This is a genomic window from Bacillus sp. FSL K6-6540, assembly GCF_038007545.1.
In genome coordinates, this window is sequence record NZ_JBBOXH010000001.1 from 4,996,345 (window position 1) to 5,457,717 (window position 461,373).

The following is a 461,373-nucleotide window of genomic DNA, read 5'->3' on the forward strand; positions in this document are numbered from 1 at the left end:
CTCCTTCTCGTTCATGATTCTATTCGTGTAATCGGCAGGCCCATGAAATCACTGTAATGTTTAGCCGCCTCCCGAAACGCCTCTTCTCGATCGCCCAACGCCGAGAACGGGCTTAACGTGATTTCGATGCCGCTGCGCTTGATCTCCCGCTTCCAGATACCGACCACTTCTCCTCCTGCGACCATGATGGGTTGGAAAACCCCGTTGCGAAAGGGAGCGATTTTGGCATCATGCTCTGACTCAATAATTGCGCTGCGATCCTTGTACCCCAAGTAATATTCATCAAAACCCGGAAGCAGAACCGCCGAATCCGTATCAGCGGACGCGGATGGCCCAGTAACAGAGCTCCAGTATTCCGTGCCGTTGACAAAATCTAAACGAAGATTGGAATGGACAGCCTCAAAGCCTCGTTTAGCTTCTGTCAGCGTTAATCCGACCCACCATGCAAAATCTTGGACCGTTGCAGGCCCGTGACCTGTAAAATAGCGGAGCGCAAGCTCCGCCAGCGATTCTTCGAGCGATAGCTCCCTTGAATTCGGGACCCACTCGTCGAGCAGTACGAAGCTTTGCTGTTTGCCTTCATGCGGGCCGAAACAGATCATGCCGGTCCGCCCCAAATATCCGAGAATGTAATAGCCGCGGCCATTCTTGGTGCTGATCCCCGCTTCCTCCAGCTGCTCCATCAGTCTAGGGCGGGATACGGGTAAACAGCCTCTCAGCGCGTTGCCAATGATCGTACCGCATTGATGGAGCGTACCTTCGTCAAGCTCAAGCTCGGCCTGCTTCTTCTTATCATGCGTCTGAAACCGCGATGCCGTCAGCCTCAGCATCCACTTGGCATCCTCCGCAGGCACGAAGAAAATCGTTCCACGCATCGGCCAAGTCAGCACGATTTTGCGATCGACCACGGCCTGCTCCACATCGGATATCTTGGCAGACTGCGTACGGAGACCGATTCCCCATACCGCTTGGTGGTAATCCTGTGCCTGAACAGCGCCTAATTCTCTTACTGCTTCTACCGGGCTCACATGCTTCATCCCTGTTATGCGCTGATTGTAGAGCCGTTGATTCGCTATGGTGTGACTTAGCACATCTATCCACTCTCCCAGGCCATGAATATTGTCGGACGCAAAGCTTCTATTTCAAGTCCGGAATGGACATCCAGGCCCGATCATTCTGCCAGCTCACCTCGACCGGCGTCTCAAAGAACGAGGTCAAATTGTCGCTGGTCAGCATGTCCCGGGAACGTCCCTTCCCGAAGACGGTCCCCCGGCGGATGAGCAAGGAGTGCGAGAAAATCGGCAGAATTTCTTCGATATGATGCGTAACGAACAGCAGGGTCGGCGCATCGGGCTTTGAAGCCAGAGCCGTTATGCTGGACAGCAGCGCTTCCCTCGACAGAAAATCCAGTCCGTTGCAGGCCTCGTCCAGTATCAACAGCCTTGGCGAAGCCATGAGGGCCCGGGCGATCAGCAGTTTCTGCTTCTCCCCTTGCGAACAAGTTTCATATGTACGCCCCAGCAGATGAATACAATTAAAATCCTTCATCAACTGCTCGGCCCGTTCCCGGTCTGCTTCATCCACCTTCTGATACAGTCCGATCGAGGCGTGTTTGCCGCTAATTACGACATCCAGCGTGGATTCGCTCGGGCGGATTCTTTCCTGCAGCGAGGAGCTGACCCAGCCTATCGATTTACGCAGTTCTCTTAAATCCACCCTGCCAAAACGATGCCCGAGCACCGAAACCGTGCCGCTGGTCGGCCAGATGTAACCGTTAATCATATTCAAAATGGTTGTCTTCCCGGAGCCGTTCAGTCCGAGCACCGCCCAATGCTCCCCTTGCTGCACGGTCCAATCCACGCCTGTAAGAACGGTCTTTTGCTCCCGTCTCCAGGTTACGTCATCCAGTTCAATCATCGTGTTCATTGCCGTTCCCTCTCCTTCTTCAATCTGCTGCGCCATTTCGTTTCTCTTTTCAAGGATTATACCAGCAATTACATATTCCTCAATAGGAGATGAAACCCCGCCTTGTGATCAGCCTACGACTTGGAATCATGCGAAGTATGCCGGGCAGGACATTTCATGCCTAAACGAGGATTCTAGTTCATAAATTAAATATTGACAAATAATTATTTTTATGTTATAATAAAATATTTTTCTGTTTACAAAGGTTCGTTGATTTGATAATCTACTTCTGCTCGTTCTTCTCTGGAGATTGAATTTGGGAGAAGACATTCCAATATAGTGGAGGTATGTAAACATGCTACTAATCGATCAAGGCATTGCCATGCTGGAAATTTCCGCAGCCATGATGGGACGTACCGAAACGATCCACCCGACATTCCTCTGGGATCATCAGAATCGGGTGCTTATCGATACTGGCTATCCCGGTCAGTTCCCGCTGATTCAGGAGCAGATATCGGACTGCGGCTTTTCCGTTCAGGATGTAAGCAAAATTATTATAACACACCAGGATTTGGATCATATCGGCAGTTTGCCAGCTATAATCCAGCACTGCAAGCAAGCCCCGGAAGTGTTCGCCAGCGAAATCGAAAAGCCTTATATCGAAGGAGATACAAGGCTTGTCAAATTATCGCCCGAGGCGATCGCGCAAGCGCTGGCTTCGTTGCCGGATCACGTGCCGCCGGAGTGGAGGAACGCGTTTAAACACACGCTGGAGAACCCGCCCTCAGCACCCGTGAACCGCATGTTGCGCGACGGCGAGATGCTGCCGTTTGGCGGCGGTATCATCGCGATCCATACGCCGGGCCATACCCCGGGCCACACCAGCTTATATCATATACCGAGCAAAACCCTGATTGCAGCAGATGCGCTGAACGTCAGAGCGGGGCAACTGATCGGGCCGGATCCGGCAACCACTTTTGATTTGGCGTTAGCCCAGCTCTCCTTGCAGAAGCTCACTCACTATGATATCCGTAACGTGATCTGTTACCACGGCGGATTATTTACGGATAATCCCAACCAGCGCATTCGTGAATTGGCTTGATGCTTAAACGGTTGCCGGTCCACTGTCGATCAAGAAGACTTCACTTCGATCTTCTGCCGTTAATCCAGCTAATCTCAAGGTACCACGTATACGTGCCGCCAGCCGGCACTTCGGCCGCTGCCTGTCGATGCATGGCATACGAGAGATCATCGAGCAGCCCCGTCGCAGGCTCAAGCGCAAGATGATACTGTCCCTGATAGCCGCCATAGTTCGCCCATATCGCTAGATAAGGCACCTGCTCTTTAGGAAACATCATGCGTAGTCCTTCACCTGCAACCGGATCGTAAATGGAGGCTGTCCCCTCCGGCAGCTCACCAGCAAAATAAAACTTCTCCGCCGATGCTTCAAGCCTGCTGCCGGTTCGATTCAAGCGGATTTGGGGATTTTCCTCCCATGGCTGCGGCCATTTCCGAATATCGCCGAAATCGCCCAACCGACCGTTCGCAGAGTATGATACGATGATCTCCCTCAGCTCATGTGGAACGATAATCTCTGCGCCTTCATCGATTTGAAACAACGGATGCGCAGCCCACAGGAAAGAGAACGGGAACGGACTCGAATTATGAACGGCATAATCGATCCGTAAGGTATCTTCACGGGGGAAGGAGTAGGTTTTGCGCAGCCGATAAGGAATCCGGATTCCCTGCACGCTGCAGTGAAGCTGTTCTTCCTCGCTGTGAGCCTTCCATGGAATGGACCATACCTCGCCATGATCCGGAAGCTCCGTTCCTTCCCATGGATACGCGGGATATCGGCAGACATTGATCGTTGGAAACATTTCGTCCCAGCCGCTGCCGTCCCGCTTACCGAAGGAGCTTGCATACCCGTTCGTTTCCAGAACTCCAACAGGCTGCACCAGCCATTCCCGGCCTGTCATTCGATTGCGAAGGGAGATGACCCTGCTTCCGAGTTTAGGCACCACGACCATCTCCATCACCTCCGTGCGCCCTGTCCAAATCTCATATCCATCCAGCATCCCTTTGCTCCAGATCATTCATCGTCATCCTCCTCCGTTATAGTCAACTCATCACCCGGAATGCACAAATGCTCAAGGACCGTTCGTAACGGCCCTTGAGAATGAAGTGTCAATCTTTTATATCAACGTCTTGCAAAGCGCCAAATGCAGCGCAGCTCCTTGATGGTGAGACTCCAGCTGCAGCACCTCGCGGAACAGGGTTTCCGCGGACTGCCGGTCACCAAGTCCAAGATGCCCAAGCCCCATCATGTAGCGGCAATGAATTTCGTTCCTTCGGTCCAGATCTTCATCAAACACCAGGAAGTCCGGCAGCGATACGGCAAAGTAATCAATGCTCTGAGGCTCGAATATATGCTTCTCCCCGTAATCGATCAGCTTGTTAAACCGGCTGCGGGCTTCATTCTCCCGGCCAAGCCTCCGCAGCGCGGCTCCTTGATAAAAAATCATGTGCGGCGGCTGATCGTTGTAATACATCGCGCTGGTCGGCTGATCCAGCCCCTCCGAAGCTTTCAGGAAGCACGCCTCCGCCTCTTCCGACAAGCTCAGCCCCTCGTATGCGCAGCCCAAGTAATAATCGATGTTATTCTCCTGCGCTCCCGTCAGCTTCCCTTCATTGATGTTGAGCGGATATTGCTTGGCAGCAAGCAGCTGCTCTATAGCATCCTCGTAGCGACGATCCTGAAGCAGCTGCTTCGCCAGCTCCACGCGGGCCAATACGTACTGGGCCGGCACCTTGCCCTCGCCGCCTTCCCAAGGGTGAAAGTTGCGTTTCAGAATCAATGCCAACGCCTCCTCATAACGATTCAGCGTATTGTGCAGCGTCAAATATTCCAGATATACATCGTCGCGCTGCTCGACCAGTTCCAAGTGCTCCTCCATCGCTTTCAAGCGATCAGCCGGAGCATGACCGAGCTTTTTATACAATTGGTCCAGTTCGTAGAAGATCCTCGCGTCCGCCGGATTCAGCGAGAAGGCGGTTTGCAGGGATGCCAATGCTTTATCGTGGTCCTGCCTCTTGTTATAGTAAGCGAGCGCCAGATTCCGATGCGGCGTAGCGAAGCTGCCATCCAAAGCAACCGAAGCTTCCCAACTGCTTATGGCCTCCTCGTAGCACTTCTTGTCGTACAGCAGATTCCCTAAGTAGTACAACGCCTTCGCATCCTGTGGCTGTACGCTGAGCGCCTGCTTTAACGTCACATAGTCATGCAGGGAATTCGGGAAGCAGTACGAGGGATCGGCCTCCGAAGCCAATCGGTAGCAAGCGGATGCCTCTTCCGCCCGGTTCATCTTCATGAGTGCACTGCCTTGGTAGTAATAAACCATCGGATAGACGGCAGATGCCGTAAGGCGTTCGATGCGCTGCAGCACATCCAAAGCGTCATCATATTGGCCTGCATCCGCATAGTCCTGAGCTATGGCAATATAATGGTGCGGATTATCGCGCAGGCGCTGGACAAGTGATTCGTAAACATGCCGGCTCTTGTCCTCTTGCTTCAGTTCTTGATATACGGCTGCCAGCTCGTTCATCGCGCCCGCATCCATGGGATCCAGCTTGAGCGTTTCCTCAAGCCATGATGCCGCATCCGCCAAACGTCCCAGCTTTCTTAAGACGAAACTCTTGAGATGCCGCGCCTTATAATTACGGTACTGGGCAGCCAGGGATCGTTCGATCAGCTCGAACGCTTCCTCATATTCCTGCTTCTCGCAGGCAATCTGGGCCAAAGCCAGATACCCTGCACCTTGCCAAGCCCCCGACCAGACCGATTTGTAAAGATAAGCGCACGCTTCATCCAAACGTCCCTGCCACTTCAAGGCTTTGCCCAAATGGTAGAACGGTTCGCTGTCATAAGGCCGGGCGTTATGGCGGGTCAAGGTTTCGATCGCTTTTTTAAAATAAACCTCACTCTGCGTAAAGCACCCTCTGCGCAGCAGGAGCAAACCATAGGCATTGTTCAGCCTTGCGTCTCCCGCATCGCGCCGAAGCCCTTCTACATAATAGGCTTCCGGTTCATAGGTCGCGTGCCGGTACTGCTCCAGATGCTGCCCAGCCAAGAACAGCGCTTCGGTATTCTTCAGGTCCTCCGGCTTGCCAATCGTCGTGGCCGGGTCCGGCGTTCGCTCCAAGGTACGCGGCTTGGGCTGGTAAGCGACCAGCTCTCTGCCGTCCGCAGCGAGTACCGCGACCCGTACATCTTCCTCCCTCATACCTGAGGCGAGTTCGATCTCGGCCTGGAAGGTGTCGGCCGGCGACAGCTTGACCTTTCGATCCAAGCAGATGCTTCCCGCTCCGGTCACCAGAATGCGAGCCTCTTCGATAACCGAGGTTGCATAAGCATGTACGACGGCCTTGCGGCCGTGGACTTCGAGATTCACGGCGGCGTCAATGGACGCATTCTTCACGAGGCCAATGTCTTTATAGGGCATGAAGTACTGCTTGAAGCTTTTCTCCTCATACGGCGCCAGCCAGGTGAAATCGGGCTGGTTATCGGTATACACGCCGGTCATGAGCTCGATGTACGGGCCGTCTTCGTCGGTCAGGTTGCGATCCCAGGCCTGACCGAATTCGCCGTGCCCCCACGTCCACTGCTTTTTGCCGGGAGATATATGTTTATTGGCGACATGCAGAATTCCCGCTTTCAAGCCATGGTCATATCCGCCGACGAAATCGTAATCCGAATGATAAGCCATATAAGATGTCGGAACGGGAATGTTGCGGTACATGGAAATATCGACGCCCGCCGAATAGTCCTGTTTATAATACGTGCCGGTTGCGATCGGGAATTTGGACACGTCCCGCTTCCCATGATCGAACACTGCATGAACGTCCGGCGGAAATACGGATTGGGTATGATCGTTGACCGCTACGGCCGGATTCGCCCACCACAGAAAGGTCTGCGGCTCCGAAGTCCGATTGTACATTTGCGCGTGAATTTCAAGATACGCCTTGCCCGGGTACAGCGTGAAGCCGGTAGACACCTTCGTGCCGTACATCCGGTCGATCTCGCCGACCCATACCGTCTTGCTGCCATCCGGGTGATCCGTTAGACTCCACTCCACCTCGCCATAGGTGTTCGGACGGTGATGCTGCGGCCAGTTGAACTCGATTCCCCCGGATATCCATGGACCCGCAAGGCCAACCAAAGCCGGCTTGATCACTTGATTGTGGTATACAAAATCATAGTTGTTGGTTTTATCGATGGCCCGGTAGATCCGGCCGCCAATCTGCGGCATGATCTGAATCTGCACGTACTCATTTTCAAGGAAAATGATCCGGTAGGGCTTTAATACTTTCTCATCGTAAATTTTATCGATGACCGGCAGCGGATAGACGCGCCCCGAGCTCCCCTGATACACCCGTTTCTCCAAAAACATCGGGTTCAGGTCCGGCTTCCCCACTTCATACGTGGGAATCTCCACGGTCTCTTCCCGTACGCTCACTTGCCGTTGTTTTGTCATGAGTCGTCATCCCTCCATTAGCATCCGCGTTGGCTGCGTTATGTCTCTATCTTATAAGCCAGCCTGCCGAAGAGCCATTGACGATATCATGTTGATGATGGATTATATTCTGATTATCAGGTGCTCCATCCGGTTGACAACAATTCCGTTCAGATTCATAGTAAAGCTATGGATACCATACGAAAACCAGACGGATTCGAGTCCCAGAAAATCATTGTCCTCCCGGATCATATTATGAAAGAGGCTGCCCGTCATTCGCTTGTGGAACCGCTGCACGTAACCGACGTCGGGTACTTTCCGCGTGCGCTTCATCACTACCGGGAACGCCCGGAGGGCAGCGGCGCGTACATCTTAATCTACTGCGCGGAGGGGGAAGGCTGGTACCGGTTGAACGGCGGCAAAACCTATTCTCTGCTCAAGGGGCAGGCGGTTGTCATCCCGCCGGATACGCCGCATGAATATGCTTCATCGGAGTTTCATCCCTGGAGCATTTACTGGTGGCATATGAAGGGGACGCATGCAGGTTTATTGTTCGAGGGATTTACCGGCGCAGCCGAACCCGCCATCGTTCCGGTCGACCAGTCAAGGAGCATCGTAGAGCTGTTTCAGGAGAGTTACGAGCTGCTGCAAAAAGGGTATACGCTGAACCATATCATCCATGTCTCGCAGCTCGCCGGCCACTTGGCGGCCATCATCCGCCTCGCCCGGCTCCAACCGCAGCGGGGGCAACACCAGCACAACAAGCATGACATGGAACAGACGCTTCGGTTCATGACCGAGCATCTGGAGGGCCATGTGAGCCTGAAGGAGCTGGCGGCCTACGCCAATCTGTCCATACCGCACTTCACCTTCCGGTTCAAGGAAGCGACGGGCTACTCCCCCATCGATTACTATCTGCGGCTCAAAATCCAGCGGGCCTGCCAGCATCTGGATCTGACCGGCGAGAGCGTCAAGGAGATCAGCCACCGTCTCGGCTTCCAGGATCCCTACTACTTCTCGCGGCTGTTCAAAAAAATCATGGGAAAATCCCCTTCCGAATACCGAGATACCCGGAAGGGGTAGAATTTCCTGGTTATTTCCTTATACTGAACCCAAGCTTCGTTCGATTGACCACACTATTTTTCGATTGGGAGGAAATCATGATTAACAAATTCATACCCTGTCTAATCATGTTTGCCATTATTATTTGTGGATGCAGCAATAACAGCAAAGAAAAAGACGAGCCTGTGAATAAATACGTAGGGTACGTCGTTCAAAAAGAAGATGGTAGGATTTTGGTAACCCGTTATGATGAAAAATCAGATTTGAACGACGCAATATGGATCAGAACCAAAAGAAAAATAGAGTTAGGACAACAAGTTTCGATCGAAATTGACGGAGGTATTGAAACCTCCTATCCAGCTCAAGCTTCAGCTAAAGACATAGATATCCTGACAATCGAACGTCCTATATCATCCAAATTCGGTCAACAAGAAGTAATCGTTATGACATTGGAGCATTTTGATCAAATTGAAGTACCTTTCATTAAGTCTATACACTACTCCGATGTAAACAACGTTTGGACTGTCGTCATTCTTGACGGCATATCGGATTCCAAAAAGGAAATGGAATTTACGATAGAGGGCTAGCATGACAACAAATAGAATATGGACCCATTTCCTAAAATAGAGAATCCAATATGGGTAATAGTTATACATTGTATAGTTCAACCGCAAAAAGCGTCGTATCGCGAAAGGCAATACGACGCTTTTCTATTTCATCTCATCCCTGTCTCTGAATCCGATACGCCAAGCTGTCAAAATCCCCGCGCAGCGGCAGCTCGATCCCGATGTTCATGAGCGCCCTGCCGCTCCATGTACCGGCCAACCCCTCAATGGCATACGACTGATCGGCTTGCAGCCAGGTCAGCCGCAGTCTCGGCAGCGGCTCGCCCAGCTTCTGGCTGTGCAGGAACGCAAACAGCACGTTGTCGCTGCCGTCTTCGCTGCCGTACTGCACGGCCGTTACGCCTTTATGCCGAAGCGAGTCCAGGCGATACTGGCTGCCGAACTGAACCAGATGACGAATGGCTTTATACTGCGCCACATATTCAGCCGATTCCGCAATCAGCTCATCGCTCCACTCATTTAGGTTGGAGCCGATGCCGAGCGTTCCCATCATGGCGCTGTGGAAGCGGTATTTCAGGGATACCTGCCTGCGGTTCATCCCTGTCGGCGACTCCGTCACCCAGCAGGTCATCATCCGCGGAGCATACGTATACGAGAAGCCCTCCTGAATGCTGAGGCGGTCAAAGGCATCGGTGTTATCGCTCGGCCAGGATTGGTCGGCGTATCGGAAGATACCAAGATCGATGCGCGCTCCGCCGCCGGCGCAGGTTTCAAACGCCACATGCGGGAACTTGCGCCGCAGCTCCGCCCAAATCTCGTACAGGCTCTGAACGTGGCGAATCCAGATTTCTTTCTGGCGGTGAAGCGGATGACCCTTCATGCCGGGTTCGGCTACGGTCCGGTTCATGTCCCATTTAATGAACTTGATGTCATGCTTCTCCAGCAGGTCCGTCATAAACTGCACAATGTAAGCCTTAACCTCCGGCTTCGAAATGTTCAGCAGCAGCTGATTGCGAAGCTCCGAGCGTTCCCGCGTCTCGAAATGGTACACCCAATCCGGGTGCTCCCGGTACAGGTCGCTGTCCGGATTGACGGCCTCCGGCTCCACCCAGATCCCGAAATCCATGCCGAGCTCATGCACCTTGTCAATCAGCTCGCCTAGACCGTTCGGGAACTTCTCCCGGTTCACGAACCAATCGCCAAGACCGGCGCGATCATGATTGCGACCGCCGAACCACCCGTCGTCCACAACGAACAATTCCACGCCCAAACGCGCGGCTCTTTCGGCCAAAGCCATTTGATCCTTGGCATTGACATCGAAGTACGTCGCCTCCCAGGAGTTATACAGGACCGGTCTCGTTTCGCGGCCCGGCAGGACATCCGAATACTGATAGCGATGCAGCCGCCGGCTCATCCCGCCAAAGCCGCCGCTGCTGTATCCCCCGACAAAGCTTGGCGTATCGAAGGCTTCTCCCGCTTCCAGCACCCACTCGCTGTCGAAATCATTGATGCCCCCGTTCACCCGTACATGATCGAACACCGTTCGCTCGGCCGTGATCTTCCAGTTCCCGCTCCAGGCCAGCGCTCCGAACCAGACCTGCCCCGCCGATTCCGTGGCATGTCCGTCATCCATCGCAAACCACGGGTTGGCATGGCTGTCCGTAAAGCCCCTGCGGGATTCCAGCACCTTCTTTCCTTCGGTGAGAAGGGTGCAGCGCAGCTGAAATTCGCCGGACCATTTCCCTGTTACGTGCGTGAGGCGGTAATCCGCCAGATAGGGGATGACCCAAGCCGCGGATTGCGCGTTCTCCAGCACGATATCCGCCTCGCCGCGATTTACGATCCGGGCCGAACGTTCAATTAAGTCGCACTCGGGAATCGCCCGGTAGGACAGCTCCACTTCGAGCGGGTACACTTCGTCCTTCATGACGATGACCAGCGTCTCCCTGCCTTCCGTCTGCAGCGTGCGGTGCCCGGCATAACGAACCGCCAAGTCGCGCACGCCATCCGGCATGCGTACCTTCAGGCTGGGCTCGCTGTATTTGACTCCGCCCCAGAAGCTGTATTCCTCCACCTCCGAATGGACTTCCGCATCAAACGAGCTGTGCGATCTCGGCCGCAGCAGCGGTGCCGCGTCTTCGATCGCGATGGACTCTCCCCAGTATAGATGCTGCAGGTTGCCGCTGTCGTTGATGCCTAACAGATAGGAGCTGTTATCGGTTTGTATCGCAAACACGCGAAACTGTTCTTGGTATTGAATGGTCACAGAATATCATCCTTCCGATTCGTGTTGATATGGTTTTTGCCTGTTCAAGAAAAAAAGGGGAGCCAAAAGACGAAGCATCTTTTAACTCCCTTTAGCCAGATTATTTGCCCCACAGCTCTTGACGTTTGTTGAAGTTGTCCGTATAAATCTTTTCCAGCTTGGCCAGGCCAGCCGCCTCGATCTCGGCCATCATCTGGTTATAGGATTCCACCACTTGGTCCTCGGACGGCGACAGGGCCATCTTCAGGAAATATTTATTGATGGTGTCGTTCACCTTCGTTTCCATAATGGCTTCCGGCGTTCCGCCAGCCGGACCCAGGTTATCGTACGGCGCCGTATCAAACGACGTATCGGCCAGGTTCTTGATCGCCAGATCCGTGACCGGATCGGTCTGGTAACGGCCCATCAGGTCATACGGGGTTCCGTCCTCGCCGGGACCGTTCTTGATCATCCAGGTCCACTTGCGGATGCCCGTCGTACGGGAAGCTTCATCCCAATTCTTCTTGAAGGCGTCCAGCACTTCTTGTCTTGGCACATGCTTGCCGTCCTTCATGTCCCAATGCTCGCCCTCTACTCCCCACATCAGCAGATACTGGCCTTCCTCGCTGGCCAGGAAATCCAGCAGCTTCATCGTCCGGACCGGATCCTTGTTGGAGCGGCTGATGGCGACGCCGTCCCAGCCCAGGGAGCTCTTCGGTCCGTAAGTGGCCTCTTCCGGTTTCACGCCCGGGGCCAGCACTTTATATTGGTAGAACTGACGCTCTTCCTCGGTGGCCTTATCGGCTGCTTCGGTTTTGAGCAGCGCATTCGCATTGCCTACATTCCAGAGCGCTTCCGCCGTGGCAAATACGTTGCCGTTTCCGAGCTTCTGTTCGAACTGCTTGGTCTTCATCGTTGCCCATTCTTTATCGAGCAGGCCTTTGCGGTACAGAGAGTTCAGGAATTTAACCATTTCGAGATAGCGCGGATCGCGGACGTCCTTCTTCAGCTCCCCGTTCGTTTCGTAATACGGCATCATGCCGTACATGCCTTTGAAGCTGCCGGTCACGGCTCCAACGTTCTCGCCGTTGAGCGTCATCGGAATGCTTTCTTTGCCGTCAATCGTTGGATATTTCTCCTTGAACTTGACGAGCAGCTGCTCGAATTCCTCCGCGGTAAACGGTTCGCCGTTGTTGACCTTATCGCCGACGCCCAGCTCCTTCATGATGTCCATGCGCATCATAAATCCGAACACCGGGTACTGCTCCAAGCCGTACCAGTTGGAGAAATAATAATTGTTGCCGTCCTCGCTTCGGGTTTTGGCAAGCGTGTCGCCGTACATTTTTTGGATATTCGGTCCGTGCTCTTCGATCAGATCATTCAGCGGGACAACCGCGCCAGAGGTAATATACTTGTTCATGATATCGCTTCCACGACTCATCAAAATAACGTCGGGAAGATCGCCGCTGGCCAGCATCAGATTCAGCTTCTCGACCGGATTGCCCGTAGGCTGCTGGATCTCGACGGTGACGCCCGTTTTCTCCGTTATCACTTTAGCGACCGGATTCGTAAAGGCATCCCCCGTGTTTTGGTCAAACCAGGTTAACGTGATCGGCGCATTGCTGTCCGTCTCCGTGCCGCTGTCTCCGCCCGATGCCGCCTTCTGGTTGCCGCCGCAAGCCGAAAGCGTTGTCATAACGAGCGCTGCTGCCAGAATCAATTTTAGTTTCTTCATTCCCTGAACCCCTTTCTAAGGTCGTCATATTCATATGCTCGAATATATCTATCATTGTAAAAATCGGGAGTTCATTGATCTATAACGCAATCTTACAATCCATGATGCAAAATGTCTTTCATTCAGGGTAACGCCTGCTGCGGGTCCCGTTCGTTTGCAGGATGTCTATCGGAGATTACAGGTATCCGAATGGTCACCGCCGTTCCGATGCCGAGCCGGCTGAAGATGCTGACGCCATATTCCTCCCCGTAGGTGAGTTTGATCCGGTCATCCACATTTTTCACGCCGTAGCCCGACAGATTATCCGATTTGTTCAGCGCATGATCGAGCTGTTCGGGCGTCATCCCGATGCCGTCGTCGATGACCTGGAGCAAGATGTCGTCCCCCTCCTGCCTCAGCTTCACGTTAATGTTGATTCCCGATTCGTCCCCAATGGCATGATTGATGCAGTTCTCGATGAACGGCTGCAGAATCAGCTTGATCGTTGTGTTCCCGAACAGCTGCTCATCCAGGTCGTAATGCATATGAAGCTTGTCCCGGAACCGGATCTTCTGGATCGCGACATAATTCTTCACCAGATTGATTTCCTGCTCCAGCAGAATGATGCGCTTTCCTTTATTCAGCGACACCCTGTAATACTTGGCCAAGTAATTGACCATCTGGTACACCTGCATGGCCCCTTCCTTAATCGCCAGGGAAGAGATGGAGGACAAGGTATTGTACAGAAAATGGGGGTTGATCTGGGCTTGGAGCGTATTCAGCTCCGACTCCTTCCTTGCGATCTCCTTGACGTACACGTCATGGATCAGGGATTGTATGGTCGAGGCCATCTTATTGAACGCGAAGGACACCTGGCCGATCTCGTCATGGCCCATCGGCTTAATCGACAGCCGGAAATCCCCGCGCTCCACCTTCCGGATCTGCTGAAGCAGCACCTCGATGCGCTTGGTCATGACCTTGGTCGTAAAATAGAGCAGCAGGATGGCCATGCCAATCGCCAGTACGGAGAACCAGATAACGTTCTTGGTCGCCTGATTCGCATTGGCCAGCAGCTCGTCGTAGGGCACGGTGATGACCGTGGACCAGCCGTTGCTCAGCTTTTTATACGTGAAAAAACGCTCCTGGCCGTTTATCTTCATATCGAATGAACCCGCATCCTGGGTCATCCGTTCCTGAATCGGAAACACGTCGAACAGCTGGTTCGATTGGAGGTTCTGATCCCCCGTGCTGATCACGCCGCCAAACTCGTCGATAATATAGACGCTTTTGTTGTCGTTCTCCATTTTGATCAGGGAGTAGAATTCGTTTGCGTTAATGTCCATGGTCAAAATCCCGTACGGATGCTGCAGGCTGAAATAACTTAACGAACGGGCAATGCTGATATGTGCATCATTGGCCCTGAAATCCTTTGAATGAAAGTACACCGTACTGCCGGCTGCATCCAGCACCTGCTCCTCCATCGCCGCTGGCAGCTCTTCCGTATATTTGACGTATTGGCCGTCGGAATAGAGCGTGTGGTTCCCCGTATAAATCGTGATGCCCAGAATGTTGGCGTTCAGGGTCATCAGGGACGGCAGCGTCCGGTTGATATATTGGAAGGCATCCAGATAATAGTACGCCTGCTCATAATCGGTAGACAGATAATTGCGGAGCTGCGCATCCATGTAGAGGATGTTCGACAGCTGATTGTAATACTCCAGCCGTTTCTCCACGTTGGTGTTAATCTGTGCCAGCGATCCGCCCAAGGCCGTATAGGTATGCTCCGTAATCGTGCTGCGCGTCGAAGAATACGAATAATAGATCAGCAGCGAGAACGGTAGGATGATGACAATCAGAAAGATGAAAAAGAACTTGTGCCGGAGCCGCCAATTGGTATATGCGCGTAAGTGCGCGAATGGGAAAGCCCCTGCCAGACGGCTCCACGGGCCGGACGGGCTAGATGTTTTTGCGGTATTCATTCGGCGTAACTCCTTGGCTTTTTAAGAATAAGGAAATGAAGTAGGATGTGCTCTCATAACCGACCCTTTGGGCGATGTCCTGCACTTTGAGCGAATCGTCGGCCAGCAGCTCCTTGGCTTTGTTCAGCCGAATTCTCGTTAGATAATCATGGATCGTCATGCCGGTTTTCTCCTTAAAGATGGAACGCAGGTAGTTGGGAGACAGATATACCTGATCGGACAAGCTGTTGATTGTAATGGCCTGGTGATAGGTCTGGTCGATCGTCGTGCGCACCTGGTGCACCAGCCTTGCATTTTTGTCCATGAACCGGTGTTCCAGCGTCCGAATTGCATGCCCGGCGTAATCCATGATGATCGCTTCGATTTCAATCATGGTTCGGCACTGATAGACGGATTGGTAAAGCTCCGCCCGCTTGTGGCTCTCCGTGATCGGTTCGTGGATCCCCTCCAGCAGACGCTCCACCAGTCCGATGGCAAAATCGCACACTTCGGTTTTTCGGATCCGCAGCATGACCAGCCGTTTGAAATAATCCCGCAGCTTCTGCGCGGCCTGCTCGGACGCCAGCTGATGAATGTTCTCGAAATAGGCCGTCTCTTGGAAAGGAGGAATTTGCCGGCTCTCCAGCTGCCGCAACACGTCCTTGGCATAGATGACTCTCCCGTTCCCGACATAAAACATCTCCTCCAGCATCAGCCGCGTCTCCCGGTATACATCCTGGATGCGGGACAGCTCTTCCGGCTCTTCGTTCACGGCCGCTGTCATCGTAAAGCCCAGCGCATCCTGCATCTGCTTCAGCAAATCCTCCCACGTAAAACGGCTCAGATGGCTGGCGGCATCCATGAAGATGCCCAGCTCGCCTTCCCGGCAGATGACCAGATCCGCCTCCAGCTTCTTGTCCGCAAGCCACTCCTCCATATGTGTCTGCAGACGCGCCATGCCATCCTCGAGGGACAGCCCCGGCTGTGCAGCGTGCGGAGCATCGAGGCCGAGCAGCGTAAGGGTATACGTTCTCGGCTCCGTATGGCGGGACAGCTTATGGTAGCTGGCAGCGAGGTTTCGGAATCGCTCCTCGTTCTGCTCGAATATCATCTCTCGTACGATATTGGATTTGGTCACGCGAATGGAGCGGTTCTTCATCCGCACTTCCTCGCAGCGCCGCTTGACTTTATCGATAACGCTTACAATTTCGCTCAGATCCAGCGGCTTCAATAAATAGCCGACGGCTCCTACGTTTAAGGCTGATTTCACATAATTGAATTCATCGTGTCCGGTCAGGAAGACGAATTGAATCCAGTCGAATAACTCACTCACCCGTTTTGCCATATCGAGCCCGTTCATAACGGGCATCTGGACATCCGTCAATATGATATCGGGCTGAATCACCTCGATCTTCTCCAGGGCATCCCTGCCGTTCAGGGCTGTTCCGGCCACATATATCCCCATCTCTTCCCAACGAATATAATCTCGGATCATCTCTAGCTCCAGCTCTTCGTCATCTACGAGAAAAATGCTATACATGCTCATACCCCCTGTGTCGGCTTTATCCCTTCATATTATAGCGATTTCGTTATTTTAACTATGGGAACAAGCAATGTAAGTTATTTTCAAGCATCTTTCGTTACATTGTCATATCGACACTCGTTTTTTCCGAGTCTTATAATTTGAGTTAACTTGAGATGCGAGGTGCCCCATATGAAACCTGCTACAACCTTACAGACGCAGAGTGACTTGAACTTAAGTCCTCATCGAAAAAGCCGCTGGGCCATGCTGAAGCAGCAAAAGTATTTATTCCTGATGATGCTGCCCGGACTGATCTGGGCCATTGTGTTTGCGTATACGCCCATGGTTGGTCTATACATGTCCTTCGTCAATTACCAGCCGACGCTCGGCGGCTTCTGGTCAACCCTGTTCACGAGCGAGTTCGTCGGCCTGGAGTGGTTCCGTTACTTCTTCAATAACGGCGACTTCTGGATCGTCATGCGAAATACGCTGGCCTCCACGCTGATCACGCTTCTCTTCTCCTTCCCGATGCCGATCCTGATCGCCATCGCGATTAATGAGATCAAGAACGTTAAATTCAAAAAGACGGTGCAAACCGCCTCCTATCTTCCCTATTTCATATCCTGGGTTATCGCGGCCAACATCATCGTGACCCTGCTCTCCTCGGACGGCGCGATTAACGGCATATTGAAATTCCTACACATTACCGATGAAAGCGTTTTATTCCTGCAGAACGGCAAGTATTTCTGGTGGATCGTCGCGCTTGGCAATACGTGGAAGGATATGGGCTACAGCTCTATCATGTATTTGGCGGCCATCTCGTCGATTAACCAGGAGCTCTATGAAGCGGCCAAGGTCGACGGCGCCAACCGCTTTAAGCAGATCCGGTACATCACCCTGCCCCATCTGAAGCCAACGATTGTCATTTTGCTGATTCTGGCGCTTGGCGGCATCCTGAACGCGGGCTTCGACCAGCACTTCCTGCTCGGCAATGACCTGACGCGGGATTACTCCGACGTCCTGTCCACCTATTCGTTCCGCTATGGTATTCAGAACGGCATGTTCTCCTATGCAGCAGCCGTCGGCATGTTCAGCTCCGTGGTGGCGTTCATCATCGTGGTCATCGTCAACTATACGGCGAAGAAGCTGAACGGGCAGTCCCTATTCTAATCCATAAGGAGGTACATCCATGTTAAGCAAAAAAACCGTGCCCGAGCGTATCTTCGATGCCTCTTTATACCTGTTCCTGACCGGCATCTTTCTCGTGACCTTCTATCCGTTCTGGAACATTCTGGTCATCTCCTTGAACGATGCAACCGATACGATGCGGGGCAACCTGTACTTCTGGCCGCGCGTGCCAACCATCGAGAGTTACCTGACCATCTTCCGGAATCCGGAAATCTGGAGCGCCATCAAGATCACCGTGCTGCGGACCGTCGTCGGGACGGCGGCATCCATCTTTTTCATCACGCTGCTCGCTTATCCGCTCAGCAAGCGCAATCTGCTCGGATGGAAATACTTCTCCTTCTTCTTTGTGTTCACGATGTATTTCGGTGGCGGGCTGATTCCAACGTATATGATCATCAAATCCCTGGGGCTGATCGACTCCTTCTGGGTCTACATCTTCCCTGGCTTAATCGGCGTGTTCCTGATGATTCTGGTACGTACCTTCATGGAGCAGATCCCCGGCGAGATCGAGGAATCCTCCAAAATCGACGGCGCGAACGACCTGCAGACGTTCTTCCGCATCATCATGCCGCTGTGCGTGCCGGTGCTCGCCACGATCGGCCTGTTCTTGGCCATCGGCCACTGGAACTCCTGGTATGACTCCTATGTGTATACCTACAAGCCGGAGCTGAAGACCCTGCAGGCCGTCCTGGTCAAAATCCTCAACCAGTTCCAGACCGCCGGCATGATGTCCGATGCGCAGCAGCTGGCGCAGGGCTCCAAGCGGATCCCGGTTTCCAGCGAAAGCATCCGGATGGCGGTGACCATGGTCGCCACGCTGCCGATCATTATGGTGTATCCTTTTGTGCAAAGGTATTTTGTAAAGGGGATTATGATGGGGGCTATAAAGAGTTAGATATAATTTTTCTCTGTCAGAATAAGCGGTGAAAAAGATTGGGGCGTCCAAGCGATTGGATGATTCATAGACTTAAAAATTACGAGGAATTGTCATCTCCACATCCATGGGTAGATGAAGTTACTCCTAGTTGCTCCATCAAAGAACAACAAAGAAATCGACTTTGGAAATGGCTGCTCGACACATCCATTTTTACCAAGGTCGATTTCTTCATGTTTCATTAGAAGGAGAGTAAACGCACAATACTCACCCTGTCCTGATTACCCTTGTTCTTGAGATCATATCATACAGGGATTTTTTCTCTTTTGTCAAAATAGTAGTCGCAATATATGCCAAAATCAATAAATAAATTAGGCCGCCTATAAAGTAATAATGAAGCGGCACTGCTTCATCTCCTATATGAACTAAACGGTAAACAAGGAAGTGTGACAACTCCCAAGGCAGGAATTTTAATGCCGTTCGATAAACCATCTTTATAACCGAAACGGACCCATGTTTACTATTCACTACTCGGATACCCATCTTCCTTTTTCCAAATGACTGTCCGCCAATCACCGAATCGCTAAGGATAAAATAAAGGGATACTGGTAATGTCACCATTAGAAAACCTCTAAATTGTGCGACTACAAGAGAGCCCGTAAAAAACTGTTGCAAAGATGGGAACAAGACTGCATTAAATAGAAATAAAACTACTAAATATATTAAGATAAATAGATAATCGATCATAAACGCTTTAAAACGAAGTACAAAGCCTGCATTCATTTACATCCCCCTTTTTATAATTGCTACTGCTGCCTGATGCTTACTTTTATTAGGTTCAACTTCCCCCTTCTAAATCGATATCTCTTATTTTATTTATACATATCATTTTGGAAAAGATGTCCATAACACGTACTTTTACTACCTTCTGATCGATCAACAAGCAAAACAAAACGGCCAGTAGACCCATGGATTTCAGGACAAAGACCGTTTAACGATTTAAACTTATTTTAGTTTACTGTCTTGATTGCTTTTTCAGCATGGATCCAGACGCCGTATCAAATAAGATAGTATTACGTAAAGTCCTTGAGTATCACAAATACCGGAAACATGCTTACAATTACAACTCCACCTTCAATTCCTGCACCTTCCCCTTCTCAAACTCTACCCCCATCTCCCTCCCACCATAAAACACCCGCACACTCCCACTCTCATTTCCCTTCACCCTCGCCTCAACCAACTTCCCATCTGCCCAGCTCATATCCACCTCAATATTCCCTTTCGCCTTCAGCCCTGTCACGCTGCCTGTCGGCCACATGGCCGGCAGTGCAGGCAGGAGATGAATTTCGCCTTCATGGCTCTGCAGCAGCATTTCCGCAATGGCGGCGGTGCCGCCGAAGTTGCCGTCGATGACAAAGATGTTGGCCTCGGCTCCAGCTACGCCGGGTTTGGAGTAGGTGAGCATGTTGTCGAAGCACAGTTCCCCGATCAGGTGGGCGATATGCTTCACGGCTTGATCTCCGTCATGCAATCGGGCGTAGAAGAGTCCGAACAGCGCCGCGGTAAATTCGATGTCCTCCAGGTCGGCCCGGCTGTTCCGGTTCTCCAGAGTCACCCGGGCTGCCGCAGCTAGTTCCGGCGTACGATGCGGCGTGATTTGGCTGCCGGGATACAGAGCATATAGATGCGACAGATGGCGGTGCTCCGGCTGCGCCTCCTCGTAGTCCTCCAGCCATTCCTGCAGCTGCCCCTTCTTGCCGATCATCAGCGGAGGCAATCGATCCAGTGCCGTCTGCCACTTCTGCTGAAGCACCTCATCCACGCCCAGCGTCTGTGCCGCCTTCACGCAGAATGCCAGCAGATCCCGAACCAGGACCTGATCCATGGCCGGGCCCATGGACAGCTGCTGATGCCCATCCTCCGGATGGCCGGTATAAAAGCTGTTCTCCGGCGAATTCGACGGACCTGTCACCAGCCAGCCATATTTCGGATGCACGGTCATGTAATCCATGAAAAAGGCTGCGGCCTCCTTCAGGACAGGATAAGCCAACTCCTCCAGAAAAGCCTGATCGCGGTTGTACGCGTAGTGCTCCATCATATGCGTCGCGATCCATAGTCCGCCCGTCACGTTGAGCCCCCAGGAAGTCCCCCACCCCGGTGACGCAAATCCCCAGGCATTGGAAAATACATGGGCCACCCAGCCTTTGGCATCATAATAATGGCGCGCAGCCGAGCGACCGGCCACCGATAGCTGATGGATATACCGCATGAGCGGCTCATGGCTCTCGCTCAGGTTTGCGGCCTCCGTCGGAAAATAATTCATCTGGGTGTTCACATCCAGGTGATAATCGCAGCTCCAGGCCATTTTGTTGGCTTCGCCGTCATTCCAAATGCCTTGCAAATGCATGGGCAGAACGGAGTCTTGCCGCGACCCGCTAATGGTCAAGTACCGGCCGTATTGATAAAACAACGAAAACAATGCCGGATCGTCCCAGTTGCCCTGCTTAAACCTGCCGATCCGCTCGTCCGTAGGCAGACCAGCATACTCGGAGCTTCCTAGGTCCAATCGTACGCGGGCATACAGCGGCTGATAATCCGCCAGATGCTTGGCTCTCAGCGCGTCATATCCCAGCAGCAGAGCCTGCTCCAGCTGCAACGCGCTTTTCTCTCGCCAGCCCTCACCTTCTTGACGGTAATCCGTATTCACCGCAAAATAAATCGCCGCCTCATCCGCCCCGGATACGTTTATGGTGTCAGCCGTGCAACTTACCTGCCCGCCTTCCGCAGCGACCCGAAGCTGGCCTTGGCAGGACACCCCGCACTCCCCATTGCTATGTACGTCTTCCAGCGCCTGTCCCCGGAATTCGATCGTATCCTTTTCGGTTACGACAGCTAGAAAAGGACCATTCTCCCCTCGAATCGAAATGCAGAATGACACGCCTAATGAGCCATGGCTGCAGCGAATCCACGAAACGATGACCTGATCGGCATGGGAAGCAAAGACCTCTCGCGTCATCTCCGCTCCATCGATCTCGTAAAAAGAACGTGCCACCGCCTCCTCCAGATCCAGTTCCCGATGGAACAGCGGCTCAGCTGCTGCATCTTGTCTCCCGCCTTCGGTTGGCTTCACGTTATGGTCAAACTCCAGAACGACTTGGCATAGTCCCAGATTGGTACCAAAATTCAATTTTTCCGGCTCCAGGTGCTTCTTAGCCAGTCGATCGCCTTCGCGATAATCGCCCTGGAAGAAGTGTTTCCGCATCTGCTCCAAATCCGCTTTGCTGTTGCTACGCCCTTGAGCCGGCTCCGGCTGGCCGGACCAATAGGTGGTTTCGGTGATATTCCATATTTCTCTGTCAGGAGTGGATACCACCACATTCCCCATTCGGCCATTGCCGATCGGCAGCCCTTGCGACCAGCCCAGAGCCGGTTTCGTATACCAAAGCTTCATATCTGTCATGTTGCATTCTCCTCTTTATTTGATTTTCCAATATCGAGACAAGCACTACCCTTACAGCAAAAGCAAGAAATCGCGATCCTCGGATGGAACCGAGAACCGCGATGAACTTGCAGATGAACATGATGAATCGATGATTACTTGTTATGGATTAGGGACGATTTTATAAAGCTTGGATTCAGCCGCTTTAAGCGTCACATCCAGCGAAGAGCCAGACGCCGTCTGAGATTGGCCGCTCCATACATCCGTCACCGTATAGGACGCCGTCCCTTCCGAAGCGATACCGGACCGAACGAGATCCACGGTGTGCTGTGCCGCATTTTGCGTATAGTTAAACACGGCTACATAGTGGGTTCCCTGATTGTCCAGCACGAATACGTTCGCTGCCTGCGTGCCCGTGTTGCCTTCTACCGGCCGGAACGCCTTGCCCTTCATCGCCAGCCCGTTCACTTCCGGGTTGGTCAGCAACGTTTCCATGTACTGCCGTGCCGTCGCATCCGTTACGTCATCCGAATTCAGGAAGACCGTGCCAGAGATCGCGGCCGCATTGACGCGAGACTGCGCGCCTTCGATCGATCCGCCTTTGGTCAAGTGCATATAGTCCGGATCGGTATAATGGTAGATCGTTCCGTTCTGCCACCATCCGTACGTCAGATTGTTCAGCTGGTATTCCGTGCTGCCGATGCTGCCGTCGATATCGCAGGAGATGCGGCGGCTGTGCGCATATTGGCTGGGGAACAACGGCGCGATGGAAGCGCTGATGAACATGGAGCCGTCCAGCACTTCATTCACGTAAGCCATCCCTTGGTTATAGGCCTGGATGCCGGTTTGAACGCTAGGGTCATCATGCTTGCCTTCCATTGCCCCATGGCTCAAAAAATCGATTTTGATATATTCAAAGCCCTTGCTCTTGAACTTATTCATGTAATAATCGATCCGCTGCTTCACGCCCGGATGCGTCGGATCCACGGCATAAGCGCCGTCCAGCGTCGGCAGCACGTTGCCGTCCATATCGCGCAGCACGATATCGCCGTATTTATATTTGCCGTTCGTCCCTTCGACTTCCTGCTCCATATTGTTGCCCCAGTACACAAACGGCGAGTAATAGATGCCGGCCTTCTGTCCATTGCTATGAATGAGCTGAACCAGATCCGTCAGCTGCTGATCCGTCATGTTATCCCAATAGGAATCGAGATTGATGTAGATATCGCCTTCATTGTTGAAGGAATGGTTCTGAATATGATCTTTAACATAATTCGAGACCGAGACTGCCTTGTCAAAGCCTAAATCGCTGGCATAAGCTCCCCAGCTGTTCCAGCCGACCGGAACGCCTTCAGGAATGTCTTCGCCAAAGGCTAACGGAGGCTGGATCGCTGCATTCACCTGGCCAAACTCCTCCAGCCCGGTCCGATAATCCTCGAAAAAGCCGACCATGATTTTCGGCGAAGCAATCTGCTTGCCCGTTACTTTTCCATGCGAGATCGTGTCCCACGTGGAGGTGGATGACGTAAATCCGCCATATACGCGCAGTTTGTTCAATTTGTCATTCGAGCCGCTCCAATAGATGCCGGTTTTCCACGTGTCATGCGTCACCGATCCGATAACGAGGCCGTTCCGGCTCGTATTGTCATAGATGGCCGTAAGCTCCGAGCTGATATACAGACCATTGTTGAGGCCGGTATTCATCGACTTCGCTTGGTATCTGGACCAAGCATCATTGTCGAAAGGAACGACGAGGACACGGTTATCGTCATAGCTGCCGATGTCGATGCCGCCTCTCGCTTCCATCGCGATGGGCGCTATGTTTCCCGAAGATATGGCGGAATTGTGGGTAGCGACTGTTTCCGTAAGCAAATATGGCCCGTCTTCGTAGACATAATAAATTTGGCTGAGCGATGGCATTCCCCCATCCTCATTCACGACCGTCACCTTGATGCCCTTGCCGGTGGCATCCTGGAATGGGACCACCTGATTTTTATAAAATTTATGATGTTTATAGTCCTTGCTTGCAACCATCCGGTCGAGCTGGATCTCGCTGTATAACCCCTTGGCAACCGGTTTGCCGTTCCAATTGTATTGCGACAAACCGGTCGAGGTGTTGTACAGCAGCTCATACGTCGGATTGGATACCTTGAAGCCGTTGGCATACTCGGTCAAGGTGATGGAGCCATAGCTCGTGGCTTTCTTTTGCTTGCCTAAATCGCCAATGCTTCCATCTGGGTCTGATCCGTCATCGCCGGCTGAATCAAAGGTCAGCTCAATTTTGTCAAAATCGGGCGAGTAGCCGCCTGCATCATCGAACAGAATCGTGTTGCTGCCCTGCTTCAAGTAAATTTGAATCTGATAGGTGCCGATCGTGTTCCAATCCGCTGTTTTCGGAAAACTGAAGTTCTCCTTCTCCGCTCCGTTTACGGAGATCGAAGCCGCGCGGGAATCCCCGGAGATGTAGAACATGTTCATATTGTAGATACCGGCCTTATCGGCCTGAATCCCGTTGAACGTCAGCGTGGAGCCGCCGTACAGATTGCCGGCTTTTTGCCCGCCCGAACAGAAGCCGCAATCGACCGCTCCTGCATTGCCGGTAAACGTGTTCTGAGATGCCTCGGCCTCGTAGGAAAGGATGCCTCCGGCCGTTTGACTCGGCGGCTGCGGTTCTGCCGAAGCAAAGGAGCTGCCTAGCATAGCCCCCGCTAACAGCATCGATAAGAATAGCATGAATGGCTTTTGGAAGAATTTGAACGGATGGATATTCACTGAACCTCTCCTCCTCTTATTCATTGATTTCGGCTAACTTTAGAATTTTCGATTCGGCTGGCGCCAGCTCGACCGTAAGTGTGCCGTTCGCTTGACCTGTCAAGCCTTCCCACACATCCAGGACCGAGTAGGAAGCGTGCGCCTCGAGTCCGCACCGTTCCAAGGAAATCGTCTTCTGCACGGACTCGGCCCCGTCAAAGTTAAATACGGCAATATACGTGGTTCCCGCTTCGCTCGGATGGGTCAGTACAAACGTATCCGCAGCCTGTTTCCCCAGATTCCCCTCTACGGGCACAAAGGTTCTGCCCAGTCTCGCAATCTCTGTGATCGCCTCATTTCCCAGCCAGTTCTTGGCGCGCCATGCCGCTTCCTCATGCCGGAAGTCATCGCCCAGCAGCAGCACCGTTCCCGAGATCACGGACGCGGTCAGACGGCTTCGCCCTTCATGGCGGGTCGTCGAATCCTGATTGAAGCTTTTATAGATCACGGCATGGTCCGGATCGTTAAAACGGTACAGCGTATCGTTCATCCACCACCCGTGCGTCAGCGAGTTCAGCAAATATTCCGTATCCTGGATCGTTCCGAACACATCGCAGGAAATTCTGCGGCTGTGCGCATAGGAATAAGGGAACAGCGGGGCAATCGACAGGTTGATGAAGAACGGTCTGCCGATCCGCTCCGGGGAGAGTTTATCCGTCAGATACGATAAGCCGTAATTGTAAGCAGCGATCCCCGTCGTAATATTCGGGTCGTAATGCTTGCCTTCCAGAGCCGCATGAGCCATGAAGTCCAGCTTGATATACTCAAATCCCTCGGAGACGAATTTATCCATGAACCAATCGATTCGCGCCAGGTTCCCGGGATGCGTAGGATCAATCGCAAGTCCGCCGTCAACATCCGGCAAAATCTCGCCATCCTGGTCGCGAAGCAGGATATCGCCATAAGTATACTTCCCATCGGTGCCCTCCACGGGGCTGCCGAACCCGGCCGGACTTCCCCAGAAAGCAAACGGCGTCCAGTATGTACCGGGTTTGTGCCCGTTCTCGCGGACCCTTTTCAAGGCATCCTCCATCTCGACAGGCGTCAGGCGATCCCAGAACGCATCGAAATTCATGTACAGGGTATCCTCGTTATGAAAGCCCTGCGGCTGAACCTCCCGCTTCAGAAAATCGCTCGTCGCCACATAGAGGTCGTAATCCAGCGTGCTCATGGCGGCCGACCAGCTGTTCCAACCGATCGGGACACCGCCGTCCCAACTCAGTGCAGGCGCTACCTTCGCATTCGCTTCCCCATACGCTTCGAGTCCTGTCCGGTAATCGTCGTAATCCCCTACCATAACCAGCGGAGATGCGACGCGGGTTCCTCTTACGTAGCCATGCGGCTGGGAATCTCGGGTCATGGCGTCGGCAGCGCCAGCGTACAGTTCCAGTTCATCCAGCTTGCCTGCGGTTTCCCCTTTGACGCGAATGCCGGTTTTCCATACGTCATGACTGATCGATCCCAGAATCAATCCATAACGGCTGTCCGGCTGGAACAAGGCCGTCACTTCGTAGCTTTCCGTCTCCAGCGGGGCCGTCTCCGTCAGATAGCGCACCCATTTGTCATTATCATAAGGCACGCGCAGCACATGCAGCGCTTCTCCCGGAACCGTCTCGCTCCCGCTGGATATGCTATCGGTTTTCACCACCGCGATGCGGTTTACCTTTAATTCCTCTTGACCGACTATGACGACTCTTGTGATGAAAGATGAAGCTCCCTCATAGACATAAAAATGCTGTTCCAGGCCTGGGAGCAGATCGGATTCATGCTTAATCACGGCATGGATTCCGGTTCCGAACGAATCTTGGATCTTCTCCGGCTGCCCCATCATATAGTGGCGGTCGTAATGTCCCGTATGGTATTCCCGGCCCTGCCATCGAAATCCGCTTCGTACTTCTTGCAGAACGAATCCCTTGCTGCCTGCGTAGGCGTAACCGCCTTTTTCCAAATCCACCTCAATGGCTACCAGGCCATTCGCCAAGCGAATGTGAGTTTCGGCATTCACCCCCACGTTCACCGCCGTATCGCTGCTTCCTAACATCTGTGGATTGCCTCCTTCTGCGTGCATCTGTGCTGCATTCAGGCCGTTTTATAGCATCAAGCGCCTTTTACAGCTTGCTACCATTATAGAAGGGCGGTTAAAGCGCTTACTATACAACGATCTTCCGATCCATATCGGGATATAACGCATCTGGAGCGACTCATTTGTTAAAATGCAATATGGCCTCTTTTGGCTGATCGCACCGATCGCTTGCGAAGGATATGCTCATAAGAAACAGGCTATCTCAGAGCGCCTAAGCTCTCCGGATAGCCTGTTTTACATATGGATGATGAAGTACCACTGTTCTCACGCTAAATCTTATCATTAGACGGTTGGTATGGTGCCGCCGTCGATCACATATTCGCTTCCCGTTATGGATGACGCCCGGTCCGATACAAGAAATGCCACCAGCTCGGCTACCTCTTCCGGAAGCCCGGGACGTCCAAGAGGAATCCCCCCGAGCGAATCCATCAATTCCTGAAGCGCGCTTTCTCGGCTTCCTGATACCGACGCAATCCGGTCGATCATGGCATCTGCAGCCTCTGTCTGAATGAATCCGGGCGATACGGCGTTAATTCGAATGCCCCGCGGAGAAAACTCGTTGGATAACCCTTTGCTGTAATTGGCAAGGGCAGCCTTCGCCGCGGCATAAGCCAGCGTGGTTTCATAGAGCGGCAGGCGTCTCTGTATCGAAGTGATATGAATGATGGCACCCGATCCCTGCTCTACCATATACGGCAGCAGCCCCCTGTCCAAACGAACCGCCGCGAGAAGATTCCAATTCAAGGCTTGAACCCAATCCTCGTCAGTCAAGGCAAGCGCTCCTCCAGGGGGTGTGGTCGAACCGCCTACGCAGTGCACCACAATGTCAATTCCATGCAGGTGCTCCTGTACACCTTGAATCACCTTATCGACGCCTGTAGACGTCGCAATATCGGCTTGAACGAACAAGCCTGAGCCGACCCGAACGCTAGGTTCGGAACGGGCGGTAGTCAGTACAGCCGCCCCTCCGTCTGAAAGCCGCTTTACGATGGCCTGACCCATTCCTCTGGTTCCTCCAGTAACCAGCACTCTTTTGCCTTCAAACTCATTCCATGGTCCTTCATGTCTATGTTTCATAATGGCCCTCCAGTATTCGAACGCTCAAATTTTGATTATGGTATTTTTTCCTTACTTTGATTCAGTAATCTGTAATTTTGAAATCTGACCGCTTTGCACCGTGAAACAAAAATCAAAATAGTAAGGGCCTGCCGGATAATCACCATTTACTTCGGTTGAAACGATGTACTGGTCTAGGCGTTGATGAATGTTTGTCGCCCGGACATTTACCCGTGCGCCGATGAATTCGTCGTCGCTCCATTTCTGTATGGCTGCCTTGCCCCTAAACTCCCTGCTGTCATCGACGACTATAGCATCCTTGCCGATGCACGAAAGCATCCGGTTTGTATCATGATCATTGCTTGCGGATATAAATGTGCGAATTATACTCGGCAGCTGCTTCTCGCTTATCTCGATCATAAACGCTTCACTCCTTATGATATGAAATTCCTCAGGCTTGACGCCGCTTATCCTCCCCCGCTCCGGTTGAAGACAAGGATATCTTACCTTGACGCTTTTATTACGTCCAATTTATAATAATCATAAAATCTATAAATAAAATTCATATAAAGTAGGTGCTTAGCGATTGGAGCTTACACAGCTGGAGTATTTTTTGACGGTTTCCCGTCTTCAACATATGACGAAGGCATCGAAAGCGCTCAGCATCACGCAGCCGGCTTTAAGCCACGCCATCTCCAAGTTGGAGAGTGAGCTGGGCGTCCCGCTATTTGAACGAAATGGCCGTAATGTGAAGCTTAACCGCTATGGCAGCATGTTTGCCAGATGGGTGGAGCAGGCCCTCCAGGACATTCAGAACGGGATGCAGGAAATCGAAGAATCGTCCAATCCGGACACGGGGATCATTTCGGTTTCTTACCTGAATATTTTAGGGGTCGATCTCGTCCCTGCCCTTGTCAGGGCCTATCAGCTGGCTCATCCCAAGGTTCGTTTTGAATTGCATCAGGGAAACCTCGGCGATATTGACGAACATTTGGAAAAAGGACATTCGGACCTCATGATTACATCGAGAGAATCAACTATAGATCAACATAACTGGCTGGTCATGAGAACCATGCCTTTATATATCGTGGTTTCAAGTCACCACCGCTTGGCGAATCGCCCCTCGCTAAGTCCGATGGATTTGTCCGGAGAGCCGTTCGTCGGCTTGAAGCATAATTGCGGCCTTCGAGCCACGATTCAATCGCGATTTCAGCATACCGGCTTTATTCTGTCTTCGACGTACGATGCAGAAGATTTGGCCACCGTTGCGGGTTTTATTAAAGAGGGACTTGGCGTCTCCGTTCTGCCGAAAACGGCCGGCCTCATGCTGGAAGGCCTCTCGTGGATTCCCATTACCGATGAAGGCTGGTTCTGGGAGATTGGCTTGAAGTGGAGGGAAGACCGCTACCTTTCGCCTGCGGCCAGACGATTCATTGAATATGTGGAGCATCATTATCAAGTCAGCGGGAAGTAACCGGTTGGCGCACAATAAAAAGGCTATCCAGGTCAAAACGACGCTTGGATAGCCTTTGCTAACTCATCGAAAGATCACGTCAATCACCTTCGCCACGACCACGCACTCTATGACGAAGATCAGTAAACAACAAAAATAGAAAACGGACAGCTTCAGTTCCCCGAACTGATCCTTCCAATAACGTCTGCGGAACAAAGAGATAATATCCGGCGTAAACGAATACTTCACCGACTGCTTCAGATCATCCACGTCATCGAAAATTCGTCTAAAGATCCACTTATAGATCGGAATATTCAGGATGAACAACACGACATAGATTAGAAGTTCCACAAGGCCGTGTCACCTCCTAGTTAAACATGCTTCCACCAGACCCCCGCGCACTCCGGCACCGTTGACCATTGGTTCGCTATGATCTTACCCGTTAACTCTTCACCGAAAAAGAAGCCTGTGTGTAGCAATGCCTCCTCTACCGTATCAAAAACATAATCGGTCCGAATCCACTGATGGCTAAATCCGTATTGCTGCTCCAATTGAGCGTAATAACCGGTTAGGAAATCGGGAGGATTCGGCGTCTCCGTTCCGGTTCCCATCGTTTCCAGTATCAAGATCGTCCCCCCGGGTCTCAAAACTCGATGCAGCTCCGACATCACAAGTTCAAGATTCTCACGCCATTCCTCATGGCTGGAATCGGCCAGATAACTAATGCTCCAGCCCGATACAATCAGATCTACACTCGATGAAGCAACCGGGAGATTGCGATGATCAGCAACCATTGTGGTCCAATTGCGAGAATCTAAAGCTTCAGAGCATTTATCGTCCAAAATATCAAGCATGGGTTGCGATATGTCGGTACAGATCAATGATCTAGCGTCGGCGGCAAGCAGCATCGATAATCGGCCTGATCCTGCCCCCAAATCAAGAACATCCAGTCCTTCGTGCGGTCTGACCCTATGGATAAGTTCAGATAAATCAGGCTGTCTGCTAACCATGGCCTCATAGGCTTGAGCCTGCTTGTCGTAAATTTTATCAATAGACACAATTTGTCCCCCTATCCAGCCCGCTTACGAAATTAATTCTCCGCGGATGTTCCTTGTCTTCTGTTCATGATGTCCTGTATCAGTTTGTACATGAAGCACAGCAGCAGCGAGAAGGCAATCATCATGAAATACGTGTTCCAATTGAAAAATTGATTGTTCATATGTATCGAAAGGAGACCGCCGGACGTTATCGATACGATGTGATCCCAGTCCGTTTGGCCCCACCTCAATTGGAAAGCCTCGGCTAGGATTTCTCTATAGATTTCGAGTCGATGAAGCTGATAAGCATACCCCGCTATGATATAGCCGATCAGCACTAAGATCAACAAACTCAATCTGCTGAGTGACAACTTCACATCTTTAAATAAACGAATCCATTGATAGACCAACATAAGAAAAAGAATGCTTAAAGGGATCAGCAGCAGGATGGCAGGATTGCCGTTTCCGGAGCTGCTGCCGGGCCGAGGCGTCATCATATTGCCGAATAGAACCACGCCTAGCGCGGCAAGCGCAATGATGATTAAAGCGGCAAAACGTCTCATTTTCATATCGGCACACCTCGTTCAAGCTTCCTTGCAAAAGCCTATAATCTCTTCATGAACGAGCTCCGGCATCTCATGGTTAATGGCGTGACCCGCCCCGTTAACGATGCGGTAGCGCATCCCGTTCGTCTCCAATCTGGCAACCGCCTTCGGATAATGACTAAGCAAATCCCGCTCGCCAATGACGAACAAGGTCTTGCTGCGAATAGCCTGAACGTCCGCTGGCGAATGGATCGTAATCGCATGCTTCATCATGGAGCGATTGTTGAAGTACTTCAGCAAGTAGAACCAGTGCTGCATCAGCTCCGGATTGTTCTCGAATGCATCTGCATGGGTACCGCACAGCTTACGAAGCAATGAACGCACATTTCGTTCCGAAGGGAATAAGGCTTCCGGCAGAAAAGCCCTCATCATTTTGCTCATCACTTCAAACTGGCTTCCGGCAATGCTCCCGGCCAAACAAACAATCCTGTTCACCCGATCCGGTCTGACGATGGCGTAATGATAGGCCAGATAAGCTCCATAGGATACGCCTGCGATATAGACAGCGTCCACATTCATCGCCTCAAGGACCTCGTCCAGCCATGTTGCCTGATTGAATTCGCGTGCATACTTGTCGTTCGGCTCGCTCTTCCCGGACCCTCCGATATTATCCACCGCGATGATATGAAAGTTACGGGATAGCTGCTCCACGTTATATATCCACATCATGGCGACGTTATCGCCCGTTCCATGCAGTAACAGCAGCGGAGGAAGATCCGAAGAACCTGCCGTTACGACGTGCGTGATACCGTAGGAAGTAGAAATAGTATGCTGCTCATACGGCACCGTCCACGCTGACAGCAGGCGGTCGTAGGATGCATAGACGAGCTTTTGTCCATGATTGCTTTTGAATCGCTTCAATACGTGCACCTCCAATGACATAAACTTTTATCTTATGCTCTTGCCTTCATGGTGTTTGGCATATATTGGAATCAATTGTTCTAGCTTATGTATGGTCCTGTATGGCTTCACGTCCATAGAGGCGTCCCATCCCCCGTCTCTCGTATACCAGATGGCTTTGATACCGCATTGTGCTGCCCCGATTACATCGTTATGTGGATGGTCTCCGACGTACCATGTCTCTGATGGCATTACGTGAAGTCGGCTCAGAGCTCTAGTAAAGATTGCCGGATCCGGCTTTTTGACGCCAGCCTCTTCGGAGATCACGATAGAATCGAAGTATTCGCGAATTCCCAGCTGATGGATCTTGCCCTCTTGGACTTGAACGGTTCCATTGGTGATGATGCCAAGCTTAAGTCCCCAAGTCTTCAACTCGCGCAGGACGGGAACCAGCTGATCCATCGGCTGGATACAACTGGCGATTTCCCCTCTGAAAAATGACAAGTATTCATCCGCCTCCGGGGGATTCACCCACGGAAGCTGCTCAACCAGCATCTCATATACTTCGCGCTTATCCCGATAGCCGTTATGATCCGCTTCCTTGAATCGCTTGGCTATCATCATTTGAGCAGCTTCATCGGAATCGGGGAAGTACCTGGCAATCAATCGCTTGATGAACGTGTTAATTGCTGCCCTTCTGTCCGTTAATGTCTCATCCAGATCGAAGATGATCGCTTTTACTGTCATAGGCGCCTGCTTTCTATTAAAAATGGGCCCGCTCTCCATTTCCCTTGATGAAGATAGGCTCCGGATATTTCAAAGCCGTCGGCGGCCGCTGATCCTCCGGATAGAACGCCAGCTCCGCAAACTCGTCATTCTCCGGGTCCAGCTCACCGCTCACAACGCTGCACTCGAACACAATGGTGAGGTACTCCACTTGGTGTCCATTGCTGTATGTATATCGGCGTTCTTTTCCGCCATACACCCCAATGATTCGCTCAGGATTGATATCAAGCCCCGTCTCTTCCTTCGCCTCGCGAATCATCGCCTCCGCCGGCGACTCACCCAGCTCGATGGCACCTGCTACAAGGCCCCATAATTCTTCCTGATGCTTTCTTCCGAACAAAATATCATCCTGATCATTTCGGATAATGCCTGCAACGGACGGCATGAATATCAGCTGATCTCCGATCTTCTCTCTCAAATCTTTATAGTAATCCGACATTCCCATGGCTTTACGCTCCTTTGGTTTGGTTCTTCATGCTGACATGGAAGGCTTGGAATCTATCTTCTTCTGTCCTGGATCTCCAGCTCATATGGGCTCACTCCTTATGTAACTTCACAGCTTCGCGGTTCGCTATGGATCTAATCTGTGCGATATGATGCTGGTTGTGCCATACGAATCGCTGCAAGGCGATGTCCAGGGTAATGCTGCCGAGCACTTGGGTTCTCATGGTTCTTTTGAAATCCTCGGGATGTAGATCCTTAAGCAGGATAAGAAAACGAAAATGAAGTGTTTCCAGAAGCGAAAGCGAGTTCTCCACGGGAACTTCCGTGTAATCGCTCAGCTCAGCCCATAAATCCTCCCTGTACGAGCTAGCCAGCGGCTCATCCTCAGTCAATGCCCGTTTAAATCGCAAGTAAGCGTTCATGTCGTTATCGGCGAGGTGGTGCACGATTTGCTGAATGCTCCAGCCACCTTCACGGTATGGCATGTGCAGCTGGGAAAGAGGACACTTCATGATGATTTGCCGAAGCGTCGGTACGATTGAAGGAATCTGCTGCATAAACTTCTGTCTGTCCTCCAAAGTTGGCTCCACCAATGGCTCAAAGGAGCCCAGGGGATAACGGATGCTGACCACCACTTCCTTACCTCCTCCATACATCATCGTACCCTTCATATGTTTCTAGTCGCAGATAGATCGAATAAACAATACACCGGATAATACGGAAAGCAGCATGTGTATTTCCGGTTTCCCAAACATCTCTATAACGAACAGCCTTCCAAGTCCAAACCACTCAATCCAATAAATGCCAGGAATGAAGATGATGACTGTAAGTAAAGCAGCGGGCAATAACAGCCAGCTTAATCGAACTTGCCCCTTAATTAAACTACCCCATGCTCTCCACTCTATTAAAACTCCGAACAGGAATCCGTATAAACTCATCTTTAATAACGAGAATTGCTGGGGAGATAAATCTGTATAGGCCCTTTGAATTTCATTATGAGTTTCACTCATCAGGTACAGTAATATGAACATACCGATGACAACGAATCCGCCAAAAGCGATTTTTTTAGGTTGGATCATCCCTCTTTCGCTCCTTTATTCGAAAAAATAATACGAAATATCCGCTAAGAATTATGATTATGCGATGCCCCCGAAGTTAGAAGCAAAGATGGATGAAACAGCGCAAGCGGGTACTGCACGCCTTTTTCGAGGCTCTCCACAATCCGCCCCATGACTTCGGCATCCCGGAATATCATGCTGTCATCCGCTAAGAGATCAGGTAGCGTGACCCAGCGGCAATCCTTGATCTCGTCAGCACCCAACTCAAGCGAGCCCCCCATCACGATTCCGGTAAAATGAAACATGACGACATGGTGATTCAAACTGCTGATGAACTGATAAACCCCTGTTGTGCCCGTCAGTTGTACTTCATACCCTGTTTCTTCCTTCACTTCTCTAATAGCCGCCTCAAACATCGTTTCTCCAGGCTCGATGCGCCCTCCCGGAAAGTTCCAGGTACCCCGAACCGAAGGTTTATTTTCTTGGATAATAAACACTTGATCTCCCTGTACGAGGGTAACGCTGACCACAAGCACGATCCCATTTTCCGTCATATCCACAATCCTTTGCACATGATCTACATAAACAGAACCCGCCTTTGGCGTTAACCGCGAGGAGGGTTCTTGGATGAAATATCTGGTAACTCCCCTTATTCTACCGTTATCGCACATAACACGCAATCGCACGACGTTAATGAAACTTCAACTCGGAATGACTCCCCTTCTCACGCATATCTCCATCGAATAAATACTCCAGTACGAGACTGCCCCAACTGCTAGGAATAGTTTTTTATGTAGATAGAGTCACGCGTCGGGTCAAGCCGATAAGGCAGAGAATATATTATTGAAGACTGAATACTCCAGAACATCGCCCCATGATCATGATGTCAAATTCTCCGGTCACCCTTCTGAATGCCAGCATTGCAACAAGCAAGCACGTTCTACTGAACATTTCCATCGGAGATTGTTGAAGCCTTTTAATTTTCTTCGAAATAAGGGAACTACGATATATTGGAGGTTGAGCGATGTCCGGGTATGTAAATGTTGATGTCCCGATCGAACTGCTGTTCACGGATCTGATTACGGAGGAAAGAAAAAAGGATATTCCCAACTACACCGATTCCTGGTACGTACATCATAAACTTTCGGCTGATATGCCTATCATGCGTTTTGATTCGCACAAGAGCCTGTACCGATATTTCATGAACGAACAAGCCAGCCCGTCCGCGTACCTGGATTGGTATAAGAAGATCTTTCTCACCAGGGGAATCGACCCGCCTTTACAGGATGAAGAGGTCCTCGCCTTTAGGAAAAATCAGTATCACATGATGAAGGTGGATCTGTCGTCCAACAGCGCTTTTTTTCATCAAGACCCGCCTTTGGTGAAATTTAATCGCGCAGGAGGTTATTTTAACCTGAAGGACGGACATCACAGGTCGACTTTTTTGTATTGCCAAGGCAAGAGGAGCATGAAAGTCAAAATGTCCAGCGAAGATTATATGGACTGGATGAATATCGAAGGGCTGTCAGAGGTTGCCGATTCTTTTCAGAGATATCAACGGAGCCTTATTTATACCCCCATACTGCACCCTTCCTACCTTCATTTGAAGAGCGAGCGCGATCAAACCTATCCGACCAGACTTGATGTCATTATGGATTTCTTGGGTACACGTTCTCTTCTCGGCACGAAAGTGATCGATATCGGCTGCAATATTGGATATTACGCACGGCATTTCGCCCGCCAAGGTGCGCACGTAACCGGATTGGAGCCGCTGGCTGAGCATTATGATCTGGCTTTGCGGCTGAATCGGCTGGAAAGGGTGAACTTTGACCTGCTTCCGGACCGTTTCGAATCTTCATCAAGACTTCAGCGGTATGAGATCGGCCTCCTGTTAACCGTGTTTTATCATCATATGGGAGACCAAGATATCCGTAACGCTTTTTTGCGGAAAATCAATCAATGCATTACCGATATGCTCTTCTGGGAATCAGGCGGCGAACCGGAAACGGAAAAAGCGCTGCTGCTGCAAAATACACATTTCACCCGATATGTAAAGCTGGCGGCCACATCGGGCACAGGGAAAGTAAGGGAGCTTGGCGTATTCTTAAAAACCTGAAGCTGGTAGTTACAGGTGAACTAAAACTCGGGAGCCTGTGCTTCTTGAGGCGTTATTTACGTTCATGACGGTATTGAGGTCAAAGGGGCCTGCAGCTACAATGGTCTTCTTGGCCTCTTTCTTGTGCCGTACCACCGCGGAGCCGGAAACAACCGGAGAGGCGGAGCTAGGTTTACATATTACGAGCAGCCTAATGGACTTCATACCGCCATCATCTCTCCATATTAATATTCTCTTCTTTCCCGAGTGGCCTCTTCCAGCCATTTCCTCCACGAATAACCATAACAACAGCAAAAACCTAAAAAAATGTAAATACGCAGCCCGCTAAAAATACGATATGATATGGGCAAATCAGGAAGGGAGGACAAGTGACCTGCTTAGCATCCATTAGGAACATATTCTTGCACATGACAAAGGAGGAATTTTAATGAGAATCCCCAAAATCACCAGCCTGTTCATGATGCTTACATTTCTGACGACGGCATCGCTATCCGCTTCCGGCGAAATGGGAAGCACCGCGGAAGCCTCGTCGGGTCCTTTAAAGGTTATGAGCTTCAACCTGCGGTATGCCGCCAATGACAGTCAGCCCTGGGAGAACCGCCGCCCAGTCACCAGGAACCTCATCCTGGAGCATCAGCCGGACGTTATTGGAACGCAGGAAGGACTCCACCGGCAAATCGTGGATCTGGAGAATGATCTGCCGGGTTATGATCGGATCGGAGTCGGACGTGAAGGCGGGAGCTTAGGGGAATATATGGCGATTTTTTATAATACGGACCGGCTGACGCCACTGGAGCAGTCTCATTTTTGGCTGTCCGATACGCCCCAAACGATCAGCTCGGCCAGCTGGGGCAACCAAATTCCGCGGATGGCAACCTGGGTTCGCTTTCAGGATCTTCGAAACGGCAAAACCTTTTATATGGTCAACACGCATCTGGATCATCAATCCGAGGTTTCCCGGCAGAAGAGCGCCGCACTTATCGTTGATAAGATGAAGGCATTTGACCCGGATATCCCCGTTGTAATCACCGGCGATTTCAACACGCTTCCGGGGAGCGATACGTATTCGATTTTTACTAGCAACGGGTTGTCGGATGCGCATGTCACGGCCAAGAAGCGAACCAACGATGATCTGGGAACCTTCCATAACTACAAGGACCCTACGGGCGGCGGCAGCGGAAACCGAATCGACTGGATTCTGCACGGCCAAGGTTGGAATATCCTGCACAGCGAGATTATCAACTACAAGGAAGACGGCCAATACCCTAGCGATCATTATCCCGTCATGATGGAGGGCACCCTACAACAATCCAACAAAACCACCGGAGAAACGGTGCCCAAGCTGCCCTTGACCACGGCTCTGCATATCTCCGAAGTGGTCGCTAACTCGAACGAGCAAGGGAATTACAATTATGTGGAGATCTATAACCCCACGAACCGGGAAATCGACCTGGAAGGGTATCAAATCTACTATTATTACGATCCTGCCCTTCCGTTCGACAAATCCAAGTCCAACCGCTGGACCATTACGAAGGATCGCTACAGCACCAACACCCTTATCGGCCCGAATGAAACCAAGGTGGTCTGGATCAAGAAGCAGCCTTGCTGTTATGACCTGGAATTGGAGCAGTTCCTTGCCAACTATCATGCCGATGGGGATGAGCTCTTACCGTCTCAGGTGCTTGCCGTCTTCACGCCGGGCAACAATCAGGGCCTGAACGGAACCTCCACCAGCGGACGTTCCTTGGGTATTTCATCGCCATCCGGCACGCATCTCGTAGGGGTCCAGTTTAATAACGGACAGCTGGATGCCGGTGTGAACGAATCGATCACCTATCAGGAGCCTGCGCCGCTGATGAGCATTATGCAGAAAAAAGACACATTTCAGCGCCCTTCCCCTGGTCAGCCGTAAGCTTCATACTCCAAAAAAACAGATAAACCTTCCACATGCCATGACTCAGGCTCATGGTGCGTGGAAGGTTTCTTAGGTATTCACCCTCAGAAATCTAGTTCTATGTAATTAATTTCATCTGTTTCATGTAATATAACATAACATAGATATTGTTAAACTTATCCTTCTCCATGTATAATGCTGCTAGATTGATAATATGCACAGGATAAAGGGGAGATAATATGTCATCAAGGAAAAGAAATACTCGCTTTCATTCCATCACCGCAGCTTTATGTACGATTTCCTTGTTCACCGCTGTACCAGCGCAAGCCGCTGCCCTCGATTCGTTTCCCATCCTGCAATCCACCAGCAATGAGCAACTCAGAGCCGATTATTATGTCCCCAGCACCGTAGAGAATATCAGTTGGGGGCATCTACCGAATCGGGACAGCAAATCCATCATGACCGTCACCTCCGGCAGCACCGTCACGTTTGATACGATATCCCATGAAGGCATCCTTGAAGACCAGGGAAGGGATCCGGAGAAGTATTTTGCTTCCTTCGGCATCCGGCCAGATCAAGTGCTAGATGACGCTAAAGCTGTTGCTGCCTCTGAGCTGCAGCATGATTTTGACAACGATGGACCGCATGTCGTAACCGGACCGATCGAAATCCAGGGAGCAGAACCTGAAGATGTGTTGAAGGTCGAGGTTCTTTCTCTCACCCCCCGGGTTCCCTACGGCGTCATATCCAACCGGCATTATAAGGGGGCCCTTCCCGGCGAATATCCCGAGAATGACGGGCGTAAAGAAGGAGCAAGCGCAGCAAATCCCGAGCTATACCAAAATATTTCCAAATTCACGCCGGTAGAAGAAATCAACGGTAAACTCTATGGCGTGCTTCCCGTTGAACAGGGCGGGCATGTCCGCTTCCCGCTCAAGCCTTTTATGGGACTTATGGGCGTCGCACCGGATACCAGTGAAAAAGTTAGCAGCGTCCCGCCGATCGAAACCGGAGGCAATATCGATATCAACGAGCTTGGCGTCGGATCTACGCTGTATCTTCCGGTTCAGGTAAAAGGCGGGCTCTTCTATACCGGCGATCCTCATTTTGCACAGGGAGACGGCGAGGTTGCCTTGACTGCAATGGAGGCCTCCCTTCGCGGCACCTTCCGGTTGACGGTGCTGAAAGCTGGCGATCCATCCTTGCCGCGTGCAGAGCTCAAGCAGCCTTTTGCCGAAACGGAGGATTACTGGATTCCCGTCGGTCTCGACCCCGATCTGGATGAGGCCATGAAGGAAGCGGTACGCGAAGCCCTTGGTTTCCTGAATGAGAAGCTGGGCATGGATCGCGCAACGGCTTACGCTTACATGAGTGCGGCTACGGACTACGAGGTTTCCCAGGTGGTGGACAAAACCAAAGGAATTCATGCGCTGATTCATAAGCGGCATTTTATTAACAATCTCAAGCTGTCGATCGCCATCAACGGTTCCGCCCTGGGCTCCTCCATCATCGGGGATGAATTCTATGTTCCCCTCCGTCCGCTCGCTGAAGGTTTGGGCTATGAAGTGGAATGGGATCCTAAGCGGCATGCGGCCTTAGCAACCGCCCCGGGTAAAAGCATAACCGTCCCGATCGGACAGGCGATCTATGAAATGGATGGCAAGGCGGTGTACAACAGCGAAGCGGCCATCATGAAGAATGACATAACCATGATTCCCATCAAGACAATCCCTGCTCTGTTCGGGGCCCATGTGAACTGGACCACCAGCGGGAATGTGCTGAAAGCCAGCGTAACGCCTTCCCTGGATTGATCTTGTACACAGTCGCTATATGATTCTACCGAAACAAAGTCCCCCTTAGCTGGAAACGCCATCTAAGGGGGACTCGTTTATTAGATCGATGTGGTTTTATATTGAACCGTCAAACACTGCTTGGCGATATAAAAAATTTGACCCATATGCTCCGAATAATGCGTGGCGCACTGATGCAGGATGTCGAGATTGCTCCGTTCTTTTCCCCGGACCGGTTGAACCTGTTCAAAGTCCTGACTCGACATGGATTTCACCGTATCGATCAGGAACTGAAACCGATTCTTCACAATCTGGATCAGATCATCCCGGCTGACAAATACCTGGGTCAACTCCTGCTCCCGATTTCGCGGGGCAACGTCTTGTTGCAATATTCCTTTCATGACCCGTTCTTGAATGTTGCCTTCGATGTGCCTGATCAACGTAGATATGCTTAGACTGGAATGATTGGGCCGCCAATTCACTTGCTCATCGTTTAACTGCACCAACGCTTTCAAGATACGGCTGCGGATGTTTTCAAATTTGTCCTCCAGCCACTTCCGGTTGAACTCATGATCCATATCGCACACTCCTTATTCGGTATGATAAAAGATCCTTGATTCACGCCTTCATCGCTTTCCAGATATATTTGTGCTCGCGGACTCCAAGCTGGCCGTCGATCTGGTTCTCCCGTATCCTGTTCTCGAGCTCACCCTTCATTTCCGGTAAAGTATAATCGGGATTGCCTGGCGTATCCGACAGGTTTAATGCAAATTCGTGGGCATTCGGGAAGTAAATAATCGCTTCATTATACTCCTCAATCTCGACATTCATGTAGCCATTCTCCGACAATCGCCTTCGAACGTGAGTCACATCGGTATGTATCCCGAAGATGGTGCCGCCTGAAGCTAATATCCTCGGGTGTTCCAGGATTGAGGTAGGTCCTCTGCGGTCATAGATAAGGTCGAATTGCCCGTCTTGAAAAGGCATCTGTGTCTTCGTCGTGGCAAACACGAATTCCACATTCCGGGTTCCGCTGCTTTCAAGCAAGGATCGGGAGATTCGAATCATCTCCGCGGAATTGTCAAAGCCAATGATTTTCTCAGCATGTCTGGACATCCGAAGCGTGAACTCGCCATGCCCGCAGCCTGCGTCCAGCACGGAATGATACTGCGGCAGCATCTCCACCAGCCGCTCCTCAAACACTTCTTCCGCCGACCTTCCGACTACGGTACACACCGCTCTTCCTCTATAGCCGCCATTCCTGCGCGCGATCATGTCATACCAGTCGATTCCCATGCGTTCCCCCCTTTCGTGATAGGCTGTACTGCATTCACAATCCAAGATGGCACAACCCTGTCGTTACATGATCTTGAGCATGCCAACAGGTACCGAATCAACGAATCAACCGCTATTGCTAATGTCTTAAAATATTACCATTTTGTTCCGCAATGTCAACGGTTACATTTAAATTTCCCGTCGAAAATCATCCACTTTCATTCGATTTCCCCGGCATTCGTCTTCGCTTCCATTACGCTTCGGACCAAGAACAATGCAAACCGACTCTTTTTCAATAGGTAAGGAGGACTAAAAAAACATTGCTCTTGTCATAATTTGTCGTCTACAATGGAGGAATATTAATCCAATCTATCGATACATACAGGAGGATTTCATGTTTTTAAAAAGGTGGCGTCAATTATTATCTTTAACCCTTATTTTATCGTTTTGCATGACATCCGTGGCAAGTGCGGCGGAATCTGGTCAAGCCAAGTATGCATGGGCCAATGAGTCCATTGACTTTCTTCGATCCCATGGGGTTTTTGAGAACATGGAGTATCGAACAAAAACGCTAGGCAGGATGGTGACCAAAGCCGATCTTACCCTTATGGTTCACCGGCTGTTTACCGATTTCCGGGTCGAAGCTGATAAGAAGTTCAACATTCCCGGCGTCCCTAACGGGCACCCATCCTACCAGATTTTTAAGGATGTTTACGGCAGCATACCTTCGGCGCCGAACGGATTAATCGGAGCCGCAGACAGAATCAATTATGGCGATGAAACCTTCAAGTATATACCGGAGAAAGTGTTGACACGCTGGGACTTGTTGATTACGCTGAATACGCTGTTCGATGATATTGGTTATTCCTTGGAATTACCGGACGGTGAGGATATCGCGAGATTGCGGGCGATAAAAGACCTGCCCAAAAGATATTTCAATTCCTACAAGCAATATGATAAGTGGAAGTATGCCTATCAGCCATTGGCACCCGAAATCGGATTGATGCAAGACAAAAAATACGGGCCTTCCTTAGCCTCCGATCTGGATTACGTCAAAGCCTATGCCCTGCTCGGCTTTGCCGAGGCCGGCATCATGAAACCCGACGCAAGAGGGTATTTTCGCCCGAATCAAAAGGTAACGTTAGCCGAAACGGCGGTCGTCCTGCATCGAATTTACGACTATTTTGATGGCGGCAGCTATGTCCGGGAACCATCGCCGGATGATCTCATTCCGAATGGCACAAGAAACTTTATCTATGCGGGTTCCCCATCAGGACACGGACAAAGTCCGGTTTATGACTTTGCTTTGGTGAATCTCGATGCCCTGCCGGAATTCTATCTGGCCTTGAAGGCTACCGAGAAAATCGACTTGCAGATCAACGTGAACGGGGAGCCATCCTATTATACTTACGAGCAGTTGAGCAACCCCAAGCAGCCTGTTCGAATCCCCTTGAACGGCGCATACTATGCGGAATTCATCCCCATTATCCGAAGCAAAGGTCAAAAAGCAACCGGCGAAAATAACAATATTGAAGTTATGTATTATTACGCTGATACATTCCAGGACTTTACCCAAGCCATATGGTATGAACCCAATCTCCAATTAAAATGACACAAGGGAGTGCATAACTGTTGCATACAGTATGCTCTCCCTTTTTTGTCATACAATGCTTGTCGTCCCGTTACGCCTTTTTCGAACACCACTAAGTTGATGTCTTATAGCTCCAGCTTCGCTACGGATTCTCCCCCCGACCAGGGCATAACGCCGATTTCCTCAAAACCCGCTTTGATGTACAGTTGTCTGGCCCGTTCGTTCTTCGGATCAAAACTTAGCATAAGGACATCTGTCCGGCCATGTTTGTTTCGGATTTCTTCAACGATGTATCGCAAAGCCTCTTTCCCGTAGCCCTTTCCTTGGAAATTCCCGTCGATCATGAAACGGTAAATCCAATAGTTGCCGTCATCGGCGTCCAAGCCATATAACGCGAACCCGACCATCGTCTGATCATCATAAATGGCCATCGCTTCAAAATGTTCAAGAAATTGATACTGGGCAATCGAATACAGATTGGAGGCAATGAAACCTTCTTGCTCCGGTTTCGCTTTCAGTTTAATGCATTCGGTCCAATTATCCTTATTTACGGGCTGCAGTCTAATCATGTCAAGCTCCTTCAAATCATTGTTGATGTTCACACGGGTTTACGCCAAATATTTAACAAAATAATAGTGCTGATGTCCCCTTGGGGCATCGTCAATGCGAGTTATCTCTTGAAATCCATGTTTACGGTAGAATGCCGGTGCTTGAAAGCTGAAGGTATTGAGCTTGATGAAGGTGCATTGCTTTTCTTTTGCGATCGTCTCAATCTCTTGTAGTAATCTTGAGCCATATCCCCGCCCTCGAAATCGATCATCGATCCACAGAATATCGACCTCAATCCAATTCCAGCAAAATACACTGTTGATGCCGCCTGCGATCTCTCCAAACTCATCTTTTATATGTAAGTTGATCTCCTCGTAATTCTGCTGCAAATCTTCTGCGATAAACCGTGCATTAAATTGAATCAGGTTCGTCCGTACCGCAAGCGCTTCTTCCGGGCTGCTTCGATTGATGTTGATTTGCGACAATGGGTCACCCCCTTCTCTTAACCTCCGGTTAACCGGCTTCAATTCCATGTCCATTTCATGGCCCCCCAAGCGAGCATACATTAACCCAAATAATACCACATAAAGAACCCCTACTTCCGGGATTAAACAACTTTAGATAAACTATTCCAAAATACGTCTAGCCCTATCAACTATAATCTTCTATCACGGCGATCCTATCGTTTTTAAACGCAAATACGGACTTTCCCTTCATATGAATCTTCTCCCCGGCCTTCATACCGTTAGGTAGATCCTTAGCGAGGATACCCTCGTAGTCAATCTCAATCTGAAGCTTGTCATCATCAAACGAATAACCAACGATAGTCTGACAACGGTGGGAGAATAACGCCTTGGACTGTTCGGCTATTTCCCGAAATTACTCAATGCCTTTTGTCTCCACGTCCACCGATCCGCTAGAACTATTTCTGAATTCGATCTCCTCATGCAGAAGAGCTATCATCGGCGTCAACCCTGTTTTTGAAAAACTCCGCCTTTTGCTTTGCACAATTCTCATCAACTTGTCATTTAATATACGGACTCTACTAAAGTATAAGAGGTGATTTGAATGGGTCGTGTCACTGCTGTTCCTCAGCCGGATTTAGTATTGATCAGTTGGTCAAGAAATCCTCTGGTTGCGGGTTCTCCGCGTAGAATCGTGGCCGCACGCGTTATTGGCAATGCTTCACCTTGCCGGGCTGATTTGACGCCGAATGCCTTGCTTAGAACCGCCTTGGCCTGCTTGCAGGATCATGATGTAGGTTTCAAAATCGTATTCCGTCAAAGAACATCCAATATTAGCGGTTACCTGTTATTGCAGCGCAACTAATGAAACGATGGGAGGAGCAGCGTCTTGCTGCTTCTTTTTTATCTACGAGTTTCTAATATGAAAAAGCTCGCAGGCTATTCCGTTCACCCTGCAAGCTTCCTCGTAAGAACCTCTATTTCCTTTTTCATATCTGAAATATATCTCTATCACCTTAGAATTATCTCTATATTTATTTCAATCGGGCAACGCTTACTGCAACCTTCTCCAGCTGCGCTTTGCTTAAGGAATGATCCGGGGAGCTGATCGTCACGAAGCGGTCATTGATCTGAAATCCCAGCATATCCGTGTCATCCGGTGTATACCATTTCGCTTTAACCCCATTGGACAATGTAACCGGTTTGCTGTCATATCCATGAGAGTAGTCTCTTGGAGAGATGTACACCGTCATATGTTTGAAGACCATGTTCACGCCATCTGCCGATGCGCCCGTCTTTTGATACACATCGCCTTTTACCATCTGACTTGGAGCGTACGGTGTTTGGAAACCATCAAATTTGGCGAATGCGCTTTTGATCTCTTTTAGTTGGGCATCGCTGTAATTCACGTTGGTCAGCTCGATCGTCTGACCGTTTCCAGGATTACTTCCGATTAACACCTGGTTATTCTTCGCATCGTATCGCACAGGAACTTCCAGCACATCGGCAATCGCGCGTACCGGCAAGTACGTTGTATTCTGATACGTGATCGGAGTCAATTTCTTGCCCGTGTTATAGACGGTACCGTCCACTTGGATGCCGATGCTGTGATTCAGGTAAGCCGAGATTTTCTCCAGGTTGGCTCCCGCATAGACACCTGCCGCTCCCGTTAAGGTCATTCCCAACACGGCAACCGCCGCGATTGATTTTTTCAACTGTTTCATTTCATTCATCCCTCTCGTTTGTCTCACCAACCTTCCAAGTCGATGAGTCATAGTATGAAGCGCAATAACTTTTATTGAAAATCAATGACATGCGTCGCAATTAAAGCTTCTTTATCGTCAATCGTAATTCCCAGTCTTTTTCCAGATGGGCTCCAAGTCAGCGGGTAGACCGGATGGGCCGCAGGATGCACCGCTGAATAATAGGGCGCCATCCAGCTTACTTTCCCGGAAGCCGTATCAAACACATACACGCCGTTCATTCCGCTTTCATTCTCCGAGTACACATCAAAGGCTAATCTGGCAGAATCCGGCGACCAGGACGGGTAAGAAATCAGATTGCCTTTTCCGATAAGCGATCCTTGCAAGCTGCCGGCTGCGTCATAGATCAGTAAATTGCTGCCTGAGTTCCCTTCCGTGTTGGTTGCTGTGGAGACGGCAATGTACTCTCCATCCGGCGAGATGGTGAAACTCCATACATTTTCGATGAGATGTACCGGCTTCGACTGCCCCGGTTCAACCACCTTAAGCACCTGATTCGCATCGGTATAATAGATCCGGCCTTTACTCGCTCCGAATTGGTTGTAAACTTCAACGTCCTCATCCTCAATGGCGGTGGTGGTGTAAGTACCGTCCGTGGAAATGAGACGAATCTCTCCCTTGCCGCTCATGGAGCCTGCCGCAAGAACATAGGTATCCGCATCGAGCCAACCGCCAATCTCCATGTAGTTGTCCCCTTTTACCGGAATGCTCTTGCCGGTATTAAGATCCTTCATGAAATTGTCTGCCGTGTACTTATCCCTCCATTTCTGTACAAAGCTATATTTACCGTCCGGCGAGACCTCTTCCTTGACCAGATGTTGGCCTGGATGCGACGCTTCATGATTCGTGAGCTCACGCCGCTCGCCCGTGCTTACGTTCACCTCTTCGGTGGCGTACGCATATTTCGGTTCTTCCGTTGCGGTTGCTTCCTTGACCATTTTGGTGGTAGTGACCCTGACCATATCCTCCGATATCCACGTCTCGATGTTGGACGAGGCAATCCGGTGCGTCTGATTCACGACCACTTCCCGACCTGCCTGCCCGCTCGCCCCGTCAACGACCGTGAGCTTGCGCTCTCCCGGTGTCTTACCTCTTCCGGCATTCGATACAGGCGGCTGGCTGGTTTGACTGCCCGGTTCCACGATCGTCAGCCGATCCTGGGACTGGCAGGCCGCAAGGGCTGCAGCCACAGCAACGATAGACAGCAACTTGATCCCATGCTTCCCAAATCTATGTTTCATAACAGGTTTCCTCCTATGTTTCTCCCCCAAGGAGCTTCGGCAGCTGCAACTCATGTGACTTGTCTTGCCGCCTCTTTCCCTGTTGAACTCAGTATAGAATGCGAATATCTCGATACGATATCGAGCTTGTAACGAACTTGTAAACAAAGATGTACATTTTAAAAAGAGCCCAGACCTATTCCAAGTCTGAGCTTTCTTCCACCGAATGAACCTCCTGGGATTGCGGCCGTTCCATCGGCAAGGTGACCACAAACGTAGAACCGTTTGGGCTGGATTCCGCAACCTCCACATAACCGCGCTGCTTCTCCGCCAAATTGCGAACCAGGGATAACCCTAAGCCGGTACCGCCATGTACCCGGGAGCGGTCGCTGCTCACCGTATAAAACGGATCAAAGATCCGTTCCCGGGCTTCGTCCGGAATTCCGATTCCGGTATCGCTTACCTTAATGACCATACGATCATGGCCTTGTGGATCCCGGTCCACTTCATTCGATAGCGTAACGGTCCCACCGGGCCTGTTATATTTAATGGCGTTATCCAGCAGATTCAAAATCATATGCATCAGATTCTCCGGATCGGCCCATACCTTGCCTTCGGATAATGAGGATCGCAGCGTTATGCCCGATTGCTCTGCTTTGGCCTCCAGCCGGGCTGCCGCCTCTTGCAGAATCGGCATGAGGTTTACGTGTTCCGCGTGGGTTTCGAATTCATATATATCCATGGACGATAACTGAAGCGCCTTTTCTACCAGGCGATATAGTCGCTGTGCTTCCTGGCTGATCTGTCCTCGGGCTTCCTCGAGCAGCGCGGGATCGTCGCGATACATCTCAAGCAGGTCCGCGTAGGCCAGTATGGAGGTCAGCGGCGTTTTCAACTCATGGCTGATATTTCCGATAAACTGCTTCTGCTGCTGTTCCAGCTCCCGCAGCCGATCAATGGCATCCAGCAGCTTCTGTTTCTCTTCCGTGAGCTGGTTCACCGACAAGGAAATTCGCCCGCTCATATCATATATCCCTTGCGCCAGCTCGCCGAGCTCATCGTTTCGCTTCACCGTCGGCTCTTGAAGATAGACGCCTTCGCCGATCCTCTGCGCAGCCTGGTTCAATCTGCTGATGACATGCACCTGCCGCCACACGTACAGAAAACCGATCAGGAAGCCGGCGGCCAGCACCGCAAGACCCGTCACGATAAACAGCGTTTGGATCCGGTCATAGAACGCATGCTGCTCGGCCAGGGAGGCGTGGAATTGAATCGTTCCGATCGGCTGCTCCATATTCCGAAGCGGGGCAAGATATAACAGCTGGTCGCCCTCGGTAATATAGGCGGAACGCCCTTGCGCCGTGTGAGCAAGCGCGTCCTGTACATCCATTTTCGGCTGGAACGGAAGGGAAGTCCCCGTGAATGTACCATCTATCTTATACAGGGTCACCGGCATGCCGCTCTGGGTTCCAAGATCGACGGCCAGCCGTTGGCCGACATTTTCCATAAAATCATCCGGCTGCGTTTGAGGATTCGTCAGTAATTCCTGATGAATCCTGAGATTGGCTGCTTCTGCTTCCTGGGCGAAGGTTTGCTCCAGGCGCACCCGCTGGTCCTCCCGTATCCCGGCAAGAACCAACGTGCTTAGAACAACCACAACGGCGATCAGCAGCAGAGCGAGAAGCAGTGCGACTTTCCACTTCAAGCCGAAACGCACTTTTCCTTTGTTCATGATGGAATCTCCGTGCTTTTATATCCGATGCCATACACGGTCTGGATCACTTCATGCTGGTTTCCCAGCTTTTTGCGCAATCGCTGGACGTGAATATCTACCGTACGCGTGCCGCCGGCAAAATCCATGTCCCATACCTGTTCAAGCAAGGCCTCTCGCGAATATACCCGCTCCGGATTCCGGGCCAGGAGAGCCATGAGGTCAAACTCTTTCGGCGTCAGTTCAAGAGGCTTGCCATCGGCATGAATGGTTCGATTTAACAGGTTAATGGTAAGTCCGGCTATCCGGATCACATGCGTTTCGGGGGCTTGCTTCCCGGCTGCCTCAGGAGTACGGCTTCTTCGGGACAATGCCTTTACCCTGGCGATGATCTCCCGCATGTCAAAGGGCTTTGTCATATAATCATCGGCACCAAGCTCCAGCCCGAGCACCTTATCCACAATATCGTCCTTCACCGTCAACAGCAGAATGGCAGGACGCTGCCGATCCCCGAGCCTGCGACAAACATCGTACCCGCTAAGCTTCGGCATCATGACATCGAGCACCATCACGTCAGGATCAAACGATTCCACGCGCTCCAGCGCTTCCTGCCCGTCCCCTGCGGTCTCTACCGTATATCCTTCCCTTCGCAGCGCATAAGCAACTGCGCTTGAGATACTGATCTCATCATCTACAACAAGTACCTTCGTCATCGCAGATACGACTCCTTTACTGGCCGATTACACATTTGCTAATTCCATGATGGTAACGTATCCGGCATCATATTTCAACAGCGCTCCCCTGCCGATTTCATTACAATTGTAACTATGAACGCTTTCGTCCGGTGGCCATAATAAAGCTAAGCATTCAAGCAAAGGAGGATTCGGATGACAATCGCTACCATGAACCATATCATTAAGCGCTATGGGCATCAGCTTGTCCTGGACCATGTCCATCTAGAAATCAGGCAGGGAGAAATACTCGGCCTTCTTGGGCCGAATGGTGCAGGTAAAACCACATTGATCCATGCGTTATCCGGCTTAATTGGCATCGATTCCGGAAGCATCGAGCTGTTTGGGGAACGGCCAAGCGGCCCTATGTTGGAGGTTAAACGAAAGATCGGACTGGTTACGCAGGATATCACCGTCTTTGAGGATTTAACCGCTCACGAGAATCTCGCCTTTTTTGGCGGAATCTATGGGTTAAGGGGCACGGAATTGAGAAGACAAATCACGGAAACGCTCCAGTTCGTCGGACTAACGGATCAAGCCCATAAACGTCCTTCCAAATTTTCCGGAGGAATGAAGCGGAGACTGAATATCGCCTGCTCTATTATTCACAGACCCAGGCTCCTGATCATGGACGAACCTACGGTTGGAATCGACCCCCAATCCAGAAATCACATCCTGGAATCGGTCCGCGAGCTGCAAAAAAGGGGGACGACCATTCTCTATACTACCCATTACATGGAAGAAGTGCAGTCCCTCGCATCCCGTGTCGTGATTATGGATCAAGGCCACGTCATCGCGCAGGGGACGATCGATGAGTTGGTAAAGAACATCCACCATGAAGAGAAGATCAAACTGGAAGTCGTGGAGCTGACGAAGGATCTGATCGATAACATCAAACAACTGGATGGAGTCAAGCACGTGGTTTTGAATGGAACGCAACTTCAGATCATATCTCGGGCAGGCGCAGGAAATCTGGATCGCATCCTGTCGTTGGCCAAAAGCGCGGGCGGCGTCCTATCCATCCATGCGGAGAAACCTACGCTTGAAGACGTATTCCTTACGCTTACCGGCAAGCAACTACGTGACGCGGAGGGAACTTAACATGCTTGTGTTCAGAATGACGTACTTCTCCTTGCTGCGCCTGATACGCGAACCCATCGGGCAGCTGCTTCTGGTGGGCCTGCCACTGGTCGTCATTACCGTGCTGGGTGTCGTTATTGGACCCTATGAAGGCATGAACGGCGTTCCTCCGCTGGACTTGATGGCCGTTACGACCATTATGGGCGTTCAGTTTTTTGGCGGCACGTATTTGATAAGTTATTTGGATATCGATTTACTTAAAACCCGGAAATGGAGAATCTATTCGCTCCCTATTAACGTAGCGGTTTATTCAAGCTCTCTTATTCTTGCCTGCACGCTCTTCAGCACTTTGCAAGGATTGGTCTTGGTGTTATTCACAACCTGGGTGTTCGGGATCGCGTGGGGATCGCTCGGCTGGGTCTTGCTGGTATTTATTATTTATTCCTTCTTTGCGCAGTCGGTACATCTGCTGCTGACATTAACCATCCATAGCATAAAATTGGCGGAAAGGGTATCTGAAGTCCTCGGAATCGGCTTCATCATCTTAACCGGATTCATGTTTCCTCTCCCGGATCATCGTTTCTTTGAGTTCATGTCGTCCTATGGGAATCCGGTATCCCTTGGAAAGATGGCCGTCCTGGAGATGCTTGTCGATGGCGGGCAAGGTAAAGCGTACCTAAGCATACTATTGCTGTTAGCCTTAACCGTGATATGCATGATGATCAGCGCATGGCTTGGGAGGAGGAAGCTCGCTTGACGATATTTAACTTCGCGCTCATCCGGAGCGTCCGCAGCTTGCCCAATCTTATCTTGCTGTTAGGCCTTCCGGCAGCCGTCGTTGTCCTCCCGGTGGGCGGTTGGCATGGCTTACCGCTGGGGTATCACTTCTACGGGATCCTGCTGTTATTCTCAGCCTCCAAACTCGTTCATATGATCATGGAGGATCGGAAGAATAAAATTATGACCCGAATCGGCGTTGCACCAGTGACCCACTTCAAGTATTTATCGCAGAATCTGCTTGCTTTCGCTCTGCTGCTCGTAGGACAAAGCGCCGTTGTCACATGCAGCGCCTGGTTGCTGCATACCGATGTTTTTGGCAGTCTGATTCAACTCTTCAGCATGTTCAGCGTGTTCTCGGTCACCGCGATTAGCTTCTCTCTCGCGTGGTGCTCCATGTTCCGCCAGCCTGAATCTTCTACAGCCGTTATGCTGGGAATCATCTTGATCATGGCGGTGCTCGGAGGAACCTTATTTCCCATTCAGGCTATGCCTGCATCCCTGCAGAAAATCGCCATGTTATCCCCTACCTATTGGTTCCATGAGGGAATCATGCTTGCTAAGAACGGAGGCTTGTTCGCGGAGCAACTCACTCCGCTCGGGATCCTGCTGTTGTTTACGATCGCTTTTATGCTGATTGGCAGCCGAAGGAAACTCGCTTGAAAAATATGTTACGATATGGGGAAAAGAGAACGTATGCCATGGGAGGTTTTCATGAGAAGCTATACCGATTCGTGGTCCCCAAGCATAGCGGTCGTGATTTGGAGAATGTTTGCCCTGCTGCTTCTGGCCGCTCTGTGGTTTATGGGAGATGCCGGGACCGAAGGGTTCGTCCTAATCTTCGCCTTAGCGATCCTGGAAATAGCCCGATGGCGGTTTTCCCTTCCTTCATGGACAACACTGGTCGACCAGATTCTATGCTTGTCCATCATTCCATTCTGGCCGGAGGCCGGCTTCGGACTGGCTCTGCCGTTATTTGAAACCATGCTTGCCGGTAAACCGCTGTTTTCCCTGCCCATCCTGGCAGCGCTTGTCATCGGCTATGTCGATCCGGACCTCCCGCTTCTTCTCATGCTCGTTCAAGCTTCATTTGCGGGGTGGATCGTTTTTTGTTGGTCCAAGCAAATCCATCAGTATCGATTGGAGGCAGATCAGGAGCGTCGCGATCGCTACGAATTGGAAATATTGAAAGGTGAGCTGCTCATGGCCAATGTCCAAACGGCTCAGCTTGCAGAGCTGAGAGAGCGGCATCGAATCTCCCAGAAGCTGCACGATGAGGTCGGCCATGAATTAACAGCCGCGTTGTTAGCCTTTCAAGCTTTTGAAACATTATGGAGGGAGAATGACCCGCAAGCGGAAGACATGTTTGCTCAAGCCCAGATGCGTTTGTCGAGCAGTGCCCTGGAGCTGCGGGAAACGGTCCATAATATGCAGCCTGTCCAAGCGATCGGCATTCGGAGCCTGGAGGAGATCTGCCGCAATTTCAAAGCGATGCCTGTGCAGCTGCAAATTTATGGAGATACATCCCGTATAGCTGCCCATCTGTGGATCATCCTGAATGCTTGTCTCAAGGAAGCCTTGACCAATGCGGTGCGTCATTCCAAAGCCAAACACGTTGAAGTATTGTTGGACGTCAATGAACATATCGTGCGGTTAAGCGTCCAAAATGACGGCGTTTTGGATTCCTCCTCGCTGCCTGGAACCGGACTCCGCAACCTAAGGCAAAGAGCCCAGGCGGCAGGCGGGAGCATCTCCACCAATACATCCAGCGGCTTTCAATTGGTCTGCGTATTACCTATGGAAAAGGAGGGCATTCGATGAACATTCTCATTGTGGATGATGATCCATTGGTATGTCAGAGTCTCCGGCTGCTTCTATCCAGAGAAGCGGATATGGAAGTGACGGCGACTGCGAAAGACGGCGCAGCAGCCATTCAATGCTGTGAAGAGGTCCTGCCGGACATCGTCCTCATGGATATTCGGATGCCTGGTATGGACGGAATCCAAGCGGCAAGGCAAATCAAGCAAAAATGGCCCCAAGTCCAGATCATGATGCTGACCACGTTTCAAGATGAGCATAGTATCCGCCTGGCGCTGCTAGCCGGAGCCGAAGGGTATATGCTGAAGTCGACGCAGGTCTCCAGTATGGCACAACAGCTTCGTGCCTTGGCCTCCGGCAGTTCCGTTGTGGATGCCAATGTGCTGAAGACCTTGATGCTGCCCGAAAAAGAGAATCGTTCCGACCTTACCCCGCGGGAAAACGATATTCTCGAGCTGGTTGCCTTAGGCTGCTCGAATCGGGAAATTGCCGAGCAATTGTTTATCAGCGAAGGAACCGTGCGCAATACCCTCTCGATCATTCTGGATAAGCTGGAGCTCCGGGACAGAACCCAATTGGCGATCTATTATTGGAGGCAGTCGTTGTGATGCCTTACCCATCCAATTTTCATAGGGCTCCTTACGTACTTTTATTCTCGGCTAACCATGCCAAAAGAAATCTTCATATTCGGCGCGTAAGTCAACCATGAATCGTTATCAAACTTCTGGAACAGCTTGAGTTCAGCAGCATATTGGGCTTGTGCTTCCTCCGCTGTTAAACCTCTCTGTACCAGCTGCTCCATTGTCATTGAAGGTTCATCGGGCTCTTGCCCAATCCCCTCTTCTCTTAGAGATTGATACAGCCGTTCTTTGCTATCATCGTCCATATGCCGATCCAAAAAATTCACTTTATCGCTTACTCGACATTCAACATTCCGTAACCCCAGCTGACTTAGAAGAATAGGGAGCTTCATGCCGATGTTCCCGTCTTTGCCGCTGCGGCTGGTGTCCACCTCATACAGCTTCTGTAATACGCCTAGACGGACCACTTCGGAATGCAACAATCCATCATCGAAGCCAAAATTCGCCGCATTGGCGATCCAATGGGGCTCAAAACAAATGACCCGGCCGCCGTTCCGCACACTGTCGATCATTTTTTGAAGGATATCTCGGGGATTCTTCATATGTAATAGAAACGCGTGACAGAGCGCAATGTCGTACTGCCGATGCACCTGGATTTCTTCGATATCCCCTTGAATCAATTCAACGGAATATGGCAGCTTGTCAAAGATTCCCCTTGCTTCCTTGATCAAATCTTCACCTTTGTCTATACCTGTGTAGGTTGACCCATCGGGTAACATCGGGAGAAGCTTTAATGCTAGATACCCATAACCACAACCGTAATCCACCATGTTAATGGGCGTATTCATTTTCCAGACGATCTTAACCAAAAACTCCAGGTAGTCGTCATTGTAATATAACCATCTGGTATTCCTCAGGTATTCGATTTTGGAATCCCAGTAATATTCGGACATCCTCTTTACGTCCTCTCTGCATCAGGATTCTAACTCTGTTCCAGCCTTGCCTTACGGATCACTTCACGAATGAAATCAGCCTTGCCGTTCGTATAGGCTACGCGGTCGTGTTTATATTGATTTTCGAGTGCTTTTTTCAAAGCATAATATCGATCCTTTATTTCCGGATGTTTCTTTAAATACTCCCTAAATAAAATCTGGTCAATCCACTGTTGGCCCTGATACTTGTAAATATGCAGATGATGCGTTCCTGCCCGCCATTGCCCTCTTCGAAAGAACAGCCGCTCCGGAAACTCCGGTTTAACAACATATTCGTAGCCGATCCCAGCCAGATTCTCAATGTAATACTCATCGACTTCCTCTAGGCTAAGTACGCCAGCCATCATATCGATGGTCGGTTTGGAGCCTAAACCCGAAACGGACGTGCTCCCGATATGTTCCATGTGAACGTCGAGGCCTTTCAGTGCCGACTCAATTTTCGCTTTTTCCCGGTTGTACTCATCTTTCCAGTCGGGGTTGTATGGTGTGACAATCACTTCTTCCATGGGTCGTTTCCTTTCGATAGCAGATAGTAAACCTGCCTATTTTAATACAGCCCATTCCTCTGTTCTGGCATTCCTATCCAAATCATGGAAGAATTCGCCGATGAAGCTTGAATTCGTTCTTTTAGAGGCATCAGAAAAGAGGCGGCCTCCCGTATATGGATTGAGCTCTACTCCCAATGGCCCAGCTCGAATGCCTATATATTCCGTCTCAGCTTAATTTCAAACTCCGGTTTCGTGATATATTCCATATAGACGAGGGCTCGGTTAAAATCCAAATAAGCCTGGAAACGCGTACGAATGGCCGGGGCCGTAATGTATTGAAGCACTTCATCCTTATGGATCCAACGACAGTCCGTCGTTTCTTCCGAAGTCCTCAGCTCGCCGCCTGTAGGCTTACACACAAAATCCATCATCACTTTCGTTGGAACCACAGCAACTCCGCTGTGTCCCGGATAGGTTGATGTATTGGAATAGACACCGATCAGATGAGATATAATGGTCTCGATCCCGCTCTCTTCTTTGATCTCCCTAATCAGCGCATCCATGAGATTCTCTCCGGCCTCCACCTGTCCTCCCGGAAACACCCATCCGTTACGATCCTTCACCAATAGAATTTCTCCATGTTCATTCTCAACCACGCCGCCTACGGCAACAATATGCGTTGGCATCATCATGACAACAGCCTCCGATAGATAAGATATACCACAAACTATGACAAGTCCCGTTAGAATTCGTTAGCGTATCCTAGAAAGATCGCTTCATAAATATATTCTTCTACTTCTTCACCACAGGCATGAGATTCACCTTTATCTTCCTCCAAATGGAAAAGGCCTATTTTCCCCTGAACGCGAATCGGCCCTTTGTTATCCGAAATTCATGATCGGCAGGAATAGATCGCAATCGGTAAGAAATCATGATCGGAGTGATTTGATACAATGACATTACATTCTAGTAACTGTGATGAAGGAGTTGGGATGATGAAGAATAGAGTCCAGAAGATATCCCCTAACTTGTGGTTTGATCACCAAGCCGAGGAGGCAGCGCAGCATTACGTTTCGATTTTCAAAAACTCGGGGATCGAACGATTTACGCGATACGGCGCAGAACGCAACGATCACTCGCCATTCGCCGAAGGAGCTATAATGACGGTGGAATTTCAATTAGAGGGACAACATTTTGTTGCGCTCAACGGCGGTCCGCATTTCAAATTCAACGAAGCTATTTCGTTTATTGTGCATTGCGATTCGCAAGAAGAAATTGACTACTATTGGGAGAAGCTGGCCGAAGGCGGTGACGATAAAGCGCAAGTATGCGGTTGGCTGAAGGACAAGTTCGGCGTATCGTGGCAGATCGTTCCGGCTAACTTAAACGAAATGATAACCGATCCCGATCCGGCTAAATCGGAACGCGTGATGAAGGCCTTACTCCAGACGAAATCAAAAATCGATATGCAAACGCTACAGCAAGCCTATAAAGGATAGGGAAGGCTGCCTTCATGGCAGCCTTTTTTATGCTTGAATGTTCTATCCATTTGAGACGGGGCAACCATGATTACATCATAGCACAAGTTCATGCGTGACCAATCCACCGTCGGCAATTTCCCGAAAACCTAGTCGACACTCTACTAGTCATCAACTCGTCACTTCAATCCATCTAGCAATAACGGCTTTTAACTGTTCCTTCTTTTGCTCCAAATCGTCTGTATCAACGATTTTCACGATAGCCCGATCCTGCGACGCCCATTCCAATAACCCCGCTGTATCCTCTGTCAGAGTTCCCCTTATATCATGATCCTTTACCTTGGCTCCACAATGAAAAATCAACCGAATGAAACCCTTCCCCTGCAAATTCAAAGTGATCCGGTCTTCACCCTGAACGCAAAAGCTGGGAGCATTCCATTTGATATGCTCCGTGATTCGATCATCAACACTGAGGATGAAGCTTCGGACCTCCTCGATTACTTTTTTCAAGGGATGCTCAAGTTGATGAAGATACTCCTCGACTTGTTCTTGACCCCGTAATTGTGCCATCCATAACCCCTCCTTTTTTATACTGGTAAACTCATCCTATCTTACTGGTCTATGCTTCTGGCTTCCTTGCTGTAACGATCGGCTGATAAAAGCCCGAATCTGAAGGCATGTGCCACTGGATATCGATGAGTCCCGCTTCCGCCAGCAAACTGCTTAATTCTGATCGCATTAATGCTCTATAGGATGTGCTGTTGACTTGGGTATGCCATGCCCCATCGATTTCTTGCATAATAAATTGGTTCGTCACATAGTGATATCCACCTTCCGCCCAGTCCCAAACTTGAAAAACCATACGTTTTCCTTCATCCAAGATTCGTGGAACCGTTGCACGCTGGCGGTTCTGAATAATAGCGTCGTAGTCCCGAATGGACACGACAAGCAGACCCTCGTTACGAAGTTTGGCATACAGGTTGCGGCATGCCTGTCTAAGCTCACCATCTGACAATAAATGGGAGATCGCATTGTCGGCAGACAATACGACATCGAACTGCCCAGCGATATCTTGCTCCAGAGACCGAAAATCGGCAATCCCAAAATCAATGGGAATCCCCAGCTTCTCGGCTTCCTTTTTGGCCCGCTCCACCGACTTGGGACTCAAATCCGTAGCCGTTACGACAAAATCATGCCTTGCCAATCCCAAAGTCTGCGTCCCTATTCCGCATGATGCGTCCAGGAGATGGAACCGAGCCTCAGGGTTCTCGTCATGTAACGAACGAATAAACCGATTGAAGAATTCACCCTGCCATCTTACCGCTTCATGCCAATCCTCAAAAATCAAATGATATGTATCCGCAAGATCTTCGTAAAAATCAAAGCTGGAATCCTTCAACCGTTATCCCTCCGATGACCTGTTTTTAGTTCACTACTTCCATATGCTCCTCGTACAATTGGATAGCTTCCACATCTGGAAACCTCTCCTGCAGCTTCTGGGCGAGCGATCGTACGCCGAAAATTTCGGTAAACGTATGACTGCCCACGATGAGATTCAATCCGACGAACCTGGCATATTGAACCGTATAGAGCGTTTTTTCCCCGGTAATGTAAACATCGCAGCCATGGTCCAAGGCCTCTTTCAACTGATTCGTGCCGTTACCTGCTCCGGTTATCATGCCGATCCTTTGAACGGGTTTATTGCTATTCTGCTGATAAAACACGTGTTCGCCCAAAGCGGAGGACATGGTTTCTACAAGCTCTTCCATCGAGACCGGAGACTCCAGTTCACCGATACCTATCGAGCTATTCCCATCCATATGCCGGGATGATTGGACAATATGTTCCGCCCCCAATTCACGCAGCAACGAATTGCAGGTTCCGAACTCGGCATAATCCAAGGGAAGATGGATATAGAAATGAGCGATGTCATGCTCCTGCAGCAACTCTAAACACCGCTCCTTCATCCCGTACACGAAGCCCCATGCATCATGATGCGTGATAATCAGATCGACCTTTTCGACTGCCGCTTGTTGGACAACCTCCGGTGTCAGATTAGTGGCGTAGCCTATCCGTAGATAGTGGTTCGATGAAAAAAGATGGTAGCCATACTCGTCGTCTTCCTCAAATTCATTCAATAACGTGCCGAAAAGCTCATGGATATAGGATTTGAATTGTATCGTATCCATCTTTACTCCTCCCTCGGTAAGCTGGATCCACCTGGTAAACCTCAATCTAATGTAATCCCCTTTAGGAAGTCAGCCATCAAAGTATTGGATACACGCAGCCCCTCCTCTCTGCTGCTAGCCGGTCCGGCAATCATCATCCCACGTGTGGCCTCCCACGACTTTGTATTTGTTTCTCCATTCTCGGTTACATGTTTGGCTATAGCTACGCTGCTAAAATCCTTATCGATAAAAATCAATCCATATGAATTCAGTTTAGGAACTCCATTGGCTGTTTCATCATAGACCAGGACTCCTCCCCCACTTAGATTAAATACGATTTGGGTATAACTTTTCTCGTCTGCAAGTCGTTTGTCATCGCTAAATAATTGGATTGAGCCGTCAAAATGCTTCGCTCCAGTGATGGACCGTGTCAGATAACCATCGATTTCGATACGAACCGGCATGATCGCCTGGTCCGCGTTCTTTCCTAAATGAAACTCTACTGCTTCTATGTTCTGAACAATTTGTCTGGGATGTGTATACCACTTATAAGACAAAATCAAAAAAATCGAGAAAACCATGATGGTTGGAACGATCACTTTTTTCAAACCATTCAGCACCTTCAAAATTTTTTCATTCTTCGAGTGTATGTACATTGATGCTCTCGTTAGCCTGCGTACGGCCGTCCATGCCTAAAGCTTGAACAGCGATATGATCGTGGAATTTCCGATTGCCAAACTCCCAGGACAACGACCACCCATCCGATCCGTCAATGTCATAACCGATAAGCTCCCTTTCCTTCCAAGTTTCTGTCCCCGTAGGCGCTACCCAGAACAGAACAGACTCTATATTTTCTGCCTCAACATGGATGGTCATCGTACGGGTATCCCTAGATACAACCCACCAATTCGAATCATATGGCAAATCTGTTGATACATTTAATATCTTAGCCTGAAGGTCTACAGCGTCCGCTTGTTCGTTTGTGGGTGTTGAAGCTTTAGCCGATACGGATTCTTCGACCGGAGAGCATGCAACCAGAAGCAGTAAAACGAGTAAAAGCATATTTTTAATTCGCATAATTCCTCCCGCATATAACAACAAAACCCGCCTAAGATCATTCCAATCCGAGTCGGGTCATGTGGTGTGATAGATTTTATGCCAGGTTAATACCTAACCTGTTCTTCTAGATATTTCTTAAATAATTCGGCTCTTATCTCCTCGTTCGTTTCAACCAGAGAACTTATCTCAACCGATGTGTGCTGCAGTAGTTTACCATCCTTATACGTACAATGATGTTCGTAACAATTCGGATCATTCAATATCAGCTCGAGCGACTTAGGGATATTGGCTGCGATTCCGGCATTTCCTGCAGTCAGAATCCATTGCGTGGATTTCCAATCCAAAATGCCCTCGTCCGTCTTTTTTGGGGTCTCATTAATGTAGTCCTCAGGTACTTCGGCAAGATAAAGGTACATTCCTCCCAGATTCCTGCCTTCCGATGTCCAAGTGACAAGGCCTTTGAAGGTTAATCGGCAATCCTTATCCCGAATATTCGTCTCCTCATACAGCTCACGTATCATGGAGTCTCTGGGCGTCTCGTTGCTTTCAAGCTTGCCCCCCACTCCATTCCAACATCCCATCCATGGTGCTCTATCACGGTTTAATAATAAAATCTCATCACCGCGCCGAACGAAACAAATATTGTATTTCAGCATCGATTGTTTTCTCCCATTCTGGTTACACCGCAATCCATCTTATCATCGTAAATTTCTGATTCTCTCTTCGATCGGCTTCTGTCCATCTTCATCCCAGATAATGGAGATTTCAAAAGTCCCCTCTTCAAAGTAAAGGGGAAACCTTCGTTTGAACCAGGGCTGCATAGGTAAATCCATCGCCTCTTGAATCGGTACCCAAACGAGCTCGCCTTCTGGCGGATTCGCTAAGAGTTCACCTTCGTAAGAATCTGTCAAATAGTTAAATACCATGTAACGATAATTCGTCTGGGGAACCACATACTCATCTATGCCTTTATACTCCAGGTTTTTGACAATCAGCCCGGTTTCTTCATAAACCTCACGAATTGCACCTTCCGATAGGCTCTCCGGGAATTCCACTTTTCCTCCAGGCCCAAGGTAACCGGGAAAACCGAGCTGGTCCGGACGATTAATAAGCAAAACCTTGTCGTCATTCCGAATCATACACATTGTATACATGCCATAGGTTATTTGCGGCTTTGTCATTTTATTTCTCCTTGAGCGGAACAGCAGTCCCTCACATGTAAATTGGATACAAGAACGTCAGGTGATGGATCTCGATTACTCCCTAGAATACAAAAGCGCACCGCCAGACCCCAAAATAACGAAGTGTTTGCCCGACGGTGAAAAACCACATTTTATTTTTCCGTCCAGCCGGTTCAAATCAATCATCGTGGCTTGCTTCAGATACTCATAATTAGGGACGAACACCTGGTCCAATATAACGGAAGCCCTTGGCCACCAAGGATGAATGACTTCCAGCATCCAGCCATCGTTTGTTACGTGAATCCCATCCCCCGACTCAAATCCAAAAATCGAAATGTCCTGTCCGCTGAGCGGAATACGAAAACTTAAGTGGTCTCCGCTCATATGGTCTTCCGTTAGGTCAGAGTCCCGGTCTCTGTGAATGACGGTTCCGGTTATGGCCTGCGTCAAACTGTAACCGGAGCTGCTGATCAGAACCAGATTCTCATCGGCATCCCAACCGCAAGCAATGCATCCGGAAGCCGGAATGATGACCTCAGACGTCCAGGGGTGAGGCGGTTTTGTAGGTTCTTTCGCTTGGGCAAAGTGCAGCAAGTCGATCTCAAACGTTGTTCTGATTTCTTTTTTTGATTGATTAAAAGAGTTCATATCATACACCTGCCGTTTGATAGGTTATCGCTTGGATTCATCATTCTTCATTTCATGTATTCTCATATTAAGCTCATCCAGAGAACGCTGCATGCGCTCCATTCTTCTCAGGGCAGCATATTGATTGCTGATAATCCCGGCCAAGCCGACAATCAAGATAATCACAATGAAACCGATCATGGATAGCGTCCATCCTTTCTTATTTTATGATTGAACTTATAATCCCTGTTATCGGGTAACATCGATGTATTCACCCAGTCTTCGAAGCTGCTGAACAACAAAGTCTTCGGCCAATCAGCTGACTCTTCATGCTTCCTGGTTAAATTCACCTCCGTTGGTGCTCTTTTATTATAATCAACGGTCGGCCGACCCGATTAAGGCAGAATGTTGCTTCCTAGATCCTTGCGATGAAGCATGGGATTCATCTCACTTTGATCAATTGTAAATGTACCGTCCTTTTGTTCGAGTTCATCATTGAATACCAGATACCCACCTATGATTTCATGATCTGACTCCAGTATATATCCTACAATCTGATTATACGTCGTTGTTTTCTCTTGCAAAATATAGCCCGTCTCTATAACCTCTCTATCCAGAAATGACGCTAAGTCCACATGTCCCAAATCTTTCAAGTCCTTCACATGCTTTTGATAGGATGGTAATGTCGAAGGAGCATACTTTGTTTCGGATGCGAATCTGTCAATGCTCCATCCGTAATCCTCGAGGAATTTAACATGTTGTTCTTTAGGCGTTTCCGTGATAATCTCATCGTCTTGTCGATTACAACCAACCAGAATCACTAACACACAGATGATTAGTAACTTTAATTTCAATTTTCCGGTCCTTTCCCGTGTTTTTATCCAAACTTAACCGTTGTAGGATGAAATGCGGATCGTTACTCCTCGACGATTTTTATTTTCTGAGCACTGGCCTGAGAAGGATAGGAATCGTTTATCCCGGGCTTGAGCCAATATTGTATTTTCTGTCCTTGTTCATACTTCGAAGCAGTTTTGGTCGTTATCCAGATCGCCGGTCCCTCGTATTCGAGGAAAATATCATCCCAGGTTTCACCTTCAAATTTTCGATCCAGCACTAGGAGCTGATGATCATTTTTTTCTAAGATGTAACCTTCACCCCGAACCAAATCTGACGAGGAATTGCCACAAGCGGTACTTACAACGGAAAGAAAAATAATGATCAAAATGGAAAGATAGCGATTCATGATCCCATCCTCCTTTGTCGATGCTCCAGTTTTCCTATCCCTCAATCTCCCTGTATATGCTGAGCGCTTTCTCCATCTTCTGAGTATACTCCGCGGATTGGCTTGAATTTAGCAGCTTAACATCCTGACTCCCGCTGGAGCTGAGCAGATCCTGGTCGCTCAATACTTGGATGAGTCTGTTCACGGTACCTTCGCTGCCATCGATAATTCGGATATGATCCGGCAGCAGATCCGACAAAATCCTTTTGTAAAAAGGATAGTGCGTACAGCCCAAAACGATCGTTCCATACTCATTCAGATCAAAAGCTTCAAACTTCTTCGTGAAGTATGCGTTCATGATCTCGGGGGCGAAATTCAAAGCCTCACAGTGCTCGACCAGCTCCGGTAAAGGCTGGGAATCCACGATATGCATGCTATCGACTCGCCGGACCAGGTCCTTATACTTCGACTCCTTTAGGGTCAGCGGCGTGGCAAGCACCAGGATTCGCTTCCCGCTGGCGCGGTTAATTTCAACAGCCGGTTTTACGGCAGGCTCCATCCCGATAACCGGGATCGGATAAGCCTTCCTTAAATCGGAGATTGCCATGCTTGTAGCCGTGTTGCACGCAACGACAATGGCTTTGACCTCTTCCTGCATGATGGTTTCCATCGCTTGATGTATGTAAGCTTTCACGTCTTCCTTAGCTTTGGTGCCATATGGCACATGGAGCGTATCCGCCAAAAATAAAAAGTCTTCATGGGGCAGCTTTTTCATAGCCGCCGTTAACACGGTTAAACCGCCTAAACCTGAATCAAAAAAAGCTATTCTCATTGTTTTTCACCTGTCGTTATATGTTGGTCTGTCCGTATCATTGCAATCGATGTCCTTATACATTATACTCCACTTCCCGGAAACGCGCAGAGCCATCTGAGCATTAAGCGTTTCAAAATAAACAGACCCGGCCAAGTAAGAATCTCGGGAGGCCGGGTCTGATGTGTTGTTCTTTTGCATAGGGAAGAATGATTAACTTCCTTCATGATCATGAAAAAAACGCAATCCATTTACTCAAAGCATTTCAGCAAAGCCAAAGCCTCTTCATGATCGGGCTCCAGAACGAGCGCCTCGCGCGTATATTCCAGAGCCTCCTCGTCCAGGCCAAGCTCGTAACAACAGATCGCCAAACAGTATAATACCGTTGGCACCGGCTCGTCTTCATCCGTGTCCACGGATTCCTTCAGGAAGAACTTGGCCTCCTCGTACATATCCATCTCAAACAGCACCAGTCCCGCGTCCAGAGCCAGATCATAACGCTGTTCCATCACATAATACGATGACCACATCTTGAAGATGCCTGCACGGATATCCAGCATTTCTTCGTCATTGGCCTCCGGCAGCAGATTCGAGATGCGCTTCGCGCTCTGAATGAAGAACTCGGCGTCATACCCGCCCAATCGCCAGAAGGACAAAATTTGCTGCAAGCCCATGCTTTCAATATTCCGGTCGACCCATTCTTTCATACTGAAGAATTCATCCGGTCCGAAGCGTTCGATGAATTGACGGTAAGCGAGCCGGGTATTGGCATAACTTGCCGGTGCTTCCAGCATGAGAATGCAGCCGACGTTAATATTCTTATAATGCTGCGTAGGGAACATGGCCAGTGCGCCTCGCTGTTCGAACACATGCTGCAGCGCGTGATAATTAGCCGTTAGCGAAAAGCTGCCATGGTAAATTAATTGCGGCGGTTCGGCGAATTTCCAATTATCGATGCGATGATCTCCTTTATCCGCCGTGAGGAGCATGAAACCTGACGTGGATAACCGATTCAGACGTTCCAAGCAGGTTAAGCCCACCTCCGGAAACAGGATATGCGAATCCTCCAGCTCTTGCTGGTAATGAGCAATCACATCGCGATAAGGGTAAGTATCTTCTTCGTATCTTGGTGCCCGGCGGTGCTCGTAGGCCAGCTTCATTCGTTCCAGCGCCTCAGCGGGCTTGAGCTTATGGTGCTGCTCCGGAAATTCGATGACCACATCGCTCTCATAAATCTGGCCTTCCCCGACGTAGATCAATTCTTGCGGAATGCCGTCAAAAAAATAATTGGCGACGATCAGCAGCGGCTGCTTTAAGTCTCCGGGACGAATCGTGGTCTTCGATACGACCAAGTTCAATTCCGTATCATGCACGGCATCGAACCTTCCGAAATCCAGCAGTCCCTGCTCAATATACGATTGCATGGCAGGATGCTGCTGCCATGCCGTCACATTTTTCATCGGCAAATCCGTCATGACATAGCGGAAAGGAGGCAGCGCTATCCCCGAATCATCTCTCAGCTCGCACAGCTTGTGCAGCACATGGTAACCGAGGCGTCCGGCTCCGGCGCCCAATTCCAGAATCGTCACGGGTTCGATGATATCGCCCCGACCCGCGCGATCTCGAAGAAAACCGAATACCATTTCGGCGTAAGCCGTAGCAATCATGGGGTTGCTCGTAATATACTGCGGGACCTGATCATTATTCCACGCCTTCATCCCCAGTTCTTCATAATATGTCCGCTGTAGTTCCCAGATGGGTGCTTCACTGAAACGGAAGCGTTGTTGATTATTATCCGTCATTTCTATTTAACCCTGCTCTCTATGTATCGTATAAGTACAATCTGAAACCTCGAATGCCTTTACACGGTTAGACCAAAGACCAATCCATGTCTATAGAATGGTACCATATTACTTGGTTCTTCCCAAACCCTCAAAGTCAGGAAATCCCGCGGACTCCCTTCGGTTGATAACCGTTTGACAAACCAACGGGCAATAGGCACCTTTCCTTCCTCTCCCTAATATAGTGTAGGAGAACAGAAGGGCGGGATGTACATGGGTGCGAGCACGGAGCAAGAACAATGGGCCATTTTCCTGGCGGCGATCTGCGGACAAACCTATACACAATTCACCAACACGGACGGCTCATTTGTCCTTCCGCTAAACTTCTCGCTGTTCGACACCATTGAAGCGAATTCCTTAATCCGCGTGTCGGAACGCTTCGGGTTTATCCTTGAATCGCCGGAGGAGATTATCATCGCCTTTCGGGGTACCATGTCCTCCACGGATTGGATCACGGATGCCATAGCCTCCCAAAAGAACTTCAAATACATCAAAGATCCCGCGCTCACGCACCGCGGCTTCACCAGCATCTACGCTTCCGCCCGCGGGCAGATCATGTCGGCGCTTGCAAGATTGCCTGTCGATAAGACCTTGTTCATTACAGGCCACAGTCTCGGAGGGGCACTTGCCACCTTGTGCGCCGTGGATGTTGCCGCGAACACGGATCACCAATCCCCCCATGTATTCACTTACGGATCACCGCGCGTAGGCGATCCCGATTTTGCGAAGGCCTTTGCCAAATATGTTCGAAGCAGCTTTCGTATAGCCAACCTGTTCGATGTCGTCACTCATGCACCGCCTAGTATCTACAAACTGCCGAAACGGGAAAAGAAATACTATTACAGTCACGTCCATACTCACTGGCCATTGACCTTCCAGAATGGGTCGGTTAGCGGCAATCATGTAATCAGCAGTTATTATGCGGAGCTTGCCAAGCTCCAGCCGCCATTTGCCGAGCTTTTAAATTCGGCGAATCCCGGGTTCTGTCCCGTCACAGAATTACCAATAGAGAAGGTGTAAGCTTATCTGGAGGGTCATATAAAGAAAGCGGATTTCCCGGAAGAGGAAATCCGCTCTTTTATGGCTTAACCGAGAATCGATTACACGCGAGTACCCGTTAGCATCGGGAACAATACCTTCATTTCAGCGTCATTCGGTCTTCGGCCATAATCCGCAATTTCGAAAGGCTCGGCATATTGTACGCCGGCTGCATACTCTTGACCATACAGCTTGGTCAGCGTAGGCAGCATTTCGTCCGACACGCGCAGAAACCGATTCCAAAACTTCAGAATAAAATCCCGCTTCTCTTCCCACGTATCCGGTACGGCATGCAAGAAACCGCCCTGCCAAGGGGCAAACTCGTAAAACTGGGAAGCATGGGCATCGCAGGCCAGCAATTTCTTCTCAATGACGCCTCCGGCATCGATGACCATATCCGGTTGATATGACGCCCGTGCCGCATAATCCGGCATCAGCAGATAGATCGGGGATTTTTTTAATGACGGTACTTCGGGCACGGCATTAGGTACATTCGCCACAAAATCTGCGGCATCCCGCACGACCTTCCCGGCATTTCGGTTATCCACATGGCCGGACCGTCCGGATGGAACGTGATAACGATATCTGCCTCCCAGCCGCGGATTTGACGGATCACTTCCTTGCGTACGTCCGGTGTCGGCATTAATTCGCCATCCGGTATGGGCAGAACGACATATTCCAGAACCCCAAGATGCCGGGCAGCCTCATGGGCTTCCCGTATACGACGGTCGATCAGGTCCTGCCCGCTCATTTCATGATTGCCGCAGCATCCATCGGTTAACGTAACGAACTTCACCCGATGGCCCATCTCTGCGTAGGCTGCGGAGATCGCTCCTGCATAGATTTCAGGTTCATCGGGATGCGCTGCAATGACAATCACATTGAGAATAGTGGACATCTAATGCTTCCTCCTTATCGTTTCTTCAATAAACGATCGATGTACCGATTATTTCAAACGTTTCATCAATGGATGATCTTCTTTCAGCTCCAGCAAATCCCACAGGTTCCCGTACAAATCCTTGAATACCGCTACCATGCCGTAATCCTGCTCTTTCGGCTCTCTTACAAACTCGATTCCCCGCGACACCATTTCGCGATAATCTCTCCAGAAGTCATCGGTATTCAGGAACAGAAACACTCGGCCGCCCGACTGGTTGCCTATAAACGGCTCTTGTTCCGGCTTGGATGCCTTGGCAAGCAATATCGTCGTGCCAACCGACCCGGGAGGAGCAACAACCACCCAGCGTTTGTCTTGTTCGGGCTGATATGTATCTTCGATCAAAGTAAAATTCAGCTTCTCGGTATAAAATGCAATAGCCTCATCATAGTCCTTCACGACTAACGCGATATGAACAATGGATTGTATCATGTCCTTCCATCTCCTTAAGGTTGAGTATCCAGCTAGTCTTCAATCTTTGTTTCTACTTATCCTCTTGATAACGGCATCCTTATACATTAACAACGGTTCCGCTAAAAAAGTATGATAAGATTTAATTGGGATATGAGATGAGAGAACTTTCCCGTGACGCATACATCTCATTATCTACGTTTCATCAGATTTTTCTAGAGCTTTGATACATAATTTATTTTATGGTATTATAAATGTAATTAAGACCAAGTGCAGCAACACTTGGTCAGTACAATTGGCTTGGATGGTCTATTCCCTTCTAAGTCATTAGGAATGAAAAACCCACCTTCGGCGCGTAACCTTTGGGTGGGTTTTTATTTTTTTCTTGTTGTTATTGTTAATGTATGTTAAAAGAGCAAGAATGAACGATCCAAATAGAAACATAATCGTTAATGCATCCTTTACCTCCACGGCTTCACCTCCTTTCGAAGGGAAACCATGCCCACCCAAGATTCAATTGTAGTTATATTTTACCTCTTATCACATCTACGTACAAGTGTTCCTATTTTAACATTTCTAAATAAACCACCACAGTTTGTTATTATTTCGTACAGAATGTTTGAACATATTTCTTTGAATCTTCTCTTACTACTTCAGTATAATTGTCTTTTGTATATTGTTTTACTACCTTTCTCCAAAACGATATTGCAGGCTTGTTAACTTGCATCTGGGCAATCTTCCAATTTGCTTTATACATATTAAGTGCTTTGATTGCTGCTTGATGCCCAATTCCTCTTCTTCTAAATTTCTTAATAATCATAAAATCATAAATAACATGTGTCGGATTGGGGTCAGTATCCATATTTTCATGTAGGATGACTGTAAAACCAACTAATATTCCCGAGGCTTCTATAAAAAAGGGATGCCACCTTCCATCTCCCTCCCAAAACAGATTAATATCCAAATCATACTTTCCATCTTTATTTAGATCTTGATTCGTATACTCACTAAAATCGTAATAATACAATTGATACAAATTAAACAGGATATCTTTTTTTCCTAGATCAACGGGTACCAGGTTTATATGCATAATGTTCTCCCAATAGCATTAATCATTATCCACCTTTGAAATATCTACATGATCCCTTCTAATTCCGTTAGCTTCTTTATGATGTAATTAGGTTGTATATGATCCGGCTTCATTTTGTTCATCCGATTGATCCAAACGGCTCGGATTCCCATGTTTTGGGCTCCTACAACATCACTTGTTAATGAATCCCCAACATGCAGTACGTCCGTATTCTTTAACTCATAACGTCTTAATGCTTCTGCAAATATTTCCGATCTTGGTTTATAGGATCTGACGTCTTCACTGGTAATCACTCCACTTACCTTTAGACCGTGGAACTTTATTGCTGCCATCACATCTGATGTATCGATATTGGAAATGATGTATACAGGCAATTCGCATGACTTCAGAAATGAGAGGGAATCCTCGTAAATTCGTGGCTTTTGCCAATGTTCAAATTGCTCAAGTATGATTTCGTCTGCCGTACAGTTCGATTGATAAAATTCTATCGTCTTGCACAAAGACATCCTACCCAGATTTCTTTGAGTATCAAAGTTTTCCCCATAACTTTCTTGAAACATCTTTGAAAATGATGCCCACCAGTATTGTCCTATCTCCTGAATCGAACAATTCTCAGAAGAACTTTCTTTAATTTTCTGGCATATTAACGGAATGATCTCATCATCTTCATGAACTACAGTCCCATAAAAATCGAGAAAAATCGCTTTGGTAGTCATTGCCGTCCCCCCAAACTCTACTTGCCTAAAGATGACAAGTTTATGAGCGATTACGTTCACCATTTGAATTGAAATTTCAATGTCTATACGTCATCAAAGCGAGCTCTTCAACTCTCTCAGTCGCAATAAAATTTCAGCAACATGTCCTTTCATGCATACGCTGAGGAATAACCCTTCATTGAATCGGTCACCGCGAACATAACTGGTCATCAATTTTCTAAGGGTTACCAGATCGGCGCTGCGAATGCTGCTCCCCACAGGGTTATCTAAATCTCGATAAACCTCGTTCTCCGCTAACCATTCGCTCCAGTTAAATACCATGAGGAAGCCAGCATCATCCAACGCTTTACGAAAACTTCCGATTTCCTTGCTTTCACATCGATATCCATTAACGTCATGGTAAAAAACGGACCCGGGATTTTGGAAATACTCGAGGTATGGGAGCAACCGCTCCACATCTGAAGCAGTTAAGTCTAAGTCATACGGCATACCATCACCTCATTGATTTTTATTCGTCATCGCGCAAGGTACCCATGGCACCTCATATAAACGCCCTGATGCCTGTTAACGCCCCCTTGAAGCCTTCCTAGCCTCGTATGTAATCATCTGACCCGCGTTTACTGGTTGATTCATCCAGCGATAGTCAGCTGACTTCGTAATCTCATCGTATCCCTGCTTCTCTAACATGAGTTCAAACTCATGCATCCCATACCAGCTTAGAGGAAACCGCTGCAGCTCGGTCTGCACCAGATGGCCTTCCTTCCATTTTTCATATTTCAGGATCGATACGATGCGCTGGTCAAGCAGATCGCATTCCGTACGTCTTTCCTCCAAAACGATGACTTCGTTATCGGAAGTTTCCCAGCTTCTAGTCGAGGTGTGATTCGCGTCGAAATCCGTAGGAATATACAGATCCACGATCAATCTGCCCCCAGGGGTCAAATTGGAAGCATAGTGTTCCAGAGCCGATTCAGCCCGCTCACGTCCCTCTACTAACTGAAAAGATCCTGCTGGAATGATAATGGCGTCATAGGCATCCGCCAACGAAAAGTTATGCATCTCGTCTTCAAACAGCTTCGCCTCAAGGCTCAATTCCGCTAATCTTCTTCTGCAGGAATCCAGCATCGCAGCCGAATTATCCACGCCTTCGATGTTGATGCCTGCTTGGAGCAACGGGATTAATACCCTGCCCGATCCACATCCAACTTCCAGCACCTTGCCCTTAACGTCTTTTAGGCGCTCTGTATAATATTCCACGTCGCCAAAGGAGAAACCTAACGGTTTGCTCAGATCATACACTTCCGTACACAGCGCTCCGTACGAACTATACATTGAAATGACCTCACTTTTTTTAAATATTTTTTTCCCAACAACCCAGCTGATATGATAACCCACTACACTTCCCGCTTCTCATCCGGCCGATAGAGGATTCTTTGGCAGTCCCAATCTTTAGAATCCAAATCACCCAAGTACATCCGCTCATGCTCGGGCACCCGTTCATATTTCTCTCTAAATGTTCCCTGTAAAACTGGTTGGATTTTCTAGAAATAAATCAACGCTTCATTGATCATATAAGAGAGCCGCAGGAAGCTCTATACCAACGATATTTATAAACATTCTCTACCAAAAACGACTCCCCATCATCCTTCTTGTTAACCTGGCATTCTTATTCTATTTTACATCCTCATTTCCGTTTGGTAGAAATAGCAAAAGAACTCCCGTGCTCATGAGATCATGACAGCAGGAAGTCCCTATGTGTGGTTTCGTTTAAGCTACACTCTTAAAAAAGCAATATAATCCGTTATGATTCCTTTGTGTCCCAAATGCCGAAGCATGGTCGTGATATTGCCTCTATGGTAGGTTCCATGATTTACGACCTGCTGGAGAATCTCCGAAATCGAATTCTGAAATGCCTCACCCGCAGTGTTGTGATAAGTCACAACCTTCCCCATATCGCCAACCGACGCTAAAAATTCTTGGTGCTTGGTTTGGAGCTGGCTCAGATATTGACGAGCTGCTTCCAAATTCGCGAACGGTCTCGCGGCAAGCGACGGAGGACTTTCCTCCTTGATCCGGGCAAACCAAACTTCCTCCGCAGCTGCAAGGTGACCGAAGACTTCGGCGATGGATGTAAAGCCCAGATTCACTTCCTGGAGAAACACGCCTTCCGGCAAGGATTGCAAATGGTTCCATAGTCTTTCGTTCGCCCAAATGTGATAATCGTACAATTGAAGATACGCTTCGTTCATTCTGCTCTCTCCTCTCTTGATCGCTTGATCGGTAAGCCTGAGTTTACGATGCTAGCCATAGCACCTCGCCCCTAGCACCTCGATAGAAAATTATACCATATATTGCGAAAAAGCAGACACGGAGCTCAAACGAACATAACGCAAATTCGGAATTACTCTTTGACGCTGCCAAGCACGATCCCTTTGACGAAAAAACGCTGGAGGAAAGGATACAGCAGCAGAATCGGCAGCGAGCCGATGAATATTTGCGCAGCTTTAAACGTTCGGTTGGACACTTCGGAGAGTGCCGCCGCATCGTCTGCATTGATCGACGTCAGGTTGGTCTGTACGATAACGGTCTGAAGATAACTCGACAACGGGTATTTTTCCGGAGAATTCATCAGTAACAGTCCGTCGAACCATTCGTTCCATTGGCCGACGATCGTAAACAGCGTAACGGTGGCCATGGCCGGCAGCGACAGCGGCGCGTATATTTTCCACAGGCTGGTGATGTAGCTCCCGCCGTCAATGAAGCAGGATTCCTCCAGCTCCTTGGGCAGGCCGCGAAAAAAATTGAGCAGCAAAATCACGTTGAACACTGCTACCGCACCCGGGATGACCAATGCCCAAATCGTATCGATCAGTCCGGTATCTCTTATCGTCATATACCTTGGAATAAGGCCTCCGGAGAACAGGGTCGTGAACACGAAGAACCAGGCATATTGCGTGCGGAATTTAAAATCCCGCGGTTCCTTCGACAGCGGATAAGCGATGAGCAGGGTCAGCAGCATGCTGATCCCGGTCCCGAGAACGACGCGCTGCACGGTGACCCACATCGCTACCATAAATTGCGGCTTGTTCAATACGTACTGATAGGAGCTGAGCGTAAAATCGACGGGCCACAGCTTCACGATCCCTGCCGTCGCCGCGCCTTTGGAGCTGAGGGAAACCGCCAGAATATGAACGATGGGAAGAAAGCAGAGCAGCCCCAGACCGATCAGAAAAGCGTAATTGAAGCCAAGAAAAAATTTGCGGCTGAGTGACGGTTTATGCATACGGGACACCTTCCTTCCTAAAATATTCTGTAATTGGCGAACTTGGATGCCAGGGCGTAGGACGTCACGATAAAGACGAACGAGATCAAGGATTTGAACAGGCCGATCGCCGTGGCTACACCATACTGGGCACCCTGCATGCCGATCCGGTAAATAAACGTATCCAGAATGTCCCCGCTCTCATACACCTGCGGGCTGTACAAGTTGAACACCTGGTCAAAACCGGCATTCAGCACATTCCCTAGCGAGAGGGTCGCCAGCAAAATGATGATCGGCATCATGCCGGGAAGCGTGATGTGCCAGGTCTGTTTCCAGCGGTTTGCGCCATCGACCGTAGCCGCCTCATACAGGGAAGGATTGATGGAGGTTAATGCAGCCAAATAGACGATGGTGCTAAAGCCGAATTCCTTCCAGATGTCCGTTATGACGAGGGTATAAGGAAACCATTGGTTGCTGCCCAGGAAAAAAATCGGCTCGATGCCGAACCAGCCCAAAATTTGGTTCACGATCCCGTTCGTCGGCGACAAAATGTCGATAAAGATTCCGCCGAGGATGACCCACGACAAAAAATGCGGCAAATAGACGAGCGTCTGCACGCCCCGTTTGATCAGCTCGTTCCTCAGCTCATTCAGCAGCAGCGAAACCATGATCGGCACGACCAATCCCCCGATGATTTTCATGAAGGCGATAAACACCGTATTCCAAATGATTTGGCCGGTTTCCGGCAGATCGAACACATAACGGAAATTGTCCAGCCCGATCCAATCCGAGCCGAATAGGCCTTTGAACGGAACGAATTTCTGAAAGGCCATGGCAATGCCGATCATCGGCCAATAGCTGTAGATCAGTACGATGACGATGCCGGGCAAGATCATCAGATGAAGCGGCCACTGCCGCCGAAATTTTTTGCTTAACATGGCGATCCTCCTGTCTGTCAATGTGTATCCCATTCGCCTTCAGCAGGTGATGAATAGAGAACAGGGGAGGGTGTCAGAAACCTCCCTCCCCCTGTTCCCGTTAGCCGAACTCCTTATCTGGCTGCCTTCCATGCATTAACTTCTTCCGTAATCTTGTCGCCGCCGAGCTTCTTCCAATTGGCTACGAACTCATCAAAGGCGTCGATGCTCGCCTCGCCCAAAATGATTTTGATGAACGTTTCCTGTTCCAGCCGGTCGAGCGTCGCTTTTTTGTCGGCCATGGTCTCGGTCGGCGCGCCGACATAACCGTTCGAGATGACTTTGCCCGCATCGTTCAAATCGCGAAGCTGCTTCATGGAGCCTTCCGGACCGTTGGCGGCATAGCCGGACCAGCCCATCGGATTGTTGCCTGCGAGATATTCCTGGAACTCCTTGAACATGATCTTCGTTTCGGCGCTGGTGGTGTCCGCGTCGCTTTCGGATTCCAGCGCCTTGGCCAGCTCCTCCTGCCGGATCAGGTCTTTGTTCGGATTGACGACCTCAACCAGCGAATATTTGTTGACCCCTATGGATACGCCGTCTTCAATGATTTGGCCGTACTTGTCGAATTCCGCATTGTCGCTGTACAGCTTCTCATAGTACTGGTTAGCCAGCTTGACGATGACCTCGGGATGCTCGTACCCCTTTTTGACCACGTAATATTGAGAGACGGCAAAAGGCATCTGCACCGTCGCCGGACCGCCCTCCAAAGACGGGATCGGGTAGGACTTCCATTTCACCGATTCATCCTCTTTCACCATGTCCCAGAAAGGCCATGCCGGATACCAGCTTGGTCCGATCAGCATGCCGATTTTGTGGGTGGTCACGGATTCAAAGACCTTGACGGTATCCTTCACGCCGAATTCCGGGTCGATCAGCTTGTTCTTGAACATGTCCTGCAGCTTGGCCAGCGCTTCCTTCATCTCCGGCTGAATGCTGCCGAACTGCAATTGCCCCTCTGCGTCTTCGATCCAAATTTGCGGGAAACCGCCGAAGCCGTTAAAGAAACCTACCGAAGAGCTGTTCAATCCGATATCCTTGGTCAGCGCAAGTCCGTAGGTATCCGCCTTGCCGTTACCGTCCGGATCCTGCTTGGCAAACGCCTCCGCAATGGCTACGAGGTCATCCATCGTGTTCGGTTCAGGCAGATTCAGCTTCTCCATCCAATCCTCCCGGACCCACAGCAGCGGAGCAGAGCCGCCGATGACCGGCTGAGTGGACGGGATCGCCAACAGCTTGCCGTCAAACGTCGCGGAAGGGAGCGCGTTTTTCTCGATCTCCATGACCTTCTTCAGGTCATCGCTGGCGTAATTCTCGAAAGCAGGCGCCAAGTCCGCCAATTGCCCGGCGTCCGCAAGCTGACGCAGCTGCTCCGGCGTCACCTGCATGATATCCGGGAGGTCATTGGAAGCAATCGCGATATTCATTTTGGATTCATACTGCTCCTGACCCGTCACCACCCATTTATAGTTGAGGTTGATGCCCATTTCCTTATAAAGGTCGGTCCACACGTTGTTCTTAATATCCTGTCCGGACGGGAACTTCACTTCTTCTCCCACAAACCGGACGGCATCCAGCTGAATGGGGGGATCATACTTGCCGAACGGATCGCCCGGCTCCAAGGCCGAGGCTTCGCTATCGGTGGATGAACCCGCCGCACTGCCTCCGCCTTCTTCCCCTTTGCTGCAAGCGCTTAAAATAAACACGAAAGCCAGCATACTGATCCACAATACGGACAAGATCTTATTTCTCTTCATGTTTGCGACCTCCTTGAATTCGATGTTTGTTTAGAGTATAAGGGAACAAAAAAAGAGCTATCTACTCCAAGCTCTTTACTTTGATATCTTCTCTTTACATGTTGTGCAGTTCTCTGTATTCCTGCGGCGTCAAATGGGTCGTTTTTTTGAAAAAGCGGTAAAAATACGGCGGAGAACTGAAACCCACCGCAGCGGCGATGACATGGATTTTGTCCGTCGTCTCCTTCAGCAGCTGCTTCGCTTTGGCCAGCCTTGCCGCATTAATCGACTCGGACAGGCCCTCGCCGGTCACTTGTTTGTACAATCTGGACAAATACGAAGGGTTGTGTCCCACGGCCTCCCCGATTTGCGTCAAGGACAGGTCGCCGCTTAAGTGATCCTCGATATACCGTTGAACTTTGGCAATCACCTCATGCTGCTGATCCTGCTTCCCCTGCTCTTTCCGGTTGAAGATGATGTCCGCCAGCCTTTCGAAATATTCGGCCGCCTCCGTCCACGAATCATGCTCCTCCAAATGAGTCAATGTGATATAATCCACCGCCCCTTCCACGTTCCGGCAGAGAGCTTCCATATCCACCAGGGACGGCATCATCACGGACACTAGGCCGTAATATACCTCCATTTTCAGCAAATAATCAACCTCCGGCGGGAAGGAAGAGGTATCGGTCACCTCATGGAACAGCTCCATGAATTCCTCCCGGTCCCCATTGTCTAAACAGCCGCGCAGCAGCTCCATCCGCTTCAGATGCGAGCGAGAGCGCCCCAGAAAATGCCCCGTACGATCCGGGCGGTTGCGCTCACGGGCTTCGGCCAACAAAGATTCGTGGCCGATCCCGAGGCCGCTGTCCAGCAGCTGCTTCAGTCCTTCGAATTTGTCCGGCAGCCGTTCCCAATCGACCCACTCGCCAGCCATGGCAAACGACGTCTTCAATTTCAGAAGCGTTTTGCAAACGTCCTGAATTTGTTCCAGCATCCCGTGGACAAAACGCTGGACCCGTTCCGCCGCCGGACTTTGAATCTCCTCCTCCCCCTCCTCTTTGTGCTGCAAAATCCAGATCATCTTGGCCCTGCCGAACTCCACGGCCATGCCGTCGGTCATCGGGCCGAGCAGCTCGCCGATGATATTCTGGACCGCGTACAGCATCAGCGACTGGACCGATGGACTTTCTTGCCTTTGCCAGCCGTCCAGCCTGCATAACAGCAGCAGGCATGGCTTGCGGGGATCCAGCTTCATCTCCAGCTCCGCAAAGCGCTGCTCCAGCTCTTCCCGCCGAATGTGACCAGGTGCTTTTTGCATCAGCTCCAGAACGTACTGCTGCTGTAAAAAAGGCAGCGCCATGCGCATATTGTCCCTCGCTTTGGCAAGCAGAATGTCCGCTTCCATCTCCTGGTCAAGCAGCTCCACGGTCTTCTCGATCGCGCTCAGCACGGCATCGTTTCCCTCGGCCTTGAGAACGTAATCGACGCTTCCTTGCCGGGTGGCCTCCTGGATATAAGAAAAGTCGTCGTATCCGGTCAAAAAAATCACTTTGCAATGGGGCCACTGCCTGGATATTTCCTTTTGCAGGGCAAGGCCGTTTAACCCCGGCATTTTGATATCCGACAAAACGATGTCCATTTTCGCCCGTTTAAGCCAGCCCAAGGCTTCCGAAGAGGAATAAGCCTTATACACCTCTAGCTCGAGAAATTCCACGCCAAGGCACAATTCCGCAAGCCCGTTCACGATAAAAGGTTCGTCATCCACGATCAGTATCCTGTACCTGCTCTTCATCCATCTCGCTCCTTTCTTGCTTTGGCAGTGTCATATCGATTCTCAAACCGCCCAACCGGCTTCTCGAAAAGGTCAATCCGCCAGCAGGCCCGAATTTCAATCGAAGGCGTCGGTGCACGTTGGATAAACCGGTGATCTCTCCCTTCACGTCCGAAATCGCGATCATGGATTGCAGGTTCTGCAGCCTTTCGTCCGTCAACGTCTCCCCGTTATCCTCCACGATGATATGCAGGACATGCCGCTCAGCGGCCATGGTAACCCGGATTTGCCCATCCGCCTCCTTCTCCTCAAGTCCGTGCTCGTATGCATTTTCGATTAAGGGCTGAAGAATGAGCAGCGGAACGTCCAGTTGCTCCCAATCACCGGGGATGTCATCCCAATAAGCCGATATCCGGTTATGGAAACGGATGGACTGAATGTCCACGTAAGCCTTGGCATGCCCCACTTCCGCCTTCAACGAAACTTCGTCGGCAGCGTTGCGGGTGATGAACCTGAAATATTCCCCCAAATGCCTCGTAAAACGAACGATATTCTCGTAATCCTCCATCTCTCCCATCTGATGGAGCGTAAAGAAGCTGTTATATAAAAAATGGGGGTTGATCTGGGATTGGAGCTGCTTCAGCTCGGAACGCTGCGAGCGGATTTTCTGCTCAAACACTTCGTGGATCAGTACCTGCAGGCGCTTCACCATATGGTTAAACTGCTCGTACAGATAGTGGAACTCGTCATGATGCTTATGGCGCAGCTCCACCCGGGGACTGTCGAAATCGATGTTGCGGAATGCCCTCACCATCCGCTGAAGCGGCTGATGAATTCGGCTGTAGATCCAGCCCGAGAACAGAATAACCACCAGCAGGGAGAAGCCCGACAGCCCGAAAAAGATCATGCGGTATTTCCCGAGCGGGCCTAAGAATTCGGCTTCGGGGACATACACCACCAGGTCGGCATTCAAAAAGGCGGAGCGCTCCACGCTAACCCAATAGTTGGCCCCATCCGCCTTGACCTTCGTGTTGTAGGGAAGCTTTGAAAACTCGGTGCTTGTTAGCGCTTCCAAATCAATTCGTTCGGCCAGCCGCGGACCGATGCCCCCTCCGTCCTCCTGAGTCAGGACCCAGCTATTGTCCACGCCGATGAGAACGGCGCCCCCGTCCCCCGTGGCCAGCTGCAGGAGCGCCGTTTGCATTTTCGGAACGGAGAGCTCCGCCGCAATCGCAAAATTAGGCGGATGGCCGTTTCGCAATCGTTCCGGGTATACCATACCCAGCAGAAGTTTGTTCTTCCATTCGAAAATGACCCGATCGGGATGCTCCTCAAGCGCCTTCATCTGCTCCGGCGGCATGGCTCCTTCGTACGACACCTGCTCAATCGTTTTCTCAATCAACGGAATATACGTTTTGGCCTCTTGAACGTATTGATTGGAGCTTTGCAGCAGCCGCATTTTGCCCTGGAGGCGGTTGATCGCCTGAAAATATTCGGAACGGCTCATGGCGGGTGCTATGGTGCTAAGCTTTTGCAGGTCGGAGTCCTGCGACAAATCGTTCATCAGCAGCACCGTCGATCGCAGCTCCTGTTCCAGCGTACGCATGAAAAAATTAGTCCTCGCATTCAAGGATTGGGTAATTTCCTGCTCCACGCTCGCAAGCCCGGACTCGTTCATGTACAGGGCAGCGGCGTAAACCGGCATAATGGCCAACAAAAAGCCGGCCACGATTTTTGGGTAAATCGATTTGAACCACAGCAGCTTCATCGCTTGCCTCCACTTCGTTACCATGATCGCTTCGCCTAACCGATGAACAGAATAAAAACGGACCATAACGGTTACACGATTGTTCACGACCGGTTATCCCGGCTAAAGCAAGGACATCCGACAACTTCGGGATATCCGCTTTCGCCGGGTTGAACCTGTATCGTTAAGATTCTTTATGTTTGGGAGGGACGGACCGGTTAGCCTTCCACCATCAAGCTTGCGACCTCTCCTCTCGTCGAGTCGGGACCGACCTGAATGCGGAACTCGCCCGGCTCCACCACCGGCTTCAGGTCAAGGCCGATCAATTCCAGCTGCTCGCTGCCGATGGTGAACGTTACTTCCTGCGTTTCCCCGGCCTTCAGGAACACCTTTCGGAACCCTTTCAAGGCCTTCTCGGGGCGGGTAACGGAGGCGGCCAGATCCGAGACGTACAGCTGAACGACTTCCGCGCCGTCCCGTGCTCCCGCGTTGGTCACGTCGATCCGGACCGTGGCTTCGCCGCCTATGGGAACAACGGCCGGCTCGACCGTCAGACGGCCGTAACGGAATTCCGTATAGCTTAAGCCGAAGCCGAACGGATACCGCGGCGCAAGATCCGTCTCCAGGTAACGCTTGCCCCGGGTCCGTCTGGCATTGTAAGAGTTCGGCAGCTGGCCAACCTCCTTCGGAATGGACAGCGGCAGACGACCGGACGGGTTGATATCGCCAAACAGCATGTCCGCAATCGCGCTGCCTCCCTCTTGGCCGGGATACCAGGCTTCCACGATGGAAGGGATGTGCTCGTCGATCCACGGCTCCGTAATCGGCCGTCCGTTGATATAGACAACAATCACCGGCTTGCCGAGCTTATGGAGCTCCTGCAGCAGCTCCAACTGCACGCCCATCAGCGTAAGGGTCGAGCGGTCAATCCCTTCCCCGCATTCCATATCGCTCTCGGCATGCCCGGTCACGACCGAAGCACCGGTTCTCAGATCGATGGTGCCCTCCCCGAAATCCCGTGCGCTGGAGCCGCCGAGCACCATCACGATGACGTCGGCTTGCTCGGCGCATGCCAGCGCCCGAGGAAACCCTTCCCTTGAATCGCCTTGTATGCGGCAGCCCGGCGCATACAGCACGCGGCTGTCTCCCAGCCGTCGGCGGATGCCGTCCAGCACCGTTACGATCTGCCCCGGCGGCTGGGGGGAGGTATAATCGCCAAGCTGATGGTACGGCGCATGGGCGTTGGGGCCAATGACGGCAATGGTTCTGCTGCTTGAATCCAGAGGCAAGAGGTCCCCCTCGTTTTTCAGGAGCACGATGCCTTCAGCCGCCGCCTGGTAGGCCAGAGCGATATGCTCCTTGCAGCCTATGACCTGCTCTGCCCAGGCTGGATCCACATAAGGCCGATCAAATAGTCCCAGGCGAAACTTCAGCTCCAACACGCGTCCGGCTGCCCTATTCAGATCGTCTTCAGTGATCAGCCCTTGCTCCAGCGCTTGGTGAAGATGTGCCCGAAACATGGTCCCGGACATCTCCATGTCGACACCGGCCTTCAGCGACTGGGCCGCCGCCTCCACGCCCGATCCGGCCGTATTGTGACCGCATGCCAACATATGGATAGCGCCGCAATCGGTAATGACGAAGCCGTCAAAGCCCCACGCCTCCCGAAGAACGTCTTGCAGCAGGTACCCGCTGGATGTGCAAGGGACTCCGTCGATTTCATTATAGGCCGTCATGACCGACAAGGCACCCGCTTCAACGGCCTTGCGGAACGGCAGCAAATCGACCTCGTGAAGCTCCCGAAGGCCCATGTGAACAGGGGCCCCATTGCGTCCCCCTTCGGAAGCGCCGTAGCCTGCGAAATGCTTCAGCGTAGCCAGCAGGCTGGTATGCGAATCCAGGCGCTCGCCTTGCAGTCCCTGCACGGCGGCAACCGCGAATTCGGTTACCAAATGGGGGTCCTCGCCGAAGGTTTCTTCGGTACGGCCCCAGCGGGGATCCCGTACCACGTCCAGCACCGGCGAATAGGTGGCCGATCCCCCCTGAGCTCTTGTCTCGGCGGCAACGGCGCGGCTTATGCTGCGGAACAGCTCCGTGTTCCAGGTGCTGCCGATCGTAAGCGGTACGGGAAACACCGTCGCCCCGATCGCCATATGCCCGTGGGAGCATTCTTCCCCGAACAGAATCGGAATCCCCAGCCGCGAGTGCTCCATCGCATAACGCTGAATCGCATTAACCGCATCCGCCCCTTCCCGCGGGGACAGACCGTTCGCCAGCGTCACCCCGGTCCAGGGATCGGCCCGCAGCGTTCCGTACAAGGAACCGATTCCTCCCTCCGCAAGCTGCGACTTGAACTCCTCGGTTAGCTTGATCGTACCGTCGTCGTTCCTTATGTAAGCTTTCCAGCCGAACGGCTGGATCAGCTGCCCAATTTTCTCCTCGACCGTCATCCGCTCCAGCAAGTCCTCGACCCGCCGCGAAACCGGCCATGCAGCGTCCTTGTAGTCCATGGCGCACACCCTTTCCTATTCCTGTTAGATTCGTTCTTATTGATCACAGCAGCCCTGCCGAAATTTCCGATGGAAGAAAAAGGCTCTCCGGCACGATCCGATCGGCCGAAGAACCTCCCACTATGCGTATCCTGCAGAATGGCTGCACCGCACCTGGACAAACCAGATCAACGGCTAGAACCCTCTTCCAACCTTTTCATGGGCGAGCACGCCTCAAGATGGTTGGATCTGCCGGATGCGAACCTCCTCCGGCCGGTAAACCGTCTGCACTTGTCCCCCGGCATCGGTCGTAAACATCACGGTCCGCTCCCGTTCCAATTCGAAGGCGTAAACATTTCCGGTTGCCGGGTCCTTTACCTCGACCTCTGCGCTTGCCCCATGCTCGGAGACGAAGACGTACAAGCTTCCTTGCCCGAACGTCAGCTTGCGGCCGTAAATACCCGGAAGCTCGCCTCCCTTCGGCCATTCCAGCTCAGGCGAAACGGCTGCGGAGCGGATAGCTTCCGCGTACAGCGCCTGGATCGGCTCCCAGCGCTCGTTCATCTCGACCGGGAGCGGGCACCAGATGAACCGTCCCGAGCCCAAGGTCACCGTGACGGGTGCCAGCGTCCCATCCAACCGGCCCGCCGGACGATCTACCGCCAGCGCGTTAATCTTCCGCTCGCCGAACGAAACGGCGAAATGCTCTCCCGCCAGCTCCAGCGTTTCTTCCCGAAGAACGTTGGCATGGACGGTTTCGCCGATCTCCTGCTGCAGACGATGCGGTGCCGGTCCCCAATACGCATCGGTGCGAAGCGGGCCGGTCCACAAGACCGTGCTCCCTCCCCTTGCCAAGTCGAGGAGCTGGGCAAATGCGCCATCGTCGAAATTATGCGCGCTCGGCACGATGATCAGCTTAGCCGGATAGCGCTTCAGGTCCTTCAGCTGATATTCGCCGATCCCCCGCGGATGGACGTTCATGCCGAACGTCAATGCGCGCATGGCCCTCGTCGTCGCTTCGTACGCCAGCTTGCGGCTGGAAAAATCATTCGAATACGGGTAAACGACGGCGATATCCTCCAGCTGCCGTTCATCGTCGAAGAGGCCGGCTGCTTCCTTCATGAAGCGGCCGAAGTCATAGGACACATCGGCCTCAGGCTTCTGCGTTCCGTCCGCCCGAAGCGCCCCGATGTTGGATTCGTTGGCATTATCCATGAAGTAGTTAATATTCCAAATCCACTGCACGGCACCCGCGCCCCCGGTCGAAAACGAATACGCGTACTTCCGCTCCAGGATGCTGCGAAGCTCTTCCTCCGTCCGCTTGGCGATGCCGTCCGGACGCTGCACGTGCATGATGCCGGTCTCCTGGATCAGATTCGGTTTGTCCGGCGTTTTCGTAAATATGCCGTCCCAGGCCAGGTGATCGTTCTGCCACCAGGAGTGGACCGTCGTGTAATCGACCGCGGGCCCATAGAACGAAGGCGACGGACGCTGGGAGCAGATGCCCTCATCCTGCCCGACCGTTACCAGCTGGCGGGGATCGGAGCGGCGAATGGTGCCGATGAGCTCGGACGCCCACCGATTATGCATGTCCATGGTGAACAGCGTGAAATCGATCCACGGTCCCCACTTCTTCGGCTGCAGCACGCTGTTGAACAGCTTGTCGTCCGGACTCGGCGCAGGCGCTGACTCGAATGAAGGCAGCTCGCCCGGCGTCATGTTCCAGCGCTCCTGAAGCAGCGCCAGATCATCCCCGTGTCGCTGCCGCAGCCACTCCGACCAGGCCTGCCGCTCGAACCGGTCCCCGATCGATACCGGCCCCTCGAAGATTCGCTTCGGATCGAACAGCGACGGCTCGTTGATCAGGTCCCAATGCACGTTGGTCGTGCCCCTGTGACGTCCGACGATGGAGGCGACGAAGCGCTTTTGCGCCTCAACCGATCGCGGATCCAGGTATGGGTTCACGCCTTCCCAGGCTTCGGGCGCAAACGAGAAGAACGTGAACGTCACTTCCAGTTCATGCCGCTTGGCCGTCAGGATAAAGGCATCGATCGCCCGCATGACGTCCTCGGCCGCATGGCCGTCGGCAAACATGATCATCCGGTACCCCGTCCATATGCCCGTCCGGATCAGGTTGATTCCTGCTCGCTTCATCTCCGCCATATCCGCATCCCAACGCTGCACGTTCGGCAGATGGAGGAATTTGCGCGCGACGTCGGAGGTCATGTACGTCATGCCAACGATCGGAACCGTCCGCCCGCCGCGGCGGAAGTAATCGCGCCCGCATTCCAGCCGCTCTCCCGCCTGCAGCAGCGGACGGTCGACGCCCCATACCGCCTGGGTCAGGTTGCGGCGCTCCCCTGATTCGGACTCGGCTTCGCAAACGATCCGGTACAAGCCCGCTTCCAGCCGTACCGGGACGGACAAGCGAAGCTGCTGCAGATCCCGCTGTTCCATGCCGGCTTCCGACTTCTCGTGTCCGGACCAGACGGTCTCGCCGTCGTCTTCCTTGATAAGTCTCACATCAAAATGCCAGGTCTGCGCCGGGGCGGACGTCCGGGACAGCGTCTGCAGTTGGATCGTCAACCGCATCTGCTCGTCCGGCTCGTAGGAGGCATAGTTCGGCTTCAGCCACAGCTCCGTCACGCCTGTTCCCGCGTATTCGGCCAGATCCTTCAGGACGTCCATCCCTTTCGTCTCCCAGAACGATGCCCTCAGCTGCTGGTTGATCAGAATCCAGCGGCCCCCGGCGTAATCGCCCTTATGCTGCTCCAGCATGACGACCGGAGCGGACCGCTCGCGTCGATCACGGTCCACGCCGATCAGCAGCGGCGAGATGACGGCGTCCATCGGACCGCATGCCCCCATCTCGGCCGGAATGTCGCTCGCTTTGGTCGGGTGCAGCGTCAAGCCCCAGGTCGGCTCCATGCCGAACAGCTCCTCTCGCCCCTGCAGGATCGGGTATTCGGCGGAGGCCTTCAGCTCCCGGACGCGCGATACGTCCACCGCCAGCGCATCATGGATATCCATTCGCTGATGATAAGCCAGCTGCTCGCGTTCGGCATGCCAGCTTCCGTTCAGCTCTCGAACCGGCCTGCGGAAAGGCACGCCCCCGGCATGAACCAGACCGCCGCCGGCCGTCAGGTGGGCTTCGATGGCCGCCCAAGCCGCTTTCGGAAAGTACGGTCCGTGCAGATGAACCAGCGCGTCCCAGCCGCCTTCCGTCAGCCGCTCAGCCACGTCCGCGGAACCAGCGACCACCGCCCATTCCCGCAATCCCTCCAATGCCTCTGCAGACGGACGTTCGCCTTCGTAAGGAAAATGCTCGTCGTAAAATACAAGCGTTCTCATCGACTTACTCCTTTCTCATCCGCGGCTGGCCGTCGACGTATACGGATGTTCCGCGCGTTCGGGCCCAGTCGGCGATCCGGGAAGGGTCGCCGGTCCAGAGGCGGTTCACTCCCCATTCATTGGTCTGCGGCCGCTCCTCGCATTCGATGCGGATGACCGGGAACAGCTCGGTCGGACGTTCCCGCGGCAGCCCTTCGATCCACAGCACGTCGCCTTCCTGTCGGAACGACAGCTCCTGCCCCGTTGTCAGCAGCGTCACCCGTGATACCGGCGTCACCAGATCCGCCAGCCTCAGCACCGGCCTCCCATCCCAGAAGCGGATAATGAGATACAGCTTGTTGTCTTTCATCGTCTGTCGCCCGTAGGTGATGAACTCTGTAAGGTTCCCGCCGTCGGAGCCGTAGATGGCCTCGCCGTGAACGTCCAGCCACTCTCCGATCTTCAGCGCCCGCTCCACGAAGGCCGGCGGAAGCTGTCCGTCGGGCTGCGGTCCGACGTTAAGCAGCAGATTGCCGCCCACGGTCCCCCCTTTTTCCGCGCACTCGCACAGCATGTCGAGCAGAACGTCGGCCGGACGCCATCGTTCGCCGTTCGTGTACCCCCACAGCCTCCACGTGGTGACCTGGCTGGATTCCCACAGCCGCTTCTGATCCGGGACGATGACATGCTCCGGCGAGCCGAAGTCGCCCAGCACCTCGGAATCGCCCGAGCCGCCGCCGCCGTCCGCATGCAGCTTCTCCTCCTCGGACAGCCCAAGACGGTTGTTGACCAGGATGTCCGGCTGAATCGACTTCATCCGTTCCACCAGCTTGATGCTGTCCAGGTCCTCCGCGGTTCGCGGCCATACCCCGTCAAAGAAGAAATGATCGATGCGCCCGTATTTCGTGACCAGCTCTTCCACTTGAGCATGCAAATACTGCTTCATCGTCTCCCAGCCCTCGGGATCCTTCTCCGGTCCGTCGAAGTAAGCCGGGATCCGCCAATCGATCCAGGAATAATATAAGCCGACCCGAAGCCCCTGGGCTCGGAACGCATCGGTAAATTCGCGCACCAGATCCCGGCCGGGCGCCTGCTTCGCGCTGGAATAATCCGTCGTGGCCGTATCCCACAGGCAATATCCGTCATGATGCCGCGTCGTTAAGCAGGCATATCTCATCCCCGCCTTGCGCGCGGTGTACGCCCAAAGCTCGGCGTCAAAGAACTCCGGATTCCACTCGCAGGCCTTCCGCGCGTATTCGGCCTGGTCCAAATGCTCCCGGAACAGAACCTGCTCGCCGCGCCCGTATTGGGCATAAGGCCCGAAATGAATAAACATGCCGTACCGGCTTTCCGTAAACCATTGCCAGCCTTCCCGGATGGCTTGTGTTTGCTTGGTCATGAATAACGTCCTCCTTATTCTGCACGGCTCTTGCCGTGCGGCCAGCCTAAATAAAGACTTTCGCTTCTAACTCTTTGAACAGTCTCAAGGCTTCTTATGACCTTTACTCTAGCCCGGGAATCCCTGTCTTGAACACTTTACTTTTGAGAGAAAACTTTGATTTTGGCCAATATCGGAGAATTGAAGTCCTAAACGGTAACGTGGATCACTTTCGAATCCCCTTGGAGTCTCCTTGGAATTCCCTCTGTACTCCTCACGGAACGCTCCATGGCGACGCACGAAAAAAAGCAACCCCTCCCCGGTTATAAAACCGGGTAAAGGATTGCCCTGTTCCAATGTTTCTTAGCCGTTAGCGTGCCTGACCTTACGACTGACCGGCTCTCCACTCATCGAATTGCCGTTTGTATTCATCAACGACCTCATCGAGACCGGCGGACTTCATTGCGGCCAGCATTTTATCGTAGGCGTCCTCGTATTTCACGACCCCGTGCATGACCGGATAGACGCTGGTCTTCAGCTCGGCGATGCAGTTGGCGTACTGCGAAGCAACGTTGGTCGGATCGAAGGTGAAGCCGATCGTGATGCTGTTCACGGCGTCCTCCGATACCGTTGTGCGGCGCTCCAGTCGCGCTGGGTCCGTATTCGTTGGATAACGGTTCATTTCAACGTGGCCGAGCAGCCAGTATGGAAGCTCATAAGCCGGGGAACCGTTCTCGTTCTTGGCCAGATAGTCCTTGGTATTCTTGCCTGTATCCTTCCAATGCACATCTTTCACGCCGCTTTGGACGAGATCCATGTTCTCCTGGCTGCTGTATACCCAGTTCAAGAATTGAATGCCGGCCTCCGGGTGCGGAGACGTGGCCGAAATCCCGTTGGAATTCCGGATCGCGTAGGATCTGAATTTCGGCTGGTCGGCCAAATAATAAATATCCAGCTTCGCATCCGGGAACGTCTGAAGTATGGCGTCGCTCAACCCAACGTCGCCCGGACGGTAGAGATAACGTCCTGCCAGCTCCTCCTGGTTGATAACCTCCGTCGGCGTCGTAAGCAGATCGCTCATGATCAGCCCGCGCTTGTAAGCCTCGTTCATGAACTTCACGTCTTTTTTGAACTCCTCGGTTTCGAACCAGGACTTCACGTTCCCCTGCTGGTCGATGTAAATCATGTTGTCGGCCACGGTAAACGGATAGGTGTCGTAGGTCGTATGCAGGAAGTAGGCTGGCTCCTCCAGCATTTTGATATATACGTTCTTGTTGTCCTGCGGCCAGTTCTTCTGCAGCGTCTCGGCTGCATTGAGCAGCTCTTCCGGCGATGTCGGCGGCTTCAGGCCATTTTTCTCGAGCAGATCGGTACGGATCGTGAACATGCCATCGTTATAAGCGGTATCCGCCCAGAAGTTCGGCACGTACGTGATCTTGCCGTTGATTTTCGACGACTCCCAGATCCAGTCCGGCATGGAAGCTTTCAGCTCGGTGCCATACTGATCCAGCAGATCGTCGATCGGAATGATACCGCCGCTGCCCGCAAGCACCGTCGGTCCTTTGGTATCGTGCATGATGGCAATCAGCTCGAATTCCTCGCCCGTCGACATCATGAGGTTGGTCTTCTGATCCCATACGTCCCACGCGATGTATGTCGGTTCGTAGGTAAGGTTCAGACCGTCGGCCTCCAGCTTCTCGTTGATCGCTTGGACCGCCGCATCCAAATCTTGAGGCGCGGAGCCCGGAAGCAAATACCGTACCGGCAGCTTGTCCCCTCCGCCGTTCTCCCCGCTCGCCGATCCATTCTCACTGCCGGCGTCGCCGCCGCCGGAGCAGCCCGCGATCACGGAAACCATGAATATCGCGGCCAACCATAGTGCTAGCGCTTTCCTTTTTTTCATGCATGTGTCCCCCTGTCTTCATTTGGTTTAGTCATGCGGTACGATTCCTATCTTAAGGAGACAGTAGGGAAAACGTATACTTCAAAATGATGGTTTTCGCCTTTTTAAAACACTTTAAGAGGTTGTTCAGAAAGTCAACTTTTGATCACGAAGCAGGTCAGGAAGCGGTCTCGACGTCGAATCTTGAATTCAGCCGGGCCTTCCGTTGCTCACGTAGGTTTGCAAGCTTATGCTTCCGAGGCCGTTTTCTCATGAAAACGTTCAGCTCCGCTACTCAGTCCCTAGCTTCATCCAACCTAAAGCGCTTTGCAAAAACGCACATCGGAAGCAAAGACTTCGGTGCTGAAAAGTCGACCTTTTGAACCCGCAATTAATCTGCCCGTCACTGCGCCTTTTTCGTCTCGATCGCATGCTGGCTGCGGAACTGGGCCGGCGAGATCTGGTAGTGTTTTTTAAACAGCGTGTAGAAATAGGTCGTATTCAGGATGCCCACCTGCTCGCTGATCGATTGAACCGACTCCTCGGTGCTTGCGAGAAGCTCCCGCGCCTTCTCCAGACGAACGGCATTCAGGTAATCGTTGAACGACAGCTCGCAATGCGCCTTGAACAGCTTGCCGACATAGCTGCGGGACAGCTTCACCTCTCCCGCCACCTGCTCGAGCGACATATCCGGCCTTGCATAATGCTTGCGTACGTACATCTGGATAAAATCCACCACCTCCGCATGCCGGACCGCTCCCGATTCCTCGGACAGGCTGCAGAGCCTAAGGGCAAGATCCTTCAGGGCATCCGCGGTTTCCTGCAGCGTCTGAAAGCGGGTAATCCGCCGCGTAAAGTCGAGGAAGAGATCCGCGCTTTCCCGGTTTTTCACCGTATGGACATTGAGCTGCTTGTACAGGCCGCCGATGAACTGGTTGATGAAAAACATGACTTCATGGTAGTTGTAATCGCGAATTTCCTTGATCCACTGATCGATTTCCTTCTCCAATTTATCCCGCTGCTGCAGCTTGATGGCCTCGATGATGCGCTTCTCGCGCTTGTCCGGATACTGCGCCTCGGAATGCTCCGACTCCGCGGCGATGACCGGATCGCCATGGAACATCTTGCCCTTTCCCGCGAAAAAGCGCTGCTGGAAGCAGGACTGCGCGCAATCGAACGATTCGCGCAGCTCCTCGTACGTCTGCGCGGCCGTTCCGATGCCGACGGTGACGGACACGCGGAGCGTGCGGAGCATCTCGCCCTGCAGCTCCTCCAGCATGCCCAATACATGGAGCGGAAGCCGGCTCTGCTTCATGGGGAGAATGATCGCAATGGTCCCGTCCCCCACCGTGGCCACGTTCGCTCCCTCCGGCTCCAGCATCTGCTGGGCCGCCTGGGCGACGGCCGCGCAGGTATAGGACTGCAGCTCCTCGTCCTCGCCCCCCGGCGAGCCGTCTAAGCTGTCAATCAGAAGGACGGCCGCCAAGAAATAGGGGCCCTTGCCTTCGCGGGCCAAACGGCGGAATGCCGTCTCGTCGCCGCCTTTCAGCAGCTGCAGCACATGCGCCTGCCGGGCGACGGAAGCCTCGGACTCCATCGACTTCATTTTCTCCGTCATTTCCGCGTAAGTGGTATCCAATATGGCAAATTCGTTGATTTGCCGCCGGTTTTCCTTCATTTTCGGAATGGCGCTCATTTTCTCCAGCAGGTGGCGGATCGGGTTGTACGCATGATGCGTCAGCCAGATCGACAAGAACATGCTGACGACGAAGCAGGCAGAAGCGAGAACCAGCGCCGACGTTCGGAGGGCCTGCATGTTGAACAACAGATTTTGATATTGGCTAACGCTGATAAACGTCCAGTTCATATCCTTGGATTTGACATAGGTAACCAGGCTCTTGCGGCCGTCGATGGAGCGGGTGAAGTAACCGCTTTCCGCGTCCGATTCCAGAATGGACTGGACATAGGACTCCTGCGATACATCCTCCATGAACCGGGACCGATCCGAATGGGTGATGATGGTTCCCTTGTCGTCAATGACGTGCAGCGAATCCACCGCTTCGTTGCGGTAGCCTCCGATCAGATCCTGGATGGTGTCGGTGCTCATGTTGATTACGATCGCGCCTTTGGAACTTAGCGGCGAATAATAGCTCGGAAGGAGAACGAAAGTCAGGACGTCTTCGCTCCGCTTCGTCGAAGAGGCGGAAGAGATCTTGCGCGGGAACAGATGAAAATACGATGTATTTTTGCTGTTGATCTCCTCCAGCAGCGCCTTCTCCTGCTCCTTGGTAATCCCCTTCGTATTCAGGTACGTGTTATTCGAGCCGTTATAGATCCCGATCGAATGGATGAACGGATAGGTGGACTGAACCCGGTTAAGGGTGCCGAACACGCCATACTGTTTCACCGGATCGGCCTCTTTGTCCAACAGGGCGTTCACGATCTCCTTGTCGCTGAGCAGAAGGTTGCCCACGTTATACACCTGATCGCGGATGACGCTGGATACGGCGCTGTTCTGCTTCAGCATCGACTCGGATATTTTTCCTACCTCCTTCGCGGTGCTCCAGGAGAACATCATGTACAGGACGACGGTTACGAGGGCAATCATGGCTGCCGTGAGCAAAACAAAGCTGAGAAACATATTTCGATACACTGCATAACGGAATAATCGCTGCCGGATCATATTCTCCCTCCTTTATCATTCGGTCTGTATAGTAAACTGAGATCTTATCATCCAGGAATATTACTAACATTATATGTAATATATATGTTAATTTTATGGGGTTGCTTAGCCATCCGATCGCTTGGAACGGATAGATATTTTATTCCCATCTTACATTTGCTCAGGGCATACATCAACATGAAAACGCATTCTTTATTTTCCTCCCCAAACTTCCCTTCATAGACTTCATCGGCTAAACTCCTTATAAAATCAAGCTTTTCCAGTCATTATTCAATCCTGGCGACACTGTGCGAAATACTCAAATTCGAAGTTTTTGCCGTTTTTTAAAGCAGGCATCCCCCCTTTCAATCCGCTCAAACTCCATTTTCATAGTTTACTGCACGCGGCAACTCTCTTTACACTCGAAACAGAACTGCTACGCTTGCAGCCCCCATCACTTACGAAAGGACGTGCCTACTCATGAAAAAAAGCCGCTTCGGCTTCCTGCGCGAAATCCGCTCGAACGGATCCGCCTACCTGCTCGTCGTACCGGCTGCCATCTATACGCTGGTCTTCGGTTATTTCACGCTTCCGTACATGCTCATTGCGTTTCAGAAATTCAACTTCAAGACGGGACTTTTCAATTCCGCCTGGGTCGGCTTTGACAATTTCAAGTTCTTCTTCTCGTCGCCCCGGGCTTGGGAGGTCACCTTCAACACCTTGAAGCTCAATTTTCTATTTATCATCGTTGGCACGCTCGCAGCCATGGCGCTGGCCATACTGTTCAACGAGCTCCGCAGCCGCTGGTTCTCGAGGATAACCCAATCCACGATTTTGTTCCCGCATTTCTTGTCCTGGGTTATCGTGAGTTACATCATCTACAGCTTGCTGTCGACCGACTACGGTATCCTGAACCGGATCCTGGCGTTCTTCCATATCGACCCCGTCAACTGGTACGCCTCTCCGCAATACTGGACTTGGATTCTTACGACCGCGGCGGTCTGGAAGGACCTCGGGATGAACCTCGTCATCTATCTGGCGGCGATCACGGGAATTGACGACAGTTATTACGAAGCCGGCCGGATCGACGGCGCTACCCGGTGGCAGCTCATCCGCCACATCACCATTCCGCTCATGCTGCCGACCATATCCATCTTAACCCTGCTGGCTCTAGGCAAAATCATGTACGGCAGCTTTGACATGATCTATGCCATCGTGAAGGACAACGGGCTGCTGTATCCGACGGTTGACGTCATCGATACGTATGTGTTCCGTTCCCTCCGCACCATCGGGAATCCGGCACAAGCCATGGCCGTCGGGCTGTATCAATCCGTGGTCGGCTTTATTCTCGTATGGGGCAGCAACAAAATCGTGAAGAAGGTGAATCCGGACCATGCCTTGTTCTAAAGCAAGCCGGATTCATTCGGAAGGGAGCGAAATCTAGATGACGTCCAGACCTAAATTTTTCGACGCCGTGAATGCCGCGCTGATCGGCATCATCTCCATTCTCTGCATCCTGCCGATGCTGCTTGTGCTCATGGTGTCCTTTACCGACGAAGCCAGCATTAAGCAATTCGGCTACCAGCTGTTCCCGAGCGAGCTGTCGCTGGATGCCTACAAGCTGCTCCTGTTCGGCAGCACGCCGCTGTACCGGAGTTACATGATCTCGATCATCGTGACGGTCGTCGGCACGATCCTTGCGGTCACCATCACGTCCATGGCCGGATATACGCTGGCCGCCAAGCATATCCGTTACCGCAACGGGCTCGGATTGTTCTTTTTCATTACGATGGTGTTTAACACGGGCCTGGTGCCCTGGTATCTGATCAACCTGAATCTCGGCATGAACAACACCATCTGGGCCCTGATCATACCGTCCCTGGTGTTCAACCCGTTCAACCTGTTTCTTGTACGCAACTACATGTCCCAAATTCCGCCTTCCCTGACGGAGGCGGCCAAGATCGACGGCGCGAGCGACTTCTATATCGCGTTCCGGATCTACTTCCCGCTCTGCATGCCCGTTCTGGCCACGATTACGCTGTTCTACGGCATTGCCTACTGGAACAATTGGTTCAACGCCATCATGCTGGTGGACAACGAGAAGTTGTATCCCCTTCAATACCTGCTGTTTAAGCTGAACTCCGAGATCAGCATGATTCAGCAGATGCAGAGCAGCGGCGCCATCCTCGGCAGCCAGACGCTGCCGCAAGAATCGGTGAAGATGGCCACCGCCATTCTGACGATCGGGCCGGTGGTGCTGTTCTATCCGTTCCTGCAGCGGTATTTCATAAAAGGGCTGCTGATTGGCTCTTTGAAGGAGTAAAGGTTTTATCCACATGCCATGATCTCAGGGCATAAGCAGGTAACCAGGTTTTACTGAAATCAAAGAGGCTAACCGCTCTCACGGTTAGCCTCTTTTTTTATATGCTGGATGTCTTTATGGATGCAACCTCTGCCGCTTCGGATGGAACATCGTCAACAGAGTTCGTTAGCGTAACCCTGATGTTGTGCATGGGGTCAGTAACGGTAATCCGGTCTTTAAAAGAACAGGATGAATGCTAAAACGCCCGGCTTTTGACTTCTCCTTGATAAGCCAATGCATCCTGGGCCCTTAACCGCTGAACGTCGCTCAGCTCCGACAACTCGGCCCATTTATATTCCGAATGCTCGGAGCTGAGCACAATTTCCTCGTGAAGCGGGATCGAACAGCGGAATATGCCGACTTGCGCGTTGATATGACTGTGATAATAAAATCCGGTCAAGACCGCATCTTGCAGGGTAAGGCCCAGCTCTTCGCGGCATTCGCGAAAAATCGCTTCATGGATCGTTTCGCCGGAATCCACCCCGCCCCCGGGCAAACTCCATCCCTTATTCCCATAGGTCCGTTTTAATAAAAGCAGCTTGCCGTCAGCGTTCGATATGATGGCATGCACACCAAATCTGTACGTGTCATGAAAGCCCAACGTTCATCCTCCCATCCCGTCATTAAAATGCATTTCGGCTACCTCAAGCGATCCTTTATTTCCTCCAGCACAATTCCCCACCATGAAGAGGAACGTACAGCAGGGAGATCCATCTCTTTCAGCTCCCGCTTAATTTCTTCGAAGGCTGACTTCCACTCGCGCTGAGTCTGCGAGGCGTCCGGACGGATTCCCGGCTTGATCTCCCCTCTTCTGAACTTCTCAAGTTTCTCGCGAAATTGTTCGGCCGTCAAAATCGTGGGAGGTGGATCGGGCTGCAAGCGCTCCGTTTGCTGCTTGAATCGAAGCACACGGTCCATAAAGGCGAGCAGGCTGTCGATGGAGGCGTTCATGTAGGTCGGTTTCTGTGTACCGCCCTCCGTGACTGCCCACACTCCCCCTGTATCCTTTTGGATCGCGACATGCAGCCCTTCGCTCCAGATCTCCCTTCCGATCGCGATATAGGCTCCATGAATATCCTGTAGCGGTAACGCTTCATGAAACAGAAGACCCAACGGTGGCTCCTGCGGATCAAAGACCGGCATTCCCCGATGCACAAGCGTTTCCACCGTCTTATCGTGCATTCCCTGGCCGTCCAAGCTTTCCCTCGTATAAGGCAGCACTCCGTGATCATACAGCGTATGATATTGCGGCTCCATTCTAACCCTCCCTTAAACTCCTAAACCGGTACGTATTCTGTAACCTATAATGATGCAGCGCGGTCTACAGATATTCGCCGAAATAAAACTGCAGCGCTTCAGTGGAATATCCGTCGCTTCCCTGCCACTCCGACATCGAGAAGAAATCGTCGTCCCTTCTCGGACGCGTGCGGGGCGTATCCTTCGGAACCAGCACGCCGGCATATCCCAGAATTTCCATCAGCACGTCTCGTTCATGCTTGCTTGAAGGCAGAACATCCTTCAAGCGCTTCTCAAGATGACGCGGGCTTTCTGATTCGGCGCATCCGTCGACGGCTGTCATCAGCTTCCTCAGAATGGCGATATCCTCATCGTCCACCGTCAGGCCCTCCTCATGGCTCAACAGCTCCAGATCGAGCCAGCAGTAGAGCAGCTGATTCAAGCGGATGCCTCCCCATTTGACCCGTTCGAAATTCAGCACGTTCAGGTCGGCATTCACGTAATTCCGGTCGGACTGGAGCCCGGCATGGTTACAATCTCCGCAGCTGCTGTAATTCGGCATGGCCGAGCGTCGTTCTTCGTACTGATGCAGAGGCAGGCGCGATGTAAGCGCCCAACTGGAAAGCGCGCTTCGCAGATGCACTTGTCTCGTGGACAGACTGTGCAGAAATGCGGCAGCAACCCTTTCTTTAGTAACCGTCTTATGTAAGCTATGCAGCCGCTGGATCAGCTCATCATGTCCGATGGTGATGGGGTCGAACATCAGCCTCATGCTCTTCGCGTAATCAAAGTCCTCCCCAACGAACGGCAAAGGACTGCTTTTCCAGCCGCTGGATGACCAGAACGTTTGAAGTAAAACCTTTTTCGCCTTTTTGTCCACAGCTTCCCACTTCCCATTTTTTTCTTGTCCCTATCATAACAAAATCTTCCTATAAAGCGAAGACGATCGAAATCTGACTGAGTTGGATTGAAGCCGTGAAACTATGAAAACTACGAGTTATATCATGTAATGAATAACGATGAATTTATTCTTAATATTTCTCCGAATAATCATTATAATGATATAATGTTTCAAATAACCCTATCCTTGTTGATGAAATCGGAATTTCGCATGACATGAAAAGAATGCAATGGAGGATGCACCCAAAATGACCATTCATAACCTCAAATCATTCATCGTATCCACTTTCACTTTCCGAATAAATTGGAATCACTTTAAGTCGAAGCTGCTCTTAAGATACGTACTGTCTTATATTCTGATCTTCCTGATTCCCCTGACGGGAGTAACCATTTTCGTTTATGATAGCGCTGTCAGCGGGCTTCGTACCGAGATCGAACAATCCAACATCAATCAATTGAACCAGGTGAAAATGACCATCGACTCCCGTATCGCGGAGCTTCGGGAGCTTTCCGGCCGAATCGCTTACGACAGACGCTTAACCCCTTATATGGTCCGTGATGATTATTACAGAGTGGAAGCCATACAAGCTTTGGCCAACTATAAGGCAAACAGCAGCATCATTGAAGACATCTTCTTATACTATCATAACGACCCGATTATCTACTCTTACCGTGGCCTGACGAATGTTAACGTTGCGTTCGATTCCTTCTATCGTTATGAGAACTGGAGTCTGGAAGATGTCACCCTTGCGCTGAACGAAACGAATCAGATGGTCATACGGCCGGCCGAGAATGTTACGATCAACAACTCCAGGCAGGAGACGATGCTGACCATCATCGTACCGATCAAGCCCAATGCCCCCTATCCTTACGGGAGCGTTGTATATATGGTGAAAGAGTCCAATCTTACCGGGGTCATGGATTCCATTCTTAGCGATTTCACCGGGAGCAGCTACATTCTCAATCCAGATGATGAAGTGCTTACTGCGAGCAATCACGGCGTAACCCTGTCTCAAGAGCATCTCGGGACATTGGCTGCGCTTGATGCCGGCATACACAATCTCTCCCTGAATAATGACAAGTATTCCGTCGTATCCGTCAAATCCGGGGAGAATGGATGGAACTACATGACCATCATGCCAAGCTACCAGTTCTTCAGCCGGGTCGCTCATGTACAGACGCTCATACTGCTGGTGTTTGGCATCGCCGTCATAACCGGAGTGCTTGCCGCTTTTGTGCTGGCTAGACGCCAATATCACCCGATTAAGGATTTGATGGAATTCGCCAAGCTCAGAGTTAGCGATACCCCAGAGCCCAAAACGCGCAATGAATGGGAATGGATTCGTCAGACCCTTCACGATTACAGCACCCGGATCGATATGCAGGAGCCCTTCGTGCGCAACCAATGCATGCTGCTTCTGCTGAAGCACGGCAAGCCGGATGATCCCGAAATCGAGCGAATGATCGCCGAAGTCGGATTGGAATCTCCCCAAGAACAAGTCATTTATTTCTGTGTGATTCTGTCCTGGGAAGAAAACGATGCGGCCGAGGAACTCCAGAAGGATCGTCAGCAGGTGCATGAAATTCTCAGCCATGTTGAACCTTCAGGACTTCAAGCGACTATCTATGGCGTTGAATTCTCAGCCGATAATCAATTTGCGCTGATCGTATCGCTTCCTGACCCTGGCCAAGATTCGCTGAAGCTCCGGATGGAGCAGATCATTCGCACGGTCCAGGGATTGATCTCCGAGAACACTCGGCTCGATCCGAGCATGGGCGTAGGTACGCCCTACCGGGATTTGGGGCAGCTGAACCAATCCTTCATCGAAGCCGCAACCGCACTCGAGCACCGAATGGTCGGCAGCAGCCGGATCACCTATTTCGACCAGTTGGCAGAGCAGAATCATCCTGTCGCCAAAGGCGTATGGCTTCCAAGAAAGTCGCTGCTCAAGCTGGAGCAAAGCCTAAAGCAAGGCAACGAGTCGGTGGCTGTGCAGATGATCGCCGAGATGATGGAGACCATCCGGAGCGAACCGCTGCAAATTCATCTGCTGCGCTGCATTTGCTTCGATCTGCTGAACGCGCTGCTAAGGTCCGCCTCTGAGGTTGGAATGAACGAAGCATTCAGCAGCATCTCGGACTATACGTCGTTTGAGACGCTGGAGGAATTTGAGGACAAGCTGTTGTCGCTCACGACAGAGGTTTGCGAGAAGGTTGAACGGAACCATGAGCAAGCAGCACCTAAACTGATCGATGATATCGTACATTATGTAAATCAGCAGTTTGCCGACTATACGCTCAGCCTGGAGCATGTTGCCCTTAAATTTTCCGTCTCTACCTCTTACTTAAGCCGCAGCTTCAAAGAGAAGACCGGGATCAGTTTCTCGCAGTATATCTGGAAGAGGCGTACGGAGGAAGTCATTCGGCTGCTTGTGACGACAAGCGCTCCCCTTAAGGAAATCATCGAACAGGTGGGCTACCTGGATGCACCCAATTTCATCCGCAAATTCAAGAAAGAAACCGGGCTTACGCCCGGTCAGTACCGCAAACAACATCGCTCGAATAGGCTGGATATATAACAGAAGGGCCCTTTAGGAGATCTTGTCTCGAAAGGGCCCGGATGCTTTTACCTCACTCACTGCGGTTCGTTCAAGATATGCTCAACCAGCTCATCGACCGGCACGGTAGCCAGTGCAATTGCAGTGTCGGTCACACCATAATAGATATAGAGCAGGCCGTCTTTGACCACGTTTCCTGTCGGGAACACCACATTCGGAATTTGATAACCGAATTTCTCGTAATAGGTTTCCGGTTCCATAATAAAAGTCTTCGTTCTTGCTATGACCTTCTCAGGGTTGTTCAGGTCAAGAAGCATCGCCCCAACACGGTAAACGACCTGATCATCAACGCCGTGGTAAAGGACCAGCCAGCCTTTATCGGTTCGCACAGGCGGCGTGGCTCCGCCGATTTTCCTGGATTCCCACGCCGGATTCTCGGCTTTGGCCAGAAGTTTCGGCTCTTCCCAATGAACTAGATCCTCGGAGTACGTAATCCATATCGCCGCGCTGTCCGTTCCGTAAGCTGCACCCACGTATTCCTCCGGACGGCGCAGCAATACATACTTTCCGTTAATCTTCTCCGGGAACAAAATGTTGTCGCGGTCATTGATATCGAGCGGTGTCGTATCGGCAACGAATTCCCAGTCGATCAGATTGTCCGACTTCACAATCGAAGAGCGAGTGAGCCAGTGGCCCTCCTCCTCCCCCCAGCCGTCCGGATATTTTGGAATCGTACGCTCCGGTATGCCCGCTCCCGTCGGATAGTAACTCATGGCGCATGGCCTAAGGGCATAGTTTAGATAGTACGTGCCGTCAATTTTGACAATCCGCGGGTCCTGGACGCTTCCATATGGAAAGCCCAGCATGTCAGGCGTCACGATCGGCTCGTCTTTCACGTGCGTAAAATTCACCCCATCTTCGCTCTCCAGAAGTCCCAACACATTCTTGCAAGGCGTTAGCGAGCCTGCGGTACGCTCAATCATGTAAAACTTGCCGTTGTCTATAATAACCGCAGGATTGAATACGGTGACTTTACGCCATTCGTACGTTCCCGGAACGACGATCGGATTGTTCGGATGTCTCGTGATTTTCATAGGCTATGCCTCCACATTTGTATGATATTCAGGAGATTTATCAGGCCCTCTATCATTTTATGTTTAGCTCGACTTCCAGCGGTCATATGCGCCTTGATAGATTTCGACGACCCGGTCGGCACCCATTTTCTTCATCGTGTTCAGGTAGTTATCCCAATTGGACAATGGTTCTGCTCCGGTCACGAACTTCGCCTCCATCTGTTGTACATATGTGCTCAAATCCGAGTTCAGGCTGTTAATCTCGGTTTGCTCTTCAACGGTAAGGAACAAGGCAGGGAACGGAGGTCTGGCTCCGCGATCGAGCAGCTTTTCCTTCGTCTCCTTTTCAACCCACTGGTCAAAGTCGGTCTTCAATCCTTTATTGATATCGTCCGTGTTGATGGTAGGAGCCGGAATGCCGTAGTTTGGCGTCAAAGTCGCACGGTAGTCCTCCATTTCCATGCCGTCCGGCACAGACAAATAGCGTTTCACGCGATTAGCTTCATCCGTATACTCCCACAGCATGCCTTCAGGTCCTTTGTTGAAAAAAAGCGACCCTTCATAGGAGTAAAGGTAGTCCACCCAACGCATCGATGCTTCAGGGGCAGGATTGGTAGCCGAGATGGCAAAAGCCCCTGTCGTAATCCCTCTGTTCTTGGCGATGGCCGGCTTGTCTACCAAATCGCTTTTCACCGGAGCGAACATCGGATCCTTGGTGGACGGCTCTCCCCCTTTGGTCATGTAGGCATGCCAGTCGGAGAACAGGGCCACCTGATTGTTCTGTGCCTTGGCCTTTTTCTGTTCTGCGGTTTGCGAATAGCTTTCGTGGTCGAGCAGATCCTCTTTCCATAGACGGTTCATATAGACCAGATACTCTCTGAAGCCCTCTTCTATCGGGGTATAATGAACAACATCCTCATCGTCTACATAAATTTCGTCTTCATAGACGCCGAAAGCGCCAAGAAGCCAAGTACGAATATCCCGAGCATTGGTCGTCGCCGTCGATACGGAAGAGATCGGGATTTCATCGGCGACTCCATTGCCGTTCGGATCCTCTTCTTTTACCCGCTTCAGGAAGGTATAGAGCTCCTCGGTCGTCTCCGGAAGCTTGTCGATATTCAGGGCCTCCAGGAAATCACCATTGTACCACAGCGGGTTCCGATACCAGTGCTGGCTTAAATCGACCGCAGGCAAGGAGTAGATATGTCCATCCGGAGCCGTAATGGATTTACGGATCTCCGGAATTTCATCCATCAGCGCCTTGAAGTTCGGAGCATACTCCTCAATGAGCTCCTCCAGCGGAATCAGAATACCCTGCTCGCCATAGTTCATCTGTTCGGCCGCCGTCAAACCTGCAGCATAGAAAACATCCGGGTAATCGCCGCTGGCAAATACGAGGTTCTTCTTCGTATCAAAGCTATCCTTCGGTGCATTCAAGTATCGGAATGAAATGCCCGTCTTTTCCTCCATCTGCTGCAGCACGACCATATCCTTCCAGTTCTGAACGCCGACATCAGGTGCCATCATGGTCAGCGTAATCGGTTCATTCATAATCGGGAAGCCTTCCTTATTCACGGCGGCTGCTTCCGTTGACTTTGTTCCGGCAGATTTCGTATCGCCGGCCGAACCGCATCCGGCGAGCAGGGACAGAGCTGTCAGCCCCGTCAACACCAGCTTCCAAGGTTTGCTTGTCATCTTCATCCATGTTTCCTCCCTTTGCATATTCAAGCTCATATCTTATAAAACGCTTTCATTATCCTTTTACAGAGCCTATCATGACCCCTTGGACAAAGTATCGCTGTAAAAAAGGATAGAGAGCCACAATCGGCAGCGTAGATACAACGATAACCCCGTATTTGATCAATGATGCCGTTTCGGCTTTGGAATTCATTGCCCTGGCAGCATCCCCGCTGATCCCGGCGCCGGTCGTCTCCGCCGTCATTTCCTGAAGAACCAGAATCTGCCGCAGCACCATCTGCAGAGGATACTTGCTCTCATCGTTGAGATAGATCAGAGCCGGAAAATAGCTGTTCCAGTGACTGACCCCGTAAAATAATGCCATGACTGCAATAATCGGCGCGGACAGCGGCAGAATAATGCGGACGAACAGCTTCAGGTTGGTACAGCCGTCCATATATGCCGCTTCCTGCAGTTCCTTGGGAATCGTCGTCTGGAAGAACGTCCGGGCAACGATGATATTCCATACCGATGCGGCTACGGGAAGAATGAGCGCCCCCATCGTGTTGATCAGTCCCAAATTCCGGACGACGAGATATGTTGGCACAAGACCTCCGGTAAAAAACATCGTGAACAGAATAAATCCCAAGAACAGTTGACGACCGACCAAATCCGACCTGCTGAGCGCATAAGCTGCAGGCAGTGTCACGGCCAGGTTCAACAGCGTTCCTATCCCAGTATAAACGATCGTGTTCAGGTATCCGTTCCAAATCTTCGGGTTTTCGAAGACCAGCTGGTATCCGGCCCAGGTAATCTCCTTGGGAAACAGCCACATCGCACCGGAATTCACCTGCTGCGGGCTGCTGATCGATGCGCTGAGAATATATACGAGCGGATACAGAACAACAATTAGAGCGATGCATAAATAGATATAAACGCTGCCGAGAAAAATCTTGTCCCACTTCGATTCCTTCATCGCGGTAACCAATGCACTTCCCTCCTTTCTACCATAGGCTGTTCTCGCTGGTGCGTCTGGCAATCCGGTTGACCGTTACCAATAGAATGACGTTGATCACGGAGTTGAACAGGCCAACGGCTGTCGAGAAGCTGTACTGCGCGTCGACCAGACCGGTCCGGTAAACATAAGTTGAAATGACATCGGAAGATTCCATATTCAGCGAGTTCTGCAGCAGCAGTATTTTTTCGAAGCCAATCGTAAGAATGTTGCCCATGTTCAAAATCAACAAAATGGTGATCGTTGGGAGTATGGCCGGGAGGTTGATGTGCAACAATCGTTTGAAACGACTGGCTCCATCCACAATCGCGGCTTCATGCTGCTGGGGATCGACCCCGGACAGCGCGGCCAGATAGATAATGGTCCCCCATCCGGTGCTTTGCCAGACCCCGGACAGAACATATACGGTCTTGAACCACGCCGGATCCGACAGAAAGTTCGGCGCATCGATGCCCATCCATTTGATCAATTGGATCAGGATGCCTGTGGACGGCGATAAGAAGGTAATAATCATACCCGCCATGACAACAACGGATATAAAATGAGGCGCATACGTAACGGTCTGGACGATTTTCTTGAAGGGACCTGTCCGGATTTCGTTGAAAGCGAGCGCCAGGATGATCGGCAGCGGAAACCCGATGATCAGCTCGTAGAAGCTGAGGCTGAACGTATTCCAGAGCAGATCCCAGAAATAGTAGGAATTGAAGAAACGCTCGAAATGATCGAAGCCCACCCATGGGCTGTCCATGATTCCTTTGCTGGGGATAAAGTTCTTAAAGGCAATCTGGATGCCGTACATGGGCGCATAGTGAAATACAAGGAAATACAGTAAGGCCGGCACCAAGAACAGATAGAGCTCCCAGTTCACCCTGATTCGTTTACCAAGAGACGTTTGGTTTACGCCTGGATTAGGCGGCTTCGTTTCGCGATGGATGGAACGTCTTCCGGATATCACAGCAAGTAGTCTTTTTCCCTTCATGTTTCCCCTCCTTTCTTACATATCGATTCATGTCAGGTTATCTGGTTCACTCACGTACATCACGTTTCAGTGATTAACAGGTAACGCTTACATTCCAAAGTGTAGAGAAGACAGCATGACATCGTAAATGTGTAAGATGTGCATTGTCATCCGTCTGTCCGGCGAAATCCCGCTGCTGTCCTTTATTTCTCACCCGAATCTCGCGATTTTTGCTCATATATGATGCGGTGTATGTGTAACATATGAACCTGTTATCAGGATTCATATGTTACATATTGTGCTCCATCAAGCGTTGTGTGAACATGGCTTACGAACACCGATTATGCGTTAACTCGAGTGGGTGAGTTTGGGTCAAGAACTTGTTCACTTTAAATTAGAAAAGCCGCAACAAATGCGGCCCCAGTTTATATGTTCTCTGTCGATTTCATTCCCCTTTGATCATTCACCCATCAAAATAAAAAAACCACCAACTTTTTTTGATGGTTTTTTTCTGAATATTCTTCGCTGCCGCGTACTGTTCTAGATTATTGTTCAAGATTAGGTTTATCATTATTACCATTAATGCTTAAACGACCTGTTTGGAGGTCCGGACTACACCAGGGGTTACAATATCCTTGCCGGTTCTAAAACAGGGGCATACTCCATTGCTACAGGAAAAGCGATGTGGCGATCGAAAAAGGAAGGTCTTATCAATAAGGATCAATGAGTTGCTTTCTGGGGCAACATATAAATCACATTAAAATAATGTCCCTTAATTTGTGTAAAAGAGTGTCTCTTTAGAGTCAACTAGCATCTCCTCCTCACTCAAGAAGTAGGCGACTGACGAAAAAAAATTAGTGGAGGTGCCAGGATGGTTTTTTTCCTTCTAAGCCTCGGTCCACAGAGTTCTAATAAGCTATAGATTTCGTACCTAATAATAGCAACATACATTATCTGACTATAGTCCTTTCCTCTACTAGCCTTAAAAATAATTACCAACTTAAATGACCTGCTGTAAATGCCAAGTCAGAAGTTCTTCCGCTCTCTACTTATGCCTGAAAAATTACCGGTTAACATAAGACTAATAGTTCATCCATTTTATTCTCAATGATACAAATAGCTTTTTTACAATTCTATGATTAGAAAAGCCATCTCTGTGTGGCCAGAGACTACCATGTATTAATTATTCATTAATCTAATTTTCGGCCTTCTCATTATTTTGCTGCTTTGGATGAGGAGTTCCGTCGAGGCCGTATACCTCATCATAAGCATCAAAAATCTTGCGAGCTACTGGTGCAGCACTCTGGGAACCGAAACCGGCCTCTGGTATGACGACAGCCACAGCCAATTTCGGATTTTGGCGAGGAGCAAAGGCAATAAAAACCCCGTTCTCCAATCTGTTACGTTTACCATTAATATAGATATCCTGCTCTGAGGTTCCTGTTTTCCTTGCTAGGTCATATTTAAAATCATCAAACGCTCGCAAACCCTGTGTATTCATCCCAGCTATGATCTCATTCCAGTATTGATCCGGAAATTCAACCTTGTTCAATACTTCCCTCTCAAATTCCTTAATGACATTACCATTCTGGTCTTCGATTCGAATAGCCATTTGAGGTTTGATACGCTCACCGCGATTGGCTAATGTTGATGCATACTGAGCCAACTGTAAGGTCGTATACTTACCTGACTGACCAAAGGAAGCATAGGCCATGGCGGCTAAATAGGAGCCTGCTTGTTCAATATTGTCGTACTCAATAATTCCTTTATGCTCTTTAGGCAATCCAGATTCAGTCGGAACTCCTAGCCCAAAAGCTTTCATGTACTTATCCCAAACTTCAACGGACTCAGAACCATATTTGTTATATAGTCTCTCACCAATCCAATCGACCATAAACGCATTTGAAGAATTCTCAATAGCTTTTCTAGGGTTAATAGATCCAAATGCTTTGTTTCCAGAATTCTGAACCCTAGAATTATCCTTTCCAAAATAAGCCTCGCCTTGGTCTGAATAATAGTCGTTAATACCAAACAGCTTTTCATTTAGACCAATCAACACACTAAGTGGTTTTATGGTTGAGCCGAGCAGCACAGTTGATTCCAAATTGTTGCCGGATCGTCCCGAACTGTACGGGGATATTGTTCCATTTCCATAATGTTTCAAGACAGTTTCCCAATCATCCGTACCATTCTCCCACACATTAGGATCATAATCCGGCATACTAGCCATCGCCACGATATTCCCCGTATCTACTTCCATCGCTACCGCATAACCGGTTAACGCATCCTGATGGAGTTTTCCAGATACAGGATTCGCATGCAACCATTTCAATTGATCAATAATGGCTTGCTGCGCAGCAAGCTGAATATCTTTATGAATTGTAGAGTATACGTTGTAGCCTTTCTTCGGTGGCATCATAGTCGGTACTCCATCAGCCATATTCTGCGGATTAATTGGAATCTCTATGTAACCGCTCTTTCCCCGTAGCTCATCTTGAAACATCATTTCAAGTCCATAAATTCCGACCTTTTCACGTTCTGTATAAAGAAGACCTGGATCCTTCTGTGTTTTGTTTTGTTCATCAATTTCCTTATATTTGTTCTCATCCTTCGCACCTCGAAAGTCCTTCAAGTATCCGATTGCTTGTACCGCCACCTGATCCGGATTGTATTGCCGCTGGCTTTCCTCAACTACCTCTACTCCGGGATATTTTGATTTTCGCTCCATAAAATAAGCCACTTCTTTGGTAGATAGGTCCGATTTGATCCGTCTCGGTTCAAATCCTGGTTGCTTGTTAAACTCCAGATCAAGTAATTCAATCACCTCATCATATGTTAGATTCTTAGCACCCTCATCACCAAACCGATCAAACACTTCAACCATTTCTGTGACGATTTTTTCGATTTCCGGTCGATTCTGTAACCCTTTCTCCGAGGAGCTGTAATCCTTCAGCAGCGTAACGTAAAGAGCTTGTGAGGAAGTCGAATAGGCTATTGGAGTCTCAGAGGCGTCAAAAATCGTCCCACGTATAGGCTGCAAAGGGAAATTTTTACTTTGTATGCCAGTTTCCTGTTCCTTAAGTTCGGGACCTTCAACAAACTGTAGAACTGCTAACCGAATGATAACGACGCAAAATATAATAAAAGTACTGAAAAAGAATATATTAACCCGTAAATTAAACTGAGTGCCAGCATCCCTATTTTCTGATTTTCGCTTATCTAGCCTAAAGCCTTTCACGTAAACTTCTCTCCTTTAGTCACAATCCCAATTGCTTATGCAATTATTTTATCATAGAAATCTGTAAATTTGAGTAAATAATTGTATTAATGAGCTGACTACTCAAAAAATAGAAAAGTCAGCCCAACCTTTTAATTTCGACCATAAGGGCGGCTTTAATAATTACCAAGTTCTTACATGCAACTTCGTTTGTATACAACAACCTTTTTAAGCTTCTTTTCGAATTAACTCAAACACTTCCTGCTTCACCTGAGTGCAGTATCGCTGATCCGTATATGCAGTTATCTGCTCCCTTTCTTCTAAGACTAGGTGTGTTTTCTAGCCTGTCACTTGTAAGTGCCGCTTCATTTTCATATCCTATTCACTCGTTTTATTTACTCTTCAATTGAAGAAAGATACAGGACATGTCAACACAGGCTCACTATCAATACTTTAATAATTCTGAAGATCGCCATTATCTTGTACTATGGAACGACGAATCTAAAGTGACCCATGAGAGAGCGCCCTTCTTCATAGCGCCTTCTAATGGGTCACAAATACTTATTGGATAAAAATTTCTTCAGCTTGTATTAGGTTGGTAACTTCACCATTTTCGTTCTTCTCTATAAGCTTCAAAAGTATTCCAGAGTTATTATCAACCCAAAGTTCGAAATTAATTGCATTATGCTTTTCAGCCATATCGGGTTCATGGATTCCTTTGATAATAGTTACTTCTCTCTCTAAGTATTTTTCTGTTCCAATAATTTCATAATTATTTATATCATCATTTAACCAGAATGCATAAGCTTGTGGAAGTAAGTAATCTTGAGCTGGTCCAGAAAATGCTGGATCATTTCGATAAACGTAGATGTTCTCACCACTTGACGTCGTTAAATGCCGTTCTCCAATAGGTTTGCCGATTGAAATTTGATCGGTGTTCACCTCATCAACCAAGTAGTTTTCATCAAAGATTTGAATTTTTTCTTCCTCGAATTTATGATGAGAAACTTCCTCTGTATTATGATTGATTGTAGTTACTTTACTCTTTTTAACAGGGGATTGCTCTACTTCAAATTCAATAGTTTCATTAACCTGGATGTGATCGATAACAACTGAATAAATCCCAGACGCATTCGTAAAGTAATCGACAGAATTAAGCATTTTCTCTTTTATATTAATATTGGATGCAAAGTTCAACTGCTCCTTAGCACCAACGGGTACGTTATCCAATTCAATTAGAGGGAGAGGTTCTACTTCCCTTTCTTTTTTATTTATAGAATCTGCAGCATATATTGTACCTCCAAAAACAAGTAACGAAGAAAGAACTAAGAGTGAAAATTTTTTATATCTCATTTCATTCAACCTCCTGAGTTTGATGATTTTTCCCAGTCAATAGTAATAACACTATTTTCTTCATGAAAGTTACGTAAATCGTAAAAAAATTGCTGAAGACTGGGGGCTCGAGGCGAGATTAAGTATAATTTAGATGGGTTGCTGAGGGTCAGTAGTTATCAGTTTTATTGGGAAGTAAATCCACAAATTATGGACAGACTATACTTTGTAACCTCTTAAAAAAATGTTAGTAGGCGATTAATCACCTACCAACATTTTCATCTTCTCCTAATTTTGTTAGTCAAGCTAATGCACCCGCCGGATCGGCAAGCCATCAATGCTCTTCCAGGAGCTTGCAGTCCAGCGGTATACTTGCATGGTGTTGTTAGATGGGTCCTCCATCTTCATTTGTCTGGAAAAGGGGTGGGGCGATCAAATTCCGCTCCCATACACCCGGCCGAAACAACATTCCCTATGACACCAAGGGTTCTGCAGCGTTGGCAGTCCAATTCCGTGAGTTCCAACAGAATTACCTTAATTTATTTCTTCGATGCTGCCGTAATCCCGCGGCAAGGTCATCATGTGGCCGACGGGCTTTGGTGCGACTAGGTGAGTCCCCGTCCGTACGGGGCTGTCTAACATGGACGCGCCAGTGTCGGTTGAAACGCTGAGGGAGTCCGATCGCGCGGTCCGCAGCATTCAATCCATCCAGCAGGAGCTGTCAGGAGCGCTGATCGACACCAAATTGAAGAATGGCGCTGGGCGGTTTGCTTCTTCGAATCCGGTGCTTCAGCCCGCGTTTGACTACATTTTTGCGCACAAGCATGAAAATTTCAGCCTGAAGGAGATGGCCAAGCTGTGCCATATCAGCCCTAGCTATTTCAGCCGTATCTTTACGAAAGAGACCGGGGAGAATTTCTCCGTCTTCATCGCCCGGCTTAAGATTGAATGGGCCAAGCAGCTGCTGGAATCCACCGATTCGCCGATCCATCAAGTGAGCGATGATCTTGGCTTCTGCGACACGGGCTATTTCATCAAAACATTCAAAAGATTCGAGAACCTCACCCCGGCCGTGTACCGGAACATGTATGCCGGGATATCCGCGAAGTAATCGTTCCAGATTGTCGACCATTCATGTAAAAATCCCTTCGTGCATGCACCAAGGGATTATTGCGATGACCGTTATCCGGCCAAGCCCCGTTAACGGATCTGGTTCTGATTCCGGTAGTCATCCACGACAATGGAATATAATTTCAGATCTTCATGTTTGCCTTTCACGAATATCGACTGTCTTATGATTCCCTCAAAGGTCATGCCGGCCTTTTCCATCACTCTGGCTGATCCTAGGTTTGACGGCAGACAGCTGGCTTCGATTCTAACCAGCTTCATTACTTCAAATCCATAAGAGATGATGGTCCTGATCACTTCGGTCATGTAACCACGATTCCAATAATCCTTGGACAAGGCATATCCCAGTTCTGCTTTGGCATGATGAACGTTCCAAGCCATAAATCCTGAAGTTCCGATGACCCTTCCGGTTTCTTTGTCCACGATCCCCCACGGGGCCACGGCATGATGGTCGTATTTTTGCAGCACCTTGTTTAGATAATGGCGGGTATCTGCCATCGTTTGATGCGTCGGCCAGGAGGTATATCTCGATACCTCATCATCCGATCCGTAACGAAAGATATCTGGCTCGTCCTCGCTTCTTAATTTTCTTAAAATCGTTCGGCCTGTTTCTAACGTTGGCAGATCCGAGAAGATATCCTCTATCCGCATGTCCCTCCATCCTCCAATGCCCTCAAAATATCCTTCATCACCACTTCCGGCATCACATCACGATTGAATTCGTTCAAGCTGACAATGCCGACTTCCTTCCGATATTTAATTGTATCTATTTCAGGGCGACTCTCGACGGGTATCGTTCCTAGAACAATCCGGCGATCACTAATAATCTCTTGTACCATGCTTTGAAAAGAGGCGGACAGCATTTGCATAAATCCCAGTTCGTCAATGACGATGATTTTCTTGGAGGATAAGGCTTCCCGTAGTTTATGAATAGCAAAATCCTCGAATTTCTCAACATCTACGCCGTACCTGCCAACTCGAACATGGCTGGGACTTTCCACATTTGCAATCTCTACGCTTTCTCCATCAACAGCCACGCATCTGAAACCGATTCGATCGCCTGCATTCGTTATTTCCTCCGTATAAAAACCGCCGCAAAGATCAGGGCCGACGAGATGTATGAGTTTCTTGATCAGGGTCGTTTTGCCCATCCTCGGCTTCCCCGTGAGTAAAAATGCCGTTATGGCATTCAGCGGTTTTCCGTCCAATCTGGACAGCAGCTTATACTGAGGCGGGTTCAAATCCCAAGTCTCATAAGGGACCGAACGCTCTGCACGGATGGCGTCCAGCGTGCGCGATTGAATGTGGGGCCTTTTTATGTATTCATCCAGGTTGGAATCTACCAAGTCTACGAATTTCGCTTCCACAATTTCTTCTGGTTGAATGGTTATTTCTCCGCTGACGTATTCCGCATGAAAAACGACGGACAACACGTGCAGCCTCTCATTGTAGTAGACTCCTGAAATGCCTAAAGGGCGTATAACCACGCCCGTCTCCTCCAGAAACTCCCGGCACACCGCTTGATCTGGCGGCTCCCCGGCATCAACGAAGCCTCCGGGCAGTTCCCACGTATCCGAACGCAAATGCGTCCGAACCATCAGCACATGTCCGTCTCTATTCTTCACTAAAGCTGAAACTGCAACCAAATGCTTTGACTGTTCGAACATCGATTAACACCGCCATTTCCATGTTTTATCTATCATTTCAATGACTGATCAAGTGAAGAATTCGTTTGAAGCATTTTTTGTTTTTCCATCATTATACATTATATTCCGATCTCCAGCATTTTCGCCCTCACATTCTCAACCCTGCGATCCATATCCGTTCCGTCGTACTTGGGAAGCTTGAGTTCACTGACCATGTTCCCGTCGCGCATAAACATAATGCGCTCCGTCCGGGCCGCCACGTTAGCGTCATGTGTTACAAGCATGACCGCCGTGCCTTCCGCGTTGATTTCGGAGAAAATGTCCATGATTTCCTGCGCGGATTTGGAGTTGAGCGCGCCCGTAGGCTCATCGCCAAAAATGATTCTCGGGCTGTTCATCAGCGCCCGGCAGATTCCCGCACGCTGAAGCTGTCCTCCCGAAACCTGAGTGATGTCTCGCTTTTCCAGCTCTGCGATTCCCACCCTGTTCATAAGAGTTCTTGCTTTTTTTGTTATGGATGCAACGTTTTTTCGTTGGTCCCGCATGGATGGAAGAATGATATTATCGAGGATATTGAGGTTTTTCAGCATCGTTGGCTGCTGGAAGACAAACCCCATATGGGTCCTCCGTATATCTGAAAGCTCATTCTCCGAGGCTGCCGATAAATCCTTGCCGTCAAAAAAGACCGTTCCGCCATTCACGCCATCCGTCCCGCTCAATGCAAACATGAACGTTGATTTTCCCGAACCCGACGGCCCCATAACCGAAACGAACTCGCCCTCGTGAATGTAGGCGGACACGCCATCCAGAACACGGCGCTGGTCATCACCTTCGCCGAAAGATTTTACGATATCATCGCAGATAATCAACTTCTTCATAGGTTACTCCTTCATATGTTCGGATATTTTGATTCGTCCCGCGCCAGAAACGCCGATCACGGTTGCGATCAGCACCGCGCCGATCATCAACATGGGGCTGAACAGATACGCCGAAAGCGGATCGATCGCAAAATGAAATGTCGACGCTCCAAACGAGGAAATTGCGGCACCTGCAAGCATCTCACCGACCGTGTTGGCCAGAAGCGTTCCAACCATGATGCCGACAATCAGGACAAATACCGAACGCGAGACATACTGCACCTTCATATCCGAGTTCGTAAAGCCAAAGGCTTTCATGACGGCAATCGCATGCCGGTCCTTGGCAACCAGCATTTTCATAAACAGCAAGGTAACGAGAACCGCTATCATCAGCGCAACCGTAACGGCAGCGTTGGAGGCCGTTTTGACGGAGCTAATGGTCGAGCCGAACGTTTGCGATACAAAGTCGTCAATGTCCGAGATCTTTGCATAATCGAACCTCTCCGCATAGGCGGAGACCTTCTCATGGACAAGCGTTTGATCGGATAGCTCAGCGCAGACGATGCTCCACATCGTGTCCGCCGTATCGTCGGTGAATACAGCCTTTGCGGTTTTGCCGCCGTTGGTAATGTCGGAGTAGATTCCGCTTACCGTGAGGGCTTTCGCCTTCCCCTCGATCACCACCGTGATGATATCGCCGATCTTTTTGCCCAACTCATCGGCGTTTATCGCCGAAAGCGCAATTTCGTCTTCTGCGGGTGCTTTGCCCTTGGCATATGCTATAGGGAACACCGTATGGTCCCCAAGCTCGATTTTGATATTTTCCTCCGTCCCGTCTCCCGTTTTGATTTTGAATGTTTTGGTTGTAAGGACGGCTGTCTTTGTAATGGCAGGGTCGTTGTTCATCGTATGTAGAATCTCGGCCGTTTTTTCCGACATTTGCTCGGTCTGCTGAATGTCAACCCGCATGTCGTAGCTTCCGATGCCCATATATTGAATAAAGCTTTTGGACGAGATCGTGTTGTGCAGGTTCTGCGGTACGATCATGATAAATGCCGAGATCACGATTACCGTCAGGCTTGTAGCGTAAAGTCTTTTCCTGGCGAGAACGTCTTTGATCCCGAGAAAAATATTGGTGCTAAACAGCCTGTTTCCGCTCAGATTAAAGCGTCCGGCGCCCGTGTTTTTCTCGGGTGAAGTGCCAAAGCGTATCGCTTCTGAAGCCGATATGGTCCGAAAGCGATTCAGAACTCTGCTTACATAGGCGATGATCGTCAGGAAGACAAGCAGTATGCCGATGAGTCCGAACGGCAAGGCATAAGAAGAATGGCTGCTTTCTCCCATATAGAGACGTATGTTCTCAAGAAGCAATCCTTTGAAAGGCACCGAAAGCGCAAAGCCGAGAATACTGCCTGCCGCGGTAATCGCAGCATATTTCGCGAGATAGATCTTTTTCATATCGGAAACACGCAGCCCTATCGCCTTCATGACGCCGATTTCACGGTAATCTTCTTCGATTTTGGCTAAGAGGGTAAAGCGTATGCACATCAGAGATATCGCTACGACAAGAATGCTAACGAGAAGGATAACGCCGATCATCATCCCGTCGGAAAGGGCGTTCATCATTTGGAACAGCTTATAGGTAACCGTAGGTCCGTTCGCTTCAAGACCCGCGGAAGCATAATCTGCTTCGAATGCGCCTAGCTCCGACAAATCCCTTAGTCTGAACTCAATTAAATATTCCGTACTGCCCGAGTTTTTGATCTCCGCGTAATCCTTGTCACTGACCAGAAAACGCTTGGAGGCGGACAGCGTGGAATTCATCTGCGAATCGCGGAGGAATCCGGCAACGGTAAATGCCTTCCCGCTGATCACCGCAACATCGCCGACCCTTGCCATATTGTCTCTCATATAATTTATGGGAACATATAACTCGCCGTCGTCTGCGTGAATGATGTTCCCGTCCAAATCAAGCAGATAGTCGAATTTCTTGCTCTGTATGCTGAATCCGTTATCTTGGACGCTATTCGCAAGCGTGTGCTCTCCTAACGTAATCCGTGCGCCGTCCATGTTGAGAAATTCTGTCACTTGAAAATCTTCGACATTGCCTTGCTGCTTGGCAAAGGCTGCAAGCCGCGCAGTATCGATGTCACCCGAATGCATTTGCATAAAATGCGGAGTTTTGGCTTGCGTCATGAGTGTATGTACCGCTCCGGATAAATTTAAAATGAGCACGGCCGCGAGCGAAACCAGCATCGCTGCTGCCGCAACGAAGATCATGGTCATCAACGTGATCCATTTGCTTTTGGATATATCCCTTCGGATGATTCTGAAATACATAAGGCCCCCCTGTGTTCAAGCATTTTAACCGATCTCTACCATAACAGCTTTCCTAAGATGAAGAGGAGAAAGGACTGCTTCTCTGCCGTCGCCCCTGCTGATGAGCTTTCCTGCGCTGATTCATGCTTGTCCGCTTTCATCTCCTCCACCAAACATCCCCATAACCTCCATCAGGCTTCCGCTTTCTGCGCCGAGCAGCCTCTCGACGTTGCAAACAAAGGCCAGAACTCGCTGCCCTCGCTCCTCGTCCGTCATCGTTACCAGATCTTCATCAAAAACGGTATTCGCATAGATCACTACCATTTCCATGCATTCATACGGGAACGGCGTGCTGAACAGCCCCTGCTCGATACCTTCGCGGATGATGTCCGTCAGGATCGGCGGAACACCGTTAATAATGACCTTATGTATCTTTTGATGCATGAGCGCATTCTGAGGCTTGTGAATATGCTCCATGATTTCCTTGCTGCTCTCTCCATCGCCGCTTATGTTCAGCGACATCACAACGCGGATGATGCGCTCAATTACCGGTATGCTCTTGTCTAAGGCAATGGCCTGTGCCCGATCCAACAATCGGACGGTATAGCGGTCAATCAGCGCATCCATGATATCCTCCTTCGACTTGAAGTGATGATACAAAGTTCCGCGCGCAATGCCGACCTTTTCGAGAATATCGTTGGTACTTGTGCCGTCAAAGCCCTTCTGACCGAATAGCGCATCCGCTGCGTCAAGGATTTCATTCTTGCGTTCCTCCGCTTTTTTTACGATTCGCATGCTTCCCCCTCCTTTTCTAGACCGACTGTCTGTCGGTAATATCATATCATGCCGCTTTCCGTTGTCAAGGCCGTTGTTATCTGAAAAAATAAAAAGCGACCCATCCCCTATTAAGGGATGAGCCGTTTTTTATTTGTGCTCTGCTTTTTTTTGCAAAATTGCTTATCTTACTGTCTTATGACGAGGATGTCTTGAGGCGGTCTGGCAGTGCTTTGAATTTGGGTAATTTCTGCGTCCGTAAGGTTGCGACCTACCACAATGAACGAAGATGTCACGTTGTTGAAATTAAAGTTTTCCAGGTTCGCTACGTTTTGGCTTCCTCTGAACACACGGAACGACCCCTGAAAGTTGATTCCCGAGAACAACACAAGCGTTACTTCAGAACGCTGCACCACATTCCGGAGCCGAAAACTCGAAAGAACGTTGTTAAACCGAAATGCTCCGAGGTCACGAACCGCAACGCCTCCTCGTCTGAATAGAATCCGACGAACGGAAAAATTAGTACCTGACCAAAGCGCAAGACGCACATCACGATTTGCCATCAATATCACTCCTTAGCTGGGAATGATATAGTATACTACCAGAGTTATAGAATGGTAAAAGACAAAAACCACCGTTAAATCGTTTGTTTTTCGGATGTACCCGCGATCCCGTTTATGATTTTAACCAGAGTCCTTAGCTGTTCTCTGATACATACTCTTCCCTCAACAGACCATAATGCGCAAGGTCTTCATATTCACCCCATTTTTTTACATGTTGTCTTAACAGTCCTTCATGCTTCATTCCTAGCTTTTGCATGACTTTGCCTGATGCAGGATTGTTCCCCAGATGACGTGCAAAAATGCGGTTTAATCGCATTTCTTCAAACGCATATTGTACGATTCCTTTTGCCGCTTCCGTACAATAGCCATGATTCTTGTATTTTCTCCCTATCCAATATCCAAGCTCACCGTGATCAAAATTTCGATTGCAGCCTATACTGATTGCGCCAATTACGTAATTTTCTTCTTTATGTACAATAGCTAGCTCAAGGGATCGATCTTCATTGAAGTTAGCAAAATGGGACTCTATCCATTGTTCTGCCATCCCATCTTCGTACGGGTGCGGAATATATAGCGTTGTTTCTGCAATATACTTATCGCCTGCCAGTTCCTGTACAACTCTTGCATCTTCTAAACTGAACGGCCGTAAAATCAACCTTTCTAATTGGATCGTCGGTAGTTTCTTCATCCATATCTCCCTCCTTCTTTCGGCAATCGAATCGTAAACGTTGTCCCTTGCGAAGGCTTGCTCTCCACTGTGATGGTGCCGTCATGGGCTTGAATCAGCTTGTAGACGATCGCCATTCCCAGTCCGGTGCCCTCAGAGGCAGCATCCGTCGTGGTCCCGCGATAATATTGTTGGAACAGATGGGCTACCGTATCGGCCGGCATGCCTATGCCATTGTCCGTAATGCGGATAGCGGCAAACTCTCCTGCGTCCGTGATCCGAACGAAAATCTCCGTAAACTCCGGATTATGAATGATCGAGTTGATCATGATATTTTGCAGGATGCGCTGCATGTATTTCGCATCAAAATCCACGTGCATGGCAGACGAATCCGTTTGAAAATGCAAAAGGTAGTTGCTTGCCTGCGGATTGTTGCTGATATCGGCTACCACCCTTTTGGTGAACTCGACGATATCCTGATTCGCCTTCAATAACGGCAGCGCGCCATCCGCGCGGTTGAGCTGCGTAACGAGGCTTAAATCCTGAATCAATTCCTCCATATGCTTCCCTTTATCGTCCATTTCCCGGATGAAAGAGATCGCCTCTTCCTTCGACCATTCGTACTGTTCGTTCAATAAGAGAGCCGAATAACCCTTAATATAGGTTAGAGGTGTTTTCAAATCATGGGATATCCCCGCGATCCATTCCTGTTTGGCCTGTTCGATTTGGGTTCTTTCCGCCTCGTTCGCTTGCAGGACGCTGCCCAAGGACTGAAGATGCTGGAGCACCTCCTGATAGAGGCTGTACCGCATGCGCAGTTTCCCTTTTCGGGTAACGATTTTGGACAACTCGGCCGGTTGCTTGTAATCATCTTTCGAAAGCTGTTGAATCCAAGTCATTATGAATCCGATCGGGCCGCCAAAATACCATCCGAACAGGGCTATGCATAACAGCGTGCTGGCTCCGAAGATCACTCCTACAATAAGTCCTTCATTATCCACAGTGATATGAATACCCAGCATGGGAAGAATGCCTTCAAGCAGAATAACAAGCAGCATACCCGTTCCAAGAAGCCACAGGATGAGCCCTAACGCCAAATGTATCGTGAATCGAGTTTTTATTCGCATGCCAGTGCCTCGTTCGAAGGGATGAATTTATAACCGATTCCCCTTAAATTCACGATGATTGCGGGTTTGCGGGTATCATCGCCTATCTTTTTGCGCAGCTTGGAGATATGGATCGTGACCGTTTTTTCTTCCCCGAACACGTCATTCCCCCATACCAGCTCATAAAGCTGAGCCGTCGTGAAGATATGATTCGGATGCTTGAAGAAGAAATGCAGCAGCTCCAGCTCCTTGGCCGTGCAATCTACTGGTTGGCCCTTCACGATTAACGTTGCCGATTCCGGATGAAATGAGAGGTACCCGTAATCGTATGCCGTGTTTTGTTGAAGTTCGTTCTCCATAATCTTTTGCCTACGAAGAATCGCCTTGATTCGGGCAATGACCTCCAATGGATTAAAGGGCTTTGTTATATAATCGTCCCCGCCGATGCCTAACCCCGTTAACTTATCGAAGTCGGTAGAGCGCGCGCTGATGAAAATGATCGGCGCATTCGTATGTTTCCGGATCTCCGTGCAGAGTTCAAAGCCGCTTAGATCCGGGAGCATAATATCAAGCAGGATCATGTCATATGATTTTTCTTTGACGCGCTGCAGTGCGCCTTTTCCGGATGAGACCGTGTCAATATGCGTAAAGTTTTCTTTTCGGAGCGTAATCTCCAATAACTTCAAAATACCAATCTCGTCATCGACGGCCAATATGGTTGCAGATTCCATTTGCTATTCTTCCCTCGTTTCAAACTAATCCAGAACATGTATTTCTATCTTACCTTATTTCATCCTTTACGAGTTTACGCGATGTCAAATGTTACGAGTTTTTTCCGCTCCGTTTACTTTATTTTTACTTTCGTTCCTTAAGCTAAATGTAGCACATCAATCAGAGAGCGGGAGGAAATCAGAGTGGAAACCATGATTCAAATCCATCAAGTAAGCAAGGTATACAAAGGTACAGAAACCATTACGAACGTCAATATGAACGTCCGAAGAGGGGAAATTTACGGGTTTTTGGGTCCGAACGGTGCCGGGAAAACCACCATTATGAAAATGATCTTAAACCTGGTCAAACCGTCTTCCGGTGAAATCCGAGTATTCGATCAACCGGTTCTCCCCACATCCTTTCAATTCTTGAAAAGAATCGGCAGCATCATTGAGTATCCCGTGTTTTATGACCGGCTTACGGCCGAAGCCAACTTGGATCTTCATTGCAGATACGTCGGATATCACAATAAGTCTGCGATTAAGGAAGCGCTGGAGATCGTAGGCCTTCACGGAGTCGGAAAGAAGAAAATCCATGAATTCTCGCTAGGAATGAAGCAGCGATTAGGGATTGCACGGGCCATTGTGACGAAACCGGACATCCTCATTCTGGATGAACCGATCAACGGACTGGATCCGATCGGAATTAAGGATATTCGGGAGCTCTTACTGCTATTCAAGAAGAACTACGGAACCACCATTCTCATATCGAGCCATATCGTGTCGGAAATCGAATCGGTTGCCGATACGATCGGCATTATTCATCAGGGGCAATTATTAACGGAAGTAAAAATGGAGGACATCCGAGGACAGCATGCCGGGTCGTTGGAGGCGTATTTCATCAATCTCGTTCATGGAGGCAAACGCTATGCTTAAATTGATACAGCTGGAATGGCAGAAGAATAACCTGTCCGGATATTTCAAGGGATTAGCCATTTGCATTGCGGCTATTTTCGCAGCCGTTACGCTGATGGCGCTGGGTTCCAAAGGGGAAAACGAGCCCATGAGTTATGCAGATTTCATATCGTTATCAGGTGTTTTGATTCGAATCACCTATATCATTTTCTCAAGCGTTATTCTGTCCCGTTTAGTGATTGACGAATACAAGAGCAGCATGATCCAAGTGTTGTTCACTTACCCGCTGCAGCGAAAAAAAATTATTCAAGCCAAGTTATCGATTGTGTTTGGATTCTGTTTTTTCAGCATCATCATAACAACGTTCCTGATCCATCTGTTAACGTACCTCTTGAATCCGATGATCGGTTTATTTGACGCGCCTATTCCTGTCGCTGCCATGATGGCCGCTGTTCCGGCCACGGTGCTAAACGCCTTTATGATGGCCGGCATCAGCCTCATTCCGTTATCGTTCGGCATGAGAAAGAAATCGGCGCCTTCCACGATTACTTCGGCTGTCATTATTGGATTCTTGATTAACGCATCGGTGTCCGACGGGGGAAGCTCGTCCAGCTTGTTCCAATTCATCGCCATCCCGATTGTTCTCTGCCTGCTTGGCCTGATCCTTGGCTATCTTGCTTTTAACAAAGTGGATCGAACCGATGTAGCTTAAGAGACATGTAGCATTTGAACGGAGGAACAGCATTGTCTTGGTAGCCGTCAGCGGGTTGGCGATGGTCTGTTAAGGCATAGGGAAACAAACATTTAATCATGAAGCTTCCTTTGAAGCCAGCCTTATCACAGAAATTGAAATCCATAAGGAAAACGAAACGGACTATTGCCGGCAAGCCCTAGCCAGGGAAAATCCCCTAGAGCCGCACGGCAATAGCTGTTTTTTCCTTTTGGATGTAACGTTCTCCCCAGACTTAAGGTGTTAAAAGTCCAGCGTTAAGGATGCGAAGACTTCTTCGAGTAGACTTCCAATGCCCTTATGACAACTTCTTCATGGATCCCGCTCATCGTATGTATTCGTTCTGCCCATTCCCCGATATCCTTCAGCTGAGGCTCTGCTATTCTGCCTTCCTTGGAACTTAGGTAGCTTTCGTAATGATCGAATTCCCAATGGAGAACCTCCTGATCCGTAAAAATCCTCTTTTCTACAAGCGGATCGCTGAACAGGCGCTGCGTTTTTTGCCCGGCGATGATCAATGCCTCATCGGATACAGGCGTCAAGTCGAATGCTTGGCTGCTTTCCTTTCCGTTTGGCCTTCCGTAGGTTATCAAGAGACGATTCGCTCTGGTGTTCAGTTTAATGCGTGAACCTGGAAAGAAACCGTCGACAAATTCTTCCGTATACGCTTCATGACCCGGTTCCAACAAAATGGGCTCAATCCATTGATCTCCAAGATCGCAGAAATATTTATTGCCCTCTTCGTTGACGGCGACCACGGCGACATGCAAATGCTCCGTCAGCACTCCATAACAGGGGCGTTTGTTCTGTCTGAATTCATCGATTAACCAAATCGCCAAATCAAAACAATTGCCCGACGTTCCATATAATGCGCGATGCTCTTTCATGACATCCGTTGTTCGTTGTTTGCATTCCGGGTCTATTAAGCTGTGCCAGGCTTTCGTTAAGGTTTCCATCGGAAAATCGTTGAACTTCCTCCATACCTGCATGATATCTTCAGTCGCTCGCATATTCCTTCCTCCCTTTACGGCTTCTGTCATCTATGATACATGTTCGGGCATCCTTCCTATTCCTTCGGATAATAAATTTCCGTTACGCCATTCGGCTGCAAGGTGTCGTTAAAGGTTTCAAATCTTGCCTTGGCAGCATTGACGCCATATTTGCTCCGATGATCGGTTTCGCAGAAATACTGCCAGAATGAACAAATATGTTTCTCCTCGAACCGGAAAACCTCGTATTCCTCTTCCGGAAGATTCAAGGATACCATGCCCTCCGGGATCTCCCCGATACGACTTACCATCAAGGCTACCGTCATCTTCGATCCGTCATCATGGATTACCATGTACGTATTCGGATCGGCAGTTTGATGCTGTATTTCGTCTCTTCTGGATCTAAGGGTTGCAAACAAGCGCTGTTCGTCCTCTTAGGATTGCGGAAGCTCATTCTGAATGCCGATTAACCATCGATTGCCTAAGCGTTCTCTTCGAACCGACCACAGATCTTCCATATGGACTTGGCTAATCTCCGTCATTTCATATCCCCCCTTTCTAATTCCAATTTGCCGTGCACAACAGTTTTCGGATCCTTCCATTCTGCAAAAAAGTCACACCTTCGCTTTAGTTGTAGTGGGATCATTTCACATAACGTTCCCTCGTCTACGAAGTGACCCGGTCTTAGATAACTCTTATCTTAGGCCAGGTCTATTGTTGTCTGATTATTCTGTTATGCCTTACTCTCTGATATTATTTATTCGTTTTTATTATTCTTCGTTATGCTATAATTTCCCTAGTACAATATACGGCTAAAAGGGCGGTCGGCTAGTCTCCCGGAAGGGAGGTGAAGCCCATGGAGGTCAAAGACGCACTTTCCTTAATGTTCATGTTCGGTATGTTCATTTTGGCGCTTCTTACCTACATGAAAAAGAAACAGACCGCCCTGCCTAAGGTAACGGTCTATTTCGACCACCACTTAGCGGCCGACTGCTCTTTATGCAGTTATTGTGCTTAGGAGTCGTGTTCCAGCACGGCTCCTTACTTATTCTTACCTCAGTATAACTCAATTTATAACGTTTTTATAGGTTCGTTTGTTTATTTTTATTAAAATCTTGGCTGTCTGGTGCTGTAAACTTATTGGTTGATTTGGCCGCCATCCACGGTATAAATGGATTGCGTTACATAGGACGCATCATCGGACAGCAAGAAAACAGCTACGTTGGCTACCTCTTCCGCTTCCCCGTATCGTCCGAGCGGAACGGCGGCGCCGAATGCTTTTCTTGCACCTTCGGCATCCTCAGGCACCGTATTTTTCTCGATTTGGCGCATCATGCGGGTATTGATTACTCCAGGCGCTACGGCATTCACTCTCACGCCGAACGGAGCAGCTTCTAATGCAACCACCTTCGTCATGCCGATCACGGCATGCTTGGAGCTATTGTATCCGACAAATCCGGGCGAACCGATAAGGCCTGCGCCGGAGGAGGTATTCACGATGCTGCCGTAACCTTGCTTTTTCATGACAGGAACCACGTATTTCAGTCCAAGGAAAGCACCCTTGACGTTGACATTGAAGACCATTTCAAAGGTTTCGGTCGGATAGTCCTCTACATTGGCAGTGATCCCTTCGATCCCCGCATTATTGAAAAAGCCGTCGATTTTACCAAACTTCTCGACCGTTGCATCCACATACGCTTTGACTTCCTCTTCTTTGGCGACATTGGCCTGCAGCGCAATTGCTCTGGAATCGTCCAGACCCAAATCGGAAATCACTTGTTGGACGGCTTCTAGGTTCAAATCGACCAGCGCAAGCTTGGCCCCCTGTTCCGCCAGTTTTTTGGCGGCTGCCGTTCCGATCCCGCCTGCTGCGCCAGTAATCACAATCACTTTTCCATCAAATTTGTTCATGGTGTATGCCTCCTAGTAAGATGTCATGATTCTCTGTATGTCTAAGTTCACCCATTATTGGGCTGTATATCCACCGTCAACCGTCAAGGTATTCCCCGTCATGAACGAGGAGTCATCCGAAGCCATGAACAGAACAGCCTTTGCCATTTCATCGGCTTGTCCCAAACGCTTCATCGGAGTGGCCGCTGCCAGCGCTTGCTTGCTCTCCTCCGGAATGATCGGTGTGTCGATAAAGCCGGGGCACAGCGCATTGATCCGAATATTGTGCTCGGCATACTCCAGTGCCAGGGAACGGGTCAAGTTAATGACTCCTCCTTTAGCGGCGTTATAAGCCGCGGAACCGGGCGAGCCGACCCAACCGTACATGGATGCGGTATTAACGATCGTGCCTCCGCCTGCTTTTAACATTTCACGGATAGCTTCCCGGGCGACCAGGAATACGCCGTCCAAGTCCACGTTTACGGTGTTTCGCCACTCGGAGTACTCTAGATCATGCGAAGAATGAACGCGCCCGATGCCAGCGTTGTTAAATACAACATCCACTTTGCCAAAAGCTTCGGTCGCTTGCTTAAAGATATTGGCTACTTCTTCCTCGCTGGTAATATTCGCTTTAACGAACAACGCCTCGTGATGAAGCGCCTTCAATTCGGCTTCAAACGCCTTGCCCTTGTCCTCATTGAGATCGACAAGCACCACTTTGGCTCCTTCTTCAACGAAAAGACGCGCGGTCGCCGCACCGATGCCGGATGCACCACCGGTAATTACAGCAACCTTGTTTTGTAATTTTCCCATCTTGGATACCCCCGTATAATGGATTAAAATAGTACTATATTGATTACAATTAAATTAAGATATTAAATTTAGTACTATTTTGCTTACAATTCAATTGTACTATTCTGTTCACATTTAACAATCATTAACCTGTGATGAAGTGTCGATCTAGTCAACACTTGGAACCAAACTGTCTTTTTGGGGGGGCGCTCTTTCCGTGAATCATGAACAAATCGTGACATCGGCACGAAGAAATCGGACGAAAGAACATCTGAAATCCGCCTTTATTCAACTTGTAAAAGAGAAGGGTTATCATGCTGTAACGGTGAAAGACATCGTGGATAAGGCTGCTTATAACCGCAGCACCTTCTATGTCCATTACCAGGACAAAATCGAATTAGCCGACGATCTGCTGGCTTCCATGCTTCAGGGCTTGGAAGAATCGGTGGGCAAGCCCTACATACCGGGACACAAAGTGTATACAGCTAACCTCAATGCCCCGTCCTTTAATATCGTGGCCTACATTTACGAACACCGCGATTTTTTTGAGCTGATCAAATACGAGGATACCTTGCCGGGATTGCATACGGAATTCCCTCAAACGATCGTAAAAATCTATCAGGAACGATTTATATTCGAAACGATTAACCAGATCCCGGTGAACATGGACTACTTCAAGCGGTACACCGCCTACGGCTTTCATGGGTTGATTCTGAACTGGATTCGAAACGATTTCAGGGAATCGCAGGAGGATTTTATTAAAGAGGTCATTGATCTAACGAGGACGCATATTTACTCGGTGGAGTATGTGAACAAAGCGGACGAAACCTAAATAGGCTGCCTCTAGGGCAGCCTATTTCTAATTTGTTATTTGCTGGCGGAGAGAATGAACTTCTCCAGAGCTGCCGTGTCGGTAATGCTGTGATTGCAGCCTTGGCTATCCAGACAAACATAATGGCTTATGGCAGACAGATTATCCGCCGAAGCACCGGACGGCTTGGTCTTGACCGAGAACGAGGCGAGCTCTTGGTGCCGATTGCAGAAGAGGCAATACCCTTTCTTGTTGGTCGGCGTGATTCTCCCCTCGATCCCGATGAAGCGTTCTTCGAACGGGTATACGATAAATAACCTGTTGCTGGCAATATCGACCCAACCCAAATAGGTTACGTATCGAAAATCGATCGAGGTCAGATCCGGTAATTTCAATTTCTTATTTTTAGGAAATAACTTCTGAATCTGTTTTGGCGTAATCGTCGGAAAAGACTCCAGGTAAGGTTCCAAGTCGTTCAGATATCGCTCGAAATCCTCGGCCTTCTCGAATGTAGAGACTTGGCCCAGCATCCGCTTCTGATCCTCGGTCAACGATGGAAAGGCATCCATGATGTTGGCAACAGAACTGAACCTGACGGTTTCCAGAACGCGTCGATCCGCAACGGTTCGCAACGTCTTCAGAAGGAATTCCGATTGTTTTTTAATCACGTTAAACTGGTGGTTTCTAATAAATGTCGTACTCATAGCTTTCAGCCCCTTATTCTTATTTAAGTTCAATAAGGTGCAAAGCCTGTTATTAGAAACGATAAAGTTAAGTTTGGGCGATCGAATTCATCCTATCGCACCCCACGCAAAGTATCGCCCCAAATCAGGCTTTGCATGAGGACTTCCTAGCTAATGAGCAATTCAGCATTGCCATCGGCGTAACCCCCAATCCCATTTCATACGCAAAATTATATCAGCAAGTTATGGAAGGCGCAATTAGCTGCTGCATCTATTTAATGGTGTCATACAAGTCTACTTCAATATGATTGACATCCCCATGTCCCCATTCATCTGAAATCTCCAGATGCCAGGATCTTAGCAATCTTTCATGTTTATTTTCTTTAATCCTGTTGTGGAGCTCGTCATATGTATTTCTGATTTCATAATTAGGTCCCTTATGTCGCTGGACTGCATATTTTTGTTTCGGAATTACTACAGATACCATCCCTTCTGGAACCTCCGTTATTTCATTCACTTCAACACATACCCAATAACCATCCTCCTCTTCCGTTAAATCTTCAACGAAGAATGCCCCAATCAATCTTGCTGGTTGTACAACTTCAGAAATCTCATTCAGCCTTTCCTTAAGTAAGACAGAAGCCTTTGGAATCTCATGGACATACTGGTCACCAGGGCATACTACTCTTATTCCTACTAAATTCATTCCATTGAGTTCGACAATCTTCATTTGGCATACGCCCCCTTTGTTGGATTTATCTCAACATTCGTTTATTTATTCCATGCTTTGATTCATCATTTCTAATATGTTAGTATATATTTAATAAAGACCAAGTGCTGTGAACACTTGGTCAGTACAATTGGCTTGGATGGTTTATTCCCTTCTAAGTCGCATAGGAACAAAACCCACCTCTGGCTCTAACCTTTGGGTGGGTTTTTATTTTCTCTTGTTGTTATTATTGATGTATGTTAAAAGAGCAATAATGAACGTTCCAAAGAGGAACATGATCGTTAATGCATCTTTCACTTCCATGGCTTCACCTCCTTTCGAAGGGAAACCATGCCCACCCAAGATTCAATTGTAGTTATATTTTACCTTTATTCAGATACGGGTACAAGCGTTCTCATATTATTAAGTTCATAAAAAAATTATGCTCAGCGTTTTGGTTCAATTTCATATTTCTTATTTAGATTTAGACTCGAAATCCCTAAAATCAACTCGCCAATCCGTCACGAACGCGGGGTAATACCCCACTCGGTAAGCCACTCTTTGGGAGGCGATATTACTAGAGATCACATCATAGGTCGGCACGCGTCCGCGATGCAATACCTCAAACGTTAATCGGTTTACAAGATAAGACGCCAATCCCATTTGGCGAAATTCAGGGAGTACCTCGATTCCGATTTGCCACATCGCGGCACACACGTTACAAGCCCCTGCCAAGCCAACAATCCTGCCATGGTGCTTGGCGATTACGGCCAATACCGTCTGATACGGACGCCCCGGGTCGGTTACAATGGCATCCTCCAATCCCTCAAGCTCCATGAGCCTTGAAATCTCATTTTCCTCCACCACTTCATACGAAAAACCGGCCGGTGGCGGCATCGGCTGGATTCTCTCTAGATCCGGGAGAAAATGCAAATAAAGTCCTCTAATAAACGGCAGCGAAAAAATCGTATCCCTGTCTTTCCCTTGCATAAACGTTTTGGCAATCGCCAGCCGTTCCGGCGTAGCCGACACCACAATGGATTTGCCCATCGACAAAATTTCGAAATAACGTTCATTTCTCGGATACGGTCTCCGCCCTGGATTCTCTCTGGCGTCTACAAAAATCACGTGGTCCTTTTCCCCGTTTAAGTCATCCACCGTACAATTCAGATCAATCGCCAGCTGGGTCTGCACGATATGTATCATTTCTTTATGCGTCATCATGGTTTTATGTCCTTTCTTAGGGGGAAGCCATATTACAAAATAACTTCCCTTCTACTCACTTTCCATTCCACTCCTTTGCTCGGAATACCACTTTCTAAGCTGATTAATATGGGCCTGATGATAACGGTTATGGTCGGCCATATGCCACAAGCCCCAGCGAAGGGTGGCTTGCTTTTCATTCTCGTGTCCAAATGTGACGATACGATCCAGATCCGCATCCGTTAACTGCGAGCATGCATCTTTCAGTAAATTGAATACAACTTCATATTTAGATAGGAGCGTGTCCAGAGAGATCCCTCTGACCATTGGCAGCTTGTTATGTTCATCGATCATCGGGCCGTACTCGTCCATTAACGACGGGGGGAGCACCTCTCTTTTGATCCGATAAACCCAATTCAGATCGACGTACGTGATATGTTTTATTAATTGAGCGGCGCTATTATAATGGCCACCAGGTCCCTTATAATCAACTTCCTCTTGCGACATGCCCTCGGTTATGGACTTTAGCCGCTCACTGTTCTCTCTGACAGCCCCATATAACATGCCCACGATCGTTGACATATTCCCTTCACCTTGCAAATCATATAACATCCTAACACAACCTTTCTTGTAAAAATAAACAGCATTCCCAAAACCCTCACGATTCTAGAACTCGACATAGATCGGATGTGCTGCCGGGTTTAAACACATTTCAATTCGCTCCCGGAAGTTCATAAAGTTAACCATCTGCAGTGCTTCTTCGACTGAAAAAAAACCTGTCTCCAAACTCTCTTCGGTTATAATCGGGACTCCTCCAACGGGCTTGGCCAGAAACAATGTATTGCATATACTGTCTTTCACATTATGGAAGATGCCGCAAAACTGCATGATTTCTATATCGATCCCTGATTCTTCCTTCGTTTCCCTAATCGCAGCTTGTTCGGGAGATTCTCCGATCTCCACGACGCCCCCAGGCATCTCCCATCCTCGCTGCGGTCCTTTAATGAGCAAAATCTCGTCCTTTTCATTGATTACGATGGCAGCGGCAGACACAAAATGCTTAGCTGGATTCATTTATTTACTCCCCCTTCTAATATCCAGGTCACGGCTTCATTCAAGTCTGTCGCGATAAAATCAGGATACGCATCTTTCCATTTGCCGAAGTACTCGTGGTTATTATATTTTTCCAGTTCCTTGGCTCCGGCCCCCGTCATCACTAACGCTTTCTTGCAGCCGGCTTCTTTGGCAGCCACCATATCCGTCCACCTGTCCCCTATGACATAACACTTGGCTAAGTCCAGATGATTGTCTTCTGCGGCTTTCAACAGCATCCCTGCGGATGGCTTTCTACATTCACAACCCGCTCCATGCTCATGCGCACAAAGATAGATCTTGTCAAAACCAAAGGCTGACAATTCCGACTCGAATTCTCCCATCGTTGCTTCGCCACGAGCAATTCCAGGTTGATTCGTAAACGAACAAATAAGCATGCCAGCGGCTCTGAGAGATTGAAGCGAATCCTGTACCTTCGGATAAAGCTCAAATTCACCGGGCAAAACAACCCGATCGGTTCCTCCAAGAGTTCCGTCCCTATCTATAAAAACCGCTTGCCTGACCAAAACACCACCCCCATTTTCCACCTCTATCACCAAATTAAAAAGAGTTCTAAAATTAACAGTTGAACAAGTAATAAATTCCAGTTACCATATATTCATTATTTCTAAGATGGGAAACTTAAATGATGAAGAAAACTTTTAGGTTTGTTCTGTTTTATTGTTGGCTCTAAATGTTACTTCTGTTAATGCAGCTGCAAAAGCGAAGTCCTATAAAAACTGTACAGAGCTAAGAAAGGATTATAAAGGCGGAGTTGCCCAATCATCCTCTGCAAAAAACAAAGGTGGTAAAACCAAACACAAGCCTCATGTTTCCAAAGAACTGTATAATGCGAATAAGAAACTTGATCGAGATAAAGATTTAATCGCTTGTGAAAAATAAGTCGTTTATTGGGGATTCCAGGTAACTTCATAAACCTTTATCGAAAGCCAGCCTTAGGTCTATCTCAAACTAAGGTCGGCTCTTTGTTTCGTCTGCTTGCTTTCCATCAGTGCAGACACCTTGTTATAGGATGTCAGAATCCTAAACGATTAAAAAATCGCTGCCGATGCCTCGCTCTTTCTTATTCACTTTCGTCGGTTTCGCTCCAAATGGCGTCTGCGCCATAACCTAAATACTCACGCATCTCTAGAACCTCACTGCCCAGTATCACAATTTCCATGCCATTTTCAGAGTCCCACTCTGCTCCCCCACCCAGGATGGCTCCGAAAGTATGATCGTTTCGATCATAAGGATTTCGATAAAGATCAACTTGCCCTACGGACATAAACTTCAAAATATCCGCTCCAGACACCTCACCTAACCCTGGAGGATAATCAGCCGTATCGCTGGGCATTTTGAGGTCTTTCCACTCGCATGCTTTCTTGCATATTTCATGTATGGTTTCAGCCGGCAGCTGATTCAGCACGTCTTGTATGTAAATTTCCGCTTCCTTCACACTCATGTCTTCCGTGCTGAAACGATATTCGACATTACATTGGAACAACGCAAGATACCCAAACCCAGACATGCCGCTTTCATCTGAAGGATCCACAACTCCAACGTTTTTTAACTGAAATCTTTCGGTCACTCTATCTCCTCCTGAATCATCCGTCTACTTTTGATTTTTATATAATGTAAAATACATCAAACGATCCTTTAAATCAGGCTCTTTAGTGAATCCCATCTTCTCTAATAACCTTTGTGATTGAATGTTTTCAATTTCCGTTGTCGCTTCGATACAATCAAGTTTCATCAAATTAAACCCAATCGGAATCAGTTCATGCAAAGCCTCTTGCATGAATCCTTTCCCCCAGTAATCCGGGGATAGATCAAAACCGATCTCAGCTCTCGTTTCTTCTTCGTCCTTTATCCAACAATGAAACCCACATGTTCCAATGAGTTCGTTCTTGTCTTTTCCGAACAGCCCGTACCTGCAGCCCGAATCCTGGATATGAAACATAATAATGTCCACTGCTTCATGTATGTCTTTACATGCTTCGATATCCATAAATTTTGTGACTTCGGGGTAAGAAAAGTGCCTGTATATGGATTCAGCATCATCAAGTGTTAATTCTCGCATGAACAGTCTATTGGTTTCAATCATCGGAAATTCTACCATTCGTAATCGCCCTTTGCCTTAAATTAAACCTCATTGAACTTCTCCTATTTCTTCTATTCTCGACTGCACGGCAAAAAACCTTTTGTCACGGACGTTTTCAGTCACCGGTACAGCGCCCGACAAATGAAGGATACACTACAGAACGAACAGAGGGAAAAGCTATGATCGCTCAGATAGGCGGAACGAAGGGAAGTTGACTTTTGTCCATAACCATACTACGATGTGTAGTATGAGGTGAGATAGGAATGAAGATTAAGAAAATGAATATCGAGGGCGAGGGCCTGAATCGATTTTTTGGACCACTGGAGTCAAGAATTATGGATATTCTCTGGTCTTCGGAAGCACTGAGTATCAAGGAAGTGCAGTCGATCCTGAATCAAGAGAGCCCGATCTCCATCAATACGGTGATGACCGTCATGAATCGTCTTCTGGATAAAGGCCTGCTGACAAAGGCGATGACGGGAACCGGCAGGACACGGGCAGCCAAGTTCAGTCCGCTGCAGTCAAGGGAGCAATTTCTCACCGAACAGACGAAAGAAGTGTCGCAGGGACTCATTCAAGAGTATGGGAGCTTGGTCGTGAACCACATGATCGATGCGCTGGATGATGTCGATCCCGAGGTGATCGCAAAGCTGGAGCGTAAATTAAACGATATCAAACGCGGGAAAAAGCAATGAATCCTACCATACGGCTAAGATGTGCCTACGCGCTGATGATCGCATTCGTAGCTGTTGTCATGGTACATATGGGAATGCTCATTACATACCAGATTCGAAACGGAGTGGTTCAAGGCCCCGTACTGAATTACGCCTTAATCGACATTGTCATTGCGTATACCCTTGGTCAGATCATTTGGCGAAGTACCCGGCAGTTGGTTTTATCGCACAAATGGTTAAGGCACTTCCGTGCCAACAGGCACGACAAATTAACCAAGCGGCTCAACTACAAATACCGCGACTGGGGCACGGAAATCATCGTGGTACAGGACGATGCCTTTGTGGCTCTGACGATGGGTCTTCTGCGACCGAAAATTGTCGTATCCACTACCGTTTTAGCGATGTTTACTGACAAGGAAATAAAGGCCATTTTACTGCATGAACGATATCACTGTCGCAATTACGATGGATTAAAAATGTTTTTTTCGACCATGCTGGCAGACGCCTTTGGATATTTGCCGATCGTTAAACCGATTCTTCGTTACTATCAGACGTGGCAAGAGCTGTTTGCTGACCGCTACGCCATCCGGCAGATGGGTACGGAGCTGTATTTAGGCAGCGTCTTATTACAATTAGCGAAACTCGGTAAGCTTCAGCGGTATGAGACAGCCGTGCATTTTGCGAATACGACATTGGAGTATCGGGTCATGCAGGTTCTTGAGCCTGATCGAGGGGTCAATGTTCCGTTAGCCCTGCTGAAGCCTTTTCTGAGATCCTGTTCCATTTTGCTGCTCCTAATGTTGGGCGGGGATTCATAATCCCTTTTTTTTGAATGATTACACTACAATATGTAGTTCAATCACAATCGCGTTTAGACGGAAGAATTTTATCAAATAGGAGATGAACATATGCACAATGAACTCATTCATATCGGACCTCTGACCATTTACGGCTATGGATTGATGATTGCAATCGGAATCCTTATCGCTTACAAGGTTGTTGCTTATAGAGCAGCTTCTAGACAAGTAGAACTATCCCATGTTTCCTCTCTGACTTTTTGGAGCTTATTAGGCGGATTGGTCGGCGCTAAGCTTTTGTTTTGGATCACTCAAATGAACCATATCATCCAGGATCCTTCGATGGTTCTGAATTTTTCGGAAGGATTCGTGGTGTACGGTGGAATTATCGGGGGGATTGGGGTCGGTTATGCCTATTGTAAGAAGAAAAAGATAAACTTTCTAAAATACCTTGACCTTTTTGTGCCCTCCCTTGCATTAGCGCAAGGCTTTGGAAGAATCGGCTGCCTTCTCGCCGGTTGCTGTTATGGTGAGGAAACGGAGGGGTGGTTTGGAATTACGTTTCACGATTCCGAGCTGGCCCCGAATGATGTCAAACTCATTCCTACGCAAATATTAGAAAGCGTATTCAGCTTTTCTATTTTTTTCTTGCTGATCTATATGGCTAGAAGAAAAAGACCTAACGGCCTAATAGCAGGTCTTTATCTCATACTTTATAGTTTAGGGAGATTTATTATCGAATTTTTCAGAGGCGATATCATCCGAGGCCAGTTCGGTGCTCTCGCTACTTCGCAGTGGATCGCATTAGCCGTTGTTTTGCTCACGTGCATCGTATTCTTAACCCGGACTCAAAAAAAGATGACGACATAAGATACAGATCATGATATTGGTATCCACTAAGCACTCGACAAAAGACAGAAGTCCTTAAGTATATTGTGCTTACTGACTAAAATAAAGAGAACTCGAAACAGGCCGGGGCCCAGCCCTTCATCAATGAAAGCCGAGCCCCGAGGTTGCCTTCTATTCGTAGAGGAACGGTTTCTGCTAATCGGATCGCTTATTCCTCTTCTGGCTGACCTAATGATTGCGCCGTAAACCGGTAAAATGCCATGGCATCCTCCACGGTGCTAAAACCAGCTTGGGCAATCTTATCGCTGCCCCCGCCTTTTCCTCGATAATCGGCCAGATGCTGTTTGAAAAAAGCACCGCAAGCAGGTCCGCTCTCCCCTCCTTGGGCGAGAACCACCTTATGGTCCGAGTTGGACGCGAAAAGCACGATAACCTCGGCTTGTTCGGTAAGCTTGGCTGCCAAGTTCTGCATATCCTTCATCGGCTTGTCCGCAAAAACATGTTTGACCAGTCTGCCTTGGCGCTCAGCCAACAGCTTCCCGGCCAGGTAAGCGTCATTCTCGGCCTTCACTGCGTTTAGTTCAGCTTGGAGCTGCTTCTGCTCCTGATCCCATTTGGCAATCCGGTCCAGAATCTCTTCCTTTGCCGTATTGAACCTGGCTGACAGGCTTCCGAGAATCTCCATTCCGGCATTAAATTCTTTCAATGCCCGATATCCACACTTAAAATACAGACGCATATGTCCCTTCTGTTTCTCTGCTCTCAGCAGCTTGATCATTCCGATCTCACCGGTTGCCGAGACATGGGTGCCGCCGCATGCGTTATATTCGATACCTTCGATTTCAACGATCCGAATATCGTCGGTTACCTTCGGCTGCTTCACCAGCGGCAGGGCGGCCGCCTGCTCCCGGCTCACAACATAATTCGTTACCTGTCGATTAAGGTAAATCTGGTCGTTGACTTCCAGCTCCAGCATCATCAGCTGATGCTGAGGCAGATCCGATCGGGCGATATCGATGGTAGCATAATCCTGACCCAGGTGGAAGCTGAGCGTCTCCGCCTCGCATACCTGCAGACACATGGCCGACAGCAGGTGCTGACCGCTATGATGCTGCATATGGTCGAACCTTCTGTCCCAATCCAGCCGGCAGGTTACCTCTTCCCTCTCCGGTAAACGTTCGATTTTATGCAGTATCTCTCCGTCCTCCTGAACGACATCAAGAACCGGGATTTTATCGATCCACCCGAGATCACAGGGTTGTCCTCCGCCATGCGGATAAAAGGCCGTCTCTTCCAGTACCAGGTAGGTACCGTCCTCCCGTTCCAGCTTCCGCGTGATTCGTGTCTCCCACTCCCGGGTATAAGCGGATTCATAATACAGCTTCTTTGTCATCTTCATGTCCTCACAGTTCCCAAGTTATAAATTCATACTGATATCAGCTTACTATAAAACGGTCCCGCAGTGCCAAATTCCATTCAATAAAAAAAGACCGCCTGCCAGCGATGCCAACAGCACGTTCCTTGAACAAGAGGTTAGAGCATTACCTCATAGATTCCATCCTCTTCCGCTATCTAGAATACATGATAACCAAAAAGAGTAGATTCTGTTTCTGTATAAGCTGCTGTTGACCCCTTCTCTAAATCACACTCAAACCCAGCTAATATTCACATGAATAATAGCCGATAATAATTGCAAAGAAATATTTACCATTTCATTCTAAGGGAAGTGTTTAAATGCCTCAGATTTCAAGCTTATCAAGTAGATCACAGTCTACACAGCCTGTAAAGACTAGAGCGAATATTATGTCACCCATTGACCGGGAGATTGAGCAGTTAACCAATCAAAAAGGAATTATTCATGAAAAAATCGCGAGTGTTAAATCAGATGAAAAACTGGATTCTAAACAAAAAGATGAACGAATAAAAATTTTAACCATGGATTTACAATTACTTGAATCTCAAATTATGCAGAAAAGAATGGAGAAGACTGAGGAGAATAAAAATGACAACAGTGCTTCTTCTGAAAAGGAGAATTCGAGTAAAAAAATCGAAATGGATGCAGGTAAGCAAGATGGATCAGGCATATCGATGGAAAAGTTTTTACAAGCTAGCAATCTACATGACCAATTGACCAAAATGGCAAGCGTGCGTAGATCACTGAAAGTGGAAGCCGACACTCTTAGGCATGAAGTAAGAAAGGGTAGAGAACTTCTTGGAGGTGAGAACGAACCTGGAGACCCAGGCAAATCGGAAATGAGAAAGAATCTAGAATTGACAGTTAATAAATCGAAAACTGAAGAAGCCCTAAACATTGAGAAGAAAATTACTGAATTGGATCGTAAAATAAGTGAAAAGATCGAAGCCACTAAAGAGGGTATTCAGAACGACAATAAGAAAGTCATCACGGGAGAGGTTGATAATCAGGAGGATGTATCCGTATCTGATCAACCTGTAGGCGCTGGGGATACGATAGAGCAGAATCAGGATACTGACAAGAATAAGAATTTTAACCATCAAGCACAACAGAATATTAGTATTGATATTCGCGTGTAAAGAGAGATATCTTTCAAAATATATATAGGTATCATTACGAAAAACTCATGGTGACAAGGATTAATATGAATAGCACCGTTAGAACAGTTATTGACTGTTAGTAACGGTGCTATTGTTATATTAGATTAGAGTTAACAAATAACACCGTACATGCTGGTGAACCTGCGGTTGAGAAAAGATCATTTATGGATTGCTTTTGGAAAAGAGTATTTAAATATTATCTTATCTTGCATTATTCCCACTACTTAACGCGCTTGATAATCTCTTTTAAGTAATGCATAGATGACCGTATCAACAAATTGATTCCTCCAATAAAAATGCTGCTTCAATGTCCCTTCTTCATTTAATCCCATCTTCTCCAGCAACTTTCTTGATGCCGTATTCTCTGGCTCTACGAATGCTTCAATCCGGTTTAATTCAAGATGGTTAAATCCGAACTCCATGATCTTCTGAATCGCCTCCGTCATGTAACCTTGCCGCCAATATTCTGGTGCCAGCTCATATCCAATCTCAGCTTTATAGTGATGTTTCATCCAACCATGATATCCGCATGTTCCAATGACTCTGCTTTCCGACCGTAAAGTGATTCCCCAACGAATGGCCTGATTGTTTTCAAACCTGTGATTCCATCTACGAATCAGTTCATCTGCTTGTTCAATATGCATAAAACTCTCCACATCATAAAATTTCGTAACGGTGTCCATAGAGAAATAATGAAAGATGTCTCTAGAATCCTCTGGTTTAATTTGTCTTAATACCAATCTTTCTGTTTCTAATAGGGGGAATTGAGGCATGTTGTTCTCCTTACTTGGTTTGGGTCATTTCTCTAAACGTTTCTGTATCTACAAACTTATGTATTCCAGTTATTAGTATTTCAATGATATGTGTTCTGGTTTTATATGTTATAATTTTCTAGTACAATAATCGGCTATAAGGGCGGTCGGCTAATCTCCCCGAAGGGAGGTGATGCCCATGGAGGTCAAAGATGCCATCTCCTTAATGTTCATGTTCGGCATGTTCATTTTGGCATTGCTCACCTACATGAAAAAGAAATAGACCGCCCTGGCTAAGGTAACGGTCTATTTCTCGACCTAACTAGTGTGGCCGACTGCTCTTTATGCAGTTATTGTACGCTGGAGTCGTGTTCCCGCACGGCTCCTTACTCATTCTTACCTCAGTATAACTCATTTTATAACGGTTTTATAGGATTTTATTAGTTTATTTTTACAGTAGCGTTTCAAATGTATTGTACTCAGCTATCTCACAAAACGTTGTTATCACGAACACGAGAACTAATATAATAGCTTCACTGCCGGACGAGGGACGAATGTCTCGATTCGTGAATTTGGTGTTAGACAAATTCGTCTTGTTTTTCATACAGAACTTACTCTAATTTAGAAAATTCGTATATATCCCTACCAGTTTGCTTAGAATCTCAACACTTTCCGGAGCATGATTGGTCTCTAAAGAATGGTTGGCATTAGGAATTTCGATGACCTCTGTGGCCTTGTCTAGTTTAATTCGGTTGGCATGTTCATGATTAAACACTTCATCCTTTGAACCATAAACCACAAGTCCCTTAAACCTGTTGATATAGTGAATGGTGTCCTTAATTGGCGTCAAAAATAGATGCTTTATTGGAATTTCAAGTTTTTCATGAACTTCTCCAGCAACGATTGTTCCTATGCTCTTACTAATAAAGACAACTTGTTTATACTTGCTAATGACTCGTTGAACCGATTCGTGGCACTCTTCTATTACTTTTTGCAGATCATGAATATCCAAATCCGTTCTCGCGGCTTGATAGCCATATTCAAGTACCATTAAGTCATAACCGCTTTGAATCGCGGAAGTTCCAGCAAAATGTAGAATGGGCTTATCACAGGGATAGTTTTTTCCAGGAAACAGAACAACCAACTTACTATTGTCCTCTTGAAGTTGATAATATTTTTGTCTCATTTCCGTTTTCCAAAACGAAGGCACCTTTAAAATCTCTAATTTCATGGTCTCCATCCTCTCCGGCTTCAGGTGATTTTTCAGCTAACATCTTATCTCCGCACTTCATCAGTACCTCCATATTACGTGTATTCGCGCTCTTCGTAAATACTCCCAGTCATTGGCAGGATATCTCCTACCTCCGAGGACGCTTCTGGCCCCTAGGCACCAAATCTTCAAAATCGTTCGATATACATGTTTCATCCCTTGACAAAGTGGGTAAATGTATAAAACATATTATTGCACCGTTGCAGTTATACGGTCCTACTCAACAAGGACTCGTTGCCTGCAAACGCATTTTGCATATATCCATTTGGGCTGAGAGAAGCAGTGGCGTAGCTGCTTGATTCTCACAGGTATATCAGGATTCATGGACGAAGACACAAATGATCCTTATATACGAATAGGGGCTAAAAGGCTTGGAATACTTCCTTCGGATGGATGTAATAAGGGATTGCACACCGCTTAGAAAGCTAATATGCATATAAAGGTGGAATTTGGGGCATGTAAGTCTATGCCATAACAAAGATTGCCGACTTAAATTGTTAATACCCTCAGGGTTTCCTCTTGGTTTTCTCCACCCCTTGATGATGCGCTTAATCCTATTCCATTTTGATTTCTTTTAGAGCTAACTTGCTTAGCTTCATTTCTGTTTCTACATAACGAGGCTGCCGCCTTCCCTACTCAGCAATATACTTTTCCTCAACTCTTTTTTGGGTCCCCGATGGATGATATGCCAAATGCTCCGCATAATATGGATACTGCTTGCAAAGGGGCGATTGAATGATAGTACTGGAGCATGTGAACAAGGTTTATGATAATGGCTTTCACGCGCTGAAGGACATTAATCTCGAATTCAAAAAAGGGGAAATTACCGTCCTCATCGGTCCGAGCGGCTGCGGCAAATCAACAACCATGAAGCTGATCAACGCGCTCAACACGCCATCCTCGGGTAAAGTTCTGATTGACGGTCAGGATATCTCCAGATTGAATCCGGTTGAACTGCGACGCAATATCGGCTATGTCATTCAAAGCGTTGGTTTATTTCCGCATATGAATATCTCCAGGAACGCGGGCGTGGTTCCGCGTCTGAAGAAGTGGGATAAAGACAAAACAGATCAAAAAGTAAATGAATTGTTGGACATGGTTGGACTGGATCACACCATTTATGGCACTCGCTATCCATCCGAGCTAAGCGGCGGACAACAGCAGCGCGTAGGCGTCGTGCGGGCGCTTGCGGCTGAACCCGATATCATCCTGATGGACGAGCCGTTCTCCGCACTGGATCCCATCAGCCGCGAGCAGCTTCAGGATGAGCTGATCCGGCTTCAGCAGGAGCTCAATAAGACCATTATTTTTGTAACGCATGATATGGATGAAGCTATTAAAATCGCGGATACCATCGTTCTGATGAAAGATGGCGAAATGGTTCAAACGGGTAGACCGGACAGCATATTACGGCATCCAGCAAATGATTTTGTGCGTGACTTTATCGGTTCGAAACGTCTGCAAAATGAAAATGAAAGCGCATATGAAATTCCGCTTGTGGATGAAGTGATGATTACGAATCCGGTCACGGCATTCCCGAGCCGGGGATTGGCTGAAGCCATCAAGATGATGGAAATGAAGCGGGTCGATTCGCTGCTGATCGTGGACCGTAACCGTCAGCTTCAAGGCGCGGTTTCGATCTACCGGGTTCTCGACCAATACGGCGAAGAAGGCAAAACCGTCGCGGATGTGATGCATCCGGTCCGTTTTTCCGTTGCTTCGGGAAGCACGCTTCCGCAGGCCATCGATATTATGGACAGCCACCAGCTCAGCAACCTCCCTGTCGTAGACAGCAATAACCGGTTCCTCGGATTAATCACAAGAGGCAGTGTGGTTAAACATCTGGCCGAAGTCTATCCAACGATGGTTCCTCCGGTGCTGAACGGAGAGGGTGAGTGATATGAATGCATTTTGGAGCTTCATCACGGATCGTTATCCGGATATTCTGAAGGCTTTGCAGGAGCATCTGGTCCTCTCGTTCTCTGCCGTGCTGCTCGGGACTGTGATTGCCGTACCGATCGGAATCCTGCTGGTCTACAACCGGGTCGGCTGGTTGAACAGCATCGTCTTCTTCGTTGCGAATCTGTTTCAGACAGTACCGAGCCTAGCGCTCCTGGCAATTCTGATTCCGCTGCTCGGGATCGGCATGAAGCCGGCCATACTCGCATTGTTTCTGTATTCCCTGATGCCTATTCTGCGGAATACCTATGACGGTTTTCACTCCGTGGATAAAGGCGTGCTCAATTCGGCCAGAGGGATGGGATACAGCACCGCACAAACGATTTTGAAAATTCAGCTTCCCCTATCGCTTCCTTACATCATGTCCGGTGTCCGCATTACGACCGTGTATATCATCAGCTGGGCAACACTGGCTTCCCTGATCGGTGCTGGCGGTTTAGGCCAGCTCATCGTATCTGGACTTGGGGTCAATAAGCCCGAGATGATATTCATCGGTGGCATCGGTGCAATTCTGTTGGCGCTTGTAGCTGACGGACTGCTTGGTCTGCTGGAGGGCTGGCTAAGCAAGCACTACCATCAGAATCAAACCCGGGACGCTGCGATATGAGTAACTTCAACCGTGAACAGCGAGCCGGACGGAACAAGGAAGGCGTGATAAAACTGAACAAGCTGAAAAGGATACCGATGTTAGTCTGCTTGATGGCTCTTTCCGCTATTACCTCCGCATGCGGAATTCAAAGCGACCTTACCATCGGGACGCAAACCTATACCGAAACCAAGATTATTGCCGAAATGTATAAAGCGCTGATTGAAGACCAAACCGATCTGAAGGTGGATGTTATCCCGGATCTGGCATCAAGTTCATTGGTCATCAATGCGATGAAGCGAAACGACGTTCAGATGGCGACGCTATATACCGGTGAGATTTTCAACAACCATTTCCCGATCAGCGGCACCAAAGACCGCGATAAAGTCTTGAAGGAGGCACAGGAGGGATTCCAGGAACACTTCGGGTTCACCTGGATGAAACCGCTGGGTTTTGAGAACACCTACGCGTTCACGGTAAGAAAGGATCTTGCCGAAGCCAACGGGTACACCAAAATTTCCGACGTCAAAAAAGACATGGCCTCCATGAAGCTTGGGGTAGATACGACGTGGCTGGAGAGAAGCACGGATGGATATCCGGCATTCTCCAAAGCATACGACATCAAATTTGGTCAGGTCTTCCCCATGGAAATCAGCCTGGTCTACAGCGCGGTAGCCAATGAGCAGGTGGATATCGTGTTGGCCTATTCAACGGATTCCCGGCTGAAAGCCTACCAATTGCAGACGCTTCAGGATGACCAGCAATTCTTCCCTCCCTATGATGCAAGTCCGGTATTGCGTTCGGACCTTTTGAAGAAGCATCCTGAAATTGAGGATACGATAGCGCCTTTAATCGGTCATCTGGATGCAGATACGATGATATCGCTTAATTATCAGGTGGACATTGAGAAGAAAAGCGAGCGGGAGGTCGCGATCGCGTACTTGAAAGAGCAGGGCTTCTTGAAAAGCTAAAAGGAGGGTAAGCATGGAAAGTGAACATTTAACATTTGCCGACTTTTTGTCGTATATATCACGAAATCAAGAATTGCTCTGGGAGTATTTCATCCAGCATATTACGATGGTGGTTATCGGGCTGGGGCTGGCATTCATCGTCGGCGTGCCGCTTGGCATTCTCTGCTCTAAGAGTAAATGGGCGGCCAAGGTCATTTTGTTTATCACCAACATCCTGCAGGTGGTACCAAGCTTAGCCATGCTCGTGGTTCTCATGTTATGGATGGGACTCGGAACGACAACGGTCATGGTGGGACTCTTCCTGTATTCCCTGAATCCAATCGCGCGGAATACGTACGTGGGGTTAAAACAGGTGGATCCCAGCTATCTGGAATCGGGAAAAGGTATCGGAATGAGCCCCTTCCAAATGCTCGTGAAAGTACGTTTTCCGCTGGCGCTGACGTACATCATGTCGGGCCTGCGTATCGCGGCCGTTATTGCCATCGGCGTGGTAACGATCGCTCCCCTCGTGGGAGGAGGCGGGCTGGGACGAGAAATTTACGCTGGACTAAACAGCAACAACTCCCTGCGGATTTTTGCAGGCGCCATTCCTGCCGCGGTGCTGGCAATCGTTGCGGATATCGTGCTTGGCATGCTGCAGCGTAAGATGGATCTGGCCAAGCGGAAGTCAGCCGGTGCGGCTCCATCGCCTGCGAAAATGCAAAATATAAACTGAGGTTTACAGAAGGTACATTCTAAGGGGCATTCCAAGAGATCTTCGATCTTGCGGAGTGCTCTTTTCTTTTTGTTGTTAGTATTATTTTCCCTTTAGATAATCCAAGACACTGTTTAAGTAACTTTCAATGGATTGCGAAGAATCAATAGTCAGACACTTTATATCTAATGGTCGTTTACTTTCATTTAAACCAGATATAAATGATTCTTCAGTCGTCTCCGATATTTGGCTTATCATTCGTTTTCGATTTTGAAGCCTGTTACTAATTTCCTTGTAATCGTTAAGGTAACATTCTATATATTTGTATTTGGCGTGATATTTCTTTGCTAATCGCAATCCATGATCAAGCATCTCCGAATATAAACAAGGAGCATCAAATATAACATCATGACCTTGCGATAAATAAAACTCGACCAAATCCCAATCAACCGTGTATGAAATTTTGCCAAGATGTTTCATTTCAATATCAAGTCCTTCTGCTGACTTTAATATTGCCGTTTTAGATATATCATGGTCAACAATGACAGCCCCAGTTATATTGGCAATTCGTCTAGCAAGCGTTGATTTTCCCGAGCCCGGAAAACCCGACATTTGGAGGAAATACACTTCAGCACCTCGCTTTACTCTTATTTTAACTAATCTAGAATTGTTTTTTCTCTAGGTACTGTGCTTTTCACAAATTCCTCTCGATGAAAGATGGTTCAACTATATAAGTTTTTCTTCTATAAATCATTTTTTGTCCTTTCTGTTTTCGGGAATTTCCTAACAGTTGAATTGCAAGATGTATCATATCTTAAAGTAAATAATTATTTTCTTCATTAGCCAGCATTAGCGTTCTGATTTCATATGATTTGCACCCCGATGCAATAAATGGGTCAGAATTGGCAATGTCCGTTGCTTCCATTAAATCCTCTGCTTGAATGATGACGATTCCTCCAGGATAATCCGCAAAAGGGCCACAAAGCATAAGTTTGCCTTGCGATTCTAAACCTCTTAAATACTCCACGTGACCCTTAATTATTTCTTGATTTAACGGTTTTTGATTGTTCATTAAATAAACAAATGTCATCTACTTCTCCTCCTCACGGAGATTTATGGCATAGCTGTTCATCATGTACGTCTCCGGCTTTAACTTGTTGGAACTATGCGAAGATTGGCTGGGGTTTGCGGCTCGCTGCTTAGCCCCAAAGATTTGCAATCTCTCCCCACTGTAGAAGGGACAATCTTTAATATGGTCGATTCAGTTTTATATTCGCCAGTGCTTGATCTTAATAATGGCAACCCTTTCCTGATTTTATATGATTCCGGAAAAAACAACCATCCTTTATGCTGAATATGTCAAAAGCACATCAAATATGGAGGAGGAACTACGGTTTATGCAGATGAGCAGGAACATCATCAATAAGCTTATACCTGTTATAACATGTCTGGGACTGGCTGCCACAGTGATGGCCGGCTGCAGCAGTGAGAAGATGCCAAAGGGGAGTACGGAATCCACAGAGTCAACCCAACCTTTGAGCAACTTATCGTATTGGAAAGAGATGCATCACGACGCAGCCGCCATTATGAAAAGCTATGGAGAGATTACCGCTATTAAAGAAATCGAAAATAAAACCGGTGTCAAAATCGATTACCAACACCCGGCCCAAGGCCAAGGCGGTGAACAATTCAACTTGATGATGGCCTCGAAATCGCTGCCCGATGTCGTTGAGTATTCGTGGAATAATTATCCGGGAGGCGCACAAAAAGCGATTAAGGATGGTAAAATCATTCCATTAAATGACTATTTGGACCATGCGCCTAACTTCAAAAAGCTGCTGGACGAAAACCCGGAATGGAGAAGACAGGCGTCGACGGACGATGGCGATATTATCGGTTTTCCGTTCATCCGCCCCGTGAGAAAACTGCAAACCCACTCCGGCCCGGTTGTACGTAAAGATTGGTTGGACAAGTTGGATTTGCCTATTCCTAGAACCATCGATGAATGGTACACCGTTTTGAAAGCGTTTAAGGAACAAGATCCCAACGGTAACGGAAAGGCGGATGAAATTCCGATCATGATGGGAGCAGGCGAACTTGCTTTTACTGGCGCTTTTGGGATCCCGAACGGTTTCTATCACGAAGGAAATACGGTCAAATATGGCCCTGTTCAACCTGAATATAAGCAATACCTTACAACTATGAACCGTTGGTACAATGAGGGCTTGCTGGACAAAGACTTTGCAGCCAATGACAGCAAAATGTACGATGCCAAAATAACCGGCAATCAGGTCGGTGCGGCTGTTATGGCTGTAGGCGGAGGCATGGGCAGGTTTATGGATTTAATGGAGTCTAAGGAACCGCAATTCAAGCTTGTTGCCACACCCTATCCGACATTACAATCCGGCGGTAAACCGATATTCGGTCAAATGGACAATCAGATTGTCGGCATATTCACTGCTATAACTGAAAGCAACAAGCACATCGCTGAAACCGTAAAATTCTTCGATTATTTCTATAGTGAAGAAGGACGAATGATCATGAACTTCGGTAAAGAAGGCACATCCTATACGATGGATGACGGTTATCCGAAGTATATGGATTCCGTCCTGAACAATCCGGAAGGATTGCCGCTTGCCCAATCCCTTAAAATGCATGTCTTGTCCGCTGATGCGGGTCCTTTCTTGCAGGATGTACGCTATATAGAGCAATATGCGGCCAGACCGGAGCAGCAAGAGGCTTTGACAGTCTGGGCAGAACCTTCGAATGAAAAAAGAATGCCTCCGATCACCATCGCCAGGGAAAACAATAGCCGATATGCCTCGATCATGAACGATATCGATACGTATAAAAATGAAATGATCGTAAAATTCATTATGGGCGCAGAATCGCTGGATAAGTTCGATGAGTATGTCGCTACCATGAAAAGCATGGGTATCGACGAGGCAATTCAAATGCAGCAATCCGGATTGGAACGCTACAACAACCGATAAAATGCCTACTACACTGGAGACGGAAAGCTTGCGGCTTGCCGTTCTCCGGTATTCAAAGAAGGAGTAAACCATGCCTAATGTACAGAGAAACATTGTGAAGACGGCAACGGGGAACCGGGCAGAGAAGAAATGGAGCATGATAAAAAAGGACATTATTCGGAACCGCTACATTTATCTTATCCTGCTGCCCGTCGTTGCCTACTACATCGTTTTTCATTACGGACCCATGTATGGTCTGCAAATCGCTTTTAAAGATTACGGACTTGCAGACGGAATTTGGGGAAGTCCATGGATGGGTTTCGATCATTTTGAAAGTTTTTTTGGAAACTACTACTTTTGGAGACTGATTCGGAACACCTTGCTGATCAATATCTATGAATTGCTGTTTGCGTTCCCCGCTTCGATCATACTTGCCTTATTGCTTAATGAGATTCGCAGGAGTTTTTTTAAACGGATCGTACAGACGATAAGCTATCTCCCGCACTTTATCTCCATCGTCGTTGTGGTCGGGATGATGATCGATTTCTTTGCCCGCGACGGTCTGGTGAATCAACTTCTTGGCATGATCGGACTTGAACCGATTGCCTTCATGCAGGAGCCGGGGTGGTTTCGGTTCATGTACGTATCCTCCGGCGTCTGGCAGGGAATCGGATGGGGCTCTATTATCTATCTCGCCGCCATAGCCAACATCGATCCAACACTCTATGATGCGGCCCGGATTGACGGAGCGGGACGATGGAAACAGACCTTGCATATTACCCTGCCCGGGATCATGCCGACCATTGTAATATTGTTTATACTCAACATGGGATCCATGCTTTCCGTCGGGAGCGAGAAAATTATTTTGATGTACAATCCGATGACCTATGAGACGGCCGATGTCATCTCCACCTATGTATTCAGGAAAGGTATCCTGGGAGCCGATTTCGGTTACACCGCTGCCGTTGGGTTATTCAATTCGGTCATCAGCTTCATTCTGATCGTACTCGCCAATTCCATTAGCAAAAGAGTGAGCGAACATAAATTGTGGTAAGGGAGGAACGGGATGTTTCACAAACGCAGCCTTGGTGAATCGATATTTTCCGTCGTCAATACATGCTTCATGCTCTTGCTTTGCTTCGTCACGCTTTATCCGTTCCTTTACGTTTTATTCGCATCTTTAAGCGATCCTGCAGAAATCGCCCAATTTCGCGGCATGCTGTTTTTCCCTACCGGGTTTAATCTGGATGCGTATAAAGCCGTCATGGATAATCCCATGATTCTGACCGGTTACCGGAACACCCTCTTCTATGTGGCTGGCGGCACAATCATCAACCTATTCATGACAACGCTCGGTGCCTATGCCCTTTCTCGCCGCAACGTCTATTTCAACAATTTCATCATGTTCATCATCGTGATCACGATGGTGTTCAATGGGGGGCTCATTCCAACGTTTCTGCTGGTGAACAGTCTCGGCATGCTGGATACGCCTTGGGCTCTTCTCTTGCCAGGGGCTATCAGTTCATTTAACTTGATCATTATGCGAACCGCCTTTCAAGCGGTACCCGTTAGTTTGGAGGAATCCGCGCGGATCGACGGGGCCAATGATTGGATCATTATGAGCAGGATCATTGTTCCTCTTTCGATGCCCGTTATTGCCGTCATGGTTTTGTGGTATGCAGTGGGGCATTGGAATTCATACTTTAGCGCATTGATTTATTTGCGTGATCGGGAGTTATTTCCTCTACAGCTTGTGCTCCGTGAAATTCTGATCTCGAACAGTACGGACAGTATGACGACCGATGCAGCAGCCACAGATCGGTTGGACATCGGGATCACGATCAAATATGCGACGATTATCATATCTACGCTTCCAATATTATGCCTGTACCCGTTTCTGCAAAAGTATTTTGTGCACGGTGTCCTGATTGGTGCGTTAAAAGAATGATCACCACACGAATCGGTCATCCAACGAAGGGAGCAAGCTTGCTCTTCCCGAATTATAGGGATTGAGCAAGCTTTTCTATACTAGGAGGATCGCCATGTTTTCAATCATTCGAAGAAAGAATGCCGGAAGCAAAAGAAGGAGCCTATTCATCAGGATGCTCGTATCCAATTGTCTTCTGCTCCTGGTTCCCATTCTGATTTGGTTTGTGTTCTATACCAATATTGAACATATCATGAAATCCAATGCGGAACGGTCCAATCTCGGCATGCTGGAGCAGATGCGTCTCAATATAGACAGCCATTTTAAAGAAATTGAACAATTATCCCATCAAATTATACTCAATCCGAAGCTCCGTTATTTATTGGATACGGAAAACAAAGACTTGTCAGAACGGTATCATTTGGTCCAGTTTACAAGGGATTATTTAAAAATGCACTCGAGAATGACCAAGGATTTTGTGTACGATTTCTATATTTTTTTGGACCGAAGCGATTCTGTGATCAAACCGAATCTCGTAACCGATTCTCACAACTTTTATGATAAATATTATCGCTTTGAACATCTGACCTATGAAGAATGGCGTAAGCAGATGACGAGCTATCATAGTCAAACATACCTGCCGTCCTCCACCTTACAACGAAACGGCTACCTGAAGGATGACCCCATGCAAGTGATTACCTTTATGCAATCGTTGCCGGTCGAAGAAACATCCAATATGAAAGGGAATCTTACGGTTCTGATTGATGAAACCAAGATTCACGAAATGACACGACAAATCGAGTCCGCAAACGGGAGTTCCGTTTATATCGTGAACCAAAATCATGAACTCATCAGCAGTACCCCAGGTGCAAGTCCGTTATCAAACTCGATATTGAATGAACTGAAGTCGAACTCCGGTTTACGCAATTACAATCTGAACGGTCAAGATGTAACGGTATCATTCACAACCTCGGGACAAGTCGGATGGTACTATATTGCTGTGATGCCTTTGAATGTATATTTGCAAAAAGTGAAACAAATGGAGCATCTTGCGCTGTGGCTTCTCTTGCTATGTATCCTTGCGGGGAGCGCGGCTGCATATGGAATCGCGTATCGAAACTATTTTCCAATCAAAAGAATGATAGAGGCGATTCAGGCCGGAAAGTCTCATCCACGTAAACCTGCTGTGAATGAATTTGATTACATCCTGGAAATGATGAAAATTTCCTGGGACGAGGAAAGGCATATTAAAAACAAACTGACTCAACAACTGCCCATTCTGCGTTCTAACTATTTACATCGAGTGCTTCAAGGCTACTTTGAGCCTCCAGAGCAAATGAAACAATCGCTGGAATTTATGGGCATCCATTTTCCGTTTCCTCATTTTATCGTCATTCTCGTTCAAGTGGACGACATGACCCGGTTCGCACCGAACCAAAGTGAAAAACAATGGGCATTGGTGCGATTTATCATCTCCAATTTGGCTGAAGATACAGTCTATGAAGGGCATACGATACATACGATCGACTTGGAGAAAGACCGGCTGGCCCTGCTCGTTAATCTATTGCCGGATCAGATGGATCATCCGACTTGCCGGGTGAAGGACATCGTATCCGGATTGCATCGCATGCTGGAGACTAGGTTCAAGCTGGAGATCAGCATAGCCATAAGCGGCGTTCATAAGGGCCAGCATCAGATTGGAGAAGCCTATTTGGAAGCGGCTGCCGCCTTGGAGTACAGGATGGTCAATGGGCAGCTGTCGACCTTTTACTATCACGATATTCGCCAGAAAAAGCTGCAGTATTATTACCCTGTCGAAACCGAGCTGCAGTTAATCAACTGTATTCGAAGCGGCGATACAGAGCAAGTGGTCCAACTGCTTACACAGCTGTTCGATCGAAATTTTCGGGACGAATCCATCACTCCGGAGCTTGGGAGATGCCTATTATTCAGTCTTGCCGGTACCCTGCTGCGTATCATGGCATCAGATTCGGATACGCTGGCTTACCGGAAGCTTACAGAAGGTGACATCCATCCTGTGCGCTTCCTGCTTTCCTGTAAAACAACCGACGAAATGTTTGAAAAAGCGAAAGACCTGTATGTATCGGCCGCCGAATCGTTCAAACTGGAACGAAGCGATCACAATGAACAGCTCCTGCTGCAAATTCAAACCTGCATTCAAGCGAATTACGCCGATCCCAATATGAGCTTGAATTTAGTGTCTGAGCATTTGCAGATCACGCCGCAATATATTTCACAATTTTTTAAAAGAGTGAGTGGACAGAACTTCAACGACTACCTGACTGTCGTGCGCATGGATCACGCTAAGAAACTGATGTCGGATCCTGGACTGACCAACGCACAGATTGCCAAGATGGTCGGTTATACAAGCGATACGGTTTTCATTCGGGTTTTTAAGAAGGTCGAAGGCATAACTCCCGGTAAATATAGAGAGAGTATTACGAAATGTGTTGGATTAAGTGAATAGGAATATATACTACATTATTCTACATTGGCAGCACATCTCTCATTAAAAGAAAGGATGTGCTGCTAATAGTTTTGCGCTCATATTTCTCCGAGGATTTTTATCATTGCTCGTCTTTTTTTCCATGGACCATAGTGCACAATTATATGGATTCTACTAACCGCTCCTCTGGAATAATAACCGGTTCTAATCATAAACTTATACAAGAAAGCCATAAAAGGAGGGTTAAGTGAATTGACGAAAGTTAAAGTTAGTTTACGGCCCATTGTTAGCAAGCTAAATTTACCCACGGTGTTGAAAACAACGATTCTTCCGGGCGACTCCATCGAAAGATTATTTATTGCGACTCAGGTAGGAGAGATCTTTTACATAGGAAACGGAGTTATAGAGACTTTCTTAGATATTCGCCCGCGAATCCTGAAACTAGGTGGTTCTAGCGGCGGATATGATGAACGGGGACTGCTGGGGCTAGCATTTCATCCCCAATTTTATGTTAATCGTCTGTTTTATCTCCATTATTCAGTAGCTGGAACCCAAGGTCCAGGGGCCCTTCCAGGTGCTCCTCCTGAATCTTTTAAGCCTAACCCGTGCGATGCTAGCACCTTAAACCTAAAGTGGGCAAATAGAGAACATCAATACGATCATATCGATACAGTCGAAGAATGGATTCTGCAATCGAATGGCCAACCTCACAAAAGGCGGACGTTACTTAATATCAGAAGGCCATTTTTAAATCATAACGGTGTCAATAGCCTAAACTTTTCCCCTGAAACAGGAAAGCTTGTTTTGACAACCGGTGATGGCGGATCAGGCTATGATCCGTTCAATTTAAGCCAAGACGATATGGAAATCGCAGGTAAAATCATCGAAATTGATGTCGTTAAGAATACGTATATCGATAATCCGCCCGTCGTTACGCGTTTTAATGAACTGCCCGTACCCATTCAGGAAACGCTTACGGTAATCGCCAAAGGCGTTCGCAATATACCCGGCATTTCATTTCAAAGGTTTTACAATCAGTATATCAAATACGTAGGAAATGTCGGACAGGATCTCGTAGAGTCGATTTTTTCGTTCGTTCATTATAAACCGATACCGGTTACTCAGCTTATACAAGCTTCTTTAATGAAAACGGAACCTGATCATGAAGGATTTATTAACTTGGGCTGGCGCGGGTGGGAAGGTGCTTTTCCGACCTCGATCATAACCGGCTGCTCTGCAAATCCGGCTTTGAACGAGAAAACCATTGCTTATTACGAGGAAGCCGTAAGAACTTCCGTACGGCGTCTTCAGCCTCTGACAAGTTATTTTCATGAAGATTCCCGAACCGATAAATTTAGAGCAACTGCACTTACAGGAGTACAGCCCTATATGGGATGTGAAATCCCCTCTCTATCAGGAAACGTTGTGTTTACCGACCTGGCTCGAGGGCCTGAATCTCAACTTCCCGTTAGAGGGGTCTTAGCTTACACCAAGGTAAGAACGGATGGTAAGCTAAATGATTTTCATGTTATTGAAACCGATGATCCGTTTGGGTCTCAATCCGCGTATTATGTTAGTCTGGGAACGAATCTGAATCAAACCAGACTCTATTTAGGGGTTTATGGCTCGATGAAAGTGGCTGATGCTAACCAAGGTACCGTTTTTGAAATTATTCCATGATTCATAACGAACCAAATCCGGCCAGAATGATGGAAAACGTTATTTCGTTCAATAACGTATGGTTCCGGTACGATTCGCACCAGGATTGGACACTTCGGGAAATCAATCTAACCCTTGATGAAGGAGAATGGCTTACGATCGTGGGTGGTAACGGTTCCGGAAAATCAACGTTAGTTCGATTGATTAACGGCCTGCTCCAACCTACATTGGGAGAAGTCGCCGTTTACGGAAAGAAAACATGCAACTACGGGAACTTATGGGATATTCGCCAAAATGTAGGTATGGTATTCCCCAACGCGGAGAATCAAATTGTCGGCATGACCGTTCAGGAGGATACGGCTTTTGGCTTGTATAATATCGGCGTTTCCCCGGAAGAAGCAGAATCCCGTTGCCGATCCGTCTTGCAATTGCTTGGACTCTATGAACTGAAAGATCGTCCTCCATATTTTCTATCCGGCGGGGAAAAACAAAAGTTGGCGATTGCCGGAGTTCTGGCCATGGAGCCCAAAGTGATCATTGTTGACGAGTCCACTTCCATGCTCGATACCCAAAGCGCCCGGCATATTCATGAGATTATGTCCGAACTGCATCGTAACGGATACACGCTTATCCAGGTGACCCATGAGGTCGAAGAGATTTTCACTGCCGATCGTCTTATTGTGATGCAGAAAGGCAAGATCCGGTTCGATGGAACGCCCAAAGAAGCGGCGGCAAATTCGTGCGTTTTTACGGACGCCGGCCTTCTCCCTCCGTTTTCTGTTCGAATGCGTGATCTTGCCAAGCAAAAAGGGCTGAATGTACCTGCTACGAATGAATTTGAATTCGGGGATGAGTGATGGATATTGTTTTAGAGAACGTCAAGTGCATGCTTGCCGCCAGAACCCCTTTTAATACAAAAGCCATTGATCGGATCTCGCTGCATGTTCCTGCAGGGCAGTTCGTGGCGATTATGGGGCCGACCGGGAGTGGAAAAACCACATTGGGACAGTTGATGGGAGGCCTGATCCTCCCTCAATCAGGGGTAGTACGGATCGGACCTTACCGAGTCCATAAAAAGTCCGGCCGTCTCCGCCTTTGGAAAACAATCGGATTCTTGTTCCAATTCCCCGAGCACCAAGTCATAGAGGATACGGTTTTCAACCATATCGGAGCCAGACTACATCGACTAAGCACGAGGCGGGAATGGGTTGCCGAGCAAGTGAAACAAACGATGGAAGCCGTAGGGCTGTGCTTTTCGCAGTTCAAAGACCGGTCGCCTTTTCAAATCAGCGGCGGTGAATTGCGGCGGATCGCACTGGCAGGAGTACTCGTTTCGGAGCCGAAAATTCTCATTCTGGACGAACCGACAGCGGGCCTGGATAACTGGGAACGCAGCAGAGTGTTATCGTATATAAAGCAAGTTCATAATGAGAGAAAAATGACGGTTCTCTACATGACTCATCGGCTTGAAGAGGCCCTCGAATACGCTGATCGGATTCTCGTGTTGGACCATGGTCAATTATACGCGGATTTCCACCCTTGTAACATTCGGGATCACTGGCAGCGGTTGGAGCGAATCGGTTTTGTGAAAACGCCTCTCCTCCGTTTTATAGATTCACTCGAAGAACGGTCCGCCAACAAACTGCTCGAAAGTGTATATAAAGAGGAGCAATTGATATCATTCATCACAACGCTCTCTAGGGAGGAACTGTGACATGCAATGGTTGAAGCTGCTGTCTTTCGGGCCGTCTATGAATACGCGCTCTTTTTTGCAAGACTTGGATCCTCGTTCAAAACTTATCTTCACAGCGACCTATTTATCTTTGGTTACCATCTCAAATGATCTGGTCAGCGTGGTTTTCTATGCAATCGTTGGATTGTTGTTGATTCTCGCCGCCCGGTTGCCGCTAGCTTATTTATGTAACGGTCTGCTGGGTTTGCTTCCCCTTCTGCTCACGCTGTTTTGTTTCCACATGCTGTTAGGCGATCTTAAACATGCAATTCTCCTGCCTTGCAAGCTCATTTTTTTTATCACAACGGCTATAGCGCTCAATGCAACAACCCCTCCGACCAAGCTGGCAGACGGTCTAGAGGCCATCCTACGCCCGCTTACTCTCGTTCGATTTCCGGTTCAGAATTTCGTATTTATGATCTCGGTGGCCTTCCGGTTTATTCCGCTCTTTATCGATGAAACCGACTCCATGTTGAAATCGCAAAAAGTGAAACACGCGTGTTATAAAGGCGAAGGTCTTCGAACCACAACACAATCTCTTCTTCAGCTTCTCGTTGCTCTGTTCGTTGCCGTGCTTCGCCGTGCGAACCAACTGGCTCTCGCGATGGACGCTCGTTGTTACTTACCGGGAAATAAAATCCGGGCACGCCGTTTATGGTTTAGTTGGCGCGATTGGATGACGATCCTTTCTGCGCTGGCTCTGCTTCTGATCCATATGCTGTTGAAAGGAGAAGTTTTTGAACGATGAATTCCATGAAAAATTACTGGCTAAAGCCTGTAAGTGCAGAAGTTTCAGAGATTCACACCCGTTTTGGAGCGGCACGATTTGCCACAAGAAAAATGATTACGGTCGCTTTTCTTGCCTCGTTATCCGCTATTTTTCAATCCATGGGAGGCTTATTGCCAGGGATAGGCTACTTGATTAGTCCCCTCGCCACAGCCCCCATCGTGTTATGTACGATCCTTTCCGTCGGTTCCGGTCTGACCGGCTTTTTGCTCGCGATGCTGCTTCTCTTTTTTATCCAACCAAGCGAACTGATCGTTTTTCCTTTCACGACAGGTTTATTGGGGCTTGGGATTGGCGGTTCGCTGTTATATTTGAAATTACGTTTGCCAGCCGTGATTGCCGGATCGTTTTCTTTGTGGGCGGGAATCCTTTTGTTGCTATACGTTTTTCGATTTCCTGTTCTGGGCCCTGCAGTTTCATCTACAGTTAGCCTAAGTACGATCTCTATCGTTTATGTGTTCTCGCTTTTCTACAGCTGGCTATGGGTAGAAATAAGCAGGTATCTCATTACGAAAATAAGTAAGGGATTACTTGAATAAGACGGGGCAGTCTGCCAATTCATAGCCCAACACATTGCAATGACGCCCCACTCGTTAGGATTGGTACGCTTGCGCAGCATTGTATGGCCATTCCTCTTCGAAAACCCTCTACCGGACCGAGGGCCGGATGGCCCCCAGCGTGAAAGAATTGCCTACACTCGATTTTTCTGTTTCCCTAAGTCTCTTCTTATCTCTGCAACTAGCTTCTTCTTCTCAACATCAGATATGGCATCGGCAGACAATTTCCTTGCTAAAATCGGTATTATCCAAGGCACTACATCATCATAAGAAATCCCAGAGAGTCTATAGTATTCGTCTATAAATATGTCAATTAGATCCTCACGAATCGAATCAAACATATCTCTAGTTTCCTCGGGAAAGGAGGACGGCAATACGGCATATCGAATCATTACAATATACTCAGCAATATCTGCTTCAGGATTTCCTATGGTTGCATTCATCCAGTCTAACAAGATTGCTTCTCCGTCATCCTTAACGATTACGTTGCGTGGATTTGGATCACCATGACATAGGCATTGTTTCGTTTCTAGCGATTCTAATAAGGAAATTGCGCTCTCTTTTTCACTGGCACTCAGGTAATTAACACTCAGAATGTTTGATTTTATTATGCTTTTCTGGCAAGGCAATTCCTTACCTTCAGCTAATGCTTGGTGAACGCGAAATAGTAGTTGAGCTGTAAGCTGGACGTCCGCTTGTTTAACTTCGTTGTTATGGCTAACGATAACCTGATTAAAAAAACGCTCCATCATAGTTTTACCTGCAATATGTTCGAATACAATCCCCGGTCTTCCACTCATTTTCGTTAACTCAAAAGGCTGAGGAATAGGGAGTCCACATTCCCAAGCGATGCAATTATTCAAATACTCTCTTCTTAAAGCTTCGAAACTTGTATTCTCTTTGGCTAGTTTTATGATTCTATTATCCCCTACTTCGAAAACCTCAGAGCATCCACCTTCTCCGATTTTTTGTCCTAATGTATATAACATTAAAGGTAATTCCTTTCTTTTATGTTTTTGTATTTCAGCTAACGTTAATGTATTCACGACGTCAAACTCCCATATGCCTGATGCATGAATAAAATGGTATAGGTTGTACCCACCTTTTTTTCGAATATGCAGCTTATTTATTTAAGTCTATCTATAATTTCATTTATTTGATTAATATGCCTTTGTTCATGTAAGTACAGTGATTTAACCCATTCAATTAATAACATCTCTTTAAAGACTGGGTGTATAAAATGTCTTTTACTCAGCACTGACTCGTCTTCTACTGTATTTAATAGTTCAAGTAACTTCTGTCTTGAATTGTTTAGTTTCTCAATGATCTCTTCATATTCTAAAAATTCATCCGTTGGTTTAGCAATGTCAGGAGCTTCTAGCTTTTGACTTCTATCAAGTAGAAATTCGACTGATTTATTTTCTATAAATGAATCTTCTTTGCTCTTTAACCCTTTCTTTATAGCTACGACATATAATTCCTCTGTTTTAAAAAGGTGTTGACAAACCTGACTAATACTCCAACTGTTTAAGTCTTTCTGTTGGTTTAATTGATCTCCGCTCAACCCAGTAAGAATTCCAAATAATTCGTCTCTGGTCTCTTTTAATTTTTGTTTGATTTCTTGAAGCTCCATAAAAAACTCCCTTTCTTTAATATTTTGCGGATATTTCCTATAACGTTCTTGTATTACGAATCCTAACCCCTTAAAGGAGCAGAGCGACTGGCTACCATGCATTTAGGTGGTGCAGGGTTGTCTGCCTGAAATGACTTCTTCCATGTCTCTGGCAGACCAAGGGGTGTAAGCCGCGTTTCGTGAATATGGTGTTATCAGATGTGAATATCTTCTTCGAGTAATTCTACAACGCACTTCATTAGTTCCTTCATTTCACTTCGTTCTTTACATTTCTTATGTATTAAATTTAAATAATATCCCCTTTTTCTTAGCTACAAAGTGCTTAGAAAAAGGGGATGTATTCTGCTTAAAAATGCTTATTATATACATGGATAAGTCGAATATATGTTATCGCTTATAGTCAGGCTGCTCCAGAGTAATAGGATTCGAATTACTGAGAACCCAATGCACTGCCAGCTCGCACAGTCTCGCAGGTTCATCGCTGCCATTTCCGTTGTGAAGTTCTTTCACTAATATTCCTGCCTCCTGAAGTGAAGCGGGATTTAATGGTGTACCCAAGCTAAAGTAATGTATCAAACGATTGAGCATTTTACGATATTGATGATCCCAATTCATACCACCATTATCTAAAATTTCATATGACACTTTACCAGTAATCCGGATAACCTCACCCTGTACGGTTTTCGCATGTCCTTTTGAAGGAATGAGTAAATTCCAGAGTTCATGATGTTGTGCCTGCCATCCCTTTGTTGATACTGTTATCGAAGAGGCGCCGTCGTGCGTCTTTCGCTTCTCTACTGGAGGAACATCAAATAGCTCATATAGACGTAAAAGTGCCTCATCGGTTTGATTCAAATATTCTTTATTAAAACCTTCTCTGTGAAATTCAAAGTCGTTTCCGATTCGCTTAATAGAGTCTTGCATCTCCGGCGTTACAGTGGTTCCAGCGTTTAGCAAAATATCGGCAACTTCCGCCATATTGACAATATCCGCGTTCCTGCACATGGCCAAAGCTTTTTCTAATGGAGTCTGTCTCATCTTATTTATTGCTCTGATATTAGCGCCTTTAGCAACCAACGTGTGAACCGCTTTTGGTTTAAATGAACCTGCGGCGGCAAATAACGGTGTCTCGTTCTGATAATCAACGGCTTCCAGATCTGCACCCAAATCAAGCAGCAGCTCCGTATGACCACACCAACTCATTGCATGTTTGTGCAGAGGCGTTGCTCCGTAATTGTCTCTAGCATTGATATCAGCACCCTGTTCTACGAGCCAGCGAACCAATTCATTCGGTACTTGGTAAAAGCCCAATGCTGTTGATTTACTGTAACCGCCACGGGCATCCAATTCGCATCGGGTAAATACCTCTTGTAATGCGGATAAATCGCCTGCTTCAATGAGTTCGTCAAAATTTTTCGGTAAGGTTTTTTTCTTCTTGCCCATATGTGCTTTCTCTCCTGACGTCAGAATTTATATATCTTCTTCATTTCGATAAAAACCCTATATTTTACCATTTTTCACTCGGATCGAGAGGCGAATAGCCCAATGCGTCAATAATAAAGATTGTATCTATCCTGCTTGCAATTGGACTTTGCAATATTAATAACCTCCCATGAAAAACATAAATGATTTGTTGGTTTAATAAGTTGCACTAATTTCTGATAACGTTCCTTATTTACGACGAGAGCCGGCCTTAGATAGCTCCTATCTTAGGTCGGCTCGATGTCATCCGAGTTATCTTCCATGATTATACATCGGACGATCGAGGGGTGTAAGCCCCCGCAACGCGAATATTATGTTATAGATGTATCTCCTGCCTTCTTGAACTGCTAACATGATGTTTATAAAGCGTCATAATAAATGTTTTTTATGTATTTTCGATCCCCATAACGGATTTCTTTTGGATAATCTTCGCTGTTGATCTCCAACTTCAGTAAATCATCATGACTCTCTTTTGTTTTACTTTTAATCTCTGCCCCAGAATGAATATTATATAGTATAGATAAATATTGGTTATACAATTCCATCTTATTAAAACTAATATCTAGTTGTCTCATTATTTCTTCTAAATTGAATATCTCGTCCGTTTCATCTATCAAATCAAAAAACGGTAGATAAAAAGAAAACTCAATATATCTCTTCATACTTAATTTCCTTTCATTTCCCTCGGCTTCAATTAATTTGATCAGCAATAATCCCCTCTCGAACGCCAGCTGCCAACCAAAGTCTACCCTGACTGCAGTTAAACAGCAGGGTTATTTTTTGGGTTTTGTTGAATGAGCCGTCTTATCTTCTCGCTTTTTCAAATAAATATAGAGAAGTATGCTTCCAAAGAATGATATTTCAACTGCCCCGGTAAGAATCCTCATCCATCGCGTTTCTTTAAAATCAAATAAGATATGTCCTATACAGTATACTGCCGATAGCATGATAACCCATTGAAGTAGTGACTTTTTCATTCGCCAGTCTCCCCCTCTTAGTGACTAAATAGTCTAATAATTCTTAATACTTGATTAAGGTAGCATACACTGCAAAGTATGATTGTGGAATTTTGGAGTTTAAAATGAAACGGACTAGCGCGACTAGTCCGTTTCTGTTGTTCATATTAGGTCTATTGAACTTCTAGTGCTTTTTTAATTTTATCATTCAAATCTTTATCTCTCGATATAGTAATGTATTCGTCCGATTTATTAAAATAATTCTCTGAGCCTAGGATTAATAGTTGTTCTACACCATTCTCTGAAACGACATATTTATATTCCCCACTATCAGTTGCTTCCTCTACTACAATATCTATTTCCTTGCCGTTCTTATGTTCAAGATGTACAAGTTCGAATATTCCCATATCAGATTTAATGTACATCGAGTAATTAGGATTTGTATTGAAGAATGCAGTGTACTTAGAATTATGAATTTCTTGAATTTTGAGCCCCTCATTGTTTAAAAGATCGAGTATCTCCTTAGCATGTTGATATTCGCTTGGTACAACTAATGGCTTTGATTCCTGTTGCGAACACCCGAGAGTCAGGGTGCTTAAAATGAACACGAAAATGATACAGATCTTTCTCAACAAAAAATCACCTCTTAATCATATACTATTAGTAATGTTAAACATTTACAAGTTCTTAAGATCACTAACGACCGGTTTTTCCTGTTTCGATATCCAGCAATACGCTTCAATACCCATCTGAGCGTTGGAATTGCCATTCGTTTCATTGGATTGATATCTGTTACAAATAAGGTTTTACACGAGTCTTTGCGGCTGTCTAAATACTGTTTCAACCATACTTAACACTACCAAGTAAATACAGCTGCCACTTGAAGCATGCCGGCTCCACGCAATTCGACCGTATTAAACCAAAGACCACATGATCCCTGATTAGGGAATCTTGTGGTCTTTTCGCTCTGCTTTTTTAGTTTCCGCGGTAACCTGAGAGCAAATGCTTCACTTAGAACGAATGGCTCCCTTTAACCGGGGCTTAATGTACTCCGCATAAACTTTGAGTTCAGGTCAATCTTCGTACCAAGCGTCCGGGATCATCTCACGTTCCAGTACCAGCAGTTCTTTGATGATCTGGTCCGCGTCGCTGATGGAATTCACGAGCGGATCCGTCAGCATCGCTCTCCTCAGCTTCTCGTAGCTCTGTTCCACGACGGCCTCTGCCGTAAGCTCATGCGTATCCAGCACAAGCTCCTGCATGCCTCGAATTCCCCGCGGCATCTCGCCTACGTGGACCGGCTTTGCCCCTTCCATGCTTACGTCGCACAGGAGCTCCAGGAACGAGCCGTCGCTCATGTTCGTTACCGCCCCGCGGTTGAGCGTGTTGATGAAGAAGCGCTTCCCCAGATTTCCCACCATATTTTCGATAATGTCCGTCGCATGATCCGGGCCGAAAGTGCTCATGTAATCGGCAATCGGAATGTTCCCCGAGAGGAAGTCGTCCACCTGTTGCCACATCTCGTCGTGTCGCTGATATCGGTCCTCCGTCTCCCAAATCGATAACGGCGGAATGGAGTCCCGCGTCTTGCCGAGAGCTTGCCAGTACCGGACATACTCCTTTGTATGGGCCGTGCAAGTAGGAATGTATCCGAAAATATCGTACAGTTCATACGTGATGGCGTCGTTATGAAGCGCTTTTGCGCCGTGGTCGCCGCCATTGTTCTCTTCGCCAGCCGCCTTGCGCATGGCCTCCGCAATCGCAGGCATGACATTCTTTCCATCGAACTCCGCTTTCAGCAGCCACGTAAAATGATTGACGCCGGCGACGCGGAAGTCGAACTTCCGGTCAATCTCCGCGGTGAACTCGCTTTGGTCCCCGATAATGCCGGCCCGCACGGCATAATGGGCCTTCTTATGCGGCATATGATGGCTGTCGCACAGCGCGAACGATTTTAGCTTCGGCGCATATCGGTGCAATGCAATACCATGGACGGTAGATGGGTTAATATAGTTGATCACCCAGGCCTCGGGGCACAACTCCTCGATGTCTTTGGCGCATTCCATGATGACCGGAAGCTCCCGCATCGCTCGGAATATGCCGCCCGGTCCGATCGTATCTCCGGAGCACATGCGGATGCCGTACTTCAAAGATACTTGGCAATCGATACCCCGATATTTCACCGATTGTTCGGCAAAGCTGAGTACAACGAAGTCGGCCCCGGGAAGCACCTGTCTTCGGTCCGTCGAGCCCTCCACCTTCAAGGAGACGTTGTTCTCCCGAGCCACCATCTGGGCAAGTCTCACCATTTTCGACAGCCTTTCCTCATCCGTATCCACCAAAGCAAGCGTTCCCCGATTCAGGTATGGGGAGTGGACCATCTGCCATATGGACTGACGACCGAAAAAAAGGCTGCCTGCTCCGATGACGACCACCTTCGGCTGCTGCATATTGGAACCATTCATGATTAACCCTCCTCATAGGATATAAGTCCATTATAGGAGAGTGGCCGAAAAGCGGAATGTACGATAGTTATCAAAACATGTCATATAGTATGATAATTCACATCTCATAAATTCTTTAGTATACTTGCTTAAAACCAAGAATGTCATACGGTAGAGGAGACAGTGGAAATTCGATGTGCGCCAAGAAAATGAACATGAGTATAATCAACGAACTCTCGGAGTATATAAGTCTCCGGATGAGCTCCTATTTAGAACAGGCTCATGATCAGGGCTGGATCGAACACAAGTCGCATCCCGATTACGATCTCTGGTTCATTCAATCGGGCTCGGTTAAGATAACCATCGACGGGTTCGAACATACGGCTGTCCCGGGAGACGTGGTGTTTTTTTACCCCGATATGCCCTACATCGCCTCGACGACCGAGGATGTTTGCCGGTTCTTATACGTACATTTCGATTTCGGCATCGGAGAACAACAGCGAATTTTGGGCGAGTTTCAACTCCCTGGTATTGTGGCGGGCGACCTGATCCGGGAGGAGGCGACACTGTTCACCAAAGCCTACCATCGATTGAAGCAAGGCAGCGGGACGTCGGGAAACCAGCTCTACCTAAAGGCTTCTCTTCTCGTCGTGATGGCTAAGATTCTCGAGCTTCACGGGCAAGGTGCCTACACCGGCAAATTTCTGAATGGCAGGAAGCCGAGAAAAACAGAAGGAAGCCTGGATGTCTTGCAGGACGTATTCCAATACGTGGATGCGAACTTGCAGCGTTCCATTCGGATGAACGAGCTCGCGGCGATTGCCGGCGTCTCCGAGAAGTATTTTATCTCCTATTTCAAGAAAAGCGTGGGCATCACGCCAGGGCAATACATTTCCCAAATCAAAATGAATCGAGCAAGAGATTATCTCTACGAAAAAAAATATACGATCCAGCAGATCGCCGGCTTCCTTGGCTATCCGGATCCGTTCACATTTTCGAAAGCCTTCAAGAAATATTACAACGTGCCTCCTTCGAAATTCGAGTAGCCAGACTTCTCTCTCTTTTGCCGATCATGACGCATCATAGAAAAAAATCCCCTCCAGTCAACAGTGTTGAGCCCATGATACCATGGACTCTTTTTTCACTGTCTCCATTAAGGGGATATTACAACGGAAAAGAGCTCTTTATTTCACGTCCTTATTCTTTATCAAAATAAACGGTTTTTCCTGTTTCTGCGGATATATACACGGCCTCTAATATTTGTGAAACAATCATAGCCTCTCTGGGTTTAACCAAAGGTTCGGTATCGTTCACGATACTGTGAATCCATTGTTTGGCTTCATATTCGAAATCGGTCAACTCTTCTCCCCTAAATTGTTCTCGTACATTCGGATTCACCTCGATTTTATTCAGGAACAAGCTCCCGTCCCGCTCGCCATTGATCCGCAGTTCATTTTTAGCAAAATCCGCTCCTCCCTTCGTTCCGCACAGCAGGTTGCCGCCACCTTCCGCAATGTTAAGGGCCCAGCTGGTTTCAATGATGACCGTCGCTCCGTTTTTAAATTTCACATACCCGAAGGCCGAATCTTCTACCTCGAATTCGTTTGGATCCCAGGCCCCCCATTCGTTCGCAGCATTTTCGGTATACTTCAGTTTATGGAAGACACTGCCGACGACGCTCTCCGGCTCATAGTTATCCATCAACCATAGGATCAGATCCAGGGAGTGGGTTCCAATATCGATCATGGGACCGCCACCCTGTTTCTCTTTATCCAGAAACACGCCCCATGTCGGAACGCCTCTTCTTCGGGTAGCGACCGCTTTTGCAAAATAGATATCTCCAAGTTCCCCATCGGCAATCATCTTTTTTAACAGCTGGCTTTTGGCGTTGGAACGATTCTGGTACCCGACGGTAAGCTTCTTGCCTGTTCGCAAGTGGGCTTCGTACATCGCTTTGGCCTCCGCACCTGTGACCGCCATTGGTTTTTCGCACATGACATGTTTGCCGCTTTCGAGCGCATCAATGGAAATCGTCGCGTGCGAGCTGTTCGGTGTTAGCACATGCACGACCTCAATCTCTTCCATGGCAAGCAGATCGTTGTAATTCGTAAACACCTTTGCGTCTGGCGTGCCGTATTTTTTCGCGGCTTCCTCTGCTCTTTCCGGCTTCAAGTCGCAGAAGGCCACCATCTGTACGTTGTCTAACTTGGATAAACACGGCATATGTTTCCCGTTCGCAATCATTCCGCAACCGATGATCCCTACTTTTACGGTTCTCATGGAATTCCCTCCCTCGCGTTATTTGAACTCTACCGTTCGGTTTTCCTTATGAGCGATGTATGCCGCTTCCAATAGCTCCGTCAATTTCGTTCCCTCTTCCAAACCGAAGGGCATCGGCTTGTCATGAATTAAGGCATCCGCCCATTGGATGATCGGAAGCGGCTGCTCTTTAGGGAGTTGAGTGGGTGAGATCCATCCGGAAAAGGGGGAATCGAGCTTCTTCGAGATGACTCTAACGGTATCATCCGAGATCATCAAGGTGCCCTCCGTACCGTAAATCTCAAGTGCAGAAGGGGTTCTGTACGTCACAAGGCTTGTTTCGACCAGTGCGACCGCATTGTTGACGAACTCAATGGAGCACTGCGCATTATCTTCCACTGCACGATGGGTGAAATAATGAAACATGGAGGTGATTCGTTTGGGCTGACCCAATATCCAGCTGGCTAAGTACATCGGATGACATCCCAAATCCATCATCGCTCCGCCGCCGGTTTGCTTCTCATCGTACCAGTATTCCGGGAGCCAATTGTTCAATGCGCCGTCGTGGCCGTTCCGAATGCGCAAAAGCGTCACGTCCCCCAATACATGGTCATCGATCAGCTGCTTCGCGAACAATTGGTGAGGCCTTGTGCGAGCCGGAAATGAAATGCAGAACTTGACGCCTGCTTTGCGTACCGCTGCAGAAATTCGATTACATTCTTCTACGGTAAGAGCCATGGCTTTCTCGGTAAAGATGTGTTTGCCGGCCTCAGCCGCAGCTACCATGACGTCGGCGTGCATGCTTGTAGGAGCATCCACCACGACCCCATCGATGTCTTCCCGCTCTAGCAGCGTATCCAAATCCGCTTCAAAATCCGTTCCCAATTGGGCAGCCCATTCGCTTCCCCGTTCAGGCTGTTCGTCCCAGACTGCCGTGAGTTTGACGTTACCGTGAGATAGCAACCTTCTTGCATAATCATCTGCATGCACATGCCACTTACTTAACATCGCAACGTTCAACATGCGTTTCCCCTCCGTCATCGTTTATATTTTTTACAAGATTTTAGTTTTCTTCAAAGGGAGGTGGCATATAACTTGCTCCAAATGGCGCATCAGGCCTTGAAAAATCCCCCATTAAAGCTCTTCGCACAGGCGTAGTTCTTTGCATAAAGTTGACATCGTTATGAAAACGGTCCGAGGGCTTTACCCACGGAGGGCTATAGATGTAATGCATGGTATAGCGGTCGTAATCCCAATTATGTTCGTGCGCCCGATGCCACACGGCGTTGTGAAACACCAGGACTGATCCTGCAGATGCACATATCACATGGCTGATCGGCGTACCCGAATTTGCAGTCCGGATCGAATCCGGTAGTGGAACGAGACTGCGGTGGCTGCCTGGAATGAGCTCCATATTCCCCATGCCGGGTTCTTCCTGATCGGTCAATAAAAATGAAGCACGGAGCTGAATAAGGGGGACTGGGTACCCCAGATTCTTAAAATCGAAAGCGCTGGATCCGTCTTGATGCCAGCCTCCCATCCTCCCCCTTGCCGGCTGCATCGTATTCCACCCGGACTGCATAATGAATCGATCGCCAAGTAAGCCCCTTATCTTCGGTAAAACCGATGGATGATCCATTAAGTTTTCAAGAGCGTGTTCAGACTCATACCCTCGGCCGACTTGACCCCAACCGACTGTACCTGCCGCTTCATGAATTCGAATGGATGCCTGCAGGCATTCTTTGACCTCCTCTTTCGACAGCACATTCGGAATGACAAAATAACCCCACGATTCGAACATAAACTTATCGAGTTCAGTGAATGCGCCTGCTGAAACGACCGGGTTTAACATGAGTTGTCCCCTCTCTTGCGACTGACCTAATATTCATGAAATATTCGGGATGGCAGTGACACCATCCCGCAAACATCTTCACTAGAACCCGACATCATCTCGTTCTGCAGCTTTTTGAGCCACGAACTCCGCCATTTCTTCCACGCCGGCCGCTCTGAATTTTTCTTGAACGCTATGAAGCATATTGAGAGCTTCTTCATCTGACCCTGCAAAAAACGCTTTCTTAAATTCCTCATCGAAATTCAAACTGCTGGTTTTATCGATATATTCCTGATATTTAGGCCACTCTCTTGCAAGGTAGCTGGCGCTTACCTTGTCTATGATTTTGATCGGCAATCTTGCCGAGAAGCTCTCCTCCAGCTTTTGCCACTCCGTTTTTTGATCTTCGGGCGTAGGCCAAGTGACTTCATTGGAGAATGCCCCGATGAACCTGCCTGGAAGATAATTGAGCCCTGCGTCTCTCTTCAGATCCGGGTTTTCATCGAATTGTTTTTTCACATCCGGAATCCATTGAGGTATCCCGTTCTCCATGTTGTAGTGCGTTCCTTCGATCCCGAAATACGCAAGCAATCGGCCTTCTTCGCTGTTGACATAATCAATGTACCGCAAGGCCGCATCGGGATCTTTGATGTTAGCGCTTAAGAAAAGGGCAGGGAATCCGGAACGGCCGGGCTTTTCCACTTGCGTTCGAATCTCTCCGCTCTTATTCTTCATCGGTCCGAGTAGTTCATATTGCATTTCCGGATTCGTTTTATACAGCGTTTTTTGTAAATCCGCTAACATAGGCTGGGCTCCGAATACGGCAAGCTTGCCCGTCGTCAGCTTTTCATTCGCTGTTGTACTCGTATTGTTGAAGGCTTCAAGATCAAACAAACCTTCCGTTAATAACTTTCTCATGTATAACAATCTAGCTTCATGATCCTTGGACTGCGTCCAGTGAATCAGTTTGCCATCCACTTCACGGTAGTCCGAAATCGTGTAATCCGTCCATCCGGCAAGGAATTGGCCGTAATCCCATCCGTTCCACATGGTTCCGGCAGGGATGACCGGCTTCCCGCCAATATCCTTGAAACCGCCATCTCGAATCTTGATCAATAGATCAACTAGTTCTTCTTGCGTATCAATATCCTCCGCTTTTACATTTAAAGCTTTCAGGATATCTCCCCTGGCAAAAAGGCCGTAATTCCAATTATGAATGCTCTCAGGGGTACCGTCCGGGGTCTCCGTAGGAATGAGATACGTCTTGCCTTCAAATTCGGGACTATTGAGATCGAACTCGGCAAAATCCTTCGCGATCCCGGTAGTCACAAGTCTTTTAATATTCGGGTATTTATCGAGATAAGGGGTTAAATCCAGAAGCTGCCCTTCCATGGCCGCCTTCTTGATGACTTGTCCTTCTCCTCCTGTCGTAGACCAGAAAGGTGCGTTAACGATATCCGGAACCGTACCGGAAGCAAAAATGGTGTTTAGCTTTTCTACTTCGCTTGTTGTGATGGATTCCAGTTTCAACGTGACCCCGGTTTTTTCCCTGATTTGTTGGGCTACGGGATTATTCTCCTGGTCCTGCGGGAAACCGGCTCCGCCACCGTTCCAAGCACTGAGGAAAGACAAGGTCACCGGTTTTATTTCTTCAGTACCTTGCTCCTTCGGACCTGTGTCAACCGTACCTGCATCCTCCCCTCCGCCTTTTCCCGTACATGCCGTCATGGTTGCTAGAAGCAGTAAAGCGATTAGTGTCATGCCAAGAACACTCCTGCGCTTGTTCTTCCTCATCCTACAATCCCCTTCCATTGGAAGTTTTTTTATATAAAAGGCATAGCCTTTTATACCGACTACTCCTTAAGAGAACCTACCAGTACGCCTTTCACAAAATATTTCTGAAGAAACGGATACACACAGATGATCGGCGTCGTTATAATGATGACGAATGTCATCCGCAAGGCTTCCGGCGTTACGCCTCGCAGTTCCATCTGCGTCTCGGTCATGTTTTGTATGGCGGATCCGCTATTTCCCGACGACGACGTCATCGACTGGAAAGACGCTTCGCTGATCATCTTGTTCAGGAACGTAGCGGCAGGCTGCAGCTTTTCATTCTGTATGAAAAACTGACCGGTAAACCAGTCATTCCACACGCCCACCCCGACAAACAAAGCAATGGTAGCAAGCACCGGCATCGATAGAGGCAGAATGATTCTGGCAAATACCGACAACTCGCTTGCGCCGTCGATTCGAGCGGATTCCGACAGACCTTCAGGGATCCCGTCGAAGAAGGTTTTCATGATAATCGCATTGAAAAAGTTATATAGGGACGGCAGCACCAGCACCCAAAACGTATCCAGGATGTGGATTTGCCGAAACAGGATGAACGTCGGAATCAGTCCGCCGCTGAACAACGTGGTAAAGAAAAAGAAGAATACGATGTATTTTCTTCCCGGCAAACCTTTCCGCGAAAGGGCGTAGGCTAATAAGGCCGTCAAAAACACGGAGGCAACCGTAACCACAAGGGTTCGGGTAATGGAAATATAGAAGGAATTTAGGATCAAAGTGTTGCTAAAAGCTTTTGCATAGTTTTCTAATGTAAACACTCTAGGGAAAAAATAGATTCCCCCCTTCATCGCATCGTAACCGTCATTGAAAGACAGGGCTAGAAAATAGATAAATGGATATAGCGCCGTAGCGCAGAATAAAAGCAGCGCCGCATAGTTAAGCGTCATATACATTTTGTCTGCCGGCGACAGCCTACTTGCACCCATAACACACACCTCCTCATCTTCAGTGCTAGCTGATTACCATAACGATACGTTACTCACGCGTCTGGATATATTATTGACAGCAACAATGAGCAGCAGCGAGATCGCAGATTTGAATAAACCGATGGCCGTGGAATATGCTAATTGCCCCTGTTGGAGGCCTGTTTTTAAGACATAAGTGTCCAAAATCTCCGAGACGCTTAAGGTTGCCGGGGACTGCATCAGCCAGATTTGGTCAAATCCCGCGTTCAGTATTCCGCTGAGTGAGAAAATAAGCAATATGGCGATCGTTGGCGTAAGACATGGAAGCGTGATCTTAAATAGTTTGCTCCACCTTCCAGCCCCGTCGATTTCCGCTGCTTCATACAAGTGTGGATCGATATTCGTTAACGCGGCTAAATAAATGATCGAACCCCAGCCTACACCTTTCCAGATGTCGGATATGAGGACCAATGGATAGAATAATTCCGGCTTTCCCATAAAAAAGATGGGATCCAAACCCATTTGGTACCGAATGTCATTGATAAGCCCTACGTTCGGAGACAGGATTTTTTGAAGCAAGGTAACGACAACGACCCACGAAACGAAGTGCGGAAGATAGGAAATCGTTTGAAACACTCGTTTGATTTTTTTGTGCATGACGGCATTGAGCATTAAGGCTAGGATCAAGGGAGCTGGAAATCCGAAAATAAGTTTAAGGGCACTAATGGATAACGTATTTCGGAGCACATCATAAAAACTGGAATCGTTTAAAAACTGCTCGAAATATTTAAAGCCCGCCCACGGACTCCCCAATATCCCCAAATTGAATTTGTAGTCTTTGAATGCGATGATAATGCCGTACATCGGATAGTAAGCAAACACCAGGAACCAGATGATCGCAGGAAGCAAAAATAAATATATATGCCTGAAATACCATATTCTAGTTAATTTCTTATTCTTTTTTAATTGCTCAAATCCAGGGATAAGAGCACCCTTTGGTACCATTCTCCGAACACCTCCTACATCTTCGTCGTACGGTATATAGCGACTGTCTCCCCCTCCTTCACTGCAAGCGGTTTCAATTTTATAGTTTAAATATATTCAATATGATGTAGGAAACATTCCACAATTTCTTCATTTGGGTAAAAAGTAACCTTAGGGGATAGATAAACAGGGGAAGAGCCCTTTTCCCTTCCTTCTTTTGAGGCGTTCTTATTCCTAGGCAAGGTTACATTATATTCAATATATCCTTATAAAAAAGGGTCTGATCAAAAGTATGATATTGAGATGTAGCGACCTGCGAATGGATGGAAGAGCTTCTGTTGGATTTCTTTATTGATTTGATTTTGGGAAACTATTATGGGGTGGGATTTCATGAGAGGAAGTTATGGCTGACCTAGTAAAAGAGTCCGCGCAGCCATCGCTTCCATTGTCAGGCTCGAATAGAAAGCGCATCGGACTCGTTATTAGGTTGCATATATAGGAAGAAGCAGATGTTGGTATCATGAAGTGGATGAAAGGTTTTTTCCCGTCGTCTCGCCAATGACCAATTCCGGCTCCACTAGGGTTTTAACGAATTTTCCGTGTTGCCCGTCTTCACTGTTAATCACCTCAAGCAGCGTGTAAGCTGCACGGTAGCCCATGTCTCGTTCAAACTGTTTAACGTGCGTGAACGTGCTATATCCTTCGATGATGGAAGTCGGATCGTCAAAACTGATAATGGAAATGTCCTCAGGCACCTTCAATCCGGCTTGACGCGCAATCTGATAGATTTTTACTCCAAGAATTCCATTAAGCGTAATATAAGCCGTTGCCATTCGATTTTTGATATAGCGGTACAATGGATGGGTTTGCTCAAGGCTTCCGATTTCAAAACCGGTTACGATATGGGCAGGGTTAATGAGTGCCCCCTTTTCCTTGAAGGCATTCATATATCCATCGATCCGTTCTTGAACGGTTACGGTTTGTATGGGCGAATCGGAGCAGATGGCGATATCACGATGCCCCAGCTCCCACAGGTAATTGACCGCCATGTTAGCGCCAAGCCTGCCGTCCGATGCGATATAATGCGTTTCCACCCCGGGAAGGTAACGGTCGATGAGAACAAACGGAAACCCCGCAAATTTCATGCTTAATATTTCCTCGTTGAATAATTCCTCGTCCACCGGGAAAATCAATAACCCTTCCACTCCGATGTTACTGCATGTCTGGATCGCCTCTTTTTCCTTATCAATATCGCCCTCTGATAAATAGATAACGCAGCGGTAATCGTTCTCATTCAGTGCTTGCTGAATACCTTGTATAAGCCGAATCGTAAAATAATCATAAATGCTGGGCATAATGAGCCCTATCAACCGCGTCCCCATTTCTCCGCTAGTCTTATGGACAGGTTTTGCGGTACTTATAGGAGGAGTGGCCGGCATTTGAGATTCGGGCTCGCTTACAAAAGTCCCCTTTCCGGGCACCCTGGTTATGATTTTTTCGTTAACCAAGCCGGCCAGGGCATTAACGACCGTAATCTTGCTTACTCCAAAACGCTCCATGAGTTCCTTTTCCGTAGGTATACGGTCTCCAACCTTCAGGACCTGCGACGATATCAAGTCGCGTATATACTCTTGAACCCTTTGATACAATGGCATTCTTTCCGTAGAGCTCAATTGAATCACCACATTTCATTCAATATGTTTAATATATACGTTACGAATGGTGCAAGCGTTTTATTCCATACTCTAATTATGGAAACAGCGGCAGCCATGGACGAGAAAATAAAGTCCTGACTGCCGCTGTTTTTTTATTGATCTATCATATTCGTTAGCTTGCGCGGGAAAATCAAATTTCGGAGGGAGCTCTTCCCTACGACTTCCTTAAGAGCACTTACTATACCCGCAGTTCCCGCACGTCTTGCATCCCTCGATGTTAATCAAGGACGCCCCGCCGCAGGACGGGCACAGATCCAGCGACATGCTGCCGCCTGCGTGCGCGCCATGTCCGCCGTGGCCCGCAGCTGCCGTTGCCCCGCCTTCGCCTGCATCGGCAGGCGCCATCGTGGCTGCAACCGGTGCCGGATCATGGTCATGATCCGCCTCGGCGTTGTTGGCCACGTGCGTCTCAAGCGCCTTCGCCACGGCGTCGGCGATGGACTCCACGCGGTTCGCGCCGAAGCCGATCGCGCCGGTGCCGCCGATGCCCTTGAGGTGCTTGATCAGCAGCTCCACCTTATTGCCGTGGTCCCCGTAACGGAGGAACAGGGAGCATACGCGGCCGAGGGCTTCCGCCATCGCGAACACATCCGATCCGGCTTTGCCGACGTTCAGGAAGATTTCACTTGGAATGCCGTCCAAATCATTGATTGTGATGTAGGCCATGCCGAACGGCGTGTTCATTTTATAGGTTGCGCCGCGCAGCACTTGCGGACGCTTCTTGTATTGTTTATCCAGCCCGCTCTTACTCGGTGAGGCTGTTACAGCCACGCTTGCAGCAGCCGGCTCCACGCTCGCCGTTTCCTCAGCGGCTTGGCCTGCCGCGCTTTGCTCCAGCGCCGCTTCCGCGGTAGAAGCTGTTGTCGCTTCGGCGGCTTTGTCTTCTTTTTTCTCCGTCTGCAAGACCTGCACGTCGCGGCTGCCGTCGCGGTAGATTGTAACGCCTTTGCATCCCAGATCGAATGCCAGCTCATACAGGCGTTTCGTATCTTCAACCGTGAAGTCGGACGGACAGTTCGCCGTCTTCGAGATGGAGCTGTCCACCCAGCGCTGAATCGCCGCCTGCACGCGGATGTGATCCTCGGCGGAGAGACTCATCGCGGTGACGTAATAGTCCGGAAGCTCTTCGCCCGGATGGCTGTCCAGCCAATCCTGAGCAATCGGCACGAACTGCTCGTCGAAGCCGAGACGGCTTTGACGGAAGTATTTGAAGGCAAAGTACGGCTCGATGCCCGTCGAAGTTCCAACCATCGTACCCGTGCTTCCCGTCGGCGCTTGGGTAATGACGGTAACGTTGCGGGCCCCTTTTTTGCGGACCGCTTCGGCAACTTCCGGATACACCTCGGCCATATTTTTCATGAAGCCGCTTTGCAGATACAGTTCGGCATTGAATGCCTGGAACGAGCCCTTCTCCTCGGCAATATCCGCGGATGCAAGATACGCTTCGCGCGCGATGAAGCCATACAGCTTATCCAGGAACTCCAGCGATTCCGGGCTGCCGTAACGGATGTTCAGCTTGATCATCAGCTCGGCCAGACCCATCGTTCCGAGGCCTACGCGGCGCTCTTTTTTCTGGTTCAATTCGTTTTCTTCGAAATGGTAAGGCGTCCGGTCGATGACATTATCCAGGAAACGCACGGAGTAACGCGTCGTCGTAGCCAGCTCATCCCATGCGACGTCATGATTCGCTTCATCGTAGAACTTCGACAGGTTCATCGCGGACAGGTTGCATACGCCCCAGCCCGGAAGTCCCTGCTCGCCGCAAGGGTTGGTACAGATGATCGGGTTGAAATACCAGCTGTTGGACATCTGGTTGTAGTATTCCATGAAGACGACGCCCGGCTCTGCCGATTTCCATGCGGACTCGATAATGGTGTGCCATACCTCGCGTGCTTTAACCGTTTTATATGGAATGATGCGGCGTCCGGCTTTCTTCCATTTATCCAAATCGCCGTCCCACAGCTCATCGTAATCGGGATCGGTGGTATCCGGGAACACGAGCTCCCAGTCCAGGTCTTCCTTCACGGCTTTCATGAAATCGTTGCTGACGCATACCGACAGGTTCGCGTTCGTGACTTGTCCCATCGTCTGCTTCACCGTAATGAAATCCTCCACGTCCGGGTGCCAATCGTTCATCATCAGCATGAGCGCGCCGCGGCGGCTTCCGCCCTGCTCGATCAGGCCTGTCGTATAACTGAACAATCCGCCCCACGATACCGCACCGCTGGAGGATCCGTTCACGCCTCTCACGATCGCGCGCCGAGGACGAAGGGAAGACAAGTTGATGCCGACACCGCCGCCGCGCGCCATGATCTCGGTCATCTCGCTCAGGGTTTCCATGATGCCGCCCCGGCTGTCCTTCGGGGAAGGAATGACGTAACAGTTGAACAGCGTCAATTCATCGCTTGCACCCGCTCCGGCAGCAATCCGTCCGCCCGGGACCAGCTTCCAATCATCCAGAATCTCGCGGAATTTCCCGCGCCACTCTTCCTGCAGTTCCGGCGTTGCCTCAACCGATGACATGGCGGCCGCGAGTCGATCCCACATTTCTTCCGGCGTTTTCTCGATGGTTAACGTCAGCTTCTCCACATCCGACTCCACAAGCTCGCCCTTCCGTGTCTTCACGGTGACCTTGCGGCCTTCGCGTTTCACGATTTCGCCAACTTCCTTGGTCGGAAATTTAGGATCATCCTTTGTCAGCACGAGCACCACGTCGCCGACCTTGGCGTTGTTGGTGTCCGCATCCTTCCAGGCATACCGGTCCAAAAAGATCTTCTCGCTTAAACCTTCCAGCCGCTGATTCTGCATCGTACTCAAGTGCAACTACCTCCTATATAAGATATAAAATTTAAAAGATTCCCAAGTATGTGCTCACCAACAACATAACCTGTTATGTAGCCGGTCAAACATCCAAAACCACTATACACACCACATATAGTGCTATTTATTCATTATACTACACTATATATAGGTTAACTATGCCGATAATATGAAAATTAAGCCGACAGTTCCAAGCTCCCGCGCGCAAGCTTCCGCTTTCTTCCTCTCGCTCTCTTTTTCGCTGATCCCTATGAAAAAAAAGGATGAAAATATCCAATTCCAGCAGCCGTGCGCTCTATAAGGTATTCCGCGGCTGCCGAATCCGTGCAAGGTTATGAAGACTTCTTTTTTCGTCCATACTACATATACACCGCTGGCCCGGAATCTTTCATCACAGGAGGAGATCGACATGAACCAACAGCCATCTGCCGACTCAGGCATGATTTTCGACCCGCGCCTTCCCGTTCCATTGCAGATCGACCGTTCTTGGTTTGACGATCTCTCTGGCCGACTGGACAAAGGAGGCCCTTGGGGTGACTATCGTCTGGCCCAGCTTGCCGTTGAGGGCGAGAAATCGCGCCTCGTTACAAGCTTTGAAGAACTGCAGTGCCTCAAGCACCTTGGCGGTTTATCCCCGCTCCCCCATCAGACCGATACCGCAAGACGCGTTTTGTTCGAGATGTCGGGCAGAGCCATTTTGGCGGATGAGGTGGGACTTGGCAAGACGATTGAAGCCGGTCTTATTTTAAAAGAATACATCGTGCGCGGACTGGTATCCAAAGTGCTGATTCTCGTACCTGCTTCCCTGGTTCTGCAATGGGTCCGCGAGCTGAACTCCAAGTTCGGCATTCCCGCGGTCGCGCAGAAAAAAGCATACTCCTGGGGCAATGACATCGTTGTCGCCTCCATGGACACGGCCAAGCGCGATCCGCATCAGGAGATTCTGCTGAACCAGGAATACGACATGCTCATCATCGATGAAGCGCACAAGCTCAAGAACAAGAAAACATCCAATTATCAATTCATCCAAAAGCTGCGCAAAAAATACTGTCTCCTGCTCACCGCCACGCCGGTGCAGAACGACCTCAGCGAGCTCTTCAATCTCATCACGCTGCTGAAACCGGGCCAGCTTGGCGGCCAGGGACAGTTTGCCGCTAATTTTGTCGTGGATAAACGAAGACCGAAGAACCAGGACCAGCTCAAGGATGAGCTGTCCAAGGTCATGATCCGAAACCGTCGGGGCGAAGGCGAAGTGAAGTTCACGAAGCGGTCCGTCCGCAACGTGGGACTCAGCCTTTCGCCTGAAGAACAGTCATTATACGACGGCGTTACGTCCTTCGTCAAAGATCAGTATCAGGCAGCTGGGGGAAATTTAAGCAGTATGCTGTCGCTCGTCACCCTGCAGCGGGAAGTATGCAGCAGCCGGGATGCCGTCTTCGTGACCCTTGTTAATCTGTCCAAGAAGCTGCCGGAGGACTCTCCGCTGCGCGATAAAATTTGGGAGCTCGTCTATCTCATTAAGGCCATCAAAGCAAACACCAAGGCGGAAAAAGCCATCGAGCTCATTCAGCAAATGAACGAGAAGGTCATCGTGTTCACGGAATATCGGGCCACGCAGGAATACTTGCTCAATTATTTCCGCGATCACGGGCTGGTCTCCGTCCCGTACCGGGGCGGCATGAACCGCGGCAAGAAGGACTGGATGATGGACCTTTTCCGCGGCAAGGCGCAGGTCATGATCGCGACGGAAGCCGGCGGCGAAGGCATCAACCTGCAATTCTGCCACCATATGATCAACTTTGATCTGCCCTGGAATCCGATGCGGGTCGAGCAGCGGATCGGACGCGTGCACCGTCTAGGCCAGACCAATGACGTGAAGATCTACAACCTGTCGACTTCGGGAACCATCGAGGAGCATATCCTGAACCTGCTGCACGAGAAGATCAACATGTTCGAGATGGTCATCGGCGGGCTTGACGTTATCCTGGAGCGCTTCGAGAAGAAGGAATCGATCGAGAAGAGCCTGTACAAAATCATGCTGGAGTCCTGCAATGATGATGAAATCCGCCAGCGCATCAGCACATTGGGCGACTCCATTCACCATATCAAGCAGGACGTCGAGCTGGAAAGCGCGGCCGAAGAAACTCTCAGAGAGGAAGAAGCCTAATATGACCATGACGCCGCAGGAGGTGCAGCAGCACTTCATGGCCTATTTGGAAGCCACCGAATGCACCGTCATCGAAAAATCGCCCGAGCATGTCACCGTGAAACTGTCGCCACAGGCAGACAAAATGCTCACCAACCGCCCCTATTACTGGGGGTTCGTGGAACGTACCGGGGCTCCCGCCGAAACGCTGTCGTTCAACTTCGTGTTTGATCCGGAAAAATACGACGAACGGCTCGCCAAGGCGGAAGAAGCCAAAGCCAAAACCCAGCTTAACGCACCTGCACAGGATCCGCTGCTGGCGCGCTATTACGGGAACGCCCCGGTACTGCCGATCTTGGGGCCAGGCCGGATTCAGCGGGAGAATATCGGCTACGGCAGCAGCCGGCTGGCCCAGATTTGGAATGCCTCCCGCGAAGAGGGCAAATGCGTGTATCTGTTCCAGCAGCGGGATGCAGAACCGCGTCCCCGGGGCCGTTCCACGCCTTATGAGCAGTGGCTGGGCGTCTGCTTCAAGGTGGAGTTCAGCTGCGATCTGAAGCGGGAGGAATTGTTTTTTCTCGGAATCTCGCTGTCCAGCCGCGCGATTACCGAAGACTTCCCCGCCATTCTGCATGGGCGCGAATTGACTCCACGCCTGCCCGAGAGCGTTCACGTCAGACCGGCGGCTCTCACCCTTGAGCAGGCCGTAGCTGCCCTGGAGAATCATCTGATCAACAAACTGAGCAAGCTGGATTACGATTGGGCGGCGAAAGCTAAGGAACGCCTCGAAGACGAGCTGGTGGTCATCGACGGCTACTACGAGGATTTGCTCAAAGAGCAGGACGAAGAGAAAAAGGCGCAAATCGAGGAGCAGTACAAGAACCGCCGGTCGGAAATGCAGTGGCAGTACGAGCCGAAAGTGAGCCTGTCCGCCATAACCTGCGGTCTGTTTCATCTGTGTTCGCCCGTGGGCGCGTCTTCATGACGCCTCTCTACAAAAGCAGGCAAAAAAAGAACCATTCTCCCTTCCCCTGCCGCGACAGCTTGCAACAGCCTTTGCAGAGCTTGTCCGATATGATGATTCCATCACATCCATGGCGCGTAAGGGCCAAGGAAAGGCGGTTAGCGATTTGAAGCTGTGGAACATGGAACCCCATTACCAGGATGACAAGGACAACAAGCGCAAACCTAAATCAATCGACAACAAACGCTTTATCCAATATCGAAGGTGGTCTGCCTCCGTCATCGTAACGGCACTCCTGTGGTTCAGCACGACCCACCCGCAGGCAGGCATGGCTGCGGCTCGTGAAGCAGACACCCCCAATCCTGCGAGCGCCGTCAGTGCGGCAGACGCTCTGCTTGCTGTCCAGTCTGCATCCAGCCTCGCCTACAGCAGCGCCCGGGCTCAAGTACCGGAAAGTTTGGTAGACTTTGCAGAACAGACCGTGGATCAACTATCGGTGCATGCGCCATTTACTGCCTGGGACGGAGCAGAGCTGGAATTCACCCCACTTGGTCCGGGCACGCACGGCTGGCTGGTCACGATTTCCGATCAGGGACTGCCTCAGGGCTACATGATTATCAGCGCAGGAGAAGACGGTGGATATATCTTGAGCGAATACGGGATCGGCTCCACCCTTCCCTTCAGTCAAGCACCGCTGAATGAACGGCTTGCGGCCGAGGGATTTCTGAAGGCCGGCGGATCTTTGCCGAAGGGAAGCAGCGTGCGCAAGCTGTATGACGTATCCCCTGTCTGGCAGGTTCAGCTTCCCGGCAAGAAGCCGGTTTATATCAGTGCACTGAATAGCGAAGTCCTTCCGGCTGAACTCAAGCAGACAACGACGGCGGTCAAGCCGGTATCGGCTTCGATGCCAGCGGCAAGCAAAGGATTGGTAACTTCATCCACTCGCTGGATTGCCGGTGCGCCAACCATTGCAGCCGGCGATTCCCGGGATCCTTACGATAATTTGCTATGGCTGGCCTCAAGCAATCTGACGGCCCGAAGCAGCGCCGATCTGCGTAAATTGCTGCAGGAGCACTCCAGCCTGATATTCAAGTCCAAAAATAGCAACGCCGCTTTCGGAGCCCCTTTTACCTTAAACGGGTGGCACCGCTGGTCGACAGGGATTCAGAAGCATTCGGCAGCGCTCTATGTGTCGGTTCCATTGCGGAACACAGATACCTTCCGCTTCCTGCCGGCATCTCGCTTGATCGGACAAGGCCAGTTCTATGCTCAACCCAAATGACGCGAAAGTACAAGTAAGCGGGCTAACAAGTCCGTCATTCATGCGAACCAACCACAAGCCCTCATGCCTTCAGCATCCCAGACGGACAAAAGGACGCGGCCCTTATCAGGGCCCGCGTCCTTTATCGTTTCACCTGTTTTTTTCAGTGCGTACTTCCGTACTTCCAAGCGTAGACTGCCAGCCAATACAATGCAAAAACATGCCCCAAGTCTGGCATCTGGCTGCACAGGGTGCCGTGCGCACGCTGTACAATAGCTGACTTCATTAAGGAACATACAGCAAATGAACAGCAGCAGCTTTACTTTTGCCTTTTTTTGCGCTTGGAGGATACGTCGTCTTTCCACAGCGACATGGAGAACGGAATCATGCCAAACCACCTTGTGGTCCAGGATTCCTTCACCTTCGCCCTGCGCCGAACTTCCTTAGGCGTATCTATATAGTTAACCACGCGTTCGGTAATATATTTGATCAATTCATCTCCGCTTGCCATACGAATCAACTCCTTATGGTTTATCCACTTCCCAGTATCAGTGTGCTCCATTCAGACCGATTCTAGACTCCTGTTTAACGGCATGATTTTTCTGCCTAATGCACATTCTAATAAAGCCGAAATTTTACGTGAAAGAAGGAATCCATCATGATTAAGTCAGCAGGAGTATGTTTGCTTCTCTTGACGCTGGTACTCCCCGGTTCTGTCACGGAAGCAAGCCCAGTAAAGAAGCAGGCACTGAAGCTTCCAGCACATGCCGTTCATCCGAAAGTGATGCCGGCAGCCCAGCTTATGTCCGAAACGCCGGAATCAACCCATTCCTCAGGACGGGAAATCGACCAATCACATCTTAAACACCTCCACCCATTTGCACATGATGTCGTGCTGATCGATGTGGGCCATGGCGGAATCGACGGCGGAACGTCGCATGGAGACATTCTCGAAAAAGATATCAATCTGGCCATTTCACGCAGACTGTTCATGCTGCTACGCAAGGAAGGCTATCATGCCGTGCTGAATCGCGACGCCGATTACGCGCTAAGCGACGATAACCGCTGGCATCGAAGCTCCTCCAGGCATCGCCGCGATCTGTCGCAGCGCAAGCAACTCAGCAGCGAAATCCCGACCAAGCTGGTAGTCAGCGTCCACGTGAACTGGGGGAAAAATGCGTCCAAGCGCGGAGGCATCGTACTGCATCAATCCGAGGGCCGAAGCACCTTGCTCGCGGAAACCATTCAGGAACAGTTGAATCTGGTATATCGCAGCAACAATGGCATCATGGTAGGCAAGCCTTATTATCTGCTCAATCAAACCCAAGTACCTGCCGTCATCGTGGAAACCGGCTTCCTCAGCAATATGGAGGACCGGAAATTGTTGACTAGCCGTAACGGCCAAATGATGATTGCCGAAGCCATTGCTGACGGGATTATAAGTTATTTAACAGCTCTTTAAATTGGAGCTGTTTTTTGTTGGGCGTCTAGCCTACAGAATCCAACTCCCAGGCCTTTAAACCCATATTTATGTCATGAAAACTGACATCAATATGAAAATAGCATCATTTTTTTAAAAATTTCTAGTCAAATTTTCCGAAAATTATGGTAGTATATCTAACATACATAAAGATAGATCAATCAAATGGGAATTGGGGGAGATCGTTATGTTTGACTGGCTTGGGTATCGCCAAGGACTTCCGCTTTGGATTTCATGGCGTCTGAATCGTAAATTGAAGGAAGACATCGAAGACATATTCGAAGGCATCGCCGAGACGCGCAAAGAGCTGCTGTTCTCCTGGAGCCATGAATATTGGGGACATCTGGATCGACTGAAGGAGCAGCTGGACAAGGACAAGCCCCATGGTTCAACAGTCGGCGGCGAGCATTCTCATCTCTTATCTACTAGTGCCCCATTGAACCAGGAGCAGCTCTTCTCCGCTTTGTACTCGCGCGCTGCCGATTTCACGGAATTATTCTTGCTGAACCCTTCGGGTGAGGTCACGTACTCTACATACGCTCCGCACGTTGGAACCAGCTACAGCAAGAGCAGTCCATTGGGACAGGCAATCATTCATCTCGCCGGCTCGGATACCGGCAAATTGCTCTTCGGGCCGTATGCGGATTCCATCACGTTCACTATCGGTCCCCGCTCCTCTGCTTTTCACGACAAAATGACGCTGCTGTTCATGAATGCCGTTTACGTCAACGATACCTTCGTCGGCATTCTGTGCGGCCGCGTGCCAAACGACGTGATCGGGGATTTGATTCAGCGGGAATCCGGCCACGTCTATCCCGATTCCGGCGACAACTATATATTCATGGCCAAGCCCGAGATGAATCGCCATATTGCTCCGGGCACGGCCCTTTCCAGAAGCCGGTTTGAAGACCGGACCTTCACACACGGGGAGAACCTGAAGGACGGCGTAACGACCGACTGGGGGACCGTGTCGGTTCAGGAACATACGGAGCTCGAGCTGATGTTCACCGACCCGGCAACGGGTCAGCTTCATCCAGGCGTAGCCAACACCATCGCGAACGGAAGCAATCTGTTCGTGGACTTCCCCGGATATTCCGATTACCGCCACATTCCGGTGATCGGCAAAGGTGTGACGTTCCGCCTGCCCCATTGTCCGGATGTTTGGGGGATGATGTGCGAAGGGGATCTCGAAGAGGTTTACCGTATTCGCGGCATTCGCTTCAGACATGCTAAGCTCCATGGCTTGTCTACCCTTATCTCGAGCCTCCTGACGGCTGTCATTGTTTTTATTACGGCTGTTTATTTATCTCCGGCATTCGCAGCCACGGCGGGAGGGTTAGCCTGCTTGGTCACCGGCCTTCTCACCTCTTCCCTGGTCGGCCATAAAGAAATTGGACGAATCGCGGATCGTCTACGCAGCTTCAACCGCTTTATCCGCATGAATGCCGAAGGCAGCGGAGATCTGACGCAGCGGCTGGACCCCCGCCAATTCGATCAGGATGAAACGCGCGAATTAGCCAAATGGATCAACAATATGATCGATTCGCTGGAAAGCATCATGATGCAGGTGAAGTTGACGGCAGGCGATGTTTCTTCCAGCCAACAGGTAATGAACGACACCACCGCCGTCACCGTTACTTCCGCACAGCGTGTCAGCAGCAACATTAGCGAGATGATCCGCAGCATGCGCAGCCAGCTGCAGGATATCGATGCCGTGAAGGACAGCGCGGAACGGATGCGGGAGACGCTCCGCCAGCTGGAACGGCAAGCAAATGAGCAGATTGATGTGGCCAAGAATGAAGTCGTCCGGATCGGAGACAAGATGTCTCATATTTCTGCGAAAGTCGAGGAAACCAATCAGACCATCCGCACGTTCATGGGAACCGTTCAGGAAGTTACAGGCGTGCTCCACGCGATCGAACAAATATCCTCCCAAACCCATTTGCTGGCCCTGAATGCTTCCATTGAAGCGGCACGGGTCGGAGAACACGGACAAGGTTTTGCCGTCGTTGCAACCGAAATCCGCAAGCTGTCCGAACTGACCAGACAGTCCACAGAAGAGGTCCACCGGATTATCGGCCATATCTATCAGGACGCCCAGCACGCCGTGCTCTCGATGAAGGAAGGGACCCGGGTCGTGGAAGAAGGAAACCTGCTGGTTTCCGCGGCTTCCGAGCTGCTTGCCGCCGCAGCCGAAGACGATCTGCGCAAGCACCAGGCCGTAGATGAAGTGGTTCAGCTGATGGAGAAAATCGCTTCGGTCAGCAAGGAGAACCGAAAGATTTCCAAGGATGTGGAGAGCAAAGTGCAGGAGCTGTCGCAGGAAATCGAAAGCGTAAGGTACACCTCAGGCAATGTCGAAGCCATAGCGAAATCGATGCAGCAGCTGGTAGGTCAATTCAAACTCACCGATGCCCGCATCCGTTAATATAGCGCAACATATAAACAGCCTTCCAAGCATGAAACTCGGAATCACCGGGACTCTTGCGCGGAAGGCCGTTCGTTTTATATTAAATACCCGGTCTCGGCTGATCTTAACGCTTGGACCCTCCACCGGTCTCGTCACTCGATTCCGGAACTGTTTCTGTGCTCAAGGAAGATCTAATACGAGCGCAGCGGATCAGGCCGCCAGCTTGAGTGCTCCCTGACGAGATCGCTGATCCCGACGAACTCCACCTTTTTTTGCAGTTCCGGGATCGTGCCTTTCAGCGCCTTTGCCGTCCGGATTCCATATACGCCAACATGGCCGATTGCAATGCAGGAAGTTCTTTCTTCCGCATGCTGCGCCGCGGTCTGCAGCTGCTTGCTCACATGCTGAACGGTATGAACGTCATCCAGAAAGATATCGTTGGAGATGGACGGCATTCCCCTCGATGCTGCCAGTTTGCCGACTACGCTGTAGTAATTCGTTTTGCTGTCGACGAAAAACAGCCCTCTCTCCCTACAAACGTCGAGCACGATGGACATGACCCGTTCATCCCCGGTAACCTTGGAGCCCATGTGATTATTAATCCCAACGGCATAAGGAACCGAATCGATTGCCTCCTCCATGCGTTTACGAATTTCTTCATCGGTGAGCGAACTTAAGATAGCACCTGGTCCAAGCCAGGAAGACCGACCCTGCTTAGGCTCCATGGGCATATGAATAATGACGTCATGCCCTTGCTGGTGCGCGGCCTCGGCATCTTTCTTGCTCGTCGGCAAAAACGGCATCACGGCCACCGTGATTTTGACAGGCAGATTGAGCATTTCCTCGGTCCCTTTCTGATCATTGCCAAAATCATCGATAATGACAGCCAGCTTATTCGGCTTCTTTTCCTGGACGGATCTGCTGTGATCGGATTCTTCGTGCACGTTTCGAGTATCATGGTTGAACGAATCAGGAGCATTAACCACCCCCGCCCCGTACCCGATCTGTGCTCCGTTCGAGATCCCCCATACCAAACACAGCAAGATAATCGATTTTCTATATCTTTTCCGCATTGTTACGCCCCTTTCCACTCATCATCATGATAGCCTTACCTAACCGTATTGTTTGAGAAAAGCTATTCAAATATGTAATTAGAGGCATAAATGTTAATCAGGAATCCTCCGCTTCCGCAATCACCTGCAGCGCATTTCCGACGGATTGCAGAACATTGCCGGCCACCGTAAGATCGTTGGCTCTCCTATTCGTTGCGTGCCGCGGAGGTCAGCGGTAATTTCGGCCTGTGCCGCATTGGCTATCGATTGCATCGCACAGTCCCAGAGAATTCCAAAGCAAAAAAGCTCGTAAACTGCAAGAACAGTTTACGAGCTTTCTCATTAGATGCGGTCGAGAGGACTCGAACCTCCACGGGGGTAAGCCCACACGGACCTGAACCGTGCGCGTCTGCCAATTCCGCCACGACCGCATGTATGTTGTCCACCTTAGAGCCAAGCTCTTATCAGCGGCGACAAGATATATAATATCACGCTAAATAAATCGAGTCAACACTTTTTTTGAACTTGATTAAAAACCTTGTTTTCGGTTAAAATAAGAACATAAGTTCTCATTCAATATCCATTTTCTATATAAAGGCGGTGATGTTGATGGCCATACAGGCTGTTACAACGGAAGAACGGGCGTTGATCAAGAGTTACCTGCTGCTGATGTTCATTCATAAGGTGTTTGAACGGGATTGCCGGATCATTCAGGAGAGCGGGGTATTCAAAACCCCTCAATTATACGTAGAGGTTGTGGGAAACGGCGCCAAACGTGCTGCCGTGCTTCTTCGTGAGGTGAAGCAGGAATTCACCAAGCGGGCGATCAAGGTATATGACATCGGGCAAAGCAAGGACGGGATTCAGGCACGATATGCTTGCCGGGGGTACATTGGGTCGATGAACATTCTATGGCCATCCTTCCGTGAGGAGATGATGGATCGCATGCGAGCGTATCTCGGACTGGTTCCGCCTGAGAGCGATTCCTCCGAGCAAGCCCATCCTCCTGCCGCTGCTTTCGCGCGCTAACATCGCCGTTCCTTAAACGAAAGAATAACCGCCTCCCCGGCTGTACAAGCGCTGTGGAGGGCGGTTATTTTTTATCACAGATCAATGAAGGTTATGCTGCACGCGGGTCAGTCCCTGCGAGAGAGCATGTCCCGCGCTGGCGGCAGACGCCACGGCTACGGCCTCCATGATCTGAGCATCCGAGGCTCCCTTGGCACGGGCTTCCTCCATATGGTAGAAGGTACACAGCTCATTGTTGGCAAACAATCCGATCCCGAGCGCGATCAGCTGCTTCGTTCTCGCATCCAGCTCGCCATCCTGAAAGCAAACGCCGGTGAACTGATGATACGCTTCTGCCATGTCCGGCATGCTCTGCTTCAAATTCTGAATTTCATTCTTGTATGCCGAGACCTTGTCATTGGACATTTCCATAACCAAAAGCACCTCTTCCCGAAAAAATAGTTCCGAGGTTAAGTTGTCCGACGAATTCGAGATCTATGCTTATTCTTCGACCGGGCTGACTCTTGGCTCTTTTTTGAGCTGGTAGCTGTAGCGCCGATCCAGTTTAACGACCCGCCGGTTTCTGCGGCGGATGATAACCTGCTCCGGGTCCCAGGCTACGACGAACCCTATAATATCATTGGTCTCCAGCCCATCCCGCACAACCCGGACCAGTTCGCCGGAGATCCGCAGCTCATCGAGTCTTTCATCGCTGATCATCGCCATGCCTCCTTCATCACTTACTGTGCAAAAAAAGACCTAAATGAGATCATTTAGGTCTTTTGAATGCGTTGCGATATCGACAAACATCCCGATTAAGAGATGTTCTATATACCCATTAACGCTGAGCCGGCTCGATGCTGTCATTCTTCTCGTACCAATAATCCAGCACGGTGGAAGACATGACGCGCTTCTCGATATATTCGACCTGCTGAGGCGTAAACTGTTCCTTCCATTCGAAGGAAACCTCCTCGCACAATCCGGCAATCGTCAGCAGTTCTGACCAGGCAACATAGCGTTTGTACCAGAAGAACTGAGGATGTTCAATCATATAGGGATATAGATCATCAAACTCCGTATGTTTACAATCCAAAGCACGTTCAAAATGTACCTTCGCTTCATTCAGCTTCTCAATCAAAAACGGCTCGGTTACAGGTTGTTTCCCCATGTTGCTGCCTCCTCTCTCTTGCCTACCTCTTTATTATAAGCGAAAATCACGGAGGCGAAAAGATTTAGTTGAGATTTTAGGCGGAAATCCCATTATCATTTACTTCAAATTACCATTTTTTCTCTTCGTTTAGACTAGGGTAACAACCGTTCATGACCTAAGACCCAGCCCGTGACAATCGATCCAAGACAAGCCTAAGGAGACCCTAAGTTTTAGCTGAACGAAATCTTCCCACCCTCAAGCGACGATATGGTGACAAGCGATTCCACGTGAACATGCTGTTCGCGCAGCGTTCTCGCCCCGGCTTGGAAACTCTTTTCGATCACAACGCCAAGCCCGATTAATTCCGCCCCGGCCCGATCAATGATTTTGATCAGCCCTCTCGCGGCGTCTCCGTTTGCAATAATGTCATCGATGAAGAGCACTTTATCGCCCTCGCCGATAAACTGGCGCGACACCATGATATCCGTGACAATGCCTTTGGTGAAAGACGGCACCCGCTCGCATAAGGCGTCTGGATCGGCGAGCAGCGTTTTTTTGCGCCGGGCGAATACCATGGGGACTCCCAATTCAAGCGCTGCGGCAAAGGCAACCGATATGCCGGAGGATTCCAGCGTAACGACCTTGGTCACGCCGCTCTCTTTAAATCTCGCCGCAAATTCCCGGCCCATGTCCATAATCAATGCCGGATCAACCTGATGCGTCAGCAGGGCATCCAGCTTCAGCACCTGATCCGACAACACGACGCCTTCTTTAACAATCCGCTCCTTTAACCAATCCATCCCAAAGACCTCCCATGATTCCTTTGTCGTAAAAGTAACATATTCCTCCCTGTACGGCAAGTACAAACGGATGCTCCGTCATTTAACTTGCTAGTTCCCGTCACAATTCCTGACATAGCTTTCCGCTGCTTGGCGCTATGCTTCCAAATCTCCTCCAGACGTAGGCCTTGGACAGGTTAAAGTCATGTCCCGGCTCAGCCAAGCATACCTTGTACTATGCAGAACGATTAACTTTCAAGGGGGACGCGAGGCTTGCGTAATTTTATGCGTGTTTTACAGATCGCCTTTACATATATCGGAACCGTCGTTGGCGCGGGCTTTGCTACCGGCCGGGAAATCCTTCAATTCTTTACCCAGTACGGCCACTGGGCTACACTGACCATTGTGCTTACGACGGGATTGTTCATTTGGCTCGGCACGAAAATCATGACGATATCCAGGCGGATCGGAGCCAAATCCTTTGAGGATTTGAACAAATTCCTGTTTGGCGAGAAAGCCGGCGTCTGGATCAGCCTCTTCATGTTTGTCATTCTGCTCGGGGTGAACAGCATCATGCTTGCCGGTGCCGGATCTGTGTTTGTGGAGCATCTGAATTTGAGTTATCAGACCGGATTGTTTGTCACGATGATCGGGACTTTTTTTATTCTCAGAAAAGGCATCCAGTCCATCATGACGATGAACAGTCTCGTCGTGCCCATGATGCTGACCTTATCGGTGGCGGTGATCTCTCAAACGCTTCAGTCCCCGGGCGCCACCCGTTTCTTAACCTTGACCACCGATCACAGCCTGCCTTCGGTTTGGCTTGCGCCGCTGCTCTACACCGCCTTTAACCTGGTGATGGCGATGCCGGTGCTGGTCCCGCTCGGCAGCCAGACCGAAAGCGCGCGAACCGTAACCTGGGGGGGCATCATTGGAGGAACGGGCGTAGGGTTTATGCTAATGGCGGCGCATTTTGCGATGTCCGCCCATATGCCCGGCATTAGCCAATACGAGATTCCGATGGGCAGCATCGCCAACCAGCTGGGCTGGTTTGTACAGATCATCTATCTCATCCTGATCTTCCTTGAAATTTTCAGCACCTTCGTTGCCAATATTTACGGCATCACCCTGCAGGTTCAGCAGCGAACCTCGTTCTCCCCGAGAGTGATCACCCTTGGCATCATGGTGTTCTGTTATTTCTTCAGCCAGTTCGGCTTCAGCTCCCTGCTCTCTCTGCTCTATCCGATGTTCGGGGGATTGTGCCTGCTCTGGGTGCTCCGGCTGACTTTATTCGGAACACCTGAAATCAGGGGTAAATAAAAGGGCTCTCCCAAAGGTGCGTAACGCCTGCCTTTGGGGAGCCCTATCTTATGGCTGCATCGGGATGAGCCGTGCATCCGGTATGAGTTCCATCGTCTGCTCGGCGACATGTCGATGACACGTCATCATGATAACCTGCCGATTACGGGACAGTTCCGAGATAGCCCCGAGCGCATGCCGCAGCCGATCACCGTCAAAATTAACGAACAGATCATCAAGCAGCAGCGGCAGGCCCGCTGCATGCGGCATCGATTGGATCAACCCGAGCCGCATGGCCAAATATAGCTGCTCCGCCGTTCCCCGGCTCAATCGGCTGCTCTCCACCAGCTCACCCGTCGGGCGCTCAGCCAGCAGGCTCTGGTCTCCCAAGCGCATCACAACCCTGCTGTACACACCGCCGGTCAGCATCGAGAAGAACCGGGAAGCCAGCTGCAGCACCTGCGGCTGCTTTTCTTCCTCGTACATCCGCCGCGTGCGTTTGATAAACTCGGAGGCCATCGAACGCACCGCATATTGGGACACGATTTCCCGCAGGGCGGATCGGTGCTCCTCCAGCTGCTGCAGGGCGGAATCCTGATTGCCCGCCGATTCCAGCGACTCCCTCTCCTGAAGCAGCCGCCCGCGCCGTTCCTGCAGCTCGTCCCTTAGGCTGTGCGCGGCCGATGCGGCCTCCTCCTTCTCGACGCACTGAGCTTCGAGCTCGGCAGCGTCGGTAAGCTCAAGCAGCTGCACCAGCCGCCTGCGGCCCGTTTCGTCCCATCCGCTGAACATGGTAATTTCATGATGGCGGATCGTGCGGACAAGCTCCTCCTTGCGCTTGGCGGCAGCTCCCATGCGAAGAAAGGTTTCCTCGTCCGCCGATCGGGACGATGCGAGTAATGCCGTTTTGCGCTGCTGCAGCCCTTCCCGCTCCTCTTCCATCGCTGCCGCCTCTTTGCGCAGCTCCTGGATGCGCTCGGATAGGACTTTACGCTGCCTTGAATCCTCTTGGTACGCCTTCCAACGGGAATGGATGCCGCTAAGCTCAGTCACGCCCGGATTTCGGTTGCCGTCAGGGTCGGCTTCGGGATCCGCCGCAATGATCTCATGGCATTGGACGATATAATCCTCGGCCTCTCTTAACAGGACATCCATCTTCAGACCAATCGATTTTTGCTGGCGGATCAGCTCCTGTCCCTGCTCAACCTTCACGAATACATCCAGCATCACGTCAGGCGACAGACTCTGCGGGAGTGACCGGGACCTCAGCCAGGATTCCCACTGCCGTTCCAGCTCCAAATACCGCTTCTCTTCCTGCTCGATGGCGCTATGGATCGTTTTTAATTCAGCCGCCTGCAGGGCAGACTTCTCCTCAGCCGCCGCACAATCGGACGTCAATCGATCGAGCCGCTGCCGCCAGGCTTGCCAGCCCTCCATCACGGACCGAAGCTCGCGCATTCTCGCCTCCACCATGAGGGGGTCACGAGTCAAAACAGCGTTTCGATCCCTTCGGCTGCCCGGAATCGTGCTCCCTGTTGCCGCGGCATAGGGAGCTGAGACCAGACTGGAGTATAGATGGTCCACATGTTCCGTTCCCTGACCGTCCAGCATGGAAGTGCCTTCCGAAGCTTCATCCTGAATCTCGCGCCCGCGTTGAGCGCTCCAGTATATATATCCCATACCAAGCAGCATCACGATGCCCGAGACCACGGCGGCTTCTGCGGCTCCCGTCCATAACAACACGGCTGCAAGCAGCAGCGTCATGACCGCCATGCCCGATAGCAGGCCCGCATACATCCGGGGGAGTCGTCCTCTCCCCGGCCGGCGTGTCGAAACAGGCACGGGCTCGGCACCGGACAGTCTGCGCTCGCGCCAACGCTCGATTTCCAGCTGCAGCTGATTCCACAGCGCAGCCGTCTCCTGCGGCGCAGCAGGCTTAATCATCGCAAAGGCCTCCTGGCCCCGCTCCGACTCCTCGCGCAGCTGCCGCCTTGCTTCCCGCAGCGTCGATTCGGCTGCAGCCGCCGAGCGCTGGGCCCCCCGCTGTTCAATGAACAGCGCCTCCATCCGGCGATCGTACCCGGCAAAGGCAGCACCGATCCGCCGTACCTCCTCACGCTCTGAGGCGGACACCGGCAACGACAGCAGCTCTTGCCGGGTCCATGCCGGATCGATATCCCGGAGCAGCTGCTCCAGCCGGTTTTCCTGAGCTTTATATTCGGCCGTAAGCTCGGCAAGCTCGCGGTTCCCGGCTTCATGTAGACTTCGTTTTGCCGACAGCTCCTCAATCCGCTCGCCGTATTGTTCCAAGAAATCGTTCACGGGTAGAGCCCCCAGCTTATCCTCCGCATCCTCGATCGCCTGCTCAACGCGGATGGACTGGGCATGAAGGACCCGCTCTTCCTCCAGCATCTTCTCATAACGGGGCATTCCATCCGGGGGAAAATGGCTGCTGTCCATCAGATCCTTCAATTCAACCCCGGCCTCTTGCCATTCCAGCCAAGCCGGACGGATGTCCAGCGCTTTGCGAAGCAGCGATAAATCCTCGCCAGCCCTGGCACGTTCCTGCTCCAGCAACTTTAAACGGCGCTCTATTTCCAGAATGGAGCTTACGACCTCGTTATAGCGGGATACGTAAGCCCGGCTGACTGCAACCCGGGTTCTTAAATCCTCGATGGACTGCAGCAGCTTGGCTGTCTGCTGTACCTTCCCGCGAGGCTTATACAGCTTGTCCATCTCTTGGGACAGCTTGCGTTCGGCCTCCAGGATGTTGGCTCCGCCGCCGATCCCGGCATGGAACAGGTAGCCGCTCATCTCGGCGGAGTGCAGACCGCGGATTTCCTGCAGTTCGCTTAACGAGATGGCAAACAGCTGGCGAAACATGTCCCTGGACACGCCGCCCAAAGCGTATTGTTCCAGCTCCTGCTGCTCGAGCTCGATCACGAGCCCGTTATCCGCTTGTTTATGAATATGTACACGTTCGCCCTTGCCGGAGGCGGCATTCCCTTCCCTGGACCGCTTATAGCGCCGGACCACCCAAGGTATCCCCTCCTTATCAAGAAAACGCAGCTCGCCTCCGTGAACGCCTTCCCCGGAGGGCTCTCCGCGTTCCGCCGGCGAGCCCTTGCCCGGAAACCCGTAGAGCATGGCGCTGATAAAATGCAGGACCGTGCTCTTCCCCGCTTCATTCGGCCCATACAGCACGGTTACGGGGGCATCGATGGAAATGCTCATGTCCCGGACGGCTCCGAAACCTTGTATGTTCATCCGTTCCAGCCTCATCTTCCGGCACCTTCCTCCCGCGAACGGTCGCGCAGCAATAACCCTAAAGTCAGCTCCTCCGCCCTGCGAACCCAATCCAGCATTTCCTCCGGGCTCGTCTCGTCAAGCAACGAGCGGATCTCCGCATGTTCCATAAGAGGCTCCAAACCCTTGGCAACAACCCCGTCCGGATCATGAATTCGTTCCTGCTCCTTCCGGACAAGGCGAAGCAAGTCCCCCGTAAAGCTGTCTTCCGCCAACAGCCTCTCCGTATCGATCGCATCCCCGGATTGAAGCGAGAAGCTCTCGATCCAGACGCAGCCCCGATAGCCGCATGTCTTGCCCTTTGCGGCCTCTCTTCTCCGCAGATCGGTCAGCAGCTCGTCCAGCACGTATCCGCCCTCTAGCTGACGGTGAACCGGACTTCGTCCCGTAACCCGAACGCGGATCATGCTCAGCCGATCCGCGTTCGCTCTGGCTGTATCGGTGAGGATGGACTCCAGGGAGCGTCGCCATTCGTCGACGTCCCGGCAAGCATCGATAGGCGCTTCAACGACGTTCCATCGCATCGAATCGAGCTCATGGAAGCTGAGCTTGGTGTTGAAGCTGCCATCCACATCGACGACATAACACCCCTTCGGGCCCGTCTCCCGGACATGGCGTCCCTGGATATTGCCCGGATACACGATATAAGGAGATTCCTGCAGGGTGCGGCGGGAGTGGATATGCCCGAGCGCCCAGTAGTGGAATCCGGCCTGAACCAGCTCCTTTTTCGTACAGGGAGCATAGGTTTCGTGCTGGGGATCTCCGTCCACGTTCGCATGCAGAAGTCCGATATGATAGAGCCCCGGTGAGGGAGCAGGATAGCGGATCGCAATATTATCCGTGACCTTCGAGGTCGGATACGACATGCCGGCGATGACCGCCACTTCTTGTTGGTCCGAACGGCGAACAGCCGTTACGGCTGCAGGCTCCGCTCCAAACACATGGACATGGGAGGGAAGCGTCATGGACAGCTTCGCGCTGTCGAGCGGATCATGATTGCCGTGGATCACATAAACCGCGATCCCTTCCCGCCCCAAGCGGTTGAGGGAATCCAGGAAGCGAAGCTGGGCCCGCAGCGAAATGTTGGAGCTGTCGTAGACGTCTCCGCTGATGACGATAAAATCAACCTGCTCCCCGATGGCGAGCTCCACAAGCCGCTCCAGCGCACGGAAGGTCGATTCCTGAACGAAAGACCGCAGATCGTCATCGAGTCCGCTGATTCCGATAAACGGACTGTCCAGATGCAAATCCGCAGCGTGAATAAATCGAAAAGAAGCCATAACCGATCCCTAACTCTCTATCTGGGGTTGAAATTTCAAATACATTTTTTTCAGTTCATTCACGGATCTGGACAAGGAGTATTGGTTCTTTGCCTTATCCGAAGCGGTCCGGGCCAGCTCGTAACGATAGAGCGGATCGCTGATGACCTTCTCGAGCGCCACGCTGAGCGCCATCGGATCTTCAGGCGGTACAAGCAAACCGTTGACCCCGTCCTCAATCTGCTCGGCGATGCCGCCGACGTCGGTCCCTACCAAGGCGAGACAGCTGAGCGCCGCTTCCGCGAACACCGATCCGAACGCCTCTGCTCTCGAAGGCAGGACAAAGATGTCAAAGAACGGCATGAACTCCTCCGGATGCAGCGTATAGCCGTAAAAAATCGTCTCCTGGTAGATGCCCAGCGTTTTGGCCATCTCCTCGAGCTCCTGGCGGGAAGGTCCGTCGCCGATAATATGAAGGACGTAATCATATCCCTTCCGTTTCAGTTCCGCGCAGGCCTGGAGCAGAATATCCAATCCTTTTGCAGGCACCAGACGGCATACCGTAATCAGCTGAGGCACCGCATTTTCATGGGGAACGGGCTTGAATCTCTTATCATCGAATCCGTTATGGATGACGCCGATCGATTCGGGCGTGTTCACGTAGGGAGACATATATGCCTTGAAGGAGTTCGACACGGTCAGCAGCCGGTCGCTGATATGCTCCAGCTCCTTGTACAAAGACACCAGGAACCGGTGTTCCAGCCCTCCCTCCTTGATTCTTCCGTTGAGGATCAGCTCGCGCTCGTAACTGGAGTGCACGGTTTGAATGAGCGGCACCTCGGGGAATACGGCTTTCATCGACATGCCTGCGATCGGATGATGACTATGGATAAGATCATAAGGCTTTTGAATGCGCAGACGGGTCCACCACAGATAATCCCGGTAGGTTTGAAGGTATTTGGCCACGATCGGGCTCCCTTCGAACTCTCTCCAATCAAACGTGTGGAATATCGGATCCTCCTGGCCTTTGTTGCGGATCCGCTTAGGCAGCCAGAACATCTCCATCTCCCAACGGGAGGAATGAAAGCGCTCCTGCAAATATGGAATCATGGACGAGACGCCGCCCGGCTGTTCAGGAGGGAAGAATAATGCCTGAAGAAGTTTCATGGGGATCCCCCTTTCTCTAAATCTCTTTTCAGATTCTTTTTCGATATGATATATTAGAACATATGTTTCATGCAAAGGAAACCTATCCCTATTCAGGAGTGAATCGATTTGTCCTATGAATTGAACTACTGGTCCACTTCTCCACTACCCACCATATTTGCCGTGTGCGGAGCTTATATCGCTCTCATGATGCTGATCATGTGTCTCTTTATGTACAGCAAGCAACGCAAGAATGCTTACCTATATATGGCGGCAGCTTTCTTCTTCATTATGACATACGAGGGTCTGAACATCCATTCGGCATGGACGGGAAAACCTGTTTTCTCACCGGAGTCGGACGTTCTGCGTTTCATCCAGCTTTTTTCGTTCGTTCTGCTGAACATCTCGGTTGTCATGCTGTACCGCAAAATCAAAACCATGCATTATTGGCTTCCCTTGTTGTCGGCCGCACTGCTTATGCTTCCATTCATGCTTCCCTCATTCCTTCCATACACCCTTGACCCGATATGGCAAAGCATATATTTTGACGTGCTGCAGCTCGCTGCGCTCTACCTGGCCTACACGCAAGTAACCCCGCGGATCGGACAGCCGATCAAATACGCGCTCGGGCTTGCCGTTTACGTCATCTGGACGATTCTGCAAGCGGTACATACCTATTCCGGCAGCCTGTCGCCTGCGCTTCAGGGACTGGCGCTCGCGCTGCCTGTGCTCTTTTACAGCATCGTGTTCTTCATTCTGTTCAGGCGCATCGTGGAGCTGATGCAGTCCATTTACCGGTCCGCCATTACGGACGGATTAACCGGGCTTTACAACCGCAGGCACTTTATGAAGCATTTGGACCATTACGCGGCGCAGGAGCTGAAGATATCCGCCATCTTCTGCGACATCGACAATTTCAAGAAGCTGAATGATACCCATGGACACGCCAGAGCCGATGAAGTGCTGAAGCAGGTCGCCGCCATCATGGAGGAAGAGCTTGAAGGCATCGGAATTACGGGCCGGTATGGCGGCGAGGAATTGGTCGCCTTGGTCGTTGACCGCAAAGCCAAACCCGCGCAGGTCGCCGAGAAGATCCGAGCCCGAGTGGCGAGCGAGAGCATCGTAACCATCAGTATCGGATACAGCGTGCTGCGCAAAGGCGTTCGCGGCGATGAGCTGATGAAACAGGCGGACAAAGCCATGTATCATTCCAAGACGACCGGCAAAAACAAGGTATCCGATTACCGGTCCCTTAAAACCGCATCCACCGAACCAACGGAATCAGCCGGATAACACTGGCGCAGACTGCCCACGATATGAAGGGGGCGGTCTTTTTTTGCTTGACATTTCTTTACTCCCCCTGCGGCAACGTGATAAACTAATGACCGATTCCTTAGAGACATAAGAAGAAATGAGCTCTGAACAGGGATTAACTGCCTTAACGCAGCAACATGAACCTTATTCTAAAGAAGGAGCTATTAACGAATGGGAAAGGAACTATTGCCTGTCGGTTTCGTCACCAGCATAAACGAAATCCTTGGGGATGCCTCATGTGACTTTTGGGACAGCTACGATTCGCCCCGCACCCATGGGCTGCGTCTTAACCGGCTGAAAGCGGTTCATGCCGCAGACAGCGTCAAAAAACTCATCCGGGACTTCCGGCTGACGTCTGTGTCCTGGTGTGATACCGGATACTATTATGATGAAAGCGTTCGTCCAGGAAAGCACCCTTATCATGCCGCCGGACTATATTATATTCAGGAGCCCTCGGCAATGTCCGCGGTGGAACTGCTGAATCCTCAGCCCGGGGAGACCATCCTGGATCTTGCGGCCGCTCCCGGCGGCAAGACAAGCCATATCGCCTCGAAAATGATGGGCCGGGGACTGCTCGTCTCCAACGAGATCCACCCCGAACGGGCGCGCATTCTGGCCGAGAACGTGGAACGTATGGGAATAACGAATACCGTCGTTACGAGTGCGGCACCGGATCAGCTATCCCGCCGTTTCGTTGCCTGCTTTGACCGGATCATGCTAGATGCGCCATGCTCCGGTGAAGGCATGTTTCGAAAGGATGCCGCTGCAATTGCCGAATGGTCGCCTGAACACGTGGATCTGTGCGTTGCGCGGCAGTGGGACATTGTCCAGGAGGCTTACCGGATGCTCAAGCCAGGCGGAACGTTGGCGTATTCCACCTGTACGTTCAACACGGCGGAAAATGAGGAGATGATCGAGCACATTCTCTCGCAGTATCCCGATTTGGAACTGCAGCAAATGAAGCGCTTATGGCCACATTTGGAGCGGGGCGAGGGGCATTTTGTTGCCATCTTGGTCAAAACGCCGGCGGCCGAGGCTTACAGCGACGATCAAGAGACCTTTACCAACAGCGGTAAGGCTCAGGCCAAATCAAACCGGGGCGGCAAACAGGCTCCTGCGCTTTCCGCCCTGGCCGACTTTCAAGACTGGGCGAAGCAGGACCTCCCCGGCTTTGAGCTTGGCGGTGGCACGCCGATATTGTTCGGCGAAGAATTATATTGGCTGCCGGTCAGCGAGAGCGTCCCTTGGCACGATAAGCAGCTGAAGGGGCTGAAGATGCCGCGCGCCGGCCTTCATCTCGCCCACCTGAAGAAGAATCGGATCGAGCCGGCTCACGCCCTTGCCATGTCCTTGAATCCAGGCCAAGCCGCCAGAAGCTGGGATCTGCCTTCAGATTCTGCCGAAACGGCTGCTTATTTGCGGGGAGAGGTGCTCTCCATTCCGTCCGAATATAGGGGCTGGACTTTGGTGACTACGGACGGGCTCCCCCTCGGCTGGGGCAAAGCCAGCGGCGGCCAGCTCAAGAATCACCTGCCCAAGGGCCTGCGCAATCCCAAGTAGCGCCCCTTTCTAATCCCACATAAAGTGGCGAACGGAGAAAGACTGCCGTTACAGCGGATAGGATTTTAAATAACATTCAGCATACGAAAAGGCCAATAGATCAAATTAGCAGACGATTGCGTGCTTGCTGATTCATATCGTAAAAAGGGACTGTACTCTTCTGCACCAGCATGCAGGAGTACAGCCCCTTTTTCACTTGAAATGCTTTTACGGCCATCCGGCCATCACCGAAAACTAAGCGTATTTCCACTAAATCCAAGGGGATCTCGTCTATGGCATCCGGATGTTTAGCACGGTTATTTTTCGGCTGGAGCCGCCTGTTCCTTGGCCGGTATTGTGGCGGGTTTGCGAATCGTGGACGCCGCATCGGCATCCCGTATCCATAACGCCGCGCCTGCACCGATGAGCAGGAAGCCAGCGGCCCCAAGCAATGCTGCTCGATATGCCGTCAGATTCGGCCCCAACTCCCCCGCCGCGTTTACGGTCTCCGTTCCAACGGTAGCCAAGATGCCTGATAGAACAGCCAGCCCGATGGCGGGACCAAGTCTGTTCTGCACCGTAAACCAGGTGGAAGCGCGCCCCATCGAAGCAGGCGGGATGGTGGCAAAGGCAGCGATCTGAACGGATCCCACGGTTTGACCAAGGAAAATGCCGACGCCAAATAGCAGGGCCCGTATAAACCACGGATTCGTCCCGGCGTCCACCATGCTGAGCATAATAAAAATGAGCGCGGTAACCGCAAATCCCATGATGATCACTCGCCTAGGGCCCATCCTTGGATACGTCCAGGGTACGAGCTGCGAGGCAACCATCAGCCCGATGGCTTCGGGAAACGTCGTCAGCCCCGTATCCAAGGCGGAGACGTGCAGGGCGTTCTGATACATCAAGGGAAATACGTAGAGCATGCCCAGCAGACCTGCAGATGCACACATCGCGATGATACCCGACGTTCGGAACAAGCGATTGCCCAGCAGCCGCAAATCCAGCAGCGGTTTCGCAGCCCTTAGCTCCACCTTCACCAGAGCAGACAACAGCAAGATGCCAGCCAGGCCGACGCCCCATACCCGCGGGGCGTCCCACCCGTGCAGCGGCCCCTGGCTCAAGGCGAACATCAGCAGGGCAAGACCCGGCGCGGACAGCAGCAAGCCCGGCACGTCCAGCTTGCCGGCATCCGGCTCCGGATGCTCCTTCAGCCAGAATAAACCGAACACGAGAGCGGGAATGCCGATCGGCAAGCTCACGAAGAAGATCCACCGCCACGTCAAATATTCAAGAAGCAGCCCGCTCACAACCGGGCCGATTGCAGGCGCAATCGCGATAGGCAGGATGAGCGCCCGGGAGATTTTCGCGCGCTCCTGCGGCGGGAACATGCGGAACAGCATCGCCATGCCGACCGGGGTCAGCAAGCCGCCGCCGATGCCTTGGATCACGCGAAAAAGCGTCAACGCAGCCAAGCTGTCTGCAGAGCTGCACAATACGGATGCTCCGGTAAAAAGGCCCAGTGCCAGGAGAAACGTACGCTTTGTTCCCCATGTATCGCCAAGCCAGCCCGCCATCGGCAGAACGATGGCCAAGCTGACCAAATAACCGACATTCAGCACGCCTGAAGCCGCAGGGGGCACTTCAAGCTCCCGGCTGATCGTCTGAAGCGCCACGTTCAGCACGGTGGCGTCCATGGCAACCACAAACATCGCGGCCACATAGACGATGCATACTACTTTTTTTGGATTCAGCCCTTGGCTCATGGTCCAGGTTCCGGTATTGCCCCCGCATCGGCATACAAGCTCCGCGGCCGTAAATCGACCCAGTTCTCGTTGATATAGGCGACGCATTCCTCCCGTGTGCCAAGTCCCAAAACCTGGTTCCAGCCGGCCGGAATAGCCGCGAACGCCGGCCAGAGCGAATATTGGCCCTCGTGGTTCATCAGTACAAGAAACTTGCCGTCGGCTTGCTCAAAAGGATTGGTCATAGATCAGTTCCCTCCTGTCCCTCGTCGTCTCTGTTTTAGATGCCATTACCTCAAGCTTGCTTAGAATAGTCTTGCCGATCTCATCCAGAGGTCCCGGCTGGCATAAATCCTTATGACGGCATTCGATATCGTGCCGCTCGATTTTGCCGCCTACGTAAGGCTCCCACATCTCCGGGTCGATGGGGTCAAACCAATCCGGGATGATCGTGGAGTGGAAGAATAACATATCTCCCTCAAACCGCTTCGGAACGTAAGCCTTTAGCAGTTGAACCGAATTTTCATAGGTCGTCTTCAGATTCATGATCGTTTCTTCCTCAAGGGACGAGAGCGCGCTGCTCTCGTTACGCAGCAGTTCAAGGGCAGCCGTTATGGTTAACGGCGCGTCTCCAAGCCCCGCTTCAATGCTCTCCCTGTCGAAGCCTCCAAGCGCCAGCAGCGCGGTCAAAGCCTCGTCTTCATCGGGTTTTTCCTTGATCGGCAAATAATGGCTTGGATAAGCATCCAATATGGCGAGCAATTCAATGTCCTCACCCGCTTCCTGCAGCTGTACCGCAATCGACTGAGCGACATTGCCGCCCAAGGACCAGCCGAGCAGCCGATATGGACCCGCTGGCTGTAGGGAGCGGATATGGCCGATGTAGTCTGCCGTCATCTCTTCCAGTGATCCCGGCAGCTCCTCCGCATGGGCAATGCCCCTTGCCTGCAAGCCGTAAAGCGGATAATTCATGCCGAGATGCTTCATTAAACCAGCGTAGCACCAGCTTAATCCTCCTGCCGGATGCACGCAGAACAGCGGGGTTTGATCTCCATGCGACCGAAGCGGAAGCACGACCTGCAGCGCGCTGTTCCCGCCGCCCATCTCAAGCTTGTCGACTAGCCCCGCTACCGTCGGTGCTTCGAACAATGCTGCAATGCTCAATTCTTTGCCGAGGGCTTCGCGAACCCGGCTGATAAGCCGGACGGCCAGTAAGGAATGACCGCCGAGCTCGAAGAAACTGTCATCGATGCCGACCCGCTTGGCGCCGAGGATTTCGGCAAACAGCTCGCATAACACTTCCTCCTGCGGAGTTCGCGGATTGCGCCCATCCGCATCCGGCAACATATCGGGGGCCGGCAGCGCTTTACGATCCAGCTTTCCGTTAGGCGTAAGCGGCAGCTTATCCATCATGACGAAAGCCCATGGCACCATGTAATCAGGAAGCAGCGAAGCGGCATAACGCCGCAGCTCCGTACCCGAAGGCGACTCGCCGGGATTGCCGACGACATATGCCGCAAGCCGCTGGTCTCCGGGCTGATCCTCACGCACGATGACAGCCGCCTGCGAGAGTGCCTCATGACGCACGAGGACCGATTCGATTTCGCCAAGCTCGATCCGGAAGCCGCGTATTTTCACCTGATGGTCGGACCGTCCCAAATAATCCAACGTGCCGTCGGCAAAACGTCTCGCCAAATCGCCGGTTCGGTACATTCTTGTCCCCGGCGGGCCGTATGGGTCCGCCACGAACCGGTCGGCGGTAAGGTCGGGACGTCCCCAGTACCCGCGCGCCAATCCTGCGCCGGCGACATACGTTTCCCCGATCACGCCATACGGAACGGGCTGAAGCCTGTCATCGAGCACGTACACCCGCAGATCCGGGATCGCTTCGCCGATCAGGCTGCCGACTCCCGGCAGCGCCAGGTTTCGGTTCAGCTCCAGATAGCTGACATGCACGGTCGTTTCCGTTATGCCGTACATGTTGATCAGACGCGGGGCATCGTCGGCATGGCGCCGATACCAATCCGTAAGCTGGCCAAGTTCCAAGGCTTCGCCTCCGAACACAACGTACCTTAGCGACAACTGCCGACCCGTCTCCGGCTGCTCCCGATCCGCCTGAATCAAAGGATAGAACGCCGACGGCGTCTGATTCAACACGGTCACGCCTTCCCGGACCAGCAAGCTTAACATCTCTTCAGGCGATCGGCTGACCGTATGCGGAACCACAACGAGCCGGCCGCCATACAAGAGCGGGCCCCATATTTCCCACACCGAGAAATCGAAGGCATACGAATGGAACAAGGTCCATACATCGGTTTCATTAAACTGGAACCAATGCCGGGTGGAATCGAATAGCCTGACGACATTCTGATGCGGCACCAGCACGCCCTTCGGTTTGCCTGTGGAACCGGAGGTATAAATGATATAAGCGGCATTCTGCGGCATAAGCCGTCCAAGACGCTCACGGTCGCTTGGATTCTCCTTGGAATAACCCTGCCATTGCATAGCCTCTTCAGGTCCATCGATGACAACGCGCAGCCATTGTCCGAAACTCGGCAGCTGATCCATCGCGTGAACGCTCGTCATGACGCATACCGGACAAGCATTCTCCATCATGTAAGCCAATCGATCCTCCGGATACTCCGGATCCAGAGGCAGGTAAGCGGCCCCCGCTTTAAGCACGGCCAGAATGCAGACGACCATATCCACCGAACGCGGCAGTACGAGAGCTACGATCTGCTCCGTACCGACGCCGGAGGCAATCAAGAAATGGGCAAGCCGGTTGGCTCGCTCGTTCAGCTCCTCATAACTCATAGACTGGCCGTCATGGACAATCGCGACCGATTGAGGCGAGCGGCTGACCTGCGCTTCAAACCGCTCGGACAAAGTTGCCTGCTCGGTGACTGGCAGCGGCGCACTCCATTGTCGACGAATCTCCTCCTGTTCATCAACGGTTAGAACATCCAGTTTACTGATGGTTTTACTTGGTTCAATGACAGCACTTTCCAATACGCGCACGTATCGTTCCGCCATCGCTTCCGCCGTGCCGCGCTCGAACAAATCCGAGCTGAATTCAATGAAGCCGTCAACGCCATTCGGCTCGCCGTTCTGATCCCGCCGCTCGGTCAGTTCGAAGGTTAAGTCGAACTTCGAAGTGCCCACGTTTTGCAGCTGGAGCTTCGAGCTGATTCCCGGAAGCTCAAGCGAAGTTTCCGGCGTGTTCTGCAGCACCAGCATCACTTGGAAGAGTGGATGTCTCGCCCGGGAACGCGGAGGGTTCAGCGTCTCGACAAGCCGCTCGAACGGCACGTCCTGATGCTCGAAGGCTGCCAAGCTCTTTTCCCGCACCCGTCGCAGCAACTCATCGAACGTCGGGTCGTTCGACGTATCCACGCGAAACACAAGGGTATTGATGAAGAAACCGATTAAATGATCCAGATTGTCGTCATTCCGACCCGATACGGGGCTACCGATCGGAATGTCCGTACCTGCACCCAGCTTCGTAAACAGCGCAGCCATCGCGGACTGAAATACCATGAATAAAGTCGCCCTGTTGCTCTGCGCGAGCCCATTCAACTGCTGATGCAGCTCACGGGATATCGAAAACGGCACGCTGCCGCCCTGATAGCTGGCCACGGCGGGCCGTGGAAAGTCGGTAGGCAGCTCCAATTGCTCCGGCAAGCCGGAAAGCGTTTCGGTCCAATATTCCAGCTGGCGGTCAATCAGGCTGTTCTCGTCGCCCGAGCGGCCAAACAGCTTCTGCTGCCACATGGCATAATCCGCATATTGTACCGGTAACGGAGTCCATGTCGGCTCACTCCCCAGGCACCTTGCCGCATAGGCATCCGCTAGATCCCGCGTCAACGGGGTAAGCGACCAGCCGTCTCCGGCGATATGATGCAGCAGCAACAGCAGGACAAACTCTCGATCGCCCAGCTTAAACAGCTCTGCCCGAAGGGAAGTTTCTGCTGCAAGCTCGAAACGGTACCTGACGGCATCGGCCAATCGATCCGCAAGCTCCGCTTCGCGGATCTCGGTTACCATTAGCTCCGGCCGGGCCCTCTCGGCATCCAAAATGCGCTGATACGAAGCCCCGTCGTGTTCAGGATACACCGTGCGCAGCGACTCATGCCGAGCCACTACATCCCTCAGTGCCATGCGCAGCGATGCCAGATCGAGGTCACCCGACAAGCGGGCCACAAGAGGAATATTATAGGTTGGGCTCGGACCCTCCAACCGATATAAAAACCATAACCGCTGCTGCGCAAACGACAACGGCAAGCGCTCGCCTCTTGCCGCGGGACGCACGGACTGTCTGGCTGCTTGCGCATGATCGAGCCGCTTAACGAGACTCGCGGCCGTTGACGATTCGAACAGGCTGCCAATGCCGAGCTCTGCGCCGAATGCTTCCTGGATACGGACCATGACCCGGCCGGCTAACAGGGAATGACCGCCAAGCTCGAAGAAATCATCGTCGATGGTAACCCTCGGCAAGCCCAGCACCTCGCCAAAAATCGTGCAAAGCATCTCCTCTTGCGGCGTTCGCGGCATACGCCCGGCCGCCAGCCGAATATCTGGCACGGGAAGCGCGTTGCGATCCACTTTCTTGTTCGGCGTGAGCGGCAGCGCTTCAAGGGGTACGATGACAGACGGCACCATATACTCGGCCAGTTTCTCTGCGGCATAGCTCCGTAAATCTGCCGAATCGATGGGATATGGCCAGTCTGACGACGGAACGATATATGCCGCAAGCCGGCGATCTCCGATCCGTTCCTCGCGAACCATGACAAAGGCCTGCTCCACTGCCGGATGTGCCACAAGCACGGACTCGATCTCGCCGGTCTCGATCCGGAAGCCGCGCAGCTTGATCTGATGGTCGGCGCGTCCCAAATAATCGATCCAGCCGTTCTCCTGCCAGCGGGCAAGGTCGCCTGTTCGGTACATCCGGGAGCCCGGGGGACCGTAAGGATCCGCGACAAACCGATCCGCCGTCAAGTCGGGTCTTCCCAAATACCCCCGGCCGAGTCCCAAGCCCGCAATATACAGCTCGCCCGTTACGCCTGGCGGAACCGGGGAGAGCGAAGAATCGAGCACATACAGTCTCGTATTCCACACCGGTCCTCCGATGGATGGCTTTTCTGGTGCTTGATCGAGTTTTGCCGCCGTCGAATATATCGTTGTCTCCGTCGGTCCATATTGATTGTTCACTTCGCAGTTCAGGTCTTGAAGCGCAAGCTTAAGACCGACCGGCAGCGCCTCGCCACCGGTAATGACTTTAAGCCGCTCAAATTTCCCTGGACGGCAAGCGACAATCGACTGCCATAACGTCGGGGTCGCCTGCATGATGGTCGTCCTCGTCTCCCGAATTCGACGAATGAGCGACGCTGCGTCGAGAATGGTATCCCGCATCACGATGTCGAGCGTCGAACCGCATGCCAGGGGCAGCAGCATCTCCATGACCGAGATATCGAATGACATCGTGGTGACCGACAGCCAGCGGTCCCTCTCCCCGATGCCCAAACGCTCGCGCATATCCGACAGCAGATTGGCTAGGCCTTCGAACGTGAGCATGACCCCCTTGGGTCGGCCGGTTGATCCGGAAGTATAAATAACGTAGGACGGGTGAAGCGGCAGCAGCGGACGTACGCGATCAGCATCGACAGGATTATGAAAGGCCTGCTGCTCCAATCGCTGAAGGGTAGCCGCGGCATCCAACAGGATTACGTCCTTATCTTCCATGACAGCCGCGAAATGTTCAGACAGCTGCCGGGTCGTTATCAAGCATGCCGGGTTGGCATCGGCAAGCATATAAGCGATCCGATCATCCGGATAGTCCGGATCCAATGGTAAGTATGCCGCCCCGGCCTTATGCACGGCGAGGATGGCAACAAGCATATCCACCGACCGTGGCAGCGACAGGGCAACGATTCGCTCAGGCCCTATTTCCCGGGCAATCAGCAAGCGAGCCAGGCGATTCGCCCGCCTGTTCAAGTCCTCGTAACAAAGGGATAACCCTTCGCATATGACCGCTTCCGCCTGCGGCGTACGCGCAGCCTGCTCCTCGAATAATTGCGGCACGCTGAGCTGCGGCAAGGCGCGGGTCGTATCGTTCCACTGAACGAGCACCTTCTCGCGTTCGTCCGGCAAAATATAGTCCAAGCCCCCGACGGGATCATTCGGCTCCGCTTCAGCAAGGCTGTCCAGCAGATACAAATAGCGTTGTAAATGGGACTCTAACTCATCTGCGCCGTAAATCAGCGGATTGGCATCCATGTCGATTCTCAGCCCGTGCCCGCCCAATCCGCCGTACACGTTCATCGTCAAATCATCCACGGGACCGGACGCAAGATTACGGACGCTGCCTCGGAAACCGCCAACATTCAATTCTTCCGCGAAAGGCATCACATTCACGAGCGGTCCGAATAACCTGCGGTTGTCCGCAAGCAGCTTGAGATCACGCCGGATGTCCTGATGCCTGTAGCGCTGATGCCGCTTGATTTCGCGATTCTCCCGTGCGACCTGCCGCAGCAGATCGATCAGGGTCATATCGGGCCTGACGCGCACCCGGAACGGCAGCAAATTCATGACCATGCCCGGAATGCGGATGGATGACGAGCCTAAGCGGCACATCACCGGCAATCCAAGCACAACCTCCTCGGCGCTTGTTATACGATGGACAAATAGAGCCGCAGCAGCCGCAATCACATCCGGCCAGCTTGTCCCTGCAGCTTGCGCTGCCGCCTGCAAGCGTTGCATTGTAGATGCCGGAAGCTGCGCCGAACGGCGCAGGAAGCTCCGCGCCGAACGCTGTGCCTGTCCCCCTAAGCTGACCACCTCCGGCTCATCGGCAAAGCGCTGCAGCCAGAATTGGCGGTCCGAGTCGAGCTGTTGCGACATGCGGTATGACGCATCTTCTTCCAGAATCGTCCGGAACCTGCCGAACGCGCCTATGCCGGATGTGATCCCGCCCGTTAAGTCCGTGTAGACCTCGGAAACTTTTTGCAGCAGAAGCGATACGCCGAATCCATCGATCGCGATATGATGAATGCGTTGGTACCAATAGTAGCGATCGGCGGCGAGCTTGAGCAGCGCCTCCGTAAACAGCGGTCCTCGGCTTAGATCGATAGCTTGGGCAAGGTCATGCTCCATCCAGCTTTGGGCAGCAAGATGAGGATTCTCCTTCCCGCTGACATCCATCACATGTAGAGGCCAGTCAGAAGACGGATCGATCGACTGCCAAGGACCGTCCGCATCTTCGCCGAAGCGGGCAAACAGGGCATCGGCCTCCCCCACCACCTGGCGCAAGGCCTTCTCGAAGAGAACCGGATCTACAGGTCCTCGAATCTCAATGCATTCCGCCGTGTTGAATATCGGATTGTCGGGGTCCAGCTGCTGGGCATACCATATCCCCAACTGCGCTCCGGACAGGGACCAGCGCTCCCTCTTTTGCTCAAGCATACGAATTCCCTCCTTTTACACCGTATAGTAATCATAATTGGGCGGTGACACCCGCACGTTCTGCTTGTCCGACAGCAATCCCCACCAGCCCGCCAGTGTCGGCTGCTCGGCCAACTCCACAAAGCTGATATCCAAGCCCTCGCGCCGGAAGCGCTCGGCCAAACTCATGATGCGAATGGAATCCAGTCCCCAGTATTCAATCAAATGGTCATCCTCGCCGATGCTCGACGGCCGTTCCTGCAGCAATTCCGCTACGTTCTCTCGCAACGTCTGCAGCGTGAGCGGCGATTGCTCCTCCACAGCATCTGCGGGTCTTCCCTCTCCGGTTGGAGCTTCGGAACGACCCGAGACGGGGTGACGCGCTGGAGTCAGCGAAGCGATCAGTCGTTCCGTGGTCAGCGTAACGGCGCAGCGTTCCGCTGCATACACAAGTGCCAGACGGTGCTTCTCTAACGAGAAATCCGCAAGGGCATCCGCAATGAAGAACGGCTGTATGTCTTTCATGAAAGCTTCGCCGGCGGTCAACAGACAGCCGATGTGAGCATAGATCCCGCAGATCATCAACTGGTCGCGGCCTAGCTCGCGCATGATTTCATGCAGATCGGTCTTCTGAAAGGCGCTGTACCTCCATTTGGTCAACAGCATATCCCGTTCCGACGGCGCTACCGCATCCACGAACTTTTTCTGGTATGGACCGTCGTTGATGCCGGATCCCCAGAAATCCTGCAGCAGGCCGCGCTGCTCCGGTGCCTGACCCCCGGGCTGGGCCGAATAGATCACGGGAATGCCTAGCTCCGCGCAGCAGGAACGCAGCTTCTGAATATGGGCGATCAGTTCCACGACCGGCGATTGATCAGGCGTGAACGCGTCGATGAAATATTGCTGCATATCGTGGATGAGCAGCACGGCACGGTTCGGATCCGCCGTCCATGCTACCTTGTTCTTGGGCAGGTCGGTCTCCCCTGGCATGGGATAAGGTAAAATCTTAGGAAGTGCCATCCATATCTCCTCATTTCGATGTTATTTGGAAAGTTTCAGCCGTGCGTCCTGATTCTGAGCCGCGAGCTCCCGCAGCTGCTTTTTGCTTACTTTGCCGACACCCGTGTGGGGGAAGGAATCCATAAATTCCACCCGATCCGGGATTTTGTACGCAGCGAGCCCTCTATTTCTGAGAAACGCCTTCAGCTCATTGCCGCTAACCGCGCCATGATGAACGATAACGAAGGCGCAGGTCCGCTCGCCCAGATACTCGTCCGGCATGGCGACCACGGCAGCATCGTACACGCTGGGATGGGCAAGCAGATGGTTCTCTACCTCTTCGGCCGCAACCTTGTCGCCCCCGCGGTTAATTTGATCCTTGGAACGGCCTTGGATCACCAGATAACCTGAAGGCGTCATGCTAGCAAGGTCACCCGTGCGATAGAAGCCGTCCGTGGTAAAAGCCTTCTCGTTGTGCTTGTCCGCTTTATAGTAGCCGCGAATCGTATAAGGCCCCCGTGTCAGCAATTCCCCAACTTCGCCGGGGGCAACCTCGACATCATCCTCATCGACCAGCCTCACTTCATCGTACGGGGACATGGGCCGCCCCTGCGTATGCACCGTTATGTCTTCGGGGTCATCCAGCCGGGTATAGTTCACCAAGCCTTCCGCCATCCCGTACACTTGCTGCAGCTTGCATCCCAGCACCGTTTTCACGCGTTGGGCCGCCTCCGCACTGAATTTGGCTCCGCCTACCTGCAGCACCTGCAGATTGGAGAGGTCTTCGGAACGGGATGGTGCCGCTTCAAGCCAAATCAAGGCCAGGGGCGGAACGACCGCCGCTATCGTGACGCCCTCGGAAGCGATCAGCGGAAATGCCGCATCCGGACTCGCTGACCGTGCAAGAACAACCCTGCCTCCGGCATACAGCGTCCCCAGCACGCCCGGCGAGCTGAGCGGGAAATTATGCGCGACGGGAAGTACCGCCAAATAAACGCTATCCTTATCCAGCGAGCAGATTTCGGCGCTCATGCGCAAGCTGTAAATATAGTCGTCATGCGTGCGCGGTATGAGCTTCGGCAGTCCGGTCGTCCCGCCCGACAGCTGGAGAAACGCGACATCACCGGGATCAGGGCCTTCCGCATCTGATCCGTGCGAAGAGCACTCCGAATCATCGAGGTACAAATCGTCCAGGGATACGAACGCCCCCGGACCCGGGTCGCCGGCTACGATGACATGGCGGAGGGAAGGGACCGATGCCTGAACCTGAGCCGCCAGGTCGCGATAGTCGAAGCCCGATTCCATATCGGGAATGATATACGCGGCGGCTTCGCTAAAGCCGCATAGATATACGATTTCGTTCCGGCGGTGAACGGGCAGAGCGAAGACGGGAAGCGCCCCTATGCGGAACAGCGCGAATATCGTATCGAAAAATGAAGCGATGTTCGGCAGCTGAACGATAACCCGTTCCTGTGCCTTAATGCCGAGCTTAAGAAATCCCGCGGCCAATCGATCCACCCGGTTGTCCAGTTCGGCGTAGCTTATGTGCCGGTCGCCGCACACGACCGCAACCCGTTCCCCATGCGCTGCAGCCCGTTTACGCAAGAGCTCTCCAAAGGTTTCGCCCTGCCAGCAGCCTGCCTCCCGGTAGCGGGCGGCAAATTCCTCCGGCCAAGCCTTACAACCTGCCAACATTCCTCATTCCTCCTCCAACATCGTTGTTTGTTGTTCATTCAAACCCATCGCGGCCAGAATCGTGCGGAATTTGGCCGAAGTCTCGGCCAGCTCCGCCTCCGCTATGGAACCGGTCACGATTCCTGCGCCTGCGAACACCCGCAATAAGGTTCCTTCCGTTTCTGCGCAGCGAATCGTCACCGCCCACTCGCCATCCCCGTTGGCATCCGACCAACCGACGGCTCCCGAGTAGAAGCCGCGATCGAACGGCTCGATCTCTTGTATGGCATCCCGGGCCGCATCGGTCGGCGTGCCGCAGATTGCCGGCGTCGGATGCATGGCCAGGGCAAGCTCCAATGACGTTACCGATTCATCCTTCAGGACGCCATTGATTTCGGTGGATAGATGCCACATGGCTTTGGTCTGTACGAGCGAAGGTTCGGCGGGAACCTCCAGCTTGCTGCAATAAGGCTGCAAGGCCGATGCCACGGCATCGATTACGATGGCATGCTCATATCGGTCTTTGGCGGATGACAGCAGGGCTGCCGCCCGCCGCCGATCTTCAGCGGGATCGGCGCTTCGTGCCGCAGAACCCGCCAATGGATTTCCTTTGATTCGTGAACCCTTCTTCGTAATTAAGAGTTCGGGGCTTGCGCCAAACAGCGTCCGGGTGGATGCAACGGCATCCGGGCTTGAAGTGTGGGACAATTCGGGTGGCAACGGTACGGCAAACGTGTAGCCATGGGAGTGGTGATAAGCTAAATGAGTCAATATCTGTGGAATGGACAGGGCATGAGGAAGCGTGATATCCAGCGTTCGGGAAAGCACCGCTTTATGGAGTTTCTTTTGAGAAATGAGGTCCAGCAGCCGGTTCACGCCTTCCTTGAACGCCGTCGGCTCCGGAACGGAAAGCACTTTGTAACTGGAAATTCGGGGCATTTCCGGATCCTTGCCTTCAGAGAATAGAAGGGAATCGTGCCACTGGGCCGAAAGCGGAATAAACAGACTGGCCGGTTTTTGAATGTCAAAAGGTATGGCGCCAACAACAACGGCATCCGGCCGTCCCGCTTGCTTCGCGAATTCCAGCAATTCACGGACGCGTTCCGGCAGCGTTCTGTGCCCGGTCCCCGAGGGAACCAGCAGTCTTGAGTACTCTCCATGCGTTAACAGCGTCTTGCGAGGGGATGAGAAGAAGAAAGACGAACCGACCTGGTATTGTTCCATAAGTTGCGCAGCCTCCGCTGCGGTTGGAGCATCATAGTGTAACATTTCAGTCTCCTCTCTGCTTATGAGCCTACCTAGTATATTGAATTTAGAAAATCATCAAGCATGAAAACCCGTAAATGCTCAGCATCCCAACGTCGCGCCGCCATCCACGCATACGTCCTGCATTGTCATGTGCCCGGCCCGGTCGGATACAAGGAAAATGACCGCATCCGCAATGTCCGAAGGGAGCGCGATTTTGCCAAGCGGTATGCCGAGGCGGAAGGAGTCCGGCGCCCCCTCGATAATGGACCTTGCACCATGATCATCCTGCCATAACAAACGCTGCATTTCGGTATCCGTAGAGCCGGGGGAAACCACGTTACAGCGGATATGATGGCGGGCATATTCGAGCCCCAGGCATTTCGTAAACATCGTGGACGCTGCTTTGGAGGCGGCATAGGCCGACATCTGCGACCGCGGAACCTTGGACGCATTCGAGCCTACCGTCACGATAGCTCCGGAATGTCGGCTCGCCATGCGTCGCACGACGGAGCGTGACGTGTAGAATACGCCGTGGGTATTGACGTTGAAGTGGGCCTGCCAATCCTCGTCGGTAAGCGACTCGACCCCACCGACCCGCAGCACTCCCGCTACGTTGACGAGAATCTCGATCGGTCCGAGCTCATCCTCAACCCGTTCGACCATCGCTTCAACCTCGGCACTGCGGCTCACATCCGCCTTGTAAGCCGCGGCATGAACGCCTGAGCCGGATAGGTCGGCCGCAAGGCGGAGCAGCTCGGCCTCCTTCCGGTCGCAGGCCGCTACAACGGCTCCTTGCCGGGCAAGGGCCCGTGCCACCGCTTCGCCTATTCCTTGGGCGGCACCGGTCACGAGCGCTACTTTCCCTCTAATGCCTGTGCTCTCCATGGTGATCATCTCCTTCGTGTTCAGGGTGAAGGGCAAATCGTAATGCTCTGCTGATAAGGACCGGCAGCACGGATAGATGCCCTTCGCCCTCAAACTCCTTGAATTCGGCATGCATGCCATACTCGGACAGAACAGCCAGACGTTCGGCGAGCTCAGATGCACGGATGCAATTGCCTGTGACGTGGGGCCTTTCGAGCTCTCCTGCGCCAAGCAGCAGCCGAACAGGATAAGGTCTTTCCTTCATCTGATCGGCATAGCGCTGCTCCAGCTCCCCTAAATACTCCGAATTCCAGTGAATAGAAGGGCTGCCGGCGATGTAACACGAGAACGCCTGCGGTTTGCTGAACATGGCATAAAGCGTGAACAGCCCGCCGAGGGAATGGCCGAATATCGTCTGGCGATGCCGGTCAATGTTGAACTCGCCCTCGATCTGCGGTTTCAGCTCCTCCTCGATGAATTGCAGAAACTCAGCCGCTCCCCCCTGCTCCGGCACGGAATCCCCGTCCAGCTTGTTCCTGAACTTCGTGTTTGGATAGGGCGTGTAATCATAGAACCGGTCCGAAGCATACTGTCCCTCCGTCTCGTAACCGATGCCGACAACGACAGCCGGCAATATCCCGGTTTTGTGCGGTCTATGGCACTGCAGGCGGAGCGTCTCAACCATCGTGTGAAACACGCTGTTCCCGTCCAGTAAATAGATGACCGGATAACCGGACGGCGGGGCAGGTCCCGTCGGCTGCGCCGTTATGATTCGATAGCGGCGCCCGCTCCTCGAGTGCATCACCCAATGCTCCGCACGGGCCAGCACCACGCTGTGCCTCATCATGTCAACGGAAGTCGTATGATGGCTCATATGTTCCTCCTATTGACCCGTAATGGAGCGCACGACGTCATCTACGATTTTCTCGTAGGCGATCAGGCCGCTTCCCAGCCAGTATTCGTTATCGGCTTCATAGACCTGTCCGTTCTTGACCGCGGGCATGCCTTTCCAGATCGGGCTTTCCGTCATTTCCTTCATGCGTTCCGTTCCTTGATCATAGGCGTTGATGACAAAAATATAGTCCGCATCTAGCTGCGGGAGTATTTCCAGCGATATGTTAGCTGCATTCTCGTTCTCGACCAGCTTGGACTTGCCTAGTCCCAGATCCTGATGGATGACATATCCGCACAGGTAATTTCCGCCCATCAAACTGACTCCCCTTGGTGCGAAACGGATAATGGCCACGTTCTTGTCCCCCACCACGGAACTCAGCTTCGACTTCGCTTCGCTTGCTTTTTGCTGATAATTTTTTAAGGCGGTCTCGGCCTCCGGCGCTTTCCCAAGCAGATCGCCCAAGGTGGTCAGCGATTTCTCGACATTCCCGGAAGCATTTTTGAACACGTACGTTGGCGCGATTTTGGCGTATTTCTCATAGGTGCCGTCCGCCGCGTAAGTCTCGGTGTGAAGCACGATAAGATCCGGTTCGTAGGACATCAGGGCCTCCGGCGAAGGCAAGCCTCCCGAAAAATCGATCAGGGGAATGCCGTCCAGCTCCTCCTGCAAATAAGAGTGCCCTTGCTTGCCGTTGGCCCATTGGGCAACGGGCTTCACGCCGAGCTTCAGCAAGGAATCTTCCATGTTCGGCGCAAACACCTTGTTCACCTCGGCCGGAATCCTCACTTCGTGCCCAAGCTCATCCGTTACCGTACGTTCCTCCTTCGTGGACGTCTCCTCACGGTTCGTCCCTGGTTCCTCCGTCGACGCTTGGCTGCTCCCCGCTTTGCCGGACGTCTCCACCGCTGCGGTTTTCGCTGCCTCCTGATCGCCACCCGACGCTTCGGTCTCCGCCTTATCCCCACAGCCTGACAGCAAGCCTATGATGACGGCACAACACGCAAGTGCCGCTATATTGATCCTCCAAATTCTCTTTCCACGATTGAAACGTTTTGCCACAATGTATCTCCTCCTGTGATAATGATTCTCAATTAAGACGAGTATATATTACGTAGCAAACGATTCACCATGGCTTTTATCCAGAACTCCGTTTGGACTATCTCCTGTAAACAGCAGCATCGCCTCGTCCATCATTCTCGTCACGGCAAGCGCAGAGTATTCGAACCAAGGATCGGACGAGATCGTATAGACCCTACCTTGAGCGACGGCTCGAAGCCTATGCCACTCGGCGGAATGCTGGAGCGCGAGCCAATAGCGCCGCGATGCGGCTTCCGGGCATACCGCGATCAGAATCCGGTCCGGATCGCACCGCAGCAAATCATCCATCGTTATCTGCTGATTCCTGCTGGCATGGGATCGGCAAGCTCCCTTGAGCTGCAAATCCTGAAACAGCACTTCCTCAAGCCCCCGGTTACCGTAGGAATAGAGATTTTGCCCATATATCCGCAGCGCGGCAACACGATCATTCCCCACCACTTCCTGCATTCGCGAGCGTGCCTGAGCCACTTTCCGCTCATACTGTCCGATCCAGAACTGTGCTTGTTCTTCCTTGTTCAGGAATGCCGCGATCAGCTCCAGCTGCTTCTTCCACCCTGCATGGGACGGAACAATGAAGGTGGGGGCGATTGGCTCCAGCTTGGCGATTTCCTCTTCACCCAGGTGATCCATGCCGATAATGACGTCGGGTTTGGCGCGGAACAGCTGCTCGACATTCTCCTCAAAGCGGCTGTCCGGATAAGGGTTCGTCAATTTCAAGCGGGACTTGATCTCCGAATTGTAGGCATTGTAATAAAACGGGGTCCACTTCGCATCAAGCGGCGCGGCGGCTGGAATGACGTTCAGCGCCACCAGCTGCCCGATGATCGAAGAAGAACAGGCCGCGATCAGCTGCCTCGAATTTCGGGCATATTCCGACGGCGACATGCCCACCTTCTTCTTAAATATCCGGCTGAAATAGAACTCGTCCTTATAACCAACCTTCTGTGCGATATCCCGAAGCCGATCGTCCGATTCGGCCAAGTAACGCTTGGCGTGATTCATGCGAACATGCGTCAGGTAATCAATCGTGGTCTGGCCGAATGTCTTCTTGAACAGGTCCACGAAATACTTGGGACAGATATTAGCCATTCCGGCCAGTTGGCCAATGGTTAACGCCTCGTGATAATGGCTGTCGATGTACTCCTTGATCTCCACCAGGCTGGTTTTTCCGCTACGATCCGAATCCGATGCGCTATCTATGTTCAGTTCTTCTTCCGTACGCATGAGTTGCCTCCTTTTTTCGATAAAACGATATGCAGGCGTGTTTTTGCTCCAATAATTGATAATGATTATCATTTTCATTGATAAAAATAGCATGCCGCTTCTATCGTGTCAATCCAAATCTGGAAGGATATGCTTGTCCTCATCTTCTTAGAGAATGCGCTTAACCGGCTCTCATTCACGCAAAAAACCCGCCCTCAGGCACTTTTTTTCAAGTGTCCTATGGCGGGTTCTCGCTTCTGCAATATTCAATTTTTACGACAAGCAGTATTTCACCAGCGCCTCGTGTACGCCGTCCTCGTTATTCGAAGCCGTTACCGCATTGGCGGCGGCCTTGACCTCTACCGGCGAATTATCCATCGCAATGCCCATACCTGCGTAAGTGAGCATCGTAATATCGTTGAAGTAATTGCCGATGGCCAGCACTTCGTCCGGCCGATAGCCTCTTTTGGCTGCCAGCTGCTTCAGCGCATTTCCCTTGGATGCTTGGCTGTGCATCAGGTCGATAAAGAACTCGCCGCTTCGCAGCATGTTGAAGGGCAGGGTCCACTTGCTCCAATCCGCATAAACGCGGTCGATATCGGCGGATTCGCCGAATACCGTAAATTTCACGACCGGGTCCGACAGCTCCTCCCATGACGGCAGATTGCTTGGCAGCATTAAATAGTTTTCGTACATCGAACGTACCGGTCCGGCAAGCTCATCCACCTGGTCCACGTACATCTCGAAGGCGGTATTCACGTCAAAATGCACCCCGTGCTCACGGCAATATTTCATGAAGGGTTCCAGCTGACCCGGGTCCATGCCGAACTGATGCACGATGTGATGGGTCTCCACTTCGACCGTTGCCGCTCCGTTATGACTGATGACATAACCGCCAAGACCCATGCTTTTCATGAAAGGAATCGAATTCAGCGGCCCTCTGCCCGTGCACAGTACGATCTCTACCCCTTGTTTTGCGGCTTCCATCACGGTATTCCTGGTCTTCTCCGTAATTTCGTGATGATCATTCAGCAGCGTTCCGTCTACGTCAAGCGCAACCAATTTGTATCCCATTCTCCATCCATCCTTTAAGTCTCTATTTCTCTATTCTGATCCGGCTCTTCCGATCAAAGCCAGTTCTTGCTCGGTCAGCTCCCGGTAAGTTCCGATCTCGAGATTTTCATCCAATCGAAGTTCACCCATGCTGATTCTTTTGAGATACACGACTTTTTTGCCTACCGCCTCAAACATCCGCTTGACCTGATGAAATTTGCCTTCATGGATGGTCAGCGAGATGCGCGACAGCTGGACCCCGTCCTCCCGTTCCTCATGGGAATGGATCGCCAGCTCTCCGGGCAAGGTTACGTAACCGTCATCCAATGTGACTCCTGCGGCAAACCGACGCACATCCTCTTCGTCCACGCGGCCCTCTACGGTCGCTTCATAAGTCTTGGGAATATGCTTCCGGGGCGACAGCAGCTCATGGGCCAACTTGCCGTCATTCGTAAGCAGCAGCAGTCCTTCCGTGTCTTTATCCAGCCTGCCCACCGGGAACGGCTCGAAGACCCGATATTCCGCATCCAGCAGATCCAGCACCGTACGATCGCGCAGATCCTCGGTTGCCGAGACGACGCCCGGAGGTTTGTGCAGCATGAGATACACGTACTCCCGGTATTGAATGGTTTCCCCTTCAAACTCAATGATATCCGCGTAGGGATCCACATGTTTTCCCGGATCTTTCGTTACCGTTCCATTGACGACGATGCTCCCCTGCTTCGCTTTTTTCTTTAATTCGGCCCGCGAGCCGAATCCCAGATTGGACAGTACCTTGTCCAGTCTTTGCGTAGTCCTGCCTTTGCCACTCATACCGATGTCCACCTCCACCCTGCCGGATACTCGTTCTTCAACATGCCTGACTGCCATTTGCCCCAGCCGGCCGAGTATCCGTCTATACACACTAACACATAACCCTTCGCTTCAGCACCCGGCCGGCACGTCACGCGTTCCTCCGGAATCGACAAGGTTTCCCCTTTCAAATACCGGACCGCTTCGCCGTCTTTGGAAGACAGGCTCACATGCCGGGCGGCCTCATCCGCTTGCAGCGCCGTGGCCAAAGGATGCCCCGGCACGAACCGTTCATTCTTCAGCTGTCCCATGTACCATCCGGGACGGATGGCCTTCAGCTGCTTTAGACGCTCCTCCGGCAGTGGCGATACGTACACATGGCTGCCGTAGACAACGGGATAGCCCTCCAGCTTTACGTGCAGCTGCTCTTGGATAAAGGCCTGGAACGGGTCGAGCGAAATCGGATTGGACTGACGATCTCCACCGCTTCGGCGGGGTGCCTGCTGACGCGAAGCGCCGTTGCTGCCCCTCCCGGGTTTTCCCGGCCGCTCTTCCCGGAGAGCGGATTTCCCTTTACGCTCTCGGGATGAGTCGGTCCGCGGGGAGACAGCAAGCGAACCGTGGTCCAGACTGCCTGTCTGGATCCAAGGAGCTTGGTTTTTCTCGGCCTCCCGGCGGTCCAGCTCGCCTTCCCGCTGAAGCACGGCCATGAAATGCCCTTCGCCTCTGACCTTATGCGGCCACAATCGAGCGGTACCGGCAAGCTGTCCCAGCACATCGTCCTTCACGTTCCCTTGGCCCGCCATCCAGTCCGTTTCTCCCGGGGAAAAGAATTCCGAATGATCCACCGGAACTACGCGAAAATCCGGATGTTCGCTCAGAAACTCCGCAATCATCCCTTCATTCTCTTCCGGAGAGAAGGTGCAGGTAGAATACACGAGCCGGCCTCCCGGGCAGAGCATGGCTGCCGCCGATTTCAGGATGTCCCGTTGCATCTCCGCAAACTTGAGCGGAGACGATTCCTCCCAGTACTTCAGCATGGATTCGTCTTTGCGGAACATCCCTTCGCCGGAGCATGGAGCATCTATCAATATTTTCGTGAAAAATTCGGGAAAAGCCCCGGCAATCCGCTCCGGCTCCTCATTCAGCACCACGGCATTCCGCACGCCGTACATCTCCAAATTTTTGGCCAGCGCTTTGGTGCGGTCCGGATGCAGATCATTGCTGATCAGCATCCCCTGCCCCTTCAGCTTCGCCGCAATCTGCGTGGATTTGCCCCCGGGAGCGGCGCACAAATCCAGTACCCGGTCGCCCGGCGTAACATCAAGCAGCTCGACGGGGGCCATGGCGCTCGGCTCCTGGATATAATAAAGCCCTGCATGATAGTAAGGGTGCCGCCCCGGGCGCTCCCCCTCCTGAATATAGTAACCGGTTGGACACCAGGGGATGGGCGCAAGGGCAAAGGGGGATATTTCCAAGAAATCGGCCTTGCCAATCTTCAGCGTGTTCACCCGAATGCCGGCAAACGGGGGTTGTTCATAAGACTTCATAAAATTGTCATAGTTTTCGCCGAGCAGCGATTTCATCTTCGCCAGAAACGGCGAGGGCAGACGTAATGCCATACTAAGTACCTACCTGTTCTGTATCGTATCGGTTTGAAGTGTATATTCGCACAGCCGAAGCGAACTTTCGCATGTTCCGCTGCGACTTTTAATATTGTATAATAAACTACATTAAAAAGGACAAGTCCTTGTTTATTATTACTCATTAGGGGGTGGATCCATGAACCGCAAAAAAAAGAATAAATACACCGCGTTATACGCCTTCGGGGGAGTCTTCGTACTGTTGGTTGCCGCACTCGTTTTCTTGAACGGTCAAGGCGAAGCAAGCGATTTATACGGCGGCAAGAAGGTCTCCAGCCTGAACCCGGCTACACAGGAGCTCCTTAATGATCCGAATTACCAGCAAATCGTTTTGCCGGATCAGCTGAAGAGCAAGGTCGACAACAAAGAGAACTTTTTCGTGTACTTCTTTGCTTCCGATTGTCCGCACTGCCGGGCGACGACCCCGGAATTGATGCCATTGGCCGATGACGCCGGCATTACGATGCACCAGTACAATCTCCGCGAGTATCAGGAGGGCTGGAGAGAATACAACATCGAGTTCACCCCGACGCTCGTATACTTCGAGAACGGCGTTCAGAAGGAACGCATGGTCGGCGGCTTGAAACCGGAAGGTTCCAGCGAAGGCTACTCCATCGACGACTTCAAGCAATTCTTGGATAAATACAAAGGGAGCGTGACGAAATGAACCGCACCCGCGCCATTCTCTTTACCTTCGTCATATCGGGCATGCTGCTGACCGCATGCGGCGGCAAAGAATCCGCTGCAAGCCATCAGCACGGCGCCGCTTCCGAACGATACGAGACAACGGCCAGCCTGACGGTGATGCCGGAGTTTCTGTCCAATTACACCGACAATACGCAAGCAACCTATGCCACGGTCGGAGAACTTGAGGACATTATCAAGGAAATCAAGTGCTACTGCGGGTGCATGGACGAGGAGACCGGCTATCACGATTCCCTTCACCGCTGCTTCATCGCCGAGAACAAGGACGGCGAAATCAAATGGACGGACCATGGTGCCCAGTGCGGCATATGCCTGACCGAGCTGCAGGATGCCAAACGGCTCCATGACGAAGGAAAATCCGTTGAGGAAATCAAACAGTTCATCGATGACAAATATAAAGGCACCGAATCCTGATCCATCGCATGATCATACAAAAAAGAGCTGCCCATTCGTAGATCCTTCTACAGACGGGCAGCTCTTTTTTTACTTATTCTCTCGACGCTACTTGGCATGTGCCCGCTCCGGCTTGCGCCTCTGCGGAATGTTCGGCTTGATCCGCTCCGATGCCAACAAAACCGCCCGCTTCAGCTCCGTATCCCCAATTTCGATCGTCAGATCCCTATAGGGGAACGGATGAACGTCATACGATAACAGCTGCTTGGCGTAGTCCCGCACCTCGCCCACCAGCTTCCCCATCGAGATCCCGAGTTCATCCCGGGGATAGCTTTCGAGCCGGGAGGCGGCGCTTGTGAACATCTTGTATGCTCCTCGTACGTTGTTGTTCCGAAAGTGAAAGAGCCCGACTGCCACTTGCAGCAGCCCCTTGTACCTGGGATCGCGATCCCGCTCCAGCCACAGCTCCTCTAACACCTCATGGCATTCGAAGTAATCCCGGTCCCGGTTGAAATAGACGAGGTAAGCGACATATAGCGGCTCATAGCTCATCTTCATTTACTTTCTTCTTGGCTGCCGCCAGCAGCTCCTTCACTTCGTCCAGGAGCACCTTCATCTCATCCATGTCATGATCCTGCCATATCGCATTAAAGCGGCTCTGGAATGCGATCGCTTCATTAACCAGATGGAAAAAGTACAGCTTGTGTATCGCGTTCAGCACCTGCGTCGTAATATTGGAATCGTCCTCGAACTGCCGCTGCGCCTCCAAAATATCCTCACGGATGCTCGACATTTCCGTATCCAGCGTATTGGCCGCTTCTCCGGCCTTCTTCAGCCGCGCCCGAATGTCATCCGGCAGGCTTTCACGGTACTTATAGCTAAGGGAATGCTCAATCGTAGCCCAGAAGTTCATGGCCAGCGTGCGGATCTGAATTTCGGCAAGCACCTTCTTTTGTCCCAAAGCCGTTTGCACCGGATATTCAATGATCATATGAAAGCTCCGATAGCCGCTCTCTTTGAAATTAGTAATATAATCCTTCTCGTATAGCACAGTCAGGTCTTTCCGCGCCCGGATATATTCGGCCACCCGCCGAATATCCTCCACGAATTGACACATAATGCGAATGCCTGCGATATCCTCAATCCCGGTTTCCAACTGGTCCATCGGCACATTGAGGCGTTTCGCCTTGTCCAGTATGCTCGAGATCCGTTTGACCCGACCCGTTACGAATTCGATGGGTGCGTATTCCTCCCGTTTTTTCAGTTCGGAACGCATCGTCTTGAATTTGACCTTCAATTCCTCAACGGTCTGCTCATACGGAAGCAAAAATGTCCCCCAGTCTCTAACGTCCATCGCCTTGCCTCCTGTCTTTACCCCTTTACCGATGATTAGCGCCGACGGCTTCGGAAATATGGCTGAAGCCATCCCGTGCAAGCAGCTCCCGGAGACCGGAATGAAGCTTGCGGTTCACCTCTGGCCCTTCATAGATAAGTGCTGTATAAATTTCCACCAGGCTTGCGCCTGCGCGTATTTTGTCATAAGCGTCCCTTGCCGTAAAAATCCCCCCGGATCCGATAATCGGAAGCGAACCGCCGGTTTGCTTGTAGATCCGCGACACGATCTCCGTCGAGCGGTTCCGCAGCGGCTTGCCGCTCAGGCCTCCGGTTTCCTTGGCGTTGCTGTGCGTCAGGCCGTCCCGCGAAAGCGTCGTATTCGTGGCGATAATGCCGGAAACGCCGCTGGCGCTGATCGTATCCACCATGAATTCCAGCTCCTCATCGCTCACGTCCGGCGCAATCTTCACCAGAACGGCCTTCTCGCCCCCATGAATCTTCGCCTGCCGCGACATTTCGTTCATGACGGCTTCCAGCAGGGATGACAATTCGCTTCCATGCTGAAGGCTGCGCAAATCCGGCGTGTTCGGCGAGCTGATGTTGACAACAAAAAAGTCGCCATACGGAAATAAAGCTTGAATGCAAGCTTCATAATCATCGTTGGCTTTCTCGTTTGGCGTCGCCTTGTTCTTCCCGATGTTGACGGCAACCGGAATGCGACGTTCCTTGAGTGCGGACAGCCTTTTGGCCATGGCCTCGGCCCCTTCGTTATTGAAGCCCATCCGATTGATGAGCGCCTCATCCGGAGGAAGCCGGAACAATCGCGGCTGTTCATTGCCCGGTTGTCCCTTCGGGGTTACCGTGCCTACTTCCATAAATCCGAAGCCGATGGAGGAGAAGCCTTTGACGGCGTGAGCGTTTTTGTCCAACCCGGCGGCAAGTCCGACCGGCGTCGGGAAATGAAGCCCGAACAGGTCCACTGCCAAATCCGGCGTTTCGTTCACACCGTACATCCCCCGCATGACAGCGTCTGCGCCGACCACGCCGGAGGCACGTCCAAGGCCGCCAACCACAAGGTGGTGGGCTTTTTCGGGGTCCAGTCTAAAAAATATAGGTTTGCCTATGTTGCGGTACAGCACATCCACTCTTCCTCTCATCCAGTTATTTCTCTATCCTTCAGTTTATCCGTTTCTTCCTCAAAAAGAAAGTTCTTCGGCATAAACTGAGCGATCGTCCCGGCTTGAAAGCGATATGGCAATTTTAGGACAAACCCCTTACAATAAAGGAAGATTGTACAAATCATTTCACGATCATGAGAGAAAGAGGGGAAAGACATGTCAGCCAAACGTAAGCCTCCGACCTTGCAGCAGAAAAAAGAAGAGGTTAATAAGAAGGCCATACTATGGATCAGCTCCGGCATCGCTCTTCTGATTATCCTGATTATCGTTCTGATTGTGATCGCCCAGCCTTAATCCAGCCAGTGATACACCTTGCCCGGGTTGGTCTGACCCTGGGTATGCTTGAGCTTAAAACGCTCTTTCGGCGTCCACAGGTCCTCGGGCAGGACCCCTTCCCGTATTTTCACGACGGTTCCCATCGGAACCAGGTCAAACAGCTCCTCCACATCCTCAGTCAGCATACGGATACAGCCCTCGGATTCGTTCGCGCCGATGCTGTCCACGTCCAGCGTCCCGTGTATCGCGTACAGCGTATCGGAAAGCTGCATTCCCCGCGTGCCGTAGGGACCCTTCGTGGTTCCGTTCGGATTGACTACCTTATCGTTGATATGAAAATCACCCAGCGGCGTTTTCGCTCCGCCGAGCCCGACCGCATAATTACGCAGCAGGATGCCGCCGCTTACGACGGCCAGCCGATGCCGTTTCCGGTCAATGATGACCTGAAGCGGCTGTTCGAAAAAGGGATCTCCGTCCGGCGAAGTCCCCCAATATCCAGGTTCCTCCAAGCTGTTCCCCGGCTGCCCCGGTTGCCCTTGACCTCCAGCTCCTTGGGATTGCTGCCGCATTAACGTTTCGAACATCTGCTCCATCGCTTTCGAGCGGCCGGACAGCCAATTGCTCGGATACGGCTGCGTCAATTCATCCAAGCTTTTGGGCAGGCGGCCATGCCGAGCCTTATACTGTTTGGCCGCTTCCTGCAGAACGGCCGTCTCAACCTGCAGATCGGCCCACTGCCCCGCGCTCCGCTTAAGCCTCGAACTGTCCGTAGGCTCGCAATCGCACTCTTCGGCTGCTCCCTCGTAAGGCTGAATAGCGATCGCGCCTTGATCATTCCGATGCAGACCGTATAACCGTTCCATGTCCCGGCTCCACAGCAGCCATTTGCCCGAACGCTTCATCCCCAGCGCAACCGACCAATTCGGCAGCTGCTGCGGATGCTGAAGCAATGAGGACAGCGCACCCGTGGAATCCTTGCCTTGGCCGGAAGCAACGGCCGTATACAGCGGTTCCTTGCGCGAATCCGGCTTCTCTTTGTTGAGCGCATTGGCGGACGCCGGCTCATGCGGCGGGAACAAATCTTCCGCAACATTCCCTGTAGCGGAGCCCGGCGCCTGGGCGGGCGGAAGGAAAACCAGCAGGAGCAGCACCAGCGCCGCTAGCAAACGCCGGGTCCTCTTTCGCTTGCGCTCTTTGTCCTTCTCCATCTCCAATAAGCGCTGCTCGTAATTTTTCCATATGTCGGAAGGGACCTGACTCAGCTCAAAGGCTTCGTAGACCCCTTCGGCTTTGTTGTAGCAGTAGTTCGCCTTGCCCTGCTCGCCGGCCTGCTCATACTCCTTGCCCAGCAGGTACCAGGCCATTTTATTATCAGGATGCGTCTCCACATATCTTTTGAGGTACAGCGAATTGTTCATTCGAGAGCCTCCTATAATGACATTTTTACCTCTATTATCCTGTATATCGGAATAAACGCTCCGATTATGTATGAGTCCCCGTATATGAAAAAACGCCCCCTGCCTTAGTCGGGCAGAGGACGTCGGTATAAGTTCAAGATGGAATATCAGGGATCGAGCGGAAATTGTTATTCTGCGTTAAACGGCTCGTCTGCAATCCGAATTGAATCTGTTGGGCAGCCATCGCAAGCATCCAGCATGTCGTCATGCATATCTTCCGGAATTTCCGTTACCCCGCGGTTGTTGTCCCCGTCGAAAATAACTTCTGCCAGGCCTTCGTCGTCGTAATCGTAAATGTCGGGTGCCGTTGCGCCGCATGCGCCGCATGCGATGCAGGTATCTTTATCTACCCAAGTAAACTTCGCCATAGTCTCTCTTCCTCCTGTATATCTATAAACATCTCTATAAACATAGTATAAGCTGACGGTTCTGCCGCCACCATCTACATATATTAATACAATTGTTTTAGGAATACAAATAAATTTCCTAACATTTTCCGACAAAAATCGGCTGTACTTGCAGGCCAATGAGCTGTTCTGTGACGAACAAAAAACGGCTAATCGCGATTAGGGTCCTTCGTGGTTGGACGATCGGCATTTTTATTATCGTTCCCCAGTTCCCTTACAAAATCCATCTGTAAAGATGTACCTCTCCGCTTATGATTGCGGATTAGGGACGATGGGTCATCGCCCAGCATGCCGGCGGTCAGTACCGCGCTCTCGCCGAATTTATTACGCAGCTCGTCCATCACCCGGGTCAGCGACTCTTTCTTGGGCTGCTTCTCATAGTCGAACAGGTCCAGCTGAATGGCGGATTCCTCCTTCGCCGTGAGCTGCTGCAGCGTGACGCCGAGCAGACGGAGCGGCTTGTCCTGCTTCCAATGCCGGTTATACAGCTCGCACGCTTCCCGGTAGATGTCCTCGGTATTTTCCGTCGGAATGGCAAGATGCCTCGACCTGGTGATCGTCTTCATGTCCGGCGTGCGCAGCGTAATTTGAATGCCGCTGGTCACCAAGCCCTGCCTGCGGAGGCGGCGCGCTACCTGATCGCTTAAGTTCAGCAGCACCCTTCTGGCCTCCTCAGCCGAGGTAACATCCTGCGGGAGCGTGGTCGTGTGTCCGATGGACTTGCTCTGTTCCCGCTCCGCGACGACCGGGGCGTGATCGATGCCGCTGGCCGCTCGTTTCATCCATGACCCCATCACGCCAAAGGTCGAGGTCAGCAGGCTTTCATCAGCGGCAGCCAGCTGCCCGATGGTCTGGATGTTCAGCTTGCGCAGCTTGTCGGCCGTCTTGCTCCCGATGCCGAACAGCTCCGCGCAGGGTTTGTTCCAAAGCACCTGCGGGACATCCCGAATTCGCAGCACGGACAGCCCGTTGGGCTTTTTCATGTCCGAGGCCATCTTGGCCAGCAATTTATTGGGAGCAATGCCGACCGAGCACGGAAGCGACAGCTCCTCGCGGATGCGCTCCTGGATTTCCCGAGCGATATCCAGAGGGGTGCCGAACTGCTTCGAGCCGGTAATATCCAGGTAACATTCATCGATCGAAGTCGCTTCCAGCTGCGGTGTATAGGCATAAGCTATGTTCATGAATGCATTGGAATACTTGCGGTACAGATGGAAATCCGGCTGGATGATCATCAGGTCAGGGTAGATTCGCAGCGCCTGCCTCACGTTCATGCCGGTGCGGATCCCCAGCGACCTCGCTGCATAGGAGCAGGTGACGATGACGCCTTTGCGCAGCTCGATGCTGCCTGCGACGGCCGTGGCTTTGCCACGATAGAGCTCCGGCTCCTCCGCCTCATGCACGGAGCAGTAAAAAGCATTCATATCCACATGCAGGATAACGCGGCCGCTGGCCGGATAATAATCGTCGATAGGTCCCACGCAGCATTCCTTCTTTCTTCGGTACGGTTCTTCATAATTTATAGGGAATAGGGTAGCTCCATTATTTAAGGTTCGGTCTGAATGATGGTTACGGTACTTGAGGCAAATGGTGCCTCTTCCATTATACCGTTTTTAGAGATCGATGCCCGTATGATCTTGTCCGCTAAGCAAATCATGTACGCACGGCTGGCCCCGATTTAACGCCTCCAGCATACCGTCCCCCTTCGCAAGGGTCAAGGATGGGCCCCTTGCGGGAAAAGTTTGTTTTACTCTGTTACTTTCCCGCAAAGAAATGCTATAATACAAAATTATAAACAATGCGGTCCAATCCCGGACACCCAAAGGAGGACATCATGTCTAAGTCCATTTCCATCTTTGATACGACACTTCGCGACGGAACCCAGGGCGAAGGAATCAGCTTGTCAGCGGACGACAAGGTCAAAATCGCCAAGAAGCTCGATGCTCTTGGTGTTCATTATATTGAAGGCGGTATCCCGGGAAGCAACAGCAAGGACATCGAATTTTTCAAAAGAGTCCAGGATCTCGGCTTAACCTCAAAAGTAACCGCTTTTGGCAGCACCCGGCGCAAAGGTTCCATTGCCGACCAGGATGCCAATCTGCTTCGCATTCTGGAATCCGGCGTTTCTGCCGCTACCTTGGTCGGGAAGTCTTGGGACTTCCACGTCCATACGGCGCTTCAAACGACACTCGAAGAGAATTTGGCCATGATTTATGATTCCATCGCTTTCCTGAAGCGGAAAGGCCTCGAGGTCATTTTTGATGCCGAGCACTTTTTTGACGGTTTCAAGAACAATCCGGAATATGCTGTTGCCGTATTGTCCAAGGCACGGGAAGCAGGCGCCGACTGGCTTGTCATGTGCGATACGAACGGCGGCAGTCTCCCGCACGAGATTTCGGACATTGTCACATCGCTGACGGGTCCATTGCCTGGCGCTCCGCTCGGCATTCATACGCACAACGACTGCGAGCTTGCCGTTGCCAACACCCTAAGCGCCGTGCAGGCCGGTGTCCGGCATGTACAGGGAACGATGAACGGATACGGTGAACGATGCGGGAACGCCAACCTGTGCTCCATCATTCCGAATCTGCAGCTGAAGCTCGGGTATGAGTGCATCGGTGACGACAACCTCCGCACGCTGACGAATACCGCACGGTATATCAGCGAAATCGCCAACGTTAACATGCCGGTTAACCAGCCGTATGTCGGCAACGCCGCCTTCGCCCATAAGGGAGGCATCCACGTTTCGGCGATCCTGCGCGATTCCAGAACGTACGAGCATATCGAACCGGAGAAGGTCGGAAACAAACAGCGCGTGCTGGTCTCCGAGCTCGCGGGGCAGAGCAATATCGTATCGAAGGCGCAGGACATGGGGCTTGACTTTGATCCGGCAAGCGAGCAATCCAAGCATATTATCGGAAAGATCAAGGATCTCGAGCATGAAGGGTATCAATTCGAGGGCGCAGACGCTTCCCTGGAGCTGCTTCTTCGGGAAGCGAACGGAGAGCTCAAGGAGCTGTTTACCTTCGAATCCTTCAAGATGCTGGTCGAGAAGTCGGCCGGACAGCCGGTCGTCTCCGAGGCCTTCGTCAAAGTCAACGTCGCCGGCGAGAGCATCTATACTGCTGCGGAAGGCAACGGTCCGGTCAATGCACTAGATAATGCGCTGCGTAAAGCGCTGGTCCAATACTTCCCGACGCTCAAGGAAATGCATCTTGCCGACTATAAGGTGCGTGTCCTGGATGACAAGGATGCAACGGCAGCCAAGGTCCGGGTGCTGATCGAATCCAAGAACTTCGAGAATGCCTGGAACACCGTCGGGGTATCCAGCAATGTCATCGAGGCCAGCTGGGAAGCGCTGGTGGACAGTATGCGTTATGCGCTGCTCGGTCAGATTTCCCCGGAGCAGGTGCATGAGTCTGCGGCAAGGCAAGGCTTGGTAAATCATTAGGTTATGTCCAATATAAAAAGCGCGTATCCACCATGTTCAGGACATGGCGGCCGCGCTTTTTTTTGGTTTCGTCAGCTGGCTAAGCAAACGATTAATTTAACAGCTTGGACACCTTTTTACGAAGATCCTTGGGATCGGGAGCGCCCAGAATGATTTCCTGAATCACGCCGTTACGATCGATCAGCACGTTGGTCGGGAAAACCTGGCCTTTATACAGCTCCTCGAACACTTCTCCTTTGGTATCGAGAAGGATCGGGTATTGAAGGTTAAAGTCCTGAACAAATTGACGCGCTTTCTTCGCATTGTCATACTTGGACACGTTCACGCCGTAGATTTCGAGCTCACTTGCATACTCTGCAGCCAACTTGTCGAGCTCCGGCGCCTCCTGCTTGCACGGCTCGCACCAGGATGCCCAGAAATTGACTAGCATTGCTTTATCGCGCGCTCCGCCGCCGGAATAGGACTTATCGTCCATCCCCTTCAAGGTAAAGGTCGGGGCAAGCAGGCCGGCTTTGGCCCCCGTCTCCGTCGGAAGCGGCTTCTCCTGCATGAAGACGGCCTGGATATCGTCGCCGGCTTGATTATAGACAACAGCGCCTGCTGCGATAAGAAGCAGGACGATAATGATGATGTTACGTTTCATAGGTATAGGTTCCTTTGCTAAACTTAGTTATAGAGGTCGTTCAAAAAGTCCGCTTTTGATAAGAAAACCTCTATCGAGGCCACTTCAAGGATGAGCGACCGCGATGCATAGGTAGGTTTTCTTGCGATATAGAATTTCATCAGTTCCACTGATAACTCATAAATTCTATATCTAACACGAAGCGAATCAGGAAGCAGCTCGGCATCGAATCTTGAATTCAGCCGGGCCTAAGGAGATGCTTTCGAAGCATGTTTCCTGCGGAAACATTTCAGGTGCTCACGTACCCAAAACGTACGCCCGCTCCTCACTCCCTAGCTTTATCCAACTGAAGCGTTTGGAAAAAACGCACATCGGAAGCATTAGCTTCGGTGCTGAAAATCGACCTTTTTGAACACGCACTTATAGTTCCTATTGTACCCTGAAACCCTGATCTTTCAAACACGCGATCGACACCACATAAGATCGGACCAATTATATGATCCAGGAGGATTATACATGAACCCGTCTCACGCGTCCCTGGAGCGGCTTCTGCTGCGCGAGGCCGTCAAAGAGCATATGTCGGATCATATGCATCATCGTTTGCCGGAGGAAGCTTGCGGCGTCCTTATCGGGCATGCCGATGAAGCAAGCCGGTCCATAACCGTTACGCAATTTATTCCCGTAAAAAATACAGCGGAATTTCCGCTGCATTCTTTTCATCTGGACCCTGTTCAGTGGACTCGCTTGGTATTGGCTGAAAAAGGCATCGTCGGTTTGTTTCACAGTCACCCGCATACCACGCCTGACCCCTCGGGCGAGGATCTGCTTCAGCTCCAATCCTTCGGCGGGTTGCTCCGGGTGTATGCTATTGCTTCTCCTGCAGTTCCCGGCGCCTCCGGCTTAAACGCATTGCGGCTCCATGCCTACAAAATTATCCGGAGTGAGGAAGAACGCGAAACCTTCAGCCAGCTGCCGCCAAGCTCCAAGTCGCTTCCGGGAAGGGCATTTTATTCCCTTGCCCCGGTCCCTTTTGCATTTCTAAAGGAATGACGAACTGGCGGACACCTCAATCTCCAATCCCAATGCTACCCCTCGCTTAGATAGACGTATAAATCTCCTAGCGTGGTAGCCTGGCCGCGCGCCTGAATGTCTTTCATGTAATCCGCCCACAGCCGGGCGGTCATGCGCGCATCGGACAGAGCATGGTGCCTTCCCTCTACCGGAATGCCGCTGCTTCGCAGCAGCTCATCCAGACTGTAATCCTTCTGTTCGGGATATAACCTCTGCGCGAGCATCATCGTATCGAGAAGCCGATGCGTTAATCGAACCTTGGAGGTCTTCCACAAGGCGGCGTTCAAGAAACCCCGGTCATGCGCGGCGGCATGGGCAACAAGCACCCTCCCCCCGATAAAGGCCATGAAATCATGCAGCCCCTCCATTAAAGGCGGGGCTGCATCAACCATTTGCTGCGTGATACCCGTAAGCTCGGCAATGAATGGAGACACCGGGGCACCGCTGTTCACGATCATATGAAAGGTTTCATTCTCGATCACCTGCTCCCCGATGACCCGGATCGCACCGAAAGACAATATTTCATCGCCGTGCTGATGATTGAACCCCGTCGTCTCCAGATCGAATACGACAACCTCCAGCTCGTCCAGCGGGGTGCCCAGAACCTCCGGCCTCCGGTTATCCTTCATCTGGGATCGGATGAATGCCAACTGCTGGGCTGTCTGCGCCCCGCGCATGGAGGCGATGGCGGAATTGATGTTACCCGAACGAAGCGATCTCCAGAAACCGCCGTTCGATTGTACCGGTTCAGTCATGGGCTTCTCCTCTCCGCAAAACGATGCTCGCGCTGCAATGATCGGTGCACCCGTCTCACCACTCCAAGCGTATCGCGAAGCTCGTACTGCATGGTTTTGTTCTTGAGCTGCTCCTGCGGGATATACCCGCTGCTCGTAATCAGCCCGTCCTCCACTCGAATGGGCGTATCGTTTCTCAACCGAAGCGCCGTCAAAAAAGCGCGCTGCACGCTTTCCAGCAGCAGATTCCCGCCTTCAAGCAGCATCACCTTTTCCATGCGTTTTTGCGTCGAGGTTTCGATGATGCCCCGCTGCAGCGCCATGGTGCGTATGCTGTTCACCAGCGGAATATAAACGCCATACTTCACGTCAAACTCGCCGGCATGCTCTCCAAACCGCTCCGTCACGATTCGCCCCATGACATTCAGCGTTGCCTTATGCTTGACCGTGTTCCGCAGCACGGCATGGCCGATGTCCGGATGCTGCTCGACGGAGCTGCGGAAATGATCCACCCACGCCTCCGAAAGCTCGGTATCGCCCGATATAAGGCGCAGGTCCGAAGCAATAATGAAGTTTCGTATCGGTTCCCACTGCCGGTCTCCGCACCATTCGCTGATCTGATTCTTCCAATCGCCAAGCCGCTTGCTCCATAATGGCTCGGAACACATCACTTTTCCGGAGCATTTCGGGTACCCGAGATATTCCAGCAGATTCGCCAGCCGAAACCCAAATTCCCGAAAGAAGGGGAGCGCCTCCTCTTCCAGCTCATCGCCAATGATCAAACCGTTGTCCTGATCGCTCCACAGCGTAGCTTCCTGCCTTCCGCAGCTGCCAAAAGCTACGAAAGCATAACGCGCAGGAGGCCGGCCAAAGCCAGCCTCCCACATGTCCTGCTCACAGATTGCCGCGGCACGCTGTCCAATCAGATCGTGCATCGTATTCACGGATGCGATCCACTCTCTCAGCTCCATGTTACTGCGCATCTCGATGAGATGGTTCTGACAAGCGATCCGTTCATCTCGTAATTGCTGGGCTGTTGCTGCTTTCCGAATTTCCGACAATGCCGGAAACAGATTTACGGATTTCAGAGGTTTCATGCCGCGGCCTCCTTCTGACTTGTTTCATGAACAATGATAATGGTGAGCTTCTTATAAAGCCGTGTCGCTACCGGGAACCGCCTTGCTTCCGGAACGAAACTCTGGGGATTTCCCTTCCGATTCCACCAAAAGTTTCATTTGTTCCGGATATCCGTAGGTTCCATGTTCACTGATATCAAGACCCATCAATTCCTCTTCCTCCGTTACGCGAATGCCCATCGTAACTTTCATGATATACAGAATGATGAACGAGATCACCAGAACGAATGCAAACGTGCCGATCAGACCCAGAAGCTGAACGCCGAGCTGGCCGAAGCCCCCGCCGTAGAATAAACCCTCCTTGCCTACGCCCGTGATTTCAACAAGCCTAGGGGCCGCGAACAATCCGGTGGACACGGCACCCCACATACCGGCAATGCCGTGTACGGAGAATGCATATACAGGATCATCGATTCCTTTGCGGTCAAACCATTGCGCCGTAAAGAACGTAATCGTACCCGCTACGGCGCCGATCACAACGGCCGCCCAAGGCTCCACGAAAGCACAAGCGCCTGTGATGGCAACGAATGCAGCGAGAATACCGTTTAGCATGCTAGGAATATCCGCTTTGCCAAGAACCGCCCAAGAGATCAGCAATGCGGCCAGTGCGCCTGCCGCCGCCGCGATATTCGTATTCAATGCCACGAAACCGAAGAAACCGTCTGTGAGTGCCGAGATGGTGCTGCCCGGGTTAAACCCGAACCAGCCGATCCAGATGATGAATACGCCGAGTACGGATAAAACTTGGTTATGACCCGGTATGCTGTTAGGCTTCCCGTCTTTATTATATTTGCCAAGTCGAGGCTTCAGAAGAATGGTAGCCACCAGTGCTGCTGTTGCGCCTGTCAAGTGAACGACCGTCGATCCGGCAAAGTCCTGCATGCCCAGAGCGCCGAGCCAGCCGCCGCCCCATACCCAGTGAGCAACGATCGGGTAAATCACGATGGTGAACAGCAATCCAAACACGATATAAACGCTGAGCTTTGCCCGTTCTGCCATACCGCCGCAAGCGATCGCCAAGGATACGGCCGCAAAGGACAGATGGAACAGGAACATGATGGTCGTCGGCACATCGTATGCGGACAAGGAATCAAATGAGCCTGCTGCATTGTCTCCGCTTAAGAAAAAGCCTTCAAATCCGAAAAAGCTGTTGCCGTTACCGAAGGCTAGACCAAACCCTAGCGCCCAGAAGGCTACGATCGAAATGCCGAAGGTCAGAAAGGTCTTGCCTGCGACGTGTCCCGCATTTTTCATGCGAACCGAACCGGCCTCCAGCAGAGCGAACCCTGCTTGCATGAAAAATACGAGCAGCGCTGCCAAGAATACGAATACGGAGTTCAGACCAGCCGTCAATTCAACGTTCGTGGCTCCCCCATCAGCGGCGAACGCGCTCGCCGGGAATGCGAGTAGAGCGATTACTCCCGCCATTAAACCTAGCCATCTTTTTTTCATGTTTTACACTCCCCTTTGTGTTAACTAATATAACATAACCTTGAATTCTTATTGTCATTATAGGGGGGCGATTAAAAATCCGCAACGGTTTTTTTCAAAAAAAACTTCCTTTATGTAATATAATCTAACATTAAGTGCATACAGTGCAAATCGTTTAACATGATGCTCAGTGAAGAATAAACTAGGCTTCAAGGTTTTTTGTCACAACTATGACGTTTGACTGTATGGTTGAAGATCATGTATCATATTTCTATTAAAATGAAAATATAAATGCATTCATTAATGTCCAATTCAATGAAGGCTTGCGAGGTGATGAATGATGGGGATCACGAGCGGAAACCTTTTCCGGATCGGTGAGCTGGCCAAGGCTGCCGGAATCAGCGAAAGAACCATTGACTACTATACGAAGCTGGGTTTGATCTCCCCTGAAAAACGGACGTTAAAAAACTACCGGCTGTACAGTTCTGAAACCTTAAGCACTCTCGAACGTATTAATCAGTTGAAGCAAGAGAAATATACTCTCGATGAGATTAAGGAGAGACTGGATCGCTGGAAGTCGGTTGCCGATGATTCCGAAATGACGGAGAAGCTAACCAAACTCGAAATACAGATGAAACAGCTGGAACGGGATGTCAAGGAGCTCAACCCGCTTCTTAGCGAATTAAAACCCAGTCAAGCACGGGAGGTGCTCGCTAACATTCTTCCCAAGGGAGCTGCCTGTATCGAGTCGCTGCAAATTTTGCTGAACCAGTTCACTTCGATGTAATGATGCAACACCAAATTGACAACTTTGTATGGGGGTATGATAAATGTATTCTGACTGGATGTTTATACTCATTATTATTGCGTTTATATTCTCTCTCTGGGCTCAGTTCCGGGTCAAAGGCACGTTCAACAAATGGGCCAAGGTTGAAAACAGCACCGGCATGACCGGATACGATGCAGCGCGTCATATGCTGGATGCCAACGGACTCCATGACGTTCCGATTGAACCGGTGCCAGGCACGCTCTCTGACCACTATGACCCGACCAAACGCGTAGTCCGGTTGTCGGAGCCTGTTTATTACGAACGTACCATCTCGGCCGTCTCCGTCGCTTGTCACGAGGTAGGCCATGCGATCCAGCATGCGGAGCACTATCCGATGCTCGTAGCCCGTCACAAGATGTTCCCGGTCGTTAACTTTGCATCCGGTATCGCTCCGTTTCTCTTGATTGCCGGATTCCTGTTCCAAGCCATGAACCTGGTCGGTCTCGGCATTATCTTCTTCTCTTGCGCCGTTGCCTTCCAGCTTGTCACGCTGCCTGTCGAGTTTAACGCAAGCAACCGTGCCCGTCAGCTGATGGTTCAAGAAGGCTATATTGCCAATGACGAAGAACGCGGAGTCGCTAAGGTATTGAACGCTGCGGCCCTGACCTACGTCGCTGCAGCTTTGATCTCGCTGCTCGAGCTGATCCGTTACATCATGATCTTTACGAGCAACCGGGAATAAACCCGTTTGACATGAAGGACAACGATAAAGGGCTTTCCTCTCTACCTTGATTGGCGGAGACGGAAAGCCCTCTTTTTTATAATCACTTGATGATGTCCATCTTGAATTCTAGACTCTTAGGGGAAGAGAAGCGTCATTCCGCTTTCTCTTCCTTTTTCGGCGACGGATCAATGCCAAAATATTGAAGCAGAAACGCACGGAAGGCTTGCGCAACCGGTGGCAGCTTCTCGTCCGCGCGGTGAATCAGACCGATGGAACGCGTTACCTTCGGCTCCGAGATTCGGACGCGTGCCGGTTGAAGCGGATTCGTCTGGAACAGCGCCATTTCAGGTAGCAGGCTGACCCCCATGCCGGCAGCAACCAGCCCGCGGATCGTATCCGTCTCCTCGCCTTCAAAAGCAATTTTCGGCGTGAACCCGGCCTCCAGGCAGGCATGCCATACAATCGGGCGCAAGGAGTAGCCCTTGCTGAACAGCACAAAGCGCTCCTCCTTCAATTGCTCCAGCTTGATGGACTGCTCCCCCGCAAGCGGGTGATTCGGCGGCAGGATCGCAAACAGCTCCTCTGTCAACACGATATCTCCGTCCACTTGATCGTGGCGATCCGGAAACGGAGACACAAAAGCCAAATCCACTTCAGCCCCGACGACGTCCCGGATCAAAGTCGGGAACATGCCCTGCTTAAACCGGAACTTCACGTTCGGGTACTTCTTCCGAAATTCAGCCACGATGGACGGAATCAAATGTATGCCCAGGCTGTGAGGGAAACCGATGCGGATCTCCCCCTGCTCCGGGTCCAGAAATTCATGTATCTCGACGACCGCACGGTCCAAATCTTTCATAATGCTCTCCACCCGTTTGCAAAAAAGCTGGCCTACCGGGGTTAACTGCAGATTCCGGCCTTTTTGCATGAACAAATTAACACCCAGTTCTTCTTCCAACTGATGTATTTGACGGCTGACGGCCGACTGAGCCACATGAAGCTCTTCTGCCGCTTGGGTAACGTGTTCCTTTTGCGCAACCTTTACAAAGTATTGCAACTGTCGTAATTCCACGCCTTTTATCGCTCCATTCTTATTCCCTAGAAGACTTGAAGACTTTATCCAAATCATCCAATTCTATTATAACAGACCCTCTTAGGTCCGATTATGTTCGACGTTTGAATAATCGAATCATGAGACCGTAGAGGAAAAATCCGCCTACCAATCCGCCGACATGGGCTACAAGGCTGACCCCTGGGGTAAACGAGAACAAGATCCCCAATATAAGCAGGGTGAACAGCGTCTTGCGGGACGACTCATCAATGACATGCTGCTGGAACAAGGCGATGTACAGATAAGCGCCATAAGCTCCGTATATGGCTCCTGAGGCGCCTACAAGGAAGGTATAGCTATCCATGCGCTCATAATAAGCCAATCCGATTACATTACCAAGAACACCGCTGAGCAGATACAGAATGGCAAATTTCCAGCTCCCCATGATTCTCTCCAGCGGGGGAACGAATACCAGCAGTGCGAAGCTGTTGAACAACAAATGGTCAAATCCGTTATGGAGGAACATCGCCGTAAAGTATCTCCATGCCTGGTCGACGAACTGCGGCAAATCCGACAAAGCCCCATATTTCAGCAGCGTCATCGGATTCCTCGAACCGCCGTCAATGGATGTGATCACAAACATCACCAGGTTAATCACAAGCAGCAGCGATGTAACGGGATAATAACGCAAATAACTTTTCCAATTCTCATAACGTACGAATATCATAGCATCCTCCTCATCCTAAACCAGGCCAGGGGTGCCCTTTAGTGGACATTCCCTTTTTAAAAAGATTATAATGTACCATGAACCTGATCACCAAACTTTGATATCCAAGGAGGAGATTTCTCATGGCTCAAGAACGTTCAGGAGCTGCCACTTTCAAGGGCAATCCTATTACACTCATCGGACCACAGCTCAAGGCTGGTGATGCCGCGCCGGATTTTACCGTGAGCAAGAACCTGCTCGAAGACGTATCTCTTAAAGATTATGCAGGTAAAATCAAGCTGATCAGCGTCGTTCCTTCCCTCGACACCGGGGTATGCGACGCACAGACGCGCCGTTTCAACGAAGAGGCCGCCGGACTTGGCGACGATGTCGTGATCCTTACGATCAGTGCCGACCTTCCGTTCGCCCAGGCCCGCTGGTGCGGAGCTGCAGGCGTTGACCGGGTCATTACGCTGTCCGACTATAAATCGCGTTCTTTCGGTGAAGCGTATGGCGTGCTCATCAAGGAGTTTCAGCTCGACATGCGTTCGATCTTCGTCGTGGATGCTAACGATACCATCACCTACGTAGAATACCTTGGCGAAATGACGGAGCACCCGAATTACGAAGCTGCCATCGATGCCGTGAAATCTCTGCGTTAACACGCCGAAGGCTACATATGCGGCACACCTTTAAAAAGCGGGAGAGCAGCTCTCCCGCTTTTTCTTATTCTACTAAGCATCCACTTTATACTTGCTCAGTTTTTTGTCCAGTACAGCGTACAGGTTCAAGATGACCCGGTAGTTCGCCCCCAGATCCCCAAGGGAACCGCGGGATGCCGAATACATGTCAACTGCGCTGCGAACCGGACTGATGCCGAGCACGGATACGGTAATGTCCAGCGTACGTCCAAAGGAGGTTCTTTTCTCTAACGTGATTTCTCCCACGGATTTTACCTCATGCAGAACTTTGTAACCCGGAATTTTTTTCAGTGTCGAGGAAACCTCTTCAAAACACTTTTCTTTTGAAAGATTGTAATAACGCGTCTTCAGCTTGGGATCTTTAGCACGGTCGCTTGTGCCGTCATAGCTGCGCACGATACCGATTAGAACTCGTTTTAATGACAAAGACCGTTCCTCCTTTATAAATGACCGTTCCTTTCCATACTCTAGTTTAACATTGTTTATGCTTTCAGCAAACCTTTATATACAGCAAAAAGGCACCTCTTTCACTTCGAATTCGAAATAAAAGAGGTGCCCATTCATTGGCTTGACGAAACCCGCCTATGCCGTCCGGTAAACATTGTCTTCGAACCTGCTATAGCAGGTGGGTGACCGCAGAACCGCTTATGAATTCCCCTTGTCATATAGACAGGGCATTTCAGCCACGATTACGTATAGATCTCCCTAGACATCGTCATTGGTTCAAAACAACGGAAAACCGAAACGAACATCGCAGGATGTAGTCTTATTATAGGGGGTTTTGCCGGAAAAGTAAACCTCTCGTTATTTAAGGTTTCGATCCGTTCTCTCCCTTTTTGGCAGAATCCATGCTTTCCAGAAGAGCTTGCTCGGTTTCCGACTCCTCTTCCTCGGCCTTCTTCATTTTTTCCTGCTGCTCCTGCATTTTGGTAAAGGTCGCATAGAAGTTAAAGAACGCGAACAAGGCCATCAGGCAGAACAGGAAGAACACGAAGAGCACCGGCATTTGCGTGCCGATATACGCCAAGACAGCGCTTCCGATCAAAGTCGAAAATACGCGGAACGGACGAATCAGAGTCAGCAGCACCGCATTTTTTAGGAGCTGAGTCGTTTTCATCTCATAATGAACGGTCATGGAGAAGAAATTAAACAGGGAGACAAACAGTACGATGAGCAGCACCAGCATCACGATGCCGACAAGCTGGAAGCCATCGAGCTGCGTCATATAAACCGTGTAATCCACGTACATAATCACGAACAGCAGCGTATAAAAAATACCGCCGATCATGCTCTGCTTGTAATTTTCCTTATAACCCTTAAAGAACGTTTTGAACACGGACACGTCCGGATTGCCCATTACCCATTTCCGCACAACGGTAAATAAAGCCGCCGTAGCCGGAAATAAAACAAACGGTGATAATATTCCCAGGATCCAGTTCGACAGCAGCTGCTCGTTATGCGCTTCCGGTGTCTGAACGGCCATTAGGAATTTGGTTAGAACGATAAACAGGAAAGGCGATGTACAAATAACCCACAAGATGTTCGAAAAAGCAATACGGGTAATCCACTCGGTGAGCTTATATAAGCCACCCATGGCTCCTTTCATTTCCAAATCCGTTTCCTCCTCACTCAAATCATGCATGTATCTATTAATATACCTTATTTTGTACATGCATTGCCAGAGCCTAATTTATACGAACCTGGGTGTATATCCAATCCAGTGGCCCTGTTTCTCCATACGATATCACGTAATCCATTCAACAAGCTTGAATTTTCCAAATTTAAAGAGGAGGGATTATGTATGTCTTGTGAAGGCGGAGGTTACGGCTACGGAAATAACGTTGGTATTGTCCTGGTTCTGTTCATCCTGCTTGTAATTATTCTTAGCACATTCTATATCTAATGTCTCCTTAGTCATTATCGTGAAACAGATGGGCTGATCGTGGGTTTAAACTGCGCGGTTAATGGGGATGCACTCAGGGTGCATCCTCTTTAACCATGCACCAAAAGACGAAGCGCGGCTCCACTTGGCGTGGGCTGCTGCTTCGTCTTTTGGTGTTTCGGCAGGTTACTCCCGGTAAAGGAAGTTAGCCGTTATTATTCGTCTCCGCTCCGGTTAGGGCGACGCTCGCCGCCGCTGTAGGAACGCGGTTTGCGGTCACCGCTGTTGTTGCGGTCACGGTTGTAACCACCGCCATCGCGATCACGGTTGTAACCACCACCGCCGTCACGGTTGTATCCGCCTTTGGAGTAGCCGCCACGGTTACCGCCGCCGCCACTTCCGCCGTCACGGCGATATCCGCCGCTGTTGCCGCGTCCGCCATAACCGCCGCTAGGCTTGCGGCCATTACGGATATCCGGCTTCCGGCGTTTGGCGCGGATCGGATCCTCAGGGGTAAGGTGAATATCGGATGCTTCCTTCTTGTCGCCTGTCAGGATTTTCATTGCAGCTGCAAGCAATTGTACGGAATCGTACTGCTCCAGCAATTGAATGGCAAGACCTTTGTACTCGGTCAATTCCCCTTGCTCAATAATTTCAAGCACGCGCTCAGCGATGATGCGCTGTTTACCTTCGATCGCTTCGGCAATCGTTGGCAGCGGCTTGCGCGGAATACGGTGGCGCGTCACACGCTCGATGAAATACAGATGATCCATTTCACGCGGCGTCACGAAGGACCAGGCTGTACCTTCCTTGCCCGCACGGCCCGTACGTCCAATACGGTGTACATAGCTTTCCGGATCTTGCGGCAAGTCGAAGTTTACGACATGGGTAACGCCGGATACGTCGAGACCGCGCGCTGCCACGTCTGTCGCCACGAGAACATCGATGCTGCCGTCGCGGAATTTACGCATGACGGTATCACGTTGGTGCTGGGACAGGTCGCCATGGAGGCCATCTGCCGAATATCCGCGTTTTTGCAGGGCTTCTGCCAATTCGTCGACGCGGCGCTTGGTACGTCCGAAGACAATCGCAAGCTCAGGCGACTCCATATCCAGAAGGCGGCTCAAGGCTTCGAATTTTTGACGTTCAGGAACTTCGATATATGCTTGGTCGATCAGTGGAGCACTAACGTGCTTAGGAATAACGGATACATGCTCAGGTTCCTTTAGGAACTGGGATGCCAACTTCTGAATGTTAGCGGGCATAGTTGCGGAGAACAGCAAGGTTTGACGTTCTTCAGGAACAAGCTTTAGGATCGACTGGATGTCTTCCATGAAGCCCATGTCCAGCATTTCATCCGCTTCGTCCAATACAACGGTTTGTACGTCATCAAGACGGATGGTTTTTCTGTTGATGTGGTCAAGTAATCGACCCGGTGTACCGATAATAATCTGAGGCTTTCTTTTCAAAGCGCGGATTTGACGCCCGATATCCTGTCCGCCGTAAATAGCCAAGGAACGGATTCCTTTAAAACGGGACAGCTTGCCGATTTCTTCAGCAACCTGAATGGCAAGTTCACGGGTCGGTGTCATAATGAGAGCGACGATACGCTCCTCTTCCTTGGCGATTTTGTGGATAAGAGGTAGGCCGAATGCTGCTGTCTTACCTGTACCAGTCTGTGCTTGTCCAATCATATCCTTGCCGGTTAGAGCAATCGGAATCGATTGGGATTGAATCGGTGTGGCTTCCTCAAAGCCAAGCTCAGTGATTGCTTGCAGCACGCGCGGCTCCAAGCCAAAATCTGCGAAATTTTTCAATAGGTTCATACTCCTTCTATCTGTGGACTTCCACTTTCTTCTCTGTATTCTTAAGTAGTGGTAACGTTTATAGGCTTTCCCGGCCAGCAGGATTTTCTGCACGAGGTGAACCGGTATATTTCTCTTATCACCAGTATGGTGACTGGTTAATGTATAATCATCCTGATAAGCTTGCAAAGTTATCAATGTAACGGACTACTCAAGAATATCCAATACATTATATCACAAAACATTTCTGGAATACCAGCAAGCTTAAAGAAGTCATAATAACCGGGAGGTGATTCCTATGTTGAAGCGTCTATGGACCTATTTCTCGATCGTATTCGGGGGCATGATTATCGCCGCCGGATTCAATTTGTTTCTGATTCCCCACCATCTGCTCAGCGGCGGCGTATCCGGCGTGGCTCTCGTGATCGGTTATTTCACGCCGCTTAATATCAGCATCATGTATTTTGTGCTCAACATTCCGATCCTGATCACCGGCTGGTTCAAGCTGGGCAAAAGGTTCGTCGGTCTCAGCATCCTCTCGGTTATCGTCACAACCTTGTTTCTGGAGCTTATCCCGGTGAATCACGTTGCAACCGACATGCTTCTGTCCTCGGTTTTCGGCGGCGTGCTTGTCGGGTTCGGCACCGGTCTCTCCTTTCGGGTCGGCGGTTCAACCGGGGGCTTCGATATCATCGGCTCCCTGGTCACGAAATATCGGGACTTCCCCGTCGGCAGCGTACTGGTGACGCTGAACGCCATCGTCATCATGGCGGTAGCATATCTGGAGCAGGATTGGAACTTGGCGCTCGCTTCCATGGCCTCCATCTATGTTGCCGGTAAAATGGTGGATATGCTTCACATCAGCCACATCAAGGTGACCGTCTTTATCGTCACGAACCGGACGGAGGCCTTGCTGGAGAAGCTGCTCAAGCGCCCCCGCGGCATAACCAAGATCAAAACCCAGGGCGCTTTCAGCCATAAAGAGAAGGATATGCTCATGACCGTCACGACACGATATGAGCTGGCTGAGCTGAAGCAAATCATTACGGAAACCGATCCCGAGGCTTTCGTCAATATCGTGGAAACGACGGCCGTCATGGGGCAATTCCGCAAGAACTAAATATTTACCAGGTGTGAGAGTACGGTAAATATGTGGTATAATATTTGTGCGCGGTTCCTACAATATTCATGAGATCTGATTCCCGGGCGTACGCTCAGGCCCAATTTTAATTGTTTTTCCGTTTTACAAAAGAACGTCCTGCCTAACCAATTCGGAAGGAAAGGGTGATTTTTATGGAAATGGAAACGGTAAAATTGTCACAAATCGTCATGAAGTGGTTCCCGGAAATGATACCGTTCTTCAGACAGAACGAATTGAATTCCATGATCGTTCTTAGGGACGGGCTGAGTATTCTGGAGCAGGAGGACGCTCTTGAGATCATTCAGTTCAGCATTTGCGAGCATCAGAATCAAACTCCGCTTCATTAATTTTAAAGCAACACGCGATCATTGCACGACAAATGCCGTTCTTCTCCGGTCCAGGTAAAATCCACCGGTGAAAAACGGCATTTTTTTATGAGAAAATGTGAATTCTATAGGCACGTCATTTCCCGTTAAGCAGCAAAAGGCCGCATGTAACCGCTATCCATCTTCTTTGTGTTTCTAATCCGACTTGTCACTCCCCATGTTCACACGTTGTTCACGGTAAACTTGCCGCTAATGTCGAACTTTAACGTTTAAAACGCCCTTCACCCGTTTAATGAACTAGGTACGCTCGCCCACCGTTTCCAATTTATTGTCGTTTGTAACAATCCTGTTCTTTTTGAAGGCAACCGTTCCTTTATAATCATGATGTGAATGTACACAAGGGAGAGAGTAATTATGAATATCATCTTGGCTTTATTCATCTTGGCATCCGCGGGTTTAGGCAGTTCCAGTCCGCAGGAAGGCAATCTTACCGCCAAACTTCAGGCCTCATTAAACACCGCCATGATCCAGGGCATGCACCAAAACAACAGCCAAGGCCACGGCCAAACCGAGGGCAAAGGCCAGGGGCAAAGCGGCATCAAGCCGAATACGACGGCAATCGATCCGCAGGTCGACGCGCCTAAAGTCAAGGGCATTTATGTAACGGCTTATAGCGCAGGCGGCTCCAGAATGAATCAGCTGGTGGATCTTTTGGACAACACCGATCTCAATGCCATGGTCATTGACATCAAGGATGATGAAGGATACATAACGTACAAGACCGATAATCCTAAACTGAAGGAACTCGGCAAATCCCAGCCGTTTATCAAAGACATCAAGCAGCTGATGAAGCGGTTGGAGAAACACGATATCTATCCGATCGCCAGGGTGGTTGTGTTCAAGGATACCATTCTCGCCAAGAAAAACCCGGAGCTTTCCTTCCGTAAAAACGATGGCACCGTATGGACCAACGGCGGCGGCGACAGCTTCGTCAACCCGTACAGCAAAGAGGTGTGGGATTACAACATCGAGATCGCCAAAGAAGCCGCCAAACTCGGATTCAAGGAAATCCAGTTCGATTATGTTCGTTTTCCGGAAGGTTTCGAGAAACGGGCCGATTCCCTGAAATATACCAAGACGGATCAATCGCGCGTGGACGTGGTATCCGATTTTGTGCAGTATGCCCGGGAAGAGCTTGCACCGCTCGGCATCCGCGTATCCGTTGACATCTTCGGCTATGCGGCCTCGGTGCCTGCGGCAGAAGGCATCGGGCAGGACTTCGTGAAAATCTCCAAAAACGTCGATATCATCAGCCCGATGGTATATCCGAGCCATTACACGGCGGGATGGTTCGGCTCCCCCGTTCCGGACAAGGCTCCTTACCAGACCATCAAGGGATCCATGGAAGACACCCACAAGAAGCTCGAGGAGCTGGGAGAGCAGAAGCCGATCATCCGGCCTTGGATTCAGGACTTTACCGCCAGCTGGCTCGGAAGCGGAAACTATGCCAAATACGGCAAAAAGGAAATCGAGGAGCAGATTCGCGCCCTCAAAGACACGAACGTCGATGAATACTTACTCTGGAATGCTTCCAACCGTTATACGGAAGGCGTCACTCATAAATAATCACTCATTCGTTTCGAAAGGGTCGGCCATCTTTTATGGCCGGCCCTTTCTTCCGTTTGAACGATGGTGAACCCCTCTCTTGACAGCCAATGCTATGATGAAGATTAGGGTCGGACTACCGACCCTGAACAAGCAAGCTGACGCACCCCGATTCAAACGCTGGTTGAGTTACGGCTTGCCGCTCAATAAGCCCGTTATTGTACCCGCTCAGGGCAGGGTCCTACAATATAGGAACAGCGTCATAAAAACTTCAACGAAAGAAAGGCAAATTACAATGCAACCGACCACTACAACACGGGGAAAGCTGAAACAATTCGCGATCATTCTCGTCCCCATTCTCGTAACGCAGCTTGCTTTATCGGCCATTACTTTTTTTGACACCAATATGTCGGGAAAATTCAGCTCGGTCGACTTGGCAGGCGTAGCCATCGCTACAAGCATTTGGATTCCGGTCCAAACCGGACTCAGCGGAATTCTCATGGGAATCACCCCCATCGTTTCGCAGCTCGTCGGCGGACGACAGGAACAAAAAGTCGCCTATCAGGTCAACCAGGCGCTCTGGCTGTCCGTCTTACTGGCCATCGTCGTCCTTGCGATCGGGTATGCCGTCGTACCGAGCATTCTTGGTGCCATGAACCTGGAGCCTGAGGTTCGGCGGATTGCTTCCCATTTTCTTGCCGCCATCTCGATCGGCATCATTCCGTTGTTTGCCTACACCGTGCTTCGCAGCTTCATCGATGCGCTCGGGCAAACAAAAATTTCGATGGTCATCACGCTGATCACCCTCCCGGTGAACGTAGGCTTGAATGCCCTATTGATCTATGGTTACTGGGGCTTTCCGCGATTGGGAGGCGTAGGTGCCGGCCTGGCGTCCGCCATTACCTATTGGACGGTTCTGGTGATCGCCATCGTCATCATCCATAGAAATCACCCATTCTCTCCATTCGGTATCTTCAGGCAGCTTCGGGGAGTATCCCTGAGCGCTTGGAAGGGCCTGTTAAAAATCGGCGTGCCGATCGGGTTCTCGATTTTTCTCGAGACCGCAGTCTTCGCCGCGGTGACTTTGCTCATGAGCAGCTTTGACACGGCTACCATTGCCGCGCATCAGGCCGCCTTGAATTTCGCTACGACACTGTACATGCTGCCGTTAAGCATATGCATGAGCTTAACCATTCTTGTAGGCTTTGAAGCCGGCTCGGGCCGGATGAAAGATGCCTGGAAGTACGCCAAGCTCGGCATCGGCACGGCCGTCATCCTGTCGCTGATCACCGCTGTCGTCCTGTTTATGGCCGGCCGCCAGGTTGCCGGTTTATATTCCAACGAGCCTGAGGTCGTGGCGTTGATCCAGCATTTCCTGCTGTTCGCGATTTTCTTCCAGATCTCGGACGCGATCGCCACGCCGACCCAAGGAGCGCTGCGAGGCTACAAAGACGTTAACGTCGCTTTTATGCTCGCTTTTCTATCGTTCTGGGTCATTGGCCTGCCTGTGGGATACGTGCTCGCCAACTATACCGATTGGCAAGCCTTCGGCTACTGGATCGGGTTGATCACGGGACTTGGGGTAGGCGCGGCCCTGATGCTTATGCGCCTGGTCAAAGTCCAACGCAAGTTCGCTGGCCAGGCAAAAACAACGTCCTTATCCGCATCATAAGACTACGGACCGCATATCGCGGAAGTTGTTATTGCGACATCAGGATGGTCTAACATTTATACTAAAAAAGACCGTCTCCAAGCAGAATGGATTCTGCCATGGAGACGGTCTTTTATCGTTATCGTCAAAACGGACTTATTGGGACAATCGCAATGCCAGATCGTACAGATCCCGGTCAAATTCCTTCTTGGTGTTAACGACCTTGTCAATGTCCGTAAGGACCAGTTCGCCTTTGATGATGCCGCATCCTTTGTCGGATTGGCCATCAATCAGGCTGCGAACCGCAAAATCGCCGAGACGGCTTGCCAAATTGCGGTCAAACGGAGTCGGAGCTCCGCCGCGCTGGATATGACCAAGCACGGTTACGCGGGCATCGATTGACGCATGGCACTCTTTCAGATCGTGGACAACATCCTCGCCGCGTCCGACGCCTTCCGCTACGATAATGATGCTGTGGCGCTTGCCTTTTGCAAAATTCTCGCGAAGACGCGTCGCCACTTCATCAAGATTGTACTCCACTTCCGGCACCAAGATGGTCTCTGCCCCGGAAGCCAGGCCCGCGTGAAGGGCGATATCGCCGCAGTGGCGTCCCATAACTTCTACAACCGACGAGCGGGCATGGGAAGACATCGTATCGCGCAATTTGTTTACAGCGTCTACAACGACGCTGACCGCTGTATCAAAACCGATCGTATAGTCGGTAAAGGAAATATCATTATCAATCGTGCCCGGAAGACCCATCGTTTTGATTCCGAGCTTGCTCAGCTTGTTCGCACCTTGGTACGAGCCGTCTCCGCCGATGACGACTAAACCGTCGATGCCGTGCTGATTCAGAATGTCGGCGCCTTTCTGCTGCCCTTCCGCCGTCTTGAACTCCTCACAACGGGCGGAACGAAGAATCGTGCCTCCGCGCTGGATGATATCCCCTACGCTGCGAAGGTCCATTTTGATAATGTCGTTTTCGAGAAGACCTTGGTAACCGCGTTGAATCCCGTATACCTCTAGTCCATAATACAAACCGCTCCGTACAACGGCGCGCAGCGCCGCGTTCATCCCTTGGGAATCGCCACCACTTGTAAGAACTGCAATTTTTTTAACCTCTGCCATGTCTCTTTTCCTCCTTCAATGTCACTCATGCTTATGCTTACGAATCCATCGGCTGTTGACGTAGAAAAAAATCCGGGTCATCGGGCTCTTCTTCATCAAACGTTTGGATACGGTGCGAACCAGTTGCTGCTCGCTGACTTTTGGATCGGATAAATATAACGCCAGTAACCCCTCAATGATCATACGATGAAAAGGGGTCGAGGGAATCGTTCTGACATCCTTCCGGGCCCACTCAACAATGGAAGCTATACGGTTCAGCATCGTATCGGCATCTTCGTAATAATTACAAAAGTTCAGATCGCCGCCCAGCCTGTCTTCGTCTTGATCAATAAGATAATCCAGCATAATGTGGAGACTGCATACATTCGGAAAATAAGACGCATGAATGGACGATGCATCCTCGTCATCCAGAAACGGATCGGTTGCAGCCAAGAACAGCATGAACACACCCAAGGTTGATCCCGTTGCAGCCGCAAACTCGTTCCACCGCAGATGCGGTGTCCGGTGTGCATGCCGGGACCACCATTCAAGCAATGCCGCTTCTCTCTTATCCGGATGGATGTGCTTGTATACCTGCAAATCGGTATAAAGCCCAGCCAAATCCCTTATGTAGGGCTTTGCCGCTTCATATCCTGATAATTGCCCGATGCAATCCCGGCATTTCTGCACAAGGCGGAGAAGATAACCTCCGTCCTCCCTTTCGGACCGGAGCGCGTAATAATCAGCCGGCTCCATTTCAGGTGTAACGGCATCCAGCATCGACTGATGGAGCTGTCTGAAATCCGCTGGATCCAGCGAAGTACTGCGGTCACATAAATTATCGAGATAATCGCTAATTGTCTGGTAAGCTACAATCAATGGAATGAGAATGTGCTTTTCCGGCAGATTGGCTGCGGCATACACCGCACCGCCCTGGCAGTGAAATCTTTTGGTATCTATACTGGCCAGTGCCTGCTTTCGTAGCTCCTCATCCGGAATTTGCTCAGCCTCCCGGCGCCACTTCTCCAATTCGCTCCGCACTTCCGGGAGTATGAATTTGTACACCCGGCTCATCAGCCCGACCGGACTGCGCGGAACCTTACGGCTTAGCTCTTGATTATTCAATGAACTCTGCCTCCACATGGTTGTCTTTTTATACCTATCCAAATCAAACCTATTATAATATGATCGCCCATTTTGCACAAATAACACAGATCATTGACGGGGGTCGGCCGTTAACGCATTCTATTATCCATCTATCTCCAATCAGCGATATGTTATATACTAGTCGGAGTTGAACAACAGACCATGAACTTCGCGAATGCCGTTTCATCCACCGGTCCACGGGTTCATGAAAGAACGGAGATCCCCAGCATGAAACTTCCCGCTTCGTCCAGACCGGATCAGAATTGGCTCCGCGCCTTTATGTTTACGATATTCGGCACGACAGCCCTTGTCATTTCTTATTTTCCGCTTTATTACAGAGAGATCGGCTTCAGCAGCGCGCAGATCGGCTATCTGTATGCCATCGGCCCGTTGATATCCATGTTCTCCAACATGATTTGGAGCTACACGAGCGACAAATACCGGACCATCAAGCGCATCATGAACATTCTGATTATCGGGCAGCTTGTCACGATGCTCATCCTATGGCAGGTTGCAAGCTTCGGCGTTGTATTGATTACGATCAGCTTGTTTTATTTCTTCTACTACCCGGTCTATCCATTGGCGGATACGATGGCCATCCAGACGGCGCAGCGGTACGGTCGCAGCTTTACCGTCATCCGCGTATTCGGCTCGCTCGGCTACGCGTTCTTCGCCCTTGGCATTGGATATGCCATCGGTGCAGCGGGCGCTTCGGCTGCGCTGTCGATCGGCATCGGGATCGGCGTGTTTACGCTCATATGCTCCTTTCTTATCCGCGATGGCGTCGCGGCCAAATCAGAGCCTGTGGAACTGGCAGCCCTGCTCAAAATATTGCGTTCGAAAGAAATATTGTGGTTCTTCGGCTGCACCTTCTGTCTTGCCATCGCCCACCGCATGAATGAAGCCTTTCTGACGCTCACCTTATCGGGGCTTGGTGCAGGCGAGGGTCTTATCGGGTGGTCCTTGATGATCTCGGCTGCCAGCGAGATCCCGATTTTTTTCCTGCTGAGCAAGTATGGAGACAAGATGAAGGAGCTGCCGCTGCTCGGCTTTGCAAGCCTGATGTTTGCGCTCCGCTTCCTGCTCATGGCGCTGGCGTCCGATCCGTTGTCGGTGCTCGCCGTCCAGTCGCTTCACAGCATTACCTTCGGCGTGTTCTATGTAACCGCGGTCCGTTATATTACCAGGATCATTCCGTGGCAGTACCGGGCGACCGGGATGGCGCTCTTCATTATTTTCTGGTCAAGCGTCTCAGGGCTTCTCAGTGGAGCTTTCGGCGGTTTGCTGTTCGAAGCCGCGGGGAGATCGTCCTTCTACCTGCTTGCAGCCCTCCTGTCCTTCGCTGCCTGCCTCGGCTTTATCTACCGGCACCTCTTCGCCAAGCCGGAGGAGATGCATACCTCTGGATTCGGCGCCTAGAATACAGCGCGAAACGCCCCCTGGGTATAAGATCATAAAGGCAAGTACGGACCGGGTATCGATCCGAACCTGCCTTTGGTTGATCCTGACCAGACCTGCTTGACCCAAAAGAATACAAAAAAGCACAGTTCTCGGTAGAGAACTGTGCTTCATGCCTTGGTAATTCTATAAGATCTCCGTATCGGGAGTTAGCTTACAGTTTTGTTACGTTGGCTGCTTGAGGACCACGGTTACCTTCTGTGATGTCGAACTCAACCGCTTGACCTTCTTCCAAACTCTTGAAGCCTTCTTCTTGAATTGCGGAGAAGTGTACGAATACATCCTCGCCACCTTCAACGGAAATGAAGCCGTAACCTTTTTCTGCGTTAAACCATTTAACTGTACCTTTCAAATGAACAACCTCCTAAAAATACCGCCATCTATGGCGAATATCCATATTATATCCCATGTTTTCTGACAATGCAATCCGTCAATTCACCCTAAGGGGCTTTTTTCGGCACACTATTTTAATCAGAAGATGATTTGCTTTTAAGCCCGCGAGTGCGTTATCATTTACCCAAAAGCCTAAGTAGCAAACGGAGATGCATATGATCAAAAAACATGAAATATACAAAAAAGACAAGTGGAACATGATGACGGTCGAAGTTCAGGGCCGATACATCGTTCTTCGCGAAATTTCCGACCAGTGGGGTGAAGAGACCCATACCTTCATGAGTCGGCCAGCCTTGATGCACTGGGCTCAAAACCGCTTTCCCAAAGAAGATTTCGAAGGCCGGGAAGATGAGTGGAGAGAAATGATGGCTGCCTTTAAGCAGGTGTAATGGATGGATTATACGAATATCGTCATCTTCATTATTCTGGCCTTCAGTCTGGGTGCCATCATGATCATGTACCGGGATCGGATACCCCAAAGACTGAGAAGGGGGATGGCCCTGATTGCCGTCGCCTTTATCTTGTTTGCCTTTTACCTTATTGTATACAGTTTCTTGAATCTGGGTTCCTCGTAAATTTATAGGATGAAAGTGGCGGGTACGCGGCATACTATCGCTCGGATGCTTCAATTCGAGGAGGTATTATGCCATGAGAGGCGCCAAGGTGCTCTGCATTACGCTTGCCATCAGCTTGCTAGCTCTTTCCGCTGCCCGCTCCGAAGTCTTGTCTGAAGGAACCCGGACTCCAACTAATCCATATCATTCAAGGAGGATTTCCATGGAACAATTGTTGAAACGCGCTGATGTCCCTAAAGAGCATCAATGGAAACTCGAGGATTTATTTGCTGATCAAAAGGCTTGGGATGCAAGCTTTGCGGAGCTGAAGAATCTGCTGAAACGAACCGCCGATTACCAAGGCAAGTTAAACAACGCAGCTTCCATCAAGGAATGCTTCGAGCTCGAAGACGAAATCTCATACCATGCCGAACGCTTATACGTATACGCCCATATGCACCATGACGAAGATACGGCAAACCCTACATATCAGGCACTAACCGCCAAAGCCAAAAAACTGAACGTCGAAGCCGGAGAAGCCCTCTCTTTCATCACGCCTGAAATTCTGTCCCTGTCCGAGGCGGAACTGGATAAACTGATCGAGGACCCTACCCTAAAGGAATTCAAATTCACGTTGACGGAGATGAAACGGGAAAAAGCGCACGTGCTGTCCAAGACGGAAGAAGCGCTGCTGGCTCAAGTCGGCAACCTCTCCTCTGCACCGCAGACCATTTTCGGCATGCTCAACAATGCGGACATGAAATTCCCGAAAATCAAAAACGAGGACGGCAAGGACGTCGAGCTTACGCACGGCAATTATATTCAATTCCTGGAGAGCCCGAACCGCGAGGTTCGCGAGCGTGCCTTCAAAGCCGTCTACGAAACCTACGGCAAGCAGAAAAACACGATTGCGGCTACGCTGAACGCCAACGTTAACAAAAATATGTTCTACTCCCGCGTCCGCAAGTACCCTTCCGTTCTGGAAATGGCTCTCTATGGGGATAACATTCCGAAGGAAGTCTACACGAACCTGATCGACACCATTCACGAGAGCCTGCCGCTCCTTCACCGTTACATGGAGCTCCGCAAGAAGCTGCTGGGCGTGGATGAGCTTCATATGTACGATTTGTTCGCTCCGCTCGTAGAAGAGTACAAATGGGATATCACATACGAGGAAGCGAAACAAATGACCAAGGAAGGCCTTACGCCGCTTGGTGATGATTATCTCAGCAGCCTGCAGGAAGGCTATGACAACGGCTGGATCGACGTGTACGAGAATGAGAACAAACGGACCGGCGCGTACAGCTGGGGCGCATACGGCACCCATCCATATGTTCTGCTGAACCATAAAGATAACCTGAACAGCATGTTTACCCTTGCCCACGAGATGGGTCATGCGCTTCACTCCTACTACTCCGACAACGCCTTGAAATACCGTGATGCGCAGTACACCATCTTCCTGGCCGAAGTGGCGTCCACCACGAACGAGGCGCTGCTGATGGATTACCTGCTGAAGAACGCCAAGGATCCGAAGCAGAAGATGTATCTGCTGACCTACTATGCCGATCAATTCCGGACAACGGTATTCCGTCAAACGATGTTTGCCGAGTTCGAGAAGATCGTGCATGAACGCGTGGAAAGCGGCGAATCCCTGACGCCACAGGATCTTTCCGACATCTACTACGAGCTGAACGTGAAATATCACGGCAAAGGCATGCAGGTGGATAAAGAGATCGGCATGGAATGGGCACGGATTCCTCATTTCTACAACAGCTTCTATGTGTACAAATACGCGACCGGCTTCTCGGCTGCGACCAGTTTCTCCAAGCAAATCCTGGAGGAAGGCCAGCCTGCCGTTGACCGTTATCTCGGCTTCCTGAAGAGCGGAGGCAGCGACTACTCCATCAACATCCTCAAGAAGGCCGGCGTGGATATGTCTTCTCCGGAGCCGATCCGTGAGGCGATGAGCGTGTTTGAAGACGTCATCAACCAGATGGAGCAGTTGACGAAATAAACAGCCGGCTTTTGCGGGCTTGAGCTAATCTCAATTGACCAGTGGAATAAAATCCCTTGCCCTTTACGGGCGAGGGATTTTATACTGTTTGGAGGAAGGAGGTGTTCCCCATGAAAATTCAATGGTCGTTAATCGCAGCCTTATTGTTTGCCCTGATTACGGCTGTGTTCGCCGTCATCAATGTCAATCCGGTTGCCGTGAACCTGTTATTCGGCACCGTCAACGTACCGCTGATTCTGCTGATTATCGGATGCTCGCTGATCGGGGGACTGATCGTCGGCACGTTCGGGATTTACCGTCAATATCAAATGCAGAAGGAAATCCGTTCGTTAGCGGAGCAGCTCATACATATCCGTGAAGTAACGGGATACACCCCTGAAATACAAGCTGCGGAAGAGGAAAACAAGAAAGATCAGAAGGACGCTCCCGTTGAATAGGGAAGGCTGTCCCATCGAATCAAGGAGGCATAACAACCCGTGTCGATACAACCGAATGAAACTTACGTGCTGGACCTGCTAAAAGAACTGCTGGATACGCCGAGCCCTACCGGATATACCCACGACATCATGAAGCGGATCGAGCAGGAAGCCGCTTCGCTTGGAGTTTCCCTGGAATGGAATGAGAAAGGCGGAGCCATCCTGTCCGTTCCCGGACAAGACGGCAGCCGAACCGTCGGCCTGAGCGCCCATGTGGACACGCTCGGCGCCATGGTTCGTGCCGTGAAATCGGAAGGTACGCTCCGGCTTACCTCCGTCGGCGGATACATGATGAACAGCATCGAGAATGAATACTGCATCATCCATACGCGCAGCGGCAAGAAATATACGGGCACGATCCTGTCCACGCATCCTTCCGTTCACGTGTACAGCGATGCCCGTGATTTCAAGCGCCAGGAAGCCCATATGGAGGTCCGGATCGACGAGTTGGTGGAGTCTGCCGAAGATGTGAAGAAACTCGGAATCGGCGTTGGTGATTTTGTGTCCTTTGATGCGCGTGCGGTCATTACGCCGAGCGGTTACATCAAATCGCGCCATCTGGATGACAAAGCCAGCGTCGCCGCCCTCTTCGGCTTGCTCGAAAGCATGAAACGGGATAACTGGAAGCCTGCCTACAATGTGAAGCTTCTCATCTCGAACTATGAAGAGGTCGGACATGGCGCCGCCTACATTCCTGCCGACATCCATGAACTGATTGCGGTCGATATGGGCTGCATCGGCGATGACCTGAGCTGCAAGGAAACCGATGTATCCATCTGCGCGAAGGATTCTTCCGGTCCCTACGACTACGGCATGACCAGCCGTCTGATCCAGCTGGCTGAAAGCGAAGGCATTGCTTATGCGGTGGACGTGTACCCGCATTACGGCTCCGATGCATCCGCGGCGCTCTCCGCCGGCAGCAACATCAAGGCTGCGCTGATCGGTCCCGGCGTTCATGCATCCCATGCGATGGAAAGAACGCATAAACAGGCTGTTCTTAACACCGTTAAGCTGCTGGCTGCCTACGTGAAATAAGTCATCTCCATACAGAAAAAGAGGCGTCCCGCCAAGGCCTTAAGCCTGGGGACGCCCCTTTGTTATGGGTGTTTCGCTTGCATATTCAAGATTTCTTGCTCTGCTCAATCTTCTCCGCAAGCTCGTTCAGATAGGTCCAGCGCTCCATCAAATGCTCCAGCTCGCCTTCCGTCTCCTCTTGGGACTTCATCAGCTCCTGAAGCCTGGCCGCATCGCTGCCGGCGGTCTCCATCTCCGATTGAATCGAAGCGAGCTTGTTCTCGGCGGCTTCGATAAGACCGTCAATCTGCTCGTACTCCCGCTGTTCTTTATAACTGAATTTCAAGCGCTCCCGCGGCGCTTCCTGAGCGGAAGCACTGCCTGAGCCTCCCGAAGCAGGCTTGGCACTGGATGCTTCCGCCTTGCCCCCGGCGGCTTCGCCGCCATGGCGCTGCATCCATTCGGCATATTCGCTGTAAGAGCCGACATGGACACGGATCTGTCCGTTGCCCTCAAACGCCATGATCTTGTCCACCGTTCGATCCAGGAAAAAGCGATCATGGGATACCACGATGCAAACGCCCGGGAATTCATCCAGGTACTGTTCCAGGACGGACAGCGTCTGAATGTCCAGATCATTGGTCGGTTCATCGAGAAGCAGCACGTTCGGCGCGCTCATCAGCACCCGCAGCAGGTACAGCCTGCGCTTTTCGCCCCCGGACAGTTTGGCGATCGGCGTCCACTGCAGCGCCGGCGGGAACAGGAAGCGTTCCAGCATCTGGGCCGCGGTAATGGCCGAGCCGTCCGCCGTGCGGATAACCTCCGCTTCATCCTTGATATACTCAATCACTCGCTGACTGCCGTCCATCTCCTGATGCTCCTGGGTGAAATAACCGAGCTTGACCGTGGGGCCCAGCACGACTTCCCCGGCATCCGGCTGAAGCCGCCCGGCAATCAGATTGAGCAGCGTGGATTTGCCGCTGCCGTTCGGGCCAACGATGCCAATCCGATCCTCGGGAACGGCAATGTAGGAAAGATCCTGAATGAGAACTTTGTCGTCGCTCTTCTTCCGCAGACCTTCAATCTCCAGAATTTTTCGTCCCAGCCGGGTGGAAGCGACCGAGACGTCCAGTTCGCCGGAGCTGTGTACCATCTCCTGATCCTTGAGCTTCTCGAATCGTTCGATCCTCGCCTTCTGCTTGGTCGTACGCGCCTTGGCTCCTCGGCGAATCCAGGCCAGCTCGCTTCGCAGCAAATTCTGGCGCTTCTGCTCGGAAGCAGCCTCACGCTCCTCGCGCTCCGCCTTCAGTTCCAGAAAGCGGCTGTAATTCGCCTCATATCGGAACAGCCGCCCGTGATCCAGCTCCAGCATGACATTGGCCACCCGGTCCAGAAAATACCGATCATGCGTAATCATGAGCAGCGCACCCCGGCGCTTCTGCAGATACTGTTCCAGCCAGGCCACGGATTCATTGTCGATATGGTTCGTCGGCTCATCCAAGATGAGCAGATCGGAAGGCTGAATCAAGGCCGCAGCCAATGCGACCCGCTTACGCTGGCCGCCTGAGAGCGTCCCCATCTTCGCGTCATAATTCCGGATGCCCAGCTTGGACAGGATGGTTTTCGCATCGCTTTCCAGCTGCCACGCCTGCAGCGTATCCAGCGTCTGATTAAGCTTCAGCAGCTTCTGCTGCAGGTCTTCGCGATTCGGATGCAGCTCCAGCAGTTCCATCGTTTCGGTGTACTCCCGGACCGCCTTCATCTCTGGAAGATCGCCCTCAAATACCTGCTGCAGGACGGTATTGTCCGGATCAAACTCGGGGTTCTGGGCCAAATAACGCACCCGGATGCGATTGCCCATCGATATTTTACCGGCATCCGGCGGCTCAATCCCCGCGATAACGCGCATAAACGTGGATTTCCCCGTGCCGTTTACGCCGATGATCCCGATTTTATCCTGGTCCTCCATCCCGAAGGAAGCATCCTGAAACAGAATTTTGTCTCCATAGCTTTTCGTTACCTGTTCCACGGTCAATATATTCATAGTTATGATCCCTACTTACATTTATAGATTTCGTTGATCGTTCCTTCATCACTAAGACGGATACATTATAACGCAATCCACGCCGCAATCCCATAAGCTGCCGCGCCGCCAAGCAATGAGCTGACCAGATTGACCGCATCGTTGGACATCCAGGCATGTCCGCGCATGCGCACCGTATCCTGGCCGCAATGTCGAGACACTTCCACCGATTTGCCGCACACCGGGCAGCGATACATTACCTGCATGGTCGCACCGAGGTACGAATCGGCAAAAGCTCCGACCATGCCGCCCGCAAGGGCAGCCAGGACATACGGCAACAGATCCGCATTCATGCCGCTCCACTCGGCCAGCAGCCATCCGCCTGCCCCAATCAGCGTACTCCCCGCCGCCGCGGCGGCGGAGCCGACCCAGGACACGCCGCCGGATTCCCCGGCTGTCAGCACCCTTCCGTTCAGCACGGAACGCGGAGGCTTCCGGCTAAGGCTGCCCACCTCCGTGGCCCAGGTATCCGCCGTCACCGTAGCCATGACGCCTATAAACAGGTTCACCCACAGATGAGACGGAATCCATACGTTCAACAGACACAGCACCATGCCGATTCCGCCATTGGCGAAGACCTGACCGGCATCCCGCCGGCCGGTCTTGGCATAGGATTTCTCCAGGTCCGCCTTCCGCTGCTTCCCATGCCGCGAGAGCAGCGTGGACGTTATGAAAAAAAGAAGCAGGGTTCCGAACCAAAACGCGTTCCCTGCTCCGTAATATATGGTACCCATCAGAATAGCGGCTAAGGCTCCGGATTCCGATAACGATCGTTTCCTGTAAGCGGCTCCTGCCACGATGACGGCACCCGCTGCCCCGATCAGCCAATCCATCCGCGATCCCTCCCATAATAAAGCTTGTCAGATTACCCGATTTCGCAGCGGCCCAGACGGACGTCTCCCCAGAACAATTCGAACACGTCACCGGATTCCGTGGGTCCAACGCCGGCCGGCGTGCCTGTGAAGATCCAATCCCCTTGACCAAGACCGTAATGCTCGCCGATGTAATCGATGATGCGCTGAAGGGAGAAGATCATATCCTTCACATTCCCCCGCTGGACCTGGGCGCCGTTCTTGCGGACGGTAAAATCCTTATCCCCAAGCTTGGCGGTTCCCGGGAAAGCAATGGATGGCGTAAGCGGTGCGGAAGATTTAAACGCTTTTGCCGCCGTCCACGGGTGTCCTTTCTCCTTAATGACCGTCTGTACGTCACGTAGCGTGAAATCGATGCCCAGGGCCATCGTTTTTACAAGCTCGTCCACGGTCTTGCCAGGCGCGTAATCCTCCGCTAGCTGAATAACAAGCTCGCCTTCAAAATGAAGGCTGCCCCTGTCCATCGGCAGCTTCAGCACGCTGCCGTCCAGCGGAACGACGGCATGCGAGGGTTTAAGAAAAATCATCGGCTCTTCCGGTACGGCATTGCCGAGCTCCGCCGCATGCAGTTGGTAATTACGTCCTACACAATAAACGTTATTCACTAGGGCACACATCAATTAAAACCTCCATTTTCTTCGCCAGAACGGAACTTTTGGTGCAATTTTATGAATAAAGATTTGGCCCCATGTATCGGGCCGGTTCGTACAGATCATGATGGCGGGATTCATTCGGGCGAGCGATCTCATGCTCTTCGCATCATCCACCGTCCAAGCCATGGGCGTAATGCCGTTCTTCACCAGATCCGACGCAAAAGCCGCATCCAGGTGGGAATAGCCGATGGATAAAAAGGAACATCTCATTTGCTTCAAGCGTGCCAACAAATTGCGAGGATGCGCATCGATGATTAGTCCGGTTTTTACGTCGGGCTCCAATTCCTTTGCCTTCATCAAAGCTTTCGGTTCAAACGAAGTAAGCACCACGTCCGGCAGCATCCGGTGGGCTTGAATCCGCTCCAGGACAGCGGCTTCCAGGCCGGGATACATGTCCCCGCTCGTTTTGAGTTCGATGTTTAGTTTCAATCGGCCTTTGACCAGCTGCAGGACCTCATCCAGCGATGGAACCTGCTCTCCCCTGAACTGGCGTCCCTTCCATTCTCCGGCGTCCATCCTCCGGATTTGCTGCCAGGTCAGATCCTTCACCTTGCCCTTCCCGGTCGTCGTACGATCCACGCTGAAGTCATGGATCACGACAGGGACCCCGTCCTGAGTCAGCTGCACATCAATCTCCATCCAATGCACGAAGGGCTCATCCATCGCCATCTGAATGGCTGCGCGCGTATTTTCAGGCGCTTTACCGGAAAACCCCCGGTGAGCCACGCATAAATTGTTCATGGTGGGACCTCCTTGATGTAACGTTTAACGAATTAGTCTGCAGCCTTGCCTGCTATAACTTCACCATCAAGCGCTATTTTGACGCCGCCGACGGATCGCTCCTGGACCTCTTTCAGCAGGGCTTCGGCTTCTTTGCCTTCAAGCGGAATGACCTGTCCGATCTCCGTACGGTAAGGCGTCAGCTTCAGGTCGCAGTCTCCTTGCTTGCTGCATGAAGCCCGGAACACGGCTGTTTTCCACGTATCCGCATTCGATGATTTGGTAAAGATGAAATTGCCGGTGCTGTACGCAATCCACTTGCCCTTGTACTGCTCCAATCCCTGCAGCACATGCGGGTGGCCGCCGATAATCAGATCGGCGCCGCCGTCAATGAATGCGCGTGACAGATTGATCTGATGGACATTCGGCGTCTTATGAAGCTCCTCCCCCCAATGGGCGATGACAACCACCAGATCGGCCTTGTTCCTTGCCTCCTGGATCGCTTCAACCGCCTTGGGCAGCACATGGTCATAAGCCCCGGCGACCCCCGGCCTGTTCTCCAGCGCATACCAGGTCGTCTCCGGCAGGACGCGGCTGAAGCCCAGCAGGGCAACCGTCATGCCCTGTCGTTCGAAATACTGGGCCGCAAAGGCTTCTTCCTCGTTCCGGCCCGCGCCCACATAACGGATATCATGGTCCTTCAGGTGCTTCAAGGTATCCAATAGCCCCTCCTGCCCTTGGTCCAGAATGTGATTGTTAGCCAGATTAACGGCTTCCACCCCGGCATCCCGGAGGGCGGGCAATACGTCCGGAGAGGACTTGAATACGAATTTCTTGTTGGCGGCGCCAACGCCTCCGGTCGTAACCGGGGTTTCCAGATTAAGCACGGTTAGATCGTCCTCCAGGAATGCGGTACCCAGATGCTTGTAGGGATAATCATATCCATGCTTCTTCAGCTCAGCCTCCACCTTGCCCGAGAACAACGTATCCCCTGCAAAATGCATGACCACCCGCGCTGCCATCTCGTCATCGGCAGCTTCATCCGCTGCGCTGCCATCAGGCTCGGTCATCTCGGAATCGGGAGGTTCGCCGGGCTCCGTCGTCTTCGAAGGATCCGATTCCGTTCCCGCGCCTTCGCCCTGCTGCCCGGAGCCGGTGCTTCCCGCCTGCTCCCCTTCCATGCCAAAGTCCGGCATACCAGGGGGATAAGCCGTTTGCGGAACCGGATCTTCCTTGAATTTAAAATGATAGACAAGCAAAGCAGCGATCATAAAAATCAGGCATAGGTTTAGAATGAGCCAAACCTGTCCGGTACGCTGCTTACGGGCCTTCTTCTCGGCCTTGCTTTTCTCTGATCGTGACAGATGCTGCATAGGTCACTCCTTTATTCACTCATGAGCTCGCGCAATAAGTCGCTTCCCCCATTATACCAGCTTCCCCATAAAGAATAGAACCCCCCGTCGCCGGGGAGTTCCATATCAAAGCATTCTGTTGAGAAATTCGAAATTCGGGTAATAACGGCTTACAGTCCAATCAAGGTGATCACGGAGTCGCTGAGCGCCTCCATATAGAGCGGGTCGCTGTTCAAGGAGTCGATGCGCTCAAGCCGCATATCCATCTCCTTGGCAATGCTTTTGGCTTCGATATCCAAATCGTAAAGCACCTCAAGATGATCCGATACGAAACCGACCGGCGCGACCAGCACGTCCTCCACCTGTTCTTCTTTGTTCAGCGTCTGCAGCGTATCCAGAATGTCCGGGCCCAGCCAAGGCTCCGCCGTCCGGCCGGCGCTTTGCCACGTAAACTGCCACTGCTTCACGCCTGCCTTCTCGGCTACGGCCTTGGATGTCTCAAGCAGCTGATCCTGATAAGGATCTCCGACGGACAAGATGCGTTCCGGAAGGCTGTGGGCACTGAACAGCACCCTCACGCTGTCCCGGACAGCCCCCGCTTGCTCGAACTGGTTCAGCTTCGCCGACACCCGGTCTGCAAAAGCCTCGATCAGTTTCGGATGCATGTGATAGCTCTCCACGAACGAAACCTGAAGTCCCAGCTCATCGGCTTTCGCCTGCGCACGCTTCACGTAGGATCCGATGCTCATGGTGGAGTAATGGGGAGCCAGCACGATGCCGACGGCTTCCTTGATGCCGTCCCGGACCATTTGCTCCACGCCGTCTTCAATATACGGAGCCGCGTGCTTCAAGCCTTGATAACACACAAACTCAAGATCGATGGCCCGGGGATCCGCATTTAATGTATCCTGCAGCGTGCGGACCTGCCGGTCCGTGTTCTCGCGGAGCGGAAACACGCCTCCCACAATCGCCTCATAGCGGTCCGTCAGCTCCTTGAGCTGCTCTTCCGACGGCTTATTTCCGCGGCGGATATGCGTATAATAACTTTCGATTCCTTCCATGCTCTCCGGCGTGCCGTAGGACATGACCAATACGCCAATCTTATTCTTCATACCATCTCACCTCTGGCTAATAAAATATTCAACGTTTAAGAGCGTTGTGCTCCTGCCTGCAGTGCTTGAGCGGAGTATTCGTGAATATACGATGTCAGCTCACGCAGCTTCTCAAGGGAAGCCTCCGGGAATAAACCGTGTCCTAGATTAAACACAAAGCCCGGCTCCTGAATCCCCTGATCGATAATTTCTTTGGCATACTGCTGAATGACCGGCATAGGCCCGGTCAGAACCGTCGGATCCAAATTGCCCTGAACGGCATATTTATGCTCCAAGCGGCGGCGTCCCTCCGTAATGGATACTCGCCAGTCGAGACCGATGACATCCGTGCTGAGATCCGTAAGCGTAGGCAGCAGCTCTCCTGAGCTTACCCCCGGGAAATAGATCTTCGGAACACTTAGGTCCTGAAGCTCGGCAAATATACGCTGAATGGTTGGAAGGACAAACGTTTGGAAATCCTTTGGAGACAAAGCTCCCACCCAGCTGTCGAACAATTGAAACGCTTTCCCGCCGTTAGCCACGTGGGCGCGCAAATAAGCGATCACCATGTCGCCGAGCTTGTCCATCAGCGAAAACCATACCTTCGGCTCGCTGTACATAAGCTCTTTCGTGCGAAGATAATTTTTGGAAGGTCTGCCTTCGATGAGATAACTGGCAATCGTGAACGGAGCACCGGCAAACGTAATGAGCGGAACGTCGAGCTCCTTGTCCAGAATGCGAATCGTCTCCAAGACATGGCCGAGATCACCTTCCACGTCGATCGGGCGAAGCTTCTCTACATCCGCTGCGGATCGGATCGGATTGTCGATTACGGGACCGATATTTTTCACAATATCGAAGTCTACCCCGATCGAGGCAACGGGATTCATTATATCGGAATATAAAATAGCCGCGTCCACGCCGAGCTTCCGTACCGGCATCAAGGTCACTTCTGCCGCCAGCTCGGGTTGACTGCATATTTCCAGAAGGGAGTACTTTTCTTTAATCTTTCGATACTCCGGGTCGTAGCGTCCCGCTTGTCGCATGTACCATACAGGAACGTGGTCCACTTCCTGCTTGCGGCAAGCGCGGATGAATTGATCGTTATAGGTCATGATTAGGCCCCCATCAATGTGTATAAAGTTTCCTAAAGAACATTATGCCCTTTTTAAAAGTAAGTAACAACCGTCTTACATGGACATCCTATGAAAATCGCATGACAATCTTATGACATTGTTGGCTTTTGGCACTTTTTAAATATGTTATACTGGAAGAACGGCTTTTTTAGGGTAATTCCACATACGTCCGGTTCGCGCCGGACCCGACAGCTTAGAAAGGAAGTGAAGAGCACATTGACCAATTGGAAAATCAATCTCATTGTGCTTTGGTTCGGGCAGTTCTTGGTCAACTCCGGAATGACCATGATCACCCCGTTCCTGACATTGTATTTGGCGCAGGACCTGAATGTCGTAGGAGACCGGGAGATAGGCGTATGGGCCGGATTGATCTTTGCGGCCAACTTCCTGACCTCGTTTATTTTTCAGCCGATCTGGGGAAAAGTCGCCGATAAGTACGGACGCAAAATCATGCTGCTGCGCTCGGGCTTCGGCATGGCGCTTGTCATCGCATGCATGGGCTTTGCCACCCATCCGTGGCATCTGCTGGCTCTTCGGCTGCTGAACGGTACCATATCGGGATTTAACCCTGCGGCGATATCGCTCGTATCGGGCACGACGCCCAAGAATCGGATGGGGTTTGCGATGGGCATCATGCAATCCGGACAAGTCGCCGGCACCATACTCGGTCCGTTGATCGGCGGACTCATGGCCAGCTGGGTCGGCTTCCGGCCGATTTTCTATATTACAGGCGGGTTAATCTTTACGGCCTCGCTGCTCGCCTTGTTCCTCGTCAAGGAAAACTTCAACCGCGAGCGGGCGGCCAAGGCGCCGCAGCCATCGGTTATCGCCGGGCTCAAGGAGCTGAGCCACATTCCGCAGCTGCCGGCGTTATTCGCCGTCACGTTTCTGCTTCAATTCGCGATGATCAGCCCTATGGCGCTGCTCCCGCTGTATGTTCAGAAGCTTCATGGATCCGCGGTGGATATCGCGATATGGGCCGGATTCGTCGTGGCGGTCACGGGGCTGTCGAACATGATCGCCTCCCCGATTCTCGGCAAGCTCAGCGACAAGGTCGGCGCGCACCGCATACTGACGTACGCCTTGATCGGTACGGGACTTACGTTGATCCCGCAAGCCTTCGTGCAATCCGTGTGGCAGCTGATCATCGTGCGGTTCATGATGGGCGTGTTCATGGGCGGGCTGCTGCCAAGCGTCAACGCGCTGATTCGCTCCTACACGCCGGACGGCATGGAAAGCCGCTCCTTCGGCTTCAACACAAGCTCGCTTGCGCTTGGCAACATGCTGGGCGCGGTGATCGGCGGATTCTTATCCGGATTCATCGGAATCGAAGGATTGTTCATTACATCCGGCTGTCTGCTGATCATCAATATGTTATGGGTGAGACGGAAACTGTTCTCGCATAAGCCTTCGCCCAAATACCGTTGAGCCTGCCAGCAGAATAACAGCAACCGTCTTATCCAAAAAGGGGCTGTCCCGTGGTCTAACCGACCCGAGGACAGCCCCTTTGTGTTATCTGTTTCATCCCTTCACGCGCGCAAGGATCAGCCCGTCATAGGCGGGCAGCAGCGTGCTGATCAGCCTCTCGTCCGTCGCGATGATTTCATTAAAACGGCGGACGGCCTGAACCGAAGGACCGTTCTTCTCCGAGTTCAGCGTCCGGCCCCGCAAAAAGCAGTTGTCTCCGGCAATGAGGGCACCGGGATTGGCAAGCTCCATGGCATATTCCAAGTACAGAGGATAGTTCTCCTTATCCGCATCAATAAAGAAAAAATCGAATGTCCGCCCTTCCTGCTTCAAAACCTCCAGACTATCCGCCGCCGGACCGATGCGGTACTCCACCTGATCCTTGAACCCGGCCTTCTCCAGATGACGTCCTGCGAGTGCCGCGTATTCTTCCTTCAGCTCTAAGGACGTGAGCTTGCCGTCGGCTGCAAGTCCGCGGCACAAACAGATGCCGCTATATCCGCCAAGGGCGCCGATTTCGAGAATATTCTTTGCGCCGGCAGTCTGTACCAGCATGGTCAGCAGCCGGCCGTATGCCGGTGCCACCGAAACCTCCGGCATCCCGTGCTCGCGGATGGCTTCTATTACAAGCTGAAGCTCTTCATCTTCAGGGTATAATTGGTTAACATAATCATCAGGGGTCGTAAGCAATGAAGCTGCCTCCTTTTTCTAATAACATGCCTTGACTCCGTTAAACCTAACGAGAACTATCATATGATAATTGTCTTAGCCAATGCAATCGCCTATACTATATAGATTGAACCGGCGGCGACTCTCGCCGTACACATGTTAAATGGAGTTGACATCGTTAATGCCTCGATTACAATTGATCGCGACGGCCCCGATGGGGCTGGAAGCCGTCGTTGCCCGCGAGTTGAAAGAGCTCGGGTATGCCGACATGGAAGTAGAGAATGGAAGAGTTACCTTTTCGGGTGACCTGATCGATATTTGCCGCTGCAATCTATGGCTCCGGACGTCGGACCGAATCCTCGTCAAGATGGGGGAATTTACGGCCCTTACCTTCGACGAGCTCTTTGAAGGAACCAAAGCGCTGCCGTGGGAGGAATGGATTCCGGCGGATGGCGAATTCCCCGTGGAAGGACGTTCCCATAAATCGCAGCTTAGCAGCGTTCCCGCCTGTCAGGGCATCGTGAAAAAAGCTATCGTGGAGAAGCTGAAGCTCTCGCACCGCACGGAATGGTTCCCCGAGAACGGTCCCCGTTATGTAGTCGAGATATCTCTCTTGAAGGATCGAGCCATCCTGACGCTGGATACGACAGGGCCAGCCCTGCATAAACGAGGTTACCGCAAGCTGGTGACGGAAGCTCCGCTGAAAGAAACGATGGCTTCCGCCCTGCTGCAGTTAAGCCGCTGGGGCCCGCATCGCCCGCTGTATGACCCGTGCTGCGGTTCGGGCACGATCCTGATTGAAGCCGCCATGATGGCCTGGAACATTGCGCCTGGCCTGCGCCGTTCGTTCCCGTCCGAGCACTGGGATATCATTGGAGACAGCCTGTGGGAGGATGCGCGCGAGGAGGCGTTTGATGCGGTAAAGGACGATATTCCGCTCCATATCGCAGGAAGCGATATCGACCCAAAAGCCATCGAAGTAGCCAAAGCCGCTGCCAAAAGCGCGGGCCTTGCCGGCGAAATCGACTTCAGGGTCCTTCCAGCGGCCAAAGCCATTCCTGATGGCGAATTCGGCTGTATGATCACTAATCCGCCTTATGGCGAACGGTTAAGCGAGAAAGAGGAAGTTGAACGTTTGATCCGCCAATTCGGCTCCGTCATGCATTCGCTTCCGACCTGGTCCTTCTTCGCGATCAGCCCGACCAAGCAATTCGAGCATTACTTCGGCCGCAAGGCGGACAAGCGCCGGAAGCTGTTCAACGGCCGGATCGAGTGCCAGTATTATCAATATCTGGGGCCCTTGCCACCGCGCAACAAATCGGCGGAATAACGTCATGACGCCGCTTGAACCGCCGCCTTCGGGCGGCTTTTTTGGCTGCATCGCCGTTTGAAATCATGCCGGGCCAAGCTATAATTAGAAAAGCGTCTATCGACGTTCTTGCATAGAAATCAGACAACGTTTCGAGAATGTTATAGTTTTAGATAAAGGAGGATACCCTCGTGCTCTCATCGCCGTCATGGATCGATATCCGCAGCCGGGTCTCCAGAGGACTGCATTACCGGTACACCGCCTATCTGTTATTCCTTATCCTCATGATGTACAAGCTGATCATGCTGGATCATCAGCTTCATATTGCCAACATGAAGCTGGACCGGGCCGACTATGTGATCGCCGTCGGCTCGCTCCTGCTGATCTCCTTCTGGACCTTATGGCTCCCGGCAAGAGGCCGGCTTGCTTCATTAACCTTACTGAATCTGGTATGGACGGGGATCCTGTACGCCGATTTAATCTATTACCGGTACTTCGATGATTTCATAACGGTGCCGGTGCTCATGCAGGCCGGGCAAGTCGGCTCGCTCGGAGACAGCATCCGTTCCCTTATACACGGCGTCGACCTGTTCTTTTTTATCGATTGGCTTGTCATTGTCCCGTTTACGGCCGTGATAGTGTTCCGCAAACGGAGATCGATCTCCGAAACGTACGGGTTCCCGGGTGAATTTCGCTGGCACCGGCGGAAACGGGTGCTTGGCCGGTTGGCAGCAGGTGCGCTCGTCTTCATCCTTGGCATGGTGATGACTTTCGTTCCCATCAAGAAAGCGTCCGATACTTGGGCTGTCGGCCTCTTTGAAGGCAATTGGTGGAATATTACGCTATATAACGTGACGGGACTGATCGGTTTTCACGGATATGATCTGTACCGTTACGGCCGGGATCATCTCATCGGCCAGCCCAAGCTGGCAGAGGAAGAGGTCAACCAGGTCAAGGCATGGTTTGATGCCAAGCAGGGGAAAGCATCCGGAACCGGGGCTTTGTTCGGCAAGTATAAAGGCAGCAACGTCATCATGATCCAGACGGAAGCCTTCATGAATTTTGTCATTGGCCGGTCGATTGGGGGGCAGGAAATTACCCCCAACTTCAACCGTTTGATGAAGGACAGCATGTATTTCAGCAATTTCTACCATCAAACCGGGCAAGGACGAACGTCCGATGCGGATTTTGTCACGCACAGCTCCCTGCTTCCCCTGCCCACGGGTTCCGTGTTTACGCGATATGCCGACCGCGAGTACGATACTCTTCCGGAGATTCTGAAGGAGCAGGGTTATGCCGCGAACGTGTTCCATGCCTATGACAGCAGCTTCTGGAACCGGACGACGATGTATCGGGAAATGAACTATGACCGTTTTTACAGCAAGAAGGATTATGAAATGAACGATGTGCTCGGATGGTCGCTGAGCGACAAAGCATTCTTCGCGCAATCGCTGGATCGTATGAAAGGCATCGAGCAGCCCTTCTATTCCTTCCTGATTACGTTAACGAGCCATCATCCGTATTATGTCCCGAAGGATGCCCGCAAGCTGGATACAGGAGAGTTCGAAGGCACGATGTTCGGGGATTATCTGCAGTCGATCCATTATGTGGACGAAGCCTTCGGCCAGTTCGCGGAGCAGATGAAGCAGCAAGGGCTGTGGGATAATACCATACTGCTCATCTATGGCGATCACGATAATTCGATCAAGGAGATATCGGACTATGAGAAGTTCCTGGGACGGGATCTGAACGCACTCGACATGGAACAGATCATGAACCAGGTCCCCCTGCTCATTCGCCTGCCTGACGGCGGGAATGCCGGAGTTTATCCCGAGGCTGCCGGCATGATGAACGTGACGCCGAGCATCCTTCATCTTCTCGGCGTATCGGAAGCGCCGTATTACTGGATCGGGGGCCATCTGTTTGATGATAAGCCGCGTCTGATTCCGCTGCGCAGCGGCGCTTTTTCCGAAGAGAAGGTGTTCTACCTGCCTTCTGAAACGGCCGGGCTGGAAGGTGGAACCTGTTATGATCTGACAACGCGTCAGCCAACCGATATCCAGGCCTGCCGTGACGGGTACGACGAAACCCGGAAGCAGCTGCAAATCTCGGACCAAGTCATCACGTACGATCTTTTGAAGTTATTTAAAGCACAGGGCAAGGGTGAAACGGAGTAACAGAACAGCTTCGGATTTAGGTTCGACCTAAGGACCCAGGTGCCCCACTTAACCAAAAAAACAGGCTGATCATGATGATCAGCCTGTTTTTTAATGCGATTTTCGATAAGACCATGTCCCCTTACAAGAAGACCCTTATTCTTGCCGCCTGCTTCTTCCCCCTGCCCAATAGGACACTGACTCGAGTCGGTTTCCCTATCTTGGCAAACGCTTCACCACATATCACCTGAGCTTCTTCTAGGATGGCCGCCCCAGCTTCATATAAGTTGGCCAAAAAGCCCGTTCAAAGCTTGAAAGCTCTGGAACGGGCTTGCACAGGATGATTTACTTTTTAGCCGAACGAAGCTTGGACAGGCGTTCCTTCTCTTCACCTAACAACTCTTCCGCCAATTCCACGGCGTTTCGGTTCCCCTGCTCAATCACCTGAGCGACCGCTTGCTCTGTATGGGATAACGAATTCTCCGCTTGCTGAATTAACTGTTCCGTCGGATGGGACATGGCCGAGGATACGGCCCGGTGCAGTTTCTCCACGGAATCTAACGCGCTGTTGCTTGGACTGTTGGAGTGAAGACTGGAATCGTGACTGTTCATGACGGATGCTCCCTTCTAAAGTCATTGTTCCTGTTGCCCTCTTAGCATGGATGGCTGAGCCAGGAACTATACCCGTAGAAATGGGAAATCCATGAATCTTCATTTGGGGGCCCGAACAGCCCGTTGGTTACTTCACAAACGGCAGCGCCTTCGCCAGCACTTCATCCTCTGTAGGTGCGCTGACATAACGGCCGTTGATATAAATGAATGCGCGTTTGCCGCAAGGACCGCAATAGGATTTGCAGCCGATCTTAATGTCGGCATCCGGCACCATTTTCTGAATCTTCGGGATGATTGTCTTCAATTTCGTATGCCTGCATTTCTCGCAGACGCGAATATCATTAGCCATTATTCATTACCTTCTTTGTTCTGAAGTATCCTAGTGGTCGCCGTGATTCCCTTGGGATGGATTCGTAATGACAAAGCCTTCCTCGGGAAAATAAAGATAGTCGATTTTGACGCCGTCCAGAAAAGGTTGTCCAGCCTCCAAAATGACGTCGATCTCTTTATCCGTCGATACGACGACATCGCTTTCCTTAGGTGTGTCCAGATCCAGTCCATAGTGGGCATGATCGCCATGCGCATGGGTAACCAGCACGCGAAGTTTCTTGTCCTTGTTTTCTTCCTTGTCCAGCTCTCGCTTTATCACTTTGGCCGCATTGCGGGTAATTTTACATTTCACGTATATTCATCTCCTCACGGATGTTTCATTCAATATGTTATTGTAGACCCCTGCCGACTTTTTCGCAAGGGTTCTATCCGTATTGCCGCTGCCCGAAGGCCGCTTACCTTGCGCGCTTGACCGTGCCTTGATTCTCACCGAGCAAACCCGGATATTTCCGTTCGACGCGGGATACGAACCAGTTCATCAGCAGCATCGTGACTCCGATATCATCGATCGGCAGGAAAGGCATGAAATCCGGCAGTACCCAGTACAGCGCAACCGGAACCAGGAATAACAGCTTGTCCCCTAAAGCAACCCGGGAAGAGGCCAAGTACCCGAATATCCGCTGGAATACGTGCGACCAGCGCCGAAGCGACCATAATCTTCTCCACTTCATGGTGTATACCTCCATTCCAATTGCATGAATATATATTACCCAATTCCTGAATCTCTAAGAAATCCCGGCCATTCCTATGCGGCCCGCAATCAATCAGAGGGCGAAAAGAGGCCACTGCCTTGATCCATGACAAGCAGCGGCCGATTCTTCTATCTTTGTATACGTTTAGGAATGCTTCTCGTTTCATTATCAGGTTATTCCAAAGACATGAACGCCGACAGGATCGATCCCACCTCGACGCACAGGTCCTCGAAATCCTCAAGCGGCAGCGGATTAATCCCATAACCGATCTCCACCGTAAAGCCCGGTCTCCTGAAATGCTGAATGAACCAATCCTTGTAGCCCGCATCGCTCCCCTGAAGCTTCACCGGCCTGTAGCCGCCCGCCTGACCCATTATTCTGGCCATGTTCTCGCTTTCCGGAGGTTCGTAGTCCCTGTAATTCCAATAAATTTCCCTGCCTTGGCTGTGAAGGGAAACGGCTCGTTCCGGAGAGATCGACAGGGTATGCTGATAGACGGTCTCGGCTTCCGGCTCGCTCAGCGGCTTAGCCCCCGCATAATCCTGCGGAGAAGGACGCGTTTTGCCCCTGCGAGCAACCTCCTCGTTCCAATGCGCCGGGAATTGGTCCCCCAAATCCACGCCGTTGATATTCGCCTTCCATCGGCGAAAGTCCTCGCGACCGCCATTCCATTCCAGCAGACGTTCATAATATGGATGAGAAGGTGTGATTCCTTCTTGTACGAGCTCTACCCCGTCCGGGTTTGCCATCGGGACAACCCACAGCGTATAGTCCCGGTACCAGGCCGTCGGTTCCTGATGATAAACCGTTGAATCTTGGACCAACGCTCTGCCGTACTCCTCCATGAATCGCATCAGACAAGGAGTGGTGATCCATTCATTGGCATGCAGCGCCGCATTCATGTGAAGATTCTTCGGGCCTTTGCCGATTTTGGCCGCATATATGGGTTTGCCGAGCACGCTCCGTCCGATGACGCTCCACTCGATGGCAGGGTAATGCAGCTGCATCTCTTGGATATCGCGCTCCAGATCCCCCGGCCCATATTCGCCGGTTAACCGTATCAAATGCTTTTGCGTCGGGCCCGGCAGAACGATCGTTTTTCCTCGGGGCAGCTGATTAGCCGATAAACCGGGATTCAATTCTTCCAAGGCTTCCTTGCGAAACCGGAACGCACTGGCAATACGATCAAACGTATCATGCTCCTGAATGACATACCGCCGGCGCAGCGATGCAGGAAGATAGAGCATTTGTCCCTGCTGGAGATACGGCTGTTGGGCGGCCCATGGATTTGCCGTAATCAGCTGTTCATACGCCAGACCGTATCTGGCAGCCACGCGTCTTAATGTATCGCCTTTCTGTACGACATATTGCTGCATAATGGATTCCTTTCCGCGGCTAAGCCGCTTCAATTAGCGTCCAATCCATGTATATGAGCAGCCGCTTGTCCGACATGAATGATGCAGCCGATCGAAACGGCGCCAAGCCCCTTCCTATCGTATGAAGGCGATCGTGAAACCAAAGAAAGGCAGGAAAGGGCCTCATCCCTTGTCCTGCCTGCCTCGCATTCTCGTATTCGTAATCATTTTAATAAGCTTTAAAGTATGAACCGTGAATTATAGCTTCGTAATCTGCCATACCACTGGCGTCCGCTTGATATGCTCACCAAGCCATTCGGTTGCAATGCTCTGAAAAATCTCCGGATCTCCTGTACAGAAAAATTGATGCACCGGCCCTTCCATGCTGCTCGCGAGTTGGCCTTTATCGTACAGAATCGTGCTGACTTCGCGTGCCGTCTCATCGGCGGAGCTGATCAGCTTCACATTCGGCCCCATGACGGTTTGAATCGTATTCATGAGAAACGGATAGTGGGTACAACCCAGGATCAGGCAATCAATGGAGGTATCCTTGATGCCTCGTAGCGATCGCTCCACCACCTGCAGGGAATCCTTGGACCGGAACAATCCGTGTTCGACGAGCGGTACCAGCTCGGGGCAGGCTTGACTCTCTACCCCGATATATGGCGACAGCTGTTTCAGAGCCGCTGTATACGCTCCGCTGCCAATGGTTCCGACCGTACCGATCACGCCGACGTGTCCGGTCTTCGTTGCGCTTATGGCGGCTCGTGCCCCTGGATGAATGACACCGATGACCGGCACAGGCACTTTGGACGAAATATAATCAAGCGCCGCCGCCGTTGCCGTATTACAGGCGATAACGATCATTTTGGGATCATATTGAATTAAATAATCTACGATTTGCTCCGTAAATAAACGGACTTCTTCCGGTGTACGGGGTCCGTAGGGTGCGCGGGCTGTATCTCCGAAATAAATAATCTTCTCTCTCGGGAGCTGTCTCATCACTTCTTTGGCGACAGTCAGCCCGCCCACACCCGAGTCTAGTATTGCGATTGCTTGCTGCACGAACCCACCGCTTCCTTCTTGTCAAATTCATGGTTTACAGTGATACCATATGTCATTTCGGATCGAAATGTACCTTAAATCTTACCCCAATTCCCCCCTATCTTCAACAAGGGCGCCGTTGTGAAAAACCTTGGATACAATGTTCAAGCAATTGTAGGACTCTTGCTCCAGATGCGGAGCTTAGGTAGTTTATACTATAGTAAGCGCGCGTATAGAAAAGGAGAATCTCACGTGAATGACAGCATACATCGCACCGGCCTTTTTCAGGCTGCGAAGCAGTTTATCGGGCTCTGTTATGCAGAGTTAAACCGGACCGGGGAAGAAGTGCAGTCCCGGATCAGCGACATCCGCTCACAGATCGAGCGGACAGGTACATATGAACATACGCTAGAGGAACTGACGCACGGGGCCAAAATGGCCTGGCGAAACAGCAACCGCTGTATCGGGAGACTGTTTTGGGATCGTCTGAAGGTCATTGATGCCAGACACTTAACGGAGACCTCCGACATCTTTTCGGCGCTTCTCCACCATATCGAGAGTGCCACCAATGGCGGAAAGATCATACCTACGATTACCATTTTCAGAGCTGCGCGTCCCGGGGAAGCTCCCATAATGATCAAAAACCATCAATTGATTCGGTATGCGGGTTACGAAACGCCGGACGGCACGATTGGCGACCCGGCTTCGATCGCCTTTACGAAGGAATGCATGGAGATGGGTTGGCAGGGTGACATGACCCCCCATGATGTGCTGCCGCTGGTCGTGCAGCAGGGGAATGAGCCGCCTGAGTGGCTGCCGATACCGAAATCCTCCGTGCTGGAGGTCTGCCTGGAGCATCCTGATCTTCCGGAGCTTAAAGAGGAAGGGTTAAAATGGTACGGGGTGCCTCTCATCTCGGACATGCTGCTTGAGATCGGGGGCGTTACGTATACGGCCGCTCCGTTCAACGGTTGGTATATGGGAACCGAAATCGGTGCCCGCAACCTCGCAGATGAGGCCCGTTACAACAAGCTTCCGCTCATCGCCAAGCTGATGGGACTGGAGACTTCAAGCGAAGCCACCTTGTGGAGGGATCGTGCACTGGTCGAACTCAATGTGGCCGTGCTTTATTCCTACAAAAAGGGGGGCGTCAGCATCGTGGACCATCACTCGGCTGCAGCCCAGTTCGGTCTGTTCGAACGGCGTGAAGCGCAGGCCGGGCGCGAGCTTACCGGAGACTGGAGCTGGCTGATTCCTCCGGTTTCGCCGGCCACCACGCATATTTTTCATGCATCCTATCATAATGACATGCGTTCGCCGAATTTCCATTATAGGAACAAGGAACAATAATCCCGCCTGACCATGCTAAACACTAAACGCAGCAAAGCCGGGGCGTTTGGCGCCGCCCCGGCTTTTCATGTATTTTGGCGTGATCCATATTCCCGTAATCGATGTGCTGAAGACTGATGATCCTGGTTTTAATCGTTGATCTTCTCTTCCGAAACAGAGGGCACATACGCCTCTTCTTCAAAATCCTCATCAAACGAGGACACCTGTGCGATTTCCTCTTCTGCCAGCCAGCTCTCCTGCCGGTTCCGCCAGGACTGAATGTCGGAGATGACATTCTCGGCACGATCCGTCATGATGCCGATCAGATTAACGCCCTGCTCTCCTACCTTCTCCGCTGCCTCCTGCACCTTGGCACCGATTCCGCGTGCGCCGTCAGCAATGTCATCCCGAAGCTCTTTGCCGGATTTCGGAGCCAGAAGAAGTGCGGTAACAGAACCTGCAACACTGCCGATCAATACTCCCCAGAGGAGTCCTTTGCTCTTCTCTTTCATATCCCATCTCTCCTTCTATTTGGCTTGCCCTTCGCCGGACTTGGAGGCATATTTGTTCCAGGAATGCCAGAGCGTCATCCCGGCATCCACCCAACGGAACATCTCCCCGATCTGCCGTTCATTATCGAGGCGAGCACGTTCCAGATGCTCAATGGCCGTTATGGAAGCTTTTTTCCCCACAGCATGAACCGCATCGGCCGTCTTGGCTACGGCTGTCGCTGCACTGGACATGGAAGCGGTAAAAGCTTCGCCGGCTGCCAGCTGACGCTGTATCATCTCCAAAGAGACGGAAGCCTGCTCAAGCACTTGCGAAGCCTCCTGTGCCAATCGGGCGCTGTCTTCTTCAAGCCGGCCCAGCAGGGTCTCAGCCCGCCGCATCAGCTTTCTAATCGACAGCATCATGACCACCGCGGCAACCGCGATCAGCACGATGCCGGCGGCAGCGGCCAGCGCACTCCATTCTGTCATCGGGAACTCCTCCTTTCGTCCGACCGGGCGAATGCCTAGTCGCTTGATGCATTATAAGCAGGATGGGCTTGTCTTGACACAACATCGGCGATCTTTTTATTGCGGCCAGAGAACAACGAATATCCCCGCCCGCTCAAGGAACATGCCGGCAACGGTACGAATTCAACAAAAAACAGACCGGTCAGAGGATTTCCCTGAAGGTCTGTTCTTCCATGAGTCATATAGATGAGCGAGCCCATGCGGGCATGGGAGATATCATTCAAGCTAAGCTAAGCAGCCATCAGTACAGTTCGTTCTTTAAATATTCGCGAACGTTTCCCGCAAACTGCTCCAGCACATCGGGCAGCACGGGCGTTAAAGAATGCAACGCCTGCCGGTCCCAATCATAGTAGTCCTGTACGAGCGGCTTACGTAAACGAACCAGCTCCATCAGAACCTTATGAACCTCTTGCGGAAACACCTTTTCCTCATGATTGATATCCATGATATCTTCGTAACTGCTGGCATCCCGCATAATAAATCCGTCGATCAGGTAGCTGCCCACATCCGTGACGACCTCGATCGCCAGATGAAGCGCACGCTCCTGAACCAGGCCCAGCACCAGGCCTCCGTCCCACGATTGCGCCGCGGCCCGCAAACCTTCCGCAATGTCCGGAATTGCGTTCAGCCGCCGTTCAATTTGCTCTTGATTCACATAATACACCGCAAATCTCCTCCAGCCTGTTGTTGTAAGTCTATCTACGCCTACACTTCAAAATCAACGCTAAGCGTATGATCTTTCACCGTATTGATGTATTGGATCACTTCCTGGTGTACGGGGTGAACGGCATAAGCCTGCAAATCTTCAAGATTGTCCACTTCAACGATCAAAGCCAAATCATAAGAGCGCTCGGAGCGGATCACATCGGCACCCGCTTCAAGGGATCTCAGCATCGGAATTTTCCCGTCCATGTCGCGCAGCACCTGCACGGTTTTCTCAATATTCTCTTCGGTTGGATCCTTCAATTTGAAAAAAACAATATGTTTAATCATCGTCCGTTCCTCCATCTCTAGCATATATGTAATCTCTCGTATCTATCATACCCCGTTCGACCGGAAAAAGAAATCGCTCCCACGAACATGAGGAACATTCAAGGCTCGCCAGATATAACCAAACAGGAGCACCAACTGACGGTGCCAGAACGTGCTCCTGAATGAACATCCTATTAAAATGCCAGCGATTTGGATTTATGCGCTAAATATGGTTCAGCATGTTCCGGGCAATCCAGACCCCAGCGGCTCCTGCCTGAGCAAGCCCTCGGGTAATTCCGGCGCCATCCCCGCCGCAATACAGCCCCTTGATCTCCGTCTCGAAGGAATCCGACAGCTTCGGCCTTGCGGAGTAAAACTTGGCCTCGACGCCGTAGAACAACGTGTGCTCCGACGCGATCCCCGGCGTGACTTGATCAAGCGCTTCAACCATCTCGATCAGACTTTTCATCGTGTTGTAAGGCAGCACCAAGCCAAGATCGCCTGGAACGGCTTCCTTCAGCGTCGGCTCAAGAAACCCTTCGCGGATTCTGCCCTCGGTGGATCTCCGGCCGCGAAGCACGTCGCCGAATTTCTGCACGATGACCCCGCCGCTGGACAGATCATTCGCCCGCTTGCATATTTCGCGCGCGTATTCGTTAGGCTTATCAAACGGCTCCGTAAACTTATGGGATACCAGCAGCGCAAAGTTCGTATTGGCCGAGCCCAATGCCGGATCCTTGTAGGAATGGCCGTTAGCGGCCATGACGCCGCTGTGGTTTTCCACCACGACATGGCCGGAAGGATTACTGCAGAATGTCCGCACGCGGGTCCCGACCGAAGTGTTGAAGATGAATTTGCCTTCATACAAATGCTCGTTGATTTCACGCATGACCACATCCGAGGTTTCGACGCGCACGCCGACATCCACTTGGTTATTATGCATTTTCAATCTGCGTTTTTTAAGAATGCCGGTCAACCAGGCAGACCCGTCGCGGCCGGGGGCAACCATCACCAGATTCGCCTCATGGACCTCTCCGCCCTTCATCGCGATGCCGGTGACGCGGTGGGTGCCGTCCTCCTTGACGGTGACGATGTCCTCGACCTCCGCCCGGAATGCCATATCAATCCTTGTCTTTAAATATTCATAAATCGACTTCAGGATTTCCAAATTCTGCTCGGTTCCAAGATGTCTTACCTGTGCGCGAAGCAGCTTAAGGCCTGCTGCGTATCCTCGCTGTTCAATATCGCGGATCGCATGGGTCGTCGGATCTGTAATGGCAGGCGTCGCCCCATGCTCCAGGTTGATGGCATCCACATATTGAATGAGCTCCATGACTTTGGATCCGGGCAAATAATCGGTCATCCAGCCGCCAAACTCTGTGGTTATGTTGAATTTGCCGTCACTGTATGCCCCGGCTCCACCAAATCCGGCCGTAATCGAGCAGGCCGGCAGGCAACCGGCGAATTCCTTCCGGCCTACCGCCGGAGGACACAGCTTAATCTTCTCCTCCAGAATCGGACAGCTTCTCCGGTAAATATCATGTCCCTTGTCAACCAGCAGCACCCTGCTGCCCGGTGATTTCAATGTCAGCTCATAACATGCAAAAATTCCCGCAGGACCGGCACCAACAACGATAACATCATATTTGCTCATCATATCCCCCTGTGTGTTTGACTGTCGTTTGCGCACACCGATTTCAGGCACAAAAAAATCCTGCTCCGAATAGGTATGCATGCGCACCCTATTCGTAGTCAGGAATTTAAGGTCCCTTGTAGAAACCCCTGAACCTTATTTTCAGGGATATACGAATAAGCCTATTTTTCTCTTCAACAACCATAGTTAATATAAAACGGAATTACGAATGAGTCAATACGAATATTTGGAATTGTTCGTCTTTTGAGATAAATTTCGATTTATCCAGGGGCATTCTCGTTAATTTTTATAAAAATACGAACAATGTTCCAACAAGACCAAATACACATTGTAGGTCTATCGAACCACCGCGCCGGCTCTATAAATCATGTAACAACGAAATGGAAACAAATGTTTAGTGATTGGCTATTGAAAAGCTAGTGTCGAATATTGTAGTATTGTGTTAAAAAAAATCGGAGGAATTATGCCTACACAACTGCAGCAAGAAAAACACTCCATTGAGGCGTGGTCCCTGATCAACCGTAAATATTTGGGGAAAGGCGTGCGGGTCAAGCGCTTTCGTCGGCCGACCCGCTGCCAAATTCGTAACCGCGTCCTGCTAGCCGTACTTATGGCCAACGATATCAAATTGTCGCAATTGGCCGAGGAACTGGGAGTATCCTCCCGTAGCGTCAGCGCCTGGGTATATGAGGGACGCGTTCCCGGAAAAAACAACCTGGAGAAAGCCTGCGACTACTTGGGTTATCCCCGCCACATTCTCTTCAGAGAAGAATTGCTGGACAAGTCGCCCTTGATCTGTCAGCCAGCGCCTTCCCGATTCATGAAACGCACCCTGACACGCTCTCCGGTCAGCAATCGGATTCTGACAGGCCTGTGCATGGTTCATGATTTGTCGGTGAGCGATGTCAGCCGCTGGATCGGCGTGCATCCCGGCACGTTCCGCAAATGGCTGCACCAAGGCACCGTACCTTCAGCAGCATTCCAGGAGAAAGCGGAACAGTTCTTTCGAATCCCTAAGTCTGTGTTATTCGCAGATTGCGCACTGAAGCAAGAGTCCCGATAAAACTACCGTTAAACCAATAACCATACTTATGATCTGACACAAATGCTCTGCTTGCCGGACTCCATTCGGCCAAGCCGGGCTTATTTTGTGTCATGGCATAGTTTGAGGTTTTCAGGGAATACAAGTAACATCGGGCATACGAAAGCATCCAGGAATGAGGTGACTGACGAATGAAGCTGCGTCAGAAGGAAATTGGCGCTTCACTGGGATTGCTGGCTGGAACGACCATGGGAAGCGGCATCGGTTTCCTGCTCGGATGGCACTCCTACAATCTGATGGCCCTGGTATCCCTCTTCGGTTTTTTCGGAATTGCAGCCGGTATTTGGGCAGGCTCCCGAAGAATATTCAAAGAGCTCCCTTAAAAACCATGCGAGGCTCGTCGTTCTGCCTGATTCTTGATGAACATTTAGGCATAAGCTCAAAAAAAGCAGGCCGGTAATTTTCCGGTCTGCTTTGTTATGATTAGTTATGGGTCTTCGTCTCGTTTATAACGTACAATTTCCCAGGCTTAACGCCATCGTTTTTGAAATGTTGAACGACTCCGTCAGTGGCGGCTCTTTGGTCATGGCCTCGGGTGGTCGTATCCGGCATATCCTGAATGCTCCAGGTCTTGCCTCCGTCCTCGGTTTTGGCTTGACCGCTGAATCCCGTTTCGGGCGAGATAAAATGGAGAAAGCCGGCATTCGGCGTGCTTCCTATCCGGTTCCATGTTTCTCCGCCATCCGTCGTACGGTACAGATCGTTATTCTCCATCACGGTCCAGGCCTGCTTTCCGTTCAGCGCAAAGATTTGGCGTACTGTGCCCTTCGGCTGAGCTTGAACCTCCCATTCCGTGCCTCCGTCATCACTAAAAGCAATCCAGCCTTCTCCGCCGATCCAGCCTGAGTTATGATTAACGAGCCGGACTGCCGTCACATCCGATAAATCCACATCGGGTTCGGCCGCTGGATCTTCTTGCGTGTCTGCTGCGGAACCGTTTCCTGCGCTGCCATCCGTATGGCCTGAGGTTTCATCCGTGCCGGAAGGCGGCGCTGCCTGAGGAATATCTCCCTTGGGGGAATTCGCCGATGCTTCAGTCGGCAAAGGCCCGGCCCCATTCCCTTTATCCGATGACTGGCATCCGACAGCTACGCTGACTGCGATCAACATCATCAGCATAAAGCCCATCCTGTTTCGAGGTTTTATCATGCGATCACACCCCTTATGTTCTAAAATACCAACCGTAACGGCTATTTACGCTATTCGTCCCATTCCATCACCCTCATACGGAACGGTACCTCCTATTCAGTATAACGCGATTTCCACATGAAGAGGAACGAAAAAAGCTGTTTTCCAAGTGAATTCCACTTGAAAAACAGCTTTGCTTCATAGATGCGGTCGAGAGGACTCGAACCTCCACGGGGGTAAGCCCACACGGACCTGAACCGTGCGCGTCTGCCAATTCCGCCACGACCGCATATTATGTAAGTCGTGATCGTGTTGATCACCGTAATTAAGAGTATATTACGCCCCAAGCTAAAAAGCAAGCATTTTTTCAAAAAAAATGTCGAAACCATCATTTCATCATGGTTTCGACTAATCAGGCCAGTCTCAGATCGTCCATTGATCATGTATGATGCCGGACAATACCCAACGATCCTCATACCGCTCAAACACTAGCCGCAGGCTTTCCCAGTCCATGCCCGCATAATCAGGATCAACTCCATCATAATAATACTCCACGATGCCGGCCTCTCTGTACTGGCTGCTGGCATTGTTCACCGTATTTCCTTCGCTCTTCGATTGGTTGTATCCGATCCACGGCGCCTTCGCAAAGTCCAGCGAATAAATGAATTTCTTGTAATAGTCATCAAAAGTCATCGAAATCGGTTCTCCGCTGCCGTCAAACTCACCCCATCGGTAAACGGCGTCGTTGTTCAATCCCTGCCGCAGCTGCTGCTTGCTGAGCGTTACGTCCTTCTGCCGGTCGACGTAAGCATACGGAGAGAAGGTGATTCCGTCTGGATGAGCGAGTTCGGCCAGCTTCTCAAAATCCTTGTTTTTCAATAATGCGATCGCTTCAGCACTGATTTTGGATAGGGCGGCTTCTGCCTCTTTCGGCGTGAGCAGCGGATAAATCATAACTTCTTTTGCCTTGTTATCCCAGGCAACCTTGCCTCCAAGCCCTTCAGCCGAGAAACGGAGCGGGATGTAAACCCGTCCCTCCCTGAGAAGAGGCGGAGCATCCAAGGTCACGACCTTGCCGTCTTTCATGGCACGGGTATGCCCAACGGTATAACTCGTTGTATGTTTGCCATTTCTCACGACCGCCGTCCGATCGGCTTGATTCCAACGCACTTCGGCACCCATTGCTGCCGAAATGCCGCGGAATGGCACCATCACCCTCCCTTGATGAATAAAAGCTGGCGAATCCAGCAGCAATTTGCCGCCATTCACCCTAACTTCAATAGGTTGGTCTGAAGATGTGCCCGAAGCCCAAACTTCTTCTCCTCCGAACTGGAAAACGGCGATCCCAATCGCTGCCGCCATGAAACCGGCCAGCAGCTTTTTCACTGCTTGACGTTTCTTCATCACGAACTCTCCCTCCTTCAGCTCAGTTCACTAATCCTTTCTCCATTTCATTATAAAACATCTATTACCCATAGACCCATCCCTAAAGCAATTGCTGCCGGTTACTCCGTACAGGCCACTGGATATGCCCTCCCCTCACGCTCCAGGTCCGCTATGGCTAACCCCCCATTATATTCACTCAACATCCCCTTTACGTCGAGAATCAGGAAAGAGGAATTGGGGCGCTGAGGAAGAATTGTCTAAGCATGAGATTACATTTCTTACGGGGGGAATTGATTTGAAACGATATGCGCTGCCGTTGTTTATCCTGATCATGAGTCTGCTTTACATTTTCTTCATTCCTTCCGAGCCCTTGCTAATCAAACTGCTGTTCAAGCTCATCCCCATGTGGCTCATCATCCTGTTTGCATATCGGCAATTCCCGCCCCGTGCCACGAAAGTTCACTATCTTCTGTTATCGGGACTGTTCTTCTGCATGATCGGTGACGGTACGCTGATCTGGTTTGTCGTCGGCCTTACCTTTTTTCTGATCGGTCACCTGTTCTATACGGCCGGCTTTCTGGGAAAATGGCGATATTCGCTTCCCCGCCTCCTCAGCATTGTTCCGATTGCGGCCTATTCGGTCTGGATGGGCATTCAATTGGTGACCTCTCTCAACTCAAATGGGGAGCAGGCTTTGATATTTCCCGTCATCGCTTATATTGCGGTCATCTCGACCATGCTCTGGACCTCCGTCATGACCGGAAACCGGTTAGCCATGCTTGGAAGTCTGCTCTTTGTCATCTCGGACTCGATCCTGTCCTGGAACATGTTTGTTTCCGATATCCTTTATTCGAACGTATGGATCATGACCACGTATTATGCAGCCCAGTTTCTGATAGCCAGAAGCATCTCGGCTTTTAACTGGACGAAAGCGCGGAACAGGGGCGACTCGTCACTCAATGCTTCCGCCATCCATTAGAAAACCAAAAAAAGCCGAGTCCGGGTTCCCCCGGGCTCAGCTTTTACAGGACATTTCACCGCTTCATGTTCCATGATATGTCGGTCCATAACTCCCCTATCAAGCAACGAAGCAACGCCGAGTCCTTAATCACGCCAGTTCATGCGAACCTGCTTAATCCCCTCTACCTGCCACAACTGCTCGAACAATCCGTTAATTCCCTTGCTGTTAAACGAGTATACCCGGAATTCCATTGTGACCTTGGTCGAATCGTCTTCCGTCGTGTCATTGTTCACGATCATGCCTTCCACCGTCATATTGGCCTTTTGCAGCAATTCCGTAATTGTGCTCACATGTACCGGACGGTCACCCGCCTCGATGATAATCTTTAAGCTGCCGGACTTTTTGATAAAGAGAAACCTCGATTCCAATTTATTCAGCACCAGCGTGCTGACCAGAACGATCGCTGTCGTGATGATCGCAGGCCAGTAAAAACCGGAGCCCACGCTTAAACCGATAGCCGCTGCCACCCATAAAGTGGCGGCCGTGGTCAGACCTGAAATGATATGATTGGAACGACGCAATATGGCTCCGGCACCAAGAAAACCGATACCGCTTACAACTTGTGCTGCCAGCCGGGCAGGATCAAACCTCGCATTGGGATGATTGATCAGTGCAGAATCAAACCCGTAGATGGAAGTCAGCATAATCAGCGTCGATCCGACGGCTACCAAGAGATGGGTTTTTAACCCGGCCTGCTTATTCCGGCGTTCCCGCTCCCAACCGATCAAACCACCGAGCAATGCAGCGAACAGCAGCCGCATCAGCATGGTCTCCGTATCCAGTTGAAACACATCCATTCCTAATCTCCACCCATCTTCATCTTGTAAGGCGGCTCTTCGTTATGCCATATGTTCATCCTGCCAGCGCCATAACTCTTTGCTGGAGGTGGATATGCCGATTACACCGCTCTTTAGAGCCGTATCAAAATCCTCCAAATCGATCATGAGCCCCCCTGCAATGACAGGCACGTCCACCTCTGCGCGAATACGTTCCATAATCCGCTGGCACACCATGCCCGGGAGCACTTCAATGGCATCGGGATTGGAGGCCTTAATCATCTTGATCCCGTTGTCCAGGGAGACGGAGTCAAATACGAACAGACGCTGAACCGTTAACAAGCCCAGCTTCTTTGCTTCCACAATCGCCGTGTTTTTTGTCGTGACAATCCCGTCGATGCCAACCTTCTCAGCCAAGTACTTAACTCCCGTCTTATCTTTGCCGATCCCTTCAATCAGATCAAAATGCACAAACGAAAGCTTGCCTGCCTCGCGAATCTCCTCGACGATCGATTCAATGATAAAAATATCGGTCTTGAGAATAAATACGATGTTCGATTCGGTCGATAACACGGCAGGAAGTTCATCCGCATTCATTAATGAAGTAATAATGGGTTTACGCTTCAAGCAATACGAAATTCGTTGTGCACCTTCAACACTGGTTTTCATGTCTTCACCTCGTTGCCGCCGCAACCTCTCCAATTCTCCCGTTGCCCCGGCATATTTTTGTAGATACTCGTCATTGTGCTTCGTTTGCCTGCTGCAAGGCAGTACCGCTGAGATAAATATCGTGAACCGAATTCAGCACATAGGTGGGCTTCACGCTGCTGTCCATCAGATCCTCCTTGGTCGACACCCCGGTCAGCACCAAAGCCGTGCTCATTCCCGCCTGATTGCCCATCTTGATATCCGTCTCCAGCCGATCCCCCGACATCAGGCAATCTTCGGCCTTCACTCCCAAAATATCAAGAGCCGTCAATGCCGTCAAGACGGAGGGTTTGCCCATGACCGTCGTAATGGTAATGCCGGCAGTGCCTTCGATGGCACCAATCATGCCGCCGCAATCCGGAACATCACCGCCAGGCATCGGACATGTTCGATCCGGGTGGGTAGCAATAACCTCAGCGCCCCCCTTGATCGCCTGATATGCAAAATCCAGATGACGGTAGTGAAAATCCCGATCCCACGATACGACCACGACGTCGGTTTCCTCCGGGGATGAGGCGAATCGTATCCCATTGTCCAGGAGCTCATCCTTCAATATATCCTCGCCAATGACGTACACTTTTGCGTCCGGATGATGCTTCTGAAGATAATGAATCGTAACAAGCGCGGGATTCAGAATATGATTCAATTCAACCTGAATGCCAAGCTTCGCTAATTTCTTTAAATAATTCTCCCTAGAGTCTATCGTTTTGTTGGTCAAAAACAACAGCCTCTTATCCAGCCCCTGCAAGTAATGAATGGTCTCCACGGCACCGTCGATGGCCTCGGCCCCAAGATAAATCGTTCCGTCCAAATCAAAAATATACCCTGCAAAATGATCCATACTTCGTTCTCCTCTGCATGTTCAATCTGTAATTTCGCCTGCAAACGTCATGGGACAGGTCTGGTCAAATATCTCTGTTATATCTCCAGCCCCTGTCCGTAAGGTATACATATGACAGCGCCATGTCCTTTAGTCCCTGGACCGGCGGTTCCTTGCGGATACAAAAAAATGAGAAGCGCTTTGCATGGAAGAAACCTTCATTCATGACAAATGAAAGATTCTCGTTATGCAAAGGGCTTCTCATCATCTCTGCCCGCTCTATAACTTTATATGGTTATACTACATCCACATTTTACATTTGACAAGATCATCATGATGATAAACCTTATCGGTTCATCGCCGACACGGCCGATGGATGCCCGGCTTCTTCTTCGGAGACCGTTTCATTGACGTGTTCCCGATCCGTCGGAGCTGCAGCCAGCTCTATTCTGCTGCCTTCCGCCACTCCCCATGCCGCTTGCAATTGGTCCTGCAGCAGTTCCCATTGCCTGTCGACTTCCTCATGATCCCACTCTAAGTATTCTCCCATCAAGCTCATGACGGAAGCAATGACTCGCTCGGTTTTGGGCCGGTCGAATAACATCCAGCCTGTTCTTCTTAACAGAAAATCCACGGCACTCATCGTCATTTCGCATTCGATGGAATACTCGATTTCGGCACGCAGCAATCTAAATCCGACAGCTTCTGTTTTGTCGGAAGCAGCCTTGATCCGTTTAAACAGTTCAAGGGTATCGGTACCATACCTGGTCATAAGGCTCCTCACGTCATCGTGCCTGATGCCGAGGGATTCGCCCTGTTTAATAAGCTTCTCCTGAGCTTCCGCATAGGTGAGTCCGTTCAGGTCTCCTCCGCTTATCGGAACCCGATCCGTCGTACAGGGAGGATAGATGGTGCCATCGGCGTCCTGAAGCTGTCTGGCAGCAAGGTTGACGACCTTTTCGGCCATTCTCCGGAATCCGGTCAGCTTTCCGCCCGCAATCGTGATCAACCCGGAATCGGATATAAACAACTCATCTTTTCGCGATATTTCCGAAGGACCTTTTCCTTCCTCGCGAACGAGCGGCCGCAGTCCCGCCCATCCGGATTCGATATCGCTTGGCTTCAGCCCTGCTTCCGGAAACGCATGATTGACCGCATCGATGAGATAGCGCCGGTCTTCCTCGGTGATGCCGGGCGTCTCAATCGACCCTTTATAGACTGTATCAGTCGTTCCGATATACGTCTTGCCCTCCCGCGGAATGGCAAAAATCATACGGCCCCCCGGCACATCAAAATAAGCGGCCTGTCGTACGGGGAGCTTGGCATGATCCACCACCAGGTGAACGCCCTTTGTTAAGAGCAGCTGCTTGCCCTTGAGCGAATGATCCTTCAGCCTGACCTGATCCACCCATGGACCCGCGGCGTTTATAATTTTTTTGGCGTATATCGCATAGGTCTCCCCGCTCAATTGGTCTTCCACCTGTGCTCCTGCTACTTTTCCTCCTCGATATATAAATTCCTGCACCTTGGCGTAATTCGCGATGTGCGCTCCCTTAGCCCTTGCAGACTTTACCACTTCGACCGTCAAACGCGCATCATCGGTGCGGTATTCGTAATAATAACCGGAACCTTTCAATCCCTCCTTCCGAAAGAGCGGTTCAAGGGCCAGGGTGCTTTCCCTCCGAAACATCTTCCGCCGTTCGCTGCGTTTGACACCCGCCAGCCAATCATACAGATACAATCCGACACAGCTGGCAAAATAACCATAAGTGCCTTTTTTATAAATAGGGAGCAGCATGGGGATCGGCTCCACCAGGTGCGGAGCGCTGCGGTGAAGCAGTGCCCGTTCGGAGCCCACCTTCCGTACCAGGCCGATTTCCCCTTGCTTCAAATACCGGAGTCCCCCGTGGATCAGCTTCGTTGATCTGCCGCTCGTTCCCGAAGCAAAATCATTCATCTCCACCAAGCCCACGCTCATCCCTCTGCAGCTGGCGTCCCAAGCAATGCCCGCCCCCGTGATACCGCCGCCAATCACCAGCACATCCAGCTTATTTGCCGACATGTCCTGTAAATAACGGGTCCGCATCTTGGCGGATAAGCTTGTGTCCACCTGACATTCTCCTCTCTCAACATATAATAAGAAAAACATCTATCGACGTACCTTCACAGAAGACAGACCGCATTTAGTGGACGTTTTTCTTGCGATTATCGAATGGGTTCAGCTTCGCTGAAAACTTTTACATTCAATAATCTAAAAAAAGAACCGCTTCTGCTCGGAATGCATACCAAATACGGTATGCATGTAAGCAAAAGGGTTCTCCGTCGTCTCCGCCGCTTTATGCAATCAATATGATTACTCATTATATGTCGCTTTTATATTTATGTCTATATGGAACCTGATAGAACCGCAAAACCCCGGGATCACTTTTTCCGTAAAGCCGATGGAGCCATCCGCTTATATTTCTTGAAGGTCCGGCTGAAATAATAAATATCGTTGAATCCGGTAGCAGCCGCGATTTCCGATACCGTAAGCGGGCTTTCGCGGAGCAGGTAATCCGCCCGGTTGAGCCTGGTTTCATTCACGTACTCCGTTACGGTTCGGCCGCTGATTTCCTTGAACAACCGGCTGAAATGAAAACGGCTGAGGCCGGCCATGCAGGATAACTGCTCCACCGACAGATCCTCCCGGTAATGCTCCTCGATATACTTGAATATCGGTGCAAACCGCTCGACGTTCTTCATCCGCTCGACGTATTCATCTTGCGTCAGAACCGTTGCGACATAACCTCGAAGCAGGAGCGTAAGCAATCGGTACAGCTCCGATTTGATAGCCAGCTCATAACCGAATTCCTGCCGTTCCAGCTCCTTGATAATGGATAGCATGGGCGCCAGCGCATCAGCCCCGCTGATTCGGTTCTCGAAGATCAGCCGGTTCTGGGTGATCGGCGTGATGAATTTCATCTCGGGCGCATCCAGGGAATGGCTCTGCAGCAGCGAAAAATCCGCGATTAACGCATAATAAAACAAATGGTCCGACTGGCTGAGGCCATAATGCAGTTCATTCCGGTTAATGACGATCATATCGCCTTCCTTGGCGGTAAAGGTGGTCGAGCCGCATTCCAGCGTCGCTTCCCCCGAAACAAAATATAATATTTCAAGATGCTCATGCCAGTGATGATTAAATAATACCTGTCCCCGGCCATCAAACTCGCAACGATGAACCTTGATCGGAAACTGAGGATCCGGCATCGTCATCGGTTCTCGCAGTGTTTTGTCCAATGCTCTGATCTCCTTCCAGTAAGACAGCACAATTGTACAAACAAACAGCACGGTTTATCATGGCGTCTTCCTCTAAAAGCATTATAATACGAAAGTGTAATGCAGTAAATTCAGAGGAGTGAACTCATGAAATCTATTAATGTTGGCGTCATTGGCACTGGATCAATCTCTGCTATGCATTTGCAATCCTATCAAAAACATGCGAACGCGAATTTGCTCGCCGTGTGCGATTTAAACGAAGAAAGAGCACAGCGCGCAGCTGAAAAATACGGCGCTACCAAAGTCTACACGGACTATAAAGAACTTCTGGCCGATCCGGAAATCGATGCGGTAAGCATCTGTACCTGGAACAATACTCATGCCGAAATCAGCATTGCGGCACTGAATGCCGGCAAACACGTTCTGGTTGAGAAACCGCTTTGCCGCACCGTTGAGGAAGCGCTTCAAGTACAGGAGGCCGTGAAATCCTCAGGCAAGATGCTCCAGGTCGGTTTCGTAAGACGTTATGACCCTAACGCCCAGATGCTCCGCGAGTTTGCAGACAAGGGTGAATTCGGGGAGATCTACTTCGCGAAGGCTTCCTCCATTCGCCGCCTCGGCAATCCGGGCGGCTGGTTCTCCGACATCGAACGTTCCGGCGGCGGACCGCTCATCGATATCGGCGTGCACGTCATCGATCTGTGCTGGTACATGATGGGCCGTCCGAAGCCGGTTGCCGTCAGCGCCAATACATACCGGAAGTTGGGCAATCGCTCTAACGTGCGCAACCTGTCCTTCTATAAAGCAGCTGATTATGATGCTGAGAAGAACACCGTCGAGGATATGGCGAATGCAATGATCCGTTTTGAAAACGGCGCCTCTTTGTTGGTGGACGTAAGCTTCACGCTGCACTCGAAGGAAAATCTGCAATCCGTTAAATTGTATGGAGACAAGGGCGGATTCGAGATCGACCCTGAGGTTTCCATCGTAACCGAGAAGCACGATACCATCATCAACATCCAGCCGCAAACCGACAACAAGGGATTCGACTTCGATGCTGCTTTCCAAAGCGAGGTCAATCACTTCATTTCCTGTATCGAGAACGGCACAACACCGCTCAGCCCGGTTGAAGACGGCGTTGAGATCATGAAGATTCTGTGCGGCATCTATGAATCCGCCGAGAAAGGGGCTGAAGTTCTCCTATGAAACTCGGAATAAGCTCGTACAGCCTGTACCAGGCCATGAACAAAGGCGAAATGACCATTACCGACGTCATCGACTACGTTGCGGAGATCGGCGGAGAGCATATCGAGATCGTTCCGCTCGGCTTTAACCTCAAGGAAACGCCGGAGCTGATCGATACGATCAAATCCCGTGCCGCCTCCAAAGGACTTGAAATCTCCAACTACGCCATCGGCGCCAATTTTGCGGAATTGGATGACGCTGCTTATGAAGCGGAGATTGAACGAGTTAAAGGCGAAGTGGACATTGCGGCTGCGCTTGGCGTCAAGCTGATGCGCCATGACGTAGGCTCTTCCAAGGACTTGTCCATCACGCATTTCCTGGAGGAACTTCCGCGGCTGGCCAATGCATGCCGCATCATTGCCGATTACGCGGCAGAACGCGGCATTACCACCAGCGTGGAGAACCATGGTTACTTCATTCAGCATAGCGACCGCGTCAAAGCTCTGGTTCAGACCGTGAACCACCCTAATTTCAAAACTACCCTGGACATCGGAAACTTCCTCTGTGCAGACGAGGTATCCACCGTGGCTGTCGCGAACAACATCGGCCTCGCGTCCATGGTTCACTTCAAGGACTTCTACTATCGTCCGGCTAACCGCGCGCCCGGATCCGGCTGGTTTAACACCTCCAGCGGCAACTGGCTGCGCGGCGCGATTGTCGGCCAAGGCGATATCGATATGCCGGAAGTCGTTCGCATCGTGAAGGAATCCGGTTACGACGGCTATATCTCGATCGAATTCGAAGGGATGGAAGATTGCCGCACGGGTGCTAAATTTGGTTTGGAATATGTCCGTAAAGCCTGGAACGAAGCTTAAGGCAGAAGGCTTATGGATCACACAAGGATGATATAAGGGGGATATTAGGATGTCGAAGCCTATCATGCCTAACAAAATTGGCGTTATCGTTGACAGCTTTCGGGTTGGCGTAAGAGAAGGTCTTGTCAAAGCACGGGAGGTCGGGGCGGACGGCGTACAGATTTATGCCGTTCACGGCGAAATGGATCCAGCCAACCTCTCCGCTTCCGCTCGAAAAGAATTGAAGGATTATATCGATTCCCTGGGACTTGAAATTTCCGCCCTCGTCGGTGACCTTGGCGGACACGGCTTTCAGGATCCTGCCGAAAATGCGGCCAAAATCGAAAAATCCAAGCGGATCATGGAGCTCGGTTTGGAGCTTGGAACCAATATCATTACGACCCATATCGGTATCGTGCCGCAGGATCACACCGGCCGCGTATACGAAACGATGCATAAGGCCTGCGTAGAGCTCAGCACCTTCGCGAACTCGATGAACGCGTTTTTTGCCATCGAGACGGGGCCGGAACCTTCGGCTCACTTGAAATCATTCCTGGACGGCCTGGGTTCCAACGGCGTATCCGTTAACTTTGACCCGGCCAATATGGTCATGGTTACGGGCGACGATCCAGTACAGGGCGTATACAACCTGAAGGATTATATCGTCCATACGCACGCGAAGGACGGAATCAAGCTGGCAGACTACATCGATCCTCGTGACGTATACGGCGATTTCGGATATGAAGCACCCGCGCTTGACCATGACAAAATTGCCGATATGGCGGAATCCGGCGAGAAGTTCCGTGAGGTTCCGCTTGGCGAAGGCGGCGTTAACTGGAATGCTTACCTGCAAGCCCTTAAAGATATCGGCTATACCGGGTATTTGACAATCGAACGCGAAGTGAAGACCAATCCGGAAGCGGACATCAAGCTTGCCGTGGACTTCTTGAAGACGTTCAGAGCATAAACCGACGCAAGCTTTGAGACGTTCCAAGCAAACCGCAACGTTCGCTTGGAACGGACTTGATAAACACAAACAACAGGCCGATCAGGAAATTTCCTGATCGGCCTGTTCATTGTCTCACCATAATGTGTGTAGGAACTTGAAACTTGTATACCTTAAGATACCGCTTGTTTCCCCGTCACGGTCTCCAAAGCCCCGTTCGCTCTCGCTGAACGGATCTCGGCTTCGATAATTTCCAGCGATCCTGCCGCGCTGTCTGGCGTACATACCGTTACCGGCTTTCCTTGCGCAACATGCTCGATGAAATACTGAAGCTCGCGGTAGTAGCCGGAATCTCCGGACAGTTCGGCTGTAAAGCCCGGTGCGTCTTCAGGATACACCTTCAATTCATTATTCTCGAACACCAGGGTAGCCTCCTCGAAATTTACCCGGTATCCCATATGGAAGCCATGTTCGCCGTGCAGCGTCCAATCCGCATGGGCGTTAATCACTTTCCCGTCAGGGTAAGTGTAATGGGTGGATACGATATCGTACGAGCTTCCATCAATGATCGTTTTGGCGAATGTGGACACCCGCTCCGGTTTGCCCATCAGCCAGTGGATCATGTCCGCGTCATGCACATGCATGTCCGTGATGCAGCCTCCGCTTTTCTCCCCTTCCAGGAACCAGCCCTTAGGAGGCTCCGATCCCCGGAAGAATTCGCCTGCAACGATGCTGCCGTAGCGGACGTCCTCCACGCATTCTTTCAAATATTCATAAGCCGGCCAGAAACGCAGGCATTGTCCGATCATCAGCGTTTTGCCCGTGCGTTCCGCTGTTTTCACCATGCGCCAGGCTTCTTCCGAGCTGCCCGCAACAGGTTTCTCGCACAGGACGTGAATGCCGCGCTCCAGCAGCATGCAGGACATATCCGCATGCAAATACGTTGGCAGGCACACATCCACGATATCCAGCTCTTCATGCTCGAGCATTTTGTCCACATGATCGTAAAGACGATAGGGCTCCAGGTCGTAGACATCCCGCTCGGTCGCCATATTCCCGTTGGCTTTGCTGTCTTTAAGCTCATCGATGAGGAGATCGCAAATCGCCACCAGCTCGATGTCTGCGCCTTCTTGAGCCAAACGAAGATAATTGTCGAAATGCATGCGGCCCATGAAACCAAAACCCAATATTCCGATCTTAAGCATTCTCATTCCCTCCGTATCCCTTATGATTATGATTGTCCTTGATGCTGCCGCGCGTCCGGCTTGCGCAAAGACGGCGTCCGTCCGAGAATCGCATCCATCGCATTGGACGTGTTAAATATGATCTGCTCCGAATAATGGGTGTAGGCCGGGATCATCTCTGCCGTGACATAGTTGTCGTAGCCGATCAGGCGCAGAGCTTCCACCACTGCGGGATAATTGACGTCTCCTGCCAGCAGGTCGACAAAGCCGTGCAATCCGCCTGCCTGCCTGCGGTAATCCTTGAAATGAACTTTCTTGATCCGCTCGCCCAAAATCCGAATCCAATGCTCCGGATAACCGTTGTGCACGACGTTGCCTACATCGAAATAAGAGCCTACATAGTCGGAACCGATCTCGTCAATGAAGGTCCGCAATTCCAGCGGGGACAACAGGAATTTGTTCCATACATTCTCGAGCGCGATCGAAACGCCGGCGCTTTCCGCGTACGGAACCAGCTTGCGAATGGATTCTTGAGCCCGCTCGTAAGCATATTCGTAGTCGATGACTGCGGAACCGGGAACAAAATCGACGCCGACCGCCCCTGGTATCACAAGAATGGCATCCACACCGAATGCAGCCGCGAGCTCCAGCTGCTTTTTGCAAACGTCCATGGCCTTTTCACGGATGGCCGGGTCGTCGCTCGTCATCGGATAGTCCCAATACAAGCCTGTCGCCAATCCTGCAATATCGAGGTCTGCGTCCTTCAGCTGTGCCGTTATGCTCTGCACTTCCTTATCGCCTGCCTGGAGCCCGAGCTCCCCCGTTTGGTTCAGCGACAATTCGATTCCGTCAAAGCCCGCTTCTTTTGCCAATCGGATACAGTCGGAGATGGAAGCCTCTCCCGGGAACGACCAGATATTAATCCCTTTTTTCATCGCAAACCCCTCCTAAAATTCATAGGTTGATGATGTTACAAATGTTTTCTGAAACGCATCATTTGACTTTTTCCGTCAAGTTGTAAATAAACCAATTGGATGTAATAATACTTATATAATAAATAAACATTCCAAGAAATGATTTAGAAAGAAAAGCGATTATTTGGACAATTCCGTTCTATTCTCTTAATAACATTTGGGAGTGAATCTACGATGGCCGATATGGACCCCGATTATCCGGTAAAACGCGAAGCGCCTTTCCGCGAATGGTCGCCCAGCATTCATTATGCACAGTTTCAACGCATGGCGACGGGAGCTCTCCCGCAGCGCAGGTTATATGATTTCGAGCTGCTCTATGTATGCCATGGGGAAGCCGTTACCACGATGTACGGGAACCGGCATGTCGTCGAAGCAGGCCAGCTGATCTTTCTGCCGTCCGGCGTTTACCACCAAAATGAGGTGGTTTCCCATCCCGACGCGCGTTTTCTGGGTATCCATTTTGATTTTTTCGATGAGTTGGACATCCAGACGGAAGCCGATATGATCGTGAACGAAGCCGTGGTGGATACGGATAAGTTCGCGCATGAAGCCGTATCATCCGCTTTCCCTCCCCTTTCTTCCCGGATTATCTACACGCCTCCCCTGCCATGCGTACAGATGATGGAACGCATCGTAGAGGAATTCACCCTGCGTCCCGCCGGCTACGAGCTTGCCTGCAAGGGACTGATGCTGGATGTGCTGGTTCAACTGTTTCGGACGCACCCCTCCCGGGCATTGACGGAAACGTCGCCGCACGAGGCCAAACTGATCGAGCTGATGGCTCAAATCGAAAAAGCTCCAGCCAAAGACTGGAGCAACAAAGTCATCGCGGAGCATTTGATGTTAAGCGCGGATCATACCGCCAAATTGTTTAAGCGCCTTGCCGGGATGCCGCCGAGCGAATTCGTGCAATCCGTTCGTCACCGGGAAGCGCGCCGGCTGCTCAGGGAATCCGACATCTCGATCGAGATGGTTGGCGAAGGCGTCGGATACCCGGACATTCATTATTTCAGCCGCATCTTCCGGAGGCTGGAGGGGATTACCGCTACCGATTACCGGAAGCTGTCAAGAATTCTGTAAGGCATGAAGACCTTCGGCACGTACATGCGTTTGAAGCCAGCGTTCCATTCGTTCGAGCGCTTCGCAGAGTCGAGCGGACGAAGCGGCATACGAGCAGCGAATGAAGCCTTCGCCCCCGGTACCGAACACATGGCCCGGCACAACGGCTACTTTGGCCTCCCGAAGCAATCGCTCCGCGAACTGCTGCGAGCCGAGGCCGGTTCCGGTTATGCTGGGGAATGCATAGAAGGCTCCCTGAGGATCGCGGCAGCTCAGGCCGATATCGCTCAGTCCCTGCACAAACATTTGTCGGCGCTCATCGTAAGCCTGCCTCATCTCGTCCCGATCCCCGAGCCCGTTCCTTAAACATTCGATGGCCGCAATCTGTCCCATGATGGGCGCGCAGAGCGCGGTATACTGATGGATCTTGACCATTGCGCTCACCAGCCCGGCATCGCCGCAGAGGTAGCCGACCCGCCAGCCCGTCATGGCGAAGGCTTTGGAGAATCCGCCGATGATGACGGTATGCTCCCGCATCCCCGGCAGGGAAGCGACGCTCGTATGCGTGCCGCTATAAGTAAGCTCGGCATACATCTCGTCTGAAATCACCACCAAATTGTGCTCGACCGCAAGGCGCGCGATCGGAAGCCAATCCTCACGGGTCATGACGGCTCCTGTCGGATTGCTCGGAAAGTTAACAACGATCGCTTTCGTCCGGGGCGTGATCGCCTGCTGCAGTGCATCTGCCGTCAACTTGAAGCCATGCTCGGCGGATAGCTCCAGCTCGACGACGGTGCCGCCGTTCAATTGCACAAGAGGAGCATAGGCGACATATCCCGGTACGGGAATGATAATTTCATCGCCCGGGGAGATGAGCGCCCGCAGCGCAAGATCAATCGCTTCGCTGCCGCCGACCGTAACCAGGACCTCCCTCGACGGCTCGTATTGCAGCTGGAAGCCGGAATGCAGATAGTCTGCAATTCCTTCCCTCAGCTCCATCAGCCCTTCATTCGGCGTGTACATCGTGCGCCCATGCTCCAGCGCCTGTTTGCATGCATCGATCGCACACTGGGGCGTCACGAAATCCGGTTCGCCCACGCCGAGCGAAATGACCTCGTCATCCGCTTCCGCAGCATTAAAAAATTGCCGGATGCCGGATGGCGGCATGACTTGCACCGTCGATGTTAGAAAGCTGCTCGTTGTCTTCATATCCTTCTACTCCTTGCCTTCGCTTTTTCGTTCCGATAATGAGGTTTCAATCAAGGCATCCAAAAGTCCGCTGAACGAATATCCCGCCGCTTCCGCGCTTCTTGGCAGCAGACTGGTCTTCGTTAAACCCGGAAGCGTGTTGACCTCCAAAATATAAGGAATCTTTCCCTTCAGGATGATATCGATCCGGGCATATACACTGCACTTCATCGCCTTATAGCATTGAAGCGCGGCTGTGCGCACCTGCTCCTGAAGTTCTGCGGGAAGCTCGATCACCTGCTCATCCGCTTGGCCTTCTTCGTATTTGGATGCATAATCGAAAAACTCCGAGTTCGGCTTGATCGACACAATCGGAAGCATATCGCCGTTCAGGACCGGGCAGGTGATTTCTTCTCCCTCGATCCATTGCTCGATCATGACGAAGCGGTCCCACCGCAGCGCCTCTTCGACGGCGGATGCAAGGTCAGCCGAGTCGCGCACGATCCGGGTACCGATGCTAGACCCGCCCGCATTCGGCTTCACCACAACGGGAAAACCGAGCCCCTCCACGTCGGCGGCCGCCAGCTCTTCCATGCAGCCGACCATGATCCAGTCAGCCGTATGCAATCCTTCGTAACGCAGCAGCTTCTTGCTCAAATCTTTATCCATGCAGAGACTGCTGGCCAGAACGCCGCTGCCGGTATACGGAATCCCCAACGTATCAAGGGTGCCCTGGACCGTTCCGTCTTCTCCGAACGTGCCGTGCAGGGCGAGCAGCGCAATATCGATGCCTTCGGTTTTGCTGATCAGCTCGCGTTTATCGTGAATCTCGATCGGATAAACCTCGTAGCGGCTTTTATCCAAATGAGCGATCATCTCTTTGCCGGTCATGAGTGAAACTTCCCTCTCGGATGATACGCCTCCCATGATGACGCCAACCTTCATGATGTAGACCTCCTAAATAAATTCTTCAAGCTGATTGCCAGTGCAACACTCCGCATGCGGATTATTCCTCCGATCTCTGTTGCCCTCAGATTTCCACTGATCTGAATTTTCGTTGTTGAAATCCGACGGCAAAGGAGAACGCTTCGCTTCTCCACAATAATTCCGCCTTCTCCGTTGCAGCCCATGATTTCTCGGAGAAGTATTCTTTGTATGTTAATCATCACTCCGCATGCGGATTATTCCTCCGATCTCTGTTGCCCTCAGGTTTCTACCGATTTGAATTTTCGTTGTTGAAATCCGACGGCAAAGGAGAACGCTCCGCTTCTCCACATTAATTCCGCCTTCTCCGTTGCAGCCCATGATTTCTCGGAGAAGTATTCTTTGTATGTTAATCATCACTCCGCATGCGGATTATTCCTCCGATCACTGTTGCACCCCGATCACACCAGCTTCCTTGCCGCCTGGCCGATGATCCGAATCCCCTTCTCGATGTTCTCGTCGGAGACGCGTGAGAATCCAAGACGCATGGTGTGCTGGCCGCCGCCATCGGTATAGAAAATATCGCCCGGCGTAAACACCACGCCCTGGGCGGAACAAGCCTCCAGGAGCTCCCGTGTCCGGAAGTCCGGACCGAATTCAACGAACAGGTGAAGCCCGCCGTCACCGGACAGCCGCTCCATCGGAATCCACTCCTCGCAGCAGCGGATCGCAAGCTCATATTTTCGCTTGTACTCGGCTTTCGCTCTCTTTAAATACTTCTCGAAGTTGCCATTGTACAGATATTGAAAGAGCAGGGACTGATCCAGAGTCGACGTATGAATGCTGCGGGCCCGCTTCACGCTTTCCAGATAATGAATGAGGGTCTTGTCGGCCAGCACCCATCCGACTCGCAGGCCGGGGAACAGAATCTTGGAGAAGCTGCCCAGGTAAATCACGCTGTTGTTCTCTCCCCCTGCACATGCAACGAGAGGCGCGATGTGGGAGCCCGAATAACGCAGCTCCTCATTGAAGCCGTCTTCGATCACGGGAATCTCATGCTCGTTCAGCAGCCGCAGCGCTTCCAGCCGCTTCTGGTGGGACATTACGATTCCGGTAGGATTATGATAGGAAGGCACAAGGTACGCCATGTCGTACGACCGCTCCGACAGCTCGCGTGCGAGCCCTGTCAGGCTGATGCCGTCTTGCTCCATCTCGACGCCGGTAATGGCGTACCCGTGCATTTTAAAATTTTTAATGGCGGTATGATGGGTGGGATTCTCGCATAGAATGCGGCCATGCCCTTGGTTCAAGGCGGATAGCACCAGACTTAAGCCTTCCGTAAAACCGCTGGTGATCAGCATATCTTTGCCCTGAATATTCACCCCTTTGTTCTCCATGTAACGGAGAAGGTAATCAATAAGCGGTTTATAGCCTTTGGCGTAACCGTAATTTAGTAGGATATCGCCTTCAAGCGACATCCGGTCCAGGAATGCACGCTTGACATTGGGCAGGTCGAACAGCTTCTCGTCGGGAGCGATGCTTGTAAACGATATGGAACCCTTCTCAGCACGGATCCCGTGCTTCATCAGATCGTTCGCTTCCGCAAGCCTGGCATACTCGTTCAGGCGAGGACCCCAGTCCAGCCGTTTGCCTTCCGGCTGTGCGGATGCCCCGCTGATCGAAGGGGAAACAAAGTGTCCTTGCCCTTTAACCGCGTAGATATAGCCTTCATCCTCCAAATCGGAGTATGCGCTCAGCACCGTATTGCGGCCCACTCGAAACAGCGCGCTTAGCTCACGCGTGGAGGGAAGCTTCTGATCGGCTTGCAGCGCCCCGGTTGTCATCAAGCGCTTCATGTAATCCTTGACTTGAATATACGCCGGGCGGTCATTCGCCAGCTTGAAATCCAAATACATCGTTCATTTCCCCCTTGCTCTTATGATGGCATAATTTCGGCGGCACCACTAGAACCACAGCAGGCCTCTTTCGCCTCGGGCGTGGTTTGCCGATATCGTTGGCAGAATCCCGGCCATCTCATCCCTAGGATTGGACTGCCCTTTGCGCCGGTATACCTTGATGACATGCACGTTCTCTTTATCATGGAACCATACGGGATCATGCACAAGCAAGAATGAAACATGCTTGGTACCCATCAGGCGAAAAAACAGATCGGAAAATCAAAAACTGCCCCACCTTCTCAAGGGAAGGTGGGGCAGTTTTACGCAGGATTCGTTCGGCCTAAAATGGCCCGGATTCGTCTAAATAAGCCGTACGCCCGGCCCGCTTACTTCACAGCCAAGCTTTCCCTGATCTTATCATTGATCCACTGCCGCTTCGACAGCAGCCATTCCGGATCCCTCGGGTACGTCTTGAAGGTGATCGGCTCTTCAAGCCCTTCTTCCAGCGCCTGCAGAACTGCCTCCCTGCCGATCTGGGTTTCCAGCAGTTGAAGCGCTCTCAAATCCTGAAGCGCTTCCTGGAATACCTTCAGCCGAATGGATTCGATCGGCCCTTCTTCACCGGGATATACCACAAAAGCATCTCCGGAAGGAAAACCGCAATCCGCATCCGTCACCTTGAACGGATCAATGGCGCGTTTCGAGTATTGCGAATTCCAAAAGTTATATCCCCAATGGAGAAATCCCTCAATGTTAAACTTATACAGCTGAATCCCGATGATCCGGTTTCTCGCCGAAGGCAGATTGAAGAATCGGTTGGACACTTCCTTGTACTGGGAACAGCAATAATAGGTCCACAACGGGGTTACCTGCTGATCCAGGAAAGGCTCGATGTGGTTGCTGCCCGGAATCGGACGCTTCACCAGCCCCTGCTCATAGAACGAAATATCGGAGAGCGCGTCAATGATCGGGTAATCCGGCAGCAGCTCGTTCATCAACCGGCTTGCATGCCCGTAAGCCTCCAGATGGGACTCGGACGGCTCATCGGATACATGGAAATAACAGCGCTGCTCAAGTCCCCGGCTTTCGATCCAACCGGTCAAAGCATGAATGAATTGTCTGATGAAGGAATGATACGCTTCTCCAGTCGCATCCGTCTCCCAACCGAACAGCTTCTCCGGCTGTCCGTTCACGTTAGCCATAATCTTCGGCGCATGCCGGGCTCCCCACTGCGTGAAGAGGTGCGAGAATTCCAGATACTGAATGCCATTGGAATCACACAGGTCAGCCCAGCGGTCGAGTTTGTCAAACCCAAACGCATATTTTCCATCTTCGCTCACATCGACATCGACCAGCTGTACCGTCGGCCGCTCTCCGCCCACTTCCGTATCCAGCGGAGGCGTAAACACCGGAGTCAGGATCATATTGATCCCATGCTGTGCCGCGGTCTGCATAAATTGTTCGATCAACATCCAGTGCCGTTCGCTAAAAATCCCCACCTCATAGTAGTTTGCCAGGCAATCGGCATGGAACCATTCCGTATGAATGAGCTTCTGCGCAGGTAAGGCTGCCGGAATCACTTCCAGCGTAAATACCTCTTCTCCAAGCGTATCTCCCGATTCCGCTTCAAAACGGATCCGGATTTCATATGTACCTCCCTGGATCTCTTCCTCAGGCTGTACCGTGATCCAGAGGCTTCTCCACTGGCCCGGGCATCCGGTTATAACAGGATCTGATGCCAGGGGCAGCAGCGGGTCCGGATATAGCCCGGGCGTAGCTCTTAAGATAAACTCGTCATGGTCATGATACGTAGGCAGCTCCGACGGAACCAGGCCTACGGAGCGGACGGTAACCCGTTCGCTTAACTCGGATTGCAGAATAACCCGGATGTTTTTCAACAAGCGATTGGTACGGTAGGCCACTTGAAACGAGAATGTCTCATTGCTAAACGCTGCCCCTGCGTCGTACGAGGCTGGGGACAGTTCTTCATCGGCGAACACTTTGGACAGAGAGCTTAACAGCCGGGTTTCAAACGTTATGGAATGACTCATGCAGATTGCATCCTCTCTACAATGGAATGAGGTACTTTCACGTACATCTTACACTAATCTGGATGGAACGGAAGGTAAATTTTGCGTTTTCGAAAAAAAGGAGCCACCGCTCTTTTGCGATGGCCGCCTTATTACTGCCAATCCTTTAGGGGAGGCTGCAAATCTGCAGTCCTCTCAACAATCCCTCGAGCTCCGGTAAACTTCCATGCCGGACAGGCGCGGACACCATCTCGATTCCAAAATGGTAAGGCGGATATATTGAGCGCGTACGGCGGGAAAGCGGCAGATGCGTTTGCGCCCGATTACCGTCCCGGATTGGATCGTGTGCCATTTCCCGTTTTCCATATATTCAAGCTCGAAGCGCTCGATCCGCTGCCCGTACCGGTATTCGGCCAATACGATATGATCGAAATCGATCGCCCGCCCCAGGTCCAGCTCAATCACGGCGTATTCCGTACCCTCCTCGGGGCTCCAATACGTATCCTTGTTACCGTCGACCATATTTCGAGCATCCGATCCGGCTTTCGTTTCGGAAGCCGTAATATCCGCGCCGGCTGCCAAATCGGTATCAAACGTTGTTCGGATGGCGTCCCCGAGTTCCTGCAGACGCCGCAGATCGTTCTCATGTACGAGTCCGCGGGTATCCGGCGGAATATTGAGCAGAAAGGTGGCATTGCCGCCAACCGAGCCGTAATAAATATGCAGCAATTCTTCCAGCGATCGAACCTTATCGTCTTCGGACGCATGGTAGAACCAGCCGGGACGGATCGAGGTATTCACTTCAGCCGGATACCATACCAGCTCCTTCTCGCCTTGAATGACGCTCCGGCTGCCGAGATCCTCTTCGCTGGATTCATAGCGGCGCGCGAACTCACGGTCATCCGTTTGCTGCGACTTTTCCTGGATCGCTTCATTTTGGCGCAGCGACGCCGGAACGACGCTCCACTCCGACTCCCTGCAATGTCCCGCTTCATTCCCGCACCAGCGAATATCCGGCCCGCATACCGAGATGGCGGCATTCGGCTGCAGTTCCCGAATCAGGGCGTAATACGCATCCCAATCGTATTCCTGGCGCTTGCCGTTCGGCCCTTCGCCGCAGGCCCCGTCAAACCAGACGCTGAATATCTCGCCGTAGCCGGTCAGGAGCTCTCTTAGCTGATTCAGGAAAAATAGATTGTACCGCGGCGAATCCCCATACGACGGTTCATGCCGGTCCCAGGGGGACAAGTAGATGCCGAATTTGATCCCCCCTCTCCTGCAGGCATCGGCAACCTCCTTCACCACATCCCCATGGCCGTTTCGCCAAGGGCTGCTCTTCACGGAATGCTCCGTATACTGACTCGGCCATAAACAGAAGCCGTCATGATGCTTGCAGGTCAGGATCAGGCCGCGCATCCCGGCGCTGACACAAGCGCTGACCCATTGATCCGCATCCAGCTGCGCCGGATTGAACAGCGCCGGGTCTTCCTTTCCCGTGCCCCATTCCATATCCGTGAACGTATTGATGGTAAAATGAAAGAAGGCGTAGAACTCCATCTCCTGTACGGCTAATTGACGTTCCGAGGGCTCGATGTTGGCGGCGTATTCAATGAAATTGTGCAAGCGATAAACCTCCCATACCTCATCCTTGATTGTCTAATGCTTTCTGATGAATCTCCAGATACTTATCCAGCTGAAGCCCCTTAAATCCGCTGACATAGGCATCCCAATCCTTCTCGATGTCTTTGCTGCCGGTTACGAACTGCGCCAGGTTCGATTTCACGTAATCCTGAATCGTCTTCTGAATCTGCGCGATAAAGGTTGCGTCTTTCGGATCGATGAACACATCGGTCGGGTACACTAACTCCGGTTTGGCAAAAGGCTCATATTTCTTGGCAGCCAGCCATAAACGATACTCGTAGGCTCCGTTGCCGAGCGGATCTTCAGGAGCAACAAAGGATTCGCGGAGGGAATTCACCATCAGCATCGTGCCGAGCTGCCACCAGGTTACGTCAAGGGATCCCTCGGGCACATCTCGCTTCAACGCTTCGTATGCGGCCGGCTCGCCGTTGTAATCAAGCGCACCGGACTCCGCCTTTCGCCATCCGTCTCCCTCGAACCCCCAGGAAGTCATGACGGTGCCTTCTTCAGAGAACAAGTAATCCGCCAGCTTGATCGCTGCGATCCGCTGCTCCTCCGTCGCTTTGTTCGTAATGACAAACGATCCGTCACCTGCTCCGACGCTATAACCTGCTAGCTGTACGCCATTCGGTCCTTTCAGCGGGGGAACGACATCGTATTCCTTATGGCGGGGCTTGGCGTCGGTCGGCTCCAGCACGCTGCTGATCAGCGCATAACCGACGGTGCCGACCACATTCTCCGCTTTGTTGCCAAGCTGCTTGACGGCATCGCCGTTCTGCGTAAAAGCTCCTTTATCGATCAGTCCTTCGCTATAAAGCTTACGTAGATATTTCAGCCCTTCCCTCCATTCGGGCTCAGCCGCCGACAAAATCACCTTGCCATTCTTCACGCTTAGATAAGTCGTGCCATTGTTGTATATAAAAGCATTCATCAAAAAGGCGTCAACTCCTCCTCCCCATACATCGAGCGAAGTGGTCATCGGAATTTCGTCAGCCTTTCCGTTGCCGTTCGGGTCCTGCTCCTTAAAGGCTTTCAGCACTTCATAGAACTCGTCGGTGGTCGTTGGCATTTCAAGCCCTAACTTCTCGAGCCAGGTCGTATTGATCCACATCCGCTGGCCATACGTGCAGTGCAGGCACTCGTTCACCTTTGGAAGCGCGTATATATTGCCGTCCGGGGCCGTCATGGCGGATTTAAAATAGGAAACTTCCTCCAATGCCTTCTTGATGTTCGGCGCATGCTGGTCGATTAAATCATTCAAAGGGATAAAGGCCCCCTGCATTCCGTACTTGATCTGATCCGCCTTGGATATGCCGGCATTCATAATAAGCGCCGGATAATCCCCGCTGGCCAGCATCAGCAGTTTCTTGTCGTTGAATACCGCGTCGGGCGTCGTATTCCATTTGAACGTAATCCCCAGCTTCTCTTCGATATGCTTGGAGAATGGATTGACATCGAGGCTCTCGATGCCGGCGGACTGAGGAGCGAATACCGATAGTTCAACGGGTGCCCCCGACTCCGGAGGGCTTGCCGGATTTCCAGTTCCTGTTTCGCTCGATTTGCCGCAAGCGGATAAAACCAGCACTGCCGCGAGAATCAGACTTAAACCTAATCCAGTGAACCTTTTCAAATCAATTCCTCCCTAATATGGAATGTCTGCCCTTACTTCATAAACGAAACCTAATTTTGCATATACCCCCTATGTGTCCGATCATCGGAATTACCCATTCTATACTGCCGGCCTCACCTCCTTCACAATAAGCAGGAATCACCCTTTCAAGGACCCGATCATCACGCCTTTGACAAAATACTTCTGCACGAACGGGTAAATGACCAGTACCGGGGCGCTTGCCACCACGATCAGCGAATACTTCAGCAGATCCTTCAGCCCTTCGCGGACCAGCAGCTCATTCACGTTGGTCACCATCTCGGCGCTGACGGAATTCAGGATCAGAATATCCCTCAGGAAGATTTGAAGCGGAAACAGGCTGCTGTCCTTTAAATAAATCAGGGCGTTGAAATAGGAGTTCCAATGGCCGACGGCGTACATCAGCGCGAGCACGGCCAGGATCGGCTTGGATAACGGAAGGACGATTTTCAGAAAAAAGGTAATGTCGCTGCTGCCGTCCATTTCGGCCGCTTCGGCGAGCTCCTCCGGGATCGTGGTTTGAAAAAAGGTTCTGGCGATGATGACCTGAAACACGGCTAACGCACCCGGTATAATCATGGCCCAGCGCGTGTCGAGCATGCCGAGCGACTTTACGAGCAGATAGTTCGGAATGAGCCCGCCGTCAAAAAACATCGTGAACACCAGCAGCATCATGATGATGTTGCGAACGTAAAACGTCTTTCGGGCTAACGGATATGCAAGCATCACCGTGAATGCGACGTTGACAAGCGTGCCGACAACGGCATAGAACAACGAGTTGCCAAACCCGATCAGAATATTGGAATTCTGGAATACCGCTTTGTAGCCGATCAGGGTCACGTCCACCGGCCACAGCCACACCTTGCCCGACGACACTGCGCCCGGGGAGCTGAAGGATGCGCTTACAATATGCAGCAGCGGAAACAGAATGACAATCAGGACGACGGATAGAAACAAATACACGATACCAAGGAAAATCCGGTCTGCAGCGGACTCCCGTACGGTTGATCTGCTCATGCGATTCCTCCTACCATAGACTTGTGGATGAGACTTTTCTGGATACGTAATTGACGATGACCAAGAGAATGAAATTGATAACGGAATTGAACAGACCGATGGCGGCGGAGAAGCTGAAGTTCGCTCCGAGCAGGCCGACCTTGTACACATAGGTGGAGATGACCTCGGACGTGTTCTGATTCAGCGGGTTTTGCATGAGATATATTTTCTCGAAGCCCAGGCTCATCAGATTGCCCAGATTCAATATGAGCAAAATGACGATGACCGGAAACAAGCTGGGAATATCGATATTGATGATTTTTTGAAACCGGGTCGCCCCGTCCACTCGAGCCGCCTCGTACAAATCGGGATTGACTCCCGCCAAGGCCGCAATATAAATGATGGCGCCGTAACCGGTGAACTGCCATACATCGGACCAGACATAGATCGATTTGAACAGCTCCGGCACGCCGAGAAAATCAACGGTTTCCAGTCCCAGCGCCCGGAACAGGTTGCTCATCAGCCCGGTGTTGGGCGAGAGGTTCACGATTAGAATCGAGACGATGACAACCGTTGAAATAAAGTACGGCGCGTAGGTCACCATCTGGACGGTTTTCTTGAATCGGCCGTTCCTGATCTCATTCAGTGCCAGCGCCAACAGAATGGGGGCAGGGAATCCGACCAGCAGGCCGTACAGGGAAATCTCGAGCGTGTTGCGGACATACTGCCAGAAGAACGGCGCATCGAACAATTGCCGGAAATAATCGAACCCTACCCAGGGACTGCCGAAGATCCCCTGTACGACGTTGTATTCCTTGAATGCAATCAGTACGCCGAACATCGGAACGTATTTGAAGAGGATGATGTAGACTAACGGGAAGAACACGAGCAGGTAGAACTGCCAGTGCTTCATCAGCTTCTTCCTCGTTCGGTTCATGGGCTTGTTCGATGGTAGATTCGTTGGTGCCTGTGCATCTGCAGGTACTGGAATTGCGCTGCTCATACGAGCCAATGGGGTCACCCTCCTTCGCTTTGTGTTGGTCCCAAGTTTAGAGCGGACGGTTCCATCCGATCAATAAACAAGATTCTCCGAATCAACGTATTTCCGCGAGCAGGGGAAAATTTCAGAGCCGGCAGGCCGTGAGAGCGATAAACCTTTTTCCGCCGCTAAACCTCTCTCCGTTGACGGCAAAAAAGCCCGCAGGACAGCATCGTCCGCAGGGCTCTATACTTGGTTCGAGTATGCATGGAAGGGACTCCGAAGGACTCGTTAATTCCCGAATTTCTGCTGCTTGATAGCAGCTTGCTCACGATAATCCCCCGGCGACATTCCCATCAGCTTTTTAAACATCCGGCCAAACGAGATGGCGTTGGAATACCCGACTTCGGTGGCGATATCCTGTACGGGCAGCAGGGTTTCTTCCAGCAGTCTCCGGGCATGGTTCATCCGCAGCTCGATCAAATAACCCACGAATTTCTGGCCGGTCTCCTCCCGGAACAGCTTGCTCAGCGTTTTCCAGTTCATGCCGAAGCGTTCGCTTAAATAATTGAGGGACAGGTCCGGGTTGCTCGAGTTTTGCTCCATAAACAAGCGTACCTTCTGAATCGTGTCCGCATGATTTCGGCCCTCCATGAGAGCGAGGATGCTGTCGTACAGAGCGGATAAAGCCTCCCCGAGTTCCTGTTCCAGCTCCTCCAGCGTATCGGACGACTGAAGCGCGTTCCGTAAGGCAGGCTGCCCCTCCGTAAGCCACAATTCCTGAAATTCCTTCGCCATTCGGGACATTTCGCATCCCAGCGAGTACATCATGTAATCCGCCAGGTTCACCACGCCGTCCCGGTCCAGCATGTTCTGCTCGATGTTATGGATAAGGGTACTGTATTTCTCCTGCCAATCCTTGTTGACGAGCCGGAAGGACTGCGCCATCGAGCGGATCAGGTTCAGAAAATCAAATGCATTCCCCCGGTCCTCACCGGATACTTCGGCGTAATGAATGATTCGGTTGTCGCCGAGGATCATTTTGTATTTCAATGCGGCGCGTGCCTGCTCATAGGATTCCGGGATATCCGTATACCGCTCCGCTTTCTCCCCGATGCCAACGGTTATGGTCAGCTTCAGGTGCTCCTCCACCCACTGGCGGGCTTGCTCCAGCAGCGTGGCCACATGCCGATTGGGATCCTGATCTTCCGCTGCCGCGAGAACTCCCAGCTTCGAGGCTGAAATCCATTCCGTCCAAAGCATCGTTTCCTGCCCGGCCGCAATTTCTTGAACGACGCTTTTTAAGGCAAACTTGATCAGATACTGGTCCTGCTGGGGATACTGTTCGCAAAACAGCGGGTATTTATCGATTTCGATGACATTGACGATCTGTGGTTGGGACAGGTCCGGCAGCCCCATGGCTTCGCGCTGCTCGTTCCACTGCTCCAGATGAGAAGGATACTGTCCCTCCATCAGCTGCTGAAACAGGTACGCTTTGCGCAGGAGCAAATCTTCACGGTGCTGCTGCTGAAAGCTGCTCGCCTGTTCCAGCAGGCTCTCCAGCGCCGATTCGATAAAAGCAAACTCATCCTGTTTGCCGCCATGGAGCAGAACGCTCGTTTTGGTCTGCGAATATTTCGAAATCCGGGACACGATGGCTTCAATCGGCTTATAGTTCCGGCGCGTGACGAATACGATCCAGGCCACGCCGGCCATGCACATCAGAAGGCCGACGATAAACCAGACATTGTACAATTGGCTGACGATACCCACCACCCTGCCTTGGGTAAGCCCCCCTTCGTAAACCCATCCGGTGTAAGGGGATATCGCTTGGGACACAAGTTCCCCGTGATCGGCGCCCGAGGTGCCGGCGATCAAGGAACGGCCCACAGTGTCCATCACATGAATGAAGCTAACTTCGGGATTAACCATGCCCTGAATCATGTTATGTATGGCGTCCACCTTGATATTGACGGCAATCACGCCTTTGCCATGGGTAACGAAGGGGGCATCCCGTACCAGGGTGACCACCTGCTGCGTGCTGTTAAAGCTGAATTCCCGGAAATTCCGCATGGCACTCCATTTTGCTTCGCTATTGACCTGGCTCAGATAAGGCTGGAGAAAGTCATAATCCGCATAATCCTGCAAACGGAAAGTGGACGAAGAGCTTAGGACGAATTCATCCTGGGTTCGAACTAGGACCATGGAATCCACAAGCGGGTTGGAAACCTTGAACTGCTTCATGGCCTTCACGGCCTGCATGTTCAAATAGACGTTGTCCTGATCCTCTTGATTGAAAAATCCCGACATATCAGGGTTGAACAGCAATTCCTGCACCAGCATCTGATCGATGGCCTTCAGCGAATTGTCGACCGAACGCATCGCCTGCTGAATCATCGTCTCATTAGCCTGAATCGCGCCTTGCCGCGACTGTTCCCCGAGCATTTGGAAAAAGACAAAAAACACAAAGGAAATCACGATAAAGAAGACCGGCATATACGATAAAAGCTGACGGTAAAACCACGCTTTCCTTCCCATAGGCATCCCCCTGAGCGATTAATTCCTTATCTCGTCATCGATTGAAAGTAATTTCATCATAGAAGAACGGACGGGGTTTACCAACACTTTTTTGAACCTCGGAAGAAAAACAAGTCTAAAGCATCACGACTTCCATAGCATTTACACCGCCCTTAACCTATGGTAATTATCCATTGCTCGGCAAAGAGCGGTCAGCCGCCGACAGACCGGAACTATGGATTCGGAGGAGTGGGCACCGCCGGTTCTCCCTCACGTCCAAGCCGCCGGCTTGCCGTTTCCCTGCGGCCCGTCGCAGGAACATGAGCTCCTGTTTTGGCCAAACCGAATCTCGGCATGTTGTTGTACAGGCATTCATGCTGCCCTTCCTGAACAAGATAGGTTTCGTGAAATATCCCTACGTCCCCTCCCGTTCCGACCTTGCGGTTGAAATCCCGCCATGCCTTCAGGTGATTGGCTCCGTGGCGTGCATAATGCTCCAGGTGTTCGAAGCTTCTCCAATATTGGATGAGGGTAAGTCCCCGCCCTGAAAAATGATAGGTACCGTCCATGAAGCCGAGCTCCTCCTTGTTCCGGTACAGCTCCTGAAGCATCGGGGTCATGGCATTCATGACAGGCAGCCACTTATGGACCGCCCACCACTTGTTAATCCGAAACCCGATCACGAATACAACGAAAGATCCGTCCATATGTGCGGTATATCGACCTGGAATCACTTTGCCCATGCTTGTTCACTCCTCTTCCTTTATTTCAAGCAGACCTAGGTGCGTTTCGTAAAAGCAGCCGATTTCCGTGGAATTGTACAACTGAGCCGTCAGAAACGCGCCATAAAAAGTGGTGAAGCAGATCTGCACGGCTTGCTCCAAGGTAAGGGCTTTGTTCAGCCTTCCGGCTTGATCTTCATCTTTCATGAACTGCTGGAACAAATCGTACATGTTGGGTGATCGGCTTCCCGCTTCCTCGTGACCGGGAAAGAGCAGCGATACTTCCGCAGGGCTCAGCTCCGGCATGCAGGGCTGCATGTTCTGCTCTGCGAGAAAGGAGATCAGGCTAGGCATCATACCAGGCCTCACTTGATGTTCCTTAGCCACTTGGGTTAGCAGATGCCGGAACGCCTGAAACCCTTTTTTCCCTTCCGTATCGATCTCGATGACCCGCTCGGTCAGCCATATCCGCATAAAATAAATCAGCAGATCCTCTTTGCGTTGATAAAACTTAAAAAAAGTGACCTTGGATATTTCTGCGCGCTTGCAGATGTCCTCCAGCATAACTTGGCTGAACATCCGGTCCTTCATCAAGGATAATGCCGCTTCATACAGCGCGATTTTGTTCTTGGCTTTTTTTAATTCCCTTAATGGGATTTCCGGATCCATTGTGATTAGCACCTCTCAAAAGTTAACTTATGTAAATAAATTAACACGAGTTAATTTATTTTGTCAACTTAGCCAAACAGACAGACAAAACACCCCTGACATCAGCAAGGCTGATGCAGGGGTAACGTTTTACGTTCACACTGTCTTTTGAATATGGCCCCTCTTCATTCACCAGTACATATCCCAATCTTTAAAGACCCTCACCAACGCCTCGAAATAGAAATAGTCCCCCCAAATGCAGCATTCGTCGATTCCGTTACCAAGCGGCTTTCCGTAAACCGCATGCTGCAGAATGCCGTTGGATTCAGGGAGCGTTGCCGTCGTATATCGATCGCTTAAAGACGCCAGGATGCGCAGTGCCGCGTTCTCGTATGTACGGCGCTGCGGATGCGAGAGTGGTACATGCTTGGCCAGCTCCAGCATTCCGCATACCGATATGGCGGCTGCCGAGCTGTCCCTTTCTTCCTGCCCTTCGGTGAATATCAAATCCCAATAGCACACATCATCCTCAGGCAGCCGATTCAAATAGTAATTCGTGACTCGCTCGGCATCATGCAGGAGTGTTTCTTCCTTCGTATAGGCATAACTGAGCGGCATACCGTAAATGGCCCAGGCCTGACCGCGGGACCAGCACGAATGATCCGCATATCCTTGGGACGTTTGTCCAAACCTTGGTTCTCCGCTCTCGACATCCATATAATACGTGTGATACGTTGAGGAATCCTCGCGGATCAAATAACGAGCGGACTGCCGTGCATGGTTTATGGCAGCGCGCCGATACTCCGGTTTGCGGGTTTCCTCCGTCGCCCAATAGAGCAAAGGCAAATTCATGCAGCAGTCGATGATCATTCGGCCGCGCTGTGACGGCCTGTCTAGCTTGCCCCAAGCCTGAATGATTCCGGCTTTCTCGAAATACCGCTCCATCAGCAGGTCTGCTGCGGCCAAGGCAGTCCGTCTCGCTTCTTCATTCCCGGTCAGCTTATAAGCGGCAACGCAGGACAAGGAATACAAAAATCCCAGATCATGCGTCTGCGTGGCGATGCGCTGCTCCACGCGCTCCTTGTAGCTGTGGAGCTGAAGCTCCGCAATCGACCGGTACTTCGTTTCCCCCGTGATCTCATAAGCAAGCCACAGCATCCCGGTCCAGAAGGACGAGGCCCATTCCGTATTGCCGATTGGCTCGTAAATATGATTGCGGCTTGCAGGAGATGGAAAACGGCCCGAAAATGTGTCTAAATTCTCATCGATCTTATGCAGCACGAATTCGATGGCGGCTTCGGTCCTTTGCCGGGTCCATGTCGTTGCCTCGCCGTATTTAAAAGGTTGCTGGATCGCTTCCATGGTAATTGGCCACTCCTCTCCTCGCTTAAGCGTTACTGCCCGCTTGCGCTCACCCGATATTTACCGGGGGTGACCCCCTCCAATTTCTTGAATGCCCGGATGAACACGACATCATTGGTATAGCCGACCAGTTGGGCCAGCTGCGCATTGGTCAGTTCCGATTGCTCCATCAATGTCTTCGCCTTCTCAATCCTCGCGCGGGTAATATAGTCGGTGATATTGCATCGATTCATCTTTTTGAAGAAACTCGAGATATACTGCGGCGTCATGCCGAAATGGTCGGCGATCATACCGAGTCCTAAATTATAATCGGTTAAATTTCGGTCGATGAATGCCATCATATCCTGCTGCAGCTGGATGCTGTGATCGCTATGCTCCGTATGAAAGAGACAAGTCAGTTTGTCATATAGCCGCTTGGTCTCGGCTTGCATTTCATCGCTTGTGGAACAACCGAATATGTGTTTTACGGGATCAAAGCTCGGCCCCAGCAGGCTTTCATGATCCGTGTTCGTCAAATTCAGTATTTTCAGAAAGGTGCTGATGATATTGAAGAACAAGCATCTTCCCAGTTCCGGGGTCATTCCCGCCGAATTAAAATTCATCGTATAAATATTGTCCAGCAGCTTAGCGACATTTTCCGTATCCCCGCTTCTCACATGGTTGACAAGCTGCGTCTCGAATTCGATCGGATAGTAATAATGATGCTTGATGTCCCGTACATGCCCGAAGTGAATGATGGAGTTTCTGCCGCTGAACATACGGTAATCCAGGGCGGCCATGGCTTCCAGATAAGCGCTACCGATCGTTCCGTTTCCTGTGTGTACGCTGCTGACGGCAATCGTCACGGAAATATGGAAACGGTCCTCCAGTACCCGGAGCAATCGCTCTGCAATCTCATGAAGGAAGAGCTCGGCTTCCGCCTCCTCAACCGGATGGAAATTAACCAGGATCGCTACCCGGTCGCGTTCCATATCGACGGCGAATCCCTGATGACCCGAATTTGCGATATCCGTGCCGATATTCGAGATAATAAACCGAATTTGCGTCCAACCTTGCTCGGATGGCTCCGGCGACAGCCTTGTAATATCCACGGCTTGAACAATGATTACGGCAAACGTCTCGGACGCGAAATGGATGCCCATGGTCGCTAATGTCGGCCCCCCTTGATCCCCCGCATGATCCGGATCGATGTACCCCCGAATGAGCCTTGACAGAAAATCGGCGCGGATGACGGGCGTCTGCCTGAACAGTCGCTCCCTCAGATGCCGCTGCTCAACGAGCGAGCCTTCGATCGTTTGCAATATGAAATCATATTCGTTCGCGGCCGGCTTATCCTGAACCGGCTTTCCTTGAAGAATGGCATCCACCACCCGTTTGACGGGACTATACTGTCGGTATGCAAACCAACAAGCAACGGCCGCTCCTGCGACAAGCGATGCGACAAACACCGTCAGGGCCATTCTCTTCAGTTGTGCTACTCGTTCCATGACACTGTCCATCGGCATGACGGACACATAATGCCAGCCGGCCTCCTTGGATTCCGTAAAGGTTACCATGCTGTCCGTGCCATTTAATGCTGTCTTGAACAATCCCGATGGACCGGCTAGTCTTTCCGTCACCTGCGCGGACAACTCCGAATCCGATGAGCTTGCAATCACGCCCCGTTCCTTATCGAGAATATATATCTCGCTGTCGTTGGCGGACTCGATTTGGCGGAACATCTCTTGAAGCTGCTGCCCATCGATCATAATAACCAGCGTTCCGCGGATATTGGACACGTCATGAAGCGGAAGGGATTGCGCATAGGTGATCACATCCGCCGGGTTGCCATTTCCTTGGTTCGGGTTCTGCAGCAGTACATCGGAGGGCAGGAACGCCTTGTTGTGGTAGCTGCCAAGCATCGTCCGCTTCCATGTTTCAAAATCCATATGCTCAAACCGGTAATACTTGTCGTAAAAGGTTCTGGCATCCGTCCGCAATCCAGGCTTCAGGATGACGTCTCCGGCCTGCAGATGAACATAGTAGTCCTTCACGAATCCGCTTACAAAAGATTGATAGCGATTTAAATAATCGCGGAGGAATTCTACCTGGCGGTACGCCCCTCCTTGATCATGCCGATCAAGATTCAGCAAATAAGCCAGTTTGGGGTTAAACATGATTTGCTTAGCCAAAATATCCACTTCTTTAAGCTTGCTGTCCATGGATAGCCGCAGCTGCTCCAGCATCGCCGAATTTGAACGCTCCGCATTGTTTTCCATCACGTTTTCCACCCGTCCATATAGAAAAAGCCCCACGGTCATAGGCAACAAAAGGATGAGCATATACGAAACGATCATGGTTTTCAAGACGCGTCCCCGGCTGCTCTTTCGCTTGCCGGGAAGAAGGCCGGGTATCGAGATCATGTCGCATTCCTCCAAGAAAATGTATGGAAACCTATTTCTTGAATCCTTCGCCGAACGGACCAGCAAACCCTTTAAAAATTTTGGTCACCCAGGTGAGAAGCGTCCCCATTAAAGGGATGTCTAAGTTTGGGGTACATCGTAGTATTTAAAGCGCCTGAACCAATCGCACGGAACGAAGCTTCACGGCAGCCGCCTGCCAAATTTCCGGTCCAAAAGGTTTGGGCTTCGCAAGCTTGCTCGATAAGGTCAACGCATACGTGCCCGGATTCTCTATTACGATCCGCCCGATCGATGAATGTATCTCAGTGTACGGATGCTGACAAGAAATGGAGTCGCTGACGACCTTATCCTCTCGGGGAACACACGCAATCGTCTGTCCTGCTGCCCGTACGGTGACTTCATGATCATATTCCTGTTCCCAAGCGGCATCGGATTTTTTGAAGTTGACGAGGATGACTTCATATATGCCGGACGACGCTGCCTTGAAGGTCCACCGGGCCTCGTTCATCCCGTTGCCTGTCGTTATTTCCGACAGGACAAGATCCAACTTAACAGCGCCGTTTGCCTGTTGGATAAAACCCTGATCTACATCGGTCCTGCCATCGAGTTCCAATGCTATAACCGATACATGGTCTTCTGGGGGAAGTTCAGGCAATCGGATCCGCATCTCGTGACGGTCCGTTTCCGGCCGATAGCTCTGGTGCACAGGAAGACATGTACTGGGGTCCGTGAGCAGATAAGCTTTTTCAACCGTATTTCTTACGCCGTTCAATACCAATTCTTCCGCAGGCCAATAGCGATTGTACACATGCAGGAAGAGCGTATCTCCTTTCACCGTAACCGCTCCCCATTCCAGCTCATAAGGGAACGGGCTTGCGCTTGTGCCGTAAACCGCCTCTCCATTTCGCCCAAGCCATTCGCCGACTTCCTCCAGGCGCAGAACGGATTTTTCCGGAATTATGCCTGTTTCCGTAGGGCCGACATTGAGCAGCAGGTTCCCTCCCTTGCTTACGATGTGCACCAACTTTCGGATCAGAGCATCCGTCGATTTCCACACTTGATCCTTGGTGCTGTACCCCCACGATTGATTTAGGGTCATCGGCGTCTCCCATTCCCGCGTTTCCTCGCCATGCATCGGGATTTCGTTGTCACCCTTGGATTGGTAGTCACCGAAATCAGGCCAATGGCTTACCCTGCTGTTAATCAGGCAATCGGGCTGAAGCCCACGGATCATGTTTACCATCGCTTCGCTCTCCTTCTTCGACAATCCCCCGGAGGTGTCGAACCAGAGCAGCCCGACCGGACCATATTCCGTCAGCAGCTCACGCACTTGTCCCTTCGCTTTATGGTTCCAGTAACTAAAGAACGCCTTCTTCTCCAGCTCATAGTCCCATAGATTGTTAAACGTATCGTGAAGCGCATGCGGATGATGCCAATCAATGACATGGGAATAGTAAAAGCAGAGCCGGATTCCTTCCTCCCTGCAAGCCTCGGATAATTCCTTCAACGGATCCCGGCCGAATGGAGAAGCATCCACGATATTGAACGAGTCCGTCCGTGAATGGTACATGGCGAAGCCATCGTGATGTTTGGCTGTGATGACGATATATTTCATGCCTGCCCTTTTGGCGCAATTGACCCAAGCCTTGGCATCATACTGCGTCGGATTGAATTCCTCGGCGAGTTTCTCATATTCCTTTACCGGTATTTTGTTGGCATACATGACCCACTCCCCTTTGCCGAGCAGCGAATATACCCCCCAGTGGATGAACATGCCGAATTTGGCATCCTTCCACCACTGCATCCGGCTCTTGCTTTCCGTTGCGATATCTAATGAGTCAGCCATCGTTCTCCTCCTATTCCTTAATGGCGCCGATCAAAACGCCTTTGACGAAATATTTTTGCAAAAACGGATACAGAAGCAGTATCGGCAATGTAGAAACGATAATCGTTGCATATTTAATGGTGTCGGCGATCGCCATCCGGTCTCCCGAGGCCTCCGTCATCATGCTGTCGGTCGTATTGGTTATGAGAATTTCCCGGAGCACGAGCTGAAGCGGGAATAGCTCCCGGTCCCTTAGATAGATGAGCGCTCCGAAATATGAATTCCAATGTCCAACGGCATACCATAAAATCATGACGGCGATAACGGGCATGGACAGCGGAATAATGATCCGGAACAGAATGATCAGATCGTTCGCCCCGTCGATTTTCGCCGATTCCTCAAGACTTATCGGAACGGACTGAAAGGCAGTCCGCATAATGATCATATTGAACGTCCCGATCATCCCGGGGATCAGCATCGCCCAGATCGTGTTCAGCATCCCCAGGTTATTGATCAGCAGATAAGTCGGAATCAGCCCGCCGCCGAAAAACATGGTGATGACGATCAGCATCATCAGGACATTTTTGAAGTACAAATTTCTGCGGGACAGCACATATGCGCCGATCGCCGTGGCCACCAGATTGATGGCCGTTCCCGCCACAACGTAGATTAGCGTGTTCCGATATCCCGTCGTAATCATCGGATTGTTAAACACCGCCTTATAGGCTTCGAAGTTAATATCAAGCGGCGCGAACAGCAGCCCCCGGTGCTGGGCCAATGAAGCGGGATCGCTGAACGAAGCGAAGGCAACGTACACGAACGGATATAAGGTGACGAAGCAGAGGCCCGTCAGGATCAACGCATTCAAACAGACGAAGGTTATCTCGCCTGCGGATCGATTGTTAGCCATGGATGCCCCCCTCTCTACCACAGTTTATGTTCGCTGACCCGCTTGCTGATCGAGTTCGCGAGTACAAGCAGGATGAAGCTGACCACCGCATTGAATAAACCAACGGCGGTCGTGAAGCCGTAATCCGTCTCCAGAACCCCTCTTCTGTAGACAAAGGTCGAGATCACGTCTGCCGTTTCATAAGTAAGCGGGCTGTACATCAGCAATACTTTTTCGCTGCCAACGCTAAGCATGGAGCCCATATTGAGAATGAAAATGATGATGATCGTCGGCAGCATGCCCGGCAGCGTGATGTGCAGCATCTGTTTCCAGCGGCCTGCGCCGTCCATCTTAGCAGCTTCGTAAAGGGTCGGATCAATGGTGGCGATGGCAGCAAGATAAATGATCGAACCCCAGCCCACGCCTTGCCAAATGCCGGAGCCGACATATATCGTACGGAACCAACTGGCCTCGCTCATGAACGGAATCGATTCGATGCCGAAAAAGCCCAGAATCTGATTCACCAAGCCATCTCTTGCAAGGAAATCGAACATGATCCCGGTCACGACGACGATGGATACGAAATGCGGCAAATACGAGATCGTCTGAACCGTACGCTTAAACAGCCGGCTGCGGATTTCGTTCAGCAGCAGGGCAAGGATAATCGGTGCCGGAAACGCGAAGATGAGCTCATAGACATTGATCAGCACGGTATTGCGCAGAAGGCGTTCGAAATAATAGCTGTTAAAGAAATTGCGGAAATGCTCAAATCCGATCCACTCGCTTCCCCATATGCCGTCGGCAATGCTGAAATCTTTGAAAGCCATCAACAGACCGTACATCGGTCCATAGTGGAAGACGGCATAGTATAGAATGACGGGAAGCGCCAGTATGTAGACGAATTTGTTCCGTTTCAAATCGTTCGCAATCGTTGTCCATTTCCCTTTGCGATGCTCGAAGGGATACTTCTGGGTGGCTGACAATCGAATCCCTCCCTCCAAATCAATTTATATTTCGCCAAGCGCGGCGGAGTCTGCATGTTTCCGCCGCTTCAGGACGTTTACCGTTTACCGTTTGCCGTTTACCGCTTACCGCTTACCGTAGCGCTCCAAGGCTTTCTGCTGTATTTCCAGAGCTTCGGCAAGACCCATGGATTCGATGGTTTTCACATACTTGTCAAACTGATCCAAAGGTTCGGCGCCCATGACGAACTTCAAGTACATCTCGTCCTTGTACGTGTTGATGTCCGTCATGATGGAAGCATAGCGGCTGCTCTCGGATTGGGTCGGCGTTGTGCGCGGCATTTTCTTCTCCATGGTCGGCTCTGCCCAGATGATCTTGGACTCCAGCTGATCCGGCTCGGTGGTGTATTGTTGATCGAACCGAATATCAAGCATGAACGGCCCGCTGAAGGTTGCGCGGTTGTGCTTGGACATGGACTGAATCACCGGCAGTCCGGAAGGGTCCTTCAATACTTCGGGCTTAAATATCGGCTTGCCGTCCTCCATCGAATAGCTGACGCCCTCTTTTCCGAAGTTAAACAACAGGGTGCCTTCCTCGGAATAGCCGTAATCCAGCCACTTCACCGTTTCAACCGGGTTTTTGTTGCTGGTGGTAACCGCTGCCCCGATTCCGTTAAACGCATGGTCCTTATATCCCCAGATTTGCTTGTCACCCTTGTTCATCACGGGGTAGGGGGCTGCCACCAATCTGAAGTTCGGATCTTTATCCTTCATGAGCGTTCCATACTTGCCGATCCCGCTGCCGGTGTATAGAACCGCTGATCCGATTTGCCCGCCCGTAATTTTGGCCTCCAGCATTTTCTCATCGGTCGTCGCAAAGTCTTGATCAAGCAAGCCTTCTTTGTACCACTGGTTCATGAGCGTCAGGAACTCCTTAAACCTCGGGTCCGTCGGGCCGTATTTAACCTGACCTTCCTCTTGGTAAAACCCTGCATTAATACCCCATGCCCCGAGAAAAGCGGTTGTTGTATCGACATCTCCTTTCGTCAGATACAGGGGAATCTCATCCGCCTTGCCATTGCCGTTCGGATCTTGCTCCTTAAAAGCCTTCAATACGTTGTACCATTCATCAACCGTGGTCGGCATCGATAGCCCCAGCTTATCGAGCCAATCCTGCCGGATCGTCGGTCCGAGAAATACCTTAAGCTTGTCGTCGGTGCGCAGAAACGGGAACACGTAGATGCTGCCGTCATCGGTCGTAATTTCCTTCTTCCACTCCGGATGCTCCTCGAGCACCTTTTTAAAGTTCGGGGCATATTGGTCGATCAAATCATTGAGTTTGATGATTTTGCCGTCCTTGATCGCCTTCTCCGGCCCCCCCGGATAGCCGGCCCATGAATATTCAATCACGTCCGGGAGTTTATCCGAAGTCATCATGAGGTTGAACTGCTCCGTCGCCTGCTGGCCCTGCGGAGGATGCTGAAAATCCACTTTCACCCCGGTGATCCTCTCCAGCTCCTTATAGGCCTCGATTTCGTTATAACTCTTCATCGTAGCGGACACCTGGCTAACGATTTGCACCCAATACGTCAGTTCCGATAGAACCGGAGGGGCTTCCGGGTCCGACGCTACCTCCGGTTGTTCCTTGGCAGGACCGCCGCACCCTGCCGCCGTGATGGCCATGGTGACGACAAGCAAAACAATCCAGAATACTTTAAACCTGTTGACCTTCATTATCATTTGCCTCCCTTTTCCTTTGCTTGTTGTGTGAACTTCTGGTTTGTTAAGCACCACCTTACTGAACATTTTGGCGATTGAACACTGCCGTGTTTTCTAATTGTGCAATATATTTTTAAGGCAGTACATTGTCTATATTTAATCTTGGACTGACTTATTTCATGATGATGGCCATTACAGAAATGAAGGGCGGCCATTTCGGCCGCCCTTCATTTCGCATGCTGCTAGGAAGCCGAGCTGCGGCTTCGGATGTAGTCTATGTCTCCAAGAAGTAGCTCCGCGAAGCCGAAATCGAGATGCTTGCCCTGCTGCGCCTTAATGGCATTCTCCAGCGAAATGATCGCATCCTCAGCTGCTTCACTTCCAGGCAAATGCTGCTGGAGATTCGCGATTTTGGCCAATAAGCTTTGCGTGATGCCGTGATTATCGATCCAGCCTTTCTCTTCCCCTGCTCTTACAATATCGTCGAGCTGTTCCTGATCGACAACAACTTCAAACGGGTATTCGCGAACCGAAATATTCCCGGCTGCATCTTCTGCCGTTATCTGAAGAGTGTGCGGTCCTGCTGTCAGCGTTAACGGCTCTCTAACCAGCGTTTCGGAAGCTTCCTTGCCATCCAGTTCCACGATGACGCCGGATACGCCGCTTAATGCGTCCGTGATGTGAGGTGATATAGTGAAACGCTGGGTTTGGTATACGGTCTGGGTCACGTTTGCCGTGATTTCCGGGCCGATCCGGTCGATCTTCACCGTCTTGGAAGCTTCGTCGCTTGTCACACCAGACATCGCGGCCGCCCGGGCATGTATCGTTGTCTGGCCTTCCACTTCGACAAGTATGGGAGCCGTGTAATCCGTCCATTTACCCTCCGGTCCGATTTTGTACTGGCTTCGCATGCCCGCCGCTTCAGCTTCCGGTGTCATAGTGATGGTGATCTTCACTGATTCGCGGCTCCACTCGGAATCCTGATCAACCTTGATCTCGGGAGGATCATTTAACGCGTGCGTCTCCCTTAAGCGCCAAAGCTCCTGCGAAGGTAAGGGTAAGTTCAAGGCGGCGATACGGGATTGAACCTCGGCCTTGGAATACGGAAGAGCCCATTTATCGAAGAACTCCGTAAGGTTCTCGCCAGCGGTTTTCGAGGCCATGATGACAAACGTGTCGATCTCTTCTTGGTTTGTCGCTGGCAGCTGTAATGCCGGCAGCTCCCGGTACGCCTTATGAAGCTCAGCATAAAAGTCCCATCCATATGCCAGGGAAAGCTGGCGGAACATCACGAGATAGCCGAAGAGATCCAGCTGGCCCGAGGTGCCGAACGACTTGCCCGGAAGATCGCTATCGATGTAATCAAATGCCCGGTCGTAGAAGTCCTTTCCTTCCGCGTTCCGAATCAATAAGTTGCTGCTGTTGCCGAATTTTTCTTGGACATATAAAGAATAAATATTAACGGTAATTTCGCCCGTTACGTTCCAGTTCCAAGCTCCTTGCTGATACTCGTGGCCCGTCTCGTGCCAGAAGCCCCATCCCCCCTGTGTAACTCGGGATACGTCCACGGCGTGGCCCGCCGAAGGATCGATGTGGAACATGATCGGATAGCCGGCGTGCATATAACCTGCACTAATCTGTCGATCCGCAACGTAACGGAACGGAAGGTCTATACTTTTATGAGGCAGCTGTTGATCCGGGGAAAGTCCCGCGACTTCCTCGGTGTAGTCCACGATCGCGTCCCACTTCTCCACTAATTGCTGCGGATCTTCTAGCTGCCTGATATACTCGGACGGAAGCGTCAGGATCACTCTGCGTCCCTGAAGCTCTGCCCATGGAGCGGGATGATGCCGAATCGCGTCTTCCCATTCAGACGGTGAGGTCTCACCAAGGATATAATAAGGAGCACGAACTCCGCCGCTGATTTCAACATCCTTCGCGACGCTCGGCTGCGGTTTGGTCGGAATCAGGTAAATCAGGCCACCATAAGGGCTGCGGATCCGATTCTCGCCCGAAAGGAGCGGCTTTCGCTGCGTTATGACCGGAGGTCGTTCCCATTCCGTTTTACTTGTCAAATTATCCGTGTGAGCCCCTACCTGCACATCTAAATTCTGGGTGCCTTCAGGAACATGAATCGTTACCCATTCTCCGGCCGGCGCGTATAACCCCGTGCTGATCCAATTCTTTGGAACCGTCCCTTGACGTAAATAGTCATAGGTTGAATAATCAAAATTCACGTGAACGGATTGTCCCGTCACTCTCGGGGCGTCCCCCGGAACGGCTCCAGGAAATTGATCGGCATAAGGGGATTTAGGTGCTGTCAGATCATTGCCGATCCGTCCCAATTGAAAAGCTAACAATGCGCTGGTATAGGGCGCTTTGGAACGGTCGAGCGGAAACGTAAGCTGGGACTCCAAATCGCTGGCATCCTGCTCGATCACAGCATACAGCGGGCTTTGCGGGGTGATGCTGCTAACAGTTCCGCCGGTCACCGAAGCGATGACCTGCAGCTTCTTGTCCGCGCCGGCGCCAGGTCGTCCGACGTTCACCTGATCCGGTGACAGCGTTCCAGCCTCAATCGCCTCGGCCTGCTCCAGCAGCTTTAGCGAATGATAATTGGCGGATTGCTCCGGTGTCAATCTGGGCAAGGTTTCCGTTCGAGTCGATGCCGTATTGTTCATCAGACCAAGACCCATCCGGTTCAATAGGCGCTGCACCGGGAAATCTTCACTGAGCCTGCCCGAACGGCCCTGATATTCATTCCCGAGGAAGACATGCGGATATTGCTCCATCACCCATCCTTTTAAGGGGACTACGACATGACCTCCTTGCGCGACGTAATGCTCGACGGCATCGACCTCGCTATCCTTCAGCGTCCCGTCAACATAAGCTACGGGGTAGCGGGACGGATCCAAATGCTCAGGCGTGAATTGCTCCAACCGGACCATATCGATCGGCACATCGGTCTCGATGGTATAATTCTTCCACGTTGCCGACAACATGGGCAATCGCCCCTTGCCTTCCAACGCCTCCTGATAGGTTAACGTCTCGGAATCCTCCGTTAACCACAGGAGGATGTTGCGTGCCACCGTCTTCCGCTCATCGGTAATATCGGAGGTGAATTTGAAATAGGAATCATCGCCTGCAACAACGACTTTGCCTTTTCCGTAGCGAGCGGCTGCAAGAATCGGCGTCGTGTCCGGGTTGACCGCCAGGACGAAGGCTTGGTCTCCGATGGCAGCGACACCTCCGTTATAGGTGGCCGTTACCGTCGGATAACCGGACAAATCCTTATAAATCACATCAAGATCATGCTGAGGCGCCATGCTCGCGGCGGTATTCGGGCCTAATACATGAACGTCAGCCTGCTCCGTCATTCCATCCGCCGCCATCAGTGTCTTCCCTGCCGGCGGAACGGCCGCAAGCGTGCAAGCAACCGCCAATAATAGCTTCAACCACTTTTTGGTGTGGAAACCCATCAATCGCTCAACTCCCTTGTCGATGATTTCGTAATAGTAACGAGAAACGAAGTGCTACCGCTTCACCTCCCCCTCCCCTCCAGTTTCCTTTTTCCCACGTCCTAAATATAAAACGGCCGCCCGGAACACCATACAGTCGATATTTAAGATCGGACTGTATTTTTTCCGGACGGCACTAGCTTTTTTTAATATTTGATTGACGGTAATCAATACGTGAAGCTGTTTTTCAAGATCATCCTCTGGCTGCGGCATCCGCATAGAATATAATCGTGTAAAATTTCGTTGTTTCATTCCCAGGGTTAACGTACCGATGGGGCCGGTTAGCCGAGAAATGGACGGAGCTTCCGGCAGGCACGGTATAGCTTTCGTCTTCGCGCCACAGCTCCAGCTCCCCCTGATGCACAAAAATATATTCCTCCACGCCGTCATTATGCGCTTCGGACCCATGGTCGCAGCCCGGATCCATAATGACCATATAGGACTCGAATTTGGTACGCAGGTTGTAGGAGAACAAAGGGTGCACCCGGTACGCGCCTTCTGCCTCGTGAAAAGGCTCCACATCATCCGGAGAGACCACGGTCACTTCGGTTTCCGCCTCCTCGATGAGCGTGGTGAATGAAATGCCGAGGCCGCTGACGATGCGCCATAATACGGAAATCGTCGGGTTTGAATCCCCCCGCTCGATCTGTCCCAGCATGGCTTTGCTTACGCCGGTCAACTCGGCTACGTTATCGAGGCTGAGGCCCCGTGATTTGCGGATGGCTTGCAGATTTCTCCCTACTTTTTTATGAATGGGTTCCAAGTGTAACCATATCCTCCTTCTGAAACTAAGCCGTTAACTGATCTTGCTCTGATCCGCTTGCGGCTTCTCCATAAGCTTTGACACCATATCATCGGTCATATGGTTCAAATCATATTGTACATCAAATCCCCATTCTTCGCGTGCTGCAGTTGCGTCTATAGAATCCGGCCATTCGTTCGCAATCGCTTGACGGACAGGATCCACGTTATAGTCGAGGCTGAAATCCGGTATGTGTCGGCGGATGCTGGCCGCAATCCCCTCAGGGTCGACGCTCATCGCCGTGACATTAAAGGCATTACGGTGCTTCAGCTTAGCCGGATCCGCTTCCATCAATGTCATGATGGCTGAGATCGCATCCGGCATGTACATCATGTCAAGGTAGGTCCCTTTATCAATGTAGGAAGTATAGCTGCCGCTGCGAATGGCGTCTACATACATCTCAACCGCATAATCCGTCGTTCCCCCGCCCGGAGGCGCGGAGTGGGAGATCAGCCCTGGAAAACGCAATCCGCGGGTATCCACTCCGAATTTATGGTAATAGTAGTCACACAATAGCTCGCCGGAGACCTTGCTGACTCCATACATCGTTAACGGGCGCTGCAGCGTGTCTTGCGGCGTTGCTCTTTTCGGAGTGTCCGCCCCGAATGCTGCGATAGAGCTCGGTGTAAAGAACTGGCAGGATAATGCCCGTGCCGTCTCGAGGGCGCTTAACAAACCGCCCATATTCAGGTTCCAAGCCAGTGCGGGATTGGATTCGGCCTTGGCCGACAACAGGGCTGCAAGATGGATAATCGTATCCGCCCGGTGTTCTTTAGCTGCTTCATGGAATGCTTGGTGGTCGGTTACATCCAGTGTTCGGAACGGTCCTGATTGCACCGTTTCATGCTGGATTTGGCGAATGTCCGTTGCGAGAACAGCTTCTACGCCGTAAACTTGCCGCAATTTCGCCACCAGGTCTGAGCCAATCTGACCGAGCGCACCAGTTACCATAATTCGTTTCATCACTTGTGCCCCCTTATTAGATCAGACCCAGCTCGCGTCCGATGGTTTCATATGCGGAAAGTGCGCGATCCAGCATCTCCTTCGTATGCATGGCGGTTGGCATATTCCGAACTCTTCCCGTGCCTTTTGGCACCGTCGGGAACACGATCGATTTGGCATACACGCCTTCTTCATACAATCTGGTGCTGAATTTCTGGGTGGTTGCTTCATCTCCAATAATGCAAGGCGTAATCGGCGTTTCCGTACGGCCGACGGAATAGCCAAGACGATTAAGGCCTTCCTGCAGATAACGGGTGTTCTCCCACAGCTTCATTTGCAGGTCTTTGCTGTTCTGCAGGATGTCGATAGCGGTAATGCAAGCGGCCACGGTACCTGGAGGCAGCGCCGTGGAGAACAGGAACGGCCGGCTGCGGACCTTGAGCCAATCGACCAGATCCCGTGATCCGGCAACATACCCGCCGACAACGCCAACCGCTTTGGACAGCGTGCCGATCTGGATATCCACTCGCTCCGACAATCCGAAATGCTTCACGGTGCCTGCTCCGCCGCCAAGAACACCTGAGCCATGCGCATCGTCCACATAAGTGATCAGATCATAGGTCTCCGCGATCTCCACGATTTCGGGGAGCTTCGCAATATCGCCGTCCATCGAGAACACGCCGTCGGTAATGACCATAATCTTGTTATATAAACCGGATTCTCTCGCTTCTTGGGCCTTCGAACGCAAATCGTCCATGTCCGAATGGTTAAAACGAATAACCTTCGCCTTGGTCAACCGACAGCCGTCAATAATGGACGCATGGTTCAGCTCATCCGACAAAATCGCATCCCCGGCACCCATCACCGCCGAGATCGCCGCCATATTGCAATTGAAACCGGACTGATAGGTCAGCACCGCTTCGGTTCCCTTGAACTGAGCAAGCTTCTCCTCAAGCTCTACATGAAGTGCAAGCGTTCCGTTAATGGAGCGAACGGCGCCGCTGCCGGTCCCGAAATCGGTCGTAGCCCGGATGGCCGCTTCTTTCAATCGCTCATCATTCGCCAGACCCAGATAGTTGTTGGAAGATAAATTCACGAATTCACGACCCTGAATGGTAATAAGCGGACCATTCGGACTTTCAAGAGGCTGGATCGTATTATAGAGTCCTTGCTGCTTGAGTTCTGTTAGATTATCCTGTAAGAAAGCGCTTAACGATTGACTGGACATATGAAATTCCTCCCGTGGATCCGAAGTATCTTAACGTACATATCATTTACCATTCCATTGTATGCAAAAAGCCACGCGCATGCAATATCCTGTACAAAAATATGTTATATTGCATAAATAAAAAAACCATGCTTCCTCAACCGAGAAAGCATGGCTTATTCATGGTTATTCTCTTAACGTCCAAATATCGGCTAGCGGCTCAGGCAAATTCAATGAGGCAATCCTTGCTCTTCCGTCATCCGTCAGGCCTATTGCCCATTTGTCGAAAAATTCAGTCAGGTCCTCCCCAGCCGTTTGAGAAGCTATGACGGCAAAAGTATCGACCGTGCCTTGAATTTCATCGCGAGATAATTCGCGGTATGTCTCGAATATCCGGGTGTAGAATTCCCAGCCGTAAGCAAGCTGAAGCTGCTTGAACATCACCAGTCTTTCATAATTGCCGATTTGGCCGTATTTTTTTGCCGGGTCTTTGTTCTCAACAAATGCGATCCCCCGTTCGTAGTAATCCTTGCCGTCATTCCCGACTTTCAATAGTTCGGAGGCATTCCCGTACTTTTCTTGGGTGTAAAGCGAGAACAGGTTAACGGTCACTTCCCCGACATCGCTCCAGGTCCATGTCCGCTGCTGGTATTCATGCCCAAGTTCATGCCAGAATCCCCAAGCGCTTGTTTTTACATAATGAACATCCAGCAGGTTGGCTGCATAACTGAACGGCAGCATGATTGGATATCCCGCATGCATTGCCCCCGAAGAGATCTGTCCGTCGGCGACGTAACGACGATTCAATTGATGGGCGGTATGCGGCATCGCCCTGTCCGGATCAAGACCTACCAGTTCATCATAACTGTCGTAAATTTCATCCCACGTCCGCATCAACTCCTCCGGATCGGCTACTTGGCGAATCAAATCCGAGGGGACCGTCAGGATAATACGTTCGCCTTGAAGCTCCGCGAAAGGGACGGCAACCGGCCCGGTGCGAATTCTCTCCCATTCCTCAAGCGTAGTCTTGCCAAGCACGTAATACGGTGCTTCCACCGCCCCGCTGATCTTGACGGTTGCCCGAAAGTCATTCTTCGCCTTTAGGGGAATGAGATATATGAGTCCACCATATGGGCTGTTAACTTGATGGATGCCCGGGGTCAGCTTCTGGTGGTTAACGATAAGCGGAACTCGTTCCCACTTGCCGGATCCTCTCAAATCGTCATCATGCGAACCGATTTGAACCGTTAAATGCTCCACGCCTTCCGGTACTTCAAGCGTAATGACTTTACCGGGGGGTGCATACAATCCGGTACTGATCCAGTTTTTCGACGGAAGGGCGTGCGTGTACATCGTGTTGGGGAAATCAAAGTCGACCTCGACTTCCCGGTCGTTAACGATGGCCGCTTCCTCCGAAACTACTCCCGGAAATGCGTCGGCATACGGAGATTTCTCGTTGGCCGGATCCAAGGTAAAATGACTGAAGCGGAAGTTATGCAGCGCATTCGTATAGGGCTGCTGAAATTTTTGGATCGGGAACTCGGCGGGCGGCAGGCTGCCGGCCTCTGTATCTGCCCAAGCGTTCAGGGGGGATTCGCTGGATAACGTTTCGAGCGTCTCGTTTAGTATATGGTAGAGCCGCTCCTGTTTTTTGTTCGCAGGGGTGCCCGGCGGACCGATATCGATTTGATCGTAAGTGATCGTTCCCTCTTCCACTTCCTTGCCTTGAGCAAGCCGTGTCTTGATATGATGATCGTTGGCTTGCTCATAGGTCAATGCCGATTCGCCCACACTTGACTCCGAACCTCTGTTCATCAGCGTCAGCCCAGCCCGGTTAAGCAGCTTTTGAATCGCAAAATCACGGCTCAGTCTGGCTCCCCTCAGATTGCCTACCTGAAGCACGATTTCCTCTGTGGTATCACGCGTTATTCCCTCGATGCCGCTCAGGTTATCCGCCACGACAATGCCGCCGCCTGACCGTAGATATTGATCCAGCGCTTCCAGATCCTTTTCCTTCATCGTATGGTCTACATAGGCTGCCGCGTATTTTTGCGGATTCAGGTTTACGGAATCCCAACTGTCGATTTTCACCAATTCGATGGGCAAATCCGGGTTTACCGCAAGCCCGGCGGAGGTAGTTATCAATCGAATCTTCTTCCCAGATTTCTTCAATGCATCTTCGTAGCGGTTCGTATGATCGTTTCCTTGACCTTGATTCGTGGTGGCATCTTCGGTCAGCCACCATAAAATATTCCGGGCCAGTTTTCCGGCAGTATCCCCCGCCGACTCAGTCAGATTAAAATACTCCTTGCTCCCGGCGACAACGATACGCCCTTTACCGTAACGGGCTGCCGAAATCGTTGGAATATAATCGGGCACGTTGATATTGAATGCCGCATCCCCTACTGCAGCAACACCGCCGCCAGCGAAATATGGTATCGCTTGCAAATCCTTATAAAATATGCTGAAATCGTTCTTAAGCACGTCGAGCGGCGTTCCAGCCGACCAAGAAGCATCAGCCAATCCGGATGATTGAAGCTCGGTTGGTCCGGTGACGTCTGCCTGCGAAAAAGCCGTTACCGTATGTTTACTGATCTCCGCAGGTTCGGCAGCTGCAATGGATGCGGTCATTAATAATACGGCGGACCCGATTACTGTGTATTTCTTAATCCGTTTCATCATCTTCATTCCTTTATCGATTCCTCCTCGACTTCATTGGAAATTCTGGTGGAATGGCAGATCAGCCATAAGCTTTGAAGTCATTACCTCCCCCTTGATATGTCATTGAATGCTGTTCCTCATTTAGCTTAATGAATGCCGCTCGGATTTGAAATGCATAAAAAACACAACAATGTATCCAAAATACACAACCGGTAGGGGGCAGCCAATGGATATTAACCACCTGAAGTTGATTCAGAATTACCTGGCTAACGCGAATCTTCGCTTATCCATTGCCAAGGTTGATAAAGTGTCCCAGAACTGGCGCTTCTTTAATATGAGGCCGTCCTATAACGCCCTTTATTTTATAAGGGAAGGGGAAGGCTGGATTAAGATCGACGAACAAGAATATTTTCCCTCCCCCGGGCAAATCGTGCTCATGCCAGCCGGATCGGTTCATTCCATCTCTGTCGTCAACGACAATACCTACAGGAAGTTCTGGTGCCATTTTACCGCCAAGGTGGACACCCTGAACTTGTTTCAGCTAATTCATCTTCCCCACGTGCTGGATGTACCGGACGAGTCATATATGGAACGGTTATTCAATGAACTGATCGATGCCTATCGGAGCAGCGCTTGGACCGCACCACTGCAAAGGAACGAAATATTGATGAAGCTTGTCCGACATTATCTTGACATCGTTCCCGATCGCCAAATCTCGCTGTCCATGCTGCCTGATATGCAGAAGCTGAACGCAGTATTCCAGTATATCGAAGAGCATATCAACGATAACGTCAGCGTGGAACAGCTGGCAGGACTTATCCATTATAATCCCAACTATTTCATCCGCTTCTTCAAATCCAAAATGAAGATGACACCCGTGCAGTATATTATTAAAGTCAGAATCGAGAAAACAAAGGGTCTATTGATGACCACGGATTTAACACTGGAGGAGATCGGAAGAAGGGTGGGGATGGAGGTTCATTATTTATGCCGGGTATTCAAGCAATTCACTAACATGTCACCGGGGGAATTCCGTAACCAGATCATGTCGAACCGCTAATAAAAATCTCCCTGGGATGTTCCGGAATGTGATTCCGATACTCCCAGGGAGATGAAGAAGTGACAACTTATTTCCCTATTTCGTCCGCGGTCTCTTTAATGAAACTCAGTTTCTCCCATTTGCTGCTATGCCGTATAGATGCTCGGCCACAGACTCGTATCCGCCGGATGAAGCCCACCCATGTGGTATGATTGTTGCCGCGCCATCCGTGAGCCGTAATAATCAGGCTAGCGATGGCCGGAAGCTATATCCGCAAATTCAAGTGGCAATCGCTTCATGCAGCGCCTCGACGTAAGCTGCGGCAAGCTTGGACAGGGTCGCGTTTTTATGGCTGATCCATCCGACGTTGATCGTCTCATCGCAGGCGAGCGGAACCGGAATAATCTCGTTCCCGTTCAGGTCGGCGCTCAGCACCCCGGTCGAAATGGTATACCCGTTCAGACCGATCAGCAGATTGAACAGGGTTGCACGGTCATTGACCCGGATGCTTTTTTTGTGAGACAGCGTGCTGAGGATTTCCTCCGAGAAGTGGAACGAATTGTATTCCCCCTGCTCGAAGGATAAATACGGATAATTCTGAAGCTCGTCAATGGTCACGATGGACTGCTTGGCCAGCGGATTTTTGATGCTAATAAAAATATGCGGCCTCGCCGTAAACAAGCTGGTAAACTGAAGCCCTGCATCCTTCAGTAGCTTGTTGATCACCTTGGCATTGAATTCGTTCAGGTAGAGAATGCCGATCTCGCTGCGCAGGGTTTTGACGTCCTGGATGATTTCGTAGGTCTTCGTCTCTCTCAGCGCCAATTCGTACTCATCCTGCCCGTATTCCTGGACCAGCTTCACGAAGGCATTGACCGCAAAGGCGTAGTGCTGCGTGGATACCGAAAAATGCTGCGGGGAAGGCTTTGCGTTCAGATAACGCCCTTCCAGAAGCTCTGCCTGCTCCACCACCTGCCGCGCATAGCCGAGAAACTCCGCGCCTTCTTTGGACAAGGATATTCCTTTGTTCGTCCGCTCGAATATCGTAATGCGAAGCTCTTCCTCCAGATCCTTGATCGCGTTGGACAGGCTGGGCTGGGAAATAAATAGTCGTTTGGCCGCCTCGTTCATGGAACCACGATTGGCAACTTCGATGGCATACTTTAATTGTTGTAAGGTCAATGTGATTCCCCCTTTTTATACTTCACGTTCAAGAACATATTTTTCTTCCACAAGCACAAAACAATCGCGTTTCCAATGCGACTAGTCCTATCCCTCTTTTTAAGAACCATTATAACCCTTTTTCACGATAAGAAGGGATCCTTTACATAATGTAAAGATCATCTCCAACAGTTCTACACATTTGGTCCGTACGCTGAATGCAAAACGAATACAGAGCAATAAATTTGGACCATGCCGCGGCCGGGATGTCGATGCATCTCATGTATGAGGGGGTTACGCCTTACGAAATCGGGAGTGCCACCGTAAATAAACACGAATGAACAAAAAACAAGCGCCGATCACCAGGCTTCCGGAGCCAGCGGTAATCGAGCGCTTGTTTGCAATTGTTAATACTAGCTAAGCCTCTAAATATTCACCTTATACCCTAAAGCCAGTTCATCCCCGGGAAGCCCACGGATTCCCCAGTTGTGCTGCGGCGTTTCGAAAATCGTAATCTCCACGTCCTGGGAAGAGACATGCAGCGTTTGCTGAATCCGTTCAAACAGCAATCGAATCAGCTGTTTCTTAGCCTCCACCGTCCGGCCTTCAAATATGCTGATCTCGATCACCGTGTAACGATCAGTTCTCCCGTCAGGGAAGTAGAAATCCTCCCGACTCATGGGAAAAAAACGATGAAATTTCTTATCCGCCGGAAGTTCAAATGCGTCTACCACGCACGAATGTATCACTTCCGACAGCTGCTCCTTCACCGGGTTCAGCCGCTCCCGGACGCCGTAAATTTTGATCTGTGCCATGCTCTGCTCATCTCCTCTAATCTCATCTAAACTAAAGGCTATGTCACCTTGTCGTTATATTCGTTTCAGGCAGTAAATAATCCTTCCTGCCCCGTCCCTATTCCCCGGTCTGGAACTGCTTCTTCGCCCACTCGACATAGGACGGATGGCTTCGGATCAATTCTTCATGCGTGCCGCTTCCCGTAATATGACCCTTCTCAAGCACAATAATCTGGTCCGCCTTGACGACCGTCGATAACCGGTGCGCGATGACCACGGTCGTTCGTTCCACCATCAGATTGTTCAGCGCCTTCTGCACTTCGTGCTCGGAGTCGCTGTCCAGGCTTGCCGTCGCTTCATCCAGCAGCAGGATGTCCGGCTTCCGCAGCAAAGCCCTTGCAATCGCGACCCGTTGGCGCTGACCTCCGGATAACTGGATACCCCGCTCGCCAACCTCCGTGTTGTACCCTCTCGGCAAGGCCTCGATAAACCCTTCCGCGTACGCGAGCCGCGCTGCTTCCGCAATCTCCTCGTCGGAGACCGGCTCCTCCCGCCCATAGATGATATTGTCCCGAATCGTTCCGGTCATGAGCGGGCTGTCCTGGGACACATATCCGAGCTTTCGCCGCCAGGACTCCAGCGTATAATCGCGGATCGCTTCCGAACCGAAGCAAATCTCCCCGCCGGATGGCGCATAGAACCGCTCAATCAAGGAGAATACCGTGGTTTTGCCGCTGCCGCTGGGCCCGACCAGGGCAGTAACCTTCTTGGCTGGAATGGAAAAGGTTACGTCGGACAGAATGGTTTCACCTTCATGGTAAGCAAACGTAACCTTTTTGAATTCAACGTCCCGATGACCTTCCGGTGCCGACCGCACCGCACGATGATCGCTCTCCGGTTCGAATTCAAGGATAAGCCGCAATCTCTCGGTTGCCGCCATCACCTTCTGGAGCTGGGAGTAAAACGTGGCGAACTGGCTGAAAGGAAACATGATTTGGAAGAGCAGCAGGATAAACGATACCAGCTCGCCTGCGCTGAGCGCACCGGAAGAAACGCGAACGCCGCCGTATCCGATGATGACCACCAGCAGAACGACCATGACCATCGACATCAACGGAATCAGAACCGAGTTAATCTTGGCTTCCTTCATGCCGAAACGGTACAGGCTGTCCATATCCTCATACCCGCTTTTCTCCTCCCTCCGCTCTGCATTGGAGGCTTTCACCAGCCTGATCTCGCCGATCACCTGGGTCAGCATGGCGGACAGCTGGGCCAGCTGTCCATACATGCTGATGGAGATTTTGTACATTTTTCCGCCGATGGGCATCAAAATGCCGAACCCGACCGGAACGGCGATCAGGATGATGAGGGTCATCCGCCAATCCAGGTAAAACAGGATCGCAACAGCCCCCAGAACGGTCAGCAGATTCGAGCAAAAAGCGATCAGATGATCCGTGATCAGCGTCTTTACTTCATTCGTATCGTTGGTCACACGGCTCATCGTCTCAGCCGAGCGATGCTTGTCGAAGAACGGAACCGGCAGGGCCAGCACCTTCGTCCAGAGCCGTTTTCGAATTTTGTTCACCGTCTGGTTCCCGACATAGGCAAGCATATAATACGAAAGTCCGCTGGCCACGGCTTCCAGCAGGAACAGGACGGCCAGAAAGCCGACCATGCGAATATTAAACGCATCTACGGCGAAATTATCGATGAGCTGGCCGGTGATGAGCGGGACGATAAGTCCCGTCACCGCCCCGACCAAACTTAATACGATCGCCAGAAAAAGCATCAGCTTCGGAATGCCCGAAGAACGCAGCAGCTTGATAAAATATCGAACCGTGGTTTTTGTTACCTTGCCTTTCTCATCTACGGTTTGCTCCATTCAAACTTCCTCCCTTCTCGTTCAACCCGTCACATATAGATTTCTTTGATAAAGCGGCCGGTAAACGAGGCTTCCACTGAAGCCACTTCTTCGGGCGTTCCTGTCGCCACCAGGGATCCGCCGGCTGCTCCCCCGCCAGGCCCGATATCGATGATCCAATCGGAATTCCAGATCAGGTCCAGATTGTGCTCAACCAACATCACGGTGTTCCCCGCATCCACCAAACGGTTTAACAGGACGAGAAGCTGCCTGACGTCTCCAGGGTGAAGCCCTGTCGAGGGTTCGTCCAGCAAATAGAGCGTGTGGTTTTTCGTTTTTTTACTCAGTTCCTTTGCTAATTTGATCCGTTGTCCCTCGCCGCCCGACAGGGTGCTCACCGATTGTCCCCACTTCAAATATCCAAGTCCGACATCGCAGAGCAGCCGGGTCAATTCCATGATCTTTGGCTTCACTTCCAGAAGGGCAAGACTTTCCCCAATCGTCATGTTCAAAATATCGGAGATGGTGTAACCGTTAAAAGTCACGCGGAGAACCTCTTCCTTGAAGCGCTTGCCCTTGCAGTCCGGGCAGCGTACTTCCAGCTCCGGCAGAAAGTGCATATGCACGGACACGACGCCAAGACCTTGGCACGTCTCACAGCGCCCGCCTTGCGTATTAAAGGAGAAGTGCTTGGCCGTTAAATGATTCTGTTTAGCTTCCGGCAAGCTGGCGTACCAGTTTCTGATATGAGTGTAAACATCCGTATAGGTAGCAATGTTAGAGCGCTGCATTCGGGATACCGGCGATTGGTCAACCTTGATCAGCTGTCCCACCGATTCCCAGCCCGTGATGGCTTTGCAGCCGATTGGAGTTGATTGATCGCTTCCGGATTCCGCCAGAAGATCGAATAAAAGCGTGGATTTACCAGATCCCGATACGCCTGTCACCGATATAAGACAGCCTAGCGGGAAAGAGGTCGTAATATGTTTCAGATTTCTCAGATGTGCGTCCTCGATCGTCAGCAGGTTGCCGTTTCCAGTCCTACGCCGACTCGGAGCCGCCAGCATCGTGTGATCCCGGAAATACGATCCGGTCACGGACTGGGGATTGCGGATCAATTCCTCCAGCGTTCCTTGACCGACGACCGTGCCGCCCATCGTTCCCGCACCCGGTCCGATATCAATGATATGATCGGCGGCCCGCATCACTTCTTCGTCATGCTCAATGACAAGCACCGTGTTGCCGAGATCCCTCAGTTGCTTCAGAACCTGGATAAGTCCCCTGGTATCTTTGGGATGCAGTCCCGTTGTCGGTTCGTCCAAAATGTAAAGTACCCCCGTGAGGCCTGATCCCAGAATCGATGCGAGCCGCAGCCTCTGGGCTTCCCCGCCCGACATCGTGACGACCTGCCTCTCCATGGACATGTAACCCAGCCCGACATCCATGATGCGCTTTAGTCTCACGACGGAATCATGAATGAGCGGTTCCACAATCATTAATTGGTCCGCCGTCAGCTTCTTCAGCAGTGCCTCCATCCAGTTCAAGGCTTCCCCGATCGACCAGGCGTTAACTTCGTTAATGGAGACGCCGTCAATCCGGACGCGGCGGCTGTCCTCCTTCAGCTTTGTTCCGTGGCAATCCGGACAGACATGCTCATGAAACAGGGACGCTTCCCCGGACTCGCTCCCCTTCTCCCGGTACCTTCTCCATATTCCGGTGACTACGCCCTCGTACTTGCCTTGTCCTACGGACTTCGGCGGCTTCACGTCAGGAAAATGCCGGCTGAACGGCTCGCTCTCCACGCCGTAATACAGGAGATCGCGCTGAACGTCGCCATAATCCCGAAGCGGCATAAACTCATCGAACACAAACCCGTAATATTTGGCTGCTGCTTTCAGAATGCTGATGTTATAATCGGTGAGAGCGCTGTACCATATTGCCACCCCGCCGTCTCTTAGGCTTAAGTCAAGCTGGAACACGGCATCCAGGTTCAGGCTGACCGTTTGACCGAGTCCGCTGCACGTTTCGCATGCGCCTTCCGGCTTGTTAAAGGAAAAATGCGACATCGTCAATTTGTCGAGACCATGACCGCATCGCCTACAATGAACCGTCTCGTGGGAATCGCTGATCTCTTCCTCGTCAGAGGGACCGTGATAGGCTTCTCCGTCCACGCTCGGTATCACCCTGTCGCCGCAGGAAGGACAGCTTCGTTCCCCAAGCTTGGCAAACAGTATCCGGAGCAGCGTGTAGATATCCGTCACCGTTCCGATGGTGGATCTCGGGTTTCGGTTCGTAATGTGCTGACCCACGCTGATCGACGGGGAGAGCCCTTCAATCGAATCCACCTTCGGCTTGCTGACCGAGTCCGACACCATGCCCATGGATTCCATGTACTGCCGCTGACATTCCCGCTGCAGCGTATCCATGGCCAGCGTAGACTTCCCCGAGCCGGACGGACCTGTCATGACGACCAGTTTGTATTTTGGAATCTCAAGCGAAACATTTTTCAGATTGTTCTCCCTGGCACCGCGAATCTTAATCGTTCCTTCCATCTTCCCTACCTCCTTCATTTTACAAACCCATCTTACAACATTGATGCAAGTACAAAATTTCAATCCTGCGAAGGTTGCTCCACCACTGTTTTTAACGGCGAAAGCCGTCACGGAGCTTTAAGGTTTATGTACAATGTTTGAAGCCCTGTTGGTTGTCTGTGCACCGCAATTGACTTTATAATAGGCTATAAATATCTACGCTACGTATCGTGTGTTCAGAGGAGAGGTACCCATGCCGAAAAAAATCGCACCCGAATTTTATTTTATTGGCAACCATCCCGTGCTGGATTTCGTGAATACCAAGATCGCTGTCAACGCTCAGCCGCTGGATTTGCTGGATACTTTCGATTCTTTAATGGATTGGATGGTGAAGGCGAACCTGCTGTCGGAGGCGGAACGCAACCTGCGCAAGGCGGTATATAACGGCAACGAGGAGGAAGCCCGGATCGTGGAGTCCGCCAGATTGCTCCGCCACCACATCTTTCATCTGATTCAGCCGGGCAGTGCGAACGAGAGTTCAACCGAAGCAAGCCTGCAGTTCATCAACGGGCTGCTGAAGGAGCAAATCATGCGTACCGTGCTTGTGGCCGAAGACAGCGCGTACAGCCGCAAAAGCCGGATGCTTTTTCGGAAGCCGCTGGACCTGCTGAGCCCGATCGCCGCATCTGCCGTTGATTTTTTAACGACCCATGACTTGAAGCTGGTGAAAAAATGCGAAAATCCGGCGTGCGTGCTTCGCTTTTACGACAATAGCAAAAACGGCACAAGGCGCTGGTGCAGCCCCAAAACATGCGGAAACCGCATGAAGGTCGCTGCCTATCTGGAGCGTCAGAAACAACAAACGAAGGAATCTTAGATATACCGTCTAAGATTCCTTTTTTAATACCCAAAACAAAACTTTACAGGTTAATATTCGGGATATATAATACCCTTAAATGAGTTATGATGGTTAATAAAAAGGAGGGAAGTGTTCTACAAATAAATGACGACCAGTCAAAAGGATCTACATAGCAATCGCTTCATAAAAAAATCGCAGGTATTCAAGGAGGCGTTTATCCAATGGAAAATAAAATCCAGTATCATACGGCTCAAATCAACGGTTTGGACATTTTTTACCGTGAAGCAGGAGCTCCCGGCTCGCCTGTCGTATTACTGCTGCATGGTTTCCCGACTTCCAGCCATATGTATCGTCAATTGATTCCGTCCCTTGCCGATCAGTATCATGTGATCGCACCTGATTATCCGGGATTTGGTTACAGCAGCGCGCCAGACCATGATCAGTTCCGTTACAGCTTTGACCATTTCAGTCAGCTCATCGAAGAATTGCTGGCACAATTAAATATCCAGACCTTCTATATGTACTTGATGGACTATGGTGCACCCGTCGGGTTCCGGATCGCGGCGCGACATCCCGAGCGGATCCGAGGCCTGATCATTCAGAACGGGAACGCCTACGATGAGGGACTCGAAGAATTCTGGAATCCCATTAAAGCTTACTGGGAAGATCCGGCAAACCCGGATAAACGCGAGGCTCTGCGCTGGCTTACCAGCATCGAGGCAACGAAGTGGCAGTATACGCATGGAGTCGATGACGCCTCGCTCATCAGCCCGGACACTTATACCTTGGATCAAGCGCTGCTCGACCGTCCCGGCAACCAGGATATTCAACTGGATTTGTTCCTGGATTACGGATCGAATCCTCCCTTGTATCCGGCTTGGCAGCAATATTTCCGCAATGCTCAGCCGCCAACCCTGATTGTGTGGGGGCAAGGCGACCACATCTTCCCTGAGAACGGAGCCCATCCGTATCTGCGTGATTTGCCTAATGCCGAGCTGCATCTTCTGAAGGGTGCCGGTCATTTTGCATTGGAATCCCATGGACCGGAAATCGTTCAATACATCCGGGCATTTTTGGAACGGCAATGATTCTGAGCATGATTCAAACCAAAGGTGACAGGTTATTTTTTCATCCGTCTTTTCTCGGAAACGCACTTCATGATACAATCCCCCAATAAGTAAGGATTCAGGCAGATCCGGATGAAGTAGGGGGGACATCATGGGCATCCGACCGATTGATATCGCCAAGAAACTCGGGATTACCACAAGTGCGCTCAAGCACTATGAGAAATGGGGAATTGTCCCTCCTGCCGAGCGTGCGCCGAACGGCTACCGGTTATATACCGAGGAGCATGTCGCTTATTTCGAGTGCATCCGCGCCATGTTTCCCGGTTTCGGCGTAGACGTGACGAAGCAAGTCATGAAGAAGCTGCAGGAAAGGGAGCTGGATGATGCGCTCTGGATCGTAAGCGAGGTGCAAGCCCGCCTCCAGCAGGATAAAATCCTTGCGGAGCGGACCATCCGCATTCTGGAAACGGAGCAGCTTGACGCAGTCGATGCCCGAGGCCGCAAGAAAGAGCTGACCATCGGGGAGGTTGCGGCCGAGATCGGCGTTCCCTCCTCGGCCATCCGCCATTGGGAGAAGGAAGGCGTTCTTATCCTGCCGCGGGATCAGGATAACGGCTACCGGAAATTCGATGGTGCCCAAATCCGGCAGATTATGATCATTCGGATTCTCCGCTCAGCCAATTACCCGCTTGAAGTCATCAAGGACGTCCTGCATGAGCTCGAGCATCATCAGGTTCATAACGCCAGACGGGTGCTCAAGGACACGCTGGTGTACCTCAATCACCTCAATCATAACCAGATACGCGGCGTACACTACTTATATCAATTGTGCCAAGTATTGAAGTTAATGTAATTCGCTATCCATTCGCTCATTGGCTATTGCTGTAACAAAAAAACAAACCCGGAGCCTCATCCGGGTTTGTTTGTGTGTATGTGCCGCTTATGGATTAACCTTGATGGAACCGATCGAGGTCGTCAGGGATATTTTCGCTCCGCCGCCGTTGACGTCGCTCTGTCCCCGGCTTGCTCCTGTAATCTGTCCAAGCTCGGTTTCGGTATTCAGCGTATATTTCATGGACGGCGCGAACGCAGCGGTGATGCTGCCTGCCGATGTGTTGGCCGTCAGCGAGCCGTCCTGGTCGATCTGCCCAATATCCAGCTTGATGCTGCCCGCTTCGGATACGATCCTGGAGCTGCCCGTGATTTCCGTTTGGTTGAGCTGAACTTCCCCGGCTCCCAGCTGCAGCTCGAAAGCCCCCTTCAACTCGTTCACCCTTACCTTCCCGACATCATTTTTGATACGGATATTCTGTAGGGCTTCCGGTACCTCGATCACATAATCAATCATGAATCCGGAATCGCCGAACTGCTTCTGCGACCAGTCCCACAGGCTAATGTTGGAATCGTCTCTAGGATGCGTCCTTAATTCCAGCATGCCGTCCTGGAGCGCCAAGGAGGTAGCGGCCTGCTCCGTCACCTGGGTGCGAATGTTATCGTTCTTGAAAAAACTGTCGTTGAACCATACGGTTGTTTTCACGTTGACCTCGCTACCTTGTACCGCGATAAGCTCGATATTGCCTACGGCATGGTCGATGACCAGTCCCTCGGCCGTGCCGGCTTCCTGAGCCGTCGTCCATTCGAACTCCTTCCCTTCCCGCTTTACTTGATCGCTGATGGCTATCGCTGATTCGCCGGCTATGTTCCCGATTCCCGCTAATTTATCAAGCTCCCGGTTTACCGCTTCATCGGCATTTTGGGCAGCGTCGCATCCGACCAGCACGGCAAATATCAACAGCGACGAAATTTTCACGGCCATCATGCTCTGTTTTCTCTTCAAATCCTCCACGTCCATTCCTGTTTATGTATATGTCCATTATATCGTGGAGGGAAAAGTTCACACGCTGCCGCGGACCAGTTTCTTCCTGGACCTTAGTCTGGGACGCCCCCTCCGTCTTTTGTATGACGCTGCACGTACGGATCATTCTTCCAATCGCTGTTGCCTCCAAATTTCAATCATGGTTTTGTAACGGTAGAAATTCGGGGACAAAGCTAAAGAAAAGAAAAGGGAGTTGCCGCAGTAAAAGATCTACTCTTGGAACAACCCTTTTCTCTAAATCATGGTTCTCATGGCTGGTCTATCCGCAGCACGACCTTTCCCCAAACATGACCGGATTCCACGGCACGATGCGCTTCCGCCGCTTCGCTCAGCGAGAACGTCTGCGACACATGGATTTTCAGCTTCCCTTGTTCATACATTTGGACCAGTTCCGCTAATCGATCCTTGGAGCGCTGGCTGCGGATCGGGCGCACCCCCAATTCTTCTACCAGATCGAAGGCCACGATCGTTCCGATGCGGCTTCGGTCGCCGACAAGCTCCACCGAGGCCCGCAGCGCTTCTTCGCCGGCGGCATCCAGCGCGGCTGTCACTCCCTCGGGGGCGCAAGCCTTGACCCGGTCTACAAGGCCTGGTCCATAAACAACGGGAACGGCGCCCAGCGAACGAAGATAATCATGATTTCCCTCGCTTGCGGTCCCGATGACCCGCGCTCCCCAGGCTCGAGCGATCTGGACGGCAAAGGAGCCGACTCCCCCCGCTGCCGCATGAATCAAAACCGTATCCTTATGGCCAACCCCTAGCATCCCAAGTGCCGTATGGGCGGTTTGCCCTGATGCGGTCAAGGCACCCGCTTCCTCCCATGGCATCGAATCGGGTTTCCGTACAACTTGGTCTGCGCTGACCACGACATATTCAGCGTAGCAGGCGAGTAGTGACCAGCCAATGACGTCATCCCCAACTTCAAATTCCGTCACTCCCTCTCCTACCTGATCAACCGTTCCGGCGAATTCGTTGCCGAGGATTTGCGGCATCCGCAATGTCACCCCGGGCGGCGCCCAGCCGCTCCCCCTGATTCCGCAGTCGGCCGGCTGCACGCCTGCAGCCTTGATGTTAACTCTTATCTGGCCGTTGCCGGCCTTGGGATCTTCGAAGTCCATAACGCGCAAAACTTCCGGCGGTCCAATCGTACTGAACGCAGCTGCTTTCATATCGATCATCCTTTCATACATCCCTTGATCTTGTTTCTGAGACCATTCTATAATCATCGATAGATAATAAAAAATACAAAATAATCTATGTATATATATACTGGAGTATATAAGCAGGGACGGTGAACCGTAATGGAAATGTTGCAGCTGAAGTATTTTGTTACCGTAGCAAGGCTTGAACATATGACCAAAGCCGCAGAGGAGCTCCATATTGCTCAGCCGGCGCTCAGCAAGACGATCTCCAGACTCGAAGAGAATCTCGGGGTTCCGTTATTTGAACGCCAAGGCAGGCAAATCCGCCTTAATCCGTTCGGCAGAGCATTTTTGGCGAAAGCCAAAGCTGCCCTGCAGCTGCTGGAAGAGGGAAGGCGGGAAGTGGAAGATCTTGCGGGGCTGGAGCATGGGCGCATTCATTTGGCCTTGTCCAACATGGAGCAGCTCCGCGAGCCTTTACGCTTGTTTCTGCGCGAACATCCGAAGGTCAACTTTCATATTATCCAGTCCTCGATGGAGGATATGGTTCAGACGATTGAACATAATGAAGTGGACTTCTTTCTGACCTCCATGCCCGTTCGGCATCCGGATATACGCAGCTTGCCATTGCACGTGGAAGAAGTGTTCTTGGCAGTCCCCCCCACCCACCGCTTAGCCGGAAACAATCGCATCCGCTTAAGCGAGGCTGCCGGAGAATCCTTTGTGGGTTATAAAGAGGGCCATCCGTATCAGAAGATGAATAACGAGTTTTGCAAACAAGCCGGTTTTCAACCGAAGGTCGTCTGCGAGGTGGAAGACCCCGGGACCATCGCCGATCTGGTCCGTTCGGGGTTTGGCGTGGCTTTAATCGGGGAATGCAGAAGCAGCGAGGAATTAAAGCTGACGAAGCTCAGCATTCAAGAACCTCTCGCACGCCGGGTATTCCAAATCGCATGGCTGGAATCCAGATACTTGTCCAAGGCCGCGATTTCCTTCCGCGATTACCTCGTCGAATATTACGCGGATCACGGTAAGAGAGACATAACCACGTCGTAAACGACGTGGTTTTTTATGATATCGAAATTTCAAACCCTGCAGCGCCGTTTCACTCTCTGGCTATTCCACTTGGGCACGTTGTCTGTCCGTGCACCTTGGTAGAACAAGACCACAATGAACAGTCCCTGCGGTGATACTTCGAGGGTTGACAATATTTGGGGAATGATTATACTTTTGAGTAAACACTCAGTATTTTGAATTCATCACTCATGACTATTTAGCATCCATAGAAACCGGAAGCTCCACAAGGAAGTTTTGCCTATTTCATTCCAAAGGAGAAAGACATCTGACTATGCCTACAACAACCCGTCGAAATGCCAAGAAGGAACGGATATTGAACGCCGCTCTGAAGCTGTTCTCCCAGCAGGGATTCCATGCAACGACAACCAAAGAGATTGCGGCCGAAAGCGGCGTGGCCGAAGGGCTGATCTTCTACCACTTTGGAGATAAACGGAAGCTGCTGCTCTTTCTTGTGAACAATTTTTCCTTTGCTGCGCAGCTTCAAGAGGATGCAGGTGAATTGTCGAAGCTTCCTGCGGACGAGGCCCTGTTTCAATACGGCATCGCATATCTCCAGTTCCTCAGGACGAACATGGATTATCTGATGCTCATCTGGTCACCTGAACTCATAAGGGATGCCGAGGTATCAAAAGAGGTTTCGCGGCTGATCGGTGGTTTTGGGACAGCAGGCAGCAGCATGCTCAAACAGGCGGCGGGATCCAATCATCAACCGGAACACACGGTTCAGGTTGCCATGATGATGATGACCTCGTCCATCCTGGTCTATTGCATGCTCCATTTCCGTTTCGGAGAGGAAGCGCTCCCGCTCGGGGACGAATCCTATATTCGCGAGCTCGTCCGGCTGCTGCTGCATGGGATGAACGAAGAACCGGATCATGACGTTTTCTCTCCGTGAAAAACGATGTATACAAATAGCTGATGGCCGTATAGAACATGCTGCATCGGCTTCTTTTATCTTCACAATTTGAGTGTTTACTCAGTTTCTTTTCGTTAGGCATCGCTAATATGGTTAGATTGAAGGGAGAAATGAGGATTTTGCTGTCATTCATGCCAGATTGGAATTTCGTCATGTTGTTGTGGCTGCTGCCGGTTGTATTTTTCATTCACGACGGAGAAGAGATTGCCACGATGGAATGGTGGCTCAGGAAGAACAAGAACAGCCCCTGGATCACGAAATTTTCGCCCGTCTCCATTCCGTGGGATAAGAACATCACCCTGCAATTCTCCTTTGCCGTGCTGCTGATCGGATCTATCCTCACCTGCGTAACGTTTCTAACGGCGCGCACCTTCGATATCGGCAGCCCGTTCAACGGCCTGTTCGCGGGGTTCGTTACGGTGTTCCTGCTGGACGGCGTGAAACATGTGGGTGCCTCAATCGCGCTGAAGACATACACCCCTGGCGTCATTACAGCTGCGGTCCTTGAAATTCCTTACGGAATTTATGCGCTCAACCGCCTGCTGTCCACTGGAATCGTGGATGCCACGGCATTCGCGATGGGAACCCTGATCTCCCTGCCTCTCATTCTGTTTCTGGTCTGGTTTGGTTTAACGCTTGGGAAACGAATCGCGCCGCACCGCATAAATACGTAGGCTCCGATAACGTGCATTGCAGAAAAAAACAGCGACTGCCCAACATTTCAAGCCGCAGCTTGCAGAACTATACAAGAAACGCGTCTATCGACGTACTTTCTCGGCAGTCAGGCCGCATTTAGCGGTTATTCTTACAACAGTTGAGTTGGTTAGCCTCGCCAAAAACTTCATTTACAAGAAAAAATGCCGCCGGATCCGATCTTCCGACGGCATTTCGATTCGTATTAATTGGCTATCCTACAAGCTCCAGTTGCGCCTTGGCTTATAACCTGCCTTCTCCAGGAAATCCCGCTCCGTCTCTGGGCCAAGACCCTGAATCCCAACCTTGGCGCTCATCGAAGTAATCAGCATCCGGCTGGCCACCTCCAACGTCTGCAGGGCCATCCGCGCTTCGCGAATGGTCGTATCGTACACCACCACGCCATGGTTTTCTAAAAGCAGCACGTTGGCAAGCTTGGCCTTTTCCCGAACGCCCTCGCCCAGCGCGTCGCTCCCCGGATGATAATAAGGCACGCGTTCGATCCGCTCGAGATAATACATCGTCTCGACGAACATATTGGAGGGGAGCTCCAGGTCGGAGCAGGCAATCAGCGTTGTGTAGAACGGAGAAGCATGGAGCACCGCCCCGATCTCCGGTCGGCTCTCGTAAATCGCCCGGTGCATGGGCGTTTCCTTGGAAGGTTTGCGGCCCTCTGCGCCATATACGTTTCCGGACAAATCGCATTCGATCAAGTCCGCTTCCTCCAATTCGCCAAGGAACGTCCCGCTCGCCGTAACCACGTAACGGTCCCCTTCCGTTCTGGCGGAGATATTCCCTGCATTGCCCCATGCAAGGTCATATTGCATCATATATTTGCCGGTGTGCTGCAATTCTTTTCTAATCGTTTCCGCGCTAGCCATGATCAATACCTCCTGTATTTCAATACCTATTTTACAACCAATAACTACTTATAAGACGAGTACCCGCATACCGCTATTTGCCGCCTAACAGGTTCGGCAGGAACATCGACAATTGCGGAAGATACGTAATCAGCATCAGGTCAATGATCAACACGATATAGAACGGCACCATGCCCCTTGTAATTTGATCCAGCCGGATCTTCGCGATTTGGGCCGATATGAACAGATTGATGCCGAGCGGCGGCGTGCACATCCCGATCGCCAGGTTCACGATCATGATGATGCCGAAATGCGTCGGGTCGATGCCGAACTCGGCCGCTACCGGCGCCAGCAGAGGTGCCAGAATGATGATGGATGCATTGGACTCCATGAACATGCCCACGATGAGCAGGAACACGTTGACCAGCAGCAGGAACACGATCGGGTTGTCGGATATGTTCACGAAGAAGCCTGCAACCGCCTGCGGAATTCCTTCCCGCGTCATGATCCAGCTGAACAATCCTGCGCTTGCAATGATGAACATGATGACGGAAGTCGTAATCGTGGATTGCGTCAGAATGTTGATCAGCTTGGAGAATTTAATCTCCTTATACACAAATACGCCAACGATGAACGCATACGCTACGGCTACGCCCGCCGCTTCGGTCGGCGTGAAGATGCCGCCGTATATTCCGCCGAGAATGATGATCGGCATAAGGACCGCCCAGAAGGATTCCTTGAAAGCCTGCCATACTTCACCTGGAGTCTTTCTCTTCTCGCGTGCATAGCCTTTTCGTTTCGCAATGATATAAACGGCAATCATCAGCGATACACCAATCATAATTCCTGGAATAAGCCCCGCCATAAACAGATCGCCGATCGATGTTTCGGCAGCGACCCCGTATAGAATCAACGGGATGCTTGGCGGAATGATAACCCCCAGCTCACCGGACGTCGCTTGAAGGGCACCCGTAAAGTTCTTATGATAGCCCCGGGAGATCATAGCCGGGATTAGGATGCTGCCAAGCGCCGCGGTTGCCGCGGCGGAGGAACCGGAAATGGCGGCAAAGAACATCGAGGTTACAATCGTTACGAGTCCAAGTCCGCCTGGCAAATGGCCTGTAAGTGCATTCGCCAGATTCACCAGCCGTCTTGAAATTCCGCCGAATTCCATCAAGGTGCCCGCGAATACGAAGAACGGAATCGCCATGAGCGGGAATGAATCCGTTGACGTGAACGAACGCTGGACGAGTACAAGCAGCGGCGTACCGCCTTCCCACCAGATCGCTACCGCAGACGCCATTCCCATCGAGACGGCAATCGGAACGCTGATGGCGAAGAATAGGATCAAACATCCGAATAATACGATAGGCATTATAGACCTTCCTCCTTCGCTGGCGGAATTGTATCGGAAACGATCGTTTCCAGAATGACCGCTACCGCATTGATGATGAGCAGCACCGCGCCAATCGGAATAGCTGCATATGGAACCGACATGCTAAGCCCCATCGCTGCCGACGATTGCACGGAGACCCGGTTCAAAATATCGATGCCCTGGACCAGCAAAAGAACGAAAAACACGATGCATATCGCCATGACGGTGATGCGAATCACCTTTCGGTTGACTTCACTCACGAGTTCCGGCAGCAGCTCGATCGCTACCAGCCGATGATGGCGCAGCGCCAGCGAGGAACCCAGGAAAACAAGGTATACCATCAAGTATCTGGCTAGCTCCTCGGACCAGTGAAGCGGATACCCGACAATCCGGTAAATAATCTGCATGATAATCAGGATGGACATGACACCCAGGATCATGGCCACTGCGATGCCCACGAGTTTGTTGAGCGTATCGATCGCTTTTAATGTCTGCCGCATGGCTTATCCCCCCTCTTGAAGAAAAAATGGTTATGGCGTGTTGATGATTTTGTCGTACAGCTCTCTTCCGTACAGGTTGGCAAAGCGTTCATGCACCGATTTGGCCGCCGCTTCGAACGGTCCCTTATCCACTTCCACGAACTCCGTACCGAAATCCTTAAGCTCATTGATAATCTGCTCTTCCTGTTCAAAGACCAGCTGATTCTCGTATTCCGTTGCTTCCTTGGCCGCTTCTTCAATAGCCTGACGCTGAGACTCATTCAAGCGTTGATACGTCACTTCACTCATCGCGAGCATCACGTAACCGTATACATGATCGGTCATCATCATATACTTCTGGACTTCCTGAATCTTGGAGCTGGCGGTAAAAGCAACTGGATTTTCCTGCGCGTCAATAACCCCGGTTTGAAGCGATGAATACACTTCGCCAAAAGCCATAGGCGTCGGCGTCGCGCCCATCGCCTCCCAAGCCGCAATGGAAGCCGGAATTTCCGGCACGCGGATTTTCAAGCCGCGCAGATCGCTGGGCGTTTCGATCTTCTTGTTGGCCGTCAGCTCGCGCGGGGTTCTCATCCAGAACTCCAGGCCGCGGACCTCGGCATTGTCAAGCAGGCTCTGCTTCAGTTCATCGCCGACGTCTCCATAGAGCACGTTCTCCAAATGCTGCTTGTCCCGGAACAAATACGGCAGCTCCAAGATGGCATAAGGACTGTAGAAATTCGATAACACGCCCGCCGGTAGGGCAAAATCCACGGACCCGATCTGCATCCCCTCGATCAGGTCACGGTCATTCCCGAGCATCGAGCTGGCGTACACCTCTACCTCAATCTCGCCGCCCGTTTTCTCCTTGACCAGCTCCGCAAACTTGAGCGCGCCCAGATGCCACGGATCGGATTCGCCCGTAATGTGACCTAGCCTTAGCTTGATCGGGCCATCATCCGTATTCGGCTTCGTCATAAATAAAGCGCTTACAATGAGCAGTGCAGCCACCATGACAACTGCGAGTCTTTTCCACATTTGTCGTTCCCCCAATCTGATATGAAGTTCCTGCAGCCTCCGCCACTGAAAGCAGAAGCTGCGGGGATATGTTGGTAATTAAAAGGTGACGATGACCTTCAGGGATGAGTCCTCCTTCTTGTCGACCAGGCGGAACCCTTCCGCGGCATCTTCATAAGGCAGCCGGTGGGATATGACGGCTCTGACGTCCACCGCTCCGCTTGCCAACAAATCGATGGCGGAAATGGTATCCTCGCGTGTGTACGTCATGCAGCCCACAATCTCCTTCTCGGTCTGCTGCAGATTCACGATATCGAAGGTTTGCGTGCCATGGAACATGGCGATCGTTACGCAGCGGCCGCCTTTGCGAAGCAAGGCAAGGGCATCATCCACGATCCCGGGTACCCCGGCAGCAATCAGCACCTTATCGAACTCGCCGGCAATCTCCTTCTTGGCTTCCTCGGTCCAATGTTCTTTGCCGCGAATGTTCAGGGTATGGGTCGCCCCCATATCTTTCGCGGATGCTAGCGCATAATCCATGACGTCCGTCACCATGAGCGTGGTAGCGCCGGCAGCCTTGGCAGCCGTCGTGGCGAGCAGCCCGATCGGTCCGGCACCTAGGATGGCGACCTTGTCTCCGACTTCGATCCCGGCCTTGCGTACCGCATGGACCCCTACCGCGAAGGGCTCAACCAGCACGCCCAGCTCATGGTCCAGCTGATCCGGCAGTTTGAATACGCATGCTTCCGGCGCCGCGAAATACTCGGCCATCGAACCGTACCAGCCCTTGAGGCCCGGCGCTCCCCGTTCGGCGCAGTAATTCGTTCTTCCCGTCAGGCAGTAATCGCATTTGCCGCAGCCGACCTGGGGCTCCACGGTCACCCGATCGCCGATCCTGAAAGATGTGACGTCCTTGCCCACCTTCACGATTTCGCCGGACACTTCGTGGCCGATAATGACGGGCGGCTTCCGGAACAAGTGCAGTCCTTTGTAGGTATGAATATCCGATCCGCAAATACCGGCGGCTTTGACCCGGATCAGAACTTCCCCTGCCCCGATCTCCGGTACGTCAACGTCTTTAACGACAACTTTGTACGCATCCTCCACATATACAGCCTTCATTGTCTCTCCCCCTCGTAGTAATTCAAGATGGCGGTCTGATCCCGTATCTCTCTGTTATATAAAAAGCGCTTGCTTCGATTCCTGCAGATGCTTGCGCATCACGTCGGCGCTGCTCTCCTTGCCGGTTTTCAAAGCCTCATAGATCTTCCAATGATCCTCAAGGAACTTCTCCATCCTGTGCGGATCCTTCCGCAGATGCCGGCGGGTGATTCGCTGAAGATGATCGTGGTAGTTCAGCAGTACCCTGTGGATTTCCTGATTGCCCGTACACTCGCAAATGATCAGGTGGAAATCATGGTCGGCCTGTGCGAAATTCTTGACGTCAAGCCGGCTGACGATATCGGCGGTTTCGGCTAAATTGCTCTCCAGCTCCTGCATCTGCTCAGGCGTAAGCCTGGATTCGACCTGCTGGCAGTTGAACGTCTCCAGCGCGATCCGAAGATCGTAGATATCCACGATCCGGTTCACGGACAGATCGTTGATGATAATGCCCTGTTTTGATGAAACGGTGACAAAGCCCTCGGCTTCAAGCCGCGTCAACGCCGCTTTAATCGGCGTCTTGCTCATCCCCAGCAGCTCAATCAATTCACGCTCGGACAAGAAACGCCCCGGCTCGAACTTCTCGTTCAGAATGCTTTCCTTGATTTCATTGTAGGCCACGTCTTTTAACAGAAGTGAAGAAGCGGTCCCTTTGCTTTTATCCATCGTCATTCGTTGATTCTCCTATCTTGGCAATTAATCCGTGCTATTGATCCGGTTCAGGGAACCCGGCATCCCGTACGCTGATAAAATAATCCGGTGATCCCAGCTGCCCGCCCTTGAGAGCCAATTCAAGGCCGTCAAGGCTGGCGTCGTCCGAATATACCCTGCAGAGCGGAGCTCCCGGGGATACGTCCCATATCATCTCCAGCCCGTAGGCGCCCATTTCGCTGGTAACAAAACCGGAGGTGTCCCCTCCAGCGACGACAATCCGGCCGAGCTTGGCTTGCCCCATGATCTGCTTGGTTAACTTCCCGAGGCTTCTGCCGATAAACTCGCCCGCTTCCGCTCCAGTGAAACCCATGGCCTTCAATCGCGTCCGGGTCTCGCCGATCGCTTCATCCTCCGGGCCAAGCGCCGTATAGAGCACAACGCTTTGTCCTTCTGCGAGAACGTCTACAGCTTGTCGAACAAGTTCCGACCGGGCCGTTCCCTGGGTATCTTCCATGGCGTCCGGCGTAATGCGAATGCCGCGGAAGCCTGCGGCTATCGCCCGCTCAATCTGAAGCCGACTGACCGGGGAAGCACTCCCTGACACCACCAGAATCGTATCGGTAGGCCGGACGGGCGCTGCGGGCGCGATTTTCTCAGACGAAGGGGCAGCGAGCCCGAGCTCATCCCAATGGGCAGCCAAAGCGTATTCGACGCCGGACGAACCGACAACGAATGCCCCCGCCCCTTCGGGTCTGTCCTGAATCAGCTGGCCGCACCGCTTGAGCCTGTCCTCATCCAAGGCATCGAACAGCAGAATTCCCGGTTTCTCTCCCAGTTTATCACGATATCGGTCAAGAACCGCATCCGGGTCTCCATCCAGTTCGATAATATCCATCAATGCAATCGTATCGGCCGTCTGCTCCGCGAGATGAAGACGCAAATCCGCCTCATGCATCGGCGTGGATGGATGCTGTGACATGACGGGATGCCGGTCCAAGCGGTACACCGTATCATGCATTTTCGCAAAATGCTGTCCGAACAGCGTATAGCGTCCGAGGCGTGGCGCTCCGACCAGCAGCGGAACCGTAACCTGATCGGAAAAATAGTCTCTGGCCACCCCGATCGCGCGGCCTATACTGCCAACCTCCGGTGACGAATCGAAGGTAGAGCACGTCTTATAGTGAACGAGCGGCGCGCCGCTCATGGACAGCTTCTCAAATACCGGCCGGAGCTCGGCCTCCATATCCTCCGGGGATTTGGCTCTGCTGGTGCCCGCTACCCCTATGCAGCGCAGGCCTTCAAACTTCTTGAGCCGATCGAGTGAAGGAGCTTCCAAAAATAGCACCGTGCGGTAACCGCTTCGGGCCAGCGCCTCCATCGCATCCGTCGAACCCGTAAAATCATCGCCATAGAAAGCAAGCAGCAGCTCATTATCGTTCATGCTCGTCCCTCCTGAATCTATGATAGATCTATCATAGATCTATTTGAGACCTATTGTATGTGCAGCGCTTTCAAATGTCAACACTCTTTTCGATTGAACGTGAGATATGTCATTGCGAATCTCTCCCTGGGCAACCTCGCTTCCTCAACATATTAGCCAAGCGCCGGCTCATAAACTTAATGGATGGCAGTTTAAACGGATGCGTTTCGTAAAAACCATGTGGAGGGAGATACCGATGATGGAGGATCAGAACCAGAAACGAGAAAATGCCGGCCGTATACCCCAGCCGATTCGCAGCGACGGTGCTGGCGGGCCGGACTATGGTCCGCGGGATGTGATGAGGGATATCGAGAATCCTGACATGCTTGTCCCTCCGGTCACGGATGCGGGCTTGATGCCGAATCTGAAAATGTCGTTCTCCGACACGCATATGCAGCTGAATCATGGCGGCTGGTCGCGGGAAATTACGGTACGGGACCTGCCGATTGCAACCACGCTGGCCGGCGTGAACATGAGCCTGACGCCCGGCGGAGTTCGGGAGCTGCATTGGCATCAGCAGGCGGAATGGGCCTATATGATATGGGGCAGCGCCAGGATTACGGCCATGGATGCAAGCGGCAGGAATTTTATCTCGGATGTGGGACCGGGCGACCTTTGGTATTTTCCGGCCGGCCTCCCCCACTCGATCCAAGGACTCGAGGATGGCTGTGAATTTCTGTTGGTCTTTGACGACGGCCACTTCTCGGACCTGAACACCTTATCGATCTCCGACTGGTTTGCCCACACGCCTAAGGACGTGTTGTCCGCCAACTTCGGCGTGCCGGAGAACGCGTTTGATCATATCCCTAAGGAGCAGGTTTATATTTTTCAAGACCAGGTACCGGGTTCGCTTGCCAGCCAGGAGGTGCAGTCTCCCTACGGAACGGTGCCGCTCAGCTTCAAGCACCGGCTGTTGGCGCAAGAACCGATCATAACCCCTGGCGGAAGCGTAAGGATCGTGGATTCCCGCAATTTTCCGATCTCCAAAACCGTTGCTGCCGCGTTAGTCGAGATCAAACCTGGCGCCATGAGAGAGCTCCATTGGCATCCGAATCAGGACGAATGGCAGTATTACTTGACCGGGCAGGGACGAATGACCGTATTTGCAGGCAATGGAGCGGCTCGGACCTTCGATTACAGAGCCGGCGACGTCGGTTACGTGCCTTTTGCCTTCGGTCACTACATACAGAACACGGGGACGGAATCCTTATGGTTTCTGGAAATGTTCAGAAGCGATCGGTTCGAGGATATCTCCTTGAATCAATGGATGGCCTTGACCCCTCGGGACCTGGTCCAGGATAACCTGAACGTAGGAAACGAAGTCACCGACGCTTTGCGCAAGGAGAAGTGGCCTGTCGTAAAGTATCCGGGATATTCGTATTACCCGCGATAACGTTCCAACCCCTTCTTTGTCTCGGACATTGCCCGTTTTATCAAAAGGCCTTGCAAACCTGCCAAAGGGCTTGATTCCGGGGCGGTCTGCATGTGCTGTCATGCTGAGATTGACTTTTCCTTCCTTCTGCCATATAGTTCATTAATGAAACTATTTCATACGTGAACTATTTGAGAGGAGAACTATCATTGAACGACAAAGCAAGGCAGTGGATCGACCGCTATGTCGATGTCTACCTGCTGGTATCGCGGCGGATCAATGCCCAGATCCGAGAGCAGCTCGGCGAAGACCTCACCAGCGACCAGTTTCAGGTGGTACGCTTGATCAACGGCATGGATCGCTGTACCTCATCCTATCTGGCGGAAGCGCTCGCGGTCGGCAAAAGCTCGGTCACGGCCATCGTCAACCGCCTCGTGGATGCCGGCATTATCGACAGAACCCGAGACGAAGCGGATCGCAGGCTGGTGTATCTGACTTTAACGGAGTACGGACATACGATTTTTGAATCGGCCCAGGAGCAGATAAGGGAGATCATCTCCCCTTACCTGCAGCATTTTGAAGAAAAAGATATCGAAATGTTTATCTCGATGTTCGAGAAACTGGGGCAATTGATGTTTGAATCAGGGGGGAGAAAGAATTGAGAGCTATACTGAAAGCAAGATGGGCCATCATCGTGCTGTGGCTGGTGGCCGCCGTCGCGCTGTTTATGTTCGCGCCTTCCATGGCGGACCTGGTGCGGGAGAAGGGCCAGCTATCCGTGCCGGATGGATATACCTCTTCGCGCGCGGCTGAAATCCTGAAGGAAGCCTCCGGGGGCGAGGGCGGGGAAACTCTGAACCAGGTTGCGCTTGTCTTCAACAAACCCGACGGGTTAAGCGAAGCGGATAAGGAAAGCATCCGGCTGGGCGTTCAAGCTTTAAACGACAATAAAGACAGCCTTCACATCGATTCCATTAATGAACCGTTCACGCAGACGGAGCTGGAAGACACGCTCATTGCCAAAGACGGCAAGACCATCATGGTCGCGCTTCAGGTCAGCGGGGGCGAGGAAGCCGTGAAAGAGCTGCCCGGGAAGGTCGATCAGGTGCTCGAAGGCGTTCAAGCCGATCATTATCTGACCAGCGAAGGTCTCATCAACGAAGATACCATCGTCAGCTCCGAGGAAGGCCTGAAGAAAACGGAATATATTACGGTCATCTTTATTCTGTTGATCCTGTTCGTTGTTTTCCGTTCCTTCGTGGCACCGTTCGTGCCGCTGTTGACCGTGGGGCTCAGTTATCTCGTGTCCCAGTCGGTCGTATCATTTCTCGTGGACCAGTTCAACTTCCCGATATCCACTTTCACCCAGATCTTTATGGTGGCTGTCATGTTCGGGATCGGAACCGACTACTGCATCCTGCTGATCAGCCGGTTTAAGGAAGAACTCACCACGTCCGAAGATACCCAATCGGCCATTATCGAAACTTATCGGAAAGCCGGCGGCACCGTGCTTTATTCCGGGCTTGCCGTATTCGTCGGCTTTGCAGCCATCGGTTTATCCAAGTTCATTCTGTATAAATCCGCGGTTGCGGTTGCCATCGGCATCGCGGTTATGCTTCTTGCGTTAGTCACGGTCGTGCCGTTCTTCATGGCGGTCCTTGGGAAGAAACTCTTCTGGCCGTCACGCGGCAAGCTGGAACACAGCGAAAATAAACTATGGGGAGCGGCCGGTTCCTTCTCCCTCAAGCGTCCTTGGGCCGCCATGCTCGTCGTGGCCGTCATCGTCGGGCCCTTCCTCGCTACGTACAGCGGCAAGCTGTCGTTTAACAGCCTGGAGGAAATCGGTCCGAGTTATGATTCGGTCAAGGGCTTTAATATCATTTCGGACAGCTTCGGTCCCGGGCAGTCGCTGCCTTCCACCATCGTGATCAAGAACGATGACCGGATGGATACGGCGGAGTACATGGGACTCGCGGAAAAAATCAGCCGGGAAGTGGAAAAGGTTGAAGGCGTTTCGAGCGTTCGCGGACTTTCGCGACCAACCGGCGAGCAAATCAACGACTTCCTCATTCCGACTCAAGTCAAAACGTTAAATGAAGGATTGGGAGAGTCCAAAGACGGGCTGACCCAAATTCAGAACGGACTTTCCGAAGCAGGCAAGCAGCTCAGCGAGAATGCGCCGAAGCTGAATGAGGCTGCTGCGGGAGCGCAAGAGCTGACGAAGGGAACGGCCGACCTGAAGGACGGCATCACCGAGCTTGGTCAGGGTCTCAGCGCCATTCAAAAAGGGATTCAAAGCGGAAGCGCCGGTGCCGGCGAGCTCAAAGCCGGACTCGCCAAGGCAGCGCAAAGCGCGAAAGAGTTGGTTGCTGCCCACGACCAGCTGCTTCAAGGCTACAAGCAGCTCGACACCGGATTAGCGGCCCTAAACGGCGGCGTTGCCGGAATCCAGGAACAGTTGGGCGGCGTTGCCGCTGCTCTGAAAGGACTTGAAGGCTCCTTCACGGGATTGGAGAGCAGCCATCCGGAACTCGTTCAGGATACCGATTATCAAACGATTAAAGGCACCGTTACCCAAACGGCAGCAGGCACGGCCGAATTGGCCGCGGGATTGGGACAGATCTCCGAGCAGCTTAAGGGCGCATCGGCAGGCTTATCGGAAGCCAACGCCGGCTACGCCAAGGCAGCCGCAGGGCAAACGGCGCTTGCCGACGGTCTTCAGCAGCTTGTGTCCGGGATCGCAGAGCTTCAATCCGGCCTCTCGCAAGCCGCTAACGGGCAGGGCCAAATCGTAAGCCAGATCCCTTCCATTACGGGCGGACTGGACCAGCTGCAAGGCGGCCAGAAGCAGCTTGCCGACGGGTTCGGCGATCTTACCGGACAGATCGGAGAGCTGACGGAAGGACTGAATTCCAGCGCCGACGGGCTGAAACAAATTTCGGACGGACTGCATTCCGCTCAGGATTACCTGCAGCAAATTCAGGACGTTCAGGATGAGGACCTCAGCGGATTCTTCATCCCGCAGGAAGCCCTGGAGAACGAAGAATTCCAGACGGTATTCGATACCTACTTGTCCGATGACCGCAAAGTGATGACGCTGGATGTGGTGCTGTCAACCAATCCGTACAGCGAAGAAGCGCTGGGCAGCGTCGAACAGATTCAGGCAGCCGTCGACCGTGCAGTAAAAGACACGAAGCTGGAGAACGCCGAGGTTGCCATCAGCGGCATTACCAGCACCAACAACGATTTGCAGAGCATCTCGAATGAAGATTACACGCGTACCGTGATTCTCATGCTGAGCGGAATCTTCATTATCCTGGTCGTGCTGCTGCGATCCATCGTGATGCCGATCTACCTGATTATTTCGCTTGTCATCACGTACTTTACCGCCGTCGGCGTTACGGAGATGATCTTCGTCCACGGCTTCGGGTATTCCGGCATTACTTGGGCCACGCCGTTCTTCAGCTTTGTGATGCTGATTGCGCTAGGGGTGGATTACAGCATTTTCCTGATGGCACGCTTCAACGAGAACAAAGCCTGGAACGTTCAGGATGCCATTCTCCATGCCATGCGCAACATGGGCACGGTCATTCTGTCCGCGGTGGTCATTCTTGGCGGTACCTTTGCGGCCATGTATCCATCCGGCGTATTGTCCATGATGCAGATCGCCACGGTCGTCTTGGTTGGACTTGTGCTTTATGCTCTCCTGTTCCTGCCATTCTTCGTGCCGGTGATGGTTCGCATCTTCGGCCGGGCCAACTGGTGGCCGTTCAGCCCTAAGGAACAGGGCGACGCTTCCAGAACGGGTCATGACCTGAAGATGTAATTAACATGTTGAATACGATAAAAAGGGCTGCACCCTCGTTAGGCATACGGGGGATGCAGCCCTTTTGTCGTTCCCTCCCAAACATCGGAATCTTCATACCATTCTTCCGTAAGGGCAGGGCTATCGCATTCAGAGTATGGTACGGGCCGTTATGTCCTCTACTGCACAATTCCGATATAGAACCCGTCATATCCCTTGCTTCCAACCGTTTGAATGGCCGTGCCGGCAATCGAGGAGTCTGCCGACAGCATATCCATGAATTTTCGGATGCCATGCACCCGAGGGTCTGTGCTGTGATAATCGATGACTTCTCCGTTCCGGATGACATTATCGCTAATGATGACGGTGCCGGCCTTGGAGAACTGCAGCGCCCACTTCAAATAATTCGGATTGTTCGGTTTATCGGCATCGATGAAGATCAGATCGAACGGCTCCGCCTTTTCCTTAGCCAGTTGCTCCAACTGCGCCAATGCATCGCCTACGCGGATGCTGACCCTATCCTCCAGTCCAGCCAACTCTACGTTGGATTTGGCAACCTTCGCATGATGCGGATCGAGCTCCAATGAAATCAGCCGCCCTTCTGCCCCGATCGCCCTAGCCATCCAGATCGTGCTGTAACCGCCAAGCGTACCAATCTCCAAGATTCGTTTCGCTCCCTTGATCTGAACGATCACGTTCAGCAGCTTGCCCTGAGCGGGAGATACATCGATCTCAGGCAAGCCTGCCTCCCGGTTTGCGGCCAACACCTTCTCCAGCACCTTGTCATAAGGAATCAAATGTTCCGTCACATAATCGTCCACTTTGCCCCAAGTCGCAGCATCATTCGCATTCGCTTTCATGCCTGTTTCCTCCCTTAAACTTCAAATTGGATTTTACACATTCATTGTATGTGATTTATTATTATAAAAATAATATATAATTAAATAATTTATATAAATATAATATATAAATAAGACAGGAGTGCGGCTCCATATGAATTTACATGCCTTACGGCTGTTTCACGTCATTGCCACAACCGGCAGCGTCACCCGGGCTGCCGAATTATTAAATATAAGCCAGCCGGCCATAACGGCACAGGTTAAGAAATTCGAGAAGGAGCTTTCCCTTACCCTGTTCAAGCCGCAGGGCAGAGGCATCGGATTGACGCAGGCTGGCGCCGAGCTGCTCCCCCTTGCCAAAAGGCTCTTCTCGGTTGAGCAGCAGATCGAACAATTCTGCCGGGATTACCGCAGCGGTTCGAGGGGGCATATCCGACTGGCCGCAACCTACCTTCCCTCCCATTTTCTTCTGCCGGCCTGGCTCGCAAAATACAAGCAGCGGTACGAAGACGTCGAAATGAGCATTACCACCACGAATTCCAGCGATGCGCTTAAGCAGCTGCTGAACATGGACGTGGATCTTGCGATATACGGCGGCCTCCCTGAGGAATCTCCGGATACGATACAGACTGAGGAGCTGTTCCGGGATGAGCTGTGGTTTGTCGTCTCCCCCGACCACCGTTATGCCAATCAGCATATCTCCCTGGTCGAGATGATGAGAGAGCCCTTTGTCATGCGGGAGGAGGGAAGCTCAACGCGAGAAAGGTTATTTGCCTTATGCCGCACCCACAGCGCGCCTTCGCCCCGCATCACGCTGCAATTCAACGGCCTGCACGAAGCGATCACGGCCGTCATTGCCGGATACGGAGCCAACTTCGTGTCTTCGCTCGTGGTGCGGGAATACGTGGAGCGCGGCGAGCTCAGCCAGGTATACGTCGATGGCATCGAGCTGCAAAATATCATTGCGGTCTGCACCCGCAAGCATGAAGCATTATCCGCTGCCGCCATGAATTTCGTGGAGATGATCCGAGAACGGCCATAAGTTAATCGTAAGTCGTTTGGGAAGATGGAGCTGCGCATTTTGGAGCTTGCCTGCATTAGTTCCTTTGGGCCTTATCTGAGAAAACAACCCGTATGCTGCTCCGGCATACGGGTTGTTTATTTGCGTTCTGTTCACTTGGATCTGCCCTACCGTTTTCATACGTTTAGGGTACGATCGCGGAAAATCGCCGCGCGTCACCCTTTAATGGAGCCGATCATGACGCCTTTCTCGAAATATTTTTGCATAAACGGATAAATGAGCAGAATCGGAAGCGTCGAGACGATAATGACGCCGTACTTGATCTGGTCGGCATATCGCTGCGCGTACCCTCCGGCATCCCCGCCCGTTCCCGCACCGCTCGAGAATACCTGGTTCGACAGCAGGATATCCCGCAGAACGATCTGCAGCGGCTGGAGCTTCGTATCCCGGATATAGATCAGCGCCGTAAAGAAATCGTTCCAATGTCCCACCAAATAATAGAGCCCGATGACGGAGACCAGCGCTTTGGACAGCGGCAAAGCCACTTTGAAGAAGAAGGTAAAGTGAGAGCAGCCGTCCATGACGGCGGCTTCATGCAGCTCCTGCGGCAGCGAGTTTTCAAAGAACGTCCTCGCAATGATCAAATAAAACACATTCACGGAGAACGGGAGAATAAACACCCAGATCGTGTTGGTCAAGCCAAGACCCTTCATCAATAAATAGGTCGGAATCAGCCCGCCGTTGAAGAACATCGTGATCACAAAAATAAACATAATGATGCGTCTGGCGCGAAATTCCTTTCTGGACAGCACATAAGCCGCCGGAAGCGTGAACAGCATGTTCACCAGAGTGCCGAACACCGTGTAAAACAACGTATTTCGGTACCCGGTCCAAATCCGCATATCCTTGAAAATTTCCTGGTAACCGAAAAAACTAACATTTTTGGGGATAAACATGACCTTCCCCGTAGAGACGAGCGTTGAGTCGCTGAACGAAGCAATGATGATAAAATACAGCGGATACGCAATCAGCAGAAAAATCAAAACGCACAGAAAACCCAAGATGATCTTAAATCCCAGCTCCTTGCCGTTGATGCGCATTCTGGCAGTTTCATGTTCCACAACCGTTTCTCCTTCCCCAATCATTAGAATAAGCTCGTTTCCGACATTCTCTTCGATATCGTGTTCATCGCATACAGAAATACGAAATTGATGAGCGTGTTAAACAAACCGATAGCCGAAGCCAAGCTGAACTGGTTGGAGATGATCCCGATTTTGTAAACATAGGTGGCTATGACCTCCGAGACGGGAAGGTTCAGCGAATTCTGCATCAGGAATATTTTCTCTAAGCCGGTCCCGAGGATATTCCCCATGCTGAGAATGAACAGGATGATGATGGTTGGAACGAGTGCGGGAATATCGACGTACCGGATCGTCTGCCAGCGGCTGGCCCCATCGATCTTGGCTGCATCATACAGCTGGGGATCCACGGTGGACAAGGCCGCAAGATAGATAATGCTATTCCAGCCGCAGTGCTGCCATATGTCGGAGAGCACGTACACCGGAATAAAGGTCGAGGTGGAGGCTAACAAATTGATATGCCCCAGCCCCACCGACTTCATAAAGTGACCGACAACGCCGGTTTCGGAGGACAGCAGCACGTTCAGCATCCCGACCAGCACGATGATGGATATGAAATGGGGCAGGTATACGGTGGTCTGCATCACCTGCTTCATTCTTTTTCGGCGAATCTGGTTTAGAATGAGCGCTAAGATGATCGGGGCCGGAAAGCCGAGCACGATCGTGGCCAGACTGATCAGAAACGTGTTTCGCATCAAATCGGTGAACAGGTAACTATCGATGAATTGCTGAAAGTAGGCGAGCCCGCGCCACTCTCCGCCGGTCAAGCCTTGGCTGAAATCGTAATCCCTAAACGCAAGCTGGATGCCGTACATCGGCACGTAGTTAAACAACAGAATGACGGCAATCGCCGGAAAAATCATAATCCACAGCTGGTAATCACGTCTGAAGGTGTCCAATCTTTTGCGAGGCCCCATATCCTCCCTCCTAGTTTTGATTCATGTAATCGTCGTAATATTTTTGCATAATCTCAAGATTCTGCTTCAGGCCTGCCTTCTCGCTTTCCTTGATATACGCGTCCCATTCGGCTTCCACGCCGCCCTTGGTGACCCATTTGGCAAAGCTGGATTCCGCCAGATTCATTACGTTCGTATTGTTCAGGCTCATGGCGTTATTGTCCATGGTGGAATACTTGATGAACATGCCGGGGAACACGTCTTTATCAGGATCCACGTCCAAGGCCGCCTCCAGCGGCTCCGATTGACCCAGCACCTCCTGCATATCGGTGCCAAGCGTCAGCTTTAAGGTATCGGGAATATAAAATGCGCCGTTGTCCGCCATCGTCGAGGTCCATTTCCACGTGCCCGGATCCATCTTGGCATCGGCCGGAGGCAGAACGGCATATGTACCGTCTCCGTTATCTTTAATGTTCGGTCCGAGGGATCCGAACAGCACCTGCATGCCCACCTCGGGCGCATAAAGCTCGTTGATGAATTTCATGGCCGCTTCTTTGTTCTTGGTCTTGGAGGACATGACGATATGGTTGGTGCCATAATTCAGGGAGTAATGATCGTAGCTCCAGGACAGCTTCCCTGCATAATCTGCCGACACCTTCATCGGCGGCATGGAAGCATACTGCGGTGCCAGCTGCTCGCCGAAGCGGTCGGACGCCACCCATCCCCAAGTAAAGCCGACCTTGGCCGTATCCCCTTCCCCACGCGCGATGGATTGAAATTTCGTATAATCATGCGTGAACACTTCCGGGTTGATCAGACCCGCCTTGTACAATTTATTCAGAAATGCCACCATCGTTTTGTACCGTTCATCCGTCAGGAAGTTCTTCACCTGACCATCTTCCACGAAATAACCTTGTCCGCTGCCGTCCGTCAGCGTAATGCCCATGCTGCCCAGGAGCACCGCGGGGTTAAAATATCCGCCGATGCCTCCCGGCCAATCCATCGGAATCTCGTCATTCGGATCGCCGTTGCCGTTGGCATCCTTCTCTTTGAAAGCCACCAGGACTTCATACAGCTCATCCCATGTGGTCGGCATGCTCAGACCGAGGTGATCCAGCCACTGCTGGTTAATGAACTGCCTGCTGGCGGTAGCGGGCCAGAACCGCTGATATTTCGGGAGACCGTAGATTTTGCCGTCCGACTGCGTGGCGATTATTTTCGTATCCGGTTTTTCATTAAACATGTTCTGTACGTTGGGCGCCTGCTCCAGCATGCCGGATAGATCCTGGAACAAACCCTGGAATTGCGCAAAGTCTGCATCCGTAATGACGTTCGGCCCGATGAACAGATCCGGAATATCGCCGCTGGCCAGCATCGTCCCTTTCTTCTGTCCCCAATCCGCGGTAATCTCCTGCCATTCGATGTCCACGCCCGCCGTCTCCTCAACCTTTTGCAGCCACTCCATTTCGGCCAGCGGCTTCGTGAGCGGGTGCTTGGTAATGATAGCGGTAAGCTTTACTTTGCTGCCGGTTTGGTCTCCGGGAGTCTCCGCCGAGTCGTTCTGGCCGCCTCCGGCCCCGCTGCAGCCTGTTAACAACATGGTCGTCATGGCGACAAGCGAGATGAAAACGTTTACCCTTTTCTTCATTCCATTACCTCCTGGTTTCGTTTGTTGGTCTGGTCCATGGGGGTATACGGCCTTGAGTCGGCCTTGCCTTGGGACAGTTTTCACTCTAAATGAAGGCGGCGAGCACCGTAAACGGACAGTTTTTCAGGCATCCTCATTTTTTGAAGGCGCCTATCATCCCATAAATGTAAACGCATCCATTACAAGCCGGCGCATGGAATTCAAATTTTGTATATGTTCAAAAATTGAAACATCTTAGCCTGTAAAACAACTGCCTAGGAATAGCTTCTAAGCAAGCAGGTTTATAAAAGACCGCTGTAATCGGCCTTGTCATCGGCATCAGCGGTCTTTCGTTTTAAGCTTTATGCGTATTTCGATATTGCCCCGGCGTCGTGCCCACCATTTTTTTGAAGGATCGGATAAAACTCGAGGTATTGGTGTACCCGACCTGTTGGGAGATGGCTTCGAGCGTCTCCTCGCTGTCCCGCAGAAGCTGAATGGATTTCTGAATTCGAAGCTGATCGATATGCTCTTTGAAATTTTGCCCCATCGTTTTTTTGAAGTGATGGCTGAAGTTGGAGACCGACATATCAAAATAATCGGCCATCATCTGCAGCGAACAGTTCGGATCCATCCCTTTCTCCGCAATCAGGGACAGGATCTCATCCTGGGTTGCCGCCCGGGAAACGGGGAGGGTTTCCTTGATCATATCGCACAGCTTGGCATAGCTTTCCCTTATGATCCCGATCATCTGTTCCAGCGTATAACGATGGTTAAAAGCCGCATCCGTAAGTCGCAGCAGGCTCTGATCGTCATGACGGAACCGCTGGAGGCCGTTGAAGATGACGGTAACGGTATTGAGATACACGCTCTGAATCATATGTGGCGGCAGGCTGTCATTGCTTAGGTAACCGATCATTCTCTCTGCTAGAGAGGCCAGCATGGCTGCATCATTCTTGAGGATTGCAAGCTCGAGGGATTGCAGGATTTCGGCATAATAGGAGACAGCTCCGGTCTGGGGAATCCCAATGTTATCAAAGACCAGCACGGCGTCGGTCTTTCGGATGCGCAGAAACTCCGCCGTCCGGAGTGCCTGCAGATAAGAGAGATGGAGGTCCTGCGGAGACGGGGCTTCGCCAGGCTTGCCGATGCCGATCACCGTTCGCCGGCCCGTGTGCTCCAATATTTCATCCTGCATCCGTTCCAGGCAGGATGTGAGCGGGACATTCTCCGCATGGGAGCACACCAGAATCAATTCCTGCGGATAGATGCTTTTAAAGAAATAACCTTGGATATCCTCCGGCAGCCGTCCTTCATAGCACCGGCAGTAATCCAGTATCTTCTCCATCTCTGCTCCATCCGCTTCGCAGCATAGTACGGCAACCGAGAAGTAATCATACTGAAACCGGAGGCCGACCTTTCTTGCTTCCCGTTCGAAATCATCCCAGCCTGCAAGATGCCCGCTCACCAGTTCAAACAGCAGGTTATCCCGCATAATCGGCAACGATCCCTTCACATGCTCGTCAAGCTTGCTGTTGGCCAGCGAAAGCTCCTCCAGCGTATATTTGATCGTATCGATCTCGTTCATGGGCTTCCGGTCCCGCGGTTCGAAGACTTGAACGGCAAGATCAACCAGACGGCGAATCGGCTGATAGTTGTTCCGGATCGATATATAGATGATAAACACTTCAAGCAGCAGGATCAGGCCGACCAGGATGGCCGTATTCAACTGAATTGTCCGAATGCCCTGAAGGGATGAGGATACCGGCAGCAGGCTCACGTATTTCCATCCATTCTTGTCCGAAACCGAGGACGATACCAAATAATCCGATCCGCTGATCGCATAAATGCCCGAAGAGGAAGATGTCTCATCCCCTATGCCCTGCACAAGCTTCCTGAAGTCATCGGAGGATTGGTATGACGTATCATGGGAAGATACCAATCGCCTTCCCTGGCCGTCAAACACAAAAAAATCGCCGCTATAGGTTTCCGAGACGGACTTCATCATCCGGACGATCGTATCTTCCCTTACCATGATCATGACGGCTCCGGGGGAATTCGTGCCTCCTACCGGCAGCGGTTGCACGAAGGTCAGCATTCGAACCCGGTTATTGCCGGGCACAATCACGTTCTCAACCGGCCTGACGATGGGAGACTCGAGATCATTCAAGGTCTGGATCATATCTTCGCCGGCCCAGTTTTCATAGTAGTAACCGACGCCCGGAATGGACAGATCGTCCAAACTGTATGCGCTTCCAGTTTTGGAAAACAAATAACCGATGTTCTTTACATACAGCAAGGTGTTGTAAATAAATGCATCGGTTGCATTGTATTTTTTCATCTCATTGGCAATGAGGACACGCTGGTAGTCGCTTTCCTCGGCCTTGTACATCTTGAATTCCCGATTCTGCACCAGCTCGAACGGCAAATTGTATACATACCGGGTAAACGTATCCATCGATGTCATGAACTGCTCCGTAATATGCGCATTCCAGTCCATTTCCTTCTCTTTCACAACGTCCGCCGAATAGGGATAGTAATAACACAGGATGACGATCACGGGAAACATCAGCACGAGCAAATAGGAAATCAACAATTTGGTCAGCAGGTTAATCTTATGGATTCGCAAACGGCAACCACCTCCCTATCACTTCATTCCCATTTTCGAAAATGTTATCTATAAGAATACGAAATTTTCAAAAAAAAGAAAACTCATTTCCGCTGTATACGCGTCGGAAATGAGTTTTCTGATATCATACCATTTTGGCGGCAGCGGGAACGTCAGGAGGATTGTTCCACTCCCCATTTTTCGGCCCACTTCTCCATCTCCTTCAAAGAATCCAGGAAGTCCATCCCCTTCTCGGTCAATGAATACTCCACGGAGACCGGAACGGTAGGGAATACCTCGCGTCTCACAATGCCGCTGCTTTCCAAATGGCGCAGGACATCCGTCAAGGATTGCGTCTTGATGATCGCTGCATCCCGGTGAAGCTGATTAAACCGTTTCGGTCCTTGGGCTAATTGCGCGATGACAAGGAACGCCCATTTGGCTCCAAGAATTTGCAGCACCGAGCAAATATGATTGAACGCTGGCTTTTCCTGAAACTCTTCTTTAACCGGCTCCATTGCCTCACCCCATCACTAACTAATCGTAAGTTAGTCAAAATGACTGGATAATATCCAAATACTTTGCCTTCTTACATCATATATGCGTGCTGCTTATAATACAAACACAAAGAGATTTCATGCTTTACTATCCGAAACGGCATGTGCTAGCCATGATCCGATTGAGGGTATCAATCTCCCAACGGAAAGGATAATGGATATGAATCGATATACGATATATTTATTGGCGCTCGGTGTTTTTCTTACCGCTACCTCGGAACTGGTCGTCTCGGGTATTCTGTACGCGATTGCTGACGATCTTCATATTTCCTTGGCTTTTGCCGGCCAGCTGATTACCGCCTATTCGCTTGCTTTTGCGATCGGAACACCGATTTTGGTCTCGCTTACCGCTCGAATCAATCGAAAAAAGGTGCTGCTCGGCTCGCTTCTGCTATTCATTGCCGGCAGTCTTGTTTCTTTTTTTAGCACCGAGGTATGGATGCTCATGGCTTCCCGTGTCATTCTTGGCGTAAGCTCAGGCGTCTATCTCGTTGCCGCAATGGGTACCGCAGCCAAAATGGTGCCACCGGAAACGTTAGGCCGTGCGATCGGCACCATCGTGCTGGGTTTCAGCAGCGCCATGGTGCTGGGCGTTCCGATCGGCATATGGATCACGAATCTGCTGAACTGGCAATCCATTTTTCTGCTGCTGGCTCTGCTCAGTCTGTTGGTCGCTTTTGTCCTTATCAGGCTCCTGCCGGATGTTCAAGGGGATGCCCCCGTTCCCTTCCGCCAGCAATTCAAAGTGCTGGGGAGTCTCGTGATCGTCAGCGCCCTGCTGCTTACGTTCTTCCGGGAATCCGGCAATTCGGTACTATTCACGTATGTGACGGCGTTTATCCAGGATATTTTTCGCATCGCGCCGTCCGGCATCAGCATCATTATGCTCGGCTTTGGCCTATTGGGAGCCATCGGCTCCAGGCTCGGCGGTTATGGTGTCGACCGTTTTGGGGCAGGGAAGGTGATTGTCCTCAGCACGTTCGTTCATATTGCGGTATTTGCGCTGCTTCCGCTGCTCGCCGGTCAATCGGTCATTGGACTTTCGCTGATGGGAGTCATGGTGATGTCCATGTTTGCGGCGGGCCCGGCGGTCCAGAGCTATTTTATCCAGCGGGCACCGGGTTCTTCCAATCTGGTTCTCAGTTTAAACACCTCCATTGTCCATCTGGGGTTAGCCGCAGGAGCGGGTGCAGGAGGCTTCATGGTTAATACGTCATCCACGCTTCAATACCATCCATGGCTCGGGGGAGTCGTGCTCGCGCTTGGCTTGGTGGCAGGACTCGTCAGCTTCTCGGCCGGACGGAAGTCGCCGGTTTCCATCCCGAAATCGGCCTGACCTCGCCTGCTCCACCCTATGAGTGTTTAGCGCAAGCCGCCCTGTCAACGGGCGGCTTGCATCCTGCTGATTGTTAAAAATGGGCTCACGGATGTTTGCCCATGGGCATAACGTGTGTTATGGGTCAACGCCTATTACATGATGAAGGGCAGGAGTCACAGTGGCAGTCTCTTATATGGATTTCACCTCACCGTCCGTTCGGTTTACTTACGATATGAGCAATAACCCGTTTTTCAAAAAAGATAGTCAAAATTACATTAATTCTCTCTCCGTAAAAGAATTGAACACGCTCGGCAACGCTTCCTTGCTGGATATATATCTCAGTACCGGAAACGTAGTGGAGCCTCATATCCATCAAAATGCATCGGAGCTGGTATATGTCGTTTCCGGCTCAGCCATCGTTTCCCTTGTCAATCCGTTTACGAAAGAGCTGCTGAACTTCACGGTAACGCCCGGTCAAGTTGCGCTCGTGCCCCAAGGCTGGTGGCATTATGAAATGGCGACGGTTGACAATACGCATCTGATCGCGGTCTTTGACGCGCCGGTGCCTGAATTCATTGGAGGTTCGGATCTCTTGAGATTGACGCCGGCCAGCGTGTTTGCTCACACCTACTGCCTGGATGAAGCCAAAGTCAAAGAGACCTTGGCACCGATTACCGACACGGTTGTTATCGGGCCGCCAAAAAACTGCCCGCAGCAAGGGCAAGTGCAAGGACAGATGAAACATCAGCCTCACGCGTCTCATCTTAATCAGCACTATTATCATCAAGGAGCGCCTGGCCATCGAGATTATGAGCTCCTTCAGCAGCAACAGCAACAGCAGTTCCAGCAACAGCAGCAGTTGTTCCAGCAGCATTTCAATGCGCAGGATCAAACGCAGCATGGAACGTATGCTGCTGAACCGCAGCGCACACCAACTCAAGCACAAGAGCAGTTCCGTTCGCAACAGCAATTACAAGAACAACAGCGTCAGCAGTTCATTCAGCAACAGCAGCAGCTGCCATTCCTGCAGCGCCAGCTAATAGGAAATGGCTGGGATAAATTCTGATTAGCCCTTCGGTGATGGAGGGTCATCCATTGAAATACGCAGCATCATGATTCGTCATAATGCTGCGTATTTCTTTTTAATATGGAATTATATGATTTAGGAAGACCGGATGCTCCCGTTATTCTCAGCTTCCGGCTGGGGTACGGCATGATTGCAGAAGCCGCCATACAAGAGGATGTGGCAGAGGGGAAGCTGCATGCACGACCTATTCCGTCCTGGGTGCCTGAACGTCAGATTTATGCGGTTCGACACCGCAATAAGCTGATCAGTCCGGCACTGCGCATGTTGTGGAGAAATCTTTTGGACAATTTTGCATGACAGCTGCCCGATTAGATTCAAGACAGGTTTCCGATTTGATCCGGCTGTATTTCGTATTCTCCGAAAAACGGTTAGAATAGTAAGATACGGCATCTTTTCGAATGCCAATGTAAATCGAAGGAGGATCCATATTCATGAGCGTTGATTATAAAGCGTATTTCGCTGAACACCGCGAAACCCATCTGAATGAATTGAAGGAATGGTTGTCCATTCCGAGCATTTCGGCCTTGTCCGAGCACAAAGGCGATGTCGCCAAGGCTGCCGAGTGGCTCGCAGGCAAGCTGACCGAAGCGGGACTTGAGCATGTGGAGGTTCACCAGACGGCCGGGCACCCGATTATTACGGCAGACTACCTGCATGCCGAAGGCAAGCCGACCGTGCTCGTCTACGGCCACTATGACGTTCAGCCCGTTGATCCGCTTCATCTGTGGGAAACGCCGCCGTTCGAGCCGGCTGTCCGCAACGGCAAATTGTACGCGCGCGGAGCAACGGACGACAAAGGCCAGCTCTTCCTGCATGTCAAAGCCGTTGAAGCCATTTTGAAGCAAGAAAAGGAGCTTCCGGTCAACATCAAATTCTGCATTGAAGGCGAAGAAGAGGTATCCAGCCCCAACCTGCCGCTCTATCTTGACAACAACAAGGACAAGCTGGCGGCAGATGCCATCGTGATCTCGGATACATCCCTGCTCGCGCCTGGCAAACCGGCCATTTCCACGGGCCTTCGCGGGTTGTGCTCCCTGGAATTGTCCCTGGAAACAGCCAACACCGATCTTCATTCCGGTACATACGGCGGCGGCGTGCCGAACGCCCTGCACGCAATGGTGTCCTTGCTCTCCTCGCTCCATGACGAGCAGGGCCGCGTCGCGGTTGATGGCTTTTATGACGGCGTACTCGAACTGTCGCCCGAAATGCGCGAGGAATTTGCCAAGCAGGAGTTCGACGAGGATAAGCTGAAGCGGGACCTCGGCCTTGATTCCTTGTACGGCGAAGAAGGCTTCTCCTTCGTTGAACGCGTGGGAGCGCGTCCTACCCTTGAGCTGAACGGCGTATACGGCGGGTTCCAGGGAGAAGGCAGCAAAACGGTCATTCCGAAGGAAGCCCATGCGAAAATCACCTGCCGCTTGGTCGCCGATCAGGATCCGCAGGCTGTTCTTGACGCGATCGAGAAGCATCTGCATGCCCACACCCCGGTTGGCGCCAAGATCACCTTCCAGCCGAAGGAAAAGGCATTCGCCTTCAATATCGATCCGTCCCATCCGATGCTGCAAAAAGCTGCAGATGCCTTCGAGAACGTGTACGGCACACGTGCACTGTTCACGAAAGACGGAGGATCGATTCCGATCGTGGAGAAGCTGTCCAGCACGCTGAACGCCCCTGCCGTCATGATGGGCTTCGGCTTGCCGGACGAGAATCTGCATGCGCCGAACGAGCATTTTAATTTGGAGAATTTCGATAAGGGCTTGCTGACGATCGTAGAATATTTGAAGCTGGTATAACGGTGACGCCAACAGTCCGAAAGTAACATAGTAACATCCTAAATAAGAACGCGTATGGCGGGATAATTGAATCCTTTCCAATACGCGTTCTTTTGCTTTTATGAGAGCCACTTGCGATTCATAATCCGGTTATTGGCGTGGGAGCCACTTGACATTCATAAGCCGGTTATTGGCGTTGGAGCATCGATTTACCGACGGAAAGCGGCCAGGACGTGTTTACACGACTAAACACCTGCAGATCCCCAATCAGACGGTGCCATATTAAATGGTTGCCGGTCCTATGTATGCGGTGGTTTCCCTACCAGCAGGCAGCTCTTCACCACAACATGTGGTTTCCACACCTAACAGGTGTCTTCATCCCATCACATGCGGTTTCCACGGCAAACAAGCGCCGTAATCCCCATTCCCATCGGACTACAGATCCGTTATTTACCACAAATCAGGCCATTCTCTAAGTGTAACGGACACCAGTTCCGTTATTTAACCCTTTCGCCGCCAAAAAACGGACTTTTTATGCAAATAACGGACCTCATGTCCGCAAGTATCAAAGTTTAGCTCTTATCAGAGCAAATAACGTATCCTGTGTCCGCTAAAGCCCGAAGTATACAATATGGTGGACAGCCGTTACATGTCTCGGACCACGTACCGTGCGAACAGGGTGCAGGGCGCCGATATACTTAAATAAGCATGTTTGTCATCGGTTCGGACAACCGATTCGCACTTACTGCCTCGCGCCATGTTGCCGAAGCCATAGAAGTGAAATTGGGCGAAGAAACTATGTTTTTGCGCGTATCAGCGCATATGCATGAATAACGGTGGGGATGTTAATACAAGTGGAAATCGGGTATTTAAGAAGATAACTTCTCTACAAAGCATAAGGAGGGAACGTATGAGAGCAGTCACATTTCAAGGCGCCAAAGACATTCAGGTCAAACACGTAGAGGATCCATCCATTCGGACCCAGGATGATATTATCGTCCGCATCACTTCTACAGCCATTTGCGGTTCCGATCTTCATATATACCTAGGGGCTATGCCCGCGGCTAAAGATTTCGTGATCGGCCACGAGCCCATGGGGATCGTAGAAGAGGTCGGTGCCAACGTAACCCGCGTGAAAAAAGGCGACCGCGTCGTTCTTCCGTTCAATGTTTCTTGCGGTCACTGCTACTATTGCAATCATGATATGGAGAGTCAATGCGACAATTCCAATGGCAACCCGGATGTCCATGCCGGAGGGTACTTGGGTTACACCGAACGCTACGGAAGCTACCCCGGCGGACAAGCTGAATATTTGCGCGTGCCCTACGGGAACTTTATGCCGTTTGTCATACCGGAGTCGTGCGAGCTGGAGGATGAGGCGCTTCTGTTCTTGTCCGACGTTCTCCCTACCGCCTATTGGAGCGTGGAGAATGCCGGCGTAAAACCGGGCGATACCGTAACGGTGCTGGGCTGCGGGCCGATTGGCCTGATGACCCAGAAATTCGCCTGGATGAAAGGCGCAAAGCGGGTGATCGCCGTGGACCGTCTACCTTACCGTCTGCAAAAAGCAAAGCGGCTGAACAACGTGGAGATCTACAATTTTGAAGAATATGACGATATGGGCGAGTACATTCGAGAGATCACCAAAGGCGGCACGGATATCGTGATCGACTGCGTCGGCATGGACGGGAAGAAGTCGACGATGGAAGCCATCGGCCAAAAGCTGAAGCTCCAAGGCGGAACGTTGAGCGCGATTGATATCGCCATCCAGGCCGTGCGCAAATTCGGCACCGTCCAGCTGACCGGCGTATACGGTTCGCTGTACAATATGTTCCCGCTCGGCCATATCTTTGAACGGAACATTACCCTTACCATGGGGCAGGCCCCCGTTATTCATTACATGCCGGAGCTGTTCAAGAAGATCACCGCCGGCGAATTTGATCCGACGGAGATTATCTCCCACCGGCTTCCTCTGGAACAGGCAAGCGATGCCTATCGGATATTCAGCGATCACGAGGACGAATGCACCAAGGTCGTTCTAAAGCCGTAGCATAATTTCACAGAAAAAAGATAACCAAGCATTCCCTGTCACATCCTTTATCTTGGATAGGAGATGCTTGGTTTTTTGTGTCCCGGTTCATGGAATTTAGGGAGTGAGCCTAAAATTTCGCAGGGTGCGTGTTAGACGCTTCGACATATCCTCACCCGTCTCAAGGGGTGCGTAGTCAACGGCAACCACATTTACCGGGTAGGCTGTCTATTCACTCGCTTTTCTGGGATTCACCCGGATGATCGTCCCGCACGGATCCGATATCCAGTAGCCCCGCGAGTTCTCGTAAACCTCCACCTCATCCCTGCGGTCCACTCTGTGCTCTCTCAAATATCGGGCAGCCTCCTCCGGATCCTCCGTATTGACCTCGAGCCAAACATCCTGCTGCGAATAGTTGAGCATGCAATCCAGCCATAAGGTATTCGGGCCGTGCTGAAAAGCATGCGACCCGTCCCTGAAGCCCAAATATGGCAGCCTTAAAACCTCTTTGTAAAAAAACACGGTCTCCTCATACTTGTGCTTCGGAATTTTAATGGCAATATTATTTCCGCCGATAAACTGAATGTCCGCAGATGTCATGAGTGCAAACCTCCATTGTGGTTTTTTGCCATTGTATCATGCAGCAGCTTGGTTAAATTCTTCCGGATTGCTGTTATTCGCGGCGATTTGGCATAACCTCGGCATTCGTTATATACCAATTGGGCACATGCGTCCGGAATCCATCATACCAATTCAGCACGGTTTGAGCTTGATTCATCATAACCTCCACTTCCTGCTCTCCGAACGGGATGGCCCAATGAATGGAGGAAATCTGATTGCTTGCGATATAAAGCGCCATTAATCTGAAAAATGAATCCGGCACCTCTCGTCCTTGAAAATATCCATGAATACGACCCGAAGCGAACCACGGGCTAATCGCGGCATCCCACGTAATCCGGTTAAACTCCTCCCAAGGATCACCGTAGTCCGCCCGGTTGAAATCAATGATGCCGAGTTCCCCTTCAGGCGTAACCACCATGTTGCCGACATGATAATCCCCATGTTGAAAAGCAACGGGACGCTCTTCTAGCAAATACCGGTGCGCCTCCATAAAACGAACGATGTTCTCAGCGCCGGCAAGCCGGATGCCGCAGCTCTCATAATTTTTTATGTATCGATCCATTTTTGAATTATAGTAAGACGCCCACGTATCCAATCCGCTTTCAGCCGGAATGCCATGCATCCTGTTCAAATATGCGCCGGCCTGAACGCCAAGCCGGTACTGCTCCTCTGAATCCAGCAAAGGAATCGCCTCCCTTGCATCTTCTCCCGGAACCCAGGTGAACAGGGAATACACTTGCCGGCCACCATGACAGACGCCAAAATCTATCGGGCGAGACGTTCGCATTTCGATGGGATCCAGCTTTTTAACCGTTTCAAATTCCCATTTCTTCCTCTCGAACTGAGAGATATCGGATAGCCGGAGGAGCCGCTCCTCGCCTTGCATATCCTGAATATAATATTTACGATCTGCCGACCAGCCCTTGTCAACCGCTTGAATGACAATCCATCCATCAGCCCCCGGGATATCACGAATCGCTTCCTGCATGCCATGCACCTCCTGTATCCAAAATCCTTAATGATCCTTGAGCCTTATTCATTATAAATGAAGATGGATACTTAGAGCATAAAATCCCATTTTTTTATTTTGGCCTATAATCACTGACCGTAACTGTCAGGAATGATGTAATATACTCGTTTTGCAGCACACATCCTAAACCAAAGCGAGGGTTAACACATGAACATGAGCAAAGCGGATTTTACGACAGAATGGTTAAAAGAGGCGCATATAACGGAACAAGTCATGAACGCTTTAACCGACGATTCGCTTAAAACCGCCATGACGGAGCAGCATCGCACGCTCGGTCAGCTGGCATGGCATTTGGTCATGTCGATTCAATACATGACCATGCTCGGTTTGCAATTGGAGGGCCCGTCCCGCGAGCAGAAAATTCCCGATTCGGCTGCCGAAATTACGGACAGCTACCGCCGGATCCGGCATGCCCTTCTGGATGCGGTTCAGTCGCAGTGGAGCGAGGAGGATCTTCGCGCTACCCGTGAATTCGACGGAGAGCCCTGGACCAATGCGGCATTCCTGCATTTTACCCTGGTTCATCAAGCGCATCACCGCGGACAGATGACGGTGCTGATGAGACAAGCCGGCCTGCGGATTCCCGAGCTCTACGGTCCGACCTACGATTCCTGGATCGACAAGGGCATGGACCCGCTCGTATAAAAAAGATACAATCTACTTAAAAGTAAACAGTCGGGATCGTCCCTAAGGAAGGAGCGCGTTTTGATGTCCAAAGCGGATAATATGCTGTCGATCCTGTGGATGCTTCGCTCGGGCAAAAAGATGACCGCGCAGCAAATCGCCGATGAGCTGGAAATCCATGTTCGAACGGTGTACCGCTGCATCGATTCGTTATGCGCCAGCGGCGCGCCCATCATCGCCGATTCCGGGCCGAACGGCGGCTTTCGGATTCTCGGACCGTTCGCCGAGTCCCCGCTGATGTTTGATGCGGAAGAGCAGAAGGCTTTGGTGCATGCCTCGATTTTTGCCAAAGAAACCGGCTATCCGTTCACGGACGCGCTGGAGCGGGCGATCGGCAAGCTGAAGCTTTATACGAACGAGGAGCAGCTTCATCAGATCGAACGGCACAGCAGCGGCATCGCGGTTTTGCAGCCTCCTGTCCATGACGGGCTTCGCCCGCTGCTGCAGACGCTGGAGAATGCCGCGGCACAGGGACAAACCCTGAAGATGACGTATTCGAAGGGCCGAGAAGGCGCCGGAACCGTCCGAGACTTCGATCCCTACGGCATTATCCATTGGAAAGGCCAATGGTATGCTGCGGGCTACTGCCGTCTGCGCCAAGAGATTCGCAATTTTCGCGTGGACCGGATCCTCGGTCTGGAGACGACAGACCTGGTCTTTGAGCGGCCCGTTGATTTTTCTGCCAAGGATGTCTTGCTTGGCAGTCTTCTCCCGGATCCACGCAGCACGGAACCCCTGGTCGATGTTGTCATCCAAGCCCACGAGCATGTTCTGAATGAATTGAGCCAGCATTGGTTGTTTGGGCATACCCTCGTATCGCGTCATGATGGCGAGGCTCGTTTCGGGCTGGACACGTCTTCGCTGACGTCCTATGTGCCATACTTCCTTCTCCCCTACGGCAAAGCTTTAACCATTCTGGAGCCAGCTTCGCTCGTCCTGAAACTGTCCGAGATCACGACAAGCCTAGCACTCCATTACGAACGCATGTTAATCGGCATGACCAAAAAGGAAGGATGATACCCATGGAGAAATTTGCAATGTACGGGAAACTGATCGCCCATCCGGGCAAACGGGATGAACTTGCGGAGATACTGCTTGAAGCAGCCGCGATGCTTCGCGATAACGAAGACTGTGAGCTTTATATCGTCAACGTCTCGGACAGCGATCCGAATACCGTATGGGTCACGGAATTGTGGAGCAGCCAAGACGCGCATGCCGCTTCCTTGCAGGGAGCGGATACGTCCGAGCTGCTGCAGCGCGGGCGGGCGCTGATTGCCAGCGCAGAGCCGCTCAGGCTTAAGCCGCTTGGAGGCAAAGGGTTTTAGGTAATTCCGGTTAGGAATAAAAGAGGCCGTTCCCGAATCGAAATTCAGGAGCAGCCTCTTTTTTGCTATATATTGTTACGATATTCCGAGGGGCTGTAGCCTACCTCTTTCCGAAACGTTTTCGAGAAATAGTTCGCCGATTCAAAACCGGTGGCATCCGCAATTTCCTTGATGCTTAGAGACGTCGTCCTCAGCATGAGTTTGGCCTGCTCCATCCGTTTGAGGCTTAAATATTTTTGCGGCGTGATTCCGAAATGCCGTTTGAAATACTTAATAAAATAATTCGGGTGCAAATGCAGCGTTCCCGCCATCTGCTCCAGCGTAATTTCCTCATGCAGATGATTTTTGATGTACTGCTGCACTTTGTGGAGCCTGCCCATATCCTCCATTTTGTCCGCATGAATCTGCGGCTGCTGGTGTTCGAACACGCGGGAGAGAATGTCCAGCATCACGGACTTTTCCCTCAATCGCGCAGCGAGGGTATCGGAACGATGCGCATCGACGAGCTGCTGGAATAATGCCGGCATCTCCGCGTTTCCCGACAAATCGTAGCAATGGGGCACGTTCAGCCAGGAAAACACATCGGAATCGCCCACGGTCGCCGAGAAGTGAGACCAGTATTTAAGATAGGGACGGCCGCTGATGACAGAGTAGGATTGCCGCGTCCGTGCCGGCATCAGAACCAATTGACCCGGTACGGGATACAGCTCCTCATCGCCGATCTTCACCCACCCTTCCCCATCCAGGATAAAATAGAGCTTGTTGTACGACACGGTGTAGTCGAATTCCTTCCATTCCGGCCAGCACTGCGTTCTTTCGGCCTCCCAGATCTGAACCTGCATGTTCAGGAGCATCTGCTGAATGGCTTCATGTTCATTTCGTTCATTCTTCATCTTCAATTATCCTCTAAAGTTATTATAATACCCGTCGGAGTTAAGTAATTATCTATTCATACTAACACATTCTTGTTAAAATCAAACTCGACAATTCCAAGAATCGGAGGTTTGAATCCATGACAACGACTACCACTCCAACCAATCAAGTCATCCATGATCGAAACCAGCGCGTGCAATGGTTCCAGAACGACCGTTTCGGCATGTTCATTCACTGGGGGCTTTACTCCATCCCGGCCCGAGGCGAATGGCTCCGAAGCACGGAACAAATGAGCATCGAGGACTATCAGGCCTATTTCGATGAATTTGATCCCGTTGACTATAATCCTCGGGAGTGGGCCAAAGCGGCCAAGAAAGCAGGCATGAAATATGCGGTGCTGACGGCCAAGCATCATGACGGATTCTGTTTGTTCGACAGCAAGCTGACGGAATATAAGTCAACGAATACCAAAGCCGGCCGGGATCTCGTACAGGAGTTCCTGGAAGCTTTCCGTGAAGAAGGCCTTAAAGTCGGCCTCTATTTCTCGCTGATCGACTGGTATCATGAGGACTACCCGGCTTATGGAGACCGGATTCATCCGATGCGGGCGAACGAAGACTTCAAGCGCGATCCGAAAAACTTCGACCGATACCTGGATTACATGCATGGACAAGTGCGTGAGCTGCTCACAGGCTACGGCAAACTCGATATCATGTGGTTTGACTTCTCTTATGATAACATGCGCGGCGAGGTGTGGCGCGCCACCGAGCTGATGAAAATGATCCGCGAGCTTCAGCCGCACATTCTTATCGACAACCGGCTGGAGGGAAGCGGCGAGAGCGGCGGCAGCATCTATACCACCGATCCGTCCGTATACAGCGGCGACTTCGCGTCGCCGGAACAGATCATTCCGCCGCACGGGGTTGTGGACCAGACAGGTGCCCCGATTCCATGGGAAGCCTGTATTACGCTGAACAACAACTGGGGTTATGCCGCAGCTGACCGCAATTACAAATCGGCAACCACCATCATCCGCAAGCTGGTGGAATGCGTCAGCAAGAACGGCAACATGCTGTTGAACGTCGGTCCTGACGCGAAAGGCTCCATCCCCAAGGAGAGCCTCGACGTGCTGGAGGAAATCGGCGACTGGATGAGCAAGAACGGAGACAGCATCTATGGCTGCGCGGCTGCCGATTATCCGAAACCGGAGTGGGGTCGTTATACCCAAAAAGGCAATACGCTCTATGCCCACGTCTTTGAGGAGTCCATCGGACCAATCAATCTCATCGGCATGGCCGACAAGGTGAAGAAGGCCCGGCTGCTCGCGGACGGATACGAATTGTTCCTCAGCCGCCCATGGAGCGCGGCCGAATTCGTCGAAGACGCATTCGTGAACTTCGCGCGTCCTGAACACTTCACCTATCCGCTCCCCGACAAACGCAATACCGTCATTGAACTGGAGCTTTATGACGAATCGGATCGTTCGTAACGATAAGATCGCTTATACATGAACTAATCCCTATAAGAGCCTGACTCGATGTTTTGTTACATCGCGTCAGGCTTTTTTATGTCCGGACGCCTCGTCCTCCCAAGATCATCATGCCGTTTTCAAAACGCAAAAAAATCGTATTGCACAATAACTGTTTATGCAATATACTAATTATCAATTAAACTGTTTATATAATATACAATTATTTTAAAGGAGCTGTTCGGCTCATGATTAACTATGCTGTTGAAATTCGTCAGCTTCGCAAAAGCTTTGGGCACCAGACCGTGCTGGACGGGATCGACCTGAGCGTGCAGCGAGGAGACGTATTTGCTCTTCTCGGTCCTAATGGGGCCGGCAAAACAACCTTGATTCATATCCTGTCCACGTTGGTGACGCCCGATGCCGGGAGCGTGAGGATCAACGGGTTCGATCTCCGCGATCACAAGCAGGAAGTTCAGCAGTCCATCAGTCTGACCGGCCAGTTCGCTGCCGTTGACGAAGTCCTGACCGCCGAAGAAAACCTCAGGATGATATGCAGGCTGTCGGGTCTATCCGCTGCGGAAGCCGGGCGGAGAACCGCCGAGCTGTTGGAGCACTTCGATCTGGCGTCCGCGGCGGCCAAGCGCGTGAAGACGTATTCCGGCGGGATGAAGAGACGGCTTGATCTGGCGATCAGCCTTGTCGTACCGCGGCCCGTGTTGTTCCTCGATGAACCGACCACAGGACTTGATACGCGCAGCCGCCGTGCGCTGTGGGATATCATCCTGCAATTGAAGAGCCAAGGCATCACCATCCTGCTGACCACGCAGTATTTGGAGGAAGCCGACCAGCTCGCGGACCGGATTGCGGTTCTGGATGGGGGACGAATCGTAGCTGAAGGTAGTCCGGCCGAGCTGAAGACCCGGGTCGGTGGTGAAATGCTGGAGCTTCGCGACGCACGTGACGAAGTGATCCACAGGATTCCGACAAGCGGCAGCATCGGCGACGTCGCACATACGCTTCAGGAGTTCATACGCTTGCTCCCGAATGAGACGCGCGTAAGTCTTCACAGACCCAATATGGATGATGTATTCCTGTCGCTTACCGACAAGAAAATGGAGGGAATTGTATGATAAGAGCAACGGCTGCGAAAACAAAAACAACGTCCCTAGCAGTTACCCAGTCTGTCTTTATCGGCCGCAGCCTGCGTCACAGCATCCGCAACGCGGAGGCGATGATAACGGCAATGGTGCTGCCGATCATGCTGATGCTGCTGTTCACCTATGTATTTGGCGGTGCCCTCGATCCCAGCGGACAGTATGTTAACTACGTGGTTCCGGGGATCATCCTGCTATGCGCCGGCTTCGGATCGTCCAGCACGGCCGTCGACGTCTCCCAGGATATGACCAATGGCATCATTGACCGCTTCCGCACGATGCCCATTCAAAGCTTGAGTGTCATCACGGGGCATGTGGTCGCCAGCCTTGCCCGGAACATGCTTGCGACAGGCGTTGTTATCGCAGTGGCTTTGCTCGTTGGATTCAGGCCATCAGCAGGGCTTATGGATTGGATACTCGCCATCGGCTTGATCGCGCTCTTCATCTTTGCCTTTACCTGGCTCTACGCCGCTATCGGTCTCGTTGCAGGCAGTCCGGCAGCGGCCAGCAGTTATGGATTCATCCTGCTCTTTCTCCCTTACCTCTCCAGTGCTTTCGTTCCCACCGAGACAATGCCGGCTTGGCTGCAAGGGATCGCAAGCAACCAGCCGATTACGCCGGTCATCGAATCCATTCGCGGATTACTGACGGGAGGCTCCATCCAGGATCAGATCGGCTGGGCGATCGGATGGTGCCTGTTCATCCTGATCGGCTCGATGGTATGGAGCATGTGGACGTTTAAGAGGAAAGCCGCACGACGCTAAATACGGGTGGTTGCTTTACTAAGGGCGCACGAAGGATACTCCATCCGCTTCCAGAAGGCTGCCGTGTCCTTCCTATCTCATAGTCGGTCATTCCACCAGTACCCCCGTAACTAACGTTAATGAAAGTCCGGCCGGAACGATACCAACCAACCGGGCGCTGAACAAGTCGGGCTTGGTCCGACTCAATCAGCAAAAAAAAACGATCCTCATGAGGATCGTTTTTTTTGCTCGGCTGTTGCTGCCCCTCTTTGGATCGACCAAGCCCCGTAACTTGGCCGACATCATGGCTTGTCCGGTGGTTCCTGTTGTTTCTTGGCTTGAAAATATTGCTCGATACCATCCAAAATGCGTTCTAACCCGAAATCAATGTCATTGCCTATCGGATTCACTTCCTCGCTGTCTTCCGTATAGACCCCCGACATCACAACCGGGTACAGGAACGGAAACCGATCCGGCTTCATAAGCTGTTTCAGCGCTTCCGTATAATCAAGTCCACTAAACTGTTCCGGGGTGGAGCCTGCCTGTATGGCGCGGTCCATATCCCGCTGCATCATGCCGCTCGTTCTGGCATAATTGCTTAACAAGAGAATCAAGGACATCCGCTCATAATCATTCAGCGGAAGATCCTTCATGAACCGCAGACCCCAATCGATAAATCGCAGATTGTTCGGCGTAATGGGAATACCCGTAATCGGAATATCTCCGAACCAGGGGTGATCCCGGAATACCTGCATCGTCGATTTGACGTAGACCCGCATATTCTCGCGCCAGTCAGCAGAATCTTCCGGCGGAATGGGAATATCGCACGCGGCGTTCTGCATCAGCACCAAAAGGTCGTCCTTGCTGGATATGTACCGGTACAGCGACATGGCGGTAAAACCCAAAGTGGACGCAATTCGATTCATGGAGACAGCTGAAAGCCCTTCTTTATCGGCGATGTCGATGGCCGTATCTACAATCTGGGAAAGGCTCATCTCCCGTTTCGGTCCCCGCTGCGGCGGCTTAACCAATCCCCAGCTGAGAGCCGCCCCTCTGGGCAGCTTGGATCCAATATCCGGATCTATCGTCTCATCGTTAGACATGATCATGTTTCCTTTCTGCATCCTTGCATCTGATAATAATTGTTTATATTATAAACAGTATAACACATCTCATCATCCATAGGTAAAGAGGGCGAATCAGGGTCTTTGCAGAGAGCTGCCGGCTTCGCCGCCCTGTGCTCAATCATGCTAAAGATGCGTCAAAATGTGGACCAGCTTGCCGAACGGATCGCGGACAAAAAAGCGCGTACTCCCCAAGGCTCATGAACAGGCCCATATTCAATGCGAAAGCCTCCCCGCCTCATGCCCTCCAGCACGGTCTCTATATCGTCCACTTCGATCGACAAATCCGGTACCGGCGTGCCGCCGCCCCCCTCGGAAGCAAAGCTGATCTGAACGCTCATCTTCTCCTGCGAGCCATAAGTGGTGATCCAGCCGTGATCCATGATTTTATCCAGTCCCAACACATCTTGATAAAACGTTTTGGCTGCGGCGGCATCCTTCGTATCGATATTCGCAACGATTCGTTTAACTCCCGCCTTGTCCTCCTCCATTCATCATGCTAAAGATTCAAGGTATCTAACGCTATACGCGCTCTCACGCAACTGCACATCTAAAGTATAACAAATCCTTCCATCATAAAAAGCTGTTGAGATTGAACTCAACAGCTGATTCGTTAGCTCCCTGATGCAGTTGGCCTAATGATGATTTCATTCACAGCCCGAATCGGCTCACCGCCAAGTCGCGGCGATCGGATACGAACAGCAAAACGGAAGGGATTCGCCAGTCAAACATAAAAAAACGGCATTTCTGCCGTTTTTTATGTCGGGCATCAAGCCGGCCTGCCTTTTTTCCGCATGCCTATCCTTTCGTTCCGCCCTGCAGCCCGAAGCCCTTGGACATGAACTGCTGGGATAGAATGTACATGATGATCGCCGGGATGGCGTACAGCACCGAGAAGGCCGCCAGGCTGCCGTAGTCGACCATGCCGTACTGCCCGAAGAACTGGTACAGCTTCAGGGATGCCGGGAACTTCTCGGGCGATTGCAGCAAGATATACGGAACGAAGAAATTGCCCCAGCTGCCCGAGAACGTAAAGATGGCTACCGTGCATATCCCCGGAACCATCAGCGGCGCCACCACCTTGCGGATCCCCGTAAACACCGAGGCCCCGTCCACCCATGCGGCTTCCTCCAGATCGCTCGGCACGGAATCCATGAAATTCTTCATCATCCATATCCCGTACGGCATGGACGACGCTACATAGAACAAGATGACGCCCAGGATGTTGTCATACAGCTTTAACCCCAGGAACAACTGATAGACAGGGACCATAACGGCCGTAATCGGCAGCGAGGTCATGAACAGAATGGTGAGCATGAAGGGCTTCTTATATTTCATTTGATAACGGGATAACGGGTAAGCCGCTAGCAGCGCCAGCAGGACAACCAATACGGCTTGGCCAAGCGACATCACCAGGCCGATCAGATAAGCGCGCTGGTTCTCGCTGCTGGTAATCACCTCTACGTAATTGGCGCCGGTAATCTTGCTGGGCACTTTCAGGGATTGCATTGCATTCGGATCGACGGAAGCCACAAGCACCCAGAGCAGCGGCAGCACGAAGCAAATGCCGATCCCCGCAAGAATCGCATACGGCAGAATTCGATAGACTAATTTACGTTGTTTGGCATTCATATGATTTCACCCCTGGTTACTCTTTCATCGACCTGATATACAGGAGGCTTAACACAATCCCGATCAACAGCAGCAGCAGCGAAATAGCGGTTCCATAGCCTAATTGATAGTTCACAAACGCCTGGTTGTACATAAAGATCGGCAGGGTCGTCGTGGAGTTGCCCGGACCGCCACCGGTCATCGCATAGATGAGCCCGAATACCCCGAGCGTCTGCAAAGTAACCAGCATCATGTTCGTGGTAATGGTGCTTTTGATGTAAGGGATGATGATGCGCGTGAAGATTTTCCACTTGGAGGCTCCATCCACTACCGCCGCTTCCTCGATTTCGTTCGGCACGTCATCCAGCGCGGCTTGAAATACCAGCATCGAGAAGGCCGTGCCGTGCCAAATATTCGCAAGAATGATCGTCAGCATCGGGACGGTAAACAGCCAGGTCACTTCCGAAAATCCGAAAAATGTGATAATCGCATTCAGCGTGCCTTCATCCCCGAAGAAGCTGTACAGACAAAGGGCGCACACGATCTCGGGCGTTACCCAGCCCGCAAGCACAATCGTTCCAATCACGCGCCGAAACGTCTTGTTCCTCTGCTTCATCAGCAGCGCAATCAGAAATCCCAGCACCTGCTGCCCGATCACCGCCGAACCGATAAGAAATACCAGCGTGTTCCAGATACTGATCCGAACCGTGGGGTCCTGGAACATCCGGGTATAGTTGTCAAGGCCGATAAACTTGAGTTCCCTCGCCGCTTCCCCGGTCAACGCCAGATTGGTGAAGGAATAGAAGAACGTTAACAGGATGGGATATATAAAAAACACGAGCATAATCGCGATTGAAGGCAGCAAAAAAAAGAGCCAGGTATACGTTTTTCTTCGTTTCGGGTAAACGTCCACGGACAGACTGCTCATGTGTGGTTCTCCTTCCATACGGATGATCTGAAAAACCGCTTGCCCAAGTCTCCGCGATGACAGGAGCGCTTGAGCAAGCCGGTTTGCTTATAGCAGGTTATTTCTCCACGATATGATCCGCTCCAACAATGCGGGTAACGTCCTGCGCATATTTATTCATGGCATCCGCAGGCGACGTTCCCGTTGCTACGGATTCCACCATCGTCTGGATCTGCGTCGACACTTCCGGATACTTTTCCTGTGCCGGTCTAAACTCTGCGTTCTGCAGGTATTCGGTCGCGATTTCGTTAAACGGCATTTTCGTATATTCCGGATCCTTGGCAACATCGGCACGCACCGTAATATTGCCGGAGGACATGACGAGCTTCTGGGTATTTTCCTTGCCTAGCGCATACTTGATAAATTCCCATGCCTCGTCTTTATTCTTGGAATTGCTTGGAATCGACAGCGCCCAGCCTCCGGCCAGCGTGATCGAGCCGGGCTCCTGTCCTTGGCTGGTCGGCATCGGCGCAAAGCCGAGCACGTCCTTATATTCAGGCCATGGCGCCGCGCCGGTTTCCATATAGTTGCCCGTGATCCAGGAGCCATCCAGCGAAATCGCCAGCTTGCCCTGCGGCAGGTATTCGCGGGAAGCCGTGTTGCCTGCCTGGCCGTTCAATACTTTGGAGAGCGGCGGTCCCAGCTTCTCTTTGTTGACCGTTTCCACAAAAGTCAGCGCGTCCAGAATGCCCTGGCTTTTCGTAATCCATTTGCCGCTGGCATCGTCATACAGCCTTTCGCCCGTTCCGTATAGCAGCATCTCGTAGGTTTGCATGGAGGTTGCTTCGCCTGTAGCCTTCCCCATGTTCATCCAGATCGGTACAACATCGGGGGCCTTCTCCTTGATCGTTCGCGCAGCGTTTAAGACCTCCTCCCAATTCTTAGGCTGCCAATCCTCCGGAAGACCCGCTTGTTTGAAAATATCCTTGTTATACCAAAGGCCCCTAGAATCCGTGTTGTACGGCACGCCGTATACCTTGCCATCGCTGGCAGTGACGCCCTTCTTCATCGCCTCGATGAAGGAGCCGTTGCCCCAGTCTTCCCATTCCGCCAATTTATCGTCGAGCGGCTCCAGATAGCCCGCGCTGGCATCCGAGTTCAAGATGAAGGTATCTTCCGTCACGATATCGGGCGCCGTATCTTTGGATTTCAGTGCCAGAGCCACCTTGGCAAAATAATCCCCTTCCGATGCCTGAATCGGTGTCGGCTTAATCTCTACGCTTTTGTCAGGGTAACTGGCCGACACTTCCTTGAGCCATTTATAGAACGCTCCGTTCTCGCCGATTCCGTCATCCCGAAACGTAACGGTAATGATTTTCTTGGCTGTCTCTCCGTCCTTTCCCGGCTCCGGATTGCCGGTATCGGCCGGCGTTTCCTTGCCCCCGGCACAACCGAACAACAAAGAAACGCTTAATAAAGCCGTCGTTACTAGCCAAATCCCCCTCTTGCCTGACTTCATACGGATCCCTCCTTTTGGCTGAACACATTGATTATATGATCCAAATTTTGGATACGCTTACGAGAGCGTATATTCAACTCTATTTAGTAAATAGCGTAGATATGCTAATTACCATATATAGTAAAAACAAGTATACAGATCCCTCTATATCTTCATTCCTTCAATTTTAGGTCTTTACTTTTGCCGAAAACGCCAATATATTTGTATGTACAAACAATTATTTGGTGAATTTACATGGATCCAAACGTCAGAACAACAGATAAAACTGGAGGTAACCTACCCATGAGTGATCGCTTGATTTTTTTGCTGGCTTTATTTTCAGTGACAGGCTCGGGCCTCATAGCCGGCCTGTTCTTCGCCTTCTCCTCCTTCATGATGACCGCTTTATCCCGGATTCCGAACGAACAGGGGATTAACGCCATGCAGTCCATCAATGCAACCATACTCAACCCCACGTTCGGCGCACTGTTTACAGGTACTGCCCTAACCAGTATCGTTCTTGCGGTCCTATCCATTCTCCGCTGGGGAGAACCGGGATCCGTCTACATGCTGGCCGCCGGTCTGCTGTATCTAACGGGATTCATCGTGACGATGGCATTCAATGTCCCGCTCAATGACGCGCTGGCTGCCGTTGATCCTGCGAGCAGTACAGGAAGCGAGGTCTGGAATGCCTACCTAAGTAAATGGACGGCCTGGAACCATGTACGGACGGTCACCTCCATAGGGGCCATGATCCTGTTTGTTTTTGCCTTACGACAAATCCCTTAAGACTGGATTAACCTGAAAACTAGATTTTTAAGGGCAGCCTGTTCAAACTTTCTAACACATAACCCATACCAACTCTACCGATTCTTCATTAGATATACTATCAATCTAGTAAAGGCGGTGGAGATGATGGGGATTTCCACGACAGGTCAGTGGAATCACACATGCCAACTTGACACTTCAGCCAAGCCGCGTCGCAACATCGGATGGATATCAAGCAATTGGAGCGGATACTCTATCACTGGTAAAAAAGGAGCTTTCAAACGTGTCTCCGCCAAATGGAACGTGCCGTTTGTTCGGCCAAGCCGCGGGGCGTCCTATTCCTCGGCCTGGATCGGCATTGACGGATTCAACAACAGCAAATTGATACAGACCGGAACGGGTCATGATTGGATAGACGGCAAGGCTTATTATTATGCTTGGTGGGAGATTCTCCCCGCCTCGGTTACGATCATTCCGCTGCCCATTCAGCCGGGTGACCGCATGCATGCCAGCATCATCAAGTGCAGCGGGTCGAACTGGCTGATCTGCCTTCGCAACGTATCCCGGAACTGGACCTTTCGAACATTGCAGCGGTACGGCGGTCCGCAGACCTCGGCGGAATGGATCGTCGAAGCGCCGCAAATCAATGGGGCGCTTGCCACGATGGCACGATTGTCCCCCGTTGTCTTCTCCTGCTGCCGCGTCAATGGGAAACGCTCCAAACTCACGGCGGATGATGGGGGCATTATGCTTCAGAATTCAACCGTTACCTCCATTCCTTCCAATCCGAACCGGGCAGGAGACGGTTTCGTTGTCAAAGGCGTTCATCAATAAGAGCCTGGCGCCTTAATGCCCATCAACCAGCAACAGCCGCTGCACGCCGGAAAAGTCCGGCATGCAGCGGCTGCCCCTTTATCATATACCGTAAACCGGTTTTCCCTTATACAGCACGGCATGGCGGCGGGACCGCCTGGCAACGGCTTCTGCGGAGCAGCTGGCTTCCACAATCACCGCATCCGCCGTATCCCCGACGTTTGGCCACGCATAGCGGCCGTCCTGGTCTAGCGGCGTCACGCCTCCCGTAATAAACCCGAGAGCCTGTCCGAGCGAACGCTCATCGCTCATATGGAAGCGTTCGGCCAGCGTACCCGCCTTGTCCAGATTATCCCCTTTGCCGAACGGGGACCAATGGTCCATAATGCTGTCTTGCCCAAGCGAAATGTTTACGCCGCGGCGATGCAGCTGCGGGATCGGGATGGTTCGGCCAAGCGGTACGGAGGAGGTGATGGAAATACCCAAGTCCGCTAACCGAATCGCCACTTCATCCACCTCGCTTGGTGAGACGTCCGCGAAAGCGAGGGCATGGCTGAGCGTGACTCTTCCGTTCCACCCCGCCTCTTCCGTAAGATCAGCTACCCGTTTAAAGGCATTCAATCCGATCTGGGACGACTCATGCAGGTGCAGGTCAATGCCGGCGTTGGCTTCCACCGCCAGCTCCATCACGGTGTTCAGCGATTTCTCCATATCCTCGTCCACCGTCGTGGGATCCAGCCCGCCTACCAGCGCGGCTCCGTTCCGGAGCGCTTCCCTGACCAGGGACACGGACTGGCTGCGAAGCAAGCCGTGCTGAGGAAAAGCAACGATCTCCACAAAAGCTTTTTCCTTATATCCTTCAACCGCCTGCAAGGTGGCTTCCAAATTTTTCAGACCGACGACGGGATCCACATTGCAGTGGGAGCGGACATGGGTAGAACCGTAACGCAGCAGCAGATCCAGCAGTCCCTCCGCTCGCTCCTTGGCGGTGGGAAGAAGCTCGGGAAGCAGCCTCTCTTCCTCCTCGATCCGGCTGAAGATTCCGTGAGCCGGACGAAGCGGTGCCTTCCATGGTCCTCCATAATAGGTTTTGTCCAGGTGGATATGCATATCTCTAAAGGAGGGTAGCATCAGATTCCCCTTCATATCCCATGTCGGCAGCAGCGAATCCGGCAAAGCCTCCGCGGGACGAATCTCAGAAAAAGCCCCATTCTCTATCTTCACATGAAAAAGTCCCGTTTCGGTTCCGGTCACGACGTCATCCTCGTAGCGGTAACCCGTTTCCAGTCGGACATGCAGCAGCCAGTATGCCTTGCTGTGTTCGTTCATATAACCTTCATCCCCTTCTCGCTTATATCTGCCCTCTTTTCGATATCCCTTAGTTCGCAGCCCCCATTAAGATGCGTTCGATTTCTTGATATCCCCGCTCCTGGGCGTGCTGCAGGGGAGTTACGCCGTTCCCGTCCGGAAGCTCAGGGTCTGCCCCATGATCCAGCAGCAGCTTCACGATACGCTGATAGTTCTCGCTGCCGTCACCGAGAATGACAGCCTCCAGCAGCGCGGTCCAGTTCAAATTATTAATATGGTTCACATCGACGCTGGTCCGGGTCAGCAGCTCCTGCACAATCTCCACATGACCGCGGTCGGAGGCCGGTATAAGAGCCGTACCGCCAAAACGGTTCGTGAGCGTCACATCCGCATCGGCATCAATGGCCAGCCTCAGGATGTCCAGCATTCCTTCAGCACCGGCATACAAAAACACATTATTCAGTTGGTGATCCCGAATATTGATATCGGCGCCAGCCTGAATCAAGGCGTCTACCGTATCGACATGATTGCGGTAGGTTGCCGCCATCACCGCCGTTCTTCCCTGTTCATCCGTCGCATCGATGTTAGCGCCGGCTTGAAGAAGCTGTCGCACTTGCTCCGTATTCCCTTGCTCGGCGGATTCAATGAGTTGACGATCCATATTCTTCTTCACCTCGTGTTTCTCCGAATTTGGTTGACAGGCCGACAGGAAAAGGATCAATAGCATAGCTGTTATACGCAGCACCCGATACTCCCCCCTCTTTCTATCGTATATATGGGTATGCTACCATGAGACAGAACCATATGAAAAATACTTAAAAAATTGAATTTATGAAGGTTTTTCATATACAAGGAGGTTTGCATAAGCATATGGATATCAGGCAGCTCCGCTATTTTATTGCCATCGTGGAGGAAGGCACCATCTCGCTCGCCGCCAACCGGCTTCATATATCCCAGCCGCCGCTCAGTCAGCAGCTGAAAGCCATGGAGGAAGAACTCGGATCGGTCTTGGTATATCGAAGAGGGAAGCGGCTGGAAATCACCGAATCGGGGAAAGCGCTCTACAAATACGCGCTCCAAATGACCCAGCTCATGGAAGAGGCTAAAGCTGAAGTGAAAGAGGTCGGGAACGGAGATAAAGGAACGCTGAGCCTTGGCATCAATACCCTGTCTTCGGTAGAGCTGCCGTCATGGCTCCATGAGTTCAGGGCAAGATATCCCCAAGTCTCGTATAAAATTCAGCAAAACGAGTCGTATCAGCTCTGTGAGCTCGTGCGAAACCGGTCGCTCGAAGTAGCGATCGTTCGCCTGCCGCTTGAATTGGACGATTTCTCGATCCTTCATCTGCAGTCGGAGCCTTTTTACATGCTCACCTCGGAGCCATCCATCGAACAGGAGACGACCCTCCCCCATATCGCGCAGCATCCGCTTATTCTGCCAAGCACGGAAGGGCTGGGCGTGTATTATACGATCCAGATGGCTTTCTCGGAGCAGAAGCTGCAGCCGAACATCGTAGCCGAATGCTCCGACATTTCGCTGCTGCTGCGCTTGGTCTCTTCGGGGTTCGGCGTGGCGATCGTTCCCGAGACCCTGATCAAACAGCAGCTGCCCGCAGCGGTGCATGCCTTCAAAATCAAGGACACCCCGGCTGCGGCCTCCTCGGCCTTAATCTGGCTGAAGGATCACCATGTCTCCAGAACGGCGCTGAACTTCATTGACCTGTTGGCTAGCACCTTATAGATTTGCGAACCTCATCGGTTGTCCAGCAGCAAAAAGAGGACAGAGCTAATGAAGCTCCGTCCTCCAATCGGGTGCCGTTTATTTCGTGCGATACAACGAGCCTGCGACACCCTCCCGCTCCTGCTTCTGTCCTTGGGAGTGAAGATACAGCTCTTCGTAATACCCATGGGAATCCAGCAGTTCCTCATGGGTCCCTTGCTCCACGATTCGGCCTCTGCTCATGACCAAGATTCGGTCCGCCCCCATGATGGTGGATAAGCGGTGGGCAATGACAAGGGTCGTCCGCCCCTCGGCAACGAGCTGCAGCGCATTCTGGATGAGCTGCTCCGTGTGCGAATCCAGGTTGGCGGTCGCTTCGTCCAGAATGAGAATTTTGGGCTGGAACACGATGATTCGCGCGAAGGAGATCAGCTGCCGCTCGCCGGCGGACAAGCCGCTGCCCCGCTCCGACAGCCGGGTGTCATATCCCTCCTTCATCCTCCTGATGATTGAATCCGCGCCGATAAAGCGGCAAGCCTCGATCACCCGTTCCCTGGATATGTCCTCATCGAACAGCCGCACATTGTCCAGCACCGTTCCGGAGTAGAGATAGGGCTCCTGCTGCACAAGGCCCACGATCCGATGCAGATCGGACTGCGCCAGCTCCCGGATGTCGATTCCATCAATCCGAATGCTCCCTTCGTTCACGTCGTAGAAACGGCAGAGCAGGCTAATGAGCGAGCTTTTTCCCGCGCCGGTGGTTCCGACGATCCCGATCATTTCCCCGGGTTGGATATGAAGATCCAAATCCCGAATGACCGGAGCCCCGCCTTCGTAACCGAACGTGACCCGGTCAAAGTCGACGCGACCCTGAACCTTCGCCTTCTCCATGGCCGCCGGCATGCGTCGATCCGTAACCTCAGGCTGAATCGCGAGCAGGCTCCATATCCGGTTAATCGCCACCGTCGCCGATTGCAGCGTGTTCCACTGCTGGGTGATCGTATTGATCGGCTGGAAGAATAAACGGATATACGTAATAAAAGCATAAAGCACGCCGAACTCCAGCGTCGTCCCCAGAACGGCTTGCCCGCCGAGCCACGTCACGAACGCAATCGCCAGGTTGTTCAATATCTCGTAGGAGCGGTTAAACAGCACATTGGTCCGGATCTCCCGGATGTTGGCTTTGAAATAAGAGTCGTTCCGCTCCTCGAACTGCTTCTCCTGCTCCTTCTGCTGATGGAACACTTGGATCAGGTTCATGCCTGAGAGATTCTCCGCCACGAAAGCCACCAGCCGGGATAACCGCGTTCTCGCCATCTGATAGGTGTGGCGCATATACCGCCGGAACGCAATCGCGATCCCTGCAATGATCGGCAGCAGGATGAGGCAGTATAAGGTCAGCGTGACGTCCAGCTGGAACATCATCACCAGGATAAAGATCAGCGTGAAGCCGTCACGGAACAGGCTGAGCAGCACCTGGTTAAAAAACTGGTTGATCGCTTCGGTATCGCTGGATACATGCGTAATCAAGCTGCCGCTCGGCACCTTGTCGAAATACGACATCGACAGCCTCGAGATATGGGCAAACAGCCGTTTGCGAATGCTCGCTACAATGCTCTGCCCCGCTTTTTGGAGCAAATTATTTTGCAGATACGTAAACATCATGCTGAGCAGCGATAACGAAAAATAGATGCCGCAGATGATCATCAGGCTCTTGTAATCGTTCTTGCCGACCATCAGATTATCGTCGATCGCGATTTTCATCAGGTACGGCTGCAGCAGCTCTGCCGAGATGGCAATCAAGGTGCAGCCGATAAACCCGGCAAAGGTCAGCCGGTGTTCCTTCATATAACCCGACAAAGCCCGGAACGTGGATATATACTTGGGCTTGGACTGAGGGGCGTTCAAATCCGCCTTCTGATCCAGCTGCCAATTGTTAATGGCCTGTGCCATGAAACTTCATCCCCTCTTCCTGAATGTCATGCAGCGTCCGGTACAGTCCGTCCGTAGACAGCAGTTCTTCATGCGTACCCCGCTGGACAATCTCTCCCTGATCCAGGACGATGATCTCATCGGCATGCTTCAATGCACTAATCCGGTGGGCAATGATGATCGTGGTCTTCCCCTGGCGGATATCGCGAATCGTCTCCATGATTTCCGTCTCCGTCACCGCATCGACGGCGCTTACGCTGTCGTCCAGAATGAGGATGGGCGCATCCTTGATGATTCCCCTCGCCAGGCTTGTCCGCTGCCGTTGTCCGCCGGAAAGGGTAATGCCGCGCTCCCCTAAGCGGGTCTCGAACTTGTCCGGAAACTCCGCTATGTTGTCATACACCCGTGCCTTTCGTGCCGCTTCCTCGACGACGGCCGGTTCCGTGTCCCTTCTATAGAAAGCAATATTCTCGCGGATGGTCGAGCTGAACAGGAAGCCGTCCTGGGGAACGTAAGCGATTCCTTCGCGCAGGCTTTTTAATGTAAGCTTCCGAATGTCCTCGCCGCCGATCAGCACCTTCCCCGGAGGCGGGTCGAAGGTGCGCAGCAGCAGCTTCATCAGCGTGGTTTTTCCGCTTCCCGTACGACCGATAATGCCCAGCGTCGCGCCGGGCGGAACGCTCAGCCGAATGCCGCGCAGCACCTGCCTGGAACCTCCTTCAGGGCCGTCCAAAGCATCGTAGGAAAAAGATAAATCCCGCACCTCAATCCCTGGATACTCCAGATTCAGCTCCTTGGCGCCAGGCAGTTCCTTAATGTCGGCTTGCTTATCAAGCAGATCGTTCAAGCGGTCAAGCGAGGCCCTCGCTCTCTGGACGACATTAATGACATTCCCGATCTGCTGCAGAGGGTTCATCAGCATGCGAATGTAAAGCGTCAATGCGACAAAGTTGCCGACCGAGATGCGTCCCATGATCGTTAAGTAACCGCCGAATGAGAGGGCGATAATAAGGGAGGATGCGCCTAGAAACGGAATGATCGATTGAAAGAGCGACGACACGCGCACCAGCCGCAGCTGCTTGTCCCGGATGCTGTCCACCGTCGTCCCGAAGCGCCGTTTCATCGTCTCTTCCACCGCAAACTTCTTCGTGACGCGGATCCCGCCAAACTGCTCCTCCGCCGATTCCGTCATCACGCCGAGCGCTTCCTGAACCTGAAGCGATCTTCTCCTGATGATCGGCCCGAGCCAGACGACGATGATCGGTATCAGCAGCAAAGGAACGATGCTTGCGGCCACCAGATACAGCGGAACATTCGTTATCAGCAGCATGACAATCGTGGAGACCAGCAGGATCGAGGCGTTTGCCGTCTGATTGATCCCCATCGAGATCGCTTCCCTTACCGTCGTCACGTCGTTCATGAAATAACTTAGCAGCTTGCCGACGCCGTTCTTGGAATAAAACCGCTCGCTGAGCCCCGTAAAATGGACAAACAGGCGGCGCCGGTTCATAAATTCGAAATAACGTCCCGTGTACATGACCAGAAACTGGCCGATCCCGCCGATGACGGCAAAACCGACGCCGATACCCAGCAGCGTCCAGCTGTACTGCACAACGCCGCCGACCGACAATAAACCATCCTTCAATTCATCCGTGAAATTACCCAGTACCCTCGGGAAATTCACGTGGATGATATTGGCTACCAAGTGACAGCAAATCGACAATACGTAAAATGGCCACGTCTTCCTGAAAAAGTCTCCAAGTATTCGATGAGAGTCCAATGTCCCATATCACTTCCTGTCCTGTTATTGGATTATTCAGTCCGTTACGTTCCTCCTTCCATACGTTTGCTGTGATGCTCCCATATTAATAGTTTCTAGATATAAAGGAGTCCTCCTTCCTAAACCGCCTGATGTTTTATTTAAATTTAGACATAACGTCAATCAAGGTCATTTGAGTCCAATAATCTAAAGAAAAAGCCGGCACATGGACCGCGGCTCTTGATAACGATATATTCTGAAGCATGGGACGGTCCTGATCCGGTTTACGCCGAGCCGGCCAACCATACCGCGGGCTCGCCGGAATAGGTCAGCAGCAGCTTATGCATGGCCCGGGTACAGGCAATATAGAGCAAGCTTCGATCCATCTCGGTACGATAGTTTGCGGCGCCCGCAAAAGGAACGATAACCTGGTCGAATTCCAGCCCTTTGGCCATATGGGCGAAGGTAATCGTGATTCCCTCCTGAAAGCGGTCGCTGCTAAAATCGAGCAGGCTCACGTTGTCCGTTAACCCCCTGACCGACTCATACACCTGCCGGGCTTGCGATGACGTTTTGCATATGATCCCCATCGTCTGCATCCCGGAATTCGGAAAGTTTCGGGTGAGCTCTTGAATGAACGCCAGCTCCTGCGCCGCATCATGACACCGGATCAGCAGCGGTTCTTCACCATGCCGTTCCACGGGAATCATGGTGCTGCGCGGATGGATCCGCTTTGCAAGCTTCATGATTTCCAGCGTGGAACGATAGCTTTTTACCAGCTCGATCGTATCGGCTTGAGGAAACACGCGCTGGATATCGGGCAGCGAGGTTGAAGCATACACGTTGACCGATTGGTTGCCGTCGCCGAGAATCGTCTTTTTGCAAGCAAACCATTTGGAGATGACGGCATACTGAATCGGAGTATAATCCTGCATTTCATCGACCAGCAGATGCTTTACCATATCGAAGGAGGCACTCCCTTCCAGATACATCTTGAGGTAAATCAGCGGAAAAACGTCAGCGTATTCGATCGTTCTCCTCCCCTTCATGATGAACAGATCCGGTATGTTCCGATATGAGAAGAATGCCTTGTACAGGCTTAACGCATTTTGATATTTGAACATTTTTCGGATCGCGGCTTTGACTTTATTGGCTTCCGCCGAAGTCAGCCTCTCGCCGTCCTCCGTACGGGCCTGCCCCGACAGGACCGAGGCGGTCTTCTCCAATCGCTGCCTGACCGGCAAACTCATGGTGCCCAGGTATTTATCCATAACCTCCGAGGCCGGTATGAGCACCCCCTTCATCTGAATATCCGTTGGCTGGAAAAATTGCTGATCACCATATTCCAGATAAGCATCCAGCTCATGCACAAAATCCAAACCGGCCTTATACCGGATCCGTTCGATGGCCTGCTCGTCATGGGCGTGTACGATTTCGTCCACCTGTTCGGAGAAGGTCTGGAACTGGCATAATCCTCCCAACTCTTTGGCAGCAAGCTCCTCCATCGTGACCTCCATGATTTTCTCTTCGCCAAGCTCCGGCAGCACGCTCGATATATAATCCGAGAACACTTTATGCGGGGATATGATTAGCACGTTGCTGGAAGTCAAGGTTTCCTTATGGCGATACAGGAGAAAGGCCACCCTGTGCAGGGCCACCGAGGTTTTGCCCGAGCCTGCCGCTCCCTGAATGATCAGCTCATGCGCGGTTTCGTTTCGGATGATGGCATTTTGCTCCTGCTGGATGGTAGCCACGATATTCTTCATCTTCTCGTCCGAGTTGCTGCTGAGCTCCTTCTGCAGCACGTCGTCATTGATGTTCATGGAGCTCTCGATCATATATTCCATTTGGCCGTCTTTGATTTTATACTGCCTTTTGACGGTAATTTCGCCCTGCAGCCTCCCCATGGGCGCTTCATACGACGCAGGGCCGGCATTGTAATCATAAAACAGGCTGGCAACCGGCGAGCGCCAATCATAGATGAGATGCTCCTGACTCTCCGGGTTCGTGAACGAATGGATGCCGATATAGTAGGCGCCTTCTTCTTCCTTCGGTTCATTCGTACGAAAATCCACCCTTCCAAAATAAGGCGAGGCAAGCAGCTTGCGCATCCTCTGCAGCCTGGCCGCCTGTTTCTCTCCGGTATCGATCGACAAAGAAATATCAACCCGGTTGGCCGCACGCTCCGCCGCATCCAATTGGGCCATGTTGACCCACAGGTATTTCTTGGCTTCAATGATATCCTTATACGAATCGGACACCTTCCCCTCTAATTCCTCCGATGCCCTTTGAAGCTCCTTTAATACCAATGCAAGATATTCGCGCTCTGCGTTTTCGCTTGGATTCAGCATTCCGACTTCCCCCCTCTTTGCTAAGAATAGCCTTAAGTATAGGGGTTTCCCGAAAAAAATATAGACTTATACTTTCCGTTATAGTATTGTGTATTTATCGTGGGTCCAAAAATAGCGATACGATGGACATAGACTGCAAATGACGTACCATAGATAAAAACCAGGCTGCATGCTCATGCAGGCCTGGTTTTTTTGTGCTTGTTACCGCTCGTTTTTCGTCTGGTACAGATAAAGCGTAAGCGGGGCAAATATCCCCATAAACAGCACGCAGACTCCGATTCCGGTCATGATCTCGGCCATGCCTGCCGTACCGCTCATCAGCGCCCTGACCGTGGTAGCCGCCATACTGACGGGATTCAGATCGATGAGGGTCGCTGTCCATTTCGGCATCGTCGACGAATCCACCAGAATGCTGCTGGCGAACAGCAGCGGATATATCGCGATCATGCTGGACCCCGACACCGTCTCCGGCCGCTTGGCCACGACGCCGACCAGCGCAAATATCCAGCTGACGCTGAAGGCAAACAACAGGATGAAGGCTATGGCGCACAACACCTGAATGGCACTGCCTTCGGGGCGGAAACCCAGCGCCACGCCCGTACCGAGGGCAGCAGTAACGCCGGCCGCATAACGCAGCCCATCCGTAAGGATGGAGCCAATCACGGATGCGGGCTGCCAGAAGGGCAGCGTTCGGAAACGATTGTACACCCCTTTGGTAATATCCGAGCATATCGTGGTTCCGCTGTACACGGTCATGGGAACGACCGTCAGGATCAGGATGCCGGGCAAGAGGAATTGAATATAAGCCCCGGTTGACCCGGCCATGGCACCGCCGAACAGGTAACTGAAGATGAGCAGCAGCAGAACCGGCGACAGAACCGCATCCATCACCAGACCAAACCCGTTATGCTTGGTATGCTGCCAGGTTCTCCACATAAAGATTCGAATCGACGTCAGGATAGAGGGAGGATCGATGACCGCTCGCCGAACCGTCGGCAAGCCGTCCTTATTCGCTGTCGCTGTATGCTGGTTTGCACTCATGGAGCGCCTCCTTTCGACTTTGCGTCGGTCAGTGACAGAAAGACCTCATCCAGACTCGGCTCGCTTAAGGCAAAATAGTCAATGGCGAACCCGTTCTCCATCAGCGAATGGATGGCCTGATGGGCAGCAATCGCATCCTTCACCGGGATCTTATGTACCAACGGATGATCGTCATGCAATACGGTCAGGGCGTGCGCCTCGTATAACCACGTACCCAGTTTATCCCGATCGGCCAGCTCGTTGAATTGGACGGTTAACGTCCTGTCGCCAATCGAAGCCTTCAATTGCCGAGGCGTCCCTTCCGCTATCAAATTCCCCTTATCCATCACGGCAATCCGGTCCGCCAGTTGATCAGCTTCCTCCAAGTATTGGGTTGTGAGCAGCACCGTAGTCCCCCGTTTCAAGAGCGACCTTACAACATCCCACACTTGAACACGGCTTTGCGGGTCGAGGCCCGTCGTCGGCTCATCCAGAAAAATAACATCGGGCTCGGTAACGATACTGGCGGCAATATCCAGCCGCCTCCGCATCCCGCCGGAGTAATGCTGCACCGCGCGATCCTTCGCTTCGCTGAGTCCGAAGGCTTCGATCAGCTCCTCGCTTACGGACCGGGCCGCTTTTGCCGAATGACCGTAAAGCCTGGAGATCAGCTTTAAATTCTGAAGACCGGAGAGTCCTTCATCCAGTGCCGCAAACTGGCCTGTCAGGCTAATCCTTCTCCGAACGTTTCGGGCATGGTCCACGATATCAAATCCGGCTACGCTGGCGCACCCGCCATCCGGCTTTATCAGGGTGGATAACATATGGATGGTGGTTGTTTTTCCGGCGCCGTTCGGACCTAACAAGGCAAAGAGCTCTCCTTGTTCGACTCGCAGATCGATGCCTCGAACGACCTCCGTTCCGTTATAGGATTTACGAAGCCCTTTCGTTTCAATGGCGTAAGACAAGTATCACATTCCCTTCTCTTCCTTTATCATCGCGGTCTCCATCATCTTAAGAAGGCCAGCTCTTAAAAATCGTCCAGATGATCACGGACCCAATCGGCAAGCGTTGCTGCCGGCCGCCCCGTGACCTCCTCCACCGTCGGCAGTACCGTATAACCGATCTCGGGCGGATTTTTTCCCATTTGCACAAAAAACTCAATCGACTCTTCGTCGTAGCCCTGCTCTCTCCATTGCTCTCTCGCCTGTTCCTCGGTCAGTTCGAGAAAACGGATCTCCTTGCCTGTTACCTCGCTTATGATCCGAACCGCTTCCGTTCGCGAGAGGGCCTCCGGTCCCGTAAGGAAATATTCTTGGCCATGGTGACCTTCCTCCAGAAGTGCGGCAACGGCCACGCGAGCGATATCGGCTTCATGGATTCTCGCACTCAACGCATGGCCGAACGGCTCGCGGACAACGCCTTCGTCACGGATCGATTCCTGCCAATCGGTCAGTATATTCGCCATAAACTCACCGGGCTTGAGCAGGGTCCATTCCATTCCGCTGTTTCGAAGGGCCGCTTCGACTGGACCTTCTTCATATCCCACTAATACCGTTACCCGCTTTACGCCCGCCTTCTCGGCCAGCTCGATAATCCGCGGATCCGTCTGAAGGGTTCCGTAAGCCTCATCGCTGGAAATGATCAGATGCATCGCGGTTACGCCTTGCAGCGCGGGGATCAGACTATCCGGGTCATTGAGATTGCCGGCATACATCTGAACGTCCTCGGGCACTTTCGCCTGCTGCGGATGGCGTGAGATCGCTCTCACTTCGTTTCCTTGCAGCACAAGCTGCTGCACGATGTGTTTTCCAACGGTTCCGGTAGCGCCTGTTATCAAAATGGTCATATGGAAATCCTCCTTGTTCGTTGATTAAAGGTACGCGTATATTGGTTGCGTCATGGTTCGTAACGTTTACGGATGTCCTCCAGCTCTTTCAGCAGATCTTCCTTCAGTTCCGGCGGCGAGAGGATCTCCACCTTGGCACCGTAGCTTAGGATCACCGAGATTGCATACGCTTTGGTGTAGAAGATGGTTTGGACATCCAAGCATCCCTCGCTGGAGGCGCATGCATCCGGAAACTGCTCGATCACCCGCGGACCGGCGGACGGATCGAAACGAAGATGCGCCTCAATTCCCTGCATTTCCTCTTGCTCCTCCCGCTCCAGGCCCTCTCTTCGGAGGAACGTGTTCTCGGATATTTCAAGACCGGTTATGCGAGATACCCTGAAAATTCGCTTCGACTGCTGGAGCAAGCAGTAAGCCTCCAAATACCAGACGCCTTGTTCCCAGTACAGCTGCAGCGGCTCCACTTGCCGCTCTGAGCGGCTGCCGGATGCGCTGGTATAATGAAGGGTTATCAGGTTCGAGCTTTCAATGGCTTTCAACATTTGCCGGACCCATGTCCGCTCATGTTCCGACGTGCTCATCTCGACTATGATTTGTTCATGACATCCTCCGTTCAACAGGGCAGGCTGCAGGGTTCCGAGCTTATTCATGATCGCTGTATATCTCCCTTTCACAGTCCCTTCGATGCCCTTTAAGAGATGATAGATAGCCAAAAAGTCATCCACGGAGAAGTGCTGCCTCGTCAGGTAGAACCCGCTCATCAGTTCAAACCCGCCATCCGCACCGGGATAGGAAGCGATTGGAATGCCGGCCTGATTGATGAGGTCCACATCGCGGTAAATCGTGCGAACGGAAACCTCGTACCTAGCCGCCAGCGCCGTGGCGGTCACTCTTTTTTTGGTCAATAACTCCATCGTAATGCCAAGCAGCCGGTCCAGCTTCATCGTTTACACTCCTTGCGTTTCGTCCTTTTTGACTTCTGAATCGAATGTTAAACCATAAATCCTGACATCTAGCATGTCAGGATTAAATTACGTTCCCGTTGAAATAGGGATTATTTTTATGAAAAGCAGCAGATGAGGCGGGACAACAAAAAAGCCCCGTATCACGGAGCTTCCTGCATAGATTATATCATATTCAGACGGTCTCACTGCTGCTGAAGCCATCGGATGGCAGCAAGCTTTTTCCGCTGCTATAGCGAACGGCAACGTGTTGCGGTTTTACGCTTTCCACTCGACCCATTGGCCATCCTGCGGAATTTCGATTCGCGAGCCAAGGCCTTCAGCTGCCAGACGACCGGACAGCGCTTCTCTTGTCACAAGGCAGTGGTTGATGGCTTCCATATGGACCGCAACGGCCTTCGTATATGGAGCATACCGCAGCAGTTCGATCACATCGTCCTCATCCATGATGATCGGGTCCCCCGCGAGAAACCGGGCGCCGCCGGCATTGACAACCGTCATATCGGGCTTATGTGCATCGAGCGCTTCTTTCACTTCATCGCACCAGATGGTATCGCCCGCTATATAAAGCGTCGGGTGTCCTTCTGCTTTCAGAATAAAGCCGGATACCTGCCCCATCATCTGGCCGATCTCACCGGTTCCATGCCGGCCGCCGGTTCGGATGATCGAGATTCCTTCATATTCGAAGGATTCCGATACTGCCGTCACGGACGCAAAACCCTGTGAAGATAAGGTATCCTCATCTCCCGGTTGGCACAGGATCGGCGTTGACTTCGGCAGTGCGTCGATCGCGTCTTGATCCCAGTGATCCGGGTGCAGGTGCGTGACCAGCACCGCGTTCGGACGGAGCTTGTCAGCCATGGAGAACGGCAGCGGGACAAGCGGATTCCGTCTGTCATTCGCGGAGTTGAAGACGGGCGGGTTCGCCTTGGCATCGCTAAACATCGGATCTACCAGCAGTTCAAGATGGGCGTACTGTATTCTTAACGTAGCATTACGTATAAGCTGAAGTTTCACTTTCATTTCCCCTTTGTTTCAATTAATATGGTTCTTAAACCCATTATAGAGATCGCTATAATTCCTGCCTACGGCTTCGTGAAAGGAATTAGGGGTACTCACTTTCATCGTGAAAGGAACATTCGCATGCCAAGCGCTCATGAATTCGACGAAGTCGATCTTCGCATATTGCAGCACCTGCTCGAGGATGCAAGCCTGTCTCACAAAGCGATCGGACAGCGGGTGCATTTGACGGGACAAGCCGTCGGGGCCCGCGTTCGCAAGCTGCAGGATCTGGGTGTCATTGAAGGCTTTACGCTTCGTTGGAATCCGGACAAAATCGGTCTGACCGTACACGCTTTTGTCACCGTGTTCTTGGCGTTACATACGGCTCACTCACCTTTCCTGTCCTTTATTCAGTCGCACGACATGGTCGCCGAAACCCACCGCGTCAGCGGTGAGGGCTGTTATTGGCTCAGGGTACGGGCGGGTTCGCCCAAGGATTTGAACGATTTTCTGGAAGAGCTTCTGAAGTACGGGAATTATAAAGTCAGCCTGTCCATTGACCAGGTCAAATAAAAAGAAGAAGCAGGCTGTCCCCAGGATCAGCCCGCTTCTTCTTTTTATTCTGTTGTAAATTTTTCACATGATGTAATTTTAATATAATTCCGTTTATTTTACCGCGTTTTCTTCCGCCATCAATTCCCGCGCATATTCGTTCAGATTGATGGACCGGCCTTGATTCAGCCTTGATTTCTCCGCTGCGAACGCGATAAGATGGCTCCGCACGGAGGCGCTTGCCGACGTCAGGCTCTCCTGTCCATTATAGCTCCGAACCTCTCTCAGGAAGCTGGCCACGATCCCGCTGTCGCCCCCGCCATGTCCGCTGGATTGCGAAGGAATCGTAATCTCCGTCTTCTGACCGGTCAGGAAATCGTATACCGTGATCTTGCCTTCCTCTCCCCGAAGCTCGCCGCGGGTACCCATAATTTGGATTCTGCGCTCCTGTTCATGCGTAAATCCGCACATGCTGAACATCGCGGTGGCGCCGCCCTCAAACTCCATATTGATGACCTGATGATCAACGACGTTGTTATCGCTCCGATATACGCAGCGGCCATAGTCCGTCTCGCGAAGCCCCTGAATAATGTTCGGCTTGGTCAGCTCCTGGGTAAAATGCCTTGCCCAGCCCTTGTACTCATCGCTCAAGTAAAACCGTGGAGCGGAATAGGGACAGGTGGGTTCCACTTTGCAATCCAGGCATCGGTCCCCCGAGCCTTCGGGCGCCTGGTCCTCACGAAAATGCATCAACGAGCCAAACGAAGTAACCTGCGTGCAGGGACGGTCCATCAACCAAGACAGCACATCCATGTCATGGCACGATTTGGCCAGAATCATCGGGCTTGCCTTGTCGGAGTTATTCCAATTCCCCCGCACGAAGCTGTGCGCCATATGCCAATATCCCACGTTCTCGTTCAGCTGGATCGAAGCCACCTCGCCGATGGTCCCTTCCTGAAGCACGCGTTTGATGGTACTCCAAAAAGGGGTATACCTCAGCACATGGCATATGGTCAAAAGCCTGTTGTTACGGATGGCAGCCTGCTCCATCTCCAGGCATTCCTTCGGCTCCGGGGACATCGGCTTCTCCAAAAGCACGTGATACTGTTTCTCCAAAGCTTGCATGGTTGGACCATAGTGCATACGGTCCTGCGTACAAATGACGGCGATATCGGCAAGCCGGGCCTCGGCCAGCAGCGGTTCCCAGGTTTCGTAACACCGCTCCGGCGGGATGCCATGCTCCTTGGCAAATCGGGTGCGCCGCGCCGGATCGGCCTCGGCTACGGCCACGAAGGCCAGTTCATGCGGGTAGTCCAGGGCATAGGGAGCGTACCCCCCGGCGCCGCGCGCGCCTGCCCCGATCAATATGGCTTTCAATTGTGTCATCTCATGTCGCTCCTTTAATGTTTTGGTCCTTGTCTTATTCGGTATATCGGTCGGCCGCGGATTGATAAATGGACAGATAGCGCTCCGCCCCCATCTTTTGCAGGTTAGCGACATACTGGTCCCAGTTATCAAAAGACTCGTTGCCGGCTATGAATTTATCCCGCATCTCATCCACGTACGTGTGAATGTCGGTCTGGATTCCGGTAAGCTCGGACTGCTCATCGGCCGTAAAGTTAAACGGCGGCCAGACCTTCTCTTGAGGGATGACGTACGGCTCGGCTTTCTTTGCGTTCTCTACGGACGTCGGCAGGCCTTCCGCTCCCTTGAAATACTTCTGCGTCACGAAGCCCGGATAATATCCGCCGGGCCATATCAGATACTGCCCGACCGCTTGGTCCAGGTTAAGCCCTTCCGGATTGTTCTTGATTTCGTCCACGTAATCCACATTGCCGGCCGCATCTTCCTTATACGTTTCGTCTTTCCAGCCCATGAAGAACATGCGGATGCCTTCGTCGCTGTAGAAATAATCCATCCAGCGGATCAGCGCGGCCGGATTCTTCGCTTTATCGGTCAGGACAAACATCCCGATGTTCCCCAGCGGGGAGCCTGTAGCACTGAACATCTGATCGCCGTGCGGCCCCTTCAATACCGGAAGCCCCACATAACCCTCCTGGTTGTAGATGGCGACCGGATCCACGTTATCAACGACGCCGAGAAGGCCTTCAACGCCTTTGGCGTCCACCTCCGTGCTCTTCACGGACATGATATCCTGCTCCAGCAGGCCGTCCTTGTACAGCTTGTTCACGAACTGAAGCAGTTCCTTGTATCTTGGATCCGTCGGAATGAAACGGACCTTTCCGCTCGCCGGGTCGGTATCCACGTTAATGTTCGAGGTTCCGTGATAATTAAGGCCGAACGAACCTCGCAAATAGTTGACGATGCCGGCGGTTCCTACGCCGCCCCAAGCATATTCATCCTTCTGGCCGTTGCCGTTCGGGTCCTTCTCCTTAAACGCCTTCAGCATATCGTAGAATTCATCCAGCGTCTGCGGCTCTTGAAGGCCAAGCTTGGTCAGCCACTCCGTCTTCACCCACGGCGTTCCGTACAGCACGGACCGGAATTCCGGATCATACAGCGTCGGCAGCCCGTAAATGTTGCCGTCCGGCATCGTAATCCCCTTCTCGATGACCGGATATTTCTCCATCAACGCTTTAAAATTCGGCGCGTATTGATTTATCAGGTCATTCAACGGGATAAAAGCGCCCTGCTTGCCGTACTTCAGCAAATCCGCCCTCGGGAATGCGGAAGCATAGAACATCTCCGGATAATCGCCGCCGGCAAGCAGCAGGTTGCGTTTTTCGGCCAAATTGTCTTTATGCACCGTGTCCCACTGCACCTTGATATTGGTCATTTTCTCATATTCCTGCCACAGCTTGATGTTGTTCCAGTCGGCATTGGCAAAGAACTTTCCGGCAAAGCCGGTCACCGTCATCTTGTCGTCGACAATCGGAAATCCCGTTTCATTTATCGCGGATTTCCCTTCACTTGAAGGGTCCGATTGAGCCGTTCCTCCCGAGCCTTTTGAGCTGCAGCCGACCGCCAGCGATACCGACAACATGCAGGTCAACAGAAGACTTCCCCATTGCTTCAGCTTCATCCGTAATCCTCCCCTTTATCGTGTTCCATCCATTTATCCATGCAAGGAATTTATCCTTTGATGGCCCCGATCATCACGCCTTTGACAAAATATCGCTGCAGGAACGGATAGAGCGCCAGCACCGGAATATTGGCCACGACCAGCACCGCGTACTTGATGCCCTCCACTTCCCTTTGCTGCTTGATCGCCGATTCGGTCGACATTTTGACCATGTCGTTCGTTTGTCCCTGAATCAGGATTTCGCGCAGGATGAGCTGCAGCGGAAATTTATCTTTGTCCGACAGATACAACAGTGCATTGAAGAACGCATTCCAATGACCGACCGCATAGAAGAGAATGGTCACCGCGATAATCGGCATGGACAGCGGCAATATGATCCGGGTCAATATTTTGATGTTCGAGCAGCCGTCGATGGTCGCGGCCTCCTGCAGCTCGCCGGGAATGGACTGCTGAAAGAAGGTGCGCATGATGATGATGTTCCAGATGGATACGGCATTCGGGATAATCATGACCCAGAGCGTGTTCAGCATGCCGAGGTTCTTGATCAGTAAATACGTCGGAATGAGTCCTCCGCTGAAAAACATCGTGAAAACCAATAGTGCCATGATGGCATTTCGCCCGACAAAATCCTTCCTCGACAGCGGATAGGCCGCAAGAATGGTCATCGTGAGGTTGATGAGCGTGCCGAGCGATGTGTACACCAGCGTGTTGGTAAAGCCGCTGATGATATCCTGGTTCTGGAATATTTTCGCGTAGGAATTCAGGTTGACTCCCTTTGGCCACAGCAGCATCTCGCCCCGGAGAACCGCCTGCGGGTCGCTAAACGATGCGCTGAGCACAAAAAGCAGCGGGTACATGACGATGACGGTGACCAGGATCAGAATCGCATAGTTGATGACATTAAAAATACGGTCCCCTCTGGATTCAATTTGCATGGTTCGATGCTCCCCTCTTTACCAAAGACTTGTTTCGCTAACCCGCTTCGAAATAAAGTTCACCGCAACCAGCAGTATGAAATTGATGACGGAATTGAACAATCCGATCGCCGCGGAGAAGCTGTACTCGGCGTTCTGGATCCCCATTCGGTAGACATAGGTGGCAATGATATCGGAGCTCTCCATGTTCAGGTTGTTCTGCATCAGGAGCACCTTCTCGAATCCAATGCCCATGATGCTGCCCATGTTCAGGATCAGGAGGATGATGATCGTAGGCATGATGCCCGGGATGTTAATATGCCATATGCGCTGAAGCCTGGTCGCACCGTCGACACGCGCGGCTTCGTGCAGTTGGTTGTCAATGCCGGCAAGGGCAGCCAAATAAATGATGGAGCTCCAGCCCATCGTCTGCCATACATCCGACAGCACGTACAGCGACTTGAACCAGGATGGCTCCGTCATGAAATTGATCGGCTGGCCGCCGAACATTTCAATGAAATGGTTGATGATGCCGTAACGGGGCGATAAGAAGATCATCATCATTCCGACAACGACCACGGTAGAGAGAAAGTGAGGAGCGTAAGTGATGGTCTGGACGAATTTCTTGAAACGTTCGGCCCGTACCTCATTCATGAGCAAAGCGAGAATAATCGGGATCGGAAAACCGACGGCCAGGCTGTATAAACCGATGCCCAGCGTGTTCTTGATCAAGCGCCAGAAATAATAGCTGTTGAAAAATCGGTCAAAGTGCTCGAAGCCGACCCACGGACTGCCCCATATTCCTTGCGTTGCAATAAAGTCCTTAAAGGCGATCTGGATGCCGTACATCGGAACGTACTGGAACAGGACGTAATAGGCGATGACCGGTGAAATCAGGGCATAAAGCTGCCAATTGCGAAGGATGCGATTCCACATGAAGCGCTTACGCTTCGTCTCGGATACCGCATTTGCTGCGGGCTGCAGGGTCATATTTGCCAATGAGCATCACCTCGGTATGTATTGGTTAATCTAGAACGGCAACAAAGCAAACCATAACGTTCCATTGACCCCCTCCTTTAGCGGGTACCTTTAGGGGATCATGTTCTCTTCCTATGGATCCAGCTGGTAAAGCACTCGGTTTACGATTTCCCTCCTTTTCTCTGCAATCCGTCATCTGACAAAAGCAACAACCGCATCAAGCCACCGTGATTCAATGGGGCATTTCAGGATCTTCACGTCATAAATAATGACATTCTCATAGTTTATAAATAAAATCCGATGGAATCGGACGTTATTCTAGTTCTTTGGATTTATTTTTGGATAATATCAGAATATATTTGGAATTAGTTTGGATAATTATCGATACTAGCAAGAGTTGAAACTTGCAATTTGAAGGGTCTTCAACTTCTCTACGGGGAATATTTTATATTATTCGATTACGTTGATATAAAAGGGATGAAAACGCAATCAATGTGTAAATGGAACGATGCGGACGGTGATTATCCAACTCCAAAAAAGGAAAACCCAACGCCAAACATCTCCATGATTTTCACTCATAATAATATAGGATTTTGGCAAAGTCAAACACTTTTTTTGGATCTTTTTGGTGTGAAATGATTTGTTTTGGAGTGAGTAACAGCAAAAAACAGCCGCCGGTTTTCAAGCCGACGGCTGTTTGATCATCTTTTCCTTGTCTTTAAATGTCAGTTAACCAAACATAATAAGTTATATTTTTACTGCTTCCGGGTAAATCTGGAGGATTCCCGCACAATCAATGAGCATGGCAGCAATATCTTGGTTGCCATCGGGAAATGACCATCCAAATAATCCACAATCGATTTGGCCGCTACCCTGCCGATTTCGTATTTGGGAACGGATACGGAGGACAGCGGCGGTGTAGTATACTGGGCCACATCGATGTTATCCATTCCTACGATCGCGATATCCTCCGGTATGCGGCCGCCGTTCTCGACAACGGCCCGCATGGCTGGAATGGCAAGCATGTCGCTTGCACAAAAAACTGCCGTCGGCCATTGCCCTTTGGGAAGCCCTCCCAATAGCTCGGACAACTTACTGAAGCTTCGATCCACGTTCCATCCGGTGTTCATCTGCCACTCCTCGCGCACCTCTAAGTTGGCCTCGAGCATAGCGAATTTGTATCCGACATACCGTTCCTCGCTTTCCATCTGCTTGGAATATGCGGGGCCTCCGATATAAGCGATCCGCGAATGCCCTTGGTCGATCAGGTGGCGTACGGCTGCCCTCGCCGATAGGATCCGGTCACAGTCTACAACCGGGACGTTCAACCGGTCATCATTCAAACTCACGCCCATGATGGCAACACCGGCCTGCTGCATCAACTCAAACAGCTCCTTGTCGTACCAACTGATGGCTACAATACCCTGCGCTCCCGTCTCCCTCAGCATGAGCCGTATCCGGTCCGCATCCCCGACCTCTTCGCATGTGCGGACGATAGCCGGGGGCTGGCCCAGCTCCTCCATTTTTTTATGGAAACCGGCTAAAACCGTTGAAAAATACGGGTGATCGTCCATCAGATGTTGGGGGACGACACAGACAACCCGTTTGTCGGCCGTATTGTAAGCATGTACGCTTCGGGGTGGTTCATGTAGTTTATAACCGAGTTCAAGAGCCGCTTCCCGAATTTTCTGCTTGGTTTCTTCATTGACCGGACGGTTAGCATCGTTGCTGATGGCTCGCGAAACCGTGGATATGGATACGCCGACCCTTTCGGCGATATCTTTAAGCTTAGCCAATCGATCTCCTCCTCCTGCAAAATTTGGAACCAAATTTTCCGCTATCATTGATCATAGCATAAACGTTCCGGTTGGAGGGCGTCAAATGGATGTCCATTTGCTGTACGAGGAGCCTCGGCCTCAGCCGTAGCTACTGCTTTCTTCCATTATCGAATTTTAGTAACAAAGCCGGTCTTAGCAGCGATGCTGCCGGAGCATCGCAGGACCCGGAGCAGCAGGCTGTTACCATCGGTCATGCTTTCAAGCATCGAGTGCCGCGTGATCCGTGCTCTCCTGCTTAATGTATTGAAACAGTACAAGCGATACAACCGCGGCTATCGCAACACCCGCAGCGCCGATCCATGCGATGGACGACAACGAAATTCGTTCGATCGCGATTCCACCGATACCCGCGCCTGCCGCCATGGACAGCTGCATCATGGACTGGTTCAGGCCAAGCATGACCCCCGAGGAATTCGGCTCCAGCTGGACGAGATTATACTGCTGCGTGGGCCCGGATGACCAAGCGGCCAGCGACCAAATCACAAGTACGGCAAACACCAGCATAACGGATGCTCCCGCATCGGTAAAAGTCAGGACGATTAAAGCAATAATATGCAGAAGCATGCCGCCGATTAAGGTAAGCGGTACTCCCCATCTGTCCGTGCTGAACCCTCCGAACTTGGAGCCGATGAGGCTGGCAATGCCGAAGGCAAACAGGGCTGAACTGATCCATTGTTCGTTCAAACCGCTAACGTTCAGCAGATAAGGGGACAGGTACGTATAGGCGACGGAATACCCGCCCAGCCAGAAGAACGTAATCGCCAAACCAAGTGCCACTTTGGGTTTCTTGAGCAGGGCGAACTGCTGGAGCAGCGGAACCGGGGCATCGCCTGTTGTTTTGGGAATGGCCTTATGCAGGACCAACATCGAAATAACCCCCAGAACGGCAATCAACCCGAACACCGATTTCCATCCAAAAGCAGCGGCTGCGACTCGCCCGAGCGGAACGCCTATGATGAGCGAAGCCGTGAAGCCCATGACCACCGTGGCGATCGAGCTCGCCTGCTTGCCTGGCGGCGCGATTTTGGCGGCGATTCCGAGCGCCGTGACAACCACCATGCCAGCGCCCATCGCCATAAGTACGCGGGCGATGACAAACGGGATATATCCCGGCAGAGCGAATGACAAAAGATTGGCAACCACAAACACGCCTAACGAATAGACCAGCAGCTTCCGTCTCTCCACCTTAGCCGTCAATGCCATAAGCACGGGAGTCAAGATTGCGTATACCAACGAGAAAATCGTGATTAGCTGGCCTGCAGCGGTGATGGTAATCCCTAACGAATCCGCGATTTTATCCAACACACCCGATATGATATACTCCGACGTCCCTACTAAAAAACTGACGATAGCCAAAACATAAATTTTCCATGAACCTGTCATGATTCCACTCCTTTATTTTATATTTACATATCGTGAATTGTCGATATGTTAAACCAATAAAAAGACATATCGCAATATATAGATACGTAATGCAGAACAAAACTGAATATTCCTTCTTACTCTAAGGAAACATTCAGTTCCTGTTCTATATCTCCTGCTTCAAATACTCTCCGATTTCCCGGATCACTTCTTCATCCCGCTTATAATACGTAAATTTCCCCAAGCGTTCCGTCTTGATCAGGCCTGCCCGATGCAGAATCGATAAATACTGCGATGCTGTGGACTGCGTCATGTTCAATTTCTCGGTCACCTGGCTTACGCATACCCCGATTTCCCTCATATCAATCCCTTCGTGGGGCGTAAAATGCTGTTCCGGTTCCTTGAGCCACTGCAATATTTCCAGTCTTGATTCATTGGACAACGCTTTAAACACTTCGATTGGTTTCATACGTATCATTATATCGAGATTTATCGATATGTCAATCCTGATTCCTCCGGTTTCTTGTTGAACCAGCAAAAGCCGATCCCGTCAGGATCGACTTTGCGTCAAAACCTTCGTTATCCGTCAAGCTCATCCGATTGAATGCCGTAGCGTTTCACGGCACTCGCGTAGAACCATTCTTCTGCCGTATGCAGCGCCGTTTCTTCATCGATCCAGCCCGACGTGACCCGCTCCCACAGAAACTCGGCAGCCAGCTTCTTCACAAGCAGGATCTTGCCGTAGCTCCATTCCATGCATCGGGCATCCGAAACGATCACCGAGCTTTTACTGGCCGGGAGTGCTTCCAGACGGTACTGCATGCTGTCCCGGTACGTGCTTGCCCGGAAGTTGAACCACCACATCCCCCCGACATGAACGTTCGGAAAATTCCAGGCAGCCTGCACCGCATCCAGATTGTTCAGCTCCGACGCAAGCACAAGCTCAAAAGGACAACGGTATGTCTCGAATAAAGCGGCGAGCTTCAGGATCCGCTCCGTATCGTTCGCAGGGAACGCCGTGCCGCACCATGACCTTTCGACGCCCAGAAACAGCTGGACAAGCAAGCCGTTTCGATCGGCTGCCGCACAGATAAAGTGCAGCAGCTCCATCAAGATGTCGTCACGTCCGCTTGCCGAGCCGATCTCCCGGCGGAGGTTCGTGCTCGATTCATACCGCGGCAGCGTGGTCATAATGCCCGGGCAGCCCGCTTCTTTATAACCGCCAAGCTGCCGGTTTATCTCGTCCCGTACCGCGAGCAACGTCCTGGCCGGTTCTGAGGATTGCACGATCTGGTCGACCCATCGGCCCAGCGCTCCGTCAATCCGGGGAATCCATACCGCAGGATCCCGCATGCCTTGAAATGTTGCGTGCTCCGGATGGTTCACGACAAACCGGCGGATATTCATCCGGTCTGCCGTTTGCTGTGCCCATCCCTCTTCGGCGGCTGAATGCCGCACTGCGGTTATGGCTTCCCTGATCGAATCTTCATCCTTGATCCCGATCCCGTATAACTCGCGCATAATGGAAGTGAACCAGTTCATCAGCGTGCTTCTCGTCGAGCGGTAGGCATTCAGAAATATAGCTATGCGTTCCTCCTCAGGCAGCTTCTCCGCTCCATCCGGATAGCCTCCGGCTTGGAGCTCCCGATAGAACCAGAAGTAGTGCGCGATTTCCCAGAAATCCCTTGCGCCAAGCCGGTCGCCGACAAGGTGGGTATGGGTATCAAAGACCGGCAGTCCCATAATTCGCTCAAAAAACGCGGCTTGTTTGCCGCCGTTATCATGCAGGCTCATGCCAACATCTCCTTCGCTTCAAAAATCGCCTACTTTCGATTTTCCGAAACGACGACGCCCTTCCCTTCGTTGTAACGGTCTGTCGCTTCCTTGATGATTTCGAGGCCGCCTTTTTTCTTATACTCCTCGATCACTTTCAGCCAGTCCGAGATCGGCTCCCTGCCATAGATCATCTTGATCATATGATCGAGAACCAGCTTCGGACCTACGTCATCGCCCTGCGGCGCGGCATCCGGATATTTGGCATACGCGTCCAGTGCAGGCGAGAAGCGAATCGAGCCCAACCCTTCCTTGAAGACCACGGTATCCATAAACTTGATCATGTCCTGCCCGTCTTCCGTCAGCTCTTCTCTTGCCTTGTTATAAACCATATCGTGCACAAACCAGAACATGGCGCGGAAACGGTCCTCATCCATGGCCTCCGGCGTAGTCGGCGCCGTGAACTTTATCGTTCCGTTCTCATTCGTATAGGTTTCGCCTTCAATCCCGAACGAGAAGTACGTTTCCGCCTCCGGCGTCAGCATCCAATCGAAAAACTTGATGATGCCGATCGCCTTTTCCTCCGACACCTTGCTGTTAATGTAGTAAGACGTATTAATGCTGGAGTAGAGCAGATGGCCTCCGACGTTCTCGGGTCCTTTCGGAGCAGGAATGATGTCCAGCTTAGCCTCCGGCACGGCGTTCTTCAGCTTGCCGCGGTATTCCGCGAGTAGCTGCGCGTTGGCCGACCACATGCCCGACTTGCCGCTCTCGTTGTTTTTGCCGTAGTCACTGGATGTCAGGGTTGCAAAATCCTTCGGAATCAAGCCTTCGTCGTACATGGTCTTATAGGTCTCCAGCGCCTTCGTCATATTCTCCACGTCGAAGAACTTGGGAACGACCTCCCCGTTCTGCAGCTCAAACTGGGACGGCAGCACATCAAAAGCGCCTAATATCGTATCCGCATATTTAAAATTCTCGCGCATTTGATACGGAAATTCCACGCCTTCCTTCTTCATCGCACGCATCACGTCCAGAAACTCGTCCACCGTCTTGGGCGCCGGAAGGCCGGTTTTCTCCAGCAGATCGGTACGGATGAACAACGCCCGCCGGGACGGATTGGACAGCCAGGCCGGGATTCCGTATATTTTGCCGTCATAGCTGGTCTCCAGCCACGCTTCCTTCGGCACGCTCTTCATCAAGTTCGGCGCATGCTCCTTCAGCAAATCGTCAAGCGGCATGAATACGCCAGCCTCAACGGAGCCGGACATCCCCTTGCTCGTGGCCCCTCCCACGTTCTGGACAACGTCAGGAATATCATTGGAAGCGAACATCAGCGTCAATTTGCTATCGAAATCCTTCAGCGGAAGCATCGTCAGATGAATGTCCGTGTGGGTCAGCTTCTCAAGCTCCTTCACCCATCTCTCTTCGTTCACATCCTTCGAACGCTCTGCGTGTTTGTTTCCGCTGGTTGCCATGGACATCGTAAAGGACAGCCTGCCATCGGCCGCGGCCCCGGACGAACCGGCTTTCCCTCCATCCGCTTCCTTTGCACCGTTACAGCCGACTGCCGTTAAGGCGATTAGCGCACTCATCACTATAAAACTCCATTTTCTTCTCATCCACATCGCTTCCTTCCCTATTCTTGCAGATTGCCTATCCAGTTGCTTCTACATGACTCCCCGGATTTCGAGTCTCCCCGGATTTGGATGAAGCCGGATAGCCCACTCCCCCCGAAGAGTATTACCCCAGGTTATAAAACGCTTTCATAATATCATTCAAATCCCGTCGGTTGACATGTACTTTTTTCAGCTCACCTGTGTTTTCCTATGCTGGCCCGTTATATGCCCGGATCGGAACGCTGTCATCAACGCTACTTTACGCAACGCACAAAAAAACCGACTCCGGGGCTACGCCAAGTCGGTTTTTTCATTTATATTACGTTACTGTTATTACTTGCCCTTCGGTGAACGCAGCCAACTCATGGGGCATACAGGCAAACACGGATTTCGGATGTCCTGCCGCAGCCCAAACCGTTTCATATTGAAAAAGAAACCTGATTGCTGTACCCCTTATCGGCCAAAATATTCTGGGCCCGCTGGGCGCTTTCTTTTAAGGCTCCCCTATCCGGCAACACCCTATCTGTTCAACCATCAGGATCCTTACGACGGCAATATTATCGTGCACTCACCGGCGCTTGCGAATCGTGGCCGGCATCAAGCAAGACCGCATTGATTCCGTTAAGAAATGCCAGCGCGCTGGCCTTGATGATATCCGTATCCATCGCGCGCCCGGAATAGATTTTACCCTGATATTCGATACGGATGTTCACTCGGCCGATGGCTTCTTTTCCTCTCGACAGACTGTTGATTTTGTAATCCTTCAACTGCACGTCCAAACCGACCAATGCTTTAATGGCACTGTACAGCGCATCGATCGGACCATCCCCCACCATACTGTCCCTGAATGTCTCGCTGCCTTTCTTCAGCTTCACGGTTGCCGTCGGATACAGATCATTGGTGACGACCTGGAAGGAGTCCAGCTCGTACAGATGGCTGCTGACTTCTTCATGGGTGCGGTACTGGGTCACCAGATAAAAGACGTCATGGTCATATACTTCCTTCTTGGCATCGGCCAGCAGCAGGAATTTCTCGAACAGCGCTTCAAAATCTTCGCCTTCGCCCGTCTCGAAGCCCAGCTTCTCCACCGCGTTCTTGAACGCATGCCTTCCCGAACGCGCCGTCAGGATCAGCTCCATGCTGTCGGCGCCGACTTCCTCCGGCGACATAATTTCATAGACCTGCTTATCCTTCAGCAGGCCGTCCTGATGAATACCGGACGAGTGCGCGAATGCGTTCTCGCCCGTTATCGCTTTGTTCACCTGCACATCCAGGCCCGTCAAATGCGTCAGCAGCCTGGAGGTTCGGATCAGCTCCTTGAGACGGATATTGGTGGAAGCTTTGAAATGATTCTCCCGGACCTTCAGTCCCATGACCACTTCTTCCAGCGAAGTATTGCCGGCGCGCTCCCCTAAACCATTGATGGTGCATTCCACTTTCTCGGCGCCGTTCCGCACGGCGCTGAGCGTGTTCGCCGTAGCAAGTCCCAGGTCGTTATGACAGTGAACGCTGAGGATCACCTGATCGTTCAGGTTTTTCAAGCGTTCGTTGATTTTGCGGATCAATTCGCCGAATTCGTCCGGCACGGCATAACCGACCGTGTCCGGCACGTTAATCATCGTTGCCCCGGCCTTTACCACGGCCTCGATCGTTTTCCACAGATATTCAAAATCGGACCTGGATGCGTCCTCCGTCGAATACTGAACTTGAGGCAGCAGCGTTTTGGCATACTTCACGGCATCTACGCCCATCTGAAGCACGGCATCCTTGGAGCGGTTGAATTTCTTCTCCACATGGATGTTCGAGGTACCGAGCACGATATGAATCAGCGGGTTTTGCGCAAGCTTAATGCTTTCATATACGGCATCGATATCGCCCTTCACCGCGCGCGCAAGCGCAGTGATCGATACGCTGTCGCCCACGGTGCGGGCGATTTCCTGAACCGCTTGAAAGTCTCCTGCCGAAGACGCGGGAAAGCCCGCCTCGATAATATCGACGTTCAACCGCTTCAGCTGCTGCGCAAACTCGATTTTTTGCTGTACGTTCAATTTGGCGCCCGGAACCTGTTCTCCGTCGCGCAAGGTTGTGTCCAATACGATAATATTTCGTTCCATTCGGAATTCCTCCTTGGTCGCTGAACTTGGGTTTATCTATATCAAGCAGGGTTGGTTAAACCCGGAATTTAACCAACAAAAAAACCCCGCCTCTACGTATAGAGGCGGGGTTGAACCCGCGGTACCACTCTAATTCATTTTATGCAAAATGATCTTCTTCGATGGCCATCACCATCTATCCCTGTAACGGTGGAACTCCGGCTAACCCTACATGTTCAGGCAGCTGTTCATAGACGAGTTCAAAGGGAACGACGTTACCGTTTCGCACCTGCCAACGGCTCTCTGAAAAGTCATTTCGCTTTTACTATTTCTAATCAAAACATTTCAATATGAATTTTGATAATTATCTTAGAGAATGAACAGCGATTTGTCAACCCTTCATTTTCCAGATATTAAAAACGACGCTTCTTACAGCAATCCGGACTTCTTCACATTCGCCAGGAAATCATGGAATTCCGGAATATTCAGCTGCTGAGCCGCATCGGACAACGCCGTGGCCGGATCGGGATGAACCTCTACCATTACGCCGTCTGCCCCCGCAGCCAGCGCCGCTCTGGCACAAGGAGCCAGGATGTCTTTGCGGCCCGTGGAATGCGTCACGTCCACCAGCACCGGCAGATGCGTTTCTTGTTTCAGGATCGGCACCGCCGAGATGTCCAAGGTATTTCGCGTTGCCTTCTCGTACGTCCGAATGCCGCGTTCAATGAGCATGACCTGCGTATTGCCGCGGGACACGATGTACTCCGCAGCGTGCACGAACTCATCGATCGTAGCCGCAAGACCGCGTTTCAGCAGCACCGGCGTTTGAACATCCCCTGCCGCTTTCAACAGCTCGAAGTTCTGCATGTTCCGGGCGCCGATCTGAATGACGTCAATGTATTCGCAAGCAAGCTCGATATGGGCAGGATCCACGATTTCGCTGATCGTCTTCAGCCCGAACTCGGACGCTACTTCCTTTAGAATTTTCAGGCCTTCCACGCCCAAGCCCTGAAAATCGTAAGGCGATGTTCTCGGCTTGAACGCTCCTCCGCGCATGACGGTAATGCCGGCTTCCTTGAGGGCTGCCGCTACCTGGCGCACCTGATCATAACTCTCAACCGAACAAGGCCCTGCAATCATCACCGGCGTGCCGCCGCCGATCACCGTATTGCCCAGCTCAATCAGCGTATCCTCCTGCTTCTTCTTCCGGCTCACCAGCAGATGCTTCTTGTGATCGACCTGCTGCAGCTTTAAGGATGCCTGAAAAATCTGTTTAAACAAATGACGCACCGTCTCATTATCAAAAGGGCCTTGGTTATGTTCCACCAAGGTGTCCAGCATTTTCTTCTCGCGTACCGGATCGAAATCAGGCACTCCCTGCTTCACTTTCTCCTGACCGATTTCCTTGGCGATCCGCGCCCGCTCCGACAGCAGCTCCAGCAGCTGAAGATTGACGGTATCAAGCTCCGATCTCAATTGCTCCAAACGTCCTTGACTCATCTAGAATCTCTCCCTCGCATTTTTTTCTGGTATATATAAACAAAAAGACCCCCCGCCCGGAAAGGGACGAGGAGTCGTGGTACCACCCTTATTAGATATGCGAAAAATATAGCAAGCACATCTCACTTGAACCTCTTAACGCAAGGGTTACGGGTAAACCTACGGCTTGCACGAAACATGCAAACGATCAGAATACCAGCTCCGGAATGAACTTCGGCGGAGAACCTTCACCGGGGCGCTCTCAGTCGGTGGCTGCCCTTTCCTGTCAGGAACGTTCTTTCGCTTACTCTTTCCATCATCGCTTGTTATAACATATCGTGTTGGTTAATTAAGAAGCATTGTATTACACCCCGGATTGAAATTGCAAGAGTTTTATTTAAAGCTTGGGTGCTTTGATGCAGCGATGATTTAAATGGGCGGCCTTGTTCTTCAGGAACGAGCATGCACCCTTTCTCTTTGTTTCACGGGATTTCCCCAATACGTAAACAGGCGCCAAACATATTCGAACGGGCCGATCGGAAGCCGTTTGAACCAGACTTTGCTGCAGGCTGCTTGCACAATAAAAATGACCACGGCCATCAGCATCTGCCAGACCGGCTCGATGGTTCCGTACCACCCCAGACCGTAGCTGTAAAAGATCAATCCGCACAGGATCGATTGAAGCAAATAGTTGGTGAAGGCCATTTTGCCGGGATAGGAAAACAAATTCAACACCTTCTGCCACGATTTATTCTGGTATAAAAGTGCAAACACTCCGATGTAAGCCAGCGCCAAGAGCGGTGCCCCCACGAACAAGGCTGCCGCCTCGGCCCAGGACGGAAGTCCATCCGCTAGCGTCATCACGAATTGAAGGAGAAGACCGAGGCTTCCGCCAATGACGACCGATCGGATGATCCCCTTCCGGTTCTTCTGGACCTCATGCAAAATACGGCGCTTGCAGAAGTAGGCACCCATCAGGAACATCCCTAATACTTGCGGGTAGAAGACCACCATATTCAAGATGGAGCCGATGTAATCATTCAGCCGCTGAGCCATGATCTGGGCCATCGACCCTTCCCCGTAAATAGCGGCATCCCGCTCCTGGAAATAGATTCCCATCTGATGGGCATCCGCCGGGCTAAACGGCTCGAATACCTGGCCGGATTCCGGGTTCAGCAGGCTTGCTCCCGTTAGCAGAACGGGAACGATCAGCAGCAGGGATATTGACCAGATCAGCAGCGTTTTCGGCTTGCAGCGCTGAAACAGCATCAATAGGAATCCCATAAGCGCGTAATGCGTTAGAACGTCCCCGTACCATATCAAGATTCCGTGGATCAGGCCGATCAGAAGCAGAGCCGTTAATCTTCGGGCATAAATGCGGTTAAAACTGCGGCCTTTCGCCTGACTGCTTTCCCGTAACAGCACCATGCCGTAGCCGAACAGGAAGGAAAAAATCAAAATGAATTTGCCGTCAATGACAATCCCGCGCAGCATTATCAGGACTTCATTGTACCAGCCCGACCATAATTCGACCCCGAACGAAATGGTTTGCAGCGATGTCGTAAAAAACGTAATGTTCACCAAAAAGATGCCTAATAGTGCAAATCCCCTCAAGCTATCGATGAGCTGTATTCTGGGCTGTGAATTCGTTGCCATCATCGTACCTCCTTATCATTGTGCCTACAGGTTAAGGTACAATCATAAAGAAAGGATAAAGAAACTCAAATTGACCTGTAAGTATACAGCAGCTTAAGCATCACTGCGCATGCGGATCATTCTTCCGATCGCTGTTGCCCCCAGATTTCTATCTATCCATTTAAGAATGGTTGAAATCCGGGGGCAAAGGCGACCGCTTCCGCTTCTCCAGAACGATTCCGCCTGCTCCGTTGAGGTAGGGGCATATATAAACTTCAAGTAACAGGACTTTCTTTATTCTTTCTTTAGAAATGACGTGTACACTTACCAGATAGACCTTTTGAATAGCTATTTCTTGGAGGACGTAATGGATATGGCAAACGAAACGATCCTATTGGTGGATGATGAAGAAGAAATCATCTCTTTTATACAAGATTCATTGGAGCTTGAAGGCTACCACGTACTCACGGCCGGAAGCGGACAGGAGGCGTTAATCCAGAGCAAGCAGCAGCCGTCCCTGATCATACTCGATGTGATGATGCCCGAGATGGACGGCATTGAGGTCTGCAAGCAGCTAAGGGAAACGACGCAGTGCCCCATTGTATTCCTGAGTGCCCGCCAGAGTGAAGTGGACCGAATTAAAGGTCTGGCGGCAGGCGGGGATGATTATCTGCTCAAGCCCTTCAGCCTCGCGGAATTAAAAGCCCGAATCCATGCCCATCTGCGGCGGGAACAGCGAATCCACACGCAAAAAGAACAGGGCATCCTGCGGTTCCAAGCCCTGACGATCGATTGCAAAGGGCATGCCGTTAGCTGCAATGGGCACGACCTCCCGCTAACGAATAAGGAGTTTCAGATCGTAGAACTGCTGGCGATGCATCAGGGACAGGTCTTTTCCAGGGAGCAGATTTACGAGAAGTTATGGGGATTGGACGCCGATGGGGACGACTCAACCATCACCGAGCATATCAAGAAAATCCGGGCCAAGCTGGCCGCCCACGCACTGAACCGCAGCTTTATTCAAACCGTCTGGGGCATCGGCTACAAGTGGGATCCCCAATGACGAAACAGCGTTCCATCAAAAATACGTTCGCCCGCCATTTCGTCTCGATTCTGATCTGCAGTTTGCTGGCTACGCTTGTGACCTGGGGACTGCTTGTGCTGCTGCTGGGTTACTTGTTCAACCATGACATCGCGCTCCCGGCAAATCATTACGAGGCGCAAATCCCCGTGATTACGGAATACGCCCAGACCCGGGGCGACTCCATCATGAGCACGGAGGGGCAAGCCGAGCTGGAAAAGGTAATTCCCTCACAGGGCATGTCCTACCTGGTCGTGTCCCTTACCGGCAAACCCTTGTACGGGGATCTTCATATCCATGAATCGCTTAGCCGGGAGAAAATCCTGGCGCGATTAAACCAGACGCGCAGCGGCATGAATGAAATCGTAGTATACAAGCCGGTTGTCTCCCGGGACGGCAATCTGATCGGGGCTCTGCTGGTTGGATACAGCCTGAAGGTAACGGCGGCCAATCCTGCGCTGAATCCCTTGGTGACCTTTGGGTTCCTTGCGTTCTTCCTGACGCCATTTTTGTATATCGTTTTGTTCACCTTGGTATTCGGCAGGCGGTTCAGCCGAAAAATCAGCGCTCCGCTGCAGCAGCTTCTGCAAGGAGCCGAAATGATTAAAGAGCGTAATTTAGGCTTTAGCATATCCGGGGCTTCGTCCATTGCGGAGGTAAACCGGCTAACGAAGGCTTTTGAAGACATGCGTCAGGAGCTGGAGCATTCCATCGAGCGGGAGTGGAGAATGGAGCAAGAACGAAGCACCATGTTTGCGGCGCTCGCTCACGACCTTCGGACGCCGCTAACGATTGTTCAAGGCCATGTCGAGGGGCTTGAGCAGATGAACGGGGAGCCTGATGAAGGCAAACGGCTGCAGTACCTGCAGGTCATCAAACGGAACACAACCCGCGCTTCGAAGCTTCTTCAAGACATGAACACCATGGCGGAGATCGAGAAGGTGTCTTTTCGCCTCCAGCCGCTTCCCGTGGATATCGAAGAATTGGCGGACGAAAAAACCGGGGAATATGCCGCTTTATGCAGGGGGAAGAACATCGCCTTCCAATCGAAGGTTTACGATAACCGAACGGCCAAGACTCCGGTCATGCTCGATCCCTATCGCATCATCCAGGTTCTGGACAATCTCGTATCCAACAGCCTTCGCTACACCCCTGAAGCCGGGCGGATTCTATGGCACATCGAGATCACCGAGCAGCAGGTAGTGATGGCCGTCACGGATAACGGAACAGGCTTTGGGCAGCAGCGGCATCTGCAGCAGGTGTTTAAGCCTTTTTACCAGGGTCAGGTGCATTCCTCCAGGCAAAAAGGGCATTCCGGTCTGGGACTGTATATCGCCAAACTTCTCGTTCAGCACCACGGAGGGCATATTGTTGCCGAGAACAACCCGCTTCGCGGGGCAACGGTTCGTTTTACGCTGCCGATCCAGGGAACATGAGCCGTCCTACACCATAATGAAAAGGCATGCCCACAATCCAATGGATCGGGCCAATGGATCGGGAAATGCCTTCATCGTCATACCTTCAACCGATAAATCGCTTTATTATCCAGGCCGCGGATCATTGGTGTCCACGGCTCCGTTTCAATCGTCGTATCCAGGGCGTCCTCTACCATCTGCAGCTTGGCATCCAGCAGATCGATATGATGCAGCGCGACGGCCTCGGCCGTTTGCGGCTGAACCGGGCTGCCCCACTCTCCGAGGTTATGATGGGAAAGCACCAGATGCTGCAAGCCCAAAACCACTTCGGATTCAAGCGCGATGCCGTTCTCGATTGCCGCCTCCACGATCCAGTTGGACGCCAGGGCGATATGCCCAATCAGCTTGCCCTGGTTGCTGTAATCCGTTACGATGCCCATCTGTGCGATCATCTCTTCCGGCTTCGCGATATCATGCAGGATAATGCCTGCCCTGATCAAATCCGGATTCAGAAACGGCCGCTGCTTGCAGATGAAATCGCCAATCTCCAGCATGCGGACGATATGGTAAGCCAGCCCGGCGTAATAGGCATGATGATAGGTTTTGGCAGCCGGATAATGCATCAGCTTCTCTTCCACCTTCGACACGCAATACTGTACGATGCTTCGCACCTGCGGCTCCGTAATCTCGTTCATCGTAAGTTTGATCGTATGTATCAGATCCACGGGGCGAATGGGCGCAGCCCTCACAAAATCCGTTAACGAGACGCCATCCGCATCGGTAGCCTTGCGGATACGGCTGATCTTGACTTGAGGTTGGTCCCTGTAGCTCAGTACGGTCCCCTGGATTTTGACCAATTGCATCGGCAGGAACGTTTCTTTATCCTGTATGGTCACATCCCAGTACTTGGCCGATATTTGACCGCTGGCATCCGCGAGAACAATATCGAAATAGTCTTTCGGCGGCGTGCCGTTGGTCTGTCTCATATTCAATTCTTTTAACAAATAAAAACCGACAAAATCATCTTGTATGCTGAGTTTATTAATAGGTTTCATCTGTTCCTCCCCAAAAAATCCCGTTAGGTTTACTATAACAAAGTCCCGTACAGTGAGTCTATTACCCTATACCGCTCTGTAAAATCGCAGATTCCTGCCTGCGAAGCGGACGGTTGCCGGTTTGCAGGCAAGGTAGGGATGACACAAGAAAAAGCACCCGCGGGTGCTTTTTCTGCTATCGCCCTATTCGGATTCGAGTCATGGCGGGTATTAAGATTTCCAGGCTCCCGGATGGTCGTCCTGCACCAAATCCAGATGCACGGCCCTCGCGTTCATCTCCACCTGTTCCACGCTCTTGCAGCCGGGAATGACGCAGCTGACGGCCGGGTGCTTCAAGCACCAGGCCAAGGCCCACTCGGCCATATTCACGCCCTCCGGCACTTCATTCTGCTTGATCTCCTCCACAAGCTTCAGCTTGGCGTTGATCTCATCCTGATCGCGGTTCTTGCGCACATTGTCGCTGAACACCGTGCCAGGCTTGTATTTTCCGCTTAAGTAGCCGCTCGCAAGCGGAACTCGCGCCAATACGCCAAGATCCTGCTTCAAACATGAAGGGAAAACCTCTTCCTCCGGCGCTTGATCGAGACGGTTATACACGACCTGGATGGCTTTGGCATTCACCTCCGCCGCCTTGTCGGTTTGATAGATATTTCTGTTGCTTCCGATGGATATGCCCAGATTGCGGATGGTTCCCGCTTGGATCTGCTTGTCCAGCATCGTCCACATCTCATCATTGTTGAACACGTCATCCGAGCCGGAATGGAATTGATACAGGTCGATATAATCGGTACGCAGCGCTTTAAGTGATTCCTCCAGCTGAATTCGGATCTGCTTCGCATCCCAAGCATTCTCCCATTGCTCATGCCATCGATGGCCGAACTTGGAGGCAATGACCCAATCCTCGCGGCGGTCGCGCGCCAAGAAATCACCGATGAAATTCTCTGACATATGATGAGGCCCGTAACATTCGGCTGTATCCAGCAAATTAATGCCCAGCTCCTTGGCATGCGTCAAGATGGCATCGACTTCCTTTTGGTTGAAATCCTTCCCCCAATCACCGCCAAACTGCCAGGTTCCCACACCGACTACCGATACTTTCAGATTGGTTTTCCCGAGACGTCTGTATTTCATATGCTCACCCCTACTCATGAATTTGTGCGCCTATATCTTATTGTAATTTGCAAGCGTTTGCAACTTTTGCCGAGGATTCTTTTTTCGTTCGCCAATCCTTTTTTCATGCACTTGCCGTATCCATGCTGTTTAACAACAAGTCGTTATGGTGAACCCTATAATAGTTACATTTCGTTATCATGGGACGGAACAAGAAAGGAGGAGTCATGGCGTGAATTCCCGGACACTTGAGCAATGGATACCGGACATTACAGAGAGTCTAAAGGCAAAGACGTCAAATGATTTTCAGCGCATCATCGACGAATTTCTCCCTTATGACCTGGCAAAAATACATAGCCACCTGAGCGACACGGACCAAACCCGCTTTCTGCAGTTTCTGAACGAGGAACAACTGGCCGACATGATTCAGGAAATGGAGCATGAGAGGCAAATCGAAGTTCTGGGCAGGCTGGGCAAAGAGAGAACGGCCATTATCCTGGACTTGATGGATAACGACGACCTCGCCATTCTGCTGGACGAGCTGTCACCCGAGCAGAAGGACGAATTTCTCAAGGGAATGCGGGACGAGGAATCCCAATTTGTCCTGAACCTGATGAAATACCCGCCGGAAACCGCCGGCCGAATCATGACGAACCGTTATGTGTGGATCCCCCAGCATTACACCGTCTCCGAAGTGGTCCAGAAGCTGAAAACCTACGTTTCCATTTCGGAAACCATCAACTATCTGTATGTCATTGATCATGACAAGAAACTGATGGGCGTGGTGTCTTACCGGGGACTCATCTTGGCCGAGCCGGATGAATATATCGTGGACATCATGCACAGCCGGGTGCTGTCCGTGCCCGTGGATGCCGATCAGGAGGAAGTTGCGCACATAATCCAAAAATACGATTTGGTAGCCATCCCCGTCGTTGAACAGGACAACCGTCTTGTTGGGATCATTACGGTTGACGATATCCTGGACGTCGTCATTAAGGAAGCGGATGAGGACATTCGGAAAATGAACGCCACCGGAGGCAAAACCATCGACTTCAACACCAAAGCAACCGTTGCCGCCTATCGAAGATTGCCGTGGTTGATCCTGCTCTTATTCATCGGGCTGATCTCGGGAACGATCATTTCCAGATTTGAAGAGACGCTGGCACAGGTTGTGGCGCTGGCCTTCTTCATGCCCATGATTGCGGGAATGACCGGAAATACCGGAACGCAGTCGCTAGCTGTCATTGTAAGAGGCTTGACCACCAAAGAAATGACCAAATCGCTGGTGCTCCGGTTGTTAGCCAGGGAACTGAAGGTCGGGCTGATGATCGGGGTGACGTGCGGCATTCTGATTTCCTTGATCGCATACTTCTGGCAGGGCAACCTCTACTTGGGGCTTGTGGTCGGAAGCTCGTTGATTGCCACGCTGATCGTGGGCACGATGGCCGGCACCGTCATCCCCCTCATTCTGTTCAAATTCAAGATCGATCCGGCTGTGGCTTCCGGTCCACTGATTACAACCATTAACGATATTCTCTCGCTTGTTATCTACTTTGGCATCGCTACCCTGTTTCTTGCCTATATCTAACCGAGAACTTAGGATTAACAATCCCTTGCGATAAAAAGACTTCCGGGTAATTCCCGAAGGTCTTTTTTTTGGGGATCCGCCAGTTTTAGGATATCATGATCTCTCAAATCGGCAGGGTCTTATGGGGTAAAGAGGAAAAAGTTTGCAATTAATGCCATCCGGGTTATCATATATGTAAAAGAGGAGACATAGCGATGAGCAAAAATTTATTTCATCCAGAAACAAGAGAGAAACTAAAGTGGCTTAATAAACCTGGACATTGGGAGTTTACGACAGATGACAGGCTCATCCTGGATGCTCCACCGAAAGCTGATTTTTTCAAAGACCCTGCAGGAAAACATATTGTTCATTCTGCGCCCTATCTTCACCTTCAGGTTGATTCAACATTCCAGCTTATAACGCAGCTTCAGGTAGACATGAACCATTTATATGATTCCGGGTGCTTGATGTTGATGGCAGACGAGAACAATTGGGCCAAGCTATGTTATGAATTCAATGGTGAGCATGCCACTATCGTGTCCGTTGTTACTCGGAACGGTGTTTCGGATGACTGTAATTCTGAGCGTGTATTCGTTAGCAATCCTTATTTGAAAACGACGAAAAAAGACAAAACGATTTCCTTTTACTACTCATCCGACGGTGAAGTTTGGAAATTGATTCGATACTTCGGAATGGATGCCCCGATTCCTTTTACTGCAGGTGTGGTCGCTCAATCACCGATGGGAGCAGGCTGTCGAGTCCAATTTCTGTCTTTGTTATTATCAGAATCCGATGAGGAAAGCAGGTTTTAGAAGCAGCTCATGAGCTGCTTCTTTTTTTGGTTTACGGACGTAAATTGTGCCCTACACTTAGCAGATTATACGGCTATTGATAAGGACACAAGTTGCAAGTTCTTGTCCTCAATAAATGCAGTTCGAATATTTCCTTAGTTAAAAAGGGCGGGTACTGCTTAAACGTTACCAAAAAGTAATTACATCACTTCAAAGTGCGTACTTCTCAAGCCGAACCCTAACGTGCAAAATGACATTTATCAAGAACAAGACGTTAGGAGATGAACTTATATGAATACAGATCAACGTTCGCATCATTCGCAAAAAACGGCTTTGGTTGTAGGGGCTAACGGGGTGATCGGCCGCAACCTCATCAAGTACCTTGCGACGCTTCAAGGCTGGGAGATCATCGGCGTATCGCGCCGAGGCGGGGAATCCACGAACCGCGTACGTTATATCTCCGCCGATCTGCTTAATCGGGAGGATACGATCATCAAATTAAGCTCCTTGACCGAAGTAACGCATATCTTCTACGCGGCCTATCAGGACCGGCCAACGTGGGCCGAACTCGTCGCGCCGAATCTGGCCATGCTCGTTCATGTCGTGGAAGCCATCGAGCCCATTGCCGACAATCTGCAGCATGTCAGCCTGATGCAGGGCTATAAGGTATACGGCGCGCATCTCGGTCCGTTCAAGACGCCGGCCCGGGAGACGGATGCGAATCATATGCCGCCGGAATTCAATGTGGATCAGCAGAACTTCCTGGAGGAACGGCAGCAAGGCAAAGCCTGGACGTGGTCCGCGCTGCGCCCCTCCGTTGTCAGCGGATTCGCCCTTGGAAACCCGATGAATCTGGCGATGGTCATTGCCGTCTATGCCTCGATTTCGAAAGAGCTCGGCATTCCTCTGCGTTTTCCTGGTAAACCGGGAGCCTATCAGAGCCTGCTGGAGATGACCGATGCCGATCTGCTCGCGAAGGCGACCGTTTGGGCAGCGACCGATGAACGCTGCGCCAATCAAGCCTTCAATATTACGAACGGGGACTTGTTCCGCTGGAACGAATTGTGGCCGAAGATCGCGTTGTATTTTGAGATGGAAACCGCACCGCCCCTGCAGATGAATCTGGAAACGGTCATGGCGGATAAAGAGCCGGTTTGGAATCGCATGGTTGAGAAGCATGGGCTTGCGAAGCACGATTATGATGAGGTTTCATCCTGGAAGTTCGGTGATTTCGTGTTCTCCTGGGATTATGATTTCTTTGCAGACGGCTCGAAGGCCCGCCGCTTCGGGTTTCATGAGTATGTCGATACGGAGGCCATGTTCATGAACATCTTTGACGAACTTCGGCGGCGTAAAGTCATTCCCTAAGCGATCGCGCAGCCTGTATGACGAGAGCCGGCTATACGGCGTATAGTCGGCTCTTTCATTTTTACAATCTTTTAAAACCGGTCCTCAAATGCCGGCTTCTCCAGCACCATGGCGGACTCGCCGTATTTTCGCTCGATATGCGTATCCCCCCATCGGCACATCAGATGAAGAATCTCCTTCAGGCTCCAGCCGTACTCGCTCAGTTCATACTCCACCTTGGGGGGAACCTGATTGTACGTTTTGCGTACTATAACGCCCTCCTCTTCCAGCTCCCGCAGATGCTGTGTCAGCATTTTTTGGGTGATCTGGGGAATCAGGCTTAAAAATTCGCTATTTCGTCTTTTACCGAACGTAAGATGAAAGAGAATGACCGGTTTCCACTTTCCGCCAATGACCTCCAGCGTAGCTTCGACCGCCGTGTTGTACACTTTTTCTTTAAACTCCATGCAAGCCTCGCTCCTTCGTTACACGATATGGCATTACCACAGATTTCCGATCTCCCGCTTTACTTCTTCCACTATAACACGAACCCCATCTTCGATCTGATCCAATCGCGCTCTGGAAATGCTGATTCGTATAAACTTTTCGCGCATCAGGTAGTCGGACAGATAAAACAGCTTGCCGGGAACCACATGAACGTTCCGTTCCTTCAGCCGCCTGATCAACCGCTCCAGGTTCACGGTCTGGGGCAGCTTGAACAGCTGATAGATACCGCCGTCGCCGGGCACGGCTTCAATGAACTCGGTTCCCTCGTACTGCCGTACCGCAGCGTTTAAAGCTTGCATTCTGGTTTCGTACTGGCTGTAAATTTTCTGTTTATGTCGCTCGTACATCCCGTTGCTGATATAAATTTCGAGTGCCGCTTGGGACAGCAGCGACGTATCCCCGTAACTTTTGTAGGCATGGAACGTTTCGAGCAAACGTTCCGGCAGGACGACGGCTCCTAATCGCAGTCCGGGAAAAATGATCTTCGAGAAGCTCTTCAGATACACCACGTGCGAGGATCTGTTGTACGCATAGATTGGATCGTATCCCCGTTCTTCGCCTAAATCGGCCATATAGTCGTCTTCCACAATATAAACGCGATATCGGGTCGCCAGGTTTGCAATGGCCTTCCTCTGCTCGGCGCCGTAGGAAGTGCCCAGCGGATTATGATATCTCGGCATCGTATAGAAAAATTTAATGCGCCCGGTTCGGAATTGCTCCTCCAAAGCCTGCAGATCGATGCCAACTGCCGTGCGCGCGATTCCGATAACGGGGAATCCCTCGTTCTCCAGAAACTTCAGGTAGTTATTGTAGCTGGGCTGTTCTACCAGAATGATGGACTTTCCGCCAGGGAACGGCATTTTCGCCAAGATCTCGAGGGCCTGCTGAGCGCCTGCCGTGACCACGGTTCTCTCTGCGGTAGTGAATACCTGATTTCCGGCCAGGTGAGAGACCAGGGTATGGCGAAGCTTCTCCATCCCTTGCGGATCGCCATAGGTAAACAGTTCATATTTATAGGTATCAATCGCCTTGTTCAAGCAATGTTGAAAATCCAGATACGGGAATACATGCACGTCCGGGGAGGCCGAAGAAAAATCGATCATCGCATGTACGCTCCCGTCCTCCTCCGATTTCGGACGGTCAACCACATAATACCCGCTTTGGGATACGGAATAAATCGCATGTCGTTTCTCAAGCTCCGCGTATGCCCGCAGTACGGTGCTGATGCTGCATCCGTACATGGCTGCCGCACGCCGCACGGAAGGCAGCTTCTGTCCCGGACGGTACTGTCCTTCCGAAATGTTGGTTTCCAGCTCCGTGAGAATGGACAAGTATTTTTGCATCGTGCACCTCCTGTCTTTCTATGCTTGATTATATCCGACTAAGCCTTCATCCCAAAAGATCTAATATTTTTAGGTGAAAAACCTAATTTTATTAGGTTTTTTGAGTGGAAAGCATCTGATAAAATAAATACAAGCGCTTACAATGCAACGATCCAAGGAGGAAACGTGATGACCAAGCCCGTACAGCCTAACGTACCGATCGTAACCCATATCTATACCGCAGACCCTTCCGCCCACGTATTCGAGGGTAAAATTTATATTTATCCATCCCATGACCTTGATCACGAGAACACGTCCAATGATAACGGTGACCAGTATGACATGGAAGACTACCATATTCTATCGCTGGATGATGTGAACGCTCCATGCGTGGACCATGGCGAAGCCCTCCATGTGAAGGATGTTCCATGGGCGAAAAAGCAAATGTGGGCACCGGATGCTGCCTTCAAGAACGACACCTACTATTTATACTTCCCTGCCAGGGATCATGACGATATTTTCCGTCTTGGCGTAGCTACAAGCTCTTCGCCTTCCGGTCCATTCAAGCCGGAGCCCCATTACATTCCGGGCAGCTACAGCATCGACCCTGCCGTATTCGTGGACGACGATAACCGGGCCTATATTTACTTCGGCGGCCTTTGGGGCGGACAGCTGGAACAATGGCAGACCGGATCGCACATTCCGGATGCGGAGGGACCTGCGGCAGATGCGCCTGCCATCGGACCGCGGGTCGCTGAGCTGAGCGACGACATGCTTACTTTTAAGGAGGCACCCCAAGAAATATCCATCGTGGATGAAAAGGGCAGCCCGATTGTTGCGGGGGATGAAGAGCGAAGATATTTTGAAGGGCCTTGGGTTCATAAATACAAAGGCACTTACTATCTATCGTACTCCACCGGATCGACGCACAAAATCGTCTATGCCACGAGTGAAAGTCCGACGGGCCCATTTGAGTTCAAGGGCACGATTCTGACACCTGTTATCGGCTGGACGACCCATCACTCCATTGTTCAGTTCCGGGACAAATGGTACCTCTTCTACCATGACAGCTCCCTGTCCGGCGGAGCTGACAACAAACGCAGCGTCAAATTCACCGAGCTGACCTACAACGAGGACGGCACCATCCAGACGATTGACCCATACGGCAAATAAGCCGTCACACACGTTCTGCCGTAAAATAAACAAGCTGACCCACATTATGGAGTCAGCTTGTTGTCGTTCGTGATATCGTTCATGCGTTGCAGCCCCGTCCGCTACACACCCTTTTTAAACAAAGAAAAGGAGTAAATTGCCGGAGCCGCCGCGATCAGAATTATGACAGGGACGATGGCGATGGCCAGGTTCACTTTCAGAAACGCCGTCAGGATCATGAAAGCTCCGCCTGCCATCCACAGATACCCGGCAAAACGATGCGTTTTATTCCAATTTTCCTGGCTGTTCAGCGTCCAAGGCAGCTTGATGCCCACCGTATAATTCTGTTTGCTCTTCGGCAAATAATTGCCGGTGACCACGAGCAGCATGCCCACGAGAGCCGGTGCAATCGTCTGGATCGGCAGCTCGGCCCCCATAGCCTTGAACAGCGTGATTGGCATGAGAATGAGAGACAGTGCGGGGATGAGCCATAGACCCATCGTTCTTAAAACCGGGGCAGCGTTCATTTTCTTAGGATCGTTGTTAAGCCCCACATTGACAATGACGTTAATAACCGCGGTAATCAACGGCAGCACAAACGCCGCAACCGCCTTCGGCACATAATTATCCGGATTGCCCGCCGCATTCCAGTGAACAGCCACTTGCTCAGGCAATTGGCTGTACAGCGTCATCGATAAAATAATCGGCAATAAGCATATCAGCGTTGTTATAACCAGCATCGAATTATTCTTTTTCCTCATCTTGTTTCCCCCCGTTAAATTGTGAAAACCACAGCATGATTTCTTCGAAGACGGATACGTTGATTTCATAGTAAATATAATTTTTATATTTTGTTTCAAATATCAGTCCGGCCTTCTTCAGCTGCGACAGATGATACGAAATGGTCGCCCCGGTCATATCGAAATGCTGACCGATCTCTCCGGCTGACATTTTCCCGCGTTTGAGCATAACCAGGATGTCCCGTCTCACCGGATCAGATAACGCCTTGAATGTTTCCGGAAATCCCAATGTGCATCACCCATATTTCTATTTAGAATTTCATCTAAATACATTATCGCTTATACCTGCATCCAATTGCAATACCTATTTTGAAAAAAATCTAAATAGAATGCAAAATGAGCAACCGGGCAAGCCCCATCGCCGTGGTCGTCGTTATTGTTTGCCAATAAACAACAAAAGCCCGCCACGGACCCGCATTACGCGCTGATCCATAGCAGGCTTGCTTCACGGCCTGTTTATCCAAGCACCTTCTCGAATACCGGAAAGCTTGCCGCTCTCCCTGGGAAATTCACTTCTCCCCGCAGATCATAACCTAAGCCTTGATACAGCTTAAGCGCAGCCGTATTCTTGGCATAGGTGTCCAGTCGAAGGCTTCGGTAACCCTGGCGTGCGCCATACTCCTCGGAGAAAGCTACCAATGTTCGCGCAATGCCCTGCCCGTGTGCTTCCGGATCGACGGCAAGGCGATGCATCATAAGATGCGGTCCCTCGTCCTGCTTCCAGCTAATGGTTTGGTACTGTTCTGCCTGCGATTCGTCGAGAACAACGATCCCTAAAATACGGCCTTCGCCTTCAGCCGCAAACAACGTTCCGCGCTGTAAATCCTCACCGATTACCTCCCGGTTCGGATATTGATCATCCCATTGATCGCTGCCTCCAGCCTGCATGACCGTAACGCAGCGTGCAACCAAAGCCATGATTTCCTGAAGGTCTTCTATCCGTCCCGTCCGTATGTTCATATTAATCGAAACACCTACTATTTTTTTTTAGAACAGTTTACTATGGTTGGACGGCTGCAACAACTCGTAACGCATGACCCTCGAAAGCATCCTATTTAAGCAATGTAAGAGTCACCTCTATCGTATTGTTTACGAAAGAGCGCTCCGGACGGGATTTCAACATCACGGTCAGCCCAATCAAGGATACGATGAGCGCTTGCGATAAAGCTTTGGCGTCTGTGCCCTTCGCAAGCTCGCCCGATTGTATGCCCCGCTCAATGGTTTCTTGGAATATGACCGCCAGATACATCTGATGCTCCCTTGTCAGAATTTCAAATTTCTCATCATGAGGCGCAAGCTCGACCATCGTGTTAATGCAAAAACATCCGCGGCTGCGGCTTTCGGCGTATTCCTCATCCACTACATTCTCAAAATAGGCTCGAAACGCATCCCTGACCGATCGATGATTTTGCAGCCTGGTTCGCACCTCGGAAGCATGCCCTCTCGTGTATTTGCGCAGCGCGGTTTCGAACAGCTCTTTTTTGTCTCCGAACGCAGAGTAAATACTGGGCCGCTGAATACCCATTCTGGAGGTCAAATCGCTTAATGAAGTAGCCTCATATCCCTTCTCCCAAAACAGCTGCATCGCGGCATCCAATACCTTCTCTTCATCAAATTCGCGGACTCGTCCCATCGTTAATTACCTCTCGTTACTTTAGATTTAAAGGAAAGCTCGATGATCACAGGCGGTAAGCAAATAGTTTAATTTCATTACCAATCAGTAAAGTAATTTTAAGATCTCCGAATACTTTTGTCAAACACCGAACATCCGATTTTTACATTTATATCAACACCCGCAAGTATAATTTTAATCATTTCAATAAACGTATTGACATGAATTGTCATTGTGGGATATATTTATCGATGATTTTATCATACCGATCAGTACACAAATAACGAAAGGATTGGATGCATGAAAATGGAGGGAATGCTGGATAAAAAAGCGGCCCGTAACGAAACGGGGGCTGATACGTCACAGGGGGCGCCAAGTTCGTCTGAAGGCATTTATGCTGCTCCAATGACTCGTTACGTGACGTTATTGTTTGCGATTGCCTGCGGCATGTCCGTTGCTAACATCTACTTTGCACAGCCGCTGCTCGATCAGCTGTCAATCGAGTTCAACATGGATTATTCCATCATCGGCATTGTGATTACCGTCACGCAGGTCTTCTATGCATTGGGACTGCTGCTGCTCGTCCCTCTGGGAGATTTACTGAACCAGCGCCGATTGATTATCGGTCAGATGACGATCTCCGCAGCAGCTCTAGTTATCGTTGGTACTGCTTCCTCTGGTGCGATGCTCTTCGCAGGCTTGGCTTTGGTGGGACTGCTTGCCGTTGTGACGCAGACCATCGTGGCATTCGCGGCAACTATGGCTGCCCCTGCTGAAAGAGGGCGTGTCGTCGGCATGGTAACCAGCGGAATTGTGATTGGGATCCTTCTTGCGCGAACCTTTTCGGGAATCCTGAAGGATCTTGCAGGATGGCGCTTCGTTTATCTGGTTTCGGCTGCTTTGATGCTGCTCATGGTCTGCGCATTATATAAGGTGCTGCCAAATGCTGCGCACAAGGTAAAGACTCTTTCTTATGCTCAACTGCTTAAGTCGGTATGGATGTTGTTCCTGCAAGAACGGCTATTACGTATCCGCGCTGTGTTGGCTATGCTGATTTTTACGGCTTTCAGCATGTTGTGGACCCCATTGGTACTGCCTCTGAGCTCGCCGCCGCTATCCCTTTCGCACTCGGCTATCGGGGCGTTCGGCCTCGTGGGCGTCGTAGGGGCATTGGCTGCAGCAAAGGCCGGTAAGCTGGCCGATCGAGGTTATGGACAGCGAACGACGGGAATTGCATTGTTCCTGCTATTGCTGTCATGGCTGCCCATCGGCTACACGGAACGGTCGCTGTTCGCCTTGGTCATTGGCATTATTCTGTTGGACTTGGCGGTACAGGCCGTGCATGTCACGAATCAGAGCATGATTTTTGCATTGCGGCCGAAGGCGCGCAGTCGGATCGTTGGCGGCTACATGATGTTCTACTCCATCGGAAGTGCTGCCGGTTCCATAACTTCGACCCATGTTTACGCGCACTTCGGCTGGCATGGGGTATGCGTGCTCGGGGCCTCCGTCAGCGCTGTTGCTCTTATTTTTTGGGCCGTGACCAAAGGCGCTAAAGGTGCCCACTGATAGTAATTCAAACTACAAAAGATCGCTTTCCTGTGAAACGGGGTGGCGATCTTTTAGAATATCCACGAACAGTGGCGATCTTCCAGCCCATACGCCAATTATTTTGGAAGCTCTCTATTTATTGTTATGGATGCAGTTCCTATGGATGCAGTTCCTCAAAATAACGAAAGACACGCCGTTTGGGCGTGCCTTCATCCTATTCTTATGGCGTTTTCCCCAGAATCACTTCGCCTGTCGTCTTATTCCAGGACATCGGAATGCCAAGTTTTGATGTGATCAACTCCAATGGGAACATGGTCGAATTCGCCAGGAATGGAACGCTGGCATCTTCTCGCGTCACCTTCCCGTTCACCAATACAACGGCAGGATCACTGGATTTAATGGATACGGTATTTCCGCCATAAGAGAAAGACCATATCGGAAACCGCTGATTTCCGTGTTTCGGATCCGGATTGGACTGTCCGCGCTTCACTTTGATCCCCAGGGCTTCAAATACGCTATTATACGGTACATACAGCTTGCCTTCCACCATGGCAGAAGAACCGTAGAAGCTAACCGTTTGTCCGTTTACCGTCCAAGATAAAGGAGGCTGCACCATGACCGGATTCCCATCGTTCTCGTTAGGCGAGCCGCTGCCTTGATATTTCTCTTCTCCCCAAGCCAGCACCTTGCCGTCCTGATTGGTTGCATAACCGGTATATCCCTTGCTTCCCCAAAGTGCCGTTATACCTGTCAGACCTTTCACTCGAAAAGGCTTTGCCGTCGGATCGTTGTAATTCCACTGCCAGACCGTGCCGTCGTTTTTAAGCATAAATAAACGGTTGTTCCCCGTTCTTATCTCTTGGATATCGTTTAATCCCTTCACCGCAGCCGGCGCTTGCTGCTTCGTATTCACATTCCAGCGCAGCACCGTCCCGTTCTCATGCAGCAGAAACACGTCATACCAATGCGCGGCGATTCCGGTAATGGAGGAAGCAACCAGCGGTTTAACTTCGCGAAACTCGCGTTCCAGGCGGAACCGGTCGTAGAAACTATTATATACCGTTAACATATCGACGCTGCCGTCTTTACCGAGAATCAGGGCCTCATGTCCGGCGACCACTATTGTTTTTGCATTCGTGACTCCCTTGATAGGAAAGTATTTTAACGTCATCTTTAAATGATCATTCGGATCAAACGTCGGACTCCATATCGTTGCAGACCCATCCTTATGCAATGCGACAGAACCATGGTTTGAAATGGCCAGGCTGGCTACATCCTTAAGTCCTTCCAGCTTGATCAGCCCTCCCCTTTTTTGGAAAGGCAACAACGGATCCCCGTTAATATAAGGCGAGTAATAATCGCCCCAAGCCCACACGTCCCCGTTCTTGTCCAAGGCAAATGAAGAATTGTCGCCTGCCGCCACCTGAATAATATCAGTCAGACCCGCGACTTGCTTGGGCACCAATTGATGAATGCTGGTCCCGTCACCTACTTGACCTGACTTGTTATAACCCCAGGCGGTCACGGAGCCGTCGCTCCATGCCGCAACACCATGTCCGCTGCCCCCAGCCACGCTTACCGGTATGGAGCGGGAATCTACATTCGTTGCTTCCGCTGCTCCCGCAGCGCCCAGCACCGTACAATTGACTGCTAATAGTATCGTCACTAATATAAAAGCTACTCTGCCATTCAATTTCTTCATGAATGAGGCCTCCAATTCTCACTATAATGGTATATACTACCATATCAAAAGATGGTAGGGAAAAAATAGTATACCCGCTGCTGATAGCTAGAAGCCGTTACTCAAACATGGCAGGATTCAGCCTATGTTTGTTGGAATAGAGTTGCCGTGACCTTGCAGTCCGCGCACAGGAACATATAATAGATGCCTTCCCCGTACTCCTCGATCTGTTCCCAATCCAGCTGCCCGATGAATGTCATGCTTCGGGAACAGCAAGGGCAGGAAGGATAGACGGCGTCCTGGATCCAAGCCGGATAACCGCCGATTTGCGAGACCGCCGGACCGAGCACCCAATAGGCGGCATAATAGCTGCTGCGAGGCTTGTCCGCAATCCGCAAGGAGCGTCCCGCGGACGTAAAGCTTCGCTCATCCTCCCCGGAATCAGGCCCAGGCACATATTCCGGTTTAATATTAGTCTGGCTCCATTCGGATTTTCCGTGGAAATCCACATCCATGTAGATCGTATCGTAACAACTGCAGATCACGCAGGTGCTCACCCGAAGCCTCTCTCCGGACAACCCCAGGAATCGAAGCTTCGGATGGCTGATGTCCAGATCTGCCAAAATGGTCAGGCTGCTTCCGCACCATGGACAGGAAGCGGAATCCTCCTTCAAAAATTGTGCGGGCTCGGGTTCCGCTGCATAAGTGCTTTCTGATGGCACTATTTTCGCTATGGCGTAGCTGTCATGGTAGTATAGTCGGCGCTTGCTCCCATTCTCCGTGAGCTCCCAGCCCCCCTCATGCGCATAAGCTTCAGGCGGGACATACAGCTCCTTAGCCCAAGATGGAGGATCGGACCTCCATTCTTGAAATTGGCGCACAACCTGATCATCGCCGATCCAAGCCAAGGCCAAGAGCAGATGGTTGCGGTTATCCTTGTCCTGTTCCACTTGTTGAAGCAGTTCATCCCGGCTATGGACAGATGCATCTTTGAATAAAATGCCGGGGTAATAGATCCCCCGCTCCAGCAGTATCGGTATGCAGGATTCAAACGAGTAGTCCCGATAGCAGATCAGGGACACAAGAATCTCCTGGCAGGTGTCCTCATCGCCCGATTCGAGCAGTTCAAGGGCTGCATTCAGCATGCGGTTGGCATCACCCGCAGATAAAGCGGAATATACCTCTTCTCTTTTCAGATGATAGGGAATATATCGGATTAATGGATCACGCTTCACCGGGGCATGCATGATCTTAAGGATCTCTACCGGGTCCGTTATCCCCTCGTACAAGTCGATATCTCTCCGGTGCTGTTCTATGTAACGCTGCCGTTCTGCGCGCTCCATCTCCTGCTTGCACGGCATGCAATAACCTCCGGTTTTGGCCGCGGTTGCCGGCAATATCGTTGCCGAACATCCTTCGCTACGGCATGGCAGCCGTTCTGTCATGCGGTCCCCTCCTTATTCTAGTAAGTTCACTCAGTTGGAGCCCGGCCCCTATTCTATGGTAAGTCCACCTCAGCTGGAGCCCGGCCTGTTTTCTCATGGCCATGAATTTCCTCTATTAACTATAGCTTTCTTTTCATTCCCATATCAACAAGGAGCTCTCTTATCTTCGGGATCTATCACCACAAGAAAGGCGAGATCCGTTAACGTCTATGAATACGCAATATTCAACGGAAACGCATATTACCGAAAATAGCGATCCTTCATGAAGCATATGGCCGACCAGCCATCCAAGCATGCCCCGAACCACGCATCGTGCGCGCAGGGAGCAGTGCGCACGATGTACAAAAACCTGTTACATCAGGGAGTTGTTCACGCAGAGAAATGAAAACGAGAAAGGGGGGAATGCATACTCCGAGCGTATCAACTCTTAAACGCCAGCCTGGCGGCGGACAGTTAAGCTCTTTCACCTCAGCGATTGCGCTAGTCCGGTTCGCCACGTGGGATGGAGCGGCTGCCAGCCATACTCCTTCTGGGCTTTGGCGTTGGATGCGCCGCGCTCGCCGCGCTTGCTCCCCGCTTGATAGGCCGGGGCTGGTGCTTGCAGCGCATCGGCATACACCGGCAGCCATGCCGTTCCCGCAGCAGGCTCATCGTCAACGATGTTGACCGGGCCTGACGGCCAGTCCAATGCCAGCAGAGCGGCAATCGCCGCATCCTCGACATGGAGAAAGGACTGAACGCCATCCGTTGCCGGCAGAGCTCGACTTCGTACTTTTTCCGCCATGATTCCGTTGGCGTCGTACCACGTGCCGGGTCCGTAGAACATTCCGTACCTTAGAATGACGTGGCTCGGCATTTGGGCAACGGCATGCTCCAGCGATACGATACCGTCTATCGTCGACTTGCGAGGCGCAGGCGCCTGAACATCCAGGGGGGCGTCTTCGGTGGCGGGATGCTCTCCCGGCTCGTACGCCCAAGCAATGCTCTGGGCAATCATTCGCTTAACGCCATGGATTTGGGCGGCTTCCACCAAATGACGCGTCCCCTCTATCCGAATCCTGGCATTATCCTCCAGATTCCATCGGCTTAACGAAGTAAGCTGATGGATAATGACATCCGGCCGGATCTCCCCGATTGCGGCGATCATTCCTTCGCGGTCAAAAGCATCCGCAACGATCCCTCTTGCTCCCCAGGATTCGATCAACCCTTTACCCTGATTATTGCGGGTCATGCCTGTAACCTTATGACCGGCTTGCACCAGCTTGGGAAGCAGCTGCTGGCCGATGACTCCCGTAGAGCCTGCAACAAATATGTTCATATAAACTGACAACCTCCTGTTTGTTAGATATAAAATGAATGGAACCCTTCCCCTTCGAGAGTGAAAGACATTAAGGGGTCCTGGTCCTGTCGGAAATTGGAATTGCAGTTCCATCTTAGCATGATGGATAAGCATCCTTAAGGGCCACTTTTCATCGGGCAGATCGTGCCAATTCATCCCCGGCGCAGATGATCAACACGGTTAACCCGGAAGCAGCCAAAGCGAGTCAAGCGCACTACAAACTCTTTTTAGCCAAGCCGGGTGGATCCTCGCCGTATTCGCATAACACAAAAACGCACCACATAAAAGCGGCGCGTTCACTTGAGAATAATAGCCGGTTCCCGTCCATTTACTCTTCTTCTGTTACATCACGTATCGACGCATTCGTAGCGCTGCGCTGCTGCCGGCATTCCGGTTGATTGCATACGCCATAAAAGGTCGCGATTCGATTCGTATCCACCGTATCGATTAGAGCGTTGCAATGTCTGCATAGGATGACACCCATATTCACCTTTTTAACGGAATGGTTCATGCTTCACTCATCCTCTCTTGGTATCAGATTTGTGTTCAGAACTTCCCAGCCATGTGCTTCCTGCTTACCTACAGACCGAACCTCCATTTCCGCTTCTTCTCTTTGGGTTCGATTCACCTCCAATTAAGCATGTTAAATATGAATCGGTTGTAATTAATGTACACCATAAATATATAATACACAATATATATTAAAAAAATAGTTATTTTCATCATATATGACGTCATATTAAATAGACTTTCGTTCCGTGTCTCCTCAGTGTCTATCATGCCTTGTGGAGCGAAAATGTCGCAGTCATTGAGTTTTTAATCGGTTGCGCTGGGATACTTCATGAAGCTTCCCAGACAAGATCAGATAATCGGTGACGAAAGATAATTGTCGCTCAGAGCCTAATTCGGTGAATATCTCAAAGTTATTTGGGTTTTCAATTGCTAGTGCTGGTTGGATACTTCACCTCACCTCTTATACCGATGAGCTCGTACCAGAGGTACCGAAAGAAACGAGTTTCATCTGATGTCTGCTTGGAGGCTTATAGTGAAACCAATAAAAAAGCCCCATGATTTAGGCAGCATTGCATCGGCTTCTCATCAGGGGCATTTTTTCATGGTCGTTATAGACTGATGTAATTAGGATCCGAATATCGGTATCCATTCAATCATGAGAACAATACCTATTGCTAAACCCGCAAAACACAAGTTATACTACCCAACATAAGGACGTGAAGAACACGCCGCTTCTATGCAAAGTACCCCAATGAAGGATTGGGGTTACATTGTATGGGGCGGCTTTTTTATTTTCTAGCAAAATCGCATTCCGTCTTATACTGAGGAGGGTAACTGATCATGTCACGGTTCGATCAACAATATGAGCTCTGGATACACACGAATATCCTCAATGAAAAGAATCCCCGCAGGCTCGAAATCCTTAATAAAGGCCTAGGCCATGGCACCGTGGAGTTTCTGCGTTCCGTATGGTTTCCAGCGATCGGTCATTTCAATGACTTGCATCCGGAATGGGAAGTACGCGATTTCAGCAATGGTTATCGTTATTTGGACCTAGCCTATATGCCAGGTGATGCTAGAGGAGGCATCGAAATACAAGGGTACGGACCGCATGCCCGCGATCTGGACGTCAGAAGGTTTAAGGATTTATGCCGCCGTCATTGTTTATTGGCACTGGATGGCTGGACATTCCTTCCCATAGCCTATCCCTCCATCGTCGAAGAGCCAAAGCAGTGCCAGCAGCTCATCCTATCCTTCGTCGGCAGATTCGTTGCAACCGATGTACCTGCATCATTAAGCTGGCTGGAGGCTGAAGCTGTGCGATTTGCCCGTCGACTTCTGCGCCCGATAACCCCTTTGGAACTCGCTAATCATCTTAGGGTGAGTGATCGGCATACTCGACGCTTATTGCATAAACTGGTCGAGCTCCGGATTCTGGACATCGCAAGCGGAGAACAACGAGCCCGGACCTATAAACTCCGCTTGTAAATGGTAGTAATGATGGGGGCATAATATTTATTGGAAGAAGAGGCGCAATATTCCAACCGGGAATATGAGGACAGCAAGGAGGGGGCTTGTGAATTGGGTACCGGCCATATTGCAGATATCCAAGAGAGAATATTAGTTGCACTAAGTGGACACCAGATCCGTTATTTCGAAAAAAACAGCCACTTTATCCGAACTTCCGGACACAGGATCCGCTATTTACTCTAAACACCATGATTATCAGCCATTTTCTAAGTAATAGCGGATCTGGTGTCCTCATATAACCCAAAATTCGCCATTTAAGACCAAATAGCGGAACCTCGGTCCTCATCAGTTGCAACGGTCACCAACGCGAGCCCGTACCTACAAAATAACGGAACCTCAGTCCTCAAACCTCACTACTTCTGCCCTCCACCTGATGCTGGATCTCAATCAGCGTCTCATCCCAAAAACGCCTCATGATCTCTCGCACATAAACGTCATCCAACATCTCCTGATGGATCGCGATGGTCGTGTTTCCCGTTTTCGTGGACAGCACATAGATTTGCAGCCGGGACGGGTTGTCCCACTCCTTACGTTTCCAGGTCAGGCGCAGCTTATGGTAAGGGACGACTACCGTAATTTTGCCGGACACGCCTTCCTTTGACTCATACTCCTGCCCGACCCGCAGTTCCAGAGAAGGGACAGCTCCGATCCATAATGACAGGCCCTCTGGAGACGTGAGGAAATCCCACAAGCTCTCCTTCGTCACGGCCATCGTTTTCCTGACCCCGAACTGAACCCCGGCATCTTTCGTAACCCCGACAGGCATCCGGCCCATCAGCTGTTCGTACATCGTCGCGATCCATTCGCCCCACTCCCCGGATACCTGATGCTGCTCGACAATGTGGTTTCTGATCTGCTCATGGGACCAGAGCGGGTCCACTTCCTGCCCAAGGGCTACGACCCATGCTTCCCACGAACGTTCCGTTGCCTTTATCACTTCTTGTTTAAAAATGGAGCCAACCATCGCGCGCTCTCCTCCTGATACGATCTGATGGAGTTCATTATATAACACAAACACTGACAAAGAAGGTCAGTGTTTATCATCAGCTTTGATAATATTTGAATAACGACTCGGCAATATCGGCCAAACCTGATTTCAGCTCCTCGGGCCCGACGATGCGAATCTTACCGCCGAAGGATAGAAGATAGTAGGCAACTTGCGTATACAACGTAGACTCATCCAGTCTAAACACCGCCTCCTCCGCCGTACGTTCGACGAGCGCGTGGCCGAGCAGCCAATGCCCGCATAAATCGTCCAAAGCTTGGGGGATGCCTTGGATATGCACGGAAACCAAATGGGGATTGGATTCGGAGCCTTGCTCCGTCAACAGGCTGTCCAATAAAAATTCACGCGGGGAAAATGTCGCCGGGCGGTCAAACACGACGTCGGTAGGTCGAATCTGGCCCATGCGGTCGACACGGAAGGAGCGAATTTCACCGCGCAGATGGCAATAGCCAACTGCATACCATTTGCTCTTCCAGTGAACGAGCCCATAAGGATCTAAGGTCCGTGTCTGCTTAACGCCATCATAGCCTGTTGTGTAATCGATCTCAAGACTGGTTTGCCGGTCGATCCCGGCTTCGATCTCATGCAGTATGGAGGTAAGCCCGGAGGCTGCAGGCGGATGGATGGCCTCGATACTGTTCTCCTGTTGCTCCAAACGCTTCAACTGCTCCGGATTCGTATATCGTTTGATTTTGGATATGGCCCGATTCAGCGGCTCTTCGGATGGATACCCAGCTTCCCGGGCGAATGCTGCTGCATGAAGAAGCGCTTTTTGCTCATCGGCATCAAAAAACAAGGGCTCAAGCTTGATATGATCCGGAATGGAGTACCCTCCGTCGCGTCCCATCTCCGAAATGACAGGCACTCCCGAAATGCAGAGGGCATCGATATTCCGGTAAATCGTTCGGATGTGAACGCCCAGTTCCTCCGATAGCTGTTTTGCCGAAATTCTTTTGCGCGATTTCAGCAGCCAAAGAATTGCCAGCATATTATCCGCTTTGGACATCGTGTGCAGCCGTCCTTCCCTTGGAATTCCTTCGTTTGCCGTTTGTTCTATTATATCTCACTTCCTTAGAAGGTTTGGAGATATTCTTCCTGCTGCTGCGCTCTGACGTTGTCCAGCGCTCCCAATGAGAAAAGCCGACCCGCTGCAGGATCGGCCTGATTTTGTACATCGTGCACACTACTCCCACGCGCACGGTACGTGGTCAGTGGCATGCTTGGATGGCTGTCGACTAGATGTAACGGAAAGATGATGCCCTGCTTCATCGGCTGTCATACTCATGCGCACCGTGAATAACGACGTTTCCTCATTCATCGGCTGTCATACTTCATGCGCATCGCGAAGTCAACTTTTCTTTCCTCAATGATCATGCCCCACCGTGATGACAACACTGCCCCTCTTACGCCCTGTATCCGCGTATCGGTGTGCCTCGGCGATTTGCTCCAATGCATACCTTCTATCGATGACCGGTTTGATCTTCCCTTCCCCAAGCAGATCCGTAAGCCGTCGCAAATCCTCCATCAGCACCTTGGCTACTCCCTGCCCTTCTACCGTTACATAACTCCCGCCCGCGGCAAGCAAATGCTTGCAACGGGATTTCGGCAGTTTGCCGACCGCGTCCAGAATGATGTCGTACCGATCCCCGCTTTTCGAAATATCCTCTTGGGTATAATCCACGACTTGGTCGGCTCCGAGCGACTTCACCAGCTCTACATTCACGGTGCTGCAAACGCCGGTAACCACGGTTCCCGCATGTTTGGCAAGCTGTACGGCTAAATTCCCCACCGCGCCGGATGCACCATAGATCAGAACCTTGTGCCCCTGCCGGATGTTCGCTTTTCTAAAAAAATGCAGGGCCGTCGTCCCTCCGAAAAAGATCGCGGCCGCATCGTCATAAGTCACGTGCTCCGGCTTCATTACGATCATCCCGTCTTCGTGCATACAGATGTACTGCGCATACGTGCCAAATCGCATTCCCCTGAATGCCAGAACCTGATCGCCGATCTTGAACCGTGTAACATCCTGGCCTATCGCTTCCACTTCCCCCGCCAGCTCCACCCCGAGAATCGGTTGTCTCGGCTTCCTCAGACCCAGCACCAATCTCATGGGAATTTTATACAATAGAGGACTGCGAAATCCCCGCACGCGGCAATCCCCCGAATTGACGGTAGTGGCATAAATTTTGATCCGAACTTCGTGATCCTTAGGAATAGGCTTCGCTACCTCCTGGAGCTGTAACACCTCCGGTGGTCCGTATGCGGTGCATACCATTGCTTTCATGGGTTTCCTCCAAACCTGCTTTTGCAATCAGTATATCTGCCGAGACGCACCGGGATATAGATACTTTAGTATGGTTTTCGAATAAAATACGGTATTCAAACCGGGCTGTCACCTACAGCAAGCCCAGCTCGCGCGCACGCGCAACAGCTTCGGTACGGCGGGTAGCCTGAAGTTTATCGAATATGATCCGGTTATGCCCTTTGACGGTACTAAGCGCAACAAAAAGCTTTTCGCTGATCTGACGATTGGAAAGTCCTTGGGCAATGAGACGCAGCACCTCCAATTCCCGTCGGCTTAGGGGCTCTATCAGAGACTCTGCAAGCTGAAGCTGGCTTGGAGAGGACTTGCCCGCGCTTTCCAGTCCTTCCATCTCAAAAGCATGCAGCAGCTTCTCCAGATAATCATGCATCGGTTGGGTTCCGGTTGCATCTCGTATCGGTTGGCTGGCAGATGCTGCTCTGAGCAGCTCCTGCATCGGCGGCCCTTCATCGATGAATAACCGGATAAAACCGCCGGGCTCGGCCTTCGCCACAGCCTTTGCGGCGATCCGGGCAGCTTTCAGCCTATCGCCCTGGGCATGCAGAGCCAGGGCCAGCACAACCATGACCTTGAGCTGCTCGTCGGCCCATTCCTTAGCTTCCATCTGCGCCCGCAAGGGTTCGATGATCGCCAGGGCGGCCCCCGCGTGCCCTTTAGCCAACAAAACTCTGGCCTGGCTGAGACGGAGCCCATGCTCCTGCGCCAGCTGGGAGGCTTCACCGAAATTACCTTGTTGAAGCAGGACAAGCACCTGAGCTTCGGCAATGAAGGGCAGCTGACTCATGAACTGCTGCTGACGCCCGAGGCGATCCGCTTTAGCTAACATGGCGGCTGCTTCCCTCACTTCTCCTCGCGATAGCTTCAGCCTCGCTAGAAACACCTCGCAAGCCACGGCTCTGTCGGTTTGATCAAACTGCGCGGCTAATTGAAGGGCCTTCAGCCCATGCCGTTCAGCGGCATCGAGATCGTTCCACTCACTGCAGATTCGGGCCAGGCCCAAATGCGCTTCGCATGCTGCCGGCGGCGGAGGGTCACCCGCCAACTCCAGAACGCGTCGATAGGTCACGGCCGCTGCATATAATTGATCATCCGCTTCCTGAAGAAGTCCGAGTCCTAGCGTTGCCATCATGGCGATCATGAAATGTCCGATCTTCTGACTGATGGCAACGGCCTCATGATAAGCCTGCCCTGCCGCGGCACGATCGCCCTGGAGCTGGTAAGCGTATCCCAGCGTCCACATCGCGGCCGTGCGGACAGGCAGATTATGCGGACTTAAATATTCCAAGGCCCGTCGCGATTCCGTCATGATGACTTCCGGCTGATGCTTGCTGACGGCAAGCGTGGCACGTATGGAGGCAATATGTCCGATAAGATCCCGGATATTGCCGTCCTCCCCGGCTTGCAGATGAACCTCGGCAGCTTGAAGTTTATGTTCGACGCCGTTCATTTGGCCGACCATCAGGAGAGCGGAGGCATGCATGACATAAAGCGCGGGCCTTGCGTCCAATTCCGCCTTCGGCAGGGAATCCAGCCAATCGAGCACAGGGTGGATTGCTCCACGGAAGACCAGGGGCATCCCCTCCCCTTCAATCAGACGCGCGGCCCGATCCACATCCTTCGCGGCAATCGCATGCTGGAAAGCTTCCAGCAGAAGCTCATGTCGTTCATGCCAGTCGCTGGCACGGCGATGCAAGTCGGACACATCCCTCTTCCCGCCAACCGCAGAGACACCCTTTCGGGACAAACGCTGCCGCAGCGCATCCAAGAACAAGTGATGATACCGGTACCAGCGCCTCTCGTTATCTAGCGGAACGATAAACAAGTTGGCCCTCTCCAGGTACTCCAAGGTTTCTTGTCCGGAAACGGCGGTCACCGGGGAATCGCCGGCTTCCCCCTGTAGCACGTATTCGCACAAGGAACCGCACATCCGGTCGAGAAAGGAGGTGCGCAGCAAAAAATCCTGCACGCTCTCAGGCTGCTGCTGCAGCGCTTCTTCAATCAGATAGTCCAGCACGTAATGGTGACTGCCGCTGAAGGATCGAATGAAGCTGGCAGCGTCTGGATGGCCCTGCAAGGACAGCGCCGCTAACTGCAGGCCGGCGATCCAGCCTTCCGTACGGGATTCAAGAAGCGCCGCATCCTCCCTTGACAGGTCCAGCCCCATCACCTGCCACATGAATTCGGAGGTTTCAGTGGAGGTGAACCGCAAATCCGGTGTCCGCACTTCCGTCAGCTGGTTCCTAGAACGGAGCCGGGCCACGGGCAGATCGGGATCCTTGCGGCTGGCAATAACCACATGCATCTGCGGCGGCATGTGCTCAATGAGAAAGCCAAGGGTGCGGTCTATCGGTTTGGAATCAAGCACGTGGTAATCATCCAGCACGAGAATGAAACGGTCCGGCTTGGCCGTGATTTGATTCAGCATGGCCGTCACGATGGCTTCGACCGGCAGAGGATGCGGTGACGGCGCGTGGAGTGTACTCACCATCCTCTCTCCGACATCAACCCCGATGGTTTGCAGGGCAGCCAAGAGGTAAGTTAAAAATCTGGATGGCTCCCGGTCCCCCTTATCCAATGACAGCCAGGCGACGGGCTGCGGGCAGCCCCCGATCCATTGGCTGAGCAGCGTGGTTTTGCCGCAGCCAGCAGAGGCGGAAATCATGGTCATCTTCCGGTGCTGACGCAGCCCCTCGTTCAAACGTTCGATCAGCCTGGGACGAAGGACAGCCTGGGACCGGGGAGAAGGAATATATAATTTCGTGGACAAAATCGTCGTGGACATCATAACCCCCGATATGCCGTCATTGCAGCAGTTTTCAACTTATTGTTTACTATGTTTAAGTGTTCGACGGATGCAGGGTTTTCCCTCTTATGCGCTACATCCGCCCGCTGCAGTCGAACCGAAAGCATGATTGGAAGGATTAGGCATGCGATGAAAGATTTTATAATTAGAGCGCTTTAACAGGAGTCCGATTCAAAGGCGAGGTGATAGGCGTTAAGAGAGAACAACGTAATGCAGCGATTCCGACTGAACGGTTGAAGTATCGAAATTAGTGAGAAGGTTTTATATGATGATCAAGCCATCCTTCAAGTTTGGCGGAGATACTTACGATTTCTGATAAAAGGCTGGCAGGCCACCCAAAGGTTCTTCCTTAGGCGGCCTGCTGCATGATGAATTCCTTAAGTTTTGACGCATAACCTCTCTCAGCTCACATCGTCAGAGTTACGATTTGGACATATCAACAGCGCTTCCCGGATTGTCTCGGCTACGATATCTGCTGCCGGTTGCCCCGAAGTGAGCCCTCTTGTGCCTTGCCCTGCCCATAAGGACATATATTCCGGATTGCTTTGGCGATTGGCGGCATTTCGTATGTCGCGGGTCACCGTATTCTGGGTAGGAAAAGGCAGCGGCTCTATGCCGCTTGCATCCCATTGCTTAATGAAGGCATTGCGGATGCCTCTCGCCGGCCGCCCTGAGAACGCTTTGGTAATGACCGTGCTCTCTTCCGTGCTGCGAAGCAGCGCTTGCTGGTAAACCTCATGCGCACCCGATTCGGCCGCCGTCAGAAACCGCGTACCCATCTGAACGGCTTGGGCGCCAAGAACAAGCGAGGCCACGAGTCCGCGTCCATCCATGACGCCCCCGGCGGCAATGACGGGGATCTTGACCCGGTCCACGATCTGCGGCACCAAAGCAAATGTTCCGATTTGGGCCCCCATCGGGTGATCCGAAATATCAAATGTGCCTCGATGTCCCCCCGCTTCGCTGCCTTGGGCAACGACGGCGTCGCAGCCTGCTTGTTCGGCCAGGATGGCTTCGCGGACCGTGGTTGCCATTGCAACCACAAGCAGCTTAGCTTCTTTCGCTTGCCGCATGAGGGGCCCATCCGGAATGCCGAATGCCGTGCTGATAACGGGCACCTTCTCTTCTAGCAGAACCGTGAATTGCTGCTCAAACCAATCGGGCGTTGTTACGTGATCCGACCCCGCATGGGGAATGCCAAGGTCGCCGCGCATCCGGTTTAACTCCTGTTGAACATCTTCGATTCGCTCCTGGCGATCCGAGGCCCGGGACGCAAAAAGATTGACGGCAAAAGGCTTATCCGTCCGCTTGCGGATTTCCTGGATGCTATCGCGAATGGCAGCCGGCTCCATGTAAGCCGCACCCAGCGTACCGAGCCCGCCAGCGTTGGATACGGCGGCGACCAGTTCAACGGTTGTCGGTCCCCCGGCCATTCCAGCCAGTATAAGCGGATAGCGGATGCCAAACCGATCGCACAGCTCGGTCTGCAGTTGAATGTTCATGATATGATCTACCTCCTTTAACGCTAAGGATATTATCCTATTAAAAGAGGGAAACTTTCAAATAAAAGAAAAACGTCAATCGACGAACCCTCTCGAAGACAGACCGCTTATAGCAAATGTTTACTGGTGAGATCAGGAGGGTAAGCCTCGGAAGTTATTCTTTCGCAGCTCTAGTAAAAAGGCCAACCAGAAGATTCTGGCTAACCTGATCATACGAAAGCCGCTAAGCACATGAAACGTGTTTAGCGGCTTTTGCGGGTGCGTTCGTCCGGGGAGACCCTTTTCCCTGATAGTAACTCTTCTAGGACATTTTCACCAAACTGTAGTTTTTCTTGCCCTTGCGAATGATGATAAACCGGCCGCCAATCGCCTGGTCGGCAGTCACCTCGTGGTCCAAATCGCTGACGCGCTCGCCGTTCATCGAGATCGCGCCTTTGGTGATATCCTCACGGGCTTGACGCTTGGAAGGCTCGATGCCCAGATCCACTAGCCAATCGACGATATTCTTCGTTTCCGGCGTTGCTTCGAATGTCGGCATCTCCTTAAAGCCCTGCTCGATCTCATCGGCCGTGAGCGATTTAATATCGCCGCTGAACAGAGCCGCCGTGATGCGCTTGGCCTGCTCCAGCATCTCCTCGCCGTGCACGAATCTCGTCATTTCCTCGGCCAGCGTTTTTTGCGCTTCGCGTTTATGCGGCTCGCTCTGCACCTTTTCGGCCAGCTCGTCAATTTGTTCCTTGGTCAGGAAGGTGAAGTATTTCAAGTATTTGACGACGTCGCGGTCGTCGGTGTTCGCCCAGAACTGGTAGAACTCGAACGGCGTCGTTTTGTTCGGGTCAAGCCAGATCGCGCCGCCGGCCGTTTTGCCGAACTTCGTGCCGTCGGCCTTCAGCATGAGCGGTATGGTCAGGCCAAAGGCTTTGGCTTCGGGTCCTTCCTTCTTCCGGATCAAATCCAGTCCGCTTGTAATGTTGCCCCATTGGTCCGATCCGCCGATTTGCAGCTGCACGTCCTCATGCTGGTACAGATGCAGGTAATCGACCGACTGCAGGATTTGGTATGAGAATTCCGTAAACGAAATCCCGCTGTCAAGCCGGCTCGCAACCACGTCCTTCGCCAGCATCGAGTTGATGCTGAAGTTCTTCCCGTAATCGCGCAGGAATTCGATAATGTTGATCTTATGCGTCCAGTCGTAGTTGTTGACCATGCGGATTTGATTGTCGCCCTCCGTCACGAAGAGCTTTTTCATTTGTCCGGTGAGCGCGTCCACGTTAGCTTGAACCTGCTCCAGCGTCTGCAGGGAGCGTTCGGTTTGACGTCCGCTTGGATCCCCGATGGTGCCGGTCGCGCCCCCGATCAGAATGACCGGACGATGGCCGGCAAGCTGGAAGCGTTTGAGCATGATGAAGGGAATCAGGTGACCGATATGCATGCTGTCGCCCGTTGGGTCCACGCCGCAGTACAACGAAATTGACTTCTCATTCGTAAGCTCCCGGAGGCCTTCGGCATCCGTCTGTTGGTTGATCGCATCGCGCCATTCCAGTTCGTCGATAATATTCACAGCGTTAACACTCCTTCAATACATGATTTTTTCCTTATAACGAAGCGTCCATCTGTTGAAAAAACAAAAAATCGCCCCTTGTCTGTTACAGACATAGGGACGATTATTAACCGTGTTACCACCCAGATTGCACGAATGGTCTGCAACGCTTGCCGCGCGCCATTCATGCCGCTCATTAGACGAGGTATCGTTCGCCGTTTCCGCTCGGCATTACCCGAGATACTCCAGAGTGTAATTCGCTGCGTTGGTTTGTACCGGGTTCCATCGCCCCCCGGCTTTCTAGAACAGGGACCAAGCTGCTACTGGGCTCTTTCAACGTATGTCGCTTATAAGATTACAGACAGTATAGTGAATTAATAAATCGATGTCAACTCCGTTTTGGACGGACGTCCTGCTTCCCCCGGCAGCATGGGTAAATATCGCGGGAGGAGTCCCAGGATATCAGGTGCGGCGCATGTATGCACGAACCGTGATCGGAGCAAAGATCGCCACGATGACCGCGGCGCCGACCAAGGATATCGTCAGATCCCAGCCCACGGTTCCGGCGTTCGTCAGATCCCGGACAGCCGTCACCAGATGCGATATCGGGTTGATGTTCACGAACCACTGCAGCCAGCCCGGCATCGTATCCACCGGCACGAACGCATTGGAGAGAAACGTGAGCGGAAACAGCACGATCATCGATATCCCCTGCACGCCGGAGGCGGATCTTGCAATCACGCCGCAGAAAGCAAAGATCCAGCTAATGGCCCATGAGCACAAAATGACGACCAACCCCGCAAGAGCAACATATCCCAAGCCGCCCTCGGGCCGATATCCCATAATGTATCCCATCGTAAAGGTAAGCACCGTTGCAATGGTATACCGAATCGTATCTGCCAGCAGGGCACCTGCCAGCGGTGCGATGCGCGCAATCGGCAGCGATTTGAACCGGTCGAATACGCCTTTATCCATATCCTCGCGCAGCTGCACGCCTGTGACGACGGAAGTCGTAATCACGGTTTGAACAAGGATGCCGGGAATGATGACGGGCAAATAACTCGCCACGTCGCCGGAGATGGCTCCCCCAAAAATATAGGTGAACATCAGCGTGAAAATAATGGGTTGAAACGTGACGTCAAACAACTGCTCGGGCGTGCGCCGAAGCTTCAGCAGCCCGCGGTAGGCCATTGTCAATGAATTTCGGACCGTCTGACCGAAACTCGTGCGATTTTTGAGTCGACGTTCCGTCCCAGGCTGAATCATGGTGCTGCTCATATCCGTGCCACCTCTCTATCATTGGATTCATAAGCCCCTTGGGCAGCGTCTTCCTTCACGCCGTGGCCGGTGATCGTCAGGAACACCTCATCCAGGGTCGGCTTCTGCACGCTCATCTCGGATAAACCGATTCCTGCCGTGCGCAGTTCGATCAACAGGTCTGTAACAAGGCCCGCATTAGCCATCGGCGCCGTTATCTTTCCGGCTTCCGGCGATACATTGGCATGGACGCCCAGCACCTGTTCCACGGTATGGCGGGCGCGATCCATGTCCCGTGAATCCTGGACAGTCAAATGCAGTGAGGAAGTGCCTACCGACATCTTCAGTTCATCGGCCGTCCCCTCGGCCACAACCCGTCCGTAATCAATAACGGCGATCCGGTCTGCCAGTTGGTCCGCCTCCTCCAGATACTGCGTGGTCAGCAGCACCGTTGAACCGGTCTTCACCAAACGGCGGATCGTATCCCACATCTGGGAACGCGTACGCGGGTCAAGCCCCGTCGTCGGTTCATCCAGGAAGATAAGCGGCGGCTGGGCAATGAGACTTGCCGCCAGATCCAGTCTTCTCCGCATGCCGCCGGAGAAATTTTTGAGCGGACGCTTCGCGGCTTCCGACAAACCGAATTCCTCAAGCAGCTCATCCGCCTTGCGCCGTGCCTCCGTGCGTCCCAGCCCCAACAAGCGGGAGAAGATGATCAGATTCTCCGTAGCGCTGAGCGATTCGTCCACCGACGCATATTGGCCGGTTACCCCGATCAACTGACGGACGATCTGCGATTCCGATTGCACATCGTGCCCGAAGATTCGGGCCGAACCCGCATCCGGTCTTAGCAAGGTCGCCAGCATCCGGATGGTGGTCGTCTTGCCTGCCCCATTCGGACCAAGCACACCGTAGATCGTTCCGGTGCGTACGTTCAGATCCACGCCGTCCACGGCGCGGTTATCGCCGAAGGTTTTGACCAGCCCGTAAGCCTCAACGGCCAAGTCACCAGGGTTTGGCTCTATTTTCTTTTTGTATCCATGCTCCATTATGATTTCCTCCTCTTCGCTAATGGATGATGTTTGAATCGTATCACCGCTATTTAAACGGAATGTAAACCGGGGAAAGAATAGGCTGTCTGCAACAAACTTTGGCGGAATATATGAATTGCTTCAAACCCGTTTCACGACAAGCGGGCTTAGTTAGTTGATTGGTTGGAATCGCAGACAATAAAAATACCCCGTCGTTCAACGCTCTTCGCGCGATCCGGGGTATTTTAAAAATTCTGCTTGATCTCAATGTCCTTTACTTGCAGCGGCCGTCTGTTCATCCAACTCACCCGAGTTCATAACACGGTCGTCTCGTACGGGCCTTTTCAATTCCATAGCTCGGAGGAGAAGGACCACGGCCTCAGCACGGGTTACTTTTTTCTTAGGAAGAAAACTGCCATCTGGATAGCCTGTCATGACTCCCTGCTCCGACATTGCCGCCGTCGCTTCACGGGCCCATGAGGAAACGCTATCCTGATCCATAAATGCCGGCGTTCCTTCCGCTGCGGATAATCCCGCCCATCGCATAACCATTACGGCCATCTGCTCACGTGTAATCGGATCATTCACTCCGAAGTACGTTGCCGTATATCCCTCGATGATCCCGTAGGCTTGGGCTGTCGCAATCATATCTTGTGCCCAATGACCATACGTATCGGGGAAAACATGTCCGCTTCTCTCCTCCATGCTGAGGGAATGAACGAGCAGGGATACAAATTCCGCTCTGCTAACGGGACGTTCAGGTTTAAAGGAGCCGTCCAAATAACCACGAATGAAGCCGATTCGAGCCAACTGGTTAATCATGTCCTTAGCCCAATGGCCCTCAAGATCGGTGAACTCTCTCTCAGGGTTGACATCGGCTTCTTTTTTAACCGTTGTAGCAATCACCGCAAATTTGGCCAAATGATCGATTGACCCGGTCACGGTCCCCTGGTCCCAATCCACTATGATGTTCTTTAGTTCGATCCATTCGCTCGATTTTTCGTTGAGCCAATAAAGACTCACGGCATCCTCTTCATGGTTGACGGCATCGGTTCCAAATTGTAAGTTGAGGGTGACCTCTTTGTGAAAAGCTCCAGTCCAATTCTTCGTAATTTCGATCACTTGGCCGACAAACCGATCGGTTTCAGGTAATGGTAGCCCGCCAGTGTCCTGGATAACCTTAAAGTTGAGACAAAACCCCGCGTTCCAAGCACTCTTCGGTATAATGATCCTACCAATAGGAAATGGAATCGTTTTTCCTTCCGTTCCGTTTACGCATGTGTTGTCCGGCAGTTCATCTGTCCCGCCGCTCACCCCGGAGTCGTTACTTCCGCTTGAACCTCCATCCCCGCTTTTTTCAAGAACGGTGACATGAACAACTGCACGTAATTGGTCCGGGTTGATAACGCCCTCCGACAACTCCAAGGAGCCCTTGAAAATGTAGTCACCTGCTTGCCCGCCATTATACGCCGGTTCTTCATGGTCCCAAGTCACATTTGCCTTGGCAGTACCGCCATGACTTAATCTAACCTCTACCTGCTCAGGAAGAGGAATGGAGGATTTTTTAGTACCGTGGCTTACCCGGATAGCTGGAATATCGTTCACCTTGACGATAAACCTTTGCCCCACCGTTACATGGATCGTTGTCTTCATACGATCCGGATTCGCCATATCTTCCGTTAAATTCACCAAACTGCCCGTGAAGACATAGATGCCTGGGATTGCAGCCTGATAAGGATGATTCTCATCTGCGAAGCTCCATTCCACCTCAGCAGATTTCCTCAATTGACCCGGGCTCAACGTCACTTGGACCGTACCCGGCAAACCTATTTCATCGACGGGCGTTCCGTTAGCGACAGTTAACGCTTTAGGCTCCATGACGCCTGTGATCATATACGGATGAACAGTTACTTCAATCCGGGTGGTTTCGCCGTGCAACGAGACGCTAATCACCGCTTTCCCTGGAGCTTTCGCTGTAACCTGTCCCTCTTGATCAACATCAACAATAGATTCTCCCTCGCTGACAGCATAATCTGCGTTATTCGTTGCAATAAACGACGACTGTTTTTGATGATTAGCGGTCACTACCATTTGAGTACTGTCCCCAACATCCAACGCTTGGGAATCCATCGTGACAACTGTTCTTTCAAACGGATCCTCCCATTGCAGAAACGGCAGCGTCTGCCCGTTATACAGGTACCAGGTATCCTCAAAATCCCAATGATCATATATCTCATACTGCTTCATTTCGTCCCCGGGCACCGGCGTTCCGATCCCGTTGTCAGGAGGGGCCGAATTATATGCACTCGTATTCCAATAGGACGAATCCACCGAGCCATGGCTGATCCCAACCAGCCCTCCGATACCGTAGCCTGCTCCTGATATGGTTCCGGAAAAGTAAGTGTCGCTAATCATGCCCCTGTCCAAATTAACGCCAACCAAACCGCCGGAGACCTGTCGTCCATTCACGGTTCCCGCGGCATATGATGAATGAATCCGGCCGTCGTTGCGTCCTGCAAGGCCTCCAACGTTATCATCTCCAGAGACCTGCGCCGAAGCATAGGATCTGCTCATTTCACCGTCATTCTCTCCTGCCAGACCACCAACGCCGACTAAACCTGCTACCGTCCCTGAGAAAGAGGAGCCGTCAATCAGGCCGTAGTTCATTCCTGCCAAACCGCCGGAATAATGGGATCCTTCTACAGCTCCCGTCACATACACTTCTCGGATCGTGCCGTAGTTAATTCCAGCAGCCCCGCCTGAACTCTGGTGATAATAACTTCCTACGCCTATCCTCACGTCTTCAAGAATGACATTTTCAATAATTCCGCTGTCACCGACAAAACCAAACAAACCCAAGGGGCTCCAATAATGAGCACCTATCCCCAAACCGGTAATGCGATGCCCCTGCCCGTCGAATGTCCCACTGAATCTGGCCGAATCAATCCCGATTGGTTCCCAACCACCTACCAAAGCATAGCCTGACAGATTAATATCATGAGCCAAAAGGTAATGGGCCTCAAGGTTATTTCGGACAGCGTACAACTGCTCAGCTGTCTCGATTAAGTAGGGAAACTCCAGTGAGCCGTCTCCGCCTGCAAATATGCCGAACGCCCCGATATCCGCTGTCTTTGTTTGCTTGGTGCCGTCATCCGGCCCAGCCACCTCCTCTTCCTTTCCGGCTGAGAGAGATTCGTCAGATCCGTCCTCTTCCTCCTTCGCGACTTCTCCTTCATTAGAAGGCAAAGTCACATTTCCATAATATTCGGTTAAAGATACCGGACCTACGGGGCCTTCTGCCGATACTCCATAGACAGGCGGCATACCGAACCACATCAATACTGCCGTCAATACGAAAACCAAAAAGCTATGCTTCCGTTGTCGTTTGTTGTTCATTTTGTTCTTTCCTCCCCCGAGACGTACGGGACTAATTACGTGTTTCATGAACTCTACCCTATAGTAAATTGCTTGGTATGTTCGGGTATGTTTACGAGACACCTGTCAGCCATTTTCCATCTCTCCGTATGATTAAAGGCTTTTCACTTGCAGATGCTGAGGAGTATTGCTCCAATAACTAGTGTAATATATTAAAAAATTGGCGATGTTTCATTTTTGTCTCAAATTATAAGCAGGAGCATATCGTGACCATGGAACCCGGATTGCTCGGCCACAACTCCATAATCGGCTGCTTCAAACCGAAATGTTGGAACAGTCTCCTGTTATAAGCAGCTAAACATGTCAGAGTATGAATGGCGAGCGGGTGTGAAATGAACATTAAGCGAGGAGCAGCTAAAAAAAATGGCAGTGCAGATAAAAACTCTGCACTGCCATTTATGAATTTCATGGTGACAACTGACCCTGCGGCCATGGAATCAAAGCTCTTCCTCATCCTGATCCATCGTATATTTCACCTGCATGATGATATTCTGTTCGTGATCGCCAAACTGGCGGCCGAACAGATTCAGCCCTCCCTGATTCACGGCATCGGGCTTGATGCCGATGCGCAGCCGCAGTTTGGGGCTTGCGGCAATATTCAGCTGATCCAAAGTAACGCTCGATATCTTCTCCATATCCAGCGTCGTCTTCTCATCATCCACGCGCCATGTTTTGAGAAACCCGTATTGCGTTGCCCAATCGTACCACCAGTTCGGGTTCAGCTTGCCGCGGCGATCCCCGAAATCGCCGGGGCTTGTCCACATGCCGATCTCCACGCCATTGACCCACACCGAAATGTTCGAAGGCCAGTTTTGGTCATAATTCGGGGCCTCCGAACACATCTCCATGGACAGTTCAAGCGATTCGATTCGCGCTCCGGCCGGAATATCCATCGGCATCAAGTATTCCAGGTATCCCTTGCGAAGCCAGATGATCTGGGCATTCACGTGCTTGGGATGGTAGAAGCTGGCCGGCTCGTCTTCCTTAATGATGTATCCGTCCGCATTCGCCATTCCACAAGTAGGCGCTACTTCGCAATCGCTGTAATGGCCGATCGGCATATCGACTTCATAGACATGCGTGACTCCCTTAGGAACCGAATTTTTTAAATTCAACGCAAAATGAACATCATCATAATTACGGCTGCACACCTTCATTGCTCCTCGCGAAGCCGGAAGCAATTCCGTATTGATTAACTCGGCCGCTTCCAGCACTTTGATATTGCTCGCAACCGTCGAAACGGGAAGTTTGAGTTTCTCGGCGATTTCGATGATATTCAGGTTCTTGGAATTCAAGAGTCTCAGGATATCCACTCGGGAACGCGTTGACAAGGCATGAGCTACCGTGACCAGTCTTTCCGGGTCGTTAAAACCAAGTTCCAGCACTAATCCGCTCTCCTTTAAACATATTCATTACAATAATTTTACTTCTTAATGAAATGAAAAACAATCACACTGAAAAGGCTTACACAAGCTATTTTCCTGCCTCTTCCTATAAGGCATCGTATAGTCGGATGTAGAAAACCAGTCCCTTCCTAGCCAGAAATGGCTTCCGGGAGAACCGGAAGCCATCCATGATCGAGCTTGCAGCACTTCATTTTTCGGTTGACTAAGCCATCCGCTGGTCCTAATTCGCCGGCTTGATGTCGAAGAAGTCGATTTCTCCGTATCCTTCGCCTTTTGAAAAACGTATCGTGTTCACGCCGGCCTTTAACTGAATCCGCGCCGTGGACAGTCCCCAGTTCTCCCACCCTTTATTCGTAATATGGAACTTGTTGGCCGTTCCGCCATTCACGCTGAGCATAAGATGGGACCAATTCCCTCCGGCCGTTCCGTTCGCCGTGCGGGCCAGCAAAATGTAGTCGCCTGCGGACGGGGCATGCACCGAAAATTCCACGTAGCTCTCCGGCGTATCGATATGCCCCGCTTTCATGCCTCCCGAGCCGTTAGGGCTTTGGGATGCATAGGCGACGCCGCCGAACGTTCCCTCCTCACCTTCATAACGGGTGTGGGCCGCTTCGCCGGAAGGCAGCGCTATCGGAGCATTCGGATTCGCCGGCACGCCGAGGTTCGGCGTATGGTCGGCGTGCCATGTGAATTTCTGCGCTCGGACCTCACGGTTCCATCCCGCGTTGTTATACTTGGCGACATGGTATAGCATCCAGTCCTCCGTACCGTCGGGTGACTTGGTAAACGAATGGTGGCCAGGTCCGTACAGACCGTTGCCGGACTTGAATATCGGCTGGCTGCGCTTGGTCCATGAAGCCGGATTCAGCAAATCGCTGGTTGTGCTTGCCGTGATCAGGCCGAGGCAATAATCATTGGTCCAGCTTCCGCTTGCCGAGTACACCAGGCTGATGACGCCGCCGCGTACAATCACCTGAGGCCCTTCGTTAACATGCGGGGAATGATTCGTTTCCCAGCTGTGCGTAGGCCTCGCGATTTCGACGCGGCTTGAATCAATCGTCCAAGGGTTGCTCATATGGGCGATGTACAGATTCTGCCGCACATTGGTGTCCCCTTCCCAGCCGGACCAGATAAAATACAGCTGACCGTTAACCTGCAGCACCGTGCCGTCAATCGCCCATTTGTTTGTCGGGTCCGTTATCTGGCCTTTGTACTGCCAGGTTCCCTGCGTCGGGTCCGCCGACGTGTTCTCCATGACATACATGCGGTGGTTGACGTTATCCCCGTCATCCTTGGCATAGTAGATGTACCAGGCGCCATTGATGTAATGCAATTCGGGTGCCCAGATCCCGCAGCAGCCCGTTTCCACGACCCTCGTCGGAGCCGCGTCCACCGTGGTAAGCTGGGTGGACTTCCATATCGTCACGTTGCCTCCGGTCGTTTTCGTGAAGTAGTAAAAGCCGTCCGTGTGTTTATACACCCAAGGATCCGCTCCATCCTGCATGACCACGTTATAAAAGTTGTTCTGAAGTGTGGCCGCATGCGTCGCCTGACCCATCGGAAGAATAAGAAATGCGCATATCGTGAGCAACAATTTATTCCGGTAATTCACCTTCATCCTTTCGTCACGTTCCTTTCGGATAATGTGCAATCATACACCAAACATGGTACAAGCCTACTTCAAGATACCGGTCATAATGGGCCTTAATCCTCTATTGCGGCTTTGCGGACGTTAATGCGGCGGATCACTTCAGGATCGAATTTCGATCGTCTGTCATAGGTGTACAATCCGTTCACTTCTTGCTCCACGTCGTACAATTGGGTATAACAGAACCCGAACATCATGGGATGGTCCAGCAGCACGTTCGTTAAGCCCGCATAACGCTCCAGAAACGCTTCTTCGGATGTCGGCCTGTCGCCGTAACCCCAAGACTTCTCGTCTTTTTGGTCCGGATTCCACCAAATGCCGCCGTATTCGCTGATAAAATAAGGCTGGCCGCCATACTGCTGCCGATTCGGGAAGCTGTTGTATACCTCTCCACCGTTCTTCATCGGCTCATATCGCTGCTTGAACGTCTCCGGATTTTGGTCATAATCGTGGATATCGAAAATATCGGTCACCACATGGAAGTTGCCGCTCGTATCAATCACGGGGCGCGTCGGGTCCATTTTCTTCGTGACCTCGTATACAATGCGCAGCACATCGTTATTTTGCTTGGCGCCGTCCCGGTCCCACGTCTCGTTGAACGGGCACCAGCCGATGAGGGCCGGATGATTGAAATCGCGTTCCATGCCTTCGAGCCATTCGGGCAGGAAATGGGACAATCCCTCGGAAGTGGTAATGTCCAGCCCCCAATTCGCATGTTCCCCCCATACCAGATACCCTAACCGGTCCGCCCAATACAGAAAGCGTGGTTCGAATATCTTCTCGTGAAGCCTGGCGCCGTTAAAGCCCAGTCCCATGGAAATTTCGATGTCTTTGCGGAGATCCTCATCGCTTGGAGCCGTATAGACTCCATCCGGATAGAAGCCTTGGTCCAGCACAAGGCGCTGAAATACGGATTTGCCGTTGATGCGGAAAGCCATGCCGTCCAGCATGACGGTTCGGAGGCCGAAATATGATTGGACCGTATCGCTCGGCTGGCCATCTCCTTGCAGTGATAATTCCAGATCGTACAGCCTGGCCTGACCCGTTTCCCACAAATGGACCTCCGACAGTGGAATGGTGAGTTTGACGGACGGCCCGGATACGACAGCACTTGCATTCCCTACCGCATTCCCCTCATACAAGGCGGATGCGGTCAGTTTATGGCCTGCTGCGTTCCCGTCGATTTTAATCTCGAGGTGGGCACAGCCATTATCCGGGTCACCCACCAGCTTCATATCGGACATATAAGCCTGCGGCACTTGCTCCAGCCATACTGTTTGCCAAATCCCCGTCGTACGGGTGTAATCGCAGCCATGCGAATAGAAGCGTCCGCTTTGCTTTCCGCGCGGCTGGCGTCCGGAACGGACATCGTCTTCCGCGCAGACGGTAAGGATATTCCCGCCCGGCTTCACATGCGATGTGATATCAAAACTGAAAGGCGTATATCCCCCGCGATGCGTTCCTACGGATACTCCGTTTACCCAGACTTCGGTTTCATAATCCACCGCCCCGAAGTGAAGCAGAATTCTGCCATTCCAATCCTTGGGGACCTCGAACTCCCGCTTATACCAGACCGCTGCCATGAAATCCTTATACTCAACGCCGGACAGCTTGCTTTCGGGACAGAATGGAACGGTGATCGTTCCGGACAGCTCATGTCCCGGTTCATGGAGTCCGCGCTCCTTCCCGCTCCGGCCATGGTCGATTTCGAATTGCCATGAACCGTTCAGATTGATCCATTGCGGCCTTACCCATTGCGGGCGAGGGTATTCGGGACGCGGTAGTGTTAATTGAGTCATGTCGAACTCCTTTTTATTATGTTTAATTGGGCTTTAGCCCCGGCTTTCCTTTACATACAGCCGACTGGTCTCTTCCCAGATTTCGTCCGGCCCGAGACTGAAGCAGCCGATTTCTTCGGCAGGCATATCCATATTAGGGGCATTGACCAGGTTGATCTGCGGCTCAGGGCAAAAGAATCCCTCGGTCGCTTGGTTGTTCCAGATCATCCATTGCTTGTAGGAAGTGCCTACGTCATAAACCAGAGTAACCTTCCCGGCCTCATCGGTAAGCTCCATCCGGTTCCTTCCGTTCTGGGGCACGGCGGTATAGTGATTATCCATGCTTTCGAAGAACGGATAAACGCCTGCGCCTTGCATGGCCCGTTCATTCGCGGACAGCTCCTGATGGGAGCCGGTGGGCAGCATTCGCCCATCCAGCTCCCATCGCTTCCCAACGGTCAGCTTTAAGCGGTAATCCCGGGCGTCGCCCCCCTCGGCAAACGGCGCGTTAACGGATGTATGAAACGCCAGCAAACACGGCATGGCTTCCGTGCCCATATTGGTGATCAATACCCGCTGAGACAATCCCTGATCGCTTAAGCCGTAGCGAAGCTGAATGCGGAACCGGAACGGAAAGTGTTCGAACACCGGATGCTGTTCATCCACGCGGACAGATACGGTCACATAAGCTTCCTGTCCGGTATGCCCGTATTCGTCCACCACCCATGGAATATTGTACAGGAATCCATGCAGATGATGGCCCGTCGCGTCTTCATTGACCGGGAGCTGATGGATTTGGCCGTTCCACCGGAACCGGCCGTCTTCATACCGGTTCGGAGGAAACAATACCGGAATGCCGTGAATCATCGGCCTTGCTTTGAATGCCGGCATTTCCTCCGGCGTCGGCTCATGCAGAAACCGGTAGCCCTTTTCGATGTCCCGAAACGCTATCAAATTGCCGCCGATATCCGGGAGCATGACCGCTTCATAAGCTCCTGCCCGCAGAAACACGGCTTTCTCGTTATGATATACGCCTTCATAGGCATTCGTCCCGCCCATTTCTTTTGCCTCCTATCGTCCCGTCATGATGTTGCGTATGGTTTCAAGCGGAGCCTTCGGCTTGCGGTCATACGTAAGCAAGCCGTTGATTTCCTGCTCAACATCCGTCAGCTGCGTGTAGCAGTATCCCTGGATCACCGGGGAAGAGAACATTGGATCCACTACGGCCTTGAGCCGGATCAGGAAGTCCTCCTCGTTCTCGGCTCCGGAATATCCCCAGCCTTCCCAATCGCTCTTCTTGAAGGCAATGCCGCCAAACTCCGACACCAGGATGGGTTGGCCCTCATAGGAAGCACCGCCGACGAATATCCTCCGGTTGGCCGGCATGGCTTCCACCGCCGACGCTGCTGTCGCATACCGCTTCTCCAGCACTTCCTGGCGGCTCTCATAATCGTGAATGGTGACCAAGTCCGTGGTCATATGCTCCCATCCGTCGTTATATACAACCGGTCTGCTATCGTCTAACGACTTCGTTAGATGGTACATGGCGAGCCCATGCTGCTGCTGGCGCTTATCCATCTGCACATTGGGAACACCCCAGCTTTCATTCAGCGGGACCCAGGTTATGATGCAGGGATGGTTATAATCCCGCCCGATGATCTCCTGCCATTCCGCCGTGAAACGGCGAACATACGACTCGGAATATTCGTACGCGTTGGCCGCCTCGCTCCATAACAGCAGGCCGAGCTTGTCGCACCAGTACAGGAATCTGGGATCCTCCGTTTTCTGGTGCTTTCTCACGCCGTTGAATCCCATTTCCTTCGCCAGCTCCACGTCGCGCTTCAAAGCCTCATCCGACGGCGCCGTCAGGATTCCCTCGGGAAAATAACCTTGATCCAGCACCAGCCGCTGGAAATACGGGCGATTATTCAGGCACAGTTTGCCGTTCTCGATCGATATCTTCCGCATTCCGAAATAGCTGGATACCTGATCAACGACGTCTCCATCCTGAACAAGGCGGAATTCGATGGTATACAAGTTCGGATGCTCCGGGCTCCACAGGCGTCCCAGGCCATGGTCCGTAAAATCGCTGAGGCCGATGGTCCGCTGCTGCTCCGCGCTGCGAATGGCATATTGATCTTCGGCAACACACTCGCCCTGATAGGATACGGTGATCTGCAGCTTGAGGTCCTCCGTCGCCTTGTAGCCTTCAAGGAAGGTCCGGATGCGAATTTCGTTGCGGTCGATATCGGGCGTCATCATCGTTTTGCCCAAGTGTACCGGGGATACCGGCTCCAACCACACGCTTTGCCAGATGCCGGTCGTACGGGTGTAGAAGATGCTTGCCGAATGCTCAAGCCAGTATTGTTTGCCTCGCGGCAGGGTGACGTCGCGGCTGAAATCTTCCGCCCGCAGCACGAGCGTGTTGCTTCCTTCCACGAGCGAAGCCGTAATGTCGGCCTGGAATGGCGTATGCCCGCCTTCATGCATGGCTACCAAGTGCCCGTTTACCCACACTTTGGCCAAATAATCCACGGCGCCGAAATGAAGCACGATCCTCTTTCCGTTCCAGTCTTGCGGAATTTCGAACGTTCTGCGGTACCACACGACATCATGAAAGGAAGGGTCGTCGATGCCGCTCAGCTTGCTTTGAAACGTAAAGGGAACGTTGATCTTCCTTGTAAAGGAAGCCTGCGATTCTGCCTGATGCCACCCTGCATCCTCGCCGATGGCTTCATCGTCAAAACTGAAATCCCATTCTCCATTGAGGGTTAACCACTCTTTGCGCTGAAACTGGGGCCTCGGATATTCGCTGCGAACCGTTTGTGCCTTGCTAACTTCTGTCGTCAAGATGCTGCTCACTCCTAATGATTCAGTCTCTCTATCTGCTTGTTTGAACGCCTAGCCTTTGATCGAACCGACATAAACGCCTTTCACGAAATACTTTTGCAGGAACGGATACACCAATAATATAGGCACCGTCGAAACCACGATCGCGCAATATTTAACCAGCTCCCGGAACGCGGTCGAGCTCTGGGCGCTGTTAATGACGACCCCGCCCGCACTGCCGATCGTGGTGGCCGTTGAATCATTGGCGACCAGGATTTCCTTCATTAACAGCTGTAACGGGAACAATTCCCTATCCTTCAGCAGGACCATCGCGTTAAACCAGGAGTTCCAATTGCCGACCAAATAGTACAGGAAGATTACGGCCAGCGTCGCCTTCGACAGCGGCAGGATCACCGTGATCAGGATGTTGGCCTGGCTTGCGCCGTCGATCAGTGCCGCTTCTTCCAGCTCTCTCGGAATCGATTGGAATCCGGTCCTGAGAATGATGATGTTCCATGTGCTTAAAGCGGTCGGCAGAATCATGGCCCACAAATTGTTGTACAAGCCGATGTCCTTCATTAACAGGAACCAGGGAATCAGCCCTCCGCCAAAGAACATCGTGATCGTAATCATGACCATGATGTAATTCTTGAAATACAAGTCCCGCCTGGACAGCACGTAAGCGCCCAATATCGTCATGACCATATTGACCAAGGTGCCCAGCCCAACGTAAATGATCGTATTCAGGTATCCCCTGAGCAGGCTGTTGTCCTTAAACACCAGCTTGTAACCGTCGAGCGTGAATCCCAGCGGTTTGAACAATACCCCTCGATGAGCCACCAAAGCGCCGGGATCGCTGACGGAAGCGAACAAGATATGCAATATGGGATAAAAGCACACCAACGTTAAAGCGGTTAACAGCGTATAGTTCGTAAAGTCGAATACGCGGTCCCCGATGCTTTTATGCTTCCTGCTTCGTTTCACTTTGAGTTGCTTGATTTCCTCCATAACCTTCCCTCTCTCTTACCATAAGCTGGATTCAGATCTGCGCTTCACGATGGTATTCGTCATCCATAACAGCCCGAAATTGACGATGGAGCTTACTAAGCCGACGGCAGTGGAATAACTCAGGCTCGCTTCCCTCAAGCCCCTTCGGTAAACATAGGAAGCGATGACATCCGCCGTATCGTAGATCAAAGGATTGTAGAGCAGGATAATTTTCTCGTAGCCGGAAGCCATCAATCCGCCGATCGCAAAGATAAACAGAATGATGATGACCGGGCTGATCTGAGGCAGCGTAATGTACCACATTTTTTTCACCCTGCCGACCCCGTCGATATCGGCCGCTTCATATAACGAAGGATCGATGGAGCTCATCGCAGCCAGGTAAATGATGCTGTCCCAGCCGATGCTCTGCCAGATTCCGGAAAAGGTATAAATCGGCCGGAACAAATTGGAGTACCCGAGAAGGGACGAATAGTCTTTTCCCGTTATGAAGGAAAGCAGCTGCGTAACGACTCCCTCATTGGACGTAAAGATGTGAATGATCCCGCACACGACCACCAGTGAAATAAAATGCGGCATGTACGTGATGGTTTGCACGGTCCGCTTGAACTTGGAAGAACGGACTTCATTCAGCAGCAAGGCCAGGATGATCGGTGCCGTAAATCCAAAGACGATTCCCCATACATTCAGCAAGAGCGTATTCTTGACGACTCTCCAAAAATAGGGTCCTGAGAAAAAATCGATGAAATGCTTGAAGCCCACCCAATCGCTGTCCGCGAAGCCCAGCAAAGGCTTGAAATCCTTGAATGCAATCATGACGCCCCACATCGGCCCGTAGCAGAAGATCAAGAACCACGCCACGACGGGAAGGGCCATCAGATAGACGAACCAGTTCTTTTTCAGGTCCTTTTGAATCAAGCGTTTGGTATTCTTGGGCTCCGTGGGCGTCTGAACATGGCCTATTTCCTTGTTTTCCTGTAATATCTCCATGAATCAACCACCTGTTCTTATTATGAAAACTATCGTTGGTTATACCGATCCAAGGCTGCCTGATGGAGACTCAAGAATTCGTCCAGCCCCATGCTTTGCGCTTCCTTCAAAAATTTATCGTAAGCATCGACCGGCAATTCGCCCATGATGATCTTCGCGAAATATTCTCCGCGCAGCGTGGACAACTGGTTCCCAAGCTCGGCTTCGCGCGAGGCTTCTTCTTTCGTAAACGTGATCGGCGGCATCGCCATGCTGGTGTCCATGTTCTCCGTCCAGTCCTTGCGGATATCCCCGGAATAGCTGCCTTTCGCCGTGATCAACGGGTTGGCGTTGTGCTCGTCGCGGATATTCGGCCAGCTATGCCAGCGGTATTTCCAAAGCGTGACGTCTACCGGCTGACCGTCCGGATCATTGTACATGTAACTGTTTTCCGGATAATAAGGCATTCCTTGCTCATCCACCAAGTGCACGGTGCCGTACTCCCCGAAGTTGATCAGCTCCCAGCCTTTTTTGGAATAGTTGAAATCCAGCCATGCCATTGCAGCTTCGACATTTTTGCTCTGAGTAGTGATGGCTGCACTGGTTCCGGTTCTTTTGAAGTTTTTGTAGGTGGTCGCGGATTTGTCCCCTTTATTCAGAACAGGATTCAGTGCCCCCACGAAATCAATGTCGTTCTGCACTTTCCAATAGCTCCACATCGTATCCGGAGAATCCATCATCACGGCCGTATCGTCGGAAATCGCGCTGGCCATCCGTTGATTGAAATCGGCGGTAGCCCAGTCCCGATTCAGCAGGCCTTCCTTGTTCCACTTCTGCATCGTTGCGAGATATCCCTTGGCTTTCGGCTGTGCAGGCCCCCAAGCCGCCTTGCCGTTCTCGTCCACGAAGGTCCAATCCCATACGCCATATGCGCCATTAATAATGCCGGTAAAAATTTGGCCGTACGTCGAGCCGTAATTCAGCGGCGCCTTATATCCGACTTCCTTGCTTTTTTTCAGGAACTCATACCATTCGTCTATCGTGTTCGGGACTGGAAGTCCTGTCTTATCCAGCGCCTCCTGCTTGATCAGCATGCCGAACCAGGTCCATTCGGAATACGGCGCGATGCCGTAGAAGCCCAGCAGCCTGCCGTCGTCGGTCACGGTCGTTTTTCTTCTCGTTTCGTCCGAGTTGCGCCATGCCGTATAATTCGGAGCGTGCTTTTCCATCAGGTCGGTGAGATCGAGGTAAGCGCCATCGTTGACCCCTGCTTCGAAGCCTCCCGGATAACGGCCCGGGTCAATTATGATGTCCGGCAGCTCGCCGGAGGAGATCATCAAGGTAAAGGCATCGGCTTCCTGTCCGACCGGCGGCGTAATGAAGTTTACTTTGATGCCGGTGAGCTTCTCCACCTGCTTCTGAACCAAGTGATTATTCATATCCGGGATGTTGGAGTTGGCAGGCATCCAAACATCCAGCACCACATCGCCCTTTACCGGATATGCGGAATAATCGCTTGGAATGACTTCGTCAAATACATCTCCGAGGTATGTATCATTCAGCGTGCCGTTGACCTCATCGATTTGCTCCTGCGTCGGTGCTTTATTTCCGCGTATATCGCCGCTGATATCCTCGAACGTCACCTCATTCTTCTCTACTTCTTCCTCTTGGGTTACGGTGTTGTCAGGCTTGTCATTTGCCTTGCCGCTGCAAGCGGTTACCGTCGAAATAATCAGGATGGATATGAATAACAAAGTGAAAAAACGCTTCATCGTTCCGTTCATGCTTAACCTCCCATGATATGAATAATTGCGAGCACCCCGCCGCTGCGCTCTAGAGGATCCATATGCCGTCGTTATTCAGGGGGCGTCCGGTTTTAAGGCTTTTATCTGTCTTTTTTAATCCTTCGAAGCTAGTGTCTCCTTGTGTCAAGGCATCTTCATGTCTTTGAAAGCCTTTGTCTCTTCTAATTGGCAAAATCCCGTTTCTGCTCCATCAGCTTCGCTTCATGTTCAACGCTTCATGTCTTTTCAGGCTGAAGCATGACAAGGGTCATTCGCGGTCTAAGCACCTCCGCCCTGACACGATCCTCTTCATCATGGCCATTGGATATGGATCCCCTTTCACATGTGAAATTGATGAGACTGACAGCTGTTGCACATCCATTTAATACAATTATTCTGTATCTTTAACCGAAGTATAAGCATACAACCCCATTCTGTCAACGCTTTCATACATGAATTTCGTAACTAAATTTGTATATTATCCAAAAAAATATTTTGATAATGAGAATAACGGGAATAATGAGATGCAAAAAACTCCTTTTGAATTAAGGAGTTTTCATGAAATTCCGTTATTTTTATATATTTTCGCGGTTCTCGTCATACTTGTGCATCTCTTCGTAATAAACCCCCATTTATTACAGGTATATTGTAATAAATGGGGGTTTATATAGATCAAATCCTATGGTTATTCGCTTACACCAGCTTGGCACAACTCGCTCTCAACCATGTTCACTCTGCAATCCCTTGCATGATCGGGAGGTTGTGAATCCGCGTACATTATTCTCCGGACGGTTTGGCCAAGGCATCCGACTCGCCGGCCGGTACGCCGAAATCCGGAGTTCCATCCGGCTTCCAGCCGAATTTCTGGATGCGGGTCGACCGCAAGGCCGTCTCGACGCCAGGCGCGGGCAGCGCATGGTAAACGATCCAATCCTCCTTGCCGTCCGGCGATTGCGTGAAGCTATTGTGACCGGTCGCGTACACTCCGTTTTCCACGCTTTTGCAAAATACGGGCTGCATCGATTTGGTCCAGGATTCCGGATCCATCGGATCCCCGTTTTCTTCCATCGTGAGCATGCCCAGCGAATAATCCTCCGACCAGGTGGTGCTGGCCGAGTACACCATAAAGATGCGGCCGTTCCGCCGAAGAATGACCGGTCCTTCGTTAATCGCCATTCCGCCTTGTTTTTCCCAGGACAGGGTCGGAGCCGTGAGCAATACATGGTCCCCCGTCAATGTCCAAGGGTTCGACATGCGCATGATGTAAATCGCGGACCCGTAATCCGGGAAATGGCCATATCCGGCATACAGGAAATAAAGCTGGTTGCCTGCGGTCATGACCGTGCCGTCCAAGCCGGGGACGGGGGTCGGCAGCGCGCCTTTCCATGCCCATTGTCCCTCCATCGGATCAGCCTCGGCGTTCTCCAGCACGCATATTTGGCGGGACTCATCCCCTCCTCCGTCATTCGCCGTGAAATAGATGTACCATTTGTTGTCCAAACGATGAATTTCCGGCGCCCATAGGTTATGGCTGTACCTTCCCCCGGGTTCCGGAGTCCAGATCGTTTTCTTCCGTCCTTCCGCAAGGCCGGTTAAGGTTGCGGATTGCGTCAGCTCCAGATGATCGCGTTTCGTCGACATAAAGTAATAATAGCCGTCCGTATGCTTCCATACCCAAGGATCGGCTGCCCGGTCTACGATCGGATTGTTGAATGTTGGTCCATTCACCATCTTCGAATCCCCCTTATCCCTTGACATTCCTGGTTTTGATCAACACTACGGCAATTCAACCCTTGACTCACTTGAGCTCCCCCACACCTCCCGCAAAAAGTTAAACCCAATCTTACTGATGTCTTTCAGCCTTGTCTATACGCAAATTTACGAGGTTTATCGCGTTAGATTATGTGACATCGGGAAGTGGGAGAAATATGAATAGGGAGCATCTAAGCTTCTATAGCCATCTTGGAAGCCGCGGTATTTCGATCTGTTTGATGGAAATTCGGGAGGTGCTGCACAATCAAAAAAGCTGACCCTAACGGATCAGCTTTATCTTTTTCTTGATATCGATCTCGCCAAACGAAACCCGAGATCCTCAATCCGAAACGTCGGGTGGCTGCGGCGGCGGCATGTCGCTCCGCAGCCTCTGGCTTCTTCGGCCCAGCTCCCTCCGCGGAATACTCTGTAGGAGCCGTATACATTCGGATCGTAAAGATCCCAGCACCACTCCCATACGTTTCCGAGCATATCGTAAAGCCCCCACGCATTCGGCCGCTTTTTGCCCACCTCATGCAGGACGCCTCCGGAATTCCCTTCATACCAAGCGATGTCGTCAAGCTCTCCGTAACGGTAGCCGAGACTCCCGGCTTTGCACGCGTATTGCCATTCCGCTTCCGTCGGAAGGCGGTATCCGTCCGCCTCCTTGTCACAAACGAGGGATTCACCGTCATCCGTTACCGAATAACATTCGTTCAGGCCTTCGCTCCGAGATAACATATTACAAAAGAGAATCGCTTCATGCCATGATATATTCACGGCTGGGGACTCCATCAAGTCATCGCATCCGGATGTCTTTGGCATGATTGAGAAATACAACGCCTTCGTTACAGGGACCGATGCAAGCTGAAATGCAGGCACTTCCACCGTCCACGAGGACTTTATGCGGTCGTCCCTTAATTGAACTACGCCTGCTGGAATATTCACCATCGAAACCCCTTTTGGATCAAACCCAGATACCGGCAACGATCTTCCTCCCGTACTCGCTACTTAGTTATTCCATTGCTTAAACGTTCAATCCCCTGCTGTTCACTGGGCAAGAAAAAGAAATCGTGGCCCTTATTGCATTCGTAAATAAAATCTTGAAGGCTTTGGCTTGGATAAACCGAAAAGTCTCCAATGATCGCCATTTTCACCTGATAATTGATAAACTTCTGGAGAATGTCGCCTGCAAGCCGCGTCTTCAAATCGAAGAAAGACTCGCTTATCAACGATTGATCCATCACAATGCGGCGGCTGTCCGTTTCATATTGCACGGTGGCCACGAGATCCAGGGCCGACTGGACATCCTTAATCAATACCTCGCTGCTGCTTACGACAGCAATCGTTCCTCCATCGGTTTCAACCTTCGTGATATTCATCAAACTCCTCCTCTATTGATAAGTCTTCTTACATAATCCTCACATATGTACCGGTTATCCTCGTCCTTGTCGGGCGGAACCTTCGCTACTCTAAAGAAGCTAAGGCCAATAACCATCGCCATCAAGCCATAGGCGGCACTGTGGGAATCTTCAACCGACATCTGCCCCGTCCGGTTACCGTATTCCATAATCTTGGCGATGCCTTGGAGATCGCGCTCGTAACTCTTGGATGCAACTTCCTGCAAATGACGGTCCAGCATGGCTTTTGAAAAAAACTGCACAAAGAGCTTGCCTTGATCCTCATAGGGGATAAACATCTTGTCGACTCCGTCAAGCTGCGAAACATTCAGCTTCTGATCCGTGTCCTCGCTGAACGGAGGGAGCATATGCTGCAGGACAACCTCCATCATTTCCTCGGCTGACATGGCAGGCTCAATGCCTGATTCGATCTTTAGCCCATAGTAGGCCAGGAACGACTTGAAGGCTTCGGTCGTCAAATGATCCTTATTCTTGAAATAATAAGTGACCACTCCCTTGGAGCAGTGTGCATACTCGGCAACCTTATCCAGCGTCATCCCTTCAATTCCATGCAAGCTGATGCAGGTTAACGTGGCGTTAATGACGTCTGCCCTGCGCTTTTGTTCCATTCCCAATTTGGGCATCACTTCTCACCTGACATCTTGATTTTATTTATACTGAACAGTCGGAATAAAAAAAGTGTACACAATGTTGATTCACGCTGTCAATAAACATTTATTTGGCTGGCAGCTGGCTGCATGGGGCAAATCCTAAGTTTCTCCTACGATCTCTCGCCAGCTGCTGTATCCATCGAAGCAATAAGATTCTGGTTGAAGGATATTTCGCACGAGGCGGACACGCCCGCATCTTTTTAAAGAGGAGCATTTGTAGAGAACCTGTATAGCTATTGTAGAGAATTTGTAGAGCATGCTTTGTTATTCTGATTTCCGCTTGTCAAAATATGTTCTTCCATGTCATGAAGGCCGCTTTGGGGCAGGTTCGCTTGAGATGCAAGTACATGTCGGCACACAAATCAAAAAGAAGGAGGAGGATCATTTTCATGAAAAAATCCGGAAAATTCGGATCCTTGTTTATGGTGATCTGTATGCTCGTTGCCACGTTTCAGCCTTTGACGGCACCAGCCTATGCGGCGGCGGCACCCGAGGACAAATGGGTCACCTATAAACTTGATGATTTCAGTAATCCCAAACAGGTCGGATTATTCTCGCTGAACGGCCAGGCCAAAGTGATGCAAGACAGTAAAGGTCGCGATATCCTGCGTCTGACCGAGGCA

The 461,373-nt window shown here is 51.3% G+C and carries 409 protein-coding genes, 2 tRNA genes, 1 other RNA gene, 3 pseudogenes, 1 riboswitch and 2 other annotated features (1 of these 418 only partly in view); of the genes and pseudogenes, 120 read left to right on the plus strand and 295 right to left on the minus strand.

Annotated features, from left to right (window positions below; translation table 11 throughout):
- Positions 1–11: 11 nt before the first annotated feature.
- Positions 12–1,091 (minus strand): winged helix DNA-binding domain-containing protein, encoded by a 1,080-nt coding sequence (locus tag MHH82_RS22170; RefSeq protein WP_340967861.1) that lies wholly within the window; start codon positions 1,089–1,091, stop codon positions 12–14.
- 46 nt (positions 1,092–1,137) lie between these two features.
- Positions 1,138–1,926 carry an ABC transporter ATP-binding protein gene (locus MHH82_RS22175; protein ID WP_036664317.1) on the minus strand — a complete coding sequence of 263 codons (789 nt, stop codon included), beginning with the start codon at positions 1,924–1,926 and terminating at the stop codon, positions 1,138–1,140.
- Between the two features lie 334 nt (positions 1,927–2,260).
- Between MHH82_RS22175 and MHH82_RS22180 the strand changes: the two genes are divergently transcribed.
- Positions 2,261–3,007: an MBL fold metallo-hydrolase gene (locus MHH82_RS22180; protein WP_251497497.1), complete on the plus strand. Its 747-nt coding sequence runs from the start codon at positions 2,261–2,263 to the stop codon at positions 3,005–3,007.
- Between the two features lie 40 nt (positions 3,008–3,047).
- On the opposite strand, the gene MHH82_RS22185 is transcribed toward MHH82_RS22180, so the two are convergent.
- Complete coding sequence (locus MHH82_RS22185) at positions 3,048–4,001, minus strand: hypothetical protein (RefSeq protein ID WP_340967862.1); 954 nt, start codon at positions 3,999–4,001, stop codon at positions 3,048–3,050.
- Between the two features lie 99 nt (positions 4,002–4,100).
- Positions 4,101–7,439, minus strand: a complete 3,339-nt coding sequence (locus MHH82_RS22190) for a tetratricopeptide repeat protein (protein WP_340967863.1) — start codon at positions 7,437–7,439, stop codon at positions 4,101–4,103.
- A gap of 168 nt (positions 7,440–7,607) precedes the next feature.
- On the opposite strand from MHH82_RS22190, the gene MHH82_RS22195 reads away from it, so the two are divergent.
- Both MHH82_RS22195 and MHH82_RS22200 read left to right on the plus strand, forming a co-directional pair.
- Positions 7,608–8,501: an AraC family transcriptional regulator gene (locus tag MHH82_RS22195; RefSeq protein ID WP_015736505.1), complete on the plus strand. Its 894-nt coding sequence runs from the start codon at positions 7,608–7,610 to the stop codon at positions 8,499–8,501.
- Between the two features lie 77 nt (positions 8,502–8,578).
- The gene (locus tag MHH82_RS22200; protein WP_340967865.1) at positions 8,579–9,067 is read left to right on the plus strand and encodes a DUF3221 domain-containing protein; all 489 of its coding nucleotides are present in this window, start codon (positions 8,579–8,581) and stop codon (positions 9,065–9,067) included.
- Positions 9,068–9,200: 133 nt separating this feature from the next.
- Here MHH82_RS22200 and MHH82_RS22205 read toward each other — a convergent pair whose 3' ends face one another.
- The 4 genes from MHH82_RS22205 to MHH82_RS22220 form a co-directional block, all read right to left on the minus strand.
- Positions 9,201–11,312 carry an alpha-galactosidase gene (locus MHH82_RS22205; protein WP_340967866.1) on the minus strand — a complete coding sequence of 704 codons (2,112 nt, stop codon included), beginning with the start codon at positions 11,310–11,312 and terminating at the stop codon, positions 9,201–9,203.
- 100 nt (positions 11,313–11,412) lie between these two features.
- Positions 11,413–13,026: an ABC transporter substrate-binding protein gene (locus MHH82_RS22210; protein WP_340967867.1), complete on the minus strand. Its 1,614-nt coding sequence runs from the start codon at positions 13,024–13,026 to the stop codon at positions 11,413–11,415.
- A gap of 122 nt (positions 13,027–13,148) precedes the next feature.
- A complete protein-coding gene (locus MHH82_RS22215; protein WP_340967869.1) occupies positions 13,149–14,984 on the minus strand; it encodes a sensor histidine kinase in 1,836 nt (611 codons plus the stop codon).
- Positions 14,962–16,503, minus strand: a complete 1,542-nt coding sequence (locus MHH82_RS22220; protein ID WP_340967870.1) for a response regulator transcription factor — start codon at positions 16,501–16,503, stop codon at positions 14,962–14,964. The genes MHH82_RS22215 and MHH82_RS22220 overlap by 23 nt, the downstream gene beginning before the upstream one ends.
- A 174-nt stretch (positions 16,504–16,677) precedes the next feature.
- Between MHH82_RS22220 and MHH82_RS22225 the strand changes: the two genes are divergently transcribed.
- Positions 16,678–17,655 carry an ABC transporter permease gene (locus MHH82_RS22225; RefSeq protein WP_340967871.1) on the plus strand — a complete coding sequence of 326 codons (978 nt, stop codon included), beginning with the start codon at positions 16,678–16,680 and terminating at the stop codon, positions 17,653–17,655.
- 19 nt (positions 17,656–17,674) lie between these two features.
- The gene (locus MHH82_RS22230; protein ID WP_096776841.1) at positions 17,675–18,568 is read left to right on the plus strand and encodes a carbohydrate ABC transporter permease; all 894 of its coding nucleotides are present in this window, start codon (positions 17,675–17,677) and stop codon (positions 18,566–18,568) included.
- A 246-nt stretch (positions 18,569–18,814) separates the two neighbouring features.
- Here the strand turns inward: MHH82_RS22230 and MHH82_RS22235 are convergent, their stop codons facing one another.
- From MHH82_RS22235 to MHH82_RS22260, 6 genes are all read right to left on the minus strand, one after another.
- Entirely contained in the window at positions 18,815–19,330 is a 516-nt protein-coding gene (locus tag MHH82_RS22235; protein WP_340967873.1) for an RDD family protein, read from the minus strand.
- 337 nt (positions 19,331–19,667) lie between these two features.
- Complete coding sequence (locus MHH82_RS22240) at positions 19,668–22,007, minus strand: glycoside hydrolase family 95 protein (protein ID WP_340967874.1); 2,340 nt, start codon at positions 22,005–22,007, stop codon at positions 19,668–19,670.
- Positions 22,008–22,148: 141 nt separating this feature from the next.
- Positions 22,149–24,758 carry a carbohydrate-binding protein gene (locus tag MHH82_RS22245; protein WP_340967875.1) on the minus strand — a complete coding sequence of 870 codons (2,610 nt, stop codon included), beginning with the start codon at positions 24,756–24,758 and terminating at the stop codon, positions 22,149–22,151.
- A 16-nt stretch (positions 24,759–24,774) separates the two neighbouring features.
- Positions 24,775–26,838 carry an alpha-galactosidase gene (locus MHH82_RS22250; RefSeq protein WP_340967876.1) on the minus strand — a complete coding sequence of 688 codons (2,064 nt, stop codon included), beginning with the start codon at positions 26,836–26,838 and terminating at the stop codon, positions 24,775–24,777.
- 324 nt (positions 26,839–27,162) lie between these two features.
- Positions 27,163–27,957, minus strand: coding sequence for an SDR family oxidoreductase (locus tag MHH82_RS22255; RefSeq protein WP_015736516.1), 795 nt, complete (start codon positions 27,955–27,957; stop codon positions 27,163–27,165).
- A gap of 51 nt (positions 27,958–28,008) precedes the next feature.
- Positions 28,009–28,356, minus strand: coding sequence for a nuclear transport factor 2 family protein (locus tag MHH82_RS22260; RefSeq protein WP_015736517.1), 348 nt, complete (start codon positions 28,354–28,356; stop codon positions 28,009–28,011).
- Between the two features lie 166 nt (positions 28,357–28,522).
- On the opposite strand from MHH82_RS22260, the gene MHH82_RS22265 reads away from it, so the two are divergent.
- Positions 28,523–29,410 carry a LysR family transcriptional regulator gene (locus tag MHH82_RS22265; protein ID WP_340967877.1) on the plus strand — a complete coding sequence of 296 codons (888 nt, stop codon included), beginning with the start codon at positions 28,523–28,525 and terminating at the stop codon, positions 29,408–29,410.
- Positions 29,411–29,473: 63 nt separating this feature from the next.
- Here the strand turns inward: MHH82_RS22265 and MHH82_RS22270 are convergent, their stop codons facing one another.
- The 9 genes from MHH82_RS22270 to MHH82_RS22310 form a co-directional block, all read right to left on the minus strand.
- Positions 29,474–29,740: a hypothetical protein gene (locus tag MHH82_RS22270; RefSeq protein WP_015736519.1), complete on the minus strand. Its 267-nt coding sequence runs from the start codon at positions 29,738–29,740 to the stop codon at positions 29,474–29,476.
- A 20-nt stretch (positions 29,741–29,760) separates the two neighbouring features.
- The gene (locus MHH82_RS22275; RefSeq protein WP_015736520.1) at positions 29,761–30,447 is read right to left on the minus strand and encodes a class I SAM-dependent methyltransferase; all 687 of its coding nucleotides are present in this window, start codon (positions 30,445–30,447) and stop codon (positions 29,761–29,763) included.
- A gap of 32 nt (positions 30,448–30,479) precedes the next feature.
- Positions 30,480–30,995 carry a hypothetical protein gene (locus MHH82_RS22280; RefSeq protein WP_015736521.1) on the minus strand — a complete coding sequence of 172 codons (516 nt, stop codon included), beginning with the start codon at positions 30,993–30,995 and terminating at the stop codon, positions 30,480–30,482.
- A gap of 15 nt (positions 30,996–31,010) precedes the next feature.
- Entirely contained in the window at positions 31,011–31,892 is an 882-nt protein-coding gene (locus MHH82_RS22285) for an alpha/beta fold hydrolase (RefSeq protein WP_145037405.1), read from the minus strand.
- A 27-nt stretch (positions 31,893–31,919) separates the two neighbouring features.
- A complete protein-coding gene (locus MHH82_RS22290) occupies positions 31,920–32,618 on the minus strand; it encodes an HAD family hydrolase (protein ID WP_340967878.1) in 699 nt (232 codons plus the stop codon).
- A 16-nt stretch (positions 32,619–32,634) separates the two neighbouring features.
- The gene (locus tag MHH82_RS22295; protein ID WP_145037402.1) at positions 32,635–33,102 is read right to left on the minus strand and encodes an NUDIX domain-containing protein; all 468 of its coding nucleotides are present in this window, start codon (positions 33,100–33,102) and stop codon (positions 32,635–32,637) included.
- Positions 33,103–33,193: 91 nt separating this feature from the next.
- The gene (locus tag MHH82_RS22300; RefSeq protein ID WP_139083858.1) at positions 33,194–33,736 is read right to left on the minus strand and encodes a YfiT family bacillithiol transferase; all 543 of its coding nucleotides are present in this window, start codon (positions 33,734–33,736) and stop codon (positions 33,194–33,196) included.
- 42 nt (positions 33,737–33,778) lie between these two features.
- Positions 33,779–34,180: a hypothetical protein gene (locus tag MHH82_RS22305; protein WP_015736526.1), complete on the minus strand. Its 402-nt coding sequence runs from the start codon at positions 34,178–34,180 to the stop codon at positions 33,779–33,781.
- Positions 34,181–34,224: 44 nt separating this feature from the next.
- The gene (locus MHH82_RS22310) at positions 34,225–34,713 is read right to left on the minus strand and encodes an NUDIX hydrolase (protein WP_340967879.1); all 489 of its coding nucleotides are present in this window, start codon (positions 34,711–34,713) and stop codon (positions 34,225–34,227) included.
- Positions 34,714–35,183: 470 nt separating this feature from the next.
- Here MHH82_RS22310 and MHH82_RS22315 point away from each other — a divergent pair, with 470 nt between their 5' ends.
- The 3 genes from MHH82_RS22315 to MHH82_RS22325 all read left to right on the plus strand — a co-directional run bounded on the left by MHH82_RS22315 (position 35,184) and on the right by MHH82_RS22325 (position 39,980).
- Positions 35,184–36,275 (plus strand): class I SAM-dependent methyltransferase, encoded by a 1,092-nt coding sequence (locus tag MHH82_RS22315; RefSeq protein ID WP_340967880.1) that lies wholly within the window; start codon positions 35,184–35,186, stop codon positions 36,273–36,275.
- A 427-nt stretch (positions 36,276–36,702) separates the two neighbouring features.
- Positions 36,703–38,187 carry an endonuclease/exonuclease/phosphatase family protein gene (locus MHH82_RS22320; RefSeq protein WP_340967881.1) on the plus strand — a complete coding sequence of 495 codons (1,485 nt, stop codon included), beginning with the start codon at positions 36,703–36,705 and terminating at the stop codon, positions 38,185–38,187.
- A 221-nt stretch (positions 38,188–38,408) separates the two neighbouring features.
- Positions 38,409–39,980, plus strand: a complete 1,572-nt coding sequence (locus tag MHH82_RS22325) for an acetamidase/formamidase family protein (RefSeq protein WP_340967882.1) — start codon at positions 38,409–38,411, stop codon at positions 39,978–39,980.
- Positions 39,981–40,060: 80 nt separating this feature from the next.
- Here MHH82_RS22325 and MHH82_RS22330 read toward each other — a convergent pair whose 3' ends face one another.
- Together MHH82_RS22330 and MHH82_RS22335 are read right to left on the minus strand one after the other, a co-directional pair.
- Positions 40,061–40,537 (minus strand): DinB family protein, encoded by a 477-nt coding sequence (locus MHH82_RS22330; protein ID WP_036664150.1) that lies wholly within the window; start codon positions 40,535–40,537, stop codon positions 40,061–40,063.
- A gap of 40 nt (positions 40,538–40,577) precedes the next feature.
- Complete coding sequence (locus MHH82_RS22335; RefSeq protein ID WP_036664153.1) at positions 40,578–41,255, minus strand: class I SAM-dependent methyltransferase; 678 nt, start codon at positions 41,253–41,255, stop codon at positions 40,578–40,580.
- A gap of 373 nt (positions 41,256–41,628) precedes the next feature.
- Here MHH82_RS22335 and MHH82_RS22340 point away from each other — a divergent pair, with 373 nt between their 5' ends.
- Positions 41,629–42,846, plus strand: a complete 1,218-nt coding sequence (locus MHH82_RS22340; protein ID WP_340967883.1) for an S-layer homology domain-containing protein — start codon at positions 41,629–41,631, stop codon at positions 42,844–42,846.
- A gap of 104 nt (positions 42,847–42,950) precedes the next feature.
- Here the strand turns inward: MHH82_RS22340 and MHH82_RS22345 are convergent, their stop codons facing one another.
- Together MHH82_RS22345 and MHH82_RS22350 are read right to left on the minus strand one after the other, a co-directional pair.
- Positions 42,951–43,394 (minus strand): GNAT family N-acetyltransferase, encoded by a 444-nt coding sequence (locus MHH82_RS22345; protein ID WP_015736535.1) that lies wholly within the window; start codon positions 43,392–43,394, stop codon positions 42,951–42,953.
- 39 nt (positions 43,395–43,433) lie between these two features.
- Positions 43,434–43,913 (minus strand): GNAT family N-acetyltransferase, encoded by a 480-nt coding sequence (locus MHH82_RS22350; protein WP_235201837.1) that lies wholly within the window; start codon positions 43,911–43,913, stop codon positions 43,434–43,436.
- 529 nt (positions 43,914–44,442) lie between these two features.
- Here MHH82_RS22350 and MHH82_RS22355 point away from each other — a divergent pair.
- Positions 44,443–44,703: a hypothetical protein gene (locus MHH82_RS22355; protein ID WP_083829903.1), complete on the plus strand. Its 261-nt coding sequence runs from the start codon at positions 44,443–44,445 to the stop codon at positions 44,701–44,703.
- A 169-nt stretch (positions 44,704–44,872) separates the two neighbouring features.
- Here the strand turns inward: MHH82_RS22355 and MHH82_RS22360 are convergent, their stop codons facing one another.
- From MHH82_RS22360 to MHH82_RS22375, 4 genes are all read right to left on the minus strand, one after another.
- Entirely contained in the window at positions 44,873–45,562 is a 690-nt protein-coding gene (locus MHH82_RS22360) for a stalk domain-containing protein (RefSeq protein WP_340967884.1), read from the minus strand.
- Between the two features lie 71 nt (positions 45,563–45,633).
- Positions 45,634–46,842 (minus strand): hypothetical protein, encoded by a 1,209-nt coding sequence (locus tag MHH82_RS22365; RefSeq protein ID WP_015736539.1) that lies wholly within the window; start codon positions 46,840–46,842, stop codon positions 45,634–45,636.
- A gap of 175 nt (positions 46,843–47,017) precedes the next feature.
- Complete coding sequence (locus MHH82_RS22370; RefSeq protein WP_340967885.1) at positions 47,018–48,553, minus strand: sensor histidine kinase; 1,536 nt, start codon at positions 48,551–48,553, stop codon at positions 47,018–47,020.
- Positions 48,550–49,245, minus strand: a complete 696-nt coding sequence (locus MHH82_RS22375) for a response regulator transcription factor (protein WP_340967886.1) — start codon at positions 49,243–49,245, stop codon at positions 48,550–48,552. The genes MHH82_RS22370 and MHH82_RS22375 overlap by 4 nt, the downstream gene beginning before the upstream one ends.
- Before the next feature lie 174 nt (positions 49,246–49,419).
- Between MHH82_RS22375 and MHH82_RS22380 the strand changes: the two genes are divergently transcribed.
- Genes MHH82_RS22380 through MHH82_RS22400 form a run of 5 tightly spaced genes read left to right on the plus strand, consistent with a single transcriptional unit; the run spans position 49,420 to position 53,546 of the window.
- Positions 49,420–50,364: an ABC transporter ATP-binding protein gene (locus MHH82_RS22380; protein WP_340967888.1), complete on the plus strand. Its 945-nt coding sequence runs from the start codon at positions 49,420–49,422 to the stop codon at positions 50,362–50,364.
- 1 nt (position 50,365) lies between these two features.
- Complete coding sequence (locus tag MHH82_RS22385) at positions 50,366–51,100, plus strand: ABC transporter permease (RefSeq protein WP_340967889.1); 735 nt, start codon at positions 50,366–50,368, stop codon at positions 51,098–51,100.
- Positions 51,097–51,783 carry an ABC transporter permease gene (locus tag MHH82_RS22390; protein ID WP_340967890.1) on the plus strand — a complete coding sequence of 229 codons (687 nt, stop codon included), beginning with the start codon at positions 51,097–51,099 and terminating at the stop codon, positions 51,781–51,783. The genes MHH82_RS22385 and MHH82_RS22390 overlap by 4 nt, the downstream gene beginning before the upstream one ends.
- A gap of 51 nt (positions 51,784–51,834) precedes the next feature.
- Positions 51,835–52,941, plus strand: a complete 1,107-nt coding sequence (locus MHH82_RS22395) for a sensor histidine kinase (protein ID WP_340967891.1) — start codon at positions 51,835–51,837, stop codon at positions 52,939–52,941.
- Positions 52,938–53,546, plus strand: coding sequence for a response regulator transcription factor (locus tag MHH82_RS22400; protein ID WP_340967892.1), 609 nt, complete (start codon positions 52,938–52,940; stop codon positions 53,544–53,546). Before MHH82_RS22395 ends, MHH82_RS22400 begins: the two co-directional genes overlap by 4 nt.
- A gap of 41 nt (positions 53,547–53,587) precedes the next feature.
- Here the strand turns inward: MHH82_RS22400 and MHH82_RS22405 are convergent, their stop codons facing one another.
- The 3 genes from MHH82_RS22405 to MHH82_RS22415 all read right to left on the minus strand — a co-directional run bounded on the left by MHH82_RS22405 (position 53,588) and on the right by MHH82_RS22415 (position 55,691).
- Positions 53,588–54,472, minus strand: a complete 885-nt coding sequence (locus MHH82_RS22405; RefSeq protein ID WP_340967893.1) for a class I SAM-dependent methyltransferase — start codon at positions 54,470–54,472, stop codon at positions 53,588–53,590.
- A gap of 29 nt (positions 54,473–54,501) precedes the next feature.
- Positions 54,502–55,017 carry a GrpB family protein gene (locus MHH82_RS22410; protein ID WP_090907906.1) on the minus strand — a complete coding sequence of 172 codons (516 nt, stop codon included), beginning with the start codon at positions 55,015–55,017 and terminating at the stop codon, positions 54,502–54,504.
- A 194-nt stretch (positions 55,018–55,211) separates the two neighbouring features.
- The gene (locus MHH82_RS22415) at positions 55,212–55,691 is read right to left on the minus strand and encodes an NUDIX hydrolase (protein WP_145037378.1); all 480 of its coding nucleotides are present in this window, start codon (positions 55,689–55,691) and stop codon (positions 55,212–55,214) included.
- 303 nt (positions 55,692–55,994) lie between these two features.
- On the opposite strand from MHH82_RS22415, the gene MHH82_RS22420 reads away from it, so the two are divergent.
- Positions 55,995–56,498, plus strand: coding sequence for a VOC family protein (locus MHH82_RS22420; protein WP_340970098.1), 504 nt, complete (start codon positions 55,995–55,997; stop codon positions 56,496–56,498).
- A 150-nt stretch (positions 56,499–56,648) separates the two neighbouring features.
- Here MHH82_RS22420 and MHH82_RS22425 read toward each other — a convergent pair whose 3' ends face one another.
- The 13 genes from MHH82_RS22425 to MHH82_RS22485 form a co-directional block, all read right to left on the minus strand.
- Positions 56,649–57,047 (minus strand): DUF1801 domain-containing protein, encoded by a 399-nt coding sequence (locus MHH82_RS22425; RefSeq protein WP_015736551.1) that lies wholly within the window; start codon positions 57,045–57,047, stop codon positions 56,649–56,651.
- Positions 57,048–57,096: 49 nt separating this feature from the next.
- Positions 57,097–57,876, minus strand: a complete 780-nt coding sequence (locus tag MHH82_RS22430; protein ID WP_340967895.1) for a class I SAM-dependent methyltransferase — start codon at positions 57,874–57,876, stop codon at positions 57,097–57,099.
- 25 nt (positions 57,877–57,901) lie between these two features.
- Positions 57,902–58,666 (minus strand): Nif3-like dinuclear metal center hexameric protein, encoded by a 765-nt coding sequence (locus tag MHH82_RS22435; RefSeq protein ID WP_340967897.1) that lies wholly within the window; start codon positions 58,664–58,666, stop codon positions 57,902–57,904.
- 41 nt (positions 58,667–58,707) lie between these two features.
- A complete protein-coding gene (locus tag MHH82_RS22440; protein WP_340970101.1) occupies positions 58,708–59,244 on the minus strand; it encodes a hypothetical protein in 537 nt (178 codons plus the stop codon).
- Positions 59,245–59,278: 34 nt separating this feature from the next.
- A complete protein-coding gene (locus tag MHH82_RS22445; protein ID WP_340967898.1) occupies positions 59,279–59,521 on the minus strand; it encodes a hypothetical protein in 243 nt (80 codons plus the stop codon).
- Positions 59,522–59,808: 287 nt separating this feature from the next.
- Complete coding sequence (locus MHH82_RS22450) at positions 59,809–60,360, minus strand: NUDIX hydrolase (RefSeq protein ID WP_340967899.1); 552 nt, start codon at positions 60,358–60,360, stop codon at positions 59,809–59,811.
- A 42-nt stretch (positions 60,361–60,402) separates the two neighbouring features.
- Complete coding sequence (locus MHH82_RS22455; protein ID WP_015736557.1) at positions 60,403–60,885, minus strand: 8-oxo-dGTP diphosphatase; 483 nt, start codon at positions 60,883–60,885, stop codon at positions 60,403–60,405.
- Between the two features lie 75 nt (positions 60,886–60,960).
- Entirely contained in the window at positions 60,961–61,533 is a 573-nt protein-coding gene (locus MHH82_RS22460; protein ID WP_340967900.1) for a hypothetical protein, read from the minus strand.
- Between the two features lie 24 nt (positions 61,534–61,557).
- Entirely contained in the window at positions 61,558–61,713 is a 156-nt protein-coding gene (locus MHH82_RS22465) for a hypothetical protein (RefSeq protein ID WP_015736559.1), read from the minus strand.
- A gap of 194 nt (positions 61,714–61,907) precedes the next feature.
- On the minus strand, positions 61,908–62,366 hold the full coding sequence (locus MHH82_RS22470; RefSeq protein WP_340967901.1) for a DUF4830 domain-containing protein: 459 nt from the start codon (positions 62,364–62,366) through the stop codon (positions 61,908–61,910).
- Between the two features lie 62 nt (positions 62,367–62,428).
- Positions 62,429–62,755: a YobA family protein gene (locus MHH82_RS22475; protein WP_015736561.1), complete on the minus strand. Its 327-nt coding sequence runs from the start codon at positions 62,753–62,755 to the stop codon at positions 62,429–62,431.
- 34 nt (positions 62,756–62,789) lie between these two features.
- Positions 62,790–63,566 carry a glutamate racemase gene (gene murI, locus MHH82_RS22480; RefSeq protein ID WP_340967902.1) on the minus strand — a complete coding sequence of 259 codons (777 nt, stop codon included), beginning with the start codon at positions 63,564–63,566 and terminating at the stop codon, positions 62,790–62,792.
- Between the two features lie 230 nt (positions 63,567–63,796).
- On the minus strand, positions 63,797–65,347 hold the full coding sequence (locus MHH82_RS22485) for a tetratricopeptide repeat protein (RefSeq protein WP_340967903.1): 1,551 nt from the start codon (positions 65,345–65,347) through the stop codon (positions 63,797–63,799).
- 252 nt (positions 65,348–65,599) lie between these two features.
- On the opposite strand from MHH82_RS22485, the gene MHH82_RS22490 reads away from it, so the two are divergent.
- Positions 65,600–66,406 (plus strand): lipase family protein, encoded by an 807-nt coding sequence (locus tag MHH82_RS22490; protein WP_036664324.1) that lies wholly within the window; start codon positions 65,600–65,602, stop codon positions 66,404–66,406.
- 80 nt (positions 66,407–66,486) lie between these two features.
- Here MHH82_RS22490 and MHH82_RS22495 read toward each other — a convergent pair whose 3' ends face one another.
- From MHH82_RS22495 to MHH82_RS22585, 20 genes and pseudogenes are all read right to left on the minus strand, one after another.
- Positions 66,487–66,972 (minus strand): hypothetical protein, encoded by a 486-nt coding sequence (locus tag MHH82_RS22495; RefSeq protein ID WP_340967904.1) that lies wholly within the window; start codon positions 66,970–66,972, stop codon positions 66,487–66,489.
- A complete protein-coding gene (locus tag MHH82_RS22500; RefSeq protein ID WP_340967905.1) occupies positions 66,882–67,322 on the minus strand; it encodes a PIG-L deacetylase family protein in 441 nt (146 codons plus the stop codon). Before MHH82_RS22500 ends, MHH82_RS22495 begins: the two co-directional genes overlap by 91 nt.
- A 48-nt stretch (positions 67,323–67,370) precedes the next feature.
- A complete protein-coding gene (locus MHH82_RS22505) occupies positions 67,371–67,793 on the minus strand; it encodes a VOC family protein (RefSeq protein ID WP_009589923.1) in 423 nt (140 codons plus the stop codon).
- Positions 67,794–68,150: 357 nt separating this feature from the next.
- Positions 68,151–68,243, minus strand: a pseudogene (gene comI, locus MHH82_RS22510) (competence inhibitor ComI); the annotation flags it as partial.
- Positions 68,244–68,373: 130 nt separating this feature from the next.
- A complete protein-coding gene (locus MHH82_RS22515; RefSeq protein WP_340967907.1) occupies positions 68,374–68,862 on the minus strand; it encodes a GNAT family N-acetyltransferase in 489 nt (162 codons plus the stop codon).
- 44 nt (positions 68,863–68,906) lie between these two features.
- Positions 68,907–69,578 (minus strand): HAD family hydrolase, encoded by a 672-nt coding sequence (locus MHH82_RS22520; RefSeq protein ID WP_340967908.1) that lies wholly within the window; start codon positions 69,576–69,578, stop codon positions 68,907–68,909.
- 93 nt (positions 69,579–69,671) lie between these two features.
- Entirely contained in the window at positions 69,672–70,067 is a 396-nt protein-coding gene (locus MHH82_RS22525) for a DUF6508 domain-containing protein (protein WP_145037357.1), read from the minus strand.
- Positions 70,068–70,142: 75 nt separating this feature from the next.
- Complete coding sequence (locus tag MHH82_RS22530) at positions 70,143–70,910, minus strand: class I SAM-dependent methyltransferase (protein WP_340967909.1); 768 nt, start codon at positions 70,908–70,910, stop codon at positions 70,143–70,145.
- A gap of 62 nt (positions 70,911–70,972) precedes the next feature.
- A pseudogene (locus MHH82_RS41685) lies at positions 70,973–71,089 on the minus strand (DUF7639 domain-containing protein); the annotation flags it as partial.
- 261 nt (positions 71,090–71,350) lie between these two features.
- Positions 71,351–71,827, minus strand: coding sequence for a DinB family protein (locus tag MHH82_RS22535; protein ID WP_340967910.1), 477 nt, complete (start codon positions 71,825–71,827; stop codon positions 71,351–71,353).
- A gap of 152 nt (positions 71,828–71,979) precedes the next feature.
- The gene (locus MHH82_RS22540) at positions 71,980–72,861 is read right to left on the minus strand and encodes a carbohydrate ABC transporter permease (protein WP_009589917.1); all 882 of its coding nucleotides are present in this window, start codon (positions 72,859–72,861) and stop codon (positions 71,980–71,982) included.
- Between the two features lie 17 nt (positions 72,862–72,878).
- Entirely contained in the window at positions 72,879–73,778 is a 900-nt protein-coding gene (locus MHH82_RS22545; RefSeq protein ID WP_340967911.1) for an ABC transporter permease, read from the minus strand.
- A 113-nt stretch (positions 73,779–73,891) separates the two neighbouring features.
- Complete coding sequence (locus MHH82_RS22550; RefSeq protein ID WP_340967912.1) at positions 73,892–75,574, minus strand: extracellular solute-binding protein; 1,683 nt, start codon at positions 75,572–75,574, stop codon at positions 73,892–73,894.
- 94 nt (positions 75,575–75,668) lie between these two features.
- Positions 75,669–77,345, minus strand: coding sequence for a response regulator (locus tag MHH82_RS22555; RefSeq protein ID WP_340967913.1), 1,677 nt, complete (start codon positions 77,343–77,345; stop codon positions 75,669–75,671).
- Positions 77,311–79,179 carry a sensor histidine kinase gene (locus MHH82_RS22560; RefSeq protein WP_340967915.1) on the minus strand — a complete coding sequence of 623 codons (1,869 nt, stop codon included), beginning with the start codon at positions 79,177–79,179 and terminating at the stop codon, positions 77,311–77,313. Before MHH82_RS22560 ends, MHH82_RS22555 begins: the two co-directional genes overlap by 35 nt.
- Positions 79,180–79,289: 110 nt before the next feature.
- Positions 79,290–81,581: a glycoside hydrolase family 3 N-terminal domain-containing protein gene (locus tag MHH82_RS22565; protein WP_340967917.1), complete on the minus strand. Its 2,292-nt coding sequence runs from the start codon at positions 81,579–81,581 to the stop codon at positions 79,290–79,292.
- A 213-nt stretch (positions 81,582–81,794) separates the two neighbouring features.
- On the minus strand, positions 81,795–84,911 hold the full coding sequence (locus MHH82_RS22570) for a glycoside hydrolase (RefSeq protein WP_340967918.1): 3,117 nt from the start codon (positions 84,909–84,911) through the stop codon (positions 81,795–81,797).
- Positions 84,912–84,915: 4 nt separating this feature from the next.
- Positions 84,916–86,289: an alpha-L-fucosidase gene (locus MHH82_RS22575; protein WP_009589805.1), complete on the minus strand. Its 1,374-nt coding sequence runs from the start codon at positions 86,287–86,289 to the stop codon at positions 84,916–84,918.
- A gap of 364 nt (positions 86,290–86,653) precedes the next feature.
- Positions 86,654–88,171 (minus strand): extracellular solute-binding protein, encoded by a 1,518-nt coding sequence (locus tag MHH82_RS22580; RefSeq protein ID WP_340967919.1) that lies wholly within the window; start codon positions 88,169–88,171, stop codon positions 86,654–86,656.
- A 382-nt stretch (positions 88,172–88,553) separates the two neighbouring features.
- Positions 88,554–90,833 (minus strand): helix-turn-helix domain-containing protein, encoded by a 2,280-nt coding sequence (locus tag MHH82_RS22585; protein ID WP_340967920.1) that lies wholly within the window; start codon positions 90,831–90,833, stop codon positions 88,554–88,556.
- Between the two features lie 459 nt (positions 90,834–91,292).
- Here MHH82_RS22585 and MHH82_RS22590 point away from each other — a divergent pair, with 459 nt between their 5' ends.
- Together MHH82_RS22590 and MHH82_RS22595 are read left to right on the plus strand one after the other, a co-directional pair.
- A complete protein-coding gene (locus tag MHH82_RS22590) occupies positions 91,293–92,219 on the plus strand; it encodes an ABC transporter permease (RefSeq protein WP_015736581.1) in 927 nt (308 codons plus the stop codon).
- Between the two features lie 37 nt (positions 92,220–92,256).
- A complete protein-coding gene (locus tag MHH82_RS22595; protein WP_009590031.1) occupies positions 92,257–93,135 on the plus strand; it encodes a carbohydrate ABC transporter permease in 879 nt (292 codons plus the stop codon).
- A gap of 235 nt (positions 93,136–93,370) precedes the next feature.
- Here MHH82_RS22595 and MHH82_RS22600 read toward each other — a convergent pair whose 3' ends face one another.
- From MHH82_RS22600 to MHH82_RS22610, 3 genes are all read right to left on the minus strand, one after another.
- The gene (locus tag MHH82_RS22600; RefSeq protein WP_015736582.1) at positions 93,371–93,775 is read right to left on the minus strand and encodes an NUDIX hydrolase; all 405 of its coding nucleotides are present in this window, start codon (positions 93,773–93,775) and stop codon (positions 93,371–93,373) included.
- A gap of 38 nt (positions 93,776–93,813) precedes the next feature.
- Entirely contained in the window at positions 93,814–94,431 is a 618-nt protein-coding gene (locus MHH82_RS22605; protein WP_340967921.1) for an SUKH-4 family immunity protein, read from the minus strand.
- A 64-nt stretch (positions 94,432–94,495) separates the two neighbouring features.
- On the minus strand, positions 94,496–95,290 hold the full coding sequence (locus MHH82_RS22610) for a hypothetical protein (protein ID WP_015736584.1): 795 nt from the start codon (positions 95,288–95,290) through the stop codon (positions 94,496–94,498).
- Between the two features lie 268 nt (positions 95,291–95,558).
- Here MHH82_RS22610 and MHH82_RS22615 point away from each other — a divergent pair, with 268 nt between their 5' ends.
- Entirely contained in the window at positions 95,559–97,889 is a 2,331-nt protein-coding gene (locus MHH82_RS22615; RefSeq protein ID WP_015736585.1) for a helix-turn-helix domain-containing protein, read from the plus strand.
- A gap of 56 nt (positions 97,890–97,945) precedes the next feature.
- Here the strand turns inward: MHH82_RS22615 and MHH82_RS22620 are convergent, their stop codons facing one another.
- From MHH82_RS22620 to MHH82_RS22645, 6 genes are all read right to left on the minus strand, one after another.
- Positions 97,946–98,962, minus strand: coding sequence for a glycoside hydrolase family 130 protein (locus tag MHH82_RS22620; RefSeq protein WP_015736586.1), 1,017 nt, complete (start codon positions 98,960–98,962; stop codon positions 97,946–97,948).
- Between the two features lie 63 nt (positions 98,963–99,025).
- A complete protein-coding gene (locus MHH82_RS22625; RefSeq protein ID WP_015736587.1) occupies positions 99,026–100,642 on the minus strand; it encodes an extracellular solute-binding protein in 1,617 nt (538 codons plus the stop codon).
- Between the two features lie 52 nt (positions 100,643–100,694).
- On the minus strand, positions 100,695–101,606 hold the full coding sequence (locus tag MHH82_RS22630) for a carbohydrate ABC transporter permease (RefSeq protein ID WP_009589981.1): 912 nt from the start codon (positions 101,604–101,606) through the stop codon (positions 100,695–100,697).
- 16 nt (positions 101,607–101,622) lie between these two features.
- Complete coding sequence (locus MHH82_RS22635) at positions 101,623–102,612, minus strand: ABC transporter permease (protein ID WP_251497567.1); 990 nt, start codon at positions 102,610–102,612, stop codon at positions 101,623–101,625.
- Positions 102,613–103,786: 1,174 nt separating this feature from the next.
- The gene (locus MHH82_RS22640) at positions 103,787–105,829 is read right to left on the minus strand and encodes a peptidoglycan D,D-transpeptidase FtsI family protein (RefSeq protein WP_015736589.1); all 2,043 of its coding nucleotides are present in this window, start codon (positions 105,827–105,829) and stop codon (positions 103,787–103,789) included.
- A 540-nt stretch (positions 105,830–106,369) separates the two neighbouring features.
- Positions 106,370–107,161 (minus strand): hypothetical protein, encoded by a 792-nt coding sequence (locus MHH82_RS22645; RefSeq protein ID WP_015736590.1) that lies wholly within the window; start codon positions 107,159–107,161, stop codon positions 106,370–106,372.
- A gap of 619 nt (positions 107,162–107,780) precedes the next feature.
- Between MHH82_RS22645 and MHH82_RS22650 the strand changes: the two genes are divergently transcribed.
- Positions 107,781–108,251 carry a helix-turn-helix domain-containing protein gene (locus MHH82_RS22650; protein WP_315971961.1) on the plus strand — a complete coding sequence of 157 codons (471 nt, stop codon included), beginning with the start codon at positions 107,781–107,783 and terminating at the stop codon, positions 108,249–108,251.
- A gap of 89 nt (positions 108,252–108,340) precedes the next feature.
- Here MHH82_RS22650 and MHH82_RS22655 read toward each other — a convergent pair whose 3' ends face one another.
- The 9 genes from MHH82_RS22655 to MHH82_RS22700 form a co-directional block, all read right to left on the minus strand.
- Positions 108,341–108,919 carry a GNAT family N-acetyltransferase gene (locus MHH82_RS22655; protein WP_340967922.1) on the minus strand — a complete coding sequence of 193 codons (579 nt, stop codon included), beginning with the start codon at positions 108,917–108,919 and terminating at the stop codon, positions 108,341–108,343.
- A complete protein-coding gene (locus MHH82_RS41690; RefSeq protein ID WP_015736593.1) occupies positions 108,910–109,935 on the minus strand; it encodes a nucleoside-triphosphatase in 1,026 nt (341 codons plus the stop codon). The genes MHH82_RS22655 and MHH82_RS41690 overlap by 10 nt, the downstream gene beginning before the upstream one ends.
- Before the next feature lie 98 nt (positions 109,936–110,033).
- On the minus strand, positions 110,034–110,792 hold the full coding sequence (locus MHH82_RS22670; RefSeq protein WP_015736594.1) for an ABC transporter ATP-binding protein: 759 nt from the start codon (positions 110,790–110,792) through the stop codon (positions 110,034–110,036).
- Positions 110,793–110,795: 3 nt separating this feature from the next.
- A complete protein-coding gene (locus MHH82_RS22675) occupies positions 110,796–113,111 on the minus strand; it encodes an ABC transporter permease (protein WP_340967923.1) in 2,316 nt (771 codons plus the stop codon).
- A 120-nt stretch (positions 113,112–113,231) separates the two neighbouring features.
- Complete coding sequence (locus tag MHH82_RS22680; protein WP_340967924.1) at positions 113,232–113,885, minus strand: TetR/AcrR family transcriptional regulator; 654 nt, start codon at positions 113,883–113,885, stop codon at positions 113,232–113,234.
- A gap of 167 nt (positions 113,886–114,052) precedes the next feature.
- On the minus strand, positions 114,053–114,427 hold the full coding sequence (locus tag MHH82_RS22685) for a hypothetical protein (RefSeq protein ID WP_015736597.1): 375 nt from the start codon (positions 114,425–114,427) through the stop codon (positions 114,053–114,055).
- Positions 114,428–114,560: 133 nt separating this feature from the next.
- A complete protein-coding gene (locus MHH82_RS22690; RefSeq protein ID WP_036664232.1) occupies positions 114,561–115,115 on the minus strand; it encodes a GNAT family N-acetyltransferase in 555 nt (184 codons plus the stop codon).
- Positions 115,112–116,221, minus strand: coding sequence for a sensor histidine kinase (locus MHH82_RS22695; RefSeq protein WP_015736599.1), 1,110 nt, complete (start codon positions 116,219–116,221; stop codon positions 115,112–115,114). Before MHH82_RS22695 ends, MHH82_RS22690 begins: the two co-directional genes overlap by 4 nt.
- A complete protein-coding gene (locus tag MHH82_RS22700) occupies positions 116,212–116,931 on the minus strand; it encodes a response regulator transcription factor (protein ID WP_340967925.1) in 720 nt (239 codons plus the stop codon). Before MHH82_RS22700 ends, MHH82_RS22695 begins: the two co-directional genes overlap by 10 nt.
- A 192-nt stretch (positions 116,932–117,123) precedes the next feature.
- Here MHH82_RS22700 and MHH82_RS22705 point away from each other — a divergent pair, with 192 nt between their 5' ends.
- Both MHH82_RS22705 and MHH82_RS22710 read left to right on the plus strand, forming a co-directional pair.
- Positions 117,124–117,846: an ABC transporter ATP-binding protein gene (locus MHH82_RS22705; RefSeq protein ID WP_251498893.1), complete on the plus strand. Its 723-nt coding sequence runs from the start codon at positions 117,124–117,126 to the stop codon at positions 117,844–117,846.
- Positions 117,839–118,537, plus strand: a complete 699-nt coding sequence (locus tag MHH82_RS22710; RefSeq protein ID WP_015736602.1) for an ABC transporter permease — start codon at positions 117,839–117,841, stop codon at positions 118,535–118,537. The genes MHH82_RS22705 and MHH82_RS22710 overlap by 8 nt, the downstream gene beginning before the upstream one ends.
- A 275-nt stretch (positions 118,538–118,812) precedes the next feature.
- Here the strand turns inward: MHH82_RS22710 and MHH82_RS22715 are convergent, their stop codons facing one another.
- The gene (locus MHH82_RS22715) at positions 118,813–119,565 is read right to left on the minus strand and encodes a hypothetical protein (protein ID WP_015736603.1); all 753 of its coding nucleotides are present in this window, start codon (positions 119,563–119,565) and stop codon (positions 118,813–118,815) included.
- Positions 119,566–119,621: 56 nt separating this feature from the next.
- Positions 119,622–119,963, minus strand: coding sequence for a GyrI-like domain-containing protein (locus MHH82_RS22720; protein WP_340967926.1), 342 nt, complete (start codon positions 119,961–119,963; stop codon positions 119,622–119,624).
- A gap of 437 nt (positions 119,964–120,400) precedes the next feature.
- On the opposite strand from MHH82_RS22720, the gene MHH82_RS22725 reads away from it, so the two are divergent.
- Entirely contained in the window at positions 120,401–120,562 is a 162-nt protein-coding gene (locus MHH82_RS22725; protein WP_340967927.1) for a putative holin-like toxin, read from the plus strand.
- A 119-nt stretch (positions 120,563–120,681) separates the two neighbouring features.
- On the opposite strand, the gene MHH82_RS22730 is transcribed toward MHH82_RS22725, so the two are convergent.
- Positions 120,682–121,455: an SDR family NAD(P)-dependent oxidoreductase gene (locus tag MHH82_RS22730; protein ID WP_036664244.1), complete on the minus strand. Its 774-nt coding sequence runs from the start codon at positions 121,453–121,455 to the stop codon at positions 120,682–120,684.
- Between the two features lie 54 nt (positions 121,456–121,509).
- The gene (locus tag MHH82_RS22735) at positions 121,510–122,247 is read right to left on the minus strand and encodes an SDR family NAD(P)-dependent oxidoreductase (RefSeq protein WP_036664246.1); all 738 of its coding nucleotides are present in this window, start codon (positions 122,245–122,247) and stop codon (positions 121,510–121,512) included.
- Between the two features lie 196 nt (positions 122,248–122,443).
- On the opposite strand from MHH82_RS22735, the gene MHH82_RS22740 reads away from it, so the two are divergent.
- Positions 122,444–123,058, plus strand: coding sequence for a TetR/AcrR family transcriptional regulator (locus MHH82_RS22740; protein ID WP_015736607.1), 615 nt, complete (start codon positions 122,444–122,446; stop codon positions 123,056–123,058).
- A gap of 35 nt (positions 123,059–123,093) precedes the next feature.
- Here MHH82_RS22740 and MHH82_RS22745 read toward each other — a convergent pair whose 3' ends face one another.
- The 7 genes from MHH82_RS22745 to MHH82_RS22775 all read right to left on the minus strand — a co-directional run bounded on the left by MHH82_RS22745 (position 123,094) and on the right by MHH82_RS22775 (position 127,272).
- Positions 123,094–123,741: a FusB/FusC family EF-G-binding protein gene (locus tag MHH82_RS22745; protein ID WP_340967928.1), complete on the minus strand. Its 648-nt coding sequence runs from the start codon at positions 123,739–123,741 to the stop codon at positions 123,094–123,096.
- Positions 123,742–123,991: 250 nt separating this feature from the next.
- Entirely contained in the window at positions 123,992–124,450 is a 459-nt protein-coding gene (locus MHH82_RS22750; protein ID WP_340967929.1) for a GyrI-like domain-containing protein, read from the minus strand.
- Positions 124,451–124,657: 207 nt separating this feature from the next.
- Positions 124,658–124,753, minus strand: a complete 96-nt coding sequence (comI, locus tag MHH82_RS22755; protein WP_015736610.1) for a competence inhibitor ComI — start codon at positions 124,751–124,753, stop codon at positions 124,658–124,660.
- 150 nt (positions 124,754–124,903) lie between these two features.
- A complete protein-coding gene (locus MHH82_RS22760; protein WP_015736611.1) occupies positions 124,904–125,653 on the minus strand; it encodes a GNAT family N-acetyltransferase in 750 nt (249 codons plus the stop codon).
- Positions 125,654–125,704: 51 nt separating this feature from the next.
- The gene (locus tag MHH82_RS22765; protein ID WP_251497595.1) at positions 125,705–126,244 is read right to left on the minus strand and encodes a DinB family protein; all 540 of its coding nucleotides are present in this window, start codon (positions 126,242–126,244) and stop codon (positions 125,705–125,707) included.
- 54 nt (positions 126,245–126,298) lie between these two features.
- Positions 126,299–126,706, minus strand: a complete 408-nt coding sequence (locus MHH82_RS22770) for an NUDIX hydrolase (RefSeq protein WP_213579339.1) — start codon at positions 126,704–126,706, stop codon at positions 126,299–126,301.
- Positions 126,703–127,272, minus strand: a complete 570-nt coding sequence (locus MHH82_RS22775) for an HAD-IIIA family hydrolase (RefSeq protein ID WP_340967931.1) — start codon at positions 127,270–127,272, stop codon at positions 126,703–126,705. The genes MHH82_RS22770 and MHH82_RS22775 overlap by 4 nt, the downstream gene beginning before the upstream one ends.
- Before the next feature lie 133 nt (positions 127,273–127,405).
- Here MHH82_RS22775 and MHH82_RS22780 point away from each other — a divergent pair, with 133 nt between their 5' ends.
- Entirely contained in the window at positions 127,406–127,627 is a 222-nt protein-coding gene (locus MHH82_RS22780) for an excalibur calcium-binding domain-containing protein (RefSeq protein ID WP_340967932.1), read from the plus strand.
- A 181-nt stretch (positions 127,628–127,808) separates the two neighbouring features.
- On the opposite strand, the gene MHH82_RS22785 is transcribed toward MHH82_RS22780, so the two are convergent.
- Complete coding sequence (locus tag MHH82_RS22785) at positions 127,809–128,315, minus strand: DUF6985 domain-containing protein (protein WP_340967933.1); 507 nt, start codon at positions 128,313–128,315, stop codon at positions 127,809–127,811.
- Between the two features lie 24 nt (positions 128,316–128,339).
- On the minus strand, positions 128,340–128,846 hold the full coding sequence (locus MHH82_RS22790) for a GNAT family N-acetyltransferase (RefSeq protein WP_340967934.1): 507 nt from the start codon (positions 128,844–128,846) through the stop codon (positions 128,340–128,342).
- A gap of 245 nt (positions 128,847–129,091) precedes the next feature.
- On the opposite strand from MHH82_RS22790, the gene MHH82_RS22795 reads away from it, so the two are divergent.
- The 3 genes from MHH82_RS22795 (at position 129,092) to MHH82_RS22805 (ending at position 131,169) form a co-directional block, all read left to right on the plus strand.
- The gene (locus MHH82_RS22795) at positions 129,092–129,523 is read left to right on the plus strand and encodes a BlaI/MecI/CopY family transcriptional regulator (protein WP_036664254.1); all 432 of its coding nucleotides are present in this window, start codon (positions 129,092–129,094) and stop codon (positions 129,521–129,523) included.
- A complete protein-coding gene (locus tag MHH82_RS22800; RefSeq protein ID WP_015736618.1) occupies positions 129,520–130,320 on the plus strand; it encodes a M56 family metallopeptidase in 801 nt (266 codons plus the stop codon). Before MHH82_RS22795 ends, MHH82_RS22800 begins: the two co-directional genes overlap by 4 nt.
- A 90-nt stretch (positions 130,321–130,410) precedes the next feature.
- Positions 130,411–131,169 carry a prolipoprotein diacylglyceryl transferase gene (locus MHH82_RS22805; protein WP_340967935.1) on the plus strand — a complete coding sequence of 253 codons (759 nt, stop codon included), beginning with the start codon at positions 130,411–130,413 and terminating at the stop codon, positions 131,167–131,169.
- 187 nt (positions 131,170–131,356) lie between these two features.
- Here the strand turns inward: MHH82_RS22805 and MHH82_RS22810 are convergent, their stop codons facing one another.
- A complete protein-coding gene (locus MHH82_RS22810; protein WP_340967936.1) occupies positions 131,357–132,541 on the minus strand; it encodes an alanyl-tRNA editing protein in 1,185 nt (394 codons plus the stop codon).
- 341 nt (positions 132,542–132,882) lie between these two features.
- Here MHH82_RS22810 and MHH82_RS22815 point away from each other — a divergent pair, with 341 nt between their 5' ends.
- Entirely contained in the window at positions 132,883–133,701 is an 819-nt protein-coding gene (locus MHH82_RS22815) for a FlxA-like family protein (protein ID WP_145037301.1), read from the plus strand.
- Between the two features lie 245 nt (positions 133,702–133,946).
- On the opposite strand, the gene MHH82_RS22820 is transcribed toward MHH82_RS22815, so the two are convergent.
- Complete coding sequence (locus tag MHH82_RS22820) at positions 133,947–134,495, minus strand: GNAT family N-acetyltransferase (RefSeq protein ID WP_340967937.1); 549 nt, start codon at positions 134,493–134,495, stop codon at positions 133,947–133,949.
- Between the two features lie 178 nt (positions 134,496–134,673).
- Here MHH82_RS22820 and MHH82_RS22825 point away from each other — a divergent pair, with 178 nt between their 5' ends.
- Positions 134,674–134,757, plus strand: a complete 84-nt coding sequence (locus tag MHH82_RS22825; RefSeq protein WP_222125850.1) for a putative holin-like toxin — start codon at positions 134,674–134,676, stop codon at positions 134,755–134,757.
- Positions 134,758–135,090: 333 nt separating this feature from the next.
- On the opposite strand, the gene MHH82_RS22830 is transcribed toward MHH82_RS22825, so the two are convergent.
- Positions 135,091–135,705, minus strand: a complete 615-nt coding sequence (locus MHH82_RS22830; RefSeq protein WP_015736624.1) for an alpha/beta hydrolase — start codon at positions 135,703–135,705, stop codon at positions 135,091–135,093.
- Positions 135,706–136,479: 774 nt separating this feature from the next.
- On the opposite strand from MHH82_RS22830, the gene MHH82_RS22835 reads away from it, so the two are divergent.
- The 4 genes from MHH82_RS22835 to MHH82_RS22850 are packed head-to-tail and all read left to right on the plus strand — an operon-like array spanning position 136,480 to position 139,975.
- Positions 136,480–137,643, plus strand: coding sequence for an ABC transporter ATP-binding protein (locus MHH82_RS22835; protein WP_340967939.1), 1,164 nt, complete (start codon positions 136,480–136,482; stop codon positions 137,641–137,643).
- A 1-nt stretch (position 137,644) separates the two neighbouring features.
- On the plus strand, positions 137,645–138,310 hold the full coding sequence (locus MHH82_RS22840) for an ABC transporter permease (protein ID WP_009589947.1): 666 nt from the start codon (positions 137,645–137,647) through the stop codon (positions 138,308–138,310).
- A complete protein-coding gene (locus MHH82_RS22845) occupies positions 138,307–139,260 on the plus strand; it encodes a glycine betaine ABC transporter substrate-binding protein (RefSeq protein WP_340967940.1) in 954 nt (317 codons plus the stop codon). Before MHH82_RS22840 ends, MHH82_RS22845 begins: the two co-directional genes overlap by 4 nt.
- Before the next feature lie 13 nt (positions 139,261–139,273).
- Positions 139,274–139,975, plus strand: coding sequence for an ABC transporter permease (locus MHH82_RS22850; RefSeq protein WP_015736627.1), 702 nt, complete (start codon positions 139,274–139,276; stop codon positions 139,973–139,975).
- An 81-nt stretch (positions 139,976–140,056) separates the two neighbouring features.
- Here the strand turns inward: MHH82_RS22850 and MHH82_RS22855 are convergent, their stop codons facing one another.
- Both MHH82_RS22855 and MHH82_RS22860 read right to left on the minus strand, forming a co-directional pair.
- Positions 140,057–140,581, minus strand: a complete 525-nt coding sequence (locus MHH82_RS22855) for an AAA family ATPase (protein ID WP_015736628.1) — start codon at positions 140,579–140,581, stop codon at positions 140,057–140,059.
- 187 nt (positions 140,582–140,768) lie between these two features.
- A complete protein-coding gene (locus tag MHH82_RS22860; protein WP_251497673.1) occupies positions 140,769–141,044 on the minus strand; it encodes a YciI family protein in 276 nt (91 codons plus the stop codon).
- A gap of 307 nt (positions 141,045–141,351) precedes the next feature.
- On the opposite strand from MHH82_RS22860, the gene MHH82_RS22865 reads away from it, so the two are divergent.
- From MHH82_RS22865 to MHH82_RS22905, 9 genes are all read left to right on the plus strand, one after another.
- A complete protein-coding gene (locus tag MHH82_RS22865; protein WP_340967942.1) occupies positions 141,352–142,947 on the plus strand; it encodes an extracellular solute-binding protein in 1,596 nt (531 codons plus the stop codon).
- A 70-nt stretch (positions 142,948–143,017) separates the two neighbouring features.
- The gene (locus tag MHH82_RS22870) at positions 143,018–143,980 is read left to right on the plus strand and encodes an ABC transporter permease (protein WP_251497678.1); all 963 of its coding nucleotides are present in this window, start codon (positions 143,018–143,020) and stop codon (positions 143,978–143,980) included.
- A gap of 12 nt (positions 143,981–143,992) precedes the next feature.
- Positions 143,993–144,874 carry a carbohydrate ABC transporter permease gene (locus tag MHH82_RS22875; RefSeq protein ID WP_015736632.1) on the plus strand — a complete coding sequence of 294 codons (882 nt, stop codon included), beginning with the start codon at positions 143,993–143,995 and terminating at the stop codon, positions 144,872–144,874.
- 94 nt (positions 144,875–144,968) lie between these two features.
- Positions 144,969–147,341 carry an AraC family transcriptional regulator gene (locus tag MHH82_RS22880; RefSeq protein WP_015736633.1) on the plus strand — a complete coding sequence of 791 codons (2,373 nt, stop codon included), beginning with the start codon at positions 144,969–144,971 and terminating at the stop codon, positions 147,339–147,341.
- A gap of 231 nt (positions 147,342–147,572) precedes the next feature.
- Positions 147,573–149,000 (plus strand): PQQ-dependent sugar dehydrogenase, encoded by a 1,428-nt coding sequence (locus MHH82_RS22885; RefSeq protein ID WP_015736634.1) that lies wholly within the window; start codon positions 147,573–147,575, stop codon positions 148,998–149,000.
- On the plus strand, positions 148,997–149,836 hold the full coding sequence (locus MHH82_RS22890) for an ATP-binding cassette domain-containing protein (protein WP_340967944.1): 840 nt from the start codon (positions 148,997–148,999) through the stop codon (positions 149,834–149,836). The genes MHH82_RS22885 and MHH82_RS22890 overlap by 4 nt, the downstream gene beginning before the upstream one ends.
- Positions 149,836–150,693, plus strand: coding sequence for an ATP-binding cassette domain-containing protein (locus MHH82_RS22895; RefSeq protein WP_015736636.1), 858 nt, complete (start codon positions 149,836–149,838; stop codon positions 150,691–150,693). The genes MHH82_RS22890 and MHH82_RS22895 overlap by 1 nt, the downstream gene beginning before the upstream one ends.
- 1 nt (position 150,694) lies before the next feature.
- A complete protein-coding gene (locus MHH82_RS22900) occupies positions 150,695–151,459 on the plus strand; it encodes an energy-coupling factor transporter transmembrane component T family protein (protein ID WP_015736637.1) in 765 nt (254 codons plus the stop codon).
- On the plus strand, positions 151,456–152,037 hold the full coding sequence (locus MHH82_RS22905; RefSeq protein ID WP_015736638.1) for a hypothetical protein: 582 nt from the start codon (positions 151,456–151,458) through the stop codon (positions 152,035–152,037). Before MHH82_RS22900 ends, MHH82_RS22905 begins: the two co-directional genes overlap by 4 nt.
- Positions 152,038–152,189: 152 nt before the next feature.
- Here the strand turns inward: MHH82_RS22905 and MHH82_RS22910 are convergent, their stop codons facing one another.
- From MHH82_RS22910 to MHH82_RS22940, 7 genes are all read right to left on the minus strand, one after another.
- Complete coding sequence (locus MHH82_RS22910; protein ID WP_261979367.1) at positions 152,190–153,101, minus strand: phosphotransferase family protein; 912 nt, start codon at positions 153,099–153,101, stop codon at positions 152,190–152,192.
- 80 nt (positions 153,102–153,181) lie between these two features.
- Complete coding sequence (locus MHH82_RS22915; protein WP_036664274.1) at positions 153,182–153,688, minus strand: DinB family protein; 507 nt, start codon at positions 153,686–153,688, stop codon at positions 153,182–153,184.
- A gap of 387 nt (positions 153,689–154,075) precedes the next feature.
- The gene (locus MHH82_RS22920) at positions 154,076–155,131 is read right to left on the minus strand and encodes an ankyrin repeat domain-containing protein (RefSeq protein WP_340967946.1); all 1,056 of its coding nucleotides are present in this window, start codon (positions 155,129–155,131) and stop codon (positions 154,076–154,078) included.
- Between the two features lie 398 nt (positions 155,132–155,529).
- On the minus strand, positions 155,530–155,832 hold the full coding sequence (locus tag MHH82_RS22925) for a hypothetical protein (RefSeq protein WP_340970108.1): 303 nt from the start codon (positions 155,830–155,832) through the stop codon (positions 155,530–155,532).
- Positions 155,833–155,943: 111 nt separating this feature from the next.
- Positions 155,944–156,147: a hypothetical protein gene (locus tag MHH82_RS22930; RefSeq protein ID WP_041622034.1), complete on the minus strand. Its 204-nt coding sequence runs from the start codon at positions 156,145–156,147 to the stop codon at positions 155,944–155,946.
- Positions 156,148–156,299: 152 nt separating this feature from the next.
- Complete coding sequence (locus tag MHH82_RS22935) at positions 156,300–156,761, minus strand: hypothetical protein (protein ID WP_340967948.1); 462 nt, start codon at positions 156,759–156,761, stop codon at positions 156,300–156,302.
- Positions 156,762–157,199: 438 nt separating this feature from the next.
- On the minus strand, positions 157,200–158,591 hold the full coding sequence (locus MHH82_RS22940; protein ID WP_036664283.1) for a family 4 glycosyl hydrolase: 1,392 nt from the start codon (positions 158,589–158,591) through the stop codon (positions 157,200–157,202).
- Positions 158,592–158,764: 173 nt separating this feature from the next.
- Between MHH82_RS22940 and MHH82_RS22945 the strand changes: the two genes are divergently transcribed.
- The gene (locus tag MHH82_RS22945; RefSeq protein WP_340967949.1) at positions 158,765–159,616 is read left to right on the plus strand and encodes an AraC family transcriptional regulator; all 852 of its coding nucleotides are present in this window, start codon (positions 158,765–158,767) and stop codon (positions 159,614–159,616) included.
- A gap of 151 nt (positions 159,617–159,767) precedes the next feature.
- Here MHH82_RS22945 and MHH82_RS22950 read toward each other — a convergent pair whose 3' ends face one another.
- From MHH82_RS22950 to MHH82_RS22985, 8 genes are all read right to left on the minus strand, one after another.
- The gene (locus MHH82_RS22950) at positions 159,768–160,850 is read right to left on the minus strand and encodes a Gfo/Idh/MocA family protein (RefSeq protein WP_340967950.1); all 1,083 of its coding nucleotides are present in this window, start codon (positions 160,848–160,850) and stop codon (positions 159,768–159,770) included.
- Positions 160,851–160,868: 18 nt separating this feature from the next.
- Positions 160,869–161,852: a Gfo/Idh/MocA family protein gene (locus MHH82_RS22955; RefSeq protein ID WP_015736647.1), complete on the minus strand. Its 984-nt coding sequence runs from the start codon at positions 161,850–161,852 to the stop codon at positions 160,869–160,871.
- Positions 161,853–161,892: 40 nt separating this feature from the next.
- Positions 161,893–162,681 carry a phytanoyl-CoA dioxygenase family protein gene (locus MHH82_RS22960; protein WP_340967952.1) on the minus strand — a complete coding sequence of 263 codons (789 nt, stop codon included), beginning with the start codon at positions 162,679–162,681 and terminating at the stop codon, positions 161,893–161,895.
- Positions 162,682–162,762: 81 nt separating this feature from the next.
- Entirely contained in the window at positions 162,763–164,454 is a 1,692-nt protein-coding gene (locus MHH82_RS22965; protein WP_235201843.1) for an extracellular solute-binding protein, read from the minus strand.
- A gap of 59 nt (positions 164,455–164,513) precedes the next feature.
- Positions 164,514–165,434, minus strand: a complete 921-nt coding sequence (locus tag MHH82_RS22970; RefSeq protein WP_015736650.1) for a carbohydrate ABC transporter permease — start codon at positions 165,432–165,434, stop codon at positions 164,514–164,516.
- A gap of 33 nt (positions 165,435–165,467) precedes the next feature.
- Positions 165,468–166,418, minus strand: a complete 951-nt coding sequence (locus MHH82_RS22975) for an ABC transporter permease (protein WP_009590053.1) — start codon at positions 166,416–166,418, stop codon at positions 165,468–165,470.
- A gap of 497 nt (positions 166,419–166,915) precedes the next feature.
- Entirely contained in the window at positions 166,916–168,052 is a 1,137-nt protein-coding gene (locus tag MHH82_RS22980) for a GntR family transcriptional regulator (RefSeq protein WP_081746250.1), read from the minus strand.
- Positions 168,053–168,277: 225 nt separating this feature from the next.
- Positions 168,278–170,920 (minus strand): adenosylcobalamin-dependent ribonucleoside-diphosphate reductase, encoded by a 2,643-nt coding sequence (locus MHH82_RS22985; protein WP_445661997.1) that lies wholly within the window; start codon positions 170,918–170,920, stop codon positions 168,278–168,280.
- A 421-nt stretch (positions 170,921–171,341) separates the two neighbouring features.
- Between MHH82_RS22985 and MHH82_RS22990 the strand changes: the two genes are divergently transcribed.
- The 3 genes from MHH82_RS22990 to MHH82_RS23000 all read left to right on the plus strand — a co-directional run bounded on the left by MHH82_RS22990 (position 171,342) and on the right by MHH82_RS23000 (position 175,324).
- A complete protein-coding gene (locus tag MHH82_RS22990) occupies positions 171,342–173,099 on the plus strand; it encodes a DEAD/DEAH box helicase (RefSeq protein WP_340967955.1) in 1,758 nt (585 codons plus the stop codon).
- A gap of 1 nt (position 173,100) precedes the next feature.
- A complete protein-coding gene (locus MHH82_RS22995; RefSeq protein WP_015736654.1) occupies positions 173,101–174,063 on the plus strand; it encodes a YqhG family protein in 963 nt (320 codons plus the stop codon).
- Between the two features lie 145 nt (positions 174,064–174,208).
- Positions 174,209–175,324 carry a hypothetical protein gene (locus tag MHH82_RS23000; RefSeq protein WP_340967957.1) on the plus strand — a complete coding sequence of 372 codons (1,116 nt, stop codon included), beginning with the start codon at positions 174,209–174,211 and terminating at the stop codon, positions 175,322–175,324.
- A gap of 298 nt (positions 175,325–175,622) precedes the next feature.
- Here MHH82_RS23000 and MHH82_RS23005 read toward each other — a convergent pair whose 3' ends face one another.
- Positions 175,623–175,814, minus strand: a complete 192-nt coding sequence (locus MHH82_RS23005; RefSeq protein WP_036660256.1) for a YqzE family protein — start codon at positions 175,812–175,814, stop codon at positions 175,623–175,625.
- A 147-nt stretch (positions 175,815–175,961) separates the two neighbouring features.
- Between MHH82_RS23005 and MHH82_RS23010 the strand changes: the two genes are divergently transcribed.
- Together MHH82_RS23010 and MHH82_RS23015 are read left to right on the plus strand one after the other, a co-directional pair.
- Positions 175,962–176,765 (plus strand): N-acetylmuramoyl-L-alanine amidase, encoded by an 804-nt coding sequence (locus MHH82_RS23010; protein ID WP_015736657.1) that lies wholly within the window; start codon positions 175,962–175,964, stop codon positions 176,763–176,765.
- Positions 176,766–176,970: 205 nt separating this feature from the next.
- Positions 176,971–179,211, plus strand: a complete 2,241-nt coding sequence (locus MHH82_RS23015; RefSeq protein ID WP_340967958.1) for a methyl-accepting chemotaxis protein — start codon at positions 176,971–176,973, stop codon at positions 179,209–179,211.
- A 173-nt stretch (positions 179,212–179,384) separates the two neighbouring features.
- Here MHH82_RS23015 and MHH82_RS23020 read toward each other — a convergent pair whose 3' ends face one another.
- Together MHH82_RS23020 and MHH82_RS23025 are read right to left on the minus strand one after the other, a co-directional pair.
- Positions 179,385–180,266 (minus strand): divergent polysaccharide deacetylase family protein, encoded by an 882-nt coding sequence (locus MHH82_RS23020; protein WP_145037268.1) that lies wholly within the window; start codon positions 180,264–180,266, stop codon positions 179,385–179,387.
- A 326-nt stretch (positions 180,267–180,592) separates the two neighbouring features.
- Positions 180,593–180,676 (minus strand) — tRNA-Leu (locus tag MHH82_RS23025).
- A gap of 178 nt (positions 180,677–180,854) precedes the next feature.
- On the opposite strand from MHH82_RS23025, the gene MHH82_RS23030 reads away from it, so the two are divergent.
- The gene (locus tag MHH82_RS23030) at positions 180,855–181,274 is read left to right on the plus strand and encodes a hypothetical protein (RefSeq protein ID WP_096776026.1); all 420 of its coding nucleotides are present in this window, start codon (positions 180,855–180,857) and stop codon (positions 181,272–181,274) included.
- A gap of 81 nt (positions 181,275–181,355) precedes the next feature.
- Here MHH82_RS23030 and MHH82_RS23035 read toward each other — a convergent pair whose 3' ends face one another.
- The 4 genes from MHH82_RS23035 to MHH82_RS23050 all read right to left on the minus strand — a co-directional run bounded on the left by MHH82_RS23035 (position 181,356) and on the right by MHH82_RS23050 (position 183,203).
- The gene (locus MHH82_RS23035) at positions 181,356–181,685 is read right to left on the minus strand and encodes a carboxymuconolactone decarboxylase family protein (protein ID WP_009594838.1); all 330 of its coding nucleotides are present in this window, start codon (positions 181,683–181,685) and stop codon (positions 181,356–181,358) included.
- A gap of 69 nt (positions 181,686–181,754) precedes the next feature.
- Positions 181,755–181,973, minus strand: a complete 219-nt coding sequence (locus MHH82_RS23040) for a hypothetical protein (RefSeq protein WP_015736661.1) — start codon at positions 181,971–181,973, stop codon at positions 181,755–181,757.
- A 118-nt stretch (positions 181,974–182,091) separates the two neighbouring features.
- Complete coding sequence (locus MHH82_RS23045; protein ID WP_009594840.1) at positions 182,092–182,421, minus strand: hypothetical protein; 330 nt, start codon at positions 182,419–182,421, stop codon at positions 182,092–182,094.
- Positions 182,422–182,633: 212 nt separating this feature from the next.
- The gene (locus MHH82_RS23050; RefSeq protein WP_119851127.1) at positions 182,634–183,203 is read right to left on the minus strand and encodes a xanthine phosphoribosyltransferase; all 570 of its coding nucleotides are present in this window, start codon (positions 183,201–183,203) and stop codon (positions 182,634–182,636) included.
- A gap of 252 nt (positions 183,204–183,455) precedes the next feature.
- On the opposite strand from MHH82_RS23050, the gene MHH82_RS23055 reads away from it, so the two are divergent.
- The gene (locus MHH82_RS23055) at positions 183,456–184,502 is read left to right on the plus strand and encodes a YkvI family membrane protein (RefSeq protein WP_036660250.1); all 1,047 of its coding nucleotides are present in this window, start codon (positions 183,456–183,458) and stop codon (positions 184,500–184,502) included.
- A 48-nt stretch (positions 184,503–184,550) separates the two neighbouring features.
- On the opposite strand, the gene MHH82_RS23060 is transcribed toward MHH82_RS23055, so the two are convergent.
- Genes MHH82_RS23060 through MHH82_RS23070 form a run of 3 tightly spaced genes read right to left on the minus strand, consistent with a single transcriptional unit; the run spans position 184,551 to position 190,213 of the window.
- Complete coding sequence (locus MHH82_RS23060; RefSeq protein WP_340967961.1) at positions 184,551–187,748, minus strand: AAA family ATPase; 3,198 nt, start codon at positions 187,746–187,748, stop codon at positions 184,551–184,553.
- An 11-nt stretch (positions 187,749–187,759) separates the two neighbouring features.
- Positions 187,760–189,067, minus strand: a complete 1,308-nt coding sequence (locus MHH82_RS23065; protein WP_015736664.1) for a metallophosphoesterase family protein — start codon at positions 189,065–189,067, stop codon at positions 187,760–187,762.
- A gap of 9 nt (positions 189,068–189,076) precedes the next feature.
- Entirely contained in the window at positions 189,077–190,213 is a 1,137-nt protein-coding gene (locus MHH82_RS23070; RefSeq protein ID WP_015736665.1) for a glycosyltransferase family 4 protein, read from the minus strand.
- Positions 190,214–190,321: 108 nt separating this feature from the next.
- Between MHH82_RS23070 and MHH82_RS23075 the strand changes: the two genes are divergently transcribed.
- Together MHH82_RS23075 and MHH82_RS23080 are read left to right on the plus strand one after the other, a co-directional pair.
- Positions 190,322–191,485, plus strand: coding sequence for a GGDEF domain-containing protein (locus tag MHH82_RS23075; protein WP_251497714.1), 1,164 nt, complete (start codon positions 190,322–190,324; stop codon positions 191,483–191,485).
- Positions 191,486–191,677: 192 nt separating this feature from the next.
- The gene (locus tag MHH82_RS23080; RefSeq protein WP_015736667.1) at positions 191,678–193,066 is read left to right on the plus strand and encodes an RsmF rRNA methyltransferase first C-terminal domain-containing protein; all 1,389 of its coding nucleotides are present in this window, start codon (positions 191,678–191,680) and stop codon (positions 193,064–193,066) included.
- 296 nt (positions 193,067–193,362) lie between these two features.
- On the opposite strand, the gene MHH82_RS23085 is transcribed toward MHH82_RS23080, so the two are convergent.
- The 13 genes from MHH82_RS23085 to MHH82_RS23145 all read right to left on the minus strand — a co-directional run bounded on the left by MHH82_RS23085 (position 193,363) and on the right by MHH82_RS23145 (position 213,675).
- Positions 193,363–194,811 carry an MDR family MFS transporter gene (locus MHH82_RS23085; protein ID WP_340967962.1) on the minus strand — a complete coding sequence of 483 codons (1,449 nt, stop codon included), beginning with the start codon at positions 194,809–194,811 and terminating at the stop codon, positions 193,363–193,365.
- Positions 194,808–195,035 (minus strand): MbtH family protein, encoded by a 228-nt coding sequence (locus MHH82_RS23090; protein ID WP_251497719.1) that lies wholly within the window; start codon positions 195,033–195,035, stop codon positions 194,808–194,810. The genes MHH82_RS23085 and MHH82_RS23090 overlap by 4 nt, the downstream gene beginning before the upstream one ends.
- Positions 195,019–202,248, minus strand: coding sequence for an amino acid adenylation domain-containing protein (locus MHH82_RS23095; protein WP_340967963.1), 7,230 nt, complete (start codon positions 202,246–202,248; stop codon positions 195,019–195,021). Before MHH82_RS23095 ends, MHH82_RS23090 begins: the two co-directional genes overlap by 17 nt.
- Positions 202,249–202,263: 15 nt before the next feature.
- Positions 202,264–203,247, minus strand: coding sequence for an isochorismatase family protein (locus tag MHH82_RS23100; protein ID WP_036660234.1), 984 nt, complete (start codon positions 203,245–203,247; stop codon positions 202,264–202,266).
- Positions 203,248–203,268: 21 nt separating this feature from the next.
- The gene (locus tag MHH82_RS23105) at positions 203,269–204,921 is read right to left on the minus strand and encodes a (2,3-dihydroxybenzoyl)adenylate synthase (RefSeq protein WP_340967964.1); all 1,653 of its coding nucleotides are present in this window, start codon (positions 204,919–204,921) and stop codon (positions 203,269–203,271) included.
- A gap of 3 nt (positions 204,922–204,924) precedes the next feature.
- On the minus strand, positions 204,925–206,169 hold the full coding sequence (gene dhbC / locus MHH82_RS23110) for an isochorismate synthase DhbC (protein WP_340967965.1): 1,245 nt from the start codon (positions 206,167–206,169) through the stop codon (positions 204,925–204,927).
- Positions 206,170–206,247: 78 nt separating this feature from the next.
- Complete coding sequence (locus MHH82_RS23115; protein ID WP_340967966.1) at positions 206,248–207,033, minus strand: 2,3-dihydro-2,3-dihydroxybenzoate dehydrogenase; 786 nt, start codon at positions 207,031–207,033, stop codon at positions 206,248–206,250.
- Entirely contained in the window at positions 207,014–207,886 is an 873-nt protein-coding gene (locus tag MHH82_RS23120) for an alpha/beta hydrolase (protein ID WP_340967967.1), read from the minus strand. The genes MHH82_RS23115 and MHH82_RS23120 overlap by 20 nt, the downstream gene beginning before the upstream one ends.
- A gap of 9 nt (positions 207,887–207,895) precedes the next feature.
- Positions 207,896–208,966 carry an ABC transporter substrate-binding protein gene (locus tag MHH82_RS23125; RefSeq protein WP_340967968.1) on the minus strand — a complete coding sequence of 357 codons (1,071 nt, stop codon included), beginning with the start codon at positions 208,964–208,966 and terminating at the stop codon, positions 207,896–207,898.
- 48 nt (positions 208,967–209,014) lie between these two features.
- Positions 209,015–210,229 (minus strand): ABC transporter substrate-binding protein, encoded by a 1,215-nt coding sequence (locus MHH82_RS23130; RefSeq protein ID WP_340967969.1) that lies wholly within the window; start codon positions 210,227–210,229, stop codon positions 209,015–209,017.
- A gap of 252 nt (positions 210,230–210,481) precedes the next feature.
- On the minus strand, positions 210,482–211,282 hold the full coding sequence (locus tag MHH82_RS23135) for a Cof-type HAD-IIB family hydrolase (RefSeq protein ID WP_015736678.1): 801 nt from the start codon (positions 211,280–211,282) through the stop codon (positions 210,482–210,484).
- Between the two features lie 30 nt (positions 211,283–211,312).
- Positions 211,313–212,074 carry a pseudouridine synthase gene (locus tag MHH82_RS23140; RefSeq protein WP_015736679.1) on the minus strand — a complete coding sequence of 254 codons (762 nt, stop codon included), beginning with the start codon at positions 212,072–212,074 and terminating at the stop codon, positions 211,313–211,315.
- Positions 212,071–213,675 (minus strand): RsmB/NOP family class I SAM-dependent RNA methyltransferase, encoded by a 1,605-nt coding sequence (locus MHH82_RS23145; protein WP_340967971.1) that lies wholly within the window; start codon positions 213,673–213,675, stop codon positions 212,071–212,073. Before MHH82_RS23145 ends, MHH82_RS23140 begins: the two co-directional genes overlap by 4 nt.
- A gap of 160 nt (positions 213,676–213,835) precedes the next feature.
- Between MHH82_RS23145 and MHH82_RS23150 the strand changes: the two genes are divergently transcribed.
- Together MHH82_RS23150 and MHH82_RS23155 are read left to right on the plus strand one after the other, a co-directional pair.
- The gene (locus tag MHH82_RS23150; RefSeq protein ID WP_145037244.1) at positions 213,836–214,363 is read left to right on the plus strand and encodes a thioredoxin family protein; all 528 of its coding nucleotides are present in this window, start codon (positions 213,836–213,838) and stop codon (positions 214,361–214,363) included.
- Positions 214,360–214,815 (plus strand): PCYCGC motif-containing (lipo)protein, encoded by a 456-nt coding sequence (locus MHH82_RS23155; protein ID WP_340967972.1) that lies wholly within the window; start codon positions 214,360–214,362, stop codon positions 214,813–214,815. The genes MHH82_RS23150 and MHH82_RS23155 overlap by 4 nt, the downstream gene beginning before the upstream one ends.
- Before the next feature lie 87 nt (positions 214,816–214,902).
- Here MHH82_RS23155 and MHH82_RS23160 read toward each other — a convergent pair whose 3' ends face one another.
- Genes MHH82_RS23160 through MHH82_RS23170 form a run of 3 tightly spaced genes read right to left on the minus strand, consistent with a single transcriptional unit; the run spans position 214,903 to position 217,268 of the window.
- A complete protein-coding gene (locus tag MHH82_RS23160) occupies positions 214,903–215,346 on the minus strand; it encodes a DUF309 domain-containing protein (protein ID WP_090909553.1) in 444 nt (147 codons plus the stop codon).
- Positions 215,336–216,148: a GTP pyrophosphokinase gene (locus tag MHH82_RS23165; RefSeq protein ID WP_036660222.1), complete on the minus strand. Its 813-nt coding sequence runs from the start codon at positions 216,146–216,148 to the stop codon at positions 215,336–215,338. The genes MHH82_RS23160 and MHH82_RS23165 overlap by 11 nt, the downstream gene beginning before the upstream one ends.
- A 25-nt stretch (positions 216,149–216,173) precedes the next feature.
- Positions 216,174–217,268 (minus strand): quinone-dependent dihydroorotate dehydrogenase, encoded by a 1,095-nt coding sequence (locus MHH82_RS23170; protein WP_175320810.1) that lies wholly within the window; start codon positions 217,266–217,268, stop codon positions 216,174–216,176.
- A 195-nt stretch (positions 217,269–217,463) separates the two neighbouring features.
- On the opposite strand from MHH82_RS23170, the gene MHH82_RS23175 reads away from it, so the two are divergent.
- Positions 217,464–217,601, plus strand: coding sequence for a hypothetical protein (locus MHH82_RS23175; RefSeq protein WP_015736685.1), 138 nt, complete (start codon positions 217,464–217,466; stop codon positions 217,599–217,601).
- Here MHH82_RS23175 and MHH82_RS23180 read toward each other — a convergent pair.
- The 3 genes from MHH82_RS23180 to MHH82_RS23190 all read right to left on the minus strand — a co-directional run bounded on the left by MHH82_RS23180 (position 217,598) and on the right by MHH82_RS23190 (position 220,928).
- Positions 217,598–219,001: a L,D-transpeptidase gene (locus tag MHH82_RS23180; RefSeq protein ID WP_340967973.1), complete on the minus strand. Its 1,404-nt coding sequence runs from the start codon at positions 218,999–219,001 to the stop codon at positions 217,598–217,600. The genes MHH82_RS23175 and MHH82_RS23180 overlap by 4 nt on opposite strands.
- Positions 219,002–219,168: 167 nt before the next feature.
- On the minus strand, positions 219,169–219,408 hold the full coding sequence (locus tag MHH82_RS23185; protein ID WP_009594795.1) for a ferredoxin: 240 nt from the start codon (positions 219,406–219,408) through the stop codon (positions 219,169–219,171).
- 188 nt (positions 219,409–219,596) lie between these two features.
- Positions 219,597–220,928, minus strand: coding sequence for a DNA polymerase IV (locus MHH82_RS23190; RefSeq protein ID WP_015736687.1), 1,332 nt, complete (start codon positions 220,926–220,928; stop codon positions 219,597–219,599).
- A gap of 353 nt (positions 220,929–221,281) precedes the next feature.
- Between MHH82_RS23190 and cimA the strand changes: the two genes are divergently transcribed.
- Positions 221,282–222,898 (plus strand): citramalate synthase, encoded by a 1,617-nt coding sequence (cimA, locus tag MHH82_RS23195; RefSeq protein WP_015736688.1) that lies wholly within the window; start codon positions 221,282–221,284, stop codon positions 222,896–222,898.
- Positions 222,899–222,989: 91 nt separating this feature from the next.
- On the opposite strand, the gene MHH82_RS23200 is transcribed toward cimA, so the two are convergent.
- On the minus strand, positions 222,990–223,541 hold the full coding sequence (locus tag MHH82_RS23200) for a TlpA family protein disulfide reductase (protein ID WP_036660215.1): 552 nt from the start codon (positions 223,539–223,541) through the stop codon (positions 222,990–222,992).
- Positions 223,542–224,036: 495 nt separating this feature from the next.
- Between MHH82_RS23200 and MHH82_RS23205 the strand changes: the two genes are divergently transcribed.
- Entirely contained in the window at positions 224,037–224,570 is a 534-nt protein-coding gene (locus MHH82_RS23205; RefSeq protein WP_340967976.1) for a M67 family metallopeptidase, read from the plus strand.
- Between the two features lie 35 nt (positions 224,571–224,605).
- Here MHH82_RS23205 and MHH82_RS23210 read toward each other — a convergent pair whose 3' ends face one another.
- The 3 genes from MHH82_RS23210 to MHH82_RS23220 are packed head-to-tail and all read right to left on the minus strand — an operon-like array spanning position 224,606 to position 227,913.
- Positions 224,606–225,346 (minus strand): 3'-5' exonuclease, encoded by a 741-nt coding sequence (locus MHH82_RS23210; protein ID WP_015736691.1) that lies wholly within the window; start codon positions 225,344–225,346, stop codon positions 224,606–224,608.
- Positions 225,343–226,422 carry a DUF294 nucleotidyltransferase-like domain-containing protein gene (locus tag MHH82_RS23215; protein WP_340967978.1) on the minus strand — a complete coding sequence of 360 codons (1,080 nt, stop codon included), beginning with the start codon at positions 226,420–226,422 and terminating at the stop codon, positions 225,343–225,345. The genes MHH82_RS23210 and MHH82_RS23215 overlap by 4 nt, the downstream gene beginning before the upstream one ends.
- Before the next feature lie 51 nt (positions 226,423–226,473).
- A complete protein-coding gene (locus MHH82_RS23220) occupies positions 226,474–227,913 on the minus strand; it encodes an ammonium transporter (protein ID WP_096776053.1) in 1,440 nt (479 codons plus the stop codon).
- 316 nt (positions 227,914–228,229) lie between these two features.
- Between MHH82_RS23220 and MHH82_RS23225 the strand changes: the two genes are divergently transcribed.
- Both MHH82_RS23225 and MHH82_RS23230 read left to right on the plus strand, forming a co-directional pair.
- Positions 228,230–228,679, plus strand: coding sequence for a MerR family transcriptional regulator (locus tag MHH82_RS23225; RefSeq protein WP_009594823.1), 450 nt, complete (start codon positions 228,230–228,232; stop codon positions 228,677–228,679).
- Between the two features lie 43 nt (positions 228,680–228,722).
- Complete coding sequence (locus MHH82_RS23230; RefSeq protein ID WP_009594846.1) at positions 228,723–229,403, plus strand: zinc metallopeptidase; 681 nt, start codon at positions 228,723–228,725, stop codon at positions 229,401–229,403.
- A 133-nt stretch (positions 229,404–229,536) separates the two neighbouring features.
- Here MHH82_RS23230 and MHH82_RS23235 read toward each other — a convergent pair whose 3' ends face one another.
- Both MHH82_RS23235 and MHH82_RS23240 read right to left on the minus strand, forming a co-directional pair.
- Positions 229,537–230,457: a LysR family transcriptional regulator gene (locus MHH82_RS23235; protein WP_009594790.1), complete on the minus strand. Its 921-nt coding sequence runs from the start codon at positions 230,455–230,457 to the stop codon at positions 229,537–229,539.
- A gap of 91 nt (positions 230,458–230,548) precedes the next feature.
- Complete coding sequence (locus MHH82_RS23240; RefSeq protein ID WP_015736694.1) at positions 230,549–231,163, minus strand: rhomboid family intramembrane serine protease; 615 nt, start codon at positions 231,161–231,163, stop codon at positions 230,549–230,551.
- A 122-nt stretch (positions 231,164–231,285) separates the two neighbouring features.
- Between MHH82_RS23240 and tpx the strand changes: the two genes are divergently transcribed.
- Positions 231,286–231,804: a thiol peroxidase gene (tpx, locus tag MHH82_RS23245; RefSeq protein WP_009594784.1), complete on the plus strand. Its 519-nt coding sequence runs from the start codon at positions 231,286–231,288 to the stop codon at positions 231,802–231,804.
- A gap of 72 nt (positions 231,805–231,876) precedes the next feature.
- On the opposite strand, the gene MHH82_RS23250 is transcribed toward tpx, so the two are convergent.
- The 3 genes from MHH82_RS23250 to MHH82_RS23260 all read right to left on the minus strand — a co-directional run bounded on the left by MHH82_RS23250 (position 231,877) and on the right by MHH82_RS23260 (position 233,455).
- Complete coding sequence (locus MHH82_RS23250) at positions 231,877–232,269, minus strand: DUF1499 domain-containing protein (protein WP_006211699.1); 393 nt, start codon at positions 232,267–232,269, stop codon at positions 231,877–231,879.
- Between the two features lie 145 nt (positions 232,270–232,414).
- Positions 232,415–232,606, minus strand: a non-coding RNA gene (gene ssrS, locus MHH82_RS23255) — 6S RNA.
- Positions 232,607–232,651: 45 nt separating this feature from the next.
- Entirely contained in the window at positions 232,652–233,455 is an 804-nt protein-coding gene (locus MHH82_RS23260) for a YesL family protein (protein WP_015736695.1), read from the minus strand.
- 189 nt (positions 233,456–233,644) lie between these two features.
- Here MHH82_RS23260 and MHH82_RS23265 point away from each other — a divergent pair, with 189 nt between their 5' ends.
- Complete coding sequence (locus MHH82_RS23265) at positions 233,645–233,746, plus strand: hypothetical protein (protein WP_015736696.1); 102 nt, start codon at positions 233,645–233,647, stop codon at positions 233,744–233,746.
- A 194-nt stretch (positions 233,747–233,940) separates the two neighbouring features.
- Here MHH82_RS23265 and MHH82_RS23270 read toward each other — a convergent pair whose 3' ends face one another.
- Positions 233,941–235,542, minus strand: coding sequence for a DEAD/DEAH box helicase (locus MHH82_RS23270; protein WP_009594830.1), 1,602 nt, complete (start codon positions 235,540–235,542; stop codon positions 233,941–233,943).
- A gap of 286 nt (positions 235,543–235,828) precedes the next feature.
- Here MHH82_RS23270 and MHH82_RS23275 point away from each other — a divergent pair, with 286 nt between their 5' ends.
- From MHH82_RS23275 to MHH82_RS23290, 4 genes are all read left to right on the plus strand, one after another.
- Entirely contained in the window at positions 235,829–236,650 is an 822-nt protein-coding gene (locus tag MHH82_RS23275) for a YitT family protein (protein ID WP_015736697.1), read from the plus strand.
- 173 nt (positions 236,651–236,823) lie between these two features.
- Positions 236,824–237,018 carry a hypothetical protein gene (locus MHH82_RS23280; RefSeq protein WP_006211704.1) on the plus strand — a complete coding sequence of 65 codons (195 nt, stop codon included), beginning with the start codon at positions 236,824–236,826 and terminating at the stop codon, positions 237,016–237,018.
- Positions 237,019–237,411: 393 nt separating this feature from the next.
- Positions 237,412–238,623, plus strand: coding sequence for a putative glycoside hydrolase (locus MHH82_RS23285; RefSeq protein WP_340967980.1), 1,212 nt, complete (start codon positions 237,412–237,414; stop codon positions 238,621–238,623).
- A 97-nt stretch (positions 238,624–238,720) separates the two neighbouring features.
- Positions 238,721–240,274: an MATE family efflux transporter gene (locus tag MHH82_RS23290; RefSeq protein ID WP_340970116.1), complete on the plus strand. Its 1,554-nt coding sequence runs from the start codon at positions 238,721–238,723 to the stop codon at positions 240,272–240,274.
- 135 nt (positions 240,275–240,409) lie between these two features.
- Here the strand turns inward: MHH82_RS23290 and pfkA are convergent, their stop codons facing one another.
- Both pfkA and MHH82_RS23300 read right to left on the minus strand, forming a co-directional pair.
- Positions 240,410–241,381: a 6-phosphofructokinase gene (gene pfkA / locus MHH82_RS23295; RefSeq protein ID WP_009594803.1), complete on the minus strand. Its 972-nt coding sequence runs from the start codon at positions 241,379–241,381 to the stop codon at positions 240,410–240,412.
- A 21-nt stretch (positions 241,382–241,402) separates the two neighbouring features.
- Entirely contained in the window at positions 241,403–242,485 is a 1,083-nt protein-coding gene (locus MHH82_RS23300; protein WP_015736700.1) for a tetraprenyl-beta-curcumene synthase family protein, read from the minus strand.
- A gap of 249 nt (positions 242,486–242,734) precedes the next feature.
- Between MHH82_RS23300 and MHH82_RS23305 the strand changes: the two genes are divergently transcribed.
- The gene (locus MHH82_RS23305) at positions 242,735–243,925 is read left to right on the plus strand and encodes an MFS transporter (RefSeq protein ID WP_340967982.1); all 1,191 of its coding nucleotides are present in this window, start codon (positions 242,735–242,737) and stop codon (positions 243,923–243,925) included.
- A 193-nt stretch (positions 243,926–244,118) separates the two neighbouring features.
- Here the strand turns inward: MHH82_RS23305 and MHH82_RS23310 are convergent, their stop codons facing one another.
- Positions 244,119–244,316, minus strand: coding sequence for a cold shock domain-containing protein (locus MHH82_RS23310; RefSeq protein ID WP_006211711.1), 198 nt, complete (start codon positions 244,314–244,316; stop codon positions 244,119–244,121).
- A 196-nt stretch (positions 244,317–244,512) separates the two neighbouring features.
- On the opposite strand from MHH82_RS23310, the gene MHH82_RS23315 reads away from it, so the two are divergent.
- The 5 genes from MHH82_RS23315 to MHH82_RS23335 all read left to right on the plus strand — a co-directional run bounded on the left by MHH82_RS23315 (position 244,513) and on the right by MHH82_RS23335 (position 248,436).
- Positions 244,513–244,746: a hypothetical protein gene (locus MHH82_RS23315; protein WP_009594800.1), complete on the plus strand. Its 234-nt coding sequence runs from the start codon at positions 244,513–244,515 to the stop codon at positions 244,744–244,746.
- Positions 244,747–244,749: 3 nt separating this feature from the next.
- Complete coding sequence (locus MHH82_RS23320; protein WP_015736702.1) at positions 244,750–244,932, plus strand: hypothetical protein; 183 nt, start codon at positions 244,750–244,752, stop codon at positions 244,930–244,932.
- 202 nt (positions 244,933–245,134) lie between these two features.
- Complete coding sequence (gene pepF / locus MHH82_RS23325; protein ID WP_015736703.1) at positions 245,135–246,925, plus strand: oligoendopeptidase F; 1,791 nt, start codon at positions 245,135–245,137, stop codon at positions 246,923–246,925.
- A gap of 110 nt (positions 246,926–247,035) precedes the next feature.
- On the plus strand, positions 247,036–247,362 hold the full coding sequence (locus MHH82_RS23330) for a LapA family protein (protein WP_009594827.1): 327 nt from the start codon (positions 247,036–247,038) through the stop codon (positions 247,360–247,362).
- A 39-nt stretch (positions 247,363–247,401) separates the two neighbouring features.
- Positions 247,402–248,436 (plus strand): M42 family metallopeptidase, encoded by a 1,035-nt coding sequence (locus tag MHH82_RS23335; RefSeq protein ID WP_015736704.1) that lies wholly within the window; start codon positions 247,402–247,404, stop codon positions 248,434–248,436.
- Positions 248,437–248,521: 85 nt separating this feature from the next.
- Here the strand turns inward: MHH82_RS23335 and taeA are convergent, their stop codons facing one another.
- The 7 genes from taeA to hemE all read right to left on the minus strand — a co-directional run bounded on the left by taeA (position 248,522) and on the right by hemE (position 256,301).
- Complete coding sequence (gene taeA, locus MHH82_RS23340; protein WP_340967985.1) at positions 248,522–250,459, minus strand: ABC-F type ribosomal protection protein TaeA; 1,938 nt, start codon at positions 250,457–250,459, stop codon at positions 248,522–248,524.
- A gap of 65 nt (positions 250,460–250,524) precedes the next feature.
- The gene (locus MHH82_RS23345; RefSeq protein ID WP_036660203.1) at positions 250,525–251,331 is read right to left on the minus strand and encodes a DUF92 domain-containing protein; all 807 of its coding nucleotides are present in this window, start codon (positions 251,329–251,331) and stop codon (positions 250,525–250,527) included.
- Between the two features lie 32 nt (positions 251,332–251,363).
- Positions 251,364–251,987, minus strand: coding sequence for a fumarylacetoacetate hydrolase family protein (locus tag MHH82_RS23350; RefSeq protein WP_340970118.1), 624 nt, complete (start codon positions 251,985–251,987; stop codon positions 251,364–251,366).
- 3 nt (positions 251,988–251,990) lie between these two features.
- Positions 251,991–252,764, minus strand: a complete 774-nt coding sequence (locus MHH82_RS23355; protein WP_036660198.1) for a glycerophosphodiester phosphodiesterase — start codon at positions 252,762–252,764, stop codon at positions 251,991–251,993.
- Positions 252,765–252,796: 32 nt separating this feature from the next.
- Positions 252,797–254,116 carry a CapA family protein gene (locus MHH82_RS23360; RefSeq protein ID WP_015736709.1) on the minus strand — a complete coding sequence of 440 codons (1,320 nt, stop codon included), beginning with the start codon at positions 254,114–254,116 and terminating at the stop codon, positions 252,797–252,799.
- 149 nt (positions 254,117–254,265) lie between these two features.
- Positions 254,266–255,207 carry a ferrochelatase gene (gene hemH, locus MHH82_RS23365; protein ID WP_015736710.1) on the minus strand — a complete coding sequence of 314 codons (942 nt, stop codon included), beginning with the start codon at positions 255,205–255,207 and terminating at the stop codon, positions 254,266–254,268.
- A 35-nt stretch (positions 255,208–255,242) separates the two neighbouring features.
- Positions 255,243–256,301 (minus strand): uroporphyrinogen decarboxylase, encoded by a 1,059-nt coding sequence (hemE, locus tag MHH82_RS23370; RefSeq protein ID WP_015736711.1) that lies wholly within the window; start codon positions 256,299–256,301, stop codon positions 255,243–255,245.
- Between the two features lie 237 nt (positions 256,302–256,538).
- Between hemE and MHH82_RS23375 the strand changes: the two genes are divergently transcribed.
- Positions 256,539–257,750: an MFS transporter gene (locus MHH82_RS23375; RefSeq protein WP_041622038.1), complete on the plus strand. Its 1,212-nt coding sequence runs from the start codon at positions 256,539–256,541 to the stop codon at positions 257,748–257,750.
- A 93-nt stretch (positions 257,751–257,843) separates the two neighbouring features.
- Here the strand turns inward: MHH82_RS23375 and MHH82_RS23380 are convergent, their stop codons facing one another.
- A complete protein-coding gene (locus MHH82_RS23380; RefSeq protein WP_015736713.1) occupies positions 257,844–258,479 on the minus strand; it encodes an O-methyltransferase in 636 nt (211 codons plus the stop codon).
- A gap of 160 nt (positions 258,480–258,639) precedes the next feature.
- On the opposite strand from MHH82_RS23380, the gene MHH82_RS23385 reads away from it, so the two are divergent.
- Positions 258,640–259,788, plus strand: a complete 1,149-nt coding sequence (locus tag MHH82_RS23385; RefSeq protein ID WP_015736714.1) for a THUMP domain-containing class I SAM-dependent RNA methyltransferase — start codon at positions 258,640–258,642, stop codon at positions 259,786–259,788.
- A 170-nt stretch (positions 259,789–259,958) separates the two neighbouring features.
- On the plus strand, positions 259,959–261,944 hold the full coding sequence (locus MHH82_RS23390; protein WP_251497781.1) for an LTA synthase family protein: 1,986 nt from the start codon (positions 259,959–259,961) through the stop codon (positions 261,942–261,944).
- Positions 261,945–262,268: 324 nt separating this feature from the next.
- Here the strand turns inward: MHH82_RS23390 and MHH82_RS23395 are convergent, their stop codons facing one another.
- The 6 genes from MHH82_RS23395 to racE form a co-directional block, all read right to left on the minus strand.
- On the minus strand, positions 262,269–262,535 hold the full coding sequence (locus MHH82_RS23395; protein ID WP_009593780.1) for a hypothetical protein: 267 nt from the start codon (positions 262,533–262,535) through the stop codon (positions 262,269–262,271).
- A 127-nt stretch (positions 262,536–262,662) separates the two neighbouring features.
- Complete coding sequence (locus MHH82_RS23400) at positions 262,663–262,884, minus strand: DUF1450 domain-containing protein (RefSeq protein ID WP_015736716.1); 222 nt, start codon at positions 262,882–262,884, stop codon at positions 262,663–262,665.
- Between the two features lie 30 nt (positions 262,885–262,914).
- Positions 262,915–263,217, minus strand: a complete 303-nt coding sequence (locus MHH82_RS23405) for a HesB/IscA family protein (RefSeq protein ID WP_009593786.1) — start codon at positions 263,215–263,217, stop codon at positions 262,915–262,917.
- Between the two features lie 103 nt (positions 263,218–263,320).
- On the minus strand, positions 263,321–263,596 hold the full coding sequence (locus MHH82_RS23410) for a hypothetical protein (protein ID WP_015736717.1): 276 nt from the start codon (positions 263,594–263,596) through the stop codon (positions 263,321–263,323).
- Positions 263,597–263,790: 194 nt separating this feature from the next.
- Positions 263,791–264,993, minus strand: coding sequence for a M14 family metallopeptidase (locus MHH82_RS23415; protein WP_340970120.1), 1,203 nt, complete (start codon positions 264,991–264,993; stop codon positions 263,791–263,793).
- Positions 264,994–265,230: 237 nt separating this feature from the next.
- Positions 265,231–266,037, minus strand: coding sequence for a glutamate racemase (racE, locus tag MHH82_RS23420; RefSeq protein ID WP_009593789.1), 807 nt, complete (start codon positions 266,035–266,037; stop codon positions 265,231–265,233).
- A gap of 231 nt (positions 266,038–266,268) precedes the next feature.
- Between racE and MHH82_RS23425 the strand changes: the two genes are divergently transcribed.
- Positions 266,269–267,366 carry a nitric oxide synthase oxygenase gene (locus tag MHH82_RS23425; RefSeq protein ID WP_340967987.1) on the plus strand — a complete coding sequence of 366 codons (1,098 nt, stop codon included), beginning with the start codon at positions 266,269–266,271 and terminating at the stop codon, positions 267,364–267,366.
- Between the two features lie 128 nt (positions 267,367–267,494).
- On the opposite strand, the gene MHH82_RS23430 is transcribed toward MHH82_RS23425, so the two are convergent.
- The 5 genes from MHH82_RS23430 to MHH82_RS23450 form a co-directional block, all read right to left on the minus strand.
- A complete protein-coding gene (locus MHH82_RS23430) occupies positions 267,495–267,857 on the minus strand; it encodes a YtxH domain-containing protein (RefSeq protein WP_009593785.1) in 363 nt (120 codons plus the stop codon).
- Positions 267,858–267,872: 15 nt separating this feature from the next.
- Complete coding sequence (locus MHH82_RS23435; protein ID WP_036660182.1) at positions 267,873–268,325, minus strand: DUF948 domain-containing protein; 453 nt, start codon at positions 268,323–268,325, stop codon at positions 267,873–267,875.
- Between the two features lie 280 nt (positions 268,326–268,605).
- Positions 268,606–269,028: a DUF86 domain-containing protein gene (locus tag MHH82_RS23440; protein ID WP_009593787.1), complete on the minus strand. Its 423-nt coding sequence runs from the start codon at positions 269,026–269,028 to the stop codon at positions 268,606–268,608.
- A gap of 41 nt (positions 269,029–269,069) precedes the next feature.
- Positions 269,070–269,357 carry a Dabb family protein gene (locus tag MHH82_RS23445; RefSeq protein WP_340967989.1) on the minus strand — a complete coding sequence of 96 codons (288 nt, stop codon included), beginning with the start codon at positions 269,355–269,357 and terminating at the stop codon, positions 269,070–269,072.
- A 202-nt stretch (positions 269,358–269,559) separates the two neighbouring features.
- Complete coding sequence (locus tag MHH82_RS23450; RefSeq protein ID WP_096776075.1) at positions 269,560–270,990, minus strand: NAD(P)/FAD-dependent oxidoreductase; 1,431 nt, start codon at positions 270,988–270,990, stop codon at positions 269,560–269,562.
- Between the two features lie 75 nt (positions 270,991–271,065).
- A riboswitch (purine riboswitch) is annotated at positions 271,066–271,165 on the minus strand.
- A 288-nt stretch (positions 271,166–271,453) separates the two neighbouring features.
- On the opposite strand from MHH82_RS23450, the gene MHH82_RS23455 reads away from it, so the two are divergent.
- Together MHH82_RS23455 and MHH82_RS23460 are read left to right on the plus strand one after the other, a co-directional pair.
- On the plus strand, positions 271,454–272,053 hold the full coding sequence (locus MHH82_RS23455; protein WP_009593788.1) for a helix-turn-helix domain-containing protein: 600 nt from the start codon (positions 271,454–271,456) through the stop codon (positions 272,051–272,053).
- Between the two features lie 170 nt (positions 272,054–272,223).
- A complete protein-coding gene (locus MHH82_RS23460) occupies positions 272,224–272,415 on the plus strand; it encodes a hypothetical protein (RefSeq protein ID WP_036660178.1) in 192 nt (63 codons plus the stop codon).
- A gap of 100 nt (positions 272,416–272,515) precedes the next feature.
- Here the strand turns inward: MHH82_RS23460 and MHH82_RS23465 are convergent, their stop codons facing one another.
- The 3 genes from MHH82_RS23465 to MHH82_RS23475 form a co-directional block, all read right to left on the minus strand.
- A complete protein-coding gene (locus tag MHH82_RS23465) occupies positions 272,516–273,241 on the minus strand; it encodes a WD40/YVTN/BNR-like repeat-containing protein (RefSeq protein WP_235201621.1) in 726 nt (241 codons plus the stop codon).
- Positions 273,242–273,425: 184 nt separating this feature from the next.
- A tRNA-Leu gene (locus tag MHH82_RS23470) sits at positions 273,426–273,509 on the minus strand.
- A 134-nt stretch (positions 273,510–273,643) separates the two neighbouring features.
- Positions 273,644–274,624: a copper amine oxidase N-terminal domain-containing protein gene (locus tag MHH82_RS23475; protein WP_015736726.1), complete on the minus strand. Its 981-nt coding sequence runs from the start codon at positions 274,622–274,624 to the stop codon at positions 273,644–273,646.
- A gap of 277 nt (positions 274,625–274,901) precedes the next feature.
- On the opposite strand from MHH82_RS23475, the gene MHH82_RS23480 reads away from it, so the two are divergent.
- Positions 274,902–275,585, plus strand: coding sequence for a lysoplasmalogenase (locus tag MHH82_RS23480; RefSeq protein ID WP_041622039.1), 684 nt, complete (start codon positions 274,902–274,904; stop codon positions 275,583–275,585).
- A gap of 125 nt (positions 275,586–275,710) precedes the next feature.
- Here the strand turns inward: MHH82_RS23480 and MHH82_RS23485 are convergent, their stop codons facing one another.
- The 5 genes from MHH82_RS23485 to MHH82_RS23505 form a co-directional block, all read right to left on the minus strand.
- Positions 275,711–276,424, minus strand: coding sequence for an MgtC/SapB family protein (locus tag MHH82_RS23485; protein ID WP_009593619.1), 714 nt, complete (start codon positions 276,422–276,424; stop codon positions 275,711–275,713).
- A 42-nt stretch (positions 276,425–276,466) separates the two neighbouring features.
- Positions 276,467–277,072 carry a glycerol-3-phosphate responsive antiterminator gene (locus MHH82_RS23490; protein ID WP_015736728.1) on the minus strand — a complete coding sequence of 202 codons (606 nt, stop codon included), beginning with the start codon at positions 277,070–277,072 and terminating at the stop codon, positions 276,467–276,469.
- A 70-nt stretch (positions 277,073–277,142) separates the two neighbouring features.
- Entirely contained in the window at positions 277,143–277,952 is an 810-nt protein-coding gene (locus tag MHH82_RS23495; RefSeq protein ID WP_015736729.1) for an HAD-IIA family hydrolase, read from the minus strand.
- Positions 277,953–278,277: 325 nt separating this feature from the next.
- Positions 278,278–280,041, minus strand: a complete 1,764-nt coding sequence (locus MHH82_RS23500; protein ID WP_340967998.1) for a glycerol-3-phosphate dehydrogenase/oxidase — start codon at positions 280,039–280,041, stop codon at positions 278,278–278,280.
- A 311-nt stretch (positions 280,042–280,352) separates the two neighbouring features.
- Positions 280,353–281,210, minus strand: a complete 858-nt coding sequence (locus tag MHH82_RS23505) for an AraC family transcriptional regulator (RefSeq protein ID WP_340968000.1) — start codon at positions 281,208–281,210, stop codon at positions 280,353–280,355.
- Between the two features lie 126 nt (positions 281,211–281,336).
- Between MHH82_RS23505 and MHH82_RS23510 the strand changes: the two genes are divergently transcribed.
- From MHH82_RS23510 to MHH82_RS23520, 3 genes are read left to right on the plus strand one after another with little or no spacing between them, the layout of a single operon-like run.
- The gene (locus MHH82_RS23510) at positions 281,337–282,395 is read left to right on the plus strand and encodes a Gfo/Idh/MocA family protein (protein ID WP_015736732.1); all 1,059 of its coding nucleotides are present in this window, start codon (positions 281,337–281,339) and stop codon (positions 282,393–282,395) included.
- Entirely contained in the window at positions 282,392–283,249 is an 858-nt protein-coding gene (locus MHH82_RS23515; protein ID WP_015736733.1) for a sugar phosphate isomerase/epimerase family protein, read from the plus strand. Before MHH82_RS23510 ends, MHH82_RS23515 begins: the two co-directional genes overlap by 4 nt.
- 49 nt (positions 283,250–283,298) lie before the next feature.
- A complete protein-coding gene (locus MHH82_RS23520) occupies positions 283,299–284,195 on the plus strand; it encodes a sugar phosphate isomerase/epimerase family protein (RefSeq protein WP_015736734.1) in 897 nt (298 codons plus the stop codon).
- 152 nt (positions 284,196–284,347) lie between these two features.
- Here the strand turns inward: MHH82_RS23520 and MHH82_RS23525 are convergent, their stop codons facing one another.
- Positions 284,348–285,379, minus strand: a complete 1,032-nt coding sequence (locus tag MHH82_RS23525) for a Gfo/Idh/MocA family protein (RefSeq protein WP_015736735.1) — start codon at positions 285,377–285,379, stop codon at positions 284,348–284,350.
- Positions 285,380–285,405: 26 nt separating this feature from the next.
- Positions 285,406–286,293: a sugar phosphate isomerase/epimerase family protein gene (locus MHH82_RS23530; protein ID WP_015736736.1), complete on the minus strand. Its 888-nt coding sequence runs from the start codon at positions 286,291–286,293 to the stop codon at positions 285,406–285,408.
- A gap of 213 nt (positions 286,294–286,506) precedes the next feature.
- Between MHH82_RS23530 and MHH82_RS23535 the strand changes: the two genes are divergently transcribed.
- Positions 286,507–287,412, plus strand: coding sequence for a helix-turn-helix transcriptional regulator (locus tag MHH82_RS23535; RefSeq protein ID WP_015736737.1), 906 nt, complete (start codon positions 286,507–286,509; stop codon positions 287,410–287,412).
- Here the strand turns inward: MHH82_RS23535 and MHH82_RS23540 are convergent.
- From MHH82_RS23540 to MHH82_RS23650, 23 genes are all read right to left on the minus strand, one after another.
- Complete coding sequence (locus MHH82_RS23540; protein WP_340968005.1) at positions 287,398–288,600, minus strand: aminotransferase class I/II-fold pyridoxal phosphate-dependent enzyme; 1,203 nt, start codon at positions 288,598–288,600, stop codon at positions 287,398–287,400. The genes MHH82_RS23535 and MHH82_RS23540 overlap by 15 nt on opposite strands.
- 6 nt (positions 288,601–288,606) lie before the next feature.
- Positions 288,607–289,524, minus strand: coding sequence for a D-alanine--D-alanine ligase (locus MHH82_RS23545; RefSeq protein WP_340968007.1), 918 nt, complete (start codon positions 289,522–289,524; stop codon positions 288,607–288,609).
- 440 nt (positions 289,525–289,964) lie between these two features.
- A complete protein-coding gene (locus MHH82_RS23550) occupies positions 289,965–291,419 on the minus strand; it encodes an aminotransferase-like domain-containing protein (RefSeq protein WP_015736740.1) in 1,455 nt (484 codons plus the stop codon).
- Between the two features lie 48 nt (positions 291,420–291,467).
- Positions 291,468–291,632, minus strand: a complete 165-nt coding sequence (locus MHH82_RS23555; protein WP_155989828.1) for a hypothetical protein — start codon at positions 291,630–291,632, stop codon at positions 291,468–291,470.
- A gap of 155 nt (positions 291,633–291,787) precedes the next feature.
- On the minus strand, positions 291,788–293,452 hold the full coding sequence (locus MHH82_RS23560) for a DUF4091 domain-containing protein (protein WP_015736741.1): 1,665 nt from the start codon (positions 293,450–293,452) through the stop codon (positions 291,788–291,790).
- A 174-nt stretch (positions 293,453–293,626) separates the two neighbouring features.
- Positions 293,627–295,054, minus strand: coding sequence for an alpha-L-fucosidase (locus MHH82_RS23565; protein ID WP_036660155.1), 1,428 nt, complete (start codon positions 295,052–295,054; stop codon positions 293,627–293,629).
- A 19-nt stretch (positions 295,055–295,073) separates the two neighbouring features.
- Positions 295,074–296,702: an ABC transporter substrate-binding protein gene (locus MHH82_RS23570; RefSeq protein WP_340968011.1), complete on the minus strand. Its 1,629-nt coding sequence runs from the start codon at positions 296,700–296,702 to the stop codon at positions 295,074–295,076.
- A 138-nt stretch (positions 296,703–296,840) separates the two neighbouring features.
- Positions 296,841–297,737, minus strand: coding sequence for a carbohydrate ABC transporter permease (locus MHH82_RS23575; RefSeq protein WP_009593621.1), 897 nt, complete (start codon positions 297,735–297,737; stop codon positions 296,841–296,843).
- 10 nt (positions 297,738–297,747) lie between these two features.
- Positions 297,748–298,719, minus strand: a complete 972-nt coding sequence (locus MHH82_RS23580; protein WP_015736745.1) for an ABC transporter permease — start codon at positions 298,717–298,719, stop codon at positions 297,748–297,750.
- 267 nt (positions 298,720–298,986) lie between these two features.
- Positions 298,987–301,233 carry a helix-turn-helix domain-containing protein gene (locus MHH82_RS23585; protein WP_340968014.1) on the minus strand — a complete coding sequence of 749 codons (2,247 nt, stop codon included), beginning with the start codon at positions 301,231–301,233 and terminating at the stop codon, positions 298,987–298,989.
- 212 nt (positions 301,234–301,445) lie between these two features.
- Positions 301,446–301,955, minus strand: coding sequence for a DUF4188 domain-containing protein (locus tag MHH82_RS23590; RefSeq protein ID WP_340968016.1), 510 nt, complete (start codon positions 301,953–301,955; stop codon positions 301,446–301,448).
- 6 nt (positions 301,956–301,961) lie between these two features.
- Positions 301,962–302,603: a TetR/AcrR family transcriptional regulator gene (locus MHH82_RS23595; RefSeq protein ID WP_036660150.1), complete on the minus strand. Its 642-nt coding sequence runs from the start codon at positions 302,601–302,603 to the stop codon at positions 301,962–301,964.
- Between the two features lie 168 nt (positions 302,604–302,771).
- Positions 302,772–303,944, minus strand: a complete 1,173-nt coding sequence (locus MHH82_RS23600; protein ID WP_340968019.1) for a glycoside hydrolase family 88 protein — start codon at positions 303,942–303,944, stop codon at positions 302,772–302,774.
- A 32-nt stretch (positions 303,945–303,976) separates the two neighbouring features.
- On the minus strand, positions 303,977–306,346 hold the full coding sequence (locus MHH82_RS23605) for a helix-turn-helix domain-containing protein (protein ID WP_340968020.1): 2,370 nt from the start codon (positions 306,344–306,346) through the stop codon (positions 303,977–303,979).
- Between the two features lie 145 nt (positions 306,347–306,491).
- A complete protein-coding gene (locus MHH82_RS23610; protein ID WP_036660147.1) occupies positions 306,492–308,192 on the minus strand; it encodes an alpha-L-fucosidase in 1,701 nt (566 codons plus the stop codon).
- A 10-nt stretch (positions 308,193–308,202) separates the two neighbouring features.
- Positions 308,203–309,081, minus strand: a complete 879-nt coding sequence (locus MHH82_RS23615; RefSeq protein WP_015736752.1) for a carbohydrate ABC transporter permease — start codon at positions 309,079–309,081, stop codon at positions 308,203–308,205.
- Between the two features lie 14 nt (positions 309,082–309,095).
- Positions 309,096–310,043: an ABC transporter permease gene (locus MHH82_RS23620; protein ID WP_036660146.1), complete on the minus strand. Its 948-nt coding sequence runs from the start codon at positions 310,041–310,043 to the stop codon at positions 309,096–309,098.
- A gap of 105 nt (positions 310,044–310,148) precedes the next feature.
- Positions 310,149–311,756 carry an extracellular solute-binding protein gene (locus tag MHH82_RS23625; RefSeq protein ID WP_015736754.1) on the minus strand — a complete coding sequence of 536 codons (1,608 nt, stop codon included), beginning with the start codon at positions 311,754–311,756 and terminating at the stop codon, positions 310,149–310,151.
- Between the two features lie 227 nt (positions 311,757–311,983).
- Positions 311,984–315,220 (minus strand): M60 family metallopeptidase, encoded by a 3,237-nt coding sequence (locus MHH82_RS23630; RefSeq protein ID WP_340970127.1) that lies wholly within the window; start codon positions 315,218–315,220, stop codon positions 311,984–311,986.
- A gap of 232 nt (positions 315,221–315,452) precedes the next feature.
- Positions 315,453–316,022: a helix-turn-helix domain-containing protein gene (locus MHH82_RS23635; protein ID WP_090909377.1), complete on the minus strand. Its 570-nt coding sequence runs from the start codon at positions 316,020–316,022 to the stop codon at positions 315,453–315,455.
- Positions 316,023–316,055: 33 nt separating this feature from the next.
- Positions 316,056–317,024: an NAD-dependent epimerase/dehydratase family protein gene (locus MHH82_RS23640; protein ID WP_015736757.1), complete on the minus strand. Its 969-nt coding sequence runs from the start codon at positions 317,022–317,024 to the stop codon at positions 316,056–316,058.
- Between the two features lie 16 nt (positions 317,025–317,040).
- Positions 317,041–318,231, minus strand: a complete 1,191-nt coding sequence (locus MHH82_RS23645) for a glycine C-acetyltransferase (protein ID WP_015736758.1) — start codon at positions 318,229–318,231, stop codon at positions 317,041–317,043.
- A 165-nt stretch (positions 318,232–318,396) separates the two neighbouring features.
- The gene (locus MHH82_RS23650) at positions 318,397–320,898 is read right to left on the minus strand and encodes a M60 family metallopeptidase (RefSeq protein ID WP_340968030.1); all 2,502 of its coding nucleotides are present in this window, start codon (positions 320,896–320,898) and stop codon (positions 318,397–318,399) included.
- Positions 320,899–321,097: 199 nt separating this feature from the next.
- On the opposite strand from MHH82_RS23650, the gene MHH82_RS23655 reads away from it, so the two are divergent.
- A complete protein-coding gene (locus MHH82_RS23655) occupies positions 321,098–321,931 on the plus strand; it encodes an AraC family transcriptional regulator (RefSeq protein WP_340968031.1) in 834 nt (277 codons plus the stop codon).
- 258 nt (positions 321,932–322,189) lie between these two features.
- Here the strand turns inward: MHH82_RS23655 and MHH82_RS23660 are convergent, their stop codons facing one another.
- From MHH82_RS23660 to uvrA, 4 genes are all read right to left on the minus strand, one after another.
- Entirely contained in the window at positions 322,190–323,092 is a 903-nt protein-coding gene (locus tag MHH82_RS23660; RefSeq protein WP_009593611.1) for a LysR family transcriptional regulator, read from the minus strand.
- A gap of 404 nt (positions 323,093–323,496) precedes the next feature.
- Positions 323,497–323,886 carry a tautomerase family protein gene (locus tag MHH82_RS23665; RefSeq protein ID WP_015736762.1) on the minus strand — a complete coding sequence of 130 codons (390 nt, stop codon included), beginning with the start codon at positions 323,884–323,886 and terminating at the stop codon, positions 323,497–323,499.
- A 97-nt stretch (positions 323,887–323,983) separates the two neighbouring features.
- Positions 323,984–325,747: an ABC transporter ATP-binding protein gene (locus MHH82_RS23670; RefSeq protein WP_340968035.1), complete on the minus strand. Its 1,764-nt coding sequence runs from the start codon at positions 325,745–325,747 to the stop codon at positions 323,984–323,986.
- Between the two features lie 29 nt (positions 325,748–325,776).
- Positions 325,777–328,278 (minus strand): excinuclease ABC subunit UvrA, encoded by a 2,502-nt coding sequence (gene uvrA, locus MHH82_RS23675; RefSeq protein WP_340968037.1) that lies wholly within the window; start codon positions 328,276–328,278, stop codon positions 325,777–325,779.
- A gap of 232 nt (positions 328,279–328,510) precedes the next feature.
- Here uvrA and MHH82_RS23680 point away from each other — a divergent pair, with 232 nt between their 5' ends.
- The 3 genes from MHH82_RS23680 to MHH82_RS23690 all read left to right on the plus strand — a co-directional run bounded on the left by MHH82_RS23680 (position 328,511) and on the right by MHH82_RS23690 (position 331,036).
- Entirely contained in the window at positions 328,511–329,134 is a 624-nt protein-coding gene (locus MHH82_RS23680) for a CGNR zinc finger domain-containing protein (protein ID WP_015736765.1), read from the plus strand.
- A 203-nt stretch (positions 329,135–329,337) separates the two neighbouring features.
- Entirely contained in the window at positions 329,338–330,204 is an 867-nt protein-coding gene (locus MHH82_RS23685) for an alpha/beta fold hydrolase (RefSeq protein WP_340968040.1), read from the plus strand.
- 130 nt (positions 330,205–330,334) lie between these two features.
- Positions 330,335–331,036 carry a MerR family transcriptional regulator gene (locus tag MHH82_RS23690; RefSeq protein ID WP_340968042.1) on the plus strand — a complete coding sequence of 234 codons (702 nt, stop codon included), beginning with the start codon at positions 330,335–330,337 and terminating at the stop codon, positions 331,034–331,036.
- Positions 331,037–331,123: 87 nt separating this feature from the next.
- Here the strand turns inward: MHH82_RS23690 and MHH82_RS23695 are convergent, their stop codons facing one another.
- Positions 331,124–332,029 (minus strand): DUF4097 family beta strand repeat-containing protein, encoded by a 906-nt coding sequence (locus tag MHH82_RS23695; protein ID WP_340968045.1) that lies wholly within the window; start codon positions 332,027–332,029, stop codon positions 331,124–331,126.
- A 278-nt stretch (positions 332,030–332,307) separates the two neighbouring features.
- Positions 332,308–333,228: an NADP-dependent oxidoreductase gene (locus tag MHH82_RS23700; protein ID WP_251498902.1), complete on the minus strand. Its 921-nt coding sequence runs from the start codon at positions 333,226–333,228 to the stop codon at positions 332,308–332,310.
- Positions 333,229–333,360: 132 nt separating this feature from the next.
- On the opposite strand from MHH82_RS23700, the gene MHH82_RS23705 reads away from it, so the two are divergent.
- The 3 genes from MHH82_RS23705 (at position 333,361) to MHH82_RS23715 (ending at position 335,868) form a co-directional block, all read left to right on the plus strand.
- The gene (locus tag MHH82_RS23705) at positions 333,361–334,257 is read left to right on the plus strand and encodes a LysR family transcriptional regulator (protein WP_015736770.1); all 897 of its coding nucleotides are present in this window, start codon (positions 333,361–333,363) and stop codon (positions 334,255–334,257) included.
- A gap of 292 nt (positions 334,258–334,549) precedes the next feature.
- Positions 334,550–335,173, plus strand: a complete 624-nt coding sequence (locus MHH82_RS23710) for a TetR/AcrR family transcriptional regulator (protein WP_340968049.1) — start codon at positions 334,550–334,552, stop codon at positions 335,171–335,173.
- 152 nt (positions 335,174–335,325) lie between these two features.
- Complete coding sequence (locus MHH82_RS23715) at positions 335,326–335,868, plus strand: HXXEE domain-containing protein (protein ID WP_260871370.1); 543 nt, start codon at positions 335,326–335,328, stop codon at positions 335,866–335,868.
- A 237-nt stretch (positions 335,869–336,105) separates the two neighbouring features.
- Here MHH82_RS23715 and MHH82_RS23720 read toward each other — a convergent pair whose 3' ends face one another.
- The 7 genes from MHH82_RS23720 to MHH82_RS23750 form a co-directional block, all read right to left on the minus strand.
- Entirely contained in the window at positions 336,106–336,768 is a 663-nt protein-coding gene (locus MHH82_RS23720; RefSeq protein ID WP_145037157.1) for a class II aldolase/adducin family protein, read from the minus strand.
- Between the two features lie 73 nt (positions 336,769–336,841).
- Entirely contained in the window at positions 336,842–338,122 is a 1,281-nt protein-coding gene (locus tag MHH82_RS23725) for a TRAP transporter large permease (RefSeq protein ID WP_145037155.1), read from the minus strand.
- Positions 338,122–338,622 (minus strand): TRAP transporter small permease, encoded by a 501-nt coding sequence (locus MHH82_RS23730; RefSeq protein WP_090909365.1) that lies wholly within the window; start codon positions 338,620–338,622, stop codon positions 338,122–338,124. Before MHH82_RS23730 ends, MHH82_RS23725 begins: the two co-directional genes overlap by 1 nt.
- A 30-nt stretch (positions 338,623–338,652) precedes the next feature.
- Positions 338,653–339,639, minus strand: coding sequence for a TRAP transporter substrate-binding protein (locus MHH82_RS23735; RefSeq protein ID WP_145037153.1), 987 nt, complete (start codon positions 339,637–339,639; stop codon positions 338,653–338,655).
- A 78-nt stretch (positions 339,640–339,717) separates the two neighbouring features.
- Positions 339,718–340,740, minus strand: a complete 1,023-nt coding sequence (locus MHH82_RS23740) for a zinc-dependent alcohol dehydrogenase (protein ID WP_145037151.1) — start codon at positions 340,738–340,740, stop codon at positions 339,718–339,720.
- Positions 340,741–340,794: 54 nt separating this feature from the next.
- Complete coding sequence (locus MHH82_RS23745) at positions 340,795–341,451, minus strand: GntR family transcriptional regulator (RefSeq protein WP_090909362.1); 657 nt, start codon at positions 341,449–341,451, stop codon at positions 340,795–340,797.
- 34 nt (positions 341,452–341,485) lie between these two features.
- The gene (locus tag MHH82_RS23750) at positions 341,486–342,874 is read right to left on the minus strand and encodes a four-carbon acid sugar kinase family protein (protein ID WP_340968055.1); all 1,389 of its coding nucleotides are present in this window, start codon (positions 342,872–342,874) and stop codon (positions 341,486–341,488) included.
- Between the two features lie 235 nt (positions 342,875–343,109).
- Between MHH82_RS23750 and MHH82_RS23755 the strand changes: the two genes are divergently transcribed.
- The 3 genes from MHH82_RS23755 (at position 343,110) to MHH82_RS23765 (ending at position 348,111) form a co-directional block, all read left to right on the plus strand.
- The gene (locus MHH82_RS23755; protein WP_340968057.1) at positions 343,110–344,306 is read left to right on the plus strand and encodes an oxalate decarboxylase family bicupin; all 1,197 of its coding nucleotides are present in this window, start codon (positions 343,110–343,112) and stop codon (positions 344,304–344,306) included.
- Between the two features lie 188 nt (positions 344,307–344,494).
- Positions 344,495–344,947 carry a MarR family winged helix-turn-helix transcriptional regulator gene (locus MHH82_RS23760; RefSeq protein WP_340968059.1) on the plus strand — a complete coding sequence of 151 codons (453 nt, stop codon included), beginning with the start codon at positions 344,495–344,497 and terminating at the stop codon, positions 344,945–344,947.
- Positions 344,944–348,111: an MMPL family transporter gene (locus MHH82_RS23765; protein ID WP_340968062.1), complete on the plus strand. Its 3,168-nt coding sequence runs from the start codon at positions 344,944–344,946 to the stop codon at positions 348,109–348,111. The genes MHH82_RS23760 and MHH82_RS23765 overlap by 4 nt, the downstream gene beginning before the upstream one ends.
- A 158-nt stretch (positions 348,112–348,269) precedes the next feature.
- On the opposite strand, the gene MHH82_RS23770 is transcribed toward MHH82_RS23765, so the two are convergent.
- On the minus strand, positions 348,270–348,950 hold the full coding sequence (locus MHH82_RS23770) for an O-methyltransferase (protein ID WP_036660127.1): 681 nt from the start codon (positions 348,948–348,950) through the stop codon (positions 348,270–348,272).
- Between the two features lie 133 nt (positions 348,951–349,083).
- On the opposite strand from MHH82_RS23770, the gene MHH82_RS23775 reads away from it, so the two are divergent.
- Positions 349,084–349,971 (plus strand): LysR family transcriptional regulator, encoded by an 888-nt coding sequence (locus MHH82_RS23775; RefSeq protein WP_036660124.1) that lies wholly within the window; start codon positions 349,084–349,086, stop codon positions 349,969–349,971.
- Positions 349,972–350,165: 194 nt separating this feature from the next.
- On the opposite strand, the gene MHH82_RS23780 is transcribed toward MHH82_RS23775, so the two are convergent.
- From MHH82_RS23780 to MHH82_RS23800, 5 genes are all read right to left on the minus strand, one after another.
- Entirely contained in the window at positions 350,166–351,095 is a 930-nt protein-coding gene (locus MHH82_RS23780) for a carbohydrate ABC transporter permease (protein WP_015736778.1), read from the minus strand.
- A complete protein-coding gene (locus MHH82_RS23785; RefSeq protein WP_340968065.1) occupies positions 351,095–352,006 on the minus strand; it encodes an ABC transporter permease in 912 nt (303 codons plus the stop codon). Before MHH82_RS23785 ends, MHH82_RS23780 begins: the two co-directional genes overlap by 1 nt.
- A gap of 10 nt (positions 352,007–352,016) precedes the next feature.
- Entirely contained in the window at positions 352,017–353,633 is a 1,617-nt protein-coding gene (locus tag MHH82_RS23790; protein ID WP_036660121.1) for an ABC transporter substrate-binding protein, read from the minus strand.
- Between the two features lie 334 nt (positions 353,634–353,967).
- Entirely contained in the window at positions 353,968–356,241 is a 2,274-nt protein-coding gene (locus tag MHH82_RS23795) for a helix-turn-helix domain-containing protein (protein WP_036660119.1), read from the minus strand.
- 152 nt (positions 356,242–356,393) lie between these two features.
- Positions 356,394–356,738, minus strand: a complete 345-nt coding sequence (locus tag MHH82_RS23800; RefSeq protein WP_145037135.1) for a winged helix-turn-helix transcriptional regulator — start codon at positions 356,736–356,738, stop codon at positions 356,394–356,396.
- 199 nt (positions 356,739–356,937) lie between these two features.
- Here MHH82_RS23800 and MHH82_RS23805 point away from each other — a divergent pair, with 199 nt between their 5' ends.
- From MHH82_RS23805 to MHH82_RS23825, 5 genes are all read left to right on the plus strand, one after another.
- Entirely contained in the window at positions 356,938–358,113 is a 1,176-nt protein-coding gene (locus MHH82_RS23805; protein ID WP_145038430.1) for an MFS transporter, read from the plus strand.
- A gap of 160 nt (positions 358,114–358,273) precedes the next feature.
- Positions 358,274–359,161, plus strand: coding sequence for a cupin domain-containing protein (locus tag MHH82_RS23810; RefSeq protein ID WP_145037133.1), 888 nt, complete (start codon positions 358,274–358,276; stop codon positions 359,159–359,161).
- A 147-nt stretch (positions 359,162–359,308) separates the two neighbouring features.
- On the plus strand, positions 359,309–359,479 hold the full coding sequence (locus tag MHH82_RS23815) for a LysR substrate-binding domain-containing protein (protein ID WP_340968072.1): 171 nt from the start codon (positions 359,309–359,311) through the stop codon (positions 359,477–359,479).
- A 134-nt stretch (positions 359,480–359,613) separates the two neighbouring features.
- Positions 359,614–360,975, plus strand: coding sequence for a dipeptidase (locus MHH82_RS23820; protein ID WP_096776125.1), 1,362 nt, complete (start codon positions 359,614–359,616; stop codon positions 360,973–360,975).
- 889 nt (positions 360,976–361,864) lie between these two features.
- Complete coding sequence (locus tag MHH82_RS23825) at positions 361,865–363,004, plus strand: zinc-dependent alcohol dehydrogenase (protein WP_015736787.1); 1,140 nt, start codon at positions 361,865–361,867, stop codon at positions 363,002–363,004.
- A gap of 207 nt (positions 363,005–363,211) precedes the next feature.
- On the opposite strand, the gene MHH82_RS23830 is transcribed toward MHH82_RS23825, so the two are convergent.
- Together MHH82_RS23830 and MHH82_RS23835 are read right to left on the minus strand one after the other, a co-directional pair.
- On the minus strand, positions 363,212–363,583 hold the full coding sequence (locus MHH82_RS23830; protein ID WP_015736788.1) for a glyoxalase/bleomycin resistance/dioxygenase family protein: 372 nt from the start codon (positions 363,581–363,583) through the stop codon (positions 363,212–363,214).
- A gap of 73 nt (positions 363,584–363,656) precedes the next feature.
- The gene (locus MHH82_RS23835) at positions 363,657–364,592 is read right to left on the minus strand and encodes an aminoglycoside phosphotransferase family protein (protein WP_036660105.1); all 936 of its coding nucleotides are present in this window, start codon (positions 364,590–364,592) and stop codon (positions 363,657–363,659) included.
- Between the two features lie 189 nt (positions 364,593–364,781).
- Between MHH82_RS23835 and MHH82_RS23840 the strand changes: the two genes are divergently transcribed.
- The 3 genes from MHH82_RS23840 to MHH82_RS23850 all read left to right on the plus strand — a co-directional run bounded on the left by MHH82_RS23840 (position 364,782) and on the right by MHH82_RS23850 (position 366,643).
- A complete protein-coding gene (locus MHH82_RS23840) occupies positions 364,782–365,279 on the plus strand; it encodes a DinB family protein (RefSeq protein WP_340968079.1) in 498 nt (165 codons plus the stop codon).
- 63 nt (positions 365,280–365,342) lie between these two features.
- Positions 365,343–366,335: a helix-turn-helix transcriptional regulator gene (locus MHH82_RS23845; RefSeq protein ID WP_015736791.1), complete on the plus strand. Its 993-nt coding sequence runs from the start codon at positions 365,343–365,345 to the stop codon at positions 366,333–366,335.
- A gap of 5 nt (positions 366,336–366,340) precedes the next feature.
- The gene (locus tag MHH82_RS23850; RefSeq protein WP_340968082.1) at positions 366,341–366,643 is read left to right on the plus strand and encodes a putative quinol monooxygenase; all 303 of its coding nucleotides are present in this window, start codon (positions 366,341–366,343) and stop codon (positions 366,641–366,643) included.
- 65 nt (positions 366,644–366,708) lie between these two features.
- On the opposite strand, the gene MHH82_RS23855 is transcribed toward MHH82_RS23850, so the two are convergent.
- Positions 366,709–367,536: an AraC family transcriptional regulator gene (locus MHH82_RS23855; RefSeq protein ID WP_015736793.1), complete on the minus strand. Its 828-nt coding sequence runs from the start codon at positions 367,534–367,536 to the stop codon at positions 366,709–366,711.
- Positions 367,537–367,655: 119 nt separating this feature from the next.
- On the opposite strand from MHH82_RS23855, the gene MHH82_RS23860 reads away from it, so the two are divergent.
- The 3 genes from MHH82_RS23860 to MHH82_RS23870 all read left to right on the plus strand — a co-directional run bounded on the left by MHH82_RS23860 (position 367,656) and on the right by MHH82_RS23870 (position 370,905).
- A complete protein-coding gene (locus MHH82_RS23860; RefSeq protein WP_036660097.1) occupies positions 367,656–369,005 on the plus strand; it encodes an alpha-L-fucosidase in 1,350 nt (449 codons plus the stop codon).
- A 227-nt stretch (positions 369,006–369,232) separates the two neighbouring features.
- Complete coding sequence (locus tag MHH82_RS23865; protein WP_340968085.1) at positions 369,233–370,117, plus strand: ATP-binding cassette domain-containing protein; 885 nt, start codon at positions 369,233–369,235, stop codon at positions 370,115–370,117.
- Positions 370,114–370,905, plus strand: a complete 792-nt coding sequence (locus MHH82_RS23870; RefSeq protein WP_340968087.1) for an ABC transporter permease — start codon at positions 370,114–370,116, stop codon at positions 370,903–370,905. The genes MHH82_RS23865 and MHH82_RS23870 overlap by 4 nt, the downstream gene beginning before the upstream one ends.
- 281 nt (positions 370,906–371,186) lie before the next feature.
- Here the strand turns inward: MHH82_RS23870 and MHH82_RS23875 are convergent, their stop codons facing one another.
- From MHH82_RS23875 to MHH82_RS23895, 5 genes and pseudogenes are all read right to left on the minus strand, one after another.
- Positions 371,187–371,987: a TetR/AcrR family transcriptional regulator gene (locus MHH82_RS23875; protein ID WP_251497856.1), complete on the minus strand. Its 801-nt coding sequence runs from the start codon at positions 371,985–371,987 to the stop codon at positions 371,187–371,189.
- A gap of 147 nt (positions 371,988–372,134) precedes the next feature.
- Positions 372,135–372,499: pseudogene (locus tag MHH82_RS23880) on the minus strand (VOC family protein).
- A gap of 307 nt (positions 372,500–372,806) precedes the next feature.
- A complete protein-coding gene (locus MHH82_RS23885; RefSeq protein WP_036660094.1) occupies positions 372,807–373,640 on the minus strand; it encodes a carbohydrate ABC transporter permease in 834 nt (277 codons plus the stop codon).
- A gap of 16 nt (positions 373,641–373,656) precedes the next feature.
- Entirely contained in the window at positions 373,657–374,547 is an 891-nt protein-coding gene (locus MHH82_RS23890; protein ID WP_009591023.1) for a carbohydrate ABC transporter permease, read from the minus strand.
- Positions 374,548–374,644: 97 nt separating this feature from the next.
- On the minus strand, positions 374,645–376,045 hold the full coding sequence (locus MHH82_RS23895; RefSeq protein ID WP_251497859.1) for an ABC transporter substrate-binding protein: 1,401 nt from the start codon (positions 376,043–376,045) through the stop codon (positions 374,645–374,647).
- 282 nt (positions 376,046–376,327) lie between these two features.
- Here MHH82_RS23895 and MHH82_RS23900 point away from each other — a divergent pair, with 282 nt between their 5' ends.
- Entirely contained in the window at positions 376,328–376,813 is a 486-nt protein-coding gene (locus tag MHH82_RS23900) for an anthrone oxygenase family protein (RefSeq protein ID WP_145037117.1), read from the plus strand.
- Positions 376,814–376,936: 123 nt separating this feature from the next.
- On the plus strand, positions 376,937–377,626 hold the full coding sequence (locus MHH82_RS23905; protein WP_260871368.1) for a G1 family glutamic endopeptidase: 690 nt from the start codon (positions 376,937–376,939) through the stop codon (positions 377,624–377,626).
- A gap of 81 nt (positions 377,627–377,707) precedes the next feature.
- Here MHH82_RS23905 and MHH82_RS23910 read toward each other — a convergent pair whose 3' ends face one another.
- Together MHH82_RS23910 and MHH82_RS23915 are read right to left on the minus strand one after the other, a co-directional pair.
- Positions 377,708–378,934: an amidohydrolase gene (locus tag MHH82_RS23910; protein WP_015736801.1), complete on the minus strand. Its 1,227-nt coding sequence runs from the start codon at positions 378,932–378,934 to the stop codon at positions 377,708–377,710.
- A gap of 49 nt (positions 378,935–378,983) precedes the next feature.
- The gene (locus MHH82_RS23915) at positions 378,984–379,640 is read right to left on the minus strand and encodes an ankyrin repeat domain-containing protein (protein WP_145038426.1); all 657 of its coding nucleotides are present in this window, start codon (positions 379,638–379,640) and stop codon (positions 378,984–378,986) included.
- A gap of 143 nt (positions 379,641–379,783) precedes the next feature.
- Here MHH82_RS23915 and MHH82_RS23920 point away from each other — a divergent pair, with 143 nt between their 5' ends.
- Positions 379,784–380,653, plus strand: coding sequence for a LysR family transcriptional regulator (locus tag MHH82_RS23920; protein WP_340968097.1), 870 nt, complete (start codon positions 379,784–379,786; stop codon positions 380,651–380,653).
- A gap of 78 nt (positions 380,654–380,731) precedes the next feature.
- On the opposite strand, the gene MHH82_RS23925 is transcribed toward MHH82_RS23920, so the two are convergent.
- The 8 genes from MHH82_RS23925 to MHH82_RS23960 all read right to left on the minus strand — a co-directional run bounded on the left by MHH82_RS23925 (position 380,732) and on the right by MHH82_RS23960 (position 391,522).
- Positions 380,732–382,585, minus strand: a complete 1,854-nt coding sequence (locus tag MHH82_RS23925) for an ABC transporter ATP-binding protein (RefSeq protein ID WP_340968100.1) — start codon at positions 382,583–382,585, stop codon at positions 380,732–380,734.
- On the minus strand, positions 382,569–384,344 hold the full coding sequence (locus MHH82_RS23930; RefSeq protein ID WP_340968103.1) for an ABC transporter ATP-binding protein: 1,776 nt from the start codon (positions 384,342–384,344) through the stop codon (positions 382,569–382,571). Before MHH82_RS23930 ends, MHH82_RS23925 begins: the two co-directional genes overlap by 17 nt.
- 263 nt (positions 384,345–384,607) lie before the next feature.
- Positions 384,608–386,674: a HelD family protein gene (locus MHH82_RS23935; protein ID WP_340968105.1), complete on the minus strand. Its 2,067-nt coding sequence runs from the start codon at positions 386,672–386,674 to the stop codon at positions 384,608–384,610.
- Positions 386,675–386,875: 201 nt separating this feature from the next.
- Positions 386,876–387,715 (minus strand): ABC transporter permease, encoded by an 840-nt coding sequence (locus MHH82_RS23940; protein WP_036660081.1) that lies wholly within the window; start codon positions 387,713–387,715, stop codon positions 386,876–386,878.
- Positions 387,712–388,662 carry an ATP-binding cassette domain-containing protein gene (locus MHH82_RS23945; RefSeq protein ID WP_340968109.1) on the minus strand — a complete coding sequence of 317 codons (951 nt, stop codon included), beginning with the start codon at positions 388,660–388,662 and terminating at the stop codon, positions 387,712–387,714. The genes MHH82_RS23940 and MHH82_RS23945 overlap by 4 nt, the downstream gene beginning before the upstream one ends.
- Before the next feature lie 62 nt (positions 388,663–388,724).
- Positions 388,725–389,543, minus strand: a complete 819-nt coding sequence (locus MHH82_RS23950) for an NAD(P)H-binding protein (RefSeq protein ID WP_015736809.1) — start codon at positions 389,541–389,543, stop codon at positions 388,725–388,727.
- A 50-nt stretch (positions 389,544–389,593) separates the two neighbouring features.
- The gene (locus MHH82_RS23955) at positions 389,594–390,487 is read right to left on the minus strand and encodes a helix-turn-helix transcriptional regulator (protein WP_015736810.1); all 894 of its coding nucleotides are present in this window, start codon (positions 390,485–390,487) and stop codon (positions 389,594–389,596) included.
- A 276-nt stretch (positions 390,488–390,763) separates the two neighbouring features.
- Positions 390,764–391,522, minus strand: coding sequence for an MBL fold metallo-hydrolase (locus MHH82_RS23960; RefSeq protein ID WP_015736811.1), 759 nt, complete (start codon positions 391,520–391,522; stop codon positions 390,764–390,766).
- Between the two features lie 126 nt (positions 391,523–391,648).
- Here MHH82_RS23960 and MHH82_RS23965 point away from each other — a divergent pair, with 126 nt between their 5' ends.
- Positions 391,649–392,080, plus strand: coding sequence for an Lrp/AsnC family transcriptional regulator (locus tag MHH82_RS23965; protein WP_036660077.1), 432 nt, complete (start codon positions 391,649–391,651; stop codon positions 392,078–392,080).
- Between the two features lie 93 nt (positions 392,081–392,173).
- Here the strand turns inward: MHH82_RS23965 and MHH82_RS23970 are convergent, their stop codons facing one another.
- The 12 genes from MHH82_RS23970 to MHH82_RS24025 form a co-directional block, all read right to left on the minus strand.
- Positions 392,174–393,445, minus strand: coding sequence for a Gfo/Idh/MocA family protein (locus tag MHH82_RS23970; RefSeq protein WP_340968115.1), 1,272 nt, complete (start codon positions 393,443–393,445; stop codon positions 392,174–392,176).
- A 34-nt stretch (positions 393,446–393,479) separates the two neighbouring features.
- The gene (locus MHH82_RS23975; protein ID WP_015736814.1) at positions 393,480–395,102 is read right to left on the minus strand and encodes an extracellular solute-binding protein; all 1,623 of its coding nucleotides are present in this window, start codon (positions 395,100–395,102) and stop codon (positions 393,480–393,482) included.
- A 50-nt stretch (positions 395,103–395,152) separates the two neighbouring features.
- Positions 395,153–396,037, minus strand: coding sequence for a carbohydrate ABC transporter permease (locus MHH82_RS23980; protein WP_015736815.1), 885 nt, complete (start codon positions 396,035–396,037; stop codon positions 395,153–395,155).
- A gap of 18 nt (positions 396,038–396,055) precedes the next feature.
- On the minus strand, positions 396,056–397,015 hold the full coding sequence (locus MHH82_RS23985) for an ABC transporter permease (RefSeq protein WP_015736816.1): 960 nt from the start codon (positions 397,013–397,015) through the stop codon (positions 396,056–396,058).
- A 734-nt stretch (positions 397,016–397,749) separates the two neighbouring features.
- Entirely contained in the window at positions 397,750–398,790 is a 1,041-nt protein-coding gene (locus MHH82_RS23990) for a LacI family DNA-binding transcriptional regulator (protein ID WP_015736817.1), read from the minus strand.
- 240 nt (positions 398,791–399,030) lie between these two features.
- On the minus strand, positions 399,031–400,215 hold the full coding sequence (locus tag MHH82_RS23995) for an MFS transporter (RefSeq protein ID WP_015736818.1): 1,185 nt from the start codon (positions 400,213–400,215) through the stop codon (positions 399,031–399,033).
- A gap of 145 nt (positions 400,216–400,360) precedes the next feature.
- On the minus strand, positions 400,361–400,663 hold the full coding sequence (locus MHH82_RS24000; RefSeq protein WP_009591021.1) for an ArsR/SmtB family transcription factor: 303 nt from the start codon (positions 400,661–400,663) through the stop codon (positions 400,361–400,363).
- Positions 400,664–400,773: 110 nt separating this feature from the next.
- On the minus strand, positions 400,774–401,988 hold the full coding sequence (locus MHH82_RS24005) for a glucuronate isomerase (RefSeq protein ID WP_340968122.1): 1,215 nt from the start codon (positions 401,986–401,988) through the stop codon (positions 400,774–400,776).
- A gap of 29 nt (positions 401,989–402,017) precedes the next feature.
- On the minus strand, positions 402,018–403,589 hold the full coding sequence (locus tag MHH82_RS24010) for an extracellular solute-binding protein (RefSeq protein ID WP_340968124.1): 1,572 nt from the start codon (positions 403,587–403,589) through the stop codon (positions 402,018–402,020).
- Positions 403,590–404,143: 554 nt separating this feature from the next.
- Positions 404,144–405,700: a 2-isopropylmalate synthase gene (locus MHH82_RS24015; RefSeq protein ID WP_251497893.1), complete on the minus strand. Its 1,557-nt coding sequence runs from the start codon at positions 405,698–405,700 to the stop codon at positions 404,144–404,146.
- A 97-nt stretch (positions 405,701–405,797) separates the two neighbouring features.
- Positions 405,798–406,027 (minus strand) — a binding site (T-box leader).
- An 81-nt stretch (positions 406,028–406,108) separates the two neighbouring features.
- Positions 406,109–407,179, minus strand: a complete 1,071-nt coding sequence (locus MHH82_RS24020; protein ID WP_036660068.1) for a bifunctional 3-deoxy-7-phosphoheptulonate synthase/chorismate mutase — start codon at positions 407,177–407,179, stop codon at positions 406,109–406,111.
- Positions 407,180–407,608: 429 nt separating this feature from the next.
- Positions 407,609–408,817: a DUF418 domain-containing protein gene (locus tag MHH82_RS24025; RefSeq protein ID WP_340968127.1), complete on the minus strand. Its 1,209-nt coding sequence runs from the start codon at positions 408,815–408,817 to the stop codon at positions 407,609–407,611.
- A gap of 343 nt (positions 408,818–409,160) precedes the next feature.
- Here MHH82_RS24025 and MHH82_RS24030 point away from each other — a divergent pair, with 343 nt between their 5' ends.
- Together MHH82_RS24030 and MHH82_RS24035 are read left to right on the plus strand one after the other, a co-directional pair.
- Positions 409,161–409,856, plus strand: a complete 696-nt coding sequence (locus tag MHH82_RS24030; protein WP_251497899.1) for a response regulator transcription factor — start codon at positions 409,161–409,163, stop codon at positions 409,854–409,856.
- Positions 409,853–411,310 carry a sensor histidine kinase gene (locus MHH82_RS24035; RefSeq protein ID WP_251497902.1) on the plus strand — a complete coding sequence of 486 codons (1,458 nt, stop codon included), beginning with the start codon at positions 409,853–409,855 and terminating at the stop codon, positions 411,308–411,310. Before MHH82_RS24030 ends, MHH82_RS24035 begins: the two co-directional genes overlap by 4 nt.
- A gap of 77 nt (positions 411,311–411,387) precedes the next feature.
- On the opposite strand, the gene MHH82_RS24040 is transcribed toward MHH82_RS24035, so the two are convergent.
- Both MHH82_RS24040 and MHH82_RS24045 read right to left on the minus strand, forming a co-directional pair.
- Positions 411,388–412,344: a 3'-5' exoribonuclease YhaM family protein gene (locus MHH82_RS24040; protein WP_015736827.1), complete on the minus strand. Its 957-nt coding sequence runs from the start codon at positions 412,342–412,344 to the stop codon at positions 411,388–411,390.
- Positions 412,345–412,554: 210 nt separating this feature from the next.
- Positions 412,555–413,475 (minus strand): aldo/keto reductase, encoded by a 921-nt coding sequence (locus MHH82_RS24045; RefSeq protein ID WP_251497905.1) that lies wholly within the window; start codon positions 413,473–413,475, stop codon positions 412,555–412,557.
- A gap of 211 nt (positions 413,476–413,686) precedes the next feature.
- Between MHH82_RS24045 and mgtE the strand changes: the two genes are divergently transcribed.
- The 3 genes from mgtE to MHH82_RS24060 all read left to right on the plus strand — a co-directional run bounded on the left by mgtE (position 413,687) and on the right by MHH82_RS24060 (position 417,180).
- The gene (gene mgtE / locus MHH82_RS24050) at positions 413,687–415,042 is read left to right on the plus strand and encodes a magnesium transporter (protein WP_251497908.1); all 1,356 of its coding nucleotides are present in this window, start codon (positions 413,687–413,689) and stop codon (positions 415,040–415,042) included.
- 194 nt (positions 415,043–415,236) lie between these two features.
- On the plus strand, positions 415,237–415,833 hold the full coding sequence (locus MHH82_RS24055) for a DUF1349 domain-containing protein (protein ID WP_340968135.1): 597 nt from the start codon (positions 415,237–415,239) through the stop codon (positions 415,831–415,833).
- Positions 415,834–416,103: 270 nt separating this feature from the next.
- Complete coding sequence (locus MHH82_RS24060; protein WP_145037081.1) at positions 416,104–417,180, plus strand: SDR family oxidoreductase; 1,077 nt, start codon at positions 416,104–416,106, stop codon at positions 417,178–417,180.
- 71 nt (positions 417,181–417,251) lie between these two features.
- Here the strand turns inward: MHH82_RS24060 and MHH82_RS24065 are convergent, their stop codons facing one another.
- Together MHH82_RS24065 and MHH82_RS24070 are read right to left on the minus strand one after the other, a co-directional pair.
- Positions 417,252–417,626: a winged helix-turn-helix transcriptional regulator gene (locus tag MHH82_RS24065; protein ID WP_015736832.1), complete on the minus strand. Its 375-nt coding sequence runs from the start codon at positions 417,624–417,626 to the stop codon at positions 417,252–417,254.
- Positions 417,627–417,659: 33 nt separating this feature from the next.
- Entirely contained in the window at positions 417,660–419,009 is a 1,350-nt protein-coding gene (locus MHH82_RS24070) for an aminotransferase-like domain-containing protein (RefSeq protein WP_251497911.1), read from the minus strand.
- A 168-nt stretch (positions 419,010–419,177) separates the two neighbouring features.
- Here MHH82_RS24070 and MHH82_RS24075 point away from each other — a divergent pair, with 168 nt between their 5' ends.
- Positions 419,178–420,161 carry a glycoside hydrolase family 43 protein gene (locus MHH82_RS24075; protein WP_015736834.1) on the plus strand — a complete coding sequence of 328 codons (984 nt, stop codon included), beginning with the start codon at positions 419,178–419,180 and terminating at the stop codon, positions 420,159–420,161.
- 101 nt (positions 420,162–420,262) lie between these two features.
- On the opposite strand, the gene MHH82_RS24080 is transcribed toward MHH82_RS24075, so the two are convergent.
- The 4 genes from MHH82_RS24080 to MHH82_RS24095 all read right to left on the minus strand — a co-directional run bounded on the left by MHH82_RS24080 (position 420,263) and on the right by MHH82_RS24095 (position 422,573).
- On the minus strand, positions 420,263–420,901 hold the full coding sequence (locus MHH82_RS24080) for an SdpI family protein (protein ID WP_015736835.1): 639 nt from the start codon (positions 420,899–420,901) through the stop codon (positions 420,263–420,265).
- The gene (locus tag MHH82_RS24085; protein WP_015736836.1) at positions 420,885–421,169 is read right to left on the minus strand and encodes an autorepressor SdpR family transcription factor; all 285 of its coding nucleotides are present in this window, start codon (positions 421,167–421,169) and stop codon (positions 420,885–420,887) included. Before MHH82_RS24085 ends, MHH82_RS24080 begins: the two co-directional genes overlap by 17 nt.
- A gap of 227 nt (positions 421,170–421,396) precedes the next feature.
- Positions 421,397–421,900, minus strand: coding sequence for a GNAT family N-acetyltransferase (locus tag MHH82_RS24090; protein WP_036660267.1), 504 nt, complete (start codon positions 421,898–421,900; stop codon positions 421,397–421,399).
- A 91-nt stretch (positions 421,901–421,991) separates the two neighbouring features.
- Positions 421,992–422,573: a TetR/AcrR family transcriptional regulator gene (locus MHH82_RS24095; RefSeq protein WP_036660054.1), complete on the minus strand. Its 582-nt coding sequence runs from the start codon at positions 422,571–422,573 to the stop codon at positions 421,992–421,994.
- A gap of 279 nt (positions 422,574–422,852) precedes the next feature.
- Between MHH82_RS24095 and MHH82_RS24100 the strand changes: the two genes are divergently transcribed.
- A complete protein-coding gene (locus MHH82_RS24100) occupies positions 422,853–424,121 on the plus strand; it encodes an MFS transporter (protein WP_445661979.1) in 1,269 nt (422 codons plus the stop codon).
- A 202-nt stretch (positions 424,122–424,323) separates the two neighbouring features.
- Here the strand turns inward: MHH82_RS24100 and MHH82_RS24105 are convergent, their stop codons facing one another.
- From MHH82_RS24105 to MHH82_RS24120, 4 genes are all read right to left on the minus strand, one after another.
- Entirely contained in the window at positions 424,324–425,805 is a 1,482-nt protein-coding gene (locus MHH82_RS24105; RefSeq protein ID WP_340968153.1) for a stalk domain-containing protein, read from the minus strand.
- Between the two features lie 122 nt (positions 425,806–425,927).
- Positions 425,928–427,229: a hypothetical protein gene (locus MHH82_RS24110; RefSeq protein WP_015736841.1), complete on the minus strand. Its 1,302-nt coding sequence runs from the start codon at positions 427,227–427,229 to the stop codon at positions 425,928–425,930.
- Between the two features lie 463 nt (positions 427,230–427,692).
- The gene (locus MHH82_RS24115; RefSeq protein ID WP_340968160.1) at positions 427,693–428,547 is read right to left on the minus strand and encodes an NAD-dependent epimerase/dehydratase family protein; all 855 of its coding nucleotides are present in this window, start codon (positions 428,545–428,547) and stop codon (positions 427,693–427,695) included.
- Between the two features lie 349 nt (positions 428,548–428,896).
- Complete coding sequence (locus MHH82_RS24120) at positions 428,897–429,079, minus strand: GapA-binding peptide SR1P (RefSeq protein ID WP_009591018.1); 183 nt, start codon at positions 429,077–429,079, stop codon at positions 428,897–428,899.
- A gap of 842 nt (positions 429,080–429,921) precedes the next feature.
- Between MHH82_RS24120 and MHH82_RS24125 the strand changes: the two genes are divergently transcribed.
- Positions 429,922–430,569 carry a hypothetical protein gene (locus tag MHH82_RS24125; protein ID WP_015736844.1) on the plus strand — a complete coding sequence of 216 codons (648 nt, stop codon included), beginning with the start codon at positions 429,922–429,924 and terminating at the stop codon, positions 430,567–430,569.
- A 385-nt stretch (positions 430,570–430,954) separates the two neighbouring features.
- Here the strand turns inward: MHH82_RS24125 and MHH82_RS24130 are convergent, their stop codons facing one another.
- The 22 genes from MHH82_RS24130 to MHH82_RS24235 all read right to left on the minus strand — a co-directional run bounded on the left by MHH82_RS24130 (position 430,955) and on the right by MHH82_RS24235 (position 460,723).
- Complete coding sequence (locus MHH82_RS24130; RefSeq protein WP_015736845.1) at positions 430,955–431,575, minus strand: SRPBCC family protein; 621 nt, start codon at positions 431,573–431,575, stop codon at positions 430,955–430,957.
- Between the two features lie 79 nt (positions 431,576–431,654).
- Entirely contained in the window at positions 431,655–432,623 is a 969-nt protein-coding gene (locus MHH82_RS24135; RefSeq protein ID WP_015736846.1) for a helix-turn-helix transcriptional regulator, read from the minus strand.
- Positions 432,607–432,792: a hypothetical protein gene (locus tag MHH82_RS24140; protein WP_145037067.1), complete on the minus strand. Its 186-nt coding sequence runs from the start codon at positions 432,790–432,792 to the stop codon at positions 432,607–432,609. Before MHH82_RS24140 ends, MHH82_RS24135 begins: the two co-directional genes overlap by 17 nt.
- A gap of 188 nt (positions 432,793–432,980) precedes the next feature.
- Positions 432,981–433,901, minus strand: coding sequence for an NAD(P)-dependent alcohol dehydrogenase (locus MHH82_RS24145; RefSeq protein WP_015736847.1), 921 nt, complete (start codon positions 433,899–433,901; stop codon positions 432,981–432,983).
- A 112-nt stretch (positions 433,902–434,013) separates the two neighbouring features.
- A complete protein-coding gene (locus tag MHH82_RS24150) occupies positions 434,014–436,722 on the minus strand; it encodes a LuxR C-terminal-related transcriptional regulator (protein ID WP_340970136.1) in 2,709 nt (902 codons plus the stop codon).
- A 422-nt stretch (positions 436,723–437,144) separates the two neighbouring features.
- A complete protein-coding gene (locus MHH82_RS24155) occupies positions 437,145–438,245 on the minus strand; it encodes an NAD(P)H-dependent flavin oxidoreductase (RefSeq protein ID WP_340968169.1) in 1,101 nt (366 codons plus the stop codon).
- A gap of 301 nt (positions 438,246–438,546) precedes the next feature.
- Complete coding sequence (tyrS, locus tag MHH82_RS24160) at positions 438,547–439,806, minus strand: tyrosine--tRNA ligase (RefSeq protein WP_015736850.1); 1,260 nt, start codon at positions 439,804–439,806, stop codon at positions 438,547–438,549.
- 92 nt (positions 439,807–439,898) lie between these two features.
- Positions 439,899–440,131 (minus strand) — a binding site (T-box leader).
- Positions 440,132–440,247: 116 nt separating this feature from the next.
- The gene (tetB(58), locus tag MHH82_RS24165) at positions 440,248–441,063 is read right to left on the minus strand and encodes a tetracycline efflux ABC transporter Tet(58) subunit B (RefSeq protein ID WP_015736851.1); all 816 of its coding nucleotides are present in this window, start codon (positions 441,061–441,063) and stop codon (positions 440,248–440,250) included.
- Positions 441,060–442,091, minus strand: a complete 1,032-nt coding sequence (gene tetA(58) / locus MHH82_RS24170; protein WP_251497927.1) for a tetracycline efflux ABC transporter Tet(58) subunit A — start codon at positions 442,089–442,091, stop codon at positions 441,060–441,062. The genes tetB(58) and tetA(58) overlap by 4 nt, the downstream gene beginning before the upstream one ends.
- Before the next feature lie 246 nt (positions 442,092–442,337).
- The gene (locus MHH82_RS24175; protein ID WP_340968174.1) at positions 442,338–445,469 is read right to left on the minus strand and encodes an S-layer homology domain-containing protein; all 3,132 of its coding nucleotides are present in this window, start codon (positions 445,467–445,469) and stop codon (positions 442,338–442,340) included.
- A gap of 476 nt (positions 445,470–445,945) precedes the next feature.
- Complete coding sequence (locus MHH82_RS24180) at positions 445,946–446,893, minus strand: ArsR/SmtB family transcription factor (protein ID WP_015736855.1); 948 nt, start codon at positions 446,891–446,893, stop codon at positions 445,946–445,948.
- Between the two features lie 241 nt (positions 446,894–447,134).
- The gene (locus tag MHH82_RS24185; RefSeq protein WP_015736856.1) at positions 447,135–448,532 is read right to left on the minus strand and encodes a family 43 glycosylhydrolase; all 1,398 of its coding nucleotides are present in this window, start codon (positions 448,530–448,532) and stop codon (positions 447,135–447,137) included.
- 86 nt (positions 448,533–448,618) lie between these two features.
- Positions 448,619–450,361: a glycoside hydrolase family 2 protein gene (locus MHH82_RS24190; RefSeq protein ID WP_340968178.1), complete on the minus strand. Its 1,743-nt coding sequence runs from the start codon at positions 450,359–450,361 to the stop codon at positions 448,619–448,621.
- 33 nt (positions 450,362–450,394) lie between these two features.
- Positions 450,395–451,399 carry an aldose 1-epimerase gene (locus MHH82_RS24195; protein ID WP_340968181.1) on the minus strand — a complete coding sequence of 335 codons (1,005 nt, stop codon included), beginning with the start codon at positions 451,397–451,399 and terminating at the stop codon, positions 450,395–450,397.
- A 12-nt stretch (positions 451,400–451,411) separates the two neighbouring features.
- A complete protein-coding gene (locus tag MHH82_RS24200) occupies positions 451,412–453,190 on the minus strand; it encodes a glycoside hydrolase family 2 protein (protein WP_340968184.1) in 1,779 nt (592 codons plus the stop codon).
- 51 nt (positions 453,191–453,241) lie between these two features.
- The gene (locus MHH82_RS24205; protein WP_015736860.1) at positions 453,242–454,177 is read right to left on the minus strand and encodes a carbohydrate ABC transporter permease; all 936 of its coding nucleotides are present in this window, start codon (positions 454,175–454,177) and stop codon (positions 453,242–453,244) included.
- 15 nt (positions 454,178–454,192) lie between these two features.
- Positions 454,193–455,164, minus strand: a complete 972-nt coding sequence (locus tag MHH82_RS24210) for an ABC transporter permease (RefSeq protein WP_015736861.1) — start codon at positions 455,162–455,164, stop codon at positions 454,193–454,195.
- A 29-nt stretch (positions 455,165–455,193) separates the two neighbouring features.
- Positions 455,194–456,927: an ABC transporter substrate-binding protein gene (locus MHH82_RS24215; protein ID WP_340968187.1), complete on the minus strand. Its 1,734-nt coding sequence runs from the start codon at positions 456,925–456,927 to the stop codon at positions 455,194–455,196.
- A gap of 777 nt (positions 456,928–457,704) precedes the next feature.
- On the minus strand, positions 457,705–458,658 hold the full coding sequence (locus MHH82_RS24220; RefSeq protein ID WP_036660036.1) for a glycoside hydrolase family 43 protein: 954 nt from the start codon (positions 458,656–458,658) through the stop codon (positions 457,705–457,707).
- Between the two features lie 315 nt (positions 458,659–458,973).
- Positions 458,974–459,666, minus strand: a complete 693-nt coding sequence (locus MHH82_RS24225; RefSeq protein WP_036660033.1) for a formylglycine-generating enzyme family protein — start codon at positions 459,664–459,666, stop codon at positions 458,974–458,976.
- 20 nt (positions 459,667–459,686) lie between these two features.
- Positions 459,687–460,061, minus strand: a complete 375-nt coding sequence (locus MHH82_RS24230; protein ID WP_036660032.1) for a DUF4180 domain-containing protein — start codon at positions 460,059–460,061, stop codon at positions 459,687–459,689.
- Positions 460,061–460,723: a TetR/AcrR family transcriptional regulator gene (locus tag MHH82_RS24235; RefSeq protein ID WP_015736866.1), complete on the minus strand. Its 663-nt coding sequence runs from the start codon at positions 460,721–460,723 to the stop codon at positions 460,061–460,063. The genes MHH82_RS24230 and MHH82_RS24235 overlap by 1 nt, the downstream gene beginning before the upstream one ends.
- A gap of 416 nt (positions 460,724–461,139) precedes the next feature.
- Between MHH82_RS24235 and MHH82_RS24240 the strand changes: the two genes are divergently transcribed.
- A protein-coding gene (locus tag MHH82_RS24240; RefSeq protein ID WP_340968195.1) for an S-layer homology domain-containing protein crosses the window boundary here: on the plus strand, positions 461,140–461,373 show its start. The gene runs 4,248 nt beyond the window's last position; the window shows 234 of its 4,482 coding nt (coding positions 1–234); its start codon is at positions 461,140–461,142; its stop codon lies off the right edge, out of view.

Excerpts from the sequence above, each read along its gene's own strand:
- MHH82_RS22175 (WP_036664317.1), bottom strand. The coding sequence starts at position 1,926 with ATGAACACGATGATTGAACTGGATGACGTAACCTGGAGACGGGAGCAA.
- MHH82_RS22180 (WP_251497497.1), top strand. The coding sequence starts at position 2,261 with ATGCTACTAATCGATCAAGGCATTGCCATGCTGGAAATTTCCGCAGCC.
- MHH82_RS22185 (WP_340967862.1), bottom strand. The coding sequence starts at position 4,001 with ATGATCTGGAGCAAAGGGATGCTGGATGGATATGAGATTTGGACAGGG.
- MHH82_RS22190 (WP_340967863.1), bottom strand. The coding sequence starts at position 7,439 with ATGACAAAACAACGGCAAGTGAGCGTACGGGAAGAGACCGTGGAGATT.
- MHH82_RS22195 (WP_015736505.1), top strand. The coding sequence starts at position 7,608 with ATGGATACCATACGAAAACCAGACGGATTCGAGTCCCAGAAAATCATT.
- MHH82_RS22200 (WP_340967865.1), top strand. The coding sequence starts at position 8,579 with ATGATTAACAAATTCATACCCTGTCTAATCATGTTTGCCATTATTATT.
- MHH82_RS22210 (WP_340967867.1), bottom strand. The coding sequence starts at position 13,026 with ATGAAGAAACTAAAATTGATTCTGGCAGCAGCGCTCGTTATGACAACG.
- MHH82_RS22215 (WP_340967869.1), bottom strand. The coding sequence starts at position 14,984 with ATGAATACCGCAAAAACATCTAGCCCGTCCGGCCCGTGGAGCCGTCTG.
- MHH82_RS22220 (WP_340967870.1), bottom strand. The coding sequence starts at position 16,503 with ATGTATAGCATTTTTCTCGTAGATGACGAAGAGCTGGAGCTAGAGATG.
- MHH82_RS22225 (WP_340967871.1), top strand. The coding sequence starts at position 16,678 with ATGAAACCTGCTACAACCTTACAGACGCAGAGTGACTTGAACTTAAGT.
- MHH82_RS22230 (WP_096776841.1), top strand. The coding sequence starts at position 17,675 with ATGTTAAGCAAAAAAACCGTGCCCGAGCGTATCTTCGATGCCTCTTTA.
- MHH82_RS22235 (WP_340967873.1), bottom strand. The coding sequence starts at position 19,330 with ATGAATGCAGGCTTTGTACTTCGTTTTAAAGCGTTTATGATCGATTAT.
- MHH82_RS22240 (WP_340967874.1), bottom strand. The coding sequence starts at position 22,007 with ATGACAGATATGAAGCTTTGGTATACGAAACCGGCTCTGGGCTGGTCG.
- MHH82_RS22250 (WP_340967876.1), bottom strand. The coding sequence starts at position 26,838 with ATGTTAGGAAGCAGCGATACGGCGGTGAACGTGGGGGTGAATGCCGAA.
- MHH82_RS22255 (WP_015736516.1), bottom strand. The coding sequence starts at position 27,957 with ATGAAACATAGACATGAAGGACCATGGAATGAGTTTGAAGGCAAAAGA.
- MHH82_RS22260 (WP_015736517.1), bottom strand. The coding sequence starts at position 28,356 with ATGATCGAGATAAGCGAGAAGCAGCTGCCGAGTATAATTCGCACATTT.
- MHH82_RS22280 (WP_015736521.1), bottom strand. The coding sequence starts at position 30,995 with ATGAAAATGAGACGTTTTGCCGCTTTAATCATCATTGCGCTTGCCGCG.
- MHH82_RS22290 (WP_340967878.1), bottom strand. The coding sequence starts at position 32,618 with ATGACAGTAAAAGCGATCATCTTCGATCTGGATGAGACATTAACGGAC.
- MHH82_RS22295 (WP_145037402.1), bottom strand. The coding sequence starts at position 33,102 with ATGGGAATGTCGGATTACTATAAAGATTTGAGAGAGAAGATCGGAGAT.
- MHH82_RS22305 (WP_015736526.1), bottom strand. The coding sequence starts at position 34,180 with ATGATCCAACCTAAAAAAATCGCTTTTGGCGGATTCGTTGTCATCGGT.
- MHH82_RS22310 (WP_340967879.1), bottom strand. The coding sequence starts at position 34,713 with ATGACGGAAAATGGGATCGTGCTTGTGGTCAGCGTTACCCTCGTACAG.
- MHH82_RS22315 (WP_340967880.1), top strand. The coding sequence starts at position 35,184 with ATGTCCGGGTATGTAAATGTTGATGTCCCGATCGAACTGCTGTTCACG.
- MHH82_RS22320 (WP_340967881.1), top strand. The coding sequence starts at position 36,703 with ATGAGAATCCCCAAAATCACCAGCCTGTTCATGATGCTTACATTTCTG.
- MHH82_RS22325 (WP_340967882.1), top strand. The coding sequence starts at position 38,409 with ATGTCATCAAGGAAAAGAAATACTCGCTTTCATTCCATCACCGCAGCT.
- MHH82_RS22330 (WP_036664150.1), bottom strand. The coding sequence starts at position 40,537 with ATGGATCATGAGTTCAACCGGAAGTGGCTGGAGGACAAATTTGAAAAC.
- MHH82_RS22335 (WP_036664153.1), bottom strand. The coding sequence starts at position 41,255 with ATGGGAATCGACTGGTATGACATGATCGCGCGCAGGAATGGCGGCTAT.
- MHH82_RS22340 (WP_340967883.1), top strand. The coding sequence starts at position 41,629 with ATGTTTTTAAAAAGGTGGCGTCAATTATTATCTTTAACCCTTATTTTA.
- MHH82_RS22345 (WP_015736535.1), bottom strand. The coding sequence starts at position 43,394 with ATGATTAGACTGCAGCCCGTAAATAAGGATAATTGGACCGAATGCATT.
- MHH82_RS22350 (WP_235201837.1), bottom strand. The coding sequence starts at position 43,913 with ATGGACATGGAATTGAAGCCGGTTAACCGGAGGTTAAGAGAAGGGGGT.
- MHH82_RS22355 (WP_083829903.1), top strand. The coding sequence starts at position 44,443 with ATGGGTCGTGTCACTGCTGTTCCTCAGCCGGATTTAGTATTGATCAGT.
- MHH82_RS22360 (WP_340967884.1), bottom strand. The coding sequence starts at position 45,562 with ATGAAACAGTTGAAAAAATCAATCGCGGCGGTTGCCGTGTTGGGAATG.
- MHH82_RS22365 (WP_015736539.1), bottom strand. The coding sequence starts at position 46,842 with ATGAAACATAGATTTGGGAAGCATGGGATCAAGTTGCTGTCTATCGTT.
- MHH82_RS22370 (WP_340967885.1), bottom strand. The coding sequence starts at position 48,553 with ATGAACAAAGGAAAAGTGCGTTTCGGCTTGAAGTGGAAAGTCGCACTG.
- MHH82_RS22375 (WP_340967886.1), bottom strand. The coding sequence starts at position 49,245 with ATGACGAAGGTACTTGTTGTAGATGATGAGATCAGTATCTCAAGCGCA.
- MHH82_RS22380 (WP_340967888.1), top strand. The coding sequence starts at position 49,420 with ATGACAATCGCTACCATGAACCATATCATTAAGCGCTATGGGCATCAG.
- MHH82_RS22385 (WP_340967889.1), top strand. The coding sequence starts at position 50,366 with ATGCTTGTGTTCAGAATGACGTACTTCTCCTTGCTGCGCCTGATACGC.
- MHH82_RS22395 (WP_340967891.1), top strand. The coding sequence starts at position 51,835 with ATGAGAAGCTATACCGATTCGTGGTCCCCAAGCATAGCGGTCGTGATT.
- MHH82_RS22400 (WP_340967892.1), top strand. The coding sequence starts at position 52,938 with ATGAACATTCTCATTGTGGATGATGATCCATTGGTATGTCAGAGTCTC.
- MHH82_RS22405 (WP_340967893.1), bottom strand. The coding sequence starts at position 54,472 with ATGTCCGAATATTACTGGGATTCCAAAATCGAATACCTGAGGAATACC.
- MHH82_RS22410 (WP_090907906.1), bottom strand. The coding sequence starts at position 55,017 with ATGGAAGAAGTGATTGTCACACCATACAACCCCGACTGGAAAGATGAG.
- MHH82_RS22415 (WP_145037378.1), bottom strand. The coding sequence starts at position 55,691 with ATGATGATGCCAACGCATATTGTTGCCGTAGGCGGCGTGGTTGAGAAT.
- MHH82_RS22420 (WP_340970098.1), top strand. The coding sequence starts at position 55,995 with ATGAAGAATAGAGTCCAGAAGATATCCCCTAACTTGTGGTTTGATCAC.
- MHH82_RS22425 (WP_015736551.1), bottom strand. The coding sequence starts at position 57,047 with ATGGCACAATTACGGGGTCAAGAACAAGTCGAGGAGTATCTTCATCAA.
- MHH82_RS22435 (WP_340967897.1), bottom strand. The coding sequence starts at position 58,666 with ATGGATACGATACAATTCAAATCCTATATCCATGAGCTTTTCGGCACG.
- MHH82_RS22445 (WP_340967898.1), bottom strand. The coding sequence starts at position 59,521 with ATGACCATCCATGTTGAGGCAGAAAATATAGAGTCTGTTCTGTTCTGG.
- MHH82_RS22450 (WP_340967899.1), bottom strand. The coding sequence starts at position 60,360 with ATGCTGAAATACAATATTTGTTTCGTTCGGCGCGGTGATGAGATTTTA.
- MHH82_RS22455 (WP_015736557.1), bottom strand. The coding sequence starts at position 60,885 with ATGACAAAGCCGCAAATAACCTATGGCATGTATACAATGTGTATGATT.
- MHH82_RS22460 (WP_340967900.1), bottom strand. The coding sequence starts at position 61,533 with ATGAACTCTTTTAATCAATCAAAAAAAGAAATCAGAACAACGTTTGAG.
- MHH82_RS22465 (WP_015736559.1), bottom strand. The coding sequence starts at position 61,713 with ATGATCGGTTTCATTGTGATTATCTTGATTGTCGGCTTGGCCGGGATT.
- MHH82_RS22475 (WP_015736561.1), bottom strand. The coding sequence starts at position 62,755 with ATGAATCGCTATCTTTCCATTTTGATCATTATTTTTCTTTCCGTTGTA.
- murI (WP_340967902.1), bottom strand. The coding sequence starts at position 63,566 with ATGAGAATAGCTTTTTTTGATTCAGGTTTAGGCGGTTTAACCGTGTTA.
- MHH82_RS22485 (WP_340967903.1), bottom strand. The coding sequence starts at position 65,347 with ATGACGGATAATAATCAACAACGCTTCCGTTTCAGTGAAGCACCCATC.
- MHH82_RS22490 (WP_036664324.1), top strand. The coding sequence starts at position 65,600 with ATGGGTGCGAGCACGGAGCAAGAACAATGGGCCATTTTCCTGGCGGCG.
- MHH82_RS22500 (WP_340967905.1), bottom strand. The coding sequence starts at position 67,322 with ATGTCCACTATTCTCAATGTGATTGTCATTGCAGCGCATCCCGATGAA.
- MHH82_RS22505 (WP_009589923.1), bottom strand. The coding sequence starts at position 67,793 with ATGATACAATCCATTGTTCATATCGCGTTAGTCGTGAAGGACTATGAT.
- MHH82_RS22515 (WP_340967907.1), bottom strand. The coding sequence starts at position 68,862 with ATGCATATAAACCTGGTACCCGTTGATCTAGGAAAAAAAGATATCCTG.
- MHH82_RS22520 (WP_340967908.1), bottom strand. The coding sequence starts at position 69,578 with ATGACTACCAAAGCGATTTTTCTCGATTTTTATGGGACTGTAGTTCAT.
- MHH82_RS22525 (WP_145037357.1), bottom strand. The coding sequence starts at position 70,067 with ATGCCGTATGACTTAGACTTAACTGCTTCAGATGTGGAGCGGTTGCTC.
- MHH82_RS22530 (WP_340967909.1), bottom strand. The coding sequence starts at position 70,910 with ATGTATAGTTCGTACGGAGCGCTGTGTACGGAAGTGTATGATCTGAGC.
- MHH82_RS22535 (WP_340967910.1), bottom strand. The coding sequence starts at position 71,827 with ATGAACGAAGCGTATCTTCAATTGTACGATTATCACATTTGGGCGAAC.
- MHH82_RS22540 (WP_009589917.1), bottom strand. The coding sequence starts at position 72,861 with ATGCATAAACCGTCACTCAGCCGCAAATTTTTTCTTGGCTTCAATTAC.
- MHH82_RS22545 (WP_340967911.1), bottom strand. The coding sequence starts at position 73,778 with ATGTTAAGCAAAAAATTTCGGCGGCAGTGGCCGCTTCATCTGATGATC.
- MHH82_RS22550 (WP_340967912.1), bottom strand. The coding sequence starts at position 75,574 with ATGAAGAGAAATAAGATCTTGTCCGTATTGTGGATCAGTATGCTGGCT.
- MHH82_RS22555 (WP_340967913.1), bottom strand. The coding sequence starts at position 77,345 with ATGAAGAGCAGGTACAGGATACTGATCGTGGATGACGAACCTTTTATC.
- MHH82_RS22565 (WP_340967917.1), bottom strand. The coding sequence starts at position 81,581 with ATGGACTACAAGGACGCTGCATGGCCGGTTTCGCGGCGGGTCGAGGAC.
- MHH82_RS22570 (WP_340967918.1), bottom strand. The coding sequence starts at position 84,911 with ATGAGAACGCTTGTATTTTACGACGAGCATTTTCCTTACGAAGGCGAA.
- MHH82_RS22575 (WP_009589805.1), bottom strand. The coding sequence starts at position 86,289 with ATGACCAAGCAAACACAAGCCATCCGGGAAGGCTGGCAATGGTTTACG.
- MHH82_RS22580 (WP_340967919.1), bottom strand. The coding sequence starts at position 88,171 with ATGAAAAAAAGGAAAGCGCTAGCACTATGGTTGGCCGCGATATTCATG.
- MHH82_RS22585 (WP_340967920.1), bottom strand. The coding sequence starts at position 90,833 with ATGATCCGGCAGCGATTATTCCGTTATGCAGTGTATCGAAATATGTTT.
- MHH82_RS22590 (WP_015736581.1), top strand. The coding sequence starts at position 91,293 with ATGAAAAAAAGCCGCTTCGGCTTCCTGCGCGAAATCCGCTCGAACGGA.
- MHH82_RS22595 (WP_009590031.1), top strand. The coding sequence starts at position 92,257 with ATGACGTCCAGACCTAAATTTTTCGACGCCGTGAATGCCGCGCTGATC.
- MHH82_RS22605 (WP_340967921.1), bottom strand. The coding sequence starts at position 94,431 with ATGGAGCCGCAATATCATACGCTGTATGATCACGGAGTGCTGCCTTAT.
- MHH82_RS22615 (WP_015736585.1), top strand. The coding sequence starts at position 95,559 with ATGACCATTCATAACCTCAAATCATTCATCGTATCCACTTTCACTTTC.
- MHH82_RS22620 (WP_015736586.1), bottom strand. The coding sequence starts at position 98,962 with ATGAAAATCACGAGACATCCGAACAATCCGATCGTCGTTCCGGGAACG.
- MHH82_RS22625 (WP_015736587.1), bottom strand. The coding sequence starts at position 100,642 with ATGAAGATGACAAGCAAACCTTGGAAGCTGGTGTTGACGGGGCTGACA.
- MHH82_RS22635 (WP_251497567.1), bottom strand. The coding sequence starts at position 102,612 with ATGAAGGGAAAAAGACTACTTGCTGTGATATCCGGAAGACGTTCCATC.
- MHH82_RS22645 (WP_015736590.1), bottom strand. The coding sequence starts at position 107,161 with ATGAGATATAAAAAATTTTCACTCTTAGTTCTTTCTTCGTTACTTGTT.
- MHH82_RS22650 (WP_315971961.1), top strand. The coding sequence starts at position 107,781 with ATGGACGCGCCAGTGTCGGTTGAAACGCTGAGGGAGTCCGATCGCGCG.
- MHH82_RS22655 (WP_340967922.1), bottom strand. The coding sequence starts at position 108,919 with ATGCGGATAGAGGATATCTTCTCGGATCTGCCAACGTTAGAAACAGGC.
- MHH82_RS41690 (WP_015736593.1), bottom strand. The coding sequence starts at position 109,935 with ATGTTCGAACAGTCAAAGCATTTGGTTGCAGTTTCAGCTTTAGTGAAG.
- MHH82_RS22670 (WP_015736594.1), bottom strand. The coding sequence starts at position 110,792 with ATGAAGAAGTTGATTATCTGCGATGATATCGTAAAATCTTTCGGCGAA.
- MHH82_RS22675 (WP_340967923.1), bottom strand. The coding sequence starts at position 113,111 with ATGTATTTCAGAATCATCCGAAGGGATATATCCAAAAGCAAATGGATC.
- MHH82_RS22680 (WP_340967924.1), bottom strand. The coding sequence starts at position 113,885 with ATGCGAATCGTAAAAAAAGCGGAGGAACGCAAGAATGAAATCCTTGAC.
- MHH82_RS22685 (WP_015736597.1), bottom strand. The coding sequence starts at position 114,427 with ATGGCAAATCGTGATGTGCGTCTTGCGCTTTGGTCAGGTACTAATTTT.
- MHH82_RS22690 (WP_036664232.1), bottom strand. The coding sequence starts at position 115,115 with ATGAAGAAACTACCGACGATCCAATTAGAAAGGTTGATTTTACGGCCG.
- MHH82_RS22695 (WP_015736599.1), bottom strand. The coding sequence starts at position 116,221 with ATGCGAATAAAAACTCGATTCACGATACATTTGGCGTTAGGGCTCATC.
- MHH82_RS22700 (WP_340967925.1), bottom strand. The coding sequence starts at position 116,931 with ATGGAATCTGCAACCATATTGGCCGTCGATGACGAGATTGGTATTTTG.
- MHH82_RS22705 (WP_251498893.1), top strand. The coding sequence starts at position 117,124 with ATGATTCAAATCCATCAAGTAAGCAAGGTATACAAAGGTACAGAAACC.
- MHH82_RS22710 (WP_015736602.1), top strand. The coding sequence starts at position 117,839 with ATGCTTAAATTGATACAGCTGGAATGGCAGAAGAATAACCTGTCCGGA.
- MHH82_RS22715 (WP_015736603.1), bottom strand. The coding sequence starts at position 119,565 with ATGCGAGCGACTGAAGATATCATGCAGGTATGGAGGAAGTTCAACGAT.
- MHH82_RS22725 (WP_340967927.1), top strand. The coding sequence starts at position 120,401 with ATGGAGGTCAAAGACGCACTTTCCTTAATGTTCATGTTCGGTATGTTC.
- MHH82_RS22730 (WP_036664244.1), bottom strand. The coding sequence starts at position 121,455 with ATGAACAAATTTGATGGAAAAGTGATTGTGATTACTGGCGCAGCAGGC.
- MHH82_RS22735 (WP_036664246.1), bottom strand. The coding sequence starts at position 122,247 with ATGGGAAAATTACAAAACAAGGTTGCTGTAATTACCGGTGGTGCATCC.
- MHH82_RS22745 (WP_340967928.1), bottom strand. The coding sequence starts at position 123,741 with ATGAGTACGACATTTATTAGAAACCACCAGTTTAACGTGATTAAAAAA.
- MHH82_RS22750 (WP_340967929.1), bottom strand. The coding sequence starts at position 124,450 with ATGAAGATTGTCGAACTCAATGGAATGAATTTAGTAGGAATAAGAGTA.
- comI (WP_015736610.1), bottom strand. The coding sequence starts at position 124,753 with ATGGAAGTGAAAGATGCATTAACGATCATGTTCCTCTTTGGAACGTTC.
- MHH82_RS22760 (WP_015736611.1), bottom strand. The coding sequence starts at position 125,653 with ATGATGACGCATAAAGAAATGATACATATCGTGCAGACCCAGCTGGCG.
- MHH82_RS22765 (WP_251497595.1), bottom strand. The coding sequence starts at position 126,244 with ATGTTATATGATTTGCAAGGTGAAGGGAATATGTCAACGATCGTGGGC.
- MHH82_RS22770 (WP_213579339.1), bottom strand. The coding sequence starts at position 126,706 with ATGAATCCAGCTAAGCATTTTGTGTCTGCCGCTGCCATCGTAATCAAT.
- MHH82_RS22790 (WP_340967934.1), bottom strand. The coding sequence starts at position 128,846 with ATGGTAGAATTTCCGATGATTGAAACCAATAGACTGTTCATGCGAGAA.
- MHH82_RS22795 (WP_036664254.1), top strand. The coding sequence starts at position 129,092 with ATGAAGATTAAGAAAATGAATATCGAGGGCGAGGGCCTGAATCGATTT.
- MHH82_RS22800 (WP_015736618.1), top strand. The coding sequence starts at position 129,520 with ATGAATCCTACCATACGGCTAAGATGTGCCTACGCGCTGATGATCGCA.
- MHH82_RS22805 (WP_340967935.1), top strand. The coding sequence starts at position 130,411 with ATGCACAATGAACTCATTCATATCGGACCTCTGACCATTTACGGCTAT.
- MHH82_RS22810 (WP_340967936.1), bottom strand. The coding sequence starts at position 132,541 with ATGACAAAGAAGCTGTATTATGAATCCGCTTATACCCGGGAGTGGGAG.
- MHH82_RS22815 (WP_145037301.1), top strand. The coding sequence starts at position 132,883 with ATGCCTCAGATTTCAAGCTTATCAAGTAGATCACAGTCTACACAGCCT.
- MHH82_RS22820 (WP_340967937.1), bottom strand. The coding sequence starts at position 134,495 with ATGCCTCAATTCCCCCTATTAGAAACAGAAAGATTGGTATTAAGACAA.
- MHH82_RS22825 (WP_222125850.1), top strand. The coding sequence starts at position 134,674 with ATGGAGGTCAAAGATGCCATCTCCTTAATGTTCATGTTCGGCATGTTC.
- MHH82_RS22830 (WP_015736624.1), bottom strand. The coding sequence starts at position 135,705 with ATGAAATTAGAGATTTTAAAGGTGCCTTCGTTTTGGAAAACGGAAATG.
- MHH82_RS22835 (WP_340967939.1), top strand. The coding sequence starts at position 136,480 with ATGATAGTACTGGAGCATGTGAACAAGGTTTATGATAATGGCTTTCAC.
- MHH82_RS22840 (WP_009589947.1), top strand. The coding sequence starts at position 137,645 with ATGAATGCATTTTGGAGCTTCATCACGGATCGTTATCCGGATATTCTG.
- MHH82_RS22845 (WP_340967940.1), top strand. The coding sequence starts at position 138,307 with ATGAGTAACTTCAACCGTGAACAGCGAGCCGGACGGAACAAGGAAGGC.
- MHH82_RS22850 (WP_015736627.1), top strand. The coding sequence starts at position 139,274 with ATGGAAAGTGAACATTTAACATTTGCCGACTTTTTGTCGTATATATCA.
- MHH82_RS22860 (WP_251497673.1), bottom strand. The coding sequence starts at position 141,044 with ATGACATTTGTTTATTTAATGAACAATCAAAAACCGTTAAATCAAGAA.
- MHH82_RS22865 (WP_340967942.1), top strand. The coding sequence starts at position 141,352 with ATGCAGATGAGCAGGAACATCATCAATAAGCTTATACCTGTTATAACA.
- MHH82_RS22870 (WP_251497678.1), top strand. The coding sequence starts at position 143,018 with ATGCCTAATGTACAGAGAAACATTGTGAAGACGGCAACGGGGAACCGG.
- MHH82_RS22875 (WP_015736632.1), top strand. The coding sequence starts at position 143,993 with ATGTTTCACAAACGCAGCCTTGGTGAATCGATATTTTCCGTCGTCAAT.
- MHH82_RS22880 (WP_015736633.1), top strand. The coding sequence starts at position 144,969 with ATGTTTTCAATCATTCGAAGAAAGAATGCCGGAAGCAAAAGAAGGAGC.
- MHH82_RS22890 (WP_340967944.1), top strand. The coding sequence starts at position 148,997 with ATGATTCATAACGAACCAAATCCGGCCAGAATGATGGAAAACGTTATT.
- MHH82_RS22895 (WP_015736636.1), top strand. The coding sequence starts at position 149,836 with ATGGATATTGTTTTAGAGAACGTCAAGTGCATGCTTGCCGCCAGAACC.
- MHH82_RS22900 (WP_015736637.1), top strand. The coding sequence starts at position 150,695 with ATGCAATGGTTGAAGCTGCTGTCTTTCGGGCCGTCTATGAATACGCGC.
- MHH82_RS22905 (WP_015736638.1), top strand. The coding sequence starts at position 151,456 with ATGAATTCCATGAAAAATTACTGGCTAAAGCCTGTAAGTGCAGAAGTT.
- MHH82_RS22915 (WP_036664274.1), bottom strand. The coding sequence starts at position 153,688 with ATGGAGCTTCAAGAAATCAAACAAAAATTAAAAGAGACCAGAGACGAA.
- MHH82_RS22920 (WP_340967946.1), bottom strand. The coding sequence starts at position 155,131 with ATGGGCAAGAAGAAAAAAACCTTACCGAAAAATTTTGACGAACTCATT.
- MHH82_RS22925 (WP_340970108.1), bottom strand. The coding sequence starts at position 155,832 with ATGAAGAGATATATTGAGTTTTCTTTTTATCTACCGTTTTTTGATTTG.
- MHH82_RS22930 (WP_041622034.1), bottom strand. The coding sequence starts at position 156,147 with ATGAAAAAGTCACTACTTCAATGGGTTATCATGCTATCGGCAGTATAC.
- MHH82_RS22940 (WP_036664283.1), bottom strand. The coding sequence starts at position 158,591 with ATGAATGGTTCCAATATGCAGCAGCCGAAGGTGGTCGTCATCGGAGCA.
- MHH82_RS22945 (WP_340967949.1), top strand. The coding sequence starts at position 158,765 with ATGTGCGCCAAGAAAATGAACATGAGTATAATCAACGAACTCTCGGAG.
- MHH82_RS22950 (WP_340967950.1), bottom strand. The coding sequence starts at position 160,850 with ATGAGAACCGTAAAAGTAGGGATCATCGGTTGCGGAATGATTGCGAAC.
- MHH82_RS22955 (WP_015736647.1), bottom strand. The coding sequence starts at position 161,852 with ATGTTGAACGTTGCGATGTTAAGTAAGTGGCATGTGCATGCAGATGAT.
- MHH82_RS22960 (WP_340967952.1), bottom strand. The coding sequence starts at position 162,681 with ATGTTAAACCCGGTCGTTTCAGCAGGCGCATTCACTGAACTCGATAAG.
- MHH82_RS22965 (WP_235201843.1), bottom strand. The coding sequence starts at position 164,454 with ATGAGGAAGAACAAGCGCAGGAGTGTTCTTGGCATGACACTAATCGCT.
- MHH82_RS22970 (WP_015736650.1), bottom strand. The coding sequence starts at position 165,434 with ATGGGTGCAAGTAGGCTGTCGCCGGCAGACAAAATGTATATGACGCTT.
- MHH82_RS22975 (WP_009590053.1), bottom strand. The coding sequence starts at position 166,418 with ATGGTACCAAAGGGTGCTCTTATCCCTGGATTTGAGCAATTAAAAAAG.
- MHH82_RS22980 (WP_081746250.1), bottom strand. The coding sequence starts at position 168,052 with ATGCCATTGTATCAAAGGGTTCAAGAGTATATACGCGACTTGATATCG.
- MHH82_RS22985 (WP_445661997.1), bottom strand. The coding sequence starts at position 170,920 with ATGCAGAATCAGCGGCTGGAAGGTTTAAGCGAGAAGATCTTTTTGGAC.
- MHH82_RS22990 (WP_340967955.1), top strand. The coding sequence starts at position 171,342 with ATGAACCAACAGCCATCTGCCGACTCAGGCATGATTTTCGACCCGCGC.
- MHH82_RS22995 (WP_015736654.1), top strand. The coding sequence starts at position 173,101 with ATGACCATGACGCCGCAGGAGGTGCAGCAGCACTTCATGGCCTATTTG.
- MHH82_RS23005 (WP_036660256.1), bottom strand. The coding sequence starts at position 175,814 with ATGGCAAGCGGAGATGAATTGATCAAATATATTACCGAACGCGTGGTT.
- MHH82_RS23010 (WP_015736657.1), top strand. The coding sequence starts at position 175,962 with ATGATTAAGTCAGCAGGAGTATGTTTGCTTCTCTTGACGCTGGTACTC.
- MHH82_RS23015 (WP_340967958.1), top strand. The coding sequence starts at position 176,971 with ATGTTTGACTGGCTTGGGTATCGCCAAGGACTTCCGCTTTGGATTTCA.
- MHH82_RS23020 (WP_145037268.1), bottom strand. The coding sequence starts at position 180,266 with ATGCGGAAAAGATATAGAAAATCGATTATCTTGCTGTGTTTGGTATGG.
- MHH82_RS23030 (WP_096776026.1), top strand. The coding sequence starts at position 180,855 with ATGGCCATACAGGCTGTTACAACGGAAGAACGGGCGTTGATCAAGAGT.
- MHH82_RS23035 (WP_009594838.1), bottom strand. The coding sequence starts at position 181,685 with ATGGAAATGTCCAATGACAAGGTCTCGGCATACAAGAATGAAATTCAG.
- MHH82_RS23040 (WP_015736661.1), bottom strand. The coding sequence starts at position 181,973 with ATGATCAGCGATGAAAGACTCGATGAGCTGCGGATCTCCGGCGAACTG.
- MHH82_RS23045 (WP_009594840.1), bottom strand. The coding sequence starts at position 182,421 with ATGGGGAAACAACCTGTAACCGAGCCGTTTTTGATTGAGAAGCTGAAT.
- MHH82_RS23050 (WP_119851127.1), bottom strand. The coding sequence starts at position 183,203 with ATGGATTGGTTAAAGGAGCGGATTGTTAAAGAAGGCGTCGTGTTGTCG.
- MHH82_RS23060 (WP_340967961.1), bottom strand. The coding sequence starts at position 187,748 with ATGAACATACAAGGTTTCGGAGCCGTCCGGGACATGAGCATTTCCATC.
- MHH82_RS23065 (WP_015736664.1), bottom strand. The coding sequence starts at position 189,067 with ATGGCTTCTTTTCGATTTATTCACGCTGCGGATTTGCATCTGGACAGT.
- MHH82_RS23070 (WP_015736665.1), bottom strand. The coding sequence starts at position 190,213 with ATGAAACTTCTTCAGGCATTATTCTTCCCTCCTGAACAGCCGGGCGGC.
- MHH82_RS23080 (WP_015736667.1), top strand. The coding sequence starts at position 191,678 with ATGGGAAAGGAACTATTGCCTGTCGGTTTCGTCACCAGCATAAACGAA.
- MHH82_RS23085 (WP_340967962.1), bottom strand. The coding sequence starts at position 194,811 with ATGAGCCAAGGGCTGAATCCAAAAAAAGTAGTATGCATCGTCTATGTG.
- MHH82_RS23090 (WP_251497719.1), bottom strand. The coding sequence starts at position 195,035 with ATGACCAATCCTTTTGAGCAAGCCGACGGCAAGTTTCTTGTACTGATG.
- MHH82_RS23095 (WP_340967963.1), bottom strand. The coding sequence starts at position 202,248 with ATGCTTGAGCAAAAGAGGGAGCGCTGGTCCCTGTCCGGAGCGCAGTTG.
- MHH82_RS23100 (WP_036660234.1), bottom strand. The coding sequence starts at position 203,247 with ATGGCACTTCCTAAGATTTTACCTTATCCCATGCCAGGGGAGACCGAC.
- MHH82_RS23105 (WP_340967964.1), bottom strand. The coding sequence starts at position 204,921 with ATGTTGGCAGGTTGTAAGGCTTGGCCGGAGGAATTTGCCGCCCGCTAC.
- dhbC (WP_340967965.1), bottom strand. The coding sequence starts at position 206,169 with ATGTTACACTATGATGCTCCAACCGCAGCGGAGGCTGCGCAACTTATG.
- MHH82_RS23115 (WP_340967966.1), bottom strand. The coding sequence starts at position 207,033 with ATGGAGAGCACAGGCATTAGAGGGAAAGTAGCGCTCGTGACCGGTGCC.
- MHH82_RS23120 (WP_340967967.1), bottom strand. The coding sequence starts at position 207,886 with ATGAGCCATCATACGACTTCCGTTGACATGATGAGGCACAGCGTGGTG.
- MHH82_RS23130 (WP_340967969.1), bottom strand. The coding sequence starts at position 210,229 with ATGCGTACGGAAGAAGAACTGAACATAGATAGCGCATCGGATTCGGAT.
- MHH82_RS23135 (WP_015736678.1), bottom strand. The coding sequence starts at position 211,282 with ATGGGATACAAATTGGTTGCGCTTGACGTAGACGGAACGCTGCTGAAT.
- MHH82_RS23140 (WP_015736679.1), bottom strand. The coding sequence starts at position 212,074 with ATGAGTGGCAAAGGCAGGACTACGCAAAGACTGGACAAGGTACTGTCC.
- MHH82_RS23145 (WP_340967971.1), bottom strand. The coding sequence starts at position 213,675 with ATGGCATTACGTCTGCCCTCGCCGTTTCTGGCGAAGATGAAATCGCTG.
- MHH82_RS23150 (WP_145037244.1), top strand. The coding sequence starts at position 213,836 with ATGAACCGCAAAAAAAAGAATAAATACACCGCGTTATACGCCTTCGGG.
- MHH82_RS23155 (WP_340967972.1), top strand. The coding sequence starts at position 214,360 with ATGAACCGCACCCGCGCCATTCTCTTTACCTTCGTCATATCGGGCATG.
- MHH82_RS23160 (WP_090909553.1), bottom strand. The coding sequence starts at position 215,346 with ATGAGCTATGAGCCGCTATATGTCGCTTACCTCGTCTATTTCAACCGG.
- MHH82_RS23165 (WP_036660222.1), bottom strand. The coding sequence starts at position 216,148 with ATGGACGTTAGAGACTGGGGGACATTTTTGCTTCCGTATGAGCAGACC.
- MHH82_RS23175 (WP_015736685.1), top strand. The coding sequence starts at position 217,464 with ATGTCAGCCAAACGTAAGCCTCCGACCTTGCAGCAGAAAAAAGAAGAG.
- MHH82_RS23180 (WP_340967973.1), bottom strand. The coding sequence starts at position 219,001 with ATGAACAATTCGCTGTACCTCAAAAGATATGTGGAGACGCATCCTGAT.
- MHH82_RS23185 (WP_009594795.1), bottom strand. The coding sequence starts at position 219,408 with ATGGCGAAGTTTACTTGGGTAGATAAAGATACCTGCATCGCATGCGGC.
- cimA (WP_015736688.1), top strand. The coding sequence starts at position 221,282 with ATGTCTAAGTCCATTTCCATCTTTGATACGACACTTCGCGACGGAACC.
- MHH82_RS23200 (WP_036660215.1), bottom strand. The coding sequence starts at position 223,541 with ATGAAACGTAACATCATCATTATCGTCCTGCTTCTTATCGCAGCAGGC.
- MHH82_RS23205 (WP_340967976.1), top strand. The coding sequence starts at position 224,037 with ATGAACCCGTCTCACGCGTCCCTGGAGCGGCTTCTGCTGCGCGAGGCC.
- MHH82_RS23210 (WP_015736691.1), bottom strand. The coding sequence starts at position 225,346 with ATGACTGAACCGGTACAATCGAACGGCGGTTTCTGGAGATCGCTTCGT.
- MHH82_RS23215 (WP_340967978.1), bottom strand. The coding sequence starts at position 226,422 with ATGAAACCTCTGAAATCCGTAAATCTGTTTCCGGCATTGTCGGAAATT.
- MHH82_RS23220 (WP_096776053.1), bottom strand. The coding sequence starts at position 227,913 with ATGAAAAAAAGATGGCTAGGTTTAATGGCGGGAGTAATCGCTCTACTC.
- MHH82_RS23225 (WP_009594823.1), top strand. The coding sequence starts at position 228,230 with ATGATGGGGATCACGAGCGGAAACCTTTTCCGGATCGGTGAGCTGGCC.
- MHH82_RS23230 (WP_009594846.1), top strand. The coding sequence starts at position 228,723 with ATGTATTCTGACTGGATGTTTATACTCATTATTATTGCGTTTATATTC.
- MHH82_RS23240 (WP_015736694.1), bottom strand. The coding sequence starts at position 231,163 with ATGATATTCGTACGTTATGAGAATTGGAAAAGTTATTTGCGTTATTAT.
- tpx (WP_009594784.1), top strand. The coding sequence starts at position 231,286 with ATGGCTCAAGAACGTTCAGGAGCTGCCACTTTCAAGGGCAATCCTATT.
- MHH82_RS23265 (WP_015736696.1), top strand. The coding sequence starts at position 233,645 with ATGTCTTGTGAAGGCGGAGGTTACGGCTACGGAAATAACGTTGGTATT.
- MHH82_RS23275 (WP_015736697.1), top strand. The coding sequence starts at position 235,829 with ATGTTGAAGCGTCTATGGACCTATTTCTCGATCGTATTCGGGGGCATG.
- MHH82_RS23280 (WP_006211704.1), top strand. The coding sequence starts at position 236,824 with ATGGAAATGGAAACGGTAAAATTGTCACAAATCGTCATGAAGTGGTTC.
- MHH82_RS23285 (WP_340967980.1), top strand. The coding sequence starts at position 237,412 with ATGAATATCATCTTGGCTTTATTCATCTTGGCATCCGCGGGTTTAGGC.
- MHH82_RS23290 (WP_340970116.1), top strand. The coding sequence starts at position 238,721 with ATGAAGATTAGGGTCGGACTACCGACCCTGAACAAGCAAGCTGACGCA.
- pfkA (WP_009594803.1), bottom strand. The coding sequence starts at position 241,381 with ATGGCAGAGGTTAAAAAAATTGCAGTTCTTACAAGTGGTGGCGATTCC.
- MHH82_RS23305 (WP_340967982.1), top strand. The coding sequence starts at position 242,735 with ATGAAACTTCCCGCTTCGTCCAGACCGGATCAGAATTGGCTCCGCGCC.
- MHH82_RS23315 (WP_009594800.1), top strand. The coding sequence starts at position 244,513 with ATGATCAAAAAACATGAAATATACAAAAAAGACAAGTGGAACATGATG.
- MHH82_RS23320 (WP_015736702.1), top strand. The coding sequence starts at position 244,750 with ATGGATTATACGAATATCGTCATCTTCATTATTCTGGCCTTCAGTCTG.
- pepF (WP_015736703.1), top strand. The coding sequence starts at position 245,135 with ATGGAACAATTGTTGAAACGCGCTGATGTCCCTAAAGAGCATCAATGG.
- MHH82_RS23330 (WP_009594827.1), top strand. The coding sequence starts at position 247,036 with ATGAAAATTCAATGGTCGTTAATCGCAGCCTTATTGTTTGCCCTGATT.
- taeA (WP_340967985.1), bottom strand. The coding sequence starts at position 250,459 with ATGAATATATTGACCGTGGAACAGGTAACGAAAAGCTATGGAGACAAA.
- MHH82_RS23345 (WP_036660203.1), bottom strand. The coding sequence starts at position 251,331 with ATGGATTGGCTGATCGGGGCAGCGGGTGCCGTCATCGTGGCAGGAGCC.
- MHH82_RS23350 (WP_340970118.1), bottom strand. The coding sequence starts at position 251,987 with ATGTGTGCCCTAGTGAATAACGTTTATTGTGTAGGACGTAATTACCAA.
- MHH82_RS23355 (WP_036660198.1), bottom strand. The coding sequence starts at position 252,764 with ATGAACAATTTATGCGTGGCTCACCGGGGGTTTTCCGGTAAAGCGCCT.
- MHH82_RS23360 (WP_015736709.1), bottom strand. The coding sequence starts at position 254,116 with ATGCAGCATCTGTCACGATCAGAGAAAAGCAAGGCCGAGAAGAAGGCC.
- hemH (WP_015736710.1), bottom strand. The coding sequence starts at position 255,207 with ATGAAGAATAAGATTGGCGTATTGGTCATGTCCTACGGCACGCCGGAG.
- hemE (WP_015736711.1), bottom strand. The coding sequence starts at position 256,301 with ATGACCTATAACGATCAATTCATCCGCGCTTGCCGCAAGCAGGAAGTG.
- MHH82_RS23385 (WP_015736714.1), top strand. The coding sequence starts at position 258,640 with ATGCCTCGATTACAATTGATCGCGACGGCCCCGATGGGGCTGGAAGCC.
- MHH82_RS23395 (WP_009593780.1), bottom strand. The coding sequence starts at position 262,535 with ATGAACAGTCACGATTCCAGTCTTCACTCCAACAGTCCAAGCAACAGC.
- MHH82_RS23400 (WP_015736716.1), bottom strand. The coding sequence starts at position 262,884 with ATGGCTAATGATATTCGCGTCTGCGAGAAATGCAGGCATACGAAATTG.
- MHH82_RS23410 (WP_015736717.1), bottom strand. The coding sequence starts at position 263,596 with ATGAAGTGGAGAAGATTATGGTCGCTTCGGCGCTGGTCGCACGTATTC.
- MHH82_RS23415 (WP_340970120.1), bottom strand. The coding sequence starts at position 264,993 with ATGCAGCAATATGTCGTACAGAAAGGCGATACATTAAGACGCGTGGCT.
- MHH82_RS23430 (WP_009593785.1), bottom strand. The coding sequence starts at position 267,857 with ATGAAAGAGAAGAGCAAAGGACTCCTCTGGGGAGTATTGATCGGCAGT.
- MHH82_RS23435 (WP_036660182.1), bottom strand. The coding sequence starts at position 268,325 with ATGACAGAATGGAGTGCGCTGGCCGCTGCCGCCGGCATCGTGCTGATC.
- MHH82_RS23445 (WP_340967989.1), bottom strand. The coding sequence starts at position 269,357 with ATGATTAAACATATTGTTTTTTTCAAATTGAAGGATCCAACCGAAGAG.
- MHH82_RS23450 (WP_096776075.1), bottom strand. The coding sequence starts at position 270,990 with ATGAGCAAATATGATGTTATCGTTGTTGGTGCCGGTCCTGCGGGAATT.
- MHH82_RS23455 (WP_009593788.1), top strand. The coding sequence starts at position 271,454 with ATGCCTACACAACTGCAGCAAGAAAAACACTCCATTGAGGCGTGGTCC.
- MHH82_RS23460 (WP_036660178.1), top strand. The coding sequence starts at position 272,224 with ATGAAGCTGCGTCAGAAGGAAATTGGCGCTTCACTGGGATTGCTGGCT.
- MHH82_RS23465 (WP_235201621.1), bottom strand. The coding sequence starts at position 273,241 with ATGATAAAACCTCGAAACAGGATGGGCTTTATGCTGATGATGTTGATC.
- MHH82_RS23475 (WP_015736726.1), bottom strand. The coding sequence starts at position 274,624 with ATGAAGAAACGTCAAGCAGTGAAAAAGCTGCTGGCCGGTTTCATGGCG.
- MHH82_RS23485 (WP_009593619.1), bottom strand. The coding sequence starts at position 276,424 with ATGGATGTGTTTCAACTGGATACGGAGACCATGCTGATGCGGCTGCTG.
- MHH82_RS23490 (WP_015736728.1), bottom strand. The coding sequence starts at position 277,072 with ATGAAAACCAGTGTTGAAGGTGCACAACGAATTTCGTATTGCTTGAAG.
- MHH82_RS23495 (WP_015736729.1), bottom strand. The coding sequence starts at position 277,952 with ATGGATCATTTTGCAGGGTATATTTTTGATTTGGACGGAACGATTTAT.
- MHH82_RS23510 (WP_015736732.1), top strand. The coding sequence starts at position 281,337 with ATGAAATCTATTAATGTTGGCGTCATTGGCACTGGATCAATCTCTGCT.
- MHH82_RS23515 (WP_015736733.1), top strand. The coding sequence starts at position 282,392 with ATGAAACTCGGAATAAGCTCGTACAGCCTGTACCAGGCCATGAACAAA.
- MHH82_RS23520 (WP_015736734.1), top strand. The coding sequence starts at position 283,299 with ATGTCGAAGCCTATCATGCCTAACAAAATTGGCGTTATCGTTGACAGC.
- MHH82_RS23525 (WP_015736735.1), bottom strand. The coding sequence starts at position 285,379 with ATGCTTAAGATCGGAATATTGGGTTTTGGTTTCATGGGCCGCATGCAT.
- MHH82_RS23530 (WP_015736736.1), bottom strand. The coding sequence starts at position 286,293 with ATGAAAAAAGGGATTAATATCTGGTCGTTCCCGGGAGAGGCTTCCATC.
- MHH82_RS23535 (WP_015736737.1), top strand. The coding sequence starts at position 286,507 with ATGGCCGATATGGACCCCGATTATCCGGTAAAACGCGAAGCGCCTTTC.
- MHH82_RS23540 (WP_340968005.1), bottom strand. The coding sequence starts at position 288,600 with ATGAAGACAACGAGCAGCTTTCTAACATCGACGGTGCAAGTCATGCCG.
- MHH82_RS23545 (WP_340968007.1), bottom strand. The coding sequence starts at position 289,524 with ATGAAGGTTGGCGTCATCATGGGAGGCGTATCATCCGAGAGGGAAGTT.
- MHH82_RS23550 (WP_015736740.1), bottom strand. The coding sequence starts at position 291,419 with ATGTATTTGGATTTCAAGCTGGCGAATGACCGCCCGGCGTATATTCAA.
- MHH82_RS23560 (WP_015736741.1), bottom strand. The coding sequence starts at position 293,452 with ATGAGTCATTCCATAACGTTTGAAACCCGGCTGTTAAGCTCTCTGTCC.
- MHH82_RS23575 (WP_009593621.1), bottom strand. The coding sequence starts at position 297,737 with ATGAGCAGATCAACCGTACGGGAGTCCGCTGCAGACCGGATTTTCCTT.
- MHH82_RS23580 (WP_015736745.1), bottom strand. The coding sequence starts at position 298,719 with ATGAGCAGCGCAATTCCAGTACCTGCAGATGCACAGGCACCAACGAAT.
- MHH82_RS23585 (WP_340968014.1), bottom strand. The coding sequence starts at position 301,233 with ATGGGAAGGAAAGCGTGGTTTTACCGTCAGCTTTTATCGTATATGCCG.
- MHH82_RS23590 (WP_340968016.1), bottom strand. The coding sequence starts at position 301,955 with ATGGGCAAAGTGATTCCAGGTCGATATACCGCACATATGGACGGATCT.
- MHH82_RS23595 (WP_036660150.1), bottom strand. The coding sequence starts at position 302,603 with ATGGATCCGGAAATCCCATTAAGGGAATTAAAAAAAGCCAAGAACAAA.
- MHH82_RS23600 (WP_340968019.1), bottom strand. The coding sequence starts at position 303,944 with ATGGAAGCGATCCAGCAACCTTTTAAATACGGCGAGGCAACGACATGG.
- MHH82_RS23605 (WP_340968020.1), bottom strand. The coding sequence starts at position 306,346 with ATGATCTCGATACCCGGCCTTCTTCCCGGCAAGCGAAAGAGCAGCCGG.
- MHH82_RS23610 (WP_036660147.1), bottom strand. The coding sequence starts at position 308,192 with ATGGCTGACTCATTAGATATCGCAACGGAAAGCAAGAGCCGGATGCAG.
- MHH82_RS23615 (WP_015736752.1), bottom strand. The coding sequence starts at position 309,081 with ATGGCTAACAATCGATCCGCAGGCGAGATAACCTTCGTCTGTTTGAAT.
- MHH82_RS23625 (WP_015736754.1), bottom strand. The coding sequence starts at position 311,756 with ATGAAGGTCAACAGGTTTAAAGTATTCTGGATTGTTTTGCTTGTCGTC.
- MHH82_RS23630 (WP_340970127.1), bottom strand. The coding sequence starts at position 315,220 with ATGGGTTTCCACACCAAAAAGTGGTTGAAGCTATTATTGGCGGTTGCT.
- MHH82_RS23640 (WP_015736757.1), bottom strand. The coding sequence starts at position 317,024 with ATGAAACGAATTATGGTAACTGGTGCGCTCGGTCAGATTGGCTCAGAC.
- MHH82_RS23645 (WP_015736758.1), bottom strand. The coding sequence starts at position 318,231 with ATGTCCAGTCAATCGTTAAGCGCTTTCTTACAGGATAATCTAACAGAA.
- MHH82_RS23650 (WP_340968030.1), bottom strand. The coding sequence starts at position 320,898 with ATGAAGATGATGAAACGGATTAAGAAATACACAGTAATCGGGTCCGCC.
- MHH82_RS23655 (WP_340968031.1), top strand. The coding sequence starts at position 321,098 with ATGGATATTAACCACCTGAAGTTGATTCAGAATTACCTGGCTAACGCG.
- MHH82_RS23665 (WP_015736762.1), bottom strand. The coding sequence starts at position 323,886 with ATGGCACAGATCAAAATTTACGGCGTCCGGGAGCGGCTGAACCCGGTG.
- MHH82_RS23670 (WP_340968035.1), bottom strand. The coding sequence starts at position 325,747 with ATGGAGCAAACCGTAGATGAGAAAGGCAAGGTAACAAAAACCACGGTT.
- uvrA (WP_340968037.1), bottom strand. The coding sequence starts at position 328,278 with ATGGAAGGAACGATTAAGATTCGCGGTGCCAGGGAGAACAATCTGAAA.
- MHH82_RS23680 (WP_015736765.1), top strand. The coding sequence starts at position 328,511 with ATGCCGAAAAAAATCGCACCCGAATTTTATTTTATTGGCAACCATCCC.
- MHH82_RS23685 (WP_340968040.1), top strand. The coding sequence starts at position 329,338 with ATGGAAAATAAAATCCAGTATCATACGGCTCAAATCAACGGTTTGGAC.
- MHH82_RS23690 (WP_340968042.1), top strand. The coding sequence starts at position 330,335 with ATGGGCATCCGACCGATTGATATCGCCAAGAAACTCGGGATTACCACA.
- MHH82_RS23700 (WP_251498902.1), bottom strand. The coding sequence starts at position 333,228 with ATGAAAGCAGCTGCGTTCAGTACGATTGGACCGCCGGAAGTTTTGCGC.
- MHH82_RS23705 (WP_015736770.1), top strand. The coding sequence starts at position 333,361 with ATGGAAATGTTGCAGCTGAAGTATTTTGTTACCGTAGCAAGGCTTGAA.
- MHH82_RS23710 (WP_340968049.1), top strand. The coding sequence starts at position 334,550 with ATGCCTACAACAACCCGTCGAAATGCCAAGAAGGAACGGATATTGAAC.
- MHH82_RS23715 (WP_260871370.1), top strand. The coding sequence starts at position 335,326 with ATGCCAGATTGGAATTTCGTCATGTTGTTGTGGCTGCTGCCGGTTGTA.
- MHH82_RS23720 (WP_145037157.1), bottom strand. The coding sequence starts at position 336,768 with ATGGCTAGCGCGGAAACGATTAGAAAAGAATTGCAGCACACCGGCAAA.
- MHH82_RS23725 (WP_145037155.1), bottom strand. The coding sequence starts at position 338,122 with ATGCCTATCGTATTATTCGGATGTTTGATCCTATTCTTCGCCATCAGC.
- MHH82_RS23730 (WP_090909365.1), bottom strand. The coding sequence starts at position 338,622 with ATGCGGCAGACATTAAAAGCGATCGATACGCTCAACAAACTCGTGGGC.
- MHH82_RS23735 (WP_145037153.1), bottom strand. The coding sequence starts at position 339,639 with ATGTGGAAAAGACTCGCAGTTGTCATGGTGGCTGCACTGCTCATTGTA.
- MHH82_RS23740 (WP_145037151.1), bottom strand. The coding sequence starts at position 340,740 with ATGAAGGCTGTATATGTGGAGGATGCGTACAAAGTTGTCGTTAAAGAC.
- MHH82_RS23745 (WP_090909362.1), bottom strand. The coding sequence starts at position 341,451 with ATGACGATGGATAAAAGCAAAGGGACCGCTTCTTCACTTCTGTTAAAA.
- MHH82_RS23750 (WP_340968055.1), bottom strand. The coding sequence starts at position 342,874 with ATGAACGATAATGAGCTGCTGCTTGCTTTCTATGGCGATGATTTTACG.
- MHH82_RS23755 (WP_340968057.1), top strand. The coding sequence starts at position 343,110 with ATGATGGAGGATCAGAACCAGAAACGAGAAAATGCCGGCCGTATACCC.
- MHH82_RS23770 (WP_036660127.1), bottom strand. The coding sequence starts at position 348,950 with ATGAAAGCGAATGCGAATGATGCTGCGACTTGGGGCAAAGTGGACGAT.
- MHH82_RS23775 (WP_036660124.1), top strand. The coding sequence starts at position 349,084 with ATGAATTTACATGCCTTACGGCTGTTTCACGTCATTGCCACAACCGGC.
- MHH82_RS23780 (WP_015736778.1), bottom strand. The coding sequence starts at position 351,095 with ATGATTGGGGAAGGAGAAACGGTTGTGGAACATGAAACTGCCAGAATG.
- MHH82_RS23785 (WP_340968065.1), bottom strand. The coding sequence starts at position 352,006 with ATGGGGCCTCGCAAAAGATTGGACACCTTCAGACGTGATTACCAGCTG.
- MHH82_RS23790 (WP_036660121.1), bottom strand. The coding sequence starts at position 353,633 with ATGAAGAAAAGGGTAAACGTTTTCATCTCGCTTGTCGCCATGACGACC.
- MHH82_RS23800 (WP_145037135.1), bottom strand. The coding sequence starts at position 356,738 with ATGGAGCCGGTTAAAGAAGAGTTTCAGGAAAAGCCAGCGTTCAATCAT.
- MHH82_RS23805 (WP_145038430.1), top strand. The coding sequence starts at position 356,938 with ATGAATCGATATACGATATATTTATTGGCGCTCGGTGTTTTTCTTACC.
- MHH82_RS23815 (WP_340968072.1), top strand. The coding sequence starts at position 359,309 with ATGATTGCAGAAGCCGCCATACAAGAGGATGTGGCAGAGGGGAAGCTG.
- MHH82_RS23820 (WP_096776125.1), top strand. The coding sequence starts at position 359,614 with ATGAGCGTTGATTATAAAGCGTATTTCGCTGAACACCGCGAAACCCAT.
- MHH82_RS23825 (WP_015736787.1), top strand. The coding sequence starts at position 361,865 with ATGAGAGCAGTCACATTTCAAGGCGCCAAAGACATTCAGGTCAAACAC.
- MHH82_RS23830 (WP_015736788.1), bottom strand. The coding sequence starts at position 363,583 with ATGACATCTGCGGACATTCAGTTTATCGGCGGAAATAATATTGCCATT.
- MHH82_RS23835 (WP_036660105.1), bottom strand. The coding sequence starts at position 364,592 with ATGCAGGAAGCGATTCGTGATATCCCGGGGGCTGATGGATGGATTGTC.
- MHH82_RS23840 (WP_340968079.1), top strand. The coding sequence starts at position 364,782 with ATGAACATGAGCAAAGCGGATTTTACGACAGAATGGTTAAAAGAGGCG.
- MHH82_RS23845 (WP_015736791.1), top strand. The coding sequence starts at position 365,343 with ATGTCCAAAGCGGATAATATGCTGTCGATCCTGTGGATGCTTCGCTCG.
- MHH82_RS23850 (WP_340968082.1), top strand. The coding sequence starts at position 366,341 with ATGGAGAAATTTGCAATGTACGGGAAACTGATCGCCCATCCGGGCAAA.
- MHH82_RS23855 (WP_015736793.1), bottom strand. The coding sequence starts at position 367,536 with ATGAAGAATGAACGAAATGAACATGAAGCCATTCAGCAGATGCTCCTG.
- MHH82_RS23860 (WP_036660097.1), top strand. The coding sequence starts at position 367,656 with ATGACAACGACTACCACTCCAACCAATCAAGTCATCCATGATCGAAAC.
- MHH82_RS23865 (WP_340968085.1), top strand. The coding sequence starts at position 369,233 with ATGATTAACTATGCTGTTGAAATTCGTCAGCTTCGCAAAAGCTTTGGG.
- MHH82_RS23870 (WP_340968087.1), top strand. The coding sequence starts at position 370,114 with ATGATAAGAGCAACGGCTGCGAAAACAAAAACAACGTCCCTAGCAGTT.
- MHH82_RS23875 (WP_251497856.1), bottom strand. The coding sequence starts at position 371,987 with ATGTCTAACGATGAGACGATAGATCCGGATATTGGATCCAAGCTGCCC.
- MHH82_RS23885 (WP_036660094.1), bottom strand. The coding sequence starts at position 373,640 with ATGAATGCCAAACAACGTAAATTAGTCTATCGAATTCTGCCGTATGCG.
- MHH82_RS23890 (WP_009591023.1), bottom strand. The coding sequence starts at position 374,547 with ATGAGCAGTCTGTCCGTGGACGTTTACCCGAAACGAAGAAAAACGTAT.
- MHH82_RS23895 (WP_251497859.1), bottom strand. The coding sequence starts at position 376,045 with ATGAAGTCAGGCAAGAGGGGGATTTGGCTAGTAACGACGGCTTTATTA.
- MHH82_RS23900 (WP_145037117.1), top strand. The coding sequence starts at position 376,328 with ATGAGTGATCGCTTGATTTTTTTGCTGGCTTTATTTTCAGTGACAGGC.
- MHH82_RS23905 (WP_260871368.1), top strand. The coding sequence starts at position 376,937 with ATGATGGGGATTTCCACGACAGGTCAGTGGAATCACACATGCCAACTT.
- MHH82_RS23910 (WP_015736801.1), bottom strand. The coding sequence starts at position 378,934 with ATGAACGAACACAGCAAGGCATACTGGCTGCTGCATGTCCGACTGGAA.
- MHH82_RS23915 (WP_145038426.1), bottom strand. The coding sequence starts at position 379,640 with ATGCTATTGATCCTTTTCCTGTCGGCCTGTCAACCAAATTCGGAGAAA.
- MHH82_RS23920 (WP_340968097.1), top strand. The coding sequence starts at position 379,784 with ATGGATATCAGGCAGCTCCGCTATTTTATTGCCATCGTGGAGGAAGGC.
- MHH82_RS23925 (WP_340968100.1), bottom strand. The coding sequence starts at position 382,585 with ATGGCACAGGCCATTAACAATTGGCAGCTGGATCAGAAGGCGGATTTG.
- MHH82_RS23935 (WP_340968105.1), bottom strand. The coding sequence starts at position 386,674 with ATGCTGAATCCAAGCGAAAACGCAGAGCGCGAATATCTTGCATTGGTA.
- MHH82_RS23940 (WP_036660081.1), bottom strand. The coding sequence starts at position 387,715 with ATGAGTGCAAACCAGCATACAGCGACAGCGAATAAGGACGGCTTGCCG.
- MHH82_RS23950 (WP_015736809.1), bottom strand. The coding sequence starts at position 389,543 with ATGACCATTTTGATAACAGGCGCTACCGGAACCGTTGGAAAACACATC.
- MHH82_RS23955 (WP_015736810.1), bottom strand. The coding sequence starts at position 390,487 with ATGAAGCTGGACCGGCTGCTTGGCATTACGATGGAGTTATTGACCAAA.
- MHH82_RS23965 (WP_036660077.1), top strand. The coding sequence starts at position 391,649 with ATGCCAAGCGCTCATGAATTCGACGAAGTCGATCTTCGCATATTGCAG.
- MHH82_RS23970 (WP_340968115.1), bottom strand. The coding sequence starts at position 393,445 with ATGACACAATTGAAAGCCATATTGATCGGGGCAGGCGCGCGCGGCGCC.
- MHH82_RS23975 (WP_015736814.1), bottom strand. The coding sequence starts at position 395,102 with ATGAAGCTGAAGCAATGGGGAAGTCTTCTGTTGACCTGCATGTTGTCG.
- MHH82_RS23980 (WP_015736815.1), bottom strand. The coding sequence starts at position 396,037 with ATGCAAATTGAATCCAGAGGGGACCGTATTTTTAATGTCATCAACTAT.
- MHH82_RS23995 (WP_015736818.1), bottom strand. The coding sequence starts at position 400,215 with ATGACAGGTTCATGGAAAATTTATGTTTTGGCTATCGTCAGTTTTTTA.
- MHH82_RS24000 (WP_009591021.1), bottom strand. The coding sequence starts at position 400,663 with ATGAAACCAATCGAAGTGTTTAAAGCGTTGTCCAATGAATCAAGACTG.
- MHH82_RS24005 (WP_340968122.1), bottom strand. The coding sequence starts at position 401,988 with ATGAGCCTGCATGATAACGGCGGCAAACAAGCCGCGTTTTTTGAGCGA.
- MHH82_RS24010 (WP_340968124.1), bottom strand. The coding sequence starts at position 403,589 with ATGAGAAGAAAATGGAGTTTTATAGTGATGAGTGCGCTAATCGCCTTA.
- MHH82_RS24015 (WP_251497893.1), bottom strand. The coding sequence starts at position 405,700 with ATGGAACGAAATATTATCGTATTGGACACAACCTTGCGCGACGGAGAA.
- MHH82_RS24020 (WP_036660068.1), bottom strand. The coding sequence starts at position 407,179 with ATGAGTCAAGGACGTTTGGAGCAATTGAGATCGGAGCTTGATACCGTC.
- MHH82_RS24025 (WP_340968127.1), bottom strand. The coding sequence starts at position 408,817 with ATGATGGCAACGAATTCACAGCCCAGAATACAGCTCATCGATAGCTTG.
- MHH82_RS24030 (WP_251497899.1), top strand. The coding sequence starts at position 409,161 with ATGGATATGGCAAACGAAACGATCCTATTGGTGGATGATGAAGAAGAA.
- MHH82_RS24035 (WP_251497902.1), top strand. The coding sequence starts at position 409,853 with ATGACGAAACAGCGTTCCATCAAAAATACGTTCGCCCGCCATTTCGTC.
- MHH82_RS24040 (WP_015736827.1), bottom strand. The coding sequence starts at position 412,344 with ATGAAACCTATTAATAAACTCAGCATACAAGATGATTTTGTCGGTTTT.
- MHH82_RS24045 (WP_251497905.1), bottom strand. The coding sequence starts at position 413,475 with ATGAAATACAGACGTCTCGGGAAAACCAATCTGAAAGTATCGGTAGTC.
- MHH82_RS24055 (WP_340968135.1), top strand. The coding sequence starts at position 415,237 with ATGAGCAAAAATTTATTTCATCCAGAAACAAGAGAGAAACTAAAGTGG.
- MHH82_RS24060 (WP_145037081.1), top strand. The coding sequence starts at position 416,104 with ATGAATACAGATCAACGTTCGCATCATTCGCAAAAAACGGCTTTGGTT.
- MHH82_RS24065 (WP_015736832.1), bottom strand. The coding sequence starts at position 417,626 with ATGGAGTTTAAAGAAAAAGTGTACAACACGGCGGTCGAAGCTACGCTG.
- MHH82_RS24070 (WP_251497911.1), bottom strand. The coding sequence starts at position 419,009 with ATGCAAAAATACTTGTCCATTCTCACGGAGCTGGAAACCAACATTTCG.
- MHH82_RS24075 (WP_015736834.1), top strand. The coding sequence starts at position 419,178 with ATGACCAAGCCCGTACAGCCTAACGTACCGATCGTAACCCATATCTAT.
- MHH82_RS24080 (WP_015736835.1), bottom strand. The coding sequence starts at position 420,901 with ATGAGGAAAAAGAATAATTCGATGCTGGTTATAACAACGCTGATATGC.
- MHH82_RS24090 (WP_036660267.1), bottom strand. The coding sequence starts at position 421,900 with ATGAACATACGGACGGGACGGATAGAAGACCTTCAGGAAATCATGGCT.
- MHH82_RS24095 (WP_036660054.1), bottom strand. The coding sequence starts at position 422,573 with ATGGGACGAGTCCGCGAATTTGATGAAGAGAAGGTATTGGATGCCGCG.
- MHH82_RS24100 (WP_445661979.1), top strand. The coding sequence starts at position 422,853 with ATGAAAATGGAGGGAATGCTGGATAAAAAAGCGGCCCGTAACGAAACG.
- MHH82_RS24105 (WP_340968153.1), bottom strand. The coding sequence starts at position 425,805 with ATGAAGAAATTGAATGGCAGAGTAGCTTTTATATTAGTGACGATACTA.
- MHH82_RS24110 (WP_015736841.1), bottom strand. The coding sequence starts at position 427,229 with ATGACAGAACGGCTGCCATGCCGTAGCGAAGGATGTTCGGCAACGATA.
- MHH82_RS24115 (WP_340968160.1), bottom strand. The coding sequence starts at position 428,547 with ATGAACATATTTGTTGCAGGCTCTACGGGAGTCATCGGCCAGCAGCTG.
- MHH82_RS24120 (WP_009591018.1), bottom strand. The coding sequence starts at position 429,079 with ATGAACCATTCCGTTAAAAAGGTGAATATGGGTGTCATCCTATGCAGA.
- MHH82_RS24125 (WP_015736844.1), top strand. The coding sequence starts at position 429,922 with ATGTCACGGTTCGATCAACAATATGAGCTCTGGATACACACGAATATC.
- MHH82_RS24130 (WP_015736845.1), bottom strand. The coding sequence starts at position 431,575 with ATGGTTGGCTCCATTTTTAAACAAGAAGTGATAAAGGCAACGGAACGT.
- MHH82_RS24135 (WP_015736846.1), bottom strand. The coding sequence starts at position 432,623 with ATGTCCAAAGCGGATAATATGCTGGCAATTCTTTGGCTGCTGAAATCG.
- MHH82_RS24140 (WP_145037067.1), bottom strand. The coding sequence starts at position 432,792 with ATGTACAAAATCAGGCCGATCCTGCAGCGGGTCGGCTTTTCTCATTGG.
- MHH82_RS24145 (WP_015736847.1), bottom strand. The coding sequence starts at position 433,901 with ATGAAAGCAATGGTATGCACCGCATACGGACCACCGGAGGTGTTACAG.
- MHH82_RS24150 (WP_340970136.1), bottom strand. The coding sequence starts at position 436,722 with ATGTCCACGACGATTTTGTCCACGAAATTATATATTCCTTCTCCCCGG.
- MHH82_RS24155 (WP_340968169.1), bottom strand. The coding sequence starts at position 438,245 with ATGAACATTCAACTGCAGACCGAGCTGTGCGATCGGTTTGGCATCCGC.
- MHH82_RS24175 (WP_340968174.1), bottom strand. The coding sequence starts at position 445,469 with ATGAACAACAAACGACAACGGAAGCATAGCTTTTTGGTTTTCGTATTG.
- MHH82_RS24185 (WP_015736856.1), bottom strand. The coding sequence starts at position 448,532 with ATGAAGGTGAATTACCGGAATAAATTGTTGCTCACGATATGCGCATTT.
- MHH82_RS24190 (WP_340968178.1), bottom strand. The coding sequence starts at position 450,361 with ATGACTCAATTAACACTACCGCGTCCCGAATACCCTCGCCCGCAATGG.
- MHH82_RS24195 (WP_340968181.1), bottom strand. The coding sequence starts at position 451,399 with ATGGGCGGGACGAATGCCTATGAAGGCGTATATCATAACGAGAAAGCC.
- MHH82_RS24205 (WP_015736860.1), bottom strand. The coding sequence starts at position 454,177 with ATGGAGGAAATCAAGCAACTCAAAGTGAAACGAAGCAGGAAGCATAAA.
- MHH82_RS24210 (WP_015736861.1), bottom strand. The coding sequence starts at position 455,164 with ATGGAGATATTACAGGAAAACAAGGAAATAGGCCATGTTCAGACGCCC.
- MHH82_RS24215 (WP_340968187.1), bottom strand. The coding sequence starts at position 456,927 with ATGAACGGAACGATGAAGCGTTTTTTCACTTTGTTATTCATATCCATC.
- MHH82_RS24220 (WP_036660036.1), bottom strand. The coding sequence starts at position 458,658 with ATGGTGAATGGACCAACATTCAACAATCCGATCGTAGACCGGGCAGCC.
- MHH82_RS24230 (WP_036660032.1), bottom strand. The coding sequence starts at position 460,061 with ATGAATATCACGAAGGTTGAAACCGATGGAGGAACGATTGCTGTCGTA.
- MHH82_RS24235 (WP_015736866.1), bottom strand. The coding sequence starts at position 460,723 with ATGCCCAAATTGGGAATGGAACAAAAGCGCAGGGCAGACGTCATTAAC.